Genomic DNA, 461373 nt, shown 5'->3' with positions numbered 1-461373 from the left:
AATAAAACATACTTACCTGCCAATTTTATATACTGTTTAGGGATTTTGGCATTGCATCTACTGCCTACTCCTGCTGCAACTATTAATGCTGCTATCTTGTATTCCTCAAGTCTGTTAGTGTACATGCTTACCATTTTCGGTGTTAATACAAGTTATCTAGCATTTTAAAAAAGTTGATCCAATTCTCAAAAAAGAATATTCTTTTACTAGGTGTAATATATGCTAGAGGAAAATAATACACGTTACTAAGTATAATAAAGAAAATGAGATACATCTTATATTTTTTCATGGAATAGGTGATAATTATAAGAATGCGGCCAGGTATATACAAGATAGATCTACATATCTCCATAGGTCTAATTTTCACACTCATGCACATAAATACCCAATTGCATTTCAAAACTATATAACTTACGCAATAGCTAGTTTCTTGTTTTTAGGAACATCAATACTATTACCAACTTTAATATTACTTACTAATCCAATGACATCTAGGACAGCAAGTTTAGCCATCTTAGCAGCTTTAACTTGCACCTTTTTATCTGTACCACCATTCATGATTCCGTTTATAAATAAGAATCAAAGCTTGTCTCAGCCTTCAATAAAAGAAATCAGTAAATTAATTGACAATGGTGTGAAGCCTGAAAACATTATACTTCTCGGCCATTCCTTTGGAGGAGCAATTGCATCAGAAGTGCTGAAATATTTTACAGACAGAGATATTAAACTCGGAGGTATTATTTTTACCAGCACTTTCAGCTCTTTTTACAATGCAATAAAGCATTTTCCAATTTCTCAGACAAAAATTCTAAGCATACTACCCTCTTGTTTGTTAAAAAAAATGCTTAAGGTCCTAAATTTAGACTTTGATATAGTAAGCAATATACAAAAGCTACAAAATAATGATATATCAATAGCGGTCATTAATCATGAAAGAGACACCTTAATACCATATCCTGCACAATTAGCAAAAGGACTAGAAGATAATCAATTGTTAAATAGAAATTTGACCAAAATCGTTAATTTGAAAAGCTTTGAATATGACCCGCACAACGGAGTTTTATCTGGTTGGGAATTGGATGAAAATTTAGCTGATCTAATACTTAATAAAACAATGAATAGATAGTATTTACAAAAAACTGTATATTTTTTGGTAAATTGACTATGTTAGACATATGCAAAAACGTCATATAACTATTTGTTGTGTACTACTTTTTATAATAGGGGCATTATTTTTGATGCGTCCTATGATTGCTCCGTGTCTAATATCCGTTTTTGTTGCACATTTGTTTAACCCTCTAGTAACCAAGTTTGAAAAATACAGAATACCGCGTTCATGTTCTGTAGTTTTTATAACACTTGCCTTATTGATAGCTTTTATATTAGTTATTACATTTGTTTTACCTATTATATATTTTCAAATTACTTTAATATTAAATTTCTTAGTGAATAAGATACCTTCACTAAAACTTAAAGTGATTCCTTCTGTGCTAGAATTTCTTAATATAAAAACTGAAGATAGTTTATTTGATCACTTGTCTAAAAATCTAGTAGAAAATTACAGTGATTATATATCTTATTTTATAAATGCTCTTAGCATGGGCAGTAATCTTATAATTCAAGTGCTAAGTTCAAGCTTTAGTTTGATTTACATGGTATCATTAATAGCTATTACGCTTATGGTGTTTTTTTATGTATTACGTGATTGGCCTTCAATTGTAGAAAAGGTTAGTAAACTAATTCCCATTCTTTACAGAGAAAAAGCTGCAGGTTATTTTTCCAAAGTAGATTTCATTATATCTAATTACCTAAAGGGACAGCTAAACGTATGTATAGTTATGATGATCTTTTACTCCGTGGGCCTTAGCATAATTGGGCTGAAGCATTCTGTAGCTATTGGAATTTTATCAGGAACATTAACATTTATACCCTATATAGGGCCATTATTATACACTATTATCGGATTTTTGAGCGCCATTACTCAATTTAGTGGATGGTTTGAAAGTGCTGCTGTCTTGCTATTATTTAGTGTTGGTCAATTAATAGACTCAAGCATATTAGTGCCTTTATTAATAGGAAAAAAAGTTCATATACATCCAACTATCATTATTTTAGGAGTTGTCATATGCACCTCATATTTTGGGTTTATAGGTATATTATTTTTTATTCCAATAATAGCAATGTTCAGTGTATTAGTAGAATATACAGTTAATAAATATTTTGAAAGTGAGCTTTATAAAAATGGCTAATTAGTTCACGATAAAAAGAAAAAGGACCTCTGATACATTTGAGAGATGGTGCAACCTGAAAGTCTTCGGTCATATTGTTTAAAAGGAGAGGAATTCATTCAGAAAGAAACTGAAAGGATTCTAAAACTTATTAAACCAGATGTTTTGCCATCTGAGTCTACGCATCAGTGCGAATCGGGCAACCGGTTGGTGCCAAGCGATGCGGACAATGAACCTCCTTCTTGAAAAAGAAGATGCTCAATCGTGAGAGGGGCATAAACTGCAAGCATCATGTGGTTGGAGGGCTAGGCTTAGTGGTATGGTGAACGTAAGTGAAGCTTTATAAGTACCGATACGATGAAAGAGCTAAAGATGCTGATAAGCTCTGACCAAAAGGTAATGTGGATAAGTTACATTTTTCATTTCTAGATGTACGCAAATAATAACTCCACCGGTATAGAGAAGCAACCTAACCCACTGTTGTATGATAGAAGGAACAGGGTAAGCCTGTATTTTCGCCTACATGGCAAGCAAACCGCAAGGAATGCTGATGGAAGTGCAGGTAAAGGAGAATGGAGAAAGCGAATGCCATTTTGTAACGAAATGGATAGAATTTGTAACATTAATTCGCGTGAAAACGAGCAGACTTCCATTTGGTCCCTCGTGACAAGAAACTTTGTTAACCACTTAAGGGAGGAAAGCAGATGATTACAGATAAAACTGTAAGTGCACCTACCGACAACTCCGAAGCATGGAAGCAATTGCCATGGAAGAAATGCCAGAAAGTTATTGTGAGGCTACAAAAACGTATTGTTAAGGCTGTCCAAGAAGGAAGATGGGGTAAGGTAAAAGCTTTACAACATCTTCTCACACGCTCTTTTAGCGGAAAAGCTTTGGCTGTTAAGAGAGTAACTGAAAACCAAGGAAAAAACACAGCGGGTGTAGATCGTCAACTATGGTCAACTTGCAATGCTAAATTTCAAGGAATAAAGCAGTTAAAGCAAAGAGGATATAAACCTTCTCCGCTAAAACGGATTTATATCAGTAAATCTAATGGCAAAAGAAGACCTCTTGGAATACCAACGATAAAAGATAGAGCCATGCAAGCATTATATCTGTTTGCCCTGGAGCCAGTATCTGAAACGATCAGCGACCATCACTCCTATGGCTTTAGACCTAAAAGATCCTGCGCAGACGCTACTGTGGCTTGCCACTTATTACTGGCAAGTCGTAATCAACTACAATGGATACTCGAAGGTGATATCAAAGGTTGTTTTGATAACATTAACCATGAATGGCTCATGAAGCATATTCCTATGGAGAAGAAAATTCTTCATAGATGGTTAAAAGCTGGTTTCCTAGAATCGAAAACTCTGTATCCCACAACTGCTGGCACTCCGCAAGGAAGTATAATTTCTCCAATACTAGCTAACTTTACCTTAGATGGTCTTGAACAGTTATTAGAAAGTCGCTTTGGTAAATTAGGTGGCAAAAGAAGAGGAAAAATCAGAAGTGGAGTGAATGTAATCAGGTACGCAGACGACTTTATTATTTCAGGTTTCACACATGAAGTACTGGAAAATGAAGTTAAGCCTTTAGTATCATCTTTCCTTCATGAGAGAGGTTTAATTCTTTCAGAAGAGAAGACAAAAATTACATCTATCACAACAGGGTTTGACTTTCTTGGTTGTAATGTACGTAGATATAATAAGAAGTTAATTATTAAACCTTCGAAAGAAAGTATTAAAAAACTTCTTAATCAAGCACGTACATTGATAAAAGCAAATATAGCGAACACTCAGGCTATAGTAATTAAGTCACTCAACTCTCTACTGAGAGGATGGGGAAATTACTATCACCATGTGTGTGCTAAAAAAGCGTTTAGAAAGATCGACAATGAAATTTGGCATAGTTTATGGAAATGGGCAAAGAAAAGACATCCTCGTAAAGGATTACGTTGGATAAAGAATCGTTACTTCAAAGTAATGGGTCAACGCCAATGGGTTTTTGCTGCACCCATATGCAAGAACAAACCAAAAGAGATACGGTATTTAAGACTGCTTAAGCTGATTGATATACCTATCAGACGACATGTTACAATCAGAGCGGATGCAAATCCCCTTGACTTAAAATGGAAAAAGTATTTTGATGAGAGAGTAAAATGAACAAGAATGTTGGCAAGCTCCTTTTCAAGAGAAGGTTCTCTACTATTAGTGTCACCACTAAAGTTGATGTATTCTGAGGATTTATGAAAGACAAGCCGGTTCGACAAAAGAAGAACTTAGATAAGGGGCTCAAGCGTAGTGTGGGGAAACCTGCATGCTGCGTTTCTAAGGGAGGGAGTAGTAGTAATACTGCTTCCTTACCTGACCTGTGCGGACGGAATGGGATTCGAACCCATGGTACGCTCATCACGTACGTCAGTTTTCAAGACTGGTGCCTTAAACCGCTCGGCCATCCGTCCATTTCTTTTCTATCACAATATTTGATTTTAAGCAATCTATAAAAGCTTTACTTGCCCACGCAAAAGTTGCTAAATATACTGTCCAATATTTCCTCAACATTAATAATTCCAATCACTGCACCAAGTTCAAATGTAGCAAGCCTCAAGTCTTCAGATATCAACTCAATTGGATTATAGATATTAAAACGCTGTAAATGTTCCAGTGCTTTCTGCATGTGATTCCTATGTCTTTGCCGAGTAATCACAGGAGTGTCTCTATCATGCCCAAATTTTTCCTTTGCCTTCTCTTTTATGAGAGAGATCAATTTGTTTGTACCTATTCCCTTTAGAATAGAAATGGGTAAAAGATCTATGCCATTAATTTTTATATTGTAATTATTGATAACATCGTCAGCTTTGCTCAATACATAAATAGTATCGCTATTTACAACGTTGCAATTGATATTATGACGCTGTTCAAAAGGAAATAGTTCTATTCTTAAATCAGCTTCAAAAGACCTTTTTTTCGCTCGACTAATACCTTCTGATTCTATTGGATCTGAACTCTCACGAATTCCAGCAGTATCAGAGAGAATGATTGGGTATCCACCAATGTCAATATGAGCTTCAAGTATATCTCTTGTTGTGCCTGCATATTCAGAAACAATAGCAATATCACGCTTGGCTAAGAAATTAAACAGAGTTGATTTACCGACATTTGGTTCACCAGTTATTACAATATGTAAACCCTCACGCAACCTTTCGCCCCGTCTATTATCATTTAAATGCTCTTGTATCAACTGCACGAGAGATTGCACTTCATTATTAATTTTTTCCAATTCACTTTTTTCTGCCCAAATATCCTCTGGAAAGTCTATATATGCTTCGATTTTGGATTGTATCGTTATTAATCTTTGCCTCCAATTGCTGTATAGTCTCTCCAATTCTCCTGATATCTGCTTAATCGCTTGTTTAGCTTGCATTTTCGTCTCAGCATCAATTAAGTCTGCAATCCCTTCTATTTGCGTTAAGTCAAATTTACCATTTAGAAAAGCCCTAAGTGAGAATTCTCCAGGCCTGGACATAACGAAAATTTTTGATAATTCCTCCAAGATGATTTTTATGACGGCCTTGCTTCCATGCACTTGTAACTCTATAACATCCTCGCCAGTGAAACTGTTTGGAGCAGGGAAATAGATGATTATTCCATTATCTATCAATTGACTGGAATTATCATATAGATCAACTAAAGTAGCAAATCTTGGTTTAATTTCTTTCTTAATATGAAAATGATTTAAAGCTTTAAGCGCGTAGTTGCCTGAAATTCTGATTACTGCAACTCCTGACTTACCAAATACGGTCGATAAAGCGAAAATAGTTTCATTTGTGTTTGTCATTATTGATATGAACTACTTAGCAATATTATACTTAAGAAACCAAAATACCTAAAAAGTCACCCAGGTGAAAATATTTATTTTGAAAACTGATAATATGATTTATAATGACTGACACAAGTTTTAAATATTTTATGCTCAAGAAATTAGCTTGGTACTGGTCTTTTGTAGAGTTAATTAAAGGGTTTGTTATTACATTAAAATATATGTTTAAACCAAAGGTTACTTTGAGGTATCCTATAGAGAAGGGCCCTTTAAGTCCAAGGTTTCGTGGTGAGCATGCGTTGCGTAGGTATCCAAATGGTGAAGAACGATGCATAGCTTGTAAGTTATGCGAAGTTATCTGCCCTGCTCAAGCAATAGTTATTGAAGCAGAGGAAAGAGAAGACAGTAGTCGCCGCACCACACGCTATGATATTGACATGACAAAATGCATATATTGCGGACTTTGCCAAGAAGCATGTCCAGTTGATGCAATTGTGGAGGGTCCTAACTTTGAATTTGCTACTGAAACAAGAGAGGAGCTAATGTACAATAAAGAAAAGCTATTGCGTAATGGTGAAGTTTGGGAAGAAGCAATTGCACTCAGGTTAGAAAAGAACAGGCCGTATTATTAACTAGGTATGTCAACAATTAAAATTTCTTACAGCAAGTATGTAATAGATCTCTTGTACAACTGTTATTTAACTGAAAGATCAGTAGCTCACCTTTTGGTGTCATTCCAGCGCGTGACGCTGGAATCTAGAAAAGAAAGAAACATGGATCCCAGTGTCAAGCACTGGGATGACAAAAGGTCTAATGAATGATAAAAGTTACCTTTTTAGCCGAACAAAAAGTAAAAGAATACAGTGGTAGAGTCACTGGCTTTGATATATTACAACCGGATGCTTTGAGAGAAGCAATTGCCTTTAAGGTAAATGGTGAGTTGTATGATCTCTCACGTGAAATTGAATCTGATACAGAGATAGAGGTAATACAACTGAGTGACGAAGCGGGTTTAGATATAGTAAGGCATGATGCTGCTCATATAATGGCACAGGCAGTAAAAGAGCTCTTTCCTAATACTCAGATTACTATCGGGCCAACAATTCAAGATGGTTTCTACTATGATTTTGCTACAGATCGTGCCTTTACCACGGACGATCTTACTGCAATAGAAAAAAAAATGAAGGAAATTATAAAAAGTAACCACAGATTCGTCCGAGAAGTTTGGACTCGTAAGCAGGCAATTGATTTCTTTAGTGATATAGGTGAAAGATACAAGGTTGATATTGTCTCATCAATACCAGAAAACGAAAACCTAACTGTTTATAAACAAGGCAACTTTGTAGACCTATGTCGTGGTCCGCACTCACCATCAACTGGCAGAGTTAAAGCGTTTAAACTTATGAAAGTAGCAGGTGCATACTGGCGTGGCGATTCTAAGGGCCCAATGTTGCAAAGAATATATGGCACCGCGTGGAGAAATAAGGATGAATTAAATACTTATCTTAAACGTTTGGAGGAAGCAGAAAAACGCGACCACCGCAAAATTGCTAAGGATATGGACTTATTTCACATTCAAGAGGAAGCTGTTGGGCAGATTTTTTGGCATGAACAGGGATATACTTTATATAATGTTCTTGAGTCTTACATCAGAAAAAAGTTAATGAACAATGGCTACTTTGAGGTAAAAACCCCTATTTTAGTAAGCAAAGAGCTGTGGGAAAAATCGGGACACTGGGATAAGTTTCGTGAAAATATGTTCATTATTGATGAATCTGAAAGTAAAAAACTAGCAATAAAACCCATGAATTGCCCTTGTCATGTGCAGATTTTTAATTCTCACACCAGAAGCTATCGTGATTTACCGATACGTATGGCAGAGTTTGGCACATGCCATAGAAATGAAAGCTCAGGCTCATTGCATGGACTGATGCGAGTGCGTGGTTTTACGCAAGACGATGCACATATTTTTTGTATGGAAAAACAAGTGAATTCTGAAACTGTAAAGTTTTGTGACCTTTTAAAAGAAGTATATTCAGAACTTGGGTTCAATGAAATTTCTGTGAAATTTTCAGACCGTCCAGATACTAGATCAGGTAATGATGAAGTGTGGGATAGAGCTGAAAGAGCACTGCTTGAAGCAGTTAAAGAAGCAGGGCTTAGTTATGAACTTAATCCTGGTGAAGGTGCATTTTATGGTCCAAAGTTAGAGTTTGTTTTGAAAGATGCAATAGGTAGAAATTGGCAATGTGGAACGTTGCAAGTTGATTTTATTTTACCGGAGCGGCTTGGAGCTTTTTATATAGGAGCAGACGGGCACAAGCATCACCCTGTCATGTTACATAGGGCAATTCTTGGAACTTTTGAGCGTTTTATTGGAATTTTAATAGAAAATTATGCAGGAAAATTTCCAGTTTGGCTTGCTCCAACACAGCTTGCTATTCTGACCATTACAAATGAGGCTGACGGTTATGCTACAGAAATCAGCAACGTTTTAAAAGAACAAGGTGTGAGAATCAAAACTGATTTGACCAATGAAAAAATTAGCTATAAGATACGTTTGCATAGTTCAAGTAAGGTACCTATATTATGGATCATGGGCAAAAATGAAGTTACAAATAAAACTGTGTCAGTGAGAAATTTAGGATCGGAAAAACAGGAGTCTTTTTCTTTGGAGAATGCTACTGAATTGCTGTTAAAAATTATTAATTTGAATTAATGGAGCTAAAATTTGCAAGTCAAAAAGAACAATAAAAACAGAATTAATGAACTCATCACAGCTAAGGAGGTACGCTTAGTTGATCATAGTGGTGAAATGGTCGGAATTGTTCCAATAGAACAAGCTTTGGAAGTTGCACAAAGTGTTAATTTAGACTTGGTAGAAATCGCACCTGATTCAACTCCTCCAGTATGTAAGATTCTGGACTATAGCAAACAAAAGTATGATATAAAAAAGAAGGCAAGTGAAGCAAAAAAGAAACAAAAAACATTAACTATAAAAGAAATTAAACTGGGTCCTAATATTGGTGATCACGACTACGAAACAAAATTGCGTCAAGCAAGGGATTTTCTTGTGCATGGACATAGAATTAAAGTCACAATGAGATTTAGAGGGAGAGAGCTTATAAACACTGAAGTTGGGCTGGAAAAATTAGAACGGCTAATTAGAGACGCTGAAGATATTGCAAAAGTAGAATTAGCACCTAAAAGGGAAGGAAATCAATATTCTTTAACTTTAGCTGCTAAGTAGTAAAATCATTTAAAAGTATAAGTTAAGTTACTATCCTCTCTTCAATTATATGACGAAAATGTCTGATTAATCCTTGAACTGGCCAAGCTGCAGCATCGCCAAGTGCACAAATTGTATGCCCTTCTATTTGAGTTGTAAGGTCAAGTAGCTTATCTACTTCACCAGGTTTAATATTTCCTGCTACCATTCTTCTCATAATTCTCCACATCCATCCAGTGCCTTCACGGCATGGTGTACATTGTCCGCAGGACTCATGCATATAGAAATGTGATAATCTTTCTATTGCAGCTATTATGTCAGTTGATTTATCCATCACTATTACAGCAGCAGTACCAAGCCCTGATTGTGCAGCCCTTAATGAATCAAAATCCATTTCAATAGTATCACATATAGATTTTGGAATTAATGGGACTGAAGACCCACCAGGTATTACAGCAAGTAAATTATCCCAACCTCCTCTCACTCCACCTGCGTATTTTTCAATTAATTCACGCAGTGAAATTCCGAGCTCTTCTTCAACATTACATGGATTATTTACATGCCCTGAAATGCAAAAGACCTTAGTGCCAGTATTATTTGGTTTACCCAGAGATGCAAACCACTCTCCTCCGCGATTTAGAATATCTGGAACCATGGCTATAGTTTCAACGTTGTTTATTGTGGTTGGGTAGCCAAAAAGTCCAACACCCGCAGGGAATGGAGGTTTCATGCGAGGAAAGCCTTTTTTTCCTTCAATTGATTCAAGTTGACCTGTTTCTTCTCCACATATATAAGCTCCTGCACCTCTGTGAATGAATACATCAAGATCATAACCTGATTTGCAGGCATTTTTTCCAATTAAATTTTCTTTATAGGCTTCCTCAAGTGCCTTTTTTAGAACTAAATATTCATTATAAAATTCACCCCTGATATAAATATATGCAACTGATGCGCTGATCGCTCTGCCAGCTAGAAGAATTCCCTCAAGTAACTTATGTGGCTCATATCGTAATATATCTCTATCTTTACACGTACCAGGTTCTGACTCATCTGCATTGACTACTAAATACGCTTTTGAAGTATTTTTAGGCATAAAGCTCCACTTAAGGCCAGTAGAAAATCCTGCACCCCCTCGACCTCTCAAGCCAGATTTCTTTACTTCCTCAATGATTTTTTCTGATCCTAAATCCAGTAATTCCTTTGTTTTTTGCCAACTACCACGTTTTTTTGCACCCTCAAGTAGTGGTGTTTCTTTACCATTTAAGTTTGTGAATATTTTGTCCTGTTCTTTTAGCATGCTTTTAAGATTCTAAGTGATCCCGACGCGATTCGAACGCGTGACCCACTGATTAAAAGTCAGTTGCTCTACCGGCTGAGCTACGGGATCATTTTATTTTTCAGATATACTAAACAGTAATATAGTTTTTATCTGTTTTAATCAAACTAAAATTTTCATGCGTGGTTAAATAAATTATATAATATACTGCGTTAGTGATAATTTAATTGAAAATTTTTGAAGGAAAATTTCTTGTTAATTAACAGATTTATTTGGCAAAGCTGAGATACAACTCTAAAAAGATGGAGAATTTTACATAACTGCAGAGTTTGCGCACTATTGAGTAATAGCATAACAGATAAATATTTCTTGCATTTCAGCGTGAGTGATTTATGCTTTAAGCAAGAATTGGGGGCATAGCTCAGCTGGTAGAGCATCTGTTTTGCACGCAGAAGGTCAGCGGTTCGATCCCGCTTGCCTCCACCAATCTATATTATCCCTAGGATACTATAAATCCTATCAAAACAGCTTATTTTAATCTATTTTCCCAAAAATCCCTACTTCTTCTTATAACTTTTCCTAACACAAGTGATGTTTGTTATTATAATTCTAATGCATGCCAACTTAGTAATAAATTAATCAATAAATGTTAGAATAGCTATAATTAAATTGGTTTGGTAATACCTATGAGTGGAAAAAACATGTTTTTAAAATGGTGCCTGGGAGTGAATTTGACAAGATTGAAACTTATAGTATAGAGTTAAAAAATATTACTAGAAGGACTGAAAAGATTTCTAGAGTTGAACTTCAACCATTAGATAGTGAAGATACTATAAAACCAATATTGAATGTAACAACGTGTACAATATCGCATACAATGTCACTTATATGCCTGATTGATAACGGAAAAGATCTTGTTCAAATAAGTGATAATTCATTGGACAATTGCTACTCTTTTGTATATTATGATGGTAAATTAATGCAAGCAAACTTCGTTCTTCATAATGATCCTGAGTACTCAGTCCCGATCCTTTTTTTGAGACCAGTAGAATATCAATATCTAACATGGGAAGAGTTGGATGATCACAGCCACAAATGTTATTTTCAGATGAGCAGGGAAATGCTATTGATTCACAGCATTCTGAAACACTAGAACGGGCAATATTATCTCAGAAACAAATGGAAATAAATTATATTATATCATCTCACAAGGAGATAATACTATCAGATGAGTTTGCTAGAACTTTCATCAAAGATCTTACAGAAAATCAATTAAAGACTTTTGCCAATTCTCTTAGTAACAAGCAACTGCAGGTTCTTGCACAGAATTTAACAGATGGGCAACTACAAAAAATCGTTCCTAAGTTGAGCTCAAACCAGTTGCAGGCTTTAGCAGAGAACTTAACAGACAACCAATTCCTAGCTTTAGTGGATCATCTAACCAATCATCAATTACAAGCCCTTACTCACACATTGGATTCAAAAAAGTTAGGAATAATAGTCCCCTTATTAAATAAGGATCAGGTTGCAAACTTAGTAAAAGACTTTAACCTAGATCAAGTAAAAGAAATTTTCCCTCACTTGAAAATGGATCAGTTTCAGGAAGTTATTAATACAATGAGCAATGATCAGTTTGTAGAATTAATAAAAGATGCAGATGAGAAAGCTTTCAACACTCTTCTACATGAAGCATTAAAAGATCGACTTTCAACTCTAGTAAAAATGTTAGAAGGAGATAAATTACATAATTTAATTAATAAGCTAGACCATGAGAAACTTGCAATAGTAGCTCGAGAGTTAACTGATGATTCTGATAAGATTCAGATGGTTGTTAAGTCTTTAGCTAACAACCCAGAAAAAAACTTAAAGCTTTTGCTCATAGTATGTCTCATGAGCAGTTTAAAGAACTTTTGGATAACGTAGATGTAAAAGATCTTAAAGATATTATTCACAAACTGCCTCATGAGAAAGTCATATCTGTGATTGGTGATCTTGGCAGTAAAGATCAGTCTAGTGCTATTATTGATGCATTGAAGGAGAAATTTAATGAGCAAAATGAAAAAATGAAAGACCTTATGAGTAAGGTTGAACGAATGCTTCCTGAGGAGAGTGAAGCAAATTGGAATGATGCACATCCATCAACTTACGTTCTTCAAGATGTTAATGCTGAGTTTGCAGTAACAGATCATTTATTGTGAACTTGGATATTGATAAATCAACAGTGTGCATGTGAAACTAAAAAATAATTTAAACTTTAATAATTTATGGAGGTAATTTATATGAGTGAGAACTCGCAAAACCTTTTACAAAGTGCTAATAATGAAGAACAACTTATAAGCGCTCTTGGTCTTATTAAACTTAAGACAGGTAGTGGTAAGGATATACAGGACTTTAAGAAAGCGGTTAGTGGTGATACTGTTAAAAAAGTATTTGATGAATTAGCTAATAATATTAATGAACAACTTATTAATAGGTTGAATAGTATGTTAAAAGAAGAGCAAGATAAAGTTGCAAGTTTGCAAGATATTATATGCAACAAAAGTAAAGGATTACAAAAAGATCTAGCAGATTTAACAGCTCAAGTAAATAATATGTTACCTGAGGAGGCACCACCCTATCATGACATGTTGTAAGGTGTAAAAAAGTAACAGCTTGCTAGCAGGTTGTACATACCATTTCAATATAACTGGGTTGATTTTAAAATTTTATGGAGCTAATATGAGTAACAACAGTAAACAAGAAAGCGAAAATAACTTTGAAGCAATAAACCAAATGAGCGATTTCAACTTTGAAGAAATAGACAATATAGAAGTTAAAGTTAAGCCCACAAACTTTGAGGACATTGAAGATAAAATTGCAACAATTCATTACGTCTATCAAGTTATGGATAAGTTAATCTACGATTTAAATGAGAAGTTTGTTTCTAATTTGAATGTCTCACTTATGAAAAACATAGTACAACTTCGAAAAGAGTCTCTTGATACAAACCAACGCTTGGCCAAAGGTTTATCTCATTTGAATGAGTTAATTCAACAGGATGGATTTATTGATAATAATAAAAACTATAGAACATGGGCAGAAGAACTTGATCACCTAAGGGGAGAAGTTGAAGGATTAAAAGCAGCAATAATTGACCATAATAACGTAGAATGGGAAGCACCAACTCACTCTGATATATTATAGTAGGGGGGGGATATAATAGTTTAGACTTGATCTGACAAGCAAACAAAGTAAGATAAAAATATAAACAAGTTTTAAAGGAGTGTCAGATATGAATACAACACAAGAAAAAATACTAAAACCAAAGTTGGGATTGCTAGAACTTGCAAAGCAATTAGGAAATGTATCACAGGCGTGTAAAGTAATGGGATATTCAAGGGATACATTTTACCGCTTCAAAGAACTGTATGAAACAGGAGGAGAAGAGGCTTTACACGAGATAAGCAAAAGCAAGCCATTGTATGCAAATAGAGTGTCGGAGGATATAGAAAAAGCAGTAGTTGAAATAGCAATAGAGTTTCCAGCATACGGACAAGAAAGAGCAGCAAACGAACTGAAAAAGAGAGGAATTCTCATCTCTGCAAGTGGAATAAGATCAGTGTGGCAAAGAAACGATCTTGAAAATTTTAAAAAGAGGTTAAAGGCATTAGAAGCAAAAGTAGCTCAGGATGGTATCATTTTAACAGAAGAACAGATAACAGCTCTAGAAAAGGCTAAGGAAGAATAAAGAGGCCCATGGAGAAATTGAAACAGAGCATCCAGGATACTTAGGTAGCCAAGACAGTTATTATGTTGGTAATATCAAAGGTATTGGACGAATTTACCAGCAAACCTTTGTTGATACCTATTCCAGAGTTGCTTTTGCTAAGCTTTACACAGAAAGGACTGCTATCACAGCTGCAGATCTTCTTAATGATAGGGTAGTACCGTTCTTTGATGAACAGAAAGTATCATTGCTACGTGTTTTGACGGATCGTGGTACAGAGTATTGTGGCAGACCTGAAAATCACGTTTACCAGCTATATTTAGGGGTAGAAAATATTGATCATTCTCGAACCAAAGCTCGTTCTCCACAGACTAATGGCATATGTGAAAGGTTCCATAGAACTATGCAAGATGAATGTTACAATATTATCTTTAGAAAGAAAATTTACACCTCTTTGGCAGAACTTCAGTTAGACGTAGACCATTGGGTGCATTCTTACAATAGATCTAGACCACATTCAGGTAAATATTGCTATGCCTATGCAAACCTTTTTTGATAGTATGCATATTGCTTATCAGAAAAATATTGATAGCATTAAACAGGATGCTGATATCGGTTTTGACTTTGTCAATTCTTCTGTCAGATAATTCATGCCTGTCAGATCAAGTCTAAACTATTACAAGTTAGGAGAGTAACAGCTTGCTAGCAGGCTGTTACTCTCTCTACATATCGTTTCAATACAGCTGCATTAGGGAATCTATTTTAAAACTTTCGGCATATAGTTCTCATCATGTTTTGCAAACACCGTATTTGCAAGAAAGGTACTATTATTAAATATTTTACCTTGCACAACAACACCACTTTTTTCTGAAAACATTGGTGGAAGTATTCCCTGATATTTCACCATAATGCTCTTATTAAAATCTGTCATTTGAAAAATCACTTCGCTTTCGCTCCGTATCACGCTATTTTCAACAACCATTCCACCAACACGGATTGGCTTTTGATTATTTGGCAAGACTATGGCTTCACTTACTGTATAGAAAAATGAGATATTTTCTTTGAGCGTTGTTAAAATAAAAAAGACTATGCAGCTTAAAAAGCAGAAAATTCCTAAAGTTATAATTAATCGCTTATGTTTCTTCTTCATTATTATCTTTCAGGCTTTTTAGAATTTTTTTACTTTTAGTATAGCAAGAAATGGTAAGGATCAGTTCTCCGGTAATCAACGTAAAACTAATAAGGTAAGCAAAAATTACATACGTATTCATAATGCACTGCCAATAAATAACTCACCTGCATCAAAATAAATTAAGCTTCCATCCTTTTGCTGCAATACCAATTTACCACTTTTATCTATATCAGCAAAAATTCCTTCATACAATTTGTCAGCTAACTTTACACTGATTTGCTCATTCATTTTGAATGCTTTTTTTAACCACATTTCTCTTATAGCATAAAACCCATCAAATAGCCATTGCTTTCTTAGCTTATTAAAGTTTATTATTAATTCTTTTAACAGATCCATGTAAGACACAGATTCACCGTAATTGCTAATGCACGTTGTGCCTGGAAGTGGCGCATGATTGACATTAATTCCAATTCCTATAATGAGCCAATTTGAATTGGATTTTTTTTCAAGCAATATTCCGCTTATTTTCTTGCCATCGATTAGAATGTCATTTGGCCATTTATGTTGAAGATTGAGATCGTTTATGAATTGATCTCTTGTCATCCCAGTGCTTTGACACTGGGATCCAGAAGAGAAAGTATGGATTCCAGTGTCACGCACTGGAATGACACCGCAGTGGGTTTGATTATTCAAGAAATTTAACGATAATAAAGTATTTCCAACAGCAAGAGCAGTCACAAAAGTCAATTCTGTCAATTTGCTGACATTCTTTTCTTGGTTAATTATCAAACTTGCATAGAGATTACCCTCTGGAGAAATCCAGCTTTTTCCAGTGCGTCCCCTGCCTTCTGCTTGTTTATCGGCAATAATAATAGTTTCATTAGATATCCCTTTCTCAATTAAACCCAATGCTTCTTTATTAGTACTTGGAACTTCTTTGTAATGATAAATACGAAAACCTTCAAGGATCACCTTGTCAGCCCTTTAGTTTAATGAGTGAGTCAAGATCTTCTACATACAAGAAAAGAACGAGATTGATCAGTGAAACCACTGAAGTGATAATGAATAGACCCCTAGAATAAGCAACCTTATTACCACTAGCTTTATCAAAATACATAACTTTCATGATATTTAAATAATAGTAGCATGATATCACACTCGCTATTACAAGGATCAAAGACAGGCTGATAAAGCCAGAATTTATTAAACTTTTGAATATAAAAAATTTAGCGATAAAACCTGCAAGTGGAGGTATTCCTGACATCGAGAGTAATAGTATAGAAAGATGGAATGCTAAAATTGGTTGCTTTTTTCCTATACCAGACAAGTTTGCGATATTGCAATCATCATCGTCAATTTGTACGAGATATGAGAATAGCCCTATGCTTGTGATGATATATATCACCAGATACATTAAGGCACTACCTATTCCTGCTTGTGTAAAAATAGAAAGTGAAGCAAATATAAAACCAATGTGACCAATTGAACTGTAAGCAAACAGCCTTTTTAAGTTTTGCTGATGCAAGGCCCCAAAAGCTGAGATAAGCACAGACAATGCTGAAACGTATAAGAAAATAGGCTGAACATAACTTTTTACATTTACTAACTCTTCATTCATCAATCGAATTAAAAATGTTACAAGTGTAGCTTTTGGGGCCGTAGAAAAAAACGCAGTTACTATGGTAGGTGCACCTTGATAGACATCTGGAGCCCACATATGAAAAGGAGCAATAGCAAGCTTGAAACACAAACCAATAAGGATAAAAACTAACCCAAAAACTATTCCATAAGTTATCTGATGGTTTTGCAAGAATGAACCGAGCTCAGAGAAATTGACTTGTCCTGTATATCCATAAAGCAGCGACATTCCATATAGCATAATGCAGGAAGATAGTGCACTAAGTGTAAAATATTTCACTCCTGCTTCACATGAATAAGCTGAATCTTTATTAAAGCTCGCAAGAACATACAAAGATATACTCATCAACTCAAAAGCTAAATAAAAAGAAATCAGACTATTTGCTGAAACCAAAGTTACCATGCCAAATAGCGCAAAAAGAATCAATATTGAAAATTCATATTTATAGTCATATTTTGATAAATTCAGCATCAAAAGTATTAAAATTCCTGTGCTGAGAATTAACCCTTGGGCTGACCTGATGTATAAATTGAGTTTTAACAACGAATTAAAGAGAAAAATTTCATTGTTTTCTGCCGAAAGAATTAAAATAATCAAAGTTACCACTGTGCAGCCAAGTGCTAATAAGTTGATAGTTCGGCGGTTAAATATAATTCCAAGCAGTAGCAACACTAACGAGGAGATAATAGAGAACGTTTCCGGCAATATCTGTATATAATTCATAGCGCATTATATTTGATTAACAAATTTGCCATACATGGCTTCAAATAATTCAGTGCAAGGGTTGGGTAGAATCCAAGCAAAATAACAAACACTGCAAGCAGAATTAAGATAGAAAATTCTATGCTATCCAAGCGATTATTTAATAATTTAGAATAGCTAACCCCCCATATTATTTGCTTACATAAATTCAGCATATAAACTGCGCTTAAAATAGTGCCAAGTGCGATAAATCCTGTAAAAAACCCTATGCTCTTAAACATTCCAACCATAGCCAAAAACTCACCTATGAATCCAGATGTTCCAGGTAGCCCTATTGAAGCCATTGAAAATAAAATGAACATAAAACCAAATTTTGGCATTGTGTTTACTATGCCAAAATACTTTGCAATCTCCAAAGTTCCAGTTCGAGTATATAGCATTCCAACACACAAAAATAAAGCAGCAGAAATAAGGCCATGACTAATCATTTGAAATATGCTACCCAGTACTCCTTCCTCACAAAATGAAAAGAGGCCAGCGGTAACGATCCCCATATGTGCTATTGAAGAATAAGCTATTAACTTCTTTATATCATCTTGAGCAAACGCAACTAGAGAAGCATATATCACCGCAATAATGCTCAGCACAACAACGAAATTTGAAAAATACAAACTTGCCTGAGGAAGCATTGGAATAGAAAACCTTAAAAATCCATATCCCCCCATTTTAATAAGCAAGCCAGCTAAAATCACAGACCCAGAAGTTGGTGATTGCACATGTGCATCAGGAAGCCAAGTGTGAAATGGAAACATCGGTACTTTTATTGCAAAAGAAATAAAAAATGCAATCCATAGCAATGACTGCACTTCAAGATCAAGGCTTGGCACTAATGTAGCTAATTTTTGTATACTAAACGTTCCAAAAACACTATAGACGTATACTAACCCAAGTAGAAATAATAATGAACCAGTTAATGTATAAAGAAATAACTTAAACGTCGCATATATCCTTTGCTTCCCTCCCCAAATGCCAATAATAAAGAACATTGGTATTAAGACAGCTTCAAAAAACACATAAAAGCTTATAGCATTCAGTGAAACGAAAAAACCGACTACAAAACTCTCAAGCAGTAGAAATAATGCCATATAGGCTTTTAGGGTCGTATAACTCATTTTGCAATTATAGAGCATACAAATAACAAACAAGAAAGTTGTAAGCAGAAGGAAAAGCAACGATATTCCATCCACCCCTATTCCAATATCTCTTACTGGATAGCTGACAAACTGAAAGTCCGTATTGTTATAATCAAATTCTATACAAGCTACAATGCTAAGCAAAAATGGAAGTACAGCAAAAAATAGGGCAAGGAATCTTAAGTGTATAGATTGATGATTAATCCTGATCGAGGATAAAATCAACGCTCCTATCAGTGGAAGCAAGAATATACTAAGTAACAACACCTTCTATTTAATTCCAATAATATATAAAGCACCGATTATTAAAGTAACAAACATAATAAATGCATAATCAAATATATAACCAGTTTGTAACTTTATAGAACTTTTTGAACATTCATTAACCAACCTTACAACACCATTTGGTCCAAATGAATCAATAGCCTTAACATCAAACTTCCATAGAAGCCTAGATATAAACCTTATCGGTGCAATTATAACAAACTCATACACCTCATCAAAGTACCATTTATTCTGCAAAAACTTAAGTAAAAATTTACTCTTAATTTGCCTAATTACTTGATATTGGTAAATTAGGTACGCAAGTGCTATTCCACTTAGGCTTGCTAAGGTTGGCAGTAGTTTTATAAAGAAATTATGAACTCTATGCTCATCAATCATCACTAAACTTGATTTCCAAAACGCATTACTAGTTATGTTCAAAATATTTGCTCCCCATATTCCAGAAAATACTGATCCAAAAGCGAGTATCAGTAATGGTATAAGCATAATCTTTGGTGCCTCATGTATATTAATTTTACTTTGTTTTTGGCTGTGGAACACAAGAAGCAATAACCTCCAAGAGTAAAACGCTGTGAAGAATGCAACAACTAAGCTTATTACAAAAGCAAAGCTATCCGTGCTATAAGCATGTTCAATTATCAAATCCTTTGAGTAAAAACCTGCAAATGGAAATATTCCAGAAAGCCCAAGAGATCCAATCCACATGAGAGTATAAGTGCAAGGGATTTTCTTCCAGCAATTTCCCATTTTCTGAATGTTTTGCTCATGATGCATTGCATGAATCACATTGCCAGCACCAAGAAATAGTAGAGCTTTAAAAAAAGCGTGTGTCATTAAATGAAAAATAGCAACATTGTAAGCAGAAAGCCCACATGCCATGAACATATAACCAAGTTGACTGCAGGTTGAATAAGCAATTATTTTTTTTATATCGTTCTGAGTAATCGCAACCGTAGCTGCAAAGAAAGCAGTAAGTGCCCCAACAATAACTATTAATTCTCGTGCCACATTTGATAGCTCAAATAATGGAGAACATTTTGCTACTAAAAATATACCTGCTGTTACCATCGTTGCTGCGTGAATGAGTGCAGAAACAGGGGTTGGCCCTTCCATTGCATCTGGCAACCAAACATGTAAACCAAGCTGTGCAGATTTACCCATACAGCCAATAAAAAGTAATATGCATATTATATGAGTTACTTTGAATTTACAGCAGAATGCTCTAATGTTCTGCGTGCCAAGAAGATCAGTTGTATCAAAAACTTCAGTAAAATTCAAAGAGTGAAATGTATAATAAATAAGAAAGATTCCAATCAATAGTGCAAAGTCTCCTACCCTATTCACAACAAATGCTTTAATTGCTGCATTATTTGCAGAATATTTTTGGAACCAAAATCCTATGAGTAAATAAGAACACAGGCCAACCCCTTCCCAGCCAAAAAAAAGCTGCACGAAATTATCGCTTACAACCAGCACAATCATGCAAAACGTAAATAGCGATAGGTAAGAAAAAAACCTCGACTTCCCTTTTTCATGCTCCATATAACCGATAGAATAGAGGTGGACTACTAGTGAAACGGTGGTAATGACAATAAGCATTAAGGATGAGAGAGCATCCACACTAATTGCCCAATTTACTTTTAATACACTTAATGAAAATAGAGGAAATAAACTCAAGTGATAATTTTCAGAGAAGGTGAGAAAAACATACCAAGATAAAACTGCAGATATTCCAATCCCTGCCGTTGTAACTAACTGACTTTTTCTAAAAAGTGCTGCAAATAGCGAACCAAAGAGTGGCAAAAATACTATTAATTTCAGTATATCCATCATACTTTCATTCTTTCATTAAGTTCGCTTGTTTAACATCTATATTCCCACGGTTTCTATAATATACAACCAATATTGCAAGCGCAACTCCTGACTCTGCTGCTGCAACAGTCAACACAAACATCACAAAAATTTGCCCAACTATATCATTCATAAAGGCAGAAAAAGCAACTAAATTGATGTTAATCGCCAGCAATAATATTTCTATTGATAACAGTATGTTGATTATGCTCTTACGGTTGATGAAAATACCACACACTCCAATAGTGAACAAAACAGCAGCAATTATCAAAAAGTGATTTAATCCTATTTCCATTCCACTCCTTTTCCAAATTTAGCCTTAATCAATTTTACAGATGAAGATTGTGTCAATTGCTTTAACACGTTCTGTTTTCTAACTCCTTTTTTCTTTTCCTGCAAAGTAAGAGCAATTGCACCAACAATTGCAAAAAGCAGCAGAATACCAGAAAGATGAAAAGCGTACATGTAGTCAGTGTAAAGCAAATTACCGATAGCTTTCACGTTATTGGTATTATAGTTTATAACATTGCTTATATTCGGTGCTGAGCTGCGAATTACAAAGCTGATGATTAGAAAAAACACAACACATAATATAGCACCAAGAGTGAAATGCTTTGCAAAACCCTGATGCAATCTTATGTAGTCGATATCGAGCATCATGACTACAAAGAGGAATAACACTGCAACTGCACCGATGTATACTATCAGCACCATCATAGCAATGAATTCAGCTCCAAGGAGAATAAAAAGCACTGCAGAGTTAACGAAGGTGAAAATTAAAAATAATACTGCATGCACAGGATTCCTTACGCTAATTACACAAACAGCAGATAAAATGCTAAGAATTGCGAAAAAACAAAAGAAAAAAGGCATCGATACTTTAACTGCAACAATAGTTACTAACTTAAAATAATTATTGCCGTAAAGTCAATATTATATTAAACGTTTAAAAACATTGTACTACAAGCTTCAGCTCCATTTTAAATTATTATATAGAGCATTTCCTCAGTCACACAAGCACTCTTGACAATTTTAATTTATTAATGTATAATATATGCATGTTAATAGTTAGTCATAGCTCAAAATGTATAACATATTTGGTTACTTCAAAACTTGTGACAAGCAAAGTGAAAAATTAAATAGAGAGAGTTATCAATATACCACAAGAGATTATGTGACAATTTACTTCAATAAAATACACTAGCCAGTTTAGGCAGATCATGGAGAGAATTTAAAGAAAAAGCATATGGGTTTATATATGATATCGGAGCTTGGTTGAAAGAAACATATGAAAATCTCACTGAACGACCTGAAATGCATAACTTCTATGTTCCAGAAAAACTTCCTGTTAAAGCTGAGGAAATAGAGATGAAGGAACTGAATCGTAAGCCTAAGCCATTCAAAACTCCACCTATCCACCCAACAAGCAGAAGCTCTAGTGCCAATACCTCAAATCAAGTTGTTGTTACTCGACATACACCTGAAGCTACTAAAACAAGATAGATAAAAAACCTACGTTTAAATATGTAGTACTTGAGTGAAGCATTCTTTAAACTGTTCTATTCAATAAAATCTTTACAATATTTGGATCATAGGTTTAACTTTACGGAGTTATAGTCTATAGGGCTTCAATGAACGATTATCTCTCACTGTTAAATCCAGAGCAACAATTAGCTGTAACTAACTTAAATGGGCCAATTTTGATACTGGCAGGGGCGGGAACGGGAAAAACAAGAACGATTACTTCAAGAATAGCGCACATAATTAGAAACGGTCACGCTTATTCTGATGAAATATTAGCAGTTACATTCACGAACAAAGCAGCAAATGAAATGATATCAAGAGTGCTTGAACTCACGGGCACAAACATACCATGGCTTGGCACTTTCCATGCAATTGCAGCAAAAATTCTACGTCATCATGCTGAAGTCGTGGGGCTAAATTCCAATTTTACAATTATTGGTGTGGATGACCAATTACAGGTAATAAAAAACATCATGAATGAAATCAGCCCTGATTACCTATCAGAAAAATGTAAGACCATTATGAATATTATTCAGCAATGGAAAGAGAAGTGTTTACTGCCATTCGAAGTGGAAGACGTTCAATCATTTAGGCCAGTGTACGTAACTGCACTCAAAGTCTATCACCAGTATCAGGAAAGGTTAAAATTCCTTAACTCTGTCGATTTTGGTGACTTATTGCTATATAACATACAACTCTTTAATCAAAAGACCGAGGTTCTATCCTACTACCAAAACAAGTTTAAATATATCATGGTAGATGAATATCAAGATACAAATGCAATACAATATCTTTGGCTAAAATACCTTGCAAAAGAGCACTCAAATATTTGTTGTGTAGGAGATGACGATCAATCGATATACAGTTGGCGTGGTGCAGAAGTTGAAAATATTTTGAAATTTTCCGATGATTTTAAAAATGCAAAAACCGTTAAACTGGAGTGTAACTACAGGTCAACATCCCACATACTTGCAACTGCATCATATGTTATCAATCACAATAAGACTCGCTTAGAAAAAAAGTTGTGGACAACAAACATTGAAGGGGAAAAGGTAAATCTAATAAAATTATGGGACGGGAAAGCTGAAGCAAGGTTCATAAGCGAACAGATATTAAAGCTCAATAAATACAGATTTAGTGACATTGCAGTGCTCGTAAGAGCGACTTTTCAAACTAGAGTGTTCGAAGAGTATTTTATAAAATATTCAATTCCCTATAGGATTATAAGTGGCGTAAAATTCTACGAACGTCAAGAAATAAGGGATATAATTGCATATTTGAGACTTGTTACAAATAATAATGATGATCTCGCTTTTGAAAGGATCGTAAATCGTCCCAAAAGAAGCATAGGAGCTACAACTCTAAAGAAAATATACACGACTGCTCAGGATAACAAAATTTCTTTTTTTCAGGCAGCAAAAATATTGGTTAATAGTGATCAAGTAACCGAAAGAATTAAACTCTCAATAAATGATTTTTTAAATAAAATTAAAGCTTGGGAAGAAATAGTAAGCGTAAAACCACTGCATGAATTTGTTAAAATCGTAGCAAATCAATCAGGATATATGGAAATGCTTGAGAATGAAGGAGTGACGGGTTTAGCGCGAATAGAAAATGTTAAAGAGCTCATTTCATCTTTGAAGAATTTTGACAGCACTATAACCTTCTTGGAGCATATTAGTTTGGTGATGGAAGTGGATAATATGAATAGCGATGACACTGTATATGTTATGACTCTTCATGCGGCTAAAGGGCTTGAATTTCCGTGTGTGTTTTTACCTGGTTGGGAAGAAGGATTATTTCCTCATCAAAGATCTTTTGAAGATAAAAGTGGTAAAGCTTTAGAAGAAGAAAGGAGACTCGCATATGTCGGCATAACCAGAGCCAAAGAAAGGTTAATCATTTCATGTGCAGATAGGAGGGAAATTAATAATCAGTGGCAACCAATGCACACTTCTCGATTTATTAAAGAACTGCCAAGAGAAAATGTTGAGGTGATAAAGAGTAGTGCCTACTGTTGAAGCTATAACTGCAGTTCTTACGACAAACACATCTAAATTACTTCAATTATATATTTCTCCTGAAAAAAATTCTCTGATGGTCTTAAATAAAATTTTCAGTGAATAATTATCAGACATGTTGTGTTTTGCTGATTTTATTAAGTGTACTTCAACGTCTGTTGATTTGATTTTTTTAGCTAAATTTAATGAAACTTGATAAGGAACATCTTGATCATTAATGCTATGCAGCAAGCGCACAGGACAGTTTACATCTATTGTTTTTTTATTTAAAAGAAGATTCTTTCTACCGTCTTCGATCAGATTTTTAGTTATTTTGTATGCACAATGCTCCGAAGTAAAATCTATTACACCTTTAGAGCTTAGCTCTTCTTTTTGCTTGTCTGACAATTGCTTGAATATTAAATCTTCAGTGAAGTCAGGAGCAGATGATATGCCGATTAATGCTGCAATTTTTTCTGGAAATTGAAGAGCAGTGAGCAGCATCAGCCATCCTCCCATACTTGAACCTATAATTATTTGTTTATTGCTAGTTAATTCACTTATCACTTTAGCACAATTTTTTTGCCAATCACTTATTGTATAATCAGCAAAATCACCACTTGAATTACCATGGCCAAAATAATCAAAGAGCACAAGTGCTATATCATTTTCTTGGCAAAATTTGTAAACGGCAGTTGCTTTAGTTCCATCCATATTGGATGCAAAACCACTAAGAAAAACTATAGAGGCCTTCTTTCCTTGTAGCTTTCGATATGCTATATGGCCATTACTTCCATCGAGTAATTTACAATAATTCATACTACTTTGGCAAGGCAACCGGACTATCGCTCATCGAACGCAAATAGCTGACTAGATCTGCAATCTCTTGTGGATTGGAAATGCCTGCAAATGCCATGCGTGTACCTTTTATGTAGGCTTTTGGATTTTTTAAAAAAGCAAATAACTCCTCATACTCCCATTTCCCACCTTTTTCAAGTAGTGCTTTTGAGTAATTGAATGAGCTGCCAAGATGGGCCTTTTTATTTCCAACCACGTTCCATAAGTTTGGCCCCACTTTATTCATTCCACCTTTCTCAAAACTATGACAAGCTATACATTTTTTTGCTGCTGACTTGCCTTTTTCAAAGCTAGCATTCTGCATGAGCTCTCCAATATCAAGTGCCACTTGTTCAATCTTTTGTTGAGGCTCATTGCTGGCTGCTACTATTGTTTGGTGTTCAATTTTATAATCCTCTGGGTTGTAGAGCATATCAACTACATTACTAACTATCATAATTATTAATCCAGAAAGTAAAATCGATGCTGCAATCTTATTAAGCTCCACAGTTAATTCTTATCAAGTAATGTTACTTAAATTATGCAAATATTTTCGCAAACAGTAAACAATTACCTTTATTTCACCAAAGATAGAAATTTCTATTACTTAGCTAAGTTAGGAGACTGCAATTCTATTTCTATCGGAGTAACTTGTGGTTCAATTACATAATGATCTGGAATAACATATTAAAATAGATTTCCTGCAAACTTGTCTGCAATGATTGAAACTGGAACCACTTCTATAATGTTCGTTTGCTTGACCTAAGATTCAGGAGCATTTAAACTGAATTTTATAAAGTACTAGAAATGATAGGAAATCTAAGAGGAATAGTTGATGAGGTGTGTAGCGATCACATAATCCTGAATGTAAATGATGTTGGCTACATAGTATATCTTTCAGCCAAAACTTTAAGTGCTTGTTCGATTGGAAGTAGAGTAAAATTACTTATCGACACTTATGCAAATAGCAGAGAAAACGTTACTCAGCTATATGGCTTTATAAGTAAAGAAGAACAGCAGTGTCTGCGTTTATTAGTTAAAGTGAGCGGTGTCAGCTATAAAACCGCAATGTCAATTTTGAGCAAATTAACTCCAGAGCAACTGTTTTTGGCAATTATAAATGAGGATAAACTAGCACTTAAGGTGAGTGGACTTGGCCTGAAACTCATAAATCGAATTATTACTGAGCTGAATGGCAAAGTAAGTAAATTAGAGACAAATAACAATCATTTTCACTCAATTAGTGAAGATGCTCTTTCAGCTTTGATCAATCTTGGATATGAAAGAACAAAAGCTTATGATACAATAAAAAAAATAGAAGATGAATCACCAAACTTGGATACTAAAGATATTATTCGTATGGCGCTTAAAACAATATGAAGTCAATATCATGTAGTAAGGAATACTCTGAAGATGTACGTAATTTAAATATCAGGCCTGAGCAACTTGATGATTTTGTCGGGCAAAAAGACTTAATACAAAATTTAAAAGTGTTTATAAATGCTGCACAGACGAGAGCTGAAGCTTTGGATCACGTATTGCTCTATGGTCCTCCAGGGCTTGGTAAAACAACTTTAGCACAAATTGTCTCTAAGGAGTTAAGGGTTAGCTTTCGTGCAACTTCTGGTCCATTGCTTAGTAAAGCTGGGGACTTAGCTGCAGTGCTCACTACTTTAAATGCAAAAGATGTTCTATTTATCGATGAGATCCATAGATTAAATCGTAGCATTGAGGAAGTTTTATATACTGCTATGGAAGATTTTTGCCTAGATATACTAGTAGGTGAGGGCCCATCTACCAGAACTTTAAGAATAGATTTACCACCATTTACACTAATTGGGGCAACAACACGGCTTGGACTGCTTTCTGCACCGCTGAGGGATCGTTTTGGTATTCCCCTGCATCTTGAGTTTTATTCTTTTGAGGAACTGGTTGATATTATAAAAAGAGGTGCAAGAGTTCTTTGTGCTGAAATCGAAAAGGATGCTGTGCAAGAAATTGCCTGCCGCGCCCGTGGTACTCCAAGAATTGCTTTGAGATTACTCAGAAGAATAAGAGATTTTGTTGAAGTAAAAGATGATAAAAAAATTACCTGTGAAATTGCCGGTTCTGCACTATCAAAATTGGGTATAGATAAAATGGGACTAAATAAATTAGATATGGATTATCTGAGATTTTTGTTTAACACCTCAGGACCTGTTGGAATTGACACCATATCTATTGCACTATCTGAAGATGTTGGCAATATTGAAGAAACAGTAGAACCTTATTTAATCAAGGTCAGTTTCGTAAAGCGCACACCAAGAGGACGTGTTTTAACTGATCAAGCAAAGGAATATCTCAGCATTAATTCAGTGGTATGCTAGTATTATACTATATTTTATAACATTGTATAGTATTACACTAAACATTATAATATTCTTTTATTATATGATTTGCAGGTGTTTTAGAGGCAAATAAGAAAGTATAGTGAATATGTTCTTGAAAAATTACGTAATATATGCTAGGCTGTATATAGTATGAATGTAAAAATATCAATAACTTATTGATATTTTTTAAGATTAATACTTATTAAATACTTCATATTGTAAGATTGAGTTATTGTATTTTATAGACTTAAGATAAAATGGTAAAAAGCTTTCTAAACAATTATAGAAACAGTAATTCAATTAATGGAGAAAAAGCAATGGGAAATTTTTTAATCAATAACAACGAAGAGGACGGTAGCTCAATCTTCATTAATCGAATCAGGGAGCAAGATCTCTCTGCAGAGCAGAAGCTCAATGAATTAAAAGGATTCATGGAGGAGCTTGCTAGGAAAGCTGAGCTCAAGAGAATAGAGCTTGAGCGTCAGGCTGCGAGTTGCATTGATGAAACATTATCTCAAGTAGAGCTACAGATACAAGATAGTGAGGATTACTTTACTGATAATAGTCAAGGGGTATTCGCAAATTTCTTTGAATCCCTCTTTAATCTTTTTGAAGTAAATGTAGATCCGAAAGTCTACAAAATGCTCAAGGAGAAGAAAGAGAAAAATCTGCTTCTTTCGATAATTAAGTTTTTGCGTGATAAGCTTAAGAAATTAGTTAAAAAGATCTTCAAAAAAGATTTAGACTTAAGTTGGGATAAAAGGCTAGACAAAGAGATAAAAGAATTGCAGGAGAAATTACTCAGTGGTGGGTTATCTCCGGAAGAGGAAATAGCAATACTCGAACGTTTGCAAGCGTTGCAAAATTTAAAATTGAAGCTTCAAACTTTTCTCGTGGGCTCAGTCATTGCAATGTTTGCAGAAATTTTTGCAGTTGATTTAGCAGCAGTAGTAGAGCAAGATGCAACCGAGAAAAAGGAAGATAAAAAAGCAGAAAAAATAGAATCAAAAGAAGTTTGTCAAGAAATAGAAACAAAAGTGAATGAAATCACACCAATTTCCCTATTTAATTTTTCATCTCAAGTTCCAATGCCAATCACTCTGAATAAGCAAGAACGTGCTATTTTACCAAAGCCTATAGAAAAATTAGTAGACACTCTACCTAAACCTGTTATAAGTCACAAAAATAGTGAAGTACAAAAACTGGAAAAAATGAATAAAGAAAAGAAAGAAGCAAAAGAAGAGAAAACTGAAAAACCAAAGCTAGCTGTCTGTCCACCTGCTCCACAGCAAAAGGAACACAGGAGAGTTAAAAGAAACAACATATCGAAGGATGCTAATGGGAAGAAACGTAAAGGAGAAGAGTCTTCTGCTAAGAGTAAGCAAAAAGCTGCTAATGCTGCTGTGGAATTGCCAGGAGGATTAACTGAGGACATAAAAGTTGAAAACCATACTTCTTCAGTCAAAGAGAGAGGTGTGTAAAGGTTCTCTCTCTTTTTGTCATTCCAGACTGGTTTTTTATCTGGATTCCAGCATCAAGTGCTGGAATGACACCGTCTTGAATGGAAGCCAGTGCCAACGATGCGCCATATTGCAATGTTCGTACAGTTGTGTACTCAGACACTGTTATCCAGACACAATTTCATCATATAAATCTTTCCATTCTTGATTTGTTTTTTCAATTAAGTTTATTTTCCATTTTCTCTGCCAGCTTTTTAGGAGTTTTTCTCTACTAATTGCTAAGTTTATCTCTTGAAATTCTTCAAAATAGACTAGTTTACAAACATTGTACTTTGACGTGAAACCAGAGATGGCTTTGCTTTTGTGTTCCCAAATTCGTTTAGTCAAATTTGATGTTATACCTGTATATAGGTTTCCATTGCGTTCACTTGCAAGTATATAAATATAATAACTTTTCTTATATAATAAATAAATTTACTAGATTCCAGACTGGAATGACATTAAAGGAGCTACTTGATGATACCAAAGAGGCTACTTGAATGACAAGAGAGGAGGTAATGGAATAACACCTTTCCTTATTGACTTAAGTCGCAACTGTACAAACATTTCAATATGGCACATCGTTGGCACTGCCTCCCATTCAAGATGGTGTCATTCCATTACCTCCTCTCTTGTCATTCAAGTAGCCTCTTTGGTATCATCAAGTAGCTCCTTTAATGTCATTCCAGTCTGGAATCCAGAAAACTTAATTTAAAAAGTTGTTATTCCAGCACTTCTTCTCTTGTCATCCCAGTCTGGAATCCAGGAGTATAAAAATGGTGAATAAAATTTATGTAAAAAAACTTCTTGTGCTAGTAGTTGATTCTTAATATACTCATTACATAATAATTTAATTCGGAGGCTAATATGCATGGTAATAATGATCCAAATAAAAAAGTACCTGATTCAGGGAGAGTAAAGATTGATCTGAGCAAAATAGATCCAAAGAAAATAGATGATTTTAGAGACATGATTAGACGTGAAGAGGAAAGAAAGAAAAATCAATCTAGTGTTCAGGGCACAAGTAGGAGTGGTAAGTAATTATGTTGATTAATTAGAGAGGTGGAGTTATGCCTAATAAAAGTAAAATAAATCGAGAATTAGTAAAAGCGTTTAATAGTGTTCTTCTTTCTGATAATACTGCTATTACTAATCTCACTATAGAAAAAGATTATGTTGTTCTCTCATTTGATAAAAATATGAATATTGATCAGGGCAGAGAGTACTTGAGCAATATGAGAGAGAGTATAGTAAGAAAATTTTGTGGAGATAATGAAAATGAGGGTGACAAAGCTGCTGCCGAAGAGGCTGCCAATGATCTTTTTTATACAGACTCTTTTCCTTTTAACTTTAATCAAGGGAAATGGACTACAGATAGTAGCAGATATAGGTTTTCAGTGCCAATTGAAAAAGAGGTAGTTTGTAATCTAAAATATTTGCTAGCTAATGAACTTATAAGATTCACAATAGAGAGTATTATAGACGCTCATCCTGATCAGGGTTATGTGGAAAACAATGTATACGATGTGAGCTTTGACAGAAAATCTTATTTATACTGTAAGGGCTTTGATGATCAAGAATTAAAAGACTCTTTTGTAAAATCATTCTCATCGAGAATGGAAAGTTATGAAAATAGTCCTAAAAGATCTAAGGGTTTTTTAGAAGAGAAGGGGAATTATGTATATTTAAAGAAAGGCGTTTTTGATGATCTTAAGTTCGTCAAAGACATAGTAAGGCATGAAATATGCTTGACATGTCGTTGTTTTGATACTCCAAAAGGCGAGATTGGAGTTACTGACATGCTGAAATTTGCAGTGGTTGATTTGCTTCGTAAAGCAAACATACCAGTTGATCGTATTGTACGTGACTCTTACTTGAGCAGTAACAAAGATTTAGTTTTAATTCCTATTGTAAGTAATAATAATGAGGAGGGATATTTAACAAGAGAAGAAGTGAATCACGTTAATAATATGTTTGGTATGGATATATTAAATAGCTTTGAAGGTCGGACTTCACAGAAATCGCTATTGGGCAGTAAAGGAGTGTATGGAATAGATTTTGCTAACCCAGACATTGCTTACTGCGTGATGGATAAGATCATAGAGAGCTCTGTAATCAATGAGGATTATAAACTGTCCATTGATCCTGCGCGTGTGCCAGCTATGAAACCACAAACTCTTGCCCCTTCTGAAGAAAAAGTAGGGACGGATGGACCAAGTGCAGATACAAGTGCAGATAGTGGTTTTGTTGATTCACCTAAGAATTCAGTTATAGATAAATCACATAATGGAAACTCAAGCAAATTCCTTGGGCCCGACTACTATGGTGAAGGTGAGGGTGATGTTTCGGTTAAAGATAGTGGCTTTGGCCCTTCTTCAGGACGATCTTCTTTTAATAAGCCCAAAACAAAATTTAACCAACCTTCTATATCACAGCCTAACCAATGTTCTGCAAAAAAGCAGACATCAACTAGTAAAAAATAAATTTGTTGTATTTTATAGCTAAAGAAAATTAGACTATTTGAGGACGAATTGTGAATGAAAGTTTATTTGCCAAAGTAGAGCTGCCTTGGCCTACAAATCTTGGTTTCTTTATCGTTTACCATTTCATACCACTGGGCAACCCAACCAGTGGTTCTTGCAAGTGCAAAAATGGGTGTAAACATACTTGAAGGGATACCAATAGCATTCATTATTATACCTGAATAAAAATCAACATTTGGATACAACTTACGTGTAATAAAATACTCATCCTTTAAAGCTATTTCTTCAAGTTTTTTTGCAATTTCAAGTAATTCATTGTTTTGCTCTAGTTTGCTTAAAATCTCATGACAAGCATCCTTTAATATAAGCGCGCGCGGATCATAGTTTTTATAAACACGATGTCCAAATCCCATTAGCTTAAATGGATCTTTATCATCTTTAGCTTTCTCAATGAATCTATCTACACTTCCACTTTGCTCTATCTCTTTGAGCATATTTATAACTGCCTCATTAGCTCCACCGTGTGCTGGACCCCAAAGTGTAGCAACTCCTGCAGACAGGCTTACAAATAGATTAGAACCAGCTGACCCTACCAATCTGACAGCTGCTGTAGAAGCATTCTGTTCATGATCAGCATGGAGAGTAAATATTTTATCCAGAGCTTTTACAAAAAGGGTATTATTAACAGCACTGCCAAATATCATATTTAAGAAATTCTCACTATAACTTAATTTATTATTAGCATTTATGAATTCCTGATTGTTGATATGTCTATAAATCATTGCAACAATTGCAGGAACTTTTGCTATTGCAGAAATTCCAAAATCTAAATCTTCACCATTGACATTTTTGCCATGCATTTCATGGTAAGACGCTGACAAATTTGCAAAACATGCAACTAAAATCGACATAGGGTGAGCAGTTTTTGGAAATGCTTTGATTACATTTGTAACTTGCTCTGATACTTTGGATGATTCTTGTATTTTGAGAAGAAATTTTTTGTGTTGCTCTGAACTGGGTAATTCACCATAGAGCAATAAATAAATCACAGCAGTAAAATTATTATTCTCTGCCAAATCAGCTATATTATGTCCCCTATATTTAAGAACTCCTTCATCTCCATCAATAAATGTAATTGAAGAAGAACATGAAGCTGTGGAAACAAATCCTGGATCGTAAGTGAATAATCCTGTCTTTTTATATAAATCCTTAATATTTAACACATCAGGACCTACTGTTCCACTTAATACGGGCAGATCAATTTTTGACCCATTACTTAGTTCCAATAATGCTTTTTTATCCATCACTTGAGCTACTTAATTTTATACAGAATATACAAACTGAAGAGTATATATTAATACAGCTAACTTTACATTAACCGTATTAAGCGGTCATCAATGCTTTTACTTTTGCATTTAAGCGACTTATTTTACGCGCAGCGGTATTCCTATGAATGACACCTTTATTTACACATTTGTGTAAATTGGATTCAGCATTCCGAAATGCCAAGACAACATTCTCTTTATCACCAGACTTGATTATATCAACTAATCTTCTAATAGCAGTACGAGTTTTGCTTTTTCGCATCTTATTTACTAAAGTACGCTTTGCTATTACCTTTATCATTTTTTTAGCACTCTTATGATTTGCCATATATTAATACCTGTACTTTTCTTTTAATTATAAAGTTTTTTTGTTAATTTGCAATATCAGTTTTTTCTGCAATTAATCTACTACTTCTTTCTTCAATGATTTTTTCTAAACTTTGCAAGAATTCATTTTTGTTTAACCCAGGATATATGGGAGGTAATATTTCTATTACCGCCTTTCCGGGATTCTTTCTCAGAGAAAGTATGCTTTTTGGCCAAAACAAACCAGTGTTTAAAGCAATCGGTAACACAGGAACAGATAATACGCTATATAAAGCAGCAATACCCGATTGATATTTTATATTTTGGTTTATAGTTGTTCTTGTACCTTCAGGAAATATTATTATGCCTCTATTTTCTTTTATACACACTTTTGCTAATTTCATGATATGACGCACAGAACTAATACCATCTGAGCGGTTAATAAAAATCATTTTTAATGCCATGAGATGCAAACCAATGAATGGAATCCATTTCAATTCACGTTTTAAAATAAAAACTGCTTTTCTAAAGAGTAGTATAAAAATAAATGTTTCAAATGGAGATTGGTGTTTAGATGCAATTATAAAAGGTTGCTTAGGAATGTTTTCCATTCCCCTCACTTCATATTTAATGCCACATAATAAACGCAACATGAATAATACAACTCTCACCGAGCAAACAAGGAAAATGGTTATTACACACTCAGGAAAGAAAATTACAGGGAGAGTAATTAAAGTATAGAATACTTCCCATAATATAAGGAGTAAATTAAACAATAAACTTGCAATCACAAACACACGTAAACTTATTTGAATTTAACTTTACTACAAAACTAAAAGCAATAAGTTTAATTATTGATCATCTGAGTAATAGGATGAGAATCAGCTAATTTGTCCTTTAACTTTTCGTTAGCAATATGAGTATATATTTGTGTTGTAGAAAGATTAGTATGGCCAAGAATTTTTTGTATCAGCACAATATTTGCTCCGCTATTCAGTAGATGGGTAGCAAGAGAATGCCTAATCACATGTGGAGAGATTTTATTTTCATCAATATCGCACTTTCTTGCTAATTCCTTTATTAATTGACCAACTCTTTGCCTTGTAATTGGTTTATTAGGTTTATCACCTGGGAATAGCCAATCAGATTTTTTGTTGTTAGGGAGCAGATTGTCACGAATTGATAAATAATCTTTAAGGCTTTGCAATGCTTGCTCATTAAAAAAGATTTGCCTTTCTCTGCCACTTTTTCCTTTTATTATTATATAGCCTTCTTTAACGTTACTGTTTACTAAATGTGATACTTCACATAACTTCATATTAATTAGTTCAGAAATACGCATCCCGGAAGAGTAAAGGATATCTAAAATTGCACATAGCCTTTTACTGCTTATCTTTTTATTCGATCCGCTTGCTGATTTTTTTACTGTTTCCATGAGCAAAAATATTTCTTGAACACTTAAATGCTTAGGCAAAGGACGGGAAACCTTTGGATTTCTTAATTCATTATCATTAGCCGGTGCTGGATTAAAGTCTATTATTCCATCATTAAATAGGCACTTATAGAAATTTTTGATAGCAGATATTTTTCTTGATATAGAGCTAGTTTTATATTTCTTTTGTGTACGTAAAAAGTTTACATAATCTTTAATATTAGCTTTACTTGCACCAACTAAGGTAGTGCCTCCTTCTAATAAAAATTTTTCAAGTTGGTGTAAATCTGAACGATAACTTTCCAAAGTATTTTGTGTAGAGGATTTTTCGGAAACCAAAGTATCTATGTAATACGTTATGTAAAGATTCTCTTTTTTATTTTGTAGTTGTTTATTTTTCATTATCAGCTCCTATATTTATTTCTTTGACTTCAATTTGATTGAAAGTATTTTTTGTGTTTTTTATAAGAAAATATGAGATAAACAAAGCATTTATCAATAAAGTAAGTACTACAAACCTTTGTTTTAACCTTTTTTTTAAATTTGATCTTATTTTTACCATATTTCAATTATAACATCAAATCTATAAAAAACATCCTGTAAAGTAAGTTTTACTATCGTATAAAATATTCCTTAGCTATGTCTGTTTATTCTTATTACATCATAGCATTTATTATAGTTTTAACATAAAGAAATAGTGATTTCAACTTCATTATTGTATGGGTATTAATAAATTTTTAATATATATAATAAATACTTTACAAAAAAAGGAATCAATTGGCACTTTTTTTTAATAAAGTGTTAATAAAAGGAATGGTTACATTTGATCCTATAGATTCATTATCTATTTTTTCTATAACTTTATTAATGCTGTGGAAAGAACGTTCTATTCTTGCTAGAATATAATCAATTACCTTTAGATCAATTTTTAACTGTTTATCTGAAAATTGTTTTATTAGCATGATTCTTAATAATTCCTCGCTTGCAGGTAAAATTTTTACGCTGATAGTTGATAATATTCGCGAGCTTAAATCTTTTAGTTTGAAGTTAAGCTTTTTCGGTAAAATCGAAGAAGTAATTAGCAGTCTCTTATCATTTTCTTTCATGTAATTATAACAATGTAATAACATTTCCTCATCTTTAATGTTTTGTACATCTTCTAAAATAAACGCATCGCTGTACCTCATTTCGCTTACAAAATTATTTACATCAATGAAAATAGCATCGTTTTTTGATTGCCAGATATGAGCAAGGTGAGTTTTCCCAGAGTTTTTAGGCCCAAACAGAATTAAGCATTTCCAAGATAAATCATTAATTATCGAGTTATATATGTGCTTGTTTTCGTCTAAGACGATATAATTTTGCCAACAATAATCAACTTGATTATTGTTAAATAAATTTAATTGCACGTAAAGCCTCTTACATTACTACTTTTTGATAATAATTTTTGCATAAAAATTTACTTGGTCAGGTAAGGAAGCAGTATTACTACTACTCCCTCCCTTAGAAACGCAGCATGCAGGTTTCCCCACACTACGCTTGAGCCCCTTATCTAAGTTCTTCTTTTGTCGAACCGGCTTGTCTTTCATAAATCCTCAGAATACATCAACTTTAGTGGTGACACTAATAGTAGAGAACCTTCTCTTGAAAAGGAGCTTGCCAACATTCTTGTTCATTTTACTCTCTCATCAAAATACTTTTTCCATTTTAAGTCAAGGGGATTTGCATCCGCTCTGATTGTAACATGTCGTCTGATAGGTATATCAATCAGCTTAAGCAGTCTTAAATACCGTATCTCTTTTGGTTTGTTCTTGCATATGGGTGCAGCAAAAACCCATTGGCGTTGACCCATTACTTTGAAGTAACGATTCTTTATCCAACGTAATCCTTTACGAGGATGTCTTTTCTTTGCCCATTTCCATAAACTATGCCAAATTTCATTGTCGATCTTTCTAAACGCTTTTTTAGCACACACATGGTGATAGTAATTTCCCCATCCTCTCAGTAGAGAGTTGAGTGACTTAATTACTATAGCCTGAGTGTTCGCTATATTTGCTTTTATCAATGTACGTGCTTGATTAAGAAGTTTTTTAATACTTTCTTTCGAAGGTTTAATAATTAACTTCTTATTATATCTACGTACATTACAACCAAGAAAGTCAAACCCTGTTGTGATAGATGTAATTTTTGTCTTCTCTTCTGAAAGAATTAAACCTCTCTCATGAAGGAAAGATGATACTAAAGGCTTAACTTCATTTTCCAGTACTTCATGTGTGAAACCTGAAATAATAAAGTCGTCTGCGTACCTGATTACATTCACTCCACTTCTGATTTTTCCTCTTCTTTTGCCACCTAATTTACCAAAGCGACTTTCTAATAACTGTTCAAGACCATCTAAGGTAAAGTTAGCTAGTATTGGAGAAATTATACTTCCTTGCGGAGTGCCAGCAGTTGTGGGATACAGAGTTTTCGATTCTAGGAAACCAGCTTTTAACCATCTATGAAGAATTTTCTTCTCCATAGGAATATGCTTCATGAGCCATTCATGGTTAATGTTATCAAAACAACCTTTGATATCACCTTCGAGTATCCATTGTAGTTGATTACGACTTGCCAGTAATAAGTGGCAAGCCACAGTAGCGTCTGCGCAGGATCTTTTAGGTCTAAAGCCATAGGAGTGATGGTCGCTGATCGTTTCAGATACTGGCTCCAGGGCAAACAGATATAATGCTTGCATGGCTCTATCTTTTATCGTTGGTATTCCAAGAGGTCTTCTTTTGCCATTAGATTTACTGATATAAATCCGTTTTAGCGGAGAAGGTTTATATCCTCTTTGCTTTAACTGCTTTATTCCTTGAAATTTAGCATTGCAAGTTGACCATAGTTGACGATCTACACCCGCTGTGTTTTTTCCTTGGTTTTCAGTTACTCTCTTAACAGCCAAAGCTTTTCCGCTAAAAGAGCGTGTGAGAAGATGTTGTAAAGCTTTTACCTTACCCCATCTTCCTTCTTGGACAGCCTTAACAATACGTTTTTGTAGCCTCACAATAACTTTCTGGCATTTCTTCCATGGCAATTGCTTCCATGCTTCGGAGTTGTCGGTAGGTGCACTTACAGTTTTATCTGTAATCATCTGCTTTCCTCCCTTAAGTGGTTAACAAAGTTTCTTGTCACGAGGGACCAAATGGAAGTCTGCTCGTTTTCACGCGAATTAATGTTACAAATTCTATCCATTTCGTTACAAAATGGCATTCGCTTTCTCCATTCTCCTTTACCTGCACTTCCATCAGCATTCCTTGCGGTTTGCTTGCCATGTAGGCGAAAATACAGGCTTACCCTGTTCCTTCTATCATACAACAGTGGGTTAGGTTGCTTCTCTATACCGGTGGAGTTATTATTTGCGTACATCTAGAAATGAAAAATGTAACTTATCCACATTACCTTTTGGTCAGAGCTTATCAGCATCTTTAGCTCTTTCATCGTATCGGTACTTATAAAGCTTCACTTACGTTCACCATACCACTAAGCCTAGCCCTCCAACCACATGATGCTTGCAGTTTATGCCCCTCTCACGATTGAGCATCTTCTTTTTCAAGAAGGAGGTTCATTGTCCGCATCGCTTGGCACCAACCGGTTGCCCGATTCGCACTGATGCGTAGACTCAGATGGCAAAACATCTGGTTTAATAAGTTTTAGAATCCTTTCAGTTTCTTTCTGAATGAATTCCTCTCCTTTTAAACAATATGACCGAAGACTTTCAGGTTGCACCATCTCGCTATGATAGCTGATTTTTAGAGCTTATTTGGACTATGTGGTTCATAACGCTGGAAATCTTATCTAATCTAGCCACATCTTTTAAAAATACATCCCTTTGTAAATTGACCTTGTTAGCAAAGAAAGCTAATATCTATAAATAGATCACCATCTGAATATGGAAACCGATATCGTAATAATAGGTGCAGGGCCTGTTGGAATATTCACTGCTTTTCAAGCGGGAATGCTTGATATGAGATGTCATGTAATAGATGTTTTGGATCAAGCAGGAGGACAATGCATAGCTCTTTACTCAGAAAAGCCAATATATGATATACCTGGTTATCCTGTAATTACTGCCCAAAAATTAATTGAGCGACTAATGGAGCAAGCTTCACCGTTTGAGCCTGTTTACCATTTAAGTCAAAAAGTGGAAAAGATTTCAAATAACGAAGGTGAAAACTTTACTATCATAACAAACATAGGTACAGAGGTAAAATGCAAAGCCGTTATCATTGCTGCAGGTAACGGAATGTTTGAACCTAACCGTCCACCCTTAAGTGGTATATTAGAATATGAAAATAAATCTGTATTTTATAATGTAAATAAAATTTCTGATTTTCAGGACAAAACTATAGTCATTGCAGGGGGGGGGGATTCTGCGGCTGATTGGACTGTAGAACTTTCTAAAGTTGCAAAGAAAATTTATGTGATACATAGGAGAAAGGAATTTCGCTGCACTCCTGAAACTAGAAATAAATTAGAATCACTTGAAAATAATGGAAAGATAGAACTGGTAGTGCCATATCAATTACACGAACTAGCAGGAGGTAATGGGCAATTGAGCGCAGTGATAGTAAAAAACATTGCCTCTAAGGAAGAAAAAGAAATATCCGCTGATTTTTTGCTGCCATTTTTTGGATTGTCAATGAATCTTGGGCCAATAAACAGTTGGGGTATAGAGTTAGAACATAGCCGCATAACTGTCGACCCAGCTACACTTAGAACCAGTAGAGATAGAATATATGCAATCGGAGATATAGCTACTTATCCAGGCAAACTAAAATTGATACTAAATGGCTTTGCTGAGAGCGCCATGGCTTGTTATCACATATACAAAGTAATTCACAATTCTCCAGTTAATTTTCAATATTCAACTTCAAAGGGAATTCATGGAAATTAAAGAGTCAGGAGATCCATGAACCTACATGGAGTTATCTCAAGCATAAGGGAATACAAACGAAAAAGATTACTTTACAAATTTCCCCAACTCCCTTATCATGACAACAAGAGTATTCATCCTTGTTTTTGGGCTCAACGACAAAATTCAGTAAAAAACTCAGATATTTATTGGCAAATTACATAAAATTATAGCGGCTGCATGTTTTTTAAATTTTTTCTACTTCAGCCAAAACACGCTTGTTAGCACATTATCAATTTACATTATTAAAACTCGTTACACGGGGATTCTTTTGCCTTTTTTTCATTTGGTAAATTTCTTAATACTTGTAACTAAAGCTTCAGGCCAGCACTTGATGCTGGAATCCAGAAATCTTTTGAGCACAAAAGTTATGCTAGGTTTTTGTTGGTAAGAAACCAGTGTCAGCTACTCGGATGACACCAAAGGGGCACTTGGATAGAGGCTACTTGAATAAAACCATCATAAGGTGAAACTAGATTCCAGTGTCAAGCACTGGAATGACAAGGAAAGGGCTACTTGGATGACAAGAAAAAGGACGCTGATATGACACCAAAGAGGCTGACACCACCATAAAGTAAATTCCACTAACACTATAGGAGACTAACATGAATTTTTTAAAATTTATCGAACTATGCTTTCAAACGGTAATGCCGGGGTGTGAGTATAACAATTATCAGTATATAAAAGTTATAGCAGATAGGCTTGAAGCAGCAGGTACTGGCACAGTGAAGCGAATAATATTCAATATGCCTCCGCGCTCAATGAAATCTATGTGCGTGAGTGTTGCGTGGCCCGCATGGATACTAGAAAATCAGCCAACCGCAAGAATAATAGTTGCAAGCTATTCTCAGCGGCTTAGCGAAAAGCATTCGCTTGACACCAGGTGCGTAATGCAGTCTAGTTGGTATAGAGCGCTATTTCCAGAGATAGAACTATGTCAAGACCAGAACACTAAATATAAATTTCAAACAGTGCAGAGAGGATGTAGGATTGCAACATCTGTTGGTGGAACACTGACTGGTGAAGGTGGAGATTTTATCGTCGTAGATGATCCACTGAGCTCCTCTCAAGCCTTGAGTGAAACGTTTAGAAAACGTGCTACAAATTGGTTTGATCAGACTTTAGTAACTAGGCTCAATGACAGGAAAAAAGGAGTTATCGTTGTTGTAATGCACAGACTACATCAGGAAGATTTAACTGGTCATCTTCTCTCCAAGCCGAAAAATATATGGCATCATGTTTGTTTGCCAATGATTTCTGAAAATAAGGAAATTATCTATTCAATCAAAAGATCAATTCTCCCTTCTCCTGTTCCTATTATTCAAGTAACTACAAATGAGTGCAAAAGCTCAACAGGCGCTACACCTTCAAGGATTTTATACTTAAAAAAGGAAGTTCAGCTGCTATATCCCCTAGATGTAGGAGAAATTGAAATGATAAAGGCTGAACTTGGGAGTTACGCTTTTGCTGCTCAATATCAACAAAATCCTCTGCCACTTTCAAGTGGTATAATTAAGCAAGAATGGTTGAAACGCTATAGAAATTTTCCTGACAATCTCTCACATATAACTCAGAGCTGGGACACTGCTGTTTCAACAAACGATTCTAGCGGCTTTAGTGTCTGCACCACTTGGACAAAGGTGAATAATAAGTTTTATTTACTCGATGTGTACCGTGCAAAGCTTGAGTATCCAAAACTTAAAGAACAAGTTCTATCACTAGCTGCAAGATGGAAGCCACACGCAATTTTAATCGAAGCAAAAACAAGCGGTCAGCAATTGATTCAAGAGCTCAAGGCAATACCTATTATCGGGACAGTGCCACACGGTGGCAAACTTGCTCGATTCCACCAGATTGTTCCGATAATAGAATCTGGCAAGGTTTTTCTGCCACACCAAGCAGATGGCTCAGCGATTTTGAGTATGAGATTTTAATGTTTCCAGAAATCCGCCACGACGATCAAGTAGATAGCGCTGTGCAATACCTTCAGTGGATGAGAGATAGTAGCTTCAGGGTTGCAGCTATACGAACATTGTGATCCAAGAGGTAATAATTTGCTACCCACAATTTCGATTATAAGCTCATTTAAAATAAATATTGATTTCTTATTTTAATTATTTAAAAATTAAAATAAATTATTTAAGATTAGGGTAAAAATTATGACAATAAATTATCAGCAGTGGCGGGAAATATTAAGTACGGTTAATAGTGATAATAAATTAGATAAAAGGAACGTAATTGAAAAAGTAAAAGAAGAGCTAAAGGCAAGCAATGAAGAGGTATTTAAACAGTGGGAAGAGAGTAATTTTTATGTAAATTATAAATTTGAAGTTGGAGATAATGAATTCACATTATTACATTTAACTGCTAAGTTAGGCTATACAAGCTTGACAAAGGCTTTAATAGTAACAAAAGGGATAGATGTTAATATAAAAGATAAAAATAAAAAGACACCTTTACATTTAGCTGCTGAAAATGGTTATAAAGAGGTAGTAGATGCTCTGTTGGAAAAAGATGAAATCAGGATTAATGAACAAGAAGATAAGGAGGGATGGACACATTTACATTTAGCTCTTATGAATGGCCATGCAGACGTGGTAGAATCTCTCGTAAGAAACGGTGCGAATATTAATATAAAAGATGACTATGGAGTGACACCTTTATCTTTGGCTATTCGAAGAGATTATGTATTTACTCCGCCAAAAAAACGTGAAGGCTCCTATGTTAATGTGAAAAATCATGCTAGAACTGCTTCTAGGAATTTAGCTAAAGAGGAAAAACAACTTACATCAGCAATTGCGAAAGGTTTTTTTGCCGGTAGTACAACTGCATTATCAGGTGTTTTAATAGCGAAAGCACTTTCTGCAACTGGAATAGTTACAGCTGAGTCAAAACCCTCTACACCAATAGCAGTGGTTGCAGTTATAGCAACAGGACTAGCAGTTGGTGGTGCTACATATATGATGTTAAAGCCCAGTACTAAAGTTGATGGAGTAGCAGTCTTAATGGATGGGCGTCAAGAAGCTGCTAGCACTACTAACCCCAGTTATGGATTAACCAACACAGTAAGGCTTAGAAATAGAAGGCTTTTTTGACTGCATGGAATATGAAATTAATGTAGAAAAATATGTACCAGAAAATTTATTGGCGATCTGTGCCGTGTATTTTCAAGCTCAAATTTATTTTTTAAACAACCAAAGACTGTCTCAATACTCGACCTTTTTCTCAATAAAGCCTTCTCTTTTAGTGAGATTAGTGCGTTTTTCATGCCTTTTTTCACTTTAGTGACAAGCTTTAAACCTCTATCGAAGAGTTCCTCAAAGAGCTCCTTCTTGATATAGCCTTTATCTCCGAACAAAAGTCCTGTCAGTCTTTTAGTTATAGTTGGCACAGGTTTTCTGTCATCAACGTTACCTTTGGTTAGAGTAAGTGATTGAATTTCTCCAATTTCGTTAATCACCAAGTGCAATTTAAAGCCAAAAAACCAACCATACGTGCTCTTACCAATTTCTGCTAAACCATCAAAAACTTTGTTCCTAGAGATCCTTTTCTTGTGGCAAATGGCAATCGTAGAAGTGTCAATGTAGGAAGTACCTGTCATTTTCGCTTGTTCGCAGAACCATTGAAGAAGTAATGCTAAATACCGTAAAACTCTCGGCTTTAAGGCAATAAATCTGTGATATGAAGGCATCTTTGAAAATTCTGATCTATAGAGTAACTTAAGGTAACAAAGATAAAAAGCCTTGAAGTTTTTACATGGCGATTGGTGGTATAACAGGATTATGGTTAGCATTTCTGAGTGCGCTATTTCTGGTACTCTGGTTGGTTTTTTGCCATTTGATAAGAACTTATTTGCAAAATTTTCATCTACTACACGACAAAAATCCTCGACGCAGCAGTAAAGTTCTGTAATATCTTTCTTCATGGGTAACCTCTTAAATTATTGCTAAAATACTTGAGTTTACCCTATTTCCCTCTTTATTAATTCTACTTTTATCTGTTTTCTAATCCATAACTGGGGTTAGTAGGGTTACCTAGCGCGTATTCGACCTAGCTGCATAAACACTGATCATAGAAAATGACATTACAGGGACACTGGAATAACGTAGGAGAGAGCGCTGACAACTTTCGTTTAGGCAAGATTATATCTTGAAAAAATTAAGCTTTAGTGCTATTAAATAGTTGTAAATTTTGTCTCTTTGGTAGCTTTATGAATGTTGAAAGTAAGAAAATACATGATACTAAAATAAAATTACCAATATTTCTCGATTATCAATCTACTACTAAAGTAGATCCTCGTGTTTTGGAGGTGATGATACCTTATTTTGGTGAGTTTAGTAATGCACACTCTCGTAGCCATTCATTTGGTTGGACAGCTGAGGAAGCAGTAGAAAAAGCAAGGAAGTACATTGCTGATTTAGTGAATGCAGACAGCAAAGAAATCGTCTTTACCTCGGGTGCAACCGAATCAAATAACATGGCTATCAAAGGTGTTGCTCATTTTTATAAGAATAAGGGAAATCATATAATAACTGTCTGCACAGAGCATAAGTGCGTTTTAGATTCTTGTCGACATCTGGAAAATGAAGGCTTTAAAGTTACATATTTGTCCGTTAAGCAAAACGGAATTATAGATTTATTGAAACTTGAGGAGGCAATCACTGATAAAACAATTCTGATTTCAGTGATGATGGCAAATAATGAAATCGGAGTAATGCAACCTGTCAAAGAAATTGGTGCAATGTGTAGAAAGCATAATATATTTTTTCATACAGACGCTGCCCAAAGCTTTGGAAAAGTTCCAATAGACGTAAATGAAATGAACATTGATCTTATGAGCCTTTCTAGCCATAAAATTTATGGACCTATGGGAATAGGTGCATTATATGTCCGTAGAAAAAATCCTCGTGTTAGGTTGACGCCACTAATTAGTGGTGGTGGACAGGAGAGAGGCATGCGCTCTGGAACAGTTCCTACTCCCCTTGCAGTTGGTTTTGGTGAAGCGGCACGTATCGCTAAAGAAGAAATGGAAATAGAAGCAAGCAAATTAGAAGAGTTGAGAGATATTTTGTACAACAAAATAAAAGAGGCATTTCCTGATGTTGTTTTAAATGGTGACTACGAAAATAGGATTCCAGGTAACCTTAACTTAAGTTTTCCTTATGTTGAGGGTGAGTCTCTTATCATGGCAATCAAGGATTTAGCAGTAAGCTCTGGTTCTGCATGCACATCCGCATCTCTTGAACCTTCTTATGTCATAAGATCACTAAACAATGGCCACGATCTTGAGCATTCATCAATTAGATTTGGCCTTGGCCGATTTACAACTAAAGATGAAGTTCTATACGCAGCAGATCTTGTTACTAAAAATGTTGGACGGCTAAGAGAGATGAGCCCACTTTTGGAAATGGTACAAGAGGGAATAGATTTAAGCACCGTAAAATGGGACTCTCATTGAAGAATAAGACGTTAACCATTAGCAGAGTGATGGTTGTCTAAGCTCTTTCTATGGGTGAAATCGTAAACTTAGCTTTAAGTCCTTTGTAGATGTCACGGAACTAAGTAGCAATCCTATACATATTAAGCTCGCAGCAGTTGTGCTTCCACCATAGGATAGAAATGGAAGTGGGTCACCTATTATAGGTAATAGGCCTGTTGTCATTCCAATGTTTATAAAGAAATGAGCACCAAAAAAGGCGAAAACCCCGATAGATATTAACTTAGAAAAGTAATTTTTTGACCTGTAAGCAATGGAGAATATTATAGCAAGCAATGTGGTATAGAGTAAAATCAAAGCCATGCTGCCTAAGAACCCCCATTCCTCACTAAGTACCGCAAAAGCAAAATCTGTGCGTTTCTCTGGCAAAAATCCAAGTTGAGTTTGACTCCCATTAACAAACCCCTTACCAAACAAACCTCCTGAACCAATAGCTATTTGAGATTGCTGCGCATTATGACCTATTCCAAGTGGATCTACTGATGAATCCAAAAATGATAATATCCTTTGCTTGTGATAAGGGCGCAAAAAAGGCCAAATAGCTGGTATTGCAAAAATGCCAAGCGTTCCAAAAATTATTAAATGAGGTCTTTCCATTATTGCTGTGAATATAATTGATGCTCCTATAAACAATATTATTACAGCTGTTCCTAAATTAGGTTGCTTCAATACAAGGAATACAGGTAAGAAAATAATTATAAGTGGCTTAAATAAACTTTGAAATTTCATCATTTTATACACACTTTGTTTATTAAAATAACGAGCAAGTGCAAGTATTAAGCCCACTTTTACAAATTCTGATGGTTGTAAACTAATTGACCCAATTCTTATCCATCTCGTTGCACCCATTATATGCGAGCCAAAAAAATTTACTGCTAACAGCGCAATTACTGCTGCTATGTAAAAAAAATAAGCGTGCTTCAAATAAAAATCTAGCTCTATAAATGATATAGCTATAGCAAGCAAAAGGAAGAAAGAGAATATGACCAATTGGTGAATTGCAAATGGAGCCCACTTTCCTCCAGCAGAAGAATATTGAACAACAATGCCAACGCAAAACAGAGCTATTACGTTCATGACTAATAATAAGTGAATCTTCTTCAGCTTATCCACAGCGAAAACTTTACAGACTTTTAGATACAATAAAACATAAGAAAATCAAAAAGCAAATTTATTAATTACCAAACGAATTGGACTACTATATATCCCAGTTATTATCGTTAAAATTGCCATAAATAATAGACAAAAGAGCATAAGTAATGGTACCTCATTAAGTGTCATTTCAGTGTTTGATGCTGCGCTATTTTCAAAATACATTTTCTCTACCACCCTCCACATATATATTAGTGCAAGAAAAGAGCCAGCAGCAAAAACTGCAAGGGAAATCCATGCATGAGATTCAAGAATTGCTTGCATCATATACCACTTACTTACAAAGCCATTTGTCAAGGGTACACCGATTAATGCTAAACTAAGTAGAGTAAATGCGAGTGTTGTATAGAGCATTGACTTTTTTAGTCCTGACAAATTTTCTATCTTTGTCATACCAAATTTATAAGAAATACACCCTGCAACCATGAATAAAGACGTTTTTATCATGCTATGATTTACTATGTGAAGAACTGCTGAAAACAAACCTGATTTTGAATTTAAACCCAGCATTAAAAGTATATAGCCAATCTGACTGATACTGGAGTGAGCAAACAGTCTTTTTATATCTTTTTCGATTATTGCAGATATTGATCCAAATACAATAGCGCAAAGTGCGAGGATAATTATCACATTATGCAGTGGTAAGAAAAAATTTTGCTGAAAAACATTGTAAAAGATTCTGATAAAAACATATATCATCACTTTGGTTACTGTACCTGAAAAGAATACGCTAATGAAGCTTGGTGCTTCACTATACGCATTAACTAGCCATTTACTGAGTGGAAACAGTGCCATTTTGATTGAGAGACCAACAAAAATGAATAATGTACCAAGTCTTATGATGTTATTATCGTATAATGGTACTATTCTTTCAGCCATGTCAGACATGTTGAGCGTTCCAGTCATAGAGTATAAAAGGCCGATGCCAAACAAGTAAAATGTTGCTCCTACAGTACCACTAATGAGGTATTCAAATGCTGCAACTAAAGCTTTCTTATCCCTTCCCATTGAAACTAAAACATAAGAAGAAAGAGATGAAATTTCCAAAAAAACATAAAGATTGAATATGTCGTTTGTTACTAGAATCCCGAGTAGTCCGCTTAAGCACAGTAGAAATAGAGAATAAAAACCAGTGATCTTGTTTTTGCTAATTTCTTTTTCGTTAATATAAAAGCTATAAAGCACGCTAATAAGCGCTATAAAATTCACCAAAGTTAGAATCAAGGAGTTCAATATGTCGATTCTCAACTCTATTCCGTATGGAGGAGCCCAATCTCCAAGATAATAAGTTATAATTTCACCATTGTATGTTTTCACTAGCAACATTAATGAAATAAAGAAAGTAGCTGCCGTTGTAAAAAAAGAGATAAACCAGGACACCCTATGTTTCCTGGTAAGAAAGCAGAACATTGATGCAATTATTGGTATAATAACTTGTAGAATTGGTAATTGCATTAAACTGTTGTTAATACATCGTTAAAGTATTAGTATATATAATACTTTTTGTTTTAATACCTTTATGTTATCTAAAATTTATAATTCAGTAACAAACTTATTAAGGAGAAAAGGTAAACTTATAGGTAGGGATGAAAACGGAAATTCTTACTATGAGTCAAGTAAAGGGAAAAGATGGGTAATATATGGTAATGTTTCTGAGCCTACAACAATTCCTCCAGCATGGCATATATGGCTGCATTATACTGATAATGCAGTACCAATTAATAATAATACAAGAAAAACTCCTAATTTAACGGGTACAAAAGATGCATACTACCCAAATCAAAAGGTGAAAAACTACTATGAAAGCTGGAATCCTAATAATTAAAGATGCGAAGGTCAAATATACTTGAAATAATTGCTGGATCATTTGTATTAATTTTCACTATTTTTCTTGTCTTCTTCGCTATTAATAAGCTATCTTACATAAAGAGAAACTATAAGGATTGCTATAAAATACATGGCCTTTTTACTGATGCTAACGGTGTAGGGGTTGGTGATAGTGTCAAGATCTCTGGTGTAGAAATCGGAAGCATAACTGGTGTATCGCTCGACAAAGCTACCTACATAGCACGAATCGATATGTGCATAAGCAGAGACATAAAGTTGCCAATTGATAGCTCAGCTCTAATCGCTAGCAGTGGGGTTGTTGGTAGTAAATTTGTTAATATATCACCTGGTGCAGATCCTAAATTAATTTCACACGGTGGTAAAATAGCACATACTCAAGCTGGAGCAAATATGGGTGGAATAGTGGATAAAATTATTGGCATGTTTACAAAGTGAGAATAAGAACACATAAGCCAACTTGGCCTATGTACAATTAAGGGATTTTTCTATCAATAGCTTGAAGTTGTTCAGCGTTTGAATTATCAAGATTTCTGCTAGGTTTTACATTCCTAATAATCTCAATAAATGCTTGTACTTTCAGTATAGGAGTGTTTTTTTTTACGTACTTAGGGAAGTGTTAAATAAACTGTATCAAACCGAGAAGCAACAATAAAATAGAAACAAAAAATGGAGGTTTGACAATGAGTCAAGCAAACAGAACTACCGGTTTGGTAGACTATAAAGAATTAGAAACAAATATCTTATCGTCTATACGAGAAGGAAGACTATTGACGGAAAGAGATGGTGCATTAACACCGTTTGTAAAAAGGCTACTGGAAGCGATTCTGGAAGGTGAAATAAAAAATCACTTGTCGGCTTAAAAGCGAAGAAAATAACCGAAGAAATTGAAGAAATTCAAATACTTTACGGACAAGTGTAGGTTCATTTGAGTTATTGACACCAAGAGATAGGGAAGGAAGCTTTGAGCCACAAGTAGTCAGAAAAAGGCAAACAACCGAACTTGAAGCAAAGGTTTTAAGTACATATGCCAGTGGCATGGTATATAGAGATATAGCGTCGCATGTAGAAGAGATATAAAATATCTGTAGCAGAGATGTCAAGTATTACTGATAAATTATTGCCTGTAATCAATGAGTGGCTTAGTCGTCCACTGCAATCAGTGTATCCAATAGTGTTTATGGTTTTTTAAGGTCAAAGAAGACGGGCATTGCGTAAGTAAATATATGTAGAATATATTAGCAGAATGAAAGGAAAGAAGTTTTAGGCTTTTATATAGCAGAAAGTGAGGGAGCTAACTTTTGGCTAGGGATGTTAAATGACTTAAAAGAGAAAGGAGTAGATACCGTCTTGCAAGTCAACAAAAAAATTACAAAAATTGTTCAAGCTGTATCATAAAATTAAAAAATACTTCCAATTCACATTTTGTGTAACGGTACACAGATTATAGTTAGTGAATATGTTGATAAGTAAATTTCCGCTTTTTTGTACGTATAAAATTAATTTACTTATCAACATATTCACTAACCAGTTACAAAATTTGTGTAAGATACTATTTTACATAATTGGAGCGTTTTTTGCTTTTAAAGCACTAAACTTTCAGCCAAACTCCTAGCTCTGTAGTTTTTGATATGATCTGGATCAAAAGCCTTCTTTGACCTTAAAACACCAAAAACAATATGGAGTAACTTACGCATTGCAGCTCCCACAATGGCCATGTTATGCTTGCCTTTCTCTTTTAACCTTTTGCAAAAAGTCATAATAGTAGGATTATGATTCTTAGCTACTATGGCAGGAAAGTACATTGCCTTACATAATGTTCGTGAACCGGATTTACTTAATCTGGGCTTGGCATGTACAGACGTACCTGACGTTATATTTCGTGGTATAGCTCCAGCATATGCTGCCAATTGCCTGGCATCCTTGAAAGCTTTTATGTTAGGAACTTCAGCCAAAATAGCTACTGCTGATTCTTCTCCTATTCCTGGAATGGTCAATAGAAGTTGAAAATTTTCCAACAATTCTTTGTGTTTATTTAATAGTTCACGTAAGGAGTTTTTTATTCTTTCTATTTTTTGTTTTATGTTCATTGCAAGGTCTTCCCAAGCATTTGCAACTTCTTTAGGCAGTCTCTCTTTTTTTTCTAAGTGGTTATTTACTAATGTCAATTCATCTTTTAACGCAGCCGAGCAACGATAAAGATGCTTTAATTTCTTTAACTCAGGAGAAGGTGGTGCCCAACGAATAGGTTCCTGTCTTTGGCAATAATCGGCAATTATCTCTGCATCAGTCTGATCATTCTTTTGTCGTATAAGCTTACTTTTTGCATAAAATCTTATACAAGCTGGATTAACAACACTCACAAAATGTCCAGTATTGTGTAGAAATTCAGCTAAGGCTTCACTATAACAACCAGTAGCTTCCATGCAGGCTTTTACTTGTTCTACATTATGCTTTTGTAGAAAGCTCAGTAAACCTTGAAACCCATGATCATTATTCTTGAAACTCCTTTTCCTGGTTTCACGTTTTCCTTTGTTGCTTATGAATGAAAGAGAAACATCAAAGCGATCTTTTGATATGTCTATACCCAAAAAGTTGTTGATCATATATAACTCCATACGTTACTATTAAAATGAAAAGTAAGGCTAACCTTGTGGATACAGAATTATAACCATTTAGGTCTTTCTACGATACCGTTCAGCCTATACTTTTGAGAAGGGAACTCTTGTCTACCACACAGATTTTATATCTAAGGAGATATTCAAAGTTCTTCCCTTCTCCACCTAATGCTTAAGCTTAAAACATCAGATGCTTTTGACAAGATACAAGAAGATATCCTGATTGTATGTGTAGATGGGCTAAAAAGCTTTCCTAAAACAATAAACAGTGCATTTCCTAAAGCAGAAATACAACTATGTATTGTACATCAGATAAGAAATTCACTAAAATATGCATCGAGCAAAGATGTGAAAATTTTCATGAATGATTTGAAAAAAATATACCGTGCTGCAAGTAGAGAAATTACCGAAAATTATTTGCTTAAGCTAGAGGAAAAATGGGGAGAAAAATATACTTTAGTTTTGGGAGAATAATTGAGAAAATCTGTCTAGTTATTTTAAATATTCCGGCCCTGTAAGAAAATTAATTTATACCACAAATCCTATTTAAGGGTTACATAGACAGATCAGAAAATTTACTAAAACTAAGGGCTCATTTACTAGCACAAATGCCTTATATGAACAGGTATATTGTGCTATAAAAAAGGTAGGAGAAAAATGGGCTATGCCTATACATGATTGGGCTTTGACTATGTCTCAACTTGATATCTTTTTTTCTTGTAGGTTAAAAATTGAGTTGAATTAAAAATGCGGTTTGACACAGTTTATTTAACCATACGCGTCAAGTTAAGAAGAAGTGAGGTAAAGTTGGTGTAAAGAAAAGAAAAAGAAGATATAAGTTCTCCTAAATTTAACAAACAAAATGGAGAACTTATACAATGAAAAGAATAGTTTGCATATCAAAAAAGCTCAAAGAATTTTTTAATGGAAAAGCAGATAAAATCTCAGCTACAACAGGATTCATAAAAAGAAAGAGGAAGCTAAAAGGCTCATCGTTTGTAAAAGCCATAGTCTTGGGTAATATAGGGGTTGATAATTGTAGTATAGAGACAATTTGTCAATTATTGAATGAAGACTCGATAAATATAACAAAACAAGGTCTGGACTTTAGATTTACCAAGGAAGCAGTAGAATTTATGAAAAGAATGTATAATGAGTCTTTAGTTTTATTTAAAAATAGCTTAAAGGTTGATTGCAGAATTTTGAAGCAATTTAGAAGTGTTAAGCTATTGGATAGTAGCTATATCAGCCTACCTAATGGTATGGAAAATATATATAAAGGTTATGGTACTAGCTACAGTGGTTATGAAAGCAATACTAAGTCTGAAATAAAGTTACAATTAGTTTTTGACTACCTAACCCAGACATTAGAGCAGCTTAATATAACTGAGGGAATAAGGTCAGATCAGGGGTATAGAAGACATTTAAGCAATATATCGAGCAATGATTTACTAATATCTGATTTGGGTTATTTTGTGCCAAGTTCTTTTAAACAAATCAATGAAGCCGGAGCTTATTTTATAAGTCGTTATAAATCTGATACCAACATATATGGTATAGAAACAAATCAAAAAATAGAGTTATTAGAATGTTTAGAGGATAAATTGTTTCTAGAAAATGAGGTGCTGTTAGGAAAAGAAACAAAAATTAAAGTGAGAATTATATGTCAAAAATTAACTGAAGAACAGTCTATAATTAGAAGAAGAAGGGCTAATAGGTTAGCAAAATCACATGGATATACATCTTCTCAAAAGAATCAAAAATTGCTGGATTGGTCGATATTCATAACTAACGTTCCAGAAAATAAAATTAGTGCTGAGCAGGTATTAATAATTTACCGAGTAAGATGGCAGATTGAATTATTATTTAAATTGTATAAGAATCACATCAGGCTTGACGAACTTAAAGGAAAACCATACAGAGTATTATGTGAACTATACGCTAAATTGTGCGCAATTCTTATATTTCATGGAATAGTTGGTTGTACAGAACTAAAAAAGGGTACAGAACTTAGTCTAACAAAGGCATTTATTGAGCTTAAAAGGCGAGTTAGAGAGCTATTCTTAACATTAAATTGTGTAGTCAGTAAGGTACAAATTTTCCTCAAAAAACTCGTCTCAACCTGGTCAAAATTCTCCTTAAAAGACAAATATAGAAAAACAAGAATATCAACTTTGAGTGCACTAAATTTGCTCATTTTCCCTTAACTTGACGCGTATGGTTTATAGAACACTCCCTTTTTGAAAGTTACAGATCGCTAAAAATATTTAAACAACTAATTTTTATAACTTTGTACCAATAAAACTATTCCCACCTTAATTATCAAACAGTAACGTATAGAACTACAAACTTTTGTATATTAAGAAATTGTTTAAATTGCATATCTGGCTACTATGTCCCCTACTTCCAAGATAAAGTACCTTTCACTAAAAAATATTGAATTTAATTTTTGTAATCACTTAAGTCTAGTATTATTTTGTTAATGTATCGTTCATTTGCATCCTTGATGATAAATTTTATACCATTTTTATATCTTATAACTTCATCTACAGAAGGTACCTTACCAGCAATTGAAAGAACCAAACCACTAAGTGTGGCATAATGCTCTTCAGAGTCACACAACTCTATTTTTAGATTTTCCTCTATATCCTTTATAAGGGCCCTTGCCGATATTTCAAACTTATTTTGAGATAATTCAGTAATGGTGTGTTCTGAATTTACCTCATTCTCGTTATCAATATTTGGTATCAATTCTTCTATAAGATCATTTATCGAAATTAAACCATCAGTTCCACCATATTCATCCAGTACAATAGCTAAATATGACTTGGAAGATTTCATTCTAACAAAAAGATTTGTTGCTTTCATTGAGGCTGGGACAAATATTACATTTTGTATAATATTTCTCAGATTAAAATCTTTATTCTTATTGAAAATGATATCTTTTACGTAAAAAAAGCCTATTACGTTGTCAAAGTTATTCTTATAAGTTGGTATCTTAGCATGGTAAGTGTTTTTCACCTTCTTTATTACCTCATCCTTACTCGATTCAATGTCTACTGCACATATCTCCTTACGTGGAGTCATTATATCCATGATACTACAATCACGGAATTTTAATAGACTATTAAGTATGTCAAGACCTGACAGATCACCCATCAATGCCTCAGTCGCACATTTTTTTAACACAGAAGTTTTGTTGAAGAGAAAGAGAAAAATTCTGTATGCTATTTTTTCTACTAAAGTTCTTTTCTTATTCAATTTATTCCCTTTAATGGTGAAAATATCTTTAGATAAGGTCTATCAAGAAAACTGTTATTAAATGTTTAATAAGCATGTGAATAATGTCAAATTAATTTGTGAATTATTTGTTGAAATAAAATACTAACAATTGATCAACAATTTTTTCAATGACATATACATAATTATATAACAATCCATGATAGTAAAGCTTTTTCCATAAAAGAAAATTACTAACATTCTAGACATCTTACTTATACACATAAATAATAAAGGAAAATCAATAGTATAGAGAAGTTATTAACATATTTATCCACAAGCTAAGTAATACTAATTTTTACTGAATTTTAAGTTAATAACAATTTATTGATAGAACTACTACTACTGTTATACTTTAGTTTAGATAAAAAGTAGATAAAATAGATTGAAAAGAAGTAAAGCAAAAATAGCAAGAATCATCAGTCAGAACGAGTCAAATGAAAAAGTCCCTATTTGGTTAATGCGTCAGGCTGGTAGGTCTCTTCCTGAGTATCGGAAGGCAGTGGAAAACATGAATAATTTTATGGAGATATGTTATAGCACAAATTTGGTAACAGAGTTAACGTTACAACCAATAACAAGGTTCGACATGGATGCAGCGATAATTTTTTCTGATATTTTGATAATAGCTGACATTTTAGGTTGTAATGTAAATTTTACTCGAGGTGTGGGTCCAATAATAAGACCTATAGAAAGTGCTAAAGAATTGAAGAGTCTACAAGGAATTGAATCTAAGACATTACCAATCCTAAATGCTATAAAAGAAGTAAGAAGCCAGTTACCAGAAGAAAAATCGCTTATAGGCTTTGCTGGAGGGCCGTGGACGGTAGGTTCATACATCATAGAGGGCGGTGGTAGTAAAACTTTTTCCAAGGTGCTAAATTTTTGTCCATTGGCACTAGAGGAAATAATAAAAAAAATAACGGAAGCGACAATTATTTATCTGATCAAACAGATAGAGTTTGGAGCAGATGTTATTCAGTTATTTGACAGCAATGCTGGTGTATTGAAGGGAAAACTATTTGAAAGATACATCATCAAGCCAACAAAGGAAATTGTTTCGGCAATAAAGAGTAGATTTCCCAATTTTCCAATAATAGGTTTTCCGCGCTCTGCTGAAAATCTTTATACAGATTACTGCGAACAAACAGGCGTATCTGCAGTAAATATAGATTATAATGTTCCAATAGAATGGGCGAAAGAAAATCTAAAAATTCCTCTGCAAGGGAACCTTAATCCTAGTCTTTTGGCCTACAATAAGTCAGAAGCAATTGAAGAAGCAAAGCGTATAATAGATTGTTTTAGAGGGTTACCTTTTATATTTAATCTTGGACATGGAGTGCTTCCTGATACTCCGGTTGAAAATATTGCTGAATTAGTGGACCTAGTAAGAAACTACTAAAACTCTTGTATGAAAAGCCTTTATGAGGGTGGAATGAAAACCTTACTTGACAAACCTCATTCTCTTCCTTACTATAACGATAAGAGTATTCATCCTTGTTTTTGGGCTCAACGACAAAATTCAGTAAAAAACTCAGATACTTATTGGCAAATTACATAAAATTATAGCGGCTGCATGTTTTTTAAATTTTTTCTACTTCAGCCAAAACACGCTTGTTAGCACATTATCAATTTACATTATTAAAACTCGCTATACAGGGGTTTATTTGCCTTTTTCAATTTATTAAGCTTTTTAATATCTATATTTAAGAATACAAAAATACCAACCTTTATGTAAAATAATAAAACTTCTAGCTTTTTTGTTGTGTAGAGTTTATCATTTTTATTTAACTTTAGTGAGATTATGTCAGACCTTGCAAAGAGGATGTCTCTGATAAAACCGTCGCCTACAATTGCTGTGACCGATAAGGCAAACAGATTAAAAAGCGAAGGAAAGAAAATTTGCGTTTTAGCTGCGGGAGAGCCGGATTTTGACACTCCAGATCATATAAAAAAGGCAGCTATTCAATCGATAAATGAAGGTAAAACTAAATATACTGTTGTTGATGGAACTCATGAGCTTAAAGAGGCGATAATCAATAAGTTAAAAAGGGATAACAATCTAGAATATACACTGAACCAAATTTGTGTCGGCGCAGGCGCTAAGCAGGTGTTATTCAACTTATTTATGGCAACAATTGACTCTGGAGATGAGGCTATAATACCAGCTCCTTATTGGGTTTCGTATGTTGATATGGTAAATCTTTTTGGCGGACTGCCAGTTATTGTAGAGTGCAAACAAAACTTTAAGCTTACACCGGAGTTACTGGAAAGCAATATAACTGAGAAAACTAAATGGTTAATTCTTAATTCACCGAACAATCCAGCAGGAATTGTCTATACATATGATGAATTGAAAAGCATAGCGAGAGTATTGCTTAAACATCCACATGTGAATGTTGTTACAGATGATATTTATGAGCACATAATATACGACGAAAAGTTTTTTACCATTGCTAAGATTGAGCCAAAACTTTATGATAGAGTTTTTGTGGTCAATGGAGTATCAAAAGCCTATGCAATGACTGGCTGGAGAATAGGTTATATTGCAGGTAGGAGTGATATAGTAAAAGCTATTTCTACACTGCAGTCTCAAAGTACTTCTAACCCAAATTCAATAGCACAAGCAGCAGCAGTTGAAGCGTTAAACGGTGATCATAGTTTTTTGAAAGAAAGAACAAAAATCTTTAGGGACCGTAGAGATTTTGTAGTAAAAAAGCTAAATTCTGCTTCAGGCTTGTCAGCATCTATTCCACAAGGTGCATTCTATTTGTTTGTCTCATGTGAAAGTTTATTGGGTAAGAGTACGAAAAGTGGTAAAGTAATAAATAGTGATCTTGATTTTGCCGAATATTTATTAGAAGATCATTTAGTTGCTGTTGTTCCAGGAATTGCATTTGGTCTGAAAAATTTTATCAGAATTTCTTATGCAACCTCTCAGGAACAATTAGAAATTGGATGTGATAGTATTACTAAAGCATGCGAAATGCTAAGTTAACTTTTTAATATTCCTATATATAATATTTCAGTAAGATAGGGTTGATTTATGGCTTGGGTGTATTTGCTATTAGCTGGTTTGGTTGAAATAATATGGACCACAGCACTGAAATATAGCAATGGCTTTACTCGTGTTATACCTGTAGTAATTATTTTAGTTAGCGGTTCTGTGAGTCTTTACTGGCTATCGTTAGCAATGAAGTCTATTCCTCTTGGAACATCTTATGCAGTTTGGACTGGTATAGGCTCTATAGGTGCAGCGATAATAGGAATAATGTTTTTTAATGACCCAGTAAATTTGGGGCGTTTATTTTCCCTTGCTTTGGTAGTGCTGGGTATCATAGGATTAAAAGTATTTTCCAATTAGGAAAAGTTAAGTACGTCTATTTTACCATCTCAGGACTTTCTACTAAAGTTGCTTTGGATTTTTCAGTTCTCGAAGAGGGCATTCCTATTGATTTAGAAAGTACCTTTCTAATGTTCAATATTTCATTTTTCTCATTTTGTTGGATTAAGTTAATGTTGTTTATTTTATTCACTAAATCTTTTCCTTCCTTTAAAATTTTTAAATCGCTTTCGTTGATATGATGTTCATTTTTAAATTCTGCAACGATTTCTTTCTTCTTTGGATGAGTATTCAGAAATTCTAATATCTGGTGTTTAGCAACAGCTTGAATAAATTTCTTATCGTGAAATATTGAATTGTTATGTAGTTCTTCTAGGCTTTTATCATATTGTTTTGCTTCGTTTACAGTAAGTTTTATTATTTCTTCTGCGCTACTTAAAAGTTCCCTGTATAACTTGTCGTATCTATTGCCTGTGTGTGCGGTAAATGTTTGTTCAATGTATTTTGTTATGTAGTTTTGTAGCGTATTGTATATTGTACCTATGTTCATTCACTCACCTTGCTTTTATATTATATTTTACACACAAAAAGGTTAATATTTAGTTAACTGCAGCGTTTCTGATACTGGATTTCATTGAAAATTATATTATTTAAAGTATAATCGGTATCACGAAATGAAAGCGTAAATAAAATGAACTTTGTAACAAAACTAAAACTTATAATAAAAAAAATAAAGCTTAAGATGAACAAGGGTAAAATTATAAAAATCCTTATCATCTGTGGTATAATTTTTTTCATATACCTTATCCATGAACCAGTTATAGATATGCTAAAAGGTCTCTTTTAAGAAAGATACTCGGATTAGAGTAGCTATCTACAAAAGTGTTGCTCCTTGCTGATAAAATACATATAATCCTGTTTTTTAGGTAATATTAGCATTGAAGAGAAACTTTTTCATATGGTTGCTAGCATCACTATTTTATGCATACCAGTATATATTACGTGTAATTCCAAATATAATCGCGCCTGAATTAATAACGAAATTTAACATAAGTATTACAGATATTGGTCAATTTGGTGGGCTATATTATATAGGCTATACGCTTGCTCACATACCTGTTGGTCTTGCCCTTGATAGATTTGGGCCAAAGTTTGTTTTGCCTGTGTGTATTGTCTTAACGTTTGCTGGGACATTACCACTAATATGCTTTGATGAGTGGTATTACTCAATACTTGGTAGAATGATTGTCGGAGTTGGGTCATCTGCTTCGGCAGTTGGGCTCTTTAAAATTGCAAGTATGTATTTCTCACAAGAAAAATCAGCAAGGATGGCTAGTTTATCTATAATAATAGGGTTACTGGGAGCTATTTATGGTGGATTACCTCTAGACTTTTTGCTCAATAAATTTGGTTGGAGTTATGTTATATATACTTTCTCAGCGTTTGGTTGTTTGCTTGCTCTGTTGTTGCTTTTAATAACGCCAAAAAGTAACATAGAGGAGAGTAGAAATGACAACATACTTCAAGATTTAAAGACTGTACTTTTCAATAAACATATCATTCTAATCAGCTTTTTTGGTGGCTTAATGGTTGGACCATTAGAAGGTTTTGCTGATGGTTGGGCAAAAGCGTTCTTATGTGAAGCATATCAAATGACCGGGGATCTGGCATCTTCGCTTTCTTCCCTTATGTTTATAGGTATGGGAGCTGGATCATTCTTTTTAGCTTATTTACTGGAAAAATACCCAGACAAACATTACGAGGCAATTATTGCCTGTTCTTTTGCAATGATTGCTAGCTTTATCTTGCTTTTTATACAAGCTGGAGGTTTATATATTGCACTACCTGCACTTCTTGTTATCGGCTTTGCATCTGGTTATCAGGTAATTACTATTTACAAAGCAATAAGTTATGTGAACAATAACTTGGTAGGCTTGGCCACAGCCATATCAAACATGATAGTTATGGTTTTTGGCTATTTTTTTCATACAGGAATTGCAAAAATAATAGATTTATGTTGGAATGAAATGGTAGTACAAGGAAATCCTGTGTATGGTACTGAATTACTAGTAAAAGCAATATCAATTATTCCTATATGTTTGCTTTTAGCTGTTTTTGGATTTATATGGTTAAAGAAAAGTTCTTATGACAAGTGTTTCAGAAAGAATTTGTGACTCTAAAAGTAGTCTGAAGTCTTTTGATGATGAAGTTTATCAATCTATAGAGAAAGAACTGCGGCGACAAAAATCACAGTTGCAACTGATTGCATCAGAAAATTTTGCGAGTAAAGCAGTGATGGAAGCACAAGGTTCTTTTCTGACTAATAAATATGCAGAAGGTTATTCTGGTAAGAGATATTATTGTGGTTGTGAGTATGTGGATGAAATTGAAAGTCTAGCTATGGAGAGGCTCTGTAAGCTGTTTGGTGTTAAATTTGCAAATGTTCAACCTCATTCTGGTTCTCAGGCAAATCAAGCAGTGTTTGCTTCGCTGCTTACTCCGGGCGATACTATACTTGGATTGTCACTAAATTGTGGTGGACATTTAACTCATGGTGCAGCACCAAACCTTTCTGGTAAATGGTTTAAGTCGATTCAGTATACAGTTAATAGAGATACTTATCTACTCGATATGGACGAGGTAGAAAAGCTAGCGCTGGAGAATAAACCGAAGCTAATCATTGCTGGTGCTTCTGCTTATCCAAGAGAAATAGATTTCGAGCGCTTTCGCAAAATTGCGAATAAAGTTGGTGCATATCTGCTTGCAGATATTGCTCACTATTCAGGACTTATTGCTGCAGGTTGTTACCCATCACCTGCTGAATATGCGCATGTTATGACTTCTACAACTCACAAAACTCTACGTGGTCCTCGTGGCGGAGTGGTAATGACAAATGATGAAGCATTACATAAAAAAATTAGGTCTGCGGTTTTTCCAGGGTTGCAAGGTGGGCCGCTTATGCATGTGATAGCTGCAAAAGCTGTTGCATTTAAGGAGGCATTAACGCCAGAGTTTAAAACTTATAGTAAAAAAGTTGTAGAAAATGCAAAAGTGTTAGCTCAAGCGCTGCAAAAACATGGAATAAACATTATAACTGGTGGCACTGACTCTCATATTGTGCTAGTTGATTTAAGATCACAGAAGTTGACGGGAAAAGACGTTGTAAATAGCCTTGAGAGAGCTGGCATTACCTGCAATAAAAACTCTGTGCCATTTGACACGGAAAAGCCAACCATTACTTCAGGGCTACGTTTTGGTACCGCTGCTGAGACAACGCGTGGACTTGAGAGAGAAGATTTTAAAGAGATAGCTGATCTAATAAATGAAATAATTCAGGGATTGATCAATGGAAATAGTCCTGATATTGAAAGAGCAGTAAAAAATAAAGTTGAAAAGATTTGTAGTAATTTTCCTATTTATTAATTTATTTGGCATTCAAATTTCCTTTCTTTACTTTGGATTAAACTATTGTATAGTGATTTTATAGCTCTTTAATTTTATGATAAATGTACTTAGCATAGAGAGTTGTGATTTTCACAATAAAAATGTTCTGCTCAGGGTTGACTTCAATGTTCCTATAAAAAATGAAAGAATTTGTGATGCCACTCGTATTTTAAGAGCGCTACCTACCATTCAATATTTGGCAAATGCGGGTGCAAAAGTTATTATTATCTCACATTTTGGGCGTCCAAAAGCCAAAGACAGTAACTTATCGCTAAAAAACGTAGCTGAAGCTTTATCGCAGCTGCTAAGCAAAGAAGTGAAATTTATTGATGATTGTATTGGTGAGAGAGTACAAAGAGTAATAAATGCGATGGATGGAGGAGATATAATATTACTAGAGAATCTGAGGTTTTATAAAGAAGAAGAGCAGAATGACTCAAATTTTGCTAAACAATTAGCATCTCTAGCAGATATATATGTAAATGATGCATTTTCTTGCTCTCATAGAGCTCACGCTTCTATTTCACGTATTACGGAATTTTTACCTTCTTATTCAGGATTTTGCTTGCAAGATGAGCTAAAATATCTTGAGCAAGCCATATCGTTTGATGCTAAACCTATTACTGCGATAGTTGGTGGAGCTAAAATATCCACTAAAATAAAAATGCTTATAAAACTAGCAGAAAAGGTTGATTACCTTATTCTGGGCGGCGCAATTGCTAATAATTTTTTGTTATTTAATAAAGTTAATATAGGCAAGTCTTTTTTTCAAAATGGCGTTGATGATCTTCTGCACGATATTGTTAAGACGGCAAATAAAAACAATTGCAAAATAGTTGCGCCAGAAGATGTTTTGGTTGCAGTAAATTCTGATTATAGCACTGGCGTTTTAAGAAAAACTGAATCCATTTTGGACGGTGATATAATTTTAGATATCGGACCTCAAACTTTAAGCACAATAAGCGGTATAATAGCAAGCAGTAAAACTCTGCTGTGGAACGGACCTATTGGTGTTTTTGAACATTCAGCTTTTGCAAATGGTACAGTAGAGGTGATGAGAGTAGTAAGTAATTTGACACACGAAGGAAAATTAACCAGTGTAATAGGAGGAGGAGATAGCCTATCTGCAGTAAATGCTGCAGGTCTTACTGATAAAGATTTTACATATATTTCAACTGGTGGGGGAGCATTTTTAAGTTGGCTCAGTGGTGATAAAATGCCGGGACTGCGATTAACATCTAATTAAAACTTTTTTAAGCTGTTGCTTGTACCTTAGCTTTTTTATACGTTGTGTTGTGGTTATGTCGAAAGTAGCTAAATTAATCTTATGCTTAATAATACCAGTAATAGGATTTGTTTTTTACATTAAGGAGCATTACTTCAACAATACAAATTCACAAATTAAATTTGAGCCATTCTTCAAAACAGATTCTTCAGATCCAGACTATATTCCACTACTTCCGGAGCTGACTAACTTTGACAGAGGAATATTAAGGGTTTGTGGAGATTGGGGAACACAGCCTGATGAAGAAGATTTCAGAATTTTGCTTGATTGTCCGCAGCATCAAGAAGTGGTGAAAAAGATATACGATAAGCTTGATCATCAGGTGATTACACCTAGTGCAGACTTGGGGTTGTTTAAAGATGAATTGACTAAGATTTGGTTTACAAATAGCGGAACTGAAAAAGAAACTATAGGGTTTGGGCATATTTTTTGTGGTGAACCAGATAGATTGGGGCTTGGTGGTATGCATTTTGTAGGTAGATATGTTGAGGCTCAAGAAAATAAGTGGGCGGGTGCGATTTGGGATAATGAATCTCTGTGCAATAAATTAGATATTAAGCCACCTGTTTACACATTTGGAATGAAATATCTAGGTAAGGATGGAGAAGTGAAAGTTAAGTGCCCAAGTGGGTACGCGTATAACCTTCATGCTGATGATATTTTAGTTTCTGCGACTAAGGCGTTTAAGGAGCTGGGAAAAGATGGAATGTGTCTGTATAAAATGGAAGATGACAATTATCAATCAGTGTTTGTGAGAAAGAAAGACGCTATACTCACATTCTATCCTGACTTAACACCAAAATGTAATGATAAGAGTATTAATTGTAGCTGTAGCAAGTATTGATTGGCTGAAAAAAAAGTAAACATTTTATGTGTATTATGCTAATTTAGTTATATTGAGGGCAATTTGTAGAGCTACATGAAACTTATAGTAAAAAAATGTTTGTCTGTTTTATTTCTGTTGCTGCTTGTAGCGCCTCTTGTATATGGACAACAATCTTGTTTAAGTGATATTGAGAACGATTTTCAAGATTTGAAAACATCATTAAAAAATCCAATATTTTTAGATCCTGCACCGAGTTTAAATTATGATGATAGAGAAGGCAAAAAAGTGTTGATGGTGGTGGTGCACCATACTGAATCACCAACATTAAAAAGTACAAAATACGCATTAAATTCTTCAGGGATATCAGTACAGCTTATTGTTGATAGAGATGGTAGCATTACTCTGATGGTTCCACTTGAAAAACGAGCATGGCATGCTGGTATAAGTTATGCGAAAGTTCAAGTAGATAATGTGGTTGAAGAGCTACGAAAACTGAATGATTATTCTATAGGTATAGAGATTGTAAACACAGGGCTTGAGCCTTTTCCAGAAGAGCAAATGAAATCTGTCAAAGATCTGATTTTGTACCTCATTAAGCGCTTTAAGATTAGAAAAGATATGATATTTAGTCACGCTGAGATAGGCACTATAGTGTACAACTCAGCAATTGAAGGTTACGCAATGCGTAAGCCTGATCCACATAAGTTATTTGATTGGGAGTTATTAGAGAAAAGTGGTATCGGATTGCATATAGGTGATAGAATCAGTCCTCAAGACGCAGAACAAAAAGTAAATGAGGTTTTGTATAAGGTAGGCGATAAGAGTGAAAATATTTTGAAATTAAAAAAAAGGTTAAACGGTTTTTTTTATAAAATACTGCCTTGGAATGATAGGGAAGGTAATATGATTTTTCCTGACAATAATGCTAATTACTCAAATGAGTTTGATGAAAATTTTGCGTGGGTTATCAATCAGTTTTCAATGCACTACTTGCCGAAAGAGATTAGAAAAGACTTGCCTCTAAAATTAGAACAAGAAGATATTTTGCCTGAATTTTTAGTTAAGTATAGTAATCTTATTTTTAGTGAATTCTTATCTTTAAGTGATAAAACTAAATTAAGCTTAAAGCCACCATTTTTGAATGAAGAGGATTATAAGCATTTATTATCTTCTCTTGCAGAATATGAAAATAATATTTCTTCTGATGCATTTGCTATGCTCATGTACAAGATTAAGCTATATTATGACTCTTATCTAAGATACAATATAAGATCTTCACTTTATATTCCATTTAGACTTAATTCATTTGAAAAGCTAGATGTTTTAAAGAATGAAATATTATCTTTTAAGTCTATAAGCCCTGAAAAGGCTATAGAAGTCTCGAATTTGATTAATGAGTTTAGGTCGCAAGTTTTATCTAATTTCCAAAATTTTGAGAAGCAGTGGTTTCAAGAATTTAAGGACACTTGGAAACAAAAATTTATACCGAATATGGAAAAGCAAATGTCTTGGACTGCGCTACATGAAACTGTGTTGGAATATTTAGAAAAGGCGAAGAAAGAAGTCTAATGAGTATTACAATGACCAGATGCATGGGCAGAGAAAAATAAAGGACTGGTTTCACATGCATCTGGAAGGATACAAAAATTTCTAAATGAGATTAATATAGTATTGGGATGACAGAGTTTAAAAAATAAGTTACTTTTTTTATTTTTGGTAAAAAGTAGTCTATGGGTATTAAAATTGCACCTTCTATACTTTCAGCAGACTTTGCAAAATTAGGAGAGGAAGTAAAAAGAATTAGCAACTTGAATGTAGATTATATACACATAGACGTTATGGATGGAAATTTTGTTCCAAATATTACAATAGGTCCGAATGTTATCTCTGCGATACGTAAATATAGCAATCTTCCTTTTGATGTACACTTAATGATTAAATCTCCTGGTAACCATATTGAAAGTTTTATAAATGCTGGTGCTGATATTATCACTATACATGCAGAAGCAGAGATACATCTTGAGAGGCTAGTAAGAAAGATAAAATCATATAAAAACAATACAAAAAAAATAATACAAGTTGGGGTTTCAATTGTTCCTTCAACTTCTCCAAGCGTGCTTGAGTATATAATAGATGAGCTAGATATTGTACTAATTATGACAGTCAATCCTGGATTTGGAGGACAGGAGTTTATTCATTCGCAGTTGAGTAAGATATCTACCGTGAGGAAAATGATACAGGACCGTAATCTTAAAACACAAGTTTCAGTAGATGGTGGAGTTAACTTTTCTAACGCAGCTGATATAATAAAAGCAGGTGCAAATATATTAGTTGCTGGATCAGCAATATTTAAAGCTGAAGACATAAAAAAGGCTATAAACGATCTTAAAAATCTTTCGTTATAACCCTATAGATAACACAAACCATTTTTGTTATCTTGTCAGTTTTAAAAATTCCTATTATCCCAGTGCTTCGACACTGAGATAATAGAAAGTAAGTTCAACCTCAATAGAAACCTGATGATGAGTCATTATTACCAAATTTTGGTCTGTTTCTATTACTAAAACCAGAACGAGGACGAGTAGGTCTATTACTATGATAATTATCTCCAGATTTTTTATTAAACGAGTTGTTATAATAATTATCCCTATTATTTAAACCATCTCTCCTTTCTTCATTGTAAAGCTTACCTTCAAAAAATTCACCTGTTTCTTGATCAACACGACGTCTTGATAATTTTGGACATCCACCTTTTTCAAAGTCAATTATCAAAGCTTTGAAGGTATCACCCTGTTTAAGTATATCCTCAATGGACTCTACATGTTGATTAGCTACCTCGCTTATATGCATTTTTCCTTTTCTTCCATTAAGAAGTTCTAACTCTACAATAGACTTCTCTATCTTTACAACTTTAGCATCAATTATAGAACCTTGTTCTAGCTCTGTTATTGAATCAATCATCATATTCTTTGCAGCTTCAGCTTCAGTACTACTAATGGCAAAAACAGAAACTTTACCGTCATCCCCTATTTCAATTTTTGCATTACTTCTTTCACATACACTGCGTATATTTTTTCCTTTAGCACCAATAGCTGCAGAAATTTTATCTTTATCTATATAAAACGATAACACTCTTGGTACATGATCTTTTATATCCTTACGATGTTCTGAAATTACTGCATTCATTTTTTCTAAGATATGTAATCTTCCGACTTTTGCTTGTTCTAAAGATTTTTCAACAATTTCAAAGCTTATACCAGGAATTTTCATATCCATCTGCAGTGCTGTAATCCCTTCGCTAGTTCCTGCTACTTTGAAGTCCATATCACCAAGATAGTCTTCATCGCCCAGTATATCAGAAAGTATTATATGCTCATTTTTGTCTTTGATGAGACCCATAGCAATTCCTGCAACGGGAGCCTTTATTGGCACACCTGTATCCATTAATGCAATGGAAGTTCCACAAACTGTTGCCATAGAAGAAGAACCATCAGATTCCATAATCTCAGATACTACCCTTATTGTATAAGGAAATTCAGATTTATCAGGTAAAACAGGATGAATTGCTTTCCAAGCAAGTTTACCATGACCAATTTCTCTCCTTCCTGGTGCGCGTATAGCAGAAGCCTCTCCAACAGCAAATGGAGGAAAATTATAATGCAACATAAAATGTTCACGTCTATCCCCTTCAATGTCATCCACAATTTGCTCATCTTGTGTAGTACCAAGAGCAGTAACAACTAGTGCCTGAGTGGTACCCCTTGTAAATAGTGCAGAACCGTGAGTCTTGGGTAGAATGTCAGCCTCAATTTCTATCTGGCGTATTTCATCATACTTACGGCTGTCTATTCTCACACTTTTCCTTCTAATCATTTCACGCACTAAAGATCTTTCAAAGCTTTTTACTGCATAAGTAATTAACTTTTCGTCTTTTCCAGCCTCTTTAAGAGTATTCAATATATTATTCCTAACTACTTCTAGAGCTTGAACTCGCTCTTGTTTTACTGTTTTTGAATATGCTTCTTCAAAGTCTTTTCGATATTTTTCAAGTTCTTGAGTTATATTTGATATATCAACAGGAGCAAAGCTTTCAGGTTTATTGCCTACTGTATCAGCAAATTCTTTTATAAGCTTAATAACAGGTTGAAGATGTTCATGGCCGAATTTTATTGCACTCAAAACATTTTCTTCAGAGAGCTCTTTGACTTCCGATTCGACCATTAAGATCGAATTTTCATCACCAGACAAAAACAGATCCAAGTTGCTTGCTTTCATCTCTTGAACGGAAGGATTGAGTATATAATTGTTATTTTCATCACAACCGACCATAACTCCAGCTATAGTAAAGTGGAAAGGAACACCAGAAATTGCAAGAGCTGCGACGGTACCTATCAATGCTGGTACTTCAGGAGAATTGACCGTATCGTAAGTTAATAGATTACATACTACACTAATTTCATCATGAAAACCTTCAGGAAATAACGGCCTTATACTTCTATCTATTACTCTTGAAATTAAAGTTTCTCTATCAGATGGTTTTCCTTCTCTTTTAAAAAAACCACCAGGAATCTTACCCATGGCATAACTTTTTGCAATAAACTGCACATTTAAAGGGAGAAAATCAACACTTTCTTCCTTCTTTTTTCGTACAACAGTGACTAAGATAGAAGTATCTCCATAATTTACAACTACTGAACCATCAGCTTGACGTGCTATTTTCCCAGTTTCTAAAGATAAGGTACGCCCCTCCCAATCTATAGATTTTTTTATAATTTCAAACATACAAAATTCCTCGATTATTTTCTAATGCCTAACTTCTCTATTAACTCTTGATAGGCTTCATTACCAAATTTACGTTTTATATAATTTAAGTGCTTGCGCCTTCTACCTATCAATACAAGTAAACCGCGCTTAGAATTATGGTCATGCTTATGCGTTTTAAAATGCTCAGTTAAATTACTGATTCTCTCGGTTAAAATTGCACACTGTACAAAAGATGAACCTGTATCATCTTCTTTAATTGCATATGTACTAATCAAACTTTTTTTCTTTTGGGATGTTATTGACATCTAAACCTCATTTCAAAATATTAAAAACACGAATAGGCTTCACATAACCATGAGTAAAACTGCAAATTGCAATAGGTACATTACCCACTATCGTACAAAAAGTATCATAATTCTTTAAATTACGCAAGTTATTTAATATAATTTCTTGACCTTTTCTGATTTTCTCCGCTTCCTCTAAGGAAATTTCAACTTTGAACATCGATTTTAAAGCCGATTCAATGGGGATGATGAAACTTTTTGTATTACCTACATCATCTTCTGCCATCCCACCTCCCTCTGTCATCCCAGTGTCAAGCACTGGGATCAAGCCTATTTCATCACGAACATTGTTTTTGACATATGCTCCTAGAATCTTTTGTCCATTACATGATTTGTAAGTATTTGTATATCTGGATCCCAGTGTCAAGCACTGGGGAGAGTAAGTTGTTGTGTTTTTTTTAGTAAGTTGCTCAATTGTCACTGATTCATCTTCCTTAAAATCACCTACCATCGTTCTTCTTAATTGTGTAATATGTCCAAAACAATTTAATTCAATTCCAAGATCTCTTGCAATTGATCTTACATATACGCCGCTACCGCAGATCATAGAAAAATCGGCACTATTATTTATGGTGTCCAAAAATATCATCTTCAGTTCATGTATTTCGACTTGCCGGGGCTTTATATTTACCTTTTGCCCACTTCTTGCTAATTTATATGCTCTTGCTCCCTTGATTTTCACTGCTGAAAATTGAGGAGGAGTTTGTGTTATCTCACCAATAAAATCCTTAATCACACAATTTATTTGGTTATATTCAGGTTTTATAGTGCTAGTTCTAATAATATCACCATCTAAATCGTCCGTAATTGTTTGCTTTCCCCATTTGATTGTGAAATTGTATGCCTTTAAGTTACAAGATAAATACGGTATAGTTTTTGTTGCTTCACCAAGAGCGATCGGTAATATACCTGAAGCCAAAGGATCAAGTGTTCCCAAATGTCCGGCTTTTTTTATTCCAAAAATCCTTTTAATTTGAGTTACAGCTTGTGCAGAACTCATTCCTGTTGGTTTATCAAGATTCAGCCAGCCATTTACCATGTATCAATCTTACATAATTAGTAACAATTTAGAAAGTAGATAAAATATTAAGTTATTAATAAAATGCTTGACTAGTGTGCATTGTTAATATACAATTAACTTTTTATAAACCTTAATTAAGGAGGAAGTTATTATGCCTACTATATGGAAATTGAAAAATATAGCACCCATAACAAAAATGAGTATTGAAAGTACAGTTGCAACTGCATCTTTAGCAGCAGCAATAACAACATTATTGATTGCTACTAAAGTAATTGCTGGACCTGCATTTAGCACTTATTGCTAGCCCTGCTGGAATTGCAGTTCTATTTATTACCGCTGTATATTTTGCCGCACTAGCTATTTCTTCATATCAGCAAATGCATAAGAATGAAGAAATAAGTGAAGCTAAAGCAGGCGCTGAAACAGCAGCTAAAATAGAAGTTGAAGAAAAAATTAAAGATTTAGCTACTAAAACTGAATTGAATGCCAGAACTAACAAGTCTGAAGTTGATACGAAATTGGCTGAAAAACTGGATTCAAGCAAATTTAATGAAACACTTAAGAGTTCGTTAGAAGATGCTACAGTTTTTGAAGCATTCAAAAGCAAAATATCTCAAAAAAGCTCATAAGCTAAATGGTACAGAGGTAGAGATGGTTCTGCCTCTTTTTTCATTTGAGAAGAGTTACGGTAATCTATCCCACACCTCAACTACATCCTCACTGAACTCTATTATCTCTACTTTTTTGAATTTATGGCAGTTATTGATGGATTCAATCTCTAAATTCCCTACAAAAGGAGTGGCATCATTACCTAAAATTTTACCACTGCGGCAGATTATCAACCTGTCGATTAAACTATGCTTCAGTAGCTCTGTGATTAACACTCCTCCACCTTCAACTAATAACCTTGTTATGCCAATTTCTGAAACAAGTTTTGATGCCATGTCTTTTAGGCAGACTTTATCGATAATGTCAGGCTCCGATGTCATTCCAGCGCGTGACCAGTTTTCATTATGCAATTGCTTGAAGTTTTCTGGATCCAAGTGTCTGGGCACTGGGATTACAGGAGAAGGCATTGGAATGACAGGAGAGTGTATTGGGGTAACATCTGGAATAACAGGAGGTTTGTGATTTGAATTGACTATCAAATAATTAATGTTTTTTATTTTTCTCTCTATTTCTCTGTTTGTAATCACCCAAGTTGTTATTTTGTCTGCAGTCTTTGCAATGTTATGCTCTTCCTGCAATTTCCCTTGGCTATCGATAATTAGCCTTATTGGCGACCTGTCTTCGAGTCCTGGTAATCTGCAAGTTAAGAGAGGATCGTCATTGATAAGGGTACTACTGCCAATCATAATTGCATCATATTTTGCTCTGAGCTCATGTACCCAATTTCTCGTATCTTCACTTGTTATCCATTTGCTATCACCTGTAAACGTTGCGATTTTTCCATCGAGAGTTGTTGCGATTTTGCAAGCTATAAATGGTCTATGGAGTTTCTTAGTGGTAAAAAAGCCAACATTTAGTTTCTCTGCTTCTTTCTGCATAATCCCTTGTTTTACTTCAATTCCTGCATCTGCTAAAGCTTTTATCCCTCTACCTGAAACCCTACTATCTGGATCAATTGTTGCAATCACCACCATTTTTATTCCAGATCTTATGATTTCCGTAGTGCAAGGTTCTGTAACTCCAAAGTGGCAGCATGGTTCAAGAGTGACGTACATAGTTGCACCATGAGTTAAATCTTTAGCATTTTGCAAAGCAACTACTTCTGCATGTGGACGTCCACCGATTCCTGTGTAGCCTTCACCGATCACCATACCGTTTTTTACAATGATACATCCAACAGCGGGATTTGGTGCAACACTTCCAAGACTTTTTTCTGCAAGTTTTAATGCGATCGACATGAAATAATCATCAGTCATTAGAAAGAAGTCATTTCGTATGAGGTATCAAAAATTCTTCTGTGCTCGTGTATGGCAAATCTATCTGTCATACCTGAGATATAATCACATATTATTACTGAACGCTGAGATTCACAAGCAAGTTTGTTCCACTCTATAGGTAATAACCCTGGGTTTTCATAAAAGCATTGAAAAAGCTCCTGTACTATACGTTTTGCTTTGTTCATTGTTCTGGTCAGTTTATAACTTCTGTATATTTTTTCCATGTTGAATTTTTTCATCTCTTTTGTGGCATTTGCAACTTCTGGTGAAAATGTGACTAGCATATTATTTAAGCTCCTTACATCTTCTACGCTTTTTATTTTGTAGTCTTTAATATTTCTTTCAGTCTGAAAAACGACATCATTTATCATAATTCCTATAGTTCTACTCAGTGATTCATGTATGAGTTTGCTTTGAGCCAATTCTGAATATTCGCTTTTTACTTTTTTGAACATTTTGCCAATTAAAGGAACATCGAGCAAATCTTCGGTTATTACTAAATTTGCCCTGAGTGCATCATCAAGATCATGCACACTGTAAGCGATGTCATCCGCAATTGAAGCAACTTGTGCTTCAATGCTTGAAAATTCCTCAAGTTTTAGATCATATTTTTCATTATATTTTAATAATAGCTGATTATTTGTAGAAGACTCTGCGTTTTGACCAAGCAAGGGACCGTTATGTTTTGCAACCCCTTCAATCACCTCCCAACTTAGATTCATACCATCAAAATCAGCATGTTTTTGTTCAAGATAAGTTAAAATCCTTATAGCTTGAACATTATGATCAAACTCATACTTCTCCTTATCAACTTGAACTAGAGCATTCTCACCTGTGTGACCAAATGGAGGATGACCAAGGTCATGTGCAAGCGCTATGCATTCGGTGATGTCCTCATCTAATCTGAGCCTGCGTGCGATGGATCTTGCAATTTGTGCAACTTCAAGGCTATGAGTTAGCCGAGTACGATAGTAATCATGCTCATAATTGATAAAAACTTGTGTTTTGTATCCTAGTTTCCTAAACGCATTAGAGTGAATAATGCGGTCCCTATCACGCTGAAAACAGCTGCGATTTTTGTCTTCTGGCTCTTTGAAATTTCTTCCTTTTGTTTTATTTGGAAAGCACGCGTAACTTAATAGAAAATTATTGTTTGACATGTAAAATTTCTACTATAATAGGTTATCAATAATGAACGGTGGTTGTTATGTCAACAGATTACAATATTAGCTTAACTGACAATGCATTAAGGAAAATCCACTCCCTTGTAGAACAGGAAGGAGATGAGAGTTCTATTTTGCGGGTTGCAGTTTCAGGTGGTGGATGCTCTGGCTTCAAGTATAATTTTCTTATGGATCAAATAAATAAGAAGATGTCTTTGGATGACGATTTTGACGATGATGAAGACGAAGATTTTGACGATGACGAAGATAGCGAGGATTATAGAAGCCACTCCAGTTTTAGTGAAAAAGGTAAAGATATAGTAATTAATGATGAGAATGGAAACCCTGTATTAATGGTTGATAATTGTTCAGCGAAATTTTTAAATAACTCAACTATAGATTATACTGAAGATCTAGGTGGTTCTGGTTTTCAAATCAAGAATGCTCTCGCTAAGTCTCGATGTGGGTGTGGTAACAGTTTCTCGGTCTAATTCTCCCTCCTGGATCTTTTTATAATATGGGTGGTGGTGTAACACTAGAGCTAGCTTCTGTAAGTAAGAGCTTCAAAAAAAGTCCTGCTATTGTAGAAGATATCAATCTGAGTCTTACAAGAGGGCAAGTAGTTGCATTGATCGGCAGCTCAGGATCAGGAAAAACAACTATATTGCAAATTGCAGGCCTATTGGATAAGCCAACTTTAGGTGTAGTGACAATAGATGGAGTAAATTGTACGCAAGCCAGCAATAAATATAAAACTCATGTAAGAAGAAATTTTCTTAGCTTTGTTTATCAATTTCACTATTTATTACAAGAGTTATCAGTGTTGGAAAACGTTATGCTTCCTCAGCTTATTGCAAGAAGAAGCAAAGCTGAAGCAAAAAAAAAATCGCAAGCAATATTAGAAAAATTTGGTCTGGAAAATAAAGCAAGTAGTATGGTATCTGAAATTTCTGGTGGAGAAAGGCAGAGGGTTGCAATTGCAAGAAGCATTGTAAACTCTCCAAAGCTTTTACTTGCAGATGAGCCAACGGGAAATTTAGACCCAACAAATTCTTTGAATGTATTTTTGCTGTTACATTCATATGTAAAGGAAAATAACAGCTCTATGCTTATAGTAACACACAACTATATCCTTGCAGAAAAAGCAGATCACATTTTTCAGTTAAAAAACCGATCATTAGTAAAGCTGTAAATGGAAGAAACAGTACAATACAAAGCTACCTATAACTTGTACTTATTTAACCAATGGTCATTAACAGAGTGTAATTCGCATGAAATGCTTTCATTATTTTTTATACACGGACTCTTTAACTTACGCTGTTTACTTAGAAAGCATCCTGACAGCATAAACATTGCTAAAACGAGAAATAATAATTGCCTAAACATAACAAGACTTTTTTTATTTATATTAATACGTTCATTTCTCTCATTTGTAAAGTTAGGCATATTCTTTTACCCTTATCTCTTTTTTAACTTTTTTGGAGGAAGTGACTGCACTGTTTAAGCGTAGTTTTATATAATTATCTATAATTTGAGCTACTTCCTCTTCTTTATCCCTTAAAAAGTGGTTAGTATCTTCTACTATATGGTATTCCATATGGTTATTTTTTACCGAATTTATTAACCTTTGTGCTAATTCTGTTACATCGCTTTCTTCTGAAATTGTATCATTATTACTTTGTATTATAAGTCCAGGAACTGGGCAAGGAGAGAGAAAAGAGAAATCGTACTTAGTTGCTGGAAGAGAAAGGGCAACAAAACTTACTATCTCTGGACGGCGCATTGTCAATTGCATAGCTACCCATGCTCCAAAAGAAAAACCAACTATCCAAATTGGAACATTGTTAGAGTTATGCTCCTGAAGCCAATCAATAGCTACTGCAGCATCAGTTAATTCTCCTATACCCTTATCAAAAGTTCCGGTAGATTTTCCGACACCACGAAAATTAATTGTCAATGCAGAAAAGTTATTATCGATAAAAGATTCATATATAGTATGTATAATCTTACTATCCATACTACCACCATATTGAGGGTGATGATGTAAAATTAGCACAACTGGTGCATTGGTATCTTTGCTTTGATGGTATCTACCTTCTATCTTTTTTGTTGAATTATTTAAAAAGACTTCTACCATGATAACTCCTAATAAAAACCTGTTTTGACAGGTGTTGATAATGTAAATTGTTTATTAATTATGTATTAATTTCCCTGTTTTTGCAATAAATTTTTATCGTGTTAAAGTTAACATACATAATTGGTTGATGGTAAGTGACAAATAAGCCTGTGAGTTTATTCTCTCTGGAAGACAGTAGTTGCGTGTATGCTGATTATAATGCAACTGCTCCAGTGAGTAAAAATGTAAAAAAAAGTATACTTGAGATTTTGTCGAAACAAACACTAAATCCATCATCGCTGCATAAAAGAGGACAAGAAGCGAGGAAGATTCTTAAAGAGGTAAGAGATAACGTACGTGATGCTCTTAGCATTCCAGATGATAAAGAAATAGTTTTTACGTCTGGTGCAACTGAAGCAAACAACCTCGTCATGAGAGGAATGAAAGGCTATCTGCATGTAATTTCAGCTATAGAGCATCCTTCAATTCTTAATTCTGCATGTAATCCACATATAATACCCGTTAATCAAGAGGGTATTATTGACTTTTTAGAGCTAGAGAAAATTCTAAGCGAACTTGAAGGGAATAAAGTAATAATTTCAGTGATGATGGCTAATAACGAAACTGGAGTTATCCAGCCTGTTAAGGAAATAGCTAAAATGGCACATAAATTCGGGGCAATCTGTCACACTGACGCTGCTCAAAGTGTTGGGAAAATCAAAGTAAATATGGAAGATTTAGGAGTGGATTTACTTACTTTATCTGCTCACAAATTTGGTGGTATAGCAGGTAGTGGAGTTTTAATATTTGACAAAAAGCTTGTAATAGAACCTACTATAATAGGTGGTGGGCAAGAAAAAGGATTGCGTGGTGGTACAGAAAACATTATTGCAATAGTAGGTCTTTCTGCTGCATTGCAAAACATTCCAGATCTTCTATCAAAGATGGATGAAGTAGAGAAGCTGCGTGATCAATTGGAGTATGGGTTATTAAGTCTTGTCAGTGATATCAAGATCTTTGGCAGAAATTCTAAAAGATTGCCAAATACAAGTTTCATTTATATGCCGAGAGTGAAGAATGATCTGCAGCTCATGTGCTTTGACTTAAATAATATTGCAGTCAGCAATGGTTCTGCATGTTCTTCTGGAAAAGTTGGGCCTTCTCATGTTTTGCTTGCAATGGGAGCAACAAAAGAGCAAGCAGAATGTTCAATTAGAATCAGTATAGGTCCGGAGGTTAAACCGCGAGACATAGAAAAAATAGTGGATTGTTGGTATAGTATCTATCAGAAGAATGCTTTAGTAAATGCAAAAACTACTTTCACCATTCCCCTTAAATCATGATAGAGGGAATGGTGAAAGTAATTTCTATTGCCAGAGGTTGTTATAATAGTTAAATGCTGCTGAAAACCGATTTGCTTATAGTTATGGAAGAAATTCTCTAATTGCATACCACACCATTCAATTGTAGTATGTCATTTTATACTTGATAAAAACGCTGTATTGTATTATAATATATCATCAAGAGATAATAAGGAGTTACATATGTCTTATATGAAAAACGAACAGGATATTCGCTCTCAGGGCGTTTATTATAGTGCTGGACTCAGGAGTTACCTAACTAAAGTATACAATTATATGGCTTTAGCTTTAGGTGTTACAGGGCTTGTTGCGTTTTTAACAGTGTTTTCTGGTCTTTTCCAGGTGATTTATTCCAATCCTGTTCTATCGCTTGTGGTAATGCTATCTCCAGTTGCATTGGTGTTTTATATGTCTTTTAGGCTTCAACACCTAAGTGCTCAGTCAACACTTACTGTATTTTTTCTATTCTCAGTTTTAATGGGAATTTCTTTATCTCATATTTTTATAATTTATACTGCAGAAAATATAGCGAGAGCATTTTTCATTACATCGATCATGTTTGGTTCTATGGCTTTATATGGTAATACTACAAAAAAAGATCTTACCAGCATGGGTTCTTTTTTGATTATGGGAATCTGGGGGTTAATCATTGCATCTATAGTTAATCTGTTTCTTGGAAGCAGTCCTCTCTATTTTGCAATATCGTTTGTATCAGTGATAGTGTTTACTTTAATGACTGCATACGATGCTCAGAGAATCAAAGATGTTTATTATAGATATAATGATGGCTCAGAAGTTGCAACTACTAAGCTGGCAATACTTGGTGCAACTAATCTTTACTTTGACTTCATCAATATATTCTTCAATTTACTCAGGTTACTTAATTTATTCAACAATAAGGATTAGATGATTTCCTTTTTAAGGGGAAATAATGAAAATTCTATAGTTTTTTTCCTAGTATCTTTAGTGGTATTGATGCTGTGTCTTGCATATGCTTCAGTGCCATTGTATAGTATCTTTTGCAAAGCTACTGGATATGGTGGCACAACGAGAAAAGCAACTAATACGACAATAAATGCAACTGACCAAAAAATCAGGGTTTACTTCAATGCTGATGTAATGTCCGGTCTACCTTGGGAATTTAAATCAGAAACTAACTACATTGATACGAATATAGGGCAAAAAAGTTTAGTGTTTTATTATGCAGAAAATTTATCTGACCAGCCTTCACTTGGAATGGCAGTGTATAATGTCACACCTTTTAAAGCAGGTAAGTATTTCAATAAAGTTGCATGCTTCTGCTTTGAAGAACAAATTTTGCAGCCAAAACAAAAAACAGCTATGCCAGTATCCTTTTACATAGACCCTGAAATAATTCGTGACAATAGTACAAAAGATTTAAGTGAAATAACACTATCATATACGTTTTTTAAGCTTAAATAACAAACCTTTGCCTATTGTTGATTTAAATAATAGTTATGTAACAGATCTATTTAATTGGGCAGAAGCACTTATTTGTTTTTTGCACACACTTGTATTGCGGTTTTTGGTATTGCGAATTCCCATTCTTCACTATTTGCTTTACAGGCATTCCAGTACTCAGTTAACTCTTTATTACTTTTTATAGAGTCTGGCATTTTACTGTGAGGTTTTTTTTCTAATGTATGCTCAATTAGAATTTTACAGCAATCCTTGGATTTCGTTGACTTATCTCTACCATATAATTTAGCAACATAGTCTAAAGCGGTATTTCCACCATAGTTTTCATTTGGGTTATCATTTACTTCTGCTTTTATGAGAGCATTTAATATATCCGGAGAATGGGTTAAAACACAGGTATGTAAATATCCTTTTTCGTTTTGCACATTAGCTCCTGCTTTTATTAAAACTTGCGCTAGATTTGTTAAAGTGTACGGTTTATAGTTAATGGCGATGGAAAAAAGACTATCTATTGGAAAGTGATCATAATCTTTCAAGTCAAATCTGTGATTAATATCAAATCCTTTTTTTTCCCAAGAAGTATATAAATATTTACAATAATCTCTTTTTTTATCTGATTTTTGTATTCTATATTCTAACCTTTCTTTTATTTTTTTTATTACATTGTTAACATCCAAATCATTATCTTCATCCACTTTGCACAACACATTGAATAAAACACCATAAAGCCAAATTTCTCTGTTCATGATAATTTGTGCCTCAAAACTATTAACAATACGCTTATGTAGTGTATAAACTCTAAATAACATTTTGCAAAATATTAATTGCTAGATAATATAATTAAAGTTTTTGTCTTACATTTATCATGGTTAGAGCTATACAAATTAAAAAAACTGGGAGGCCAGAAGTATTAGAATTTGTAGATAAGAGCATAGGTGAGCCAAAAGATGAGGAAGTCTTAATACGTCATACAACTATCGGCTTAAATCGTTATGATTTAGAACATAGAAAAGGTATACGCAAAATTAAAGATTTGCCATCAGTACTTGGAGTAGAGGCAGTAGGAGTTGTTGAAAAGCTTGGTAAAAAAATTAGTGATGGATTTAAGGTTGGAGATAGAGTTGGATATTGCACAGCTCTTCCAGGGGCATATTGTGAAAAGCGCATTGTACACCAGAAATATTTGATAAAAATTCCGAATGATATACCTGATGAAGTTGCTGCTGCAGTATTGTTTAAAGGTATGACAGCTCACTATTTAGTTAATCAATCTTATAAAATCAGGCCTGGTGCTTTTGTACTAGTTCATGGAGCTAATGGTGGTTTGGGGCAAATAATATGCCAATGGGCAAAGGATAAAAAAGGTATAGTGATAGGTTCTATAAGCTCTGACGAAAAAATGAAGATAGCTTTACAAAATGGCTGCACATACGCAATAAACTACAATGATAAAGATTTCGTTTCTAAAATCATGGAGATTACGAAAAATAGAGGAGTAGGTGCAGTGTATGACCCTATAGGTTACGCTACAAGCAAGCTCTCTTTTGAATCTTTGGGTAAGTTTGGCATATATGTTTCCTATGGGCAGATATCAGGTAATACTCCTATTAATTTCTCTTTACTTAGTTCGCGTTCGTTATTTGCAGCTGGAACTTCGATATATCATTACAAGCATAATAGACTTACGTTAGTGCTTACTGCAATGGAAATTTTTGAAATGATAAGAAAAAAACTTTTAATTGTACGAATTAATAAAAAATATAAATTTGATGAAATAATAGAGGCTCATCGTGACATGGAAAATAGAAAAGTAAGTGGGCTAAATATTATCAAAGTTTCTTAAATAACTTAGTAACCTAAAATAATTATTCATTAAGTCATATCAACAAGAATTTCACATGGTTAATTTTCTTTTTGGGAGAGTTAAAAGCATACAGCTGTAGCTAAACTGACTGAGATTTACCAACAAGTTTGGAAAACTTGTCATTCTGCTACTCGTTAGTGGCGTGGTAATGCAATGTTTTATCTATAGATATTATGTTCACAGTAGTTTCAAAAGAAGCTGAGTAAATAAGTTATATTTCAAATTAGATTTGATGTCACATCTAACATTTAAGTATTATAACTTCAATAGTATATGGAGCTGTTATTCTCCTTTTAAATAACTACTTTTCTCTATTTTACAATAATTTTAGGGTTAAGGTTATAGTACTTAGAAAGTTTACATTACCCTATGAATTGTTTCTGTTGCTATGACACATCCAGTAATCATAAATTCTCCTTTAATGGCATTTTGTTCTCATATTTTATATACCATTACACTCTGGGACCATACATATAGGCTAAAGTGTGCTGAAAGTCAATTAAAATTCCTTAATAAGTTGACTATATAAGTTAAAAATGCTAGTATTATATTATTAATTTTAAGTAAGAGTACATACTATGAGCTATACAAGAGAACAGTTAAAAGAGGCAAGGCAAGCAAAAAGTAGCCTAGAAAAGAAATTTGAATCAAAACTAGCACTAGCACTAGGAGTGGCAGCTGTTACTGGGGCTCTTGCAGGTTTAGCTCTAAGTTATGTTAACTTGCCACCTCTCATTGCAGGTGGAATCATTGGTTCTGCAATGTTATTAGTATGCTGTGTAATCAGTGCTTGTTCTTTCTCAAAAACTACAAATCTCAACGATATACCAGAAAGCATGTCCGAAGAAAATAAACAAATTTTGAGAGAATATAGCAACAGTGCTGAATATAAAATTAAAAATTATGCACATACTATCAGTAGTATTGGTGTTTTTTTTGGAGTTGGAGCAGGGTTAGTTGCTCTTGGTGTCACATCACCAGCAGCTATAGGTGCTTTAACTTTTGTAGTGAATATGATTCCTTGTATTTCTTTAAATTTCTTAATTGATAAAGCAATTGAGTGCTTTTTTCCAGAAGGAAATAGACAGCCAAGCAGCTCAGTTGATAGCGATGTGAAAATTGTTGATGGGGATACGTGCAGGAGAGTATTTTAAGAAACGATAGATAGAAGTTTTTGAAGAGGATTTAGCACATTTTTTCATGTTAAGCATAATTGAATTATCCGCTCAAGTCCTCATCCTGAATAGTTAGTTGATTTTCCCACCCAAGAATCATTTTATTAGCTTGCCTTAATGTTTCAACGGAAGGCAAGTCTTCTGTGCTCAGTGGTAGACGAACAGTTTTGTGTTCTATGAGCCCAATATCATGCAGGAGTGCTTTAGTAGGTATTGGATTACTGGCAGTAAATAGAGCTTTGCAAGCTTGTTGCCAACTGTCTGCTTGAGGGTTCTTGCCACTCATGCATTGCTTAACATATTTATGTACTACACTTGGCCAAACATTGGCAGCAACAGAAACCAGACCAGCCGCACCCTTAGCAGCCATATCGGGTATCATATTATCATCTCCACAAAACACCTTAATATTTGGTGCAACTTTTTTATACTCAATTAAAGTGTAAACAGTTCCACTTGAATTTTTGATAGCCCAAAATTTTTCGTGGCTGGATAAGTTGCGTACAGTTTCAGCGTGAAGACTCACTCCTGCTCTTGATGGAATATTGTAAAGCATGGCTGGCACATGTGCTTTTTCAAGCAGCTTTTCAAACCATAAAGTTTGCCCCATGATTCCAGGCTTTGCATAAATGGGAGTTGTCATTAGATAGCCATGAATAGGCATATCCTTGCAAAAATCAAGCCATTCAAGAGTCTGATATAGATTCACTCCTGGTACACCAATTATAATTTTCGTATTTAATTTTAGCTCACATACAAATTCAACTAAGGTGCGCTTTTCAGAATCAGTAAGTGATAAGCTTTCACCTGTGCTACCGAGCAACACTACACCATTTTTAGCTTGAGCCTGCATTGCAAGCAAGCACTGCAAACTTTGGTAATCTACGCTATCTCCATTAGAATTAAAAGGAGTAACACAAGCAGTCCATAAAAATGTAGGTTTCAATTGAAGTTATTAAAATGGTATTTCATCATCGATTAGTTCATCTTTTATATCGTTGTCAAAACTTCCGTGTTTATCTTTTTGTTCTGTTTCATTTTGTTTGTATTCACTTGGCTTGTAATCAGAGCTTGACATACTGTTTCGTGAATCTAAAAGGGTAAGGGCACTATTAAAGTTGTATAGCACCACCTCTGTTGTGTACTTTTCAGTACCATTTTGGTCAGTCCATTTTCTAGTTCTCAGAGAGCCTTCAACGTACACTTTACTACCTTTCCGTGCAAAGTCTTTAACAATTTTTACTAGTCCTTCACTAAAAATTACAATATTATGCCATTCTGTCTTTTCAGAGCGAGTACCAGAAAATTTGTCAGTCCAACTTTCAGACGTGGCTATTGAAAAACTTGCCATCTCTTTTCCATTTTGTGTAGTCCTAATTTCAGGATCTTTTCCTAAATTACCAACTAATATGACTTTATTTATAGTACCACTAGACATAATTATGCTTTAAAATAAACATCTTTATTATCTTATGTGAGAGTATTATTGTCAAATTTAATTAGAAACGCGCTTGGAGGGATTCGAACCCACGACCTTTGCCTCCGGAGGGCAACGCTCTATCCAATTGAGCTACAAACGCAGATGTATTAGATTATTTAATAGATAAACTGTCTAAATCAAACTTTTGTTCTGGATAAAGAGTAAACATAATACCTTCATGTCCAAAATTTACATTTTTAGAATTGCTTATCCTTTCTTTTGTTATCTTTTGGTTTACAGCCCATGAAAAAGTTACATAATTTTCAGTTACTGAGTGCACTTTTAAATCCTTAGTATTTATAAACAACTTTCCATTTACCCATATTTTCCATGTATCAGGGGAAAAGTATAAAATTGAATCTAAACTGACTACTTTACAATTGAAATTTTCTTCCTCTGTAACTCCTGAAGACTGTAAGTTAAACTTTTCCATCTCACTAACTATTCTATTAACCTGCTCTTCATCAAAGAAAATGCTTTTTATGCTACCATATTGCGATAAAGTACTCTCTGCTGCCTCTTTTATTATATCGTCTCGATCTATATAGCTTAGTTTATAATTGTTGATAAAAAAACACTCCTTCGCACGCAAATTTGCTATATCAATGAAATCATTTATTTCTTGATTTCCAACTTTTAAAATACTTTTTAAGTACTTCTTTTCTATAATCATTCCATTGTTGGAATGATGACAGACCATTTCATCATTGCCTTGTCTTTCTATATATACACATAAATTTTCACTATTTAACCCTAATATTTTATGCTCAATAAAATCTTCATCACTAATATGCTGTTGGCAAGAATATTTTTTACAAATCCCTATATTTTCTACAAGATCTTCACAATTGCAATATGCACTAACATTAAAAAATAGCAGCGTAAAAATAAAAAACAACTTTATATTCATCTACTTAATATGGTATACCAATCAAAAACTATACTAGCTCTCACTATCTCTATCATATTACCACTTAAAATCTGGTTTATAGCTGCAGAATCTATATTTCTCTGCTTATTCAAGGTAAGAGATCTGATCATAACATAACCAGGAAGATTTGGAATAGACTGTAGAAATAAAAAAATATGCTTATCGCTAATTGAGCTTAAACTTAGAACCACTTCACTTCTTATTACTTTTGTACGTTCACTTTTATTGTGGAGTTCAGCTTCTTCAGGTATAGAAATTGATATTTCAGGTTCTAACATGTAGTGTTTTTTATATAGCTTGTGAAGCTCAAAATTTAAATTTGTAACATATCTGCTACTATGTAAGTTTGAAGAAGAAATTCTTTTCCATAAATCTAGGTTTTTATTTAGAACGACTTCTTTCTTTTGAATTTCAATGATCTGTAAATTAATAGAGTGTATTTCCTCAGCTGCAGTTTGATTTTTATTATAAACCTTTTTGTTATAGAGAATAAAACACGTTGATAACCCTATTAATACAATAGATAACAATAAATAATATATGCACTGAATTGTAGCTTTTCTTTTTAGTTGAGAGATAGTCATCAATCTACATTGCCTCTCCTATTTCAACATCAATAGATAGATTTTTCTCTTTAGTAGTGGGTAAGCTAGAAATACTAATATCATGAGTACGGAAATTATCGTTTAAATTTTTCTGTAGTTTCTCGTATTGATAAGAAATGTCTTGACCAGATTGAAAATTAAACCTTAAAGTTGTGGTAATATAACTTTTTGCCTCATTATAATTCCACTCAAACGATTGAAGCTCTACACCTGGTACTTTTAACTTTTCTACATACTTAATTTGTGTAAGAGGAGAGTACTCTATTTTTGATAAAATATTATTTATATTAATAAAATCGTAAACTTCATCTATCTTTTTTACATTATAGCCTTGGCTAAGTTTTATTAGTTTGTTATTTAAAGCACTCCGCTTTGCAGATAAATTATCAGCAACATTAAAATTTGAATACAAATTTCGCAAACAAAAGGCGTTAATTACAACTAAAACCAAGAGTAGGTATAGAAAAATTTGAGGAGAATTTAAATAAAGATAATTAAATAGATAAAATTCTTTAGTTTCTTTTGTGTTAAAAATATTTATTGGCTTATTCTTAAAGCTATGGAACAAAATTGTAGTATCACAAAAGCTATCTTTTTTGCATATAGCTAATTCTGCTCCCAATAGTTTACCTAGCTCATATGGAGTCAATATGTTCACACTATTCTCTGAAAAATTTATAACTGATAAACTAGATTTAATAGCTTCTGATACTATGATGCAAAGGTCGATAGGGTCATTTTTTTCAAATCCAAACTTAGTTAAAGATTGAATTGTATTTTTCACTTCCTGATATATTTCACCAGCAATGATTCCTGGTAAATTATCATTAGTAAATGGTATTAAACGTGTAAATATCATTTTGTTCTCTTTAAGAACCACTTGTCTATAGCCACCTGTTTTAGTTGCAGCAACTATAATTTTCCAGTTACTAGGATCTTTGTGTAGAATCTTTTTTGCTATACTGACTAGTTCTATAGGAAACATTAATATTCCTTTAAAGTTAGAGCCTATTTCAACAAACACGTCCAACCAATATTCTATTAAATGATTTGCTTTTGATGAAACAAATAGATACCACCAGTTTTGATTAAATTTATTCGGCTTTTCGACCAAGAGAATAGAATTTATATCGTTATTATGAGCAAAATGCTCTACTTTTGTTTTTGCTGATAGATAAGCACTAATCCTATTTACTCTTGGGATAGACTGTAGCAAATAGTTCTGATCAGTGTGATTGAGAACCAGATATAAGGGTGCTTTTTTATCTGATGAGAGACATGAAATTAAGTCAGAAACAACTTTATTATTTTTGTCCTTAGCAAAATATCTTTTATTTAAAGTATCATTTTTAAAATATAGTAACATTGTGCCTTCTTTTCCTATAGAAAGCATAAACTTACTTTTGGGTTTTGACCCAAACATATTAACAAAGTGTATACTCATCTAGAATTAAAAAGGTAATTTATTGAAATTCATTAAACATTAGATGACAATATTACTTACATTATAAGTTTTTGATAAAATTAGTAGTAATATTAACCCTTTTGTATGATGAAGGTTTTTTATATTTGTGCTAGACACAACTTAACCTGACAAACGAGGATTAATTATATCTCAGCTTGATATTTTATTCTCCAACAGACTGAAAATTGAATTGAGCTAAAGACTTGATTTGACGCACTTTGTTGCACATTACCATTTAGTATACTTGAACTGAACATTTTCAGTGAATCCATCTGGCATGACTGAAACTTTTGTATTCATATTTATTTTTAAGTAATTTACTAGCTCATCAACTAATATATCAGGAGCAGAAGCACCTGCAGTAATTCCTATTTTTTCTGCGCCCTGCAACCAATTTTTGTTCATACATTTATAATTATCAATCAAATAGGCTCTTTTTCCTCTGGAAATACACAGGTCTAATAAACGGTTTGAATTTGAACTGTTTTTACTTCCTACAATCAACACTACGTCTGTAATTTTAGCCAATTTTTTAACAGCGTTCTGCCTATTTTGTGTTGCATAGCATATATCTTTTAAGTCGGGGCCTGTAATGCTTGGAAATCTGAGCTTCAGTGTGGCAATAATTTCTTTGGTATCGTCAATACTTAACGTGGTTTGTGTTACATAAGATAAATTATCTGGATCTTTGATTTGTAAATTGTATACGTCTTGCATAGTTTGCACTAGAGATATAGGATTACTTACTCTTCCTATAATTCCTTTAACTTCCGGATGATTTTCATGTCCAATTAGAATTAATTCTTTACCACTATCCTCATACCTTTTTGCCTCTTTATGTACTTTGCTAACTAATGGACATGTTGCATCAATCACTTGAACACCCTTTCTTTTTGCCTCATCCTCTATACTTTTCGACACTCCATGTGCGCTAAAGATCAATATTCCTCTATTGTCTTTAATGTCTTCTATGCTGCTTACAAAAACCACTCCTTGTTTCTTGAAGTCCTCTACTATATACTTATTATGAACGATTTCGTGTAGTACATAAACTTGGCGTTCATTTTTGTATTTCTCTAAAGTGATTGTTAATATGTCTACAGCTCTTTTAACCCCTGCACAGAAACCGCGTGGTTCAGCTAAGATAATCTCCATTTTTTTTCAAATCAAGTAAGTATGTAAACATTGCTAAAAAGTAAGCTCTGCTCACTATGTTTCATATCATGACTGCTTTACTATAATTTTAAATTTATCATTACCAAGATTCTTATTAATATACCAGGAACCGTCATCTTTAATTACAAATTCAGGACCCTTGAGGTCTCTTGTTATTGTCCTTCCATCTTGGTCATCCATGGCAATATGGATATCGAATGTAACGATGTCTAGATTTATTATAGCTTTTTTCCCACTGTATGAATTTAGACTAAACTTGCCCAACATGACATCATTAATACTCACTTCTCCTGCATAAGTATCACACTGACCATCTACACAACACTCACTTTCAATATAAAAAAGGTCTGACATATTTATATCTATAAAAAAAAGAACTAAACTTGCATACTAAATATAGCTTATCGTTAATAAGCAATTACAGATTACTTTGGCTACAACAATAATGCAACTGGAAGTATAACATAATTAATTGTATAAGAAACTACACTTTAGAGAAATGGTTGTTTGGTTTTTTTATTAATTTTTTTCACCATACTGTCAATCATGTGTTTTATTCCTTGATATACAGAGTGTGTACTTTCGTCACTACGCATATAAGCAGAGCAGGAAAATATATTATGCTTTTCGTCTTCTATTGATAGCTTTGTATCGCATGTTATATGTTCGCCGCCGAGCTTTTCTATCAACTGGTCTTTGTCGTCTCCTATAGTTACCTTAATCTTACTTTCTTCTTTACCTATCTTGCTACTTAAAATTAAAACAATAATGGCTGGAGATATACATATAGTTCCTATTGGCTTTTTTGCAACAAAGAACTCTGAGACTAATCTTTCAAACTCAGGCATTACTGTTTTATTTTCAGCTAAGTCAGATAAATTTTTCGCAACTCCATATCCACCAGGTACGACTAGCATGTCAAAATTTTCAGCTTTAGCTTCTCTTAAATCATTTATCTCACCTCTTGCAATTCTTGCTGATTCTACAAGTACATTCCTTTTTTCTTTTACTGCTTCTTTTGTTTTGTGATTCATAACTTGTGTGATATCAACATCAGGAGCAAAGCACGTGACTTCAACTTCCTGCTGATCAAACACAAGCAGAGTTAAGACTGCTTCTCTCACTTCTGTGCCGTCGAGGTGGCCGCATCCTGATAAAACCACAGCGGCTCTTAATTTTTTCTCACCCATAAAATACCTTGATTTCATATAATCTAGGTATTGTAATACAAATTCCATATTTGGAAAGGAGTAATTATTTTATGTCAATTATAATATAATTAGTATATATAATTAGGCATATTTATAATTGATGGGAATTGAATATGCTACAAAGTGGTACAGCAAATCCAACCAATTCAGATGAGTTAATTGAAAATGTAGTAAAATATATTAGTGGAAAAAAAGATTTGTTACAAGAATTGCAAGTTCTGTTAAGACTACGTAGCTTTGAAAGAAAAAGTGAAATTTTTGACGAATCAGATATCGATAGTATGTCTAAATTTCTGATAGAAAATAAAGATATTTTGGGGAGTGTAATAGGTCTTATATTGGAGAATTTTGAGAAAAACAAAGTTGAATCAAAAGAATTTTTGGAACAAGGAAATAAAGTAAAAGGCATGAAGAAAGAGCTTGAAACTTTAGGCAATCAACTGTTAGCTCAAGGATTGATAAGTGGAGCAGCATTTACAACATTGACAGGTGCACTAGCAGGTACATTGGCAATAGGAGGAGTGGCTGGTGCATTAATAATTGGAGGAGCAGCATAGTAGGATTTGTTGCTATAGTTGCTATTGGTTATGCTATATATCAGAATAGAAGTGAGATAAAAGAAAGCGTAGGTAAGGGTACCAGTAAAGCAGTCCAGGGTATAGTTGAATCGGGAAAAGCATTGAAAAGTTTTGTGAAAGATGTGATCGATAAATTACCTACGATTCAAGCAAGAGAGAATAATTTTGGAAAGTTAATAAGCAATTTGACAAAACAGGGTCTTAAAGCTAATGAAGAAGAAAGAACAATTCTTGATAATAAAGTAAAAATAATAGAAATGCTTCGAAACAAAGAGCAATTAATGGCAATAAAGAAATTAGTAAAAGATCGAACCATTCAAAATTTTTCAAGAGATGATATGAGTAGACTTCTGGAAAAGGGCCTCAGTACTCATGAGAGTGATGAGAAAGCACTTGAGGATTCTATAGACAAATTAAAAGATGCAATTACTGCAGATAGCAAAACAGTAGAAGATTTTATACAAGAGGTGAATAATAAAGCTAAAGAAATGAAGCCAAGTTCTAAAGTGAAGGAGTCAAATTCTGAACAAGTTGATGGAAACAACATTACAAAATAGAATTGATGCATTTGGGGAGCGTTTTGATGTAAAAATGTATCTGTCTATCTTATTTTGCCACCCTGCTAAGCGGACACAAAAAATTACTTCCGCATATTTTAAATCTGATTATAATAACAATTATAGATATTTTTAGAGCTCAAAAATCTATCTTTGTCTGCAGACCTTTTTTATTAAACTCATAAAAAAATGTAGCGTATCCTCTTCAGTGTATACTTAATTTCTGTCATATGTGCGCTGCATTTTTTTCTAATCTTTTTTACAGGGGGATTTTATGTCCAGAATTCCAGATATTTGACCTTTACTTTAGCTAATAAAAACCAACTGGTACCTGCGGTTTTTATAGCTACGTTTCTCAAACAAGTTTCAAATGAATAGATTTCTTGCATAACTGGAATTCAAAAGTTGATGTCATTCTAGCGCGTTACGCTAGAATCCAGTCCTTTTGTGCAAAAAACGTTGTAAAGTGTTTACCAACTTAGTTGGATCCCAGTGGGCTTTGTTGCATAGCAACTGAAAAAATCTGGTGGCTACTGACAAAATTCATTATAAAACAGCCATTTAACTGTTGAAGAAAAAATATGCCACAGAAAATGAAAATCAGTAACCAAAACGAATATAACAAATTCCTTGAAAAAAGGGGGAATATTTTTCGTTACATCGATGAAGCTATCGAAAATTGGTATGAAAATAGTCCAAAAATGCAGGGCGGTAACTATATTTATAGTGATAAAGTTGTGATTTTGGTGCATATAATCGTTAATCTTTTTAGAATTGGCTTAAGACAAACGGTAGGGTTTGTAAAAGGATATCTGCAACAAATAGGAAAAAATTTGGCAGTTATCAGCTATTCACAAGCATCAAAAAAAACTTAATATTAAGATAAATGATTGCAGGATTGATAAAAGCAACATGGAAAATATTGAAATTATCATAGATAGTACAAATTTACAGTAACACTCCTGGCCACAGTAAGGAAAACAGTGCAGATAGAAAGTACCGAAGCTACGAGCAAGTAAGAAAGTTACATGTTAAGTGTGAATAGTAAAAAAGCTATAGCTGCAAGATACAGTAATGGCGTCTACTCTGACCACTATGGAGCTTGCTTGAAGAAGTTAATTTTCAGCACAAAATAAAAGCATTATATGCAGATAGGGCATACGATAGGCAAAAACTTTATAAATTGTGTAAGAAATACGATATAAAGACAAAAGTTCTACCAAAAAAGGATGCAGCAGAACATTCAAAAATAGATTATATGTCTGACAGAAATGCTGCTATTAGGTTAATAAAATTATATGGACAAGATGGTGTAAAAGAGTGGAAAAAGGAAGCAATTTATGGAAAAAGATCTTACATAGAAGGATTTTTCTCAAGGTTGAAGCAAGTATTTGTTTAGGAATAAATCTGAAGTAAACCGTGAAAAAGAATTACTAATTAAGTGCTATTTGCTCAACAAATTCACTGGTATTGGTATGGCTAAATTTGAAATCATTACATAAATTTGTCGTAAACCATCACTGCTTAAGGTGCTATGCAACAAAGCCCACTGGAATCCAGTCCTTTCGCACAAAAAACGTTGTAAAGTGTTTACCAACTTAGTTGGATCCCAGTATCAGCTACTCTGATGACAAGAAGGGAAGTACAGGTTTCAATATTTGCATGCATCTGAACAGATAAGCAATTACTATCAGAAAGAGGGAGACTATGCTACTCCTTTCTATCCGCCTTCTTGAGCAATTCACTTTCAAATCTAACACATATCTCAGTGATTATAATATCCAATTTTTGATCATGTTTTTCTACAGGTAAATTTTTACAATATTGCTTCTCATAGGCTACACCTATAAATATTTTTCCAAGTGGCCGTAATTTTTTTATCATTTCATCATACCAACCACCGCCAAAACCTAACCTATTAAAATGATCATCAAAAGCAATAACAGGAGTAATGATTGTATCGGGGATTATATCTTCATCTGCTTTATTCCATTCTTCGAATTTTAATAACTTGTTTTTATTAGGGACTGCTACTTTATAATCTAAATCGAGTAAATGATGCATCAAAGGCACAACATTAATTTCCCCGTCTATTGGAATGTAAGCTGCTATTGTTTTACCTTTAACGCAACTTAAGTTTTTGTTAAAGAGATTAACAAGAGAATTTGCTGCATAACTAGAATAACTTTCATCAACATCTTTTCTTATGGTTCTATATTGCTTCCTTAGTTCCTCTTTGTGCTGTTTAGTGTCTTTGAACATGTTCTATCCATTTTGCAGTGAGCTTTTCTTGTAAACTATTTTGCTTCAAGCGCTCACTTAAAAAATCAAAGTCAACAAGCTCCATATCCTGGTCTTGATTACTGCAACTATAAACAAAACTTATTTCTCCTGTTTCCTTATTTATGTGTTGCTGAATACATTGAGCGCAGATTTCTTTCATCATGCACTGCATAGGAGAGTTAACTGATGATATTGCTATGTGTTTTGGTTTCAGATATGGCTTTAAAATTGTTTTTCTAGCTTCATTTATAGCTTTCATCATTTTAGCAGAACCAATAGTGATGATTTTATCTATAGTGTTTAAACTAATAGTAATTTTACCTAACTTTCCTTGCTGATATGAGATTATTGCATCAACTATATTACCATGAAAGGATTTATCCTGTTCTCTGCTTGTTTCTATCAATCCTTCTTCACATGCCCAAATTACTGCACTTGATGCACGTTCTATCAGTGCTCGTTTAAATACATCACTTAATTTTTTATAGCCAGCGAAATATAAAACCTTATGATTGTTTTCAAGACATGCCTTTCCTATCGAAAATAATACTGCATTTCCAACTCCGCCACCAATCAGCATTATATTCTTCATAAACTTTTTATAGAGTAAAAAACGAAAAATATTCTCTAGCTTCAATTAAATCGATAACTAACAGCTGCATTTTTACGCATATTATCCAATAACAGGTTGCTTTGTATAATAATCTTTTGTTGATACATTTCCTGTTTGATTGCTTCTATATTCACTGGATTACTCTTGATATCACATAACATCATTAGCTTTGCAGTGCTATTTTCTCTTAATTCTACTATTTCATTCGTACTTGTTTTACTAAATAAAATCTGTAAATCAGGATTTAAATCTCGCATTTTTATTTTAAATTCTTTTGCGCTTGGCAATTTGAAATCGTCTGCTAATTTGTCAAAATTTAGACAATTGACCTTTTGCTCCTTAAAATTAGAGAGTAAATTTTCTGAATCTTTAACCACAACTTGTTTTACTTTTAAAATACTTTCCAGCAGTGTATGATCGAGCTGTACCTTATCTATGACTTTTATAACAGAGTAACCTTCGCTTAAACTAATCGGACCTGCTGCGTCATTGATTTCTAATCTTTCCAAAACGTCCTTGAGAGTACCTTTTAGCTGACTTAAATTAACGGTTGCTTTGCGCATCTTTATTGAAGATTCTGGATTATTACTGGTACGTAATTTTTTTACTAAATCTTCAGCCATTTTTTGATCAGGAATTACAAATTCCTGAAACGTAATAAGGTAATCAGGCTTCTCTTTTTGTTTTCTTATGTCATCCACTTCTTTATCGCTTATATTGATAAGCGATACAATTCCTACTTCAATAATCTTGTTCCACAGCAGCTGACACTTTACTTGTTTTTTTAGGTTATTGAGATCCATATTATGCTTTTTTACGTATTCATCAACTTCATCAGCCTCAAGTTTTAAACTTTGAGTTAAGAATAACGTGAAAGCATTATTTAACTCCTCGTTACTCAATTCTATATTCATCTTCTGTGCTTCGCTGACAATGATAATTTCGTCTATTAACTGTTTTAGAATTTGAGATTTTACCTCTTTTTGATTAATCTTCTGAGTGCCAAGCAATGAATTTATGAGGTTGATACGTCTTTCGATATCTAAATTTGAAATTGGCTCACCATTTACATCTGCAACAATTTCAATCTCAGTTGCAAGTAACCTAAGCGGCAGCATTATTAATATCAAAATTAGTATTTTATGCATATAAAATTATTTAGCTAATAACTAATTCTATAATAAATACTGAATAAACGCTAGCTAACTTTTTTATAATTAAAAAAGAGGGTGAAATTACTGTAATGAATACCTAAACAATAATATACGGAAGGAGAGGGATTCGAACCCTCGATACGACTTTTCAATCGTATAACGGTTTAGCAAACCGCCGCCTTCAGCCGCTCGGCCACCCTTCCAAGTTTAGAACTTAATATTATATAATATCAAGACCTTTACTGCCTGTCTAATGCTTTTAATTGCAATATTTGTATCTGTTCAGATGCATGCAAATATTGAAACCTGTACTTCCCTTCTTGTCATCAGAGTAGCTGATACTGGGATCCAACTAAGTTGGTAAACACTTTACAACGTTTTTTGTGCGAAAGGACTGGATTCCAGTGGGCTTTGTTGCATAGCACCTTAAGCAGTGATGGTTTACGACAAATTTATGTAATGATTTCAAATTTAGCCATACCAATACCAGTGAATTTGTTGAGCAAATAGCACTTAATTAGTAATTCTTTTTCACGGTTTACTTCAGATTTATTCCTAAACAAATACTTGCTTCAACCTTGAGAAAAATCCTTCTATGTAAGATCTTTTTCCATAAATTGCTTCCTTTTTCCACTCTTTTACACCATCTTGTCCATATAATTTTATTAACCTAATAGCAGCATTTCTGTCAGACATATAATCTATTTTTGAATGTTCTGCTGCATCCTTTTTTGGTAGAACTTTTGTCTTTATATCGTATTTCTTACACAATTTATAAAGTTTTTGCCTATCGTATGCCCTATCTGCATATAATGCTTTTATTTTGTGCTGAAAATTAACTTCTTCAAGCAAGCTCCATAGTGGTCAGAGTAGACGCCATTACTGTATCTTGCAGCTATAGCTTTTTTACTATTCACACTTAACATGTAACTTTCTTACTTGCTCGTAGCTTCGGTACTTTCTATCTGCACTGTTTTCCTTACTGTGGCCAGGAGTGTTACTGTAAATTTGTACTATCTATGATAATTTCAATATTTTCCATGTTGCTTTTATCAATCCTGCAATCATTTATCTTAATATTAAGTTTTTTTTGATGCTTGTGAATAGCTGATAACTGCCAAATTTTTTCCTATTTGTTGCAGATATCCTTTTACAAACCCTACCGTTTGTCTTAAGCCAATTCTAAAAAGATTAACGATTATATGCACCAAAATCACAACTTTATCACTATAAATATAGTTACCGCCCTGCATTTTTGGACTATTTTCATACCAATTTTCGATAGCTTCATCGATGTAACGAAAAATATTCCCCCTTTTTTCAAGGAATTTGTTATATTCGTTTTGGTTACTGATTTTCATTTTCTGTGGCATATTTTTTCTTCAACAGTTAAATGGCTGTTTTATAATGAATTTTGTCAGTAGCCACCAGATTTTTTCAGTTGCTATGCAACAAAGCCCACTGGGATGAGAGGAGAGGAAAACACTGGAACATTTATTTTTGAAAGTAAGTTGCATAGTAGATGATGTCATTCCAGTACTTGATACTGGAATCCAGGAATTTTGATTCTAAATTAGGTATTGGTCTTAAATTAAAATAAACGTTTGTGATGAGATTATATGAACACTGGATCCCAGTGTCGGGGCACTAGGATGACAGGAAAAGGAAACGCTGGAATGAAAATAGAAGATCTAATTCCTTATATCAATTAATTCTCATCCACCTTTTATGTTACATAAACTCATCACTTTTATAGAACATCTCATTAAAATCATTCAAAATTCCAAAATCTTGATTTTTAATAAATAGATGCCCATCTGCAATATAGGACTCAGCAAGAGTAAATGGTTCATCATGATGCTTTGATGCTGGCCTAACAATTTCATTGTACAAAACCATTACTTGCTCATAATTGTATCCACTACCATCATGATATTTACCACGTATAGTGTCATAAAAATTTCTTACATCATCATACGTAACTTGCAGTTCTACCTTATATTTCCCTATTTCAACAGCCTCACCCACTTTGATTTTTAAAGGATGCTGTGATTCTTCTTTCACATTATCTATAACAATTGTTTCCTCTTGCTTCTCTTCGTCTCCTCTTATCGATCTTTTACTCCTTTCTTCACTCGCAGGTTGATCTGCTGGCATTTGGTCTATATCGTTAGATTCTTCTTCTTGCATAATAATTTTTTTGAGATAGCTAAGCATATCCTTTCCAGCTTTTTCCCAAGTTGCAGCTTCTTTTGAAAGCTCACGATAATAAGAATCATTATCGCCTTTGCTATCTATTACATCTCTTGCTAGTCCTTTCTCTTCTGCCCATAACTCAGCATGTTCAACAAGTGTCCTGCCATCTTTACCTACAACGTCAACGTCAGCTTTGTTTTTTATTAGATATTCTATTGTATCTAACTTTCCATGCCTCACTGCATGAACTAAAGGTGTCCAACCATCATTATCCTGAGCATTAATATTCGCACCTTTTTCAACTAACTGCTCTATAATCTTCTTATTCCCAAGATCAACAGCAAGATGCAAAGGTGTTAAGCCGTAGCTATCCTGAATATCAATATCCGCATTATGCTCTATGAGATATTTAACTACTTCCATATTTTTCATGTGCATGGCAAAATGTAGTGGAGATTTACCAGAGCTAATATCACGGGTATCAACATCTATACCACGATCTATTAAGTATTTAGCAATTTCCGTATGTTTTAGCTCAATTGCATAGTGCAGCAGTGTTTGAGCTGACGTGTTTTTGATACCAAGATCTGCGCCATGCTCAATTAAACTCTTAACTATTTCCGCATTCCCTAGCTTAATAGCAGCAAGTAACGGAAAAGTATAATAACTTTTACTATTAGGATCTGCGTTATGATCTAATAGATACTTCACTATTTCTGTATTACCTGAATAAATAGCACTGTATAATGGCGTTTTGGAATAAGCATCTTGAATATTAGGATTTGCACCACGATCTATTAAGTATTTAGCTATCTCTATATTTCCAGACTCAATAGCATAGTGTAAAGGTGTCTTATAATACACATATTTAGTATTAGTTTTCTGATAATAATTGTCATGAACATTAAGATTTGCTCCATGATCAATAAGATATTTTGCTACTTCCGTATTTCCTGACTGAATAGCATAATGTAGTGGCGTTTGTCCATTATAGTCTCTTGTATCAATATATGAATTGTGTTTTAGTAGCGTTGCTACTTTGCTTAAATCTCCCAATGAAGCAGCAAAATGTAAACTAGTCGCACCTGTTACCTTATTTATCTCGTTTACTTTTCCTATAGTATTTTCTACATTATTGTCATCAATATTCACCTTTAAGAAATGCTGTTTATTATACTTCATAACTTTTGTTGTAACAGCTTTTCCTTGTTCGTCTTCACTCGCTTTTTTAGCAGGTTGCATAGAATCTTCTCTACTGACACTTGATTTAGATTCTATCTTGGTTTTATCACCACTTACATTATGTACTGGGCTATAACCATATAGACCCTTGCCTGCACTTTGTTGGCTTGTTGAACTTTCAACACTGTTAGATTCAACAACATTATATTCCATATGTTGTTCACCACTCAGCTCAGCTTTGACCCACTGTTTAAATTCCTGAGTATAACCTTTTAGCTCAGTCAAAAAATCCTCAAATAATTTATTACCTTGAGACCTATTTGCACCAGATTTAGAAAGGCTCTTGAGCAAATTATCAATCATATCTGGGTGTTTATCTTCAAGAAATTTGATCACTTGTTCAGCATCCGAATGATAATGTTCCCCTTTATTACTCCAAATATTATTGCGCAATATTTCATCTGGTTTGAGACCTTTATTCTTTATTGCAATCAAGGCCTCTTTATCTCCGTGGTCATTGACATGCCGACCATCTTCTAAACTTGCCATATAGTTAGCAACCCCTTCATGCATAGCCTTAGATAAGACATCACCTGTACCATAATAGGAATTAATGATAGTTAAGGCGTGTCCCAATTCGTGTTTCAAAGTTTTACACGAGTCATCAAATTGGTCTTGTAGATAAAAATAAACATGAATTTCTGAGCCACGCCCTTGAACTGTTAAGCCAGAAGCGCCTTTATAGTTAACGTTCAACTCCTTAAGATAATTTTCGTAGTCACTCTTTGTATTAAATACGAAAACATTAACTTTATTTGGTATGTTGTGCCAAGGCTGAGAATTATTAATGCCAAATGCTGAATCAAAATCTTTTATAGTACTCTCGATGGCATTTTTTACACTACTCAATTTGCTCTGAGTTAATTCCTCATCATCATATTTTATATTTATTTGAAGCTTGTGTTCGCCGAAAGTCATAACTTCACTATCTGGCACAAGATCTGCCACAATTTTATCGCCACTTTTTACATCCATCCACTGCTTAAATTCTTTTTCAACTTCTGAGTTATTCAAAAGATGCTTGAATTTTGATATCGCTTCTACTCTATCGAAGGACATCTCAGTGAGCAATTGCTTTATGAATTGAGGATGTTTTTCTTGTAGGAATGTCACTAAGCAATCTGATATTCTATAGTCGTTAGACATACTTGCTATTTTATATGGTGTATCATGCCCAGATTCATGCATTTTATTGTATGCTTCTTTTGTATAATGCATATCGCGAGTGCTTTCTTTTTTAGCTGCATCGTAGCTCCACATGAAAAGCTTCATACCGGTACGTAAAACTTCAGGTACTGTATCCATATTACCGGTAGAGTACTCAAGAAATGCATCGCTCATTTTTTCCATTAAAATTTTAGATTTTGCACAAAGTAAGCCATTTACATCTCCAACAATAAAGGTCTTTGCTATCGTGCCGTCAGCTTCGTGTGCTCTTACTGTTCCACCACCCCATAATTCTCTATGGTCCTTACCACCTGAAAGTTCCTTGATGTGAGCTTTGTAATCATCGTAATTTTTCAGCACATAAAGCTGCAATTTTACTGGACCAGAATGAACGCTTTTTTGTGAATAGAAATTATCAGACCAGGCTCCATAAGCATCTTTTACAGTTTGTTTTATATACTCAGGGGTATAACTAGCTAATCCCCCATATTTTACTTCTATTGTAAGCTGATCGTTTATTACTATACTTTCTTTATTTGGAAATAATTTTTTAATCAAAGTTTGTGATTTATCATATCCAGAATTTGTTTTAAATTTCATATTCACCTCTTAAAGATTTTCACTATAAATAAGTCTTGAGAAAAATGCGTTAACTGTAGATTCAGCCTTTAACTTGCTTTTGCACAACTGCTGAGATAGTTGATCATCGCTGAAAAGCCGATTCTTAGTATTGAGATATTTAGCATAGCTTCTAGAATTAAATTCAGGGATTGAATAGAACCCGCTTTCAAGTTCAAGATAAGAGCTGCTATTCAGGACAAAAAATAAATCGCTCTGGTCAAGCAGTATGTCATAACCAGAGCTCGTGCAATGTAAGTATTCATTGCTTTCATACTCTGCTATGTAGTATTTACTTGCATCAAGATCACCATTAAGCTGTAGAATTGCTGTTGAACGTCCATTCTCAATACTATGGCCTTTTATTACTTTAAGTACTTTAATCTCATCATTTTCTATGAGTTCTCTTAACTTTTCATTCTTTTGATTTAATTCTTCCTCTGCTTTTCTTCTGTCTTCTTCTAATTTTGTTTCTTTTTCAACAAGCTCATTTTGTATTTGCAAAAACATATCTTGAATGGTTAAGCCATTTAGAAAGTAATCCAATACACTTGACACAAACGGCTGCAATTCACCATTATCTTCAAAGCTCTTTTCCTGCTTTTTGTCATATTGAGTGGGATTATAGATTGCATACAGAGGATAAAAACCATAATTCACCTCGTCGAATGATAACTCTATCGAAAATCCGCTCTGATCAAGTGGAAGTTTAGTAGCTAAATATCTACCATTATCATCTCTGACATATAGCTCATTTATACCATAGTGACCACTATATTTGTTATAATAAATGTAAAAATTTTCAGGATTAAGATTAAAGTAATCATCTAAATTGTTAAGTCTATCAAGCTTTTCACATAGAAAATTTTTGCTCTTATCTGTAAGTTTGATGCGTGTAGAAAAGTAACAGCGATCTATTCGGTCGCCTTTTTCTATTTCAAAGTCTAGGACTATTTTATCGCTAAACATACAGAATTTCCTCAAATTTTCAATATTTATGATTATAAATTGTGTACTATGAAAAAAGCATTAAGGCTTCTTTATGTATCTAAAAACAGCGCTAACTTATGACAAGAACAGTTGACGTATTACTGCCACTTCCAATTGATCAGCTATTTTCATATGCAGTTGAGGAAGATACTGAAGTTTCAATTGGAGATTACGTAGTGGTGCCGTTTGGCAGAAAGCGTTTGATTGGAACAGTTTGGAGAGAAAGTAGCAAAAGCGATCGAGAATTAAAATTTATTGAACAAAAGGTCGATTTGCCGAGCATCAGACCAAAACTGATCGAATTTGCAGAGTGGGTTGCACAGTATAATGTAATACCTATCGGTATGCTTGCCAAAGTGATAATGGGAGGAGTGTTAAAGGTAAATCAAATAGATAAACTAGTTTGCACTAAGCAAAAGCAGGAAATAAGTGAAATAGATTACCAATTAAACCCTGAGCAGCAAGCAGCTCGAGATAAAATAATAAGTAATTTGAATGAGTATTCAGTAACTTTACTTGACGGTGAAACCGGGTCTGGAAAAACGGAAGTTTATCTCTCTGTAATTGCACAGTTGATTAAGAATCATAGTATTTACGAACATTGTGATTTGGGTCTACGAGTAAGGTGTCATCCCAGTGCTCATACACTGGGATCCAGTTTTTCATATAATCTCATCACAAATATTTATTTTAATTTAAGACCAATACCCAACTTAGAATCAAAATTCCTGGATTCCAGTGTCAAGCACTGGAATGACACCTTTGCATTTAAGGCAAAACCCTCTGTAACATTTAGCATACTGCTTTTACCACGTACTGGAATGACACCATTTGCTATGCAATTTACTTTCAAAAATAAACGTTATGTCATTCCAGCGTTCAATACACAACTAGACGAATGTTACAATATAAGAGTAATTTTTACCAAAAAGCCAGTGCCCCGACACTGGGATCCAGAAAACTTAATTTCAAATCAGTACACTAAGCAGTTGTACGATAAAGACTGGATTCCAGTGTCAAGCACTGGAATGACATCATCTACTACTAAAACTACCTGCAAATGTTCAAACACCAAAAGGTTACACACTGGAATGACACCAGAAGAGGTTAATGCACAAGTGCTAATCCTCTTGCCTGAAATTGTCCTAACTTCACAATTGGTAAATCGCGTTCGCAGTCAGACATCTGGAAATATAGCTGAGTGGCATTCAGGACTTACTCCAAAAGCTCGCAGAAATAATTGGCTCAGTATTGCAAATGGAAGTGCACAGATCATTATCGGGGCACGGTCAGCGCTTTTTTTGCCTTATAAAAACCTAAAATTAATTATCGTCGATGAAGAGCATGACTCATCCTTTAAACAAGAACAGGGGATTATATATAATGCTCGAGATATGGCCATTATCTTAGCCAAGCTCGAAAATATTCCGATTATTTTATCATCCGCCACTCCGCTACTTGAAACAATTTATCATGTTAAAAAAGGGAATTACAATCATGTAAAATTGACTAAACGATTCGGTGGTGCAGAGTTGCCACAAATAAAAGTAGTAAATAATAAGCAATGGATTTCCAATGAACTTTTCGAAGGAATAAAACAAACCATAGAGAAAAAACAGCAAGTTATGCTCTTTCTAAATCGCAGAGGATACGCACAACTTGCAGTTTGTAAAAAGTGTGGATACAAAATTTCCTGCTCAAATTGCACTATATGGCTTACTTACCACAAGAAAAAGAACGTCCTTTTGTGTCACCATTGTTCTTATCAATCAAAACTTCCAGAAAAATGCTCCAATTGTCAAAGTGAGCAGTCATTGCTTCTTTATGGTGTGGGAATTGAAAGGTTAGTTGAAGAAATAGTGAAATTAATACCAAATGCAAAAACTGCAATTATCAGCAGCGATCAGAAGTCGCTTGGTAGCGTCATTGACTCAGTGCTCAAGGAAGAGGTGAATATTATAATCGGTACACAAGTGATTGCGAAAGGACATAATTTCCCTAAATTAACTTTAGTTGGAGTGATAAATGCAGATTTAGGACTTGAAAATTCTGATCTTAGGGCAGCAGAAAAGACGTATCAATTATTGCATCAAGTTGCGGGTAGATCTGGGAGGTTCAACGAAAAAGGAACGGTAATAGTGCAAACTAATAATCCTGAAAGTTTGATAATAAAAGCATTGCAGCAGCAAAAAAGGGATTTGTTTTATGAAGTTGAACTTGAGTCAAGACGCAAAGCTAAAATGCCCCCATTTAGTAGACTAATAGCGCTTATAGTTTGCAGTAAGGATCAATTTGCAACGCAGAAAGCAGCAAGTGAGATAACAAGCTTTTTGCATGATCAATGTTCAGCTACTATTCCTTCTGCGTTGTCATTCCAGTGCGTGACTAGAAAAGAAGAACTCGAAATTTTTGGCCCATCACCAGCAGCAATAAATTTTTTAAACAATAAATATCGTTATAGAGTGTTACTAAAGATACATAGTAAACATAGTCTATTCATAAAGAAAAAGCTGAAACATTGCTGTAACTTGAGTTCAAACATTGCAATAACAATAGATGTTGACCCTGTGAGTTTTTTTTAACAAAATTACGGAATTTATTTGACATTCACAGAATTAATTATATTAACTTTTTAATAAAAAATTTGACTTTTATTAGAATTTATTATTAGTATAATAAGAATAGGTAGATAATGTGACTTTACTTGAAATCATCTGTAGGAAAGGGATAAAGCATAACGAAAAAATTAGAGAATTGCAGGAATTCCTTAATAAAAATATCGAAATAACTATTGACAAGGAGTTATTTAAATCAGCTTCATTTATAAAGGATATTGTAGATATAAGAAAAGAGATGGTGTATCTTATTTTGCAACACTGCATTGTATACGATAGTACAAGGTCTAAGAAAGAAGAGATATTGTCATTTAAAAACGTGATGAAGATTTTAGATGAAGCGGTGAATAGATCTGTTAATCCTCAGTATTTCTACAAATTGATCAATTTTCGAGATAAAGATAAAAATAGAAATACATTATTACACCAAGCTGTTATAAGTAATAACACTGAAGCAATAGAAGCCCTTTTGACATATGGTGCAAATCCTTTGATAAGGAATCAAGAAGACAAGATGCCATTAGATTTAGCTCAAGGAAATACAAGAGAAGCACTCATTAAATGTATGCAAGACCAAGCTCAATCGAAAAAAGAAAGTGCTAGATGTAATAGTTTGATTGGCATTATACCTGGCGTTTTTCTTGGCATTGGACTTGGTGTTGGTGGTGCTTTAGTCCCTTCAATGACTATTATATTATGCACACTCGCAGTATCTGCTCTTGTTGCTGGAATAGCAATTGGAGTAGCTATATATTTCTTAAGTAAGGACTATAAACAGGCTAAATTGATAGAAGGAGTTGTTGCTATTGGTTCTCAATTACATTCCGTCAAACCTGAAAAGACTGCAGATAATAAAGCAGTACTAGGATAACTGTGAGTTTTTTAACATTAGATTTCTTGCATAACTGGAATTCGAAAGTTCCAGCGCATTTTTCTTATTGGATCCCAGTGTCAAGCACTGGGATGACATCTGATTATGCAAGAAATCTATTCATTTAAAACTTATTTGAGAAAACGTAGCTATAAAAACCGCAGGTACCAGTTGGTTTTTATTAGCTAAAGTAAAGGTCAAATATCTGGAATTCTGGACATAAAATCCCCCTGTAAAAAAGATTAGAAAAAATGCAGTGCACATATGACAGAAATTAAGTATACACTGAAGAATATACGCTACATTTTTAATGAGTTTAATTAAAAAGTCTGCAGACGGAGATAGATTTTTGAGCTCAATAAATATCTCTAATCGTAATTATAATGAGATTAAAAACATGCGGAAGTAATTTTTTGTATCCGTTCAGCAGAGTGGTAAAATAAGATAGACAAAAACATAAGAACAAATGGTGTCATTTGGCACTGGCATGACAGGGAAGGGCTTTAGGACGATGAAGTGGAACGAGTAGCAGATGGTGTCATGCCAGTGCTTGACACTGGCATCCAGCTTTTTCATAATCATCAGAAACGTTGATTACTTTTATACTCATAAATTTAACTGGATCCCAGTGTCTAGGCACTGGGATGACATCATTCTGGTAGCTGGGATGACAAAAAAGAAAGCACTGGTTTCAATATGTGCACATTAGCCATGCATCTGAACGGATACAATTTTTAGCTATAAAATCTTCTAAAAATTTAACACAAAAATTAGTGTCATAAATATTTTTATCAAAAACTATTTTAAAAAAATTTAAATAGAGTTGAAAAATTTTAAAGATGAGATACCCTACCTGAAATGCAACTTCTGTAAAAAAAGAAATATGAAAGGTGAAATAAACGCTGCAGCAAATTTTCAATCAGAAGACTTTGTATCTAAAAATACGGATTTTGATTGTTTAGCTAACCCTATAAGTGCTTCGAATGCAAAGCTAGAGAATAGTGTTAAAGCTAAAGATAAAAAGAATGAGGCGCCTTTTTCCAGTAGAAGAGGCAGCTCGCATGTTTTAGAACTTTTTTCTAATGAAAATGTTGAGATTCACATTCAAGATAAAACGCCTTGTTCTGCTCGGAGTGAATCAGGTATAGCTGGAATATTTAGAGGTATAGCTAGGTTGTTTACAGGTAGGAATAGTATGAACGTAACCCTTTATCAATCTAAAGTGCAACGTAGCTCTGCAATTGATTACAGTACTACAGAAAGTATAGGGTCACGGCTACTAAATATCTGTGAAGGAGAAGAAGATATCTCTTTTGATCAAGAGATTAATTTTTTATATAAAGAGGGTTGTTTGTATGATGCCTTATTGTTGAAAGATGAAAAAAATCAGGACACACCTTTACATGTGGCTATTAAAAAAAATCATGCTGATTTTGTAAAAAAGCTTTTGTGTATTCTTAAGGAGCCATACCGTGCAAATGAGTTTTACAAGCACAAATATTTTGAACATAAGGAAGAGGATGAAAAGCCGCTTTTCAAAGTTATTAATACTAAGAACAAAGACAAAAAAGACGTAATTACTCTGACTATTGAAGGTAATAACTCAGAATGCATTTCAGCTCTTTTTAACTACTTAACTGATAAAAATATTAACAGAAGAAAAAATGTTGAAAATGAGTACACACCTCTACACGAAGCTGTGCTTCTTAACAAAAATGAAGCAATTAAAGAGCTTCTCAAATCAAAGGATATAGATACTGAACTCATAGATAAGGAATCTTACAAAGCATATAATTATACTAATAACCAAGAGGCAATAGAATTGTTTATTAAGCACTATAGTAGTAAAATTAGTGAGTTGCGTATAAAATTAGAAGATAATAATAAAAAACTAGCGCGAATTAAGTGCATCCTAAGCAAAACAAAACTTACTTGTGTATGCTTAGCAGCCTTTGGCTCTTGTTTTAGAATGTATAGAAATTCCCATGACATAATAAATGAAGAAGTGAGCGAAGATATGTTATATTATTCTCTTGCATTGCTTGCCAACACTACAGGTCTAATATTATTTTTTAATTATTTGATCTATACAATACTTTCCAAGTATGAAGAAAAAAATTCTAGTTTGAATAAAGAATCAGACAATTATGTAGAAGAAAGAAACATGTTGAAAAATAAATTGCGTCACTTTCAAAAAAGAGGTACTGTAGAAACTACGCAAATGTATGAGATAATTTCAGTTACACCTGAGTCAGACTTAAGTTACAGTAGATTGTGATTACACTACTTTTTTCAAGACAATTTCTGAGAAAAGTGGAAAAATTTTTCTATAGCTAATCAAGATAAAGACTTACTACTTTCTTTACGAAAGGTTTGATGTTATCATTTTTGAACTATCTTGAATTTACTGAATGAACATTAATATAAGGAATTTAGTTCATGCTTTTTCTAAATTGCCAAATTTAGGGCCATCGTCATCAAGAAGGTTAGTTATACATTTGCTCCAAAATAAAGAGAAAGTCATGCTACCGCTTGCATCTTTGATTAGAGAGCTAGCGGATCTTATAATAGAGTGCAAAATTTGTGGAAACCTAGATATTAAATCGCCATGTTCTATTTGTATTAACCCAAAGCGTGACACCAAGTTAATGTGTGTAGTAGAAGAGTTGGGTGATCTATGGACATTTGAAAAAGGAAATATATATTCAGGTATGTATCATGTTTTGGGTGGAAGGCTATCAGCAATAAATGGTATAGGTCCAAAAGAACTGAATCTTGATAACATTCCCAAAAGAGTTACAGAATTTAAAATTGAAGAGGTCATCATTGCAATCAACCCAACATTAGAAGGCCAAGTTACTGCGCAATATATAATTGAATTGCTAAAGAATTCGAATGTAAAAATATCGCGCCTTGCTTGTGGTATACCGATAGGTGGAGAAATTGACTACCTAGATGAAGGGACGCTGAAGATAGCACTTACGTCAAGACAGGATATTAAATAATATTCCATTTCTTCTGAGCAACATACCTTAAAAATACTATAACATACTTCAGCCTAGAAACTTGCTTACTAATTGAAAATATTATACATTTAAATATGATGTTTTAAAATGAGGGGTTATGTTAACTTTTGCACTAGATGAAGTACGTTATACTTATAATTGGTTAATCAAAAAATCAAGATCAACCGCTCTTGATTTCATTGCGCTATTTAACAAAGAATACGCAGATAGTAAACGAATTGGATATATAATAGAAGATCATCTGGTTAAAAAAGATCTGATAAATATTGAGCCTGAACTTGAAATCAAATATGAACTAAAAAGAGATCTGATGAATATTGAACCTAAATTTAAAATCAAATATGACCCATATATCACAAAAATAGATTCTTCAAAAATGTTTAAAGTAATGGAACAAGAGCATAGATCTATTGCAAATCTGAAAAATGTGATTCGAGTAAGAATTGGTGATCAAATTAGGTCGGGGGTGTCGAGGTTTAGTTATTCTTATGATGGAAAGGATCCTTATTTTTATGCAAGCGTTCAGGCAAGTAAAATAAGGGAGATAACAAAAGATAATACGGACCTAGTTCTTCTTTTGTGGCTAATGTATATTCATGTGCCTATAGATGAACATGAAAAACTATTAGAGGATCTTGTAAAGAACCACTCCGGTAATAGAGTTGAGATGATAGAAAAGTTATATCTACTTCAACAAGAAGGTAAATTATCAATAACCAATCGTGAGAGCCTAGATAGGATAATTAAAATATCCCCACTGATAGAGAAGGAGTATATTTCAAATGGGAAATTTTCTGTTATGGGAATGATAAGTTCTGGCAATGTAGATGGTTTAACACAAAGGTTAACAAAAGATACAGAAGGAAGGGTAAAAGAATTAACCGGCATAGATATTCAATATAGTCCCGAAAGCAGCTTGAAGAACCTTTCCATTTCTGCAGTGATAGAAAATTATGGATTATTTAAGTAAACTGATTCTTAACTTATAAAATACTATAGTAAAATATAGTGTAAGAGTCTTATGTGCTTAAAAAAACTTACATCCCTAATAACCTTCAGAAAAAAAGAAACGGAACATCTACCCAAGGTAATAACTTGGGAAGGTGATTGCTTAGGCTATAAGCAAGTTGCAAGTAGATTTAGTAATATAATTAAGACAATTGATCAGTCTTTTTCGATCGTATCCTTAGAAGGATATAATGAGTGGGGTAAGACATTTTTTTTGAAAGAATGGGTAAAGGATCTAGAGCAGCAAAATGAAATTGCAGCTTATTACAGCGCATGGGATATTAGTGCGCTAGATCAACCATTGCCTTCTTTTTTGCATTTCCTGTTTGAGGATCTATTTGAATCATACGAAGTAAAAAGAAGTGTTATACAGCAGTTCAAAAACATAAAACAAGAACTATTTTCTCTCAATACATTAGGAAAGCTAATCAGTAAATCTCCACTCGCTATGCTTTCAGTATTTCTCGATGCTGCAAAAGAGGCTGATAAGAAAGACATAGGTTTTGTCTTGGGTGAATTAAATCTTCTCCAAAGGAGAAAAGAGAACATTAGAAATTTTAAAATACAACTAGCAGATGTGGTTAACAAAATCAGAAAAGGTAAAAACATTTATATAATGGTCGATAATCTTGATATATGCCGCCCCAAATTCATTGTCGATTTTTTAGAATCCATAAAGTACATGCTTGATGTTGAGGGACTGGTTTTCATTATCTCTGTTAGTCAAGATAAAAGTAACGTGCAAAGAGCAATCAGCACAATACTTGGACCAAATTTCAGCCTAAAATCTTTTACTGATCTCTCTTTGCATTTGCCAAAACAGCCAATAGAGAAATTTACAAGAAAGCTGTTTCAAAATATTGAATTGCCGAAAAAATCAAAGAGCTTAATTATAGATAGCTTTATATTTTATGCAGAAAGCTTCTCATTATCATTGCAGGCAATAGAATACTGCGTAAAGAAAATAAAGCTATGTTATGCGAAAATTGATCCGAATTTATTTACATTTTTAGTAATACTACAGTCAGTAAACACTGATTTGTATGAGGAATTATATTCATCACCTCAGAAGGCACTGGAGAAGATTGAGAGCGCTTTGATTCTAAACGGTCAGGAAGAATGGGAAAATCTTAAAACTTCTCTTGAGACTACTTTTAAAGAAAAAGAATCAAAGACTCACAAATCTTTGAAGCAAATAAGAGATATCTTATTCTAAGAATAAAGAGAATTGTAGAACAGAACCCTCTTCTTATCATTTCAGCTTGCATGACAAATTGGCTCACATAAATTTTAGCATATATGACCTTGAAAGATCGCTGTGCAATACTTAAATTATTAGAATAGCAGGCTAATAATGGAGCTCAAAATGCACAACATACAAGAAACTGAAAGTTTAAAATTTGACGCTGAAGTAGGCAAAGTACTAAATATAGTAATTCATTCACTTTATACCAATAAGGATATTTTCTTGCGTGAGTTAATATCAAATGCATCAGATGCATGTGATAAATTGCGCTATGAATCGCAATTAAATCCTAATTTACTAGATTCAAGCGATGAATTGAAGATTACTATTAGCTCCAGTAAAGATAAGAATGAGCTGTATATAACCGACAATGGAATTGGCATGAACAGGCAAGATTTAATAGATAATCTTGGCACGATTGCAAGTTCTGGTACGCAAAAATTCTTGGATGCAATTAAGAATAATAAAGATTCAAACCAAGCTGTAGAACTGATTGGAAAGTTTGGTGTTGGTTTTTATTCAAGCTTCATGGTTGCCTCAGAAGTTATAGTAGAGTCAAGGAAAGCCGGAGAAGAAGAATCTTGGGTATGGAAATCTAAAGGAGATGGAGAATATTCAATCAGCAAGTTAGATGGTCAAATCTCTCGTGGAACAAAAATTACGCTCATCATTCGTCCTGAAGAAAGCGAATTTTTAGACAAATTCCGTATTGAAAACATTGTTACTACTTATTCAGATCACATAAATTTTCCTGTTGAATTTGTAAATGAAGAAGGGAAAAGTGAAAAATTAAATAGCAAAGCTGCAATTTGGACTAAGCCAAAAAATGACGTTACTCAAGAAGAGCACAACGACTTCTTCCGCGGTGTTGCGCACGTAGGTGGTGAGCCTTGGATGATACTGCATAATAAAAATGAAGGTGCAATAGAATATACGAATTTGCTTTATGTTCCTTCTATCAAGCCTTATGATTTGTTTCATCCAGATAGACGCTGCTCTGTAAAGTTATATGTCAATAAAGTATTTATTACTGAAGATAATGTGCAAATTATACCACAATACCTGCGTTTCTTGAAAGGTGTGGTTGATTCACCAGATTTGCCTCTTAACATCAGCAGAGAAACACTGCAGAATAATCGCGTTGTTGAGCAGATTAGGAAATCCCTAACTAAACGCGCGGTATCAGAGCTCGGCAAAAAAGCAAAAGATAATTTAGAGGAATACACAAAATTCTGGGGCAATTTTGGTGCGGTGTTAAAAGAAGGTCTTTGCGAAGCTATGCCAACTGATGAAAGAGAAGCATTGCTTTCCATTTGCAGATTTCATAGCACCAGTGATGATAAGCTAGTTAGCATTGATGATTATATAAGCAGAATGAAGCCTGAACAGGAACATATCTACTATCTCACAGGAAATAGTCTCGATTCAGTAAAAAACAGTCCACAACTTGAAGGATTCGTCAGCAAAGGATTGGAAGTGCTTCTATTTGTTGATCCAGTTGATGATTTCTGGACTAGCGTGATTCATGAATATAAAGATCAAAAATTTAAATCTGTAACTCGTGCTGATGTTGATTTAGAAAAATTCTCTTCAGAAGAAGGTAAGAAAGATGAAGAAAATAAATCAGATGAAAACAAAAGCGAAGAAAACGCGGATTCTATACTCGAATACTTCACCAAGGTTCTTGGAAGCTTAGTAAAAAGTGTAAAGATCTCTAAGAAATTAACCGATAGTCCTGTGTGTCTAGCAGTTGATGAAGGAACTATGGATCTTCGTATGGAGCGTTTTTTACGTGAACAGAAGCAGCTAAATTACCGCACGCCAAAAGTACTTGAAATTAACATTAAGCATCCTTTGATAAGAAACATAATGGAATCTCACGCTGAAAATGGTGAAAATCCAACACTTGGAGATATGATTTACTTATTGTTCTATCAAGCTTGTATAGTGGAAGGTGAAGAGATGGAAGACGTAAGTCTGTTTGCTAAAAGACTCAATAATTTGCTTGGCAAAATTTCTGTTTAATGCTATAATTAACTTAGCTAATGGTCGGGGGGTAAATCATGGGTGGTTGGAATTTATTTGGTGGGCTCATGCCGCCAGCAGTAGATACTGCAGAAGAAAGGGAGCGTCGCCATTCTGGAGATTCAAGTAATGAGAGTCAAGAAGAAGCTGATGTGAGGGATTCTGATGTTGAACCTAGTGTACCAATTACGTTACAGTTTCAACTAACACAATCTCTGCTAAGTCAAGTAAAGGCAAGTGAGAGTAATAGGGATGCAAATTCTGGCAAGCAAGCTTACAAAGATCTACCCAGGATGGATTTTGTAATTAATGGTCAAGTTATAGACAAGAATTTCGTTAGCCAGCTTCGTGATAAATGTAATCAAAATGACCAACGCCAAATCGCAAAACATGTTTTTACAAAAATGTTTGAACATGCTAAAGCAGAAATTCCAAATGATAATCTATTAGAAGAATTAATTACTAGTTGCAATCAGGCTGGTTATGATGGCTCTTTGTTAATGCAGCTCTCTCCTATATTTTTGGGACACGATTTGCAATTGCCTGATGCTAATGATAGACATATAGAGATTGTCTGTAGTGATCAGGATTCTTTAAACGTTAAATATTTTCCAAATATGCCTGTTAAGCAACTGGGTAAAGAAATATGCAGGGTTGATGCTATTTTAGAGTTCACCCTTAAGTTTCGAGATAGTAAGGTAGAGTATGAAAACGGCAAAGTAACATTTGCCATTCCTGAACAATTAGAGAATTACAAAGCTGATGGCAAAAGTTTGTTAGATGAAATAAATAGGCATTTCGAAGATGAGGATAATAGAATTACAGAGACTCTTGAGAAAAATATGAATGAAGGACCTAAGTCATTTGCTGCTGAAGACTTGTCTATTACTGAGAGTTCATCTGATAGTAGTGAAGTAGCAAACAAAGTAGTTACTGATCCAGGCATTTTAGGTAATGTTGCGAATGTATTGGTAGGTGTTGCAGAAGTTACAGCAGTTGTAGCAACAGAGTTATTTTGGCCTCAAGATCAGATTAATATAGAACCAAGGCATAATGAAGAAGAATTTACCATTATCCCTGAAAATTTAACCTTTGATGGATTAATAGACGTTATAAATAAAGCAAAAAATTATGGTGATTACGCAGATTTAGATAAAACTATAAATAATATAGAGGAAAGCGATAGATTTATTACTGATTTGAATTGTGGTAATTTGAAGGATTTTTGCTCTCAACAGCTTAATTTGACTGATCATATGCACAATGTGCTGTTGAATAATAGCTATGATGAAACAAATGGTTATTATAATTATTCAGTAAAAGAGCTTTCACTACTAGCCATTGCAGCTGATGACACACTTGTGGAAAGGTATGCAGAAACGCATAAAAGTATATTATTTACGCAAGATGAAGGGCTCGATAGGCTACTTATTGGTGTTGGTGGACAGCGCTATACTAAGCTTTTATTAGAAGATTTGGAAAAAAATCGAAGTACTATTCTACCTTGGCATAGCATATGTGAAAAACTTCGAAGGGCGTTGTCTATTCGTAATCAAGAATGCGTGAAAGCGGTATTAGATAAATTTAAAGATACTGAAGCCAGGTCTAGAGTTTCTGATATGTCAGAAAAATTTTTGCACTATGCTATACAACAAGATTTTATAGATGTAGCAAAGACTATTATTAATCATAAAATTGCTGATATTAATAGTATAGACAATTCAGGGCATGCACCTTTGCATTGGGCTGTGGCACGTAATAATTTAGAATTAATCGGCTTGCTTATTAAAAATGGTGCTAATGTTGATGTTCAAGATGAGAGGCATGGCAGAACAGCTTTACATTGGGCTGCTTACCATGATAAATTCGAAATAGTAAAATTACTTGTAAACAAGGGAGCTGATTGCAACATTAAAGATAGAGATGGCAAAACAGCTTTAGATCTGGTAGGAACGAAAAGTTTATATTTGGTAAGGGAAGAAAACAGGGAAAAATCTTCTAGTGAATCAAAAATCACAAAATTTCTTGAAGGTTTAGATGATAAAACACCTTTGCATTTAAATATTAAAAAAGATCCAGAATCCAAAAATATTGATAATCAACAGCCGCAAAGAAACATTGTTGATAAAGTAGAGAATATTATGAATAATGAAGAGGCTTCAATAGAAGAAGCTATAGGTAATAATTGTGAGGAGGGTAAAATGCCTGGAAATGAAAAAATTATAGGGGAAAAATTGTCTGATGCTGTCGATAGAATCAATCGTGATACTATGATAGATTTATTAAAGAAATTAGATGATAGTGTATATAAATCCACTTTACAGAAGCTCTTGAGTCAAGCAAATGACAAGATGACAAGCTTGGGAGAGGGTAAGCAGAAAGAGGATCTTGCACAAATAATAGCATTGCTTAAAAACGAGCTCGAGCATATTGATGCATCATCAGTAGGCAATGATGTAGAAGCTAATGCAAGTGGTCAACAAATTCCTGTGGAAAAGGTTAAAGAACGTGAATCAGATTCACCATCACTGAGTTCTGAAGATGATAATTTTTCTAAACTTGAAGGTAATAAAAGTGATTGCTCTGCCGGAACTTCCTCAGACTCTAATAGTAATTCTCCATTTGAAAAAATTAGTGAAGAAGGTCATGAAACAAGAATATCTGTAATTGACACAGTGGAAGCTGAAGCAACAGCTAATGGTACTGTTTCTAGTAATTCTGTTCTTTGTACTTTAAGAGTAGAATTAACAAGTGAAGATGAACTTCTTTCGATTGAAATTGAAGATGTTAATAATAATATTAACGTTAATCAACCTACTAAGCATGTAGAACAAGTTGCTAACGGAAATGGACAGCCAAAAACAGAATTGCCAAGAATTAATGAGCAAAGCAGCAAAAGTGGCCTCAAAAAAAATCCACAAAATACAAAGAAGTATGTTGTAGCTGCTTCTGCGCTTGCAATAGCCGGTATTGTTTCAGGGGTGGCTGTTGCAGTTTACTTGGAAATGTTAGCGGTAGGAATAGCAGTTGCAGCTTGTTGTCTTATTGCAGCTACAGTTACATACTGCTGTAGACCTAAAAGCTTAATTGAGGATAATCAGGTCAAAAAGGTTATGCAGACAGAAGAATGTCAGTCTAAGTAATAAATATAGTAGTCTATCATTTAATAATTTATTATAATTATATTGATTGTTAATAGATAAAAACTTGGTGGACTACGAAGAGATGCTTGCTAAGTTGACAAAATTGCCATTTAATGCTACACTTAGCTTAGCTACTAATTAGGAGGAAAAACATGTTAGGTTCAGATTTTGTATCACAGGAATCAAACAAAATTTTAAAGAAATCAGATTCTAGGGATTCGGGAACTGAAGAAGGGTTTGAAATTTTAGAACGAGAGGAAAAAGAGCGCCGTCGTTCTGAGGATTCAGGTAATGAAAGTCAAGAGGAATCTGGCGTTAATAATTCTGATACTAAATCTAGTGCAGTAACTACGTTAGAATTTCAGCTAACACAATCTCTGCTGGGTCAAGTAAAGGCAAATGAGAATGATGAAGATGTAAAGTCTGGTAACACAGCTTATCAAGACCTATATAGAACGGATTTTTTTGTAATCAATGATCGCACTATAGATAATAGTTTCATTAAAGGGTTATATGATAAATATAATGAGGGAGATGATAAACGTCTGTTTGCAAAGTATGTTTTTACGGAAATTTTTAAATATGCTAAAGCAGAAGTTCCAAATGACTATATACTGGAAGAGTTAATTACTAGTTGCAATCAGGCTGGGTATGATGGCTCTTTGTTAATGCAGCTCTCTCCTATATTCTCTAAGCATAAACTAAGCTTGCCTCATGCCAACGATAGAAAGATAAGTATTGTATATAATAGCCAAGGTTCTCTCAATATTCAGTATTGTCCAAGTATGCCTGTCAGGGAACTTGATACAAATAGGGAAATATGCAGGGTTGATGCTATTTTAGAGTTCACACTTAAATTTCATAACGGTGAAGTAGAGTATGAAAATGGTAAAGTAACACTTATCATTCCTGAGGAATTAAAAGCTGGTAGGGAAAGTTTACTAGACGATATTAATGAACGTTTCACAGATTATGATAATGATGGATTTATTCGTTTACACGTTGCAGCACAAAAAGGTAATGTTGAGCTTGGCAGGCGTTTACTAGAATGTGGTGCAAATATTGAGATTAAATCAAAAACAAAAGTAGGTGGTGACACTGCACTTCATTTAGCTGCTAGAAATGGTCATAAAGATTTTGTGAAGCTTTTACTTGATAACGGTGCAAATGTTAATTCAGTGAGTAGTACAGGCAGCGGAGTAACTCCTTTATATGAAGCAGTGTATTATGGACATTTAGATGTTGCGGAATTGCTAATAGATCGTGGCGCAACAGTTGATGCTAAAGATCGGTATAACTTTACTCCTTTGATGTACGCTTCTGCAGAAGGTAATTCGGCAATGGTGGAATTACTTTTACAAAACAATGCAGGTCTTTATTTACAGAATAATAATGATGAAACTGTACTGCACTTAGCTGCTGATAATGGCCATCCTGATGTAGTTGCTATTTTAATAAGTGCAGCAGAAGATAAAGAAAGGTATGTTAATATGCAAAGCAATAATATTGGTACTGCGTTGCATGTTATAGCTTATAATCGAGAAATAAATGAAGGGCGTAAAAAATCTGCAAAATTGCTACTAGACAATGGTGCAAGCCCGTATTTAGAAAATGATCCAATTATTAATACACCATTAGATACTCTTTTGAAAGAAAGCTCTTTAGATATGGCAAAAAAACGAGGAAATAAGGGATTTTTGGAATTTATGTCATTTTTAGGCTATTCAGCAACCGTACCAAGAAATTTAAAGAATGATCCACAAAACACAAAAAAGTATGTCGTAGCTGCTTCTGCGCTTGCAATAACTGTTATTGCCTTAGGAGCAGCTGTTGCAGTTTACTTGGAAATGTTAGCAATAGGAATAGCAGTTGCAGTTTGTTGTCTTATTGCAGCTACAATTACGTACTGCTATAGGCCTAAAAGCTTAGTTGAGGATAATCAGGTCAAAAAGGTTATGCAGACAGAAGAATGTCAGTCTAAGTAATAAATATAGTAGTCTATCATTTAATAATTTATTATAATTATATTGGTTGTTAATAGATAAAAACTTGGTAGACTACGAAGAAATATTCTTAAATAAAATCAAAGATATAAAAGAAGAAGGGCGCTATCGTGAATTCACGCATTTTGCGTCATTACCTGGCAAACTTCCCTATATTATGGATTATGAAAGAAATAGAGAGGTTATTGTCTGGTGCAGTAATAATTATCTGGGAATGTCACAAAACGATAGTGTCATTGCTGCTATTCAAAATTCATCTGTTGGTGCTGGAGGAACAAGAAATATATCAGGTACAACAAAGGAAGTTGTTGAGCTCGAGAAGTCTTTGGCTGACTTGCATCAAAAAGAAGCTGCTTTAACTTTTGCTTGTGGCTATCTTGCCAACCAAACTACACTTAGTACTTTATCGTCTGTTATTCCGGGCGTGGTAATTTTTTCAGATGAGAAAAACCATTCTTCAATGATAGAAGGTATAAAATCAGGAAAAAGACCGAAGCACATATTTAGGCATAATGATGTTGATCACTTAGAGCAGTTGCTAAAGTCTATAGATATAAAAACGCCGAAAATAATAGCACTTGAATCTGTATACTCAATGGATGGTGATGTAGCACCGCTTGAAGCGATATGTGATCTAGCAGATCAGTATAATGCAATTACCTATTTGGATGAGGTACACGCAGTTGGCATGTATGGACCGCGCGGTGGCGGAATTGCAGAAAGAGAAGGTTTGATGGATAGAATAACTGTTATTCAGGGTACATTATCAAAGGCTTTTGGAGTGATGGGTGGATATATAGCGTCTTCAAAGAGCTTGGTGGATGTAATAAGAAGTTCAGCCCCAGGATTTATTTTTACTACTGCTATGTCACCCGTTTTAGCAGCAGCAGCAAAGGCAAGCGTTGAGCATTTAAAATCGAGCAATGTTGAAAGAGAGAAGCAAAAGCAGTCTGTTGAAAAGGTAAAAGACTCACTGAGAAACGCAGGAGTGAATTTTATGCAAACAGAAACTCATATAATTCCAATCATAATTGGCGATCCTGAGTTGTCCAAAAAAGCATCAAAATTGTTATTTGATGAGTATGGAATATATGTACAACATATAAATTACCCAACAGTTTCAAAGGGGACTGAGCGCTTCCGTATTACTCCTACGCCTTACCATACAAATGAAATGATAGAGCATTTAACAAAATCTCTTGTAAAAGTTTTTGAGAAATTATCTGTTTGTGTCTGTTGTTGAGTTTAAAGTTGCCAAGAATAAGGTATCTATTTAAAAGCATAGTTAATGTACAAAATCAGTGCTTTATTTCTTATCATGAAAGTAGCTAACACTGGGATCTATAGCTCACACAGGTAAAGTTTACTCTTTTGTCATCCTATGGCTTGACCATAGGATCCAGTCTAAACAATCTGGATTCTAGTGTCACGTGCTGGAATGACACCTATTTGTTCCTATAGTTGTCTTTTCTCGTCTATCTTATTTTGCCACCCTGCTGCAATGAGGGGTAGGTAAGACCATTTATTATTTTCACTACGTGACTTTTGCTCTTTTGAATGAACTTTAGTTTATATCTCCAGCAATGACAAGCGCGTTATCTTCCCTTAATCTCCCACCGCTTTCTTGCAGAAAAAGCCTACCGAGTGAAGTTTTATATTTATTAATTCCAGAGTAAATTATTCCATTGTATCTTCCGGCAGCAAGATATGCAAAACCTAGTACCGTTGAGCCAAGGGAGCGTAGATTATTATTGTCAAGTGGTAATTTATTTAACAAATTACCACTTATGTCTATTATTCCCCCTTCACGAGCTTTCATCCGCATTTTTACATGGCGAGATTTGAAATCTTCAAGAAAAGCTCCTTTCTTTTCCTCTGCCCAGAAAGTTTCTCTAAGGGCTGGAGCATCAATCACAGCTGCTACAACTCTGTTTTTATGAATGAGACAAACTGATACTGCAAAATAAACCATACAACTAAAAAGGTTTTCCTTGCCTTCTATAGGCATAATAAACCAAGTATAACTGCCTTCTTTTAGATCTTGGCCTACATTGTCTTCAAAAATAAAGTCATAGTTCTGGTTGTAGTTTTTCAAGCAATCGTACATAAGTTGCTTGGATTTCGAATAAGTTTTATTGATAAAGTCTGCTGACTTAACGCTTGAAATTTGCAATTCATTAAAATCACGTATAAGCTGCTTGGAGGCACTGCGTACAGAATCAAGCATCACATTGATTCGTGGTGATGAAATGGCCATTTACTCTTTTACTCTTTCGTAATAGCTGTTATCAAGAGTATGTAATACAATTTTATCCCCTTCTTTTATAAATTGAGGCACGTTAACACGTATTCCGTTTTCCAAAATTGCAGGCTTATAAGAAGCAGTAACAGTCTGACCTTTGATAACAGACTCTGTCTCTTTTACAGTTAGTGTAACGTGATCAGGCACATGTGCAGAAATTATTTTATCTTGATAAGTTACTACTTTAATTTTCATATTATCTTGCAAATAAGCCTTCTTTTCCCCTAATAAGTCTAAATTTATAACAATCTGCTCGTAACTACTTGGATGCATAAGATTTACGATATTCCCTTCAGTAAAGAGATAAACATATTCCTCTTCATCTAAAATTGCCCTTCTGATTGTTGCATCAGAGCGAAACCTCTCATAGTACTTTGCTCCTGTTTGGATATTTTTCATTTCAGCTTGTATATATGCACCACCTTTACCAGGTTGAGTATGCATAATACTTACAACCAAAAACAATCCACCGTTATGTTCTAGTACCTGACCTGGCCTGATATCATTAGCCCTTTCTGCCATAATTACACTTTTAATTTGGTCTGATTATTATAAATAACTTTATACAAATATCAAAATTTTTATTGGCCAATGAATTCTGGCATGTTGATTACTATATACCTTTCCTTCATGTTGATGTATGGAAATACTTCTTTAGTAAAAGATAACATAATGTTTTTTTTTGTGCTGATAACCAAAATTTCTAATATATCCCCCGAGCCGAAATTATTCACAGACTTCACATAGCCATATAATTCATTACTCTCTAGTCTTACTTCCATATTCACAAGATCATCTTGGTAAAATTCATCCTCATCATTTAACTGTGGTAGCTTATCTCTTTCTATATATAACTTTTTATTTCTTAAAAGCTCTGCTTCATTACGGGAATTCACACCGCTAATTGTTGCTATTACTAAATTATTACTGACAACAGACACCAAGCTTATTTTATAATTTTCACTTCCGATTATTAGTTCACCATATAGGAAAATATTTTCGGGCTTTTCAGTAAAGGTTTTTATTTTGACAGCTCCTTTGATTCCATGGGGAGAAGTAATTATTCCGAGGCATATATTCATATTAATATGATAGTTGAAATCAGCTTTTTGTCCATAGAATTGGCAATTTATTGAATTAACATACAATTAATATTGTAATAATTATAGCGGGTAATGTGTGAGTTCTATCAGTAATCAAGAAAGGCAAAGTATTATAAGTAGCTTAGAAAAAATCAACTGCAAGCTAAAAGGTGAATCTATAAAACTTGATGATACAAAGGAATCTATAATAGTAGCACGTCGTAAATCTGTTGTTAAAGGGATATTGGAACATCTCAAAAACCCTTCCATTGCTAACTGTAATGTTATGATCGATGCAGAAACTGGATTTGGTAAGACTTACGACATTGGAATACTGAGTCATGTACTAGCCCAAGCAGGATTTCATCATCTGGTTGCAGTACCAAGTAGTGACCTAGTGAATCAAGCTAAAAAAATGATGAGCAGTGCATTTACTGTAAACATTAGGACACCTAAAACTGCTGAGGAAATTAAAAATGCACTGAAGGCAACTAAACCTACAACAATTATAGTGACACATGACCTGTTATTACAGCAAGAAAATGATCGTAAATTTAAAGACCAAAATACCAAGTTGTGGATTAGTGTTGATGAAGCAGACAGTATTAACAAGCAGCAGGATTTTGAGAACATGTGCAAGCTTGATGAGAAATATCCTACGACTTACCTCACTGCAACACCAAAGAGAAGGATTTTAAATAGATGCGGAAAAGTTATCAGCCCGACAAGATTGAGTAGACGTTGTATTGCAAACGCCATCGAAACAGCAAGTGTTATTGCAAAAACCAATAGGATAACAAATTTCAATCAAGCACTTGTAGTGAACATTGCTACCTCCATCATATCTTTAGCTATATTGTTTCCTATTATAAATAGTAATGTTGCTGCCGTAATTGGTTTCACTTCAGATTATTGGCTGTATTCTGCTTTGATTGGGCAGCTATACTATACAATTTCTATGTTTATATTTGGTATGGTAGTGTTGCCAGTTTGGTGGGTGCTAACTAAAGCAACTGGAGTGGAATCAAGAGAACTGCTCTCTAGATTTCTTGCTAACGTGCGTAGCTTATTTACTAGAGAAAAATCCAGTCCAGCTCATGAGTATGTTGAAGAAAGCGAAGAAGTTTTTAATTACAGTAAACTTGTCGATAACAATGATTTATTAACTTCTATAAGATGGAATGTGCAAAGCCCAATTGGAGAAAGTGCTCTGCTTTTAGTTGATGATGTAAATAGTATAGTTAACCTTAACTTTGCGTTGCAGGGTAGAGATAATTTAGTATATGAAGGTAGTACACGTTATAAAGTGTATAATAAATTTCAGCCTGAAGGAATGTCATATCAAGACTACAGGCTCCAATTACGTCAATTAAACTTTATAAACTGCGTTAAAAAGCAACATCCTAGTTTGACAGAAGAGCAGATATCTGAATTAAAAGAAAAGGTGGATTTCAGTAGTACTGCTGAATATCTAAAATATAGAGTAATGCATTCAATGATCGATCTTACTCTCTTATATTTAATGAAGTGTGATAATATTACCTTAGATAAAAAAAGAAGAGAAGGTTTGAGTGAATTGATAGAAGATGTTAAAAAGAATGTTAGCACCACTAATGATAACAATATTATAAGCTACCTAGAGAGAAAAGGCTTTAGTGAGCAATTTGCTAGAGATGAGCTCTTACTGCAAATAAAGACAGTAATTGAAGCACTGAGTAAAAGTGATAATGAGCAATGCAGCTTAATAGTTGATAATTGGCGCTTAAGCAAAGAGCTCCATGACCTCATGGAAAAAGAGGAAGGTATACTACATAGTCTCATTGATTTCTGCAAACAAAATAAATGTATCTTTGCAGGAATTGGGAAAATGATCTTGGTATTGGAGAAAATAGACCCTTTTCAGCGATAATACGTAATCAAATAGGTAAATATCGAGCTCTTTATTGTGATTATGAAAAAAGAGATTTTGATTCATTGGCTAAATATGCGTTGACAACGGTTATAGATGGATCGAAAGGTCGTGGATTTGATAGTGAATATAATCATGTTGTATCAATATTTGCAGATTCGGTTAGTCAGTTCAATAATCCATCTGAAGCCCTACAGAATCTTGGAAGAAATAGAGAGCGTAATGAGAGCAGACAATCATGGTTTTTCGCTGCTGCAGGTGAAAAAGTTGAGCTATTTGTGAATAAGATCTTAGCAAATTTTAAAAACGAACCACAGAAATTTTGTCAGAAAGTTTTGTTTCCAGCTACTAATAAATACAATAAGTTGCTAAAAAATAGAATGGGAGAAGAACTTGGAAGAAAAATAGAAATCTATATTAGTAAAAATATTGATGCATTAGGAAATATTGATGATTCAGCTCTGAAGAAGTTTTCTAGTGATTTGATAAAAGAAATGTATGAAAAAGTTCATGATATAAATGATTTTGATGTCAAAAAGACAGAACAAGATTCACGTAGGATTTTAAAAAGTACAGAGGCATACCTTCGTTCATATGAGAACAGAATTAAAAACAACGGTAAATTATCTTGCACACGCTCAGCTTTATTTTCTGTGGGGAGTGCTATAACAAAGGTAATGTATTATCTTTGGGCAGGGTTTGACTATTTAGTCTTTTTGGCTAAAGCGTACAATATAGATAAATCTGGAGATACCAGTGCAAGAGCGTATGTACACATAATCAGAAACTGTCACTGTGAAAGTAGTGTGAAGGCGCAAAATTTATTGGTTCATGCATTAGAAATTGCCAAAGAACATGACAGCAGTTTCAAAAGAAATAGTTTGTACGAAGGCAATGAGGATAGATGTAAAGAAAAAATCATCTCATATTTTCAATCCAAGCAATATATACGTGCATTAGATAGAACAATTGCTCAAATTGAAAATAAACACTTGGTAACAATTTTGAAAGCTGTAGGCTACAAAGATGATGCTAATAAAATGGCACAAGAAATCAAAGATTTTTTATGTGATTTAAAGAATTTAAATTGTGTAGACTTGAGAGAAAAATATTATCAAGGCAACTTATATTAAGAAAGCAAATTATACAAAATCAATAATCAAGTTAGTACGATAATTGATGAAATTGTAAGGTGTCATAAGTGGCATCATGGAATAGAGGACTTAGAGCTAAAATTAAAAATCAACCATAATATTTTTGAAGTCAGAGTTAACAATGATTTTTCTAAGTTACGTGAGAAAAACTTTAACAAACGCTCTAAAGAAAGGACATATCTAGGTAGAGCTATGTTACTTATTGGGTTTATAATTTCAATGGAGCTTATAGGTAGAATATCATCAGGTCAGACCATTGCCTTTACTTTGCGGTTTTATAGTATTTGGACCACTGTCACTCTTGTGTGGTGCATTGTTATATGAAATAACGACCTATTTAGTGAGAGGAGCATTTTTTATTTTTGGAGTGCCAATTCTTTTAGGAGAACTGTCTAAATGTGTTTTGAGAAACGGCTCAATGAAAAGTTTGTTAGATATGACATTATCGCTTGGTAACTCGGCTTTTTTCAATATTCCGAAAGACATCGTGCAATCGTTTATATTTGAGGATATAACAAAATTTGACTCACTAAGTGATATAAATGAGCTTACACTGATAAGAGAACAGGAAAAGGCAAAGTGTACAAATGAAGTAGCTGATAAAGTTGTAGCTACTGCTTTATCTGCAATTTTGATACAGCCAACAACTAGTGAGCAGGAAGGTTTAATTTTTAACTAGAACTTTTCAGATAAATACTGAGTGAGGATTTCAATACCTTCATCAATCTCTTTTTCAGTGATAATGAGTGGAGGCAAGATTCTCAGAACATTATCTGATGTTACTCCAACAGTAAGTAAACCACGTTGACTTAGCTCTTCTGCAAATTTTTGGTTATTCATTTTTACTTTTATTCCTAGCATCAACCCTTTCCCTCTCACTTCTTCTATCATTGGAAACTTGCTTGCTAAGTCCTCTAGTTTGTTTTTTAAAGACTTACCTCTAACTTCAACATTTTCTAAGAAGCCAGGGCTGAGCAATTCATCCAATACAGCATTACCTACTGAAGTTGCAAGTGGATTACCACCAAAAGTAGAACCATGCATACCGACCGCCATGTACTTAGCAACCTTTTCAGTTGCAAGACAAGCCCCCAGAGGGAAACCTCCTCCTATTCCTTTTGCAAGAGCACATATGTCAGGCTTAATTCCTATGTGTTCATATGCAAATAACTTTCCTGTCCTGCCAGCACCGCACTGAACGCAATCAAAAAATAGCAGTATGTTGTTTTCGTTACATAGTTCTCTTAGCTCTTTCATGAAGACTTCACTCATTACTTTAATACCACCTTGTCCCTGTATTGGTTCTATTAATATAACACCTATGCCATTAGAAATTGCTTTCTTTACACTCTCAATATTGGGCTCTATGTTATCACACCAGTCAATATAAGGATTCAGTAATTCAGAAAATTTCTGTCTATCGTTTGTTGTACAAGTTAAAAATGTCCTTCCATGAAATGCACCATGAAATGTTAGAATTCTATAGCGATTTTTATTACCTTTTCCATTTTGATAGGCCCTAGCGATTTTAAGTCCACATTCCACTGCTTCTGATCCAGAATTTGCAAAAAATACAGTATTAGCAAAGCTGTTGTTTATTAAATTTTCTGCAAATTTGTTGGCAGTAGATATATTATAGGTATTTGATATATGCCATAGTTTTTCTCCTTGTAATTTTAGGACATCAGTTAATCGTGGGTTAGCATGACCTAAACTGCTAACAGCTATTCCAGAGTGAAAATCTATATAGCGCTTATTATCGATATCATACAAGTAAATACCTTTGCCATAAGAAAAATTTATGTTAGTAGGAGAATAAACTGGCAAGATAGGAGAAATTGTCATAAAAGTATGATATGCTAATTTTTTATTAATACCATAAAAGACGTTATTTCACAATGAGAAGAATATGTATAAATTAAGTAAATTAATGTTTACTACACTAAAAACAAATAGATATACAAAAATTATCTCGCTATTCTTATTAATTTTTGTGGTTTTATTGGGCACAATATATCGCAATTATTCATTAAAGAATAATTTTCTTTCTTTTTACCGTAATTCAAATGCAAACTTAAAAGATCTATTGGAAAATAGTATAATAAAAAAATATCATTATTTACTAATAGAAAAACATCATATTAAATATAACAGTTTTGATTACATAAACCAGTTGGTAAAATTGCGTGCTGAATTGTTACAATCAGTAAGCAAAGTAAGAAATTTTAGCTTAATACTGTATGATCAAAATGCCAGAGTAATTTTCAGTAATTTTAATACTCAAGGTCATGACTATGAGCAGTTGCTTACAAATGATGAAATTGATAAATTGCTAAGCAATCAAGAAATATTTTACGCTACAGGAAATACATTAACTTCTACTTTCCCTATATTTCATGAAGATGACATTAAGCCTTCATTTTTTTTGAAGATCATTCAAAGCTATAATGACTCTTATATTATGGTATATAGTCTATTTTCAATATTAATTGGCTTATTACTGGTTATCTTAATACTAATAATGCTTTATTTGCACTTTTCCAACACCCAAATGCTAGCCAAGCAGCATAAAACTAATATTGAATTACAAAGGGTTAAAGAGGCATTAGAGCAAGAAAATGCAAATAAGATAAAATTTTTTGCAAGTGTTACACATGAGTTGCGTACACCTCTTAATGCTATTATTGGATTTGCAAAGTTGATCAAAAATGAAACTTTAGGTTCGGTAGATCACTCTGAATACAAGGAATACGTAGACGATATATATAATGCTGGTACACATTTACTTGCTTTGATTAATGATGTGCTCGATTTTTCTAAAGCTGAATCAAGTAGTTTAACAGTAGAGAAAGTGAAGTTTAATCTGAATAAGATAATAGATTCGTGCTTAAAAATGTTATCACCTAAACTAAAAGAAACAGGTATTAGTTTAAAGAAAGAGATATCTGATAAACAATTATTAGTTATCGCCGATCCCAAAAGAATGAAGCAAGTTATAATAAATTTGTTATCAAATGCAATCAAGTTCACTCCTCAAGGTGGTTTAATAAGAATGATTATTAAAGAGAATATAGAAAAAAATTTATTAACTATTGAGTTTCATGATAATGGAATAGGGATAATGCAGCAGGACATATATAAAGTTATGTCCGTTTTTGGCCAAGCAGATTCGGGATATAGAAACGAAGGCACAGGTATCGGATTACCTCTAAGCAAGAAATTAGTAGAGTTAATGGGTGGGACTTTCAACATTCAAAGTGAAGCAAAACTTGGTACTACGATAACATTGAGCTTCTTTTATGAAGAGCAAACATGTGAAAAGTTGATTGATTTTTAGTAAAATATATTTGATATTGCACTTTTATATCTAGCACATTCCTAAGTCATACTGACGTGATACCTCTTGGCTAATAATAAGTAGCGGAATGTAAGTAAATTAAACTTTTTTAGCTATACTTCCTGAAAACACTTTATAATTCTTGAGCATAAAGAAAATTCCTTTAATAATGAAGCATGCTAATCAGGAACTTAATAAAACAAGCAACTCAAGTAGGAAATAGTGAAAACGTAATACAATATGTCAAATATCTCTATCAATTTGAGAAGTTTAGAAATACATTAAACCTCACTTTGTCACTAATAAAGCAAAATAGACTCTCGTTTGAAATATATCAAGAAGGATTAGTGGATATGGAAGAGGGAGTGTGTAAGACAATTCGTTCTTCTGGTTTAAATAAGTATGTTATTGTGCTAAGAAGGTCAAATCCTTACATCATAGTACATGAACTTTCACATATGGTTGAAAATGAACTGAACTTAAGCTTAGAGCAAGAATTTCTCTATAAAGTTTATCAGGATATTGAGCAGAACTTAAAGCAGTCAAATATTCTGGTACAAAAAATTATTGGTCAAATTATATTTGAAGAGATACAAGCTTATCAAACTCCAAAATCACGTGCGTCTGAGTTATTCGCACGCTATTTTGAGCTGTTTTCTTGGGCTCAGGAAGTTTATCCTAAAGATAAAGAATATCTAATTCGCACTCAAGATTTAAATAAAGTATTTCTTGCTACTAACCAATGGAAAAAGAGCTACCTGGATCTACAAATAATGGAGAGAATAGATAAAGAAGTAAAGGAATATAGCGATAAAACTGCCTTTAAAGATATAAACAAAGTACAAAGCAGTTGGACTAATAAATTTTCCTCTGGGAGTAAAAAAATTGGTTCTATATTTGGAGATGATAATTAGCTTAACAGAACAAAGTTCACTTCTTCAACATTTCAAGTTATAGTTCTCACAATTAAAGAGTTCAAATATATATGAAAACTATATTAGCTGTTGAAACAAGCTGTGATGAAACTGCAGCAGCAATTGTAAATAGTAATAAGCAAGTCCTTGCTCACGAAATTCTTTCTCAGGAGGAGCACAAAAAACGCGGTGGGGTAATACCTGAAATAGCTTCACGTGCTCATATGAAGCATTTAAGTGGTTTAATAAAAAGTGCTATGGAAAAATATAACCTTAATTTTTGTGATTTGGATGCAATTGCAGCAACATCAGGACCAGGACTCATAGGTGGATTAATAGTTGGTACAATGATAGCTAAAGCAATTGCACACGTAACACAAAAACCGTTTATTGCAGTTAATCACTTAGAAGCACATGCGTTAGTTGTTAGGCTACTATATGAGGTTAAATTTCCGTTTTTAGTCCTGCTGATATCAGGTGGTCACTGCCAATTTTTAATTGCACAGGATGTAGGTAAATACATCAAACTTGGAGAAACGCTTGATGACTCATTAGGAGAAGCATTTGACAAAGTCGCTAAGATGCTGGGTCTAAGCTATCCAGGAGGTCCATTAATTGAAGAGTTAGCTAAAAAAGGTGATGGTATGAGATTTAAGCTGCCAAGAGCAATGATAAAACGTTCTGGATGTGACTTTTCATTTTCTGGAATTAAAACAGCGGTAAAAAACTTAGCACGAGAATTTGTAATGAGTGAACAGGATGTGTGTGATATGTGTGCTTCGTTTCAAGAGTGTATTAGCGACATATTACTCGATAGAGTCAGAAATGCTATTGGTATCGCTGTATCTTTAAATATTAAAATCAATGATTTTGTAATTACTGGTGGAGTTGCAGCAAATAATTTCCTGAAAGAGAGATTAAAAAAGCACATAGACTTGAACGTGCTTTCTCCTCCAAGCAATTTATGTACAGACAATGCAGTGATGGTTGGATGGACAGGAATTGAAAGGTTACAGAGAAACTATGTAGACTCTCTTGACTTTGCACCAAGGCAAAAGTGGGAATTAGAAAAATATTACTAGCACAAAAAATTATCTACTATATAATGCGGCCGCTGGTGAATTTTTGTAGGCTTAAAAATTACAGTGGTATCTACTAAAGCCTTATTCACTACCGGCATTATTATTTATGAGGTGCAGTATGTTCAAAAATAAATTTGACACAGTTACTAGTGTTTTCAAAGCTAAATCTAGTACAAGCGCAAAGACACTCAGTTCAGGTTTATTTGTTGCGGGAAACGTTGGTATGGTCAGAGCAATTAGTAAGATAGACCTCTCTTCATTACAAGGCAATTCAGAAGATAAAGTCAATAAGCAAGACCTAATAATCATATATGATTATATTAATAAAGTAACTCAAGAAGAAAACTATAATATATGTACTAATAATCTTGATTGTATAAAAAGCAGGATTTTAGCAGAAAATATAAGTGATTCATTAGCTGAAAAATTTCGTCAAGATGGATGGAATATAACAAGTAATGATGGTTCTTCGCTATTAACAGTGGCTATTGAAAGAATTGGGAAAGAACAAAAGAAAAATAGGAATTATGATATTCATGTTGAAATAGCTGTATCTCTAATTCTTGGTATGGGCAGAGAATTGATTATAAAATTGGAGAATTTTGCAGATAGTAATGATAAAACACTTCTACATTATTTAGCTGAGTCGGGTAAAGAAGATATTTTATATTTTGTGATAGAAAATTCTAATTTTAACATTAAAGAAGCAGTAAGGAATAAAGATAGAGATGGTAAAACACCACTACACTATGCGGCTAAATCTGGCAATAAAGAATGCTTGAAAATTCTCATAGAAAATGAAGCAGATTTTAGTTGCACTGCCAATAATAAAACCGAGTTACACTATGCTGCCAGAAGCGGAAGTCCTAACCTCCTAGAATATTTAAAAGAAATATTGACAGCAAAAGGAATTTTTGATAGAGAGAAAATTAAAACAGATAAATATGGAAATAACGCATTACACTATGCTGTGCAATCTGGAAATGCTGAGTGCATAGAATTCTTCATTGATAATCAAGTACAATTTTTAAAAAATAAATATAATGAGAATCCTTTTCATAAGATTGTAGGTAACTCATAAACTCAAGAAAATGCCATAAATTTTCTTATAGAGCATCTAAAATTTTTAGGTAGACTAAAAAGTGAAATTAATCAAGAAAATGTAGATGGTAACACCCCATTGCATATAGCTGCAAAACATGGAAATAACCAGCTAATGAAATTGTTTATTAAATCAGGTGCAAAAATTGTTCAGAATAAACAAGGTAACACCCCCTTACATATTGCTATTATACATGGTAATTCATATTGTATAGAGCTATTTTATGAAAATATAGGAAATAGCATACTTCAATCCAAAGGTGATTATGGAAGAGATCTTGTACATTTAGCTGCAATGTACGGGAAGTATGATTGTCTAACATCTTTACTCAAGAAATTTCCTGATTACGATTTAAGCACAGAAACATGCAAAGGAAATATGGCCCTACACTTAGCTCTATCGAGTAATGCAGAAACAGAACTAAGAAAAAAATGTGTGAGTCTATTAGTAGACAGAAGCATGCAAGTAAATAAGAGTAATAATGAAGGAAACACCCCTTTACATTTTGCTGCCCAACTTGATTTATCGTTTTTAAGCATGATAGAAAAAAAGTTGGAAGAGAAGAAATTTGACGTTTATCAAGAGGTTTTGCGTGAGAATAGCAACGGTGACACCGTCTTTCATATGGCAGCACGTGTTGGTAATAAATCATGCCTTGAGCACCTTTTTAAAAAAGAGAGAGTGGGAGAAATATTAAGTAAGAAAAATAAGGATGGACAAACTTTACTACACTTATCTATTCTCAGTGGAAGAGTAGAATGCGTTAAGTATTTGGTAAAAAAAAGCCCAAAGGGTATTTTTTTAGAACAAAATACACAAAAAAGGTTGTTATTTGCAGCTATTTTGAGCAGCAATAAGGAATGTCTTGAATTTGTGTCAAAAGAACTTGTAGGTAAAAAGGTGGCTGCTAGCATCAAAGTGTTATATGATGAAAATAACAATACACCGTTACACATGGCTGCTCTTGCCGACGACATAGAATTCTCTCAGTATGTTATTGAAAGTATTGCCAAGTCAACTATTAGGAATACAGTACCACTTTTTAACACAAACAGTCAAGGGCTTATACCTCTACATTTAGCTGCCATGAGCCTTAATGCTGAGTTAATAGAATATTTTATGACAGATAATCATTACCCCTATAATAAGAAAATGTTAAATGTTGTATCTAAATCTGGAAGAACAGCATTACACTATCTTGTAATGAGTGATAATGATTTTGAAAAAACTATAAATGAGGATTTTAAGCAAGGTCAATTTTTGAAAAAGTTGGTTTTAGAAAAGCGTAAACAAAATGAGCACTTAAGGGAAAAAGCTATTAAAGCCTTATTCTACCTAACAATCAGCACCGGAGAGAAAACTGTAAATAAGAAGATAAATTTTGATATAAAGGATAATGCAAAAAAAACAGCTTTAGATTATGCTTTTAAACATGGTGACACAAATATCTTGAGGTTATTTTTAGATTTCTTTTATGAAATAAGGGAAAACAAAAAAAGGAAATATGATAAACTTAATATGGAAGATCAAGAAAGAAGCAAAAAGCTTCTAGACTACTATAATCTGGCCATGTCAATATCAAGTGTGATTATTTCTGTTTGCGTTAAGTATAATAATGCAGAATCTGAAAAGGAATAAATTCCTACCTGGATTTCCATTGCATTTTCTTCGATATCATTTTTACTTATCTTATACAACTTAGTGATTGGCCTTCAAAAAGAACCTGTTAAACGTAAGATAGAAAACTATACTGAAAAAATGAACAGAATTGAAGAGGCTACAGGAAAGTTAGCTAAGACAAAAGTAGGAGATCATGATTTGGAGGAATACAACTCAATATTGGAACTATTAATAAAGAATGCAGAAGATATTTCACGATTGGAAAATGAACTTTACAAGTTTACGCATGAGACTAGATTAGAGAGTAAAGACAAACTCAATATTTCTCCTCAGAAAATGAGTAGGGGTGGTAGTGCAGTACTATGTTCGAATAAGTCTTTAGAAGGTAGAAAAAGTTCACCTGTTTTGAATGATTTAACAACAAAACTTAGTCTGTATTCAAGACGCAACAGTAGAGTACAAAATACAATGGACAAGTTAGATAATCCATCATGTGTAATTACTATAAATGAGCATCCAGAAATTAAACCAAAAGCTCCGAAAAACAAATTCAAGAATGTTGCAACTAAGCTAAAAATAGGCAATATCTTTAGTAAGAAAAAAGAAGATCTTATTGCTTCATCAAGCTTATCAGAAGGTGCTAATCACGAGAATATTACAAAAATGAATGAAGAAAACTGTGGGTTGATAAAACGATTTGGTGATACCAATGGGTATTCAATATTTTCGACTCCTTTTAATCCAAGCGGTTCAACCTCAAGAGAAGAGTGTGGTAACAATCATAGTGCAGCGCGTCATGTGAGTTATGGTAGTGCAAATAATTCTGTGAGTGATAAGGAAGTTAGTAAATCTCCATCTCTAATACTTTCTAACTTTGAGGAGGGAATTACTGTTGACTGTTTTAAATTCGAAAGATATAGACCAAGGGTATATTCAAGTCCATCTTGTGTGAGAAAAAGAGCAATTACAGCTAGATCATTGGAATATATAATACTTCCTGATCATATAGAAAGAGGAAAAGAGATGCAGATTGTAGTCACTGACTCTGATAGCATCAACTTTCAGAGGAGTGATAGTAAGCATTCTAGTAAACTGTCATTTAGTAGTAGATAAGAAAAACGTAGAACAATTGGCAAGGCTATCGTATAAGGTTATAGTAGAGAAGAAATTAGATCGCCTTGCTAAATTTCCATGAAAAAGTTTATATTTGCATATCATTAATATTTTATTACATTAATGATATGGCAAGGCAATAACTGTTAATACTTTTGAAATAAAAACTATATATGGTAAATATAATTAAATAAAAAGGAAGATTGTGGAAATCACTCCGTCAATAAAAAAGGAATTAAAGCAAAGTATACTATATACTTGTCTAGAGAAGTGCAAGAGTGCGTTTTGGTTTATTTTCTGGTTTAGCTCAGGGATTAATGCGTTAATGTTATTTTTGCCACTTTATACCTCTCAGGTACTTGATCGAGTGATATCGAGCGAGAGTGTGTCAACACTAGTTATGCTGACGATTATTACTTTATCTGCGTTTGCATGTTCTGCAATGCTTGAAACTTGTCGATATTTAGCTATGGCTAAAATTGGTGATTGGATTGATAAAACTGCAACACCAGATCTAATAGTAAGGTCAATCAGGTTAACATCAGTACAAAGCTCAACTTCAAGTGGTGAAGCAATACGAGATCTTGGAGTAATAAAAAATTTCATTACAGGAAATGGTATATTTTCACTGTTCGATACTCCATGGTCGCTAATTTACCTTGTTGTGATCTTTATGATACATACCTCTACAGGGTTTATAGCTATTGCCGGGATCATTATATTAGTTTCAATGGCAGTATGGAATGAACTTGCCACTAAGCGTATATTGCGAGAAACCAATGAAGAAACTATACGTAATATTAATGCTATAGATGTTGCAACAAGAAATGCAGAGGTGGTTGAGGCTATGGGTATGTCAGAATTTATAGTTTCTGATTGGTGTAAACGGAATGATCAAAATCGTGCAATGCAAGTCACAGCACAGAATCGTTCTAATGTAATTACTGGTATTACTAAATTTTTACGTTCAACTCTCCAAATTTCAGTAATTGGAACAGGTGCATTACTTGCAATCACAGCTCACAAAACTGCCGGTAGCATTATTGCTGCCTCGATTTTGATGGGTAGAGTATTGGCTCCATTTGATGCAGCAGTTCATACTTGGAAATTTTTAAATCAAGCCAAGATGTCATATGGCAGGCTGCAAAGACTTATCCTAACATCTCCAAAAAGAGAGCAAACTATGGCTCTACCAGAGCCTGAAGGGAAGTTGGAATTTGATAGGGTATTTTTTACTCCTTATGGGAGCAATAAGCCAACAGTAAAAGGAATCTCATTTGTAATAGAACCAGGGGATGTTGTTGGTGTTATTGGTGCAAGTGCTTCTGGTAAGTCGACCATTGCAAAACTAACCGTTGGTGTTTGGAAACCCATATCAGGTGTAGTCAGACTAGATGGTGCTGATGTATATACTTGGAATCGAGAAAACTTTGGTAATTATGTTGGTTACTTACCTCAAGATATTGAGTTATTTAACACGAGCGTTAAAGCTAATATTGCCCGCATGAGACCAGATCCAAATCCTGAAGAAATAATCAAAGCAGCAAAAATTGCAGGAATACATGAATTAATACTGAGCTTACCAAATGGGTATGATACAACAATAGGAGGACCTGGAGGAGTAATACTCTCTGGTGGCCAAAAACAGCTTCTTGGACTTGCAAGGGCTTTTTATGGTAATACTAAGCTTTTAGTGCTTGATGAACCGAATGCTAACTTAGACAGTAATGGAGAGGCGCGCTTGATTAATGCAATCAATGTTGCAAGAGAGCAAAATACTACCACTGTTATCATCACTCATAAGCTACCGTTACTATCCGTAGTTGATAAAGTGATTATCATGTCAGATGGTGTTATTTATGATATGGGACCAAAAGATGAGATTTTGAGCAGATTAGTTGCTCCATCACCAGATGCCACAGAAGATAAACGTTCTTCAGCAAGTGGTTAAGAAAGAGAGAAGCTGTCACACTTCTCTTTCTCTTATAGAGTACTATATGCACAGTTTATAAAATCTTAAGCAATTGTTATTCGAAAAATCCAATAATGATTAGCCGCGGAACCTATTTGCTAATTCTCTCACATTGACCTTAGACATTTCTGATGTAGGCTCTTGTGTATATGAGACATCAGATTTAACGCCTTTTTTGTCATGACCTTTAGTAATAGAACATACTACAGTATCAGCCTTTACATGCTTAACACTTGGATCTGATTGAAACCCATGCTTTCTTTCCATTTGTGCTTCAAGCTTACTGCTATCATGTGTAACCCTACACCTTTCTAGATTACGGTCACGTTTGCCAGGAGCTACATATCCATCTATATCACTACATAAGAACGGGCGCACTTTGAACCTGTCTGAACTAACACCATTTTCAACACTTGCAGAATTATGAGCTTTTCTATTATTGCGCATTTTATCTACAGCTTCCTTTATTTTTTCTTTTGATGGTTTTGGCAGCAGTGCTGGCTTATATGCACATGCTGGTAGTTCTGGAAATGAGTCCTCCTGAAACAGCAAATGACTTTGGTTTCTCTTACTATCTGATTCTTCAATATTCTTTATTGGTGTCTTGAAAGAGTTTTCATTTTTCTTTCTTAGATCTAACTCATTTAATCCGCTTCCAACATTATTTTTTCTTGTTGTAGTGTGAATAACACCTGGAAGTTTCACTTCATACTTAAATTTTTTACCAATGGTATCTATTGACTCATTAGATGAGGAATCTATTTGAAACCTATCGTTTGAAAATTTTGATTTTGTAGCATCAAAAGATATACTACGTTTTTCTATCTTTTTATCAGTCATATTTTACCTCTAAACCTATTAACTAACAAAAGTATAAACTAAGAGGTATTAATTTTATTATAATAATAAAGGCTCAAGAAGCATCACCGTAGGGTTTTCTATATAGTACTTAAAGGCATTTAAAAATTTTGCTCCGAGTGCTCCATCAACTGCTCTGTGGTCAACAGAGAGAGTAACTGTCATTATCTCTGCTATCTCTATTTTTTCACCTATGACAACCGGCTGTTTTTTAGATTCACCAACAGCCATAATGCAAGATTGCGGTGGATTGATTATAGCGCTGAAAGTTTTTATACCAAACATGCCTAAGTTGGAGATAGTAAATCCTCCTCCTTGAAATTCTTCAGGCTTTAGTTTTCCAGATCTTGCCCTATTTACTAAATCTTTCACTTCTTTTGATATAGATAAAACACTTTTTTCATCAGCATTTTTTACTATAGGAGTAATCAGTCCATCCTCAAGCGCTACAGCAATTGAGATATCTATATTTGAGTATCTTACTATTTTAGTATCTATCCACGATGAGTTTATATCAGGAAATTTTTTCATGCTGAAAGCCACAGCTTTTATAATTAAGTCATTAATTGTTACTTTATTGTTCTCATTTGCTGAATTAACCTCATTTTTGAGCGATATTAGCTTATCAAAGTGGCAGTCTATAGTTAAATAAAAGTGTGGAATATTTTGCTTAGATTCAACTAGGCGCTGCGCTATCACTTGGCGCATATTACTTACTTCAACTGTTGTATTTTCCTCAAATCTCTCATAGCTTTTAGTTTGATCTAAAAATTCTAATACATCAGCTTTGATGATACGACCATATGGACCTGTACCTTTTAATCGCTTTATATCAACACCTTCATTTTGAGCTATTTTTTTAGCTAAGGGGCTTACTTTTATTCTATTTTCTGTTGCTCTATCCTCTTTTTTAGATCCCAGTGTCACGCACTGGGATGACATTGAAGAGCTAGATGAAATCGAAGGGTTGGATGATACTGAAAAATCGGCTTCAACCTCCTTCTCAACCTTGGTATTGATGGCAGAAGCTAAATCAAGTGCGCTTTTATCTTCCCCTTCCTCTAACATTAGAGCTATCAGTTGATTTACAGGCACACCACTTGTTCCTTCCGACACTAAAATTTTTGCTAAAACTCCTTCATCGACAGATTCAAACTCCATTATGGCTTTATCAGTCTCAATTTCAGCGATTACATCACCTATTTCAACTTTATCTTGTTCTTTTTTACACCACTTTACAATTTTTCCTCCAGTTTTACTCATTGTTGGGGAAAGAGCGGGCATCAATATTTCTATGGGCATTTATTCTGCATTAAAAGATCTATTTAATTTTTAATTTACTCTTTACCCTATGTCAATCTAATCGTAAATTATGATACTTATATCATCCTAGTACGTGATGCTGGAATCTTGGTTGACTACTGTTATCCTACTATTTCTATTGCTTAGTCCTAGAAAGAGTACAAATAGTAAGATCATCATGAAAATAGACGAATCTGTTATAATGGAAATAGAAAAATGTAGTGCTTACTATCCTCTCACAAACATATAGCTTAGGTACAGAAAAAATTTATATGAGGAGCTGGTTAAATTGATAAAAGATCAGAATTAATAGTAGTTTCCGAATCTTCTGTAGCAGGCTCTTCATGTGAAGCAGAGGACAGACTAACTTCTTTATCCTCTGTTCTCTGTATAGAACTACCACAAAAACTCCTTAACATCTCTTCAGCAGATGAATTTAAAATCTGTATAATAGACTTTTCACTTTGTTCTTTCAGCGATTGATCCATTCTAGAAATCAACTCGGAAAATTCACTACCTTCTTTTCTAGCTTCACTTTCTATCTTATTTTTTATGCTTTCTATATTACTTTGGTTAATTTCTTCTTTCGTTATGTTAAATGAATTAGCAATACCTTGATACTTAATCTCACAATCGCCACAGCCAACTATGCAAAGAGCAATAGAATCGGATATTTCACCTGCAGCCGAATTATGTATAGTGTAAGCTAAGCAATTGTCATGATATTTAATGCCAAGCTGTTGCTCTATCAACTAAGAAATTTCATTTTTTAAAGACATAAAGTACCTCCTTCTTACATTACTGTACCTTCTGATTAAAGTACAACAGCTGCTCCTAAATAGCAATCCATATATGGTTTACTTTAATAAAGTATTAAAGTAAGAAGCTTTTACATCCTAAAACATAACTTAGATAGGCCAATGTAAAAAAATTTTTAAATGAGAATTATTGTATATATATTACTTATTTGGTAAAATTATTTTGGCAAAATAGCATATAAAAGTTGAGGCTAATTATGAATATTAAAGAACGAAAGGATTTACAACAGGAGTTATTAGGAATTGTTTTCAATATACTCATAGAAAGTGAAGATAGCGCCATGGAAGCTATGGAAACAAGAGCAGTAGAGATAATTAAAAAACTAAAGGAACACATTAATGATGATATAGAGTATGGTGGTTAAAAAAAGCCAATTTTAGATTGGGTTATTGTTTGTGATTCTCAGAATAATGTCAGACTAAATAACAAGTCGCTATTAAAATTTGAGAAGGCAATTAAGGATATTGGAGGAAGAGCACCGCTAAATGAAATAAAAAGTACAATAAGATTATTAGTAGAACAAGCACAGCTAAATCATGTTAGAATTAGAGGTGAGAGAGAGAAGTACCACTAAACCTCTTTGAGGAAAACATAATAATGAGAGAGCGAAGAAGGGCAAGAGAACAACAAATGTGGCCAAATTTTATTAGAGAAAGAGAAGCGTCATTGAATCTCTTTGGAAACAGGGATGAAAATGTAATAATGAGAGGACAAATGAGGTCACGCTATATTAGGCGTATTAGACGTGAAAGAGAAGTACCACTTAGTTCAAAAATAGGACAATTAATTGGTGTAGTTTCATCCATAATTGTAGGTGCTTTCATTGGTATAATGGTTGGTATGGTCATTGCTGGTTTATGTATTGAGCTTTGTGTAATCACCACTGCAGAACCGATTCTTCTCATCATGGGTGCTACTGCTGTTATAGGAGCTTGTAGCAGGAACTGCTCCTGTATTAAAGCTAATAGAGATGTTTAAAGGTCAAGAACCTAATCTTTCTCCTAGTAGCGGTCTGGAAAGCTCTAATACTGAATATGCTTATTTAAATAGGCAAAGAGTTATTTAGAAAAAAATTGGAAGAATGTTCAAAAAAGTCCATTTATAAAATACATCGGCTTAACTATGATCTTACAACTTAAGCTAATTAATTAAAAATTTTTGTTTTAGCGGTTAAATAAAGCCAGATCTTATTAGAGAGAGGATCTTCTTATCTCTTCTTTACCTTCATTTTCATTTCTAACAATTTTTTTTCCACTTAATATGTCTCTTATTTCATCTCCTGTTAAAGTTTCAAACTCCAGTAGATTTTCAGCAATGAGCTCCAAGTCTTTCCTACGCTTGGTTAAAATGTCTTTTGCTTTTTCATAGCAAGAAAATACGACTTTCTTTACTTCCTCATCTATAAGTCTTAACGTATCTTCAGAAATTGTCTCAGAATCATGTGTGATTTGTTCGCGATTATGATAGATCGGACCTATTTTGTCGCTCATTCCCCATTTTGTCACCATAGAACGTGATAAATCTGATGCTAGTTTTATATCTGAAGATGCACCGCTTGTGACTTTATCATAGCCAAAAATTAGCTCTTCTGCCACACGTCCACCCATTGCAACAGTTATATCTGCTAGCATCTTTTCTCTTGTGAGGGACACTCTATCTGTTTCTGGTAGTCTCATAACTAAACCGAGTGCTCTACCACGTGGAATAATTGTTGCTTTGTGTATAGGATCAGAAGCAGGCATATTAACTGCAACTACTGCATGACCAGCTTCATGGTAAGCAGTAAGCTTTTTTTCTTCTTCTGTAATGACTAAGGACCTTCTTTCCATGCCCATCATCACTTTATCACGTGCATACTCAAAATCATCCATGGTAACAATTTTCTTATTTCTTCTTGCAGCAATAAGCGCAGACTCATTCACTAAATTTGCTAGATCAGCCCCTGAAAAACCTGGCGTTCCCTTCGCAACTGTTTTTACGTTTACATCTGGTGCTATCGATATTTTCTTTATATGCGTATTTAATATTTTCTCACGCCCATTTATATCAGGTAAAGAAATAGTAATCTGTCGATCGAAACGACCAGGTCTAAGTAGTGCTGGATCTAGGACGTCTGGACGGTTAGTTGCAGCAACTATTATCACACCTTCATTAGACTCGAAACCATCCATCTCAACCAGTAACTGGTTTAATGTTTGTTCCCTTTCGTCGTTACCGCCACCAAGACCGATGCCGCGATGCCTACCTACTGCATCTATTTCGTCTATGAAAATTATACAAGGAGCATTTTTCTTGCCTTGATCAAACATATCCCGGACACGGCTTGCACCAACACCGACAAACATTTCAACGAAATCAGATCCAGAAATACTAAAAAACGGTACATTAGCTTCACCTGCAATTGCACGAGCAAGTAGAGTTTTACCAGTTCCAGGGGAACCAATTAAAAGACATCCTTTTGGTATCTTCCCACCTAACACTTGAAATTTTTGCCTTTGTTTAAGAAAATCAACAATTTCAACCAACTCTTCTTTTGCTTCATCAATCCCAGCAACATCATCAAATGTCACTTTTTTTCCAGTAGTCATAAGCCTAGCTTTTGATTTGCCAAAGCTTATAGTTCTATTACCTCCTGCTTGCATTTGTTTAAAAAGGAAAAGTAATAAACCGATAAAGATAAGCGTCGGAACCCATTGAATAAGTAATCCACCAATTATACCTATTGCAGAGTCTCCAATTGAAAAGGAGAACTTCACTTTCCTATCATGCAAACTTTTTATTAAGTCACTATATATAACACCACTTGAGTTAAAGGCTGACCCATCCCTAAACTTCCCTTCGATGCTTTGGTTTCTTATTGTAATATTTTCTATATCATTATCTTCTAGTCTAGTTAAAAATTCTGAAAAAGGTATGGTTGTTTTACTCTTACTTATACTTCCGCTAAATTGAATATAAGCAACTGAAATAAGAACAATAATCACTAACCAGATCAATAAGCCTTCTAAAAATTTTTTCATTTACATTTCTAATTAAATACTAATCAAGCTTACCAAATTTTGCTTTATTGTGCTATTAATAATGCATTGAACTTTATCGTCATTGGTATTTTTTCCGTTATAATTTATATCAGGATAAGCAAGCACCTTTCCATCTTTTTGTACTGTAGGCAAAGAGTAGAAAACTTCAGGGCAGCAGTTGTAATCCTTCAGAAATTCAGGAACTTTTTGTGTTTTTTTTAGCGGAGCAATAGTTACTGAACACTTCTGATTGCTAAGTATTGTACAGCTAAATCTATTGTCCCATTCAATAGGGACATTTAATGTTAGGTGTACAGTAATTTCCTGTATCTTTGATGATTCTCTCATTATCAAGATGCTCCCTCCATATTTTCTTATTTTGCACCCAGAGAGTGTACAGTTAATATCACTATCTTTTTGCGATATTTTGTTAAATATTGCGATAAGGCTACGGTACCTTGGCTTATAGTGCTTGTTGACAATTGCCATTATAGAATAAAGAAGAAGCCTTAAAGCTATTTCCTCTGGCAGTTTATAAAGTTCATCTAGTTTAATTTCAATATAACCAAGATCATGAATATTAACGCAGTCATTAAGTGCAAGGCGTGTGTAGTGCATCAACGCTTTTGCAGCTCTTTTCATATGAAGGGCTGTGAGGCATATTCGCTCTGTTAAAATCTCTTGATTGTCACTTGCTTTAAGTAAGTTACGGTATAAAGTTCGTCTGTATTTTAAGTCATAATTGCTTCTATCTTCGATCCATTTTAACCGGTGAAGATTAGCGTACTTTTCTATTTCACTACGACTAAAATTTAATAACGGCCTAAATATATAAATACCATTTAAGAAAGATTTGTAATCCATTGATGATAATCCATCTACGCCACTACCTCGCTCCAATCTTAATAAGAACGTTTCTGCTTGATCATCTTTGTGATGAGCAACGAGCAAACATTTAACATTATTGTTTTTACACCACTCTTCTAGTAACTTATATCGTGCTTTTCGTGCCTGTAACTGAATATTACCTTTAATATTTTGCTTCTCCCAATTTAATATGAACGATTCCTTTGCTCCAAGTTCTTTTGCATAACTTATAACAAAATCAGCTTCTTTTTGGGACTCTGAACGTAACCCATGATTTACTGTTAATGCTATAGGAAGTGAAAGCTTGTTTTTTTTTGCCCAGTTAGTCATTAAGTGCAGTAAGACTATACTATCTACACCACCTGATACTGCGACTGCAATATGGTTATGGAAAGCAAAGCTATTAGCTATATTTTGAAATAATAACTCTAATTTCATTATGTTTCTTGATGGCCAGATAGTCTCTACGTCATACAGCGACTTATTTGTGGTATATATAGATCCCGCTAACAAGTAGCGGAATTGCTCTCTTTTGTCATCCCAGTGCTTGACACTGGGATCCAGGTTTTAATGCAAGAAACTACTTCTTTATTCCAGAAAATGAAAATTCCACTCTACGATTTTTAGCATGCTCTTTTTCATATTTAGAATTTCTAGAATCATCTTTTACATTAACCAAAGGCTCAGTTTCACCTTTAGAAGCAGTTTTTATTCTATTTTCTAGATAAGGTGTACAGCTGACCATAAATTTTTTAGCTGCATCTGCTCTTCTAGCTCCTAGTGCAAGATTATACTCGTGAGAACCACGATTGTCAGTATGACCAGTTAAAGTGACCTTTGCGTCAGGATTATTTTGTAACACTTCCATCACGTCAAGTAATGCATCTGCACTCACTTCACTGATACTAGATTCATCATAACCAAAGAAAACTCTTTTATCACCTATCTGCTTAACAACAGCATTCATTTTATTTGTCGTATTTACTCCTTTTGTAGGGCAAGAACTTACACCAGTAAGCAGTAAACAAAAACAACACATTATAATCAGTCTACTCCACATCACTAAACCTCCATAAATTTAAAATATAGTGCGTAATTTTAATTTTAGTACTAATAATCCCTCTATACTAGAATAGAGTCAAGGGAAATAAAATACTAAATGTTTTCTTTACAATCTTATAATTAATTTTCTGATAAGATGCTCAATTTTTAGCAATGAAGTACAATAAAAGAATAAAAATACAATTTTTTATTGTACTTTAAGCAAATATACTTTTAACTTTATTATTAATCTATTACGATATTAAGCGGATGTTTCAAAGCAATGAATAAAAATGAGATCTTATAAGTTTCTAGAGGAAGTATTACATAAGGTAAGGAATATCGAAAACATACTAAAACTACTAAGCAAAAGCCAACTGGATATAGAGGATAAGATCGAGCAAATGTGTCTTCTAGAGGAAATCAGACATGAAATTATCTCTCATGATGCAATAAAGGAATCATTAGCGAATGCTCTTAAGAATAAAAAGAGTGCGAATATTCAGCAGCTAAAGTTAATAGAGGGGATACACAAAAGCAGCAGTGCTATTCCTGTTGATTTAGTAAAATCTTTGTCCAAAGCTAAGATTGAATGCCAAAACTTATGGAGGCTAACTAATTCTGAAATTAGTAACTTAGAAAAGCTGAAAGAATGCTTTACTAACCTAATTAAGCTTACTCGTGAAGCAGCTTCTATAAAATCGCAGCAATTAAAGCGCTCAAACTATGAGTCATTGCTTGCTGACTATGACTCTAATATCACAGAAAAGAACATAAAGGAAATATTTCCTAAGCTAGGTAAATTTTTTAGTGAAAATGTAGAGAAAGTAACTCAAAAGCAGAAGAAGGATAAGGTTACTAATATACAAAAAGTTACGGTTCAGAGACAGATTGAACTTGGTTCCTTATTCTTACAGCAAATGAGTGTTACACCAAATGAGATTTCCATTTCTTATTACGATCCTATCGATTATGATGAATCTGACCTTTGTTATGGTTTATTTTTACTTTTACGGCATACTGGTTATGCAATTCATCAAAAATGTTTAGCGCAAAATTCTATAAAGAGCTCAATTACAAAACATATTATGTATGAAACTCAAGGGTTATTCATGGAAAGGATCATTGGAACATCCAGAGAATTTATTGAGTTCATTCAACCACACATAAAGGAGAAACTTTCTACAAAAGGCAAAATTAATAGTAGTGTTGAAAATTTGTATTTGATTTTCAATAAAGTAAATCTTTCATCTTTTTTGAAGAATGCGGATGAATTTAGTTTATTGGCTCACATTATGCTAAGAACTAAATTAGAACAAGATCTAATAAATGGTACGTTAGAAGTTAAAGATCTACACGATAAATGGTTGGAAGGTATGAAGCATTACAAGATTTCAGTAAAAGCTAAAAATGAGCTAGACACTTATTTTCAAGATGAGTATTGGATAAGTGGTGTTATAGGCTACTTTCCTATTAAAGTCATAGCGTTAATCGCTGCTGTGCAGTTTTTTTCTTTCATTAAGAAAAATCATTACGGATTTTTAGATTCTATAGTAAAAGGAGATTTCAGTTTACTTATCGATTGGTTCTCTAAAAATGTATATAGTGCAAATTATGGCTTTTTGGAACAGCTAAAAAAGGTAACAGGTAGGGATTTAGATATTGAGTGCTACACTAGTTACTTATCTGAAAAGTATAATTTGTCTCAATAAATGGTTTTCTTGAGTTGTGTATGAGTTTTGTTCAGAATTTAATCAGAAATTTTTTTACTTTCAAAGGTTTATTTGCTAGCGATATTGCTATAGATCTTGGTACTGCAAATACTTTAGTTTATCAGAAAAGTCAGGGGATAGTGCTTGATGAACCCTCAGTTGTAGCAAGAGTAAAAGAAAAAGGAAGTTACGTTCCTTATGCTTTTGGCAAAAAAGCTAAGATGATGCTCGGAAAAACACCTGGAGAAATAGAAGCGATAAGACCCTTGAAAGACGGAGTTATTGCTGATTTTAAAAGCGCGGAAGAAATGTTAAAATATTTCATACGCAGCGCAAACACAAGATTCACTGTTAATAAGCCTAGTATTATCATATGTGTTCCATCTGGATCTACACCAGTTGAAAGGCGTGCTATACAAGATGCAGCAGAAAGTGCTGGTGCAAATGAAGTATTCTTAATTGAAGAACCAATGGCTGCAGCAATTGGGGCTGGACTTCCAGTTACCGAACCTGAAGGTTCTATGATTGTTGACATAGGAGGTGGTACAACTGAAGTTGCAATTATTTCTTTAGGTGGAATTGTTTATTCACGTTCTGCCAGAGTAGGTGGTGATATTATGGATGAGGCAATAAAGTCATACATTCGTGAAAATCATAAGTTATTGATTGGCGAAACAACTGCTGAAAAAATTAAGAAAAACGTCGGTTCAGCCAGTCTGCCAGTTGAAAACAACAAAGAGGGAATGATAATTAAAGGCAGGGATTTAGTGAGTGGTATGCCAAAAGAAATGCTTTTATCAGAATATCAAGTTGCAGAGAGCCTAATAGAGCCTGTACATCAGATAATTTCTGCTATTAGAACTGCACTGGAGAGTACTCCACCCGAACTTTCTTCTGATATAGTTGATAGAGGAATAATTTTATCTGGTGGAGGTGGGTTATTGCGCAACTTGAGTAAAGTTATTAGTGAAACAACAAAATTACCAGTTCGTGTTGCAGATGATCCACTTTGTTGTGTTGCCCTGGGTAGCGGAAAAGTACTTGAAAACATGGACTATTTTGGCCATGTTTTATTCAAGCAAGATTAAATTGTTTTTGAAGGCAGTTTATCGAATTGTTTTGATGGAATTATGTAATATAAATGAGATCCCAGTGTCACGCACCAAGTAATTTAAAGGCAACTTCCAGCAGGAAGGGGTGTCATCCCAGCGCTTGACACTGGAACTTGACTACAAATAAGTATGCTGTTTCGATGAAATTGTGTAATAGAAACTGGATTCCAGTGCTTGACACAGGTTTGTGTTTATAAATTATATGCTAAAAGAATTTGAAATTGAACCTTTATTAAAAGATAAAGCTCCGCATCAAACTAAGGCTATTGTTGCAATGTCCGGGGGAGTTGATAGCTCCGTTGCTGCAGCACTGCTGTATAACCTTGGGTACGAAGTGATAGGTGTGACTCTTCAGCTCTATGGCAGTGATGGTAATGCGAGAAAGGGTGCATGCTGCGCTGGACAGGATATTTATGATGCCAAATACGTGGCTGAAAGTGTTGGCTTTCCCCACTATGTTTTAAACTACGAGGAAATATTCAAAAAGGAAGTAATAGAGGATTTTGCAAATACCTATATGTGTGGAGAAACTCCCATACCGTGCGTAAGGTGTAACCAAACAGTAAAATTTCGCGATCTATTGCAAGTTACAAAAAATCTTGGTGCGGATGTGCTCGTAACAGGACATTACGTAAGAAGATTAGAAGAAAATGGTGAGGTAAAATTGTGTAGAAGCATCGATAAAAGTAAAGATCAAAGTTATTTTTTGTTTGCAACTACTGAGGAGCAGTTAAAGCTTTTGCGATTTCCATTAGGTGGGTTCTATAAAAGTGATATAAGAAAATTAGCAAAGTATTTTGGCTTACAAATTTCTGAAAAGCCGGATAGTCAAGATATATGCTTTGTTTTCGAAAGCTATAGTAAAACAATAGCTAAATTAGCTCCACAATCTGTACAGAAAGGTAAAATAGTAGATATTCATGGAAAAGTGCTAGGTGAGCACAGCGGCATAGTAAATTTTACAGTGGGACAGAGAAGAGGCCTCTGCATCGCACACAATGAGCCTCTTTACGTGATAAAAATTAATACAGAAAATAATGAAGTTGTAGTAGGCCCGATCAATGCTCTAATGCAAAAAAAGATATTGGTCAAAGAGTTAAATTGGTTAGAACAACCAAAAGAAGGCATGGAAGTAACTGTGAAGCTTAGGTCATCACATGCAGGAAGCTTAGCGACAATATATTCAACTGACGAAAAGAACAAAGCCTGTGTAATTTTAAACGACGATTACTTTGGCATCAGTCCAGGTCAAGCCTGTGTAGCATATAAGGGCGAACAAGTTATAGGTGGAGGTTGGATATGCTCCTAACTTGGTGGTTTAATTTTTTAATGCAGAATGTAAACATACAATAAAATTTATTGCTGTTTTATCCTATATTCTTTATACTATAAAGATAATTATTATATTGTGGACTAGAGGGATGGTTAAAGAAGTTGAAGAGTTAATAAAAATTGTTGGTAAGGGCAATTTACTAGAGGCCGCATTTATTCGTTTGGGCAGTTTTCAACATGCTGACTTACATCATTGCATGGATTGCAGAAATCATATAGTTCTATCCGAATTCATTAATAAAAAAGAACAAGAGCCATTAGATAAATATTTTAACTTAAAATTTAGTTTACAAGGATTGTTTTTAATTTATGTTCAAGCTTATAGAGTTCTTGCAGAAAATGCTCAGTTCAATACTCAAGAAGTAATTGATAAAATATATGCTGCAGTTGAAAGTAAAAAAATACCTACTCTTTGTGACACTTCGAAGAAACTGCTAAGGGAAATTGTAGATCAAGTAGAATTGACAGAAGATCAAAAAAAACTAAAGCTTTTTAATATTCTAGCAAATCCGAAAGGTGAAGCTCTATTTAACAATAATGATGACTTTGAGAAACAAGTACTCAATAATGTTAAAAAGTTACTCAAAATAAGCTATGCAAATGAATTTGATAAAGAGTTTAGCTTATGTAAAGAGGTAATAAATCATTATTACTCGATTCACAGTATAAAAATAGATAAAGACATAGCATTACTATTTTCTAGTTATGGTATATTTTCTACATGTACTGGAAATGGAGATATTTTATCACTCAATCAATATATTAATGAGAAAGCTAGAGTAATCAACACACCACTATATTACAGTTACATCTTACAGTTAATAAACGTATTAAGAAAAATTGAGTTACCGTATAGAAATGGATTCACCAAGTATACACTTAATTATAGAGGTATAAGTGAATTGAACGGGACATTTACAGCTGCAAGAGAGCAAGACAGTCAAGATTCTCTATATCCTAAAAATATCAAACGTACTCTAGAGCAACTACTAAAAAACCAAAATAGTGATGCATTTGAACAATTAGTAACAAACCCTGAGAATACGTATTACTCAGTGCCACAAAGTGAATGCAGACTAAACTCTACTATCAGTAACAAAAAAAACAAAAATCATAAAAACACATTTTGTAAATTAGCTTTAGGTATGTTTATATTGTCTATTGGATTATATACTGCTGATTATTTCTTTATGGAGCAAAAGTTATTCAACTCAATAACAAATATTTTGCCACAAAATAATCTCATCAATTTCATAGTTGCTGCAGTACTTACTATCGTAATAGTATATGCTTTATTTTAACTACTAAAATCACCTCAAGAACCGCCACATTCAACGATCAATGATACAACTATTAACAGTTTTGCAAATGGTCCTATGCAATCATGAATCTCTACTTATGAATGATAAATGTAGCACTTTTAAAGTGTATGCTATATAATATCTTCTCTTGAATAACGAGGTAATCCATGGATTTAAGCAAAGTAACAACAAAACCAGATGAAATAAATGTAGTAATTGAAATAGGCGCAAATGCTGAACCCGTAAAGTATGAATTTAATAAAGAGCTCGGATTATTACAAGTTGACAGATTTTTGTCTACTTCAATGACTTATCCTTGCAATTATGGATTTGTACCAAATACATGTGCAGGTGATGGTGATCCTGTGGATGTTTTGGTGCTCACTCAATTTCCTTTAGCGTCTGGAGTTTTGATATCAGTGCGTCCAGTAGGTGCATTACTTACCAAAGACGAGAAAGGAGAGGATGAAAAAATATTAGCCGTACCTATCTCTAGTGTTGATAGCTATTATGACAATATAAACAACTATTCTGACCTACCTAAAAGCTTACTAGATAAAATAGCTCATTTCTTTTCTCATTATAAAGATTTAGAAAAGGGAAAAACGGTGACAGTTGGAGAATGGGCTGATGTAGAAGAAGCAAAAAAAATCATTGAAAAAAGTAGAAATTAGTTTGCGTTGATTTAGCCTTAAATTACAGTTATTCGGAAAAATGTTGTTGTTTTTAATGGGTAAATATTGGTATCCGTTCAGGATAGCGGCAAGGTAGTATAACCATAGAGTAAAAGTGAGTTTACAACAAATGGTGTCATCCCAGTGCTCCGACACTGGGATCCAGTTTTTCATATAATCTCATCACAAACGTTTATTTTAATTTAAGACCAATACCTAATTTAGAATCAAAATTCCTGGATTCCAGTGGGCTTTGTTGCATAGGTCAAATAAAAAGAACTGGCAGTTACTGACAAAATTCACTATAAGACAAGCATTTAACCTACTAAAGAAAAATATGCCACAAAAAATGAGAGTCAGTAACTGCCATGAATATAACAAATTTCTCCAAGAGAGGGGAAATATTTTTTATTACGTCAATGATGCCATAGAAAATTGGTACGAAAAAGGTCCAAAAATGGCTGGTGGCAACTATATTTATAGCGATAAGGTCGTGATTCTGGTTCACATAATAACTTATTTATTTAGAATAGGTCTGAGACAAACAGCGGGATTTATAGCAGGGTACCTTGAGCAAGTAAGGAAAAACTTGCAAGTTATTAGCTATTCCCAGGCCTCAAGAAGGCTTAAAAAACTTAACATCAAAATTAATGATCGAAGACATGATAAAAATAATACAGAAGATATTGAGATTGCCATAGATAGTACTGATCTACAATAATATTCCAGGTCATAGCAAGGCAAATGGTACAGATAGAAAGTATCGCTGCTATGAGCAAACAAGAAAACTGCATGTAATGCTAGAGATAGGTAGCAAAAAAGTTATAGCAGCAAAATACAGTGGCGGAGTTTATTCTGACCACTATGGAGCATGTGATCTTATTGCAAGGATTGATGTTAAATATAATATAAGCACACTATATGCAGACAGGGCATATAATCGAAAGAAGTTATACAAACTGTGCGATGAGCTTGACATAAAGACAAGGATTCCTCCGCAAAATAATGCAATAGAGCATCCAAAGTTGGATTATATGGATGAGAGAAATTCTACAATCAAGCTCATAAAGTCATATGATGAAGATGGTATGAAGAGGTGGAAAAAAGAGATAAATTATGGGAAGAGATCTTATATAGAAAGTTTTTTCTCGCGACTGAAGCAAACATTTGGGTTTAGTTTTAGAAACAAATCTGAGGTTAATCGTGAGAGAGAACTGCTACTCAAGTGTTATTTGCTTAACAAATTTACTGATATAGGCATGGCTAAATTTGAGATAGCTTCATGAATTTATTCCACGTTACCTATTATCCGAAGAGTGATGCAACAAAGCCATTCCAGTGTCAGCTACTTGCATGACACCACCTACTATGTAATTTACTTTTTTATATAATAAATATTATTAATTTATCAAGATGTTAGTTGACAAGTAGTGTAATTTATACCATTATTAAGATATATAGTTAATATCTTAATAAATAATATGCCAAAATATGTTAATCGCATTGCTCAACCTATTGTATTAAAAGTCTGTACTGATAAGGAACATCCTAGAGTTAAAGTGTTTTGTAAAACTGAAGATAGAGAAGATGGACAAGTTGAAATAAGACTCTCAAAACAGAAAATTGCGGAGTTTTTAAATCAATTTGCCAATAAAGGAAAGCACCAAATTTCTATCAGTAAAAATGTAGAACAAGGTATAATTAAAGATATAGAAGGTATACGTAGAGAAAATGGTAGATATGTATACAAAGCACCGGATTTATCAGCTGAAGAACAATATAATAAATTATTTGAAAGTGAGAAAGCTATTCAATTTAATTTGAATACTTTTATGTCAGATAGTATATCTAAAATTGTACAATTAAAAGATAGATTTGAAGAAATTTTAGATTTTGATTCCAAAAAAGGGCTATGTCACTCATTAAGTTACTTTATTACTTTTGTAAAATTAGAGAATAGGCAAGATTTTGTTGCATTTCTCGAGTCTGATAATATTATATCTGAACAAGATTTTATGAATTATATTGATGGAAAAAAAGAACAAACGAAAAAGTTATTAATGATGCAGTTTTTATCGCAATTCTTACCTATTCTTGATGTTCAGAGCATTGAAAAGCGAGAAGGAGATCAATTTTATTATGATGACATAATATATAAGGAATTAAATAATAATTTATCTTCAACAGAACTATGGATCTATACTGAGCAAGAACAAATCAAATGTGCGTTAAATGATGTGGAGATAGGATGCTACTTAGAATTTAGTTATTTTTGCTATGCTTGTAATGAAGAAGATGTCATTGAGGATGAGGGGCATTCTATGTTGGTGTATAAAGCAGAGAATGATAAATACATATTTTTTGACCCTAATAAAGGAGTGGTTGGCTTTTGTCCTGATACAGGAGCTGCCAATTTTACATTAGAGGAAATTTGTAGGGTAATGGAACTTGCTGTAAACCGTTATTCATATGATATGTATATTGAAAATTTTGCAGATTATTGCCAAGTTTATATTATGCTTAGAAATGCAACACTAATGTTAAAGAAAGCCGAAAAGCTTTACGAAACAATGGAAAGAATAAATTCAAAAATAATTGATATATCAGTTGATAAAGGTATGAATAAATTGTTGCTTACACCTGCAAGTCTGTGAACGATATAACTTGATCTTTTTGGCTATTTACCAAGTATAGACATCAGCTCATTCCATTCTCTTTTACCAATGCCACTTTCTTCTCTCGTAACATTTTCTCCTTTTATTAGCTTGCGAATTATTTCAAGACCAGTTTTTGAAATGCAGGCTGATTTTAGCGAGTATTCAACAAAAGCATTATAGGCCAGCGGAACCCATTTCTTCACTATGTCCAACATAACTTCTGCATAGACTCTAATTTCATATTGGGCGTGCTGATCAGCTCTAAGTCTTAAAAAGTGAAGAAGGTTGTGTAAATCTATTTTCCAATAAAACTGAGTATAGTAATTAAGTGTTAGATTAGTTCGGGCAATTTCCCTTGCAAGGCCCTGTTCAATAAATTTCTCATAATGAGAATATACTAAATTAGAATCATTTATTAGAGAATCTATTATTTCTTTTGAAGTACTTGAGTCAAAAGCTTCACCGCTGCCTTGTTTATTATTATCAGATTGTTTTGCAACCTGTTCTGGTATATAAAATTCATTATCAAGTATCGAATACCTTCCGGAATATTCATTCACATTTGCAGTTCTATGTCTTATCCACTGTCTTGCAATAAAAATTGGAAGTTTCACGTGAAACTTAATTTCACACATTTCAAATGGAGTTGTATGATGATTTCTCATCAAATATTTTATAAGCGCCTCATCTTGATTTATCTGTTTCGTTCCCTTTCCATAAGAAACGCGAGCAGCTTGAACTATGGCGCTATCAGAGCCCATATAATCAATTACTCGAACAAATCCATGATCTAACACCTTATGTTCTTCGTATAGAATTTCATCTATCTCTTTTACTGTAGTTCGCTTATTCATAACATGTCCTCAAGGAAATATCGGCTCCACACGAATTGAGTTTTTCGTCCATCGCTTCATAGCCTCTCCATAAATGATGTGAGTTATTTATTGTAGTTTCTCCTTTAGCTACCAAAGAAGCGAGAATTAAAGCTGCTGTTGACCTTAAGTCATTAGCATGCAGATTAGCTCCAGATAGGCTCTTTGTTCCACTTATAGTAGCTTTACTTTTTTCGATGCTGATATTAGCGCCTAATTTTCTTAGCTCATTTGCATGTGCAAATCTACTTTCAAAAATGTTCTCTTCAATGATTGATATTCCATCTGCAATGCACATTGCAGACATTAGTTGTGGTTGCATATCACTGGGAAAGTTGGGATATGGATTTGTTGCAACGTGAGCAGATTTAATAGAGCCATTTTTTCTAGAAATAATAATACCATCATCATGTAACTCAACTCTGGCTCCTATAGTCTTCAATTCATTTGCAATACATTCTATATCAGACAAACTTACTCCTTCCAACTTTAGCTCGCCGTCGGTAATGACAGCAGCCAAAGCATAAGTACCGGCCTCTATGCGATCTGGTATTATTTTATGCTCACACCCATTTAATGCTTCAACACCTTCTATTGTGATTTTTGTATTATTAACTTCAATATTGGCACCCATAATCTTCAGAAACTCTATTAAATCAAGAACTTCCGGCTCGATTGCAGCATTGTTTATTATTGTTACTCCCTCTGCAAGTGTTGCTGCCATTATTATATTTTCTGTTGCACCAACACTCACTTTTTCAAATGTTATTTCTTTGCCTTGCAATTTCCCCTTTGTTGTTGCAGTTATATTACAGCTATCAATTTCAATTTTAGCTCCCATTGCTTCAAGTGCCTTAATATGAATGTCAACAGGACGTTTTCCAATATTACATCCACCAGGAAATACTGTTGAAACTCTACCAAATCTGCTGAGCATTGGACCTAGCATTAAAAAAGATGCTCGCAGTCTGCTTGCAATTTCATGTGATATTAAATAGTTATTGATATTGCTACAGTCAATTTCCAAAGTGTGATTTGCTTTATAGTCTTTATTGCATATAAAATTTACTTCTGCACCAAGACTCTTAAGCAGCTCAGACATCAAATGCACGTCAATTAAATCAGGTACGTTATGCAAAGTTATTGAAGAATTACTAAACAAGCTTGACGCCATTATTGGCAAGACTGCATTCTTTGAACCATTAATCTTGATTTTTCCAATCAAGGGCTTATGGTTACTTCTTACTAATATTTTATGCATTTAATCAAGCGATAGAACTTATCAAGTAAGTATAATAGGTTAGCGGTAAAAGGCAAAATTTTGCTTTTTCTTCTTCTGTCATTCGAGTAGCTGAAACTGGGATCCATTTCTTCATCATCATCAAAATGTTATATTTCAACATTACTTTTATGCTGACCAATTTAACTGGATTCTAGTTTCAGGTACTCGAATAACATTTTCGTAGTCGATTCAAAATAGCATAATTAACTACACCTTTCCAAAGATGAGAGACGCGTTGGTACCACCAAAACCAAATGAATTAGAAAGCGCATATTGAATTTTATGCTCTTGAGCTTTAAGTGGTACAAAATTTAAATCACACCCTTCTGAAGGTTTGTGTAGGTTTAAAGTTGGTGGAACAATTCCATTGTTTAATGCAAGGATACTAAATATTGCTTCAACACTTCCTGCGGCACCAAGTAAATGTCCTATAGAAGATTTAGTCGAGGAAACAGGTATTTTATAGGCATAGTCACCGAATAACTGCTTCATTGCTATTACTTCAACTTTATCCCCAAGTGTTGTTGAAGTCCCATGTGCATTGATATACCCAATTTGACTTGGGCTTACTTGTGCACTCCTTAAAGCAAGTTCCATTGCCTTAAGTGCGCCTCTTCCTTCTGGATGTGGTGCTGTGATGTGGTGCGCATCTCCTGTTAACCCATATCCAGTGAGTTCTGCATATATTTTTGCTTCCCTTTTTTTTGCATGTTCATATTCTTCCAGAACTAATATACCTGCCCCTTCGCCCATGACAAATCCATCGCGTTCTTCGTCCCATGGCCTTGAGGCCTCTTCAGGATTATCATTGAATTTAGTTGATAGCGCCTTCATCGATGCAAAACCTGCAATTCCAACTCTGCATAACGCACTTTCTGCTCCGCCTGCAATCATAATGTCAGCTTCACCGAGTTTTATAGCTCTTGCTGAGTTTATAATCGCATGCGCACCTGTTGCACATGCAGTTACCGCTGAGTCATTTGGACCTATAAATTCGTATTTAATAGAAATATGACCAGATATCAAATTTATTAGACTTGCAGGAACAAAAAATGGGCTAACACGTCTAGGCCCCTTCTCCTGCATGGTAATTACATTTTCCTGAATTGATGGAAGACCACCTATACCAGAACCAATAGCTACACCTATTCGCTCTTTATTAATATTTTTATTTTCCAAAATTAGTGAATCTTCTACTGCCTGAACAGCTGCTGCAATTCCGTAGTGAATAAAACGATCTGTTCTTTTTAGGTCTTTTTCAAAAATATAATCTGGTGGATTAAAATAATGCTCAATGTTATCGGATTGCACAGGCACCTGCCCTGCAACCTGACAAGCAAGATCAGAAGAGTCGAACCTATCTGTATTGATTGCTTTGATGCCAGATTTACCTTCTTTCAGCTTTGACCATGTGTTATTAACATCTGCTGCTAGTGGAGTAATTAAGCCGACACCGGTAACTACTACTCTTCTGCTCATTCAACATCAATTGTTTGCTTTGTTTACTATATATTCAACTATCTGTTCCATAGTTTCCATTTTTTGCGCATCTTCATCAGGAATCTCTATACCAAACTCTTCTTCAGCTGCCATAATTATTTCAACTGCATCTAAACTATCTGTGCCATGGTCTGAAAGCTTTGAAGAACTACCAAATCCCTCTACATCCTTACTGATGTGCTCTAGTATAATCTTCTTTACTTTTTCTTCTATATCTTCCCTAGTGCTTTTTGCTAATTCGCTCATTTCTTACTAAAAATAACCTATTCTCTGATGTTATAAGAAATTTTGATGTTTGCAATAGCTTTTATGATTATATAAACTATTAAAAACTTCTTATCTCTTAGCACTCGATAGTTAATAAATTTAAAAATGCTAGACGAAACAACAAAAAATTTGCTTGTTGTAGAAGTGAATAAGCTCTTACCTGAAAATAGCGAGAATAGACTTATATCAGCTATGCGTTATGTGCTTCTTGCTCCTGCAAAACATATACGTTCTTTTTTAGTTATAGCATCTTCGTCGATATTCAACATAAAGGTTGAAAAAGCAATAACAGCAGCAGCAGCAATTGAATTTATTCATGCTTACTCTCTAATTCACGATGATCTGCCATGTATGGATAACAGTGACACCCGCAGAGGCCAGCCAAGCTGCCACAAAAAATTTGGTGAAGCAACAGCAGTACTGGCCGGAGATGCATTACTTACCCTGGCTTTTGAGGTATTATCTTTGTTAAATTGTGAGATCATAAAAGTGCTCTCTCAAGCAATAGGAATGAAGGGAATGGTGGGAGGGCAGATTTTAGATATAGGTGCAGATTTTGACAAAATAAAAGAAATTCATTTGATGAAAACTGCAAAACTATTTGCAGCTTCATGTGAAATAGGGGCTATAATAGGAGGCGCTACAGACAAGGAGCGGGAAGCATTATATAACTATGGAATAAATCTAGGGCTTATTTTTCAATCCAAGGATGATATCGAAGATTATGAGCAAGATAAAACAAACAATTTAATGTCCGTGCTTGGCAAAAATGAAATGGAAAATTATATAGATAGTCTCTTTAAACAGGCCTCAGATAATTTAAGTACGCTTTCAGGGAATACTAATGACTTATGTGATTTATTGAATCAAGTAAAAAAAGATGGTTAGAAAAATTATATTACAAATGTTTATCTCTGTAGTAATGATTCTCGCTTTAGCTTCTGCTTTTATAATTACGATTGTTTATATAAACAAAGATAAACCAGAGAAAAGGGAAAAGCTTTACGAAATAAATGCTACACATGGTGGTTTGACACAGATGATAGCAAGTTATTTGGTCAGGCCGATACTTGAATCAGCTCTTGATCGTTATATTGAAAAGCATGGGTTAGCAGAATATTTAGAAGAAATAACACAGCAAAAAGAAGAAGAGATGATAAACTTTTATGAAATTACTGAAGGCAGTGGCAGTAAAGTTTTCTGTGGCCAAGAAGTTCTGCTACAAATGTACAAAGTCTCCAACAACCTAGCAACGCTACTTCCGACTGATGTCAATTTGAAAATAGGTCAGGATTACTTAAAAGAAGTGAGTTTAGGGGTAATAGGTATGAAAGAAGGCGGAGAGCGTGTAGTTACTATTGCTGCTGATGACAACAAAATGAGTTTTAACTCTTATTACATCAAACTGATTGAAGTAAAAGATAAATATCCCGATTCAGTAAATAACCTGATGATTTTTAATGACTTAATTAACAAAACTGGAAAACGAGTAAAATGTGGCGATGAGATATCAGTTCAATATAGCATAAAGAGACATAATGGTGAGTATATAATCAAAGATCAAATAGTGAAGTTTAAGGTTGGTGACAAAAAAATACCACTTGCTATAGAACTTGGAGTTGTGGGAATGAGAGCTGGTAATAAAAGAACAGTTCTTTCTCCACCTGATCTTTTAACTGATGTGTTAACAAAAGGCATAGATTGTGATATTGCAATAATTGATTTAAGCTTGAATTCTACTATTGCAAAATAGCTTAAAGAATTACGAAGTAAGAAAAAATAAAACCTCTTGAATGCTCTATATTACTTAAAGTAAGCTTCCTCTAAAGTATAAATTTAGATAAATCAAGCTGCTTTGAAATTGACTCTAGTTTATCTCTTACATATTTGCTATCTATAACAAATTTTTCATTATTTTTTTCAGAAGCGATAAAACTTATTTCATCCAAAAGCTTCTCCATGACAGTATGAAGTCTTCTTGCACCTATATTTTCCACTTCTCTATTAACTGTAAATGCTATTTCAGCTATAGTCTCTATACCATCATCAGTAAACTCAAGTGTTACATTTTCCGTTTTCATTAACGCTATATACTGTTTTAACAAACTAGATTCTGGTTCCTTTAATATTTTTATTAGATCCTCTTGAGTAAGCGCCTTAAGTTCCACTCTAATTGGCAATCTACCCTGTAATTCTGGTAAAAGATCAGATGGCTTAGATAAATGAAAAGCACCAGATGCAATAAATAATATATAGTCTGTTTTTACGGGGCCATACTTAGTTGAAACAGTTGTTCCCTCAAGTAATGGTAACAGATCGCGCTGCACTCCTTCTCTATTGACTTCACCTTTTATTTCTGTACGTGCTGCAATTTTATCTATTTCATCTAAAAACACTATACCTTCATTGCTAACAAGATCAATCGCTTCTTTGACTATCTTGTCTTCATCCATTAACCTTTCGCTTTCTTCATTAATCAATATTTCACGTGCTTCTTTCACTTTAACTGTAATAGTTTTTGTTTTTTTGCTCCCATTAAACATCTTGCCCACGATTTCTGTTACGTTCATCACACCAATTTGCCCACCTGGCATGCCAGGTATATCAAAAGTGGGTAACATACCCTTGCTCTCCCTGACGTTAATAGAAACTTCTCCATCTTCAAATTCCTTATTTCTCAGTTTTTCTCTGAAAACTTTTTTGCTTTCCTCGGTTGCATCTTCACCAACCATGGAGTTGACTATTATCTTTTCAGCCAAACCTAAAGCTTTTTCAGTTAAGGCTTTACGTGCTTTTTCCTTAACTAAAACTATTGCTGCGTCAACTAAATCACGTATTATCGAGTCAACATCACGTCCAACATATCCTATTTCAGTAAATTTCGTTGCTTCAACTTTTATAAAAGGTGCACCAGCAAGCTTTGCTAAACGGCGAGCTATTTCAGTTTTACCAACTCCCGTATGGCCTATCATGAGTATATTCTTAGGTATAATCTCTTCACGTAGTGGAAGTGGGACTTTATTTCGACGCCAACGATTTCTGAGTGCAATAGCAACAGCGCGCTTTGCATCATTCTGCCCGATTATAAATCTGTCTAATTCTTTAACTATCTTCTGTGGTGGTAGATCATCTAATAAAGCTTGTGAGCTTTGAATGCTACTACTTCCTGTACCTTCATTTTCATAGAGGCTATTTTTCTCATTACAGTCATCATTATTATCAAATTGACCTACTACAGATTGACCTACTACAGATTGACTAGAAAAATTAGCACACAAAGTTCTTGACATATTACTCCTCTATTTTTTCGATAATTAGATTATGGTTTGTATAAACACATATATCGGCAGCTATCTTCATAGCCTTTTTTGCAATCTCCTCTATTGATATTCCTTCAACGTCAATCAAAGCTTTTGCTGCAGATAAAGCAAAATTTCCTCCAGAGCCAATGGCTGCAATGCCATCTTCAGGTTCAAGAACATCACCCGTTCCTGTAATGACCAATGAAATAGACTTGTCTGCCACGATCATCATAGCTTCTAATTTTCTTAGATATTTATCCATTCTCCAGTCTTTTGCAAGTTCAACACATGCCCTCATTAACTGTCCTGGGTGCTTATCAAGTTTAGATTCTAGCCTTTCGAAGAGAGTAAATGCATCAGCTGTTGCTCCAGCAAAACCGGCAATTACGGAATCACCAGAAAGACGCCTAACTTTTTTTGCTCCAGATTTTATAACGGTATGGCCTAGCGAGACTTGCCCATCACCTATTACTACTACATTTTTGTCTCTTCTAATTGACAGTATAGTAGTACCATACATTTTACTGCTGTCATGATGAATCATTTTTTTGTTATTTTAATTAGTTATATTATATTAAGATTATAACTTATAATATAGTACTTTTCTTATAACATTTAAAGTGTAGATGCAAAACATAATTCATCCAAATCTGGAAAAAGATATAAATAATTGGTTCAAAACAAAATTTAATGGTTTTACATTACCATTTTATAGCTCCATAGATCTTAGGAATTCAGGCTACAAAATTGCTCCAGTAGACGCCAATTTATTTCCTGCAGGGTTTAATAACCTAAGTGAAGTATCAAAAGCGATAGCAGCAAAATTGATAAAAAGCTACTTCGAAACAAAACAATATAAAAAGGCCCTTATAATACCGGAGAATTACACACGAAATAAAATGTATATAGAAAATGTATTTGCCATAGAAAAGGTACTGCAACTCGCAGGTTTTGAAACTAGAATTGGCCTCTTTCATAATGAAACGTACAATTTAATAGAACAGTATGAAACTGTTGTGAAAGAAAACTCTTTGCTGAAGACAACTTCAGGATTTGTGCCTGATGTTATTATACTGAACCGTGATATGACGAGCCACATTCCAGACACGCTAGAAAACGTAAAACAAGAGATAGTGCCAAGTCCATTATATGGCTGGCACAGTAGGCAGAAATTTCAATATTTTGAAATCTATCAAAAATTAGTGTCCGAATTTTGTGGCGAATTTAAAATGGACCCATGGCTTATTTCTGTGCTTACAGAAAGCTGTAATGGAGTTGACTTTAATGATGATTCATCACTAGGAGCAGTAGCGACTAAAGTTGACCAAATATTATCTCTAGTGCAAAAAAAATATGAGGAATATGAAATAAAAACACAACCTTACGTTTTTATCAAAGCAAGCAATGGCACATATGGAATGGGCATTATAACAGCAACAAGTGGAAAGGAAATATTAAATCTCAATAAAAAAAAGCGTCATAAAATGAAAAAGATAAAAGAAGGAATAGCAATCAATAGTGTTATTATACAAGAAGGTGTACCAACTATTGACATATTTAAAAGTAGTTCTGCAGAACCGCTAATATACTATATAGGAGATACTCCAACATGTTACTTATACCGATGTAATAGCAGGAAAGATGTATATTCTAGCTTGAATTCCACTGACTGTGAATTTTATGACATCAGCCAAGAAAATAAAACTTTGCCACTTTGGAATATTGTTAGCAAATTAGCAGTGCTAGCATTGGCAGTAGAAATTAAGTCTTTTCATCTCTAATAATTAATTTCTACAATGCTGCTATTATGCTGAATATGGTGAGCGTCATCAAGTCCAGTAGAAGGATCAGTACCATTATTAGGTTGATTGACAAACTTATCGATGTTTGATACTAGATATGCTATGCTTAGTAGCAAACTAACCGTAACAGTTAAGTTGAAATTATAGATTATGCCACCACCCAAGTCTATTGGTATGGTTGGAAGTTCCATTCTTTTTAATATGAAGCTTAACAAGCCCAATGACAAAGCGAATGTGCTAAAAATAACTTCTTTGCCATATTTAGCAGACTTTTCAGAATCCTTATTATCTAGATACTTCTTCCATGTATAATAACAGTTTATGCATTCTGAAAATAGAAATAGAACTGCTGATGTTAAGCTAATATAACTTATTACATCCTTGTTGTTTCTAGCTAAGAAATGAATGATTTTTGTCTGCATCAATATTCCTATTACACAGTTTGCCAAGAAGGCTAAGCTACCCACAACCTGTATTGGTTTTTCAGGTTCATTTCCCCCTTTACCATTCTGAAGTTTTTTAGATTTATATCCAGCTAAATTGAGACCAAAGTGAAGAGCAAATATTATTGATGTTGGTAGTTTTATGAACTTAGAAATATCTAATATAGTACAAATATTGGATCTGTTGTTATCAATAAACTCGCAACAGAATTGCAATGAAATTTTACACAATATGCCTGTTAAACCTACTGCAATACAATACATCTTTCTAATATCATGATTGTGAGCATCATGTATACTTTCTATAAATGTATTTGGCTTACCTTTTGGCATAAGTAGATAATAAAATAATAACTTTTTAATATTATACTATAAAAATCTAAAAAGAAAAGTGCTATAAATCAGTACTTTGAGAGTGATCTAAACATAAATCGGCCAAGCACTTGATAAATAAGAGATCAGTACTGAGAGTTGGTACGCGAAAGTAATATCCGTCTTTGATAATTGCTTTATACTCTATATCAAGTTCAACCAGTGTTTCAGAATGCTCAGAAACAAAAGATATAGGTGATAAAACTACAGGTATATTATCGTCTTTTGCGCGTGATAGCTCACTTTCAGTGCTAGGCTCCAACCATTTTACAGGGCCAACCTTACTCTGATAACATATTCCCCAGTCAAGATCTTCAATATTCAATTTTTTTACTATTAATTTTACTGTTTTTTCTATCTGTGAAGCGTAAGGGTCGCCTTTTTTAATGATACTAAGAGGTAAGCTATGGGACGAGAATAGGACTCTTGGCTTACCGATTTTGCTAGCTAATTTATAATATTTAGACGTCAGATTAACATGAGCTTCAATAAAGTCTTCATTGTCATAATAATGGTGAATTGTTTTTGTGTTACATTCCAGTTTGGCATTTTTTTGCCAATTCTCGATGGATGATAGAGTTGTGGTGGTTGAATATTGCGGATATAGTGGTAACAGAATGATTTCGTCAGGGTCGAATTGCTTTACGCTTTTAACAACTTCATCAGCAAATGGATGCCAATAACGCATGCAGATGAATATCTTATATACATGGTTTCCATTTTCATTTAATTTTAGTTCTAAAGCATCAGCTTGTGCTTTCGTATTCTCCAAGATTGGCGATTTACCTCCAATGTGCTCGTATATTTCTTGTGCAGTACTTTCTCGCCTTTTGGAGATAAACTTTGCTAAAAGGAAGCGAAAAGGATTTGGTAGATTTATTATTCTTTTATCGTAAAAAAGATTAAATAAGAAAGGACGGACCGCACTTAGTGAATCAGGTCCGCCTAGGTTAAATAAGATTACTGCCTTCTTCACTGACAGCACCTTTTTTCAGGTTTGCCTATAAAATCAGCTACACACTCATCAAGTTTAGTTACAGGCACTAAATTTCTTACACTGGCATACAATAGATGAGCAGATCTCTTCATGTTACTCTGTGTAGATGCAAAGCCTCTATCGAAAACCACATCAACACAAAAACTTGGCACTGCTTCAAGAAGTTCAACAGCAGCCAAAGATATCATTATGCAGCTTTGTAGGGCCTTCAAAGGAACCATAAGCGGAAAAAGTAAAACCTTAACAAAGAGAGAGCGAGGACTTTCATTCATTATTTGTCCTTGATTAGGAGAATTATACTCAATATGCTGTCTGTTTTTATTAAAAATAGGAAATTTTATAGTGTCTTCCTCAAATTGCTCATCTATTTCTTTTCTACTATGGTTAGTGATCTTTTCCATTAATTTCTCACGCAATTGACAAGTAGTTCTCACAAAAAAACACGTGGCAATCATCAATATAGCACATATAAGCGCACAATGCATGAGGTTCATCCCACCTATCATAGATGGTAATGTAAGACAAACAAATGGCACTATGATAGCCATTTCGAAAAATGGAATAGTATTCCTTTTTATTGCAAAAACAGCGCCTTCTTTTAATTTTGTATTATTGTGTAAGCTATACTCTAAATAACTCAAAAATGCCAAATTAAAAGTTAAAAATCCTTTTGTCCCACAAAAAATTGATGACTTGAATTGATTAACCCATTCTTTAGCAGTAAGTGTAGTTTCAATTGATTGTTTAACATTAGGATCGACTGGTTTGTTGTTTTTTTTATTACAACACCCCATAAAACACCTCCTTGATGGTTTATTCTTAACTATAAGTGAAAAATTGCTTTTATCAAATCAAAGTTTATAATAAAATAAATCTATAAATATACGATCTTAATATAAGGAAATAATATGGCAATTGAGAGAACACTTTCAATATTAAAACCTGATGCAGTAAAAAATAATATTACAGGCAGTATAAATTCTTACATTGAAAAATCTGGACTAAAAATTATAGCACAAAGAATGATGATGCTGACAAAAAAACAAGCAGAGCTGTTTTATGAAATTCATAAGGATAGGCCTTTTTTTGGAGATTTGGTGGAATTTATGACTTCTGGGTCTGTGATAGTTCAAGTTTTAATCGGTGAAAATGCAGTCAGTAAATACAGACAAATCATGGGTGCTACAGATCCAAAGCAGGCAGATAAAGGTACAATTAGGGGTGATTTTGCTGATGATATTAGTGAAAATAGAGTGCATGGTTCTGATAGTCTAGAGAACGCTCATAGAGAAATAGCTTTCTTTTTTGCTGAATGTGAATTGGTGTAGTTTTACTTTTTTACATATTAAATTTCTGAGTTTTATGTTGAACTGTATAATATTAGCTCAATTTTTAGTTTAAGCAATATTAAGGGAAAGCTTTTTCATGCACTATAGATAATATTTAAAATGGATCATGTTGTTAACGCTTATAATAGATCTGAAGCTTCTATAGTTAGAGGAGAAGGAGTATATCTCTTCGATAAGGATGGTAAAAAATATTTAGACTTTGCTGCAGGAATTTCTACAACCTCTCTAGGGCATTGTCATCCATACATTACAGATAAACTGAAGGAGCAACTGGATTCATTATGGCACTGCTCTAATATTTTTACTATTCCTCAGCAGGAAAGGCTTGCTCAGCGTTTAACAGAACTTACCTTTGCCGATAAAGTTTTTTTCTGCTCAAGTGGACTTGAAGCAACAGAAGCTGCAATTAAATTTATTCGCCGCTATTTCTACTTAAATGGACAAGAAAAGCGCAGTCACATCATTACAATTGAAGGAGGTTTTCATGGCCGCAGTATTGCTGCAATTTCAGCTGGGGGAAATGAAAAATCACGCGAAGGTTTTGCTCCACTCCTTTCTGGTTTTGATAAAGTTCCAAGAAATAACATTGAAGCATTAGAAAAGAAAATCAATAGCGAAACAGCTGCCATATTTTTAGAGCCCATACAAAGGAAGGCGGAGTACATCCATTGGAGGTAGAGTATCTTAAAAAAGTAAGAGAGATAACAAAAGCTCAAGGAATAATTTTATGCTTTGATGAAGTGCAATGCGGATATGGACGGATTGGCTCTCTATTTTACTATCAAAATATAGGAGTTGAACCTGATATGCTCACTTGTGCGAAGGCTATGGGTAATGGATTTTCTCTGGCTGCATGTTTAGTAAAAGATTATATAGCAGAAGCAATCACTCCAGGAACTCATGGGTCAACTTATGGAGGTAATCCACTTGCCATGACTGTTGGTAATGCAGTACTCGATGTAATGCTAAAGGAAGGCTTTTTTGACCATGTTAAGAAGGTCAGTAAATATCTAAAAGAAAAGTTGTTGCCTTTGACTGAAGAATTTCCGAAGATCGTTTCAGAAGTTCGTGGGGAGGGTTTATTGATAGGGATAGAGCTTAGAGTACCTTTGGCTGATAAAATTGTTAAACAATCTCTTGACAAAGGCTTAATGATGACTAAAATTTTAAATAATAGGGTAATAAGAATAACTCCTCCACTTGTTGTTGAGAATATTCATGTGAATGCAGTGTGTGATATATTTCATGATTTATTTTTTTATATTAAAGATATATAGACTTGCAAATGCTTCTTACAACATATAAAATCAACTCTGTTTCTATATCGCAATAACATCATACTTTAATGGATTGGTTATTGATTTCAGTATTGTCAGCAATTTTTTTCTTATTGATTTTATCGTTTTTGTTCTCAGGAGCAGAAATAGGGTTAACCTCAATTAGCCGATCCCGAGTGAATAAACTAAAGCTAGAAGGTAACAAAAAAGCCAAGATAATAGAGCTTTTGTTAGGTAAAAAAGAATTAACAATAGGAACAATATTACTGTGTAATACAATTATTAACATTACTTGCTCTGCTTTATTTACAGTAATATTTATAAATTCTTTTGGGAATGAGGGCATATTTCTTTCAACATTCATGATGACGTTTTGTATTTTGCTATTTTGTGAAGTTTTACCAAAAACTTACGCCATGCAAAATCCTGAAAAATTTACATTACTTTCTGCTTATTTTATGCTGTTTTTTGTCAAGGTTCTTTCTCCATTGACATTAGGCATTCAGTTTATTGTCAATATCATTCTGAAGTTATGTGGGCTTCATAAGAATAGGGAGGTAATATCTGCAGCAGATGCAATGCGTAATATGATTACTCTTCACCGCAGTGAGGGCACTATGTTACAACAGGATTTAGATATGCTAAATAGTATACTTGATTTGGCTGAGACAGAAATATCACAAATTATGACCCACAGGAGAAACTTATTTTCTCTTGATATAGATCGAAATAAAGAAGAGTTAATAAGAGAGATTTTAACCAGTAGCCATAGCAGAGTACCTTTATGGCAAAAAGAACCAGATAATATTGTTGGAGTGGTTCACGTGAAAAATCTAATAAATGCCTTGCGTGAAAAGGATAATAAAATAGAGATTGCCAAAGTTATGTCAAAGCCTTGGTTTATACCAGAAAGTACGCCACTCAGTGTACAACTTCACAACTTCCGTAAAAACAGGAAACACCTTGCATTTGTTATTGATGAGTATGGAGCACTACAGGGAATCGTAACTCTTGAGGATATACTGGAAGAAATAGTTGGAGAAATTTCAGATGAACATGATTTGATCACAGAGAATTTTATAAAAAAGATATCCGATAATATGTATCACATAGAAGGAAAATCTACTATTAGGGATATTAATAGACAGTTACATTGGGATCTTCCTGATGAAGAAGCTACAACTCTAGCAGGTATGATTGTAAACGAGATAGAGCGCATTCCTGAAGAAAATGAAGAGTTTTCCATGTACGGTTTTTACTTTAAGATTTTAAAAAAAGATAAAAATATTATTACTATGATTGAAGTACAAGTAAAAACTGATAATACTGTAGTAGCAATTAATTAGTTGGGTTCTATGGAAGATACAGTAAAAATAACGGCTGAAGATTTGAAGAGCTATATAGAGAGAATCGAAAAACTTGAACAAGAAAAGAGGGATGTGCAAGATCACATTTGTGATGTATATGCAAAAGCTGCAGATGAAGGTTGGGATATAAAAGTGATGAAACAGATTATTAGGCTAAGAAAGATGGATGATGATGACAGGGAGGAACAGGAAATATTACTTGATACCTACAAACGTGCATTGGGAATGAATTACGAAGGTGAATAGTAGGATTGTAATTGGAATAAGTGGAGCATCTGGTTCTATTTACGGTGTACGGATTCTAGAGGCACTAAAAAATACCAATCATGAAACTCATTTAGTGATCAGCAGTGCTGGAAAAATAACTATAGCTCATGAGATTAAAGAAAAACTTGAAGATATTATATCGCTTGCAGATTTTTACTATTCTGAAGAAAAAATAGGAGAAAAAATAGCAAGCGGCTCATTTAAAACCTCAGGTATGGTTATTGCTCCATGTTCTATGAAAACAATGTCTGAAATAGCATCGGGGGTGACTTCCAATCTATTAACAAGGGCTGCAGATGTAACTCTAAAAGAAAGAAGAAAATTAGTTCTTATGGTGCGAGAATCTCCACTACATCTTGGACATCTCCGAAATATGTTAAAACTAACGGAGATGGGAGCAATTATTGCTCCGCCGATGCCTGCTTTTTATATTAAACCAAAATCTTTGGATGATATTGTAAATCATGCTGTTGGTAAAGTATTGAATTTATTTGATATTGCATTACCTGACTTCAAGGAGTGGCAAGGAAATGTCAATTATTATTAACGGTAAAAAAATAGCAAATGATCTCTGTGAGGAGCTATCAAAAAAAATTGATATTTTAAAGAAAGAGTATAATGTTTTTCCTTGTCTTAAAGTAATTCTTGTGGGTAGCAATCCAGCAAGTCAGGTCTACGTTCGTAATAAACAAAGAAAAGCAGAATCAATAGGCATAAGTTCTGAAACTATTGTTTTGCCTGATAGTATCTCAGAAGATGAATTGATTGAAAAAGTTAATACATTAAATGAAGATTCATCTGTGCATGGAATTTTAGTTCAGTTACCTTTACCAAAGCACATCAGTGCAAGTAGAATAATTAATACAGTAAGTGTTGAAAAAGATGTAGATGGCTTTCATGATGAGAATGTTGGCAGGTTAGTTAAAGGTGAAAAAAATTGTCTGATACCTTGTACTCCCAAAGGTTCTTTGCATTTAATTAAGTCAGTTGAAAATAATCTGTCCGGTAAAAATGCGGTAATCATTGGCAGATCCAATATTGTGGGTAAGCCAATGTTTCACCTATTGTTGCAAGAAAATTGCACTGTTACCATCTTGCATTCACAAAGTAGGGATTTAGCTGATTATTGCTCTAAGGCGGATATAGTAGTTGCAGCAGTTGGAAAGCCAAATTTTGTTCAACCAGATTGGATAAAAAAAGGTGCAATAGTGATTGATGTTGGCATAAATAGCATTAACATAGGAAATCAAAGTAAGCTTGTGGGTGATGTTGACTTTGAGGGAGTAAAAGAAAAAGTCAAAGCTATTACTCCAGTGCCTGGTGGAGTTGGCCCGATGACAATAGCATTTCTTATGATAAACACTGTAGTTGCTGCTTGCTTACAGCGGGAAGTTGATCCTTCTAATTTTATTGCTTAAGATTTATCTTAATGTTAGCATAAACAGAATACCTTTGCAAATAGCACATATATAGCACCGAGCATACAACTGTATATAAGGATTCAAAGTGTTCATAGCTTAAAAATTATAACGTATACCTACTTCTATGATTGCATCTGGTTTTTTCATCGGTGGTTTAAAGCCACTTAATTGACCGCTTGCAGCAATAGCAACTGTGCTAACTATCTGTGGAATAATTTCACAATCAACACCTAACTTTACTTTATAGGAAATAGCACCCAGTATTTTATCTAGTGTTTCATTTTGACCTGCGGCTGCGGCTACAGTTGCAGCTGAATTTACTGCATTTGTATCCTCACCAAGACCAAAAGATGGCAATATTCGAATATATCCACCCAGTCCTATACTAGCATATAATTTAATAGGATCAATTTCAAGATCAGGATAGTAAAGGTAATTTGCCAATAAACTAGCTCCTACTTTTCTTTTTGCTTTATCAGTTATATCACTTATGTTAGCAAGAACCTCAAGTTCAAACTTAGAATTTTTGTTATGATGATAACCAAAGACAACGTTAGGGTTCAATTTAAAGCTTTCACCCCATCGAGTCCCAAAGTTTAAACCTACATAACCTACATAACCTACATAGTAATGATCTTCGTACTGGTCTTCATATCGATCTTCGTATTGATCTTCACAATGATCTTTGTGTTGATCTTCATACTGATCTTTGTACTGGTCTTCATACCGATCTTTGTACTGATCTTCTAACTCACTTGTACCATTACTAGCTGTACTTGCTAAAGCAACCAACACAGCGAACACTTTCATCGTTCTCATATAATTCATACACATTACTTCCTTAAAACAGACTGGAATAAGTGTTCAAACATGCTAGCAGCAAGTTTTGAGCATCGCTTGTGGTTACACCTAAACATTAAACATGTATTCAATGTTATCCAGCATTAAAAATTATAGCGTACTCCTACTTCCAGCATCATATCCGGTACTGTCATTGCTTTTACACCACTCAGTTGCCCACCTACGGTTAAAGCAGCTGTACCAACTATCTGTGGAGCAACTTCATAATCAACACCAACCTTCAGTTTGTAGGAAATAGCACCTAGTACTTTATCTAGTGTGTTATCTTGAGCTTCAGCTGCATTAGAGCTTCCTTCAGATTTACCAGAGCCAAAAGGTATTACTTGGAGATATCCACCTAAACCTCCACTGACATATAGTTTCACAGGATCAATGTCAACGTCAGGATAATAACGGTAATTTGCTAATAAACTAGCTCCCATTTTCTTGTCTTTGTCCTTTCCTTCTGCATCCTTACCTCCAAACATATCACTTACGTCAGTGAGAATCTCAAGTTCAAACTTAGAGCTTTTATCATAATTATAACCAAAAACTAAGCCAGGTTTTATTTTTAATCCAGTACCCCATCCACCACCAAAGTTTAAACCTGCGTAGTACTGCTCTTTTGCACTATTACTAGCTGCTTTATTACTAGCTGCACCTGCTAGAGATGAAGTGAGCAACACAGCTAAAACACACAATCCTTTTATTTTCATATAACTACCCATACAAAAAAATATATAATGCACAAGTATATATCCTTTATATTAAAAAAGATATAACCTCATATCAAAAAAAGTATACCTACGAAATTAGGGACATGCTACTCAAAATTTTTATATAACTATGTTTACTACCTTATTTGGTACAGCATATATAGTGCGAATTTTGCTTTGATCGATTTTGTTAGATACAGAATCTGTTGCTATTTTCTTCAATTTTTCTTGAGGTAAATCAGTTGCCACTTCAATGGTCGCACGTAACTTTCCATTGATCTGCACTGCTACAGTCACCATATTATCAATTAGTAGTGATTCATCAGCTTTTGGCCAAGGTTGCATATATAGCATGCCTTCGCCTCCTATTTTTTGCCATAAATTTTCAGCCAGATGTGGCATGAATGGCTCAATTACTCTGATTAGTATGCATATACCTTCATCAATAAGAGATTTTCCAGTTTTTACGTCTATTTCAGCTATTAAATTTGTCATTTCACGAAACTTTGCTACCATACAATTTAATCTGCAGTTTTCCAAGTCATCTGTAAGCCCTTGCAATAGTTTATGGATTTTTTTTCTGTACTCTAGGAGTTTACCTACAATGTTTTCATTATCATAGTGTATGTTTACGGGCCTAAGTTGCACTACCATACGCCACAATTTATTTATGTAGCGAAAACAACCTTCCACGCCATCATCAGACCATTCCATATCTTTTTCTGGGGGGATATCGGATAATACAAACAAACGAGCAGTATCAGCACCGTATTTTTCTATGATAAAGTTTGGGTCAACTGTATTTTTCTTTGACTTACTCATCTTTTCGACTTTTCCAACTTGGATCTTAGCACCCTTCGCAATCAACTCTTTTGCTTCTTCGGGAAAGAGCCATTTGCCATTCTCATCTTTATAAGTTATATGGCAGACCATTCCTTGAGTGATTAAAGTAGAGAAAGGCTCTTTAACATCAAAATAGCCACATTTAGTTAAAGCATGGCAGAAAAACCTTGAGTAAAGCAAATGTAGAATTGCATGTTCTATTCCACCTATGTAATAATCAACAGGCATAAAACGATTACAAGTATCTTTATTAATCGATTTATTTTCACTGCAAAATGAAGCAAAATACCAGGAAGACTCAAAAAAGGTGTCGAATGTATCAGTTTCACGCTCTGCTTGCTTTCCGCACTTTGGACAATCAACAAATTTCCAGGTTGGGTGCTTATCCAGGGGATTACCACCACTTGTAAATTCTACATCCGTTGGTAGAACAACAGGGAGGTCTTTTTCTGGAACTGGAACAATTCCACAATCTTTACAATGTATAATAGGTATAGGACATCCCCAATAACGTTGCCTTGAAATTCCCCAATCGTGTAGACGATAGTTTATTGTTTTCTTACCTATTCCTTTTTCTTCAAGTTTTTTTATGATTACTTTTTTTGCCTCATTAATCATTAGTCCGTTTAAGAATTCAGAATTGAACATCACTCCATCACCGAAGTACGGTTCTTTTAAGATCTCTGTGGTCTCTTCACAAACTACAGGAATAATCGGTAAACCATACTTCTGTGCAAATTCAAAATCACGCTGATCATGTGCAGGGCAACCAAAAATCGCACCTTCTCCATACTCCATCAACACAAAATTCGCTATATAAATTGGTAATTCCTTGTCGAGAAATGGGTGCCTGACGTTCAGTCCAGTGTAAATTCCAATTTTTTCATCATTCTCCCCCTTTGCCTTCATATTACCAATAAAGTCTCTTATTTCTTTGTCCTTAAGGTCTTGTACAATAGGGTGCTCTGCTCCTACTGCAAGAAAAGAAGCTCCAAATAAAGTATGAGGAGAAGTTGTAAAAATCTTCAATTTCTTATTCAGGCCAACTATTTCAAAATCTATAGTTGCCCCTTCAGATTTTCCTATCCAGCGCTCTTGCATAGTTTTGACTTTTTCTGGCCAATTTTTTAAACTTTGCAGACAATGAAGCAAATCTTCAGCAAAATCAGTAATCTTTAAAAACCATTGGAATAACTTACGTTTTTCAACAACTGCACCTGATCGCCATCCTTTTCCATCAACCACTTGCTCATTTGCAAGCACTGTTTGGTCCACTGGATCCCAATTAACCCACGACTCTTTTCGATAGGCAAGACCATGCTTTAAAAAATCCAGAAAAAATTTCTGTTCGTGTTTGTAATAATCAGGCTCACATGTGGAAAGCTCGTGATTCCAATTGTAGGAAAGACCTATAGATTTTAGCTGTGCACGCATATTGTCTATATTCTCTTTTGTCCACGCTGCAGGGTTAATATTATTGTCCCTTGCTGCATTTTCAGCTGGTAATCCAAACGCATCCCAGCCAATTGGGTGCAAAACCTCAAATCCATGAGCTCTCTTGTAACGTGCTATAACATCTCCTATTGCATAGTTACGCAGGTGCCCCATATGAATCTTACCAGATGGATATGGAAACATTTCCAACACGTAACATTTCTTCTTTTTACTATCTTTGCTTACAGAAAAATCCCACTTATTTTGGTAGAATTTTTCAACGTTTTTAAAATCATATTTCATAAATTCAATCACAGTTTATATGTACTAAAGGATCGACTGCTTGACCATTATGCCTTATTGTGAAACACATCTGCGGATCTTTATCTTGTGTGCTTGATTTACCTGCAGATCCAATTACTTGACCTTGTTTTACTTTATCACCAATTTCAACTTGTATGTTTTTTAAATAGGAGTACATAGTCATGTAATTATCTTTATGTTCCACTATAATTAAATTTCCGTACCACCTCAGGCCTTTGCCTACGTATATTACTTTGCCAGGTGCAGAAGCAATAACCTTTGTTCCACTTTGAGCAGTAATTTTTATGCCATCTTGACATATTTTATCAGAAGAGGTAACTGCACCTTTAACCGGTATTACAAATTTACACATGCTTTGTGCATTATTGTTATATACCTTATCTACAAAGGCTTTTCTACTTTCTTTTCGCAGCGAAGAATCAACATTTTCTTTAATCAAATGATACTCCCTTGTGTACTCTAGGTCTCTTTTTCCATAAAATTCTTCGCCTTTAAGTAGTACAGGTGCAGGTTTTTGCAGGCCACAGCTTATCAGTATTGCTGATAATATAAAGAACAATGCTATACGACACATACACTTATCTCTAGATATATCAACTTTCACAAAACTTTATAGTGTTTTTTGTCTATTTATTACTTTCTTCATTTATTTTATCAGTCAAATAGTCTCTTAAATCGGTAAGTTCTTGCAACAAATTTCTTGAATAATGATCAATTCTTACATCGTTACCAAATTCCTTTTGTACTCCTTTTATTGTATATCCTTTGTCATATAGCATATATTTTATTTTCTTTATTGCCTCTATACACTTATGATCATATAGTCTTCTTCCCTTCCGTTTTATGGGTTTAATTTGATGGAATTGACTTTCCCAGAATCTTAAAACATGCTGCTCCAAATGTAGTTCTTCAGCTACTTCTCCAATTGTGTAAAATAATTTTTCCTTATTCATCGGTTGTTTATTAATTTCTTCATCATTTTTGAAGGTCTAAAAGAAATTGATTTTCTCGCTTGAATTACTACCCTTTCCGATGTCTTTGGTATATTTCCTGGTCTTTCTTTCTTGTTTTTAACCAAAAATGTTCCAAATGAAGATATTTTTACTATTCCATCCTTTGCTAAGCTCGTTTTTATCTCATCCAATATATCATCTATTATTGCAATAGAGTCTTCTTTCGATAATCCAATTTCCTGATTTATACATTCAGCTATTGTTGCCTTAGTTACTGTTGTGTCTTTTGTTGTCATAATTTATTACAGTATGTTAATATAATATAACAATCGACTCAAGATTCAGCTACTTTATTTTTATAGTATGTTTCTTTTGTAGCATAATTAAAAATACTAGCAAATGTTAACATTGCAAATATTGTGAAAAGCGCCATTTGATGATCTGAAAAAAGTGCTAAAATTGACACTAAAATTCCACTCATAACAAACATAAATCCATTGATAATGGATGATGATGTGCTAATATACTTCTGCTCAACAACCTCACTACCAACAGTAAAATTAAGCATATGTCCTCCTGCAAAAAAACCAAACATTAACATACAAAAGTATATAATATGAACTGTTAAATTGCCGCACAGTAAAATAATAGCTGAAATACTTTGCAATGTGGCAAAAGCAGAGATTACGTGCCTTCTATTTTTAAATAGATTTGAGATTAGATCTGCAATTGGAACACCAACTGCAAGACCAAGCCACAATATTGCAGTTGCCACACCTAACTCCATTGTATTGAGTTCTAAGTTGCTTAGTAACCTTGGTGCCCACAGCATATTAAGCGCTAAAAATGTTCCAAAAGTAATAGCATCCACTATTGAGGTTATCCAGATATCTCTTAATTTTAGCACTGTTAGTACAGAACATATTACTGTTTTTATAGAGCTCTTTATTGTGTATTCCCCCAAATTTTTTTTTGAAAGTCCTTTCGGATAAAAAAACATAAGTACAAATATCGATACGCCAAATAATATTACGCATACAATAAGATTTTTCCAATCTGCACCTTCGGCAAGCAAGCTAGAGAAGCACATTTGAATCATCAAAGCAGAAAGACTTGAAATTGTCTGCACTAGTGAGAACATCAGTCCAAATTGAGTAAGGGGAAAATATGTGCTACTTACATGAGCAGCGCCAATAAAACCAAACGATGCTCCAATTGCGATCAAAAATTGAGATAAAATTAAATGGGCAAAATTGTCACTCTTGATAAGGACAAAAAAACCAAAGAGCATGATTGACAATGAGAAAAAATAAATTTTTTTGCTGGAAAAAACATTAAACATTGCCCCACTAAAAAATTGTGAGATAGCAAAAGTCCAAGTATATGCTGAATTAGCTAGTGCAACTTGCGCGATTGTGAGCTCAAGTTCTTTTTCAAGATTCACGCTTATAAAGGTGTAGATTATCTGCATATTGCTGAATACAACAATCAAGTTACTGATGAGCCAAATGAACCAAGCTTTATTTTCCATAAGATTTTTTATAAATAGTCCATTGATAATAAACCTCTTTTAGGCTCTGATTATTGTTAAAACAATTGCAATTATAGTATGATATAAAAGCTATGAAACAACAAATTTGTTGTGAGATTTAATTTGTTAGAGTTTGTACATAATCTCGAGAAAGAAATAAGTTCAACAATCATTACCTATAAGATAAAAGGTGAAAATTTGAAATTATCATGAACTGGCTCATTTTTCTGCCACTCGAATGATGTTCTTTCAATTGTTGGTAAATCAAAGTCAGTTTAACTATTAATTATTTATCTTTTTTCTAGTTATGCAACGGGCCTATTATTAAATCTTTCAATAATACCTTTTATTTTTGCCGCCTCTTCAAACTCTAAATTTTCAGCATGCTTCAACATTTGCTTTTTCAGACTATTTAGATCATCCTGACTAAAATTCTCAACTACCACTTTTTCCTGTAAAGTATTTGATATAGGCTTTATTATAGTTTTTGGTACAATATTATGCAGTGTATTATGCTCTGTCTGTTTCTTTCTTCTCCTTTCAGTTTCTTTCAGTGCACGATCCATAGAATTAGTAATTTTGTCTGCATATAAAATTACTCTGCCCTCAACATTTCGTGCAGCACGACCTATCGTTTGAATGAGCGAAGTCTCTGATCGTAAAAACCCTTCTTTGTCAGCATCTAAAATTGCAACTAATCCACACTCGGGAATATCAAGACCTTCCCGCAACAAGTTAACGCCAACAAGAACATCTATTTCTTTAGATCTTAATTTGCATATAATTTCAATTCTTTCCAGTGCACCAATATCTGAATGTAGGTAAGTTACTTTCATACTGAGCTCACTCATATGCTCAGCTAGTTTTTCAGCCATTTTTTTTGTCAATGTGGTAATTAGAATACAAAACCCTTTTTTTATCGTCACTTGTGCCTCATGAATCACATCATCAACCTGACTCCCTGTTGGTTTTATGATGCAGATGGGATCTGTCAGTCCTGTTGGGCGGATAACTTGCTCTATAAATGCGTGATTAGTCTTTTCTAATTCATATTTTCCTGGAGTAGCCGAAACGTAAATAGTCTGTGGCCGTATTGCCTCCCACTCTTCCAATTTTAATGGACGGTTATCAAAAGCAGAAGGTAGCCTAAAACCATAATCTATCAATTTCTTTTTACGTGCTTCATTACCGCTATACATTGCACCTATCTGGGGAACGGTTACATGGCTTTCATCAACAAATAAAATTACATCTTTAGGTAAATACTCAAACAATGTAGGCGGTGGATCTCCAGCTTTCATTCCGTAAAGATAACGCGAATAATTTTCAATACCTTTACACACTCCCGTTGCCATCATCATTTCAATATCAAAATTAGTACGCTGCTCAAGGCGTTTTGCTTCAACAATTTTGTTCTGTGAATAGTAATAATCCAGGCGTTCATGTAGTTCTTTTTTAATCAATTGAACTGCTTGCAAAAGAGTCTCACGTGATGTAGTGTAATAGCTATTTGGAAAAATGGTGACTGTATCTATGCGTCTGATAATATTGCCGTTCATGGCATCAATCTCAGAAATTTCCTCTATTTCATCACCAAACAATGATAAACGCCAAGCTTTATTTTCATAATAGGCAGGAAATATATCAATAATATCGCCGCGCACTCTGAAATATCCTCGCTCAAATCTGACATCAGAACGTTTATATTGGAGATTAACTAAATTATTCAGAAAGTCATTAACATGAATCTTATCTCCAGCACTTAAAGTCAAGGTCATGCTGAGATAGCTCTCAGGCGAACCAAGACCGTATATACAAGAAACACTCGCAACTACAATCGTGTCCCTACGCTCCAAAAGAGAGCATATAGCAGAATAGCGTAGCATATCAATTCTTTCATTTATTAAAGAGTCTTTTTCAATATAAGTGTCTGTTTGTGGCGAATAAGCCTCAGGCTGATAATAATCATAATAAGAAATGAAGTATCCAACAGCATTGTGGGGGAAAAATCCTCTCATCTCCTCGTAAAGCTGTGCCGCTAAAGTTTTATTATGCGCCATAATTAACGCAGGCCTGTTTGTTCTTGCAATAACATTTGCCATAGTAAAAGTTTTTCCAGAGCCAGTTACTCCAAGTAAAACCTGATCTCTTTTTTTGTTATTTAGTCCTTCAACTAAACTATCTATTGCTTGTGGTTGATCCCCAGCTGGCTGAAAATTTGTAACTATTTGAAATGCCATAATCCCTATACTTTCATAATATATTTATCATTACATAATACACATGATATTATGAGTAAGGTATAAAAACGAGCGTAAATGAAGTTCTATTTTCCTTTTTTATAGAGTTGGCTCCAAACTCTATTGTTAGTGAGAACAAAAAATACCGTCAAAGTTATAAAATATGTCACTATTTTTAGCCCAAGTTTATGTCGGCGCTCCAGTTCTGGCTCTGCTGCCCATTGTAAGAAATTTACCACATCATATGCCATATTTTCAACTGTGGCTTGCCTTGTACCATCATATTCTACCATTCCTTCAGAGAGTGGTGGTGCCATAGCTAACCTGCCTGTTGAAAAATATGGATTAAAATATAAACCGTTCTCATCATGTTCACCGTTTTGATAACCAATTAGTAGTGAATAGACATAATTTGCACCATCATGTCTTGCTTTGACAATTAATGATAAGTCCGGTGGAATTGCTCCATTGTTGCTTGCTGCAGCTGCTTCTTTTGTATCAAAAGGTGCAATAAAATAATCCGAAGACACTCCCGGTCTATCAAACATTTCACCCAAATCATTCGGACCATCTTTAACTTGGTAAGAGGCTGCAATTTGTTTTACATCCTCTTCAGAAAAACCAACATCTTGCAAATTACGAAACGCTATTCTATTCATTGAATGGCAAGCAGCACAGACTTCCTTGTATACTTTATAGCCACGCTGAATTGACTCTCTATCGAAAGATCCAGTAATTCCATCAAAACTCCAGTCGATTTTCTTATTTGGTAAAGGTTTAAACTCCTCTGCAGACAAAGAATTAGTGAGAAATAATATACAAAATACAGCAACTTTAACCAACAGCATCACTTCATCTCCGGAACGGAATCGCTTATTGTTTTTGGTAATTTTTTTGGTTTCTCATACTTACTAAGTAAAGGTAAAACTATCACAAAATATGAAAAATAATAAAGAGTTGAGAGCCTACTTAAAGTAATATAAGGCTCTTTAACTTCCTGCCCCCCAAGCCAAGCAAGAAATGCAAAATTTATTGCAAAAACCCAAAAAAATTTCTTAAATAATGGGCGATAAGCACCACTTTTAACCTTTGATTTATCAAGCCAAGGCAAAAGAAACCAAACTAAAATAGATCCAAACATGGTAAGTACACCAATAAGCTTATTTGGAATTGAGCGCAACATCGCATAAAAAGGTAGGAAATACCACTCTGGTACTATGTGTACTGGAGTTACCATAGGATCAGCTTCTATATAATTATCAGGATGACCAAGATAATTAGGGGCATAAAAAACAAATCCAAACAAAATTATAAAAAATAAACCAAAAGTTATGCAGTCCTTTGCTATATAATAAGGATAAAAAGGAATAGTGTCCTTACCTGACCTTACTTCTATTCCACTTGGGTTATTAGAGCCAAATCTATGCAGAGCAACAACATGCAACATAGCTAAAGCAATAATAATGAAGGGCAGAAGATAATGAAGGGCAAAAAAACGATTAAGTGTTGGGTTATCAACGGAAAAACCACCCCACAACCATATAACTATTTTATTGCCAATTAAAGGTATGGCTGAAAATAAGTTAGTTATAACTGTTGCACCCCAAAAGCTCATTTGTCCCCATGGAAGAACATACCCCATAAAGGCAGTTGCCATCATTGCAAAAAATATAAATATGCCAATAAACCACACCATTTCTCGCGGTCTCTTATAAGATCCGTAATATAATCCACGCATGATATGAACATAGACCACCATAAAGAAGAGTGACGCCCCAACAGCATGAGTATAACGTATCAGCCATCCATAACTTACGTCACGCATTATACGCTCCACACTATTAAATGCATGATCAACATGCGGAGTGTAGTGCATGGCAAGAAATATACCTGTTATTATCTGCAAAATTAGTGCTATACCAGCCAAAGAACCAAAATTCCAAGCATAATTTAAATTTTTTGGTACTTGATAAGAAGCGGTATGTTTTAGAAAAGAAAATATAGGCAGTCTATACTCTATCCAACCTAATATACCTTTTTCTTCTGTTATTTCTTTCTTGCTATCATCTTCCATAACTTAAAGTCTTTTCATCTTAACTCATTTTATTGTAACAACTTACCTACAACGCACAATAAAAAGTTTAATTTAAATAATAGATTTCACGAAAACAAGCACTAAGACTTGAGTGCTTGTTTTAACTGATTTAGAGGGATTTTTGATGACATACACCTTTAGATATTGTTGAATTGCTTAATAAACTTCGAGGACATTGATCAAGTTTTTCAAACTCACTAATTACCATCTTAATATCCCTTTCTATAGCACTAACCTTTCTTTCTCTAATTTGCTCCAATGTCAAAAGTGAATCATCCAATGGTCTTGAATATTTCCTCCCGATAAACTTTCTGATTACCACGTCAGCTAGCAGAGCTGTTCCATTAAAATCAACTTGCGAAAAATCAATTGGGCTTCCAGTCAAATGTGCAACAGATTGCTGTGCGGGAGGTAAAGCAGGGGCACTCTGAAATAAGCTACTGAGTGCAGCAGTTGTTGAAGTTCCCATCCAACTAAATACACTATTAATAAAAGAAGAAGGCCTTACTGCACTGCTTGGTGCAGGATCTGGATTTACATTGATACTCTCTGCCTCTGCAGCAATTTCTTTTATCGTTTTACCTGGATAAAATAACTTAACATAATCTGATGGTGTCTCGTTCCTTATATTCTTAACATTATCAATATCAGCACCATTATCGTATAATAGCTTAATTATTTTTGGACGTTTTGAACTAATAGCCAAATATATAGGTGTTTGTCCCTGTTCGTTTTGAACATTGACATTAGCACGATATTCAATAAGAAGCTCAACTATTCTTGAGTAGTTTTTTTCAATAGCAGCATGTAGGCATGAATTTTGTGAATAAGCAAGAAGATCAAATTTGCCGTTTGGGCTAGCACCATGTTTAAGTAAGACCTCCACTTTTTCCGGACTATTCTTGTCTATAACCCAACCTACAAGAGTGCATTTTTTATCAGCATATGAAAAATAACCACTAATGCTTGCTCCTTTATCGATTAGAAGCTCTATCATTTCTGTGGTGCCCTTTGTAACAGCATAGTATATAGGAGGCACACGAAAAAAGTCCTCAATATTAACATCTGCGCCATTCTCAATTAAAAACCTCATCATTTCTAAATCTTGTTTACTAACAGCAATCGATAAAGGTGAGTTACCATTTCTATCTTTAGAGTTAATAACATTAGTAGTATGTGTCTTTCCTTCTCTAATATACTTCTCAGCTTTTTGAAAATCATGTTCCTTTACTGCAGAACGTAGCCCGTCTCTCCATTTTTCAACTTCTGTTTTTGTAACCATAACCCCTCCTAAAGAGTAAAACTTTTGATTGTATATCACATAATTTATGCATATACTAGTAAAATTTATATGTAAAGCTAAAGAAATTCCACAACGCAAGAGATTATTTATTTCATTGTGTATACCGTGCTACATTTAGTTTTTGTACAAAACGCTATAAGTTTCCTTAATTTACTTAAATTTCGTAGCAGCTTATTCCCAACATATAAGAGCTTAAACTTAAAGAGGATTATACGAAAATAAGCACTCAAGCTTGAGTGCTTATTTTAACTGATTTAAAGGGACTTTTGATGTATACCTTTAGATATCGTTAAATTGCTTAATGAACTTTCAGGACATTGATAAAGTTTTTTACACTTACTAAGTGCTGTCTCGAGTTTTTTTTCTATAATAGAAAGTCTTGTCAGAGGTGGATTGTCCAGTAGCCTTGAATACTTTTTCCCTGTGAACTTTTTGACCACTACATCAACTAGTAGAGCTGTTGCATTAAAATCAACTTGTGAAGAACCAATTGGGCTACCAGCCAAGTGATCAACAGATTGCTGTGCAGGAAGTAAAGTAGGAGCACTGCTGAATAAGCCATTGAGTGTGGCAGTGGTTACCCAACTAAATATACTATTAATAAAAGAAAAAGGTTTTACTGCACTGCTTGGTGCAGGATCTGGAGTATCAACAGCTTCCAATCCTATCTTAGTATTTGCCCTGGTGGAGGCTGAGAAAGGGTTCGCTGTACTACTTGCTGCATCTGGAGTATCAACAGCTTCTAATTCTAACTTAGTATTTATTCTAGCAGAGAGTAATAGTTCTGTACAATTATTTTTATGAAATTTTGATAAATCTAAGTATATTTTGCTCATGTCACAGCCATCACTGCAAAAACTTTCATAACCTGGTATAACCTCAAATGCCGTTTTGCCATTTGCATTTCTAATATTAACATTAATAATGTTATTATTGAGCAGAAGATTCGCGATATCTAATCGACAATAAAAAAAGGCTAAGTGTAAAGCTGTAAAACCTTGTATTACTTGGGAAGTGGTACTACTAGTACAATGATATATCATTTCTTTTATTTCTGTTTTGCTACTCATGGTAGTAACGTACGAGTAAGGAACAAGACATCCATCACTAACAGCATTAATATTAGCATTATTTTTAAGCAAAAACCGCACTATCTCTAAGCTACCTTTATAAACAGCAAGATGTATAGGTGCCATAACATCTTTTTTACCATTAATAATCTCTTTTTCTTTATTTATATATCTTGCCTTTTTAACATATCTTTTAACTTTCTTAATATTAAGCTCATCTATAGCCGCAAATAAATTCTTTCTCAATCTCTCAAGTTTTTTCATCAAATACCTCCTAAAGAATAATGTTTCCGGCTTTATATCATGCAACTTAATATGTACAAGCAAAATTTACAGAGAAAACAATGGTTAAAATTAGGTCTTCATCAACCTATCACGTGCTGCGTTTAACTTTTGTGCAAAATATTCCGATCCTCCCTTGTCTGGATGGACCAGTTTCATTAAATTTTGGTATGCCTTATTGATTTCATTTTGGCTTGCCTCGGAATTCAGCCCCAGTATTTTTAATGCTTCATCTTTGGACATATTATCACCAGTGTAATTTTTGGTGTAACTTTTACTGCTGTTAAATTCGTTCAAAAACTTACTTAATATAGAGTTCATCATAAAACTTATGTTATTTCTCTTTGCCAAAAAGAGAAAAAATACAACAACGCTAGGTAAAACAAACGTGATTATTGTGAATATCAAAAAAAGGAAGAAGATGAATGACATGTATATTTTTTTATCATTTTATGATTAAATAGTAACAATTATAATTGTCATGGTAAATAACATGTTTATCCAGATTGAAGAAACACCAAACCCAAACACGCTGAAATTTCTTCCTGGTTTTGAAATTCTGAGCGAAGGAGAAACAGCTGATTTTTCAAATGCAGATGAAATAAAGAACTCCAAACTAGCAGTAAATCTTTTTCAAATAGAACATGTTGTAAGAGTATTTTTTGGTCATGATTTTATTTCGGTAACAAAATCAGATAGAATGAATTGGGATATAGTAAAGGTGGAAATTTTAACTACAATTATGGATCACTTTACTTCTGGTGGAAAAGCATTTGATAAAGAAGGAGTAAGTGATAATAAAATGCTAGAGGAAGAATTCTTTAATGAAAATGATATAGAAATTGTAAATAGAATAAAAGAATTGATGGAAAGTTATATTAAACCTGCAGTTGCTCAAGATGGTGGTGATATCAAGTTCCGTGGCTATAAATACGGAATAGTTTACGTTGAACTGCAAGGAGCTTGCTCTGGGTGCCCAAGTGCTGCAATTACCTTAAAACAAGGAGTGCAGAATATGCTAAGCTATCACATACCAGAAGTTTCAGGTATAGAGACTATGCTATGACTAATCAAACAGTTAGAGGAACGAAAGATCTTCTGTTTGATGAATGGTATAAATTTAAATACATAGAGCAAACAGCAAATAGAATCTCAAGTTTATACGGCTTTTTAACTGTTCAAACTCCGATATTTGAATACACAGAAGTCTTTACAAAGACTTTAGGTGATAGCTCAGATATTATCACTAAAGAGATGTATACTTTTATTGATAAAGGGGGAAAGAGCATAACTCTGCGTCCTGAGTTCACTGCAGCTATTGTTAGGTTACTCATTGAAAAAAAACTGCAAACACCAATAAAATTATTCTCAACAGGACCTACATTCCGCTATGAAAGACCACAAAAAGGACGACAAAGACAATTTCATCAGATAAATTTTGAGGTTTTTGGTATAGAAGATCTAAGAGTTGATATTGAATTGATATCACTTGCTCAGCACCTACTAACTGAATTTGGCATCAATAGGAATGTAAAACTAGAAATTAATTCTTTGGGCGATGGTGAAACAATAACTAAATATAGAGAAGCTTTGATATCGTATTTAAAAAAGTTTCAAAATGACCTATCAGAAGATAGTCAAAATAGATTGATTAAAAATCCACTCAGAATATTAGACTCTAAGGATAAGACAGATAAAGAAATAATCTCTGACGCACCAAAAATCAGTGATTATTATACAAAAGAATCTTCATATTTCTTTGACCAGGTGTTAAATGGACTGCAAGCTCTTGGCATACCTTACACTGTAGATAGCAAATTAGTTCGAGGTCTAGACTATTATTGTCACACAGTATTTGAATTTGTCACAGAAGATTTAGGTGCACAAGGGGCAGTTTTTGCCGGTGGAAGATACGATAATCTAGTATCTTCAGTAGGTGGAAAACACACTCCAGCGATAGGATTTGCAGGAGGTATTGAACGCATAATGGAGTTAATCAATTATTCTCCGAAAGAAGAGCGACCTATTTACCTAATTCCAATTGGTAGAGAGGCTGGAGAACATGCTCTAACACTTGCAAATGAATTACGCAGGAATGGTTTATACGTAGCTTATGAACATAGTGGAACTCTAAAAACCCGAATGAAAAAAGCAAATCAAGCAAATGCAAAAGTTGTATTAATCTTTGGTGATGAAGAGCTAAGCAGTAAAACTTTAAAAATTAAAAACATGGACACGGGTGAAGAAAAAATGATTGCTCGCGATAAAATCGTAGAAAATATCTAATCAGAAGCAATAGGAGTGTTAGCTATAGAAGAAAATTCCTCTGCATAAGAATTTTTCATAGCATTTAATATATCATAATCTGTAAAATCTAATTTTATTGGTGTAATAGTAATAAAACCTCCTTTTATTTTATTTATACTACCATTGCCTGAGTGCTCTCGAGACCAATTTAAGCTCAAAGAACCATTCAAGTTTTCAGTAAAAGTTAAATCACCATCAATTTTATATTCACCTTGTTCAGCAAATTCGACCCCTTTCACTTTTTCTGTAGCAGGAAAATTTATACTCATCACTATATCTTTAGGCCAACCAACTTTCATTAGCTTGGCAATAACCTTTGGTGCAAAAATCTTTGTATTGTTCCAGTCTATTTTACCATGATAAACTTGGCTCAGCACAATAGAAGGTATAGATCTTGCAGCACCTTCCATTGCAGCACCAATTGTGCCTGAATAACAAATATCATCTCCGACATTTGATCCAATATTTACTCCAGATAATATTAAGTCTGGTTTCTTATTCATAATTTTATTTAACGCGATAATAACACAATCTGCGGGAGTACCAGACACACTAAACTCCCTTTCACTATGTTGGTTTATTCTAATAGATTGTTTCACTGGGTAATCAAGAGATCTTGCAGATCCACTCCTGTCAGTATCTGGTGCCACTATCCATACTTCCGATGCAAAATTGTGTGCAATTTCTTTAAGTAGTCTTATTCCTTCACTGTCAAAACCATCATCATTTGTTATCAATATTATCATATTTAACACTCACCTATCAAAGTATACTAATGAGGTTTGAAGTTTCTTTTCATAACCATAACAAAGAACCTGCTACAAATCAATAAGGAAAAATTAGAAGGCGGCCAGATTGCCATTACCTAGGTTGCTGTGAGTTAATTGTAAATATCAATTTTAGCTTCACGCCTAACTCACAATCAAAATTTAGACAAGTCTTAGAGCTTTAAGCAGCAGAGAATCTTGTATGCCCTGCAAAAAATGCTTTCATCTTTTCAAGATAAGTAGATGGTTTTTCAGGGATTTCTATATTATCTATTACAGCACTTACTGCTTCCTTGATATCCTCATCTGTAATTAGTTCTTTCAATTTCTGCTTTATAGGACCCCTTCCAACTTCTTGGCCATATCTATTATAGTAATCGACATACAACTTATTAAAGACAAATTGCTTTGCCTCTTCCATCAACTTACCCATACTATCTTTTACTTCAGGATCCATACCATTCTCAAAGTAGAAATTGTTAAAATTATTCTTTAAAATCTTCATCTTTTTGCTTTCATAATGGTTGAGAAACTCTTCCGTAATGCTTGGCATTCTTTCGTATACTTGAGCATTTACCTCAACTGTAAAGTTATTTTTTGCTTCAAGGCAACTAAGCGAATAAATAATACGATTAAACATTCCAAGATGACATGCACCACTTCCTTCTTGTAAACGCATGAGTAACATGCATTTTAGTAAATCTACATCTAACTTTTGATTCTTGGCTGCAGCTAAAACTAAGTTTGCAGTTTGTGTTAGCGTTAATTCAGTTCTTGATTCTCTATAAGTTGCTCCATTGGAACCATTAAAGTTAAGATAAAGTTTTAATTGTTCTTTTTGATTCCCTGTCAACTCATCTGAATTATTTATGTAATCTTCAAACTCTTTATTGAGTACATTTGATTGATTCCCAAATTTCTGCTTTAAATCTTGAGCGCATTGAAGAATGCTATACTCAAAACTACTAGTATGGACGCTCTGACTGCCAGTACCTACATCACTTACATTAAACAAAAAGCTCATTTGCTTTACACTTAAACCCAGAGGCGAGAAGAGCTTTATTAATGGATACTTTATTAACTCAAGAAGTGCTACTGGGATCAATAATATAGTATTAATAAGCACTAAACATATTCTAAGACCCAACGCTCTACTATTTGATAATGTTCTGCTAAGCTCTGATATCTTCGATGAACAATACAAAAATGGTAATTGGATACAATATATTGAGTATATAGAAAAAAATAAAATCTTATCTTTCAACCCTATTGTCGGGTCATTATATACTTCAGAAAAAATGTTATCATCACTATTTTCATTTTTGAAAGATTGATAGCTACTTGTAATCTTTTCTGTAAAAATAGAACAGAGCTTATGCAGTCCGTAGCACAAAACACAAGTGGCAAGTAAAACTGCAAGTGTTCCAAAAGCAGCTAACACCTCACTTGAAGTTTTGGCAAGAAGGAATGCATAAAGCGCATCAATAAAGATCTCAAGTAAGTAGTCAAATAAAAAAATTGCTCCAATAGCAGCACCAACTAATAGAACATACCCACAAACAACCAAAAATGTTTTTAACCTCGGATTCATAAACCACTTCTTAATAACCTATTAATATACTCGTCATTATATGCTTAAATTAAAAAAATGCAAATTTTTATACAAAAAAGATCAATTGAAATTTTCGAGCTTCAGCTATATTGTTAATATATTCAGATAAAAATTAAACATTGTCGTGTCAAATAAAATAGGCTTTTTGGCTATTTTCGCCTTGGTGATCAGTAGCCAAATCGGCTCTGGAATTTTTATGCTCCCAATTAGCCTTGCACCATGCGGCGCTTATAGCCTCATAAGCTGGGTTATATCAGGATTTGGTGCTATATCTCTTGCTTTAGTTTTTGCTTCACTCTGCGCAAAATTTCCAGAAACGGGTGGTCCTCATATTTATGTGAAACATGCCTTTGGCTCTACAGCAGCTTTTTTTGTTGGCTGGACATATTGGGTAAGCTCGTGGGTAAGCTCAACAGCTGTGACAATTGCAAGTATCGGTTATTTAGCCCCACTTTTTCATAATGATATACAAGATATACGTTTGCTTTTAGAAATAACATTGATTTTAGCTATTATGCTAATAAACTTAAGGGGAGTAACTACTGCTGGGCATGTTGAGCTTCTGCTGACCATTGTTAAAATTATTGCACTTCTCGCAATACCTATCGCAGGGTTGTTTTTCTTTGATAAAAATAATTTTATTGTAAGCGAGGAAGTATCAAACTTTACAATATCACAAACTCTTGCTCGTTCTACACTCCTTACTCTATGGTGTTTTATTGGACTTGAATCAGCAACAGCACCTGCAGGATCCGTCAATAATCCAGCTAAGACAATACCAAGAGCTATAGTGCTTGGAACAGTCTGTGTTGCTGTGATATATTTCATCAATAGTCTTTCAATTATGGGATTGATAAGTGGTAATGAACTAGCTAGTTCAAAAGCACCATATGTTGATGCGATAAAAATTATGTTTTCTGGTAATTGGCATTTAATTATTTCTGTTGTTGCCTTTATCGTTTCTGTAAGTAATTTAAATGCTTGGTTTTTAGCTGATGGACAGGTCACCTTAGGCCTTGCAAAAGACAAGTTAATGCCGCAATTTTTTGGCAAAAAAAATAAGCATGATGCTCCATTATGGGGAATAATACTCAGTACTTTGGGGGTGTTAGTTTTACTTATCCTAACGTCAAACAAAAGTTTTGCTGAGCAAGTAACTTCAATAATTGATATCTCTGTGGTGTCATTTTTGTTTATCTACTTAGCATGTAGCCTTGCTTTTCTCAAAGTTAATATACAAGACAAAAGCTACTGCAAATTTTTAATTGGAGGTGTGGCTGTATCTTTTTGCTGTTGGATAATATACGAGACTTCTATAAAAACATTGTTAATATCAAGTCTATTCCCTTTAAGCGGAACACTTATTTATCTACTTTGGTATCATAAACGAAAAACTTAACTTAAATTTTTTATTTGCTAAAATTCTTAAGCTATACTACTGGCTTACATTAATAGAATTAAGAGGTATTGTGTCAAATAAAATAGGTTTTTGGGCTGTTTTTGCTTTAGTCATTAGTAGTCAGATCGGCTCTGGGGTTTTTATGCTTCCAATTAGCCTTGCTCCATATGGCGCTTATAGCCTTATAAGTTGGATGATATCAGGAGCTGGTGCTGTGTCTCTTGCGCTAGTTTTTGCTACGCTATGTGCAAAGTTTCCAGAAACAGGAGGTCCTCACGTTTATGTGAAACATACTTTTGGTCCTGCTGCAGCGTTCTTTGTTGGTTGGACATATTGGGTAATCTCATGGGTTAGTACAACAGCTTTAATAGTTGTGGGTGTTGGCTATCTTACACCATTTTTCCATGAAGATATCAAAAGTATACGTTTATTTTTAGAGCTGTTGTTATTTACAATCATTACATTAATAAATTTAAGGGGAATAGCTACTGCAGGGCACGTTGAGTTTCTGCTCACGGTTGTGAAGGTTGCTGTATTGCTTGCAATACCTGTAGCAGCGTTGTTTTTTTTCGATAGAAATAATTTTATCATAAGTGAAGAAATATTAAGTCTTACAACATCGCAAATTCTTGCCCGCTCTACACTCCTTACTTTATGGTGTTTTATTGGACTTGAATTGGCAACAGCACCTGCAGGGTCAGTTGATAATCCAGCTAAAACTATACCAAAAGCTGTGGTGCTTGGCACAGTTTGTGTTGCTGTTATATATTTTATCAACAATTTTGCAATTATGGGATTGATCAATGGCAACAATTTAGCAAGTTCAAGAGCACCATATGTTGATGCGATAAAAATTATGTTTTCTGGTAATTGGCATTTAATTGTTTCTATAGTTGCATTCATTTTTTGTGTTGGCAGTCTAAACGCTTGGGTTTTATCTAGTGGACAAGTTGCTTTTGGTCTTGCAGAAGATAGACTAATGCCAAAATTCTTTGCTAAAAGGAACAAGCATGGCTCTCCTTTTTGGGGAATAACAGTTAGTTCAATTGGAACTGCAATTTTACTAATTCTCACTTCAAACAACAATTTTGCCCAGCAGATTACGTCGATTATTGACTTTTCTGTAATTTCATTTTTGTTCGTTTATCTTGCGTGCTGTTTTGCCTTTCTAAAGGTTATTATACAGGAGAGGAGTTGTTATAAGCTTTTAATTGGTAGCATAGCAACAACCTTTTGTTGTTGGGTGATATTAGAAACCCCTGTAGGTACTCTGCTGATTTCGAGCCTGTTCACTGCAAGTGGCATACCCATTTATTTATTTTGGTACTGCAAAACTTCTGTGCAACAAATTCAATAGTGAGAGATACACTGTAAATGGTTAATATTTATGGGCCAAGATTTTTTTTCTCTTTATCTACTTGTTCAATATTACCATTCTCAAGTTTGCTACCTACTTCTTCTGTGCGTTTATTATCTATGTAGATCTCATTTTTTGCTTTATTAGAAAGACCTATTTGCGATTGCAGTTTTTTATACTCTTCTTTTTCAGGCGTGAAAATTTTCACTAAAAATCTTCCCATTATTGATATTGAACTTAAAAAATCTCTTAATCCAAAAGATTCTTGCTTCTTGTTTGAAAGATGCTGGTCTATCTTAGAAATTTTCACACCATACTTTTTATCATCAAAATTTATCGCTGTCTTGCTTTTTTTCGAAAGAACATTTTGAATCTCTAATCTATTGACTTTTTCAGGCTTTTGAAATTCAGATACTGTAGGTTTGACCTTAGTGTCATCATGTTTTTTACTCATTTCATTCTACCATGCAATATTACTAGTATCTTATAATTATAACTAAATTATGGTTAATTGCAAGGGAAAAATATTAAAGTAATTGTAAATTTTATCAGTAAAAATATAATATAGCTTTAAAGTCAGAGGTTTATCTAATGGGATATAAAATTGCTGTTATTGGAGCAACAGGAAGAGTAGGGCGTGAGGTATTAAGCGCGCTTGCCGAGTTTCAAGACGAAGGAAAAATTTCAATAGATTCTGTTATTGTATTTGCATCAAAAAAATCAGAGGGAAAAAAGGTAAGTTTCGGCGATGAAGAATTAACTGTCTTAGACCTTGAAAACTACGATTTTGTTGGAATTAATATAGCAATTTTCTGTGCTGGGTCTCATGTTTCCGAGAGATACGTACCGATTGCAACTGAAGCTGGATGTATTGTCGTAGATAATACCTCTCGTTTTAGGATGAAAGAAGGCGTGCCACTAGTTATTCCAGAGATCAATAAAGATAAAATTACGGAATATAAGAATCACAACATAATATCTAACCCAAATTGTACTACAATACAGATGTTGTTGGCATTGCATTTATTGCACCAAAAAGCAAAAATAAAGAGAATCGTTGCTTCAACTTATCAATCAACTTCTGGTGCAGGTAAAGCAGCAATGGATGAACTCTACAACCAGACAAAAAAAATATTCATGAACGAAGCTAAAAAATCTGAAATATTTCCTAAGCAAATAGCATTTAATTGCATTCCCCATATAGGAGGGTTCATGGAAGATGGCTCTACAGAAGAGGAATGGAAAATGCAAGAGGAAACAAAAAAAATTTTAGGAGAGAATATAAAAGTGACTACAACTTGTGTAAGAGTGCCTGTCTTTATTGGACACGCTATTGCGGTAAATGTAGAATTTGATCAGCATATAACTGAAAAGGAAGCTCGTGAAATGCTCAGTGAAGCCGAAGATAGTGGAATTTTAGTGTACGATAGGCGTGAAGACGGTGAATATACGACTCAGATTGATACTGTACAGGAGGATGCTGTATATGTATCGCGTATCAGACAAGACAGTACCATAAAATATGGACTCAATATGTGGATAGTAGCTGATAATCTACGCAAAGGTGCAGCACTAAATATAGTGCAGATCTTGGAGATCTTGATCAAAGAGCATTTATAGCTCAATAACTTAAATCTATATTGACATGTCCCATTTTACGCTTGTCCCTAACCTCTTTTTTCCCATATATGGTTAAACTAGCTTTTTCGTTGCTCAAATATTTGTGAGAATTATATATATCATTACCTATTATATTTTTTGTCATGCAAGGAAAGCGTAATACTACTTCCTGCATAGATAGCCCGCATATTATCCTAACTAGCTGCTCGAATTGACTAACGTTGCATGCATCCAAGCTCCAGTGGCAAGAATTGTGGGGTCTTGGGGCCAGTTCATTAACTAGTAATTCATGATTTTGAGTGATGAAAAATTCAATAGCTAGAATTCCTACTACATCAAGCGCAGTTACTATTTTCTCTGCAGTTTTTTGTACCTCTTGGGCTAATTTATTATCTATTTTAGCTGGTGCTATTGAAGTATTAAGTATTCCGTCAACGTGGTGATTCTCTGCTATGGGAAAAAAAGCTACTTTACCGTTTTTATCTCTTGCAACGACTATTGAAACCTCTTTCAGTAAATCAACACTTGCTTCAAGAATGTACTCTTTATTCCAATCGAAGGAAGCAAATTGCTTCAGTTCAGAATCATTTTCAATCACATATTGTCCTTTTCCATCATAACCCATTTCTGTTGTTTTTAGCCTCACTGGATAGCTAAAAGTTTCACTACTTTCTAGTAGCTGATTATAATTTTGTATACTTTTGTAATCAGCAGTTTTTATGCTTAAATCTCTAATAAAATCTTTCTCTCTCAGCCTATTTTGCGAAATGTGTAATGCCTTTTTGCCTGGATAAAAATCTGTATGCTGCGACACAATATCAATTGCACTACATGGAATATTTTCAGACTCAATAGTGACTAAATCCACACTCTGTGCAAAAGATTCAAGTGCTCTCTTATCACAGAAGTCTGCTATTGTTAAGTCATCAGCAACAGAACAAGCTGGATCGTTTTTAGCACTGGCAAAAATATGCGTTTTGTGCCCAAGTTTTATTGCAGCGATAGCAGTCATTTTACCCAATTGCCCACTTCCTATTATTCCTATCACTTTTTTATCCAGTGGATCTGTTTTGTTCATCATGTAAATTAATACTTCCTAGTTAGAGTACGATAATATGCTTGGAAAATCCATGAAAAAAGTGTATAATTGAAGTGTGTTAAATTTTTATCATGAACACTTTACGATGACCATGAAATACACACTTATTACTAATTCTGTTGAAGTTACAGTTTTGCCAATTTACATTGAAGAGCAATCCATTCCTTATGAAAATTGTTACGTATGGATGTATAATGTTAAGATAAAAAATAAAAGCTCATCAACCATTCAATTATTAAGTCGCTATTGGCGAATAATAGATCATAAGGGCAAAATAAATGAAATTGCCGGATTTGGTGTTATTGGAGAACAACCTGTAATAAAATCTGGAGAGGTATTCAAATATACAAGTGGAACATACTTAAATACACCATCAGGAATAATGCAGGGTAAATATGAATTTCTGAACGAAGAGAGCATAAAAACCTTTGATGTTATGGTACCACCCTTTTCCTTAGATAGTCCATACGTTAACACTAGACCTCATTGATCATCAAGATAGTGTATTTGTTTAAGTGCATCTGAAACCAGTGCTTCTTGTTTTGTCATTTGAGCTTCCATAATGTCATCCGAGTAGCTGATACTGAGATCCAACTAAGTTGATAAACACGAAAGCACTGACCATTTGCTTCTATAGTTGTCTTTTTTCGTCTATCTTATTTTGTTACTCTGCTGAACAGATGCAAAATAGTTTATTTTTGATTCTTATCATCAAGTGTGAATAAGATTATTGTAGAGGTTAAACCTATAATAACTATCATTAACGAAAATGGGGCAGCTTCTCTGTAACGCTCATCGCTGACAAGTTCATATACTCTAGTTGATATAGTTTCAAAATTAAATGGTCTGATAATTAGTGTTGCCGTGAGTTCTTTTACCGTATCCATAAACACGAGCAGAAATCCCGATAGTATGCTTTTCTTGATAAGGGGAATATGAATATTCAGGCACGTGGAAATAGGCCCATGACCCATAGTATATGCAGTCCATTCAATTTCATTTGGTGTTTTTTTGAGTCCCGACTCTATCGCCTTGAAAGATATAGCAAAAAAATGAAATAAATATGAGTAAACTAATGCGCCAATAGTTCCTACCAAGCTAATTTCTACAATATATTGAGTAATGAAAGAAGATATTCTGCTTAAAAATATTATTATGCTAATCGCAATAATTGCATTTGGAATTGCATATCCAAGAGAAATGAGACGTGCTATATTGCTTATTACCTTATTTTTACGTGCTGTATATCCAATAATTATTGCAATGCTGATCGAGATTAGCGCGGTAATAAATGATAAACTAATACTGTTTGTTATTATATTGTAAAATCTTGCTTCGTATATGAAAAAGCCTTTCTCTATGCTCCAATATATAAGTGGAATCATTGGTAAAATAAAGCCTATTAATATCGGCAATAAACACATAAGATAAGAAAAGATCAACGATATAGAACCGTTTATACTACGTTTATTGTGATAATCTGCATTAGTATTGATTGAAGAGTAAGATATTTCTCTTTTTTGTAGTTTTTTCTCGATAACTATTAGTGTTGCAACGAAAATCAGTTCTGCAACTGCCAAAACAGTAGTTGAATATTTGTCATGCAATAAAAACCAAGTACGGTATATTCCTGTCGTGAAAGTATCGATAGCAAGAAACTGTGGTGTGCCGAAATCTGTAATTACTTCCATTAGTACCAAGGATAACCCAGCTATAATTGATGGACGTATGGAGGGTATGATGACAGAAAACAGACTCTGTAATGAGGAGAACCCAAGTGTTGATGCAATAGTGACTGAGTTACTAACGCTCTTTAGACTTGAGCGGACCAACATATAAACGTATGGATATAGACTAAATCCCATTACTAATATTCCACCACCTAGGGATTTGATCTCGGGAAACCAATAGTCACCTTTGCCCAATTGAAAAGTATCTCTTAACAAGCTCTGAATCGGACCTGAAAACTCTAGCGTATTTACATAAACAAACGATACTATATATCCAGGAATTGATATCGGAAAGAATAAGGCAATCTCAAAAATTCTACTTCCGGGAAACGAAAAAAATGTAGTAAGCCAAGCTGGAATTACTCCAAATATAAAGGATATTAACCCTACTCCTACCATCAAAATTAACGTATTGAGTATATATTCAGTAAAAAGTCTACTAATTACCCATCCAGAGTTTGCTGATTCTGTAAATAGAATCGATATTAACGATAGTATAGGGCAGACAAATAATACACTTACTAAAAACAAGAATATATTTTTAAATACTCTCAGAAACATTAACTTGAATCTATATTTGATATTAAAATGTTATATGCAAAAACTAAAGATATCCAGTAATTAACAGCCGTCCTATTGAATATCTTCATAATTTTATATATTATGTTTTAAATCGATAAACTAATTAATTATGAGTTTTGTCATTGCAACTTTCTATCATTTTGTAAAACTCTCTAATTATTATGACATGAAAGATGAAATAAAAGTTGCATGCGACAATGTCGAATTAAAGGGTACTATACTCCTTGCAGAAGAGGGTATTAATGCAACCGTATCTGGTGAAAGAAACGCGATTGATAAAATATTAGATTTTCTATGTTCTGATTATAGACTAAGGGACCTTACATGGAAAGAGAGTGCAGCAGAATATCAACCATTTAGTAAGATGAAAGTGAGATTAAAAAGAGAAATTGTGAATCTTGGTGTAAGTAATCTCGATACTTCCGTTAGAGGTCAGTACATTGATCCAGATTATTGGGATGATTTTATCTCTCAACCTGATGTTTTAGTGATAGACACACGAAATGATTACGAAGTAAAACTAGGCAAGTTTAAAAATGCAATCAATCCACATACTCAGCGTTTTCGAGATTTTCCTCAGTGGGCAGAGTCATTTTCTGAGAGTAAAGACCTGAAAGTGGCTATGTACTGCACTGGTGGAATCAGATGTGAGAAATCTACAGCATATATGAAAAGCCTTGGATTTAACGATGTTTATCACCTTAAAGGCGGTATTCTTTCCTACCTTGAAAAAACTCACAACAAAAGTGGTAGTTGGGAGGGCGAGTGTTTTGTTTTTGATGATAGAATTGCTGTTGATCATTCACTCGCCCCAAGTGATAAAATAAAATGCATATTCTGCTCAAGTAAAGTTTCAACTGATGAGCTGAAATCAGTTCCACGTGGCCAGGTAGTTTGCTCTGATTGTAAATCTTTAAGTATTGAAAGAAATTCAGAATACAACACGAACCTTTAATAATTTATTTCTCTTTGCATATTTGTAACCTTAATTTTATCAAGGCATTTACCTACAACATAGCCCGCTCCAGCTCCAAGTAACGCACCAACTATAGCAAATGCAATCAACACTACACCAGAACCGCCAATAAGAGCTAAAGTTTCTTGCACTAAACAACATGCTGCAACTAGACCAGCAACTAAACCAATTCCTACACCTATGCACCTAAGTTTCATGTTATTACTAATATTGTAACCTCTTCTATGCTTTAGGCTATGACTAGTATTGTTACTTATCCAATCAAAGATTTCGACATTTGGGTTTTTGTCCAAAAAATCGAAAGCTCACCTATTGTTTTGTTACGCAAACTATCTAAAAATATAACTTTATCTTTTACATTTTGTTTACGTGTCATTTTATTTTTCCATACTATTAGAATATATTTTTACTACACTTAATGTCTTAATAATTGGTAAATTCCCATACAAGAATAAGTAGATAATCTTACCACTATAGGTGGGACTAAAGCGGTATAAGATTAAATTCCTGAAAAATGTTGGTAAGAAGAGCTTTTCCAAAAACAATAAAGTTAAGAGTTGAAGAGATAGTAAAAGAGCGACTTACAGTTAATCCAATTGATTTTGGTGAATCGTTTTGTTACAAACTCAAAGGATACAGAAGATTGAGAACTGGTGATTATCGTATCATGTAAATGCTGCAAAGTATGAAGTAACCATTGTTTCAATAAAACACAGAAAAGACATTTACGAGTCTGAGGCTTCCAGTATTAACTTACTGTAACCTTTCCGGTTGAGCCACTGCGATTCTTTGCAACGTTTATCTCTAATCCGTTATTAGCATCGATTTTATAGTCTGTAGAGTAGTAAAATTATAGGGGGTAGCCAAAAAAATGAGTTATTTTTGAGCTGAGCAAAGCCACCTAAGGTGAAGAATGGATCAGGAAGGAGGGCTGTATAATAATATATTTATAATTTCCTTACTTAACGAAACAGAGTTTATTGAAAAACATAGTTATTTAGTACTTTAAGAGCCTTCTCGTAAATAGTGTCTCTATGTCCTATTGTAACGATAGTTACTTCATGTTTTTTGGTGTCTGTATAATACATGATACGATAGTCGCCAACCCTTAGTCTTCTGAACCCTTTGAGTTTGTAACAAAACGATTCACCAAAATCAATTGGATTAACTGTAAGTCGCTCTTTTATTGCATCTATAGCTCTTGACCGTACTTTTTTTGGAAGATTTGGAAGATCTTCTTCAAGAACACTGTCTAGGAAGATAATAATGTATTCCAATCCACGTCCTCACTTTTAGTTTTTTTTTCATTTTCAATATCATATTGATCAGCAACTACAGATAGTAAAAAATCTTCCATTTCACGACCTATTGCTTCTTTAAATAGCCTGTCTGCTAATTCTTGAGTGGGCTGCTTAGTGAGCTCAACTAGCTTAGCAAAATGCTGTAAAGTTTCTTTACTGAAAGCTAAATTAGCGTTTGCCATAAGTTTTACCGAAATCTACTAATAATTATAAAACATTTTTCTGAAATTTTCAATAAAGAATTGTTAAGGTGAAGAGGAAGAAGGGGTGTATAATATATATTACTTGTTTTAGCTTTTGTAAAAAACTATATTACAAAGTTGTTGTTCTATGGAGTTATGAAGTTGTTTGAGGATACAGAAAAAGAGTATTTCGGATTAGGTAGGAAAAGAAGAATGCTCTTTAGAAAACTGGATAAAGCAAAAAACATAGTTCTTAAAGAGAGTAAAAACGTTTTTTTGCTAGAAGATTATAAAAAGAGTGGAATTCCTGTATTGTTAAATCACGAAACGTTTGGTCCTATAATTGGAATTTTCATTGTACTTGATGGAGATTGCAAAGAACAATATGAGCTGATTTTAATCGCCCACGATTGTATTTCTAAGTCAGGTATAGAATATTCTAGTGTAACTACGATATATGAAGGAAATTTAATTCTGTTTATGCATAGAAATATAGAGAGGTGGTTTTTAGAAATGGAGGAAAAATACTAAAATAAAAGTTTGACAGTTAATTCTCGAGCTAGTACATACCAGTTTGCTGATGCTCGTGAGAAATGACACAGACTAAGTATAGTATTGCAAGAGATTATTAGGAATAGGGAAGGTATGCTGGCTACTGGATGTATTTCTATGATAACAACTACTCTTCGTCATCAAAAATCAAGAAGGCTCTGCAACTTGATGAACATCAACTCTATTCTTTTATTGACGTAGATGACTCTGAAAAATTGCGGAGCTGAAGTGCTAATGCTATATGGTTATTACGTTCAAGAACAAAACGGAAAATCCTATGTTATACTAGAAATAATGTGCGGAAAAGGGGGGATTCGAACCCCCGACATATTTTCATATGTGCACGCTTTCCAAGCGTGTGCTTTAGACCGCTCAGCCACCTTTCCATACTTATTCATAATATTAAAAATTATGCTGCTAAACAACTGGTATATATGGTTCGCCACGGAAATTCACAGTATTGTTAAACTTGTTTTTGCACGTTAAAAACGCTTTATCACAACCTGCAAGTATCGAATATTTATCTCCGGTAGAAATTTGATATGGAGGAGAAGCAAATAATGTAACTACTTTATTTTTGTATTCTTTAACTACAACTTCAAATGTTGCTGAACTAAAGAATTTTACCACTCCGTGCTTATAATATCCATCGCTTTCGATTAAATTAGTGTCTTCAAATCTTCTTTCATCTATCACTTTAGTAATTGTGCTCATTCTACTAAACTTTTTAGCATCAGCTTTACATCTATCATCGCAAAATTGTGCCCTGCATACAGGAGAATATAGCTCTGTTATGCTTCTCTCAAGCTTTGTCGCAAGACCTCTAATTTCAGCGATAAACCTCCCACTATTTAATGTTACTTTACCAAAAGTTCCTGCATGCAAATTCATAATTCCCTGACTCAAATCTTTATAATTCACAAGAAATATTTCAATATTTGCAAAGTCATGCCTTCCTGATAAAACATCTTTTTCTTTAATATCAGCACTATTTAATATTCCTTCAATTTCTATATTATCAGTTCTCAAATCGCTATTTAATATTATACTGCTGGCTATAAAACCGCTTGAAGATTTATAGAGTATATTATTGAGATTTAAATCTTCATCATAGTCAGTGAATCCCATTACCTCCCCACTTACAAGTGTTAATTTCCAGCAAGTAGCGATGGTAAGTAATTCTCCAGTTAAATGGTTTTTTAGTTTGGTTTGCATACTGCTTAATTGATTGAATTTGAAAACGTTCGATAGGTAAGGGATTATGATAATTTATCCATTATCTGAGTAGCCATAGGGTGTCATGCCAGCTCCCATACATTGGCATCCAGTTAAATTTACGAGTATAAAAGTAATGTTAAAATACAACGTTTCTGATGATGATGGAAAAATGGATCCTAGTGTCAAGCACTGGGATGACACCATTTACTATGCAAATTGCCACAATTTTCGTACAGCTGTGACTGGGATGACATTACTTATTGTGTGAATAGAATAAATACCCGTAGAGTTTGTTACGCACTGGCTTATGTTTATTTGATCGACAAATAAACACTAACAGACAAGACACACACCACATTCAAGTTGTGGTGTGTATTACTAGAACAAATTAGAAAGAAAACTTCACACCAGTTAGTAGAAGAATTCCTTGGTTAGAAGGTACATCAGTACCTTTTTGGTCTTTCAGCGCACCTTTTTCATCAGTCATAAAATAATGTAAGGCTGCATAAGGAACAAACTTGCTCTTATTGCAAGAAGATAGATCATACTGAACACCAAGTGCAACATCATGAAGCATATCTTTATCATTCATTGTACTGCCAAAGTATGTCAAGCTTGTATAAACATTCTCATATTGATAACCAGCACCTGCAGTCCAATACATGGTGTCCTTGTCATTAAATTGCTTTAAGCCATTTTTTCTAGCAATATCAGTAGTCTCTTTATATTCTTTTGAAGCAGGGTCGAGTTCCTTGATACTCTTCGGTTGACCAGATTTGCCTAAATATGCAAAAGAAGCAGCGAATTTTATATTTTGACCTTCATCAATCTTATAATCAGCGCTTACACCCAAATTAACACCCATCAGGTCATTGTACTCTACAAATTCCTTATAAAGATGCTTATCTTTACTCGGTTGCTTTGAAACCCCATATTCACCAACTACGGAAGTTTTAACTTTTACATTATGTTTACTAAAGTCATATTCATATGATGCACCAGCACTTATTATATGCTGGTAATCTGGTCCAACATGTCTTAACGTTTCCTCATTCTTTACCCCTGTTACCTTATTATTTGAATCTTTGAGGAAATCTGGAGCTATTTCTTTTACAACGGATAAACCACTATCGTAGCGAGGTGAGTAGCTAAGACCAAATCTTGCACCCATATAATTCGGCGAGTAGTAAGCAGCTCTAAATGGCAATGTGGTCATAACCTCTTTGTTGTATTTTCCTGCCATACGGAAGGAGAGTTTTTCGCTCTCGCTCGAGAAGCTTTCAGTGTAAAGACGTGGTGTTACGTAAAATGGAAAGTTTGCAGCACTTCCTTCTAAGTTTACTTTTCTGAACCAGTCACTATCTGCAGCTCCATCAACAGTTGCAATTCTTGTTGCATCAAGTCTCATCAGAGACTCAGGACCAAACTGATAGCCAAGTTTCAGATCACCATATTGTGAATTTAAGAATACATGCGCACTTCTACCTCTTGCAGCATTTACGCCTTGTGAAGCTCCTTTACCTTCAGTAACTGGAACATGGAATTGTACATCGGCACCATAACGAAGACCAATATCCTCATTTTTATTTTCAGCTCTTAAGTGCAATATTGCATCTGAAATCATGCCCATGTTTTCACTGTAATCACCAATATTCCCTATCCCTTTAGGAAATATTGGATTTGCTCCTTTTATACTATCTGGAGTATTGTTAAAATAATCTGTAGATTTACCTGGCATAATATTATAATGGTTATAGCCACTTAGCCCATGGTTACCATAACCTTGAGAATCAACAACGCCACCGAAAGTTATTCTTAAACCATCCCCTTGATTGGTATTGATAATATCAACCCCACCAACTGAAACAACAGGACTTGCCTTACCTTTTTCCTCTGTATTGCTGTTAACAACTTTTACATCCTTTTTTATATCTTTAGCTTCAATTTTAGCATTCTTAGTTTTAGAACCCTTAATTTTTGACTTTTCTACATTAGAATTTTTAGTGCTTAGAGCTTTCGCCTTTGAATCCTCTATAAACTTTGCTTTTTTCTCTTTTGCTAGCCTAATTTCATCTTTTTTCTTTTGTTTTGCTACTAATTTTAACTCTTCTTTTTTCTTCTTTTGTTCAGCTGCTAATTTTAACTCCTCTTTTTTCTTCTGCTCAGCTGCTAATCTTAGTTCTTCTTTTTTCTTAAGCTCCTCGGCTTTTTTTCTTGGATCAGCATTACATATCCTGTCCATTTTTTCTTTTAGTTTCTTATTTGACGTCTTCATCACTTCCATCTTTCCAGAAGTTTTGATTGACTCGTTACTCTCTTGCTTTTTTACTTCCTTCATACTCTCGTCAGAAAAGTCAGCAGCAAAGCCACTGAAAGAACATAAAGTCAATAGAGAAGCTAGAGCAGTTCTAGTATAAATAGATTTTTTCATGAAGTGCCCCCAAAAAATTTTAAAATCATAACATAAATAGTATAAAGGTGTTGAAAATCCAACTTAAAGCAACCTTATAGCGAAAATAAAAGTAAAATGCAATACTTTAAAAGCAACTTTCTTAATACGCTCAACGTTTATATTAACCAAAATTTAGTACAGAGGTTTGCTTGTTAGTGTATTATAACTCTATACTTATTCTATGGAAGTAAAATTTACTCAAAGTAAAAGCATAAAAAGATTAAATTATTAATATAAATTGTTGACAATAATATTAATTTGTATTATAGTTGGTAGATTATTGTTTTATTTTTGACAGATTGGGGTACTTATGGATTTTAGTTTTTTACGCAATTGGTTTAGCACTACAGGTGCTGCTACAGGCTCAGAGCCAGGTAATACTGAACAGCCAGACTCTATTTCAGTAGATGATGGCAAATACGAGATGAAAGAATATGACGATGAATTTGAGATCATTGAAGATTATGAATTTATAAATCGTGCTGATCCAAATGAGCCATGTTCTTTACCTTCTGACTATAAAATAGATGAAAGTATTGTAAAAATTGCAGGACTTGATAGAGAGAAATTATTAGAAATGGGTAATTTCTGCAAGATAAGCTATGGCGATGATGATGGTAAATTAAGTAAAAAAAGATGTAACAACCTAGCTCAAAGAGTATACAAAACTGAATTTGAAATTGTAGAAGATTTTGAAATTGTTCCATCTACTGAAAAAATGTATAAAACTAGAGCTGAACTCATCAGCGAAGGTTATGAAATTATTCCATTTGGTAATAGCTTTGAAAAAGATGCTGGTCACGTTTTTATAAAAGGTAAAGAAATAACAATAGCCTACTATGGTACTCGTCTGAGCCAGAGTTTTAATGATGGAATTACTGATATAAATGTACTTTTTGCTACTTCGGAATTTTTACCTGAAGGTGGAAGAATTCATTGTGGTTTCTATAATTCATTTATGGATTCATGGCCTAATCTGTATGGCATTTTAAAATCTCATGCTGAAAAACAGGGATCAGAAATCAAGGATTTTAAAATTAATCTCACAGGTCACAGTATGGGAGGAGCTATTGCTAAGATAGCTGCTTTATGCCTCAATAAAACAGAAGGAGCTGAAGATGTTCATGTTGCAACTTTTGGTGATCCACGAGTTTTTGATCTTACTGCTAGTGAATTTTATAATGATGTTCTTCAAGAAAAAACCATTAGAGTAACTCAACATAGACAAGACCCAGTACCAGCGGTATCACCTGGTATTTGTGGTTATGCTCATGTAGGTGCACAATTGAGAATATCAGTACCTGAAGGATATTTTGTTCATCAAATAGATGGTTATCATGAAGCCATTAAAATAATGGATGAAGAGGATTTCCGATCGAACAATAACGTTTCTCTCTTTTATTACCCTTCGAGAATATTAAGTCGAATTAACTGTGCAGTTTTAGGTAATGCTCAATATTATGCTGCTAATTTAGGTAATTATATTCTTGGTGGACAAAATTTTTTCGAGAAAGTAAAAAAGGAATACCAAGATAAAAACTTAGAAAATTTTTCTAAGCTTGAACAAGCAGAAGTTAAGCAAAGGGCACATCAAAATGTCTTTTCTACTACAAGGAGTTTATAACTACTATACAAAGCAATCATTAGATTGCTCTGTAGCATCTACTCATTTAAATTCAATATAAAAATTTTCACCAGAAGTTATTTTCCATTCTTCTTTAAATTTCTTTAGGTGTTCTTTTTTTTCGCATTCCAAAAGCAGTTCTTCTATGCTCTTATTATAGCTTTCTGTAGTAATTCTTCCTTGATGATGCATGAACTTCAAGTAAATCAAATAGGTGTTAATCACATCTGTTTCGCAATAATCGCGAATCTCTTGTATTTTTCCACTATCGTATAAATCCATAACTTGTGAACCATCAACTCCAATCTTACCGGGAAGATTAAGTGCTGCGCAAACTTCGTTCATCTTCATTCTTGCAGAAGCTCCAAAATCAGAGAGAGATTCAAGCAAATCACAATGCCAATCACTACTGTACCTCTGATTGTAACTATTCCACTTATCGCCAGCTTTGTGAAAATATTCTGCTTGAGTGCCATGAACCATAGCACGGTACTTCAGTACCGGTATATCAAAAGTGCGCCCATTGAACGAAACTAGTCTTGGCTTTTTCTCTGATATGTAGTTAAAAAATCCCTTTACTAGCTCTTTTTCATTGGAGTTTACTGTGCCTCCAGATCTTATTTCTTGTAGTGTGAACATTTCATAACCGCTCTGGCGTGTTATATTACAAAGTAAAAAACTAATAACTACAACAAGGTGGAAGGGCTGACGCAGAAAAGAGTTTTGCCCGTTTGTTATTTCAAGATGATATTTTGTTAATGCGTTCCTCTTTTCTTCTACACTGCTATCATCACTAATATTTAGTAAATTCTTGCAGGAATTTACATCTGGTATAGTTTCAATATCAAATACCAACAAAGAATTAAGCATTACTTATATATTCCTCAGGGCGATCAGTCCAAGGTCGCACTTTTACGAACAAAAAGAGATGAACTTTACACTCAAATAACTTTTCCAATTCTGTACGCGCCTCGATATTAATTTTTTTTATGCTACTGCCGTCTTTTCCTAGCACTATTTTCTTATGATTATCTTTCAATACAAATATGATCTGTTTTATGACTAAACTCTTATCTTTTTTTTCCTCAAATTGTTCAGTTATAACAGCTGTAGAGTATGGCAATTCTTCACGTAGGTTCAAGAATAACTTCTCTCTTGTAATTTCTGCTGATAAAAAATCAGCTGAGGAATCGGTTACTTGATCTTCTTCATAGAACCAAGGGCTTATCGGTGCAATTTCAGATAAGTAATTCATCAAATTAGAAAGTCCATCATTCTTCAGTGCCGATATCGTAAAAATTTTTTCAAACTTATAAAGCAAATTTAGGTGCTCATGTGCCATCTTGAGCTCTGATTTCTTTACTAAATCAGTTTTATTGATAACCAAAATGCATCTGCCTTTTGTGCGCTCCAGTCGTGCAAATATCGTTTTTATTCTTTCTATATTTTTTAGGTAATTGTTTACATCAACAAGCAACAAAGTAATGTCACTATCCTTAACTGCTCCCCATGCAGATTTGACTAAAGCTTTTTCAAGATTTGTTTCTGCTGAAAACACTCCTGGAGAGTCAGTAAAAACAATTTGCGCATTGTTGCATATAGCAACACCCCTTACCTGCGTCCTTGTTGTCTGCACTTTAGGGGTGACAATTGCAATTTTCTTGCCTACGATGCTGTTAATTAGCGTTGACTTTCCAGCATTTGGCAAGCCAGCTATCGTTACAAATAAGCATTTTTGTTCTTTCACAAAGGAAATTATAAAGAAAACTAAATGCTAACGTCAATTGATTATTATATAGCTTGCTCTTCCTCTTTTGAAGAAAAACATTTTCCAACTTTTTCAACTATAGGTGATATAATATACTCATTCACTTTCTGAGCTATTGGTTGTATAATATGCTTTGTTGCAAATATAGCTGCGACTGGTGCTATTACTTCTATTACTGCACCTGCTAAAGCTGCAGATCCCATTCCAAGGGTTACATCAGGGAAAATAGCCATTGCAGCTGCAGCAAGACCAACTCCAATTGCAGCACTTGCAAGTGCGGAAATACCAAAATAGATAGGCGCATATTTTTCATTCTTTTCAATATTATCTTTTTTGCAAAATTTGTATAGTAGCTCCCCCGCACACAGAGCTGTAATCAATGCTGGAGCTATAGAACCAACAATCCCACCCATCACCAATGGTGATAAAGCTGTAAAACTGAGTCCCCAACCTGTAAGTGCTCCTATTGTTGTAGCTATACCTAAGCCAAATGGTATTCCTTTAGTATTATTATTCATATAATCTCCTTAAATATAAATTTCTAAAAAACTTTTCTAGTATAGCTAAATTTCTTAGATAGATCAATTGATTTTTTTATGATTAAATGTGATTAAAACTCGAAGAGCGGGAGAAGGGGTTCGAACCCTCGACCTCAACCTTGGCAAGGTTGCGCTCTACCAACTGAGCTACTCCCGCAGTTAAATTCTGCTTATTCTTATTATAGGTGCGTATCATAATTTGTAAACCCTACATGCATGAAAATCATGAGAGCCAATTTTCTATGATCTTTTCGTATACTTAAAGCTCATTTTTGATTATTATATGTGTCATAAAACATATTAAATTTATGAGAATATTTGTATATAAAGACGACCTGCCAGCCAGTGCAATACCAAGTGATATAAAATCTATAGCTGTTGATACAGAGGCAATGGGGCTACTGCATAGCAGAGATAGATTATGCCTTGTGCAGCTTTCTTTTTGTGATGGCAACGCTCATTTGATTCAATTCAAAAACGATTATACAGCTCCAAATTTGAGAAAAATATTAGAGGATAAAAATATAACCAAAATATTTCACTTTGCGCGATTTGATGTAAGCATAATACATTATTATTTAAAAACCTGGGCACTGCCTTGCTATTGCACGAAAATAGCCTCACGTTTAGTTCGCACTTATACAGATAGTCATAGCTTAAAAGAGTTGTGCTTAGAACTACTTGATATAAAACTAAACAAGCAACAACAATCTTCTGATTGGGGAAATGAAAATTTAACAGACAAGCAAAAAAGTTATGCTGCATCTGATGTTTTATATCTTCATAGAATAAAGGAAAAGCTAGATTTAATGCTAGAACGTGAAAATAGAAAAGAATTAGCCGAAAAGTGCTTTGCATTTCTTCCTACTCGTATTGAGCTAGATTCAATGGGTTGGGGGAGTGTAGATATCTTTAATCATCAGATGTAATCACTTCACTTGAATCCAGAAAAATTTAGTTGATCAGCTGTTAATTGATACGCTATATTTATAAAAATTTAGGTATTTTATGAGTGATGATATTAAAGCGGTAAATGATCAAAATTTCGAATCTGAAGTTGCTAACCACAAAGGATTTGTGCTGGTAGATTTTTGGGCAGAATGGTGTGGACCATGCAAAAGTCTGATGCCACGTATCGAGCAGTTAGCCAAGGATAGAAAAGACAAGATCAAAATCTGTAAGTTTGACATAGATGGAGAAACTGAAGTGCCAAGTAAGTATGGAGTTCAATCTATACCTACTTTAATCATATTTCAAGATGGTAAGGAAATTGCACGCAAAATTGGCGCAATAAATGATTTACACAGTTGGGTTGATAGTGAAATAAGCGAGTAGACAAATTTCCTTTTGCGTGTATTATAAGTGTTAATAAAAGGGATTGTAGCTCAGTCGGTTAGAGCAGTTCGCTCATAACGAATTGGTCGTAGGTTCGAGTCCTACCAATCCCACCGCTATTGATACAATTGCAAGGCCTACTCTCTTAGATAAGCTTTTTGCCTTATTAAAGTACTTGGTTGTTAGTGTTTGAAAATTCCATTATATAAAAATTACTTCCGCATATTTTCAATCTAATTATAATTGCGATTAGAGATATTTTAAGAGCTCAAAAATTTATCTTTGTCTGCAGACTTTCAATTAACTTTTCAATAAAAAACGTAGCGTATACACACGTCTGTCATATGTGCGCTGCATTTTTTTCTAATTTATACAGGAGGATTTTATGTCCAGAATTCCAGATATTTGACCTTTACCTTAGCTAATAAAAACCAACTGGCGCCTTTGGTTTTTATAAAGAAAATCTAGGAAATAACCAAAAACTGTTTCCAGGCATAAATTTGCCGTGTATACCTAAAAAGTAATGATATTAGCATAATGTTCATATTTGTATGCTAATATTAATATCATTTAAATTGAAGAGTATTATGGAACAACAAGCATCAAACAAAGAGAAAGGGATTGAATTTAGATATAATCAATGTAAGCAGAAATGCCATTCCTACAAAACAAAACGGACAGACCAAGAATGCCTAGATAAATGCTATGAGAAGTACGTTTCTAAACTTTATCCACAAATTAGTGAGAAATTATTAGCTAGTGAAAACAATCTCTATGATGAAAGCACAAAATTATCACTTATGGCAGATACTCTAGATGCAATGTTTTTTTAATCACAAAAGAAACACTTATTTCAATATTTGCAGAGATGTTAGCTTTTTAGATATACTTTGACTTATTGAATAATTCTTTAAATTGGTAAAATACTGTTTCTTTTCCTCTATTTCTTTTTCACTATTCTTTCCACATATCGCTTCTGTTTTTATCTCTGGTTGTTTCTCTTGATTGAGAGAGCCCTTCTTTTCAAAATAATTATCTGTGAATTCTAAAAAGAGTGAAATCAGCTCAGGAATAGTGTATTTGTGTTCACTTGATGAGCACAATTCTGTAATCGAAGAAAAGTGAATATCATCTGCCTTAATAGGTAGTAACGATAGAAACTTATTCCAGCATTTTTTCATTATTCCAACTTCAGGTTCAAGGTTTTTTATTTTAGCTAAGTTGGCATGCTCCATAAAAAACTCTTTATATTGCTCAAAACCTTCAAAAGTTTCTTTTTTTTGGTAGTTTTTTTTCCTATGACTTTTTTCTATGTCAGCAATTTTAGTACCTATATTTGCCTGCTTACTAATAAAGCCATCGTTCTCTAAGTTAAAACAAATTGTGTATGGAGTAATGTCGTTTACTATTGTGTGTGGCTTAAAGTGCCAACCAAAGCATTTGAGTATGAATTTTATTATAGGAGGAAATAGCCATTTAGGTTTTGATATGTGTAGTAATTTCACTACAAGTTTTTTGAATGAGCTAAAGGATTTATTGATAATGCATCTTAAATGAATATTGTCATCTTTTTTAAACTTTTTATAAACCTCCGCAGCTATTGGTCCTCCAGCACAGCTTCCATACAGTACTATATTGTCTGGGTGAATGCCTTGCTTTAGAAGATCTGAAATGACTCCAATTCCTGCATTTACTCGATTTCGACCGTTTAAAGAATGGCCTTTGCTTTTTCCAGAACCAGGAAAATTAATAAGGTGAACATCCATACCTGCTTCAGCTGCCCAATTCCATTCACTTTTGTCTTCATTTGGCTCTTTTTCAAAAGTATATGTAAGCCCTGGAAAGTAAACTATATGCTTTTTCTTTCTGCTATCTGCACTGCTCTTCGAGTTTGACATCACTATCTTTTGAATTCGCATTCCATTTTGAACTTCTACGAACTCTTCCCTAATTTTTATTGTATTTTCTTCTGTTACTTTCATTTTGCGTTTTTCATTATATTGATTTAATAATACATGAAATTTTAGAAAAAATCAATTTTACTAAAAAATTAACTTATAGCATATCTATCTTTATATTTATTGGAATTAAAGTAGTAGTGAGAAATGCCTCTTGACATTTGATAAACCTAAACGTAGCCTAAAACAATTTACTATTTATTTATGACATTTGTTCAATCACTTAATAATCAATTAGATAGTTTACACTTATTAAAGCACCCGTTTTACGAGTCATGGAATGAAGGTAGCTTAAGCCTGCAGGCTCTGCAAACCTACGCTAAGGAATATTATCACCATGTTGCTGCTTTTCCTCGTTATATCAGCGGTATACATTCCTTGTGTCCAAATTTGAAAATGCGGCAAGTTTTACTTGGTAATTTAATAGAGGAAGAACAAGGCGACGAGAATCACCCAGAATTATGGCAGCGTTTTGCTGAAGGACTGGGAGTAGCACGATCTCAACTTCTTGAGGATGCACAGGTTAAGGAGACACGAGAATTAGTTGACGGTTACTTTGATATTGTAAGATCAGGTTTTGTAGAAGGTCTTGGAGCTCTGTACGCTTATGAACGTCAAACTCCAGAGGTTTCTAAATCTAAAATTGAAGGTCTGAAAAAACACTATTCAATAAATGATGAGCGTTCTCTCAAATTTTTTACCGTTCATGTGGAAGCTGATGAGTGGCATTCTGAAGAATGTGCAAACCTTATTGCAGATTTAAACGAAGAAGAACAAGAGAAAGTTATGCAAGGCGCTGAAAAAGGAGCAAAACTCTTATGGGGTTTTCTTGATGGCATGATGAATGTTGATGTTTGTCATTAATTATAAGTAGATACTAAATTCAGTGGTAGCATGTAATCTTCTTATATCTGATTTACGGCTTTGGGTTCATTTGGGATGTAGTGCAGAAGAGAAGTCTTCTCCCCAATTGGTGAGTATTGACGTTGATTTCACTTTTAAATCTCCTCCTTCAGGGCTTACAACTGATCAACTTAAAGATACTATCTGCTATTTGGAAGTAGTGCAAAATATTCAATCTCTTGTTCAGGGCAAGCAATTTAATTTAATCGAGCATTTAACTCATGAGATATACAGAGCCATTAATAACCTTTTGCTGCGAAAGAAGCATATTATTTCTTCTGTCAGGGTGACTACTCACAAAATCGCACCACCAGTTCCTGGTGTGCATGGGGGCGTTTTTTTTACTTACTGTAATGAATTGCAAGAATGATCTATATTTCTATTGGATCAAATATAGGGAATCGCCTTTCCCATTTACAAAGAGCTACTGAGTTAATAAAGAAGCGCTATTTAAAAGACTTAAAGTCTTCGATCATTCTAGAAACTAAGGCTATTTTACCAAATGGTGCTCCACCTGATTGGAACAAGCCATTTCTCAACATGATTGTCTATGGAAGTTGTTCTTCTTCTCCTGAGGAGCTACTAAAAGGCTTAAAACAAATCGAATGTGATATTGGTCGTCCACAAGTCTACGAAAAATGGGCACCTCGTGTTATTGATTTAGATATTTTGTTATGGGATGATCTAACGCTTGATATACCTGACCTTAAAATTCCTCACCCAGAATTAGTAAATAGACCATTTTTGCTCCACTTGATGGCAATGGTTAACAAAACCTTTGCTTTCAATGTTCAAGACTGTTTTTCAAAGAGTTTTACGCTTTCACCAAAGCTTATGGGTATCGTCAATATTACCCCTGATTCATTTTCAGATGGTGGTCTTTATTATGATGCGAATCGAGCAACCAAGCAGGCATTGCAGCTGGTATCAGATGGTGCAAGCATAGTTGATCTTGGAGCTCAATCAACAAGGCCTGGAGCTTCAATAAAGACGCCAGAGGAAGAGTATGAACGTCTAAAACCAGTACTTGATAATCTTAGCGACTATATGAAAAATGGTGATATTGAAGTCAGCATTGATAGTTTTTTGCCAGACCTTATTTTAAACGTTTTGAAGCACTACAATATTGCCTGGGTAAATGATCAGAAGGGAGATCTGAGTAGTAATACCTTAAAAGAAGTTGCTAGCAGTGGGTGTAGTGTCGTTATTATGCATTCACTTTCGATACCACCACATAAGGACAATATTTATTCCACATGACACTGACCCAATTGATATCATAAATAATTGGGCAGAGAAGAGCATTAACAAACTACTAGGCCTGGGTTTTGATGAAAATTCAATAATTATTGACCCTGGTATTGGTTTTGGCAAATCTATGTATCAGAATATTCAGATTTTACGCAGTATAGAAACTTTACAAAATTTTGGCTGCAAGGTTTTAGTTGGCCATTCCAGAAAGTCATTTATTTCCTCTTTTTCCATAGAATCTCCCTCTAATAGAGATTTAGAAACAATTGCTACATCTGCTGTACTGCAAAATAAGGTTGATTTCCTTAGAGTGCATAATGTACGCGACCACATGAGATTTTTTGTAGCCCAAGCTGTCTTAAAAGGATGAAGATTATTGGAATTATGGCTGTTGACTCTAATGGGGTAATTGGAATAAATAATGATTTGCCCTGGCGTTATCCAAGTGAGTTTAAACATTTTTGTCAAGTGACCGACAAACAAATTATTGTGATGGGAAGAAAGACATTTGAAACCGTGCCTCAAAGCATACTAAAGAATCGTACACCTATTGTTTTCTCCCGTAACAAGTGTTTTAATAGAGGTCCAAAATGTACTGTTGTCTCTTCCATGCAAGAATTTCTGTCAATTCAAAGTAGTTCTCAAGTCTTTGTGATTGGTGGGGCACAAATAGCACACCTTTTTTTAGAGCATAACCTAATCTCAGAATTTATTATAACTGAAATTCACAAGCCCTATAAGGGTGATACATACCTCAATTTAGCATTTTTTAATGGATGGAATAAAACTATTCTCGTCAGAACAGAAGACTATACTATATTCAATTGTATCCGTTCGGCAGAGTAGTAAAATAAGAAAAAGAGAAAAGACGACTAGAGGAATAAATGATGTCATTCAAGTAGCTGACACTGATTCCTTTATGGTGATGTCATGCCATTGTCAGCTACTTGGATAACATTCCACTCCAGCACTTGATTCTGGAATGGCTTTGTTGCATCACTCTTCGGATAATAGGTAACGTGGAATAAATTCATGAAGCTATCTCAAATTTAGCCATGCCTATATCAGTAAATTTGTTAAGCAAATAACACTTGAGTAGCAGTTCTCTCTCACGATTAACCTCAGATTTGTTTCTAAAACTAAACCCAAATGTTTGCTTCAGTCGCGAGAAAAAACTTTCTATATAAGATCTCTTCCCATAATTTATCTCTTTTTTCCACCTCTTCATACCATCTTCATCATATGACTTTATGAGCTTGATTGTAGAATTTCTCTCATCCATATAATCCAACTTTGGATGCTCTATTGCATTATTTTGCGGAGGAATCCTTGTCTTTATGTCAAGCTCATCGCACAGTTTGTATAACTTCTTTCGATTATATGCCCTGTCTGCATATAGTGTGCTTATATTATATTTAACATCAATCCTTGCAATAAGATCACATGCTCCATAGTGGTCAGAATAAACTCCGCCACTGTATTTTGCTGCTATAACTTTTTTGCTACCTATCTCTAGCATTACATGCAGTTTTCTTGTTTGCTCATAGCAGCGATACTTTCTATCTGTACCATTTGCCTTGCTATGACCTGGAATATTATTGTAGATCAGTACTATCTATGGCAATCTCAATATCTTCTGTATTATTTTTATCATGTCTTCGATCATTAATTTTGATGTTAAGTTTTTTAAGCCTTCTTGAGGCCTGGGAATAGCTAATAACTTGCAAGTTTTTCCTTACTTGCTCAAGGTACCCTGCTATAAATCCCGCTGTTTGTCTCAGACCTATTCTAAATAAATAAGTTATTATGTGAACCAGAATCACGACCTTATCGCTATAAATATAGTTGCCACCAGCCATTTTTGGACCTTTTTCGTACCAATTTTCTATGGCATCATTGACGTAATAAAAAATATTTCCCCTCTCTTGGAGAAATTTGTTATATTCATGGCAGTTACTGACTCTCATTTTTTGTGGCATATTTTTCTTTAGTAGGTTAAATGCTTGTCTTATAGTGAATTTTGTCAGTAACTGCCAGTTCTTTTTATTTGACCTATGCAACAAAGCCCACTGGAATCCAGAAATTTTTTGAGCACGAAAGTTTATGCTAAGTTTTTGTTGGTAAAAAAGGCTGGATCCCAGTGTCACGCACTGGGATGACAAGAGGAGAACTACTGGGATGACAAGGGGAGAGCTACTAAATTACATCTTCAATTTCTGTGTGTCAAGTACTGAAGAGGTCTCTCCTATTTTCTCTTGATGAATAAATCTAAGTAGAGTATAGTAAAAATGCATTTATGTAGCGATTAATGAGCAATTTAGTTTTAGTCTATATAACTTTTTCAAACTTGAAAGAGGCTCAGGCTATTTCTGAAGAATTGTTAAACGAGAAGTTAATTGTGTGTGTAAATATATTTCCTGAAGTAAATTCTCTGTATTTATGGGAAGGTAAAATTAATAGTAATTGTGAAGTAGTGGCAATTATGAAAAGTAGGAATGATCAGGCTGATAAGATTGTAGAAAAAATCGAGGCAATGCATTCTTATGGTCAACCAGCCGTTTTGATAATACCCATAGGAAAAGCGAATAAATCTTTTACTAATTGGGTTAATAATGTTATTGATATAAACAATATTGGGGTGTAGCCAAGTGGTAAGGCAGCGGTTTTTGATACCGCCACGCGAAGGTTCGAATCCTTCCACCCCAGCTTTATTGAAGTGTGCGTGAAATGATATCACTTTTTTATAAATTAAGGTTATTTAATTACATATTGGGCAGTTTGAAAGATATAGTTGTCAAGCTATTTTTTTTCACTTTGTATCTTTATACATCGAACATTATGCTCATGTTTCTCACCAGTGGCTTTTGGTATGCTGTAGAATTTAGCTCTTTCAAAAATGCATTTTACCATTTATATCAATATTTAAAATGGTATTATGAAAATAGAGATGATTTGGGTTATGGAGTTTCTATTAGAATATTAGTAGCGTTTCTTACTCCGCATTTTCTCTACAAATTATTTTCTGGCACAGGCTGGAAGTCTTTTTTCAAGGAGAAGATAGTTCAGATACTCAGCACAAGAAGAAAAATGGGTAATAAACCAAATGGCAGTAGTTATGGTTATAGTAATAAGAACAGTTACGGTAACAATAATCTTCAAGAGGCAGAACGGAAAGTGAATATGATAAAGCAGCTATTAATCCAAGATATAGATGAAGCTATAGAAAAAAGATTAAATGATATTTTTCTTGGTGAGAGGGGTAAACCTCATTAAAAGGGCTTTATCTTTTTTAGAATTGGCTGTATTTTGTTTTTTACGTATAACCGATCGCAATCAGCCAGTATACATGTTTCAACAAAATCTTGACTGAAGTCTGATAGCCAGGAAATTGCTTTACGTTTCTCTACCAAGCTTTCTGTTTTTTTACAGTTACTTGCTGCATCAATCATTGCCTGTGATATCACTGATTGCCACAGTATGCAGTACCTTTGTATATCATCTAAAGTGCTATTTGCTTCGTGATGGTGAAAAAACTCTTTGAAATTGAAGTTATTTGACATTATGTACCTCTTTAAGTTGAAAATTAGAATTTGAAGTAGTGCGAAAGTTGTCTGCTGCAATGAGTAGCCTTTATGACAGTCAGACCGGGTTTTATGTGAGCTATAAATGTTTAAGAAATTATATCTATTCAGATCTATGTGAAACCAGTGCTTCTTTTCTTGTTATCCGAGCTGGGATCCAGGTTGACAAAAGCGCTTTACAACGTTTTGTGTACAAAAGCCAGTGTTGCATGACACTATTTGTTCTTATAGCTTTTTTGTCTATCTTATTTTGTCACTCTGCTGAACAGATAATTTTCGCCAATAAGCTTTCTACTGAATTTTTGTTATTGAGCTCACACAGATCAAAGACAAGTTTTGAGTCAAAAATACCCTTAATATTATAATAAGGGGCTGGTAAAATGTGTCTAGTAAGTTTTCTTCTCTATGCAACTGCACCTCAAGCTAATAATGGACCATCAGGCGTATTACCAATTACATTGATCTGGTTTAATATTTTATTAGTGGGGTAAAAATAATTTTTTATAAACTCCTTATATATAGCTGTTAATTTATGTATATCGTCTATTGATACGCATTCATTTACCTGATGTGCGGTTTTGTTGATCATACCAAATTCAATTACTGGACAAATATCCTTAATAAACGCAGCATCAGATGTGCCACCATTTGTACTCAGCACAGCATCAATGCCGGTAATTTTATTTATCGCATCAAGCATAATATCAGTATTTCTATCAGGAATAGAGAGAAAAACGTTTCTGCTGCTCTGCATAGACAGTTTATAATCGTTAGTCACATTGGTGCATATTGCATCAATCATCTTATATAAAACGTCTGGTGTTTGTGTATTGTTATATCGAACATTAAAACCTGCTGCTATTGAACTAGGTATTAGATTATTAGTATTATTTCCAACGTCGATAGTAGTAATTTCGCAATGTGAAGGCTGAAAGTATTTATTACCAGTATCAAAAGTGGTATCTTTTATCTTACTTAGTATCGATACCATTTTATATATTGGATTATCTGCTAGATCTGGGTAGGCAACGTGCCCTTGTTTACCATGGCAAATCAATTTAAATGTTGCAGAACCTCTTCTACCTATTTTTATGGTATCACCTAATTTCTCACTACTAGTTGGTTCGCCAACTACACAAAAATCTATCTTTTTTTGCTTGCTTTTCATCCATTCCAAAACGGCCTTTGTTCCATGTTCTTCCGTGCTTTCTTCAGCGCTGGTAATCAATGCACTGATTGAACCGCTGAATCGAAACTTACCTGCAACTGAATCTACGATAGCAGCAATAAATGCAGCTACTCCGCCTTTCATATCAGATGCTCCTCTTCCATATAGCATTCCATCTCTAACTTCTGGCTTAAATGGATCAGATATCCAATCTTTTAACTCACCTGGTGGTACAACATCAACATGTCCAGCAAAACACAAGTTTGGTACTCCATTTATATATTTCGCATAAAGATTTTTAACTTTATCACCAAACTCTAAAATCTCACATTCAAAACCACTTTTCTTGAGAATGGCTGCTATATGCTCTATTGCCCCATCGTCTTTTGGTGTTATACTTCTAAAAGAAATTAATTTCTTAGTTAGTTCTATAGGGTCAATCTTCATATCAATCTTGAAATACTAACATTACCGTATTGTAAACATTCTATGCGATATTTAAAACAAATATTACAGCACACAGAACAAGTTCTTATTAGGGAAGTAAAAGTACTTGCTGATAATATCTATGAAATATGTAGACAATACGGAAATGACATTTTTCTGATTGCAGATGAAAATACAGCAAAACTTTTAAACAAAAACATACTTAATAAAGTTTCTCATTTAATTATTCCAGCCACACCTGTCATTCCAGCGCGTGACTATGATGGATCGCAGTGTCACGCTACTTGGATGACACCAAATGGACTGAACAGTGCTGCTTCTCTCCAAGCTGTAAACCTAGTTAGAAATAAAGCAAAAGATAGTGACTTAATGGTTGCATTTGGCAGTGGCACTGTTAATGATATCTGTAAGTACGCAAGCTATTTAGAAGGCAAAGACTACATATCCTTTCCAACAGCTGCTTCCATGAATGGATATAGCTCTGCAAACGCTTCAATATTAGTTAGTTGATGGATATAAAAAATCGTTCGGAGCACATCTTCCAAAGGCAATATACATTGATACCGATATAATTGCCAACGCACCACCACGCCTCACATTAAGTGGATTTGCAGATTTCATCTGCCGTTCAACAGTACAAGCCGATTGGCTATTATCTCATCTATTACTTGGCACAGAATATAATGAATTACCCTTTAAACTTGTTCGCAATCTGGAGGAAATTTTGCTCAGAGAACACTTGGCACTTGCTAAAAAAGATAAAAGAGTAGTTTTATTACTTATGGAAGCCTTATTGATTTCAGGACTCGGAATGGTGATGTCAAAAGGCAGCTACTCTGCAAGTCAAGGAGAACATATGATAGCTCATGCAATTGAGATGGTAACACAGGATTATTCCTCCTCGTTACATGGGGAAAAAATTGCTGTGACAACGATTACCATGGCTAACTTGCAAGAGGAGATATTGTCAATACAAAACCCGATTACCAAACCGATCACTTTAGATGTAAAACATATAACTCAGTGCTTTGGTAATACCGAATTTATAAAAATTCTAAAGCAGAAGCAAATGATGCGGCAAAAAATTCAAGAGATTATTTGCAAAGAATGGAGTAATATTTCTAGTTTAATTAAGCAAAATTTACTATCTGCAAAACACCTGCAGAAAGTATTTGAAGATCTATCAATTCCGTACTTACCGGAGCATCTTAATTGGAACAAAGAGCAATACTGCAAGGTAGTCAATCTTACATTTGCAACAAGAGATAGATTCACCTTTCTTGATCTGGCTGGTTGTATAGAAAAAAGTTAGATTTTGTGTATTCGTTCGGTAGGGTAGCAAAATAAGATAGACAAAAATACAGTAACAAATGGTGTCATGCAAGTAGCTATCCAGCCTTTCTTAACAACAAAAACTTAGCATGACTTTTGTGCTCAAAAACTTCTGGATTCCAGCATCAAGTGCTGGAATGACATGGTGAAATATTATTCAAGTAGCCTCTGTCCCAGTGCCTATTCGGTGTCATTCAAGTCAACTCTTTTCTTGTCATCCCAGTGTCTAGACACTGGGATCCAGAAAACTTCACTTTAAATGAGTGCATTAGATTGTCTTTATATAGATGCCAGTGTCAGCTACTCGGATGAAATTCATTTAGTTGTCTTTTCTCATCTACCTTACCACTTTCTTGAACGGATACCATTAGCCATTCCCCTGAATAGATACAACAAATGTTGTATCTTTATCACTTCACATACATTATTCCATATACTATATGAACAACTGAAAAAAAACTTCAGTTAATTGACAATGAATCACGTTATTTTGTCAAGTGCGCTGCTATCGCCAAACCATAGCTTAGCTTGAGTGGCTGAGGAGGGATTTGAACCCCCGACCAAGAGATTATGATCCTCCTGCTCTACCACTGAGCTACTCAGCCTAATTAAAAACCTTGCTATATATGTAATCTATATGTTTCATATAATACTTCAAATCAAACAAAGACTCAAGTTTTTCAGAGTCAATAATTCCGTGCAAGGATTTATCTTGTTTCAATTCGAACAGAAAATCACTGTTATCTTGCTTTACTTTCATTGCATTATTCTGAACAATTTTATATGCCTCTTCCCTAGTTAAACCACTACTTACCAACTCAAGCAATACACGTTGTGAGAAAATTAAACCCTTTGAAGAGTTTAAGTTCTTTTCAATGTTTTCCTTATCGATCGCCAATTTATCTATCAAATCTGTTAATCGCACTAAAGCAAAATCCATTGTTATACAAGCATCAGGGGCAATGCACCTTTCCACAGACGAGTGCGATATATCTCGTTCGTGCCATAATGCAACATTTTCTAATGCAGGAAAAACATAGCTGCGTACTAAGCGTGAGAGCCCAGTCAAATTCTCACTTAAAATAGGATTACACTTATGCGGCATAGCAGAACTTCCCTTCTGCCCAGTGGAAAAATATTCAGAGATTTCGCCGACTTCAGTTTTTTGCAAATGACGAATCTCAATTGCAATATTTTCTATTGAGCTTGCAATTACTCCCAAAATTGAAAAGAACATGGCATGTCTATCACGAGGGATGACTTGAGACGATATGGTTTCAGGTATGAGTCCCATTTCTTTCGCTACATACTCTTCAACAAATGGATTAATATTTGCAAAATTACCTACTGCACCTGATATTTTACAAATTGAGATCTCTTTTTGCGCGCTAATTAATCTCTGATAATTGCGTTTAAATTCAGCATAAAATCTAGCAAATTTTAATCCAAGAGTTATTGGTTCTGCATGCATTCCATGACTGCGCCCAACACAAACAATATCTTTATAGTCCTCAGCTTTTTTTTTCAATACTATAAGTAAATTTTTTAGATTCTTGAGTAAAATATCACATGACTCTTTCAACTGCACTGCAAGGCATGTATCTAAAACATCAGAACTTGTCATTCCGTAATGGAGATAACGAACATCAACTCCCGCTTTTTCAGAAATATATGTCAAAAAAGCTATAACATCATGTTTTACAATGGATTCAATTTCGTTAATACGCTCAATATCAAATTCAATAGCACCAGAGAGCTTTTCAGCAACATCATTTGGAATAACTTTTAATTTTGCTTGAGCTTCACATGCTAATTTTTCTATTTTGAGCCATATGTTGAACTTATTTTTTTCTTCCCAAATAGAAGAGATTTCTTTGCTGCTATAGCGTGGGATCATTTTTGATTTATTCCAATAATGGTGTCATTCCAGTGCATGACACTGGAATCCAGATATAAAAGTATTTGCAAATTATTCAATGGACAACGGATTCTAGAAGCATAAAATAATGTCCATGATGAAATAAACTGGATCCCAGTGTCACGCACTGGAATGACATGAAAGGAGCACTGGAATGATACCAGCTTAGCAATGGAAGACATTTCTTTACGACTATAACAAGGGATCATCTTTGATCAGCTATCATCACCATCAGTAGTTTCTTTACTCGCATCTTGCTCTGCCTCTTGTTGCTCAGATTTCTGATTTTGCAACTTTGCTTGCCTTAATTCATGTGCATCTTTCTCAGATCTGACAACGTATATAGTAATTGGCACTATCACTTTACTATGTAATTCTATATTCACTTGATACTCGCCCAAATTTTTGATACTTATTCCACCAAAAGATAAACTATGATGACTTATATCATATCCTTCTTGTAATAAAGTTTTTGCAATTTCACGTGTGGTTACAGAGCCAAAAATCTTTCCATCCTCTGAAGCTTGCTTTATTAATATAATAAATTTATCATGCAGTGATGATGCAAGCACTTTTGCTACATTTAATTTTTTGGTATTTTCTTCTTCCAATAATAAACGCTGTTCCTCTAACTTTATTAAATTTTCCTTAGTGGCTTTCATCGCCTTTTTTTGTGGAAAAAGAAAATTACGTGCATAACCTGGCTTAACTTTGACAACTTCACCAATCTTACCTAAAGTTGTTATATTTTCCTTTAAAATTATTAACATAAATTACCTAACTTTTTTAGTACAGTAAGGAGCAAGAGCTAAAAAGCGTGCTCTTATAATTGCTAAGCGCAACTTTCTTTGTTTTCTTGCGCACACACCTGTTAACCTTCTAGGTAATATTCTACCATAGTCAGAGGTGAATTTGGACAATAAATCTATATTCTTATAGTCTATGTCCTCATCTTTAGATGCAGCAAGAGGACAGACCTTAGGACGCCTAAAGCCAGTTCTGTTATTTACAGACACGTAAGAATTATTAAAACTATTTCGTCTTTTCATCATTATGCACTTTTCTCCTCAATTTGTTTATCCATCATGTAAGATTTACCTTTAAAAAACTCATTAACCCGTACAGACAAGTGGCGAATAATATTCTCATTCAGTTTTACTCTACGCTCAAATTCATCCATAATGCTTGAAGTAAAACTTATACACATCATACAGTAATGACCACTTTTCATCTTATTTATTGGGTATGCAAAATCTAATAGACCCCAATATTCATATTTTATCAATCCTGAAGCTTCAATATTTTTCAAAAGCACTTCCAGCGTTTTATTCAATTGATTTGAGTCTACTATTTTAAAACTTTTTAAAACCTCTTGAAGGGGCTTTATTAGATGTTGTGAAATATTTTCCTTAAAAGCATTTACTACATTATAAATAAATGCACTTTTAGTGTTAGCTCCTGGAAGGTCCATAAAATTTTGTTTTATTCCCGTATCACTTAGTTCATTTTTCAATTCTTTATCGATTCTTGACTTTATTTCTTTTAAATTTGAAAAATCTTCTTCCAATTCAACCCATAAAATTTTTGTCAGAGTTTCCAAAAAATCAGAGTAAACAATCAGACTTTTTTTAATGCTTTCAGTACTTGCCTCTAGCTCTTGTTTTGTAACTGTGCTATGTTCTCTTTCTATGAGACCTTTAACCTCCTGAGAAATAACATCTGCTTTAATATTTTTCAACAAAATAGCCAATTCTTGGACCATTTCTTCTACTTCTTGCTGCAATAAGTTCGGTTGTGCTATAAAAGTAAATTCATAGAGATTCACTATATCTTCCTTTAATATCAATTAAACACTTTATTATATAAAACTTTTTTATATAAGCAAGTTATTTGTATTAATTTCTACGCCTTCAATCCAACTTAAGTGAGATATTTCATAAATAGCTTGGGGGGTGATTGAATATGTACCTGGCAACAAGATGCTGACTTTATGTTTTTCGAGAAGAAACTTTAGCATTATTTTGGTTTTGCCTCCATTTTTCAACACTGCATTCAACTCCTCAGCAACTTTTTGCGAGTCTGCACATACAGCAGTTAAAACTAATCCTTTCATTAGAGAAGTAACCTTTTCTGTAAATTCAGATATGTCCTTTCCTGATAGTCTCGTTGTGTTTTCTGAAATTTCAAGATCAATTATCACAAATGCTCCAGGTGAAAATAGATTCCTTTTTTCTTCTATTATTTCATTATTGTAGAATGCTATTTCAGAAACATTGTGGGGATCAGAAAGTGTTAGGATAACAAATCTTCCACGTTCTGAGGTTCTCATACGCACATTTAATATTACACCAGCAGTTTTTATCGTTTTACTCTCTCCGATAAACCCAATATTTAATTTTTTCAAGAGAGTTCTAAACTTTTCAAGTGGATGATTAGTTAAGTAAAATCCCAATGAAAATAACTCATGCTCTAATTTTTCCTCTTCATTAAAATCTTCCACGTTCTCAAGTTTTGGCTTCAGAATATCAAGATTACCAAATAAAGCAGCTTGATTTGACTGCCTATTTTTATTTGCAAAGTAAATCAATGTGTCTATTGACTCGTATAACTGCTTTCTATTTTTGTGCACACTATCGAATGTTCCAGATTTAATTAAACTTTCTAATGCCCTTTTATTTATTACATTCCCCAAATTTTGAATGAATTCCCATATGTCCTTATAAGAACTTGAGCGTGCATTTACTATTCCTTCTGCTATAGCAAAACCAACATTACGCAAAGCAGCAATTCCGTAGCGTATGTGCTCACCCTCTATTGAAAATTCAGCCTTAGATTTGCTGATATCAGGCGAAAGAACAGCAACTCCACTGAATTTTGCAGCATGATAAAACAAATTCAGTTTGTCTCTATCATCAATGTTGAGATTCATCAAGGCCGTAAAAAATTCTAGCGGGTAGTTAGCCTTAAGGTAAGCTGTTTGGTAAGATATAATCGCATATGCTGCAGCGTGGGATTTATTAAATCCATAACCAGCAAATTTTGCAACAAGATCAAAAATATAACTTGCCCTGTCGTAATCAACACCGTTTTTTGTTGCTCCTTGAACAAAAAGTTCACGTTGTTTATCCATCTCTTCCTTAATTTTCTTACCCATGGCACGTCTGAGTAAATCCGCCTCTGCTAAGCTATATCCAGAGAGAATACGCGCTATTTCCATTACCTGTTCTTGGTAGATTATTACTCCGAATGTTTCTTTTAACACCTCCTCAAGCAATGGATGAATGTAATCTGGCTTTTCAAGTCCATGCTTTCTTGCAACATAAGTTGGAATGTTATCCATAGGCCCTGGGCGATAAAGAGAAATTAAAGCGATGATATCTTCAATGCAGTCTGGCTTTAGTTTGATTAAAGCTTCTCTCATTCCCGAACTTTCAAGCTGAAACACTCCGATTGAATCACCTCTTGAGAGCATTTCATAGGTTCTTTGATCAATCAAAGAAACCGAGGAAATATCAAATTTTTTTTCATCACGATTAATTAAACGACATACATGATCTATTAGTGTTAGCGTACCAAGTCCAAGAAAATCAAATTTTATTAACCCAGCTTTCTCTACATATTTCATGCTGTATTGAGTGATTGGCAGAGCCGAATTTGGATCATAATAGACGGGAACAAAATTTTCTAATTTTTGATCGCATATTACAATTCCAGCAGCATGAGTTGAAACGTGACGATATATTCCTTCGAGCTTTAGTGATATATCAAGAAGCTTTGCAATTACCTCATCACTATCTCGTTCTTTCTGTAGGTTTTGATCAAGCTCTATCGCTTGCGATAAAGTTACAGGATTTACTGGATTAAATGGAACCATTTTAGATATTTTATCCACTTGAGAGTAAGGCATTTGCAATACTCTACCAACATCACGCAATACTGCCCTTGCTTGCAATTTTCCAAAAGTGATTATTTGAGCAACATAACCGTACTTTTTCTGAACATAATCAATAACCAGGTCCCTTTTCTCTTGGCAGAAATCGATATCAAAGTCAGGCATCGATACACGATCAGGATTCAAAAATCTTTCAAAGATCAGACCAAATTTTATTGGATCAAGATCTGTAATTTGTAAGCTCCAAGCAACAATCGACCCAGCACCAGAACCTCTTCCCGGTCCAACTGGAATGCCATTTGCTTTGCTCCAACGAATGAAATCAGAAACTATCAAAAAGTAGCCAGCGTAGTTCATCGAAGTTATTACGCTTAGTTCGTAATTCAGCCGATCGTAGTATTGTTTAAGGTCTATGTCCGTTTCACTTGCAATACGCAGCTTCAACCCTGAAACTGCCTGCTCCCTCAGTTCTTCATTCTCAGTTTTATTTTCTCGACAAGGAAATTTAGGCAAGATAGGCTGCCTGCTTCTTGGCATGTAAGAGCACCGCTTAGCTATCACTAAAGTGTTATAAATTGCTTCGGGGATATCGCTAAATAGCTCCTCCATTTCCGCCACAGATTTGAAATAATGTTCAGTGGTTAGCTTCTTTCTGTTATTCTCGAGAGCATAACTGCCCTCCGATATGCACGTTAATATATCATAAGCTTCATAATCAGATCTATTTGAAAAAAACACATCATTCGTTGCAACTAGTGGTATATTGCGCTGATAAGCAAAATCTATTAAAGCTTCTTCAAGCTCTAGCTCTTTATTCAGCCCATGACGCTGCAATTCAACATATAAATGACCATCAAATGCTGAGAGCAGTCTTTTTATCGTTTCTTTATCTTGCTTCAATAACAGTTGAGCCAATATGCCGTCATATCCACCAGTTAAGGCGATTAGGCCTGAACTTAAATTTAATAGCTCATCAAAATCAACGTAGGGAATATCGCTGCTATTTTTACGCTTTTTAAAAGACTCACTCACCAAAGTGACTAAATTAGTGTACCCTTGTTCATTTTTTGCAAGTAGCAGTATTGATAAATTTTGTTCTAAGTGTCGAACGATAATATTACATCCTATTATTAGCTGTATTCCCCTATTAGCTGCATATTCTGCAAATTCAAGTGAGCCAAATAAGTTACCTGAGTCAGTAACTGCAACTGCCGGCATTTTGTTCTGCAAACAAAGACCAATCAGCTCCTCAATTTTAACCGAACTCTCAAGCAGAGAATAAACGCTATGAACACGCAAGTGTATGAACATGAAAAACTTTAGATTAGCAATAAAAGGATAACATTAATTTGCTTGTAAGGATATGAAAAGGTCTAACACTGAAATAACACAAAGAGGCTATTTGAATCTAATTTACTATTCACAATCCCGGTTATTAGCTTATTTGAGTTGATTTTTCATCATAATTATGAAATAATTAAACATATTGTTTAATATTGAAGGTAGAATTATGACAGGAGAATATAAATCACTGAAAAAAGTACTGAGTACGATTGAGGTTAAGGAAGGCTTAGATAAATATAATATAATTAAGAAAATACAAGAAGAACTAAAGGAACAGAATCTATTTCTATATTTGTTGTGGGAGATAGGTAGTTTTGATGTAAATTATGTATTTTCTCTCTCCTTCTGTATTGAGTGTATGTTATTAAAGATAGCTGCTAAGAATGGTTACACAAATATAGTAAATGTTTTACTAGAAAAAGGAGCAGATGTTAATGAGAGATATCATTCGGGTAATACTGTTTTGCATTTAGCTGCTGAGAATGGTCACGTAGATATAGTAAAACTTTTACTAGAAAAAGGAGCAGATGTTAATCGGAAAAATTGGTGTGATATGACTCCTTTGTATTTAGCTGCTGAGAATGGTCACGAAAAGACAGTAGAGTTTTTACTAGCAAAAGGAGCAAATGTTAATGAGAAAGGTTACCACGATATGACTCCTTTGCATTTCGCTGCTTGTAATGGTCACGAAAAGACAGTAGAGGTTTTAATCAAAGCAGGAGCAGATGTTAACGCAGCAGATCAATATGGAGAGACCCCTTTAGATTATGCTGTAAGTCAAAACGTAGTAACAGTTCTATTAAATGAAGTAGGAGGTTCTTTTGTGAAAGCACGTAATAAGGCAATGATTGCTGGTGGAGTGAATACATTATTAGGCACTGCTATAGCAGTGGCACTTTTTACAACTGGAACAATTGCAGCTCAGTTGATACCTATCGTTATAGCAGTGGTTGCAGTTACAGCAGCAGCACTGGTAGTTGGTTGTGCTACATATGAATTGTTAAAGCCTAGTACTAAAGTTGATGGAGCAGAAAAACCAATTGTCAACTTAACAAATGAACAGCAGGGAGTTACTGTCATTTCTTCATAGTGGAACGCGTTGCGCACATCTGTACAGAGTTGAAGATGTCATGCAATTATCTGACACTGGAATCTATATAAAGGCAATCTAGTTCACTCATTTAAAGTGAAGTTTTCTGGATCCCAGTGTCTAGGCACTGGGATGACACTGAAGGGGTTACTCGAATGACAAGAATAAGGAGTACTGGGATGACAAGAAAGCACTGATTTCATATGCATCTGATAAAAAAGATGATGTCATGCAAGTAGCTGACACTGGCATCCAGTTTTTTTTGTGCAATTCCGTCAAAAAAAAGCGCTTTCGTGTTTACCAACTTAGTTGGATTCCAGTGTCAAGCACTGGAATGACACCAAAGAGGCTACTCGAATGACAAGAAAGAGGGCTACTCGGATGACAACGAAGGTGCTGGAATGAAAGGAGTGTTAGATAAAGCTACTTGTATAACTGTTGCACATCCATAAACTCCTTCTCGTCTTGAACGCTAATGGTAGCGTGAGTGTTGAAAGGTAAAGGGTCATTTATATCTCCATGGCCTACTCCTTTCATTGTAAATACTGGAAAGTTGACACTTTTTGCAAACCTTTCTTTTACAATTTCGACAAGATTATCATTATAACAGTTAACAAAGTCACCGAATATTACTGCATCTACTCCATCAAAAATATGAGCTTGTTTTAGGTGATCTAAACTGCGTTCAATTGAATATGGATAAACTCTTATGTCTTCTAAAAATAGAATTTTGTTTTTTGCGTTTATTTGCCAAGCAGTTCCTATGCTATTTTCAACCAAAGTCATATTACCACCGATGATTTTAGATTCTAATATGCCATTTTTTAGTCTAACTCCATTATTTATCATCTTTAAGTTGTCAAATCTGATAGAGTTGTGTTGGTTAAGAATTAATTCTTTTAATTTTTCAACAGAGCTTTCAGCAACAGAGTTATTTACTATCATTTCCAACATGGTACCGTGAAGAGTTTGCCAGTCATATTTAACTTGCAGATAAATATGTAAAGCAGTGATATCACTATAGCCTATAAGAATTTTTTTGTTTTGAGCAATTCTTTCTTTTTTATCATTGGGCAGCTTTTCTAGGTAAGGAATTAGCCGAGAAGCCCCTTCTCCTCCTCTGATACACCAAATTATTTTGCTATCATCAGTGAGCGCATTAACCAAATCATTCGCTCTAAACTCATCAGAGTTAGAATAAAATGGGTTGTCATTACTGTATATTTTCTCCGAAATATGGGGATTAAAACCCAAAGTTTTTACGTATTCTCTTATAGTAGGCAGATCTGATTCTTTTCCTTTCGAAGAAGGAGCAATAATATCAACTTGATTGATTGTGTGTGCAGGATTAGTGAGTAAAAGGCATAGAAAATAAAGAATAAAGGAATACATTAAAATATCTTATGAAACTCTTGCTTTAATATATCATCTAATTCGCAAAGAGAAACTTTTACTCCTAGTTTTTCCATTGATGTAACGCCGTAATCTTTTAGTCCACAAGGAATAATACCCTCATAGTGGGAAAGGTTTGGAGAGACATTAAGTGCTATGCCATGATAAGTTATCCATTTTCTCAAGCGAATGCCAAAAGCTGCTATTTTTTCTTCTACTCCGTTGTTGTTCACCCAAATGCCTATTCTATCTTCCTTAAATTCCCCAAATATATTAAAGTGTTTTAAAACATTTATGATCCAATTACTTAGGTCTCTGATATATAGTTTTATGTCACATTTGTTTCTTTTTTTAAGATTTAGCATTAAATATATAATGCGCTGCCCTGGTCCGTGATATGTATATTTACCACCCCTACCTGTTTTATATATAGGAAATAATTTTTCAATAATGTCATCATCTGTTGCACCGATTCCTGCAGTATAAAGTGGAGGGTGCTGGAGTAGCCATACTAACTCATCAGATAAATTATTGTGAATTTGTTGAATTTTTGCTTCCATGAATTTCACAGAATGGTTATAATCAGCAAATTGGTTAGATATTAGCCATTCTGTCATATTCAATTTCTTTTATTTAATTTTATAATACTTACTTGATTTTCAAGCAAGTTTAGGTTGTTAGTGAGCTTTTAAAGCGTTCCATATAAAGCTATATAAGGCTTTGTAACAAAAAAGGGAAGCTATCGCCTAATGATGAAAAATTTGACATATGTTGCTAGATATGCTAACATCATTAATAAATATTTAACATTTATATTTTTAGCTAGGGAGTAATTATGCCAAATATAAGTACAGAGTTTAAACAAAAAACTCAACTTCTTGAAAAACATTTCCATGATAGAACACTCCAGCCTATGAGCGAGTTCAAGAAAGTAGGAGAGAAAGAAGTAGTCTGCAGTTCAGGATTTCAAGCAGAGCACGAGTATAGCGACAATGAAGGTGATAAGGCAGCTTTCATGATTAAGTCTGTTCTAAATCACACGCTTACAAAAGAGGAAGAACAGTCTAAGTTAGCACAATTCAAAGAATCTTTTTGCAAAGGATCAAGAAAAGCTACAAAATTGCAAAATCCTTAATTTGCCAAATTTTGTGATAAATAATAATCTTGATTTATTATGGCAGTCAGTAGAAAGCGATATATGTTATGATGACCTTAATATTGCTGATTTTATCAGGGAATATGTTGCTGGTGATTTATATAAGCTGTTTTTATATGATAGAGCTCCAATTGTTGAATTGGTAACAAATAACGATTTGCCAAAGGAAAGATTTGCTAATGGTAATGATCAATTTAAAGAGCGCATTGAGCAAGAGAAAAATCAAGGGCAACTTCATTTGAGATCAAAGTTTTTGGACAAATTTACAACATTAATGGATCTTAAAGAAAAAGGCAAAAACCACCAAGATGCAAAAGGTTTTGAGAAAATACTGGCTGCTCAAATATTACTTGTAGAAGCTGATATTGTGAACCCAGAAAATTTTGGTGTAATAGAAAAGGAGTATGAAAATGCAAAGGGTAAAAAAGTAAAAGAAAAACTCTGGGCAAAAATTGATCATGGTAGATCATTTTATTTGATCTTTAGTGGCACCAAAAGTTATTTACAAAACTTTTATACCTTTCTGACCACATTGAGAAGCTATGGCATAAAAATAGATCTAGAAAAGCTATCAAAAGAGTTAGAGGATTTTATTGACTATTATGATCAGAATAAAGAAAAATTTGAAGCTTTAATAGATAGGAAGGCAAGCACTTTAAATCATGTATTGAATCCTAACATGCAATTTAACCTTAGGTATATTGATGGATCCATATTGAATGTTAGGAATTTTAAGTACATGAAAGGAGAATTTAAAGGCCAGAAGATGAAGAAGGTAGGTTTTTCTTTTTCTCTTTCAATTCTTGATAACGATTCTCCAAGTACTAGTTTTAGTGATTACTTTAAACAAAACTTAGAAACCCAGGTTAAAATGGCAAGAAATCTTACTGGTCCATTGAAAGATCTTGCTGGACCATGGAAAAATTTCGATAGAATTGAAAAGATTTATAGTTACGTAATCAAACCTTCATTCTGTCTATTTGTTCCAACGTTAATAGCAGCTATATTTACAAGTGGAACCTTAGGCACAGCTTTTACTGTAGCTGCAATGATTACAGGAATGTGTATGCTTGTTGGAATAGTGACAAACATTTGTCTTAATGTTTATGCAATGAGTAGCTGCAATAGCAAAATTAACGATCCAAAAGTTGAGGGGTTTCAAGGAGAGCTTCAGCTTTGATAATAGCTTTTCTGGTTTCTTTAACGATGGTATAGTTGAAGTAGTCCATGTTTGTCATCCGAGTAGCTGACACTGGGATCTAGCTTTTCATACAATCTAGTCAAAGGTGTTCGTTCTGGTATAAAACAGCTATGCTCACCAGTTAAGTGGGCTATCTACAATTAAATTCTTGGATCCCAGTGTCAAGCACTGGGATGACATCATTCTTGTAACACTAATTGATATAATTCAACTACAATTTCAATCTTTTAACAAATTCAATTTTTCAGGAGGCACATATGAATTTTAATATTTTTCAAAGAAAGAAAAGCAGTGAATACTCTGCTTTGCAACTAATGATGGAACCAAGTTGGAGTAGGCGCGATTATGCAAGTTTTGCTGAGGAAGGCTACATAAAAAATGTCATTGCCTTTCGAGCAATTAATATGATCGCAAGTGCTGCATCTTCGGTACCTTTTACTCTCTGCCAGCTTACTGACCAGGGAAAATCACAACTAAAAGCGCATCCATTACTGAAGTTACTTTATTCTCCTAATCCAATGACATCAAAATCGGAATTTATTGAAGGGATTGTGACTTATCGATTAGTTAATGGCAATTCTTATGTATTGATGATTGAGGCGCAGAACAAACCAACAGAGCTTTATCTTCTGCGCCCTGATAGAGTTGAAATTGTTCCGGGGAGAAGTAACGTTCCTTATGCCTATCGTTATACCGTAAATAACAACAGTTATGACTTTAAAGTTGATAAATTGACTGGGCGTTCAACAGTACTGCATCTTAAAACCTTTAACCCTTTGAATGATTGGTATGGACTATCACCAATTGAGGCAGCTGCATATAGTATAGATCAGCATAACCAAGCGGGAGCTTGGAATCAGGCAATGCTGCAAAATGGAGCAAGACCAAGTGGTGCAATAGTTGTAAAATCAGAAAAGGATGGAAGTGGTGGAAACTTAAGTCAAGAGCAGTACCAACGCTTAAAAGGACAGATAAATGATCATTACTCAGGTCCTGTCAATGCTGGAAGACCTATATTGCTTGAAGGGGGTCTAGAGTGGAAGGAAATGAGCTTATCACCGAGGGATATGGATTTTATTGAGTCAAAACATAGCTCAGCTCGTGATATTGCTCTAGCTTTTGGCGTTCCGCCGCAGTTGCTTGGCATACCAGGTGATAATACTTATAGCAATTTGATCGAAGCACATCTTTCCCTTTGGGAACAGACGATTTTACCAACACTAGAAAATATTATTTGTCACTTAAATTCTTGGCTAGTGCCCAAGTTTGGCAAAGATTTATGTTTGTCATATGATAAAGACGCGATAGAAATTCTAATGGAGAAAAGACAAAAGATGTGGAAATACGTGCAAAACGCAAGCTTCATGACGCTTAATGAAAAAAGAGAAGCTTTTGGCTTGCAACCGTTACCCGGTGGTGATAAATTGGGTTGATATTATTTTTTTGCATATTAAATTAACTACAATGAAATTGTGGGGTAAATTATGAATGAAAGGGAACAAAGAGAATTGGATGAACTATTAATGAATTCTTCTAAAGGAGAGAATATACAGCAGATTACGGAGTTGATAGAAGCTGGAGCAAATATTAATGCAGTAACAACTGTGCAAAAGGAGACTCCTTTACATATTGCAGTTAGGTATGGTCATAAGGAAGTAGAAGAATTGCTGCTTAATAAAGGGGCAAATGTTAATGCAATAGAAAGGCGAAAGTGGACTCCTTTACATACTGCAGTTAGGTATGGTCATAAGGAAGTAGCAGAATTGCTGCTTGATAGAGGAGCAAATGTTAATGCAGTAGATAATCTGGATATGACTCCTTTACATTTTGCACTTAAGTATGATCGGGAGGAATTAGTAAGGTTGCTGCTTGATAGAGGAGCAAATGTTAATGCAGTAGACAAGACAGGAAGGACCCCTTTATCTATTGTAGCTAGTGATGATTACAAAATAGGGTATTGCGATAAACCGATGGTTGTAAGAACTATAATTGCATATGCTGTGGTACATAGTGGTATCACAACGAAACCAGAGTGTATTGTCAAAAATATTGAATTGTCCAAATTTTGGGATGATTATCAGAATGAGATGATGAACGTCAGGCTTAGTAACAGCAATATATCGTTATATCAGTTTCTGCGAGAGACTGATGAGAATAAATTAGCAGGTTATTTGTCTGATAGAGAATATGATGAAATAAGGTGTTCTGACGCATTGGAATATATATCAGAATTTCCTGAACACGTTGATACAATAGTAAGCCAATTTGATAAGGCATCGGACAGAAGGGATTTATTAGATAAAAGTAAAGCAGCTATAGAGAATTCTAATTTGCGGGTGTTACATCAAGTTTTTGACGAAATAACTTATCACTTAACAGATAAAGAGTTAAAGAACATTATAGAGGCATTTCCAAGTCAGAATTTGGATAATCCAAGTGCTGAACAACTTCAAGCAGCTGCTCAAGCTCATAATTAGAGTAATGTACACAGGCCTATGCTCATTATAAAAGGAGAAACTTTTACCGTTACCCGGTGGTGATGCGTTGAATTGATATTTATATAGTGTAGATATTTATACTAAGCTGTAAGAAATTAGAGGTATTTTATGTATCAAGAACAAGAAAATTCAGTAGGTAATTCTCGATTTATTCTTCCTCATATAGAATTGTCATCGAGACGCAAAGCAAATATTAATGCAGCAGATCGTAATGGTGAAACTCCTTTACATTACGCTGCTAAAAGAAATCGCTTAGAGCAAGTGAAATTATTGCTTAAAAAAGGAGCAGTTATTGATATAAAAAATCGTTTCGGTTATACTCCTTTATACCATGCTGTTCGTGAAGGCCACACAAGTATGGTAAAATTATTGCTTGAAAAAGGAGCAGATATTAATATATCAAGTAATTCTTGTATTACTGTTTTACATTTATCTGTTCTCAAAGACTATAGGGAGATAACACGTTTATTGCTTGGAGAGACAGAGAGTCCAAGCACAAGCTGCAGCGACGCAAACATTGAGAAGGTACAAACAATCAATCAGTTTTATCATTGGTGAGAGTGGAACATCTTTTACTAAGGTCTAACTTAAAGACAGATGGTCCCTTAAATCCTACATCTAAATGAGTTAACTATTTTTCTTGCTAACTAAGGTGTTGTAAATTTGGTCTACATCAAAACTCATCTTAGGGCACCAAATAGGGCCATCTAAGTGTGCCTCGATATAAATAGGACTATTATGATTTGGTAGTATGAAAAAGAGTCTGAATATAGAAGTTAAGGAGAAATTAGATAAGATTAAATTAGAAGAGATAGAACCTGATGCTTGATCGGTACTAAACTGTGAACTAGTTGAACATACACCACTGTTAATACTTACTTTTCCATTAATATTTTCAAAAAGCGTACTGCCATTATATATATCAACGTAAGCAAGCTTGGAAATTTCAGGTTTATTCTTACTACTTAACAACTTAGTGATGAATGAATTAAAATCCACATTTGTAAACTCTATTTTCTGTGCTTGAAAGTTTACATTTCCTGATAAGTTACTAGCCCAATCATCAAAGCTTGTTCCTTGAGTTTTGATTTCACCACTTAAGCTTATCTTGCCATTTATGTTATTAACTCCTATAACTTCCTTGGTGTCCAAATTTGCAATAGAAAATTTTGTGTGAATTGAGCCTGCTTTTAGATAACCCTGAAAAAACATTTGTCCATGTTCTAGTATGTAACTTATCTGTTTGATAGTGATAGTGTTGTTTCTTATCACTGTATCCAAGTTAAAATCTTTTAAGACGTTTTGCCCAATTTTAAATTCTGTAGTTTTGATTTGCACGTTTGCATCAAAATCTCCTTTCTCATCTAAAAAATTAAGCTGCTTTGTTGACCATTGAATTTGATTTATTTCATTTCTTGAGTTTCTTTTTACCTCTAATAGTTTTGGTAATTTAAAGATATTTCCATTAAATTTATTACCTGTAAGGTTTACGTCTAATAAAGGCTTAGTGTATTTTTGATCCACTAATATTTTTACACTACCGGTAATGTCGAAATCTTCTCCGAATAACTTTATTTTATCTGCAAATAGCTTGTTCTCTTGTATTTTTAATGAAAAATCCAAATCTTCAATTTTTGTACCATTGAATATAGAATCTTTAACACTAGTTCTTATATTTACATCATATTTAAGATTTTTCAGCCATTGCACTTTGCTGAATAATGAATAATCATATTTATCTATATTAATGTTATGCATGCTAAATTTGCTATCGATCATATTGTGTTTTTTTGTGTGATTTACCTTAATTGATCCTTGCCAAGATTCTTTGTTATTTAGCAATCTGATATCTGAAAGAGATAATATTCTAGGTGCTAAATATAGTTTAGAACTTGCTGTAAATTGACTTTTCTCTCTTTCTTGCATCTTGATAGAAGGTAAAATATGTGAAATGAACGACTCACCCTTTATCAATATATCACCATTAAATTCAGACAAGTTGCCATTGTTTGAAACTCTTCCTGATAAGCGAGATATATTATTGGTTCCAGGAAATTGAAGAAGAGTATCAACGTTTATTTCGCCATTAGCAAATTTTAGCGTAGCATGAAATTTGTCCAATATCCTGTTTTGATATTGAATATTTGAAGCTTCCATATTAAAATCCAAGCTCAGGTTCTTTGGCACAACCTCTCTAAAAGATTCTAAAAGACCCTTCATATCTGTTGTTTTGTGTGAGCCGTTTTTTAGGTCGACTTTACTAAAACTAATATTGATATTAGTATGATCACTTTTTCTATCATTTTGTATTATACCAGTGCCTTGCATGCTTTTGGACTCAATTTTTAAATCAGTTGCCGTAAATTCGCTTTCATTGAGATTGATATTGGATGATATCTCAATATTTTCGCTGGGAATCACATAAGAAAGGAAGCTAAGATTAATGATTTTTGCCAAGTCGCTCATAGAATCAGAATTATTATTAATCGTCAATACTAAATTGCCCTTGAGCTCTTCTTGATTTCTATTACCTTTAAATAGCAAATTTGCAAAATTTGAATCAACACTAATGTGTACATTATTTTTTGTGACATTAACCTTTCCAGAAAAATCGTAATTGTTGTCACCAATCTGTACTTCACCAAAAAACTTCTTATTTTTTTTTATAGCAACTTCCTTGATGTTAATAGTATCGGCGTTAAAACTTATTTGGCTGTCCTTTATTAATATATCAACTATATTATCATTGGCTTTCGTATTTATAATATTAAGTAAATTTTCTTTGTTGCTTTTCATGCCCAAAAATGAGATTGACTTTGGTTGCAATGAAAATGAAAACAACGATAATAGCGATGGCCTTATTTCAATTTTTTTTGCACTAATTAAATCTGATAATTTTTGTTCCTTGTTTTTGTTATATTGTACATATACATTGTAAATAGTAAGTTTTGGAGTAATGAGCGAAACTTCAATTTTTCCTCCAACATGTACTTTAGCATCATGCGTCTTCTCTAACTCTTTTACGATATATTCTCTGTAGCCACTCCAATCCTTAAAAGTTGCAGCAACGTGCATGAGAATTAATAGCAACGAGATTGATAATATGGCGTATAAAGAAAGTTTCATAATAGACCTCTCATTCCAGCATCCCTTCTCTTCTTGTCATCCCAGTGCTTGACACTGGGATGAAAGGAGTGGATATTGGAATAGTAGCTGAAATGACATATAGCAATACAAAGGGTGTAATTTATACATATTTCAAATTATTCAAATTTCCTCTAAAAATTAGGTAAAGAGTGCTAGAATAAATAATAACACTCAAAGCTATTAAAGTTACTAAATAAACAATACGAGCTAGCCCTCTATCGCAAAACAACCCTGCTGATAAGTAATTAGAGAGATAAAGAACTATTGACATAACCAATGTTGCAGTGAGAATTTTTACAATATTTAGTAATAATGCTTGGCTAATCTTATACATCTTATTTATTGTTAAATAATTAATCAATAAAATAGAATTTATCCAAGTGGAAATGGAAGTAGCAATAGCAATTCCTATATGTTGGTATTTGTTCATTAATATGAGATTTAGTATTACATTAATTCCAAGGCACGTTAATGAGAACATAGTTGGTATTTTTAGCTTTCCCCTAGCAAAGAATGTGGGTAGCAATACTTTATTTATAATAAATGCGGGTAAAGAAAGAGAAAATGCTACTAATGTAGGAACAGTTTGCTGCACTGCATAATAATCAAATCGGCCGTAAGAAAAAAGCGTAAGTAAAATTATGTCAGGAATAATGATAAAAGCAGCAGTTATTGGCATAATTAATATTAACCCTATATTAAGGGCCTTGTTCTGTATTTTGACTATATTCTCAGTATCATTTATTCGTTTTGAAATCAGAGGAAGAAGTACTGTACCAATTGCAGTGCCAATTACTCCTTGCGGTAGTTGATTTAGTCTATCGGCATAATATATATAAGAAACTGCATTTGGTATAAAACTTGCCATGATTGTGTCAATCCATACACTTATTTGTATTACACAATTGTTGATAATTGCAGGTATCACACGTTTAAAAAATAATTTTACTTCGTTACTTAATTCTAAACTAAAAGAAAAGAAAGCCTTTAATTTGTATGCACTAAATATTATTAAAAGTAGCTGCAAAATCCCTCCAATCAGGACGGCTATAGAAAGGTTATGAGCCGGTGTTTCAATGTAAGGTAAAAACAAACTGATGATTAAACAGAGGTTCAAAATGATTGGTGAAATAGCTGTTGAAGCAAAATGCTGTTTTACTTGCAACATTCCACCAATAAGTGATGCGATTGACACGAAGATTATGTAGGGCATCATAATTTTCGACAAAGTTACAGTAAAGGTAAATTTATTTTGGTCAAATCCAGGAGTGAAGATTTTGATCATGTAGGGGAAGAAGGTTTGTGTGATAAGGCAAAAAATTACTAGAATAATAAACGTAATGGATATTACACTACTTGCGAAATTAAATGCCTTTTTATTATCATATGACTCTGCAGAGTATAATGGTATGAATGAGGTAGTAAATGCCCCCTCTGCAAAAAACGATCGAAATAAATTAGCAAAGCGAAACGAGGAAAAGAATATATCTGCAAGAGAGGTTGCACCAATAACCGTAGCAATCAATACATCTCTTATTAGCCCTGAGATTCTTGAAATAGCTGTAAAAAAACTAAATGTGAAAATACTTTTAAACATATCACGGTGTCAATACGATTGAGTATAATGATAAAAGCATGAATGAAAATATTTAAAACCCTCTGCAAAAGGAGGTAGCTTAAATAATCAATTGACTATTTGTGCTCGTATGTTAAAAATTTTATATCTTGGCGGGCGTAGCTCAGTTGGTAGAGCGTCAGTTTGTGGTACTGAATGTCGCCAGTTCAATCCTGGTCGCTCGCCCCACTCAAAATTTCCACTTTACATAAATATAAACATTAGATATTTTTGCACGGCCGTTGGCATTCCTTGTTGCTCTAGTATTTAGATGGCGGAGGGAAAGTTTGCAATTTAGAGTAAAAATGATGCCTATTAATTAGTGAGAGGGATTGTATGTATATTTGTTTGTTAGCTTATAGTATAGTGTCAGCACTAGGAGTATTAGCTTGTTGGTTAAGTTTTGACACTTCATCACCTTTAGCCATGGGTGCAATTGCTGGTTCTATGGCTCTAGTATTGATTGCGGTTTTGCACGTAGGATGTTTGCTATATAGGTTTTGCAAAAGAGATCCTATTGAGGAAGATCATGGAAAAATAGCAATTTTTTTGGGTATGGCTATACCTATAAGTACTATGATTGGGGCAGTGCTTAATGCAAGTGTGATTGCTGTTCTTCCTAATCCAGTAGTAACAGTGATTATCTTAGTAAGTGCAATAACAGGGCTAATAGCAACAATTATGGGGGTTTATGTAGCCACATCTTTAGTGCATTGTGCAGATGAAGCAGCAATTACATTTGCAGCAAGTGCAACTTCGATTACAGATTCTAAATATGTTGGAATATCTCAGGAAGAAGAAGTGGATGAGTGTATTACCTCTCCTACAGTTGAAAGATTTTCTTCTGTAAAAGAGACGATAATTTGAGCTAAGTTAGTGTGTAACACTGGAATCTGTAAAATTTGACATCAATCACTGATAGTTGGAATATTATAGAGTAGGAATTACTCAAGAAGATGCATAAGTACGACGTAGTGGTAGTAGGTGGCGGTCATGCCGGGTGTGAAGCAGCTACAGCTGCAGCACGCCTTGGTGCAAGCACGCTACTTATAACTCACAAAATTTCAACTATAGGAGAAATGTCTTGTAATCCAGCAATTGGAGGAGTTGCAAAGGGTGTTGTAGTTAGGGAAGTGGATGCCCTTGATGGAATAATGGGAAGAGCTATCGACCGAGCAAGCATACACTCGGTCGTTTTAAATGGCAGCAGAGGCGCAGCGGTATGGGGCCCACGTGCACAGGCAGACCGAAAATTATACAAAAAAGCAATACAGGAAATTATTCTAAATTATCACAACTTGAAAGTAAAAGAAGAGTCAGTTGACGATTTTCTTATCGAAAGTGATAGCAATGGAGAATCTTATATAAAAGCTGTAATAACAGACTCAGGTGAACGTATACTGACAAGTAGAGTTGTTGTGACTACAGGGACTTTTTTACGTGGTGTGATTCATATAGGAGAGCAAACAACTCCTTCTGGAAGAATGGGAGATAAACCTGCAATAGAGCTTGCAAACACGCTAAAGAAGTATGATTTTAAACTGGGCAGATTACGTACCGGAACTCCACCGAGGCTTGATCGTGGCACTATAAACTGGTCGGTATTACAAGAACAAGTGGGTGACAATCCACCTACACCATTTTCTTATCTTACAGAGAAAATTAACCAGCCTCAGGTTTCATGTTTTATTACTCATACTAATGAACATACACACAGAGTAATTCGAGAGAATCTTCACAGATCAGCTTCTTCATATTTAGATAACGTTATTGCACCAAGATACTGCCCATCAATTGAAACTAAAGTTAAAAAATTTGCAGAAAAAAATAATCACCAAATATTTCTAGAACCAGAAGGGATTGATGATAACACTATATATCCAAATGGAATTTCAAATTCATTGCCCATCGAAGTGCAGTATGAAATGATAAAGAGTATAAAAGGGCTTGAAAATGCAGAAATATTAAGACCTGGATATGCAGTTGAATACGATTATATCGATCCACGAGAGCTATTTCATACTCTCGAAACTAAGAAAGTTAAAGGACTATATTTTGCTGGTCAAATTAATGGTACCACTGGATATGAAGAAGCAGCTGGGCAGGGAATTATTGCCGGAATCAATGCAGCACTCTCTTTATCTCAAAAAAGTTTTGTTCTTCATCGTACAGACTCATATATCGGTGTAATGATAGACGACTTGGTCACTAAGGGAATTGCTGAGCCTTACAGATTATTCACCTCGCGTGCAGAATATAGACTGGCAATCAGGTCAGATAATGCAGATAGAAGATTGACACAAAAAGGTTATGACATCTCTCTTGTGTCGCATGAGAGATACTCTGTTTTGCAGGGTAAACTTAAATCCATTAAGCAACTTGAGGAGAAATTAGAGAGCCTAACAATTACTCCTGAGCAGCTCAGGTCCTATGGCATTAAAATATCTTATGATGGAATAAGAAAAACAGCATTAGATTTGCTCGGTTATCCAAATATTGACTGGAATAAATTACGAGAAATATGGCCAGAGTTAAACATGGATTCCAGTGTCAGCTACTTGCATAACACCAAAGCACCTCTTCCTGTCATCCCAGTGCTTGACACTGGGATCCAGTACTTGAATGATGATAGAATGGATGCAGTTGACACTGAAAAAAATGTAGATTCCAGCGTCATGTGGTGGAATAACACTATAACTGATAGCATAGCCAAGAATGAAATATATGAAGCAGTTGCAATTGAAGCAAAATACAAGCCTTATTTAGTAAGACAGGAAGCCGATATGAAGTTTCTACAAGAGGAAGTTAATACTCAAATTCCAACTAATTTCAACTACTCACAGATTAAAGGCTTGTCAACTGAAGTGATAGAGAAGTTGCAATCAATAAAACCAGCAACAATTGGCATTGCAAAGCAAATACAGGGCATCACTCCAGCAGCAATAGTTAGCATATTAGTGTACCTTAGGAATAAGAAAACGAAAATAGCTGCTAATTCTGCGTAAGGTATTCCATGTCAAAAATCGAAGAATTTCGCTCTTTTATGCACGAAATAAATGTTGATGCATTTATGTTGCATACTAAAGACGAGTATTTAAATGAATATTCAAAAGAGTTAGCAGAGTTATGTGGCTTCACGGGAACAAATGGGCTACTTATCGTTACAAAGAGTAATAAGTGCCCATTTTTTACAGATGGACGCTATATCACACAAGCTCGCAGTCAGCTCGATCAGGGCAGTTTTCGAGTATATAATATACAAGAAGAGGATCCACACAAATGGGTAAAAGCAAACTTAACATTGACTACCTCACTGGGTTACTATCCGCAATATTTTACTATGAAGGACATAAGAAAATATGAAGGCATTTGTAAACTAGTACCATACTTAATTAAAAAAGATAGTAGTCATAAAGCACAAACAATAGTCTCACATGTATCTGGTGAGAGTAGTAAGGATAAATGTGAAAGAGTAGCTAAAAACATAGAGGCTGAAGCAGTTCTTCTGACTGATCCAAATTCAATTTCGTGGTTATTAAATTTAAGAAATGAAAGTGCGGAATATACTCCTTGTATATTGGGTCGTGCTATATTGTATAAAAATGCCAATGTTGATTTATTTATTCAAGATAAAAAACATTCAACTATAGAAGCAAATTTTGATAACCATATAAATGTTTTTGATATTAGTGAGCTAGAAAATTCACTACATAAGTTAAATTTGGTGGTGATAGATCCAAGCACGACTCCAATGAGCATTATGAATGCAATAGATTCCTTGTATAACCATTATTTAAATGAAAAATCAGCTTCGGTGTCATTTCAGTGCTTGACCAGAAATAAAAAAGCATGGATCCCAGTGTCAAGCACTGAGATGACAATAAGTAATGAAAGAGGTCTAATAGAAAATAAGCAGATAATTGAGAAGGAGGATCCTTGTTTGATTCACAAAGCAGTAAAAAATCAAACTGAAATAACTGGAGCTATAAGTGCGCACATCAAAGATGGAGTAGCAGTTACAAATTTTCTATATTGGCTTGAAAACAATATTGACAGTGAAATTACTGAGCTTGAAGCTGAAGAAAAAGTTTTAGAATACAGAAAAGAGCAGAATTTGTTTAAGCAATCGAGTTTTCCAACAATTTCAGCATTTAACGAGAATGGAGCAATCATTCATTACCGTGCAAGCAATAAGACAAATAAAGTCATTCAAGAAGATGGGCTGTATTTAATTGACTCTGGTGGTCAGTACCTTGATGGCACAACCGATGTTACAAGAACTATAGCAATTGGTAGTCCAACCAATGAGCAACGAGCTCACTACACAATAGTATTAAAAGCTCACATTGCGATAGCAAGTGCGGTCTTTCCTTCTGGCACCACTGGTGGGGAATTGGACATATTAGCGCGTATACATTTATGGAAATTTGGAATGGATTACATGCACGGTACAGGACATGGAGTAGGAAGTTACCTTTCGGTACACGAAGGACCGCAAGCAATATCAAGAGGAAATAAAGTGGAACTCATTCCAGGCATGATACTTTCTAACGAGCCTGGTTATTATATTCCAGGAAAGTATGGAATAAGAATTGAGAATCTGATGTATATTGAAAGGCGAGAAAACGTCTTTTTAAGCTTTAAACAATTGACCTCTGTTCCTTATGATAAAAAGCTAATAGATATACAAATGCTTACTGAAGATGAAGTTAAATGGATAAATAGCTATCACCAATTTGTTTATAAAAATATAGAAAATGGCATAAAAGATAAGGAATGGTTAAAGAGAGTATGTGAACCTTTAAAATAGTTAATTTGTCATTTAATCAAGTATTAATATAGTTGTTCTTGTATTGTTTTTAATTAAAAACAATATATAATATTAGTTTCAAATAGGTGTAATTATGACAGATAAAGTGCAAGATGATGAATTTATGAAGCAGTACATGGATACTTGCAAAGAGCAAATAGAAAAATTGGCAAGCGACCCTAATTTGCTTCAACAGACCTTAAAGCCATTCATGCAAATGTCTCAGCAACTTATGGCTGGTGGTATGCTAGAAGGAAATATGCCTAGCATGATACCTGATATGGGTGGTATGGATATCAACAAGATGATTGCTCAGATGAAGGAGATGTATGATTACATAAAGAGTAATCACAAAGAGCTCATGGGAAAAGATCCTTCACAAATTCAAGAGCTTGATGATTCCAGCAGAAGATTGAGAGGCTTGGTCAAGAGATTGATAGAGAAAGTTGAAGCTAAGTAGTTTTTATTACAAGTAGTATTCAAAGAGCTATGGCAGTAGTGAGGTTGCTCTCATTCCAATTTTAAATAAAAGGCATAAGTATTAAAAGAAAAAGTCTACAAAATGCTTTCATTCCTTAATAGGGGTTAAGATGGTTTCGAAGTTTATTCAGGGGGCTAGTAAATGGTGTATAATTTTAACAATAAAGCAATACTTGATGCTTTGTTAGAATATTATGGTATAAATAGAGAAATTGAAGAAAGTGACAAATCTAATACTGTAAAAAATTTATTGAATTGTTTCACAAAAGAGAATCTTAATTATTTCACACATGTAGCTCCTTGGCTAAAAAATCTTGTACCAAAATTAGAAGGTGATACTCAAGAATTGAGACAACCTTCTACGTTACAAGCATTATCAATTGCACGAATAGTTAGAAGTCGTACTGAGCTACTTTCTAAATTATTTTCATCTGCCAAAAATGGTGATTTAGAGGCAGTGAAATACCTGGTAGAAAGAGCAGAAGTGGATGTTAATGCACAAGATATGTTTGAATTCACTTCTCTAATGTTTGCTGCTGAAAGTGGTCATTTGGATGTAGTAAAGTATCTAGTAAAAGAAGCAAAAGTAGATGTTAATGCAGGAAATGAATTTGGAAACACTCCTCTAATATTTGCTGCTGAAGATGGTCATTTGGATGTAGTAAAGTATCTAGTAAAAGAAGCGAAAGCAAATGTTAATGCAAAAAATGAATTTGGGGAAACTGCTCTAATGTTTGCTGCTAAAAATGGTCATTTGGATGTAGTAAAGTATCTAGTAAAAGAAGCGAAAGCAAATGTTAATGCAAGAAGTGACTGTGAAGATACTCCTCTAATATTTGCTGCTGAAAAGGGTCATTTAGGTATAGTAAAGTGCCTGGTAGAGGCAAAAGCAGATGTTAATGCAAGAAGTAATGGTAGACGCTTTGAAGAAACAACTGCTCTAATATCAGCTATATATAAGGTTCATTTGGATGTAGTAAAGTATCTAGTAAAAGAAGGAAATACAGATGTTAATACGCAAGATAGAAAAGGAAACACTCCTCTAATGCTAGCTGCTCAGAGAGGTGATTTAGGTATAGTAAAGTGCCTGGTAGAAGCAAAAGCAGATGCTAACACAAAAAACTACTATGGAGCAACTGCTCTAACACGTACTACTCAAGATGTAAGAAAGTACTTGAAAAATCATGTACGAAAAATTAATGAAATAGAACTTCGGAAGGAGCGTGTCTGCATTAGCGTTTGTGGTGCAGTAGGTTTTATTACAGGTTTTGCGGTAGCATATAATACACAAGCAGCTATTGCAACGTGTGCAACATCAGCTGTTACTGGTTTATTATTGGGTGCAGTAGTTGGTTATTTAGCTATAAAAGTAAAAAGAGAAAAACGTGAAGATCCAGATATAGCAGTAGTTACTGCACTTAAAAATATCCTTACTATTCAATGGAGTACCTGGCCGACAGTATGCTAAGGACGAGAAGCTCGGATTTAAATAACAATAAAAAAGTATTTGAAAAGATATAGCTCTTTTGAGATACTGCTTTGTTTTTAAATAGGATTTTTATCTTTAAAATAGTATTTTACCTTTTTGGGTGATGTGGAAATTCTTGAATTTTATAGAATTTTGTTTAATATTGATGCATGAGTCAGTTTTACAAAAAAACATAAACACAAAAGAGATGATTAAACTACAAAGCCAAGAAATTTGCCCAAATGAAAATAAGAAAAATTTGATTATTTTTTTTCATGGTTGGGGCTCAAGTGGCGATAATCTCATGCATCTTGCTAAAGTTATGAGCAAGTTTTTGCCTGATTCATATTTAGTAGTTCCCAATGCTCCATTTGAAAGAGAAATAGGTGATGGTTATCAGTGGTTTAGTTTAGAGGATCGTAGTGAGGAAGCACTATATAATGGGGTGAAAAATGCTGCATCAATTGTAAATCATTTTATTGGTACAAAATTAAAGGAGCTTAATTTAAAAGATACTCAGCTTTCTTTAGTTGGATTTTCTCAAGGGGCAATGCTTGCAATGCATGTAGCTCTTACCCGGCTTCAGTCTTGTGCATCGGTTGTTGCATATTCTGGTAGGTTTCTTTCACCTTCAAAAATTGCACCGGAGATCAAATCAAAACCCAGCATATGTGTTATTCATGGTGACGCTGATGATGTGGTACCTTTTTCTTCCCTTGATTTAGCGGTTAAAGCTCTGAAAGAAAATGGAGTAAACGCTCAAGGATACCCAATTCATGGATTAGGCCATATTATTAATGAAGAAGGAATAAGGTTAGGGGTTGAGTTTATCAAGAAGAATTTTGGAAATTAATTTCCATGCACTTGTTTTGCTTTGGTTACGGATATGTAGCTAAATTTCTATCGAAAAAATTGTTAAACTTAGGCTGGAAAGTTAACGGTACATCAAGAAATAAAGATATACAACTTTTTGATTATGAAAAGGTTGATCAAGATCTGCTTAAAAGCGTAACGCATGTTTTAGTTTCTATTCCTCCAGACGGCGATGATGTTATGGAGAGATACGGTCATTGTCTGGAGAATATTAAATGGCTTGGTTATCTGTCTGCAACTAATGTTTATGGTGACCACTGTGGTAATTGGGTGAATGAGGAATCTGAAACAAAGCCTATAGAAATTAGAGGAGAAAAGCGCCTTGAGTCTGAAAAGAAGTGGCTAAGTAGCAAATTGCCTGTACATATTTTTCGTTTGGCTGGGATATATGGTCCTGGTAGAAATGCGCTAATTGACCTGCAGCTTGGCAAAGCAAGAAATGTGAAAAAAATTTTTTCTCGTGTTCATGTTGAAGATATATCGAATATTTTATTTTCTTCCATGCAAAATATAAAGCCTTATGAGATATACAATTGTGCAGATGATTTACCTGCTACGCAATCTGAAGTGGTCACGTATGCAGCCGAGCTTCTCAATATTAGCCCTCCAGAGCCAGTTGAGATTTCTTCCGTACCAAATTACGCACGGGGTTTTTATTTAGGGTCAAAAAAAGTAAGCAATACTAAAATTAAAAAAGATCTTGGTGTCTCTCTAGTTTATCCTGATTACAAGGTGGGTTTAAAGAGTTTGTATATATTAGAATAGAGAAAATAGATTGCCAGATGCAAAAATTTTTCTTGAATGTTCCTTGTTTTGATGTAGTACCACTAGGCATACTATTATATAGAGGTAAATATGTTCAGCACTCAATCGCTTCCGGTTGAAAATATTCTATTACATCAAGCCGCTTATAACGGTAACATAAATGAAGTTAGGTTATTACTTAATGTAAAAACTGATATCAATATCAAGGATAAAAAAGGATTTACAGCCTTGCATTTTGCTGTTTATTCAGGACATTTAGACGTAGTAAAGTTACTAATCAGTAAAGAAGCTAATATTCATGCAAGAACTACTAAAGGCAGTACAGTTTTACACTTTGCTGTTGTAGCTAAAAGCAAAGCTATAGTAGAGGAGTTAATTAAAGCGGGAGCTGATCCCAATATAAAAGACTGTACTGATGGTAAGACACCTTTACATATTGCTGCTCAAAATGGACTTGTAGAAGTTGTAAAGGTGTTACTTAATACTCAAGAAATTAAGATTGATGCTAAAGACAATGAATTTGGTATAACAGCTCTGTACTTAGCCTCTCAGAACGGACATACTGAAATAGTTGAACTATTAATTAGCACAAAAAATGCTGATGTTAACATAGTAGATAAAAAAAATAATGTCACACCCTTGTATCTAGCTGCTCAGAATGGGCATGCAGCAGTAGTTAAGTTGCTTCTTGATAATGGTGCTAAAGTCAATGGCTGTGATACCAGTATGAATCCTTTGTGTGTAGCTATTAATAATGGCCATGACGAGGTAGCTCAATTATTACTTAGTGTAGGAGGGGTGAATGTCAATATTGGCAATCAGCTTGGCAATACACCTCTACATATAGCAGCTATGAAAGGTAATGAAAAAATGGCAAGATTACTGCTAGAAAAAGGTGCTGATCCTAATATTAAAAACCTTTCAGGAGATACTTCCTTACAAGCTGCTGAATACGTAAGAAACATTAGCTGGCATGATAATCCTCCAAATGTACAAGGAGGATTCTTCGTGTTAGTTGGCTCGAATGGAATATATTCATTTCAGCAATTTTATGAGCAAAAAAAAATTATGGAGCTTTTGGTACAACATATAAAGGACAGCAGACCTAGCTCATCAGTAGATGAAATTGACGTATCTGTTCAGCAGAGTAGCAAAATAAGATAGATGGGAAAACTAGTTTGTGACATTGGCGTCCAGTTAAATTTACATGGATTCCAGTGTCACGCACTGGAATGACATCTTCAATGTTCTGTACAGCTGTGCATTATGCACTGGGATGACATTATGAGAACTGAGATACAAAAAAAGAAACAACTGGTTTCACATGCATCTGAACAGATACTCTCAGTGATGTAAATTCAACTTTACCCCATTTGCAACCATCAGGGTTCTTTGACTATAGACCTAACAATTCTTTTCTAATTTCTTCTTTAATTGTATCAATAATCTTTTTATCAAGTTTATTTATTAAGGAATCATCAATACCTGTGATGTCATCTGGATTTTGTATCATTTTTTCAATAGCATCATCTATTTTTTTTACTCTTTCTTTATTAATTTCATCAAATATAGGTTTAATTTTCACATAACCAGGAGCGCCCTTGCTATAACTTTTGCTGTTTTCGTTGATACAACCACCAGCACCATATGTTTTATTCACGTAGTTTTTACTACATTTTGTTACATCTTTATACCCAATCTCACCATTTTCTATATATGCTATTTTATTATCTTTACTAGAGTTTAGCTTGTCCCCTTTCTTAATTTCTTCTTTTAATTTTAAACTTTGTTCATGAATTATTGTATCTTTGTAATTCTTTCCCCCATAGGTTCTGTATGTACCTCCACCTGCAACAGTAATTAAATCTTTACAAATTGTTTCTGAAAGGTCTCTGCACATTTTTACTAAAGTAGGTCCCCCATCCTTGTTAGATTTATCATTTTCTTGTCCACCACCTCCTCCTGTTACTTTTACTTTAATATATGGATAACTAGGGTTGACTCTCAGTTTAGCTTTAATGTAATCACCTGGCATTCCTGGTCTATTTTCTGTAGACTGAGCTTTATCAGCTATATGACCAGCTTCACCACCTCCCCATGCTTCTATTTCAACGTAATCATACATTGACAGATCATCTGTATAGCCATCTCCAAGCTCATAAAGTTTTTGATCCCTGTCTTCAATAATCTGCTTCTTATGTTTCAATTGTGCTATTATTATTTCACGCAATCTCTTTTTTAAACCATCTAAATCGAATCTGCATAATTTATCAGCAAAAAAGACTTCTGTTCTATTTGCTTTAATTGGATGATCTAACTTCTTTACAACTCCATTTTCATCCTGTGAAACTCTTAAGTAAAAAGGCTTGTTGTCCTTGTTCACATGCTGTGTTGAGCGACTACACACTCCATCAAAGCATAGGCAACCATCATCACCGTGATTACAGTTTTTTTCTTCATACTTTCCATCTGTTAACTCATATACTATTTTGCATTTGTCACAATTTTGTTTTGTATCTACCTCTTTATCCTCTTTTGCCATGCAATTATCTCTAGGCTTATTTTCTTCAGGAATAGAAATATATCCTTTCTTATTGAATATTATTTCATCTAGTGCATCTTGTGGCTTTGCTAAAACATCAACTAATTCAATAATTTCCCCTTTTTTGCAAGGAAAATAATAAGATTGATTTGATTCTTTCGAGTAAACAGTATTGTGTTTAGCATAGCTTGCTCTCATTGACTTCAGTGATATTAGCTCACTTCCTTTTTCAAGAACGAATTCCTCCGGTTCTGGCTGCCAACCAGAAAGGCATAGCATTTTGCTTTTAGGATTTTCTTTATATTTTACTTCTATTTTAGGATATCCTAAATTATCCAGTTTGCACTTATTTCCCTGAAACTCTTTACATTCTGCTTCGATATCGGGAACATACCCATATTTTTCTAGAACTTCAAATTGCGAATTATTTTTTAATATACCTTCTATTATGTTATCGATATCGCTTTTTATGTTACCGGTACCAGTTGTTTTTTCTACTATTGCCGGCTTTACTACTTTTAAGAATAGAGGGCCGACTTCTATAGAGCGACTGGTGTCAGCATTAACATTAAAAGTACAGACTCCATTATTGTGAGTTCCACGTGCCCTCTCAGTACAAACTCTCTCATCCATCTTCATTTTTACCTCTAGCGTATTTTCATTTACTACCTTTATTTCCTCAGGCTTTGGAGCAGTTGGTGATGGAAAACAACGGGCAGGAAATTGTAATTTTCTTTTTGATTCTTCTTTTTCAGTGCCATAATATTCAGCGCAGAGCTGATCTTTCTTTCTATAGGTTTTGAAATAATGGATAGTATCTTTATCTGGAATAGTATATGCCCAACTTGGAATATTCTTGTGATTTGAAACAGCAGATGGAACATATATCTCCCTTCTTTCTTTCAGCTTACCAATAATGACTCCAACTCTTGGATGGAAATAATCATTTTCTTCATTTGTTATAGGAACAATTTTAACTTGTGGTGGTGACATCGCAAGTTGTTCACAAAATGCAGGTGGGCCAGGTGCAAGTTGCACAGGGGCACACTTTACTTTTGTTTGATAGCATGTATCACAAGCTTTTTCCATCTCTCCAGGACGAAAAATATTTTCCCCAGAAAATACTCTAGAGCCCCATGAATAAATTCCTGACATACAAGCCCCCTTTTGACTACAAGCGCATATTTTAGGGGCATTAGCAAATTTTACTTTTTCTTCATCAGTAACACCATCTGCCCATTCCCATCCAAGACCTTGGGCAATTTCTCCTCCAGCTTTTGTTTTATCTCCTTCCCAATCGATAAAAGCTGCTGCAGAAACTCCAGCTCCTGTACTCTGCGTTCCATATATCTGGCGGCAGAATGTTCCACTGGATAATATATAACAGTTGTCGTTCCCTTCGTAATCGCAGACCTTAATCTTTGGATCGAAGTAACCTTCTGGTCCCTGATTATTTACTGCTGTAACTTTAATAAATTGCAATAATTTTTCGTCAAAATCTAAATCGCTCCACTTGCCTTTAAAAAAATTCGCAATACCTTTTCCTGCTTTACTTCCTGTAGCTTCAATTTCAGTATTACTTTTTACAAATGTTGGACAATCAGCATATCCTTGATAAGAAAGACAAAATATCAAGGAGAATATCAATAAAAAATTAAGCTTTACATTTTTCATAGAACGCCGGTAACCACTTACTCACTTTTTCGCCTTTTTCCTTTATTGCTTCATACATATACTTTATAGTCTCTTTATTAGCTGAAAGTACATGTATTTCTTTCATATTCTTCAAATCTAGATTTAAAGTTACTAAACCTTTGTATTGCTTTATCAAAAATAAACCTTCCTGTGTTGGTGTTTGCAAAATGACATTCAGTTCCTCTTTCGACAGAGAAAATGCTTTCATGTATAACCTGTTTGCATTTATGTTCGGCATCAGGATTCTCGTATCGACATGCTTATCTAAATATTGAGTAAACTTGCTAGCAAATGCTAGGTTTAAGTTTTCAGTACTTAGAATTACTACAACATTTAACTTTGTCATTCTTTGCATCCAGTCGTCAAACTCTCCCTCTGTAGGAAAAATATTACTTATCTCCCATGCTTCATCCAAAACAAGTATTGCAGGTGAGCCATCACATTTTGCTTCGAAAGAGTATAAGAAATAGTAAAGTATCACGGACATACATTCTTTTTGCTTAGTGAGATTTGCAGTATTGAGGGATATAGTTTTTGTTCCCCAGTCAATGTCTGACTCATCACCATCTTGGAATAAGTAAGCAAATTCACCATCACCACACCATTTACTTATTTTACCCCCAAGAAGTAAAAGCACTTCAGAAATTTGAGAAATAGATCGCGATTCTCTTGGTATAGCAAATATAGAATCTACAATTTTTTTTGTCTTTTCTTCTACGTCTACCAAACTTGCATCTGCAACCATCCTTTTGATCAATTCAACAAGCATATTGCGATTAGAAGCACTATTTTCAATGTTCAGTGGGTTGAATTTTAGACTTTTATCTTTATATTTTGGATCAATTATGTAATATTGACCGCTTACTGCTTTAGTAAATATTATTGATTTTCCAGTATTATCCAATATAACAATCCTAGGGTTAAATTTTCTTGATTCCGAAAGTAAGAAATTGATCAGTGAGGTTCTACCTGAATTTGGAGCTCCAAGTATTGTGGTATGACCATTATTTTTCTTTCCATGAAAGTTAAAAAAGTAAGGACTGCCTTTTTTTGAAAAAAAAACTGTTACTGCTTCTTTCCATCTTCCTCCTTTTAACGTACCTGATGTAAAATCATGCAACATAGCAAAGCTGCAAGCATATTTTTCTAATATATTTTTTGGTTGTGTAACAAAAGCAAAGTTTCCAGGAAGCTGTGCCCAAAAATGATTTTCCATGTGCAGATCAGTTCTAAACATCATCAACCCGATTAACGACATTACAGAGGATAAATCGCTGATATTTTTAGCTAACCTATTCTTATCATCTGCAAAGATTGTAACAATAATTTTCTGTTGACAAAAATCCATAGCAGAAATTTTTTCAAGCTCTATTATTTCATTTATTCCTGAGTTTTGAAGTAAGGTATTGTCCTCACTGATTTGCAGTATATTAATTTGTTTTTTAAATTCTTTTACTACTTTATTATTACTAGTAAATATTATTATTTCTGTGATGATAAGCTCAGAGTCAAGTTGCAAACACCTATCTATATTTTCTAAGGGGATTTCTCGATATTCCTTTATGCAAAAAATAGAACCAAACTTCTGTTGACCTTCAAACGATGTTTGAAATTTATTGAAACCAAAAGCTACTTTTAAATTTTTAACATGCTGCGATAGATCCCTTTCACATATTGGATAATCTTTGTGCGTTAATGTAATAATGTAATGGAGAAATTCCATCATTTGAGAATATATTTTGCCTTCACTAGACCTAAGGCCCAGTTTTTTAGCTCCAAAAGGTTCTAAATCTTTTTGAATCAGGTCAGTTATTTTTTGTAATTCTTGATGATTTTTTTGTAAAAATAACTTGTGCCTATTCTTTATCCCGCCAAAAAAAAATGCATTATTAATATGTTTGCCAAAATCACTAAGTAACACCACAATGTACAATTCATTTATATACTGTAGTTTACTATCAACTAGTTTATTAAACCACGTTGAGTGTAGCTGATCGGAAAAGTCTGCAGTTTTATTCCACTGTAAGCTCAGTTTATTGCGCTTACGGACAGTGTGAATCCAAACGGTAAAATATAAACTCTTGATATTTTTTGATATACTTTTTCTAATTTCAGTTCTAAGATCACCATAGTTATCAACTGAAGAATAGTCTTCTAATTTGATTATTTTTAATAATTCCCCCTGTTTTGTTAGTATAGTTTCTTCATCGTATTGGCAAGCATAAGGGATAAAATCTAAATTAATACTTTCTAGTAACGCTAAATTGTTCTTTTTTTCAGAATTAGAGCTAGTGGCTGGTACTTTTGGTTGCATATAATATCATGCGTATTCAATAAAAAGATAATAAAGAATCATCTATCTTACTTAATCCTTATCTTCTTTTTTGTTATTGGATTGTAACTGTATGTCCTTTGCAAAGTTGAATTTTTCTTTCAGGTAATCTGTTGCCTTTTCTGTGCTTCCAAACATCATGATCAGTACGCCAAATATTATCATGAAAAGAATTAGGCCTCTGAACACTACTGCAAGTATCACTGTAGCTATACATAAACCTATAATTGTTGAGGGACTCATATTTTCTACAGTATCTTTAACTGAAAATGAAGAAATAAGTTCTTTCAACGTTCCTGGTATATTTTTCAATTCATCACTTGCTTTGCTAGAACATGACATGAAGATAAAACTTAACAGGGCTACAATAGCAAAAACTCTACCCAATTGAATATGCATCAGCTAAATACCTTTAAGATACTCCTCAAATGTAACAATTTTTACATCAATAGGCAAGAACCGAATTCACTTGCTCACCATAAGTAACTCATATTTAACTTTTATCACCGTGTTAGCTCTTTATTATCAACAAGAGGACTCACACTAATGGATGTCAATTTACTTGACAGAATATTTGAACAAAATTCAGCAGCAGCTGCTGTAGCAAACACTGCAGCCACCACAAACAGTCCTGCTCCTACTAATCCTGATGTCATTGCTCCTGCAACAATGCACCCTATTGCTAAGAGAGCAGAACTTGTTACAAGTGCGACGTGAAGATTTTTGTTTTTACTACTATTTTTATAATTATTGGATTGCATTGTATCTTTTACCTTACTGCCTGTCACTGAGATCACACAATGAGGCCCTTCTTCAGTCTTCTTATAATGTTTAGAAGGGGATATTCTGCCGCTTGGGCCTTTGGGCCTTGTTTTGTTCGGATGTGCTAATTTTGTTTTTCCTTCATCTTCTAGTTGCAAACTATTATCTTCCTCAGCAGGGTTTAATTTTAAGTGTACACTTTCCTCAGATGAAATGCTTGTTACTGAAGTTAAGCTGTTCCTTCTGCTACTTGATGCCAAGCTAGATGAATTTATTCCACTATCTAAATCACTACTACTACTGAGTTTAGAAGTATTTGCACCGCTTGGCACTTCTACAGGACCTCTTGCTTGCAATTGTTCTGATGTAGGAGTTGTTAAAACACCATAACAACCTGAACTTCTCAAGGGATTATATATTCCAGGGGTTCCTTTTCCACTTACACCCTTAGCTAAAGAATCCTTTTCCAGAGGATTAATACCTGAATTTTTGGGAATTTCAACTTCACCAGAAAGACTTTGTTTGTTAAATAGTTCCATAGCATTACCTTGTCTATCTTTTTGATTTTGAATAACGCTACTAGAATGATTTTTGTCACTACTTTTATTAGTAATCCTTGAAATTATTCCTAATATTTTTCCTCTTCTTGTTGGTGATCCTTGTGATTGTTCTATTTCATTCTTAAATACTGGAAGTCCGACTTCTGATCCCATTACTTCTTTTTCCAATTCTGGAAGAAATTTCTCGGTGTAATAATTATAATATTTTTCTTGTTTTCTCAATGACTTTTCTAATTCAATTAATACGTTGGGAGCAGCTCCTTTGTTGAACAACTCTATGCATTTTGCGATAGTTCCATCTCCCTTTTTTGGACTTTCATTATTATGTGTTTTTTTTGTGACCTTTTTGTATATAGCATTGTACAATTGTTGATTAATATCTTCTTTACTCTTCTGATGTTTTGCAAAACGACTTAGCATAACATTTCTCCATACATAACAAAATGTATGAATACCTCTTTAGCGTTAATTTTACATTAAAACTGGGCAGTTATGCCTTATTGCAGATAATTATAGCAATTTGCTAACTATTTTCTTTGCTGATTACTGATTTTACATTTCAACATAATTGCTTGCCTGTTGAACTAGTATATCTATTACTTCTTTTACAGGCTTTTCTCTATCAACCATGACAACACTTTGACCAGCCATTAAAGATCCTGTTTCAACATCTCCATCAATTACTGCTCTTCTTAAAGCTCCAGCCCAGAACTTTTCTATTTCAAGTTGCCCCTCTTCTTTTGAGATTTCTCCATTTTGATATTTATCGATAATGTCTCTTTGATGCTTCATAAAATCATCACTTGCTTTGTTGGCTATAGCTCTTACTGGAATTACAGGGAAATCAGCACTAATCTGCACAGAAGATACAGCATTACGTGCAGCTGATTTGATGAATACTTCTTTAAAATTTTTGTGAGCGATTGACTCATTCGTGCAGACAAATAATGTACCTATTTGACAGCCACTTGCTCCCATTTCTAGGTAGTTCACTATCATTTCGCCTCTTCCTATTCCACCTGCAACAAACACCGGTGTTTTCTCATTTTTAAAATGAGGTAATATCTCTTGTGCGAGAACAGAAGTGCTAACAGGACCGATATGTCCTCCTGCTTCCATACCTTCTATTATTAACGCATCTACTCCCATGTTTACTAACCTTTTCGCAAGGCTTAATGCTGGTGCAAAGCACATAACTTTAATGCCTGCATTCTTGATTTTTGCTATATTAGGTTTTGTTGGTAATCCGCCAGCAAGAACTACATGGCTTACTTTTGTTTCAATGCATATATCTATTAACTCACTCAAATTTGGGTGCATAGTAATTAGATTGACACCAAATGGCTTATGAGTTAATTTCTGTGTCTCTATGATTTCTTTTTTCAGTAAGTCTGGAAACATTGCACCACATGCAATTACACCAAAACCACCGGCATTTGAGATTGCTGAAACTAAATTTCTCTCTGAAACCCAGCTCATAGCACCACCCATTACTGCAAACTCACTACCGAGAAAATTCGTTCCTTTCTTCCAAAGGTTGCTCAACATATAGCCTATATCATACGTTTAAAAATGTTTTGTTTATCTATAAATGTGTGTTTTAAAGCACCAAGTATATGCAAGGTTATAAAGACTATCATAAGATATGCAAGCATCGAATGTAGCTGATTAGCTGCACTAGCTAGCTCTTTGTTTTCATTGATTAACAAAGGGATATGAACAAAATATTTGATCTCTTTACTAGAAGCAGAAGACATGACATAACCAGATAATGGCATTAGCACCATCAAAAAATACAAACCAAAGTGTATCGTTTTGCTCGCATTAATTACGAACCGAGAAAAACTTGCCGGTAATTGAGGAACATAAGTAAAGACACGAAAAAATATACGTACTATAATTAATCCAAAAACGGTGATACCACAAGCCTTATGAATAGCGTATATGCTGAATTTAATTTCACTGCTAATCGGCAAACTTTTCATGTACAGTCCAGAATAAAGCATACCAATAATAAGAGCAGACATTAACCAATGAATGATCCTTAAGCCTAAACTATATTTATTGTTTTTCATTAATTTTGATTACTCTAAAGTAGAATTTATATAGTAGAAAAACTATTTCTCAATCAAAATTATCTATACATAATTTCGCTGCCTTGATCAACATAAGTGCAATAATTGTATGTGACACATAAACATTGTCTATCAGATCATGAAGAAGTGGTGAAGTTTTTGAGAGTTTTTCTATTGTAACGATGAGTTATAGCTTGTACAAGAAGCCTATTGACTTTAAGCACATTTTACCCTATACAATTTTAATATCTTAAACTTCCAAACATGCCAGATCTAAAGACAATGATGCTAAACTTTGGCCCTCAGCACCCAGCTGCACATGGGGTGCTACGTCTTGTTTTAGAAATGGATGGTGAAGTGATCGAGAGGGCAGATCCCCACATTGGACTTTTGCATCGCGGCACTGAGAAGTTAATAGAACATAAAACGTATCTTCAAGCTCTGCCTTATTTTGACCGCCTTGATTATGTGTCACCAATGTCACAAGAGCATGCATATTCGTTATGTGTAGAAAAATTATTGCAGTGCGAAGTTCCGATTAGGGCAAAATATTTGCGTGTTCTATTTTGTGAGCTGACAAGAATACTAAATCATTTACTAAATATCTCTTCCCAAGCACTTGATGTTGGGGCGATGACTCCTCTTTTATGGCTCTTTGAAGAGAGAGAAAAAATACTCGAGTTCTATGAAAGGGCCTCAGGTGCAAGATTTCACGCAGCTTATATAAGGCCAGGTGGACTTGCAGCAGATATCCCAGAAGGTTTGATTGAAGATATTGCAAAATTTATAGAGCAATTTCCAAGGTATATAGATGATGTTGATGAGCTTCTAACAGAAAATAGGATATGGAAGCAACGCACTGTAGGAATTAGTGAAATATCAATAAAACAGGCGCTTGATTGGGGCTTTACTGGACCAATGCTCCGTGCTGCTGGACTTGCTTGGGACTTGCGAAAAAGCCAGCCATATGAGATATATGATCAGTTAGATTTTGATATACCAATCGGTCAAAATGGTGACTGTTATGACCGTTATTTAGTAAGAATGGCGGAGATTAGGCAATCTATCAGCTTGGTGAAGCAATGCATAGAGAAGATACCTGAAGGGCCAATAAAAACTGAAGATAGAAAAATTTCTCCACCGCCAAGAGCGGAAATGAAAGAATCCATGGAAGCTATGATTCATCATTTTAAGCTTTATTCAGAAGGATATCACGTGCCAGAGGGTGAGGCTTACGTAGCTGTTGAAGCGCCAAAAGGTGAGTTTGGAGTATATATAGTTTCAGATGGTACCAATAGACCTTATAGATGTCGAATAAGAGCACCTGGCTTTGCGCATTTACAGGCCTTAGATTTCATGGCAAAAGGACACATGCTTGCTGACATTGCAGCAATTATCGGTTCACTCGACATAGTCTTTGGTGAGATTGATAGGTAATTATTGTAAAATAGTAACTTAACTAATGGTTAAGACATCTTCTATCATAAATTGTATAAATTCATTGCCATTCCAGTAATTCATAGAGATTTTACCCAAAATGGCTTTAACATTACCCTGCATAATAGCAGAGCCAAGCTCAGTATTTGCACAGCGAAACGCAATAGCTTTGACCATAACATTATCGTCAGCAATAAAACATTTTATATGGTCAACTCCTATAACTTCCGGCTTTCTTATCTTTGCTCCTTGAATGATGAATCTCGGTTCAGGATTGCCAACACCAAATGGCTCTAAGCGTTGCAATTGATTCCAAAGGGATAAGTTTATTGCTTTAGCTGTTACTATGCCATCGGCTTTTATGATTTTGTCATTTGTAGAGTTTGCAAATCTTTCAGTAAAAAAATCATGTAGATCACTTATTTTATCTTCTTCAATCGAAAATCCTGCTGCCATACTGTGACCACCACCTTCAATGATTAGGTTGGTAAATTTTGCAGAAAGAACCGCAGCACCAATATCTACTCCAGAAATTGACCTACAGCTTGCTTTTCCTATTCCATTGTTTAAAGATATCACTATCGTTGGTAAGTGAAACTGCTCTTTTAGTCTTGATGCAATGATACCAATTATTCCCTGGTGCCAATTACCACTTACCATTATAAAATTTACACCTAAGTGGGCAAAATTTTCCGCTTGTGTTGTAGCTTCCAAAATAGCCTCATTTTCTAGCATTTTTCTTGCATTATTCAAATCTATTAGTTTTAGCGCGATTGAATGCGCCTTTTCTTCATCATCAGTGGAAAGCAACCTTGCACCGAGCGATGCTTCTCCAATTCTTCCTCCGGCATTTATACATGGCCCAATACTAAACCCTAATCGTGAAACACTTGGTTTTTCAAGGATTCCCAAAGCGTCAAACAAAACACGTAAGCCAACATTTTTTCTTGCTGACATAACTTTTAATCCTTGTAAAACAAAAGCCCTATTTAGGCCTGTAATCTGCATAACATCGCAAACAGTTCCAAGAGCAACCAAATCCAGTAGATCAAATAAATCTGGTTCTTTTTTGTTGGTAAAAAATCCTTGCTCACGTAGGCTTCTGTTAAGAGCAACAATTAGCAGAAATGACACTCCAACTGCTGCTAAGTTATTATAAGGAGAGCTCTCATCAAGGCGGTTGGGATTAACAACTGCTACAGCACTTGGTAATTTTTCTATACCAAGGTGATGATCGATAACTATAATATCAAGTCCAAAAACCCTTGCCTCTTCTATTGGTTGATATGCAAGCGTACCGCAATCAACAGAAATACATAAATCAATACCATTCTTTTTAAGTTGTAATAAAGCATCTGTGTTCAATCCATAGCCCTCATCAACACGATCTGGAATATAGATTATAGAGTGTGTCCCAATCGCTCTTAGGTATCTATTAATCAATGCTGATGACGTTGCACCATCAACATCGTAATCACCAAATATTGCAATATTCTCATTATTGTTTATTGCTTTTATTATGTGAGAAACAGCTTTATCCATATCAAGGAGGTGAAAGGGATCTGGTAATAGCGATCTGATTAGTGGGTGTAAGAAGTCATGTGCATTTTCTATGTTAACACCACGAACAACTAATATTCTTGCTAATATTTCTGGCAACTCAAATCTCTGTATAAGAGTAAAAATCTCCCTTTGATCTGCTTCTTGTAACTTCCACAGTGCATTTGTTATGCTGCGTTTTTCAATATCAAGTAGCATGCTCTTTATAAATAAAACTACTTTACCAGAACTTTTAAGCTTGTTCTATAATTGTGTTAGACTTCTGTATAACCTAAAGAAGGATATAAGAGAGTGTCACTCGAAAGGAATCACATTTATTTTGACAAAGAGCATCTGTAAAATCTAATACTTCTTCTTGCATAACATGCTCTTTAATTAGTATTATATCTATATTGGCATATAAGTGTGAACATTATATTAATGTAATTACTTTTTAAGTATGCATCGCAAATTTATGCCTGGAAACAGTTTTTGGTTACTCAAACCTTTTCTACCTTTATTTCATATTCTTTAAAGTATTTTTTGCACTTTCTTTATAAAAACCATAGGTACCAATCGGTTTTTAGCTTAAGAATAAAGGTCAAGTATCTGGAATTCTGGACATAAAATCCCCCTGAAAGATTAGAAAAAAAATACAGCGCACATACTACAGTATACACTGAAGAAGATACGCTACACTTTTTATTGAGAAATTGACTGAAAAGCCTGCAGACGGAGATAGATTTTTGAGCTCTTAAAATACCTCTACTGTTAGGGTAAGGAAAGCGAGAAGGTTTGTCAAGCAATCTTTATTGGCTGTTGTACTAGAATTCAGTTTTTCGTATAATTTGCTAGAATTTGTGTGAAGAATTTTAAATATGAAAGGCCTATACATTAAAACTTACGGCTGTCAGATGAACGTTTATGACTCCATTTTAATGGAGAATATAGTTAAGCCTCTAGGATTCAACGTTGTTAGTGATGTAGAACAAGCTGATTTGGTGATATTGAATACTTGTCATATTAGAGAAAAGGCAGCAGAAAAGCTTTATTCAGAGCTTGGAAGAATTCATTCGTCAAGAAAAGAAAGGACCATAGTAGTGGCTGGATGTGTAGCGCAAGCAGAAGGGGAAGAGGTATTCAAAAGAGCTCCTTTTGTTGATATTGTTGTTGGTCCACAGAGTATCGCTGCTTTACCGGAATTGATAGTCAAAGCAAGTAGAAGTAAAGGTCATATAATAAATACTGACTTTCTTGAAGTTGCAAAGTTTGATAAATTGCCGGATGAATGTTATGGCAATAGCCAGGGGTCTTCTGCGTTTCTTGCCATACAAGAAGGTTGTGATAAATTTTGTACGTTTTGTGTGGTGCCTTACACTCGCGGGGCTGAGTATTCACGACCAGTAAATGAAATATTCCGTGAAATATTGAAGTTAGTTGCAAATGGGGCAAGGGAAATCAATTTGCTCGGTCAAAATGTTAATGCTTATCATGGAGAGTGCGAAGAAGAGGTCTGGGATTTAGGAAAATTAATTAGTCACATTGCTAAAATTGAAAACCTAGAAAGAATCCGCTACACAACTTCTCATCCAAGAGATATGCACGAATCTCTCTACTTGGTGCATGCGGAAGAGCCAAAACTCATGCCGTTTGTTCACCTACCTGTGCAGTCAGGTTCGAATAAAATATTGCATGCAATGAACAGGAAACACACTGCAGAGGAGTATTTGGAAATAATAGACAGATTTCGCAAATTGAAACCTGAAATCGAATTTTCTTCTGATTTTATTGTTGGTTTTCCTGGAGAAACTGAAAAAGATTTTGAGGAAACTATGAAGTTAGTAGAAAAAGTAAAGTACGCTCAGGCTTATAGTTTTAAATATAGCCCAAGGCCAGGAACGCCAGGGGCGGAAAGAAAAGATCAAGTACCAGAAGAGGTTAAAACAGAGCGTCTTCTTCGGTTACAGGAATTAATTAGCAAGCAACAACTTGAATTTAATCAGAGTATGATAGGAAAAACTATTCCTGTTCTATTCAGTGATAAAAAAGGTAAACACCAAAATCAAATTATTGGTAAAAGCCCATACATGCAATCAGTATGCGTTGATGATCCTGACGATAAATACAAAGATAAAATAGTAAATGTAAGGATATTGGAAGCTCGGCAAAATAGTTTGTTGGGATGCGCTGCCTAATTAGAGAAAAGTGCTCCCATGGTCTCATGTAGAAGTACTTTGTGTGTTTTATAAGTTTATAAGCTATCTAGATTTAATCCTTAAAGGACTACAGCTCTCTGTTACGCAATCATATGAGACTTGATATAATAGATTCGCGGGATTTTTTTTCTTTTCCCACTGATAGCGTATTCTCTCAATCTCTCCAGAATTGTTGTATTCATAAGAAAGCGATTTCCAAATAAAGCTACTTTTACTATTATTTTTGTTAGCATCATGAAATTTATGATAAGGCCAACTTCTATTGTCTTTATTCATCTTCAACCTCAATAAATAAGTCTAATGAATTAATATGTTGTATAATGATGTCAATACCTATCTATGTTTATAGAAACAGAGTTTTTGAATTTGTAATTTTCCAGAAAGCTCTATATTCTTTGATTTTATCCAGTTAAAATGAATATGAAGTATTATCCTGATACAAGCAGCAGTCCTGATTTTTCATTGCTAGAAAAGGAAATCATAAAATTTTGGCAGGAAAATAAAATTTTTGAGCAGTCAGTCAAGAAACGTTCCAAGGGTCATTGTTTTGTATTTTATGATGGGCCTCCGTTTGCAAATGGACTTCCGCATTACGGACACTTGCTTACTGGTTTTATAAAAGATGCATTTGCAAGATATCAAACTATGCTGCAAAAAAGGGTTGAACGTAGATTTGGTTGGGATTGCCATGGCTTACCAGCTGAGATGGGTGCAGAAAAGGAACTTGGAATATCTGGTAGAACTGAGATAGAGAAGTTTGGCATTGAAAAATTCAATAATCATTGCCGTACTTCTGTGATGAAATTTTCATCAGAATGGGAGAAATATGTAAATAGACAAGCAAGATGGGTAGATTTTCACAATGACTATAAGACTATGGATAAGTCATTCATGGAGTCGGTCATGTGGGCATTTAAGCAGCTTTATGATAAAGGTCTGGTGTATGAATCAATACGCGTTGTTCCCTATAGCTGGGCGTGCGAAACTCCACTCTCTAATTTTGAAACAAGACTAGATAATGCTTATAGAGAAAAAGCTAGCAAGGCTATAACTGTTGCGTTTGAACTTTTAGAAAACCCAAAGCAATTTAAACAAAAATGTAAGTTGCTTGCTTGGACTACAACCCCTTGGACGTTGCCAAGCAACCTCGCACTGGCAGTAGGGGAGGATATTGAGTATTGTATGGTGTTAGTAAATGGTGAAGTTTGCATCTTTGCTGAAAGTTATTTAGAGAAATTTGTCAGCCACTGTGAACAAAGCAATATTCAATATGAAAACTGTAATATAAAACTTAAAGCAAGTGATCTTGCAGGTCTTCCTTATAGACCACTGTTTGATTACTTTAAAGATACAAAGAATGCGTTCCGTGTTTTCATTGCCGATTATGTTACAGCAGAAGATGGTACTGGTGTTGTGCATACTGCTCCTGGATTTGGTGAAGAAGATTTTTACCTTTGCCAAAGCCATGATATTCGAGCTGTTTGTCCAGTTGATAACGCTGGAAAATTTACTACTGAAGTTTCAGATTTGGCAGGAGTTCATGTTTTTGATGCCAATGATACAGTAATCAAGAAATTAAAAAGGCAGGGGAGCTGGTTTAAAACTGAGCAATATATTCACAATTATCCACACTGCTGGAGAACTGACACTCCTTTAATCTACCGCACTATGCCTTCTTGGTATGTTGCTGTGACAAAATTTAAGGGAAGAATGACAGAGCTAAATAAGAGAGTTAATTGGATGCCAAATCATATAAGAGATGGTCAATTTGGAAAATGGCTTGAAGGAGCGCACGACTGGTCTATTTCACGCAATCGATTCTGGGGTACTCCAATTCCTGTGTGGAAATCAGACGATGCAAAATATCCAAGAGTGGATGTGTATGGCTCAATAGCAGAACTAGAGCGAGACTTTAATGTTAAGATAGATGACTTGCACAGACCGTTTATCGATACTTTGACGAGACCAAATCCTGATGATCCAACAGGAAAATCAGTTATGCGTCGTGTGCCTGATGTGTTTGATTGTTGGTTTGAGTCTGGCTCGATGCCGTTCGCGCAAGTTCACTATCCGTTTGAAAATAAAGAATGGTTCGAGAAAAATTTCCCTGCGGATTTTATCACTGAATATATAGCACAAACAAGAGGATGGTTCTATACGCTTTTTGTGCTTTCCACTGCTTTATTTGACAGTGAGCCATTTAAGAACTGCATATGCCACGGTGTGGTTCTTGATGTGAAAGGGCAGAAATTATCCAAACGTCTGAATAATTATGCGGACCCAATGGAAGTGTTTGACAAATATGGTTCTGATGCGCTGCGTTTTCTTATGCTGTCTGGTTCCATTGTCTGCGGTGGTAATTTACTACTCGACAAAGAAGGAAATTTAGTGCGTGATGTTCTGAAAAACGTAATAAAACCTATTTGGAACAGTTATCACTTTTTTACTATGTATGCAAATGCAGATGGAATTAAAGCTGAGATTTGTAGGGATTATCAGAATACTATTGATTGCTACATGATTTCAAAATGTTTTGAAGCTGTGGAAGGTATGCGAGCTTCTATGAACAACTATAACTCTCAGGAAGCTTGCAAAATCTTGACAGATTTTTTTGAAGTGCTAAATAATTGGTATATTCGTCGCAGTCGCGAGCGTTTTTGGAAAAGTGACTTAGATCAAGATAAAACCGACGCTTATAATGTTCTGTACACAGTTTTTTATTACATACTACGGGCTGCAGCTCCTTTGTTGCCACTTATAACAGAGACTATATGGCAGGGGCTGAAGTATAAAGAAACATCTGTTCATTTGGCTGATTTTCCACAATTAGATAGATATAATAGTGAACTCATTGCCAATATGGATTTGGTAAGGGAAATATGTAATGCTGCACTCTCTATTAGAAACATGTTTAACATACGTATAAGGCAGCCACTTGGTAGCATGACTATTTATCATAAGTCTTCCTGCAATTTTCTTGAAGATGAATATCAAGAGATGGTAAGAGATGAGGTGAATGTAAAAGAACTAGAAATAGTAAGTGAATTGAAAGAGGTTGCATCACTAGAGTTAAAATTAAATTTTCCTGTGCTTGGAAGAAAAGTTCCAGACAAAATCAAGAAACTAGTTCAATACGTTAAGGAAGGAAAGTGGAAGCAAGTTGAGAATGAGCAAATATTTCTGGGGGATGAAACAGAGAGCTATACTATGGAAAAAGGTGAATATGAACTATTATTAAAAGCAAACAGTGAATATTCTGCTGTGTTTGATAATAACAAAGGAGTTGTTATTCTAAATACTGAATTAAATAATGAACTAATTCTAGAAGGGCTGGCAAGAGATATTGTGAGGCTTATTCAAGAAACTAGAAAACAGGCTGATTTTTATATATCAGATAGAATCAGAGTAATAATCAAAGCAGAAGATGAGAAAGTTAAAGAGGCAATAAACAGGTGGGATGAGTATATAAAAGAGCAGACCCTTGCCTTATCTTTGGACACTAATAAAGAGATCGAGGCCGATTTCTATTCTAAGGAATACCAAGGTTTGACAGTTGGTATTAAGTTAATAAAGTTGCAAAGTTAGTAATGTTTATGCTATACTTAAATTACTTTAAGTAGGGTGGTGATATGAATCAAGTTGTTGCAGATGGTCATAGAGAAGTTATTGATTTAAATAACAACAGTGATGGTTCAGGTGAAGTAAAATCTACTTCCGATGTTACTTCGGAAGAAGAAGAGGAGTTTTTTGATGCTATGGAAGATGTTTCTAATGTAGAAGAAGGGAATGATTTAGGTCTTGCTAATTCAGAAGAGGAAGAAGAGTTTTTTGATGCTGTAAGTAAGCAGGATTGGTTAATTAAACAAATAGCTGCTTTTAATGTTCCACTCAGTATATTTCATTATAAAGATTATAATTCTGAGTTTTTTACTTCCTGGTATAATATGTCAAGTGAAATATTTAAGGAAATAAACAGAGCTTGTCCAGAGAAGAAAGTATTAAATTTAGCTCTGTCAGTTTTAATGCTTCCTTATATTGCTTTTACTGCGCTGGGATTGGTCATATACAATAGATTGAGAATAAACAGTAAGACACAAGAAGGTGTAGGAGAAGATAAGACACAAAAGAGTGAGGCAAGTGTACCAAAAAGACTGGCATATGGCGTTCTTGCTGCAATAGCAATTTTTGTTAATGTGGCTGTGCTAACAGCCTTAGTTATTCCTGCAACAGTTGCTTTGGCTACTTTTTATCTTTTAAATAGAGATTTACCTCACTCTTTAGTTACTGCTCTTAAAATAACTATGGGGCAGTATTCTAATAAGCACCAAAATATAGAGGTATCTTTTCATGAAATGGAGGTTTCTGAGTCAAGCATTGCATATGATATGAAAATAAAGTTTCCACCGCAATTTAAACAATTACTTAGAGATTTATGCGATAATGAAAATAATCAGTGGTTTAGTGTAACGCGGGATTCAGAGCGCAATATCGTACTGAAATTGTCAACTAACATCAATTTAAAAAATGGTCTTAAGCCCTTACATAGTGAAATCAAGAATGTGCTTGCAACTTCGATTCAAGAATGCGCAAGAACTATGGAAGAGCTGATGAAGCTAAAAAAGAAAGATATTACACATGATAAACTGAAGGAATTATTGAGTGAATTCAGGCTGAAAGTGGTGAGTAGCATAGATTCTAAGTTGACAACTCACTTAATAGAAAATGCTTATCAAGTTGCTTTTATACAAGCAATTAAGTTTCAGCAAAATAGACGGGGAGAAGATTTTTCACTGGAGGATGAGCTAAAAAATACTTTAGTGAAACAGAAATTAGAAAGTCAAGGTAAGGAATTACCAAATGAGAAAGAGATGATAATAAAAGATCTGAGAGAAGCAGGAGCAAAAGTACCAGATATCTTAGAAGATAGTGAATTTCCTGTATTTAAAGCAGAATGGGAACGGCTTAAAGAAGAAGGGAAAATAGCTAAGAGGACAATCATTGATGTTTATAAAGAGAAGTATCATGAAGAAACAGGAACAGCCCTAAATAGTGCTAAAAAAGAGATTGAGAATTTAAGAAAGGCAGGGCATGAAAGGTATCAAAGTGTACGTCAAGAATTAGAAAAAATGTATGATGATAAAGAGGGAAATAACTCAATAAATGATGATTTAAAAAGGAAATCAGAGGATCTTTTTAAGTTCGAGTATAATGATCAAGAAGTTGAGCAAAAGCTAATAAAATCAGTAATGAAAAAAGCAAAGAGTGAGTTAGATCGATTAGTCATGCTTAGCTTAATAGATCAGTTTCAAAGTTTAGAAAAGAAGATAAAACATCCTTCTAGCAAGAAAAGTTTAAAAGAAGCTTTAGATGAAGTGAATGATTTTATAGCAAAGATGTATTTAGAAATAACGAAACGTAAAACGCAAGATTTGTTTAAAAGTCAAGCAAAGGGTATAGAGAATTCATGTAAGCTGTTAGAGGAAAAGGAGCCGGATTTAGTACAGAGGATTAATGTGCACCGAGTGAAAATTGCAGAATGCTTAGATCAACCTATATCGTTAAGAGAAGTAATAGAAGAAAGTGAGGATTTAAATAAGTACTTAGAAGATGAGCGAAAGAGAAAAGGAGAAAAGCATCCAAGTACAAAATTAATAGAGAAGCACTTGCAAAATAACCAAGAAATTCTAAAAGCATTAAAACAGTTAGAATTAGAAAAAGAAGGATTGTTGATAAATAAAAAAACAAAAAATGATTATAGAGAAGAACTAGAATCTCGTGAAAAAATAAAATTTGCAATAATAGAAGATGCTTTACTGAAAGCATTCGAGCATGAAACTTTTGATGAAGAAGCAATTAAGAAGTTATTAGAAGAAGCGGAACTTGAGTACTACTTGGCAGAAAAGTGCATAAAAACTCCTATTATTAAAATAAAAAATAATATCAAACACTTTTGTCAAGATTTATTGTCTCCTCTAGTAGATAGATTAGCAAATCTTATAATAAATAATGTACCAAAAGATAATGAGAGTGGTTTGTGGAGGATTTGGAACTCTCTCAAAGTTGGTTTTAATTATAATGTGATTGGATGGTCAGCTACTGTAAACAAAGATAATAGCACAGAAGGGAAAGCATTGAGTGTGGCACATGATACTCATAAGGAAGTAGAGACATTTCTTCAACATTTTCAATCAAGTTATGAAGAAATTGGAGTTTTTTTAGGTAATTTATTTTCTGATGATGGAACGACATTTAAAAATGATGTCTGGCCTAAAGTAGAAGAGCATTTGCATGGAATGTGGGATAGGTTTTTCAAGGATATTGGATTCAAGATAGAAAATAAATTGGATGAAGTAAACGTGACACAGCAAAATCAGGAAACGGCGATTACGGCTTAATAATGAGCTCTCAAAGTTCCTTCAGTATTTTTACACACTAAGTTGACTATCATATTTGATTCTTTTTGGATTTCCTCTTCAGTTAAAGTGTGAGTTGGAGAGCAGAAAGTAACTGAAAATGCTATAGACATCTTATTCGATTCTATATTGTTTCCATGATATACATCAAATATCAAAACTTCTGTGATGAGCTCTGAGCTTTTTTTCACCATATTGATTATACTACCTGCTTCTATATCTTTATTTACAATAAACGCAAAATCGCGTTTTACACTTTGATATTTATAATTGACAAATTTTTTTCTACTTATAGGTAAATTTTCGATATTTTCTAATATCAACTCAAAGCCTACAATTTTTTGTTTGATGTTAAAAAAATCCAATATACTCGGATGCAATTCTCCAAAATAACCAACTATTTTACTTCTAAAAGATAAGGAGCCTGATTTTCCTGGGTGATAATATTCTTTTTCTGCTCTCTTTATTGCTAAATTATCACAATTGATATTAAAAAGTTCCAAAGCTGTTATGAGGTCAGCCTTTGCGTCAAAAACATCTATTTTCCTGTCAGTGTTATAATGGTTTCGTGGTAGATTATTTCCTGACCTGATTCCGCTTAAAACATACTTAGACTGAGCTTCATCATTATAAATTGGCCCAATTTCAAAAATTGCACAATCAGGTGTACCATGGGCAGTATTATCTGCAGTAACTTTTAACAAATTTGGTATGATGCTTGGTCTCATTATGTTAAAGTCATTATTAAATGGGTTGTCGATAATAAATAATTTATTCAAGTAACCAAACTTTTCAGCTATTGATTCACTCATAAAAGACCAAGTTATCACTTCATGAAACCCTCTGCTTGTCATTAAAATGCGTAAATCATCTTGTGTCTCTTCTTCTACTGTAACGTCTTCTGCTAGTTGCTCTTCCTTTATTTTATCATAGCCGTATATTCTTACTGCCTCTTCAACTAAGTCAGCAGGTATGGTTACGTCCGGTCTCCAGCTTGGTACTTGTATATTCCAATTACCTTCGGTTTTTTTATCGATACTAAACCCTAGCTTTGTTAAAATATCGAATACCTCATTAGGTGATGCAGATACACTTCCAAGTTTGTTTGCATTCTGATAATCAAAATTTATCTTGGTATCAGCCTTATTCAAATTGCCAGCAGACACTATGCTTGACACTTTTCCGCCACATAAATCTAAAATCATCTGGGCTGCAAGATTGAGTCCATCAAGGGTAAAACTAGGGTCAACTGAACGTGCAAACCTGTAACTTGAGTCTGTGGAGATGCCTAGTTGCCTTGAAGATTTAGTGATAGAGATAGGATCAAACCAAGTAGACTCTAAAAAAATATCAGTAGTCTCAAGAGTGCATTCACTGTACTTACTACCTATAATTCCAGCAATTGCATGAACATTTTTATCATCAGAAATAACACTTATGTCTTTATTTAATGAGTATTCTTTATCATTTAAACCAATAAATTTTTCTCCATCGTTTGCTTTACGTACTGTGAGCTCTCCTTCTATTTTTTTTGCATTATATGCATGCATTGGGCGATTAAAGGATATCATGATGTAATTAGTAATATCAACTATTGCAGAAATGGAGCGCATTCCTATAGATTCCAATTTATCTTTTAACCATTTTGGGCTCTCTCTATTTTTTACATTGGTGATGTATATTCCACTAATAAAGCTCTCCCCGTCGGTAACTTTGACGTTTACTGGTGAATTTATAGAGCAGGTAAGTTGTGGAATGATTAAAGTCTTTAACGTTCCAATTCCAGTTGCTGCTAGATCACGTGCTATTCCATAAACACCTAGGCAATCTCCACGATTTGGAGTGACATTTATATCAATTACAGGATCGCAATTAAAAAATTTATCCCCTACTTTATAATCGTCAGAAAGCTCAATTATTCCTTCACTTTCATTTTGAGTCAACGCAAGTTCGAAAGCAGAGCAGAGCATCCCTTCACTTAGCACTCCTCTTATTTTTTTAGGCTTAATTGTAAAGTTGCTTTCTGGCAATGTGCTACCAAGAGGTGCAAGTACAGTCTTCATGCCTTCTTTAACATTTTTTACTCCGCAGATTATCTGCAGAACTTTACTTCCATCATTTACTTTACATAATTTTAATTTATCAGCATTTGGATGAGGTGTGACTTCTAATACTTTTGCAATAACAAACTCGGCCAATTTGGTATTGTTGACCACATCTTCTACTTCCAATCCTATGTGAGTTAGCTTATCAGTAATTTCTTCTAAACTGGCATTGGTTTCTAAGTACTCTAATAACCAAGATAATGTGAATTTCATCTATCTAACAAGAAACAAAAATTTATTGTAATGTAAAATGTGATGCTTTTAAAGTTTGTTGTAGTGGAATACCTCTACATCACGAGCAGTGATGTAGAAGCTATTGTAATTTTATATATTTTTGTGAAAAAAGCTTATCTTCTCTATATCACCTTTTAAATCTACTTCCATAGAAAATTTGAGATTCATATTGTGATTATCTTCATAGAAATTACAAATGTAACCATCAATAGTTAAGTTTCCTATCATATTATGACTTTCATCTAGTATTTCGCTTCCTATTTGATAATGGCCAGTGTATTCGTTAAAGGAACCATCTGTCAATTTGATATATCCGTTACCAAACTCCTGTTCTAAATTTAAAGGCTGATTAATAAAATCTATTCCATCCATAATAATACCTCAACTAAAAGTTAAATTATAATTAAAATAAGATGTTAAGTCAAGGTATTAAGTAACTTAATAAGATTAGTGAATTTTTAAATGGAACGCTGGCTATAATTAGCATTCTAATCACATACTTTGTTGATATATTTATGCCATAATGGTATGGATCTTCTATCTTAATTCTTGACTTTACCCTATAAAATCTATATTTTACTTACTATTATAGTTTAATTATATAAATCAAGATGGCGTTAAATCCGCTAGAACAATTTAAAGTATATACAATAATAGAACTACCAAAATTATTTGGGTATGACATAAACTTTACCAACTCATCTCTTTTTATGATGATCTCGGTGATATTAATGGTACTGTTTTTGCTCCTTGGAATAAGAAAAGGTGCAGTAATACCAGGATATTTGCAAGCTGCAGTTGAATATGTATATGATTTTGTTATTTCAATAATAGAAAGTAACACTGGAAGCAAAGGTTTGGAGCACATTCCTTTGATATTTACAGTATTTATTTTCATTTTATCGTGTAATTTAGTTGGTGTTCTTCCTTATAGTTTCACGGTCACAAGTCATGTGATAGTTACCTTCGCTTTATCAATGGTGGTTTTTACTTATATAACGATTGTTGGTTTTAAAGAAAGAGGAGTAGAATTTTTACGCATATTGCTACCAAAAGGAACTCCTTCGTGGCTTGCACCTATAATCATCATTATTAAATTATTTGCTTATTTAGTAAGACCGATTAGTTTATCAATAAGGCTTGCAGCAAATATGATTGCAGGTCATACAATCATCAAAGTGATAGCAGGATTCGTCATAAATATGAACATATTTCTTACTCCTGCACCTTTTTTGTTTATAATTGCACTAATAGGATTTGAAGTTTTTGTTGCAGTTTTACAAGCTTATATATTTACTATATTAACGTGCGTATATTTGTCAGATACAGTAAAGTGAGTGCTTGACTTACCTGTAGAACATTTTATAATATTATTTAAGGAATAGTTAAAGGTAGTATATGGATTTAGTAGCTTTAAAATTTGTAGCGGTTGGTTTGATGGCGTTTGCTATGTTAGGTGCTGGTTTGGGTGTAGCTAATATTTTCTCTACTATGCTAAGTGGGATTGCGAGAAACCCTGAATCGGAAGGTCAAATGAAAACTTACGTTTATGTTGGTGCTGCTATGGTTGAGATTATGGGATTTCTTGCGTTTGTAATTGCGATGATATTAATATTGTAGTGTTTGACACATGCCGCAGCTTGATGTTTCCACTTTCTTTTCTCAAGTTTTTTGGTTTTTAATTTTTTTCTCTTCACTTTTTTTTGTAGTAAGTTGTTTGTTCTTACCAAGGTTAGATGAAATAATAAACACTAGGAGTAAGGGGATATTAGATTCTTTTAATAGTTCTGTTCACCTTTTAAGACTTACAGAAGAGCAAATTGCCAAGTATAATGCAGCTTTAAATCAAGCTAGAGTACGGGCAAAAAAAATCATAGATGATGCATTTGCTCAAGTAGAAGAAATGAAAGCGAATGTTAAGGATATATTGGAAGAGGAAGACAAGAAGATGATTAAACTTGTTGAAGAAAAGGTAGTACAATTTAAATCTAAGTATATTAGTGAATTAAAACAAATGGCTACTAGTATTGCTTTGATTTACTATACTAAGTTAACTAATTCTGAGATTGAAGAGGAATTTGTTGCTGATTTGGTATCCAAAGAATTTTAGGGTTTTTATGTCTACATTACTAGTTATAAGCCTTGCTTTTTTAGTAGGTTTTATCCTCTCGTATAAATTGCTAAGGAAGGTAATAAAAAACGCGCTTAACAATAAACGTAACAAAAGCAAGTTTTCAAGTGAAGAAACTGAAAAATTCAGAAAAGATATGTTGGAGTATTACAAAAAATCTTCTGAAAAATACAAAAAATTAGATGTAGAAGTTAACAAAATGATGAATGAAGCACTTGATAAGGCTAATAGTATTATTAAGCATAATAGACAGCAACTCGATCAAACGTTAGATGAAAATGCCCATTCTAATTTGAAGAAAGTTACTGACCAAGTTGAAAAAGCTCTTGGGGATTTACAAGCTAACACAGCGAGTATAGCTGCTGATGCTGTAAAAAAAATAATGCATGAACGTAAAGATGATAAGCGTAGTAGTGAGGTTATATCTTCGTTTTCACGTGACTTGAGCAAAAAGTTGCATTAAGTTTAATGCCTGTACTTCAAACTGATAATGTAGAAAAAATTAAATTTGATTCTAGTTTATGCAAAGAACAAGAGAAACTTTTCTACTATAGGTTTAATATAATTCCTTGGCAAAATTTAAATGATACTACTTTTTTTATGGTTGAAGACATAAGCCAAGATATCAATCTTTGGGTCGAATCTCATTACGGTATTGAATATGTATTGATAAAAGTAGATAGCAAACAGATTTTAAATCTTCTTAACTCACACTTTGGTATTTCAGAATTTGCAAGTAACTACTTATATTATAAGAATCCTAATTTTTCAGCTAAAAGCATTAGGCTCAGTTCAATCTTTTTTTCCTCTTTCTTTGTTATGATTTCAACTTTAACACTGACAAAAAAATATGCATATTTTGCTTTGATGTTGATATTTATAATCGGATGTTCTAGTTCTTTATTCAAATTTGTAACTAAAATTTTTGGCTTGCGTAAAATTTCTAACCAAAAAGCAGATTATGATAAGATGAATGAACCTATATATACTATTTTATTGCCTGCTTTTAAAGAGAATGCGGTTATAAAGCAATTGATTAAGAGCATTGAAAGTTTGGATTATCCAAAATCAAAATTAGATGTAAAGCTTGTGATAGATAGCGATGACCAAGAAATGTTGGCAGCTATAGAAAAGTGCACTTTACCACAGTATTTTGAAGTAATAAAAGTGCCTCATTCTCTGCCTAGAACAAAAGCTAAGTCATGCAATTATGCTATGAGCTTTGCTAGAGGAAAGTATGTGGTAATATATGATGCAGATGACAAGCCAGATCCGTTGCAGTTAAAAAAAGCACTAATTGAATTTAATAAGGGCGACGAAAAGTTGGCTTGTGTACAGGCGAAATTAAATTACTATAACTTTGGTTGCAATTTTCTTACAAAATTCTTTTCTCTCGAGTATATGAACTGGTTTCAATATTTTTTGCCTGGATTTCAAAAAATGAACATGCCAATACCTTTGGGTGGTAGCAGTAACCATTTTTCAGTGGAAATTTTAAAGAAAGTGCTTTTTTGGGATGCTTACAATGTCACTGAAGACGCTGACCTTGGTTTGAGACTTGCGCAAATGGGATATAAAACCAGGATTATTGATTCAGAAACATTGGAAGAATCACCAACTACTGTGTTTGCTTGGATCAAACAAAGAGCACGCTGGATTAAAGGTTATATGCAAACTTATATCGTTCATTTAAAAAATATAAAATTACTTTTTAAGCACACTGGGCTTAAGGGAGTTTTGCTATTAAACCTTTTTGTTGGTTCCTCAGCTTTTATATTTTTCACGACTCCTTTTTTGTTACTTTCATTGGTGCTGACTCAAATTTTGAATGAATTATTCTTATATTATTTTATAATAGTATACGGTATTAACTTGATTTTTTTGATAATAGCTATCAGACAACAAAAAATGCCTTTTTATTTTTATATAGTATCAATATTTTTTCCCGTCTATAGTCTACTACATAGCGTTGCAGCTTTTCTAGCTTTGTGGGAATTTGTTATTCACCCTCAGCAATGGAATAAAACTCAGCATGGATTATGGAAGCAAAACCTGTAGCTATTTGGCTTTTTCTCTGCTCTCTCATGGTGATTTGCATGGTGGGAATTGGTGGATTTACCAGACTTTCAAAAGCAGGATTGTCAATCACGGAATGGAAACCAATTACCGGAACATTGCCACCGCTGAGTGAACAAGACTGGCTAAAAGAAAAATCAAAATATGAAGCTACACCTGAATATAAAGCATTTAATTATGGTATGAGTATGGAAGAGTTTCGCACCATATACTTAATAGAATATGTGCACAGGTTAATTGCAAGGCTGACAGGTTTAGTTTTTATTTTACCATTTATATACTTTACACTAAAAAAAAGAATACCTAAAAATGCAGTAATAAGGTTATCTACAGCACTATTATTTGGAATTTTACAAGCTTTTGCCGGTTGGTATATAGTTAAAAGCGGTTTGGTATCTAATCCTCATGTTAGTCACTATAAGCTCGCACTTCACTTACTGCTTGCATTGGTTATCTTTGCATTATTGTCATATCAATTTTTTGATTACCAAATCAAACCAAAACAGATAATTAAAATTAATAGCAACATTACATGTTACATATGGATAATTTTAATCCTAGTTACAATACAAATAATCTTCGGTGCATTTGTTGCAGGGCTAAATGCTGGTTTAATTTATAATACCTTTCCACTAATGGATGGACAAATTGTTCCAGAAGATTTATTTTACTTACAGCCTGCTTGGCTAAATATCTTTGAAAATAGAGTAACAGTGCAATTCATACACCGGGCATTGGCATTGCTGATATTAGTTCTGACAGCAATACTCACAATAAAAAATGCCAGTATAAAGCCATTATATGTTATGCTATTCTCTGTCATCATTCAGGTAATTCTAGGAGTAGTCACTTTGTTGCTGCATATACCAATGGCCATTGCTATAGCCCATCAAATGTTTTCATTTATCTTATTTGGATCAGGTTTATACTGCTTGCGTTATTTAAGAAATCAGATCTAATACCAAATCACCAGCATGTATATTTTTTCCTTCTTTAACAGGGATATTTTTTATCACCATTTCTGATTCAGCACATATTATATTTTCCATTTTCATTGCCTCTACAACAAATAGAGGTTGTCCTACCTCTACCTGATCTCCAGCATTGACGTGTAATTTAACCAATAAACCTGATATTGGAGATTTTACAGCATCTACTGAAATCCCTTCTGTTTTGTTGTTTAGCATTAATTTGCTTAGTTCAGCTACATGAGGTTTCAATACACAACATTTAGCTTTCATACCTGCGTGTCTTATAAAGTATTTGCTGCCTTGCCTTTCTATTTTAAGTGCTATATTGGTATCATCATTAATTGTTATATATAACAACCTGTAACTTGGTTTCCACTTACCTACCACGGAGTATTTATTGTGGTTATATACTGTTGTTAATGTGTTATCTTGATATTTTGCATTTACGGAGTACTCATTATCGTCTATTTTCACTATGAATGCTTCATCTATTGACTTACTGTAATACTTTCCCTCATTTTCTAAGTGAACATACAGTGCAATAAAAATAAATATTTTAATATATTCCTCTGTAATAAAATCACCTTGAAACCCGCTAGGGTAATGATCTGGAATGAATCTCGTGTGGAGCTTTGCTGCAATAAAATTTGGATTATGGAAGATGGATTCTAGAAATTCTATGTTGTTTATTACTTCCCCTATATAGCACTCAGACAAAGCTTTTTGCATTCTGCTGATCGCCTCTATTCTATCTTTTCCATAGGTTATAATTTTTGCAATCATTGAGTCGTAGAACATGCTGATTTCTGAACCGCTAGCTACTCCATCATCTATTCTTACATGACCATTTTCATCTGGTTTGTCGTAATATTTGATTCTTCCGCTGGAAGGAAAAAATCTCTTTGATGGATCTTCAGCGCAAATTCTGCTTTCTATTGCAAAGCCAATAAGTTTAATATCATTCTGACCAAATCTTAATTTTTCTCCGCAAGAAATTCTGATCATCTCTTCCACTATATCTATTCCAGTGACAAATTCTGTTACTGGATGCTCAACTTGTAATCTCGTATTTACCTCAAGAAAATAGAAGTTTTGGTTCTTATCTACAACAAACTCGACAGTACCTGCTGAAAAATAATCAACTTGCTTTGCCAAAGAAACACATTGAGCATACATTTTTTGTCTTACTTCTTCACTAATAAATGGGCTTGGTGTTTCTTCTATTATTTTCTGGTTATTCCTCTGTACCGAGCACTCTCTCTCCCCAAGACACACTATATTGCCGTATTTATCTGCAATAATTTGTATTTCGATGTGTCTTGGTAGTTCTATATATTTTTCTATGAAAATACTACCATCTTTAAAACTTTTCTCTGCTTCATTTGTTGCTGATGTAAATGCTAGTTCAATTTCTTTTTTGGAATATACAATTCGCATTCCTTTGCCACCACCACCTGATGCAGCTTTGAGCATAACGGGAAAACCAATCTCTTCAGCAACGATGGCTGCGTGGGCAGCATCTTCGATCTTACCCATATATCCTGGCACTACATTTACTCCAGCTTTTCTTGCCTCTTCTTTTGCTGTTATTTTATGGGCTGTAACTTCTATTGTTTCTGCACTTGGACCAATGAAATCTATGTTATGTTTTTCCAGAGCACGGGGAAAATCTGGATTTTCTGCTAAAAACCCATAGCCAGGATGAACCGCCTCGGCACCTGTTTCAACTGCTACTTCGCATATTTTTTCGATATTTAAGTAACTAAGATAAGCAGGCGAAGGGCCAATGTGCCTTGACTCATCTGCTTGCTTTACATGCACAGAATTTGCATCTGCATCTGAGTACACAGACACACAAGATATGCCCATCTTGTGCGCAGTTTTGATTATCCTGCAGGTAATCTCCCCTCTGTTCGCTACTAAAATCTTACTATACTTCTTTCTTATCATCTTATCAGTATACTTTCTTAAGTTAAGAAAGTAAATTTCTATATTACTACCTGCAAATACTTCACACTGGGGCTAAACCACTATCTAAAAGTTGCATAACATCAGGATCTGTCACTATAGTACTTTCGTTATAGAGGCCATATACTTCATTACATGCCTTAAATAACATATATGAAGATCCTCCAGAAGCTATTGTTGCTATTGAAGCCAATGCAAGAGATTGAGAAGCCGAAAATAGAAGATACAAAGATACACACATAGTGATAGCACACACTATAGCTCCTACTATATATAAGCATATATGAAACTTCTTATTACATATAAAGCCACATTTTATATCTGCAATTTGCTTAACTTCCTTCCGCTCTGCAGGGTCCAAGAAATAAAGGGGTGATACTGCCTTCTTCCCGTCATCCTTAATATAGCTTTTATCGAGGAGTGCTTCCTTAATATATTTCTTATTATTCTTAAGTTCCTTTTCTAATCTTTTTACTTCTTCCCAATCTTTAGCTTTCTTGACTTTGTTCTCAGTATCTTCTTCTAAATACTTTATGATCTCCTGTAACGCAGATAATAGAAACCCTTTACTTGCTGCTATATGAAATGGGTTTCCATTTTCATCAATTCTATGCTTAGCTACACAAGCAACTCTTTTCTTGCAAGCTTCAATAAATTTATTTTCATCCTCTTTTGTGACAACTCCTCTTGCAATTTTAAATAAATTATCCATATATACACCTCACTGCATTCACTAATATTAAATTATACAATGCAGTTTGTTAAAAATAAATGTAAATTGATCTTTCAAATTTACTATAGTTCCACGTTGTTGCAAGTGCAAATTTTAGTTATCATCGGTTACGTTATCACAATAGACAAATATGCCAGGTATAGTCACTAGATTCGCTCCATCACCAACAGGATTTTTACATATTGGAGGAGCTCGCACAGCTTTATTTAATTGGCTCTATGCGCAGCGTCATGGTGGCCAGTTTTTACTAAGGATTGAGGATACCGACAGAAAACGTTCAACACAGGAAGCAATTGATGCAATAATAGATGGGTTAAAATGGCTTGGAATAAACTATGATGGGGAAATAATATATCAATCAAAAAAAATAGAGCAGCACATTGAGGTTGCAAATCTTTTAGTTGAAAAGGGTAGGGCGTATCATTGTTACTGCCCCGAGAATGAAGTTGCGGAGAAGAAAATAAGAGCAAGAGAAGAAGGAAAAATATATAAGCATAAGTGTACTCATTCGACATCAAATGCAGAGCCTGTTGTTCGCTTTAAAGTGCCAGACTCAGAAAATATTGTTGTTGGCGATAAAATATACGGCCAAGTTACAATAAGTAGCGATCAGCTTGATGACATAGTAATCTTGCGCTCTGACAATACTCCAACATATATTTTTGCTGTAGTGGTTGATGACCATGATGCCGGAATAACCGATATTATACGTGGCTCTGATCATCTCACTAATACCTTCAAACAATTACTAATATATCAGGCTCTTGATTTTGATGTTCCACGCTTTGCACATGTACCGCTAATTCATGGAGAAGACGGGAATAAGCTATCTAAAAGGCATGGGGCTACAAGTGTTTGCGATTATGAAAAGATGGGAATATTGCCACAGGCAATGCGTAATTACTTGCTAAGACTTGGCTGGAGTCATGGCAACGATGAGATTATTAGCGATGAGCAAGCAATAGAGTGGTTTAATTTAGAAAGCATCGGTCGTTCACCTGCACGGCTCGATTTCAAAAAACTGGAGCATTTGAATAACCACTATATTAGTAATATGAGCAATGAAGATATTCTGACTCTAATGCTTAGAGAAAATACTCTAACTGACAAAAAAAAGGGCTATTTACTGCAGGGACTGACAGAGCTGAAAAAAAGAGCAAACTATCTGACCGAATTATTGGATTTAGCAAAATTTTATATTCAAGTTGATTTTAGTGAAGAAGCTGAGAGAATTGTCAAGTCTAACCTCAATATAATTAAGTTACTTGCAGCATTTTTCTCGAGTATAGGAGATGAAGATTGGAATAAGAATTTTTTATCTTCTCAGATTAAGGAATTTTCAAAATTACATAATATAAAAATGAGCGATATATACCACTCATTACGCGCCCCAATAACTGGAATAATGGATGCGCCTGGAATCATCGATATCATGGTAATTCTTGGTAAAGATGAGTGTATAAAAAGATTGCGAGCAGTTTAAATAAAAAATTACTTGACAGACTCTGGTGGCTTTATTATAGTGAAGAATGAAGGTTTTTTAGGATCCAAAATCTACCTTCACCTGCAGGTTTTTTCACCAAATAATCAAATTTCAGCAAAAAATATATAAGTTTATTTTTGCTAGCTCTTTATTCATATAGGAGGGTTTATGTCTAGAATTCCTGATACTTGACTTTTATTTTTAAGTTAAAAAAACAATTGGCGCCTATGGTTTTCACATTAAATCATTTTAAATTGTTAAAGTTAATACGGGCTTTTTTTGCCTTTTTTTATTGGTATTTTTTTCATATTTTATTATATCATTATACTTTGGTACCATATAGACTTCAGTTTCATGATAAGGGGAGCAGGCAGAGTAGCTCCGTCTCAGCTATGGAATTAAAAAATGACTATGCATAAGATCTAATGGTGTGTCTAATCTATAGATAATTTTTTGTATTGCTAAGTTAATATTTTGCATATCTGTTCAGCAAAGTGGCAAAAAAGACAAGTAAATGAGTATCATGAAAGTAGCTTACACATAGCTGTAGGAATATTCATTTTTTAAGGTAAATTACACAGCAAATATTGTCATTCAAGTAGCTGACACTGTAATTCCAGCTTCTATAATGTCATGCCAGTGCTCGACACTGGCATCGAGCAAAATTTATCACAAACAAGACAACATTTTCAATTAAAAAATCAGTGTCTGGGTGCTAAGATGACACCTTCATAAGGGAGCCAGTATCAGCTACTTTCATGACACTCATTTAGTTGTCTTTCTCGTTTACCTTATTTTGCCACTTTGCTGAACAGATATTAAAATAGCAAGCCTCAAGGTCAGAAGCCTGCTATTACTTACTGGTTACTTTACATCAATTTTCTTGATGTGTTTCTCTGACTTAGGTATGGTTACATGCAATACCCCATCTAAAAAGTTGGCAGATACCTTATCTTGCTCTACATTTGTTGGAAGTTGAATAGATCTATAGAAAGAACCATAGTACCTTTCTTTATGGTAAAACTGCTTATCTTTTGATTCATTATCACATGTTTTTTCACCCTTCACTATTAAGCTATCGCCAGATATACTAATATCTATGCTTTCTTTAGGAATACCTGGTAATTCTAATGATAGGCAATAGCTTTCCTTTGTTTCATAAAAATCACAAACTGGTAGTAGACTACTGCCTCTTTTGGAAAGCTCTGGGTTCCATCCTGTAAAAAAGCTATCAAATATGTCATCAACGGCTCTTTGTAACCCTCTTACACTAAAATTATCACGATTATTGTTTTTATTTAAATGAACTATATTACTCATGTTGTACCTCCTTTTACTAATACATGAACTACATAATCATTCCACTTATTAATTTCAATCCTAAATCTAAAATTTTTTAGATGCGAAAAATTTTCCCCGTTTACTATAACTTGATTATGAGAAAAAATCTTATTTGGATTACCACGAGTAGTTCTATAAACTAGATTAACTGTAAAAAAGGGCAAGTGTATGCAAATTTATTACTTCTCTTTCCACTTCCACAATCAAACAATTTTGAATGTTTCTTATTTGACTTGTCAACAATGAGAATTGGTATAACTGCTAGCTCCGTCTTTCAGCTATGGCATTAAACAATGACATGCATAAGATCTAATAATATGTATAATTTATAAATAATTTTTGAGGTAAATTGTGAAATTGGGCGTTAATATTGATCATGTTGCAACCCTTCGCAACGCACGTGGAGCTTCTTATCCAGATCCATTAAAAGCAGCAAAAATAGCTATTGATGCTGGAGCAGATTTTATCACCGTACACTTACGAGAAGACAGAAGGCATATCAGAGATGAGGATGTATTCAATCTAAAACAAAACATTAGCACTGAGTTAAATCTTGAAATCGCAGCTACGGAAGAAATGCTCAACATAGCAAAAGAAGTAAAACCCTATTCGATTTGTATAGTACCAGAAAAAAGAGAAGAATTAACAACCGAAGGTGGCCTGGATATCGTGAATATGCACAGTAAACTTTCTGGTATAATAGAGGAAATGAACAGCTTTGACATAAAAGTCTCACTGTTTATTGATCCAAATATTAATCAACTAAAATATCTTGAGAAGCTAGAAAGAAAGCCTGACATAATAGAAATTCACACAGGGGATTACTGTGATAATCCATCAGAAGAAAAATTGAAACTTATTACTAACTCTGCAGAATACATTAATAAGCTAGGAATAGAATGCCAGGTAGGGCATGGCATAAATTATAAACATGCTAAAAGAATAAAAGAGATACCTCACATCTCAGCTCTTAATATAGGCCATTCTTTAATCAGCGAGGCTGTATTTCATGGCTTACACAGTGTAACTAAAAAGATGAAAATGACTATATCTAAATAGCTGATGCTTTCTCTTTGTTATTTAAAGTACTTGAAAGAGCTTGACTTGCTTTAAACTTTACCCTTTTCTTTTCAGGAACGGTCATAATCTCACCATTTTGAGGATTACGGTATTGTCTTTCCTTACTTATAGCAGTAGAGAATGTCCCTATTCCATGTAAACGTATTTCACCTTTACGATTTAGATCGTTCTTGATTGTTTCCATAAAAATATCATGAAGCTTACCCAAACTAGCTTTTGTTATATCTATACCTTGACTAGAGCACTCTTTACTCAGTTGGTTTACTATATCTTCTTTACTCATAAATTACCTTGATATTGAAAAATTACATAAACAGCATATTATGCTAATGCCAATAGTCAACTAAATTCGCCATAAAAAGAGAAAATGTCATAAACCCTTGTAAGAACTTGTATAATATTTACAAAAAAATACCATTATGAAACAATTATCTCTTAGAAAACTGACATTTTTTCCGAGCTTTATGTTGACCATATTTCTTACGCTCAACAACACGTGAATCTCTAGTTAGGAATCCACCTTTACGTAATATAGAGTGTAGATCTTGACTTATACTACTTAAAGCTCTGCTTATTCCATGAGCTAAGGCACCTGCTTGGCCAGATAGTCCTCCACCTTTTACAGTTGCAAACACATCATACCTATCTAACATAGAAGTTACTATGAATGGCGCTTTAATCATTTGACACACTGATTCTCTTTTAAAATAAGAAATTAAATCATCTTTTTTATTAACACTAAATTTTCCACTTCCTGGCTTCATCCATACTCTTGCTACAGATTCTTTCCTTCGACCTGTGGCATATGAACGACCAAGTGAGTCAATCATTGCCTTTTTTGGCTGATCATTATTGTTTATTTTCACTTTTTACTCCATTATTTCTTATTTTTACGATTTAAAGAGGCAAAATCTATTTTTTCAGGTTGCTGTCCTTGATGCTTATGTTCTGAACCAGAATAAACATACAAATTTTCAAACCTTCTACGTGCCATAGGACCATCATCAAGCATTCTTTTTACTGCCATTTTTATCACACGCTCAGGGAATTTGCCATTTAAAATATTATCTGGAGTAGTTTTCTTTAAACCACCAGAATAACCTGTATGCCTATAGTAGATTTTATCTTTAAGTTTCTTTCCGGTAAAATGTACCTTTTCTGCATTAACAATGATTACATTATCACCACAGTCCATATGAGGTGTATATTCAGGTTTATGTTTTCCACGCAATAACATTGCTACAAATGCTGCAAGCCTTCCTACTACTAATCCTTCTGCATCTATAACAAGCCATTTTTTATTAATTTGTTTCTCTTTTAAGAAAAAAGTTTTCATATATCAATACATAACAGTAGGTTATGATATACTAAGTTGCTTGATAGTGTCAACAACATTAGTTATTGATTATTAAAGTAATTTATGCTAATAACTTAAACAACATGCTAGAAAGCAAAATGTTTCGATTGATTATTATATTTGTAATTGCTTTTTGTACCATAGGTTGCTATGCAATTGATTTGGAGGAAGCTATAAGCAAAGCTATCAAAAACAGCTCAAAAATAAAGTCTCGATTTTACCAATATAAGAGTGCTGAAAAACAACTAAAATCTTCTGGATTGGCTGGGTTTTTACCTGACATCAATTTACAATATAATTTCGATAGTAATTTTAATATTATTAACGGTCTACAAAACTCTGGAAAACGTCTAACATTAAGTCAAAGAATAATAGATGGTGGTGGCACTTTTGCTACATTCAGCCGATCAAATCATCTTCTCAAAGCAGCAAAAATTAGATTTCAGCAATCTAAGCAAGAAGTTGCACTCAGGGCTGTGAAAGCATATGTTAACGTTTTACAAAAGGCAGAAATATTAAAATTGGGGGAACATAAAGAACGTGTTTCTTTAGAACACTTGTCAGCTATGAAAGAACGCTTTTCTCTTGGAGAAGTTACTAATGCTGAAGTTTTGTTCGCAAAAGCAAAATTTTCATCTTCTATATCCAAAAGAGTTGATGCTGAAGGTGAATTAAAGCTCGCTAATATTGCTTACTATCATTTAATTGGTGAAGATGCTGATAATCTTCACGAGACTAATGGTAAACTACCTTCTATACCAGAATTAAATGAATGTTTACAGTTAGCAAAAACCAACAACTTGTCCCTAAAAGCAGCTATTTATAAAAAAAGAGCTGCTGGAATGGAAGTGATTGCTGAAAGTTCCAAGTGGCTTCCTTCTTTGAATCTAAGCGCAAGTAAAAATTTTGGAAAGGACAATATAAAATTAGACACGTTACTAGAAAATGTGAATGTTGTCTTTACTCTTGATATTCCGATCTTTAAAAGAGGAGTTAATGTTTTTGGTGTTAGTAGAGCTAAAATGGATGCAAAACAATCCACTTACGATTATTACGAAGCAGTAAAAAATATAGAACAAGCAGTTATAAATGCTTGGAATAACGTGCTGACAGCAAAAGCTATTATTAAAGCAAGTCAAGAAGCAGAAAAAGCGGCAGCTTTAGCATTAGAAGGAGTTGAGCAAGAAGTAAACTTGCATTTAAAGAGTACAACTGATCTTTTGGATACTGAAGATGAATTATTTAAAGCACGTTCCGATCTAATTCAGGCAAAAAGCAATTATGTAATTAGTGTTTACAATTTGCTTTTTATGATAAATAGTATAAACCTTTAAATTTAATGGTATGAGCGATAATCAATCTGTAAAAGATATACTAGAAGATATAAAAAAAGCTATATCGGGTAAAAATCCAAGCGGCGATAGAGCAGAAATAATAGATGAAGATGATGACGTATTATGCCTTGAAGAGGAGTACCCAGAAGACATCGAAGAAAAAGAAAATAGTGAAGAAGAGAATAATTGCCAAAGTGAGAAAATGAATAACCAATTTAATAGTTACAACTCAGAAGAGAAAAATTTGTATAATAATATCCAAATGAGTAGTAACAAAGTGAGCTATCAAGAACAAAGTAACGAGCATTTAGTTTTAAAAGAAAATATGGAGGAAATTAAAACATTGCTTGAAAAGATGCAAAGCGAACTACGGCATAAACAACAAAAAAGAGCGGATCTTACTGTTGAAGAATTAGTTGTATCTCTTTTAAAACCTCAGCTTTCAGAGTGGCTGAATAAGTATCTACATGCATTGGTAAAAGAAGTAGTTGAAAAAGAGCTCAAAGATATAATCAATAATAAGTAGGTTATTAGTATAAAGACCAGAGTAAAAACAGCTAGAGGTAGAAAATTATCTTCAACAAGATGGCTACATCGCCATTTGAATGATCAGTATGTGCAAAAAACCAATAAGGACGGTTATAGATCGCGCTCGGCATATAAGTTAATAGAAATAGACGATAAATTTAAACTACTCCAACAAGGGCAAAAAATTATTGATCTTGGCGCTTTTCCTGGTGGATGGTCACAAGTTGCATCTAAGAAAGGAGCGAGTGTGATTGCTATTGACATAAAACCAATAAACGCAATTAGTGGAGTAGAGTGTATACAGTGTGATATTATCAGCGAACTTGAAATTTTAAGAGAAAAATTCAAGGATCACAAATTTGATGTAATTTTATCTGATATGGCACCAGAATCTTGCGGTTTAAAATCGTTAGATCATATCAGAATTATGCTTTTATGCGAAGCAGCGCTCAATTTTGCAAAGCATTTTTTGAATCATGATGGCAAATTTGTAGTAAAAATTTTTCAAGGAGAGTCTGATAAAGATTTCTGCAATGAGCTAAAAAAAATGTTCAAAACAGTAAGATACTTCAAACCAAAATCAAGTAGATCTGAATCTACAGAAATGTATTTAGTAAGTTTAGGCTTTATTGGTGGCAACTATTCTGTATAGCAGGTACTTACAGAAATGTTGACGAATCTTATCCTATTAAACTGAAGATTAATAACGCTCGCACAAAAGCCCCTTTTTCTTGTTTAAACATTTATGATAGTTAATTAAATTCTTGACTTTATTGCTTAGATATATAATAATTAAAGTATATTATTATTATTTTTATAGGAGAGTTTGATGTGTATTTAGAATTGTTGAAACAGATATTAAGTATAGTAAATCGTGAAAATGATTTGAATGGTAATAACATAGTTGAAAAAATAGGAAAGCAACTACAAGAAAGAGAACTATCTACTTATAAAGAATGGGAGAAGAAAAATTGTGATATAAATTATAAATTTAGTAATAATAATTATTATGGCAAAGAAGAATTAACATTATTACGTGTAGCATTTCTAGATAATCAAGAAAATGTAGTAAAAGCTCTATTAGCAGTAAAAGGTATAGATGTTAATTTGCAAGATGTATATGGAAAAGCTCCTTTACATTTGGCTATTGAAAAAGGTAACAAAAAAATAGTAGAAGCTCTATTAGATAAGGGGGCTGATGTTAATTTGCGAGATGTATATGGAAAAGCTCCTTTACATTTGGCTATTGAAAAAGGTAATGAGAATATAGTAAAAGCTCTATTAAATAAGGGGGCTAGTTTGAATTTGCGAGATAAAAGTGAAAGCACCCCTTTATCTCGTGCTGCTGAGAAAGGCAAAATGGAGATAGTAGAGGCTATATTAGCTAATGGGCCTAACGATATTAATTTGCCAGATACATGTGGATACACTCCTTTGTGTATTGCTGCTTATAAGAGTCATCACAAGATAGTAAGAGCTCTATTAAAAGCAGGTGCTGATCCTTTAGTAAAAGGTCGTTGTAACAAAGATCTAGCAGAAATGGTTACTGAAGACGCGATTATGAGAGGAATAGTCTTTGGTGTTGGTATATTTATTATTACATCTATTGTAGCTGCTATAGTAGTTACTTCTGCATATTTTATTGGTGTGTCATTATCAGTAGGTGCTATGGCTGGGATAGCTGTGGCTGCTGCTGTACTCACAGGACTTGTTGCTGGTGGTATTACGTATGAAGTGTATAAGCCTTGTGATGAGTTAAAGGAGGCTATTGCTGAAAAAAAACGTCAAGTCTTAGTCAGCCAGCTAAATGTAGTTAATGTACAATCAGAAGTTTCTTCAGAGTTAGGCGCAACAGTGTAGTTAAGTAGAAGGAAGAAGTCCCTTCTTCCTTTTCAAGTAGCTGACACTGGTTTCTTACCAAGAAAAACTTAGCATAACTTTTGTGCTCAAAAAAACTTCTGGATTCCAGCATCAAGTGCTGGAATGACATGGTGAAATATTATTAAAGTAGCCTCTGTCCCAGTGTCCATTTGGTGTCATTCAAGTCAGCTCTCTTCTTGTCATCCCAGTACTGGGATTCAGAAAACTGACCAGGTTGGTCACGCGCTGGCTCTCTAAAATTACTTTAGTTGTAAATATTAAGAAATTTACTAAATAAAAAAAGACAAAAGAATCCTCGTATAGCGAGTTTTAATAATGTAAATTGATAATGTGCTAACAAGCGCGATTTGGCTGAATGTAGAAAAATAAAAAAAGCCGCTATAATTTTATGTAATTTGCCAATAAATATCTGAGTTTTTTACTGAATTTTGTCGTTGAGACCGCGTGTATCGAAAACAAGGATAAATACTCTTGTTGATATGATAAGAAAAGTGGGAAAGTTTGTCAAGTAATAACACTAGAGAGCTCAAATGGAAGAAGGTAAACTCTAAAGTGTACGTTCAGTAGCACTTTCTATAAGAGAGATTGTATTATCTATCCCATAAAGCTTGATAAAAGATCCCATTCTAGGACCGGTTTTTTGTCCAAGTAATGTTTCATACAAAAACTGAAACCAATCGCGTAAGTTATTGTAATTGTGTTTTTTTCCGATGGAGAAAACCTGAGATTGAATCTCTTCAGCAGTGGCTGTAATAGGCAGGGAATGTAGGTTGTTCTTTAAATCTAGTAACGCTTCTTTCTCTTTTTCGTTTGAAGCTTTATACGCTTTTGTTGGCTTGATAAAGTCGTGATAATACCTAACTGCAAAATCCGAAAGCCTATCTAGCATTTTGTTGCTTTCTGGTGTAACGTTTGGTGCATAAGTTGATATAAAACCCCAAAGAATCTCTTTATTTTCAGCATTACAAGCTGCTGCCAGGTTTAAAAGTAACGAAAAATTTATGCCTGAAGTTTCTACGTTTGGAACTTTACCCTGGTGGATGTGCCATACAGGGCTATTTACATCCTTTTCTTCACTCTCATTGTAACGCTTAGCAAACTCTAAATATTCATCAGTTGATTTTGGTATCACATCAAAATATAAACGTTTAGCTTTTTTAGGACTCTGAAAGATGTATAACGCTAAACTCTCTGTGGGTGAATAAGTTAGCCACTCCTCAATTGAAATACCATTTCCTTTTGATTTTGATATCTTCTTTCCTTCTTTATCAAGAAATAACTCATAGCAAAACAAAAGCGGTGGCTTTTCTCCAAGTATTTTACATATTTGACTTGAAAGCACAGCAGATGGAGTCAAATCCTTTCCATGAGCTTCGTAATTAACTCCGAATGCAGCCCACCTCATCCCCCAATCAGGTTTCCATTGCAGTTTACATTTTCCTTTTGTCACTGGAACTTCTATTTTTTCCCCGTTTCGGTCTTCATACGTGATTGTTCCTTTATCTGTATTTGTTTCAATTACTGGAACTTGTAAAACTTGGGAAGTTTTTGGGCATATCGGCAAGAATGGACTGTAAGTCTGCTGCCTTTCTTCCCGAAATGATGGAAGCATTACGTCCATCACTTTATCATAATTTTTCAGCAGGAGTAAAAGTTTTTCATCGTAAACGCCAGATTTATAACACTCTGTTGCACTCCTAAATTCGTATTCAAATCCAAACAAATCAAGAAATTTACACAACAACGAATTCATGTGATGACCATAACTCTCATGAGTGCCAAATGGGTCAGGTATCATGGTTAATGGCTTGTTCAGATTCTCTCTTAGCATTTCCTGATTTGGTACATTATCTGGTATTTTTCGCAAACCATCCATATCGTCGGAAACTGCAATGATTTTGGTTTTTATACTAGGAGCTATTTTTTTTAGAGCGTTTGCAATAACTGTGGTACGAAAAACTTCCCCAAAAGTACCAATATGTGGTAAACCCGAGGGACCATAACCAGTCTCAAATATTATCTCTTTTTTATTAGGGAATTCTTGTAGTATTTTTTCTGCTTCTTGAAATGGCCAGCTTATAATCATTGAATTTAAATTAATTATCTTACCTAAAGTGCTATTCATTTCAATAGATTTTTAATTAATGATGTAGTATTAGTGTTAGAGCTCTTATTAGAAGGTTAAAGATATGTCTACTGGCAGCGTACAAACGAATCAATTATTTAAAGGTCTTACAAGACCTGCAATGCTCTTTGGTGTGAGTTATATGTTTGCAATATTAAACGTTCTAATTTGCATGCTAATTTTCATTAATACAAATGATCTTAGAGTAATTCTCCTGATGTTACCAGGTATACATGGACTTGGCTATATAGCTTCTGCAAAGGAACCGTTGTTTATTGAGTTATTTATGGTAAAGTTGGGAAAATGCTCCAAATGTTTAAATCGATTTTATCATGGAGCCAATTCTTATGACATTACTTGATGTTATGCAATGTTGAGATTTAGAGCTATTCAATCAAAGAATAAATCTATTCTAAGTAGAGAGGTTCACGCTGCCGAATTTATACCTTATTCTTGCTATTGGAATAGTACAACCTTGATAACAAAGCAGAATTGGTTAGTTAAATTTATAAAATTAAATGGCTTTGCGTTTGAAACGGCCGATGATGAAGACTTGGTGATACAAAATAATATCAGAAATCAGATGCTAAGAAGCATTTCATCTCCAGCATTTAGTTTGTACTTTCATACCATCAGACGTAAGAAAAATATTTTTTCTGATGAATTTGCAAATCAGAGTTTACCAAATTTTTTTGCTAACCATGTAAATCTAAAATGGAGAGAAAAACACGCAACTAGGCAATCTTTTATTAATGATTTATACATTACGATTATTCGTAGGGCAGATACAAAGGGAGTAGAATTTTTATCACATCTACTGAAAAAATTTGGGCATGTAACTTCAAAACATGCTTGGGAAAGTGATATGCGTGATACCTATGAAGATTTAGAGGAAACGACAAATCGTATAGTAACAAGCCTTAGGAATTATTCGCCTAAAGTCCTTGGAGTAAAAGAAACTCCAAACGGACTGTTTTGTGAAATAATGGAGTTTCTGTCTAGAATTGTAAATTGTGGCTTTGTTACAAATACGCTTTTTCCACTAAAAACTGAAATATCAAGATACTTACCAGTTCATAGGTTATTTTTTGGCCATAAGATGATACAGGTTGTGACTCATAATGAAAGTAAATATGCTGGAATAGTTAGTATCAAAGAATATGGAAATAATACTTCTGCAGGAATGCTTGATTCTTTTTTACAACTTCCTTATGAATTTATTATCACGCAGTCTTTTCAATTTACAAATAGGCAAATGGCAATTGCGAAAATGCAGATACAGCAAAATCGTATGATACAATCTGCAGATAAAGCTATTTCTCAAATAGCAGAAATTTCTCATGCGCTTGATGATGCAATGAGTGGTAAAATTGCTTTTGGTGAACACCATTTAACTATCTTATGTATAGAAAAAAGTCCTAAATCATTGGACAATGCTTTATCATTGGTTGAATCGGAGCTTTCTAATTGTGGTGTTTATCCTGTTCGTGAGAGGGTTAATCTAGAACCAGCATTTTGGGCGCAAATTCCTGGTAATTTTGATTATATAGTAAGAAAAGGTACAATAAGTAGTCTTAATTTGGCCGGTTTTGCATCTCAACATAATTATCCTACTGGTAAAAAATTCAATAACCACTGGGGAGATGCTGTTACAGTTTTTGATACAACATCTGGCACTCCATTTTTCTTCAACTTTCATATAAGGGATGTTGGACATACTATGATAATTGGGCCAACAGGTGCTGGCAAAACTGTTTTAATGAATTTTTTATGTGCTCAAGCAATGAAATTTTCTCCAAGAATATTCTTTTTTGATAAAGATCGCGGTGCAGAAATTTTTTTAAGAGCACTTGGTGGTATCTATACTATAATAGAACCAAGAACTAAGACAAATTTTAATCCTCTGCAACTTGACGATACTCCTGATAATAAAACATTTTTGATGGAATGGATAAAATCTTTAATTTTAGTGTACAACGATAAATTCACTTCAGAAGATATTGCTAGAATTAATGATGCAATTGAGGGAAATTTTAAATTAAAAAAAGAAGACAGATTTTTGAGAAATCTTGTACCATTTTTAGGACTTGCGGGCCCTGATACTCTAGCTGGAGCAATATCTATGTGGCATGATGATGGCTCTCATGCTGCAATATTTGACAATAAAGAAGATTTGCTAGATTTTTCAAAAGCAAGAGTGTTTGGCTTTGAAATGGCTAGCTTGCTAAAAGATCCTGTTGCTCTTGGGCCGGTCTTGATTTATTTGTTTCATAGGATTAGTATATCGCTTGATGGCACTCCATCTATTATTGTTCTTGATGAAGCATGGGCGTTAATAGATAATCCAGTTTTTGCACCTAAGATAAAAGACTGGTTGAAAGTGCTGAGAAAGTTAAATGCTTTTGTGATTTTTGCTACTCAGAGTGTTGAAGATGCAAGTAAAAGTGCTATTAGTGATACGCTTGTACAGCAGACAGCAACACAAATTTTTTTGCCAAATCTGAAAGCTACTAGTGTCTATCGAGATGTTTTTATGTTAACTGAACGTGAGTATACACTGATCAAACACACAGATCCAAGTACTAGATTCTTTTTAGTAAAGCAGGGAGTTAATGCTGTAGTAGCTAGAATAGATCTGAAAGATTTGGATGATGTGGTCAACGTGTTATCTGGACGTGCAGAAAGTGTCCTATTGTTACATGATATATTGAAAGAACTCGGAGATGATCCAAAGATGTGGTTGCCTGTGTTTTATCAAAAGGTGAAAAATGTTTAAAACTAAACTGTCATTACTGTTAGTTGCGATATTTTTATTAAATATAGATTTTTTACTCTCATATCCAGTATTTGCAGATGTAGTAAGTGGTACTGAAAAGACAGAATTTGTTAGCAGGTTTAATTCTAATGGTAGTTTTAGCCGTGCCTCTGATCCTGACTGTAAGGCGTTTGAAACAGCTGCAGCAGTTGCTGGGATAGCAATTGCTATTGGTGCAATATTTACTGGTATTGTTTTGATTGTCTCTTCTGCTGGTTTATTTACTGCTCTTGTTATCGTTGGAATGATAGCTGCAATTGTTGGAGTCTGGAAGGCAGTTGGGGGACTTATTGTTTGTCAGCATAGTTTTGTTAGGCATCCAGTTGCATACGATAATGATGGGAGATATAAAAATTTTAAACTAAAAGATACAGGTTATAGTGGTGATACAGATAAAAATTATCGAACAGAAGATGAATATTTTTCTGCATTACAGAAAAGATCAGGAAAAGATGGAAAACAAACAGAGAAAGATATTTTAAACTTTACTGATTGGGATGTTGTGAATGTTGATAGGGAACACTACTACTGGCCAAAAAATGGGGTGCAATATAGTGAATACATAGAAGTATGTCATCGCAATCCTTTAACATTTGGCAACCTTTTCAAGACGAATGACTTTAATTTCAGAGGGGAAGATGGATACATAGACTTTGATATCAGAGAGAAAGATACTGGATATGAAAGTGGGTCATGGTCTCCGAAGGTTGATGGCGATCTAGAATGTAAAGTGCTTAAATCTGGACAGAGCGAAGACATATATGGATCAACGTTCAGGGCACTGAGAAAAATGGGTAGGTTATGTGTGGAATTGGCTGAAGTTAGGGCAGCTGGAACTGCTTGGCCGCAAGGAATTGATATAGGATGCACGGAATTACCGCCTGATCGGATTGCTCCTATGTGTGAACAATCTGTGATATTATTCAAAAATAAAGATGGTACAGGTGGTGAAGAAAGGAGTTTTATCAACAGGGATGACGATTATAAAACTCTTATCAGGAAAAAAGAAAAAGAAGGAAAAATTTTTGTAGGTTATGACAATAAAAGCTGTTTTAGCTCGTATGTCTCTGAAGCTTGCTACAATCAAGCGGGAAGTAAGTCATTATCTCCTATTCCTATAACTTCTATGATAGTGCAATGCATTAAGGAATCGTTAGATAATTTAGTTGCAGGTATTGACTCAAATGGTGATAAGCTAAAATATGAAGATGGAGAAAAAAAAGGACAGGAGAAGGGTAGTTTTTTATCTGTAGCACAAGGAAGGTTGAAAAATACTGTAACTGCTGTTCTAGTTTTAGCTTTAATACTGTTCTCTATAAAAGTTATGTCTGGTGGAGTGCGTAGTCCGCAAGAAATGTACATGTTGATCATTAAATTCGCTTTAGTGATTTACTTTACGACAGGTAGCACTATGTCTCATTATTACGGGGAATTAACAAAGCTTTCAAATGGTTTGTCAGAGATAGTGCTTAAAGCGTCATCTGAAAGTAAAAATATATGTAATTATGAGTCAGGTACAGATTATGAATACGATCGCGCAGGAAAGAGGGTATCTTACAGTTATCTTGCACCTTGGGATAGGCTTGATTGCAGAATTTTATTTTATTTAGGTGCCCCTTTAGATGGAATTGGTGGCAAAATTGGTACTGGAGGTGTTGCAACGTTAGCGGTTTTGCTTGGCGCTGCTCCTGTCTTGTTAGTTGCAGGTTCGGTGATTGGTATTATTTTCGCTGGTGGACAGATCTTAGTAGCTCTTGTCTGTATATTTATGGCCATTTTGATGATGATGGTTATTTTGTGGATGTGCTATGTATTTATCTTATCTTTAGTTGCGCTTAGTGTAATTATCATCTTATCGCCTTTATTCATTCCTATGGTTTTGTTTCAACATACTAAGGGATATTTTGATGGTTGGCTAAAAGAGTTAATTACCTACAGTTTATACCCAGTTATCCTTTTTGCATTTCTATCTTTTATGTTCATAGCATGTGATAAAATCTATTTTAAAAATTTAAATTTTAAACTGGACGAGTCATATAAAAATGAACAACCAGACAAGTCATATGAAAAGAAACAAGCAGAAATCTCATATAGTAAGAAAAAACAGTGGTTTAAATTGAAAGATGGGGAATGTGATAAAAATGAAACTACTCTCGCATGTATGATGCAAAATTATAGCTTTAAAAAGAGCAGCATACTTGGTCTATTCGACTTTACATACATGGAGTTTGGCAGCTCTCTAATCGGAGAATTATTAAAATTGTGTTTAGTATTATTCCTCTTTTACCACTTTTTAAACGTTCTTCCCGGCATGGCTGCTGAGCTTGCTGGTAATCACAGAGCAGCACTTGGTTCAGGTAGCACTCCTGCACAAATGGTGAATAAAGCTTTATCTGCTGCCAAAGCTGCTGCTGGAGGTGCTGGTCAAGTTGCTGCTGCGGCTGTAAATAAGGCAAGAGGGGCTATTGGAGGAGGTGGAGATGATAATAAGGGATCGGGATCTTCCTCTAGTGAATCTATAAAACCAGGTGGAGAGTGAGCGCAGGTGAGTAACAGATGTTTGAACATTTGAGCAACCAAAACTTGGTTAAGCTATGCATAAGTTTTGTGATACTCTTTTTATTATCTGGGTGCGGGTGTATTAAGCCAGAAGATTCATCAGGCTTGCGTGAGAAATTGGATATAGTGTCAACAGAGCAGAAATGGGTTGATTCTGGAGTCTATATTTCGGATAAAATAAAAGTAACAGAGATTAATATAGTGCCTAATAAGGTTAATTTTTGTTCGCAATATAAAGATTTTGCAATTGAACCTGGAGTAAGAAACGTTACATTACCGTTTGCGCTTAAAGCTGGTGATGCGATAAGCTTTAGTGTTGTTGGAAGTAAAATGTGTAAAAACAATAATGGCATGGTCACCTACAAAAAAATTGACGAAAATTGCGGTGAAGGGGAAAAGGAGTATTTTTCACATGTTTTAAATCAAGAGAAGTGTCAAGGTGAAATATGTCCTAATAAATATGAAATAGGCAATGCACAATGGTTAAATGGAAAAGAGTACTGGTCTTCAGAATTAGATCAAAGTGAAAGAGAGGAAATTAGAAATGTCATCGACTCTATAAAACAGCAAGGGGAAAATGTAGACTGTAGCAAGCTTTCAGAGAGCAGTGCAAGTAAGATAGATACGCGCATTTTAAATTTACTCTGCGGACGTATCTGTAAATTTTCTTTCGGCAGCGGAGAAAAAGGTTGCTTATATATTGAATACAATAGTATAGAAGGTGAGATATTCAATACTTTAAATTCTAGAGGTGAATCTGTTATTGCTGAAATTATTGATAACGTATTAAAGGAAAAACGGGTAAAAACTGACATTACACTATTACGTGTTCACATGGATAATGAGGAATTTGAACACATTCCAGGAGGCGGTATATGTATTAACTGTGATCATAAGATAGATCGTAACCATCCAAAACCAGAGTTAACTTTTAGTTTAGGTGATGGTAAGGGCAAGGGTGGTTTCAACATAAGAGTAACAAGAATCCCTAATTTAGAAAAAAGCTTATATATAAGCGTTTCTGACAAATTTCCTGAGCGTGAGCCCGATGAAACTCAGGGAGATGTACTTTTAGACATTAGCAAAGTTTATAATACTCAATATATGGAAGGCTTAAAAGAAAAGCTAAAGGACAAGAGTGGCACTATATATTACGGAATAAGAGATCATGGCTGTGATTATAAGAAAAATGAGGGTCAGTTTAGCATTAACCTTACAACTAAAGAGCCACCTGTAAGAACTTTTAGTGCGATATATAATTTTTTTGATGAAAAAGTAAAAACTGCATTTTTCGGTTCTAGCTACAAAGACACTAATGCGATTCACTCTGATACTAGCCCTGTGAAGTCTCTTTATCAAAGTTTTGTAGCATCAAATAGAACAAATACCATCAGATCTACAATAGTGTCGTTATTAGTATTATATATAGTTTTATACACCCTTTATTATTTTTTTGGATTGTCTCATGCTTCTATATATGAATTTTTAATTATATGTGTAAAGATAGGAGTTATTACCCAATTGCTGAACGATAACAGTTGGAGTTTTTTTTATAACAATGCATTTTCTATTTTTGTTAATGCTCCAAAACAGTTAATAGAAATAGCAAATTTCAGAGGTACAACATCAAATGTTTTTGAATTTCTTGATTTACCGCTCAATAGGTTTTTATCAGCACACTCAGTGTTACTAATAGTATCTCTTATATTCTCCGGTCCTTTGGGTATTGTATCGTTTTGCTTGGTGATTTGGGGTTTGATAACAGTGAGCTTATCGATGTTTAACGCCTTATTTTCTTTTATCACATCTATAGCAATAGTTGCATTATTGCTTTCTTTGGCGCCTCTTTTTATTATTTGCCTTCTATTTGGATATACTAGACAGATGTTTCACAATTGGGTCAAAAATTTAGCAAGATTTGCAATTCATCCGGTAGTGCTTTTAATTTTTATATCATTAATAAGCCAGGTTATGGATTATATTGTGTATTCGGTCTTTAATTTTGAGGTCTGCCCTACATGTATACTTAATCTTAACTTAAAGATTTTTAATCCTTGTATTATTTATGGTTATGCTTCCAAACATGCACCTGACATCACAGCTATGATGGCTTTTGTGATTTTGGGACATGCTATGAAAGCTTTAGTTGAGGCATCTTCAACAATATCTGATTCGTTGTTTGGTGTTTATGTGGCAAGCGAACCAGGAAGGCAATATCAGCAAAGCTTAATGGGAACAGTAGGTTTAGATGAACAAAGTATCCAAAGAAGAGCAGGTCAGCAATCTGGTACACCAAGTCGAAGACCTCAAATACCACAATCAGCTCAAAGATCAGCACCTAAAATACCGACAAACACAGGAAATCAATGATGAGCAGAAAATCATTATTATTGATACTATGTCTTGTAATTACTGGCTGCACAATGGATTGTGTTGAACCTGGGCTGCAGAGTAGAAATACTAGTGTCAGTATAGATGTTCCAGTTCGTGAAGCTGGCGAAGGAGTTAAAATTCATTGGGTTGATTCTGGTCAAGTAATTAGCAAGGATGAAAAAATCAAATTTACTCTTGGTGGGTCAGTAAATTTTTGTCCTCTTAAAGAAGGGAAAAATCCAAAGAGAGTACTTGTGCCCGCTGTATTTTGTGCTAATGATTTAATACCAAATTACAGTAATAAGTTAATTGATAATGCTAGTCTTGATGAACGAGAAATATGTGGGAATATAGGCTTTGGAAATAATGAATTCTATAGCAATAGACGTTATGTAGATACCGGAATTAAAGCAAATCCTGGTGATAAGTTAAGCTTTAGCTTAGTTCCCAGAGAGATAACGATTAATTATGACAATCCGGAAGGGAAAGGTATCAGCTTTGATGACAATTGCTATAGAGCTGAAGAAAATGATAAAAAAGACAAAGCTACAATAAAAGACATGCTCAATGGAGGAACGTTCTTTTGTGGAGAAAGTGGTAAGAGGACTAAAGTAGAATTTCCTAAGATTAATAAAGAGAACATAGAAGAAAGAAGAGTGCTAGTTGGTAATGGCTACACTCCATATGATAATAAGGTACATTTTAATAAGGATTATATTCAAAATTCATGGATAAATGGTGCATTGTTAGATTTACGACGAACTAAAATAGGACTGGATAAATTATGTAATGGAAAAAAATGTGATTTTAATGAGATAAGCAAGTACAGCTCTTATGAGCTTAATTGTTACTATCAGAAGATATGTTATGCTAAACAAGGTATAGATTTTAATGGAAATTGTGTTTCTTCTGTAAGGTACAAAAATTATGATAAGAACAACAAATGTGATATGTATTCTCATCTTAAAGGAGTTGAAGATAAACTTAAAAAGATTGAAGAAAATAAAGATAACACTGATTTTATATCAAACATTGAAGAAGAAACTGAAGATATCTCCTGGGCCGAAGCTCTTGTTGCAAAAATTGGCGATCTTGATGATCAGAATACTGTTCAATGTTTTCCAAAAAGAAAAGAAACAAGTGATGGCCTAGTATGCTCAAAAATAAGTGATAATTTTAGGGATTTTTCCTTAAAGTTAAATCATGACTATGGGATAAATAAAAAGGTGAAACCTGGTAGTAGTGTAATGCTTGCTATAGCAAGCAATGGCAATTACTTTCTTCATAGAGGTGGATATCATGTTGAAGTAACTAGATCATGTAACTTCGATAGTGGCAAAAAATTGTATATGTACTTGGGTGATAGCCCGCCAGAAGATCCATCTGCTCGAAAGACTAATAATTTCAAAAAAGTAAAGAAATTAGATAAAATAACAGAGGATAATGTAGACTATTACATAATAGATGGAAGTCATTTAAAGGATAAAGAGTCTAAAAAGATATACTTTGGTATTAATGTAGAAAACGTAAAGAAAGATGATATTACGGACAAAGAAGGCAAATATTATGAAGATAACAAATACACAGTAAATTTATTTTTAAAAAGAAAAATAAACGATTTTATTTCATCAACTGTAAACAAGATTTTTGATTTCATAACAGACGGGGGTGAAGACGGAATTAAAATTCCATATGAAGGATATAGAAAGGGGCTTCTACAAGGAATAAGAGCTTTGCTTATTCTATACGTTACATTTACTGTTGTTGGCTATATGCTTGGAACAATACAATTAAGTAAATTCGATTTTATTATAAGAATATTCAAAATAGCATTTATAGTTTTTGCTTTTAGTGATAGAAGTTGGGAATTCTTTGGTACAACTTTGTCTGGGCTTTTTGTTGATGGTAGCATTTATTTAGTTGATAGTTTTTCTGGCTATATAGGAGAAGGAGGTAAAAAATTTGCATTCTTAGATTTAACAGCGGGAGTATTATTTACAGGAGAAACATGGCTGAAATTTTTGTCTTTAATGCTATCAGGATCTTTTGGCTTTATTGCATTTTTGGCAATACTTTATGCTACTTTTGTGTTTTTAAGATGCATTATTAGTGCTACGTTTAAGTATGTAATATCTACTGTTTTAGTGGCATTTTTATTGTCATTAGCACCTTTATTTATCGTATTTATTCTATTTCAACAAACTAAAACATTATTTGATAATTGGATAAAAACGCTGGCTCATGTTTCATTGCAACCAGTCATTTTATTTTCATCCTTGTCTCTTTTAAACCAGTTAATGTATTCAGTTCTATACAACCTCACAAATTTTTCTGCATGCTATCAATGCTTAATTAGTGTAAATTTTTTATCGTATGATCTGTGTCTTATGAAATCAATATTACCTCTTGGGTATAGTCCTGGTACTAGTGTTGATGTTGCGCTCAGTACTGGAGAAAGGGCTGGTGGGCACTTTGCAGCATTACCTATAGATCTAATCCAGGCATTTATATATCTCATCATTGCTAGTGCAATGGAAGCTTTTGTTTCTATATCAGAAACTATGGCGCAGGCGTTGTTCAGCTCTGGTTATGGAGTTGCTCAAAGTGTTAGTCATATTTCTAGGAGCGCATCACAAGCTATGCTGTCAACTGTTGGCCTTGATGATAGAACCCAAAATATGATACATAACATCAAGCAGGGAATGAGTAAAGATCGTAGCAAAATTGAAGCTAAATTGCCTGATACACCAAAGCAAGCAGATGGGAAAGCGAGTACTGGCAGAGAAATGAGCAAATCTGAAACACTAAGCCAGCCAGATAAGCAAAAGGATTCTGATAAAACAAAAGGACAAGTCAAGGAAGATTGATGAGATATATGGAGTAACTAATTAAAAAGATATTTGAAGTAAGGTTTTAGAAATTTATTCTGTATTGGAAAAAGTTTAGGTATGCAATCACGCTTAGGCAAATGTTGGTTTAGGTTATTAATTTTGGTAATCTGTGTGCTGGTTACAGGTTGTAGTAAGAATGATATGCCTTTTCCAAGATGTATATCTGCTGATTATTTTGGTCCTGAACCGGTTGCAGTTGGTGCTCATTTTTCAAGAGATCACGATGCCTTTGTTCCCGAAGATCAGGAAATTATTGACTATGATACTGGTGAAGTCAATTATGGTTTTCACTCTAATCAAGTGGTGAAGTGGAAAGATACTGGATTTGAAACCAATGGAGATAGTTTAGTAGTACGAGTAAATGGTGCATGGACATCTTGGAGTAATAGTAATAAGAAAGAATCTAAAGGTAGTTATAATTTGCAAAGCTTGGAACAGCTAAAATATGCGACTAAGTTTGAAGGTAAACAAGGCGATAATAGTTTGCCTGACTTTCGCTTAATTTGTAATGATTACAAATCTAGTACACAAAAAATTTCAAGTAATCCTAATGCAAGTTGTACTGTAAATTGCAAGTGTATTAGTGAAGATGATAACAGAGAAAAACGCGGTGTTCCATGTTGGTTTACTAACGGACATGGTGCTTATCTTTTATTTAAAAGGCCTAGCGATTCTAGTCCTAACGAAAATTTAAAATCCATGCGTAACCCTGAGTCTCCTACTGTACATCTAGGTTACAATTCCGTAGCGGAAAATGGAAGTGGGCTTTTTACTTTAGACAGAGATAACACCACATTACAGGACAGGAATTGTAACACGGTGAGGTTAGAAAAAGGATGGAAAATATATGTAAAGATATTAGATAGATATTATCTAGATAATGCAGGTGGCTACTCTTTTGAATTTTTGAGCGGAGTGCAGAAACCAAGTAACTTTGGATTTTTTGATTACGTTTATAACTATCTAAAATGTGTATTATTGATTAACGAAAATTGTAAAAAGCATTTTGATAGCAATGATCCTGCAGCTGCACAAGCGATGTTTCAAAATATAGCTGAAAAAAGTACGAGCTTTCACAATTTTGTTCTTTCCTTGCTTGTTCTATTTATAGTGATTTCATCGCTTCTTTATCTTTTTGGAATGATAAGAGAAACTAAGCATGATATGCTCATCAGAATGATGAAAATCACCCTAGTAATAGTGCTTATATCTCCTGGAAGTTTTAGATTTTTCTATGATCATTTTCTTGTTTTATTTGTTAAAGGTCTTGAACAATTGATAAGCATAATTACTAATTTTGCTCCCAACATGAACACCGGAGGTAATTCAAACGTTGCTCAAGGAAATGAAGCTAAATTGTTTAGCTTCATGGAGGATATGTTTAATAAGTTTTTTGCTTACTCTGTTTGGAAAAAGTTTGCAGCATTTTTACATTATCAAATGTGGGCAAGTCTCCTTATGATACCGGCAATTTTTATAGGGATTGTCTTATATTTCCTGCTGTGTATGTATGCTTACATAATATTCCTTTCTGGTTTTATGGGTATAGCTTTTCTTGTAGCTATAATGCCGCTATTCCTAATCTCTATTTTATTTTCACCACTGAAAAGTCTATTTGAGGGTTGGATAAAATTCTGTATTAGTTTCTGTTTGCAATCAATTATGATATTTACCCTGCTGTCATTACTTGCTGCGATGATAATGAATACCTTTTATAAACAGTTAGGCTTTACTGTGTGCTATAATAAATGGCTTGAAATAAAGTTATGTGCTCCAAAATGGGTATTTGGTGGTTTTTGTATAATTGATAAAGAATACTTTAGCTGGACTCCAGGGCAAATTTTTGTACCTTATGCTATTGGAGAGGCTTCTCCATTGAACGTAGATAAGAATATAGAAGGTATAGAAAAACTAAGCAGAATAGGTGGTACAGTAAAGTTTACTGGTGGAGCTGGATATATCCCTCTTCCACCAGATTACATTAATAAAGGTTTTCGTTATATAGATTATCCTTTCTTTAATCCAATTCCTGGAACTAAAGATAATCCAGCAGACCACTATATTGCGGAAAGTGATATGATAGTTAGTAATGGCTGTAGTGCAAAAGATCTAGTACGCTTAACAAATAGTTTATCTCATGCATCAGAGAGGGCAGACATTATATTACTGATCAACAATATAGAGAAAAGGATAGGTGATGTTAGTGAAATAATAAAACGCTACTGTCAAGATATAAATAAATGCAATAGTTATAGGGAAATAATTAATGAAATAAGATCTTTAGTGCGGAGTGCGATAAAAAAACAAGGTTGTAGAATACTGAAACTTCATGATTTATATAAGGATCCCAACAGTGAATACTGTCAGAAATGTAAAGATTGTGAGGATTGCAAAAATTATAAAGAAAATAGTGATTACCAAAGGGTGCAAGACATACAGAGAGGTTATTTAATCAACGCAGGAGAGATCTTTGTATTGTTCTTGCTTTCGTTTTTGATGTTTTCTTTGAAGGAGTTTGTACAGCAGATGGGCTCAAGCATTGCCGGTGGTGGGTTTGGTGTTTACAATATATCTAGTATGTATCAAGCATCACCTGTGACTGGTTTAATGCAGGGATTAAAACAACAGATGCAAGATAAAATTGGTGGAGGGCTAGAGTCTTTAGGTAATTGGGCTACTCATGTACCGGACAGATTAGCTGGAGGTACAGCTAATTTGCTAGATAGAATACCAGGAGTTGGGGGTGTGCTGAAATATGCTATTAATGTGCCACGTAAGCTTGTAGGTGCTACTATTGAAGCAACAAAATTTGCAACATCACCTAAAAATGATATTGATAAGCTTGAGGAAAAAATCTACAGGGCGTTTGGAATTGATAAAGAAGATATTGCACATAGAAGAATTGATAAATATTTAGAATATTATAAAGGATATGTAGGATCACATTTGGGATATACAATAGAAGATGCTATGAAGTTTACTTGGGAACATGGTCTCGACTCTATAGGAATTAACCCTGCTACAGGAGAAAAGGATGGTTACCAGCATAATCTACTCTATAGAGCAAAAACATATAGACGGGAATTTCTTGAGAAGCTTCATGACTACACTATTGGCCGCAAGAGAGAACCAGAAGAAGATGAATCATCAAAAGAAAATAAGCCTAATCAATCAAATCGAAAATTAGGTACGGAACCAGAAACCCTAAAAAACACTACAGAAGCTATACGTGCCGGAGAAGATAGAGAGCGTCAAGATAATGAAAGGAATGAGAACATAGAGAATGATGAAGAATCGTAATTTCAAAGGGCTAAATTATTATGGTCTTCAGCAAGACGAAGATGGTAATATCAAGTTAAACGATTACAATGATGTTTTAAATGCGCGCAGAGCGAGGGTAGATTTGTTACTAGATAGCACTAAGCAAGGTGATGTTAGTCTTTCAAAGCTAAATAAAGCTCTGAATGAGAGACTTATAGATGATAAAGGGCTATCGTCAGAATTTGACAAAGAAGACAAAGAAATTGCACAGAAGGAGCTTAAGATGTTCTCTATTTTAGACGATCTTGATAATCTTGCAAACATTGAAAGTGAAGATCTATTAGAGGTTAGTTTGTTACTATCAGATCTTAGTTTTATAGAGAGAAATATTGTGTTGAATGCCGATCAGAGTTCTGATCTAATAGGGTTCAAAAGTCTATTTATAGAAAAAAAAGCATCTGGTGAGGAATATAGTGATGAAGAGTGTCACAATTTCCTCGATAGTATAGAGAAAATCAATACTTTAATTAAGTTAGAGTTAGAAATTAGAATTGAAGGGATGGGTCATGATGAAAAAAACAACCATGATGATTTACAAGACGAGATTGGTCGTGCAATCAGTATAGAAAATAAATCAAAGAAAAGCGATTGATCTTGCGTTCCTCCACAAGCAACCTTCTTTCTATTAGACTGCTGAAGCTATGTTGACATTAAATGTGTATTATAAATAATTAGTTAACTTCGAACTTGTTTTATATGTTACGTGTTATTGCGGGTAAATATCGTGGAAGAAAAATAACTACAGGCAAGAATTTATCTGCACGGCCCACTATGAGTAGTGTCCGAGAAGCAATATTTAGTATACTTTCTTCAAGAAAACCTATTTATAACCTAAATGTACTTGATTTGTTCTGCGGAAGTGGCTCTTTTTCATTTGAAGCACTTTCTCGAGGTGCTAAACATGCATTCATGGTAGATTCAGATTATTACAATTTGCAACTGCCTAAAAAAACAGCAGAAGATCTTGGAATTACGAACGATATCACGTTAATTTGTTGCAATGCTAACGGATTACCAAGACCTATTTCAAAGTGCGATATAGTTTTTATGGACCCACCTTATAATATCAATCTGGTTAACTCAACTTTAGACGAGTTAGCTCACTCAGGCTGGTTAAATGATAATGCGTTAATAATTCTAGAAATGAGGAAAAATGAAGGTTTTGAGTGCAATAAAAACTTCAATATAGTTGTGGAGCGTACCTACGGTATTGCAAAAATAATTTTTCTTTCTTCACTCACTTGAATTTCTTTTGTAAACATCTATAGCTAAGCTAAGTAAGATTTTTCCGAGGACTGAAAGAAAAAATCAATTCGTTTTGGTGGGAATAGGGTGTGTAACAGCAAATCAATACGAGTTGATATACTAGAAGAAGCAGTATGGAAAGAAATGAAGATGGTACTCAAAGAACCAGAGGCAATGACAAAGGTTAGACTTTTAAAATATGAAAATAAGCAGGCAAAGGATGAGATTGAAAAAAGCGCAGATAAAATAGAACAAGGTATAGAAAGATTAGCTTATGTATATGCAAGGGGTCATATAACGAAGGAAAAGTATGACTTAGAAGTTGAGAGCATGGAAAAGGAGTTAAAGGAATCAGAGATCAAAGGGAAGAAGCTATCGATGAAAAGAGGCTACAGAGAGAATTAGATTTTATCACAAACAGTGTAGAAAGTTTTTCCTCTGAGAGAGCTTAATCAGGCAGATTGGGAAACTAAACTTGAGATAATAAGAAAATTAGTTCAACGCATTGAAATTGATGATGATAACGTGCATGTAGTGTTTCGGTTGAAAGAACTCGCTCTCGAAAGGCAAAAAAATGTTCAACATTCTATCGGGATGCCAGTGTCACGCACTGGCATGACATCCTCTTGCTTCTATAGGTGTCTTTATCTCTTCTACTTTATTTTGCCACACAGATACAATGGTTTCACATGTACTTGGTAGGCTATCTATTTTGAAAAAGAAGGACTACCAACACCTTCACTTTTTGCATCACTAAACTTACTTGCTACTTTATCAATAGTCCAAACTAGTGGTGTAATAACAAGCGCAGCAGCCCAAATGACAGTACTAACAGCATAACTCAAAACTGCGTTAACAAATGTAGCTAATGTATCACTGTGATTCCGTGCCTTATTTGATAACATAGATGAATAATCTATCAATGATCTTGTATTGCACTTAAGATCATAACTATCTGTTACTTTCGCTAACCCTTTTGCCGTCCAGTATGACAAATACGCCAATGCTAGATATAAAGGTTGCAGAATTACACTAGCTAACGCAAAAGTAATAATCCAAATCATAGGAGGATTTTTTTTGTAACTACCAAGAGCTACATTCTTCACTGGCCCAATAACACTATTAATATAATGAACGGATTTATAGAAATTATTTTGTGGAACTTCGTTACCTCGAACGCTTTTGGTAGGAACATCTCCGAATTTAACATATTTCTTAAAATTACTATATGAACTTGACATATTACCCCTATAAAATAAAAACATAATTATCTTACTAATATCGCTTGTTTTAGAATAAATGCAATCACTACCTAACTAAATTATCTGTTGCGCAAAAGCACATATTACTATACCATCGAAAATAAAGAGGTCAGCATGAGTTTTACTTTACCTGAGTTGCCGTATGATAAAACAGCTTTAGAGCCTTATATATCTGTAAAGACATTAGATTTTCATTATGATAAGCACCATAAGGGATATTTAAATAAACTCAACGAACTGGTTGAAAACACAGATTATCAACATATGGAAATTGAGGAATTAGTAACGAAAGTTCATGGAAATAATAATACAGTTCCTATTTTTAACAATGCAGCACAAGTTTGGAATCACACTTTTTATTGGAATTCAATGAAAAAGAATGGTGGTGGTAAGCCTCAAGATGATGTTCTTCTAGCAAAAAAAATTCAAGATGATATTGGTGGCTTTGACAAATTTTGTGAAGAATTTTCACATTATGGAGTAAGCCAATTTGGTAGTGGATGGGTGTGGTTAGTGCTTGAAAAAGGAAAACTCAAAATCACTAAAACTCCAAATGCGGATCTACCGCTAATTTATGGCCAGGTGCCACTACTTACTATGGATGTATGGGAGCATGCATACTATTTGGATTGCCAAAATCGCAGAATTGACTACATAAAAGTTTTTCTTGATCATTTGATCAATTGGGATTTTGTAGAAGAGAATTTAAAGAAGAATATATAAGATGAATATACCACAAGTAACAAAACTAGATAATGGTCTGCGCATAATAACTGAGCGAGTGCATGAAGTTGATTCCGTAGCTTTAAATATACGAGTTGGTGTTGGCAGTAGAGCTGAAAGTGCAAGTCAAAATGGAATATCTCATTTCCTAGAGCACATGGCTTTCAAAGGAACAAAGACAAGAACTGCATTTGAAATTGCGAAAGCTTTTGATGATATAGGTGGAGTTTTCAATGCCTGCACCGGTAGAGAAAGCACCAGTTATTACGCAAAGGTTCTTAGAAAAGATATAAAAACTGGCATTGATATATTAATAGATATATTAATGAATTCTACATTTCCAGAGGATGAATTGGAACGCGAAAAGGGTGTTGTAATACAAGAGATTTTTCAAACTAATGATTCACCGAGCGATATCATTTTTGATAAGTATTTTGAAGCAGCTTATAAAGATCAACCATTTGGTAGGTCAATCTTGGGTACGCAAGATACTGTCAAATCTTTTACTCGAGCTAATCTAGATAACTACATAAATGAGCATTACTTTAGCGAGAACATTATATTTGCTGTTGCAGGAAATGTTGAACATGAGGAAGTTGTTCAATTAATCAAAGACTTTCTCTCAAAGATTCATTCAAAAGAGCTGAAAAAAAGCGAGAATGCAAGTTATACCGGTGGTGAGTATTTAGAACATCGTAAATTAGATCAAGTACATTTATTAATTGGTCTACCTAGTGTTTCTCGTGATGATAATAGATATCACACATTCAAAGTTCTTGATGCCATACTGGGAAGTGGCATGTCATCACGCCTGTTTCAGGAAGTAAGAGAAAAGCAGGGGCTTGCTTATTCCATTTACTCATTCAACTCTAGCTATGCTGATACAGGAATGCTTTCGATTTTTGCTGGTACAGATAGCAATAATCTAGATAAGCTTTTGAAAGCCATAACGACAGAGTTGAAGAAATTGTCTACAGATGATTTAAAGGAAGAAGAAGTAAATAGAGTAAAAGAACGAGTAAAATCTCAAATTTTAATGTCACGCGAAAGTGTTAGCTCGCGTGCTGAAACGTTAGGACACTACTACGGTAACTATAATAAATACATCAGTAAAAACGAATTAATAGAAAAAATTAGTGCTGTTACTATTTACGATATAAAAAAAGCAGCAGAAGAATTGCTATCTCAGCATGAAAGAATTACTTTAGCTGCGATTGGAGAAATTAATTCATTGCCAAGTTACGATAAAGTGGTTTCTATGCTCAGTGTACTTTAGTTATGTTGCTTATGCTCACTAAAAAGTTCAATGAATGGTTGCAAAATCCTTTCTATAAAAAGTTTGCTTTCTGGTTCATCGCGTATACCACTAATCATTTTATTGAAAGTTTTTTCGCTGTTTTGTAAAAATAAATAGCTTTCTACTAAGAGTGTAAAGGCTGAAACGCAAAACGCTATTTGATGTTTTTCTTTATTTTTAACCATAAATGCCTCACAAAATTATATTTCTAGTATACCCGTATATATACGGTACTGTCAAGTTTTTAAAGAAGATTAAAAAATGCAACGCACATGTACAAAATATGAACTAGGTATATAATTCACAATGCAGCGGTATTTCACTAATCCAATTGTTTTTTTCCTGATCTAGCCTATCATTCAATATTGCTTGTCTTATTGATTCCATCAACTTATTCATGAAGAAAACATTGTGAATGGTAACGAGTGTGTAAGCCAGCAATTCCTTCGCTTTTAGTAAATGGTGTATATAGGCTCTTGAATGTTTTCTGCAAGTAAAGCACAAACAGTCATTTTCAATTGGGTTATCATCTAGTTCGAATCGTTGATTTCGCAAATTAATATGCTCTTTACACTTTGAAGAAATAGAATCTCTGTTTTTTACTTTAACAAGTGCGCCACCATGTCTTGCGAGGCGAGTTGGATGCACACAATCAAATGTGTCAACACCAAGCTCTACTCCACGAAAAATGTCCACAATTCCACCAATACCAAGCAAATGAGTAGGCCTCTCTTTTTTTAAACGTTCCATAGTAAAGGAAACTACGTCATACATCTGCTCTTTACTCTGACCAAGCGATCCACCTATTGCTTGACCAAAAAATGGCAAATTGTTGATAAAGTCACAACTTTCCCCACGTAAATCTTGATACACTCCGCCTTGGCTAATTCCATACAGCGCCTGTTTGCCATCATTATTTTTTTCAAACTCATTTAAAGAACGTTCAGCCCATCTATGGCTCATGAGCATTGATTTTCTTGTGTATTCTTTACTGACATGGAATGGAGTACATTCATCTAAAACTAGGATTAAATCTGCACCTAATTTTTGTTGAATTTGTATAGACTTTTCAGGAGTTAGACAATAAGTTTTACCATTTATGTAAGAACGAAAAATTGCCCCATCTTCGTTAATTTTGATCAGAGTTTTTTGCTTCTGTCTTATTCCCTTTATTTCTTCCGAAACTGACCCGTGCCCTAAACTAAATATCTGGTATCCACCAGAATCAGTGAGCATTGGTCCACTCCATCCCATCATCTTGTGCAAGCCACCAAGTTTTGCCACAGTATCCTCTCCAGGTTGAAGCATTAGGTGATAAGTGTTGGAAAGTATTATCTGAGTACCTGCTTCTCTGATTCTTTCGATATCTGCAGCTTTAATGGCAGCTTTGGTTGCACAAAATATAAATGCTGGTGTTTCTATGTTTCCATTTGGAGTTTTAATTGTACCAACTCTTGCAGAACCTGATTGCTTGGTTATCCTAAACGAAAACTTTTCCATCTATTTGCTTGAAAGCTCTGCTATGATATTTTCCACTTTTTCAGGAGTGAGGTTTTCATAAAAGTCATTATTGATCTGCACCACAGGGGCATTAACGCATGCACCAAGACATTCAACTTCCTTTAAAGTAAATAGATTATCTTTAGTAGTTTCACCGATATTGATTCCTAGTTTCTTTTTAAAGGTATTTAACACTTCTTCACTATTGCACAACCAGCAAGGAGTTGTTCTACAAATTTGTATGAGATATTTACCTACTGGTTTTAAATTATACATGGTGTAAAAATTTGCCACTTCATATACACGAATATGTGGAATATGAAGCATGTCAGCAACGCAGCGCATGGCAGATTCAGGAACCCATCCGCATTGTTCTTGAACCAGGTATAGTAAAGGCATGACGGCACTACCTTCTCTACCTTTAGGATACATCTCTATAGACTTTTTCGCTTTTCTGAGGTTGTCTGATGTAAAACTAAACTGTTCTTCTTTCTCTTTCATCTAATAAGGTTCGTGTAAATCTCAACAAATTATACTTGAAGAGTTAACAATTGCAATTGTTGGTTTTTTGAGCTCTACAATATTATATTTGTAGAGTGGGTGCATTCAATTTGTGAATTCTTTACTGCTACTCATTTTCCATATTTCGCTTTGCAGATTATAAAGGTATTAATTTCTTAACTTTAGTTAAAATTTTCGTTGACATTAACACATAGGAGTAATCATAATGATATTTTATTAAAATTTTAAATAAAATTATGTCTATATTAAGTAGATTATTTGGAGTTAATACAACTATACTAAAAGTTAAAGAAGCGATAGGTTTTAACCCAAAAAACGTAGGGTTGATTGAAGGAAATGGAGTTACTTATGGACTCAGCTATCAAGATAACGGCAATGGAAGCAGTAGAGTAAAGTTACTTATTAGCTCACTATATCAATCAAAAACATACGAGTGTGATACAGGTGTCAACGTAGCAAATGAATTTAAGGGCCAATTATCTTCCACACTAATAGAAAATTCAGCTGAAGTAGATAAAGTTGGAGTTATCTTTCCTACAGAAGAAATTAACCAAGAAGGAAAAAAATACATAAAAAGTTTAATATTTAACACTTATAAAATTCAACATTCAACTAATGCACCCTCAGTTGAGCATTCAGGAAAAGTAAAATTACAAAAAAACATTAATAACCATAATGATGCAAATAAAGGCAATAGCTACTTTCAACCAAAAGCAGTAAAAGTTAGTACTGGTAATGTCATTGTAATCGCTCATAACTTAAAGGATCAAGCTTTAGTTTCTTGGTATTTACAATCAGACACGAATGGAAAGTTCAGAGCTTTACCTGGAGCAAAACACACCATAGAAAGAAAATTATTCAAGTTTAATAATCCAGGGCAATTAGTATTGGATGAAAATACGATGCTTTATACGTAGATAAAGACTACTAAAAACCAAGAAGTAAGAACAAATATCTTTAAATTCGACTTGATTGACGTGGCTCAGAAGCTGAAAGATAGAAAAGAAGATGAATGTTTGCTTAAGAAAGAATGCCAATTAAATATAGCACCATCTACTATCTATAATCCAGGAAAAATAAACTTTTTACAGTATGTAAGACGAACTGAAGGTGATGATTTAGTTGCTTTTCTTGCGAAAAAACAATCTTCTAATACGCAAGAATTGCATTTAGCAAGGCTTGCTAAGAGAGTACCAAAATCAAATTTTACTGTTTGTGAATGTGAAGATCCTATAGAACAATTGTATGTTAAAGACAATGGCCAAGGAGGTTTTATCGTCACTGCGGTAAGTGGAGAGAGTATTATAACTTTTAATAGAGAGAGCTCTGGAAAATCTTCTGAAGCAACGATAATATCGACAAGCAGTATCAAAGCTCTCAGTGATTTTGTTAATATCATTAACGGCCAATTGATGCCTAGTATTATTTCCAGCAGTACTGTATCTCCTATAACTGTTACAGAGACGGTTGTGACTTCTAAGAAAACGACGACTGCTGCAATTACTAGCACAACAGAAACCGACACTGTAAAGACTACCAAGTTAACAACAGAAGCATCAACTATCATTGTACCAACTTCCACAATGAGTAAATCTTCAACAGAGTCAACAATTCAAACAAGTACAGTAACAGTGGGGCCAACAACAGTAGCAAAAACAACTACTACTCCACAAGCGACCACAGTTGCTACAACGTCAACTAGTGCACCGATAGTAACTTCAGAAACTGAGACAAGTACTGTAAAATCTACAGCAGCGACTGTTGAGTCAACTTTTACAGCAAGCAGTACTACGATGAGTAAGCCTTTAACAGAATTAACAACTAAAATAAGTACGGCATCAGAATCAACAACAGTAGCTGAAACTATTACAACCTCACAATCGACTATGATCACTATAATGCCAACTAATGTGCCAACAACAAACTCAGAGGCAACTATACAAACAGTGTCCACTATATCAAATACTGGAACAAAGGTAACAACTCCTTTGTTCACTACAACTTTACTTCCTCAAACTACTCCTTCACCACAGCCCACTCAGCTTGCTATAGAGTCTAATAGGGCAGGAATGATAGGTGGGTCTTTGGTTGGAGCGATAATAAGTATTGCTGGAATTATAGGATTCATAGCATACAAATATGTTAAGGGTCGTAATTCTGCCCCTGTGTTAGAACTAACTAATTTCAATGATAGAAGGCGATCATCTTCAAGTGGCAATAGCGATGAAGAAATTTTTATCGCTAATAACAGAATGAGACATATATCTATGCGCACTATGGATCAATCTGAAACAGTGCTAAACAGTATATCGGTGGAGAGTAGTAGTCGGTCAAGAAGTAGCTCATCGTCTTCAAGCGGTGGACCAGGATCTTGACTGACTGAGCTAGAGTCTAAAAGTGAAAAAAGCTTATCTTGGGATAGCGATGATGTACCGGAATATCACCTTTAGCTATTTGTCTGAATGTTTTTAGTATGTAGACTGTTAGGAAATTTTCTTTTGCTTTTGTGATTTTAATGTTAAAGTATAATTTCTAGGTGAAATAAGTAGCTGCTGTTGTGTGATAAACACAGCAGAGGAAAGTCCGAGCTCCAAGAAAAGGTAGTGACGGGTAACGCCCGCCGGAGGTAACTCCAGTTATAGGGCTACAGAAAATTACCGCCTAAATATTATTAGGCAAGGGTGAAAAGGTGTGGTAAGAGCACACCATAACAATGGCAACATTGGTAGTCAAGTAACCAACACTAGGAGCAAGATTAAATAGAAGTAGATTTTATGTTTTTCTCATATCTACTCGGGTAAATCGCATGAAGTAAATGGTAACATTTACTCCAGATAAATAGCTACATAAACAGAACTCGGCTTATATTTCACCTAGGCAATGCATGAATGTCAGCCATACTATGTAAATGTATCAAACATTTCACATACCCTGTACGCTCAATTTGACCACCTATATTCATTTTACTTCTTGGCTTATCTCTTTTCTTATTTCCTTTTGAACTTAACAAAGCTTGAATTTTAACCGAGCTTTTCCTTTAACTCGTCATTCTCTATCTTTAAAGCCTTACTTTCTTACCTATAACTTTTTAGCTCCGCTTCCAACTTTTCTATCTTTTGTTGTAAATCTTTGTAAAGTTCTAAAAGACTGACCACGTTACCTCACTTTTAGGATTAGTTTTTATCTTACTAAATCTACCTTTTTGCTTCTTCAATCAACAAGTAAATAAAGCATTTCATGCGCTGTCCTTCACTTGTTCTGCTTGATAGTCACTACTGCTTTCGCTTATATTAGCACTAGAGTATTCTTCATCGTCAACATACTCTTTTAGAACATATCCTCTACCCCAAACGGTTTCTATGTGGCTTATTCCATCATTTGCACTTTCAAGTTTTTTACGTAATTTACACATAAAAACATCAACTATTTTGTTGTCTGAAGGTTCGTCCAAGCCATTGTAAAGATGGTTTAAAAACATTTCTTTTGTCAACACTGCTCCTTTACGCAATGCCAGCAATTCTATCAAGGAATACTCTTTGTTAGTAAGGTGAACTGTTTTGCCTTTTACCTCAACAATCCTGTGATCAAAATTGATATTCATATTACCAATTTTTATCACTGATTCGGGATGACCTTTAGTACGTCGGACTATGGCCTTAATTCGAGCTAATAATTCGCTCTTGTGAAATGGCTTGGTTAAGTAATCGTCGGCACCATACCCAAGTCCTTTAGCTTTATGGTTGGCAGCGGAGATACACGAAAGTATTAAAACAGGAACTTTGATTTTTGCACTTCTTAATCTTAACAGTATATCATATCCATCAATATCACCAGGCAGGTGTATATCTAGAATAACTAGATCGTAATAGTCTCCACCCGAGGAAACCATATTATTGTTATAATCTTGTGCAGAAGTAACAACGTCGCAAAAATGTCCATCAGAAGTTAAGGCATTAACTACAGTCCTTGCACTTACTTGATCATCTTCAATTAATAATATACGCATATTTTACACCCCATAAATAATTTATAATTTTAGTAATATATATAACCAAGGAAAGTAACAAATCAAATTTTTATTAATGAATAATAGAAATTACACTTATTAATTAATAGTTAATGTGTCGTTCCAAAATTATACAAATAGATCTAAAATACAATAGATATACTATAATAATACTATTTTTAGTAAATATTGAATAGAAGCTATTTTTATTAAAAGAATACTTAGGTTAATAGATATTTAAACTATTTTATACTTTTATGTTATATTTTTAATTTACTTATTCTACAGTTTTAAATTATAAGTAATACTTTCAGGAATATTGAGTGGTAATATCAGTTTTAGGTGCTGGCGCATGGGGTACAGCAATTGCGATTTCATTAAGTAGTAAGAAAAATGTAATTTTGTGGACTCGCAATAAGGCCATGTTTGAATCAATTAAAGAGAAAAGAGAAAGTGACAAGCTACCTGATTGTCCAATTTCTGATAATGTATCAGTAAAATTAGCTATTGAAGATGCAGTGAATGCTTCAGTAATAATTTTAGCTGTTCCCACACAGTCTCTAAGGGAGATATGTCATCAATTGAATGATTGTAACCTAAAAAAAAATGTAGCAATAATTTTGGCTTGTAAGGGAATAGAAAAATCTACATTAAAATTACCTAGTGAAGTAGTCAATGAAGTTTTACCTAATAATCCTCTTGCTGTTTTTTCTGGTCCTAGCTTTGCTATAGAAGTTGCAAGAAAATTACCATATTCGATGGTTCTTGCATGTCAAAATGAAGTATTAGGTTTAAAATTAATATCAGAGCTACAGCAAGAAAATATTAAATTGTACCTTAGTAGCGATGTTATAGGAATACAGGTTTGTGCAGCGTTAAAGAATGTTTTTGCTATAGCATGTGGGGTTGTTCTAGGTAGGTTTGGGTTTAATGCTCATGCAGCATTAATTACGAAAAGTATGAGTGAAATTAAGGCTTTATACTCAGCAAAAGTTGGTGACGGCAATGTAGATATAAATACACTACTTGGACCAGCATGCTTAGGCGATTTGGTTGTGACATGCACATCATTAAATTCAAGAAATCTATCTTTTGGATCTAAAGTAGCTAATAGTAATGGTTCTAGTGCTCAGCAGATTTTATCAGAAGGTAAGTCAGTAATTGAAGGTTTTAACACTGCTAAGTCTGCATTTGATTTAGCAGAAAAGCTAAAGATAAAAATGCCCATATGTGAAGCGATCTATAGATTGCTATATGAAAATACTTCTATAGAAGATACTATTTCTGTTCTTGTAAATTAGTTTTATATTTCGGTATATTGTGAAATTTTTATATAAATTAATATCAACATGGTGGCTATCTGGCACGGTAAAACACATGCCAGGTACTATAGGCAGCTTGGCTGCTTACCCAATTGTTCCTATATTACTCAATGACAGAATTTTAGGTACAGCAATTATTTTTTTTTTATTCTTAGTTGGATTATGGTCTACAGGCAATTATATACAACATTACAAAGCTCCGCATGATCCAAAAGAGGTAGTAATTGATGAAGTAGTTGGTCAATTGCTGACAGTACTTCTAGTTTCAATATTATTAGAACAAGAAATGAATAGCTCTGTATTGTTGGTGTGCTTTTTCTCCTTTAGGTTTTTTGATATAATAAAAGTGTGGCCTATAAATTTGATTGATAAAAATACAAAAGGTCCTTTAGGTATTATGCTAGATGATGTTGTAGCTGCAATTTTAGCCTTTGTTTTTATAGGAGACTTTTATTGTTTATTGTTGATTTATGCAGAATAAAAAAATTTGTTATTCACGCTTAATTATTCAGAACCTAAAGGATTATATACTTTATGCAACGAATTTGTCCAAGTGGGAAATACATGACGAATTTGATAATGTTATATTTACAGTAAATGGTACCAGAGAATCGTTATTTAATTTTGTGTTTTGTGAAGATCAATGTACTGAGCTTTCCATATGCAGAACTCTAGATTATCTCAAAGCACGAAATATAGAAGCAACATGGATAATAAGTCCACGTATAAAAATAGGGGGTATTTTAGAAAAATGCGAAATAAAACACGTTAGCACACCAAAAAAAGTTTTACTCAATATAAAAGATTATTTTTTGCCTGATGATGCTGTTCCAAATTTGAAGTTCAATGTTGTAAATAGTAGTGAGCTCTTAGAGCAATTAGATTTACACACTTCTAAAATTTTTTATCACAGAATTAGTATTGTTAGCACATTTTTTCGCCAATTATCGAATTATGATGATAAGAGCTCAAGGTTAAGATTTTTTCTTGTAATGCTAAATAACGAAATTGTTGGAACATGCGGTCTTTATATTCAAGACAGCATAGCTGGTTTTTATAGCGATGGAGTTTTACCAATTTACAGAGGTCGTGGAATAGGAACTCAAATGGTTCTAGAAAGAATAAAGATAGCTAGGCAATTTGAATGCAAATACATAGTAGCACATTGCATGAAACCTTCTGTAAACCTTTATAAGAGATTAGGCTTTAGGGTATTGGGCAATCTTCACTTATATACCTCTTCAGTACAATCTCTTTGCTGAGAGGTTACAAATTTTTATATTTGTTTTAGAATACTATGTTTTTTTTGTATGAAATAGTTTTACTACTAATTCTAGTATTCTTCTTTTTCTCATATTCTAAATTAAAAATTAGTAATAAAATTAAGGACTTACAACATCAAAATGTTATCATAAATAATTTAATAGATACTGTGAATGATGGATTTTATATTTGGGACGCAAAAAAACGTATAGAAAAATTTTCTCCCAATTTACTAATTTTGCTTAATACTGTTTTTTATTCATTTAATGAGTTTGTAAATTTTTTTGAGCAATCAGAAAGCTTAATTAAAAGTTTTGCTGAGGCAAAGGAAATAAATAAATCTTTTACTCTAGATTTAAAGTCAAAAGACAGTGAGGTTTATTGCACATGTTATGGTAAAAGCATAATAGATTATTCTAATAATGTGATTGGTGTGTTGTTATGGATAAGGAATATCTCCGATTATAAGATAAAAGCTAATGAACTTGAGTTAGAAAATAGTAAGCTTATGCGAGAATTGGAGAACTATAAAAAAATTTTTGACTCTTTACCATTTCCAATACTGAAGTACAATAAGAATAAAAAAGTAAGGTTTTATAACTTATTTTATGATAAATATATAGGCAGCTCTAAAAAATTTACTGTTGCAAGTGGCTCCTATAACGTAAAACCAGGAGAGTGTGTAATAACTTACAAGAATGAACCTAAGGTTTTTAATTTTGTTGAAGTTCCAATGCAAAATTCTAATAGCATAGTAATGTATGGAAAAGATATTAGTGATGAAAAAAAATTACATACTGAGCTAAGCAATTGTTTAGCTGCACAAGAAAGTTTGCTTGAGAAGCTATCGATTGCTGTAGCGATATATAGTAAGAATCAAAAGCTAAAATTTTATAATAATGCTTTTATAAAAACTTTTCAGTTTGATCCAAAATTTTTGGAGTCTTATCCAACTTATCACGAGATTATGCTTCACCTATTTGAATCTAAAAAGCTTTTAGGAAAAAAGGATTTTCAAACTATTAATAATCAAAGACATGAATTGTTTAAAAGATTACTGGAATCATATGGTGAAACAATACATTTCATGAATGGAAGAACGTTTAGAGTATTAACAATACCCTATGCTTCAGAGGGTCTACTATTTTCTTACGAAGAGTGCCAGAAATAACACTCAAATTCCTTCTCTCTCTACCATGAGCTGTTTTACTTTTGCTATCGCTTTTGCTGGGTTAAGACCTTTCGGACAGGTTTTTGTACAATTCATTATTGTATGACAGCGATACAACTTAAATGGGTCGTTTAAAGAAGCAAGTCTTTCTTCTTTCTTATTATCACGACTGTCAGCAATCCATCTATAAGCTTGCAGTAATACCGCTGGCCCTAAAAATTTATCACCATTCCACCAATAGCTTGGGCAACCAGTCGAACAGCAAGCACATAGTATACAATCAGACAGACCATCCAATTTTTTTCTATCTTCAGGAGATTGAAAGTATTCTTTATTTTGTAAGGCAGATTTATCTGTTTGTAACCAAGGTTTAATCGATTTGTATTGCTCATAAAATTGGCTTAGATCTGGAACTAGATCCTTTACTATATACATATGAGGTAGTGGATATATTTTTACTTCACCTTTTATATCATGTATAGATTTAGTGCATGCAAGAGTGTTGGTACCATCAATATTCATTGCACAAGATCCGCATATTCCTTCTCTGCAAGAGCGTCTAAAAGTTAAGGTTGAATCTATTTCATCCTTTATTTTTATTAATACATCAAGTACCATAGGGCCACAATTATCCATATCGATAAAAAATGTGTCTATTCTTGGATTTTTATCATCATCAGCAGACCAACGATAAATTTGAAATCTTCTAATATTTTTTGCTCCAGTAGGAGTAGGATAAACCTTGCCCTTTTTATTAACTTTAGAATTTTTTGGTAAAGAAAACTGAACCATATTGCTTACCTTTTACAGCTAAAACCCCTTTTTTGTAAATAACATATTTTGGTATTATCTACCATACTTTTCCTTTTCAAATTCAAGCAAAGCTAAAATCTTGCTCTCTAAACTTTTCATTATAATTTCTTCATCTTCTTTTTGATGATCATAGCCAAGTAAATGCAGCAATCCATGAACTAACATGTGTGCAGTGTGAGTGAGGATAGATATACAGTACTCATGAGACTCTCTTTCTATTGTATCTACTGCAATTGCTATGTCTCCTAGATCACATTCACTAGATAACTGTTCGCATGGAAATGATAGTACATTAGTTGGCTTATCTATTTCTCTAAACTTGAGATTAAGTTGATGTAGCAAGTTATCATCAGCGAGAGCTATTGATATATTTGGTTTATAATGATCTATTTTTAATTCTTTTAGAGAAGCGTTAATAATATTTAATACAAAACTCTGTGGGTCCTTCGTAATACTATGCCACCTCTTATCAAGAATATTTACTTCTAACATGAATAAAGCACCAGAAAGGACATTATCCCATCACTTGACATTGGAACCCAAAAAAGAAGAATTATAGAACATCGTATCATACACACAACTATACGAATATTGTACACTAGAAATATGTCATCCCAGTGCTCCAACATTGGGATCCAGGAATTCTGATTAGACATTAGGTGAGTGAATATAAAAGCTATATTAAAACACAACATTTTTAATGTGGTTGCATTACAGCTGGATTCCAGTGTCAAGCACTGCTTTGTGTTTGATGAAAAATCGGCTACTTCGAAACAAACACTCATACAGCTGTATGTTGTGTGCTGAGGTAATATTGTTTGGCAACAGGTATTACACATCACTCATCCTTATTATTTCATTCCACTCAGTCTCTAAAACTGGAGAAACTGATAAACGTGATTGTTTTAATATAACCATATTTTTCAAAAGTGGGTTTTGTTTTATACTGTTTAACGTCACTTGGTTACTTAAAGGTTTCAAAAGTTTTACATTCACTAGTCCAAATTTGGAATTATAAACATGATAATACTCCTTTAATACTTCAACTATTCCAAGTATAACTCTCTCTTTACCTGTATGATAAAAAAATGCAAGATCACCTAATTTCATAGCTCTCATGTAATTTTGAGCTTGATAATTGCATACACCATTCCACTGCGTCACCTGCTCCTTTCTCATTTTTTGCCACGAGTATTCACTTGGCTCTGACTTGAGTAGCCAAAATTGCATTATTTTTTTCTTCTTAAATAAGCTGGTATATCATAAACATTGCTGCCCCACTTAACTCTTTCGTTTGTTTGCTCAGTTGAAGCATATTCTTTTGTTTCTAATATTGGAATTTGATTATAAGGCCATTTAAAATTTTTTTCCTCTGCTGGGATCTTGTTTTGATTAACAGATGAATTGTCGTTACAGCTATCAATGCCAGTTGCAAGAACAGAAACTCTAACTCTTCCCTCCATCGCCTGATCAAAAGTGGCACCAAATATTATATTTGCATTTTCATCCACTTCTTCACGCACTCTATTGGCTGCAGCATCAACTTCAAATAGAGTCATATCTCCACCACCAGTAATATTAATCAATATTCCTTGTGCACCTTTCATTGATACATTATCAAGTAATGGATTAGATATCGCAGCCTCTGCAGCACTAATTGCCCTATCTTCTCCTTCTGCCTCTCCAGTACCAATCATTGCTTTACCCATCTCACTCATGACTGTTTCTATATCAGCAAAATCAAGATTAATCAGTCCTGGCATGATCATCAAATCAGTTACTCCTCTTATGCCAATATGCAGAACATTATCGGCGAGTTGAAATGCGTCAGCAAATGTAGTTTTCTCGTTAGCAATTCTAAATAAATTTTGATTGGGAATGACAATAAGTGTATCTACGTATTTTTGCAACTCTTCAAGTCCAAGCTCTGCAATGCGCATACGCCGCACACCTTCAAAACCGAACGGCTTAGTTACGACTCCAACAGTCAGTATCTTTTTTTCTTTTGCTCCTTTATCTTTAACTACCGCTCTTGCTTCTCTGGCTGCTTTTGCAATTACCGGTGCAGCACCTGTTCCAGTACCACCACCCATCCCTGCTGTGATAAAGAGCATATGGCTATCTTTTATATGCTCCATAATTTCGTCAATTGATTCTTCTGCTGCACCTTTACCAACATCAGGCAAAGCACCAGCACCAAGGCCCTTAGTTAAGTTAATACCAAGCTGAATTTTTTTATCACATAATGACTTCTCTAACGCTTGAGCATCGGTATTTGCTACAACAAAATTTACTCCTTGTAAATTGGATTGAATCATGTTGTTCACAGCATTTCCACCAGCACCACCCACTCCCACAACGGTAATCCTTGGGTGCAATATGGGTAATTCTGGTAAACTAAGGTCAATTGACATTTAAATTACTCAAATATTAGTGAATTCACTTGATAACAAGTTACTGCTTTTTTAACAATATGCAAACATTTTTCATTTTGATATATGCAAATAGTGAACAAGATTTACTTATTCTTAACATTATTAACCAGTAGATATAATGATTAAGATGCAAAAAAAAACTGTAAAAAGGGACAGAAGCCTATCCCTTTTTATTGGAAGTTGCTACTAATTAAACAGTAGATGTTGATTGCTGGACCCCAAGTATTTTTTGAATTTCACCTACTTTTATCTCGCTGCTTGGTTCTTGATTCTCAACTAATTCACTTACTTTTTCAATTTGAGCTGCCTTATTACTGTTTTTATATGCATACACAGGTGCAGTTATTAAAGCTGCTACTGCAGCAAGAACTACCAAACTAGCAACAAGTGGATGAGCAACTGCAAATGCAGACATTGTAGTAATAGCAGGACTAACAAGTGTTGCAGCTTTTGTTCCAACTGTACCAACAAAAGTTGCATAAGCTGGACTTAAGAAATAAGCAGCCGTAAGCGAAGCTACTGTTGCAATTGCTACAAAAGTGGCAGCTGTTTTATACGGATGTTTTGTTACAAAACCATAACCCTGATTATAAACTTCTTTAACTTTATCTTTGATTGTTTTTACTGTCGGCATAACTGTACTCCTAAAATATTAAAATTTCACTAATGGTAGTATATGGCAAAAAAAAGTTTTCTGTCAAGCAGATTAATTTATTTATACATTCTTATTCTGTAATTCAGCGCTTCTGCAATGTGTGCTTTCTTTACCTCTTCACTTTTTACAAGATCTGCAATGGTTCTTGCGACTCTTAATACGCGTGTGTAGCCTCGATTGGAAATGTAATTTTCTTTCAGTACGTATTTTAGCAATTCTAACCCTTCCTGATCTGGTTCAGTGAATTTATTTAATGCTTCACCACTGACTTCTGCATTGCAACGAATATTAAATTTACTATAACGCTCAGTTTGAATTTTTCTCGCTGCTATCACCCTTCCTCTTATAACCTCGGTACTTTTTCCCTCCACAGAGATTTCAGGAGAAAGTATTCTAACGTTTGGCATTTCAATGCATATGTCTATTCTATCAAGCAAAGGTCCTGATATTTTATTTCTATAATCTGTGCCGCATTTTGGAGCTTTGTTGCACGATCTACTTGCATCACCTAAGTAACCGCACCTGCAGGGATTCATTGCAGCTATAAGTTGAAAATTAGCTGGATAAGTAATGTGAGCATTTGCACGTGCAATAGTAACTTTTCTATCTTCAAGTGGTTGGCATAGAGAATCAAGCACAAACCTTGGAAATTCAGGTAGCTCATCAAGAAATAACACACCATTGTGAGCCATGGTAATTTCCCCAGGCTTTGCATTTTTCCCTCCTCCTATCATCGCTGACATCGAGCATGAGTGATGAGGTTCACGAAAGGGACGAGTTACTTTAAATGTTTCGTTACCGGCTTTTGTTATGCTAGAGATGATATTAACATCAATCATCTCTTGTTCAGTCAAATCGGGTAATAGCCCTATAAATCGCTTAGCAAGCATTGACTTTCCAGTACCAGGAGGTCCAACAAGAAGCATATTGTGTCCACCTGCTGCTGCAATTTCAGCTGCTCTTTTTGCAACAACTTGACCTTTAATATCCTTTATATCTGGAACTGAATTTTTTTCTTTGGGTGCAGCGCTATAGTTAAAAGTTACCGGCTGAATTAACTGCTCACCCTTAAAATGTCTGATAATATCCGTTAATTTCTCTATAGCCAGAATAGAAACATTCTTTACCCATAAAGCTTCTACTCCATTTCCCCTTGGGCAAATTACTCCTTTATTTACCTGTTTTGCACTGATTGCTGTTGGAAGTACTCCTGAGATTGGTATGACTCTGCTGTCTAGTGCAAGCTCACCCATAATGATATAAGACTGAACTTTTTCAACTGGTATCACATTCATTACAACAAGTAATCCAACAGCAATAGCTAAGTCATAATGACTACCTTCTTTAAGCAAATCCGCAGGGGAAAGATTAACCGTAATCCTTTTTGGAGGTAACAGAAGATTGATTGAATTTAACGCTGCTCTGATACGCTCTCTGGATTCTGCAACAGTTTTATCCGGCAAGCCAACAATATTAAAAGCTGGAATACCATTTGCCATGTGAATTTGTGCATTAACATTTACTGTGCTGGTTCCCTGAAGTGCAACGGTATTTATATTTGCAATCATACTATATTATATAAAGTTATTAATATAATATATTGATAAAGTAACGAAGTAAACAGTAGCTGTTAAAAGTGGTTTAATTTAGCAAAAAAGTGTAGTACTCTATCACTTTGCTGATTATATATGTTTATAAGAATAATCGCTTTTCTTTTGCTATATTCAAGCGCAGTTTTCTGTAGTGATTGTAACTTTAACTTACCATATCGTGGGCTCAGTTGTGATTTGGATCTATCATATAGAAATTTAAGTAATATAAAGAAATTATTGAATAACAAAGATAAGTTCGTTGCACTTACGTTTGATGATGGACCGTCTTATAATAGAGCAGGAGATATTATTAATATTCTAGAGAGCAATGAAACAAAAGCGACATTTTTTGTGCTTGGTGAGCGTATAAATAAAAAAACATCTGAAATAGTAAACAAAATCCATAAAGCAGGTCATGAATTAGGTAATCATTCTTGGTCGCATAGGAAGTTGACATCACTTTCAAGTGAGGAGCAATTGCAAGAACTGGAAAAGACAAATGTGGCAATTAAAAATGCAACAGAACAGAATGTAAAATGGTTTCGTCCACCATATGGATGTCACAATGATAATTTGATCGAAAATACTAATCGATTAAATATGTGTTCCATACTATGGACAGTTGATTCTCTGGACTGGCAAGGCGATAAATCAGAGATTCTGGTTGAAAGAGTTTTAAGCAATGTACATAATGGAGCGATTATATTGTTCCATGATCACGATAACAAATCAAATACAGTTGAAGCTTTACCTCAGATTATTAAAATACTAAAAAAATGGGGTTATGAGCTTGTTACCTTAAGTGATTGGGAAAAGAGGATTTGTGATGTGGTGAAAGCTAGAAATATGCCAATAAAAGGAGAAGGAGTGCATTCTAAAGGAATTCTATGTGGACAAAAAACAAGGTCTTCAACCGCAGGGCATTCATATTAGGTGGTATTCAGCTTACTATTTCTGCTATTTTTAGTTATAGGTTGTATACTTTACAAGTACGAGATAGACAAAAATATGAAGTGCTATCCAATAATAATAGGACAAAAGTTGTTACTATTGTGCCTAAACGAGGCAGGATTTTGGATAGGAATAGCGTTGAACTCGCAGTAAACAAAATTTCGTATATTGTTTTATTTGATGGGCAAAAAACCTTTACTAGGGAAGTTGATTTGCAGATGTTATCAGAAATTAAACCTGATACAACAAAATCATCAGATACAAAAATAACTGCTCTTTATAAACGTTATTACCCGTTTGGTTCGATATGTTCTCATATAATCGGATATACAAAAAAACAGCAAGACATAAATGAAGCAGGGGTTAGTGGAATTGAATATACATATGATCATGTATTAAAAGGCAAGACCGGAAAATCTGAGCAGGAAATAAATTCTAAGAAGCGTATCATGAGAGAGTTATCTAGCATACCGCAGCAAGATGGACAAGATATACAGCTAACAATTGATGTTGATTTACAGAAGAAAATTGCAGAGATATTTAAAGACCACCAAGGTTCCACAGTGGTAATTGATGTAAATAACGGAGAAATTTTAGCATTATATAATTCACCTTCTTACGATAATAATCTTTTCACTAGCAGATTATCAAATGAAACTTGGAAAAATTTAAACAATCCTTCATTACCGCTTGTAAACCGTGCATTATCATATCAAATTCCACCTGGTTCAATATTTAAAATAATAGATGCGCTTGCGGGTTTAAAAGATGGAATAATAACACCAGAAGAAAAGTTCTCGTGTAGGGGATATATGAAAATAGGTGAACGAAAATTTCGTTGCCTAAAAAGCAAAGTCCATGGATATGTATCTTTAAACGAGGCAATGGCCTTCTCATGCAACACTTACTTTTATAATATAGGAAAAAAAATAAATGTAGATTCTCTACTAGAAATGGCTAGCAAATTTGGTATAGGAAGTGGACCATTAATTGGAATGTTTAAGGAAGAAGCTCCGGGATTGTTGCCTGATGTGGATTGGCGTGCACGCAAGCTATATTCAGAGTGGTATTTAGGTGATACCATTAACTTAGTTATAGGACAAGGGTATTTACTTACAACGCCATTACAGCTTGCGGTTCTTGCAGCGAGGGTTGCAACAGGAAAGGAGGTAATTCCCCACATTGAGATGAGTAAACCAGGGCAAGACTTTCTTGATATTGATGTGAATCATGAGCATCTTAGTGTGGTTCGAAAAGCTATGTTTGACGTGGTGAATTCTAACTATAGAAAAGGACTAGGCAGTATACAAATTGCTGGCAAAACCGGTACACCAGAGATAAACTCTAAAGGTGAAAGTCATAAATTGTTTATCGCTTATGGCCCCTACCATGATCCGCGCTATGCAATCTCAGTGTTTATAGAACATGGCAAAACTCCACGCCAAGATGTTGCAATTGCTAGTGAGATATTGCAATATATGCTTGAAAAATGAACTTATGAAATTGCCATATATGTTACTTGTAATTTATGTATTTAAATCAGAGCTTTGAGGTTAAAAAAAAAGAAACGAAAATTGCATAAACCTTTTCAATTTAGTGCTTTAATGTTTCTAACGCAGAGAAGGTACTATCTTTATTTTCTATGGAGGAAGGTAGACTATTTTGACTATCACCATCAATTGAAGTAATAGGGCGAGTTAAAGCAATTTTTATAACTTCATCAATATTCTTAACAAAAATTACGTTGATCCCTTCTTTAATATTTGCGGGAATCTCCTGCATATCTTTCTCATTTTCACTTGGTATAATCACAGTTTTGATTGATCCTCTTAGCGCAGCAAGCAATTTTTCTCTCAAGCCCCCGATAGCCAAAACTCTACCGCGCAATGTTACTTCGCCTGTCATAGCAACACTTTTGTTAACTGATATATTTGTCATGAGAGAAACAATAGACGTACATACTGCACTGCCAGCAGAGGGACCATCTTTTGGCACAGCACCTTCAGGTACATGCAAATGTATATCATTATTTTGAAATTTTTCGGGCTTTATACCGAAAAATAAACAATTTGATCGCACATAACTATACGCAGCTTTTATAGACTCTTGCATAACTTCTCCAAGCTTTCCTGTATATTTTATCTCCCCTTTACCAGGAATTAGGACTGACTCTATCATCAAAATATCACCACCTGTTTCAGTATAGGCAAGACCAGTTACTATCCCTACCAAACTCTCATTTTCTGCAATGCCAAAGGTATACTTACGTACCCCTAGATAATCTTGTAAATTACCAATCTCTACAGATATTTTCTTATTTTTATCAGTTAATATTGCTTTAACTGCTTTTCTCATGAGTTTTGCAAGTTCCCTTTCCATGCTTCGCACGCCGCTTTCACGTGTATATAAACGTATCAACTCGTATAATGCTTCATTGGTTATTTCCCACTCCTTCTGATGCAAACCATGCTCTTTTTTTAATTTTGGAATAAGGTGATGTGTAGCAATACTGATCTTCTCGTCTTCGGTATACCCAGATAATTGTATAATTTCCATCCTATCACGCAAAGGATGCGGTAAATTTAAGCTATTTGCTGTGGCTACAAACATTACACTTGAAAGATCAAACTCAACTTCCAAGTAATGATCTGTAAAATGTTTATTGTGCTCAGTATCCAAAACCTCAAGTAATGCAGATGCAGGATCACCACGCGAATCAGAACCCATCTTATCTATTTCATCAAGAAGGAAAAGCGGGTTGCATGAATTAGCTTTTTTCATGTGTTGAATGATTTTACCAGGCATTGAGCCAATATAAGTTTTCCTGTGTCCTCGTATTTCAGACTCATCACGTATACCACCAAGAGATATGCGAACAAAATCTCTTCCTGCTGCTTTTGCCATAGACTTAGCTAAAGAAGTTTTACCAATACCAGGTGGTCCAACTAAGCAAAGTATAGGACCCTTTATCTCTTTTACTCTCTTTAATACTGCTAAAAATTCTATTATTCTATCTTTTACTTTCTCTATGCCATAATGATTTTCATCTAAGATTTTTTTAGCCGCATTTAAGTTAATTTTTGCATCTTTGTACTTTCTCCATGGTAAATCAAGCAACCAATGCAAGTAACTAGATATAACTGTTGCTTCAGGAGAAATGGGATTCATTTTCTTATATCTCTTTAAGTCAGTTATGGCTTTCTCTTTTGCTTCTTCAGAAAGCTTTGTTTCATTTATCTTTTTTTCAAATTCATTGAGTATATTCCCTTCATCTCCATTTTCAAACTCACCTAATTCTTTCTGTATAGCTTTTAATTGCTCATTAAGGTAGTAAACTCTTTGAGTACTTTCAACCTGTGATTTAATTGTCTTATACAAGCGGTTTTGTGCACTCAAAATACTTATTTCTCTCTCAATAAGAGCAAAAACTTTTTTTAAACGCTCTTTTGGGTTATAAACTTCAAGTATGTTTTGCTTATCTGATACCTTTATATTTAAGTGCGAAGCTATCATATCTACAATTTGATTAACCTCTTTAACTTGATCAATGGGGTCAATAATAATCTCGGGCCGACTTTTCTTGCTTAGTTTACACCAATTGTCGAATGCATCTATAACAGAACGCCTTAAAGCTTCTAAATCAATATTGTCTTCATTTTCTCCATACTCATAATGACCATCCAACGCTACTCTGGCCTCTAACAAAGTGTGAGAGCTAATATATTCTATAACTCTTCCCCTTCTTACCCCATGAATCATGACTTTTACTGCATTGTCAGGCAGTTTTATTAATGGTTGTATAATATTTGCTAACACGCCTACTTCATAAAGATTCTCTGGCTTTGGATTATCAATAGAACCATCTTTTTGTGCTATGAGAAAAATCTCGTTTTGGTGACTACTGCTACTTATTGCATACTCTAGTGCATGAACAGATTTTTCTCTACCTACGAATAAAGGCAACATTATATTTGGAAAAATTACTACATCTCTTAGAGGTAATACTGGTAATACAGTAGAATTAAAGTTTACAGCATGTCCAATATTCATAATATATGCCTCAAATTAATCATTAACCGTTATAACACTACCCTTATTATTATGATTAATCGTCGCTTTGCCTAATTCTACCATTTTCTTAGTAACCGTTATAGTGCTACCTTCAAAACCTCCGTTGCCGGATATATACATAACATCAAGCAAAAGTGACTCTAAGATAGCACGTAACATCCTTGCACCTGTTTTATAGCTTATAGCTTTTTTAGCAATAGCTGATATTGCTTCATCTGAAAACTCAAGGTTTACTTTACTAAATGCAAGCAATGCTTTATATTGTTTTACTAGCGCATTTCTTGGCTCTGTCAACACATGTATTAAATCCTCGTGATCAAGCTCATCTAGAACGGCAGTTATTGGAACCCGTCCTACAAATTCGGGTATCAAACCGAATTTGATTAAGTCCTCAGGTTGAGCATCGCGTAAAGCATTTTTTTTCTTTTGTGCTTTAGACTGACTTATATCCGCTCCAAAGCCAACTGATGTTCCCTTTTTTCTTGCCTCAATAATTTTATTTAGGCCTTCAAAAGCTCCTCCACAAATAAATAGTATGTTACTAGTGTCTACTTGTATAAACTCTTGTTGCGGGTGTTTTCGCCCTCCTTGTGGAGGAACATAAGCAACCGTACCTTCCATGATTTTTAGTAGAGCTTGTTGGACCCCTTCACCTGAAACATCACGGGTTATTGAAGCGCTTTCAGACTTTCTTGTGATCTTGTCTATTTCATCGATAAACACTATACCATGCTGTGCCTTTGCAACATCATAATTTGCAGCTTGTAATAGACGTGACAACACGCTTTCTACATCATCACCTACATAACCTGCCTCAGTCAAAGTTGTCGCATCGGCCATAGCAAATGGCACATCTGAAACTTTAGCAAGTGTTTTTGCTAGCAAAGTCTTACCAGAACCAGTAGGGCCAATAAGCATTATATTTGACTTCTCAATTTCAATATCACTTATAGAATGAAGTTGCACCATGGATTGACAATGGTTATACATAGCCACAGATAAAACGTGTTGCGCATGTTCCTGACCTACAACATGCTTACTAAGAAAATTTTTTATATCTTCAGGTTTCTTTAGTAATAGCTTCATATCAGATATATGATCTGAATTAAAAGCTCTCTCTTTCTTTTGACTTATTGCTTTATGGGATAACTCTATGCATTCATTACAAATGAACACCTTTAAACCATCTGAAGAGTTAGTAATCAATTTATCTACTTCGTTTTGTGCCTTGTTACAAAAAGAACAGTAGTGTAAATCATTATTGTTATCCATTAAACTACCTTTTGTTTAACTTTAATATTTTCAATCTTCATATCTTTACGCTCAGCTATTACTCTGTCAATTAAGCCAGTTTTCATTGCTTCTTCAGGATCCATGAATTTATCTCTTTCCATCATTTCTTCAATTTTCTTTAGTGAATTTCCAGTATGTTTTTCATAAATTTGATTTAATTTTTTCTTAACTCGCAAAATTTCATTAGCATGTATTTCTATATCAGTTGCTTGCCCATGATAACCACCAGATGGCTGATGTATCATAATTCTTGAATGAGGTAGCGAGTAACGTTTACCCTCTGCACCAGCTGTAAGCAACAAAGAACCCATAGATGCAGCTTGACCTATACACAAAGTTGAAACGTCTGGATTTATATACTGCATTGTATCGTAGATCGACAAACCAGCAGTTACAACACCACCTGGTGAGTTAATATACATACAAATGTCTTTATCGGGATTTTCCGATTCTAAAAATAAAAGCTGTGCTACTATTACGCTGGCCATGTTGTCTTCAATAGGGCCAGTTACGAAAATTATTCTTTCTTTTACTAGCCTTGAATATATGTCATAAGCCCGCTCACCGCGACTAGTTTGTTCAACTACAATTGGTATAAGAGTCATACCTTTTCCTATCAAATATTATCAAATAATTCCTTTAATTCTTTCACAGAAACAATCTGTTCTTCTTTACTAGCTTTTTCTATCATATAATCTGTCACTTTATACTCAAGCGCTTGCCCTCTAACTAATTCCTGAAATTGTCCGTCTGATTTAAAATGTTTAAATACTCTGTCAAATGATACATCTTTACTGACATATTGATTTACAATAACATTCATAATATCACTTTGAGTTAATGATATTTCATGTTCTTTACTGAACTCCATAAATAGCATTGCAAGCTTTACGCGTCTTTCAGCTTCTTTACAAGAATCATCTTTAGCATTCAACTCTCTTTCCACTCTCTGCTGTTCCTGTTTTACTACTTCTATAGGCAAATCAAAACTATAACTAGCATCCAAACAATCAAATAGCTCTTTCTTAATTAAGAGATCTCCCATTTCTTTACACTGATTATCAATTACTTCTTTTACATGATTTATTAGCGAAGAATGATCTTCAAAACCAATTCTCCTAGCTATTTCATTATCACTTTGCAAATCTTTGGCAATCTGAATATCATTAACTCGAACAGAAAAAGCAGCCTCCTGCCCCGCAAGGGAAATTACCTGATAATCTTCAGGAAATCTCAACTTAAAGCTTTTTGTTTCCCCTTTTTTCATGCCAATTAATTGATCTTCAAAACCATTTATAAATGTTCCAGATCCTAAATTAACAGTAAAATTTTTGCCACTTCCACCTTGAAAGAGCTTATTTCTAATTCGCCCTTCAAAGTCAATTATCAGTTTATCCTCGTTTTTTGCTTGATAAGAAGCATCATTAACAGAGACAAGGTTAGGAAATTTTGTTTTTATAGAATCAATAAATTCTTTTATGTCTCCTTCTTTGATTTTTGCCTTAACTTTCTTCAAATTTATTTTATCAAGATCTATTACTGGCACTTTTGGCATCGATTCAAAAGATAATTTGTACAGAAAGTCGCCTTTTTCATCCTTTTTATCCAGGTTTGGTAATGACATAATATCAACCTTAGGATGGATGTGAGACTTAACTTCGATTTTTTTCATTAAATCACTTGAGCAATAGTCAATCGTATCTTTTATCACATATTCCAAAGCTTCGTTTTTATAATTTGTAACAACAAGATCGTAAGGCATCTTTCCAGATCTAAATCCAGGCAGTTTTGCATCCTTCGCTATTTCTTGTAATCTAGAGTTTATCTTTTGTTCTATATAATCACTACTAACTGTGATTTCATACTCATACTTTAGTTTATCTACACTAAGTTCCTTATAGGTATATATATTACTTAATGTATCTGCTTCGACTGCATTTTGAGTTATATTACTAGACATTACAACCTGTTATCAATATTTTATTTATGTTTTAATAAAGCCATTTTACCAGAATTTAAGTTAAATACAATCCTTAAGAACAGGTTCTTATACAAACAAAAGTGTACTTAGTAATTATAAATTTTCTCTTAAAACCTGAGTTACATGATTTTAAGTGCGGATAGAGGGACTTGAACCCCCACGAGCAAGCTCACCAGGACCTAAACCTGGCGCGTCTACCAATTTCGCCATATCCGCAAGAACCCTTCATTAACTTATAGATAACCGCTTCTGTCATCTTATGCAATTTAAAGATTAGATTTTAATACTACAGACTGAACTTATAATACTGGTTAACTCCACTATGAATCTAAGCCTGAATTACTTTAACTAACATTATTAAGATAAGTACTGTCTTAGAAATATTCAAGGCTTATTCAATTTATAGTATTTACACAATAAAAAAAGCTTATTAATATTCTTTAATTAAAGCTCTAAACTCTGGAGATTAATAATGAGATTAATAGCAAGCTTCTTACTCGCAATTTTTCTGATTACACAGAGTGGCTGTACGACTCTTGTGAGTGGTATAGTGGTAACAGCAACTGCAGCGGCTACAGCAATAACAATGCAAGATAAATCCTTGGGAAACATTATTGATGATACAACTATAGTAATAAGAATCAATAAGGGACTCTTAAAACACGGACTATTCTCATCTATAAAAGTTAAAGTGAGTGAAGGAAGAGTATTACTCATTGGAAATGTTGATAATCATGAAAAGCAACTCACGGCAGAGAAAATAGCTTGGCAGCAAAAAGAGATTAAAGAAGTGATAAATGAAATAAGAGTTACACCAATTAAAATGTCTTCTATGCTAGATGTTACTGTGGATGGTATGATAACAGCAGAGATAAGCACGAGGCTTCTGGGAAAAAGAAATATTAAATCAATTAATTATAGCGTTAATACAGTTGATAGAGTCGTTTATTTGATGGGTATAGCTCAAAATAAGGCGGAATTAAAAGCTGTAATAGCAATTGCAAGAAAAGTAAAAGGAGTAAAGCAAGTTGTAAGCTATGTGAGATATAGACATAGCAAATTGCGTCATTGATGAAAATTTACTTGAGTGTCAGTATCATGTAGCTAAGCCATAAAACTCCTTTAGAAATTTCGTCAGTTCACTCTTATGGTATGTATAACAATGTTACAAAAAATAATATCATAGAATTCAATAGAATAATTCCTAGAAAATCTCTACATACTAAAAAAAGTAAAATGCTATTTAAATAAGCTTAAGAATAAATAGCAAACATCTATATCTTGTGCGATATGGCGTTTTATTCCTGAGATTTTTTTACCAGAGTCATAGCCTTTTTCTTCATCAGTGTCTGCGTTCTTTACACTCTGAGCGTCAATTATGCAAAAGCTGGTTTTTTCTTTCCTTTTACTTTTTCACTCCATTTTTGAAATAATCATAACAATTGCGCCGTCTTGGAAACTCTTTTGGTAGCATCCTCCATTGATAACCACTTTTTAGGGTGTACAATACTCCGCAAAATATATCATACAAATCAAGTTTTCTTGGTTTTGTTTTTTCCACAAGACTCCAGATCTGGTGAAATAATCTCAAACTTCTCTCGACTTATGTCACTTGGGTATACACTCCTCATATATCCTAATTTATACACTCTATTTCTTACTTTATGCCTTTCTTGAGATTATGAACAGGTTCTTAGAAAGCTAGCGTTCTACTAGTCATGTTCTTTATCTTGCTTTACAACAATGCATCTTTTCATTCCAGCCAAGTCGTATACGTATTCCTGAAAAGCCAGTCCATATAAGGGTATTATTTTGTCAATATTGCTTTGATCTTCGCCTATTTCCAGTATCGCAAACCCATCTTTTTTAAGGCACTTTTTCAATATTGGAAAAATACTCAGGTAACAGCTCAATCCATCGATACCACCATCAAGAGCAATTCTTGGCTCTTTTTGTACTTCAGCTTGCAGATCTTTTAACTTACTTCTTTTGATATATGGAGGATTGCTTATTATGAGATCAAATAAATCTCTACATTCTGTCCACGAATTTGGAAATATTTTAGCTCTGTTGAGAAGATTATGTTTCTTTGTGTTCTGGCAGGTAATTTTGTATGCTTCCAGGCTTTTTTCAAAACCAACTCCAATAGCATATTCATACTCACTAAGTATGGAGATCAACAAACAGCCTGTGCCTGTGCCAAAATCTGCAATTTTTATTTTTTGCTTCTTATTTTGGTAATATTTTAACACTGTTGAAATTACTGTTTCACTATCTGGTCTTGGATCTAGAACATGTTGGTTAACTATAAAATTTTTACTCCAGAATTCACGATTACCTATTATTTGCGATATTGGATATCTTTCTGCTCTTTTTTTTGTTAATTTCCAGAATAGAAGTTCTTTGTTTCTTGGTACCTGATTGGTGTGATTCATGATTGTGAATGATCTTTCTACTCCAAGTACGTACTGCATGATGATTTCACAATCCAAATGTGGTGATTCAATTCTATGTGATGATAGTAGCTTTGACCCTTCTTTAATTAAAGCGCTGATTGTTTTCATTATTCTAAAAACGTGTTCCTTGTATACAAGAACAGCAAAATTGAGTATAGAATTTTGAACTTAGGGTAGCTGCATTAAATCTAAGTGTCAAGAGTAGGATTGTAAAAATCATCTGGCTTTACTGGTAATTCGGTTAGTATTTTTGCATTAATGTTAGAAGCTCTTGGCTCTATTATAAGGATTATTTTCTGCATATTCTTTGATAGCTATCACAGTATATTACTTGTTCCATATCTATATTAATTCGACCACAGCAAGTGATAATTTCTTAATATTAAAACCAATATGCGCTTTAGCATATAATTATCGGTAGCTTTCAAAGCAATTAGGCTGAGATTATTAGAGTAGTAATGTTTATTTTTATATTGACTATTGAGGTTTATTATTTTATAACTAAGACTTAGTTATTTTCAGAGTTTTAAATTTACAGTATATGCCTACGATAAATCAATTAATATGTAAAGGTAGATCAGGGTTAACTCGCAAGAAGAAGGTGCCAGCTTTGGGAAAATGCAATCCTCAAAGAAGGGGTGTTTGCACTAAGGTATATACTACAACTCCTAGAAAGCCTAATTCAGCACTACGTAAGGTAGCTAGAGTAAAGATTAGTGGATACGGTGAAGTGACGGCTTATATACCTGGCGAAGGTCATAATTTACAAGAGCATTCCGTTGTTTTAATACGTGGTGGGCGAGTTAAGGATTTGCCGGGTGTACGTTATCACATAATAAGAGGTGCTCTTGATCTGCGTGGTGTGCAAAATCGAAAGAAAGCTCGTTCAAAATATGGTGTAAAGAAATCTGGTTAAAATTTATGGCACGTCGTAATAAAGCAAAAAAAAGAACAAGCCCTGACTCTCGTTATGGTAGTGTCTTGCTTATGCGTTTTATTAATATAATTATGAAATGTGGTAAAAAATCTATTGCAGAAAAGATTGCTTATAGTGCTTTGTCCTTAGCTGAAAAGAAAATAGGCAAAGATGCCTTATCAATTTTTGAAACAGCAGTAGAAAATGTTACCCCTTCTATAGAAGTACGCTCTCGGCGTATTGGTGGTGCAACTTATCAAGTCCCTGTTGAAATTCGTCAAGATAGAGCAATTTCTTTGGCATTAAGGTGGATTGCTAGAGCAACTTCTGCTGCTCGAAAAAAGAGCGGTAGAACTACTATTTATTGTTTGCAGTCTGAAATATTAGATGCTTATAATAAATGTGGTGGTGCATTTAAGATGTGTGAAGAAAAGTATAAAATGGCTGAAGCTAATAAGGCATTTTCTCATCTTCGTTTTTAATATTAGCTGATTGATTGTGGTATGGAAGTTTTAATATCTAGGTATAGAAATATAGGAATAATGGCTCATATAGATGCTGGCAAGACCACCACAACAGAGCGTATTTTATTTTATACTGGTAAACAAAATAGGATTGGTGAAGTGCACGATGGTGCGGCTTCTATGGATTGGATGGAGCAAGAGAAGGAGCGTGGCATTACAATTACCTCTGCTGCAACAACATGTTTTTGGAATGATCATAGGATTAATATAATAGATACTCCTGGTCATGTTGATTTCACTATTGAGGTTGAGAGATCTTTGAGGGTTTTGGATGGTGCAGTTGCTGTATTTGATGGAGTTGCTGGAGTTGAGCCTCAGTCTGAGACAGTTTGGCGTCAAGCTGATAAATATACCGTTCCTCGTATCTGCTTTGTTAATAAAATGGATAGAATCGGGGCAAATTTTTATCGATGTGTCGATATGATAAAAACAAAGCTTGGCGCATCACCTTTAGTTATTCAGTTGCCAATAGGAAGTGAGAAAGATTTTAAAGGCATAATCGATCTTATTTCTATGAAAGCTATTATATGGCAAGAAGAAACATTAGGCGCTAAATTTTCTTATGAAGATATTCCTTCCGATTTGCTTGATAAGGCTCAAGAGTATCGAAATCTTTTATTAGATGCTGCAGCTGAAATGGATGATGAGGCGATAAATACTTACTTTGAATCTAACGATCTGCCAATTGATTTATTGAAAAAGTGTGTGAGAAATGGGACCATTAAAAGAAAATTTGTCCCTGTATTATGTGGGTCAGCTTTTAAAAACAAAGGCGTGCAATCACTTTTAGATGGTGTGGTTGATTTTTTACCCTCTCCTATTGATATTGATGTAATTATTGGAACTGATCCTAAAGATTCAGAAAAGAAAATTGAGATCAAACCTTCAGAAAAAGAGAAATTCGTTGCTCTTGCGTTTAAAGTGATGACGGATAAATTTGTAGGTAGCTTGACGTTTATTCGTATTTATTCTGGTAAGTTAAAATCTAAATCTGCTGTGTTAAATGCTGGAAAGAATGAGACTGAAGGAATTGGTAGAATGTTGCTTATGCATGCAAATAACAGAGAAGATATAAACGAAGCTAAAGTTGGCGATATAGTTGCCTTAGTTGGATTAAAGAAAACAATTACTGGTGATACTTTATGTTCATCTGATTTTCCTATACTATTAGAGCGTATGGAATTTCCTGATCCTGTTATTGAAACTGCTATAGAACCGAAAACTACCTCAGATCAGGAAAAATTAGGTGTTGCTTTGAATAGATTGGTTGCAGAAGATCCTTCTTTAAGGATGTCAGTAAATGCGGAGAGTGGGCAGACTATATTGAAAGGTATGGGTGAGCTGCATCTTGAGATTATTATTGATAGAATGAAGCGCGAGTTTAATGTTGAAGCTAACGTTGGTGCGCCTCAAGTTGCATATCGTGAAACTATCACTAAATCTGTTGAAATTGATTATACTCATAAAAAACAATCAGGTGGTGCTGGTCAGTTTGCTAAAGTTAAAATAAAATTCGAACCTCTTGAGCCTGGTTTTGGCTTTCAGTTTGAAAGTAAAATTGTAGGCGGTGCTATTCCAAAAGAGTATATACCTGGAGTGCAAAATGGCTTAGAGTTGATAAAAGAAGGTGGTATAATTTCTGGCTTTCCATTGATTGATTTTAAGGCTACTCTTCTTGATGGTGCTTTTCATGATGTTGATTCTAGTCCTTTGGCTTTTGAACTTGCTGCTAAAGGTGCTTTTAAGGAAATGGCAAATAAAGCTGGTCCAAAAATGCTAGAACCTATAATGAAAGTGGAAATCATTACTCCTGAAGAATATATGGGTGATGTTATGGGTGATATAAATAGTAGAAGAGGCAGTGTTGTTGATATGCTGGATTTAGGTAATAATAGCAAAATAATTACTGCTTCGGTTCCTCTTGCCAATATGTTTGGTTATATAAATGTTTTGCGTTCTATATCTCAGGGAAGAGCTCAGTATAGTATGCATTTTTCTTGTTATGAACAAGTGCCACAATATGTGGTTGATGAGTTAAAGTTAAAGTATAATTAAAGGTTAGTAATTATGACAGCGATAGTAGAAGCATTTGGAAAGCCGCATGTAAACGTGGGAACGATAGGACATGTGGATCATGGGAAGACAACGTTAACAGCGGCGATAACAAAGCATTATGGTAATTTTGTAGCATATGATCAAATAGATAAAGCGCCAGAAGAGAGAAAGAGAGGTATAACAATAGCAACAGCGCATGTTGAATATCAAACAGAAAAGAGACACTATGCACACGTTGATTGCCCTGGACATGCTGATTATGTAAAGAATATGATAGTAGGTGCAGCACAGATGGATGCAGCGATATTGGTAGTGTCAGGGGTTGATGGGCCGATGCCACAAACGAGAGAGCATATATTGCTGGCAAAACAGGTGGGTGTTGGATATATCGTGGTATATATAAATAAAGCTGATGTTGCTGATGCTGATATGATAGATTTGGTAGAAATGGAAGTGAGAGAGTTGCTGAGTAAGTATGGATTTCCAGGTGATGAAGTGCCTATGATAGTTGGGTCTGCGTTAAAAGCATTAGAGGATGATAGTAGTGAGTATGGAAAGAAATCAATAGATAAATTGATGGAGAAGTTAGATGAGTATGTGGCAGTACCTCCAAGGCCTATAGATTTGCCGTTTTTGTTGCCAATAGAAGATGTATTTTCAATATCGGGCCGAGGGACGGTAGTAACAGGAAGAATAGAGAAGGGGGAGATAAAGACAGGGGACGAGATAGAGATAATAGGTCTGAAAGGGACGCAAAAGACGATATGTACTGGTGTTGAGATGTTTAAGAAGTTGCTAGATAAGGGAAGTGCAGGACTCAATGTAGGAATACTACTAAGAGGAACAAAGAGAGAAGAAGTGGAGAGAGGGCAAGTACTGGCAAAACCAGGGACAATAACCCCGCATAAGAAATTTAATGCGGAGGTGTATATATTGAAGAAAGAAGAAGGAGGAAGGCATACACCATTTTTTGGAAATTATCAGCCACAGTTTTATTTAAGGACAACGGATGTAACTGGGAGCATAAAATTGCTAGATGGAAAGGAGATGGTAATGCCAGGGGACAATGTAAGTATAGAAGTGGAGTTGCAAGTACCAATAGCAATGGATAAAGGATTGCGTTTTGCGATAAGAGAAGGTGGTAGAACTGTTGGTTCTGGGGTTGTTTCGGAAATTTTAGAGTAAACTTTGAATTATAGGAGTGTAGCTCAATTGGTAGAGCGCTGGTCTCCAAAACCAGAGGTTGTAGGTTCAATTCCTATCGCTCCTGCATTAATATTATGGTAGAAATGTTAAAAAACCTATATGTTTTTTTTTGCGATATGAAGCAAGAAATAAGGAGAATTGCTTGGATAAAAAAACAGCAAGTATTGTCATCTTTGTTTATTGTAATAATTGTTATATTATGCTTTTCGATTTTCTTTTGCTTCGTAGATTTTATGTCTCTTTACATAATTAAGACTTTATTTGGAATTATTTATGGAATATAAGTATAAATGGTATATCATTAAAGTCGATTACGGGTATGAGAAGGATATATGCGAGTTGGCAATCAATAATGTTTACTTTAAGGAGGTGTTTATTCCTTATCAGACAGTATGTGATGTAAAATCTGATATAAAAGAGTTATGTGAAGTATATATATGTATGCATCTGTGTGATGAAAGCAAAAATATTTTGAATCAAATGACTGGGTTTTGTGGTGATGAGTCTGGTCATTTTGAGATGATTTCAGATGATGAAGTAATTTTAAAACGTAAGGAATTTAATAGGTATAAGTGGTACATTTTAAGAGTTGCCTCTAATTATGAAGAGAAAGTGCGCCAATATATATTAGAAAATTCTATGAGATTGAATATTAATAATTATTTTAATAGGGTTTTTATTCCTTGTGAAGAATTAAGTGAGATGGATTTAAAATCTAAAAAAAATGCTAAACGAAGGAAGTCCTTTCCTGGTTATGTCTTTTTATACATGAATTTATGCGATGAGGTATTAAATTTTATTAATAATATACCAAAATCTCTTAAGGTTTATGGATTTTTGAAAAATGGTAATGTTCCAAAGGTGATTGAGGATAATGAGATTCGCTCAATGTGTAATGCGCTTTACAATGCTCAAGAAACGAAAAAGTTGAGTTATGGTTATGAGAAAGGTGAAAAAGTAAAAATTAATGATGGTCTTTTTCAAAATTTTACTGGTAAGGTAGATATGGTAAATGACGAGAAAAAAATTATTAATGTTGAAGTATCAATCTTAGGTAAGCCAACAATAATAGAGCTTGATTTGGCTCAAGTAGAGAAAATAGAGGATTAATTATGAGTAATATAGTTGCTAAGATTAACTTACTTATGGAAGCTGGGAAAGCAGTTCCAGGACCGAAAATTGCTTCAGTACTTGGCCCGCGTGGTATACCTGTTCCTAAATTTTGTGAAGCTTTTAATAAAGCTACTAGCGCTGCTAACGCTAGTCATAAAGTAGGTGATTTAGTAACAGTGAGAATTTCCATAAAGGATGATCGCTCTCATGATTTTACTATCAGCGGTCCACCTGTGGCTTATTTGCTTAAGCAGGAAGCTAAATTAAGTAAAGGTTCTGGTAATTCTGGTAAAGAATTAGTGGCTAAATTATCTATGTCTGCTATCATTAAAGTGGCAAAGTGTAAGATGGTTGATATGAAAGTGGATAATGAAGATTCAGCAGTGAAGATGGTTATAGGCACTGCAAAATCTATGGGTATAGAAGTTGTGGAAGGTTAGGTAAATGAGTACATATAATGATAATTCTAAGCAGTGTTTGGAGAAGATTGTTGAGTCTGCTTCAGCAAAATTTAATGAATCAGTTGATATCGCAGTCAATTTAGGTGTAGATTCACGTAAATCTGAAGAGCAGGTGCGTGGTACAGTAGTTTTGCCTAAAGGTATCGGGAAGAATATTAAAGTAGCTGTTTTTGCTCAAGATAAACATTTATTAGAAGCTGAAAAAGCTGGTGCTGATATTACAGGAGGAGAAGATTTGGTTGAAGAGATAAAAAAAGGTAGAAAGTTGAATGTTGATTGGTGCATCACTACTCCTGATTTCATGGCAAAAATCACTTCTATTGCAAAAACATTGGGTGCTAAAGGGCTGATGCCTAACCCTAAATTTGGTACTGTGACTTCTAACATTGCGGAAGCTACTAAAACCATTAAGTCTGGTCAAATAAAATTCAGGACGGATAAAAATGGTGTTATTCATGGTAAATTAGGAAGTATTAAATTTGATATTGATGATTTGCTGGAAAATTTAAAAGCCTTTCTTAAAGTAATTAGAGACAATAAACCTGCTTCTGTGAAAGGAGTTTACTTTAAAAGCGTTTTTTTAAATTCAACTATGGGTAAAGCTCATAAAATAAACAAAGTAGAAGATATAATTTAAGGGAGCGAAATTGTGAAGCGTAAAGATAAGGATGAATTCATACAAAACATAATGAATGTGTTTGTAAATAATGATTTCTTAATATTGGTAAATTTCAAGTCTATGAATGTTAGCAATTCATTAATTCTTAGGAATAGTCTAAAATCTGTAATGGGTGGGATGTTAGTAGTTAAAAATACTCTAGCTTGCTTGGCTTTGGAAAGGACTGGTAAATTTTCTTATTTATCAGGTAAATTTTCTGGTTCTGTTGCTATTATATACTCTAGCGCTATAGTAGAAGCTGCAAAGTTAATAGTTGATTTTATTAATGCTAACAAAGAAAAAATGTCTGTGATTTGTGCGGCTCATATAAATGAATTATTAACAGTGGAAGATGTTAATAAATTGGCTAAGCTTCCCTCTCTGGATGAATTACGTGTTAAAATTATGCGTTTAATATCTTATGATATTCCTGCTCGGTTAGCATTGTCTATTAATTCATCTTCTATGAGGCTTATGAGAGTTTTGGATTACTATAGTTCTAAAAAATAAATTTGTTGTTAAATAAGGTGGTCAGTATGAATAATGTAACAAGTGATTTGGTTGATAAAATATTATCTTTAAATCTATTAGAAGCTTCTGAACTTGTAAAAGTTCTAGAAGAAAAAATAGGGTTGCCTAGTGGTTCTTTTCTTGGTGGAGCTGTTGGTGCTGGGGTGCCTATTAGTGATAATGCTAATGCTTCTGTTGCTCAAGAAAAAGCTGAATATAAAGTTGTAATCAAAGAGATTGATGCAAGCAAAAAAATAGGAGTGATTAAAGCTATTAGAGAAGTTAATTCTACATTGAATTTAAAAGAAGCGAAAGAATTAGTTGAGTCTTTACCCAAAGATTTGACTGCTAATGTTTCTAAAGACGAAGCAGAAAAAATAAAGCAAAAACTTATTGAAGCAGGAGCAACTAAAGTTGAGCTTGAATAAAATGTTAGTATATTAATTTTATGTTGATATAGCTCTTTTAATTAGTGAAGGTATTTTAATGGTTGATTCTTCTTATATGTGTGCTTCTAGTGCTTTTGTTCCTAGAGTTTCTTATTCCAGGTCGATTGATTTAAAAGATTCTTTGTTGGATTTGGTTAAAGTCCAAAAGGGGTCATATAATTCCTTTACTCCTAATGATGAGAGTAATGAAAGACTTGAAGCTATCTTTCATACAATTTTTCCAATATCTGATCCTTTGCATAGGGCTACTATCGAATTTTTGAATTGTAGGGTAGATGATCTTAAGTATAGTGAATCTGAATGTATAAAACGTGGTATAACTTTTTCTGCTCAGGTTATTGCTTCTATACGTCTTGTTATTATGCAGGATGGTGTTTCTCTTGAAAAATATCAAGAGATTAAAGAAGATGATGATCATTCTAAGCTTGCAACTGTTATAAAATCTGCTGAAGAGCAGGAGGTTCGCTTTTGTGAACTGCCTATGATGACTGATAAAGGTACTTTCATCATCAATGGCGTAGAGAAAGTTATCGTTTCACAAATGCATAGATCTCCTGGAGTGTTTTTTGATAGTGATAAGGGAAAAACTTACAATTCTGGCAAATTAATCTATTCTGCTAGAGTTATTCCTTATAGAGGTTCTTGGCTTGATATTGAGTTTGATGTTAAAGATCATTTGTATTTTCGTATTGATAGAAAGAGAAAGTTGCCAATATCAGTTTTATTAAAGGCTTTGGGCTTATCAAACAATGACATACTTAATAAATTTTATGAAAAAATAGAGTATATAAAACATAAAAGTGGCTGGAGAGTACCTTTTTCCCCTGATAAATTCAAGGGAGTGAGGCTTCCTTTTGATTTAAAGAATGTTGAAGGCAATGTGTTACTTAAAGCTAATGTTCGTATTACTTCAAAATTAGCTAAAAATCTATATGATAACGGATTGAAAGAGTATCTAATTCCTTATGATTCTATATGTGGTTTATTTCTTGCAGAAGATTTAATAGATAGTGCTAGTTCTACAAAAGTCTTATCTGCTGGTGAATCTATAAAATTAGAGGATATAAAAAAGCTTGAATTATTATCTATAGATAAAATATCAGTGTTGAACATAGATAATGTTTCTGTTGGACCTTACATATTAAACACACTTTTCTTAGATGAAAACATGTCTTATGAGAACGCTCTATATGAAATATATAAGGTTTTGCGTCCTGGTGAAGTTCCTGTTTTAAAGATAGTAGAGGAGTTTTTTCGTAATCTTTTCTTCAGTTCGGAATATTATGATTTGTCTAACATTGGTAGATTAAAACTTAACTCTTGCCTTGGGTTAAATTATGAGGAAAATTTAACTACTTTAACACATGAAGACATTATTGAAATTATAAGAAAAATAGTATTGTTACGTGATGGTCAAGGATCTGTAGATGATATTGATCATTTAGCAAATAGAAGAGTCCGTTCAGTTGGAGAGTTTATAGAAAATCAATTTAGAACTGGATTATTAAAATTGGGACGGGCAGTAGTTGATTCTATGTCTACTTCTAGTTTAGATAAAGTCTCTCCATCTGATTTTATAAATCCAAAAGTGTTAACCAATGTCTTAAGAGATTTTTTCAACTCTTCCCAATTATCTCAATTTATGGATCAGACTAATCCATTATCTGAAATAACACATAAAAGAAGGTTGTCAGCGTTAGGTCCTGGTGGTTTAACAAGAGAGAGGGCGGGATTTGAAGTGCGTGATGTTCATCCAACTCATTACGGAAGAATTTGCCCTATTGAAACTCCTGAGGGGCAGAATATAGGCTTAATTAACAGCTTAGCTATATACGCTCGTATTAATAAATATGGGTTCATTGAAAGTCCTTATAGGAAAGTAGTTAATAAGGTTGTTATTGATCAAATTGAGTATCTGTCTGCTATAGATGAAGGTTTATATTATATAGCCGATACCAGCGCAAAGCTTGATGAGAACAACTGCTTTGTTGATGATATGTTATACTGTAGGTATGCTGGTACCTTTGTAATGGTAAATAGTAGTCAAGTAAGTTACATTGATTTATCTCCTAAGCAGGTAATATCGGTTGCTGCTTCTTTAATTCCATTTTTAGAGAATGATGATGCTAATAGAGCGTTAATGGGTTCAAATATGCAGCGTCAAGCTGTACCTTTATTGAAGCCTACTGCTCCTTTGGTTGCTACTGGCATGGAATCTTTCGTAGCTTCTGGCTCTGGTGCTGTAGTTTTAGCAAAACGTGGTGGCATAGTTGACAGCTCAGATAGTAACTCTATAGTTATACGTGCTTTTGACAAAGGAGGAATTAACTACTTGGATGTAGATATTTATCATCTAAGAAAATTTCAGCGTTCTAACCATAATACTTGTATTAACCAGAAACCACTGGTGCATGTAGGTGATTGTGTTAAGGAAGGTGATGTGATAGCTGATGGTCCTGCTATTAATAACGGTGAATTGGCACTTGGCCAAAACTTGCTAGTCGCTTTTATGTCTTGGCAAGGTTATAATTTTGAAGACTCAATCATTATTTCTAGTGAAGTTGTTAAAAAAGATCTATTTACTTCTATTCATATAGAAGAATTTGAATGTGTTGTACATGACACTCCTTTAGGGTCGGAAAAAATAACTCGTGCCATACCCGGTGTTAATGAAGAAAATCTTTATCACTTGGATGATAGTGGTATAGTAAAGGTTGGTACAAGAGTTGGTCCAGGTTATATTTTGGTGGGGAAAGTTACACCTAAGCATTCTCTTTCATTGCCTCCTGAGACAAAATTGTTAATGACAATTTTTGGTGAAAAGTCATTTGATTGTGTGGATTCCTCTTTATATACATCTCCAGATATTGAAGGGATAGTAATTGATGTGCAGGTCTTTACACGCAGAGGGGAAGAAGAAAACGAAAGGGCATTTCTTATTAAACAAAAAGAGGCAAACGACTTTGAGAAAGAACGAGACCATATAATCAATGTTATTAATCAATATTTCTATGATGAATTAAGAAAAATTCTTATTAATTCTGGCTCTCAAGATCGAGAAAGTATTAATTTTATTGAACGTGAGGGATGGTGGGATATAGGATTGAAAAACCAATCTATTTCTAAGCAAGTTGAGAGCTTAAAAAAAGATTTTGATGAAAAAGTATCACATGCGATAGCAAACTTTAAGCGAAAAGTAGAAAAATTGCATGAAGGCTATGATCTGCCTCAAGGTGTGTCGATGTCAGTAAAAGTTTTTATTGCTGTAAAACATAGTTTGCAGCCAGGGGATAAAATGGCTGGTAGACATGGAAATAAAGGTGTGATTTCTCGAGTTGTTCCAGTAGAAGATATGCCTTATTTAGAAGATGGTACTCCTATTGATATTATTCTTAACCCTCTTGGCGTTCCTTCGCGAATGAATGTAGGTCAAATATTGGAAACGCATGTAGGTTGGGCTTGTAAAAAATTAGGAGAAAAAGTAGGCAATATTCTTGATGAGATCAATAAAATCAAACGTGCTTTTTGTGAGGCAATTAGATCTCTCAGTGATGATGATTTTGAAAAATTTGCAGCATTATATCTTGATAATAAAAAATTTGAGGATATTAATGATGATGAAATAACGGCTTCTATTTTAGATACGCCTAATAAGGATAAATTAAATAATGAATTGACTACATTAGTAGAGAATTATTTCAACTCTTGTAAAGATGCACACAGTAGTTTACGTCACTTCCTGATTGAGGTTTATAGTTGTGGCAGTAATTTATCTATTTGTAATAACATTCGCGATATTAATGATAATCACCTCATTGAATTTGCGTATAAGTTGCGTGATGGCATTCCTGTTACTGCACCTGTATTTGAAGGTCCAAAAGATGAACAAATAGTAAAGCTATTTGAACTTGCTGGATTGGATAACTCTGGGCAAGTTGTATTATATGATGGTTGCTCGGGTGAGAAGTTTGATCGCAAAGTTACAGTTGGTTACATGTACATGCTTAAGTTGCATCACTTAGTAGATGGTAAAATTCATGCGCGTTCAGTAGGACCTTATAGTTTGGTTACTCAACAACCTCTTGGAGGAAAGTCTCATTTTGGTGGTCAGCGTTTTGGTGAAATGGAATGTTGGGCATTGCAAGCCTATGGTGCTGCTTACACTTTGCAGGAAATGTTAACTGTGAAGTCTGATGATATTAATGGCAGGGTTAAGATTTATGAATCGGTAATAAAAGGTGACAGTAACTTTGAATGTGGAATTCCTGAATCCTTTAATGTCATGATAAAAGAGTTGCGTTCTTTGTGTTTTAATGTGGATTTGAAGCAAAATTACATAGTAATTGAAGATATATCTCACACTAATATCGCACAATCTTTTAATGAGGTTAGCATTTCCATTGCTAGCCCTGAAAGTATTAAACGTATGTCTTATGGAGAGATAACAGATGTTTCAACTGCAAACTACCGTACATTCAAAGTTGAGAAAGGTGGATTATTTTGTCCTAAAATTTTTGGTCCTGTCAATGATGATGAATGTTTATGTGGAAAGTACAAAAAAAGAAGACATAGGGGCCGTATATGCGAAAAATGTGGAGTAGAAGTTACATCTTCTAAAGTAAGAAGAGAAAGAATGGGTCATATAGAGCTTGCATCTCCTGTTGCTCATATATGGTTTTTGAAGTCACTTCCTTCAAGAATTGGAGCATTATTAGATATGTCTCTTAGAGATATCGAAAGTATTTTGTATAGTGATAATTATGTTGTAATAGATCCTCTTGTTTCCTCTTTTGAAAAAGGTGAAATTATTAGTGAGAAAGCTTATAATGAAGCTAAAGATAGCTATGGGGTCGATAGCTTTATAGCTATGCAAGGTGTTGAAGCTATAAGAGAATTGCTAATACGCCTTGATTTACATGAAATTAGGAAGAATTTAAGACAGGAGTTAGAGTCTGTTGCTTCTGAAATGAGAAGAAAGAAAATTATAAAGAGATTACGTATTGTTGAAAATTTTATCAAGTCTGGAAACAGACCTGAGTGGATGATACTTACAGCTATACCTATTTTACCACCTGACTTGCGTCCCTTGGTATCCCTTGAAAGTGGTCGACCTGCAGTTTCTGATTTAAATCATCATTATAGAACTATTATTAATAGAAATAATAGATTGAGAAAATTGTTAAGTTTAAATCCTCCTGAGATTATGATTCGTAATGAGAAAAGAATGTTACAAGAGGCAGTTGATTCTCTTTTTGATAATAGTCGTCGTAATGCTCTGGTAAATAAAGCTGGCGCTACTGGATATAAAAAGTCTATTAGCGATATGCTGAAAGGAAAGCAAGGTCGTTTCCGTCAGAATCTTTTAGGAAAAAGGGTAGATTACTCTGGACGTTCTGTAATAGTTGTTGGTCCAACTTTGAAACTAAATCAGTGTGGATTACCGAAAAGAATGGCTCTTGAGTTATTCAAACCTTTTGTTTACTCAAGGCTTAAAATATATGGAATGGCTCCAACTATTAAATTTGCTAGTAAGTTAATAAGAGCAGAAAAGCCAGAAGTCTGGGATATGCTTGAAGAAGTAATAAAAGAGCATCCTGTTTTGCTAAATAGAGCGCCTACGCTACATAGGCTTGGTATTCAGGCTTTTGAGCCAGTCCTTATTGAAGGTAAAGCAATACAGCTTCATCCACTTGTTTGTACAGCATTTAACGCTGACTTTGATGGTGATCAAATGGCGGTACATGTGCCAATTTCATTGGAAGCTCAACTTGAAGCTAGAGTGTTGATGATGTCAATTAATAACGTTTTAAGTCCTTCTAATGGAAGACCGATTATAGTTCCTAGTAAAGATATAGTGCTTGGTATATACTACCTAACTTTACAGCAACTTAAGGAGGATGATTTACCACTTTTCTGTGCCTTTTGTGAAGTTGAGCATTCCTTAAACAACGGTACTCTACATATTCATTCTCATATAAAGTACAAAATGGAATACATCAATAGCGATGGAAACATTCAGTATAAAACTATTTTTACAACTCCTGGACGTTTAATATTATGGCAGATTTTTCCTAAACATAAGAATCTAAGCTTCGATTTAATAAATCAGGTATTAACAGTTAAGGAAATAACTAGCATTGTTGATTTAGTATATCGTAGCTGCGGTCAAAGTGCTACAGTGGTATTTTCTGATAAATTGATGACACTTGGCTTTGAGTATGCTACATTTTCCGGTACTTCTTTTAGTCGTTGCGATATGGTCATACCTGAAACTAAAGCTACACACGTTGATTATACAAGGGGTGAAATTAAGAAATTTTCTGCACAGTATCAAGACGGACTAATCACTAAAAGTGAGAGGTATAATAAAGTTATAGATGAGTGGTCTAAGTGCACAGATATAATAGCGAATGATATGTTAAAAGCGATATCTCTGTATGATGAAAATAGTAAGTACAATTCAATATATATGATGGTTAGCTCCGGTGCAAGAGGTTCTACTTCCCAGATGAAGCAGTTAGCAGGAATGCGAGGGTTAATGACCAAACCTTCTGGTGAAATTATAGAAACACCTATAATTTCTAATTTTCGCGAAGGATTAAATGTATTTGAATACTTTAATTCTACTCACGGTGCGCGTAAAGGTTTAGCTGATACTGCACTTAAAACTGCAAACTCTGGATACTTAACTCGTCGCTTGGTTGATGTATCTCAAAATTGCATAGTTACAAAACATGACTGTAAAACGAAAAATGGCCTTATTGTAAGAGCTATAGTTGAAGGTAGTACTATAGTTGCATCTCTAGAGAGTGTTGTACTGGGTAGAACAGCTGCAAATGATATATATAACCCAGTAACCAAAGAGTTATTATTAAAAGCAGGAGAACTAATTGATGAAGATAAAGTAAAGCAAATCAACATTGCAGGTCTTGATGCTATAAAAATTAGATCGCCTTTAACTTGTGAAATAAGTCCTGGTGTGTGTTCTTTGTGTTATGGAAGAGACCTTGCAACTGGTAAAATTGTTTCAATAGGTGAAGCAGTTGGTGTTATCGCTGCTCAATCTGTTGGAGAGCCAGGTACTCAGTTAACGATGCGTACTTTCCATATAGGTGGGGTAATGACTAGAGGTGTTGAATCCTCAAATATTATAGCTTCTATTAATGCTAGAATAAAACTAAACAATAGTAATATAATTATAGATAAAAACGGAAATAAAATTGTGATAAGCCGTTCCTGTGAAGTCGTTTTAATTGATAGCCTTGGTAGTGAAAAATTGAAGCACAGTGTGCCTTATGGTGCTAAACTTTATGTAAATGAGGGTGAGTTAGTAAAAATTGGTGATAAAGTTGCGGAATGGGATCCGTATACACTACCTATTATTACGGAAAAGAGTGGTACAATATCTTACCAGGATTTAAAAGATGGAATTTCAATCACTGAAGTGATGGATGAATCTACAGGAATATCAAATAGAGTAGTAAAAGATTGGAAATTGCACTCTGGTGTAGCTAATTTACGTCCTCGTATTGCACTGCTTGATGATAATGAAAAAGTAATAACACTTTCAAGTGGTGTGGAAGCATGTTACTTTATACCAGTTGGTGCAGTGCTTAATGTACAGGATGGCCAAAAGGTTCATGCAGGTGATGTTATCACAAGAACGCCGAGAGAGTCAGTTAGAACTCGTGATATTACTGGTGGCTTGCCTAAGGTTATAGAATTATTTGAAGCACGTCGTCCTAAAGAGCATGCTATCGTTAGTGAAATAGATGGCTATGTAACGTTCTCTGAAAAAGACCGTAGAGGAAAACGCAGTATAGTAATTAAACCTTTAGATGAGCAAGCTTCTCCAGTTGAGTATTTAGTATCAAGAAGTAAGCATGTAATAGTCAATGAAGGTGATTTTGTGCGTAAAGGTGATTTATTGATGGATGGCGATCCTGATCTTCATGATATTCTACGTGTGCTTGGGTTAGAAGCGTTAGCACACTATATGATTTCTGAAATACAGCAAGTTTATAGATTGCAAGGTGTGCGCATAGATAACAAGCATTTAGAAGTGATCTTAAAGCAAATGCTACAAAAAGTAGAAATTACCGATCCTGGTGATACTATGTACTTAATTGGAGAAAATATCGACAGGCTGGAAATTGATAGAGAAAATGATGCTATGAATAACTCTGGAAAACGACCTGCTCATTATCTTCCTATTCTGCAGGGAATTACTAGAGCAAGCCTTGAAACTAATTCCTTTATTTCTGCTGCCTCTTTCCAAGAAACAACAAAAGTACTTACGGAAGCAGCATTTTGTGGAAAGAGTGATCCTTTGAGTGGGTTAAAAGAAAATGTTATAGTAGGAAGATTAATTCCTGCTGGTACGGGTTTGGTTATGAATAAGGTGAAAGCACTTTCGCTTTGTGAAAATATAGATAAATATGAAAAATATTTTGATATTGAGACTTATGACGAAAAATTGCTGAGTGATAATAGTTATCAATTACATTCTGATGAAGAAGAGAGTGTGGTGGTATCGCACTATGATCAGTCAAGTTGAATATAGCTAATGAGGTAGTATGTTTAATCTGTTTTTAACTAAAAAAATCAATTATATTTTCTTTCACCTCTGTGCTGTCTATTATGTTATTTACTCTTACACGAAATTCAGATGAGTTTTGAAGCCCGCTACTGTACCATCCTATATGTTTGCGGGCCATCTTTATTCCTGTATCGCTTCCATAGTACTCAAGAATATTGTCATAATGCTTGAGTATTATGCTTAATCTCTCTGAGGCTGTTGGCTCAGAAACTTTATTTCCACTCAAAAAGTTTATTGCTTGATTAATCAGCCAAGGTTTGCCGTAAGCACCACGACCTATCATTACTCCATCTGCTCCAGATTCTTTAAGTGCACTTTGAACATCATTCAAACTCTTAATATCTCCATTTACTATAACTGGAATTTTTACCTGCTCTTTAACATTTCTAACGAATTTCCAATCTGCTTGACCATTGTAAAGCTGTGCCCTTGTCCTTCCATGTACAGTAATCATCTTTGCTCCCAAATCTTCTGCAATTTTTGCCAAGCGCGGAGCATTACGATTTTCGTCATTCCATCCAGTACGCATTTTTACTGTAACTGGCACACTCACTGCCTTGACTACAGCTTCTATTATCTCAGCAGCCTTTTTTTCATCACGCATAAGTGCTGACCCTGCGTAACCGTTTACAACTTTTTTAACTGGACAACCAAAATTTATATCTATGATTTTTGCACCCATGCCCTCATTTAACTTTGCAGCTTCCGCCATAACATCAGGCTCACAACCAGCAAGTTGTACAGCGGTTAGTTCATCGACTTTTGCTTTTTGCATGCTCTGGCGAGTTTGCATGATCATAGCTCTGCTTGCAATCATTTCTGAGACTAGCAAACTTGCACCAAGTTTCTTTACAATACTCCTAAATGGATAGTCAGTCACTCCAGACATTGGCGCTAAAATAACTGGAGAATCAATAGTTAGATTTCCTACTTGGAGAGACACAGGCTTTCTAGTTGCTAAAAAATGCATTTTTGACACTGTTATAAGCTGTTATTATAACATCTTGCACAAATGAACTTGTGGCAGGTTGTGTTTCCTCTTTCTTACTATCTTCAAGACTAAGCTGCTGTAGAGCATCATGTAAAATTCCACCTTCAGCAATAGCTTCTTTCCACTCTTCGTCCTCCATAAGTGCTTTTGTAAACTCTCTTCTTTTCTTTTGCAATTGTTCTGAACTAGGTTTGTATTTTGATAACTCTCTGTCAATTTCATCAAATGATTTATCCTCGTTGAACATTTGCGTAATCCTATGAGCATTTTCTAAAGCAAACACTCCACAATTACAGCCATCTTTTTGCTGCTTAGTTGGTGAGCTTCTTATGTTGTCATCATTTCCTATCTCCAACGTTTCCTGCAATATACTCACTATATAATTGCCATCAATTTGCTTACTAACTAATTTGTTTTTGTGTTTTCTTGCGCAATTTAATGTTTCTTGAACATCATCTTTTTTTTCCTTAAGGATGACATTGTCTGGATTATTTTCTTTTTCCCTTATCAAATCTCCGATTTCATTGTCTAAAGGCTCCACACATTCCGCAGTAATCTCATTAGCAAGACTTATATTATCTTTTATTGTTCCATCAATCTTATTTGGTAATTGAGTGCCAAATGAGTCACAATAGTAAGCTCTAAATTGTTTATTTGTTGATTCATATGTACCGACTAATGTTACCCAATGATAATTTCCTATATTAACAACTGCAGTAAATGTTTTTTTTGAGTTTTCCCGCTTTACTTCATTTTTGTACTCTTTTAACCTTTCATTTAATGAGTTTACATCTCCAGGAATAGAGAAAAATACATTATTCGTGGAGGATTCTGAATATCCATATTTCACTCTTGCAATATGCGCAATATCATGCTGCCGCAACAAGTAATCATATTTTTTGAGATTTGTCTGATGCATAAGAGTTTGTAAATCTCCATGAAACTCTTTGCCACCCAAACCACTATCTCCTGAAGCATTAGAATTTCTACGACTATTGTTACTTGAGGCAGGTTCACTTCCTGGTGCAATACCACTATCTGTAGATGGAGAATAGGAATTTCTACGTACCCTCTTATCCGAATCATTTGTTTGTCTTGATATAGTATCTAGTCCACTATCCAGTGATTTACTTCTTGTGAGTTTTTGCTCTTTTGGACTCTTTTCTTCCTTTACAGTTCCTTTTTCATCAACATAACCTTTTACCAAGTAAAATAAAGGTTCAATAACCATCTTGTATGTCGCTGCAAACACTATTCCCATTAAGATCCAAGCTATAGGGTTGGAGATGAGCATAGCAAGTGGTAAGGTTAAGAGGAAAGATCCCATTATCAATCCCAAACAGCCAATGGTAAATGTAGTCGCCAAATATATACAAAAAGCGTAGACAGCAAATCTTCCACTAGCCTTAAGTTTAGTGAAGTGAGTACTCTCTTTAGATTTATTGTATCTTTCTATGATGGCTAACATATTATATTTCAAGTTTATCAATTCTAGCAAATTATGAAGGTAAAATCAATATTAGCATTTATATGTAAAAATATTGAGCATTCAAAGCTTTTGAAGTAGAGTAATGATGTTAGTAATAGCACAACATATGAATGATATAGAACATATACGCAAAAACCCTAAAGGATTTGAAAAAGCAATAAAAAGCAGAGGGGTGAAAGAATTTACTACAGAAGAAATATTAGAGATAGACCATAAAAAAAGATTACTGACTACTAAATTGCAAGCTTTAAATAAGCAACGAAACGAGGTCACGGAAGAAATAAAGAGGCTTAAAATGAACAAAAGCCCATGTGAAGAACAAGTAAAGTTATCAAAAAGCATCACAAGTGAGATAGAGACAATCAGCCTCAAGGAGCAAACAGAAAAAAATAAGTTAGTGGATATTTTATCTAACTTACCAAATATTTCTGCACAAAATGTACCAATAGGTGAAGATGAGAGCTCCAACGTAGAAATCAGAAAATATGGAGAAAAAAGGCAATTTAGTTTTATGCCAAAATTTCATTATGAACTCGGAGAAAGGTTAGGCTTGATGGCTTTTGAGCAAGCAGCAAAAATTTCTGGATCAAGGTTTACAATATTAAAAGGACAATTAGCTAAGCTTGGACGAGCATTAATAAATTTTATGCTGGAAACACATGTTAATGAATTTGCCTATACTGAGGTTTATCACCCAGCCTTGGTGAAAAACGAGGCGATGTATAACGTTGGTCAGCTACCAAAATTTTCTGATGACTCATATTTAACTACCGATAAATTAAGATTAATTCCCACAAGTGAAGTAGTTTTAACAAATTTAGTTGCTGACAAAATAATAGAAGAAAAAGAACTGCCTATTCGTTTTACTGCATATTCAGAATGTTTTCGTAAAGAAGCTGGCAGTGCAGGACGAGATACAAGAGGTATGATAAGGCAACACCAATTTGGTAAAGTGGAATTAGTAAGCATCACAACTGAAGACCAGTCAAATGATGAGCTTGAACGCATGACAAATGCTGCTGAGGAAATATTAAAAAAATTAGAACTACCGTATAGAATAATGCTGCTTTGTAGTGGTGATATGGGCTTTGCTGCACAAAAGACTTATGATATAGAGGTATGGTTACCTGAGCAAAATAAGTACAGAGAAATATCAAGCTGCTCAAATTGCGGTACGTTCCAGGCAAGAAGAATGAACACTAAATACTTCTTAGAAACTGACAGAAAAACAAAAAAATACGTTCACACTTTAAACGGCTCAGCTTTAGCCATAGGAAGAACAATTGTTGCCATAATGGAGAACTATCAAAATTCCGATGGGTCAGTTACAATACCAAACGTGTTGCAAAGATACATGAGTAATGATACTGTTATAAGCAAACAATAATTTTGACATATAGAAAAGCGAGGAAATAAAGATGAAGGTTTTGGTTATAGGTTCTGGTGGGCGTGAGCATGCTTTACTTTGGGCTTTAAAGAAGTCTCCTACCTTGACTAAGTTATATGTTACTCCTGGTCGCCCGGCCATGGAGAATTTTGGAGTTCTTGTGAATATAGATATTCAAGATTCAGTGGATGTTACACAATTTTGCAAGAAAGAAAATATAGAGCTAGTGATTATTGGTCCAGAGCAGCCGATAATTAATGGCCTTGCTGATGATTTAACTGCGGAGGGGATAAACGTTTTTGCTCCAAGTCAAGCAGCTGCAAAACTTGAGGCATCAAAGTCTTTTACGAAGGAACTATGTAAACAATATGGTATACCGACCGCCAAGTATGAACGTTTTATTGATGAAAGGTTAGCTAAAAATTTTGTCTGTAGTAATAAAATAAAATTTCCGCTTGTAATTAAAGCAAATGGAATTGCAGCAGGGAAAGGCGTCATAATATGCCACACAGAAAATGAAGCTTTTTCAGCAATAGATTCAATGCTAGTGGAGAAAAATCTTGGTGAGTCAGGTGAAGAAATAATCATAGAAGAGTTTTTAATTGGAGAGGAAGTAAGTTTTTTTGCTCTTATTGATGGGTTGAAGGTAGTAACCCTTGGGTGTGCAAAAGATTACAAGAGAGTTGGTGAAAATAACGAGGGACAAAATACTGGAGGCATGGGGTCATACTCATCACCTTCGATTATAAGTAAGGAGATGGAGCAAAAAATTATTCAAAAAATAATATATCCTACAATTCAAGCACTGACTAACATGGGAACATCCTATAAAGGCGTACTCTTTGCTGGTTTAATGATTTGCAAAGATAGTCCAAAGCTTCTTGAGTATAATGTTAGGTTTGGGGATCCGGAAATACAATCTATTTTACCTAGACTTGATCCAAATTGTGATTTGTTAAAGTTGATGTTGTCAGTTGCAGAAGGCAAGTTAAATACAAAAATGGTGGAGTTTAATCACAAAACTACAGTTTGTGTAGTTGTTGCAAGTAAAGGCTATCCTGGTGATTATCAAAAAGGAGAGGTAATTAAAGGATTGGATAAAATTGAAAACATTCCTGGTGTGCTAGTTTTTCATGCTGGTACTAAGTTGGATGAAAGTGGTAATTGGATTTCCGATGGCGGAAGAGTGCTAAATATAGTAGGAGAAGGAAACACTGTGGAAGAAGCTAAAAGTAAAGTGTACTCAGCGTTAAATTTTCTAGAATGGTCAGGTGGGTTCTTCAGGTATGATATTGGTAGTTAATTTAGCTCATGCAGAAACAAAAAAAGTCACTTTGTAAGCAGTAAACTAAAGAAAAACATGATATCTGTTCAGATTCATGTGAAACCAGTGCTTCTTTTCTTGTCATGAAAGTAGCTGACACTGGGATCCAGGTTGATGAAAGCACACTAGCATAGAAAGTGGTTACAACGTTTTCGATGAGATTATATGGAAAACTGGATTCCAGTGTCAAGCACTGGAATGACACCCTCTATTATGCAAATTACCTGCTAATTGCAATGTTCGTACAGATGTGGGTCACGCGCTAGAATAACACCCTTGGTGGTAACAACTAAAGAAAAATATCAACTAGGTTTATAGTATACCACTACTGTTTTTGCAATTTTGTCATAAAATGTTTGTTTGTGCTGGTCGAATATTGTAAACATTAAAACTGAGGTTAGTACAATAAAAAAACATCCAGAAACATAATCAGGCAGAGGATAAGATAGCAAATTACAAATAGTCCACATGCCGTCCTTAAAAAAATATCTTCTTATTGCTTGTTTTAGAGTAACATTTTTAAATGTGTTTGAATCTTTTATATATATTCCGTACAGTAATTTCCCTGGAGTGCCACCAAATCTTATTGTCATTAGCATATTAAAAATTATATATATTGGTAGTATCACCATAAAAACTGTCATGCGGATAACTATCTTGTAAGTATTGTCTGCATTGTTGTATGATGTAGATGAATGATGTAGAGAATATAGAAAAAATAATATAATAAAGGCTATTATTACCCATAAAACACAATCAATTACAGATGCGAAGTCTCGCCTAAACATCCCTGCATAACTTATTTTAGTATCCATACACTTTCCATATTTTGCAGTGCTATAACCAGTATAAAAGTTCATTATTAAATAACCGTAAATATGCTATTTTAGCAACATTGACCCACTTTATTATTTGAATTAACATTAAATCATTTACAGTTAAGGAAGTTATGTCAATATCAGTCACAGTTGCGTATGGTGATGGTATCGGACCAGAAATTATGGAAGCGGTGCTGTCGATATTGCGTGAAGCGAAAGCAAAGATCTCAATAGATATTATTGAAATAGGGGAGCGTGTTTATAGTAAGGAATGGTCTCATGGAATTTCTCCGAGTGGTTGGGAATCTATCGAAAGGACAAAGATATTACTCAAATCTCCAACAACAACCCCTCAAGGTAAAGGGCACAAAAGCTTAAACGTTGCACTCAGAAAGAACTTAGGGCTGTATGCAAACATTAGACCATGCATTTCGTATCACCCTGTTATAGAAAATAAATTCGATAAATTTGATGTTGTTGTAATACGTGAAAATGAAGAGGACGTTTATACGGGAATAGAGCATAGGCTCACTGGTGACTCGTACCAATGCACTAAAATTATTACTAGATCTGGTTCAGAAAAAATATGCAGGTACGCTTTTGAATATGCGAAAAAACATAACAGAAAAAAAGTAACTTGCCTGACTAAAGACAACATAATGAAAATGACTGACGGCGCTTTTCATGCAGCGTTTGATCGTATTGCAAAAGAATACCCAAATATAAAGATAGAACATTATATAGTTGATATTGGAATGGCAAAAGTTGCTACAGAGCCCGAGAATTTCGATGTTATAGTAACTGAAAATCTATATGGCGACATATTATCAGACATAGTGGCACAAACCTCAGGTTCTGTAGGGCTTGCAGGAAGTAGCAATATAGGTAATGAATATGCAATGTTTGAAGCAGTGCACGGTTCTGCTCCTGATATTGCAGGAAAAAACATGGCTAATCCTTCTGGTCTTTTAAATGCCGCAGTACATATGTTGGTCTATATTGGTCAAGTGAGTACTGCAAAACTAATCTATGATGCATGGCTGAAGACTTTGGAGGATGGAATACACACTGCCGATTTATATAAGAAGAAAAGGAGTAAGCAGAAAGTTGGTACCAAAGAATTTGCAAAAGCTGTTATAGATAATCTAGGGAAAAAACCCACAACGTTATCTGAGCTTATAATTAGCAGTGATTCGGATAGTAAAATAAATAAAGTACAAGACAATTACGAACAAGATTACAAAGTTAAAAAGCTAGTGGGTAGTGATATAACGCTTGCCTGGGATAAATCCAACAATTTTGATCAAATAGTTAGGTTATTTGAATCGAGTAATCTGAAAATGATAGCAATATACTCAAAAGGACTTGCAATTTGGCCAGGAGGATCAAAGTCTTCAAGTGACCAAATAACCTGCAGGTTCATTGCAAATAATGAAATTACAAATAGTGATGTGAATAACTTGCTAGTCAAATTTGAGGAACATAATTTTGATGTGGTGAGAATGGATAAGTTGTATTTGTATGATGGGAAAGGGGGTTTCTTCTCTTAGTGGTTGCTTGATATTTTTATGCTTTTGTGAAACATTAAATATATTATACTAATAGTATCGTGTATTTATGTGAGGTGTAGTAATGAGTCAACATTTTAAGTTAACTGGTCAGGAGTTTTATGATAATAATGATCTGTTTAACGTACTAGAGATAAAAGCTGAACAAATTGTAGGTAAGGATTATCAAGCTCTTAGCAAGTTTCTGGAAAAACAATATAATAAATTGATACTTGTAAACCATCCTGACAAAGGTGGAGACAAAAATAGATTTGATCAGATTTATAAAGCTTATCAAGATCTAAAAAAGTACATTGAACCTTTGGAATCAGGAAATCCTTGTGTTAAAGTCAGTGTTGTTGCTGAAAGTAATGGACGTTTAACGGCAAGAGAGTTTCACTATAGGAGAAAGTTGTTTAACGAGCTAAAAATCAGTGAGGAAGAAGCTGTAGGTAAAGATTTTGATGGGTTGATTGCTATACTAAAAAGAAATGATTGTTCGTTTGGAGAAGACCTAAAAAGCTATAATGAACTTCAAGCTCAAATAGAGAGGATTTTGCTAAATCCAAATTTAGATAATTCTCAGAAGAGTGTACAAAGTGCAAAGTTAATGCAAGAGTTATATCAATATATAGCAAAGCCAAGCATACAATTATTCAATTATATTACTCCTCTAAAAGAAAAGAGAAGCCTAATTGAAGAAGATAAAAAGACATTAGCATTGAAATTTATAGAGCGCAAAAATGCTCTAATGTTAGTACCAAAAATAAGTTTTCTGCCTTTAGCTATATTAACTACAATTACTATAGGTTGCTATTTTTCATGGTGGATCATAGCACTTAATATCATTATTAATAACGCCTCTCGTTTATTAGTAGGTCATTATATGAAAAAGTATGCCAATTCAGAAATTTCTATTGATGAATTCATAAGTAAGATGAGCTATATCGAGCTAAGCAGTAAATTTCTTATCAACTATCCTTTAGCTGCTTTTTCTGTTTATTTAGTTACAATAAATTTCATTGCTAATGGATTAACTGTTGGTGGAGCTGTACTTGGTTCACTATTGTTATTGGCAGTATTAATTGAAATGTTAGCTCCTGTTTTCTCAAAAGGCTGTGAAATATATGCTGAAAAGCACGCAAAAGATTTATTAGAGGAAGATCCAAGAGATAGAGTACAAAAGGAAACTAATCTGTTAGGACGGTATGATCCACGAAGGCTATTAATGCCGATAATTATGCCTCTTGTTAGAAAGTGTTTTGCAGAAGTGGCAAGCGAATTTGCTGAAAGGAATTTTGATGAGGTAAAAACTGATATGTCTGATGTTAATACTGAAGGACTATCTAATCCTCAAGCAATTGAATTTGCACAGCAAACAGTATAGTATAAGCTTTTAGCTCTATGCATGGACTCAAAAAAAGTAGAATTAATATTTGAAAAATTTCAACAGTCAAATCCTGCGCCAAAAATAGAGCTAAATTATACCAATCATTTTACGTTATTAGTTGCAATAGTTCTGTCAGCGCGGACGACCGATATAAGTGTTAATAAAATTACAAAGGAGCTATTTAGTATCGCTGATACGCCAGAAAAAATGTTGAATCTTGGGCAAAGTGAGCTGAGAAAATACATAAGCAGTATCAACTATGTTTTTTAAAAAATTTTTTATTGTGTAATTTTGCAACTTGATCCAATCATGTAGGTAATAAAAATCCATTCGTCATAGGAATAGAATTTTATGTCAAACAGCTATTGCCTGCTTAAGCCAATGAATATGTGAATAAGTACTTTAAGTTTGTGTGGACGTACTTATTCACAATATTCATTGTCAGTTGCTACTGTGTGAAGCAATTGCTGCTTTAAGTCTTGCATTAGCAATTACTATAATTTTACGCATAAGAGCTGTTATAGCCACCATCTTCTTCTTACCACTTTCAACAAGCTTAGAATAAAAGGCACCAAGTACAGATTTTGACTTTGTAACAGCTATGGCTGATATGAAGAGCTTTGAACGAACATTACTTCTACCGCCCATAATCCTTCGGTAACCAACAGCTTTACCACTTTCCTTAGGATGAGGTGCTACTCCGGCAAGACTTGCTACTTCTTTTCTACTTAAGTAGCCAAGCTCTGGCATTAAACACAAAAAATCTTGTGATAACTTTTTGCCTATTCCAGGAACTGTTTTAAGGATTTTTTGACGTTGTTGTAGCTCATGGCTTTCATCAATAATTTTTTGTATAGTGTCATTGAGTTCGTTTATTTGATTATTGAAAAATTCAATGGTCTTCTGGCAACTTTCCTTTATATGGTCATTTTCAGGAGCTTCCAGTCTACACTTTTCCTGAGTTCTCATTTGCGTAATGTCATCACGACGTTGACACAGTGCAGCTAGAGTTGATTGTTCTTTTGAAGTAGGTACAAATAGAGAGAGAGTTTTATGGCGTTCACATCCGTATTGAGCAAGAGCCATCGCATCTGATTTATCAGACTTTGCTAAAGTTCCGTGAGACAAGATAAAACTTTTTACTTTTCGAGTATTTGCTTGATGTACTGCAATATTCTTGCCAACAAGAAAATGTGATAAACCAAGCTCATATTTGCCTGTATTTTCTAAAGTTACCAAAGAATTAGGTAGAATATCTGAAAACTTTTTAAACAACAGTTGCCAACCATCAGCATTATTGTCGAACTTGATAATGTTATTTTGGTTGTAAACTGCAGCAACATTTTTAAATTTTCCGATGTCAATGCCAATAAAATTTTGATAAGATGTAACCATAATAAATCTCGATAGTTTTAGTTAATTTAAGATTGTAAACGGGCGTATATATATTTCCCAAACAACTATTCAAACGTATCGAGAGATAGGGCTAGTGTACCTTGATACAAACGGTTGTAATACCAATTGGTTTTCGGTCGCACACGCCCGTGATAACTCTATTCCTATAGTGAGTAGAGTTATCTTCCCTCTTACTTCATTTATATCATGTTTTTAACTTACAATTGGTTTATATAATTCCAAAGCAAAAAATATAATCGGGCTCAGCAAAATATTGATTGAGAGGTACAATAGCAAAGTGCCTACTAATTTCGATGATTTGGTATCTTTACCAGGGGTTGGGAGAAAGAGCGCTAATGTGTTCTTAAATTCAGGGCTTGGTATTCCAACATTGGCAATTGATACTCATGTTTTTAGAGTAAGCAATAGAGTTGGGCTTGTGAAAGAAAAAGATATATTTAAAACAGAGCAATCTCTTTTGAATGTGGTTCCAAAAAAATACCTGCTTTATGCTCATCATTGGCTAGTTTTACACGGTAGATACATTTGCAAGGCACAAAAACCTTTGTGTGAAACATGCATAATTCATGATTTATGTGAGTTTGAATGCAAGAGGTTAGTATCTCTTCTTTTTTAATTCAAGTAGCTCACAGAGGTGAAAAAGATTACTTTACACATTTTTCCATTTTCCTTATCATAAGACTGAAGGTATTTTATTATCTTCAATCTGTGCAGATTAAACGACAAAAGTATTATACAGTTGGCGTCTTATTTTTAATTTTTTGCACTACGTGCACCTTATGTCTTCACAATATTTCTAGGTTTTTACCTACATAAGCTGAAACGAGCTTATAAAACGTTTAAGACAGTATAGAACGCCAATTTTCAGGATTAGAGAGTAACAACTAGCTAACGTGAGAGATCTTTTGCCTGGTTGGAAAAATGTAGGCGACTTTGGAAAAATTGCGAGCGTAAACTTAATACTAGCCTACAAATTTGCTTTTACTTCTTTCCTCCTCAAAAGATTATGAACAGGTTCTAAGAGATAAGAAATATAAACCAAAAAGCCATTGGATGACAAAGTTAATGCTTTTTTAGTTTTAATGGTTTATATTTTATTTCTATAACAGTAAAGGAATATTAAAATGGGAGATGTTTTTTCGATGTCAATGGAATCTTCTAAAGACAATAAAGATAGAAATGAACAATTTCTCATGCGAGTAGCCGCTTGGTTGGTTGATAACACTAGCTTAACTTTTGATCAAATAGCACAATGTTGCAAGTTATCCCTTGAAAAAGTACAAGACATAGCTGATGAGGAAATAGAAGTTGAAAAGTATGACCCTATTATTTCTGAAATAATTACTGAAAAAGAAATCGATAATTGCAAAAAAAATCCAAATCGTGTACCAAATTTGATTATAAAAAATATGAAAAAAAGTGCAAAGACGATTAGCTTTCTTGCCTTTGCTTCCACAGCAAGGCGTAGAGATAAACCTAATGCGATTTATTATTTGGTAAAAAAATTTCCTATCTTGAACAATAATGTGATAGCTAAGCTAGTTGGTACAACAAATTACACAGTTGAGCAGGTAAGAAATAGATCTCATCATAACATACTCAATATCAAACCTCAAGATCCTGTACTACTTGGTTTATGTAGCCAGGAAAATTTAGAAGCGGAAGTAGAAAAAGCGAAAGTAGAAGAAGAGAAGAAACAAAGATTAAAAAATATAAATAATAGCTATTGATGATTCTCAAATTCTTGTACTTTGTTAATATTAAATTGACTTGACTTGTTAGTTTTTATCAGTATAATATGAGTAAAGTATCTAGTTTAATAATAATTAAGTCTAAATACGCACTAAAAACTAGCTCAGCCTAATTTATTGTTTTATACTCACATTTTAGGTTAGTAAGCATCAATTAAAATTTTTGGAGGATTATGACAACAATCAATGAAGATGTCTTAGCAAAAGGAGAGGTTGTAGGTCAACCTGAAAAAAGCGAACAAATTCATAATGCTGACGCAGTAAAACAAATTACCAGTGAAGGTGCTGAAAAAAACAAGAAAACGTTGGACCTGAGCGAATTGAAAGAGAAAACAGCAGAAGAATTGTTAGAGCTAGCTGAAGAAAGAAAAATTTCAACTAGTGGTAAAGGCAATGGCAGGATGCTAAAACAGGAAATGATATTCAGTTTAATGAAGAAAATGAGTGAAGAAGGAGGCATAACCACAGGAAGTGGAGTAGTGGAAATATTGCCTGATGGTTTTGGTTTCTTACGTTCATCAAGTGCAAATTATGCTCCAAGTACCGATGATGTTTATATTTCCAATGGCCAAATAAAGAAGTTTAATTTACGTACAGGAGATATGGCATGTGGAGAAATAAGGCCACCTGGTGATAAGGAAAGATATTTTACTTTAACTAAGGTTCACAGTATAAACTCTACTGAAATCAGTGAATTAAGAAAGTACGTACATTTTGATAATTTGCTTCCACTTTATCCTGAAAAAAGCCTCATCCTTGGAAACAACAGTAGCGGAGATAATAAAAAAGATATAAACATGCGTGCTATAGATATAGTTACACCTCTTGGAAAAGGACAAAGAGCATTGATAGTTGCTCCACCTCGTACAGGAAAAACGATATTGCTTCAGCAAATGGCTCACTCTATAGCTACAAATCATCCTGAAATAGAACTAATAGTATTACTTATAGATGAAAGACCCGAAGAGGTGACAGATATGATACGCTCTGTAAAGGGTGAAGTGGTAAGCTCTACATTTGATGAGCCTGCCTACCGTCATGTCCAACTTGCTGAAATAGTAATAGAAAAAGCTAAAAGAATGGTTGAACACAAGAAAGATGTAGTGATTTTGCTTGATTCTATAACTCGCCTTGCACGTGCTTATAATGCAGTTATTCCTTCGTCTGGAAAGGTTCTAACCGGTGGTGTAGATTCAAATGCGCTGCAAAGACCAAAACGCTTTTTTGGAGCAGCTCGTAATATTGAAAATGGTGGTTCTTTGACAATCATCGCTACAGCCCTTATAGAAACTGGTTCAAAAATGGATGATGTTATTTTTGAAGAGTTTAAAGGCACAGGTAATGCTGAAATTATACTAGATAGAAAACTTGCTGATAAACGTATATTCCCTGCTATTGATATTACCAAATCCGGAACAAGGAAGGAAGAGCTATTAGTTGATAAGGCCATACTAAATAAAATATGGGTATTGCGTAGGATACTTAACCCTATGGGATCTGTTGAAGCAATGGAGTTTTTACGTGACAAATTACTTTTAACAAAGAGCAATGCTGACTTTTTTAACTCCATGAATCACTAAAAGTAAGCCAATTCTAATAGAGCAAAAAAGCAAAGCTCTCTTATAGCTAAAATAATTTGGATTCATCAAAATATATTAAGCTGGCAATCTGCCTTAAGTTGCTATTCCAACTTATAGCACTGATTTTGATCAAAAATTTTATGTAGTCAGTTTATTTACAATCGATTTTCCAGTGTCAGCCACTTAGATGACATCTTTTTGACTCTTAATATTAATATGTTTATACAATTGTGTACCAGTGTTGAAATGACACACTCAAAAGGGGATTGTATTTACTCTGAATCAGATGATAAATTAGATGCTTGGTAAGCGTAATTTGGAGCTTCCTGTGTAATGATTATATCATGAGCATGACTTTCTCTTAACCCTGATGAAGTAATAGTGACAAATTTGCAGTTTTTTTTCATCTCTTCTATATTACGGTTGCCAGTGTAACCCATTGCAGCTTGCAACCCACCAATTAACTGACAGATCACTCCTGAAGCTGGACCTTTAAAAGGAACTCTTGCTTCTACTCCTTGTGGGACTAAATCGAGTTTTGAATCTTGAAAATAACGGCTAGCTGACCCTCGTTTCATTGCACTAATAGATCCCATTCCTCGATATTCCTTATATGCTCTACCCTTATACATGATAATCTCACCTGGGCTTTCCTCAGTACCAGCAAAGATTGAACCTATCATCACAGTATCAGCACCAGCTGCAATAGCTTTTGCAACATCTCCCGAATATTTTATTCCACCATCAGCAATTAGTCTGACGTTTTTTGTTTTACAAACCTCTGCAATATTCTTGATCGCAGAGAATTGTGGCATACCAACGCCTGTAACTATTCTGGTAGTACAAATTGATCCTGGCCCTATTCCAACTTTCACTGTATCAACACCAGCATCAATCAACGCTTCAGCAGCCTCTGTTGTTGTGATATTTCCGCCGATTAGTTGAGTATTCGGATACATCTTTTTTATTTCCTTAATAGTACTGATAACGTTCTGGGAATGACCGTGAGCGGTATCTACAATAACCACATCAACTTCTTCTTCGATCAAAGCTTCACATCTTTCTATACCGTCTTTTTTACCAGTACCAATTGCAGCGGCAACTCTGAGTCGACCTTTACTGTCTTTACATGAATTTGGATATCTATTGTATTTTTCGATGTCTTTAACTGTGATTAGACCTATGCAACAAGAATTTTCATCAACAACCAAAAGCTTCTCTATTCTATTTGCATGCAACAATTTCATTGCTGAGGCGCTGTTTACTGCCTGCTCTCGAACTGTTACTAACTTATCTTTTGTCATTACCTCGGAAACTTTTATATTCATGTTCTGGTCTTCAATAAACCTCACATCTCGATTAGTTAAAATTCCCACTAACTTGCGTTGATCAACTACAGGAATGCCGGAATAATTATACTCTCTCATTAATGAAACTGCTTCTGCAACTGTTTTATCTGGGGAAATTGTAATTGGGTTATACACGATCCAGCTTTCATATTTTTTCACCCTTCTTACTTCTAACACTTGTTCATCTATTGATAAATTCTTATGTATGCAACCTATTCCACCATGTTGGGCAATAGCTATTGCAAAGCCTGATTCAGTGACAGTGTCCATTGCAGAGGATATGAGAGGGATATTTAGTTCTATATTATTTGTTAGATAAGTTCTTGTGTCTGCATCACGAGGCAATACATCAGAATAGGCCGGTAAGAGAAGTACATCGTCAAACGAATAACAAGCTTCCATTTTTTTCATATGCTTTATTTAAAGCTTATACGCCAATTAATGAAATTGCAATAGAGCTTTTGCAAAATTAGCCTGGATCCAGCTATTTTTAGATCAAAATAGGATAGAAGAGGTATGTAGCTCCTAATATATTTATCGCAAAATTACATTATTTGCTAGCAAACAGAACTGCTCAATAGTTAAGCTTTCTGGACGTTCGTCTCCACTCAGTTTAGCATTCTCAAGAGTAGTTGAGACATCACTAGTTATACTTTGCAAGCTATTTCTCAGCATCTTTCTTCTTTGAGCGAACACAGCACGTGTTAGCTTTGTTAAGGTTTCTAAATTTACTGCAAATCTTGGAGTGGGTAAAGGTTTTACTGTAATTACTGAAGAATATACTTTTGGTCTTGGAAAAAATTCCTTAGGTTCAATATCAAATTCCTTTTTTATGTCGCATAGTAACTGGCTTAGCACTGATAGGGAACCATAATCTTTAGAATTAGGTTCTGCTGTAATACGCTCTGCTACCTCCTTTTGGAACATTAACGTCAAATTCGTAAAAAATTTTATATTATTTAACCACTTTAAAAATAACGCTACTGAGATATTGTAAGGCAAGTTAGCAATGACTTTGACTGGACATTCTACCAGCTCTTTTTCTACAACATTAAGTGCATCTGCTTCTATAATTCTATATTTTCCCTGATGCTCATTTAGCAATTGTTCGTGATGTTTCACTAAACTACTATCTTTTTCTATAGAAAGTAGAAACTTTGGATTATACGCCAATATTTCTCTTGTTAACGCACCATACCCAGGACCAATTTCAATAACATTAAAATCTTTCAGGCTACCAGCTAAAGCAACTATTCTTTTTGTTATCTCATTCGATAAAATAAAATTTTGTCCTAGACTCTTTTTTGGCTTCAGTGAAAATTTTTTCATATGATCTTAGTATGCAGTATTTTAAAAATTAGTTGACGAAAATTCATCAATAATTGTATATTGTCAGTGTATTTAATGCCGGCTTAGCTCAATTGGTAGAGCAACTGACTTGTAATCAGTAGGTTGTCAGTTCAAGTCCGACAGCCGGCACTCTTATCCATACAAGTAAAGTTGATGTCCTTTTTAATAGTAGCAAATTGGAAAATGAATGGAACACGTTCTTCATTTGTTAACTTTATAGGCAAACTTAACAACAAGAGCAACGAAATTACCTCTAAATTAGTAATTTGCCCTCCTTTTATATCATTTCCAAGCAGTATAGAGTTGAACAATAATATTAAAATAGGAGGACAGAATTGTCATCATAAAGAGTTCGGTTCTTACACAGGTGAAATTAGTGCAGGAATGTTGAAGGAACTAGGATGTAGTTACGTAATACTTGGACATTCTGAAAGGGCTCATGAAAAAGATAGTGAAATAAAACTTAAATCGAAAACAGCAATAGAATCAGGATTACACCCAATCATCTGTGTAGGTGAAAACTCAGAAGATTATAAAAATAAAAAAACAAAAGAAGTAATAGAATATCAATGCAAAAACCGTTTGCCAACACAAGGTGAATATACCATAGCATACGAACCGATATGGGCAATAGGAACAGGAAATGTGCCAAATAATGACGCAATTGCTGAGGTGGTAGAGATAATAAAATTGTGTACTGGTAAAAAACACATTATATATGGTGGCTCAGTCAGCTCAGAAAATATAGGAAACTTGCTCAGTATTCCAAATCTATTAGGAGTTTTAATTGGTAGTGCAAGCTTAGATTTTGATCACTTTTATCAAATTATACAACAAGTCGAGAAAAAACTTTCTCTTAATTAATTCTAAAGGATAAATACTCTTATTGTTATGGTAAGGGAGTTGGCAAAATGTGTCAAGGAGTTTTCTATTGGCTAAGGTTGTGACAATAAAGTTAAGCACTGCCAAAAACTATGGAAGAAGTCATTATAATTTGTATTATATCTTTATAAAATGGTTCGCATAAGTTATCTAGAAGTGCAACTAAACAAATACAAAAATCAAAGTGTTGCGGTTTTCGGCCTTGGTAAAACTGGTTTGTCCGTTATTAATGCTCTAACAAAAAGCAGTGCAAAAATATATGCATGGGATGATAATAAAGAGCAAATAGCAAATGCAAAAAAGATATATAAAGAGTGTAACTATACTCATCCCAATGAGTATAATTGGCATGAGATAAGCACACTAATTTTGAGCCCTGGAGTGCCAATACCAACGCATTGGGTAGTAAAACTTGCAAGAAGCTTTGACTGCAAAATAAAATCAGACATTGAGCTATTTCTCGAAACTAAAACTACAAGCCAGAAGGTTGTAGGCATCACCGGAACAAATGGCAAATCAACCACCACTTCACTAATAGGGCACATATTAAAATCCACAGGGAAAAAAGTAGCTATTGGCGGGAATTTAGGTGTGCCTATTTTGGATTTAGAAAGAGATGCAGAAATTTATGTAATTGAATTCTCCTCTTTTCAATTGGAGCTAATAAATAAAATTAATGTAGACATTTCTGTATTGCTCAACATCACACCAGACCACATAGATAGACATGGAAGTATGAATAACTACATAGCAACTAAATTAAAACTGATAAACAGTAGCAAGATTGCCGTGATAGGATGTGATAACAAAATTACCGCTGATGTATTCAATAAATTCACTGGGAACAAAATTCCAATTTCAGTAACATATTCCCTGGTGTCATTCCAGCGCATGACCAGAAAAGAAAAACCATTGCCAACTACTCAGATGATAGAGGGTAGTGCAAGAGATCTAATATCATTGGCAGATAACAATTTGCTTGATTATAGTGAACAGATTACTGGTATAGATCGAAATTATCTGGATCCCAGTGTCAGCTACTTGGATGACAAAAGGAGTGCTGAGATTCAGGAGATCTCGATAAAATTAGAGAATCACAACTTATCAATGAGTGATATGAAAGTAAACCTAGTATCCAATGTAGAAAATATAGTAGCTGCACACGCTGTGTGCAAGTTACTTGGAGTAGATAGCAGCACTATTGTCAATGAAATCAAATCCTTTCCAGGGCTAAGACACAGAAATGAATTTCTTGGCAAAATACATAATGTACTTTTTATCAACGATAGCAAAGCAACCAATGCAGAATCGACCGAAAAGGCAATTTTATCTTATAAAAACATATATTGGATTGTTGGCGGAAAAAGCAAAAAAGGCGGAATAGAATCATTAAGCAAGCATTTCACCAAGATTAGAAAAGCTTTTCTTATTGGAGAATCAACTGAAGTTTTTGCAAACATTATGGAGAACAAAATAGATTATATGAAGTGCTATAATCTAGAAAACGCATTTAAACTGGCTTTTGAAGAGGCCATAAATAGCAAAGAAGAAGTAGCGATATTACTTTCTCCTGCATGTTCTTCTTTTGATCAGTGGAAAAATTTTGAAGAGCGCGGTGAAGCATTTTGCAGAATGTTTGAAAATCTCAGGTACAATTATATGTGATGTTTAGTATAGTATTGTATGGAACAAAAGTTAATAGTAGATGAGCTGATTAAGGTTATTCCATTTGAAGGAATAAGTGATGCAACCTTATTGAAAGTGTGCACGAACCTTAACCTAGCCAATAGTTTTTGTAAATTTCAAAATGGAATATATAGTGCTTTGGAGTACATAGCAGAGGACTTAAATAGCTCAATAGAAACTGAACTTTGGAATTCCAATTTAGAAGATATGAAGGTAAGAGAGCGGATAAAGTTAGCTGTCCAAATACGCCTTTCAAACTATGCTAAGTTACAAAATTACAGAGAGTTTTTAAAAAATATTTTATCATTCTCTATATTACCCCAAAATACATATTTTTCTAGTAAACTCTTGTACAGAACTGTTAGCGCGATTTGGTATGGCATTCATGATCAATCAACAGATTTTAACTACTATACAAAAAGAGCAATATTAGCTGGAGTGTACTTAAGTACGATACTTTTTTTTATCAATGATTATTCAGAAGATTTTGCAGATACCCTGTCGTTTCTTGACAAACGTATCAACAATGTCATGACATTTCAAAAGTTTAAAACCCGTTTGAATAGAATGGTAAGAAACTTCTTATAGCCTCTTTACTTATACGAGTTACTCGTATTTATACCTAAAGCTGCCTTGATTTTTATGTTAAGATAATTGAACATCCACTAACAGTGAGCTTAACAAAGAACTTGATTGAAAGCAATACATTAGAAAGTAGTTTTGCTGGAAACTTGAAGTAGACAGAGTTGATACACATAAAGCTGATTCATGTACAAAAGTATCTGTTCAGATACACGACTAATGCTGTGTGATCCATAGAGGTTATTACAATAAGAATGTAAGATCAAATAGAAATTTGGATTTGCAGTAGTTTATAGACCTTATTACAATTGCAAAGGATAAATTAGTTAATCTAGGGTTAAACTACGTCTGAGTTGGATAAAACTATACAAAATGACTACTTTTAGCAGCAAACATTAGAGCAGTTTTTTCATAGTCAAAATGAGGTAGACTAAGAGTACTAACTACATAATTAACACCTGCGTTTGCTATTTCTACTAAGTATTTTACTACATCCAAGTGACCTGCTTGAGCAGCATCAAGTAAAAAGAGTGGAGCAACTATCTCCATGAGGCTTCTTTTGCCTTTTTTTGCTTGCTTAATATTTATAGCTAAAGCTTCAGGGTGTCATTTCAGTGCGTGACGCAGAGATGTACGGAGATTGAAGATCAGTGCTTGACACTGGAATCCAGAAATTTTTTGAGAACAAAAGTTATGCTAAGTTTTTGTTGGTAAGAAAGGCTGGTGTCTGGGCACTGGGATGAAAGTAGTGTGAAATGGGGCTACTTGGGGATGACAAAAAAGAATGTACTGGGATGACAAGAAATAGGGCAAATGTATAAAAATAAATATTTCTATATTCAGGAAATTGTGGACTTTAATATATCGGAATTTAGTAACTTCAATAAATTGTGATATATCTTTTACAGATTCATTCAAACTTAATTAAGTGGGAGTATTGTTAATGCGAAAAGGGTTTAATTAAAATGGTATGGCGTGTGAGGAAGACATACATCAATTGGTAGAAAGTGGATTTGATATTAACTCAAAAGATGTAAGCGGAGTCACTCTCTTGCATAAGTTTACAAAAGAAGGCGATTTAGTTGGAGTAAAATCATTATTAGAGCACGAAGCTGACTTTAATGTTGTGGACAACGAAAATAGAAATCCACTGCATTATGCTATTATGCATGGACACAAAAAAATTGCTAAACTTCTTGTTAATCAACTGACAATTAATTCTAGAGATAAAAATGGATTTACTCCACTTCACCTTGCTACACTACAAGATAACACAGAATTAATGGATTTTTTAATAACAAAAGGCGCAAAAATTAATGAAAAAGATGCTGAGAAAGGCTATACTCCTCTTCACATAGCTTCATTATACGGTTCTAAAAAGAGCGTCCAGATTTTAATTGATAGCGGAGCAAATCTTGAATGTGAAGATAACAACTTTCGTACTCCTTTATTTTTGACCATTTATCAATGTACTACACATTATGAAAGTAGAGTAGAGATTATAGAATATCTGATAAAGAAAGGTGCAAACATAGAAGCAAAAGATGCAGAAAATAATACTACGCTTTTTCTAGCAGCATATAACAACAAAATGCAACTGGTAAAGCTTATTGTAAAGCAAGCAAAAGCTAAGTTAAAAGAGTTTATTTGCACAAAAAATAAACATGGTTTTGATGCACTGGATTGCGCTATTAAGAATAATAATAGGCAAATGGTAACATTTCTTGTTTCAAAGGGAATAGAAGCAGATGACCAAGATTGTAGCGGTAACACCAGGTTACATAAAGCTAGCTATAATGGTGATACTAAAGCAGTTAAGTTCTTATTGGAGCTTAAGGTAAACGTTAATGCCGTCACTAGATGCAACAGAACTCCTCTGCTACTTGCAGCTAAAAAAGGCCATGTAGAAATTGTAAGAATGTTGTTAGCAGTAAAAGCCAATATGAATATTTGTGATCAACAAGGTTTTACACCTCTGCATCTTACTATTCAAAAGGATTATTTTGATATAGCTCAGCTATTAATAGAAAAAGGGGCAATTAATTGTAGTAATGATTATACTGCAATAGATATGTTTATTGACAAGGCTCATAGCAAAAAAAATATTGAAGAAAATTACAAAAAATTTTGTAGGTTTTTGATGCTTTACTTGAAAGAGCTACATAGTAAACACAAAGCCTTTTGTGTACTTTCAATCCTAGCTCTAAGCTTAACAATTATAGGTTTACCATTTATTTTCAAGCCTATTATTAAATATAGAGAAAGAAGTAAAATATATAAAAAAATTAGGGCTATGCTGATTTATATTTAAGTATAACAGGAGAACTAAGCTAATATATGACAATTATCTGCTCGATAAAAATGGAATTAAATGTATCCGTTTAGCAGAGTGGCAAAATAAAATAGACAAAACCATAAAAATAAATGGTGTCATGCAATTTGAGCTTCGGCATAGATCCCACATAAATTTTTTGGTACATATTTTTTCAACATTAATTTCGTATTCCATTCAAAGAATATTAATATTGGCATATAAGTATGAATATTATGCTAATATAATTACTTTTTAGGTATACATGGCAAATTTATGCCTGGAAACAGTTTTTAGTTATTTCCTAGACTTTCTTTATAAAAATCACAGGCGCCTGTTATTAGCTAAAGTAAAGGTCAAGTATCTGGAATTCTGGACATAAAATCCTCCTGTATAAAAAGATTAGAAAAAAATGCAGCGCACATATGACAGACGTGTGTATACGCTGAAAAAGATACGCTACGTTTTTTATTGAAAAGTTAACTGAAAGTCTGCAGACAAAGATAGATTTTGAGCTCTTAAAATATCTCTAATTGTCATTATAATCAGATTCAAAATATGCGGAAGTAATTTTTTTGACAATAGATTTCTTGCATAACCAAGTGTTATTCCAGCTGGGATCCAGCTAAGTTGGTAAACACTTTACAACGTTTTTTGCGCGAAAAGGCTGGATGCCAGTGTCAGCTACTTGCATGACATCGTCTTGGATGAAAATCAGTACGTGATGCACCAAAAATTGTGCATCAAAAGGGTGTCATTTGAGTAACTTTTTTGTTGTCATGCCAGTGTCAGCTACTTGCATGACACCTATTTGTTCCTATGATAGTCTTATCTGTCTATCTTATTTTGCTACTCTGCTGAACAGATACGTTTCTTTTACCTTTTTTATTCTGTAAATTTTTTAGTATTTGTATGTTTAACATAAGAACTACACAAGACTACAAATGGTGAATCAGCATTACCTTAAAGAGAGTACCCATATTTTCAGTTAACCTTAAAAATTCACTGAAGATCTTATTCTTCTGTTCATTACTTGCATTTTTCATTAAAGCTTGCGCTCTTTCCTTTATACCAAACAAATATAAAAATTCTCTTTGAGTTAAAATCTCACAATTTAAGTATTTTAATGAATCTTTTAACGCTTGAAAGTTTACAAGTGCAGTAATATCACTGTTACCAATATTTTCAAGAAAATTAGCATACTGATGCTGCCTTATCGATTGCAAAGTGCTCTTGTATGAAGGATATAAATAACCATAATCTATAATCAGGGCAGCTCCTCCGTTATTGACTATCTTATTCTCAAGTTTCTTTAATATTTCGATTCCGGCTAGGCATACTTCCACTACTGCACCATTGAAACCCCCTGTCATTCCAGTCTGGAGTCCAGTTTTTGGTCTGGTTAAGCACTGGAGTGACAATGAAAGACTGCCATCATCTTGTTTTATTACTCTATTTTCATACCACTGCCCATCACGATAAACAAACTGATCAATTGGAAGAGCATCAAAGAACTCATTTGAAAAAAAAATAGTTGGCTGATTTGGTAAGTTGTCGACATCTGTGTGCCAATTAATATCTAATCCCTTTAATTTTTCCTTTTGTATTTTCTGTAAAATAGGGCTTATCTCAACTAGATGAATGTCCATTGAGCTAAAAAAACAGCTATATTTTTTGGTGACTCTTATTACATCATGAATGAGTGTTCCTTTACCTGGCCCAAGTTCAGCTAGAGAAAATTTTGATGGCTTTCCTAATTTTTCCCATGTATCCATTATCCAAACTGCAGTTGTTTCACCAAACAGCTGACTAATTTCAGGTGCAGTAATGAAATCACCATCTTTGCCAAGTGGTAATTTATTCATGTAATAGCCGTACTCTTTATGATATAGAGCAGCATTCATAAAATTACTGATGGATATTGATCCTTGGCTTTTATCAATTAATTCGTGTATATAAGTAAGCATATTATTAATAAATGTTTAACTATAGCGTGCCATACTATAAAATAGTGGAGTATTTATATATATAATATAAGTTTAAAGGCGATAGTGCTTTGGTTATGAATAGTCAAGATACGGATTATGTTACCCTTATACCTCAAGATGATGGTGTTGAATATAAATTTGAAGAAATTGTCAATTTTGTAGAAAATAAGGTTGTAGGTGCTGATGGATTAACTTTAGCGGAGGTATTTCAAGCATTAGTTAAAATGCTGAATGGTGACCTAGAGTTAGTAAAAAAAGTGTTAGCATATGCTAATATTATGGTAAAGTATGGAATGAGGTTAGCAAAAGAGTCACAATTGAGCAGAGCTGATATTCGCAGAGCTTTAGAAGGGGAAGAAAGTGTTTTCAATAGGCAAGATTTTATCAAAAAACCACCTCTTGTACCTTCTATAAAATCGGTTAAAAAGAAAAGCAGAGGTCTTTAAATGGTTGAGTCTATAAAAAAATTTACTGTACAGTGTGATTTCAAAGGGCAAAGTTCACCTTTTGCAATATACATAGGAGATCCAAAGAGTGATACTCATCCAATTCACTATCAAGATTCCTGGCTTGCAAAGGAGCGTGGAGGAAACATACCTAATAGAGTCAAAGAAAGTCTGCAAAAATTATATAAGTTATCTAAAGAAAATGGAATCTCTTTCTCAGAATTATGTGCATATGCTATTACTGTAGTTAGTAATAATGATAAAAAAAATGACTGCAAGTAGTTAGGTTCTCAATATTTCATTTATAAAAGTTTTTGATCTCGTCTTCTCGTCCACTTTTTTTACTATAACTGCACAATAGGTTGAAATGTTATTTTTAGGTGGAGTAGATCCTGGTACAACTACAGAGTAAGGTGGTACTTCACCATAAAATACCTTGCTTGTTTCTCTGTCAATAATTTTTGTTGATGCTCCAATAAACACACCCATGCTAAGGACTGATCCTTCTCTTATTATAACACCTTCGGCTACCTCACTACGCGCTCCAATGAAGCAATTATCTTCTATAATGACTGGAGAAGCTTGAATGGGCTCAAGAACTCCGCCTATTCCCACTCCACCGGAAATATGGCAATTTTTCCCTATTTGTGCACAACTACCAACTGTTGACCAAGTGTCTATCATTGTGCCAGAATCAATGTATGCACCAACGTTGATAAAGCTTGGCATTAGAACAACATTTTTACCTATGTAAGCAGATTGGCGGACAAAACACCCAGGAACTGCTCTAATTTTTGAATGGTAAAATTTTTCTTCATTCCATTCACTAAACTTACTACCGATTTTGTCAAACCAGCAATTGGTGTTGTCTATTATTTTGCTTTCCTCAGTGAGGAAATGTAATAATATTGACTGCTTTATCCACTTATGTACTATCCATTCTCCACTTGATAGCTTTTCTGCTACTCTAATTTTACCACTGTCAAGTAACTCAATTACCTCTTTGATTATTAATCTTGCTTCGTGTTTTAGATTATAGTCGTTAAGTTTTTCTTTATCTTTCCAAATATTTTCTATCTCATCTTGTAATTTTTTAGTTGCAAATTTTTCATTTATTATATACATATTGATATCAAATTTATATTATTTTATACGTAAGCACTATGAAAATACAATGTCATAATTGTACTAAAACTTACTTAGTATCTCGTGGGCAAATAGGTGAATCTGGAAGAAAAGTGAAATGTACAAACTGCAATCACATGTGGCATGAGTATCTAAAAGAAATGTCAAGTGAATTGTGCCCTGCTGGTATACAAGAAAAAAAAGCTAACTGGAGGCAAAGTTTAACTCTAGCTTTTGCAACAGTTGCAGGGTTATGCGTTATAATTGTTGGTGGTATCTTTCCAGGAGAGGTAAGTAAGATATATAAAGCAGTTAGTGCATATAAAGATTCAATAAGCCATAAATTAGGATACAAAAAAGTGCAAACGGAAAATTCAAGTGCGAGAGAACTTGTTGTAAATGAGTTTTATCAAGATTACCTTTTTCTATCTAATTTTAGATCTAATTAAATAGGCATAAGTCATCAATGTTATGCAAATAACTACACTTATTCCTTTATGATAGTGTCATTCCAATTTCAGCTACTTTCATGACGCCCTATGATTGTTATTACATCGTTTACTATAGATTTGTTTCAGAAGCTTACATCCAGAAAACTTGTATAGATTTTTTCTACTTCTGTGATATTATAAGCCTGTGATGATAAAATAAGTGGATATGGATAAGTCAGCGTATGAAATCATAGAGCATGAGTATGATGTGGTGATAGTAGGTGCAGGTGGAGCAGGGCTTAGAGCAACACTTGGAATGGCTGCAACTAATTTTTCAGTTGCCTGCATTTCTAAAATTTTCCCTACACGAAGTCATACAGTTGCAGCGCAAGGAGGAATTAGTGCAGCTTTGAGTAATATTGCTGAAGATGACTGGCGCTGGCATGCATATGATACAATAAAAGGTTCAGACTGGCTTGGCGATCAAGATGCAATAGAGTATATGTGTAAAAATGCTGCCAAAGCTGTGATTGAACTTGAAAATTTTGGTGTACCCTTTTCTCGTACGGAAGATGGAAAAATATATCAGCGTGCCTTTGGTGGAATGACAACTCACTTTGGTAAAGGAAAATCGGCTCAGCGTACTTGTGCAGCAGCAGATAAAACTGGGCATGCAATTCTTCATACTCTATATCAGCAATGTCTTAAATTTAACGCTGAATTTTTTGTCGAATATTTTGTAATCGATTTGATTATGGACAAAGGTACATGCTGTGGGGTGATAGCTTGGTCGCTGTGTGATGGTACGTTGCATAGATTTCGTGCATATTCTGTGGTAATAGCAACAGGTGGTTATGGACGTGTTTATTTTTCTGCAACAAGTGCACACACCTGCACAGGTGATGGTAATGGCATGGTGGTAAGAGCTGGGTTGCCACTTGAAGATATGGAGTTTGTGCAATTTCATCCAACAGGAATATATGGCTCAGGGTGCTTGATGACGGAAGGATGCCGCGGTGAAGGTGGGTACCTCGTTAATTCTCAGGGTGAGAAGTTTATGGAACGTTATGCGCCAAAGGCAAAAGATTTGGCTTCTCGTGATGTAGTAAGTCGAGCAATGACAATTGAAATTAGAGAGGGAAGGGGAGTTGGGCCAAAGAAAGATCACATGTACTTGAATATAGCTCATCTTGATCCGGAAGTAATAAAGCTCAGATTGCCAGGTATTAGTGAAACAGCAAAGACCTTTGCAGGAGTTGATGTTACTAAAGATCCGATACCTGTTATTCCAACTGTTCACTATAACATGGGAGGTATTCCAACCAACTATCATGGGGAAGTGATCACGTTGCAAAAAGGTAAAGAAGAAGTGGTAGAAGGATTATTTGCAATAGGAGAAGCAGCATGTGTTTCTGTACATGGTGCAAATCGACTAGGTTCCAACTCGCTTCTTGATCTTGTGGTTTTTGGTAGAGCTGCCGCGCTTAGGGCAAAAGAAAAATTGAAACCTGATACACCACATAAAAAATTGCATTCAGACTGCACAGACTTGATAGTAGATAGATTTAATAAAATGCGATTTGCTTCTGGAGAGTTCAAAGTAGCAAAAATACGAAGTGAAATGCAGCACACTATGCAGAAATATGCATCGGTATTCCGTGTTGCTGAAGTTTTAGAGGAAGGTAAAAAAGCTATAAAAGAAGTAGCAAAAATGATGCCTAACATTGCAGTTGAAGATCGCAGTATGATATGGAATAGTGATTTGGTTGAAGCGCTGGAGCTTGCCAATATGATTCCACAAGCAGTTATTACCATGGAATGCGCAGCTAATCGCGAGGAAAGCAGGGGTGCTCATGCTCGTGAAGATTTCCCTGAACGTGATGATAAAAACTGGATGAAGCATACTATAGCATGGCTTAAAGAAAAGAAAAACCAAGTCAGTGTAGAGATTGACTATAAAAAAGTTGCTGAAAAAACTTTGAGCGATGAGATTGATTTCATCGCCCCGGAAAAGAGAATTTATTAGTCAATTCATCTAGTTTATTTATAAATCGTAGTATTGATATATCGCTCATTTTAGTAGCTGGGCTCTCTGTATGTTCTGACTGCTCTTGTGCTGCTGAGTTGTTAGCTAAATTTTGTTGTTCAGTAACATTTTCAGGTTGTGTTGCAGTTTGGAGATTATCTTTACTGGTTTGCTGATCATTGGTTAATTCTTTAACATGTTTCCTAATGCCGCTAAGTCCCAAAGTGAATATCAGACAGACCACTCCTGTTATAGCTATGATGGGTAACGCTGCTCCAATTGCAATTTGTCCTTGAAAGCAAGAAAGTGTTACCATTGTAATAATAGTAGTTGCTACTGTGATTGCTAACAATACACTAGCTCTCCTACCCGGATCAATGCATTTCCATACAGCAGATGCTCCTTTTTTTACACCAGAACCTAGCTTTTTAATGCCTGATTGACATTTTTTCGAAGCAGTTCCACAGTGGTATTTTTCCTCAAGCTTCTCTTTTAGTTCTTTAGCTTTCTCCTGTGCTTTCTGTGGAGTACTTGAACAATCTTTTAGATCTCGTAAAGTTAAATAGTACTTTTTAGTATGGAGTTCTGGATCTTCTAACCATAAAGAATCAGGGTTAGCACCGTTTTGTAATAATGCTGCACAAAACTTTGTTGTATTATCATAATTAGTGGCTAAATCAAAAATTGTTTCTTGCAATAGGTATTCGATACTTTTTTTTTCTGCTTTTTTCTTTAGTGCTAATTCTAGAGGTATATTGCCTTGCCTGTTAGTTGCTTTTATAGCTTCATCTAATTTATCTTCAGATATTTTTCTTTCTTTTACTAAGGCTGATATTAATTTCAAGCATGTAACTTTTTGCTTCCCTGTCAGCAAGGCAATATGGTGTAAAGCATTATTGCCATTTGCATCTTTAAGGTTAATATCTGCTCCTTTTTTCAATAATTCCTTAAAAGATTTTTTATCTTTATCTTTAATTGCTAAATGTAGTTGATAATTATCATTACTATCTGGAGTATTTATGGTATGTGGTATAATTTCTTTAATTTTTGTTCTTATTTCTGATTTTAACTCAGGTTTCTTTACTGACTTTGCTAATTTTTCTAAGAAATCACAATAGTATGTCTTTTGCTCTTCTTTTAAGTATTGTAATTCTTTTGTAGATAATCCTAAATTGTCAGAGTTGGCTCCATACTCTAGCAATTTTGTAAGAAACTTAAGTGTTTTATCGTTATCTTGGATTGTGTGAGAATCATGTTTCCCTTTTATTATCTTGTTAATTAGTGCTACCTGAAAAGGAGTCTTTCCTTCTTGATTTTCACTATCAACAAGTTGTGCTAGATCTTCCTTGGTGACCGTTTTTATTAGGGTACCTAGAAACTTGCATTTCTGTTCCTTTTCGAGCGATGCAATAAGATGTAAAATATTATTTCCTTTTTCATCTTTTATGCTGTTAACATTTGTGCAATCTTTTAGATATTTTCTAAATTTCCTGCTATTTCCATTTTTGATTGCTTTTAGTAATTGAACATCATTATCAGAATCTGATATTCCGTTTACTTCATTTTCAAAATTGCTACAGTAACCACTTTCTGACTCATTGTCCTTGCGATTTTTATTAGAGTGACTTTTAGTGACTTCAGAAATTGCTTGCCTTACTTGGTTTTTTGTTTCATCTGATATTTTTTTTAATTGTTCGATTACTTCACCTAGCACTGGAAGGAAACATTGGACATAATATCTGTGATATTTTCCCTGTTCTCTAAGAGATTCTTCTAATTTAGTTAATACTTCAGGACTAGCGCCTTCCTTAAATAACCTTTTACATTCCTTGAGTGTTCCATCTCGACTTCTTGGTTTTTCATGCTTATGTTTTTCTTTTTTTACCTTTCTCTCTATAATATTATACAATTGCTTGTCTTTTTTATCTTGCTCTTGTTTTTCATTTTTGTTTATATATTTATCTAGTTTGTTTGCATTAGTAACTAATACACTTAGATCTATACTCATATTAAAACCTCAATATTAAAAGCTATTTGGCGTTAACGAATTGGATTAAACTTTTAAATTGAGCTAGATGTTATCGAAATATAGGTGAAAAGGCAGAAAACTAGTTTCTATTAGAAAATCTATTGTCATATTCAAATCCCCACTTTAGCACTTGTCTACTATTTTAACTATTTTATCTTAAAAAATAATAAATGTGGCTAAACTGTGAAGCATGAGTGCTACTGAAAGAGGTAAACCAATGTTTTTATAGATCTTTCAAACTTGGTTTTTCTTCTAATTTTTTAAGCATTCCTTTACTTAGTATTGATTTTATCTCTTCTACGCTTTTATCAAGATCATCATTAATTATTACGTAATCATATTTATTACTTTTACTTATCTCTTTTTGCGCTTCGGCTAATCTCCGCTCTATTTCAATTTCATCATCACTATTACGCCTTTGTAGACGCAGTCTAAGCTCTTCCATTGAGGGAGGTAGTATAAAAACACTTACAACTTTTTCTCTTAAGATTTCAAATAAATGAAATGCTCCTTGCCAATCTATATTCAGTAAAACACTTATGCCACTACTCAGGTTTTGTTCTATAAAATCTTTTGGTATACCGTAAAAATTTTCAAAAACTTTAGCATATTCAAGCATTTGACCAGCCTTACATAGTTCATGAAACTTTTCTTCAGTAACGAAAAAATAGTCTTTTCCATTTACTTCACCGGGACGAGGTTTGCGTGTAGTCATAGAAACAGACATAACTAAATCGGTTGATTGCTCAAGTAATTTTTCTGATATAGTAGTTTTTCCAGCTCCAGAAGGAGAGGATAGAATCAGTAGTATGCCCTCATTTTTTACGGTCATTTTTCTTTATTTAACAAGTACATTATAGAGCTTTTTTAAGACTTTGTATTTTTTGAATCAAAGTTTAAAAGACTAGAGCCCTCTAAATTAGAATTTGATAAATTGGTATCAATAAGAGAGGAATTATCAAAGACAGTATAACGTAAATCGGCTTTTTCAAGATTTGCCTTATTCAAATTAACGTTTACAAACTTTGCTCTACTTAATATTGAATTAGAAAAATTAGCATTTTCTAAATTCATGTCTTTAAACTCAAAGTAAGAATAATTTACATCAAATTTTTCACCCTGCGATATTTTCTCTTGCAGATCTTTAATTGAAGTTATAGCACTCTCTAGACCTGTAATTTTGCTCTGTCCCTGATTGTCAATCAAAATTGAATTATCAAATTTGCAATCTGTTAAATGAATATCAGCAATTGAACTTTTATATATGCTTGAAGAGAGAAAAGACATATCACTTATTGTCGAATCACTCAAATTGCTAAGAAAAAAACTAGTCTTTCTAAAGGTATTATCATAAAACACGGAGGATTTGAAATCACTTTCAATAAAATTTGAATTAGTGACTTTTAAGTTAGACCAGCTCGAATTATCAGCTAATAATTTGAAGAATATTGAATTTTTTATCTCACTGAAGTCAATACTATGGTGGGAAAGAGTACTATTATAAATTTGAGAGTCTTGAATTTTTGTCTTATACATTGAAGTTGTGCAAAGATCTGAATCTTCTATTTTTGCAGAGGTAAACAATGAATGGTCAAAGAACGAACCATTCATGTCAGAATTCACAACTTTAGTATTATGAAACTTTCCGTGACAAATGTTAGCATCATAGGCGTTAACTTTATACAATTCACTAAAACTAAAATCAATATTAGATAAGTCAGCATCCTGAAGGTCTGATTCAAAAACATATGCATGTTTTATCTTGGAACCATTTAGTATAGATTTAATGAAGTTTGAATTATCCCCTTTCACATAGGAAATTTGTGAATTGCTTAAATTGGCTTTTTCAAAGTTACTATCAACTATAATAGAAGCATTAAAATAGGCGTTCGAAAGATTGCTACCTGTAAAATCCAATTTTTTTATTTTAGCACCGTATATATTAGCGTTTTTTAGTGAAGAGAATTGTATCTTGAGCTTGTGTGCATCCACTCCAAAGAAACTTGCATTGTCGAAATTATTCTTCTGCATAACAGTGTCGTTTATTTCACTATCACTAAAATTTATGTAGCTAGCATTTGAGTTTGATAAATCGGATAAATTCATTTTTACATTCAAAAATTTGGTATGCAAACCAATTATATTACGCATACTTACTTTGTTGAGATTAGAATTGACAAAATCAGCATAACTGATATTAGATTGATCAAATATGATATCTGTTAGATTTGTAGAAGCAAATTTTGAAAAACTTAAATTTGTGCCTTGTATTTTAACACCATGTAAATTAGCATTGGAAAAATTAGCACCACGTAAATCAACATCGATAAAAGACACATCTGATAAATCGGTGTTAGAAAAATCAGCACCAATTAAACTTACTCCCTCAAAAATAGATTTATTTAAATATAATTGACTAAAATTAGCCCCATTCAAATTAGAGCCAAAACCTTTCTTAAAATCTTGTGGTATTCCTGCTTTATTACAATGTACTAAAAATTTAGCGAAATCTTTTTTATTGTAAGATACGTATTTTACATCGTGCAGAGCGCTTAAAAAATCATTGATTGGATTTTTTTCATCATCTATTTCATTTCCATAGCATAAATGACCAACTAGAAAAGTTAATATCAAAAGTCTAATTATCTTTTGCATCGCAGGTACTTTCTTTTGTTTTTATAGCAAAGTTATACATCTCTGAGTCTTCTTCATTGTTTATTTCTTTATCCTCTAAAAGGTATGGCATCATTTCGGCAATTGCGTTTATTATGTTGATCTGCTTCCTTTCGATTGCTATTTCAATAGGGGACTTAAAATTATTATCAACTACTCTAGGATCAGCACCTTGTAATAAGAGAAAGCGAACTGTGTCTATTTCACCTTGTTTCACTGCATAAATTAGAGGAGTATCACCCAATTTATTTCTAAATCTTAGTATTTCTTGAATTGTTAATCCAATTTTTTCTAGCTTATTTATTACTCCTCTTAGACAAATTAAGTTGCCCTTCTTTATGCAGTAAAAAAATTGCTTACTGTAATCATCAGTAAATATAGTTTTAGGAAGGTGCTCATTTAGGCTATCATATTGTCTTTTATATATAGACTTGCTTTTATGGTTCCATTCTTTTTTTATTTCTTTGTTTAGCTTTGTCCATTTTTCGCTTTCTTCATTTTCTTTGTTCACAGGTGTTATATTGTCAGGCTGTTCTTCTTTCTTTTTCTCTGTTAATTGGCTTGTTGAAAGTTCGGTGTCTTTTTTGCTAATCTCCTCTTCAGGCTGTAGGTTTGTTTGATTATTGTGACTGATTTTCTTCTCTTCAGGTTCTTCTTTTTTTTCTTCTGATAAAGGACTTGTTAGAGCTTTGGTATCTTTTATATTATTCCCCTCTTCAGGCTGTAGGTTTGTTTGTATATTTTCATTACTTGAAGGTACTTCTTCATTGATTACATTTTGGGTTGTGCTTTCTTTTGGCTCGCTGGAAGGTATTTCGACTACATTTGTTGAGTCTGTGCTTTCTTTTAGTTCGCTCAGAAGCGGAGAAGTTTTTTCAGCATCAGTATTGCTTTTCGATACGTCTTCTTGATTTATATTTTCTTCAGACTGCTCTACAGCAAACAAGTTGGATGATAAAAATATAGCAACTAATAGTATCAAATATAAAGTGTTCTTCATAGATATTGCAGTCATAAGCTTAATTAGAATGATACTATAATCAAATGATTAATCTACAGTAAAAAATGCCTTAAGGTTTTATTTATAAAAAACATTTGTATTACCTTTTCTATACGAGTAGAATTTTGCAAAGACTGAATATCAAAGTTTTTCCCATTTATTTAGATTTTACCTTAAATTGTCATTGGAGTAGCTGACACTGTTTTTTTCTCGATTCCAGCGTCACGCGCTGGAATGACTACCTTCATAATGTTATTCCATTTCTCTTGTCATCCCAGTACTTGATACTGGGATCCAGAGGACTGACCAGATAATAAGAACTGGTCACGCGCTGGAATGATAAAGGAGGAAGTGCTGGTTTGAAATTAAATTTTCTGGACTTTAGTGTCACGCATTGACCCTATAGTTTTCTTTTCTCGTCTACCTGATTCTATCACTCTCCTGAACGGATATAAATTACTTGACACATTTGGTAGTTTGATTATTATTAGTGAAAATGAGGGTATTTTAGAGCTCGAAATTCACCTTATTCAAGTCTGCAGACTTTTCAACTAATCTCTCAATAAAAAAATATAGCACAGTCTACTTCAGTACATACTTAATTTCTGTCATGAGGTGTGTTATATTTTTCTAAATCGTTTTTTATAGGAGGATCATTATGTCTAAAATTCCTTAAAATTAATTAAAGTTAAACATTAATTAAATAGTGCAGTACTGCCTTACGAGTTGCTAATCCAAACTTTACTTGCTGTAAAATAACACAATCTGCTACATCATTGCTAATCTCAATACCTCTGTTTATTGGTCCTGGGTGCATAACAATTGCATCGGGTTTTGCATGCGATAGTTTTTGTTCATCAAGTCCATACAAATGAAAATATTCTTTTTCTGAAGAATTATTATTCATGCGCTCTTTCTGCAACCTCAAGAGCATAATTACATCAGCATCCTTTATACCTTCAGTTAATGAATAGTGAAGTGAATCTACTTCAGAAAAATGCTTACAAATCAAAGCTGGTGGTGCAACTAAGCTTATTTTTGCTCCAAACATTTTTAGCAATCTTATATTTGATCTTGCAACTCTACCGTGCAAAATATCTCCACATATCACAATTTTGAAGTTTTTTATTTGCTTTTTATGACTGATAATTACGAGATAATCTGCAAGAGCTTGAGTTGGGTGTTCACTGCTTCCATCGCCTGCGTTGATTAGCGAGCAGTTGACATGCTTTGCCAATGTATTAATAATACCACTACTTTTATGCCTGATTATCATATAGTCAGGATTCATTGCATTTAGTGTTTTTATCATATCTTTTAGATCTTCCCCTTTGTTAATAGAAGAAGATTTTATTGGTAAAGTTATAACATTTGCTCCAAGGCTTTTTGCTGCTATTTCAAAAGATGCGAGCGTACGTGTTGAATCTTCAAAGAATAGGTTTATGACTATTTTATTTTTCAGAACATGACTATTTTCAACTTTTTCTTCAAGGTATTGGTTGGCTAATTTAGTTATATTTTCTACATCACCGATTGTGAGGTCTGAGATATTTAATAAATTCCTTCTCTTGTCCATAGCTCCTTTTTTGAGCTTATTCTACTTTCTTAATTTCAATTACACAACTGTAAAGTAAAGTAGAAGGAAGCTATAAAATTTTATTTCCACTTACATTCATCTGCTATCATAACAGCCTCAAAGAGATGCTTCTCAAGCTCACTTATAGGCAGAGTACTTTGTAGGTAATTTCCCCAAGATTTTAACACATCAGAAGTTTCAATACCTTCAACAATAGGATATTCTTGATTTTTTTTAGCATATAGCTCTTGAGCCTGTTTGCTTACAAAAAACTCCAATAAAGCTATGGCATTTTCTCTGTGTTTTGCGTTTTTTGTTACTGCTGCACCACTAAGATTCACCATTACACCATCATTAGGAAAGAAAGCTCCTAACTTTTCTGTGGTATTCTTTTTATTTTCTGATGAAAGGATTCTTGCAAAGTAGTAGCTATTTACTATTGCAATATCTCCTTCACCAGCGGCTACAGCATAAATTTGATCTGTGTCACCACCGCTTGGTTTTCTTGCCATGTTGCTTACAATTCCACTCACCCATTCTTTTGTTTTTTCAAAACCATTTTTTGCAATCATAAAAGCGATCAATGATCGGTTATATTGACTTGTGGAAGAGCGTACTAATATTTTCCCTTTCCATTTTTCATTCGCTAAATCTTCATAGGTACTTAATTCCTTAGGATCTACTGATTCTTTATTGTAAACCAATATTCTAGCTCTTTTTGTGAGACCAAACCAATAATCTTCATTATCTCTAAATTTTGCAGGTATGGCATTTTTTAGAGTCTCTGAATCCACTTGAGATAAGAGCCCTCTTTTTTTGGCTAAAATCAAATTCACTGCATCTGCAGTTAAAAACAAATCAGCTTCACCACCATTTTCCATACGTGAAAGCAATTGGGAATAATCGTCAATGATATAACGTACCTTGATGCCAGTGGTTTTTGTAAAATCATCAAACAAACTATGTACTAATTCTTCTTTACGAGATGAATAAACGTTTACTACTTGTGAATCATCAATTCCGCTATTTTTATATAAAAAATTAACGACTATCAATAAAGCCGCTACTAAAGATATAAATATTAAACCTTTTTTCATAAACAAAACCCTTCCTTGTCATCATCTCAAGCTATCAAAATAGCAAGGTCTTAGCAAGTGTAAATCTTCAAAACGTTGCAGTTACAGTACTGGAATAGCGATAAAAAGAAGTACGAGCCAGATTTAATTAATAATATAAGTAATATCTGGATGGCCACATCGTTCAGCAACTACTTGTAACAATTTTGAACTAATCTTTTCTTGACTGCTTTTTACAGTTTTAATAGCTGTTTCATTAGGATTTTCACTATTAGCATCTTTTGTATCTAATAACAAGTAATCTTTAAAATCAGTTTTGCTCCAATGATGAATTGTGCAAGCTAAAGTGAAAAGCAGTAGAGTGCCTGAAATTGCAACGATTGGCCAGTAAATAGTAGGATTTGTGTATGAACTTACTATGTTGCTCAAACCACCTGTTGAATAAAGTGCTAAAGGGAAGGTTATGTTTCCAGTAATAAGAACTGTTCCTAAGATAGGAAGCCATATTCTATCATTGATTAATGAATTTACTTTACTCTTGTAATAGATTGGCTGGCCTGTAAGTTCTACGATCTTCGGATCACTTTTTGCTTCTTCTGGAAGAGAATGAAATGTAAAGTAAACGCGATTACCGTTGCTATATTTTAATACCAAAGACTTGATGCATTTCTTGTCTTTTGAAAGTGTATTTGATATCTCATCTAAAACTTCTTGAGTATCTCTTTTTGTGATCTTGTGCTCCTTAGTACGGACTGCTTGCATAAGTTCCCACATAATTCCCAAGGCTAAACAAGACGCTAATACTCCGCCAAATATAGTTACAGGATTTATGCTGCCGATGAATCCAATGAATTCTCTTTGCTTCACAGCTAAAACGATTGACGTAATACAACATGCCGTAACAAGACCTACGAAAGGCATTGTAACTTTCTTCTTTTGCATCGTATACTTTACTTTCTGTAAAAATCTGTTTGTCTTTTTATTATCTTCAAGCAAGGAGTTTTCAGAGTCATCTGTTTTATATGATGGTGGAGGAGTTGTATGTGCCTTCATTAATTTTTCTAAAGTTTCTGATGTTTTTTGACTATTCCAAGGTTCGCTATATACTGTTTTTTGAGAAGGTGATCTGCTTAGAGTTGGATGTTGACTATCTATTTGATTATCACGACTCTTTTTTGGAGATTTTGTATTTGGATCTATGGATGCATAAATAGGTTCTATATTTGCACCATTCGATTCTTCTTGCCTTTCTTCATAAGAACTTGATTCGCTAGCCGAACTTGTTTGTAACGCTGTGTTTCTAGGTGCTGGTGTTGGTGAAGTTGCTGCACTATTTTCACTCACCGTTGTATGAGAAACCAGTGTGACGTTATCTTTATTTCCTGATCCAGGCATATTCGCTCCAAAATTAATTACAATGTTATGTTGATTACGCTATAGTTATTAAGATATAGTGAATACTAATTTAAGAATAAATATTAGTATAAGAACTGCTGATCAAAGATCCTTTCATTCAAAGGGCAATCTTTGTCAAAAAGTAGAGTGACTGTATTTTCGTGATCTTTCTGTATTTTTACCTGCGATATGTCGTGAAATTCCTTGTAATCTGATACTACAAGTGCTGGACGATTTTTCACATCATTGATATCAATTTGCACTATTGTATCATTTGAGATTAGCGCTCCATTCCAACGCCTTGGGTAGTAGCTATTAATGGAAGTCAGTGCAAGTAAATTTGAATTAAGTGGTAAGATTGGCCCACCGGCAGAGAAGTTATATGCAGTGCTACCTGTTGGGGTAGACAATATAATTCCATCTCCTCTGAATTTTTCTACTTTTAGCTTATCATTAATGGTAATATTCATCTCCACTATTTGATTTGCATTTCTAAAGACATACACTTCATTTACTGCGATGTAATGGTGTTTTTTGCCACTTATGTCTGTGGCTTCCATTTTTAGTAAAGTTAGCTGAGTAGGAACTGCATGTTCTATATGATCAATTAGATCTTTAAAACATTTATTCATTAAAAACCCGACATTACCGGTATTTATTCCATACACATGTATATCTTTATTTCCTATGACGTGGTTGTGTAGGGTGCGTAGCATAAAACCATCGCCACCAACAACTATCAGCAGATCAACTTCATGCTTACCTGCTTCTGCTATATTGATAAAATTGAGTTTCTGTAGTAGTTTAGATACTTCCTGAGACTTGGGTAGCGAAGAAGCAATATAGCCTACATTTTTATATTTATACATGTAAATAAAGAGGGGAGGAACTAAAAAAGACTCCCGTATTTATCATTAAACTTAGCTATTTTACTATCCTTCTCCCCTGAACCGCTTGTCAAACTTCCAGTCCATGCAGGATGAGTAAGAGGATCTCTATCAAGCTTTATTTTTTGACCTTCTTTTCCATAAGTGGAATAAGTTTCAAACTCTTGACCATCTGTCATAACTATAGTAACTTTGTGATAATCGATTTCTGCCATTGTTCTTACAAATTTCTTACCAGCTAAAATTTTAGTGAATCTGGTTCATTTGGTCAATCATTATTGTGAAATATTGACAAAAAATAAATAAAGTAGTATTCTCAATGAAGAATGAAAAAATTTTTATGATTTTTGCTTTTCCTGGTCAGGGCTCCCAATTTGTAGGAATGGGAAAGAGCTTATATGATGAATTTTCAGTTGCAAGGAACGTATTTGATGAAGTAGATGACAGATTGGGTAGAAAGCTGTCTCATTTGATTTTCAATGGCCCTATTGAGAAATTAACCATCACGGAAAACGCTCAGCCAGCTATAATGGCAGTGTCAATTGCAACGCTACGTGTTATGAAGCACGTATTTGGTGAATCTCTTTACAGCGTTCAGTATGTTTGTGGGCATTCAGTTGGCGAGTATACAGCGCTGTGTGCTGCAGGGGCATTGACGCTTGAGTCTGCAGTCAAATTGCTAAAAGTTCGTAGCGAAGCAATGCATGAAGCTTCACTAAAATGCAAAGGTGGAATGTTTGCTCTACTTGGAGCAGAAATAAGTGAAGTAGAAGGTATATTAAAATCAGCTCAAATTGATTGTGAAATTGCAAACGATAATGGTGGTGGGCAGGTAGTGGTGAGTGGTACTGCAGAGGCTCTTGAGGTCTTACCTGATTTATTCAAAAACTCAAGTGTCAAGAAAATGATAAAATTACAAGTTAGTGGGCCTTTTCACTCATCTTTTATGAAACCTGCTGATGAAAAACTTCTGGAATTTTTAAAAAGCATCAACATAACTCGCCCTTCGATTCCTTTTGTATCAAACGTTACAGTTAAGGAAGAAAGTGATCCAGAGATCATAAGAGCTTTGCTCGCTAAGCAAGTTGTAAGTAGAGTAAGATGGAGAGAGATGGTTTTATATATGACAAGCCATGGCACTAATAAGTTTGTTGAAGTTGGCCCTAACAAAGTTTTATCTAATCTAGTTAAAAGAATTGACCAATCTATCAGTGTGAAAAATATAGATAGTATTGGTGATATTAATAGCTTCTTTGATGAATCATTAGTACTAACAGCGAAAAATTTAAAAGTTGGGTTAAGTTAAAGCATATCTATTTAATATCATTCAAGTAGCTAACACTAGTTCCTTTATGATGGTGTCATCCCAGTGCTTGGCACTGGGATCCAGATTGGGCATTAAGTTGGTAAACACTTTACAACGTTTTTTGTATAAAAGGACTGGATGCCAGTGTCAAGCACTGGGATGACACCGAATAGGCTACTTGAATAATACCGAAAGAGCTACTGGAACGACAAGGTGCTACTGAATGACACCTCTGGGCACTGCCATCATAAAGTTGCTACTTTTTAGATGAACAAAGATGGTCAGCGCGTGACTCTGGAATCCAGGAGTCAAGAAGAATGGGATCCCAGCACTGGGATGACACTGAAGGGGCTACTGAAATAACACCGGTACTACTTTGAGTGACACCCTTACGATGTTTCAAACTACAACAGCTGTGCATAGAGAGTAATGCGAAAAATTATACAATCAACGAACTACCTGTCATTTCATTTGGCTTTTTGAGCCCAAGTAGCTGTAAAATAGTGGGGGCAATATCAGATAATTTTCCATCTCTTAGTTTTAGATTGTTACAAGATATAATGAATGGAACTTTGTTTAGAGTGTGTGCTGTATGAGGTGTGTTATTTTCTTCATCGAACATACATTCTACATTGCCATGGTCTGCTGTAATAATGAGTGCGGTGTTACCAACTTCTTCAGCAGCACTTAGCACTTTTGCAAGGCAATCGTCTACAGCGAGTACTGCTTTCTCAGCTGTTTTTATATTACCTGTGTGTCCCACCATATCAGGATTAGCATAGTTTGCAACTATCAGCGCAAATTCTTGAGAATGAATTTTTTTTACAAGTTCTTCTGTGAGCTCAAAGGCTGACATTTTAGGCTGCAAATCATAAGTTTTAACTTTTGGTGAAGGAATTAGTATTCTTTCTTCACCAGAAAAAGGTTCTTCTCTTCCACAATTAAAAAAGAAAGTCACATGAGCATATTTCTCAGTTTCTGCAATGCGCAGTTGCCGTAATTTATTGTCTTCTATTATCTGTCCCAAAGTGTTGGCAAAAGATTCAGGAGGAAAGAGATAAGGGATTTTTAAGTCCGCTTTATATTGCATCATACTTAAAATTGAAGAGAATTTTGCCACTTCAGTATAGCCTGCTTTACCAAGACAAATACTTGCCAATTGTATCATTCGATCAGCACGAAAGTTAGCCAATAGCAATCCATCTTCTGGTTTTATACCTTGATAATCGCCTATTACTGCGGGCCTGATAAATTCATCGGTTATATTATTTTGATAATTTTCATCAATAAGCGATACTGCATCATCATAACGAGGCGCCTTTGCAAATGCGATGGCTTCATAAGCTTCAATTGTTCTTTCCCACCTACTATCACGGTCCATAGCATAATAACGTCCAGAGACAGTGGCAATTTTTATATCATTGTCTTTTATACTCTCTGTAAATTCTTGAATGCATCTTTTCCCTGAATTTGGAAATGTGTCTCTGCCATCTAAAAATGCGTGTATTACAACTTTAATTCCGCGCTGTGATATTTTGTTTGCTAAAGATGAAATGTGCTTTTGATGCGAATGAACACCGCCATCTGATATCAATCCCATTATATGGCATATGCCATTCTTACTTTTTAGATCATTAATAAAATTCTGTAGATTTGCATTATTTTCTATCGTTTCGATTTCTTGATTAATACGCTGAAGGCTTTGCATTACCACTCTACCACTGCCAATATTCATATGGCCAACTTCTGAATTGCCTATTTGACCATCTGGTAATCCAACATCAGTGCCACAGGCAGATAGACTGCATTTTGGATAATTAGAGCTAATATATTGCCAGCAAGGGAGATTTGCATTGCTAATAGCGTTGTATTTACTATTTTCTATTCCATTACCCCAGCCATCTAATATACATAAAACGACTGATTTAAAGTTCATATAAAAGTTATCATCGAGAACCTCCGATGATACCAAAAACAAACTCTTCTCACAACTTTTGTGTTAAAATAAGAGATATAAAAAGCTGCTTGGAGGCAATGGTATATGAAGTTTTTCATAAAATATTTTATTAAAGTGATTGACAGTTGCTGAAGTGTTTACTAAAACACTTGCATAGCTTTAATAGTGAGGTCAAATGAGTTATAGCCAATATATAAAGGATAATACTTTAGCAACATCAGGTGCTATAATTAATGTTGATAGATTAGTAAACTTTTTAAAAAGCAATACAAAGATTACAAGACTTATTTTACGATGTTCAAAAATTAATTATGAGGTTATAAAAGAATTAGCTCAGCTTTCTCATCTTACTTCACTTGATCTAAGTTGCAGTTATGTTGGTACAGAAGGTGCAAAGATTTTAGCAAGCGGGAATCTTATAAATCTTACTTCGCTTGATTTAGGAGGAAACGAAATTGGTGATGAAGGTGTAGAGGCTTTAGCAAGTGGAAATCTTACAAGTCTTACTGAGCTTAAATTATATGATAATAAAATTGGCGATAGGGGGGCAAAAGCTTTAGCGAGTGGAAATCTTACAAATCTTACGTTGCTTAGTTTAGGATGGAATGAAATCAGTGAAAAAGGTGCAGAGGCTTTAGCGAGTGGGAATCTTATAAATCTTATTACACTTAAAGTATATGATAACAGCATTAATTACAGAGGTTCACAGACTTTGGCGAGTGGAAATTTGGTGCATCTTACTTCAATTATTTTTAATTATTGTTATATTGATAGCACGTTCCCTAAAAATGTCCTGCCTTCACTGCAAAGTAGGTGTAATAGAAGAAAAATAGGGGAAGAATCAGGTAGTAAGCTAAGTGAGGTACAGGCATCTTTGCATTTTGAAAGTAAAGGTTTTAAAGCTATATAACTCCACAGTTTTGTCTGTTTAAGAGACAGAGAAAAGTTAGTGAATTCTGGGCTAAAAATGAAATGTACAGATTGTATAAAACAATGCTCCCCGGGCCGGATTCGAACCAGCAACCAATTGGTTAACAGCCAACTGCTCTACCACTGAGCTACCGAGGAATAAACTGTTTTTAATTTATCATATTGAACGTAGATTGTAAATGATTTTTATGTAGACTTTAAACCTAGATATCATTCCAGAGCATGGAGCTGTAATCCAGTTCTTATTACCTGATATGCTCATTTGACAGTTAAGTCTTCTCTACCCTTATTTGCATAATACCTTGACGATTCCGTTCACGGTTAAAAGATACCGAGGTAGTAGGGTGTATTAGTTTTTGCAAGCTGTTATTTTGCTATGGATTGCTGTAATGGCATCATCTATTTTATTGTTATCACAGCCTGTTTGGGCAAGTTCGGCATTTCCACCGCAATCCCTTCTGGTTACAGTAGATACTAGCTCTTTTGCATTGATCTTATTAGTTAAATCTTTACTTACTTTGACAATCAAAACTGTTTTATCTTTTTCTGTTACCATGAAAGCTATTACAGTTTTCGGTTTTTGTTGCTGTAGAGCAAATTCCCTTATTATACTTCCTGGAACGTTATTGAAAGTGTGGCTTACGAAATTTATTCCATTTATTTCGGTACTTTTTACAGTTTCTACACTGATAAGCTTTTTATAAAGATTTTTTATTTTGACTTCAAATTCTTTGCGCTCCTGGCTTAAAATACTGAGTCGACTTATTATTTCATTTACTGGTGCTTTTACGCATTCTGCAACTTTTTTTAAGCTAATTTCGTTATTGCGTACATAATTAATTGCTTCTTGACCGGTTAAAGCTTCAATTCTTCTTACTCGAGATGCAACGGAACATTCTGCTGCTATCTTAAACAAACCAATTTCTCCGGTACGCTCCACGTGTGTACCACCACATAATTCTTTTGAATCTCCAATTTTTACAACCCTAACATTATCACCATATTTTTCACCAAATAAGGCCATCGCTCCTTCGTCTATTGCCTCATCCATACCTTGAACTTTTGTGGACGTAGAAAGATTTTCTCTGATTAGAGAGTTTACTATATCTTCTACTGAAGACAGCTGATCCTGAGTGACTGGCTTATTGTGACTAAAGTCAAATCTTAGTCTATTTGGTGCGACTAGAGAACCTTTTTGAGTAACGTGATCACCTAAGATTTTTCTGAGTGCAAAGTGTAGAAGATGTGTAGCTGAATGATTTCTTCTTAAGTCTTGTCTTCTTTTTTTGTTAATACTAGCTGTAACTGTGTTACCTTTACAAATTGAGCCAACGCACCTGTGCAAATACAAGTCATTAATCTTGTTGGTATTTTCGACTGTTACCATACTTCCATCAGACTGTATAAGATTTCCAATATCTCCCACTTGTCCACCTGACTCTCCATAAAAAGGTGTTTTATCAAGTATAATAGTTATCTTTTCTCCTTCTTTTGCAGAATCAATTACTTCATTTTTAGAGGAAATTATTGCGAGTACTGTTGCATCTTTTACTTCATCACGTTCATAACCAACAAATTCCGTTTTGCCAAACTGATCGATTAAATTAAACCATACTTGTTCAACAGACTTTTCACCAGATCCAGTCCAATTAGCACGTGCTCTTTCTTTTTGCTCTTTCATTGCATTATCAAAACCTTTTTGGTCAAAATTTATTTTTCTTTCTTTCAAAATATCAAGTGTGATATCCAAAGGAAATCCATAAGTGTCATATAGTTTGAATGCTGATTTTCCAGATAGAGTGTCACCTGATTTTAAATCTGCAGTGAATTTGTCCAAGAGATTAATGCCTTTCATTAAAGTGTCTTTAAAGTTTTCTTCCTCTGATTTTAACGTTGTTTCTATTAAGCTTTTAGCTCTGATTAGCTCTGGATAAGCATCTCCCATATAAGCCAAACTTGTGCCATCTATGAGTGCAGGAAAAACAAGGTTCAATAGAGAATCATTATATCCAAGTAGGTGGATATAACGTACTGCTCTCCTGATCAATCTGCGTAGTACATAATTTCTTCCTTCATTTCCAGGAAGCACTCCTTCTGCGATGAGAAATGCAGCTGCACGAAGGTGATCTGCGATAATCTTATGAGCTACTTTATTTTCCGTATTTCCACAGTACTCTTGCGATTTACTTACCAGAGCAGAAAATAAGTCAATATCATAGTTATCATGAACGTTCTGCATAACAGCTGCTATTCTTTCAAGGCCCATTCCGGTATCGATGCATTTTTTTGGTAATTTTTGTAAATTACCTTCTTCATCTTTATTAAATTCCATGAACACCAGGTTCCAAATTTCAACAATTCTGTCGTCTTCATGCAAATCCTGATTTGCATGATCGTAAAAGATTTCAGAACATGGGCCACATGGACCAGTATTGCCCATGCTCCAAAAGTTATCATCTGTTGTAATTCTTATGATTTTATCATCTGAAAAGCCACTTATCTTACGCCAAATTTCATATGCTTCATCATCAGTGTGGTAAACAGTTATGGATAGTCTGTTTTTATCAAGAGACAATTCTTCAGTAATAAATTTCCACGCAAATTCTATCGCAGTTTCTTTAAAGTAATCACCAAAGCTAAAATTTCCGAGCATTTCAAAAAATGTGTGATGCCGAGATGTATAGCCAACATTTTCAAGATCATTGTGTTTACCACCTGCTCTGAGACACTTTTGACTTGAGACGGCACGTTTCATTTCAGTTTTTTGCGTGCCGGTAAAGATGTTTTTGAACTGTACCATACCAGCATTTGTAAACATGAGTGTTGGATCGTTCTCTGGAATCAAAGGAGAAGAAGGAACTTGCTCATGATTATTATTTACAAAAAATTTTATAAATCTTTCTCTAATTTCGTTTAGCTTCATCGTTTTTACTGAGGTTATCTATGCATAATAAGTTGTAACAGAAGTAAAATCAATTTATCAATCTAAATATTAATATATACATTACTTAGTATAATAAAAGTAACTTTTACATAAAAATTTTAATAAAAAGATATAGGTTTAAATATTTTATCCACTAACATAGAGAAGTATTTATTAATTCAAATAATACTTTTATTAATTAATTTAAGGAGTGTGAAATGCCAAAAAAATTCCAAAACACTAAGAATAGCATGCGAAAGAGAGAAACAAAAAATAAGCAGGAGATGGATGGTCCAACAATTAGAATTGTATCTGACTTGGAAAGTATAAAACAAAACAGAAGGGTAGAATTTTTAATTAAAGGAGAGAATTTAACAGTAAAAGACCTCTCTATATCTTCTAGAGCAGCTGAGATAGGCTTGGTTACAGGAATAGTAAATTCAATAGACATTCCTCAAGCAATTCGTGAATCGACAATAGATAGAATTATTTTAGGTCTTAAGAGTGGAGAAATAGAAAAAGGTAAAGAATATAATTATAGAGAATTTAAGAAAATATATCTACAAAACCTTGTAGATGAATTGGGTAAGGATAGTTCAAAAAAGCTAAAAGAAAGAACTGATGAAAATAGCCAATTGAGAGGATCTACTACTGAAGAAATTGATTATCAGATGAAGGAAGGTGTAACTATCGAATCAGCTTCTTTAACAAAACAAGAATTCGATTTTGCATCAAGCAAAGTAACTACTAAAGAGATTAATGACGTAATAAATGAAATAGAAGAATCAAACGCTAGTTATGGAATGACACCTGAAGGTATAAGTAGTGTTTCCCGTTTTGATAGTAATTCACAAGAAGTATTAGATCATTCTATATTTAATAGCACAGATGTGGAAGGGCCTAAATTACCCGAAATAAATGGAGGACAGTATATAGGAATAGCAGGGATTGCTGGTGGTATATTGGGTGGAGTGCTAGCAGTAGCTTTTGCAGGATTAGGATACTTTGTATGGCATAGAAAAAATAGGGAAGGTAGCTACGATGTTGAAAAAGCTATGAAAAACCTTCCTGAACAAACTCAACTTGAGCATTCCGGATCTACATCAGAAATAGAATCTTTGCTCAGCAATGCTACATCGGTAGCACATCTATCTTCTCAGATTAGTGTTGAGTAAAATTCCAGAGTTTGATGGCACAACAGTGCCATCAACTTAGCGCTTACAGCACTTATATGCTCTGGAACCAAAGGAGAAGAAATTTTCCTGTCTTACACAAAATTTATAATTCTTTCTCTAATTTTATATCATTTTTACTAAGGTATAATAAATTGCAATGAGAAATTCAGATATTAATATATGTATTATTTAGTATAATAAAAATATAAAAATCTTAGTGAAAAGATGTGGACTTAAATAATTTATCTTTTATACATAAGGAAATATTGGTCAGCTTGGGGGTCATATATGTCAAGAAGATTTAAAAATACTGTAGGAAAAAAAAGATCAATCAATAAGGAAAAAAGGAATAGATGGATTAGTATTGAATCAGAATTGCGAGATGTAGAACAAAACAGAACAATATATTTTCTATTGGGAGGAGGTGATTTAAAACTTAAGTATGTATGCTTGACGATACATCTTATCGTATTCTTGTTGCTGAAGGAGAAATAGTGCATGCAGAAAATCCAAAAGTGATGATTGATGATATTGTTTCTGATCTCAAGAGTGGAAAAATACGAAGTTATAAAAGATATAATGCCAAAGAGTTTTATGAAAAGTATCTCAAAGAGTTTTTGAGTAATGAGAATTTGCAAAAGCTGGAAGCTGTTGATATTGAAAGTACAACAACAGAACTACCAAACTTAAAACAAGTAATGGAAGAAATGAAAAAATCAAACGCTAGTAATGGAATTACAATTCAAAATATAGGAAATGTTAAAAATACGACAAATATTTTGGGTAATCCTATGATTCATGATAGGAACTTGAGAAGATTTAAATTATTGGAAACATCTCGATCAAATAAGGAAAATATGGGAGTGTTAACAGTAGATATGTTAGCAATGGGAGTAGTCTTGTTAGCAGCTATCGCAGCAGCTGTACCATTTAAATGTTGGTTTTATAATAGAAAAAATAAAAGCCATAGTAGTTCTAAGGAAGAAACTTCATCTAGTAATTTATTAAGTGCAATAACCTTAGAAAGTAGAGGTAATAGTATTATTTAGTCACAATATTGCAAAAATAGAATTTTTTTATTATTTTTTTACAGTTTCCTCATTTAATAATTTTTATGCTCTAATTATTATACTTAATTTATCATTACCTGTTGTGTAAACAGGATGAGAATTTTCAATAATCTACATCCTTTAGTAAGAAAAAATCAATACATTCACGATAAATTTACCTCATATCTGTGTTTTATATGTGGAATTTCGAATGGAAAATTATGCAGGCAAAGAAAGAAGAATAGTGAATATAGTTACTCAACATTGGAGTGATATAAAAGGATCAGATAGAGAATGGCCAGAAAGACATGAAATAGACACTGCAGAAATCATGGAGTCATGGCAGCATTGTTTTATCATTGAAGTTAAAGATCGAGGTTATATTTGTGAAAATGCAGGAGAAAAAGCTATTGAATTCTATGGTTTTGAAAAAAAGATGTACATCGATGATAAGTATGCAATTGATGCACCATTTTTGCGGTTATATAAAATAGATGCAGTTATTGATAAACTTGAGACTGTAATAGAGAGTAAATGCTCAATTAACGAAGAGGAAGAAAGTGAAAGTGTTAAAATAAGGCAAGTATTGCTACCAATTGGGAATGAAGAAGGTATAACACATATACTGGGTGTGATTACATTCAAGCTGCTTTAAAATACAATTTTAATTTGATTCTTTAATAAAATTATCTATACTCATACTTAATTACTAATAAAGAACTAAATAGTGGTGTTTGTAAATTTGTTTAGAATATGACGAAAATAAAATTAAAAACCAAATCTTCTGTCAAAAAGCGCTTTCACCTTACAGCTAAGGGTAAAGTCATCTCTACTCAGTCAGGTAAGAGACATGGCATGGTAAAGAGAAGTAAATCTAATATTCGTAATCAACGCGGTACAACGATTCTCAATAAATCTGACTCGCGTATAGTTAAACTTTATATGCCTTATGGTATTTAATAAAATGGAGGTAAGATAAAAATGGCTCGGATAAAGCGTGGAGTCGCTACTCATGCTCGTCATAAAAAGGTATTAAAATTAGCAAAGGGTTATAGAGGACGGGCAAAGAATTGTTATAGAATTGCATTACAAAGGGTTGAAAAAGCACTACAGTATGCTTATAGAGACAGAAGAAATCGCAAGCGTGATTTTCGTGGTTTGTGGATAATACGTATTAATGCAGCGGCAAGAGAACATGGACTTACTTATGGTAGGTTTATGTATGGTCTTAAACTTGTTGGAGTTGATTTGAATAGAAAAATTCTTGCTGAGATGGCTGTTAATCATAAGGATGATTTTGCTAAATTAATAGAAACTGTAAATATTAAGTTAGCAGAAAATTCCTAAAGCAAACACACCTGAAAACATGAGAATTATTTTCATGGGGTCACCGGGGTTTGCTGTTGGTGCGTTAAACTTACTATTGAAATTACAGAGTGAAATAGTAGCAGTATATACTAAAGCTCCAAAGCCTTCTGGACGTGGGCAGAGGTTAACAAAATCGCCAGTACACATCGTTGCTGAAAAAAGTGACATAGAGGTATGTACTCCTACCTCTTTAAAATCTTCGATAGAGCAAGAAAAGTTTGGAAATTTTAAGCCAGACGTTGCAGTTGTTGCTGCGTATGGATTGATACTTCCAAAAGAAATTTTAAATATTCCCAAATATGGTTGTATTAATATTCATCCATCATTGCTGCCTAGGTGGCGCGGTGCAGCTCCGATACAGCACACAATTTTAGCCGGAGATCAAGAAACCGGAGTTAGCATTATGCAGCTAGATGAAGGATTAGATTCTGGCCCTATTTTAAAACAGAAAAAATTTCTTATTGAAAAAAGCGATAATTATAAGACGTTGTATGATAAATTGTCTGAATTAGGTAGTGATTTACTGCTGAAAGTACTAAACGAAATTGAAAAGCAAGTTCCCTTAAAACAGAGCGATAACGATGCGTGCTATGCTGACAAAGTAAAAGACTATAAAATTTACGCAAGTGACGCCTGTGAAATTGCTTATAGAAAGGTTAAAGCATTTTATCCAAAAGCATTCATTAAGGTAGAGAATAAACGTATCAAGATACTTGATGCTGAATTTGAAGCCTTCACTTCAGGACAAGGTGAGATCATTAATGATAATATGCATATAAGTTTAAAAGGTGGTACTTTAATTCCTAAAGTTGTACAAATGGAAGGAAGAAATCCTTGCGATATTAAAGATTTTGTTCGTGGCTTAAAATCAAGTTTAACAAAAAAATTTATAGAATAGACTACTTTGAAGGGAGGGTGAGAAGAGCTAAAGCAACTTCTACAATTTGGTATTCCGCTGCTTGTTAGCGGAATCTACAACAAGATACCGCGTTTTGGTGTACGAACATTGCAATTTGCAGGTAATTTGAGTAGTAGATGGTGTCATTCCAGTGCTTGACAATGGAATCCAGTTTCTATTGTACAGCCACCTGGTGCGTTCATTTAAAGTGAAGTTTTCTGGATCCCAGTGTCTGGGCACTGGGATGACATCTTTTTTGGTCTCTTGTATCACAATGTTCGTACAGTTGTGGATAACGTGGCGGTATGACGTAGTAGCTATATATAGACAAATTTTCTTTTCTTAGATATAATCTTAAGAAACCTTCCATATGAAAATTAAAAGAGCTTTAATATCAGTATACGATAAGACAAATATAATTGAACTTGCATCGTTTTTGATGCAGCAACAAATAGAAATTCTCTCAACAGGGAATACTTATAAAGTGCTATCAGATGCGGGAATAAAAACGCAAGAAGTTTCAGATTACACACAATTTCCAGAAATACTAGATGGCAGAGTGAAAACTTTACATCCTAAAATTCATGGAGGAATACTCTGTGATCGAAAAAGGCACGAAAAGGAAATGCAGAATCTAGAAATTAAGCCGATAGATCTGCTTATAACTAACTTATATCCATTTTGGAAAACGGTTAATAGCAACTCAAGTGAGAAGCAAATCATAGAACAAATAGATATAGGTGGAGTAGCATTAATTAGAGCTACAGCAAAAAACTTTCATTTCACTTCAGTGATTTCTAGCATTCAAGATTACGAAACACTGAAAGCTGAGATGATCAAAAATAACAATCAGACAACATTAGAATATAGAAAACATCTAGCAACTAAAGCATTTGCTCTGACTGCACAGTATGATTCTAATATTTACAATTGGTTTTTATCACAGGGTAAAAGCAATGAGTTACCAGAGTTTTTTACTTTATATGGATGTAAAGCACAAGGACTCAGGTATGGTGAAAATCCTCATCAAAAAGCTGCATTTTATAGCAATCAATTTAGCAAGTATCCACTGGAGAAAATACATGGAAAAGAGTTGAGCTACAATAATATAGTCGACATAGAGTCTTCACTTAACATAATTTCTGAGTTTCAAGAACCTGCAGCAGTGATAATAAAGCACAATAATCCATGTGGCGCTGCTGTTAGTGATAGTGCTTTAAAAGCATATGAAAAAGCTCTATCATGTGATGAAATAAGCAGTTTTGGTGGAATAGTTGCTTTCAATCGGGAGATAGATTTAAAGCTAGCAGAGAAATTAAACGAGATATTTTTGGAAGTGGTGATAGCACCATCGGTAAACAATGAGGCACTAAAAATTTTACAAAAAAAGAAAAATTTAAGAGTGATTATTCATCAATCTCTTCAGCAAAATGCAAAATATCAAATCAAAAATGTTGTTGGCGGGTTCTTAGTGCAAGAAAATAATAACCATACAGTAAAAGTAGAAGAAATAAACCGAGTGACAGAATGCACTACAACAAAAAAAGAGAAGGAAGATCTTATTTTTGCTTGGAAAATATGTAAACATGTAAAATCCAATGCAATAGTGATAGCAAAAGACGGTTGTGCTATTGGCATCGGTGCAGGACAAACAAGCAGAATAGATAGTGTGAATATTGCAGTAAAAAAAGCAGGTGAAAAATGTAAAGGCGCAGCGCTTGCTTCAGATGCATTTTTTCCATTTCCAGATAGTATAGTAGAGAGTGCAAAGCATGGAATTACAGCTATAATTCAGCCAGGTGGCTCATTGAAAGATCAAGACGTGATAGCAGCTGCAAATGAGAATAAAATTGCCATGTTTTTCACTGATGTTCGTAACTTTCTCCATTAAGCTTTGTATCCTGTCAAAATTATACCCACACAGGGCTTTGTTGCATAGCAGCTTATAGGTTTGAAAATTGTAGTAAATTGATGTAGTTACTTTAAACTCAACTATACCTATCTGTAATTGTAAGCTGTACTCTTGAGCTCCTGATGCGATTATAGCAAATCCTAAAATGCCTTGCTGTTTTTCCTTATAGACATTCAGCTTACCTTGTATATTAGTCTATCTGGATGATATTTTACTTTTTCTGGAATATAATAATTCCCTAGAAATTACCCTACTCAATTCTATTGTACCTTGTTTAACATTGAAACATGAGTCTGGAATCTAGAAATTTTTTAAGAACAAAAGTTATTCTAAGTTTTTGTTGGTAAGAAAGACTGGATTCCAGTGGGCTTTGTTGCATAGCTCAGATAAAAAGAACTGGAAGTTACTGACGAAATTCACTATAAAACAGGCATTTTACCTACGAAAGAAAAATATGCCAACTAAAATGAAGGTCAGTAACTGCCATGGATATAACAGATTTCTACAAGAAAGAGGAAATATTTTTCATTTTATTAATGAGGCAATAGAAAGTTGGTACGAAAATAGCCCCAAAATGCGAGGTGGAAATTATATTTATAGTAATAAAGTTGTGATTTTAGTGCATATGTCGCTAGTCTCTTTAGAATTGGCTTAAGACAAACGGTAGGGTTTATAAAAGGATATTTGCAGCAAGTAGTTAGCAGTCATTAGCTATTCGCAGGCTTCAAGAAGGTTTCAATATTAAGATCAATGATTGCAGAGTTGATAAAAACAATATGGAAGATATTGAAATTGCCATAGACAGTACAAGTATCAGATAATACCCCTGGTCACAGTAAGGAAAATAGCGAAGTATCGCAGTTATAAACAGGTAAGAAAGCTACACGTAATATTGAGTATAAATAGTAAAAAAGCTATAGCTGCACAATATAGCAATGGTGCCTACTCCGACCATTATAGTGCTTGTGACTTGCTCAGCTTTCAGCATGCTATAAAAGCATTATATGCAGACAGAGCCTATCAAGCTTTATAAATTGTGCAAAAAATATGATATAAAGACAAAAATTTTACCGAAAAATCGTGCAGCGGAGCATACAAAATTGGATTATATGGCTGAAAGGAATGTTGCCATTAGATTATGTGGTAAAGACGGTGTGAAAGAGTGGAAGGAGGAAGAGGTTTATGGAAAAAGGTCATATATTGAAGGATTTTTTTCAAGATTAAAGCAAATATTTGGGTTTAGTTTTAGAAATAGATCTGAAGTAAATCGAGAAAAAGAGTTGCTAATAAAATGTTACTTACTCAATAAATTTACTGATATTGGCATGGCTAAATTTGAGGTAGTTTCATGAATTTTTTATGCTTTACCCACTATCCGATAAGCGATGCAACAAAGCTATCCCAGTGTCAGCTACTCGGTTGACACCATCATAGAGATCAGCTACTTGGATGATAAAAGTAAGAAATATCGAAGTGTTGTGCTAGACTTTATACCTCTTGCATTCAAACTCACATAAATCATGAATTATGCATGTTTCACACAAAGGTTTTTGTGCCTTGCAAATGTATCTACCGTGTAAAACTAGCCAATGATGAGCATAAAGCAGGTATTTTTTTGGAACCACATTCAAAAGAGATTGCTCTGTTTTAAATATATCTTTTTCTTTCACAAGCCCAACTCTATTGCTTACTCTAAAAACATGAGTATCAATTGCCAATGTTGGAATACCAAGCCCTGAATTTAAGAACACATTAGCGCTCTTTCTCCCAACCCCTGGTAAAGATACCAAATCATCGAAATTAGTAGGCACTTTGCTATTGTACCTCTCAATCAATATTTTGCTGAGCCCGATTATATTTTTTGCTTTGGAATTATATAAACCAATACTGCTTATGCATTTTCTCAGCTCACTTTGCCCAAGATTCAACATTTTTTCTGGCGTATCAGCGATACTAAATAGCTCCTTTGTAATTTTATTAACACTTATATCGGTCGTCCGCGCTGACAGAACTATTGCAACTAATAACGTAAAATGATTGGTATAATTTAGCTCTATTTTTGGCGCAGGATTTGACTGTTGAAATTTTTCAAATATTAATTCTACTTTTTTTGAGTCCATGCATAGAGCTAAAAGCTTATACTATACTGTTTGCTGTGCAAATTCAATTGCTTGAGGATTAGATAGTCCTTCAGTATTAACATCAGACATATCAGTTTTTACCTCATCAAAATTCCTTTCAGCAAATTCGCTTGCCACTTCTGCAAAACACTTTCTAACAAGAGGCATAATTATCGGCATTAATAGCCTTCGTGGATCATACCGTCCTAACAGATTAGTTTCCTTTTGTACTCTATCTCTTGGATCTTCCTCAAGTAAATCTTTCATGTGTTTTTCAGTGTATATTTCACAACCTTTTGAAAATGTAGGACTAAATATCTCAGTAGCTAGCAGTGCTAACAATGACAAAGTACCAAATATTGTCACATCAACATAAAGACTATTAGAAATAAACCCTTTATCATCAAAGAACCTGTTCATAATCTTTTGAGGAGGAAAGAAGTAAAAGCAAATTTGTAGGCTAGTATTAAGTTTACGCTCGCAATTTTTCCAAAGTCGCCTACATTTTTCCAACCAGGCAAAAGAAGATCTCTCAACAACCCATCTTTTTGGCAATACAGCAAAGGTGTGTAATTCGCTTCACCTCAACAGTTGCACCAATAGTTACTTTTATCTGTGTTGCAAAATTTTCTCCAGTGTAGCCTGCATCAACCAGTATGTTTTTAACTTCAGAGAGACTTTCTTTAGCATTTTTAACCATTGTCAAAGCACTGCTACGATCAGTTATTTCTGCCGTTGTTATATGAATTGCGTGTGTCAAACCTTGTGTATCAACTGCGATATGACGCTTTATTACTGAAATTTTCTTGCCAGCATCATAACCTTTTTCTTCAGCAGTATCGGTATTTTTTACACTTTGGGCATCAATGATGCAGAAGCTTGTTTTGGTATTCCGACCACTGTTCTCTCCAACCAATTTTTTTAAGACAATTTCTAGAGCACTTTCTCTATCTTCATTCGTTTTTTTACTCCATTTCTTAAAGTAATCGTAACAATTTCGCCATCTTGGAAACTCTTTTGGAAGCATTCGCCATTGACAGCCACTTTTTAGTACATAAAGCACACCACAAAATAACTCATATAAACCTAATCTTCTTGGCTTTGTTTTCTTTCGCACACTTTCTAAAATTAGTCTAATCTTTTCGAATTTTTCACAACTTATGTCACTTGGATATGTATTCCTCATACTTTACCTCATGTCAACTATACCTCATCTTACCATATTCAGAGATCACTTACAGGCTCTTAGGTTAATATAAGCTTCCATTCAATTTAATACACTACAATATTACATATATTAGCTAATTTGTTAATAGATTTACAAAGATTAAATTATTGCTATTCTAAATTTAAGTGTTAGTTAACTGAGTTTACAATGAGTATTAGAAATTTTTTTACCAAGGCAATCGTTCTCCTTTTAGTTTGCTTATTAATCTTTATGGGGATTGGCAATGTTTTATCAAATGATGATGAAAGGAAAGAATTAGCTAAAGTAGGAAAGGAAGTTATAACATCAGATGAATATACATTACTATATCAAAATTATGAAAAGCAAATTTCTGGATCTGATGTAAGTAAAGAACAAGTAAAAAAGCTGAAATATGATTTACTTAACGCACTTATAGAGCAAAAACTATTGTTTAACCTAATTAGCGAACTTGGATTAAAAGTTGGAGAAGAATCTATCGAAAGCCATATAAAAAATACCAAGTACTTTCAGGACGATAAAGGAGAATTTGACCATAATAAATTCCATCAAACTCTAAATAGCCTGCATATAACAGAAAAGGAATATATAGAAAAACTAGAGAAAATCCTGCCTGCAATGATGTTCATGACTTCGTTATTTAAAGATAATTATCCGGTAACTTTTGGTGAGGGTGTTGATGAGCAGATATACAAAAATCGCTACCAAACTAGAGTAGTTGATATTGTTAAAATAACTGAGGATGCAATTACAGACGTTCCTGAACCAGATGATCAAGCCTTACTTGATTTGTATGAAAGAAATAAGTCCAATTTTTATTACCCTGAGTATCGAACTGCGCAATACATTTCTCTGGATCAAAAATATTTTGAAGATCAAATCAGAATTTCAGATGAAGAGGTTGATAGTATAATAGAACATCAGGAACTTAAAAATCAAAGAGACATATTCAATGTGATATTTCCTACCAAAGAAAAAGCTGAAATAGCAAGAAGAGCACTTGAAGAAAGTAAAGCAAGCTTTGAACAAATAATAGAAGAGTTTAATAAAGTGAAACTCGATGAAACCAGAGTAAATAATATAACTAAGGATTTCTTACCTGAAAATATGAGAGAAAAGGTATTTGCTCTCAAAACAGGTGAAGTAAGTGAAGTTTTAACAAGCAATTTTGGATGGCACGTAATAAAGGTAGAAAGCATACATCAAATCTCTGATGAAGACTTGGTTGATTTAAAAAAAGACATAAGGTCAGTTTTAACCAATCAAAAGTCTTTTGAAAAAGTCAATGATTTCATAAATCAAGTGAATTATAAGATATACAATGGTGCAACGATTGAAGAAATCTCCAATAATTACAATTTACCTATACAAACCATTGGTCCAGTAGATGCTAGTGGAAAAGACCAAAGTGGTAATGAAGTAGGAAATTCCAGTGATTTCATTTCTTTCATTTTTTCACGCGAGAAAGATCAGAAGAATTATTTTAAGGGTGTTGGAGATACTGTTGTTAGTGTAAAAATCAGTGATATCGTTCCTCCTAAATTACAAAATTTTGAAGAAAGTAGGGAATCAGCCATAAAGCTTTGGCGTAGTGAATTTATAAAAGAAAGAATGTTTAAAATGGGACAAGAAGTAGCAGTTCAACTAAGAGAAAAGACAGATTTGGAAGAAATGCAAGGTATAAAATTGGTTAAAGGCCAGCAAATACAACGCAATGAACAAAACTACCCTTTTTCTTTCATAGAAGAGATTTTCAATATGAAAACAACTAATTCGGTAACAGATCCTATTCAATACAATAATGAAATTATAATAGGCGTTCTAAAACAAATGCATTCATCAAATGGTAAATTAAACATGCTTGACACCGGAAAACGTGTGATGATATCGCTAAAGGAACAGTTAATTAGCTATCTAAAATTAAAGTATAGAGTAGAAGTTAATCATGCTATGATTGATGATATATAAAAAAGTTTATTATCTTCCTTTTATGAGTGATTGGAGGGGGCTATATTGTATTTTTAGGTAAAAGAGGTACAATGAGTTTGACTTGAGCTGTTTATTGTATTTAAATTGTAATTAATATATGAATAAAGGTTGACATGGCAGTTAAAATAAGGTTAGCAAGGTTTGGGGCAAAGAAACGTCCTTTTTATAGGATAGTTGTAGCCGACTCACGAGCACCAAGAGATGGGCGCTTTATTGAGAGAATAGGACAATATGATCCAATGTTGCCAAAAGACAATAAAAATCGTGTTGTGGTAAAAGCTGATAGATTAAAACATTGGCTAAGTGTAGGAGCGCAAGCAACTGAAAGGGTAATGTGGTTCATTAAAAAAGGCATAGTAGATTTAGAAACAGAATCGAAAAAAATAGAAAAGAAAAAAGTTGAGAAAGTACAAGGGCAAGAAGCATAAGTCCTCTTAAATGCTAAACACTGATTTAACAAAAAGTAGTAAATTAGATGATATTTTATCTTCTGATTTATTGGCTATGAATGACTTTATCTTCAAAAATGTCAATGATGAAGGTACTAAGCTTGCTACCGATATTACATCTCATCTTATTAATTCAGGAGGAAAAAAGATAAGGCCTAAGCTCATTTTTATTATGTGTAAAATGCTGAATTACTCTGGAGAGAGTAGGGTCAACATTGCTGCATCGGTAGAATTTATACACAACGCTACTTTACTTCATGATGATGTGCTTGATGAAAGTAAGGCACGCCATGGAGTTGCAACAGCAAATAAAATTTGGGGAAATAAATCAAGCATTTTAGTTGGTGATCTATTATTGACCTTAGCATTTAGATGGCTTATAGAATGTGGGAATTTAAGTGTTCTCTCTATTTTATCTAAGGCATCTAATTTGCTTGTCAAGGGTGAGATAAAGCAGATGACAACGCGTTTTGACCCTAACACAATTAGGAAAAATTATTTTAATATCATTGGAGAAAAGACAGCATCTTTATTTTCTGCATGCTGCGAGGCTGCATCAGTAGTATCTGGAGCCACAAGTGACGAAACAGAGAGGCTAAGGAATTTCGGGTTTAATTTTGGTATGGCATTCCAAATAATTGATGATGTGCTAGATTATACTGCTAATCAAGGCACTTTAGGAAAGCAACTTGGAAAAGATTTCTTTGAAGGTAAAGTTACTTTACCTTCTATTATAGCATATGAAAAAGGCAGCCCATCAGAACAAAAATTCTGGGAGAAATCTTTTTCTTCAGCTAGACACAATTTTGACCAAGCATTACAATATATTAATCATCATAATGCCATTCATGTTTCTATAGAAGAAGCTAAACACTATATTAATATGGCGCAAAGTAATATTGATACTTTTTCTGATTCTCTTTATAAAACTGCTTTGATTGACTTTTTAAATGCAAGCATAGAAAGACAAGGATAGCTAACGCTTGATATTTTTAGATTGATTGTTATATATTTATTAAGTTTGTAAGGGTGAATGATATGTCAGATAGTAATAAAGAGAAAAAAAAGAAATTTGCAGATATGGTCAGTAAACGAAAAGGGGATGATCAAGAAGATCAGCAAACAGGTGATTTAAGTGAAGAGCTTAATATATTAAAAGAACGTGCAGTTCAGCTTGAAGATCATTTACGTCGCGCTGTTGCGGATAATGAAAACGTTAAACGTATAATGCAAAAGCAAATTAGCGATGCAAGTGATTATGCAGTCACAAAATTTGCACGTGATATGATCGACTCTTGTGACAATTTAAAAAAAGCAATGGAAAACTTGAAAGATGATGATCCTATTCATGAAGGAATAAAAGTGGCGCACCAAAAGATTGTGAGTGATCTAAAAAAACATGGAATAGAAGAAATAGATCCAATAGGTAACTCTTTTGACAGCAATTTACATCAAGCTGTTGTGGAAAGAGAAGATAATGAAAAAGAGCCTGGCACTATTGTAGAAGTACTACAAACTGGTTATACAATTAAAAATAGGTTGCTTCGTCCTGCAATGGTTATTCTTTCTAAAAAATCTGCTGATTGCGAAAGTAACTAATAAAACACTCAAGGTATGGAAGAAGTTATCTTCTCAGGTATTCAGCCAAGTGGAGTATTACATTTGGGCAATTATCTTGGTGCAATTAAGCAGTGGATAGGGTTGCAGGATAAATATAAATCTCTTTTTTGTGTTGTTGATCTGCATGCAATCACAGCAAATAAGCTTCCCGCAAATGAATTAAAAAATAATATTTTTAAAGCAGCAGCAACTTATATTGCATGTGGAATAGATCCGGAAAAGTCGATTATTTTCAATCAATCCGCAGTTAGTGGTCATGCAGAATTGGGCTGGCTGCTAGGGTGCTATACACCAATTGGTTGGCTTAATCGTATGACTCAATTTAAAGATAAGGCTGGAAGCGATAGACAAAAAGCTTCTCTTGGGTTATATAGCTACCCAGTACTTATGGCTGCGGATATATTGCTGTATCAAACTAAATATGTTCCTGTTGGCGATGATCAAAAACAGCATTTAGAACTTGCACGTGATATTGCATCAGCTTTTAACAATCATTATAAATGTAGTCATTTCATCATACCTGAAATCTTAACTTTGGATTGTACATCAAGGATAATGAGCTTAAGAGATGGAGCAAGCAAGATGAGCAAATCTGATTCTTCAGAATACTCATGCATTAACCTTGACGATACAAATGACTTGATTGTCAAGAAAATAGAAAAAGCAAAAACAGATTCAATTCCAGGCTTTGATTTTGCTACTTTAAAGTGCCGTCCAGAAGTAAACAATTTGGTAAACATTTATTCAGTGCTTAGTGATTTAAATGTGGAAAAAGTGTGTGAAGAAGTGAATAAACATGATATGAAACACTTTAAAAAAGAGTTAGCTGGCTTAATCATCAGTGTTATATCACCCATACGTGAGAAGTTGAACGGTCTTTTGAAGGATCAGCTCCATTTACATAAAATATTAAAAGAAGGTACAGAAAAAGCAGCAGAGATTGCAAATAACAATATAAAAAAGATCAAGGATATTATAGGGTTTGTTCAATAGGTTACAACTATTTCTTCCCATGGCTTTCAAATCGTGCAGCTATTTTCTTTACACTAACATGAGTGAGAAGAGGTTTTTTACTAACCGGAAGTTTAGAATCGGACTTTGCTGTTATGGGGTTCATTTTAGATCTTTTATTTCCTACCGGAAATGAGTGAGATTGGGAGGCAGTTTTTTGCGATGGTGCAGGATCTTTCTTCATACCGATATCTGCTTGTGTTGCAGGGGTGGCTTTGCTCTTAGCAACTTGGTTTTGCTCAAATTTTCCTACTATTGACTTTACTCTACCGTCCTTCTTGCTATTTACTTTTTCTTTTATAATAACCGCTTTTACTTCTGATGCTGCTTTATCAGCAGATTTTTTGAGGATTGGTTTACTTTCAGCTGATTTTTGCGAAGTCACTTCTACTATTATTGGTTTCGTGCTCACTTGTTGATCAACAATATCTAGCCTTTTAGGATTTGACAGTATTTCAGATTTATCTTCTTTAGTTTCTTGCCTAATTTCTTGATTGGTAGCGTTTAGCGCTAGTGGCTCTGGAGCCTGTCTCTTTTTATATCCTCTTCTTGTTCCTGCATTTTTCTTAGGTTTCGTTTTGTGAGTTGGCTCCTTTTTAGCTAACTTTGAGTCTTCCGAATCTTTTGTTGAAGATTTACTACTTTTCTCTTGATAATTTGATATTTCCTCATGTCCAGACTCTTCACTTAATGAACTTTCATAGCCTGAATCTTCAGGAGATACGTTCTCTATTTCTGGTTTAAAGTGTACCTTTTTTGAGGCAGTAGGAGGTGGCGGAGGTGCTGTTGTTGGCCGTTTTATTCTCTTCATAACTAATTTTCCTACCGGCTGTTTTCCTTCTTGCAGCTTAGGAGTATCTTCCTTCTGCTTTGATGTCGTTTTATTTTCCGTGCTTACTTCGTATGATTTATGTTCTTTATTGCCTTTTCCACTCTGTTTCGAATCTAAAATTTCTTTAAGTCCTTTCTTGAATAGATTAATTGTACTTAAAATATTTGTGTATTCGGCTGCTTTTTCTATAGTGAAACCTGATAATTCATCACCAACAAAATTTTTTATGTCATTATCATTAGTTGGAATATCTTTTCCCAAGACTCTATCTAATATCCCTTTTAATGTTCCAATAAAACCGAGTGGCTTTGTGATCAAAGGTTCTACATAATTATTCAAGTCGCTATATATAACAAATTTGGCTACATCTTTTGCGTTGTTTGTAAAATTCTTCAGAGCTTGAGATAAATCTTTCAGTGTTTCATCATATTGTTCATTAATTTTTTTTGTATCCTTCAGCTTTATGACTCTTATCAAAGAATTGAGATTTTTATCATAACTGTCACTTTTAAATAGATCACTCATACCAATTACTGTTTATCGTTTACTTAAATATAAATTCAAAGTCTTAAGATCGAGTAAATGTTATATGACTTATCCTCTGACTCATAAACGCTTGCGTTCCTTAATGTGCAAAAAAATTTCAATAATCTTCAATCAGCAATAGTATAGAAATCCAAAAAACAAGTAGCTAACACTGGAACCTAGGAATTATGATTTGGCACAAGTTGATGAGTATAGTTGTTTTATGTTGAAATACAGCATTTATGGAAAGATTAGATGTCAGTCTAGAATGACACCCTTTCTGGAAAACTCGGATTACAGTGTTTGTATAACTTAATAATTAGAAACTAAAGGAGTTCTTTTTTAAAAAACTTAAGTTATACTCATAAGTATTTGATACTTTTGTAGTGATTATGTCCAGTTTTAAAAATAACTCCTGTTTTTATGGCGATAATGTCGAATTTGTGGAAGAAATTTATAGCCGTTACTTGCAAGGCGATAAATCAATTGGAGAAGATTGGTACAGAATTTTTTCGAGCAATTTAGAAGTTAATAAAGCAGAACCCTGCAGAGCACAGAATGAAGCTAAGGTAGATGCTGATGATTTAGCAAATTTTTTCAGATTTTATGGTCACTTTTTTGCAGACTTAAATCCATTATCACCGAATGTAAATAAGGAAATAGATTATCAAAAATACTTGAATCTTTCTCCTACAAGTGACACTAGAATCTACAGAGATATTTACTGCAAGAATATCGGTTTTGAATTTATGCATATTTCCTCTTATGAGGAAAGAGTTTGGCTGCAGGAGAAAATTGAAAATCAGGTCTATACGCTAAGCCCTCAGGATAAAAAAGAAATACTAAGGCACTTGATTGAATCTGAGATGTTCGAGCAATTTCTCCATATGAAATTTCCTGGATATAAGCGTTTTTCTATCGAAGGTGGGGAGTCAGCCATTGTTGCAATTGAAAGAGTTATTAGTGATTCTGCAGCTTTTGGTATTGAAGAAATAGTTCTTGGTATGGCCCACCGAGGACGGCTCAATGTTCTAACCAAAGTGATGGGAAAAGATTATGCGGCAATGCTGTCTGAATTTCAAGGCAACCTTGCATATCCAAGTGGTCTTGAGGTGTCTGGTGATGTCAAATATCATCTTGGTTACTCTTCTGATCGAGCACTTGCTGGTGGTAAAAAAATACACTTAAGTTTATGTCCTAACCCATCTCACCTTGAGGCGGTAAATCCGGTTCTAGCTGGAAGAGTAAGGGCAAAACAAAATACGAGATCTGTGCTTGGAATATCAATTCATGGTGATGCAGCTTTTATCGGGCAGGGAGTGGTTGCTGAAACCCTGACTTTGAGCAACATTGAAGGTTATAAAGTTGGTGGTATCGTGCATATTGTCATCAATAACCAAGTTGGTTTTACTGCGAATCCTCGTTGTGCACGCTCTTCTTTTTATTGTACTGATGTAGCAAAATCAATAGAAGCTCCAATATTTCATGTTAATGGAGATAATCCAGAAGCCGTGAGTTTTGCCGCGAGTTTGGCAATGGAGTATGTGCAGAAATTTAAAAAGGATGTGGTGATTGACATAATATGCTACCGCAAATATGGCCATAATGAAGGTGATGAACCAAATTTTACTCAGCCACTTATGTATAAAGCAATATCAAGGCATAAAACTCCGGGAACAATTTACGAAGAGAAGCTGGCTGCAGAGAAAGTCCTAATTAGTGATGAAGTAAGTAAATTGCGCAGCGAATTTAGGGTAAGGTTGGATAAAAGTCTTGCTGAGTCAGTGACTTACACTCCAAAAAAAGCTGATTGGTTTGATGGAGTGTGGTCGAAATTGAGAAGAGCAAAGTTGAACGATTTGAGTGAATATTATACGGAATCTGGTGTTTCACCAGATGAGCTAAAAAAATTAGGTGTACACATAAATAGCAATATTCCAAGTAGTTTTAATCTCAATAATAAAGTGAGGAAAATACTTGATGGCAGAATAGAAAGTATAAATTCCGGTAGCAATATAGACTGGGCCACTGGTGAAAGTCTTGCATTTGCGTCATTGCTTAAAGAAGAAATAGGAGTGCGCTTGTCAGGACAAGATTCTGGTCGTGGTACCTTCTCGCACCGTCATTCAAGGCTTGTTGATCAAGTAACGGAAGAAGATTTTATTCCACTAAACAACATAAGTGAGAAGCAAGCTCGCTTTGAAGTTATAGATAGCGCACTATCTGAGTATGCTGTGATGGGTTTTGAATATGGATATAGCCTTGACTCTCCATATTCACTGGTGCTCTGGGAAGGGCAATTTGGTGATTTTGCAAATGGTGCGCAAATCATGATCGACCAGTTTATTGCATCAGCAGAAACAAAGTGGTTGCGATCAAGTGGTCTAGTTTTACTTTTGCCTCATGGTTATGAAGGGCAGGGGCCTGAGCATAGTTCTGCTCGTATAGAGAGGTTTTTGCAACTCTGTGCAGAGGATAATATGCAGGTGGTTAATTGCTCTACTCCTGCGAATTATTTTCATGTTTTACGCCGACAAATTAATCGAGATTTTCGTAAGCCTTTAGTGGTGTTTACACCTAAATCACTATTGCGTCATAAAAGCGCAGTTTCTAACCTTTCTGACTTTGAAGGAAAATTTCTTACGGTAATTCGAGAGTGTAGAACAGGTTTAGTTGCAAGTGATAAAATACGTAAAGTTGTAATATGTAGTGGTAAAGTTTATTACGACATAATTGAAATGCTTGAAGCACAAAAAATAAACGATATAGCAGTAGTGCGTTTAGAACAATTTTATCCATTCCCGGCTGATAAACTAAACAATGAACTCGAAAAATATAAGAACGCTGAAATTATATGGTGTCAAGAGGAACCAAAAAATATGGGAGGATGGTTTTTTGTTAATCCGTTAATAGAAGAGGTTCTATCTAATCTAGACACTCAAGCAAAAAGGCCTAAGTGTGTTGCAAGACCCGCTGCTGCATCTCCTGCATGCGGTTATGCTAATGTCCATGCTCAACAACAAGCAGAAATTTTGAAGCAAGTTGTGCAGGGTATCTAGCACAATCTTGCAGATATTGAAGCGAAAGCTAGCAAGCGAACATTGTTCTTAATATTTGGCACTGCAGCCGGGTGCGATAGAAAATATATCACAACAATCAAACTGCTTGTATACTCATACAAATATAAAAAGACTTTACTTTTTTAATAAAAGCTTAATATTTATTAACATTTTCATTTATTTTTCTTAATATAGTTAATATTAACTATATTAAGATATATATGAATACAGAAGTATTTGAGAGGTTAATAGGGCAAACTAGGCTACGCAGCAATAGTAAGGCTGAAATCATACAATTAAATAGAAGCGAGAAGGCTTTTATAGATGAGGATAAAAAGTCTATCGAATTGGCTAAGGCTATTTTTGCAGAAAATAATATGTTTCGTTTTCGCAAACCAGGTTCTGCTACAGATTACATTTTGCACAAACTAATAAATGATAAAAAGCTTCTAGAGGAAATGAAAGATAGAGGTACAAGTATAATACGTCTTTTTTCTTTGCTATCAATGTATCGTAATCTTCCCGATTGCTATGTTGTGAGAAAAGAAGGGTGTATTACTGAGTTTGGAATACTTACTGATGTTAACGAATGTTTAGAATCAGTACCTTTAGAAGACTTTATACTTATTGAGTCTGCTTCGTACCTAGAGTACATTTTGTTTGAGAATGGTGATATTAGAAATAGGTTAGCTGAAGATAAAACAAAATTAGATATTTTCGTAAATGGAATTTTAGCAATAAGTAGCTCGGATTTAGTATTATCTTGTATCAACACAATCGAGGCTTTTAATGAGGAAGCTAGAAATTTTGTCAATCACATACAGAAAACCAATAGGATGGACTACCTCTTTAAGGAAAATGGTACAACACTTGTAAAGTTAGTTCTAAAAGAATTATTAAAACTTTCTATTTTACAAGAAAGAGAAAACACTACATTAGAATTTCCTCAAATTTCGAGTGTGGAACATTGTAATGGGCGATAGACTTTAAAATGTGCAAGGCTCATTTAAATATGAGCCTCAGTATCGCTTAACTTTTATGGAGCATACTTTAACTTTATTTCACTTCCACCAAGGGAATATTGTTCCGCTATTGCTGCCATAGTTATCAATAGAAGCGTTTAGGTAATCTGTATCAAATCGTACTGGCACATCAAATTCGAAGCTTGCGGTGATTATTGTGCCTTTTGCTGGTGGTTTCATAAATGCTATTTCTCCAGTTGAATAATTCACTGAATATTTTTCTGTCTTTTCACCATCTAGGTAAATTTTTATTGTATCATGCACTGGCTTTTTAATAGTTCGTGTATGCTTGTCTTTTCCACTTATGTAAGTTTTCATCAGTTGAAAGATCGTTTTTTTATCGTCTCCTATGCCAATTTCTTGATTGATAACTGTAAAGTCTGACCAATCCTTAAAACGAAACCCTATTGCTTTACCTTTTCGTGCCTGAAAAAATGTTATGAGTTCTGTTAGCTGCTCGTTTGACCTGACTCCATAAGCTATGTTATACCTGGCACGTGCACGAGACCAATTAATATTGCGCTGCTCACAACCATTATGAGTTGTTACAACGTCAGTGGAAAATTCAGGTCCTCCAGTGGAACCATAAGATATATTTTCTGGAAATCTAATTTCTGTAAATGACATATGCCCTCCTGTAAAAATAAAATTGAGTTGATATAGATGAAGTAGGAAAGATCTTAAATTTTTGAAGCTGCTTTATCAATCAGGCTATAAATTTTAAATCCCGTTTCTTCTAAAAAAGTAAAGGTGTTGTTTTCTCCTACCTTACCTTTCAGTTCGTTAATGTCTTGATGACTCTGCGTTAACTGATATACACAAACACATGCAATGGCTAAAGCAACTCCAGCAAGACATGCTAAAGGAATTGGTTGGGTAAAAATAGCAACTGTAGCAAATGCTGTGAATGCTATAGCTGTTATTACAGCAGCTATGCTATAAATAGCTTCTCTTCTGTAACTATTGATTAATTTCTTTTCTATTGCCTCTTGTTGTGTTTCTTGCCCTTGTTGATGAGAAATAGTAATTACTGTATCTGTATGAATTGGCTCACTAGCGCTGGTATCAATTCTCTCTTTTTGTGTTTTTTGTTCTTTATGATCTTGCGCAATTGCTGCTTTGCTAGTTCTGATATTATATTGTTCTTCTTGCTCTGATTGATCAGAAGCAGGAACTTCTGTCACTTCACCAAAGATTTCTTCATTAGAAACTGGTTGACTTTCTGTTATATCTTCAGAAATTTCACTTAGGAGTGGCACAAAATGCCTCATGTAATTCACTACTCCTACAGTTTTTTTGCTACTATCTATCTCTAGTTGATTGAGATTTATATCTTGTATAAAAACTTCTGGATCATCATCATGTGCTGTAATTTTAGTTACTGTAATTTTTTGACTATCTTCCTCTATTGAATAAACACGGAGCTCCACTTTGTACTTGTCGCATATCATTCTGCCTTCAATGTTTGAACGACCCCATATAGGTGAAGAATCAGTTTCTGTAACCGTATTTTCAATGTCTTTTAAGTATTTACGAAAAGTCTTCTCTTCATCTATCATATTTATTTTAGTTTTTTGGTTTTGTATAGGACCATACGGACCTTCTAGTGCAACAAAGTAGTCACCAATAGCAGCGTCTTTTATTATTGCTTTATAGGTCCAACTATCTTGTTCACCATGTTGCTTAGCATAATCTGCACAATCTTTTCTTAATGATTTTGCGGTAAAATGATGACTGAGTCTTAACTAGTTCAATCCTTGAGCCACAGAGTCAAAAAAGCAATCTCCTGTCTTTATAGCAGCTCCTATTTTTAGCTTTTCAGGATGAGCGCTCTTTAGATTATGCAATAAATCACTTGATTTTTTATTTTCTTTGATTTGTTGAAAAAGAGCAATTGGCTCTCTTACATAGTTAGAATCTCTCATGTTATAACTCCAAAATAATGATTGTATTTTAATAGATTAATCAGCCTAGGAAGGCTAATTACTTAAGGTCATGCTATGTTGCAAGCAGACATCAACTATTCTTCTTGAACTAATATGTAGCATATACATATTGTTACTTAGTATATTTTAACTATACTTAAACTCTCTTGTGCTGTCAAGCAGGGAATTTATTAATCTTTTAACTCATCCACTTTTTTGCGTAGCACATTTAAATCAGTTGCTCCTACAAAAAGACTATCTCCAATTATCAAAAAAGGTGTACCGCCTACTCCTAAATTCCTTACTAAAAGTTTGCTGTTGTTTATTATTTGCTCAATTTTGTCTGCATTATTTTTCATAGAATTATTAAAGTCGTTCTCGTTAACCCCTATATTTTTCACTATACCTAATATAGTTTTATCTGAAAATTCTCCTCTGTGATCTAGTGCAGCATAGTGAAAATCTAAGTACTTTTCTTTATCGATAAAATAAGTTGCTAAAGCACCTTTTGCTGCCTTTAAAGAATTGTTACCAAGTGTTGGAGCATCTCTAAGATATACTTAATTTTGCCATCATTGATCAATTGTTTTACATCGTTCTTTATAGCTTTGCAATATCCACAAGAATAGTCAAAAAAACCTACAGCTATGACATTGCTATTTTCATTTCCTGAGTAAGGATAAGTGGAGTCGAATATTTCATTTTTATGTTGAGAAATTTTATTTTTGGTTGCATTAGAATAACTATTTTTAGCTGACTCTTCCTGGAGAGTTTTTATGATCTTATCAAAATTTTTACTTATGTAGTCATCTAATCTCTCACTTATATGATCATCGTTTAAGACTTGACTGCGATGTGAAAGCCAATTGTTTATTACTGGTAAACTTGCTACTGCAAATATAAAAATCAATAAAAGTGGTATCTTAGACATATACTTACCTAAGGGAAATAATAAGACATATTATAGTAAAAAAATGTTCAATGTTAAAACATTTACATTAAGAAGCGCAAACTTTACACAGTAGAAAACTTGGCGATGTGCAAAATTGAGCATTTAAGAGATTTTAGATATTCCTTACCGCTGCGTATAACAATTGTAACCGCGGCGGTAAAAAAGTTGATTATTTTATAACCGCCGCATATAATGATGACAAACACGGCGGTAAATTATACGGAACCAATAATTGGTAGAGAGAAAGAAATAGCCATTCTAGAAAATAAGCTTCTTTCCCAATCTGCTGAGTTTATTCCTGTTTACACTGTGAACAAAATTGCATGGATTTAATGGTTCAATAAGTGTAGGGACATAATGAAATTTTTAAAAACTCTCTTTAACTTAGCATTACTAGTATTTTTCATGTCTACTATAGCTGAAGCAAGGTGGAGCAAGTACGAAGATGCTTCTGTTGAGGTTAAGTTTTCTAATGTTAACATTAATGTTAATAGAGATGGTACCTACGAAACGGAAGTAGAACTTCAAGCAAAAATACTCAAAGAATCTGGACGTGATAGATTCTCTCTATACAGTCTTGTTTACAATGATGATGGTGCAGATTTTACTGTTTTAGAGGCTAAAGCAGCTTATAATGGAGAGGAATATATAGTTACTGAAGATATGATGGAGGATAAGCCACTGGCTAGTCCTGGCAAAGGCTTTGATCAGCTAAGGCAAGTAACCATACCATTTCCCAAAATAGAAATTGGCACAGAAGTATATTTAAGATATAAAAAAGTTAACAAAAAGGTTCCTGTTGATAATTTTTATGGCTTGAGCTTCTCTTATTATGGAGATTATTTACAAGCAGAAAATACTAAAATCAACTCTGAATTGCCTCTAGAGATTAAAGTGAATGATCCAAGAAAAGTATTAGAGATTGCTGAGGAAAAAAAGGATAGTGTACATTATATAAACATTACCTTAAAGAAAGCAATTTATGAAAACACAATAAATGAACCACATAATGGAATATTGAATATTAAACATAACACTTGGGTATCACTGTCGAGCCTATCTAAATGGGAGGATTTGGCTAAAAAATTAGCCCCTGGATATCATAGCATCATTAACCAGCCACTTCCTGCAACTTTTAAAGCTATAGCAGAATCTGCTACCAGTGAGAGTACTGATGAAGATAAGATCAATGCTGTTACTTCTTTATTGAATGAAAAAGTTCAGTACATGGGAGACTGGAGTACAGTATCAGGAAAATATTTCCCGAGAGATTTAGAGAAAATTGCTGATTCTCAAATTGGGGATTGCAAAGACTTTTCTGCTAGCACGGCTGCTATTTTACAAGAACTTGGTTACAAAGTTCAACCTATTTTAGTTATGAGAGGAACTACTAATACTTCTAATCCTGAAGCGTTACCCAATATGGGTAATTTTAATCATGTGATGCTTAGAGTAATGAATGAAGATGGAAAAATATACTGGATTGATCCAACTAATACCATCAGTATGGCGCAGGGTATTTTTCCAGACATTGCTGATAGGAACGCTCTAGTACTGGATTCTGAGGAAGCTAGTTACATAAAAATTCCTGCTGTACAAGGTGAAAATTCAAAAGGGATATCCCATAGTGAATTAACTATAGAAGATAACGTTGTAAATGAATATGGCCAGCTTACCGTGCAAGGGGAAGCAGCCTTAGGCTTAACAGGTGTTGGATTATATTATTCAGATGAGCAATTAAGAGATTCTGTTTTTCGTATGATTAGTGGAGTATATCTTGATGAAGAAGAAAAGAAGTTCTTAGAATTGCCTGACCTTACCTTGCGTAATGTAGAGGATCTTACAATAAAATATGAGTTCCAGCAAAAAAATAAGATTTTCAAGACAAATCTAGGGCCGGCTTTGAATTTAGGAGATAATTGGCTTAATGATGTTGTCAATACAGCTTCTGACCAAGTGTCAGACCTTTTTATTGGTGTTCCTAAAACTAAGGAAAGCCATATGATAATAAAAGATATCAAAATTAAAAACTGTGAAAATTTGAATTTTGAAATAGATTCTCCTTGGTTATATGTAAATAGGTTCTGTAAATATAAAAATGATGGAACCGAATTTAGCAATTTAATAACCATAAAGAAAAGCTTTATTACCAATGAAGAATTAAAGACTGCTGAATATAAAAACTTAAAAAGCGAATTGGAGAATAATTTTTCTAGAGCCTCTATAATAATAAGTGAATGAGTTGTGCTGGGAAAAGCACTTCTTAAAAGGCTTAAAATTTTTAAAATATGTACAATAACTTACGCGACTTCATCAGAGCATTAGAAGAAAAAAAAGATCTAATTAGAATTAAAAAAGAAGTTTCAACTATTCTTGAAATGACAGAAATTCATCGTAGGGTTTTGTCAAACAAGGGACCAGCTATCATCTTTGAAAATGTTGTCACAGAAAATGGCAAAAATTCAATTCCCGTTTTAGTGAATTTATTTGGTACTATTGAGAGAATTGCATTCGGACTTGGTATAAATTCTGATGAATTAAGGGATCTGGGTAAACTTCTAGCATTTTTGCGATCACCTGAGCCGCCAAAAACCTTCAAAGATGCTGTGAAAATGTTTCCTCTACTAAAAGTTGTATTGTCGATGCGGAGCAAAGTTGTGAGCAAAGCCCCATGTCAAGAGGTGGTGCTAACTGGGGATAAGGTGGATCTTAGTTTGCTACCTATTCAGACATGCTGGCCAAACGAGCCTGCACCGCTTATCACTTGGCCACTTGTGGTAACAAAAGGACCAACAGCAGACAAGCAAGATAATTTCAATCTTGGAATATATCGTATGCAGGTTGTGAATAAAAAAACGACTCTCATGCGCTGGCTTGCACATCGTGGTGGTGCAGGTCACCATAAACGGTGGAAGGAGAGGGGACAAAATATGAAGTTTCCTGCGGCTGCTGTGATTGGTAGCGATCCTGCAACGATTATTGCTGCGGTAACTCCGGTGCCGGAGACTTTATCAGAATACCAATTTGCCGGGCTGCTGCGAAAAAAAACACTTGAGCTTGTAAATTGTAAAACTATTCCTCTTCAGGTTCCAGCTCATGCAGAAATTGTTTTGGAAGGATATGTAAGTTTGGATAATTACCAAGATGAAGGGCCATATGGAGACCATACCGGTTACTATAATGCTGTTGAACAGTTTCCTGAGTTTAACATCACTGCAATTACAATGCGCAAAGATCCAATTTATCTCAGCACTTTTACTGGCAAACCACCTGATGAACCATCAATTCTTGGTGAAGCACTCAACGAAATCTTTGTGCCGATTCTCATCAATCAGTTTCCGGAAATAGTAGATTTTTATCTGCCCCCAGAAGGTTGTTCATATAGAATAGCGGTAGTGTCGATAAAAAAGGCTTATCCAGGGCATGCAAAAAGAATTGTTATGGGCACACTATCTTTTCTCAAACAGTTCTTATACACGAAATTTATTATAGTTGTTGATTATGATATAAATATACGTGATTGGAAGGAAGTAATGTGGGCAGTTTCAACAAGAATGGACCCTGTACGTGATACAATCATGATAGAGAATGCTCCAATTGATTATTTAGACTTCGCTTCTCCTGAAAGTGGTCTCGGAGGTAAAATAGGGTTTGATGCAACAAACAAACTTCCACCTGAAACCAAACGAGAATGGGGAAGAAAAATTGAAATGAGCGAGGAAATAATAAAGAAAGTTACAGAGAAGTGGAAGGAATATGGGTTGACAGATGATTAAACTATGATGTAGACTACCGCCGTGTATTTAGGTGTGGTTTGTGAGGCTTTTATATCTTTTATTTTTGTCGGCATGTTTTTCTCTGTATTACTATGTGGGTCCTACATTCTCGCCTTGCCCAAAAGCAACAGTTTGCTTCTCACCTGAACAAGACTGTGCTGTACCGATAATCAGCGAGATAGACCAATCTAAAGAATCTATCTTAGTTCAAGAATATACATTTACTCTTGGAACAGTTGCAAAATCTTTGATTAACGCCAAAGAGCGTGGTGTTGATGTTAAAGTTGTCTTAGATAAATCACAACTCCATTCAAAATATAGTGTCATAAGCGAATTGTTTTCAAATGGAATACCGATTTGGATCGATAATAAGCCAAAAATTGCTCATAATAAGGTAATAATTGTTGATAATCAAAAAGTCATCACAGGATCGTTTAACCTCAGTAAGACAGCTGAAAAGGGAAACGCTGAAAATTTATTAATTATTGAAAATTATCCTGAATTAGTCCAGCAGTATGTGAAGAACTGGGAAATACGAATGTCACAATCCTATCAATATGCTCCCTAGATACTTGATATCAAAAAAAGTCTTTTTATTGATAGATGTAATTTCTTGTGATATAATAAATTAAAAGGTTTTAAGGGGTAGGTAATGGATTACATAAATGATGCTGCTGATAGTTACGCTGCCATTCATGATTTTTTTCAAAATAATGGTGTTGGAGATTACAAAGTTCAATGCAATTATGGTGGTGTACCGTATGCTACTGACGAATATGTACATTCTGGAGACAAATTTTGGAGCAATAATTTTATAGACTCACATTTTGGAAAGGAAATAAAAATGTATCCTCAAAGTGAGCTTTTAGCTAAAGAGTATGCTGGGAATACACTACCGGTTTCAATATCACTAAACGAGGATCTAATAAAAATAAAAGAATGTCAGAAAAAAACTAAATTTGTAGAACTAGAAGGGGAATCAGGTGATATAGTATATGATAAGCAAAAACATATAAAGTGCTACACGACAAAGTTATCATATGACGATGTTTCTGTTCATAATAAAAACAAATTTTCAATACTGAATATTAGATATGACATGCCAAATGATTCGAGATACAGTTTAAACATAGCCTTCACAAAGGTTAATGATAATCAACCAGGGTTTTGGCAAAAATTTAAAAATATGTTTTAATAAAGTAGCTTCTCAATCAGGAATATTCTGGTGGAAAATGAATATCTACTTAGTAATGAATTTGGTCAGTAGCTACTAAGTTCTTCTTATAGCTATACAACGAAGGTTTGCTGGTCTTACATTTATTCTCTGCAAGACAAAAAATTCACATAATTGTACATAGTATGGAATAAATAAACTTCCACTATATTTTTCGATTAAACTCACCTTTTCTCTATTGAACAGATTTCGTATTAAATCTTAAGTTCAACGCACCTAAATATATAAGCATTCCCAGTAAAATCATAGGTATAGAAAGAAATTGTCCCATAGTTAAATTGAACCATAAATAGCCAATTTGATAGTCTGGCTCGCGGAAAAATTCAACCACAAAACGTGCTATTCCATACCACATAACTGCAATACCAGTTGTTGCACCGTAATACAGTTTCACTCTAGTCAAGAAAAACAGTGAATTTGCAACTACAAAAAGTAGCGCTCCTTCAAAAAATGCCTCATAAAGTTGGCTTGGATGGCGCAATAAATTATCACCATTTTCTGGAAATACCATACCCCACGGCATATTTGTAACCCTGCCAAATAACTCTCCATTTATAAAATTACCTATGCGGCCTAGAAGTAAACCTATCGGAACTCCACAAGAAATTAGATCCAGTGTGTAAAATATAGGAATGTTATGTCTTCTACAGGAGATTATTACTGCAAGCAAAACTCCTATAGCACCGCCATGAAATGACATACCTCCTTCCCAGGTCTTTAGTATTTCGATAGGATTGCTTATATAGAGAACTGGATCATATATCAATACGTACCCAAGCCTACCTCCAAGGATAATGCCTATAATAACGGCTGTTAATAACGAATCGTAAAAATTCTTAGTAAATATTTTTTGATTGTCTAGCTTATGTAAATACCAATATGCAAAAACTATACCCAAAACATATGCTAAAGAGTACCAATATATAGAAACAGGACCGATGCTAAAAATAACTGGACTTAAAGACATATTTTACTACAAATTATTCTTAGACAATCTACTTTTCTCACGTTCCCACTCTCTCTGCTTTATGGTTGCTCTCTTATCATAGAGTTTTTTTCCTTTCACAATGGCAATTTTAGTTTTTGCCAACCCTTTATCATTAAAATAGATAGAAAGTGGCACAACAGTTATTCCAGAGGTTTTAATTTGACCAATTAGCTTATTTATCTCTTTTTTATGCAAAAGCAATTTTCGTTCTCTTTTTGGCTTGTGATTCTTTTGGTTTGCAGCTTTATACTCTGCGATATGCATATTGTTTAGCCATATTTCACCTTTTTTTTCAGTAACGTAAGCATCAGAAATGTTTGCTTTTCTTTCCCTTAGTGATTTCACTTCACTACTTAAGAGGATCATACCTGCTTCAAATTCTTCTAAGATAAAGTATTCAAACCTTGCTTTTCTATTTTCTGCAATAACTTCCATATCTAAAGATATCTTTAAGCTTCAATATATTACAGAACTTTTGGTTTAATTCATAACAAAACAATTATCTCAGTAAATGCAAGTTTGGTTAAAAAAGCTCCAATCTTCCTGCAAGTGTAATTTGTTCCACTCTTCCTACTGCCATTTCAGCCCTAGGACTAGCATTACCTGACAAAGAACTTATCACATCTTTGCAGCCCCATTCAATAGCAAAGTGTAAAGGAGCATATCTATTATTGTTCTGTTTACTAACATATGCCCCACTTTCAATTAAAATATCTCTTATACTTTCATGATCGCTAGCAAAATGCAAAGGAGTGCGTCCACAACTATCCCACACATTAACACATGCTCCATGTTCAATCAGAGTTCTTACTATGTTTTCATTATCACTTTCAGCAGCAAAATGCAAGGGAGTGCTTCTATAATTATCCCACGCATCGACATATGCTCCGTGTTCAATTAGAGCTATTACTATGTTCTCATAGCCACTCTTAGTAGCAAAATGTAGAGGAGTGTGTCCATCATTGTTCTGCGCGTTAACATCTGCTCCACATGCAATTAGAGCTCTTACTACACTTTCATTCCCACCTTCGGTAGCAAGATGTAAAGGTGTACATACATCATTGTCCCACGCATTAACATTTGCTCCACTTTCAATTAAAATATCTAATATGCCTTTGTGGTTCCATTCAGCAGCAAAATGTAAAGGAGTGCATCCATCGCTGTCCCATGCATCAACATATGCTCCATATTCAATTAGAGCTATTACTATGTTCTCATAGCCACTCTTAGCAGCAAAATGCAACAATGTAGTTTCTACAGGATCTAGATCACTATGTGTAGTGAATATATGATTGATATTAAATCCACTATCTTTCCACCTCCGTAAATCAATTCTTTCTAATTTTATTTTTATTCGTTCAACTATGTTGTTCTTGCTTAAACCTGAAGTATCATTTATTTCTTCAAGCATTTTTAGAAAATCATCAAGCGTCATAATCTCCACTACTTATTAAAATAACTTGGTTATTATGTTCTTTGACACAAAAATCAAGAACTTTTTATTTTCCTAAAAAATCATTTAAGTTATACTCCAAATCATGAAAGTCAGGCAAAATATTAAGTTTTTTTCTCTATCATTTGTGATTTTGTCTTCTCTATGGATTACATTGTCTGGTTATTTTGAGCCTTTTTTTATTCTCTGTGGAGTATTTTCTTCTGTGTTCACATTGATTATCTTTAAAAGGTTAATTGATGCTGAAAGTGCCCTTAGTCAAATTCTAAATGATAGTGGTAGGCTGTCACTTTATCAGCTTATAAGTTATATACCTTGGCTAATTTACCAAATTATTTTTTCAAGTATTTATGTAACAAAAAAGGTGCTACGATTCAAATCTACAGTTGAGCCAATTGTTATTGTAAGAGAATGCATAGGACATAATGATAAGACCATTGCATTATTTGCTAACTCGGTTACGATTACTCCTGGAACTTTAACTATCAATGTTGAAAAGAAGCAGAAAACATATTTATCTACCATATGTTTGATAGATAAAGATCTTGAAAGTGGCATTTCTGAAATAGAAGGTAAAGTCTTAAAAATGCTACACCTAGTTAAGTAATTGCTTTAAATAAGTTAATAGCGTCTCTGTATTCTCTTCTTAAGCTCTCAAGCATTTCTTTTGGAAGGCTATCAATAACAGTAGAACATAAATAATTGTACAAATCTTCTAGCCTTGATATGTTATTTTTCTTCTTGCTGTTGAATTTGTACGGAAAAATGCCCTCCATAATTTCAATATCAACAACCTTATTTAAAAATGCATTTTCACTTGTTATGCTTATTCTTGTAAGTATAGTATTAATTTCAGGTTCATTACTCGTATAAATATCTGATAATTCTGCCATTTTAATGACGTATAAAGTTACTACTTTTGATAAACAATTATCAGAATATTCACAATTTTTTATTACCTCCCACTGAGTAACCTGAGACTTGCTTGTTTTTGCATTGCTTGGTAATTTATTCATTGAATTTTCTCCATTTAATTCAGTGTAGTAAATTATACTAATACTTTGTTAAATAAATAATAACGCAGCCATAAAAATATGCATTTATTTACCATAAATTGTATAATATTCCTAAAATTAAATGTTAAAGTTACTTCAAACTGAATGATTTCTTTAATTCCATATTATCCAGCAGTGTAAAATATTGCTACACAATAGTATTTATTCTAAAATAAACTTTCCTTTTGAGCTATTTTATTAATATCCATTCTTACGTCTGCACTAAAATGAAAAAGATAAAACTCGGAATACTAATTTCAGGTAGAGGATCAAACATGCAGGCTTTAATAGAAGCATGTCAAGATCAGAATTTCCCTGCTGAAACTGTGTGTGTTATCACAAATAATAGTGAAGCTGGAGGCCTTAAAATAGCAAAGCAAGCAGGAGTTTCAGCGTTTGTTGTTGAAGATAAGCCACTTGATACTGATAAAATTCATGAAATACTTGTTCAACATAAGGTTGATTTAATTTGCCTTGCAGGGTTTATGAGAATTATAAAGGCCAATTTCCTGAATAAATGGCATAACAAAGTTATAAATATTCATCCCTCTTTACTTCCGTCATTTAAGGGCCTAAATGCTCAGGAGCAAGCTCTGAAAGCGGGTGTAAAAATTACAGGATGTACTGTGCATTATGTTACTCCTGAAATTGATGCTGGAGCCATAATCGCTCAAGCTACTGTTCCAGTGTTACCAAATGATGATGTTCACAGTCTCTCAGAGCGCATTCTAGCTGAAGAGCATAAGTGTTATGTAAAAGCAGTAAGATCAATAGCAGAAGGTATTAACTATTGACCTTGAGCGTTTCTTCCAACTTCAACAAAAAATAAATTTTCAGGATTCAGTAAAGAACTTGCCAGCTTGTTTACTTTTTCCAATTGAACATCATTAATGATATTTGCATAATTATTTATATGGTTAATATCACGATCATCTATCTGCATACTATCCAGTAACGTTGCTATATTTGCATTATTGGATAGAAAAGAGAAGATAAGGTTATTTACTAAACTGGTTTTTGCATCCTTGAATAATTGTTCGTCAATTCCTTCCTCTTTTATTCTGCTAAATGTATCTTTTACTGCTGATATAGCTTTGCTAGCAGTGGAACTATCAGTACTCATAAATCCAGATATAATATTTCCATGCTTATTAGGAACATTACGTGCACTAACACCATAAGTAATACCTAGATTTTGTCTCAACTCTTTCATCAGTATTGAGTTTAGACTCATACTACCAAGCGCATTAATCAAAACACTAGCATTATAGTAATTAGGGTCTTCATATGCTATGCCTTTTTGAGCAAAAAGTATTACACTCTGTGGTATATCCATAAAAACGCTCTTACTTTCTGCAGGCCCAAATTCATTTTTTACAGATACCTTCCTAACTTTCGATCTTTTTGATGGTAACTTAGATAAATATTTATCGAGCAGCGTACTAACTTCTTCTTTTGTTGCACAACCAACAATACTAATAACAATATTATCCTTAGTAAAACTACGCTTTATGTATGTTAAAACATCGTCTCTAGTAACGCTCATTATAGTGTCTAGAGTTCCATATGGATCTCTTGAGTAAGGATGTTTTTTGAACAACAACGTATCCAACTCTTTTGCAGCAATAAAATAAGGATCTTTTTCAAAATTATTAAAGTTTACTTTGGCTTTTTCAAAAACTCTATTCAATCCTTCAGGATCAACTTTAGGACGCATTATAGCATCACTTAGTAGTGAAATTGCATCCTCTAGATTCTCAGATAAAGTGTTTAATGAAACCCTAAATGCTTCTAAACCAGCAGTAAAATTTAAACTAATTCCTTTATCCTCAAGCTTTTTTACAAAATCTTTGGCATCATTTTTTCCTGCTCCTTCTTGAATTACAAGAGAAGTAAACCAAGCAAGCCCCTGCTTTTCTGCACTTTCATACACGTAACCTGCATCTTTGAATGATATATTGAGTGAAACTTTTGGTAGATCACGGTTTTCAATAAACAAAAACTTAAGCCCTTTATTAGTAGTAACCTCCTCTATATTTAGGTAGCTGCTCGCCTGCAAATTAAAGACCAGACAGAAAAAAAGTAGAAATACAAGCTTACTTATTCTCATCATCATTACCTCCTTTTGGTAACAAACGGCCGACTAATTTATTAGTAGAAAAAATAGTACGAATTTTGTGATTTACATCTTTCAGATTGACATCATTAATTTTGCTATGTGAAATGTCTATTTCATCAAGTGGGATACCTAGTGCTAGACGTGGTATATAAAACATTGCTACACTAGTTAAATCAGATAGATTATCAAACTGTGCTGCTTTGTATTTAGACTTTGTGCTTTGCAACTCTTCACTTGTTATTTCTTCAGAGGTAAAGTGATTAATAGAATTTTCTAACTCTCTTGCAACAGCATCCAAATTCACCCCGCTTTTTGGAGTTACCCGAATCTCAATGTAACCATTACTAAAAGCTAAGCTATTATAATAAGCAAACACTTCTACTGCTACATTCTTATCTAGAACTAAATCTTTATATAGCTTACTAGACTTGCCATGCCCCAAAACATCAACTGCCAAATCAACAGGAAAAGTTTCACTTATTTGCTCAAATAAAGGAACACTATAGCGAAAGTATAAAACTGGCTCTTTTACTTCAGTGCTTTCTAAAATTACCGATATATCTGCATTATGTATTGAATCTTGGTTCGGATAATGCTTAACTAAAGGCTCAGCTTTAATTGCACCATATTTTTCCTTTGCTAATCCTGCTACTTCTTCAAATTCTACATCACCAACAACGAGCAGTATAGCATTATCTGGATGATAATAGTTATCATGAAACCTTGTTATGTCATCTTTATTGTAAGTTTTAATATCGCTCTCCCAACCAATAACAGACCTACCATAGCCATTACGATAAAATGCACTGTTCATTTCCTCCCATAGTAAAGCTTCAGGATTATTATCAAATCTCATCTTTCTTTCTTCTAATACGATATTTTTTTCTCTATCTATTTTGTCTTGAGTAACATCAAAATTGCCCATTCTATCTGCTTCAATTTCCATTGCTAGTGGTAAATCTTTTTTGAGAACTAATTCGTAGTAGCAGGTGTATTCTTTAGTGGTAAAAGCATTAAATTGGGCCCCAATGCTGCCCAAAGTGGATTCTATGTCTTTAAATTTTCCTGTAGTTTCAAACATTAAGTGTTCAAAGTAGTGAGCCAAGCCTGTTTTGCCAATTGGGTCATCCATTCCCCCAACTTTATATATTATTGCATGAAAAACAGCTGGAATTCGGTGATTAGGTACTACATAAACATCCAATCCGTTACTGAGCTTAGCATGCTTTATGATTTCAGCTTCCAAAGAAATCGGACAAATGAAAAAAAACACAGATAGTATAAAAAAACTAAAGAATTTGCGAAGCATTATTTCATTCCTCATTTTGCTTAGAGATAGACCTATCATATATATACCACTTATATAACAATGTACACATTCCACAAACTATAGATAGATCTGCTAAATTAAAGGCTGGCCAATACCAATCATTGATATGAAAATATATGAAGTCATATACAGCTCCCCAATAGATTCTATCAATTACATTTCCGATCGCTCCACCAATCATCAGAGAAAAACTAAGGTAAATTGACTTATCATTAGATTTATATATCAAGTATGCAAGTATACCAATTATTAATATTGAACATGCTGAAAAAAAGAAGCTGCCATGCGGCAGAGTACTACACATTCCAAAGCTAATTCCTGAATTCCAAACTTCAACTAATTTCATAAAACTAGTAATCTCGATTGACTCCCCCTCATCAATCAAAGAGTTTATATACAATTTACTTGTTTGATCGAATGATACTATAATCAATATAATAACTAAACATATCCTTTTCATAAATTTATCTTTAACTGGTAAGCCTTCATTATATCACGATCTATCTGTTTTGTTAACTCGTTAATACTATGGAATTTTTTTTCTGCCCTAATAAATTTTAAAAGTTGTATGTCAACCTTAAAATTGTATACATTTTCGTTGAAGTCAAATATATGCATTTCTACTATAGGTTTTTTTAAGTCCTTAAATGTAGGTCTCATACCAATGTTGACTACTCCATATAGCCAACTTGAACTATTTTCAGAAAATGCAACTTTGGCGTAATATGTACCAAGCTTAGGTTTTATCATGTAATCTTCTATCGGAATGTTTATGGTTGGAAACCCTATTTCTCTACCTCTACATGCACCTTTTGTTACAATACCAGAAACTTGATAAGACCTACCAAGTAATTTATTAGCAATTTCTATTTCGCCTTTTTGTAAACACTCCCTGATTGAGGAAGAAGAGCAAATTTTTCTATCGATTATCAATGGCTCTAATTTAGTTAAAGAATATTCATACATCTGAGAATATTTTTCTAGAGTTAATATGTTACCCAATCGTTTGTGACCAAAAGTACAACTTTCTCCAACAGTTATATGTTTAGCACCATACTTCTTTACCAAAATCTTACCAATAAAGTCATCGCAGCTAACCTCAGAAAAACCTCTACTAAAATTAATGATATACAAGTAATCTATACCATAGCTGCTGATAAGTTCCTTTTTTTGTTCTTGGTCTATCAACCTAAAATTGTTCCTACTAAATAAAACAGTTGATGGGTGAGGCTCAAAAGTTAAAACTGCAGAGGGTAATCCTCTTTCTTGTGCTACCTTCTTTAGATTGGAAATTGCAAACTTATGTCCTAAATGAACGCCATCGAAATTTCCGAAAGTTAGTGCCACATTATCTTTTATCCCTTGCTCACAGTTGTAAATAATTTTCATACAATTTGATATTTTATATATATTTTTTATATATAATAGTTGTATTTTATAAACTATGGAGATAAATCATGAAAAACACTAAAGGAAAAGTTGTAATATATGTGAAGAAGTACTGCCCATTCTGCAAGAAAGCAAAAGAGTTATTGGATGAAAAAGGTGTGAAATACGAAGAAATTGATGTACTTAGAAACTCGGATTTGTTTGACGGTATAAAATCAAAATATAACGTCAGGACAGTTCCACAAATTTTTATTACTGATGAAAATGGTGATTATGTACATCATATTGCTGGATGTGACAAATTGATGGATCTTGAAAAAGAAGGAAAGTTGGATAATATGTTAAATAACAATGAAGATAGCATTAATGCAACAGCTTACACAAGCGGCAGTGATGAACACGAGGGATGTAATATAATACATAATGAAGATTTATGTGGTTTTTTTGTCTTACTGTTGCTGGCATACCCACTTTAAACAATTTTTAATGAATTAAAAATACAATTCATCTAGTGAGTTTTTTTAGTGGGAAAAAATGATAAAAAATATTATAATTGTTAGCAAAAACTTAATTAGTATTGAATTAATTAACAAACAAGATTTAGAGAGTTTCATCAAGATTTTCACAGTGCTTGATAAGCATATAGCAGCTAAAACTCTTTTTACAGAAGAAGTGACAATAGAGTATAAACAACACAATTGCATAGAAGTTGTTGAATTGATAAAAGATACAGGTTTTACATATCATGATGTTGAGAATGTGTTAAATCACCTAAGTAATCATGGAATGAAAGTACCAAGTAGCGTTATAGCAAGCACCCTTTCTTCTTCATACAATCACGCACTTGAGTCTAAGGATGTAGCATTTGCCTGTTCTAAAGGGTTGCCACAATTTTACATCAGGGTAAATAAGAATACCTTTATAATGACTCCTATAAGTGAAGAGAATCTGGAATTGAATTCGCAAAATAGCAAAATGCTTATAGAGTCATTAAAGAGCGAAAAAAGCACTTATGATTGCATAGTGGAAGAAAATATCATCAAAGTTATAGTGCATTCTGAAATACATCAGGCTATAAACTCGATTATAAAATCACTGATAAAGTCTTGCCTTTTAGCAAGAGATGAAGAAGAAAAATTCAAAGAGAAATTGAGACAACTTGCTTTTAAAGATCAAGCTTTCGTTGAGTATTCTAGCATCAAAACCATTCATAGATATCCGAATAACCATCCTCTGAGAAAGCATGAAAGTGTTATTAAAGATATAGAAAATATTTTATGTGATTTCATAATAAATGAGAACAGCGGGTTTGCTATAGAGCGGTTAAATAGACTGGGCTCAGAAGTCTCTCCAAATACTCCAAGAATCATCACTAAAACTATAGATAAGCTTGTTAAGTTTCACTAAAATGTTGTTGGAATGGTTTTAGCCAATGTCTACATATATCTGATTTTTACTGATTGAGTGGAGCAATTGAGCTGCTCTCTGTCATCCCAGCGTTTAACACTGGGATGATTTCGTTGTATGGTATCTTGTATAGTGTTTTACAAATTCACATAGCTATTTCAAATTTACCTATATCAATGTCAGTAAATTTATTGAGAAAATATCACTTAGTTCTTTAAATTTATGTTTTTGGATATATATTAATCATTTATTTTCAAAGCCTCAATAAAAGCATTTTGTGGGATGTTTATGTTTCCCACAGAATGCAATCTTTTCTTACCTTTCTTCTGCTTTTCAAGCAGCTTCATCCTTCGTGTGACGTCTCCACCATAGAGCTTGGCTGTTACATCTTTTCTATACGGGTTAATCGTTTCTCTAGCAATAATTTTTCCGCCTACTGCCGCTTGAATCGCGATTTTATATTGCTGGCGTGGTATCAAGTCTTTCAAACGTGCACATATTTCGCGACCTCTTTTTTCTGCCCTGCTTTTATGAACAATGCAGGCTAACGCATCCACAGGTTCTCCATTAACTAAAAAACTTAATTTATCTATCTGACTTTCCTGATAATCGGATATTTCCCAATCTAAACTTGCATATCCCTTGGAAATTGATTTTAGTCTATCGTAAAAATCAAAAACAACCTCAGACAGCGGTAATTTATACTTCAGTAGTGCTGTTGTCGTATTACCAACATAAGATAAATCCTGCTGTTCTCCTCTCCTCTCTTCACACAGAGATAGAATCTCTCCTAAATATTGATCAGGTACCATTATAGTTGCAGTGATCCACGGTTCTTCCACTATTTCAATTTTTGTAGGGTCTGGCATATCGCTTGGGTTATGGATATTTAAAACTTTACCATTTTGTATTGCAACTTTATATATAACACTCGGTGCAGTTGCTGTTAGATCTAAATCAAATTCTCTTTCGAGTCTTTCTTGAATGACTTCAAGATGTAGCATTCCTAAGAAACCGCAACGAAATCCATAACCTAGGGCATTTGACGTTTCAGCATCAAATGTAAAACTAGCATCATTTAAATGTAATTTTTCTAGTGCTTCCCTTAAATATTTAAAATCATCTGTGTTATTGGGAAAAATACTGCAAAATACTACAGGATGTACTTCTTTAAAGCCAGGTAATGCCTTGCTGCACGGCCTTTTCTCTTCAGTAATAGTGTCTCCTACTTTGCAGTCTGCTACTTCTTTCATTGAAGCAGTTATAAAACCAACTTCACCTGCTGAAAGTTCACCAGTCATAACTTTTTTAGGAGTGAAAATACCGATATTATCGACCTGATATGTAGCATTATTAGACATCATAACGATTCTCATGCCTTTTTTTAGTACTCCATTTTTAACTCGCACTAAAATTACTACTCCCAGGTAAGGATCATACCAACTATCAACTAAAATTGCTTGCAGTGGAGCATTTGTATCACCTTGAGGAGCGGGAAGTTTTGTCACTATAGCTTCAAGTACATCCTTTATCCCAAGACCAGTTTTTGCCGATATCAAAATTGACTCACTTGCATCAATACCAATTACTTCTTCAATCTGAAGCTTTACCTTTTCTGGATCTGCAGCAGGAAGGTCAACTTTATTGAGCACAACTATTATCTCATGATTATTGTCAATTGCCTTGTACACATTTGCCAGAGTCTGAGCTTCAACTCCTTGGCTGCTGTCCACCACCAAAAGTGAGCCTTCACATGCAGCTAAGCTTCGGCTGACTTCATATGAAAAGTCAACATGACCTGGTGTGTCCATGAGGTTGAGGCAATATTTATTACCATTATTTGCAGTGTAATTGAGTCTTACCGTTTGTGCTTTGATTGTGATTCCGCGTTCACGCTCTATATCCATTGAGTCAAGTACCTGATTGGTCATTTCCCTTGTCTCAAGACCGTTACATTCTTCTATCAAACGATCAGCAAGAGTTGACTTCCCATGATCTATATGTGCTATTATTGCAAAATTTCTTATATTGTTCATAGATCTACTTATTTAAGTAGATCTATTTTACATTTTAAGTATTACAAGAGCAATTATTTATATCTCTTTTTGCTAAAAACATTAAGCTGAAGTCCTTGCCAATGGCCGGCAATGCTCATTAGCTGATGCTTGCTTCACTGTGCTACTTGGATCTTCTTGCTGTCTACACGTTTTTACTGCATCAGCAAGGCTTAGGTAACCAAGGACAGGAACTTTAATTTTTACATCTTTATTTTTTTCTAAATCTTTATCATCTGGTTTATTACTTACTATTTTAATACTGCCATCGCTAGCACTTAATGTGATGCTACATTCCCTTTCACCTACATACCAGTTAAACTTTATTCCATATTGAGCTGCAGTACCTAAATTATAATATCTAACCCCCTCATGTATGTAGCCACTGATAGGTTCTTTTTGATCTCCACTTGAAAGAAGAAAACCGGCAGTATTGTTTTCTTTACAAAATTCACTATTTAAAAATTCGCTTACCCTAATATCTGTGTTTTTATTGTCGTCTTTTAGCTTGATTGTTGCATAAAGAGAATTTTGATCCTTACGCTTTTCAATTGACACCGCATCAATGGTGCCATTTTTTATGTACTTGCCAAACTCCTCTTTAGCTTTCTCTTCTAACTCTTTTTGCCTTGCTACACTTTGTTGTTGTTGCGTTTTTTCTAGCGCTTCTTCCATTTTTTTCTTAAGTGATTCGATATCACAAATTAACACAGATTCATCAATGTTGGGGATCGCTGATTCTTGGCCCACTCCTGTCTTCAATCCTTTAATTATGTTTACTATCTTTAAGATAGACTCTAAGTTTTGATAATATACATCAATTTTTTTACTATTTAGGCTACCCTTATTTTTATCCCAGTCATCACTGATGTGAGAAAACATTGAATCAAGCCCTTTGTAAATTGTTCCCAATTCACTTGATTCCTCTAGGCTTATTCCATCACATTTAATACTACTAACACAATCATTGAATGACTTTATTTCTTCAGGATCTATAAAGAGACTGTGCAGTTCCTTACGCTCTACTCTATCTTGTATTTTTTGTTTTATTGCTTTTAATATCTTACTATTCATATATTTTACCTCATAAAGCTATTCAATATTATATACATAAAGATTAGGAAATGTTAAAACTTTCTACATTCTTGCATACTTCCTATTATTCTTTTAACATAGACGATACTTTTTTTGAATGAGAAGTCGCTTTATTAATCATATAATTCTCATGATTGTTATCTATTTTAGGCAGCTCATACAGATAATTCACCATTATTCCGGCTGACTGACTAATGCCTTTTTCAGAAGTATCAGCCATCCAGTTGATTTGTTTTATTGATGCACCATTGCTTAAATGAAAGTGTGCTACTGGATCATAAGCACCCCCACCACTGCTTTTAACCTTTAGCAAATAATGTGCACAAAGTTTCAGTAGGGACTGTTTTTCGCATTCAATGTTAGTTTTTATGCTTTCTAAAATTTCTGTACCTGATTGTTTTATATTAAGCTTACCTAATAAAGCTACGTCTTGATTTTTTAGCCATTTTGTAAATCCAGGAACTGGAGAAAGAGTTGCATACGCTTTTACGCTTTTAAATTCTTGCGATAGTTTTTCTACGACTCTCTTTATTAAAAAGTTACCGAGGCTAATTCCAGATAAACCAGTTTGAGTGTTTGATATTGAATAGAATATAGCAGTACTTGCACTGCTTGGGTCACTTGAAGGAACTGACTCGTCCAAAACGTGTTGAATACTATCTGCAATCTCATTCATCAGTGCAACCTCTACAAAAATTAAAGGTTCATTTGGTATTTTGTAATGAAAGAAAGCAAAACAGAGACGATCAGAATCTAGTCTGTTTTTTAAGTCATCCCAAGAGGAAATTTTATGTACAGCTTCATATTTTATAAGTTTTTCCAACAATGATGCAGGTGAATCCCAAGTGATTTGATGAAGATCAAGTAGATCAACATCAACCAAAGTACAAAGTATACTTTTTAATTCGTTTTCTAGTGGACTTAGACTTTTATATTGATTCTTCAGCTTGAGTACATCAGAACGCATATCAACAATAAACTTAAGGCCCTCCGGTAAGGAGATAAACTGCTTCAATATTTTAGAGCGTGGTGATTCAAGGACTTTCATTAAGTCTTGTTCAAACTTATAGCTCGACTCAGAATCTTGATTTTTCTTATATACTTTTATTTCTTCATCTATTTTCGTTTTATCCGGATTGAACTTTTCTGCCAGGGTTTGTAAAAATTTTATTTGACCTGCCTCTGATAAACTCAAGTACAAATTACCAAGAGATACGGTGTTCTTACGTGCTGAGACTTCACCCCCCTTTGGGTTTAAGCATTCGTTCATCTTCAAGACTAAACTATCGACATCGCGACTACTACTTAAATCAGGGCTAATATTGCCAACCCATGACCTTACAGCATCTGCTACTTCACCTAATATTTTAAAAAAGCCCTTTGGTGCTTTCTTATCTTCAACTTTTACTATATCAGTTTTTGCTAGTGACTCTTTTATCATATTTCCTTTTATCGTGTATCTATCTTAATTTAAAGAAAAATCTTAGTCTACAAAGAAGGCATATATTTTCATGGTACAACTATTTTACAATCTATTTAAAATTTTCGTAAAGAGAGTTAGATTTTTAATTTCATTATTTCTCTTACAAAAGTACTTTTATTATAAAAATGCTCTTTTTTCTCTCCCCCTTTTCCGGGTAAGGCTGATTTTTTAATTACCTAGTCGAAGTTACTTAATTTTTACACATCTATTGTAAAGTACAAAGGCTGACTTTGGAATGAAAATGCTAGCTGATGCTTGGACTTTATTGATACTTACGCTACTTGAAACTATACTTGGTATAGACAATTTAATCTTTATTTCTCTAGCAATAGATAAGGTGCCAAATCTGCTGAGAGAAAGAGCCCGCCTGATAGGTTTTGGCTTGGCGCTATTGATGCGTTTTGTAATATTATTTTTTATATCACATATATTATCAATGGAAAAGCCTATATTTTACTCTGTATCACTAGATATTTCAGTAAAAGATTTGCTTATGATTGCAGGAGGGTTATTTCTTATTGTTAAAAGTTCTATGGAGTTATGGAGCGAAATTTTTGTACATAAGGAGAACAAAACAAAGGCAAACGTTAAATCACAATTTTTTTTAGTTGTGCTACAAATTATATTAATAGATTTAGTTTTTTCTGTTGATTCAATATTAACTGCTATAGCATTAACTCATAATATGATAATCATTGCTATAGCATTTACATTTTCCATATTAGCAATGCTATTTTCATCAAGTTATACCGCTAAGTTAATAAAATCCAGCCCAAGCTTAAAAGTAATTGCCATTCTATTTATGTTACTCATTGGTATATATTTAATACTTGAAGGACTTCACATAGAGCTACCAAAAGCATATTTGTATTCTTCATTTATGTTTGCAATGCTTGTGGAAGCTATAAGCAAAATAAAGAAAATGCGGCCTTGAAATTATTTTGCACAAAGCAAAAGTCTAATTTTTATTCCGGTGTGTGACGAATATCTGTACGAACATTTCGATGTCATCCGAGTAGCTGACACTGGGATCCATTATTCTTTTTTTCTGGATTCCAGCGTCACGCGCTGGAATGACATTAAATAGTTTTCCTTAAAATTTGAGCTATGCAAGCAGCCTCTTTGGTGTGATTCGAGTAGCTGAAACTGGAATGAAATTATTGCTACTCCCACTCAATAGTTGCTGGTGGCTTGGAAGTTAAATCATACACAACTCGATTTACTCCAGAAACTTTGTTAACAATTATACTACTGATGTCTTGCAAAAACCTCCAAAATACTAACGAATGTTGATCTTTATTTTCAAATGGAAATGCATCAGCTGTCATGCCATCAGATGAAGTCACAGCCCTTAAAGCGCAAACATATCCGTATGTACGATTATCTCCCATAACTCCCACAGTTTTTACTGGTAACAGTACAGCAAAAGCCTGCCATATTTTATCATACAGATCATAATTTTTCATTGTGTTGATATATATTTCATCTACTTCTTGCAATATTCGTACCTTTTCTTCATCAACCTCACCTATGATCCTCACTGCAAGTCCAGGTCCAGGAAATGGATGTTGCAATATTATCTCATCTGAAAGCCCAATTTCTTTGCCAAGCAGCCTTACTTCATCTTTAAAGAGATAGCGTAAAGGTTCTACTAGTTTCAGATTCATTTTTTCTGGCAACCCACCAACATTGTGATGAGATTTAATTGTACTAGTGTTTCCTGAAGCGTGCCCTGATTCAACTACATCAGAGTAAATGGTGCCTTGCATTAAAAAATCCACATCACCTATTTTTTTTGCCTCTTCTTCAAATACTTCGATAAAAGTATTGCCGATAATTTTTCGCTTTTCTTCCGGATCAGTTATTCCCCTTAACCTACTTAAAAACAAGTTTGATTTATCAACGTAATTTATTGGAATTTCTTTTAACATAGCAGTGGTCTGGCTCTTACGCAATAACCCAGTATCGATAAAAATACAGTTTAATTGTTTTCCTATAGCTTTGTGTGTAAGAACTGCTGCAACACTTGAATCAACTCCCCCACTTACTGCAGCAATTACTTTTTTCTCCCCTACTAAGTTTTGAATTTTTTCCTTCTGTTTTTCAATGAATGACTTCATTGTCCAATCTCTCTCACAATTTGCAATATCTAAGAAATTAGAGAGAAGTTTACTACCATTTGTCGTAGGCTTAACTTCAGGATGGAACTGAGTACAGTAAATCTTCCGCTGTTCGTTAGCAATTATTGCGATTGTTTGATTTATTATACCTGAGGCAATAGCAGTAAATCCTTGCGGTATAGTTTCGACACTGTCTGCATGGTTCATTAGCACATCGATTTCGGAATTAACGTCCCAAGTATCCTTTATAATTGGGGATTCTTTTAGTATCTTGATTTTAGTTTTGCCAAATTCCTGATTGAATTCTTTTCTTACCTTTGCCCCGAAATAATGACAAATGAGTTGCTGTCCATAACATATTCCAAGTATAGGAGTGTTTATTGTTTCGTTAAGTTTTATAATTTTATGTGCTACTTCACTTACTTCAGAGCAATTGTCATTTACAGATTGCGGTCCTCCAGAAAAAATAAATCCATTGAATTTTGATACTGTTTTGAAATCGATATTGCTTGGAAATATTTCACAGTAAACGCCCATTTCCCTGATTTGTCTTGCAATAAGCTGTGTAAACTGTGAACCAAAATCAATAACGGCAATTGCTGACAATGTGCTCCTCCATATTATTTAAAGCAATATTTGATAATAAAGAAAACAATAAAGTAAGTAAACTAAGACCTGTTTAAAAACTTTAATAAATGACTAAAGTAACTTAAATTTACTGCAAAAGCTTTATGATTAAGCTGTCTTAATTATCATTCCGATACTCTCTTCTTATCATAATAGCAACCCCAACATCTTTCCTTAAGTTGATGCCATTGCCTGAACGGATACGTTTAATATATATAAATTCCTATCTTTTGTATCTAATAAACCAAGTGTTGGTACGATTGTTGCTTTCAGGAAGATGACGGTTTCTACTGTCTTAGCCAGTTTTTTTGACTTTTGATGCAATAAGTTTTGGTTATCTTTTCTATGCTCTATAAGCCCACCAATTACCATAACTTCGCCGCTCTTAATTTTTAACGTAGAGTGCATTTCTCTGGTTTCAATAATTGGAATGTCACTATTTAATTTCATTTTATTCTGTTGTGCGACATATTCTATATTTGGGTCTTTAGTGTAATCGTTAATTCTTGATAAGGTTGGGTGTATATCCATGAATATTTCATTAGTATCAATGTTAATGCTTGGGTGGATTATTAACACCACACCTATTGGAGTGCTATTCATCTTGGTAATTAATGCATGATTAGAATTTTTGGTATTTTTCTGTATATAGGAAGTAAAATAGATATGGTTTTTAGTAAATGAAATCATTGCTTGCTGATTATTTATAGCATGTACTCTAGGGCTTGAAATTACGGTTGAAGTGCCAAATTTGCCTAAATTTTTTACTAAATCTCCTAAATCACTAACACTAGAGTTAATTGCTAGGTCAATAATAGAGTTACCTTGATTTGTTATAGATTTGGTTTCATTATGCAAATCATTTAAGTTGATACCAGAAAGGTATTTATCGTCTAATAAAACTTCAACTATTTTGGCCTCGATCATTACTTGAGAAGACGCCAATTTCTTAACTTTATTAATATATTCTTCAACAGCTTTGTGAATATCTTTTCTAGCATTTAGAATAATGACACCAGCTTCTCTGTTGGATGAAAGAAACTCACCATCATCTACTCCGTTAACATCCATTATTGCATTTAAGCCTTTTTCTAATGAATTCCATAAATCACTACTATATTGAGATTTCATATAGTTTCTATCACCATCACTGTCGGTAATATTGTTACCAATGATAAAACTCCTTTGCGCAGAGTGTTGAATATTGATGAAGTCTACGTAATAATTTTGTGCATATGGCAAATCTTGTTCAATTCTAATTACACCATTATTCATTGAGTAACGCAATTTGGCGCTGTTGGCTATATTCTGAATTACTTCGTTTACGTTCTTATCTTTTAGTTTTAAAGTAATATTACCTGATATTTTGGGGTCTATGTCTAAGTTAATGTCAGAAAGTTTTCCTATCTCAATCAGTAAATCCTTTACTGGTACTTTTTCATCAACATTAATCGAAAGAAACTGGTTACTGGTTGTAAGATCGGGAAACTCTACCGGTAAAGGTATCATTTCTGGTATTGCTGGTTCGTTATTCTTCAAAGGAGTATTATATTGTTGCAACGAATAATCGTGCTTATAATTGTCTATATTAACAGAATGTTGCTTATTAGGTAGATGTGTACAAGAAATAATGAAAAGGAGTATTAAACATTTTAAAATAGCCATGAGGGCAGCATACAAATCTATACTAATAGTTTTCTATAAAAATGTTAAAAATGTATTTAATTGTATCCGTTCAGGGGAGTGGTTTAAGAAATGATAGATAGGAGATTATGAAAAGGGTTTAGCCGCATGGAAGTGGGATGAAAAGAAGCACTGGTTTCACATGCGTCTGAACAGACAGCATTTTAAATTTGTCCTGTGCAATGTTTGTACAGTTGCGATAAAAATTACTTGACAAATTTTGACAGCTTTGTTATTTTGATAGTGAAGATATTCTAGAGCTCGAAATCTATCTTCGTCTGCAGACTTTTCAACTTCATTAATTTATAATCTCTAGTTAAAGTATATTGTACTTATGTATAGATAACTTCTATCATAGCTATATACATTTTTCTGAGTTTTTTTGTATTACTTAGGAGGGTCATCATGTTTAAAATCATGGATTACGCATATCATTGACATAAATGCCTTAAAAGGACAGATGGTACCTACGTCCTCTTTATATAGATTATGTATTTGTTCAGATACGACTAAATTGTGTCTAGTGTAGAAAAAATTAGACAAATTCAGCGTTATATAGAACCAAATTCAACGGAAGTAGAATTATCCTCATTTCCATAATAGTAAGGATTTGCCTCTTGCGTATTATTAACAGCAGTTTTTAATAGTACTTCCTTATCACTATTCCATGCAACTTTCTCCATAATTGGAATATAATCCTTACACTTTTGATTATCTCCACAATCCTTGATTTTACCATCATCATTTAGATAACGCTTCAATGCATCATAGTATACTTTAGTGTTATTACCCTCTTTATCTACCATTTGTCCTAAGGTATTAACAAGTATCAATGGTGCAACTTGTTTTGCTTTTACAACACTTGTTTCACTGGACTCTCTAAAGAGATTAGGGCATGATCCTCTAGAAAAAAAGCTCTTGTTGAATTCTGGATTACTACGGTAAACGTTCGGGTAACAGAAACTCTTAATCTCTTCTTCTCGACACGCTAACTCTATTTGATCATCCACACATTTTTCACATTCTATATTACCAAGCCAGGATATTGAATTAAGATCCTCTGTAAAGGCAAATTTAAAATTTACTGCACCATAATTACCATTTGCTCCCTCTTCTATATATTTTGCAATCTTAGGATTACTGTACATCTCAGGATATAATTCCTTTAGTAAATCAGATGCACTAAAACCTTGACAACCTATCTTATTATCAACTTTATAAAAATGAGAATACGGCCCACAATTTTCATACTTGGAACAATCTGAGGTTACTTTTCGAGATGTAATTTCTCCATTTTCATTTTCTCCTTCATCGTTAACAGGTTCGCCCGTACCACTTCCTTTTTTACATTCTTCAGCTATTTTTTTATACCACTCAGTCTCTGCTTTTGCTCGCTTAACCTCCTCTTCACATTTCGTAAGCTTCTTTTCTACTAGTTCAAAATCCTCTTTTACTACGGAACTATTTGTAAATTCCTTCTCAGTCGTAGTTTCACCCTCAGTGATCTCATCTATATCCTCTTCACCATAAAAAAGTTTGTTGTTATATAAATAACTATTATTAATTTGGTTACTATAGGTGTTTTTTGACATCGGCACCTCCTCTACAGTCAAAATTGAAATTGTATTAAAATAAAAAAACTACAAATTTAATGTGAGTAAAAGAAACCACATTTCAAGAAACTTCATGGTAACTTAGGAGCTATTATAAGCTAAAGTAATTAAAAATTTAATAACTTGCATTATAAATATAGCATATCTATCAATAAAAATTTTCTTTCAATTTCTAACGTATCTTTGCTAATTTTGCATACAGTTCACCTTAGAGAGTCATGATTCTTCTACTTTCATGTGATTAATCACTATAATCTTGAAGTGTGGTTTGTACGTAATTAGTTCTGGAACTTGCTAATGGATGATTGCTCTACATTTTAATCTCTGTCGCTGTTCACAACATTACATTCTGGAACTGCATACCTAATATCGCATACTGATTTCTCTCTTTATCTTCTGCAAATTAATTAAATGAAGGGCATTAAGTATCCACACTACTAAAAAGAATGTTGCACAAAATATAAACATTGCAATGAGTGGCAGCAGTAAAGAACCTTCTATTGCTACTCCACCTTTTCTAAAAATACTTGCTGGCTGATGAAGAGTAGACCATAAATTCACAGAAAATTTTACTATGGGAATATTTATAGCACTAAAAATGGCAAATACTGCTGATGATTTCTCTGCTCTTGCTTGATTATCAAAAGCGCTCCACAATGAAAGATAACCAACATACAGAAAAAACAAAATCAGCATTGAAGTAAGCCTTGCATCCCATACCCACCAAGTACCCCATGTTCCTTTTCCCCAGATGCTACCTGTGATTAAACATATTGCCGAAAAGACTGTCCCTGCAGGAGCAGCAGCATGTGCCAAAACACTAGCAACGCTATTGTTCCACACCAATGAAATGAAACTGAGTGATGCAATGAGTCCGTATATTCCAAGAGCAAGCCATGCAGAAGGCACATGAAGATACATAATTCGTACGATTTCTCCTTGTTTATAATCTCCTGGGGAGAAGAATAATGCCAAGAACATTCCAATTAAAAAACATGCGAAACAAATAACCCCAAGCCAAGGTAGAGCTTTTTTAGTAAAAGAAGTGAAATTTGTAGGCTTTAATAAAAACATTCGTTTTGAGAATAATTGTGTTAAGAATTTATCAATTAGTTTGAGTTTTATCAACAAGATAGTTTTTCTATATTTACGTAGTATAATAAATTAGCACAATTTCAGTACCAGATTGCTTGCTATTATTTTTAGTATAACGTTGATGATCCTTAAAAAGCTTAACCTACACTTAGTGTCAGATTCAAGTGGTGAAACTGTTATATCAGTTGCAAAATCAGCTCTGAAACACTTTCGTTCTGTAGAAACGATCGAATATGTTTGGTCTTTCGTAAAAGGAGAAGAGCAGATTGACAAAATTTTAGAGGAAATTAATAGAAAAAGTGATGAGCATAATTTTGTTATATGCACTATTACTAATGATGAGCTAAGAAAATATCTAAAAAATAATTGTATAAAGCTAAAAATTCCCTACAGAGCGATATTATCACACATTATTAGGGAAATCTCATCCTATCTTGAAATTGAAAAAGACGAAAAACTTGACTTACATGCTGAGATAAATAACGAATATTTTCAGCGCATTGAGGCAATAAACTATACCATTAATCATGATGATGGACAAAATATTCAAGATATTGATAAAGCCGATATAATTTTGGTTGGAGTTTCACGCACATCAAAATCTCCCACCAGTATGTATTTAGCTTACCGAGGCTATAAAGTTGCAAATGTTCCTTTTGTTAGCGAGGTACCCTTTTACGTCGACTTAGCAAAATTAAAAAATAAACTGACTATAGGAGTAACAATAGACGTAAGAAGGCTAATAGAAATACGCAAAAATAGACTGACTTCAATTAATAATGAAGGTAATAATATATATGCTGACCCTAGAAAAGTAGAAAAGGAAATTAAAGAAGCAGAGGAGTTCTTTAAGCAAAATAACTGGCCAATTATTGATGTCACGCAAAGGTCAATCGAAGAAGTATCAGCAACAATTATACAGTATTTTAATAAAATGTGAAAAATTTATCAATTGACTAACTCTCTGTCAGTGATCATAATATAAGGTAATTCTATTCTTACTGTAGATATGAAAGTTAAAGGGTCACTAAAATCTCATCGTAACAGAGATAAAAATTGTAAAGTTGTGAAAAGGGGTGGTAAGGTTTATATTATAAATAAGGTAAAGCCAAGATGTAAAGCGCGTCAAGGTTCTTAGCTTTTTGTTTTCCTTTTTATGTCATATGTTTTTCATATGGAAGCATGGTTAGAAAGAAACAAAAATTGTTGTATTTAACCATAGCACTGCCCATTTCTTCTCTTACATTATATTTTGGTATTAACATGATTACAGGCAGACGTGGCTTGTTAACATTAATTAACTTAAAAAAAAGAAATTAATTACGTGCGTCAACAAGTCCATGAATTTTAGTTCCACCCTAAGCCCTCTTGAGCTTGAGAATTTTTTCTATATATAGGCTCAGCATGAATGACATCTGATCATCAATTATGCAAATCTGGATCTTGTTGTGCATACTTAAGTCATTTTGCCAAAATTCCCTTTTGCATCACCTTTTAAACCTCTTGTGTATACTTCTGTAATTGTGGTAAATTTTTGATCATTGGCAGCCACTTCTCCACACTGCTTCCATACATATTCTCAACTTCTTCTCGCTTTTACTGTGTATTCCTTTTGTGCTCTTTAAAACGGTACCTTCTATATATATATTTATTGTCATTAGGCTAAGTTACTGCTTTTTTTCCATTTTTATACTTCCTGCCCTTGATTAATTTGACCTGCTAACATTTTGTTTACAGGGCCTGCTATTAACTCTGCACAATTTATTCTTATGGTAAAAACTTCTTCTTCTCTCTTATTTTTCCTTAACTTGACGCATATGGTTTGTTAAATACTCCCATCTGTCAAGGAATTTCTACTCATGAAGGTTATGGCTTGGAAGATTACTGAAATTTTGAAAAATGTAGTCTACTTCTATATTCAAATATATCAAGCAGTAATTCAAAATTAGCTATTGTACCTTTTGCACTATTATATGCAAGGTTGAGCAATTCTCTGTCCTCATATAAATCAGCAAATTTAAACTCCATGCACCCTGATTGTTTTGTGCCTAGAATATCTCCGCTACCCCTCAGCATCATATCCTTTTCAGCAATATAAAATCCATCTTGTGACTCACACATAATCTTTAACTTTGAATACGAACTTTTACTGAGATTGTCATATAACAGTACACAAAAAGACGGTTTATTTCCTCGTCCTACTCTACCTCTTAACTGATGTAATTGCGATAACCCGAACTGCTCTGCATTCTCTATAATCATAATAGTTGCATCTGGTACATCTATACCAACTTCTATCACAGTGGTTGCAACAAGCAGAGAAAACTCATTCCTCTTGAAGGAAAACATCACTTGATCTTTCTGCTCTTGAGTTAGTTTTCCGTGTATTATTCCAACTCTATCAAAAAATGTCTTTTGTAGTTCCTGAAAGCGCATTTCTGCTGCGGCAATATTGAGTTCTTCGTTTTCTTCTATATATGGACAAATCCAATATGCTTTTTCGCCTCTATTTATAGCATCTTTCAGTCTTTGAATAATATCTGATACTTTTTTAACGTTCATAATAACGGTTTTTATTGGCAATCTAGATTTTGGTTTTTCTCTTAAAATAGAACATTCAACATCACCATACATAGCTTGCTGCAAGGTTCTTGGAATGGGAGTTGCAGTAACAAAAAGTATATCGGTATTTTCTCCTTTTCCTACCAACCGATTCCTCTGTATCACTCCAAATCGCTGTTGTTCGTCTATGACTGCGAGTCCTAAATTTTTAAATGTAACGTTGGCTTGAAATAATGCATGAGTACCAATTACTATATTTAGAATACCATTTGCAAGTTCGTTCATGATAGTCTTTCTTTCCTTGCGCGCAGTTTTACCAGTAAGCAGAGCAACTTTTATATCAGTACAAGATAGAGCTTCTTCGATCCAATTATAATGTTGCTCAGCCAAGATAGTAGTTGGTGCCATTAGAGCTGCTTGCATGTTATTTTCTACCACATTCAGCATCGCAAAGAGTGCAACTACAGTTTTGCCACTCCCAACGTCACCTTGCAGCAGACTTACCATGCGGTATCTGGATTTTTGTCTTTCTGAGATTTCATCTATCGCTCGAATTTGATCATTTGTTAATTGGAACGGTAATTCATTTAAGACCTGCTCTTTGTATTTACTCAATATTATAAATTCTTTTCCCTCTTTTTTTACATGATTTTCCCTTGCAAGCTTTAGTGCCAACTGGTACGCAAATAGCTCATCATAAGCAAGTCTTTCTCTGCAAACTTCTGCTTCTGCGAGTGAGCTCGGTCTGTGCAATCTTATGATGCTTTCTTTCCAATTCAGCCATTTCTTTTGCTTGATTAATGTTTCATCTATCCACTCTGGCAAATCAGGCAAATCTTTTAGATTAGAACTTATTATGTTTCTAATGCTCTTGTTAGTAATACCGCGACATAATTGGTAAACTGGCTCTATGCAGGCTATTTCTTTAAATAGATTGATATCAGACAACATGTAATCTGGGTGAGTAATTTGCCAATGTTCGGCAAACTTTTCAAGTTTACCACTGATTACTATATCTGTTCCAACTGGAAATAATTTATACAAATATTTAACTGAGTAATTAAAAAAAACTATAAATAAATACTGACTTTCACTTTCAACGATTATTTTATATGGCCTACCTCTAACAGTGGGGCGCTGGTGCTCATACACTTTTGCCACAAAAGTTGTAAATTCTCCCACTTGAGCATCAGGTAGTGATTTACTTCTATCCACATAGCTGAGCGGCCTATAAAACAGCAAGTTCATTACTCTTTCTCCACCGCAAAGTTTAGGCAATATTGCGGAATAAAACCTTGGTATATTCTCAATTTTACTATTTAGAAAAGTCAGCACACTTGACTGCTCATCAACATTCATACTGTATAAAACCGTTTATTCATAATAGAGCCTTACTAAAATCCTGTCACCCTATTATGACTGTCTATGTTAAGTATATTATTGACATATTAACTATTTTTATGTATTATTATACTATCAGCAATTCATATCAAAGTATTAACAATGAACAACTCTATACAGGAAAAAAAGGGAAATCCAGTAGTTACGCTAAAGGCTCAAGCGGAAAAGTTTGATTTTAGCAGGTTAAGGGCTGATAAAACCAATGAGTCAGCAAACACTGGTGAGCAGATGTATGAAGATTTTCGAAGAATGAGATTTGTTATTAACAGCAAAAATCTAGACGAAAGTTTAATTGGTGCATTGATAGACGGAGCTAAGCAATACAATTTTGATGAAGTTTGGGATAGGTATTATAAAAATCAAGGGATACCTGGCAATAAAAAAACCGACCAATATTAAAGAGGAGTTTGAAAAGTTTTATAATCTAGGTAAAGGGTACGCTCATCTATTACCAAAAGAAGGAGATGAAAATAAAAGTTATCGTGCGTTTGGAAAAGAAGTTTTCAAGGCAATGTTCAAATATGCTGAAGCTCAAGTTCCAAGCGATTCTATCTTAAAAGAACTAGTTACTAACTGTAACCAAGCTGCTTATGTAGGTGCATTATATAATGAGGATAGTCCTCTTTTTCATGTAACTAAAATACATGAATTAACTTTCAGCTCCAGTCATACAACATATATTAATTGCAGTAATTCAGAACGTGTAGAAGTCACAGTTAAAGAGCTAATCTCTGCCACCGTACTTGTAAAGCCAAATGAAGAATTATGTAAATTGAACAGCTCACTAGAATTCGCACTTGAATCTCAAGATGGGAAAGATGATGTGATATATAAAGATGGCAAATTGTCACTTACTGTGCCCCGAAAATTGAGAGACTACAAAATTGATGGCAGAAGTTTATTTGATACCATTAAAGAATATTTCTACAAATTCTGCGAGAAGTTAGGATTCAAGTTTGAAGTAGAAATAGAACACAATTTTGAAGAAGAAGATTCTTTATATGAAGGTGAGGAGTATAACTTTGAGGGAGCACGTCTTGTGTTTCAAGAACAACCTCAAAACTATATAGAAGATCCAGATGTGGATCCTCTTAATAAAAAACGTGAAACTTCACCTTGATAATAATTAAAATATCTCAAGTTCTGTTAGCTTATTTGCATAGTCAGTTGTACTAGACGCAACTTAATCTGACAGAAAAACTAATATCACTCTCTATAAACAAAATATACTTAGCCAAGATAGAATAAAGACAAAATTTGAAGAAAAGCTAGGAAAAGAGAGAATTGAAGAGATACTCCAAGCTAAGCCTGAAAAAGATATAATGTGTGCAATACTTTATTCTAAACCTGAAAAGTCGTATTTTTTTGAGCAAAACATTGCTCAGCTTGCTTTTATCCGTGAATTAAGAGATATGGCTCAATCATATGATGTTAACTTTATTGAAAATGGTGGTGAGTATCTCGCCCAGGGAGAAAAGATCGATAATCAAAGGGTTGGCCACAATGATGTTTCTTGGTGTAAAGATCTTTATATTTAAAAAGAAGAAAGTGAGATTGATGGTATTTTTGCACTAGTTATACATTTATCCACCAAAAAATAGTCATTTTGCTTGGATATTTGATATAATTTAGATCTATTAAAGCAAAAGCATGAATGAAGTGATAACGTTTGGTTGTCGTCTAAACTTTTACGAGAGCGAGTTAATCAAAGAAGCATTAAAAAAAGCAAAGAGAGAAAATGTTGTTGTAGTGCATAGCTGTGCAGTGACAAACGAAGCAGAACGCCAAGTGAAGCAAAAAATACGTAAGATCTATAAAAACGACCCAAGTAAAGAAATTATCGTAGTTGGCTGCGCTGTTCAATTAGATCCTAAATCATATAGTGATATTCCTGGTGTAAGTAAAGTGCTAGGTAATCAAGACAAGCTAAGAGCTGAAAATTATCTACTAAATAATGATGAAATCTTAGTCAGTGATAACCAAGTAGAACCTATTCTCATTAATGGATTTGAAGATAAATCAAGGGCATTTATTGAAATTCAAAATGGTTGTAATCATAGTTGTACATTTTGCTCAATTACTGAGGCAAGAGGAAATAATCGATCTGTGCCAGTAAACAATATTATAGGGCAAATTAAGATTTTTATAGAAAATGGGTATCAAGAAGTGGTGTTTACAGGTGTTGATATTACTGACTTTGGTACAGATTTGTTTGGTAAGCAATCACTCAGTTCAATGATTAGAAGAGTTTTAAAGGATATACCACAGTTAAAGAGACTAAGACTTTCCTCTATTGATGTTGCTGAAGTTGATGATGAACTAATGGATTTAATAGCTAATGAGTCAAGACTTATGCCTCACTTACACTTGAGTCTACAGTCTGGTAATAATTTAATACTAAAGAGAATGAAACGTCGTCACAACAGAGAACAAGTGATAGAATTTTGTCATAAAATGAAGAGCTTAAGACCTAATATAGCATTTGGCGCTGATATTATTGCTGGATTTCCAACAGAAACTGATGAAATGTTTCAGGATACAGTTGATTTACTGAAAAAAATAAATGTAGTTTATCTACATGCTTTTCCATATTCAGAGCGGAAAAACACACCTGCTGCACGGATGCCACAAATACCAGAGAATGTACGTAAAGAACGAGTAAAGCATCTAAGAGAAATAAATAAAGAAATGATGAGCAGTTTTTATCAATCTTTGCTCGGCACTGAGCAAAGCGTTTTGGTTGAGCAGAATAATATTGGTAGAACAGAAAATTTTGCATTAACAAAACTTACATCAAGAGTTCAAGCTAAAAGTATTGTGAAAGCTCATGTTAAAGGAATAGAAAATAATTGTTTAATTGGAAATATTATTTCTTAATTTTTGTACATTAAAGGAATATATGATATAGTAGTTATACTATAAGTGATAATTCATTTATGATAATTAGAGTATCTATTGCTTTATTTTTTATCTTCATTCCGTGTGTCTATTTTTTTATTACTTATATCAGTAACAATACACACATTGAGCAAGTACAACCGTTAAAATTAGAAACAGATAATAATGAAAGTGTAATACGTTCTGAAGAGGTTGCTGAAAAAGAAATACCAATAAAATATCAAGAACTTAAAAGTAGTTCACCTTCTGTTTTCCAAGTAGCTAATCAGAAAAATATGTGGCCAAGTATTGCAGATCAAGCTGAGCCTACAAAGGAAAAATCAAAAAAACTTGATTTCTATGTTAGTGCTAACGGTGGTAAGATATGCCATGATAATTCAGAAACATTTGTAAAGGGTATAAAGGCAATAGGAGAAAGGTTTATTAATTTAATCAATACAGCTAATCCTAATCTTTCTTTGCAAGAAAAAGTAGTATCATTGTTTATCAAAGCGGGATTAGTGGATGAAATTCAGAGTATAGAGAAATTTAACGGCAAAATTGATTTCCAGTGGCTTAGGAGCGTATCTTTAGGTTACTATGCTGGGGAAAATGGCCGAGTTGATTTTGAAGCTATGTATTCTACAGCCAATATTGAAGATAGTAATTCTCCTCCGGTATTTGAGAAATCAGCAAGGGTGTTTGCATTTTTATTAAACTTCTATTATAACTCCAGCATTCGAGATACACAATTTGCTCCGTATATTGGTCTTGGTATAGGGCCAACAGTTTTTAGATTAAAAAAGATTAATGGATCACTAGAAAATTCAATGCCACTGAATGTTCCTTGGTTTGCTTATCAAATAAAGCTTGGTGTTGACTACTCAATAATCCCAGAAGTTAAAACCTTTTTCGGCTATCGTTACTTTAGTATCCCAATACCTATTGCAGATGATATATCCACTCATAATATTGAAGTTGGTTTGATGTTTAATTTTTAGTAATAATATCTGTTCAAGGGCATCTGAAGCAAAAGTGGTCAGTGCTTCTTTTCTTGCCATTAGACTTCTTGGATAACTTAAGAAACAAGTAGTAGAAGCAATATTAGGGAAGGTATAAATTTTGAGCAGGTAAGTAAACTTGATGAAGAGAAGCTTCGAAGACTAAGAGGAGTAAAAAGAAAAACATTGGAAAAATAATAGAAATTTTAATAGAGGAAGAGGCCAAGAAAAAGGCAAGAGGAGGAAAACCAAATAAACAATGCATGTTTGTTAATAGCACTAGAATATTTGCGTAAATACCGTACATATTTCCATATAGCGCAAAGCTATGGAATAAGTGAAAGTATTGCTAACGGCTGAATAGAAGATGCATTGATAAAACATTCAGATTTCAGGAAGATAAAGAGCTATTAAAGTCAAATGTAGAATACGAGATTTTAGTGATATAGCTAACCGAAGTAAGATCTGCTCGAGCGCTGAAAGACAAAATCAATAGCCGAATTAATATTGGGCCAAAAGGTTTGTAGAGCCTTTCTTATGGAGTGCTTGATCAGAACTTCTCAATTGGATTTAAATCTGGCGAGTATGGAGACAAGAACAAAATTTTACACTCAATATTTTCTATCAAATTTTTCGTCCTTGCAGATTTATAAAAACTCGCATTGTCGAGAACAATAGTCTGTCCAGGTTTAAATACAGGGACAAGTACATTTTCTACATAAGCATCAAAAATCTCGCTGTTGCAGTAGCCATCAATTATCCATGGTGCTTTAACTTTTCCTTCATTCAGTGCTCCAATCATGCTTACCTTCTTTCTTTTGAACCCTAGGCAAATAACCTCTTGCCTCTTTGAGACCACCCATATTCATAAAATTCATTGTCCTCTATTCCAGACTCATCTATGTATATCAAGTTTTCTTTATTTATTTCTTCTACTTTTTTTATGAACTCTTTGCGTTTCTCTTTATCTCTTTCTCGATAAAGAAAAGTTTTTTTTATATGTATAGTTTACTTTGCTAAGGTAGTTATATACTGTGCTTCTACACATATTACCAAATTCTTCAATTATCTTTTCAATTCTAATATCCTGATTTCCATTCAGAAATTTGATAAATCTATCCATATCTTTAATCTTATGGCCATATCCTTTGTGATAGCCTGAAGATGGTTTCTGTTTCTTTTTTCCTTTTCCTCCACAAATATATTGGTTTTATGCTCACTAAATTGGTAAGCATGTTACAAAGTTTTTGACGACGAAAAGACTGGATAGCTACTTGCATGACAACCATTTAGTTGTCTTTTCTCGTCTATCTTATTTTGTCACTCTGCTGAACAGATACTAAAGTACTAGCTTTTGTGGGTTGATGCACAATTCTATCAGAAGTTTTGTGACTATAATTGCAGAAAACATCGAGCATAAAACTCCTATCGATAAAGTGACAGAAAACCCTCTAATTGCTCCGCTACCAATAATGAACATTATTCCTGCAGCAATCAGTGTAGTGAGATTTGAATCAAGAATTGTTTTTATTGCATTTTTAAACCCTTCTTCAATGGCACGAGCTGTTCTTTTTCCTGCTCTTATTTCTTCGCGGATGCGTTCAAATATTAAAACATTTGCATCCACCGACATGCCAACAGTTAGTGCAATTCCAGCAATTCCAGGGAGAGTAAGAGTTGCTTCAAGTAAGGTAAGAATGAGTAGTATAGAGATTACATTAAAAACGAGTGCAACAGACGCTAACAAGCCTAATTTGCCGTAAGTAATGATTATAGATAAACCAACGGCTATGATAGAAATTATTGCTGCAATTTCTCCTGCTTTTATTGACTCTTCTCCAAGGCTTGGACCAATGTTTTTTTCTTCAATTATTTTAAGTGGTGCAGGTAGTGCACCTGATTTTAAAAGTATTGCAAGTTCACTCGCCTGTTTTTCAGTGAAATTACCGCTAATTTCTCCCTCTCCATTTAGAATAGGTTCACGTATTGTTGGTACAGTTAAGACTGTGTTATCTAAAACAATTGCAAAAGGCTTTCCTACATTTTCTTTAGTAATTTTTGCAAATTTTTTGCTTGCTATGCTGTCGAATTTGAAATGTACTGTTGGTTTACCTAAATTGCCAAATCTAACTGATGCGTTAACTAATGAATCACCGCCTATTTCAGTTTTGCGGAATATCGGGTAGGAATTACCCAAAGAATCCTTGAGCATAATCGTAGTGTCATGATCGATATCTTGCATTTTAGCTACATTGGTGTTTGCCAAATGGAAGGCCAGCTTGGCTGTTTTGCCAAGCAGAGATTTTATCTGCTGAGTGTCTTCTACTCCAGGAACTTGGACTAATATCTTATTTTGTCCTTGTTTTTGCACACTTACTTCCTTAGTACCAAGCTTATCTAAGCGTCTTTGAACATTAACTATTGACTCTGAAACTACTTCATTGATTAATGAATTCTTATAATGCGGTTTATATGAAATGAAAATTGCAGTATTTTTTCTACTCAATTCTAAATTTGGGTTTATTTTATGTATTAACGTTGAAACTTTTTTGTAATCATCAATATTATTTAAAGTTACAACCACTTGTTTATCGTTTTTTGCGCTAAATTCAATCTTTTGTGTTAACAGACCTTCTTTTATTTCATCGGTTAGCATGCTTAGTTTCTCTTTGAAGTAAAAATCTAAGTCTACGTTCAGGAGTATAGATGATCCACCTTTCAGGTCGAGCCCTAGATTTATCCTCTTTTTTGAGGTGAGAAACTTATTATCAAAGAAGTTTGGCAGTATTATATATAAAGATAACAAAGAAATTAGCAATACTGAAAGAGATTTAACTGTGAGCTTGTTTAGCATAAATTTAAACTATACTTAGGTACAGTGTAAACTGGATGGTTGCTAATCACAAGCACCTAAATGAAAAGGTCCGTGAAAGATAAAAAACAAGCCTAGAACCAATATCTCTATAATTGATTTTGTTCTTCTAGAACATCATTTATTGAAGCAGTATAAACACATGTATTAGGTTCAGAGTTGGCTCTCAGATTCTCTGTTTGTTTTGTCTAATTTTGTCAATTGCAAGGTAAGTGCATAAACCAAGTGTTAAGAAAATAACTATGCTAAGTGGTATGTGATTAGCAAGAAATTTATTATAACTTAAATCTTTCCAACCGAGAGGACTAGATAGAGAGGGGTGAGAGGAAAATCTGGGAATTGCTACTACTGCACTTAATGCTGTTAGAATAATAGCGACAGTGGCACCTACAAGAGGTAAAATATTCTTTTTATTAAATCTGCCATTAGAATCTTTTAAAATATCAAACATACATACTCGTCGATTACTAAATGTTCGTGATACTATGCACTAATTATAAAGTATTCAATAACTAAACTGGAGATAATAAAAAATGGACATAGAATATAGACATATAATATGAAGGATATATGCTAGTTAAAATAGGTACGAGAGGAAGCGACCTTGCGATCATCCAAGCTTTGGAAGCAAAACAAAGATTATTAGAGTCTTTTCCTAATCTATCCGTTGAGATCATTAAAATCAAAACTTCTGGTGATAAATATGCTAATGTAACCCTTGCTGAAATAGGAGGTAAAGGACTGTTCCTCAGGGAGATTGAGGCTGAATTACTCAAAAATAATATAGATATGGCGGTTCATTCGCTAAAAGATGTACCTGCGTTTTTCTCGAAGGACTTAACAATTCCTTGTGTTTTAGAGAGGCTAAGTCCATGTGATGTATTTATTTCTCATAAATATAAGAGCCTAAAAACTTTGCCACAGCAGGCTACAATTGCAACTTCTTCAATAAGAAGAAAAGTTCAGCTGTTAAATCTCAGGCCAGACTTAAATGTAGTGTCACTGCGTGGAAATGTGACAACTAGACTGCAAAATCAGAATTTTGATGGAATGATTTTAGCTGAAGCAGGGCTGATAAGATTAAAAAAATATCACTTAATTACAGAGGTATTGCCACCAAAAGTCATGTTAAGCGCAGTAGGGCAGGGGGCAATTTGCATTCAATGCCGAAAGAATGATATAAAAGTTATCGATCTTTTAGAGAAAATTAATAATAATATGTCTTTTATAAGGGCAAAATCAGAGCGCAGTTTCATGAAGACAGTAAATGGTTCATGCTTTACACCGCTTGCAGCTTTAGCAGAATATGTGAGTGAAAACATGCTACATCTTTATTGTATGTTAGCGGGCGAGAGAGTTATATACTTTACTGAACGCACTTCGTTTGTAGAAGATGCAGAAAAAATGGGTATGGATGCAGGATTAGAGTTAAAATCAAAATGCTTATAAGCTTACCTAAAGTATGTGGAATCTACCGTTATAATGTTTCAATGTCTAAAATGACTTGGTTAAATGTTGGTGGCCAAGCTGATGTACTATTTAAACCACGTGACGTTGAAGATCTAATGTGCTTGATAAAAGATACTGAGTTACCAATTAGCATTATCGGTGCAACATCTAACATAATAGTGCAAGATAGTGGCATTCGAGGAATAACGGTGAAATTAGGCAAGGAATTTGCATATATAAAATGTAAAGATAATAACTCCATTGTTGCAGGTGGTGCTGCATTGCTTAGTAACCTTGCATACTTTGCCGGGGAACAGCAAATTAGTGGGCTTGAGTTTCTTGCTGGAATTCCAGGAACAGTTGGCGGTGGGATAGAGATGAATGCAGGTGCATATGGTAGTGATATTGCGAGTGTTGTAAAGTTTATAAGGGCAGTGAATCTAGAAGATGGAAATTTATATGAATTTTCCAGTGAAGAAATGGGATATTTTTATCGTGGACATAGTCTAAAAGGCAGGTGGATTTTTATTGAAGCTGAATTTAAAGGAGTAAGTTCAGAGTATGAGCTTATATTGCAAAGATTGAAAGAAGTTATTGATAAAAAAAATAAAAGTCAACCAGTAAGAGGAAAAACTGCTGGTTGTATGTTCAAAAATCCAATAGGCTGCAAGGCATGGAAACTGATTGATGAGTCTGGCTGCCGAGGATTAAGTAACGGTAGAGCTAAAATTTCTAAGAAACATTGTAATTTTCTGCTCAATTACAATAACGCAACTGCATTCGACTTAGAAAACCTTGGCAACAGAGTAAAAGATGCAGTAAAAGATAAATTTAACATTGAACTTGAGTGGGAGATAAGAGTGTTAGGTAGATAGCTGCTGCTGATTATCTTAACCTAATTCCAAAAATTATTGTATAATATCATTTTGAGGTTTTATTTTCAATGCGCAAACTTGCAATGTTCTTTTCTATACTATTTGCAGTTGTCGCTTACTATTTAGATAATGAAGTGATATTTGAAGTAGCAAATCTATTTAGTGATATATTCATCAGTTTGTTGAAATTAATCAGTTTACCTTTGGTTTTTCTATCTATCGTGTCCACAATTTCAGGGTTTAAAGACTCAATTGAAATTAAAGTATTACTTAAGAAGACGCTGTTTTATACGCTGCTTACAACCATTATAGCTGCATTTGTTGCGCTATCTTTCTATTTATTTATAGATCCAGTAAGAAAAAATTTCATAAGTAACACAATAGAAAGTGTGAGTGACAGCAACCACAATTACTTTTCATACTTAAAATCACTCATTCCATCAAATTTTGTGCAAGTTTTTCTTGAAAATAACGTTATTGGCAGCATATTGATTGCTTTTTTGATGGGTGGAGCTATTATTTCGCTCTCAAAAGAAAAACAAGATATATTACACCAAATATTTTCTGCACTATTTGATACACTTCTTAGAATTGCTCAAGGGTTATTAAAGTTTATTCCTCTTGCTGTATGGTCTTTTATCACATGTTTTTTATACGAGTTAAAAGGTGGCAGTGAATTCCATAGTCTTTTTTGGTATTTTGCTTGCATAATGTCTGCAAATTTCGTGCAAGCATTTGTGATTTTGCCACTACTCATGTGGCATAAAGGTATATCACCAATTCAAACGATGAAAGGTGTTATGCCAGCACTTACACTTGCATTTTTTTCTAAATCATCTAGTGCAACGCTGCCTACAACTATAGAATGTGTGCAAAATCAGCTAAAGGTACCAAAGAAATTGTCATCTTTTATTCTACCAATATGCACAACAGTCAATATGAATGCGTGTGCTGCATTTATTTTAATCACAGTGATGTTTGTTGCAGAGATGAATGGGCACACATTTTCCTTAAGTGAGATGTTCATATGGATTTTTTTAGCTACAGGAGCTGCAATTGGTAACGCTGGAGTGCCGATGGGGTGCTATTTTATGGCAACTAGTTATTTGGTATCAATGAATGTTCCTTTGTACATTATGGGATTGATTGTGCCTATTTATACAATCATTGATATGTTTGAAACTGCAATAAATGTGTGGTCTGATATCTGTATAACACAGATAATTAATAAAGAATTTAAAACTCAAGAATGATATTAGATAATACAATAATAAAAGAATTTGAAGAGGCTGGTGCGATTTTGCACGGACATTTTGTACTCTCATCAGGGCTGCACAGCAACACTTACATACAATGCGCTAAAATTTTTGAAAATCCAAGCAGAGCAATGAACGTTTGTGAGCTATTGGCGAATAAAATAAGAAAAGAGCTTATTGAACCCATAGATTTAATACTATCTCCTGCAATTGGTGGAATAATCGTGGGTTATGAGATTGGTAGACAGCTTGGAATCCGAACAATATTTTGCGAACGTGTTAATGGTAAATTTGAATTACGCCGTGGATTTGAGATTAAACAAGGTGAGAAGATATTACTAATTGAAGATGTGATTACCACAGGTAAATCTTCACTTGAAGCAGTAAAATGTGCAGAAGAGAAGGGAGGTAAAGTTGTTGCTGGAGCTTCTTTGATCAAGAGAAATAGTGAAACAAAACTACCTTTTCCTATCATATCTTTGATTGAACTAAATATCAAAAACTATAGCGAGGAAGAACTGCCAAGTGAATTAAAACAATTACCCATAATGAAACCTGGGAGTAGAGAATATTTAACAAAATAATTCTATATATGGCTAAAGTGATTCAGTAACTTTTACGTGTTATATGTTGATCTTTTTGCATCAAAGTTAGATATTACAGTTTATTTTCCTGTATTCGTTCAACAGAATGGCAAAATAAGATAGACAAATAAAGATATAAAGTAAAAACAATAATAGTTGTCATTCCGGTTTGTGACACTTGCTTTATGTAGTTTCATTGCAAACGTTGTTTTTATTATAATACCTCCTATGATTAGTTTGCTTGTGAGCACCAGTGTCTAGGCACTGGAATGAAAAGAAAAGGCTAATTGAATGACAGGAAAGGAAGTACTAAAAACAAATAGGTGTCATTCCAGCGCGTGACGCTGTAATCCAGAAAGGAACAATGGATCCCAGTGTCTGAGCACTGGGATGAAACCTTTTTGCTTCAATATTTTGCACAGTAGCCATGCAACTTAACAGATATTTTTCTCTTCATTTATCCTCAGGTTTTTATGGGTTAAAAAAAACATAAAAACCTTATATAAAACCCCTGTTGTGATTAAAAATACACTAAATCTTGGTTTTCACATATTTCATCTTGTGCAGCAAAAGACAATAATTTTGCGCTCTCAAGGAAACTTTTTGCACTAGCTTCTAAGATATTAGATTTTATTTCTGTAAGTTCACATTTAATCTGATCTATTTTCCCATTCAAATTTTTATGTGCATCTTCGATTAATTTATTCATTTCATCTTCTAAAAGTATTCTTATTTCTTTGCTTTGTGAAGTGACAATATCGGCTATTTTGTCTGTGATTTCAGGTTTTATAAGGCTTTCAATTTTTTCTTCAGTGTATTTTTTTACTGCTTCTTCTACCTGAGTTTTTATTTCTGGCTTTAGCAGATCTGCAACTTCCGGTCCTACTTTTTTCACTGCTTTTTTAGCATTTGCTTCTACTAACTTTACTGTCTTATCAATTGAAGTCGATATTTTTTTTTCTATTTGATTAGCTTTTTCGGTAGCTATTTTGTTAGCTTTCTCTTCAGCTAAAGTTAGCATTTTTCCTTCTATTTTTTTACTTCATCTTGAGCTGCTTTTCTAGCTTCTAGTTTTAAATCGTTACCCATTTTAGATATTACTTGATTCGCAGCTTCTTTTGCTGTTTTGCTTATACCAAGAATTTTATCAAACATTCCTGCACGATACACTTGAGAGCCGAAGTTTGATTCGTCAGCCAAATTTTTGTAATTGTATTCTTTCATAATGTACTCCTTAATTTAAAGACTATACTAACATTAATATACAAGTACAAAAATTATATTAATATTAGTATAGTTTTTCAGGGCAGTAGTATAAATTTATAGTACCTTTTGAAAAAATTCATGACTTGACGACAAAGAGCATTATATTGGTATCATGACTGACTTGGAAAAGATGAGAGAAAAACTGCAAAATCAAATTAATTATCATAATATCTTATATTATCAAAAAAGTAAGCCAGAGATAAGTGATGCTGAATATGATGAACTGAAGAAAAAGTTAGCTGCAATAGAGCCAGAAGCTTATGCAACACAAGATAGTGTTGGTGCTCCGCCTGATGAGAGATTTTCTAAGGTGGAACATCAAGAACCTATGCTTTCTCTCGAGAATGCTTATGATGAGCAAGGTGTAGAAAAATTTTTGTCTAAAATAAAGAGATTTTTAATTGCAGATGAAATAGAAATACTATGTGAGCCAAAAATTGATGGATTGTCATTTTCTGCAATTTATGAAGATGGGAAATTTGTTAAAGCTGCAACTCGAGGTGACGGTTTTGTAGGAGAGGATGTTACTCACAATGTTGCAACAATAAAAGACTTTCCTAAGTTTTTACAAGATGTGCAAGGAAGACTAGAAGTAAGGGGTGAAATATATATCAGTAACAGCGACTTTTTAAAGTTAAATGAAAATAATGAATTCGCTAATCCTCGAAATGCAGCTGCTGGTTCTTTAAAGCAATTGAATGCGAACATTACAGCAAAAAGGCCTCTTAGATATTTTGCTTATTCTTTAATTGGTGGAATAGAGAAAAGTCAAAGTGAGATACTAGAAAAGCTTGAGAAATTTGGTTTTTGCGTAAATGAGCATCGTTCCTTAACAAGTAGTTTGAATGGAATGCTAAAGTTCTATAACGAGATCTATGATTGTCGTTATAACTTGGATTATGATATCGATGGGATAGTCTATAAAGTGAATGATTTGGTGCTACAAAGTCGTCTGGGAAGTACACACAAAGCTCCACGCTCAGCACTTGCATATAAGTTTTCTGCGATTTATGCGAAGACAAAGTTAAATAAAATATTTATACAGGTGGGTAGAACGGGGGTTTTAACTCCAGTTGCAGATTTAGTACCAGTCAATATTGGTGGAGTATTAGTTAGCAGAGCAAGTCTACATAACCAAGATGAGATAAAACGTAAAGATATAAGAGAGGGAGATGTTGTAACAATTAAAAGGGCTGGGGATGTAATTCCTCAAATTGTCAAAGTAGATGAAGGTTCTCGTCATACAAATATGCCTGAATTTGTTTTTCCTGACATATGTCCTGAATGTGGCAGTAAAGTGCAGATTGAAGGAGTGGCAGTAAGATGTCCTGAAGAATTTAATTGCAAGGCTCAAATAGTAGAAAAACTAAAACATTTTGTGTCAAAAGATGCATTTGACATTGTTGGCCTTGGTGAAAAACAAATAAAGTTTTTTTATGATCTTAGCCTAATAAGACAAATTCCAGACATTTTTATTTTAGAGGAAAGATTAAAAGAGTTTTCCTTAAAAGAGCATCATGGTTGGGGCGAGAAGTCAATAGCTAATCTATTAAGTGCTATACAAAACAGAAGAGTAATCACTCTAGATAGGTTCATATTTTCTTTGGGTATCAGATTTATCGGCCAAGTTGCAGCAGAATTGCTCGCAAATTATTATGTATCTTATGATAACTGGTATAATTCGATGTCATCAAATGATGTTGAGTTGGTAGGTATAGATGGTATAGGAGAAAAAGTAGCTGAATCTTTAAAATCGTTTTTTTCTCAGGAACGTAACATTAAAATGTTAAATGACCTTACTGCATATCTGCAAATTCTTCCCGTGAGCTCCAACTCTAGCAATTCTTTTTTGAATAACAAAATTATAGTGTTTACTGGTAAGCTACGTGCTATGAGCAGAGGGGAGGCAAAAGTAAGAGCTAAAGTTTTAGGGGCAAAGATCAGTTCAAGCCTTTCTACTAAAACTGACTATTTAATTGCAGGAGAAGATCCAGGTTCAAAATATAAAAAAGCAATGGAATTGGGTGTGGAAATTTTAGATGAAGAACAGTGGAACAAATTGTGCTAAACACAACTTAATCTGACGGGAATGAATTAACTGATAGAAGAATTGAAAACTAATATCAGACTCTTATTTAATACAATTGAACACTCCCTGCTCTTTATAAACATTTATGCAACAAAGCCAGTTAAATAGCTAAGCACCCCTCTAATATATGATTTCTCTGTATTAAACAAGATTTAATCTGACACTTTAAAAAAGTAAGTTATAAAATAATAAAAGAAAGGAGTGTTAGAAATGAATACAATACAAACAAAAATATTAAAACCAAAACTAGGTTTATTAGAGCTAGCAAAACAGCTCGGGAATGTATCTCAAGCGTGCAAGGTAATGGGATATTCAAGAGATACGTTTTATAGATTCAAGGAGTTATACGAAAATGGAGGAGAAGAGGCGTTACATGAAATCAGCAAGAAAAAAACCGCTGTTTGCAAACAGAGTTTCCGAAGATATAGAAAGAGCAGTAGTAAATATTGCAACAGAATTTCCAGCATATGGACAGCAAAGAGCTGCAAATGAGCTGAGAAAAGAGGTATCCGAAGGTGGTTGTATAGCTAAGAAACGACATTGAAACGTTCAAAAAAAGACTTAAAGCCCTTGAAGCAAAGGTTGCACAAGATGGCATAATTTTAACTGAAGAGCAACTTGCAGCTTTAGAGAAAGTGAAAGAACAAAGATGGTGAAATTGAAACACTGGTTATTTGGGTTCTCAAGACACTTATTATGTAGGCAATATCAAAGGTATAGGAAGGATCTACCAGCAAACTTTCATTGATACCTATTCAAGGGTTGCTATGGCAAACAGACAAAACTGCAATCACTGCTGCAGATCTTCTTAATATACCATTCTTTGATGGACAAAATGTGCCATTATCACGCATTTTGACTGATAGGGACTGTGGCAAACCAGAGAATCATGCTTATCAGCTTTATTTGGGAATTGAAAACATTGATCATTCAAGAACTAAGGCCAATTCTCCACAAACTAATGGAATATGCGAGAGGTTTCATAAAACTATGCAAGATGAGTGTTACAATATTATCTTTAGAAAGAAAATCTACAGCTCTTTGAAAGATTTGCAGATTGATGTTGATCATTGGCTGCGTTCTTACAATGAGACAAGGCCTCATTCAGGCAAATATTGCTATGCCTATGCAAACTTTTCTTGATAGCAAACAAATTGCTTTTCAGAAAAATATTAGTAACATTAAACAAAAGACTGATATTAGTTTTCAATTCTTCTGTAAGTTAATTCTCACCTGTCAGATTAAGTTGTGTCTAGTACAATTTATATTAACTCCCTCTAGGAAAGCTAGATGGATTTTCCATTGTACAATCTGACTGTCTAATAGTCTTACCTAACTCTTTAAAAGCACTACTATTTCTTTCGAAATACCCATTTTCTATAGCTGTCAAAACACTTTTCCCACCTAACAGACAACTCTGCCCTAAACTTGATTTATTCTCTAACTTGTTAAATCTTACTTCATCGACAAGCCTCACTTCTATTTTATTACTATCTTTCTCACTAGGACATAGATGAATACTGATCTCTCCTACTTCAGTGGTAAAAGACATTTCAATGATATCTCCCGAGAACTCTGTATAATTTCTCCTTCCTCCTATATTTTCAACTCTAATTATACTGTTTCCAACTTGAAGTATACCAATGTTTAGATTTAAATCTTTAGCTTTTTGATTATTTAATATCCTTGCAACTTCAACAATACTATTTTGTGGATAATCTATGCAAAAATATCCATTATCTATTTCTAGTTCAAAGTCATATTCATCAATTTGCTCACTTTTATTCATAATACTTTCAAGTGCTAATTCCTTAAGCTGTGAAAGGTTTTCGGATCGTTTACTCAAAGTGTCTAAATCTGAACAAATTATGTTCACAAAATCTTCATGCTCTTCGTCGCTCGATCTATTTAAAGATGCACCTTCTGATATTACCTGAAATATTTTTCTCTTGTGTAAGAACTCATGAATTCGAGTAGTGTCAGCAGATAAATATAGCTTTTGAAATGTGTCAGCTATACGATCTGTCAAGGACATACCAGATTTATATGGAAAAGTGAACATTATTCCTTGTTCCAGTGCTGCGCTTATAACTTTATCAAGTTCTTTTTCGCACTCCTCATAATCTTCTTCGCTACCAGAGTAACCTAAAATGTCTAGATAATCATGAATCTTATTTATTTTTTGCCAAATACTTTCATACTTTTCTTCTTCTCTTGTATTCAGCTTTACCTTTGTTAGAGAAAAAGAGTCTTTTTGACGGATTAAAAGAAAAGTATCTTTTCCTTTTTCTTTACGGGTTATCTCGTCAGTATAGAATAGTTGACTGTAACGCCTACCAAAA

General features: G+C 34.0%; 394 protein-coding genes, 15 tRNA genes, 1 other RNA gene and 28 pseudogenes (1 of these 438 cut by a window edge). 234 read left to right on the top strand and 204 right to left on the bottom strand.

Features of this window, described 5'->3' with window-relative positions; all coding sequences use genetic code 11:
* Window positions 1-134 carry the beginning of a 2-C-methyl-D-erythritol 4-phosphate cytidylyltransferase gene (gene ispD, locus JKF54_RS03825; RefSeq protein ID WP_211907611.1) on the bottom strand. 1072 nt of this gene lie to the left of the window's left edge, so 134 of the gene's 1206 nt are visible here — the first part of the coding sequence; the start codon lies at window positions 132-134; its stop codon lies beyond the left edge, outside the window.
* A 101-nt stretch (window positions 135-235) separates the two neighbouring features.
* Between ispD and JKF54_RS06895 the strand changes: the two genes are divergently transcribed.
* The 3 genes from JKF54_RS06895 (at window position 236) to ltrA (JKF54_RS03805) (ending at window position 4393) form a co-directional block, all read left to right on the top strand.
* On the top strand, window positions 236-1126 hold the full coding sequence (locus JKF54_RS06895; protein ID WP_444875950.1) for an alpha/beta hydrolase family protein: 891 nt from the start codon (window positions 236-238) through the stop codon (window positions 1124-1126).
* A gap of 49 nt (window positions 1127-1175) precedes the next feature.
* Window positions 1176-2249 (top strand): AI-2E family transporter, encoded by a 1074-nt coding sequence (locus JKF54_RS03810; RefSeq protein ID WP_211907608.1) that lies wholly within the window; start codon window positions 1176-1178, stop codon window positions 2247-2249.
* Window positions 2250-2932: 683 nt separating this feature from the next.
* Window positions 2933-4393, top strand: coding sequence for a group II intron reverse transcriptase/maturase (ltrA, locus tag JKF54_RS03805; RefSeq protein WP_246433110.1), 1461 nt, complete (start codon window positions 2933-2935; stop codon window positions 4391-4393).
* Between the two features lie 211 nt (window positions 4394-4604).
* Here the strand turns inward: ltrA (JKF54_RS03805) and JKF54_RS03800 are convergent.
* A tRNA-Ser gene (locus JKF54_RS03800) sits at window positions 4605-4692 on the bottom strand.
* Between the two features lie 47 nt (window positions 4693-4739).
* On the bottom strand, window positions 4740-6068 hold the full coding sequence (mnmE, locus tag JKF54_RS03795; RefSeq protein WP_211907607.1) for a tRNA uridine-5-carboxymethylaminomethyl(34) synthesis GTPase MnmE: 1329 nt from the start codon (window positions 6066-6068) through the stop codon (window positions 4740-4742).
* A gap of 131 nt (window positions 6069-6199) precedes the next feature.
* On the opposite strand from mnmE, the gene nuoI reads away from it, so the two are divergent.
* The 3 genes from nuoI (at window position 6200) to infC (ending at window position 9300) form a co-directional block, all read left to right on the top strand.
* Window positions 6200-6682 (top strand): NADH-quinone oxidoreductase subunit NuoI, encoded by a 483-nt coding sequence (gene nuoI, locus JKF54_RS03790; RefSeq protein ID WP_211908746.1) that lies wholly within the window; start codon window positions 6200-6202, stop codon window positions 6680-6682.
* Window positions 6683-6867: 185 nt separating this feature from the next.
* Window positions 6868-8769 (top strand): threonine--tRNA ligase, encoded by a 1902-nt coding sequence (gene thrS / locus JKF54_RS03785; RefSeq protein ID WP_211907606.1) that lies wholly within the window; start codon window positions 6868-6870, stop codon window positions 8767-8769.
* Between the two features lie 12 nt (window positions 8770-8781).
* Window positions 8782-9300 (top strand): translation initiation factor IF-3, encoded by a 519-nt coding sequence (infC, locus tag JKF54_RS03780; protein ID WP_108784434.1) that lies wholly within the window; start codon window positions 8782-8784, stop codon window positions 9298-9300.
* 22 nt (window positions 9301-9322) lie between these two features.
* Here the strand turns inward: infC and nuoF are convergent, their stop codons facing one another.
* Both nuoF and JKF54_RS03770 read right to left on the bottom strand, forming a co-directional pair.
* On the bottom strand, window positions 9323-10576 hold the full coding sequence (gene nuoF, locus JKF54_RS03775; protein WP_211907605.1) for an NADH-quinone oxidoreductase subunit NuoF: 1254 nt from the start codon (window positions 10574-10576) through the stop codon (window positions 9323-9325).
* 17 nt (window positions 10577-10593) lie between these two features.
* Window positions 10594-10666: transfer RNA gene (locus JKF54_RS03770), tRNA-Lys, on the bottom strand.
* A gap of 299 nt (window positions 10667-10965) precedes the next feature.
* Between JKF54_RS03770 and JKF54_RS03765 the strand changes: the two genes are divergently transcribed.
* The 7 genes and pseudogenes from JKF54_RS03765 (at window position 10966) to JKF54_RS03745 (ending at window position 14908) form a co-directional block, all read left to right on the top strand.
* Window positions 10966-11041: transfer RNA gene (locus JKF54_RS03765), tRNA-Ala, on the top strand.
* A gap of 226 nt (window positions 11042-11267) precedes the next feature.
* Complete coding sequence (locus JKF54_RS06460; protein WP_246433115.1) at window positions 11268-11708, top strand: hypothetical protein; 441 nt, start codon at window positions 11268-11270, stop codon at window positions 11706-11708.
* Entirely contained in the window at window positions 11651-12478 is an 828-nt protein-coding gene (locus JKF54_RS06455; RefSeq protein ID WP_246433114.1) for a magnesium transporter MgtE N-terminal domain-containing protein, read from the top strand. The genes JKF54_RS06460 and JKF54_RS06455 overlap by 58 nt, the downstream gene beginning before the upstream one ends.
* On the top strand, window positions 12439-12753 hold the full coding sequence (locus JKF54_RS06450) for a hypothetical protein (protein WP_246433113.1): 315 nt from the start codon (window positions 12439-12441) through the stop codon (window positions 12751-12753). Before JKF54_RS06455 ends, JKF54_RS06450 begins: the two co-directional genes overlap by 40 nt.
* Before the next feature lie 81 nt (window positions 12754-12834).
* Window positions 12835-13188, top strand: coding sequence for a hypothetical protein (locus JKF54_RS03755; protein ID WP_211907604.1), 354 nt, complete (start codon window positions 12835-12837; stop codon window positions 13186-13188).
* A gap of 85 nt (window positions 13189-13273) precedes the next feature.
* Window positions 13274-13738, top strand: a complete 465-nt coding sequence (locus tag JKF54_RS03750) for a hypothetical protein (RefSeq protein WP_211907603.1) — start codon at window positions 13274-13276, stop codon at window positions 13736-13738.
* A gap of 88 nt (window positions 13739-13826) precedes the next feature.
* Window positions 13827-14908 (top strand): annotated as a pseudogene (locus JKF54_RS03745) (IS481 family transposase).
* Between the two features lie 110 nt (window positions 14909-15018).
* Here JKF54_RS03745 and ccmE read toward each other — a convergent pair.
* Genes ccmE through JKF54_RS03710 form a run of 8 tightly spaced genes read right to left on the bottom strand, consistent with a single transcriptional unit; the run spans window position 15019 to window position 21936 of the window.
* Entirely contained in the window at window positions 15019-15411 is a 393-nt protein-coding gene (gene ccmE / locus JKF54_RS03740; protein ID WP_211907602.1) for a cytochrome c maturation protein CcmE, read from the bottom strand.
* Window positions 15395-15532 carry a CcmD-like small membrane protein gene (locus JKF54_RS06890; RefSeq protein WP_444875946.1) on the bottom strand — a complete coding sequence of 46 codons (138 nt, stop codon included), beginning with the start codon at window positions 15530-15532 and terminating at the stop codon, window positions 15395-15397. Before JKF54_RS06890 ends, ccmE begins: the two co-directional genes overlap by 17 nt.
* Window positions 15529-16365, bottom strand: coding sequence for a biotin--[acetyl-CoA-carboxylase] ligase (locus JKF54_RS03735; protein ID WP_211907601.1), 837 nt, complete (start codon window positions 16363-16365; stop codon window positions 15529-15531). Before JKF54_RS03735 ends, JKF54_RS06890 begins: the two co-directional genes overlap by 4 nt.
* Window positions 16366-16369: 4 nt before the next feature.
* Complete coding sequence (locus JKF54_RS03730; protein WP_211907600.1) at window positions 16370-17755, bottom strand: NADH-quinone oxidoreductase subunit N; 1386 nt, start codon at window positions 17753-17755, stop codon at window positions 16370-16372.
* Window positions 17752-19194, bottom strand: coding sequence for a complex I subunit 4 family protein (locus tag JKF54_RS03725; RefSeq protein WP_211907599.1), 1443 nt, complete (start codon window positions 19192-19194; stop codon window positions 17752-17754). The genes JKF54_RS03730 and JKF54_RS03725 overlap by 4 nt, the downstream gene beginning before the upstream one ends.
* 3 nt (window positions 19195-19197) lie before the next feature.
* Complete coding sequence (nuoL, locus tag JKF54_RS03720) at window positions 19198-21045, bottom strand: NADH-quinone oxidoreductase subunit L (RefSeq protein ID WP_211907598.1); 1848 nt, start codon at window positions 21043-21045, stop codon at window positions 19198-19200.
* A 4-nt stretch (window positions 21046-21049) separates the two neighbouring features.
* Window positions 21050-21358: an NADH-quinone oxidoreductase subunit NuoK gene (gene nuoK / locus JKF54_RS03715; RefSeq protein WP_211907597.1), complete on the bottom strand. Its 309-nt coding sequence runs from the start codon at window positions 21356-21358 to the stop codon at window positions 21050-21052.
* Window positions 21349-21936 carry an NADH-quinone oxidoreductase subunit J gene (locus JKF54_RS03710; RefSeq protein WP_211907596.1) on the bottom strand — a complete coding sequence of 196 codons (588 nt, stop codon included), beginning with the start codon at window positions 21934-21936 and terminating at the stop codon, window positions 21349-21351. Before JKF54_RS03710 ends, nuoK begins: the two co-directional genes overlap by 10 nt.
* A 381-nt stretch (window positions 21937-22317) precedes the next feature.
* Here JKF54_RS03710 and JKF54_RS06445 point away from each other — a divergent pair, with 381 nt between their 5' ends.
* Together JKF54_RS06445 and JKF54_RS03700 are read left to right on the top strand one after the other, a co-directional pair.
* Entirely contained in the window at window positions 22318-22566 is a 249-nt protein-coding gene (locus JKF54_RS06445) for a WD_0964 family protein (protein ID WP_444875949.1), read from the top strand.
* 128 nt (window positions 22567-22694) lie between these two features.
* On the top strand, window positions 22695-24608 hold the full coding sequence (locus JKF54_RS03700) for an ATP-dependent helicase (RefSeq protein ID WP_211907595.1): 1914 nt from the start codon (window positions 22695-22697) through the stop codon (window positions 24606-24608).
* 42 nt (window positions 24609-24650) lie between these two features.
* Here JKF54_RS03700 and JKF54_RS03695 read toward each other — a convergent pair whose 3' ends face one another.
* Both JKF54_RS03695 and JKF54_RS03690 read right to left on the bottom strand, forming a co-directional pair.
* Window positions 24651-25406 (bottom strand): alpha/beta hydrolase, encoded by a 756-nt coding sequence (locus tag JKF54_RS03695; protein ID WP_211907594.1) that lies wholly within the window; start codon window positions 25404-25406, stop codon window positions 24651-24653.
* 1 nt (window position 25407) lies between these two features.
* Window positions 25408-25932: a c-type cytochrome gene (locus JKF54_RS03690; RefSeq protein ID WP_007302376.1), complete on the bottom strand. Its 525-nt coding sequence runs from the start codon at window positions 25930-25932 to the stop codon at window positions 25408-25410.
* A gap of 299 nt (window positions 25933-26231) precedes the next feature.
* On the opposite strand from JKF54_RS03690, the gene ruvA reads away from it, so the two are divergent.
* The 3 genes from ruvA (at window position 26232) to JKF54_RS03675 (ending at window position 29274) form a co-directional block, all read left to right on the top strand.
* Window positions 26232-26804 (top strand): Holliday junction branch migration protein RuvA, encoded by a 573-nt coding sequence (gene ruvA / locus JKF54_RS03685; RefSeq protein ID WP_211907593.1) that lies wholly within the window; start codon window positions 26232-26234, stop codon window positions 26802-26804.
* The gene (gene ruvB, locus JKF54_RS03680; RefSeq protein ID WP_006012928.1) at window positions 26801-27790 is read left to right on the top strand and encodes a Holliday junction branch migration DNA helicase RuvB; all 990 of its coding nucleotides are present in this window, start codon (window positions 26801-26803) and stop codon (window positions 27788-27790) included. Before ruvA ends, ruvB begins: the two co-directional genes overlap by 4 nt.
* 260 nt (window positions 27791-28050) lie before the next feature.
* The gene (locus JKF54_RS03675; RefSeq protein WP_211907592.1) at window positions 28051-29274 is read left to right on the top strand and encodes a hypothetical protein; all 1224 of its coding nucleotides are present in this window, start codon (window positions 28051-28053) and stop codon (window positions 29272-29274) included.
* 144 nt (window positions 29275-29418) lie between these two features.
* On the opposite strand, the gene JKF54_RS03670 is transcribed toward JKF54_RS03675, so the two are convergent.
* Window positions 29419-29727 (bottom strand): GIY-YIG nuclease family protein, encoded by a 309-nt coding sequence (locus JKF54_RS03670; protein WP_211908745.1) that lies wholly within the window; start codon window positions 29725-29727, stop codon window positions 29419-29421.
* Between the two features lie 432 nt (window positions 29728-30159).
* Between JKF54_RS03670 and JKF54_RS03665 the strand changes: the two genes are divergently transcribed.
* Together JKF54_RS03665 and JKF54_RS03660 are read left to right on the top strand one after the other, a co-directional pair.
* The gene (locus JKF54_RS03665; RefSeq protein ID WP_211907591.1) at window positions 30160-30333 is read left to right on the top strand and encodes a hypothetical protein; all 174 of its coding nucleotides are present in this window, start codon (window positions 30160-30162) and stop codon (window positions 30331-30333) included.
* A gap of 29 nt (window positions 30334-30362) precedes the next feature.
* Window positions 30363-31775, top strand: a complete 1413-nt coding sequence (locus JKF54_RS03660; protein ID WP_211907590.1) for a hypothetical protein — start codon at window positions 30363-30365, stop codon at window positions 31773-31775.
* A 62-nt stretch (window positions 31776-31837) separates the two neighbouring features.
* On the opposite strand, the gene JKF54_RS03655 is transcribed toward JKF54_RS03660, so the two are convergent.
* From JKF54_RS03655 to ltrA (JKF54_RS03620), 8 genes are all read right to left on the bottom strand, one after another.
* Entirely contained in the window at window positions 31838-33079 is a 1242-nt protein-coding gene (locus tag JKF54_RS03655) for a citrate synthase (protein WP_211907589.1), read from the bottom strand.
* Between the two features lie 79 nt (window positions 33080-33158).
* A complete protein-coding gene (gene rpsT, locus JKF54_RS03650) occupies window positions 33159-33428 on the bottom strand; it encodes a 30S ribosomal protein S20 (RefSeq protein ID WP_211907588.1) in 270 nt (89 codons plus the stop codon).
* Window positions 33429-33471: 43 nt separating this feature from the next.
* Window positions 33472-34197 (bottom strand): lysophospholipid acyltransferase family protein, encoded by a 726-nt coding sequence (locus tag JKF54_RS03645; RefSeq protein WP_029237643.1) that lies wholly within the window; start codon window positions 34195-34197, stop codon window positions 33472-33474.
* A gap of 56 nt (window positions 34198-34253) precedes the next feature.
* Window positions 34254-35240, bottom strand: coding sequence for a tyrosine-type recombinase/integrase (locus tag JKF54_RS03640; RefSeq protein WP_211907587.1), 987 nt, complete (start codon window positions 35238-35240; stop codon window positions 34254-34256).
* Window positions 35230-35400, bottom strand: coding sequence for a hypothetical protein (locus JKF54_RS03635; protein WP_211907586.1), 171 nt, complete (start codon window positions 35398-35400; stop codon window positions 35230-35232). Before JKF54_RS03635 ends, JKF54_RS03640 begins: the two co-directional genes overlap by 11 nt.
* 211 nt (window positions 35401-35611) lie before the next feature.
* Window positions 35612-36247, bottom strand: coding sequence for an HdaA/DnaA family protein (locus tag JKF54_RS03630; RefSeq protein WP_211907585.1), 636 nt, complete (start codon window positions 36245-36247; stop codon window positions 35612-35614).
* 18 nt (window positions 36248-36265) lie between these two features.
* Entirely contained in the window at window positions 36266-36427 is a 162-nt protein-coding gene (locus JKF54_RS03625; RefSeq protein ID WP_211907584.1) for a hypothetical protein, read from the bottom strand.
* Between the two features lie 83 nt (window positions 36428-36510).
* The gene (gene ltrA, locus JKF54_RS03620; protein ID WP_246433110.1) at window positions 36511-37971 is read right to left on the bottom strand and encodes a group II intron reverse transcriptase/maturase; all 1461 of its coding nucleotides are present in this window, start codon (window positions 37969-37971) and stop codon (window positions 36511-36513) included.
* Between the two features lie 798 nt (window positions 37972-38769).
* Between ltrA (JKF54_RS03620) and JKF54_RS03615 the strand changes: the two genes are divergently transcribed.
* The 3 genes and pseudogenes from JKF54_RS03615 (at window position 38770) to JKF54_RS03605 (ending at window position 42887) form a co-directional block, all read left to right on the top strand.
* The gene (locus tag JKF54_RS03615; protein WP_211907583.1) at window positions 38770-39774 is read left to right on the top strand and encodes an NAD(P)/FAD-dependent oxidoreductase; all 1005 of its coding nucleotides are present in this window, start codon (window positions 38770-38772) and stop codon (window positions 39772-39774) included.
* Between the two features lie 623 nt (window positions 39775-40397).
* Window positions 40398-41830: pseudogene (terL, locus tag JKF54_RS03610) on the top strand (phage terminase large subunit).
* A gap of 121 nt (window positions 41831-41951) precedes the next feature.
* Entirely contained in the window at window positions 41952-42887 is a 936-nt protein-coding gene (locus tag JKF54_RS03605) for an ankyrin repeat domain-containing protein (protein WP_211907582.1), read from the top strand.
* Here JKF54_RS03605 and JKF54_RS03600 read toward each other — a convergent pair.
* Window positions 42846-43717: pseudogene (locus JKF54_RS03600) on the bottom strand (IS982 family transposase). The gene JKF54_RS03605 and the pseudogene JKF54_RS03600 overlap by 42 nt on opposite strands.
* Before the next feature lie 285 nt (window positions 43718-44002).
* On the opposite strand from JKF54_RS03600, the gene JKF54_RS03595 reads away from it, so the two are divergent.
* Complete coding sequence (locus JKF54_RS03595; RefSeq protein ID WP_211907580.1) at window positions 44003-45250, top strand: IscS subfamily cysteine desulfurase; 1248 nt, start codon at window positions 44003-44005, stop codon at window positions 45248-45250.
* A gap of 48 nt (window positions 45251-45298) precedes the next feature.
* Here JKF54_RS03595 and rodA read toward each other — a convergent pair whose 3' ends face one another.
* Both rodA and JKF54_RS03585 read right to left on the bottom strand, forming a co-directional pair.
* Window positions 45299-46402, bottom strand: coding sequence for a rod shape-determining protein RodA (rodA, locus tag JKF54_RS03590; protein WP_211907579.1), 1104 nt, complete (start codon window positions 46400-46402; stop codon window positions 45299-45301).
* A gap of 45 nt (window positions 46403-46447) precedes the next feature.
* On the bottom strand, window positions 46448-47896 hold the full coding sequence (locus tag JKF54_RS03585; RefSeq protein WP_211907578.1) for a proton-conducting transporter transmembrane domain-containing protein: 1449 nt from the start codon (window positions 47894-47896) through the stop codon (window positions 46448-46450).
* A 64-nt stretch (window positions 47897-47960) separates the two neighbouring features.
* Between JKF54_RS03585 and JKF54_RS03580 the strand changes: the two genes are divergently transcribed.
* From JKF54_RS03580 to JKF54_RS03570, 3 genes and pseudogenes are all read left to right on the top strand, one after another.
* Entirely contained in the window at window positions 47961-48266 is a 306-nt protein-coding gene (locus JKF54_RS03580; RefSeq protein ID WP_211907577.1) for an NADH-ubiquinone oxidoreductase subunit NDUFA12 family protein, read from the top strand.
* A gap of 2 nt (window positions 48267-48268) precedes the next feature.
* The gene (gene mlaD / locus JKF54_RS03575; RefSeq protein ID WP_211907576.1) at window positions 48269-48724 is read left to right on the top strand and encodes an outer membrane lipid asymmetry maintenance protein MlaD; all 456 of its coding nucleotides are present in this window, start codon (window positions 48269-48271) and stop codon (window positions 48722-48724) included.
* A gap of 245 nt (window positions 48725-48969) precedes the next feature.
* Window positions 48970-49639 (top strand): annotated as a pseudogene (locus JKF54_RS03570) (transposase); the annotation flags it as partial.
* A 230-nt stretch (window positions 49640-49869) separates the two neighbouring features.
* On the opposite strand, the gene JKF54_RS03565 reads toward JKF54_RS03570, so the two are convergent.
* The gene (locus tag JKF54_RS03565) at window positions 49870-50892 is read right to left on the bottom strand and encodes an IS110 family RNA-guided transposase (protein ID WP_070357039.1); all 1023 of its coding nucleotides are present in this window, start codon (window positions 50890-50892) and stop codon (window positions 49870-49872) included.
* Between the two features lie 219 nt (window positions 50893-51111).
* Here JKF54_RS03565 and JKF54_RS03560 point away from each other — a divergent pair.
* Together JKF54_RS03560 and JKF54_RS03555 are read left to right on the top strand one after the other, a co-directional pair.
* Window positions 51112-51649, top strand: a pseudogene (locus JKF54_RS03560) (transposase); the annotation flags it as partial.
* 133 nt (window positions 51650-51782) lie between these two features.
* A complete protein-coding gene (locus tag JKF54_RS03555; RefSeq protein ID WP_211907575.1) occupies window positions 51783-53111 on the top strand; it encodes an IS4 family transposase in 1329 nt (442 codons plus the stop codon).
* A 235-nt stretch (window positions 53112-53346) separates the two neighbouring features.
* Here the strand turns inward: JKF54_RS03555 and JKF54_RS03550 are convergent, their stop codons facing one another.
* On the bottom strand, window positions 53347-54165 hold the full coding sequence (locus JKF54_RS03550; protein WP_211907574.1) for a transporter associated domain-containing protein: 819 nt from the start codon (window positions 54163-54165) through the stop codon (window positions 53347-53349).
* A gap of 403 nt (window positions 54166-54568) precedes the next feature.
* Between JKF54_RS03550 and hemE the strand changes: the two genes are divergently transcribed.
* The 3 genes from hemE to JKF54_RS03535 all read left to right on the top strand — a co-directional run bounded on the left by hemE (window position 54569) and on the right by JKF54_RS03535 (window position 57547).
* Window positions 54569-55585 (top strand): uroporphyrinogen decarboxylase, encoded by a 1017-nt coding sequence (hemE, locus tag JKF54_RS03545; RefSeq protein WP_211907573.1) that lies wholly within the window; start codon window positions 54569-54571, stop codon window positions 55583-55585.
* Window positions 55586-55987: 402 nt separating this feature from the next.
* On the top strand, window positions 55988-57181 hold the full coding sequence (locus JKF54_RS03540; RefSeq protein WP_211907572.1) for a pyridoxal phosphate-dependent aminotransferase: 1194 nt from the start codon (window positions 55988-55990) through the stop codon (window positions 57179-57181).
* Window positions 57182-57229: 48 nt separating this feature from the next.
* Entirely contained in the window at window positions 57230-57547 is a 318-nt protein-coding gene (locus tag JKF54_RS03535) for a DMT family transporter (RefSeq protein WP_211907571.1), read from the top strand.
* A gap of 16 nt (window positions 57548-57563) precedes the next feature.
* On the opposite strand, the gene JKF54_RS03530 is transcribed toward JKF54_RS03535, so the two are convergent.
* Window positions 57564-58076: a hypothetical protein gene (locus JKF54_RS03530; RefSeq protein ID WP_211907570.1), complete on the bottom strand. Its 513-nt coding sequence runs from the start codon at window positions 58074-58076 to the stop codon at window positions 57564-57566.
* 388 nt (window positions 58077-58464) lie between these two features.
* Between JKF54_RS03530 and JKF54_RS03525 the strand changes: the two genes are divergently transcribed.
* From JKF54_RS03525 to rpe, 6 genes are all read left to right on the top strand, one after another.
* On the top strand, window positions 58465-59700 hold the full coding sequence (locus JKF54_RS03525) for an MFS transporter (RefSeq protein WP_211907569.1): 1236 nt from the start codon (window positions 58465-58467) through the stop codon (window positions 59698-59700).
* A complete protein-coding gene (gene glyA / locus JKF54_RS03520) occupies window positions 59672-60949 on the top strand; it encodes a serine hydroxymethyltransferase (RefSeq protein WP_211907568.1) in 1278 nt (425 codons plus the stop codon). Before JKF54_RS03525 ends, glyA begins: the two co-directional genes overlap by 29 nt.
* Before the next feature lie 79 nt (window positions 60950-61028).
* On the top strand, window positions 61029-62216 hold the full coding sequence (locus JKF54_RS03515; RefSeq protein WP_211908744.1) for a phosphoglycerate kinase: 1188 nt from the start codon (window positions 61029-61031) through the stop codon (window positions 62214-62216).
* Between the two features lie 55 nt (window positions 62217-62271).
* On the top strand, window positions 62272-63099 hold the full coding sequence (locus tag JKF54_RS03510) for an EndoU domain-containing protein (RefSeq protein ID WP_211907567.1): 828 nt from the start codon (window positions 62272-62274) through the stop codon (window positions 63097-63099).
* A gap of 75 nt (window positions 63100-63174) precedes the next feature.
* Window positions 63175-64650 carry an N-acetylmuramoyl-L-alanine amidase gene (locus JKF54_RS03505; RefSeq protein WP_211907566.1) on the top strand — a complete coding sequence of 492 codons (1476 nt, stop codon included), beginning with the start codon at window positions 63175-63177 and terminating at the stop codon, window positions 64648-64650.
* Window positions 64651-64811: 161 nt separating this feature from the next.
* Complete coding sequence (rpe, locus tag JKF54_RS03500) at window positions 64812-65486, top strand: ribulose-phosphate 3-epimerase (RefSeq protein ID WP_211907565.1); 675 nt, start codon at window positions 64812-64814, stop codon at window positions 65484-65486.
* Between the two features lie 100 nt (window positions 65487-65586).
* On the opposite strand, the gene pnp is transcribed toward rpe, so the two are convergent.
* From pnp to truB, 3 genes are read right to left on the bottom strand one after another with little or no spacing between them, the layout of a single operon-like run.
* The gene (gene pnp, locus JKF54_RS03495; RefSeq protein ID WP_211907564.1) at window positions 65587-67863 is read right to left on the bottom strand and encodes a polyribonucleotide nucleotidyltransferase; all 2277 of its coding nucleotides are present in this window, start codon (window positions 67861-67863) and stop codon (window positions 65587-65589) included.
* A gap of 14 nt (window positions 67864-67877) precedes the next feature.
* Entirely contained in the window at window positions 67878-68150 is a 273-nt protein-coding gene (rpsO, locus tag JKF54_RS03490) for a 30S ribosomal protein S15 (RefSeq protein ID WP_010403478.1), read from the bottom strand.
* Window positions 68151-68157: 7 nt separating this feature from the next.
* Window positions 68158-69228, bottom strand: coding sequence for a tRNA pseudouridine(55) synthase TruB (truB, locus tag JKF54_RS03485; RefSeq protein WP_211907563.1), 1071 nt, complete (start codon window positions 69226-69228; stop codon window positions 68158-68160).
* Between the two features lie 133 nt (window positions 69229-69361).
* On the opposite strand from truB, the gene JKF54_RS06440 reads away from it, so the two are divergent.
* Together JKF54_RS06440 and JKF54_RS03480 are read left to right on the top strand one after the other, a co-directional pair.
* Window positions 69362-69514 carry a hypothetical protein gene (locus JKF54_RS06440; RefSeq protein ID WP_246433109.1) on the top strand — a complete coding sequence of 51 codons (153 nt, stop codon included), beginning with the start codon at window positions 69362-69364 and terminating at the stop codon, window positions 69512-69514.
* Window positions 69483-69839: a hypothetical protein gene (locus tag JKF54_RS03480; RefSeq protein WP_246433108.1), complete on the top strand. Its 357-nt coding sequence runs from the start codon at window positions 69483-69485 to the stop codon at window positions 69837-69839. The genes JKF54_RS06440 and JKF54_RS03480 overlap by 32 nt, the downstream gene beginning before the upstream one ends.
* A 54-nt stretch (window positions 69840-69893) precedes the next feature.
* Here the strand turns inward: JKF54_RS03480 and ribD are convergent, their stop codons facing one another.
* Window positions 69894-71135, bottom strand: coding sequence for a bifunctional diaminohydroxyphosphoribosylaminopyrimidine deaminase/5-amino-6-(5-phosphoribosylamino)uracil reductase RibD (gene ribD, locus JKF54_RS03475; RefSeq protein ID WP_211907562.1), 1242 nt, complete (start codon window positions 71133-71135; stop codon window positions 69894-69896).
* Window positions 71135-72316, bottom strand: coding sequence for a deoxyguanosinetriphosphate triphosphohydrolase (locus JKF54_RS03470; RefSeq protein ID WP_211907561.1), 1182 nt, complete (start codon window positions 72314-72316; stop codon window positions 71135-71137). The genes ribD and JKF54_RS03470 overlap by 1 nt, the downstream gene beginning before the upstream one ends.
* Before the next feature lie 47 nt (window positions 72317-72363).
* Between JKF54_RS03470 and JKF54_RS03465 the strand changes: the two genes are divergently transcribed.
* A complete protein-coding gene (locus JKF54_RS03465) occupies window positions 72364-72810 on the top strand; it encodes a HesB/IscA family protein (protein ID WP_211907560.1) in 447 nt (148 codons plus the stop codon).
* A gap of 26 nt (window positions 72811-72836) precedes the next feature.
* Window positions 72837-73511 carry an ABC transporter ATP-binding protein gene (locus JKF54_RS03460; protein WP_010407030.1) on the top strand — a complete coding sequence of 225 codons (675 nt, stop codon included), beginning with the start codon at window positions 72837-72839 and terminating at the stop codon, window positions 73509-73511.
* Window positions 73512-73540: 29 nt separating this feature from the next.
* Here JKF54_RS03460 and JKF54_RS03455 read toward each other — a convergent pair whose 3' ends face one another.
* Both JKF54_RS03455 and JKF54_RS03450 read right to left on the bottom strand, forming a co-directional pair.
* Window positions 73541-73765 (bottom strand): hypothetical protein, encoded by a 225-nt coding sequence (locus tag JKF54_RS03455; protein ID WP_006014264.1) that lies wholly within the window; start codon window positions 73763-73765, stop codon window positions 73541-73543.
* The gene (locus JKF54_RS03450; RefSeq protein WP_211907559.1) at window positions 73758-74456 is read right to left on the bottom strand and encodes an alpha/beta hydrolase; all 699 of its coding nucleotides are present in this window, start codon (window positions 74454-74456) and stop codon (window positions 73758-73760) included. Before JKF54_RS03450 ends, JKF54_RS03455 begins: the two co-directional genes overlap by 8 nt.
* Before the next feature lie 134 nt (window positions 74457-74590).
* Between JKF54_RS03450 and JKF54_RS03445 the strand changes: the two genes are divergently transcribed.
* From JKF54_RS03445 to JKF54_RS03435, 3 genes are all read left to right on the top strand, one after another.
* A complete protein-coding gene (locus JKF54_RS03445; protein ID WP_211907558.1) occupies window positions 74591-75778 on the top strand; it encodes a cysteine desulfurase family protein in 1188 nt (395 codons plus the stop codon).
* A 201-nt stretch (window positions 75779-75979) separates the two neighbouring features.
* Window positions 75980-76702 carry a Bax inhibitor-1/YccA family protein gene (locus tag JKF54_RS03440; RefSeq protein ID WP_211907557.1) on the top strand — a complete coding sequence of 241 codons (723 nt, stop codon included), beginning with the start codon at window positions 75980-75982 and terminating at the stop codon, window positions 76700-76702.
* On the top strand, window positions 76703-77239 hold the full coding sequence (locus tag JKF54_RS03435) for a cytochrome c oxidase assembly protein (RefSeq protein ID WP_211907556.1): 537 nt from the start codon (window positions 76703-76705) through the stop codon (window positions 77237-77239).
* A 68-nt stretch (window positions 77240-77307) separates the two neighbouring features.
* Here the strand turns inward: JKF54_RS03435 and JKF54_RS03430 are convergent, their stop codons facing one another.
* Window positions 77308-77982, bottom strand: a complete 675-nt coding sequence (locus tag JKF54_RS03430; RefSeq protein WP_246433107.1) for an ankyrin repeat domain-containing protein — start codon at window positions 77980-77982, stop codon at window positions 77308-77310.
* Between the two features lie 119 nt (window positions 77983-78101).
* Here JKF54_RS03430 and JKF54_RS03425 point away from each other — a divergent pair, with 119 nt between their 5' ends.
* Together JKF54_RS03425 and JKF54_RS03420 are read left to right on the top strand one after the other, a co-directional pair.
* The gene (locus JKF54_RS03425) at window positions 78102-79079 is read left to right on the top strand and encodes a quinone oxidoreductase family protein (protein ID WP_211907555.1); all 978 of its coding nucleotides are present in this window, start codon (window positions 78102-78104) and stop codon (window positions 79077-79079) included.
* 599 nt (window positions 79080-79678) lie between these two features.
* Entirely contained in the window at window positions 79679-80254 is a 576-nt protein-coding gene (locus JKF54_RS03420; protein ID WP_211907554.1) for a hypothetical protein, read from the top strand.
* A gap of 64 nt (window positions 80255-80318) precedes the next feature.
* Here the strand turns inward: JKF54_RS03420 and dapA are convergent, their stop codons facing one another.
* From dapA to elbB, 9 genes are all read right to left on the bottom strand, one after another.
* On the bottom strand, window positions 80319-81221 hold the full coding sequence (gene dapA, locus JKF54_RS03415) for a 4-hydroxy-tetrahydrodipicolinate synthase (protein ID WP_211907553.1): 903 nt from the start codon (window positions 81219-81221) through the stop codon (window positions 80319-80321).
* A gap of 9 nt (window positions 81222-81230) precedes the next feature.
* The gene (gene ssb, locus JKF54_RS03410) at window positions 81231-81713 is read right to left on the bottom strand and encodes a single-stranded DNA-binding protein (protein WP_211907552.1); all 483 of its coding nucleotides are present in this window, start codon (window positions 81711-81713) and stop codon (window positions 81231-81233) included.
* A 68-nt stretch (window positions 81714-81781) separates the two neighbouring features.
* Window positions 81782-81855 (bottom strand) — tRNA-Arg (locus JKF54_RS03405).
* A gap of 12 nt (window positions 81856-81867) precedes the next feature.
* The gene (locus tag JKF54_RS03400) at window positions 81868-82665 is read right to left on the bottom strand and encodes a hypothetical protein (RefSeq protein ID WP_211907551.1); all 798 of its coding nucleotides are present in this window, start codon (window positions 82663-82665) and stop codon (window positions 81868-81870) included.
* Window positions 82662-83270 carry a hypothetical protein gene (locus tag JKF54_RS03395; protein ID WP_211907550.1) on the bottom strand — a complete coding sequence of 203 codons (609 nt, stop codon included), beginning with the start codon at window positions 83268-83270 and terminating at the stop codon, window positions 82662-82664. The genes JKF54_RS03400 and JKF54_RS03395 overlap by 4 nt, the downstream gene beginning before the upstream one ends.
* A 4-nt stretch (window positions 83271-83274) precedes the next feature.
* The gene (locus JKF54_RS03390; RefSeq protein ID WP_246433106.1) at window positions 83275-84735 is read right to left on the bottom strand and encodes a hypothetical protein; all 1461 of its coding nucleotides are present in this window, start codon (window positions 84733-84735) and stop codon (window positions 83275-83277) included.
* Window positions 84736-84984: 249 nt separating this feature from the next.
* On the bottom strand, window positions 84985-85911 hold the full coding sequence (ispH, locus tag JKF54_RS03385) for a 4-hydroxy-3-methylbut-2-enyl diphosphate reductase (protein WP_211907549.1): 927 nt from the start codon (window positions 85909-85911) through the stop codon (window positions 84985-84987).
* Between the two features lie 66 nt (window positions 85912-85977).
* Window positions 85978-86286 (bottom strand): hypothetical protein, encoded by a 309-nt coding sequence (locus tag JKF54_RS03380; RefSeq protein ID WP_211907548.1) that lies wholly within the window; start codon window positions 86284-86286, stop codon window positions 85978-85980.
* Window positions 86287-86423: 137 nt separating this feature from the next.
* Complete coding sequence (elbB, locus tag JKF54_RS03375) at window positions 86424-87122, bottom strand: isoprenoid biosynthesis glyoxalase ElbB (protein WP_211908742.1); 699 nt, start codon at window positions 87120-87122, stop codon at window positions 86424-86426.
* A gap of 134 nt (window positions 87123-87256) precedes the next feature.
* Between elbB and JKF54_RS06435 the strand changes: the two genes are divergently transcribed.
* The 3 genes and pseudogenes from JKF54_RS06435 to JKF54_RS06885 all read left to right on the top strand — a co-directional run bounded on the left by JKF54_RS06435 (window position 87257) and on the right by JKF54_RS06885 (window position 89780).
* Complete coding sequence (locus JKF54_RS06435) at window positions 87257-87700, top strand: hypothetical protein (RefSeq protein ID WP_246433105.1); 444 nt, start codon at window positions 87257-87259, stop codon at window positions 87698-87700.
* Window positions 87701-87834: 134 nt separating this feature from the next.
* Entirely contained in the window at window positions 87835-88278 is a 444-nt protein-coding gene (locus JKF54_RS06430; protein ID WP_246433104.1) for a hypothetical protein, read from the top strand.
* 581 nt (window positions 88279-88859) lie between these two features.
* Window positions 88860-89780 (top strand): annotated as a pseudogene (locus JKF54_RS06885) (IS5 family transposase).
* A gap of 208 nt (window positions 89781-89988) precedes the next feature.
* Here the strand turns inward: JKF54_RS06885 and JKF54_RS03355 are convergent.
* From JKF54_RS03355 to JKF54_RS03320, 7 genes and pseudogenes are all read right to left on the bottom strand, one after another.
* Window positions 89989-90540, bottom strand: coding sequence for a 5-formyltetrahydrofolate cyclo-ligase (locus tag JKF54_RS03355; RefSeq protein WP_211907547.1), 552 nt, complete (start codon window positions 90538-90540; stop codon window positions 89989-89991).
* Window positions 90524-91153, bottom strand: a complete 630-nt coding sequence (locus JKF54_RS03350) for a ferredoxin reductase domain-containing protein (RefSeq protein ID WP_211907546.1) — start codon at window positions 91151-91153, stop codon at window positions 90524-90526. Before JKF54_RS03350 ends, JKF54_RS03355 begins: the two co-directional genes overlap by 17 nt.
* Before the next feature lie 41 nt (window positions 91154-91194).
* Entirely contained in the window at window positions 91195-92322 is a 1128-nt protein-coding gene (locus JKF54_RS03345; protein ID WP_211907545.1) for a SurA N-terminal domain-containing protein, read from the bottom strand.
* 118 nt (window positions 92323-92440) lie between these two features.
* A tRNA-Ser gene (locus tag JKF54_RS03340) sits at window positions 92441-92531 on the bottom strand.
* 249 nt (window positions 92532-92780) lie between these two features.
* Window positions 92781-93701, bottom strand: a pseudogene (locus JKF54_RS06880) (IS5 family transposase).
* Window positions 93702-94059: 358 nt separating this feature from the next.
* The gene (locus tag JKF54_RS03325) at window positions 94060-97533 is read right to left on the bottom strand and encodes an ankyrin repeat domain-containing protein (RefSeq protein ID WP_211907544.1); all 3474 of its coding nucleotides are present in this window, start codon (window positions 97531-97533) and stop codon (window positions 94060-94062) included.
* Window positions 97534-97542: 9 nt separating this feature from the next.
* Window positions 97543-98520 (bottom strand): hypothetical protein, encoded by a 978-nt coding sequence (locus tag JKF54_RS03320; protein WP_211907543.1) that lies wholly within the window; start codon window positions 98518-98520, stop codon window positions 97543-97545.
* Window positions 98521-98618: 98 nt separating this feature from the next.
* Between JKF54_RS03320 and priA the strand changes: the two genes are divergently transcribed.
* From priA to hemA, 10 genes are all read left to right on the top strand, one after another.
* Window positions 98619-101123, top strand: a complete 2505-nt coding sequence (priA, locus tag JKF54_RS03315; protein ID WP_211907542.1) for a replication restart helicase PriA — start codon at window positions 98619-98621, stop codon at window positions 101121-101123.
* A gap of 112 nt (window positions 101124-101235) precedes the next feature.
* Window positions 101236-102027, top strand: a complete 792-nt coding sequence (locus JKF54_RS03310; protein WP_246433101.1) for an ankyrin repeat domain-containing protein — start codon at window positions 101236-101238, stop codon at window positions 102025-102027.
* Window positions 102028-102910: 883 nt separating this feature from the next.
* A complete protein-coding gene (locus JKF54_RS03300) occupies window positions 102911-104305 on the top strand; it encodes an ankyrin repeat domain-containing protein (protein WP_211907540.1) in 1395 nt (464 codons plus the stop codon).
* A 139-nt stretch (window positions 104306-104444) separates the two neighbouring features.
* Window positions 104445-105032 carry a recombination mediator RecR gene (gene recR / locus JKF54_RS03295; protein ID WP_211908738.1) on the top strand — a complete coding sequence of 196 codons (588 nt, stop codon included), beginning with the start codon at window positions 104445-104447 and terminating at the stop codon, window positions 105030-105032.
* 118 nt (window positions 105033-105150) lie between these two features.
* On the top strand, window positions 105151-106023 hold the full coding sequence (locus JKF54_RS06425; RefSeq protein ID WP_246433100.1) for a hypothetical protein: 873 nt from the start codon (window positions 105151-105153) through the stop codon (window positions 106021-106023).
* A 51-nt stretch (window positions 106024-106074) separates the two neighbouring features.
* Entirely contained in the window at window positions 106075-107277 is a 1203-nt protein-coding gene (locus tag JKF54_RS03285; protein ID WP_211907539.1) for a KAP family P-loop NTPase fold protein, read from the top strand.
* A 150-nt stretch (window positions 107278-107427) separates the two neighbouring features.
* Window positions 107428-109332 (top strand): molecular chaperone HtpG, encoded by a 1905-nt coding sequence (htpG, locus tag JKF54_RS03280; RefSeq protein WP_211907538.1) that lies wholly within the window; start codon window positions 107428-107430, stop codon window positions 109330-109332.
* Between the two features lie 38 nt (window positions 109333-109370).
* The gene (locus JKF54_RS03275; protein WP_211907537.1) at window positions 109371-112475 is read left to right on the top strand and encodes an ankyrin repeat domain-containing protein; all 3105 of its coding nucleotides are present in this window, start codon (window positions 109371-109373) and stop codon (window positions 112473-112475) included.
* Between the two features lie 152 nt (window positions 112476-112627).
* Window positions 112628-114460 (top strand): ankyrin repeat domain-containing protein, encoded by a 1833-nt coding sequence (locus JKF54_RS03265; RefSeq protein WP_246433099.1) that lies wholly within the window; start codon window positions 112628-112630, stop codon window positions 114458-114460.
* 64 nt (window positions 114461-114524) lie between these two features.
* Window positions 114525-115721 carry a 5-aminolevulinate synthase gene (gene hemA / locus JKF54_RS03260; protein ID WP_211908736.1) on the top strand — a complete coding sequence of 399 codons (1197 nt, stop codon included), beginning with the start codon at window positions 114525-114527 and terminating at the stop codon, window positions 115719-115721.
* Window positions 115722-116042: 321 nt separating this feature from the next.
* Here hemA and JKF54_RS03255 read toward each other — a convergent pair whose 3' ends face one another.
* From JKF54_RS03255 to rimM, 3 genes are read right to left on the bottom strand one after another with little or no spacing between them, the layout of a single operon-like run.
* The gene (locus JKF54_RS03255) at window positions 116043-116735 is read right to left on the bottom strand and encodes an inositol monophosphatase family protein (protein WP_211907536.1); all 693 of its coding nucleotides are present in this window, start codon (window positions 116733-116735) and stop codon (window positions 116043-116045) included.
* Window positions 116736-117302: an elongation factor P gene (gene efp, locus JKF54_RS03250; RefSeq protein WP_211907535.1), complete on the bottom strand. Its 567-nt coding sequence runs from the start codon at window positions 117300-117302 to the stop codon at window positions 116736-116738.
* 59 nt (window positions 117303-117361) lie between these two features.
* The gene (rimM, locus tag JKF54_RS03245) at window positions 117362-117862 is read right to left on the bottom strand and encodes a ribosome maturation factor RimM (protein ID WP_006014540.1); all 501 of its coding nucleotides are present in this window, start codon (window positions 117860-117862) and stop codon (window positions 117362-117364) included.
* 97 nt (window positions 117863-117959) lie between these two features.
* On the opposite strand from rimM, the gene JKF54_RS06420 reads away from it, so the two are divergent.
* The 3 genes from JKF54_RS06420 (at window position 117960) to JKF54_RS06410 (ending at window position 121604) form a co-directional block, all read left to right on the top strand.
* Complete coding sequence (locus JKF54_RS06420; RefSeq protein WP_246433098.1) at window positions 117960-119771, top strand: DEAD/DEAH box helicase; 1812 nt, start codon at window positions 117960-117962, stop codon at window positions 119769-119771.
* A complete protein-coding gene (locus JKF54_RS06415) occupies window positions 119705-120904 on the top strand; it encodes a hypothetical protein (RefSeq protein WP_246433097.1) in 1200 nt (399 codons plus the stop codon). Before JKF54_RS06420 ends, JKF54_RS06415 begins: the two co-directional genes overlap by 67 nt.
* Before the next feature lie 439 nt (window positions 120905-121343).
* The gene (locus JKF54_RS06410) at window positions 121344-121604 is read left to right on the top strand and encodes a hypothetical protein (protein WP_246433096.1); all 261 of its coding nucleotides are present in this window, start codon (window positions 121344-121346) and stop codon (window positions 121602-121604) included.
* Here the strand turns inward: JKF54_RS06410 and JKF54_RS03235 are convergent.
* Window positions 121601-122770 (bottom strand): aspartate aminotransferase family protein, encoded by a 1170-nt coding sequence (locus JKF54_RS03235; RefSeq protein ID WP_211907534.1) that lies wholly within the window; start codon window positions 122768-122770, stop codon window positions 121601-121603. The two genes, JKF54_RS06410 and JKF54_RS03235, sit on opposite strands and share 4 nt — an antisense overlap.
* A 64-nt stretch (window positions 122771-122834) precedes the next feature.
* Here JKF54_RS03235 and JKF54_RS03230 point away from each other — a divergent pair, with 64 nt between their 5' ends.
* From JKF54_RS03230 to JKF54_RS03210, 7 genes are all read left to right on the top strand, one after another.
* Window positions 122835-124262 (top strand): sensor histidine kinase, encoded by a 1428-nt coding sequence (locus tag JKF54_RS03230; RefSeq protein WP_211907533.1) that lies wholly within the window; start codon window positions 122835-122837, stop codon window positions 124260-124262.
* 176 nt (window positions 124263-124438) lie between these two features.
* Window positions 124439-125176: a WD_0702 family putative metalloprotease gene (locus JKF54_RS03225; protein WP_211907532.1), complete on the top strand. Its 738-nt coding sequence runs from the start codon at window positions 124439-124441 to the stop codon at window positions 125174-125176.
* A 71-nt stretch (window positions 125177-125247) separates the two neighbouring features.
* Window positions 125248-126258: a tRNA (adenosine(37)-N6)-threonylcarbamoyltransferase complex transferase subunit TsaD gene (gene tsaD / locus JKF54_RS03220; RefSeq protein WP_211907531.1), complete on the top strand. Its 1011-nt coding sequence runs from the start codon at window positions 125248-125250 to the stop codon at window positions 126256-126258.
* A gap of 118 nt (window positions 126259-126376) precedes the next feature.
* A complete protein-coding gene (locus JKF54_RS06405; RefSeq protein ID WP_246433095.1) occupies window positions 126377-127339 on the top strand; it encodes an ankyrin repeat domain-containing protein in 963 nt (320 codons plus the stop codon).
* A 15-nt stretch (window positions 127340-127354) separates the two neighbouring features.
* On the top strand, window positions 127355-128998 hold the full coding sequence (locus JKF54_RS06395) for an ankyrin repeat domain-containing protein (RefSeq protein ID WP_369800773.1): 1644 nt from the start codon (window positions 127355-127357) through the stop codon (window positions 128996-128998).
* Window positions 128999-129061: 63 nt separating this feature from the next.
* Window positions 129062-130093, top strand: a complete 1032-nt coding sequence (locus JKF54_RS06390; protein WP_246433094.1) for a hypothetical protein — start codon at window positions 129062-129064, stop codon at window positions 130091-130093.
* A gap of 205 nt (window positions 130094-130298) precedes the next feature.
* Window positions 130299-132044: a type I secretion system permease/ATPase gene (locus JKF54_RS03210; RefSeq protein WP_211907530.1), complete on the top strand. Its 1746-nt coding sequence runs from the start codon at window positions 130299-130301 to the stop codon at window positions 132042-132044.
* Between the two features lie 99 nt (window positions 132045-132143).
* On the opposite strand, the gene JKF54_RS03205 is transcribed toward JKF54_RS03210, so the two are convergent.
* The 3 genes from JKF54_RS03205 to JKF54_RS03195 all read right to left on the bottom strand — a co-directional run bounded on the left by JKF54_RS03205 (window position 132144) and on the right by JKF54_RS03195 (window position 134977).
* Window positions 132144-132905, bottom strand: a complete 762-nt coding sequence (locus tag JKF54_RS03205) for a hypothetical protein (protein WP_211907529.1) — start codon at window positions 132903-132905, stop codon at window positions 132144-132146.
* Between the two features lie 57 nt (window positions 132906-132962).
* Window positions 132963-134225 (bottom strand): pyruvate dehydrogenase complex dihydrolipoamide acetyltransferase, encoded by a 1263-nt coding sequence (locus tag JKF54_RS03200; RefSeq protein WP_211907528.1) that lies wholly within the window; start codon window positions 134223-134225, stop codon window positions 132963-132965.
* Between the two features lie 284 nt (window positions 134226-134509).
* A complete protein-coding gene (locus JKF54_RS03195) occupies window positions 134510-134977 on the bottom strand; it encodes a WBM0748 family T4SS-associated protein (protein WP_246433093.1) in 468 nt (155 codons plus the stop codon).
* A 263-nt stretch (window positions 134978-135240) separates the two neighbouring features.
* On the opposite strand from JKF54_RS03195, the pseudogene JKF54_RS06770 reads away from it, so the two are divergent.
* Window positions 135241-136110, top strand: a pseudogene (locus JKF54_RS06770) (hypothetical protein).
* A gap of 124 nt (window positions 136111-136234) precedes the next feature.
* Here the strand turns inward: JKF54_RS06770 and ftsH are convergent.
* From ftsH to JKF54_RS03175, 3 genes are all read right to left on the bottom strand, one after another.
* Entirely contained in the window at window positions 136235-138064 is a 1830-nt protein-coding gene (gene ftsH / locus JKF54_RS03185; RefSeq protein WP_211907527.1) for an ATP-dependent zinc metalloprotease FtsH, read from the bottom strand.
* Window positions 138065-138076: 12 nt separating this feature from the next.
* Complete coding sequence (tilS, locus tag JKF54_RS03180) at window positions 138077-139369, bottom strand: tRNA lysidine(34) synthetase TilS (RefSeq protein WP_211907526.1); 1293 nt, start codon at window positions 139367-139369, stop codon at window positions 138077-138079.
* 142 nt (window positions 139370-139511) lie between these two features.
* Window positions 139512-139991: an OmpA family protein gene (locus JKF54_RS03175; RefSeq protein ID WP_211907525.1), complete on the bottom strand. Its 480-nt coding sequence runs from the start codon at window positions 139989-139991 to the stop codon at window positions 139512-139514.
* A 274-nt stretch (window positions 139992-140265) separates the two neighbouring features.
* On the opposite strand from JKF54_RS03175, the gene JKF54_RS03170 reads away from it, so the two are divergent.
* From JKF54_RS03170 to JKF54_RS03135, 7 genes and pseudogenes are all read left to right on the top strand, one after another.
* Window positions 140266-141684, top strand: a complete 1419-nt coding sequence (locus JKF54_RS03170; protein WP_211907524.1) for a gluzincin family metallopeptidase — start codon at window positions 140266-140268, stop codon at window positions 141682-141684.
* A 20-nt stretch (window positions 141685-141704) separates the two neighbouring features.
* A complete protein-coding gene (locus tag JKF54_RS03165; RefSeq protein WP_007302210.1) occupies window positions 141705-142772 on the top strand; it encodes a rod shape-determining protein in 1068 nt (355 codons plus the stop codon).
* A 226-nt stretch (window positions 142773-142998) separates the two neighbouring features.
* Entirely contained in the window at window positions 142999-144105 is a 1107-nt protein-coding gene (gene mnmA, locus JKF54_RS03160; RefSeq protein WP_211907523.1) for a tRNA 2-thiouridine(34) synthase MnmA, read from the top strand.
* 112 nt (window positions 144106-144217) lie between these two features.
* Window positions 144218-145429 carry a WD1261 family protein gene (locus tag JKF54_RS03155; protein WP_246433090.1) on the top strand — a complete coding sequence of 404 codons (1212 nt, stop codon included), beginning with the start codon at window positions 144218-144220 and terminating at the stop codon, window positions 145427-145429.
* Window positions 145430-145596: 167 nt separating this feature from the next.
* Window positions 145597-146103 carry an inorganic diphosphatase gene (gene ppa / locus JKF54_RS03150; RefSeq protein WP_211907522.1) on the top strand — a complete coding sequence of 169 codons (507 nt, stop codon included), beginning with the start codon at window positions 145597-145599 and terminating at the stop codon, window positions 146101-146103.
* A 337-nt stretch (window positions 146104-146440) separates the two neighbouring features.
* Window positions 146441-147389 (top strand): annotated as a pseudogene (locus JKF54_RS06875) (IS5 family transposase).
* Window positions 147390-147584: 195 nt separating this feature from the next.
* The gene (locus tag JKF54_RS03135; RefSeq protein ID WP_211907521.1) at window positions 147585-148757 is read left to right on the top strand and encodes a hypothetical protein; all 1173 of its coding nucleotides are present in this window, start codon (window positions 147585-147587) and stop codon (window positions 148755-148757) included.
* A 23-nt stretch (window positions 148758-148780) separates the two neighbouring features.
* Here the strand turns inward: JKF54_RS03135 and thyX are convergent, their stop codons facing one another.
* From thyX to acpP, 5 genes are all read right to left on the bottom strand, one after another.
* Complete coding sequence (gene thyX, locus JKF54_RS03130; RefSeq protein WP_211907520.1) at window positions 148781-149614, bottom strand: FAD-dependent thymidylate synthase; 834 nt, start codon at window positions 149612-149614, stop codon at window positions 148781-148783.
* Window positions 149607-150893 carry a UDP-N-acetylglucosamine 1-carboxyvinyltransferase gene (murA, locus tag JKF54_RS03125; protein ID WP_211907519.1) on the bottom strand — a complete coding sequence of 429 codons (1287 nt, stop codon included), beginning with the start codon at window positions 150891-150893 and terminating at the stop codon, window positions 149607-149609. The genes thyX and murA overlap by 8 nt, the downstream gene beginning before the upstream one ends.
* Before the next feature lie 4 nt (window positions 150894-150897).
* Window positions 150898-151035: a hypothetical protein gene (locus tag JKF54_RS03120; protein ID WP_158307661.1), complete on the bottom strand. Its 138-nt coding sequence runs from the start codon at window positions 151033-151035 to the stop codon at window positions 150898-150900.
* A gap of 86 nt (window positions 151036-151121) precedes the next feature.
* On the bottom strand, window positions 151122-152393 hold the full coding sequence (gene fabF / locus JKF54_RS03115; RefSeq protein WP_211907518.1) for a beta-ketoacyl-ACP synthase II: 1272 nt from the start codon (window positions 152391-152393) through the stop codon (window positions 151122-151124).
* A gap of 6 nt (window positions 152394-152399) precedes the next feature.
* Entirely contained in the window at window positions 152400-152660 is a 261-nt protein-coding gene (gene acpP / locus JKF54_RS03110; RefSeq protein WP_211907517.1) for an acyl carrier protein, read from the bottom strand.
* A gap of 126 nt (window positions 152661-152786) precedes the next feature.
* Between acpP and JKF54_RS03105 the strand changes: the two genes are divergently transcribed.
* Window positions 152787-153569 carry a polyprenyl synthetase family protein gene (locus tag JKF54_RS03105; protein WP_211907516.1) on the top strand — a complete coding sequence of 261 codons (783 nt, stop codon included), beginning with the start codon at window positions 152787-152789 and terminating at the stop codon, window positions 153567-153569.
* Window positions 153562-154434, top strand: a complete 873-nt coding sequence (locus JKF54_RS03100; protein ID WP_211907515.1) for an FKBP-type peptidyl-prolyl cis-trans isomerase — start codon at window positions 153562-153564, stop codon at window positions 154432-154434. Before JKF54_RS03105 ends, JKF54_RS03100 begins: the two co-directional genes overlap by 8 nt.
* A gap of 70 nt (window positions 154435-154504) precedes the next feature.
* Here the strand turns inward: JKF54_RS03100 and hslU are convergent, their stop codons facing one another.
* Together hslU and hslV are read right to left on the bottom strand one after the other, a co-directional pair.
* Window positions 154505-155971 carry an ATP-dependent protease ATPase subunit HslU gene (gene hslU / locus JKF54_RS03095; protein ID WP_211907514.1) on the bottom strand — a complete coding sequence of 489 codons (1467 nt, stop codon included), beginning with the start codon at window positions 155969-155971 and terminating at the stop codon, window positions 154505-154507.
* A gap of 1 nt (window position 155972) precedes the next feature.
* Complete coding sequence (gene hslV / locus JKF54_RS03090; RefSeq protein WP_010406442.1) at window positions 155973-156527, bottom strand: ATP-dependent protease subunit HslV; 555 nt, start codon at window positions 156525-156527, stop codon at window positions 155973-155975.
* Between the two features lie 82 nt (window positions 156528-156609).
* Between hslV and gshA the strand changes: the two genes are divergently transcribed.
* On the top strand, window positions 156610-157764 hold the full coding sequence (gene gshA / locus JKF54_RS03085) for a glutamate--cysteine ligase (protein ID WP_019236751.1): 1155 nt from the start codon (window positions 156610-156612) through the stop codon (window positions 157762-157764).
* Here gshA and JKF54_RS03080 read toward each other — a convergent pair.
* From JKF54_RS03080 to JKF54_RS03070, 3 genes are all read right to left on the bottom strand, one after another.
* Window positions 157761-158561, bottom strand: a complete 801-nt coding sequence (locus JKF54_RS03080) for a hypothetical protein (protein WP_211907513.1) — start codon at window positions 158559-158561, stop codon at window positions 157761-157763. The two genes, gshA and JKF54_RS03080, sit on opposite strands and share 4 nt — an antisense overlap.
* Before the next feature lie 61 nt (window positions 158562-158622).
* Window positions 158623-159576 (bottom strand): ferrochelatase, encoded by a 954-nt coding sequence (gene hemH / locus JKF54_RS03075; protein ID WP_211907512.1) that lies wholly within the window; start codon window positions 159574-159576, stop codon window positions 158623-158625.
* Window positions 159573-160391, bottom strand: coding sequence for a hypothetical protein (locus JKF54_RS03070; protein WP_246433087.1), 819 nt, complete (start codon window positions 160389-160391; stop codon window positions 159573-159575). Before JKF54_RS03070 ends, hemH begins: the two co-directional genes overlap by 4 nt.
* 114 nt (window positions 160392-160505) lie before the next feature.
* Here JKF54_RS03070 and ndk point away from each other — a divergent pair, with 114 nt between their 5' ends.
* From ndk to folD, 6 genes and pseudogenes are all read left to right on the top strand, one after another.
* Window positions 160506-160925: a nucleoside-diphosphate kinase gene (ndk, locus tag JKF54_RS03065; RefSeq protein ID WP_211907511.1), complete on the top strand. Its 420-nt coding sequence runs from the start codon at window positions 160506-160508 to the stop codon at window positions 160923-160925.
* A gap of 120 nt (window positions 160926-161045) precedes the next feature.
* Window positions 161046-162223 (top strand): annotated as a pseudogene (locus JKF54_RS06765) (acetylornithine transaminase).
* 68 nt (window positions 162224-162291) lie between these two features.
* Entirely contained in the window at window positions 162292-163569 is a 1278-nt protein-coding gene (locus JKF54_RS03055) for an HlyC/CorC family transporter (RefSeq protein WP_211907510.1), read from the top strand.
* Window positions 163570-163578: 9 nt separating this feature from the next.
* Window positions 163579-163836, top strand: a complete 258-nt coding sequence (locus JKF54_RS03050) for a DUF2312 domain-containing protein (RefSeq protein WP_211907509.1) — start codon at window positions 163579-163581, stop codon at window positions 163834-163836.
* Window positions 163829-164404 carry a UbiX family flavin prenyltransferase gene (locus tag JKF54_RS03045; RefSeq protein WP_010406412.1) on the top strand — a complete coding sequence of 192 codons (576 nt, stop codon included), beginning with the start codon at window positions 163829-163831 and terminating at the stop codon, window positions 164402-164404. The genes JKF54_RS03050 and JKF54_RS03045 overlap by 8 nt, the downstream gene beginning before the upstream one ends.
* Window positions 164388-165275, top strand: coding sequence for a bifunctional methylenetetrahydrofolate dehydrogenase/methenyltetrahydrofolate cyclohydrolase FolD (folD, locus tag JKF54_RS03040; RefSeq protein WP_211907508.1), 888 nt, complete (start codon window positions 164388-164390; stop codon window positions 165273-165275). Before JKF54_RS03045 ends, folD begins: the two co-directional genes overlap by 17 nt.
* Before the next feature lie 99 nt (window positions 165276-165374).
* Here the strand turns inward: folD and JKF54_RS03035 are convergent, their stop codons facing one another.
* The 13 genes from JKF54_RS03035 to JKF54_RS02975 all read right to left on the bottom strand — a co-directional run bounded on the left by JKF54_RS03035 (window position 165375) and on the right by JKF54_RS02975 (window position 179233).
* The gene (locus JKF54_RS03035) at window positions 165375-166112 is read right to left on the bottom strand and encodes a cell envelope biogenesis protein OmpA (RefSeq protein WP_211907507.1); all 738 of its coding nucleotides are present in this window, start codon (window positions 166110-166112) and stop codon (window positions 165375-165377) included.
* 110 nt (window positions 166113-166222) lie between these two features.
* Window positions 166223-166834: an outer membrane beta-barrel protein gene (locus JKF54_RS03030; protein ID WP_211907506.1), complete on the bottom strand. Its 612-nt coding sequence runs from the start codon at window positions 166832-166834 to the stop codon at window positions 166223-166225.
* 120 nt (window positions 166835-166954) lie between these two features.
* The gene (leuS, locus tag JKF54_RS03025) at window positions 166955-169414 is read right to left on the bottom strand and encodes a leucine--tRNA ligase (protein ID WP_211907505.1); all 2460 of its coding nucleotides are present in this window, start codon (window positions 169412-169414) and stop codon (window positions 166955-166957) included.
* 4 nt (window positions 169415-169418) lie between these two features.
* Window positions 169419-170009 carry a murein hydrolase activator EnvC family protein gene (locus JKF54_RS03020; protein WP_007302156.1) on the bottom strand — a complete coding sequence of 197 codons (591 nt, stop codon included), beginning with the start codon at window positions 170007-170009 and terminating at the stop codon, window positions 169419-169421.
* 52 nt (window positions 170010-170061) lie between these two features.
* Window positions 170062-170388: a MerR family transcriptional regulator gene (locus JKF54_RS03015; protein ID WP_010402982.1), complete on the bottom strand. Its 327-nt coding sequence runs from the start codon at window positions 170386-170388 to the stop codon at window positions 170062-170064.
* The gene (locus JKF54_RS03010; protein WP_211907504.1) at window positions 170385-170684 is read right to left on the bottom strand and encodes an integration host factor subunit alpha; all 300 of its coding nucleotides are present in this window, start codon (window positions 170682-170684) and stop codon (window positions 170385-170387) included. Before JKF54_RS03010 ends, JKF54_RS03015 begins: the two co-directional genes overlap by 4 nt.
* A 38-nt stretch (window positions 170685-170722) precedes the next feature.
* Window positions 170723-171919, bottom strand: coding sequence for an MFS transporter (locus JKF54_RS03005; protein WP_211907503.1), 1197 nt, complete (start codon window positions 171917-171919; stop codon window positions 170723-170725).
* Window positions 171920-172224: 305 nt separating this feature from the next.
* Window positions 172225-174159 carry an excinuclease ABC subunit UvrB gene (gene uvrB / locus JKF54_RS03000; RefSeq protein WP_211907502.1) on the bottom strand — a complete coding sequence of 645 codons (1935 nt, stop codon included), beginning with the start codon at window positions 174157-174159 and terminating at the stop codon, window positions 172225-172227.
* 86 nt (window positions 174160-174245) lie between these two features.
* A complete protein-coding gene (locus tag JKF54_RS02995; protein ID WP_211907501.1) occupies window positions 174246-175007 on the bottom strand; it encodes a cytochrome c1 in 762 nt (253 codons plus the stop codon).
* Window positions 175007-176233, bottom strand: coding sequence for a cytochrome b (locus JKF54_RS02990; protein ID WP_211907500.1), 1227 nt, complete (start codon window positions 176231-176233; stop codon window positions 175007-175009). The genes JKF54_RS02995 and JKF54_RS02990 overlap by 1 nt, the downstream gene beginning before the upstream one ends.
* Before the next feature lie 130 nt (window positions 176234-176363).
* A complete protein-coding gene (locus JKF54_RS02985; protein ID WP_211907499.1) occupies window positions 176364-177536 on the bottom strand; it encodes an ankyrin repeat domain-containing protein in 1173 nt (390 codons plus the stop codon).
* A 275-nt stretch (window positions 177537-177811) separates the two neighbouring features.
* The gene (locus JKF54_RS02980; protein WP_211907498.1) at window positions 177812-178891 is read right to left on the bottom strand and encodes an ankyrin repeat domain-containing protein; all 1080 of its coding nucleotides are present in this window, start codon (window positions 178889-178891) and stop codon (window positions 177812-177814) included.
* A gap of 90 nt (window positions 178892-178981) precedes the next feature.
* On the bottom strand, window positions 178982-179233 hold the full coding sequence (locus JKF54_RS02975; protein ID WP_245609393.1) for a J domain-containing protein: 252 nt from the start codon (window positions 179231-179233) through the stop codon (window positions 178982-178984).
* 169 nt (window positions 179234-179402) lie between these two features.
* Here JKF54_RS02975 and JKF54_RS02970 point away from each other — a divergent pair, with 169 nt between their 5' ends.
* Window positions 179403-179975, top strand: coding sequence for a NifU family protein (locus JKF54_RS02970; RefSeq protein WP_211907497.1), 573 nt, complete (start codon window positions 179403-179405; stop codon window positions 179973-179975).
* Complete coding sequence (gene hisS / locus JKF54_RS02965; protein WP_211907496.1) at window positions 179972-181195, top strand: histidine--tRNA ligase; 1224 nt, start codon at window positions 179972-179974, stop codon at window positions 181193-181195. Before JKF54_RS02970 ends, hisS begins: the two co-directional genes overlap by 4 nt.
* Here the strand turns inward: hisS and surE are convergent.
* Both surE and JKF54_RS02955 read right to left on the bottom strand, forming a co-directional pair.
* Entirely contained in the window at window positions 181192-181962 is a 771-nt protein-coding gene (surE, locus tag JKF54_RS02960; RefSeq protein WP_211907495.1) for a 5'/3'-nucleotidase SurE, read from the bottom strand. The two genes, hisS and surE, sit on opposite strands and share 4 nt — an antisense overlap.
* 202 nt (window positions 181963-182164) lie before the next feature.
* Window positions 182165-183574, bottom strand: a complete 1410-nt coding sequence (locus tag JKF54_RS02955; protein WP_211907494.1) for a hypothetical protein — start codon at window positions 183572-183574, stop codon at window positions 182165-182167.
* A gap of 145 nt (window positions 183575-183719) precedes the next feature.
* On the opposite strand from JKF54_RS02955, the gene JKF54_RS02950 reads away from it, so the two are divergent.
* Both JKF54_RS02950 and JKF54_RS02945 read left to right on the top strand, forming a co-directional pair.
* Window positions 183720-184994 carry an APC family permease gene (locus JKF54_RS02950; RefSeq protein ID WP_211907493.1) on the top strand — a complete coding sequence of 425 codons (1275 nt, stop codon included), beginning with the start codon at window positions 183720-183722 and terminating at the stop codon, window positions 184992-184994.
* Window positions 184995-185064: 70 nt separating this feature from the next.
* Complete coding sequence (locus tag JKF54_RS02945; RefSeq protein ID WP_211907492.1) at window positions 185065-186351, top strand: APC family permease; 1287 nt, start codon at window positions 185065-185067, stop codon at window positions 186349-186351.
* Between the two features lie 28 nt (window positions 186352-186379).
* On the opposite strand, the gene JKF54_RS02940 is transcribed toward JKF54_RS02945, so the two are convergent.
* A complete protein-coding gene (locus JKF54_RS02940; RefSeq protein ID WP_211907491.1) occupies window positions 186380-186805 on the bottom strand; it encodes a hypothetical protein in 426 nt (141 codons plus the stop codon).
* 137 nt (window positions 186806-186942) lie between these two features.
* Here JKF54_RS02940 and JKF54_RS02935 point away from each other — a divergent pair, with 137 nt between their 5' ends.
* Window positions 186943-187971, top strand: coding sequence for an aspartate-semialdehyde dehydrogenase (locus JKF54_RS02935; RefSeq protein ID WP_211907490.1), 1029 nt, complete (start codon window positions 186943-186945; stop codon window positions 187969-187971).
* 1 nt (window position 187972) lies between these two features.
* On the opposite strand, the gene JKF54_RS02930 is transcribed toward JKF54_RS02935, so the two are convergent.
* A complete protein-coding gene (locus tag JKF54_RS02930) occupies window positions 187973-189049 on the bottom strand; it encodes a 5-(carboxyamino)imidazole ribonucleotide synthase (protein WP_211908734.1) in 1077 nt (358 codons plus the stop codon).
* A 106-nt stretch (window positions 189050-189155) separates the two neighbouring features.
* Between JKF54_RS02930 and apaG the strand changes: the two genes are divergently transcribed.
* On the top strand, window positions 189156-189560 hold the full coding sequence (gene apaG, locus JKF54_RS02925; protein ID WP_211907489.1) for a Co2+/Mg2+ efflux protein ApaG: 405 nt from the start codon (window positions 189156-189158) through the stop codon (window positions 189558-189560).
* Window positions 189561-189762: 202 nt separating this feature from the next.
* On the opposite strand, the gene JKF54_RS02920 is transcribed toward apaG, so the two are convergent.
* Entirely contained in the window at window positions 189763-191361 is a 1599-nt protein-coding gene (locus tag JKF54_RS02920) for an ABC transporter permease (protein ID WP_211907488.1), read from the bottom strand.
* Window positions 191362-191491: 130 nt separating this feature from the next.
* On the opposite strand from JKF54_RS02920, the gene trhO reads away from it, so the two are divergent.
* Window positions 191492-192337, top strand: coding sequence for an oxygen-dependent tRNA uridine(34) hydroxylase TrhO (gene trhO / locus JKF54_RS02915; protein WP_211907487.1), 846 nt, complete (start codon window positions 191492-191494; stop codon window positions 192335-192337).
* Here trhO and JKF54_RS02910 read toward each other — a convergent pair.
* Window positions 192334-192734, bottom strand: a pseudogene (locus JKF54_RS02910) (hypothetical protein). The gene trhO and the pseudogene JKF54_RS02910 overlap by 4 nt on opposite strands.
* 138 nt (window positions 192735-192872) lie before the next feature.
* Here JKF54_RS02910 and JKF54_RS02905 point away from each other — a divergent pair.
* Window positions 192873-193031 carry a type II toxin-antitoxin system RelE family toxin gene (locus JKF54_RS02905; RefSeq protein WP_019236727.1) on the top strand — a complete coding sequence of 53 codons (159 nt, stop codon included), beginning with the start codon at window positions 192873-192875 and terminating at the stop codon, window positions 193029-193031.
* Between the two features lie 304 nt (window positions 193032-193335).
* Here JKF54_RS02905 and JKF54_RS02900 read toward each other — a convergent pair whose 3' ends face one another.
* Together JKF54_RS02900 and JKF54_RS02895 are read right to left on the bottom strand one after the other, a co-directional pair.
* The gene (locus JKF54_RS02900) at window positions 193336-193635 is read right to left on the bottom strand and encodes a type II toxin-antitoxin system RelE family toxin (protein ID WP_211907486.1); all 300 of its coding nucleotides are present in this window, start codon (window positions 193633-193635) and stop codon (window positions 193336-193338) included.
* The gene (locus JKF54_RS02895; RefSeq protein ID WP_211907485.1) at window positions 193611-193841 is read right to left on the bottom strand and encodes a hypothetical protein; all 231 of its coding nucleotides are present in this window, start codon (window positions 193839-193841) and stop codon (window positions 193611-193613) included. The genes JKF54_RS02900 and JKF54_RS02895 overlap by 25 nt, the downstream gene beginning before the upstream one ends.
* A gap of 156 nt (window positions 193842-193997) precedes the next feature.
* Here JKF54_RS02895 and JKF54_RS02890 point away from each other — a divergent pair, with 156 nt between their 5' ends.
* Window positions 193998-194372: a hypothetical protein gene (locus JKF54_RS02890; protein WP_211907484.1), complete on the top strand. Its 375-nt coding sequence runs from the start codon at window positions 193998-194000 to the stop codon at window positions 194370-194372.
* 320 nt (window positions 194373-194692) lie between these two features.
* Here the strand turns inward: JKF54_RS02890 and JKF54_RS02885 are convergent.
* Both JKF54_RS02885 and JKF54_RS02880 read right to left on the bottom strand, forming a co-directional pair.
* Window positions 194693-194779: transfer RNA gene (locus JKF54_RS02885), tRNA-Ser, on the bottom strand.
* A gap of 31 nt (window positions 194780-194810) precedes the next feature.
* A complete protein-coding gene (locus JKF54_RS02880) occupies window positions 194811-195608 on the bottom strand; it encodes a DUF2163 domain-containing protein (protein WP_211908670.1) in 798 nt (265 codons plus the stop codon).
* A gap of 85 nt (window positions 195609-195693) precedes the next feature.
* On the opposite strand from JKF54_RS02880, the gene JKF54_RS02875 reads away from it, so the two are divergent.
* On the top strand, window positions 195694-195879 hold the full coding sequence (locus tag JKF54_RS02875; protein ID WP_211908668.1) for a hypothetical protein: 186 nt from the start codon (window positions 195694-195696) through the stop codon (window positions 195877-195879).
* Between the two features lie 120 nt (window positions 195880-195999).
* On the opposite strand, the gene JKF54_RS02870 is transcribed toward JKF54_RS02875, so the two are convergent.
* A complete protein-coding gene (locus JKF54_RS02870) occupies window positions 196000-198042 on the bottom strand; it encodes a WD0745 family porin (protein WP_211908666.1) in 2043 nt (680 codons plus the stop codon).
* A gap of 331 nt (window positions 198043-198373) precedes the next feature.
* Between JKF54_RS02870 and JKF54_RS02865 the strand changes: the two genes are divergently transcribed.
* Window positions 198374-199687, top strand: coding sequence for a lipase family protein (locus JKF54_RS02865; RefSeq protein ID WP_211908664.1), 1314 nt, complete (start codon window positions 198374-198376; stop codon window positions 199685-199687).
* A 42-nt stretch (window positions 199688-199729) separates the two neighbouring features.
* On the opposite strand, the gene JKF54_RS02860 is transcribed toward JKF54_RS02865, so the two are convergent.
* From JKF54_RS02860 to JKF54_RS02845, 4 genes are all read right to left on the bottom strand, one after another.
* On the bottom strand, window positions 199730-200557 hold the full coding sequence (locus JKF54_RS02860) for a 3'-5' exonuclease (RefSeq protein ID WP_211908662.1): 828 nt from the start codon (window positions 200555-200557) through the stop codon (window positions 199730-199732).
* The gene (gene era / locus JKF54_RS02855) at window positions 200550-201434 is read right to left on the bottom strand and encodes a GTPase Era (RefSeq protein WP_211908660.1); all 885 of its coding nucleotides are present in this window, start codon (window positions 201432-201434) and stop codon (window positions 200550-200552) included. The genes JKF54_RS02860 and era overlap by 8 nt, the downstream gene beginning before the upstream one ends.
* A gap of 44 nt (window positions 201435-201478) precedes the next feature.
* Window positions 201479-201973, bottom strand: a complete 495-nt coding sequence (locus tag JKF54_RS02850; protein ID WP_211908658.1) for a hypothetical protein — start codon at window positions 201971-201973, stop codon at window positions 201479-201481.
* A gap of 105 nt (window positions 201974-202078) precedes the next feature.
* A tRNA-Gly gene (locus JKF54_RS02845) sits at window positions 202079-202151 on the bottom strand.
* Between the two features lie 151 nt (window positions 202152-202302).
* Between JKF54_RS02845 and JKF54_RS02840 the strand changes: the two genes are divergently transcribed.
* The 4 genes from JKF54_RS02840 to JKF54_RS02825 all read left to right on the top strand — a co-directional run bounded on the left by JKF54_RS02840 (window position 202303) and on the right by JKF54_RS02825 (window position 204162).
* Window positions 202303-202923 (top strand): ribonuclease D, encoded by a 621-nt coding sequence (locus JKF54_RS02840; protein WP_211908656.1) that lies wholly within the window; start codon window positions 202303-202305, stop codon window positions 202921-202923.
* Between the two features lie 79 nt (window positions 202924-203002).
* A complete protein-coding gene (gene trxA / locus JKF54_RS02835) occupies window positions 203003-203329 on the top strand; it encodes a thioredoxin (protein ID WP_064085368.1) in 327 nt (108 codons plus the stop codon).
* Window positions 203330-203368: 39 nt separating this feature from the next.
* Window positions 203369-203442: transfer RNA gene (locus JKF54_RS02830), tRNA-Ile, on the top strand.
* Between the two features lie 474 nt (window positions 203443-203916).
* A complete protein-coding gene (locus tag JKF54_RS02825; protein ID WP_246433250.1) occupies window positions 203917-204162 on the top strand; it encodes a hypothetical protein in 246 nt (81 codons plus the stop codon).
* A 15-nt stretch (window positions 204163-204177) separates the two neighbouring features.
* Here the strand turns inward: JKF54_RS02825 and JKF54_RS02820 are convergent, their stop codons facing one another.
* A complete protein-coding gene (locus tag JKF54_RS02820) occupies window positions 204178-205311 on the bottom strand; it encodes an alpha/beta hydrolase (RefSeq protein WP_211908652.1) in 1134 nt (377 codons plus the stop codon).
* A gap of 180 nt (window positions 205312-205491) precedes the next feature.
* Here JKF54_RS02820 and JKF54_RS02815 point away from each other — a divergent pair, with 180 nt between their 5' ends.
* From JKF54_RS02815 to JKF54_RS02800, 4 genes and pseudogenes are all read left to right on the top strand, one after another.
* Window positions 205492-206151: a CADD family putative folate metabolism protein gene (locus JKF54_RS02815; RefSeq protein WP_211908650.1), complete on the top strand. Its 660-nt coding sequence runs from the start codon at window positions 205492-205494 to the stop codon at window positions 206149-206151.
* 22 nt (window positions 206152-206173) lie between these two features.
* On the top strand, window positions 206174-206560 hold the full coding sequence (locus JKF54_RS02810; protein WP_052264775.1) for a dihydroneopterin aldolase: 387 nt from the start codon (window positions 206174-206176) through the stop codon (window positions 206558-206560).
* Window positions 206557-207811 (top strand): annotated as a pseudogene (folP, locus tag JKF54_RS02805) (dihydropteroate synthase). Before JKF54_RS02810 ends, folP begins: the two are co-directional and overlap by 4 nt.
* The gene (locus JKF54_RS02800; RefSeq protein WP_211908647.1) at window positions 207808-208287 is read left to right on the top strand and encodes a dihydrofolate reductase; all 480 of its coding nucleotides are present in this window, start codon (window positions 207808-207810) and stop codon (window positions 208285-208287) included. The pseudogene folP and the gene JKF54_RS02800 overlap by 4 nt, the downstream one beginning before the upstream one ends.
* A 184-nt stretch (window positions 208288-208471) precedes the next feature.
* On the opposite strand, the pseudogene JKF54_RS06870 reads toward JKF54_RS02800, so the two are convergent.
* A pseudogene (locus JKF54_RS06870) lies at window positions 208472-209420 on the bottom strand (IS5 family transposase).
* A 329-nt stretch (window positions 209421-209749) separates the two neighbouring features.
* Between JKF54_RS06870 and cutA the strand changes: the two are divergent.
* The 3 genes from cutA (at window position 209750) to JKF54_RS02775 (ending at window position 210714) form a co-directional block, all read left to right on the top strand.
* A complete protein-coding gene (gene cutA / locus JKF54_RS02785; protein ID WP_211908645.1) occupies window positions 209750-210085 on the top strand; it encodes a divalent-cation tolerance protein CutA in 336 nt (111 codons plus the stop codon).
* Window positions 210076-210147: transfer RNA gene (locus tag JKF54_RS02780), tRNA-Gln, on the top strand. Before cutA ends, JKF54_RS02780 begins: the two co-directional genes overlap by 10 nt.
* A gap of 138 nt (window positions 210148-210285) precedes the next feature.
* Entirely contained in the window at window positions 210286-210714 is a 429-nt protein-coding gene (locus tag JKF54_RS02775; protein WP_246433248.1) for a hypothetical protein, read from the top strand.
* Here the strand turns inward: JKF54_RS02775 and JKF54_RS02770 are convergent.
* Together JKF54_RS02770 and dapE are read right to left on the bottom strand one after the other, a co-directional pair.
* Window positions 210711-211001 (bottom strand): hypothetical protein, encoded by a 291-nt coding sequence (locus JKF54_RS02770; RefSeq protein ID WP_211908641.1) that lies wholly within the window; start codon window positions 210999-211001, stop codon window positions 210711-210713. The two genes, JKF54_RS02775 and JKF54_RS02770, sit on opposite strands and share 4 nt — an antisense overlap.
* A gap of 439 nt (window positions 211002-211440) precedes the next feature.
* On the bottom strand, window positions 211441-212637 hold the full coding sequence (dapE, locus tag JKF54_RS02765; protein ID WP_211908639.1) for a succinyl-diaminopimelate desuccinylase: 1197 nt from the start codon (window positions 212635-212637) through the stop codon (window positions 211441-211443).
* Between the two features lie 42 nt (window positions 212638-212679).
* Between dapE and JKF54_RS06760 the strand changes: the two are divergent.
* A pseudogene (locus JKF54_RS06760) lies at window positions 212680-213949 on the top strand (iron-containing alcohol dehydrogenase).
* A 553-nt stretch (window positions 213950-214502) separates the two neighbouring features.
* On the opposite strand, the gene JKF54_RS02750 reads toward JKF54_RS06760, so the two are convergent.
* The 6 genes from JKF54_RS02750 to dnaE all read right to left on the bottom strand — a co-directional run bounded on the left by JKF54_RS02750 (window position 214503) and on the right by dnaE (window position 221090).
* Window positions 214503-214574, bottom strand: a tRNA-Met gene (locus JKF54_RS02750).
* Window positions 214574-215866: an adenylosuccinate lyase gene (purB, locus tag JKF54_RS02745; protein ID WP_211908637.1), complete on the bottom strand. Its 1293-nt coding sequence runs from the start codon at window positions 215864-215866 to the stop codon at window positions 214574-214576. The genes JKF54_RS02750 and purB overlap by 1 nt, the downstream gene beginning before the upstream one ends.
* Before the next feature lie 236 nt (window positions 215867-216102).
* On the bottom strand, window positions 216103-216657 hold the full coding sequence (gene rplI, locus JKF54_RS02740) for a 50S ribosomal protein L9 (RefSeq protein ID WP_211908635.1): 555 nt from the start codon (window positions 216655-216657) through the stop codon (window positions 216103-216105).
* A gap of 3 nt (window positions 216658-216660) precedes the next feature.
* On the bottom strand, window positions 216661-216939 hold the full coding sequence (gene rpsR / locus JKF54_RS02735; RefSeq protein ID WP_015587948.1) for a 30S ribosomal protein S18: 279 nt from the start codon (window positions 216937-216939) through the stop codon (window positions 216661-216663).
* A complete protein-coding gene (gene rpsF, locus JKF54_RS02730; RefSeq protein WP_211908633.1) occupies window positions 216939-217712 on the bottom strand; it encodes a 30S ribosomal protein S6 in 774 nt (257 codons plus the stop codon). The genes rpsR and rpsF overlap by 1 nt, the downstream gene beginning before the upstream one ends.
* Before the next feature lie 48 nt (window positions 217713-217760).
* Window positions 217761-221090, bottom strand: coding sequence for a DNA polymerase III subunit alpha (gene dnaE / locus JKF54_RS02725; RefSeq protein ID WP_211908632.1), 3330 nt, complete (start codon window positions 221088-221090; stop codon window positions 217761-217763).
* 199 nt (window positions 221091-221289) lie between these two features.
* On the opposite strand from dnaE, the gene JKF54_RS02720 reads away from it, so the two are divergent.
* Entirely contained in the window at window positions 221290-222213 is a 924-nt protein-coding gene (locus JKF54_RS02720) for an ankyrin repeat domain-containing protein (RefSeq protein WP_211908631.1), read from the top strand.
* A 423-nt stretch (window positions 222214-222636) separates the two neighbouring features.
* Here JKF54_RS02720 and JKF54_RS02710 read toward each other — a convergent pair whose 3' ends face one another.
* Window positions 222637-223605, bottom strand: coding sequence for an LD-carboxypeptidase (locus JKF54_RS02710; RefSeq protein WP_211908629.1), 969 nt, complete (start codon window positions 223603-223605; stop codon window positions 222637-222639).
* Complete coding sequence (gene lipB / locus JKF54_RS02705) at window positions 223605-224222, bottom strand: lipoyl(octanoyl) transferase LipB (protein ID WP_211908628.1); 618 nt, start codon at window positions 224220-224222, stop codon at window positions 223605-223607. The genes JKF54_RS02710 and lipB overlap by 1 nt, the downstream gene beginning before the upstream one ends.
* A gap of 218 nt (window positions 224223-224440) precedes the next feature.
* Here lipB and JKF54_RS02700 point away from each other — a divergent pair, with 218 nt between their 5' ends.
* The 5 genes from JKF54_RS02700 (at window position 224441) to JKF54_RS02680 (ending at window position 229018) form a co-directional block, all read left to right on the top strand.
* Window positions 224441-224740 (top strand): hypothetical protein, encoded by a 300-nt coding sequence (locus tag JKF54_RS02700; RefSeq protein ID WP_211908627.1) that lies wholly within the window; start codon window positions 224441-224443, stop codon window positions 224738-224740.
* Window positions 224741-224753: 13 nt separating this feature from the next.
* Window positions 224754-225941 (top strand): hypothetical protein, encoded by a 1188-nt coding sequence (locus JKF54_RS06360; RefSeq protein ID WP_246433246.1) that lies wholly within the window; start codon window positions 224754-224756, stop codon window positions 225939-225941.
* A 278-nt stretch (window positions 225942-226219) separates the two neighbouring features.
* The gene (locus JKF54_RS02690) at window positions 226220-227395 is read left to right on the top strand and encodes a phage portal protein (protein ID WP_211908625.1); all 1176 of its coding nucleotides are present in this window, start codon (window positions 226220-226222) and stop codon (window positions 227393-227395) included.
* A 51-nt stretch (window positions 227396-227446) separates the two neighbouring features.
* Complete coding sequence (locus JKF54_RS02685) at window positions 227447-228439, top strand: ankyrin repeat domain-containing protein (protein ID WP_211908623.1); 993 nt, start codon at window positions 227447-227449, stop codon at window positions 228437-228439.
* A gap of 129 nt (window positions 228440-228568) precedes the next feature.
* Window positions 228569-229018, top strand: a complete 450-nt coding sequence (locus JKF54_RS02680) for an ankyrin repeat domain-containing protein (protein WP_211908622.1) — start codon at window positions 228569-228571, stop codon at window positions 229016-229018.
* Window positions 229019-229087: 69 nt separating this feature from the next.
* On the opposite strand, the gene JKF54_RS02675 is transcribed toward JKF54_RS02680, so the two are convergent.
* Together JKF54_RS02675 and murJ are read right to left on the bottom strand one after the other, a co-directional pair.
* Window positions 229088-231586, bottom strand: a complete 2499-nt coding sequence (locus JKF54_RS02675) for an AsmA family protein (protein WP_211908621.1) — start codon at window positions 231584-231586, stop codon at window positions 229088-229090.
* A 121-nt stretch (window positions 231587-231707) separates the two neighbouring features.
* Window positions 231708-233204, bottom strand: a complete 1497-nt coding sequence (gene murJ / locus JKF54_RS02670; protein ID WP_211908620.1) for a murein biosynthesis integral membrane protein MurJ — start codon at window positions 233202-233204, stop codon at window positions 231708-231710.
* Between the two features lie 131 nt (window positions 233205-233335).
* Here murJ and JKF54_RS02665 point away from each other — a divergent pair.
* The 9 genes from JKF54_RS02665 to JKF54_RS02625 all read left to right on the top strand — a co-directional run bounded on the left by JKF54_RS02665 (window position 233336) and on the right by JKF54_RS02625 (window position 242782).
* A tRNA-His gene (locus JKF54_RS02665) sits at window positions 233336-233411 on the top strand.
* Between the two features lie 147 nt (window positions 233412-233558).
* On the top strand, window positions 233559-234089 hold the full coding sequence (locus JKF54_RS02660; protein WP_211908619.1) for a hypothetical protein: 531 nt from the start codon (window positions 233559-233561) through the stop codon (window positions 234087-234089).
* An 89-nt stretch (window positions 234090-234178) separates the two neighbouring features.
* Window positions 234179-236227: a tRNA uridine-5-carboxymethylaminomethyl(34) synthesis enzyme MnmG gene (mnmG, locus tag JKF54_RS02655; RefSeq protein WP_211908618.1), complete on the top strand. Its 2049-nt coding sequence runs from the start codon at window positions 234179-234181 to the stop codon at window positions 236225-236227.
* Window positions 236228-236235: 8 nt separating this feature from the next.
* The gene (locus tag JKF54_RS02650) at window positions 236236-238032 is read left to right on the top strand and encodes an aminopeptidase P family protein (protein WP_211908617.1); all 1797 of its coding nucleotides are present in this window, start codon (window positions 236236-236238) and stop codon (window positions 238030-238032) included.
* 94 nt (window positions 238033-238126) lie between these two features.
* Entirely contained in the window at window positions 238127-238492 is a 366-nt protein-coding gene (locus tag JKF54_RS02645) for a P-loop NTPase family protein (RefSeq protein ID WP_211908615.1), read from the top strand.
* Between the two features lie 162 nt (window positions 238493-238654).
* Window positions 238655-239980, top strand: coding sequence for an ankyrin repeat domain-containing protein (locus tag JKF54_RS02640; RefSeq protein ID WP_211908614.1), 1326 nt, complete (start codon window positions 238655-238657; stop codon window positions 239978-239980).
* A gap of 208 nt (window positions 239981-240188) precedes the next feature.
* A complete protein-coding gene (locus JKF54_RS02635) occupies window positions 240189-240833 on the top strand; it encodes an alpha/beta hydrolase (protein WP_211908729.1) in 645 nt (214 codons plus the stop codon).
* Between the two features lie 5 nt (window positions 240834-240838).
* Window positions 240839-241618: an SDR family oxidoreductase gene (locus tag JKF54_RS02630; RefSeq protein WP_007302062.1), complete on the top strand. Its 780-nt coding sequence runs from the start codon at window positions 240839-240841 to the stop codon at window positions 241616-241618.
* A 90-nt stretch (window positions 241619-241708) separates the two neighbouring features.
* A complete protein-coding gene (locus tag JKF54_RS02625) occupies window positions 241709-242782 on the top strand; it encodes an ankyrin repeat domain-containing protein (protein WP_211908612.1) in 1074 nt (357 codons plus the stop codon).
* 232 nt (window positions 242783-243014) lie between these two features.
* On the opposite strand, the gene JKF54_RS02620 is transcribed toward JKF54_RS02625, so the two are convergent.
* The 6 genes from JKF54_RS02620 to JKF54_RS02595 all read right to left on the bottom strand — a co-directional run bounded on the left by JKF54_RS02620 (window position 243015) and on the right by JKF54_RS02595 (window position 251584).
* Complete coding sequence (locus JKF54_RS02620; RefSeq protein WP_211908611.1) at window positions 243015-245834, bottom strand: hypothetical protein; 2820 nt, start codon at window positions 245832-245834, stop codon at window positions 243015-243017.
* Window positions 245815-248169 (bottom strand): VirB4 family type IV secretion/conjugal transfer ATPase, encoded by a 2355-nt coding sequence (locus JKF54_RS02615; RefSeq protein WP_211908609.1) that lies wholly within the window; start codon window positions 248167-248169, stop codon window positions 245815-245817. The genes JKF54_RS02620 and JKF54_RS02615 overlap by 20 nt, the downstream gene beginning before the upstream one ends.
* A 51-nt stretch (window positions 248170-248220) precedes the next feature.
* Entirely contained in the window at window positions 248221-248586 is a 366-nt protein-coding gene (locus tag JKF54_RS02610; protein ID WP_211908607.1) for a hypothetical protein, read from the bottom strand.
* A gap of 104 nt (window positions 248587-248690) precedes the next feature.
* On the bottom strand, window positions 248691-249929 hold the full coding sequence (locus tag JKF54_RS02605; RefSeq protein WP_211908605.1) for a DUF350 domain-containing protein: 1239 nt from the start codon (window positions 249927-249929) through the stop codon (window positions 248691-248693).
* 132 nt (window positions 249930-250061) lie between these two features.
* Complete coding sequence (locus JKF54_RS02600) at window positions 250062-251057, bottom strand: NAD(P)H-dependent flavin oxidoreductase (protein WP_211908603.1); 996 nt, start codon at window positions 251055-251057, stop codon at window positions 250062-250064.
* A 5-nt stretch (window positions 251058-251062) separates the two neighbouring features.
* Complete coding sequence (locus tag JKF54_RS02595) at window positions 251063-251584, bottom strand: cytochrome b (RefSeq protein WP_211908601.1); 522 nt, start codon at window positions 251582-251584, stop codon at window positions 251063-251065.
* A gap of 264 nt (window positions 251585-251848) precedes the next feature.
* Here JKF54_RS02595 and JKF54_RS02590 point away from each other — a divergent pair, with 264 nt between their 5' ends.
* Window positions 251849-253021: an NADH-quinone oxidoreductase subunit D gene (locus tag JKF54_RS02590; protein WP_211908599.1), complete on the top strand. Its 1173-nt coding sequence runs from the start codon at window positions 251849-251851 to the stop codon at window positions 253019-253021.
* An 18-nt stretch (window positions 253022-253039) separates the two neighbouring features.
* Here JKF54_RS02590 and recJ read toward each other — a convergent pair whose 3' ends face one another.
* Window positions 253040-254779: a single-stranded-DNA-specific exonuclease RecJ gene (gene recJ, locus JKF54_RS02585; protein ID WP_211908597.1), complete on the bottom strand. Its 1740-nt coding sequence runs from the start codon at window positions 254777-254779 to the stop codon at window positions 253040-253042.
* Window positions 254780-255438: 659 nt separating this feature from the next.
* On the opposite strand from recJ, the gene miaB reads away from it, so the two are divergent.
* On the top strand, window positions 255439-256755 hold the full coding sequence (gene miaB, locus JKF54_RS02580) for a tRNA (N6-isopentenyl adenosine(37)-C2)-methylthiotransferase MiaB (protein ID WP_211908595.1): 1317 nt from the start codon (window positions 255439-255441) through the stop codon (window positions 256753-256755).
* Between the two features lie 63 nt (window positions 256756-256818).
* Here the strand turns inward: miaB and JKF54_RS02575 are convergent, their stop codons facing one another.
* A complete protein-coding gene (locus JKF54_RS02575) occupies window positions 256819-257052 on the bottom strand; it encodes a hypothetical protein (RefSeq protein WP_246433244.1) in 234 nt (77 codons plus the stop codon).
* A 138-nt stretch (window positions 257053-257190) separates the two neighbouring features.
* Between JKF54_RS02575 and ileS the strand changes: the two genes are divergently transcribed.
* Both ileS and JKF54_RS02565 read left to right on the top strand, forming a co-directional pair.
* Window positions 257191-260361, top strand: coding sequence for an isoleucine--tRNA ligase (gene ileS, locus JKF54_RS02570; RefSeq protein WP_211908593.1), 3171 nt, complete (start codon window positions 257191-257193; stop codon window positions 260359-260361).
* A gap of 44 nt (window positions 260362-260405) precedes the next feature.
* A complete protein-coding gene (locus tag JKF54_RS02565) occupies window positions 260406-263171 on the top strand; it encodes a coiled-coil domain-containing protein (RefSeq protein ID WP_211908591.1) in 2766 nt (921 codons plus the stop codon).
* Here JKF54_RS02565 and pheT read toward each other — a convergent pair.
* Entirely contained in the window at window positions 263168-265507 is a 2340-nt protein-coding gene (gene pheT / locus JKF54_RS02560; RefSeq protein ID WP_211908589.1) for a phenylalanine--tRNA ligase subunit beta, read from the bottom strand. The two genes, JKF54_RS02565 and pheT, sit on opposite strands and share 4 nt — an antisense overlap.
* 111 nt (window positions 265508-265618) lie before the next feature.
* Window positions 265619-265900, bottom strand: a complete 282-nt coding sequence (locus JKF54_RS02555) for a hypothetical protein (RefSeq protein WP_211908587.1) — start codon at window positions 265898-265900, stop codon at window positions 265619-265621.
* Between the two features lie 239 nt (window positions 265901-266139).
* On the opposite strand from JKF54_RS02555, the gene JKF54_RS02550 reads away from it, so the two are divergent.
* The 6 genes from JKF54_RS02550 (at window position 266140) to JKF54_RS02525 (ending at window position 270694) form a co-directional block, all read left to right on the top strand.
* On the top strand, window positions 266140-266865 hold the full coding sequence (locus JKF54_RS02550; protein ID WP_211908586.1) for a F0F1 ATP synthase subunit A: 726 nt from the start codon (window positions 266140-266142) through the stop codon (window positions 266863-266865).
* 61 nt (window positions 266866-266926) lie between these two features.
* A complete protein-coding gene (locus JKF54_RS02545) occupies window positions 266927-267148 on the top strand; it encodes a F0F1 ATP synthase subunit C (RefSeq protein WP_143689781.1) in 222 nt (73 codons plus the stop codon).
* A gap of 10 nt (window positions 267149-267158) precedes the next feature.
* A complete protein-coding gene (locus tag JKF54_RS02540; protein WP_211908585.1) occupies window positions 267159-267638 on the top strand; it encodes a F0F1 ATP synthase subunit B family protein in 480 nt (159 codons plus the stop codon).
* A gap of 7 nt (window positions 267639-267645) precedes the next feature.
* Entirely contained in the window at window positions 267646-268122 is a 477-nt protein-coding gene (locus JKF54_RS02535; protein ID WP_211908584.1) for a F0F1 ATP synthase subunit B family protein, read from the top strand.
* Window positions 268123-268127: 5 nt separating this feature from the next.
* On the top strand, window positions 268128-269717 hold the full coding sequence (locus tag JKF54_RS02530) for a glycosyltransferase family 2 protein (RefSeq protein ID WP_211908583.1): 1590 nt from the start codon (window positions 268128-268130) through the stop codon (window positions 269715-269717).
* Window positions 269699-270694 carry a COX15/CtaA family protein gene (locus JKF54_RS02525; RefSeq protein ID WP_211908582.1) on the top strand — a complete coding sequence of 332 codons (996 nt, stop codon included), beginning with the start codon at window positions 269699-269701 and terminating at the stop codon, window positions 270692-270694. The genes JKF54_RS02530 and JKF54_RS02525 overlap by 19 nt, the downstream gene beginning before the upstream one ends.
* On the opposite strand, the gene JKF54_RS02520 is transcribed toward JKF54_RS02525, so the two are convergent.
* Both JKF54_RS02520 and JKF54_RS02515 read right to left on the bottom strand, forming a co-directional pair.
* A complete protein-coding gene (locus tag JKF54_RS02520) occupies window positions 270677-272656 on the bottom strand; it encodes an ATP-binding protein (RefSeq protein ID WP_211908581.1) in 1980 nt (659 codons plus the stop codon). The genes JKF54_RS02525 and JKF54_RS02520 overlap by 18 nt on opposite strands.
* Before the next feature lie 61 nt (window positions 272657-272717).
* Window positions 272718-273386, bottom strand: coding sequence for an ankyrin repeat domain-containing protein (locus JKF54_RS02515; RefSeq protein ID WP_211908580.1), 669 nt, complete (start codon window positions 273384-273386; stop codon window positions 272718-272720).
* Window positions 273387-273537: 151 nt separating this feature from the next.
* Between JKF54_RS02515 and gltX the strand changes: the two genes are divergently transcribed.
* Entirely contained in the window at window positions 273538-274890 is a 1353-nt protein-coding gene (gene gltX / locus JKF54_RS02510; RefSeq protein WP_211908578.1) for a glutamate--tRNA ligase, read from the top strand.
* An 864-nt stretch (window positions 274891-275754) separates the two neighbouring features.
* Here the strand turns inward: gltX and JKF54_RS02505 are convergent.
* Both JKF54_RS02505 and JKF54_RS02500 read right to left on the bottom strand, forming a co-directional pair.
* The gene (locus JKF54_RS02505) at window positions 275755-276210 is read right to left on the bottom strand and encodes an Hsp20/alpha crystallin family protein (protein WP_211908576.1); all 456 of its coding nucleotides are present in this window, start codon (window positions 276208-276210) and stop codon (window positions 275755-275757) included.
* Window positions 276207-276395: a hypothetical protein gene (locus JKF54_RS02500; RefSeq protein WP_211908574.1), complete on the bottom strand. Its 189-nt coding sequence runs from the start codon at window positions 276393-276395 to the stop codon at window positions 276207-276209. Before JKF54_RS02500 ends, JKF54_RS02505 begins: the two co-directional genes overlap by 4 nt.
* Before the next feature lie 187 nt (window positions 276396-276582).
* Between JKF54_RS02500 and JKF54_RS02495 the strand changes: the two genes are divergently transcribed.
* A complete protein-coding gene (locus tag JKF54_RS02495; RefSeq protein WP_211908572.1) occupies window positions 276583-277290 on the top strand; it encodes a pyridoxine 5'-phosphate synthase in 708 nt (235 codons plus the stop codon).
* Here JKF54_RS02495 and JKF54_RS02490 read toward each other — a convergent pair.
* From JKF54_RS02490 to rplM, 3 genes are all read right to left on the bottom strand, one after another.
* Window positions 277283-277594 carry an HU family DNA-binding protein gene (locus JKF54_RS02490; RefSeq protein WP_211908570.1) on the bottom strand — a complete coding sequence of 104 codons (312 nt, stop codon included), beginning with the start codon at window positions 277592-277594 and terminating at the stop codon, window positions 277283-277285. The genes JKF54_RS02495 and JKF54_RS02490 overlap by 8 nt on opposite strands.
* A 145-nt stretch (window positions 277595-277739) precedes the next feature.
* The gene (rpsI, locus tag JKF54_RS02485) at window positions 277740-278141 is read right to left on the bottom strand and encodes a 30S ribosomal protein S9 (protein ID WP_172793449.1); all 402 of its coding nucleotides are present in this window, start codon (window positions 278139-278141) and stop codon (window positions 277740-277742) included.
* Between the two features lie 47 nt (window positions 278142-278188).
* Window positions 278189-278647 (bottom strand): 50S ribosomal protein L13, encoded by a 459-nt coding sequence (rplM, locus tag JKF54_RS02480; protein ID WP_211908568.1) that lies wholly within the window; start codon window positions 278645-278647, stop codon window positions 278189-278191.
* A gap of 119 nt (window positions 278648-278766) precedes the next feature.
* Between rplM and JKF54_RS02475 the strand changes: the two genes are divergently transcribed.
* The 4 genes from JKF54_RS02475 to JKF54_RS02460 all read left to right on the top strand — a co-directional run bounded on the left by JKF54_RS02475 (window position 278767) and on the right by JKF54_RS02460 (window position 282390).
* Window positions 278767-280002 (top strand): TolC family protein, encoded by a 1236-nt coding sequence (locus JKF54_RS02475; protein WP_250126890.1) that lies wholly within the window; start codon window positions 278767-278769, stop codon window positions 280000-280002.
* Between the two features lie 10 nt (window positions 280003-280012).
* Window positions 280013-280528, top strand: a complete 516-nt coding sequence (locus JKF54_RS02470; protein ID WP_211908566.1) for a PopZ family protein — start codon at window positions 280013-280015, stop codon at window positions 280526-280528.
* A gap of 75 nt (window positions 280529-280603) precedes the next feature.
* A complete protein-coding gene (locus JKF54_RS02465) occupies window positions 280604-281182 on the top strand; it encodes an RlmE family RNA methyltransferase (RefSeq protein WP_211908564.1) in 579 nt (192 codons plus the stop codon).
* Between the two features lie 179 nt (window positions 281183-281361).
* Window positions 281362-282390 carry an ankyrin repeat domain-containing protein gene (locus tag JKF54_RS02460; RefSeq protein WP_211908562.1) on the top strand — a complete coding sequence of 343 codons (1029 nt, stop codon included), beginning with the start codon at window positions 281362-281364 and terminating at the stop codon, window positions 282388-282390.
* A 568-nt stretch (window positions 282391-282958) separates the two neighbouring features.
* On the opposite strand, the gene JKF54_RS02455 is transcribed toward JKF54_RS02460, so the two are convergent.
* The gene (locus JKF54_RS02455; RefSeq protein WP_211908560.1) at window positions 282959-284536 is read right to left on the bottom strand and encodes a lysine--tRNA ligase; all 1578 of its coding nucleotides are present in this window, start codon (window positions 284534-284536) and stop codon (window positions 282959-282961) included.
* Window positions 284537-284600: 64 nt separating this feature from the next.
* On the opposite strand from JKF54_RS02455, the gene JKF54_RS02450 reads away from it, so the two are divergent.
* The 9 genes from JKF54_RS02450 to JKF54_RS02410 all read left to right on the top strand — a co-directional run bounded on the left by JKF54_RS02450 (window position 284601) and on the right by JKF54_RS02410 (window position 300145).
* The gene (locus JKF54_RS02450; protein WP_211908558.1) at window positions 284601-284897 is read left to right on the top strand and encodes a type IV secretion system protein VirB3; all 297 of its coding nucleotides are present in this window, start codon (window positions 284601-284603) and stop codon (window positions 284895-284897) included.
* A 9-nt stretch (window positions 284898-284906) separates the two neighbouring features.
* A complete protein-coding gene (locus JKF54_RS02445) occupies window positions 284907-287312 on the top strand; it encodes a VirB4 family type IV secretion/conjugal transfer ATPase (RefSeq protein ID WP_211908556.1) in 2406 nt (801 codons plus the stop codon).
* Window positions 287305-289890 (top strand): TrbL/VirB6 family protein, encoded by a 2586-nt coding sequence (locus JKF54_RS02440; protein WP_211908554.1) that lies wholly within the window; start codon window positions 287305-287307, stop codon window positions 289888-289890. Before JKF54_RS02445 ends, JKF54_RS02440 begins: the two co-directional genes overlap by 8 nt.
* A 17-nt stretch (window positions 289891-289907) precedes the next feature.
* Window positions 289908-292280 (top strand): TrbL/VirB6 family protein, encoded by a 2373-nt coding sequence (locus JKF54_RS02435; RefSeq protein ID WP_211908552.1) that lies wholly within the window; start codon window positions 289908-289910, stop codon window positions 292278-292280.
* The gene (locus JKF54_RS02430) at window positions 292277-295150 is read left to right on the top strand and encodes a TrbL/VirB6 family protein (protein WP_211908550.1); all 2874 of its coding nucleotides are present in this window, start codon (window positions 292277-292279) and stop codon (window positions 295148-295150) included. The genes JKF54_RS02435 and JKF54_RS02430 overlap by 4 nt, the downstream gene beginning before the upstream one ends.
* 81 nt (window positions 295151-295231) lie before the next feature.
* A complete protein-coding gene (locus tag JKF54_RS02425; RefSeq protein WP_211908548.1) occupies window positions 295232-298474 on the top strand; it encodes a TrbL/VirB6 family protein in 3243 nt (1080 codons plus the stop codon).
* On the top strand, window positions 298458-299087 hold the full coding sequence (locus tag JKF54_RS02420) for a WD_0853 family protein (RefSeq protein ID WP_211908546.1): 630 nt from the start codon (window positions 298458-298460) through the stop codon (window positions 299085-299087). Before JKF54_RS02425 ends, JKF54_RS02420 begins: the two co-directional genes overlap by 17 nt.
* A gap of 104 nt (window positions 299088-299191) precedes the next feature.
* Window positions 299192-299740, top strand: coding sequence for a 16S rRNA (guanine(966)-N(2))-methyltransferase RsmD (gene rsmD / locus JKF54_RS02415; RefSeq protein WP_068652427.1), 549 nt, complete (start codon window positions 299192-299194; stop codon window positions 299738-299740).
* Between the two features lie 87 nt (window positions 299741-299827).
* The gene (locus JKF54_RS02410; RefSeq protein ID WP_211908544.1) at window positions 299828-300145 is read left to right on the top strand and encodes a hypothetical protein; all 318 of its coding nucleotides are present in this window, start codon (window positions 299828-299830) and stop codon (window positions 300143-300145) included.
* A 302-nt stretch (window positions 300146-300447) separates the two neighbouring features.
* Here JKF54_RS02410 and JKF54_RS02405 read toward each other — a convergent pair whose 3' ends face one another.
* Window positions 300448-300981, bottom strand: a complete 534-nt coding sequence (locus JKF54_RS02405) for a hypothetical protein (RefSeq protein ID WP_211908543.1) — start codon at window positions 300979-300981, stop codon at window positions 300448-300450.
* A gap of 135 nt (window positions 300982-301116) precedes the next feature.
* Between JKF54_RS02405 and JKF54_RS02400 the strand changes: the two genes are divergently transcribed.
* The gene (locus JKF54_RS02400) at window positions 301117-301725 is read left to right on the top strand and encodes a superoxide dismutase (RefSeq protein WP_211908542.1); all 609 of its coding nucleotides are present in this window, start codon (window positions 301117-301119) and stop codon (window positions 301723-301725) included.
* A gap of 1 nt (window position 301726) precedes the next feature.
* A complete protein-coding gene (locus JKF54_RS02395; RefSeq protein WP_211908541.1) occupies window positions 301727-303001 on the top strand; it encodes a M16 family metallopeptidase in 1275 nt (424 codons plus the stop codon).
* Here JKF54_RS02395 and JKF54_RS02390 read toward each other — a convergent pair.
* The 3 genes from JKF54_RS02390 to nuoE form a co-directional block, all read right to left on the bottom strand.
* Window positions 302998-303207 (bottom strand): hypothetical protein, encoded by a 210-nt coding sequence (locus tag JKF54_RS02390; protein WP_211908540.1) that lies wholly within the window; start codon window positions 303205-303207, stop codon window positions 302998-303000. The genes JKF54_RS02395 and JKF54_RS02390 overlap by 4 nt on opposite strands.
* Before the next feature lie 103 nt (window positions 303208-303310).
* Entirely contained in the window at window positions 303311-304522 is a 1212-nt protein-coding gene (gene tgt, locus JKF54_RS02385) for a tRNA guanosine(34) transglycosylase Tgt (RefSeq protein WP_211908539.1), read from the bottom strand.
* Window positions 304523-305023, bottom strand: coding sequence for an NADH-quinone oxidoreductase subunit NuoE (gene nuoE, locus JKF54_RS02380; protein ID WP_211908538.1), 501 nt, complete (start codon window positions 305021-305023; stop codon window positions 304523-304525). It abuts the gene before it with no gap.
* A 257-nt stretch (window positions 305024-305280) separates the two neighbouring features.
* On the opposite strand from nuoE, the gene JKF54_RS06355 reads away from it, so the two are divergent.
* The 3 genes from JKF54_RS06355 (at window position 305281) to rnpB (ending at window position 307925) form a co-directional block, all read left to right on the top strand.
* A complete protein-coding gene (locus JKF54_RS06355; RefSeq protein WP_246433243.1) occupies window positions 305281-305961 on the top strand; it encodes a hypothetical protein in 681 nt (226 codons plus the stop codon).
* A gap of 60 nt (window positions 305962-306021) precedes the next feature.
* Window positions 306022-307419, top strand: coding sequence for a hypothetical protein (locus tag JKF54_RS02375; protein WP_246433242.1), 1398 nt, complete (start codon window positions 306022-306024; stop codon window positions 307417-307419).
* Window positions 307420-307576: 157 nt separating this feature from the next.
* Window positions 307577-307925: RNase P RNA component class A (gene rnpB, locus JKF54_RS02370), an RNA gene on the top strand.
* A 354-nt stretch (window positions 307926-308279) separates the two neighbouring features.
* Here rnpB and JKF54_RS02365 read toward each other — a convergent pair.
* A complete protein-coding gene (locus tag JKF54_RS02365) occupies window positions 308280-309050 on the bottom strand; it encodes a response regulator transcription factor (protein ID WP_211908537.1) in 771 nt (256 codons plus the stop codon).
* Between the two features lie 323 nt (window positions 309051-309373).
* On the opposite strand from JKF54_RS02365, the gene JKF54_RS02360 reads away from it, so the two are divergent.
* The 4 genes from JKF54_RS02360 to JKF54_RS02345 are packed head-to-tail and all read left to right on the top strand — an operon-like array spanning window position 309374 to window position 312806.
* The gene (locus JKF54_RS02360; protein ID WP_211908535.1) at window positions 309374-310351 is read left to right on the top strand and encodes an NAD(P)H-dependent glycerol-3-phosphate dehydrogenase; all 978 of its coding nucleotides are present in this window, start codon (window positions 309374-309376) and stop codon (window positions 310349-310351) included.
* Between the two features lie 19 nt (window positions 310352-310370).
* On the top strand, window positions 310371-310853 hold the full coding sequence (locus JKF54_RS02355; RefSeq protein WP_211908533.1) for a phosphatidylglycerophosphatase A family protein: 483 nt from the start codon (window positions 310371-310373) through the stop codon (window positions 310851-310853).
* Window positions 310843-311634: a GNAT family N-acetyltransferase gene (locus JKF54_RS02350; protein ID WP_211908531.1), complete on the top strand. Its 792-nt coding sequence runs from the start codon at window positions 310843-310845 to the stop codon at window positions 311632-311634. The genes JKF54_RS02355 and JKF54_RS02350 overlap by 11 nt, the downstream gene beginning before the upstream one ends.
* A 35-nt stretch (window positions 311635-311669) precedes the next feature.
* On the top strand, window positions 311670-312806 hold the full coding sequence (locus JKF54_RS02345) for a hypothetical protein (protein ID WP_052264787.1): 1137 nt from the start codon (window positions 311670-311672) through the stop codon (window positions 312804-312806).
* A gap of 3 nt (window positions 312807-312809) precedes the next feature.
* Here the strand turns inward: JKF54_RS02345 and JKF54_RS02340 are convergent, their stop codons facing one another.
* From JKF54_RS02340 to JKF54_RS02310, 6 genes are all read right to left on the bottom strand, one after another.
* Window positions 312810-313598: a succinate dehydrogenase iron-sulfur subunit gene (locus JKF54_RS02340; RefSeq protein ID WP_211908529.1), complete on the bottom strand. Its 789-nt coding sequence runs from the start codon at window positions 313596-313598 to the stop codon at window positions 312810-312812.
* Window positions 313599-313652: 54 nt separating this feature from the next.
* The gene (ybeY, locus tag JKF54_RS02335) at window positions 313653-314111 is read right to left on the bottom strand and encodes an rRNA maturation RNase YbeY (protein ID WP_015587883.1); all 459 of its coding nucleotides are present in this window, start codon (window positions 314109-314111) and stop codon (window positions 313653-313655) included.
* Between the two features lie 339 nt (window positions 314112-314450).
* On the bottom strand, window positions 314451-314849 hold the full coding sequence (locus tag JKF54_RS02325) for an EVE domain-containing protein (protein WP_211908525.1): 399 nt from the start codon (window positions 314847-314849) through the stop codon (window positions 314451-314453).
* On the bottom strand, window positions 314849-316033 hold the full coding sequence (ftsZ, locus tag JKF54_RS02320; RefSeq protein ID WP_211908523.1) for a cell division protein FtsZ: 1185 nt from the start codon (window positions 316031-316033) through the stop codon (window positions 314849-314851). Before ftsZ ends, JKF54_RS02325 begins: the two co-directional genes overlap by 1 nt.
* Window positions 316034-316244: 211 nt before the next feature.
* Entirely contained in the window at window positions 316245-316688 is a 444-nt protein-coding gene (locus JKF54_RS02315; protein ID WP_211908521.1) for a hypothetical protein, read from the bottom strand.
* 77 nt (window positions 316689-316765) lie between these two features.
* Window positions 316766-318277, bottom strand: coding sequence for a YifB family Mg chelatase-like AAA ATPase (locus JKF54_RS02310; protein WP_211908519.1), 1512 nt, complete (start codon window positions 318275-318277; stop codon window positions 316766-316768).
* Window positions 318278-318397: 120 nt separating this feature from the next.
* Between JKF54_RS02310 and JKF54_RS02305 the strand changes: the two genes are divergently transcribed.
* A complete protein-coding gene (locus tag JKF54_RS02305; protein WP_211908517.1) occupies window positions 318398-319234 on the top strand; it encodes a polysaccharide deacetylase family protein in 837 nt (278 codons plus the stop codon).
* Window positions 319189-320745, top strand: coding sequence for a penicillin-binding transpeptidase domain-containing protein (locus JKF54_RS02300; protein ID WP_211908515.1), 1557 nt, complete (start codon window positions 319189-319191; stop codon window positions 320743-320745). Before JKF54_RS02305 ends, JKF54_RS02300 begins: the two co-directional genes overlap by 46 nt.
* A 100-nt stretch (window positions 320746-320845) precedes the next feature.
* Here the strand turns inward: JKF54_RS02300 and lon are convergent, their stop codons facing one another.
* From lon to JKF54_RS02275, 5 genes are all read right to left on the bottom strand, one after another.
* A complete protein-coding gene (lon, locus tag JKF54_RS02295; RefSeq protein ID WP_211908513.1) occupies window positions 320846-323302 on the bottom strand; it encodes an endopeptidase La in 2457 nt (818 codons plus the stop codon).
* A gap of 15 nt (window positions 323303-323317) precedes the next feature.
* Entirely contained in the window at window positions 323318-324595 is a 1278-nt protein-coding gene (gene clpX / locus JKF54_RS02290; RefSeq protein ID WP_010406852.1) for an ATP-dependent Clp protease ATP-binding subunit ClpX, read from the bottom strand.
* Window positions 324595-325221 carry an ATP-dependent Clp endopeptidase proteolytic subunit ClpP gene (gene clpP, locus JKF54_RS02285; RefSeq protein WP_007301999.1) on the bottom strand — a complete coding sequence of 209 codons (627 nt, stop codon included), beginning with the start codon at window positions 325219-325221 and terminating at the stop codon, window positions 324595-324597. Before clpP ends, clpX begins: the two co-directional genes overlap by 1 nt.
* A gap of 11 nt (window positions 325222-325232) precedes the next feature.
* On the bottom strand, window positions 325233-326576 hold the full coding sequence (tig, locus tag JKF54_RS02280) for a trigger factor (RefSeq protein WP_211908511.1): 1344 nt from the start codon (window positions 326574-326576) through the stop codon (window positions 325233-325235).
* Window positions 326577-326731: 155 nt separating this feature from the next.
* Window positions 326732-326813: transfer RNA gene (locus tag JKF54_RS02275), tRNA-Leu, on the bottom strand.
* A gap of 256 nt (window positions 326814-327069) precedes the next feature.
* Here JKF54_RS02275 and JKF54_RS02270 point away from each other — a divergent pair.
* Complete coding sequence (locus JKF54_RS02270) at window positions 327070-327669, top strand: BON domain-containing protein (RefSeq protein ID WP_211908509.1); 600 nt, start codon at window positions 327070-327072, stop codon at window positions 327667-327669.
* Between the two features lie 206 nt (window positions 327670-327875).
* On the opposite strand, the pseudogene JKF54_RS06350 reads toward JKF54_RS02270, so the two are convergent.
* Window positions 327876-328228, bottom strand: a pseudogene (locus JKF54_RS06350) (transposase); the annotation flags it as partial.
* Window positions 328229-328309: 81 nt separating this feature from the next.
* Complete coding sequence (prmC, locus tag JKF54_RS02260) at window positions 328310-329161, bottom strand: peptide chain release factor N(5)-glutamine methyltransferase (protein WP_211908505.1); 852 nt, start codon at window positions 329159-329161, stop codon at window positions 328310-328312.
* 433 nt (window positions 329162-329594) lie between these two features.
* On the opposite strand from prmC, the gene rpsL reads away from it, so the two are divergent.
* The 12 genes from rpsL (at window position 329595) to JKF54_RS02200 (ending at window position 345502) form a co-directional block, all read left to right on the top strand.
* Entirely contained in the window at window positions 329595-329969 is a 375-nt protein-coding gene (gene rpsL, locus JKF54_RS02255) for a 30S ribosomal protein S12 (RefSeq protein WP_010406837.1), read from the top strand.
* A 5-nt stretch (window positions 329970-329974) separates the two neighbouring features.
* Window positions 329975-330451: a 30S ribosomal protein S7 gene (rpsG, locus tag JKF54_RS02250; RefSeq protein WP_211908503.1), complete on the top strand. Its 477-nt coding sequence runs from the start codon at window positions 329975-329977 to the stop codon at window positions 330449-330451.
* 21 nt (window positions 330452-330472) lie between these two features.
* On the top strand, window positions 330473-332548 hold the full coding sequence (fusA, locus tag JKF54_RS02245; protein WP_211908501.1) for an elongation factor G: 2076 nt from the start codon (window positions 330473-330475) through the stop codon (window positions 332546-332548).
* A gap of 12 nt (window positions 332549-332560) precedes the next feature.
* Window positions 332561-333733 carry an elongation factor Tu gene (gene tuf / locus JKF54_RS02240; protein ID WP_211907845.1) on the top strand — a complete coding sequence of 391 codons (1173 nt, stop codon included), beginning with the start codon at window positions 332561-332563 and terminating at the stop codon, window positions 333731-333733.
* A 12-nt stretch (window positions 333734-333745) separates the two neighbouring features.
* Window positions 333746-333818: transfer RNA gene (locus tag JKF54_RS02235), tRNA-Trp, on the top strand.
* Between the two features lie 10 nt (window positions 333819-333828).
* Entirely contained in the window at window positions 333829-334038 is a 210-nt protein-coding gene (gene secE, locus JKF54_RS02230; RefSeq protein WP_211908499.1) for a preprotein translocase subunit SecE, read from the top strand.
* Window positions 334028-334864, top strand: a complete 837-nt coding sequence (nusG, locus tag JKF54_RS02225) for a transcription termination/antitermination protein NusG (RefSeq protein WP_211908497.1) — start codon at window positions 334028-334030, stop codon at window positions 334862-334864. The genes secE and nusG overlap by 11 nt, the downstream gene beginning before the upstream one ends.
* A gap of 2 nt (window positions 334865-334866) precedes the next feature.
* Window positions 334867-335307: a 50S ribosomal protein L11 gene (locus JKF54_RS02220; protein WP_211908495.1), complete on the top strand. Its 441-nt coding sequence runs from the start codon at window positions 334867-334869 to the stop codon at window positions 335305-335307.
* A 4-nt stretch (window positions 335308-335311) separates the two neighbouring features.
* The gene (gene rplA, locus JKF54_RS02215; RefSeq protein ID WP_211908494.1) at window positions 335312-335965 is read left to right on the top strand and encodes a 50S ribosomal protein L1; all 654 of its coding nucleotides are present in this window, start codon (window positions 335312-335314) and stop codon (window positions 335963-335965) included.
* Window positions 335966-335977: 12 nt separating this feature from the next.
* A complete protein-coding gene (gene rplJ, locus JKF54_RS02210) occupies window positions 335978-336496 on the top strand; it encodes a 50S ribosomal protein L10 (RefSeq protein ID WP_007301987.1) in 519 nt (172 codons plus the stop codon).
* A gap of 26 nt (window positions 336497-336522) precedes the next feature.
* On the top strand, window positions 336523-336924 hold the full coding sequence (rplL, locus tag JKF54_RS02205; RefSeq protein ID WP_211908493.1) for a 50S ribosomal protein L7/L12: 402 nt from the start codon (window positions 336523-336525) through the stop codon (window positions 336922-336924).
* Window positions 336925-336982: 58 nt separating this feature from the next.
* Window positions 336983-345502, top strand: coding sequence for a DNA-directed RNA polymerase subunit beta/beta' (locus tag JKF54_RS02200; protein ID WP_211908492.1), 8520 nt, complete (start codon window positions 336983-336985; stop codon window positions 345500-345502).
* 34 nt (window positions 345503-345536) lie between these two features.
* On the opposite strand, the gene dusB is transcribed toward JKF54_RS02200, so the two are convergent.
* Window positions 345537-346514: a tRNA dihydrouridine synthase DusB gene (gene dusB, locus JKF54_RS02195; protein WP_369800764.1), complete on the bottom strand. Its 978-nt coding sequence runs from the start codon at window positions 346512-346514 to the stop codon at window positions 345537-345539.
* Window positions 346495-348003 carry a hypothetical protein gene (locus JKF54_RS02190; RefSeq protein WP_211908491.1) on the bottom strand — a complete coding sequence of 503 codons (1509 nt, stop codon included), beginning with the start codon at window positions 348001-348003 and terminating at the stop codon, window positions 346495-346497. Before JKF54_RS02190 ends, dusB begins: the two co-directional genes overlap by 20 nt.
* Before the next feature lie 127 nt (window positions 348004-348130).
* Between JKF54_RS02190 and serS the strand changes: the two genes are divergently transcribed.
* The 3 genes and pseudogenes from serS to JKF54_RS06865 all read left to right on the top strand — a co-directional run.
* Window positions 348131-349411: a serine--tRNA ligase gene (serS, locus tag JKF54_RS02185; RefSeq protein ID WP_211908723.1), complete on the top strand. Its 1281-nt coding sequence runs from the start codon at window positions 348131-348133 to the stop codon at window positions 349409-349411.
* 31 nt (window positions 349412-349442) lie between these two features.
* Window positions 349443-350714 (top strand): phosphoribosylamine--glycine ligase, encoded by a 1272-nt coding sequence (gene purD, locus JKF54_RS02180; RefSeq protein WP_211908490.1) that lies wholly within the window; start codon window positions 349443-349445, stop codon window positions 350712-350714.
* Window positions 350715-350897: 183 nt separating this feature from the next.
* A pseudogene (locus tag JKF54_RS06865) lies at window positions 350898-350963 on the top strand (WPE palindromic element domain-containing protein); the annotation flags it as partial.
* Window positions 350964-351037: 74 nt separating this feature from the next.
* Here JKF54_RS06865 and JKF54_RS02175 read toward each other — a convergent pair.
* Entirely contained in the window at window positions 351038-351595 is a 558-nt protein-coding gene (locus JKF54_RS02175) for an RDD family protein (protein ID WP_246433241.1), read from the bottom strand.
* 89 nt (window positions 351596-351684) lie between these two features.
* Between JKF54_RS02175 and icd the strand changes: the two genes are divergently transcribed.
* From icd to JKF54_RS02160, 3 genes and pseudogenes are all read left to right on the top strand, one after another.
* Window positions 351685-353103, top strand: a complete 1419-nt coding sequence (gene icd, locus JKF54_RS02170) for an isocitrate dehydrogenase (protein WP_211908489.1) — start codon at window positions 351685-351687, stop codon at window positions 353101-353103.
* 82 nt (window positions 353104-353185) lie between these two features.
* A complete protein-coding gene (locus tag JKF54_RS02165; protein WP_211908487.1) occupies window positions 353186-354487 on the top strand; it encodes a molecular chaperone DnaJ in 1302 nt (433 codons plus the stop codon).
* Between the two features lie 21 nt (window positions 354488-354508).
* A pseudogene (locus JKF54_RS02160) lies at window positions 354509-354745 on the top strand (endonuclease III domain-containing protein); the annotation flags it as partial.
* 186 nt (window positions 354746-354931) lie between these two features.
* Here JKF54_RS02160 and JKF54_RS02155 read toward each other — a convergent pair.
* Entirely contained in the window at window positions 354932-355885 is a 954-nt protein-coding gene (locus tag JKF54_RS02155; RefSeq protein WP_211908252.1) for an IS110 family RNA-guided transposase, read from the bottom strand.
* A gap of 220 nt (window positions 355886-356105) precedes the next feature.
* On the opposite strand from JKF54_RS02155, the pseudogene JKF54_RS02150 reads away from it, so the two are divergent.
* The 4 genes and pseudogenes from JKF54_RS02150 to rho all read left to right on the top strand — a co-directional run.
* Window positions 356106-356522: pseudogene (locus JKF54_RS02150) on the top strand (endonuclease III domain-containing protein); the annotation flags it as partial.
* A gap of 279 nt (window positions 356523-356801) precedes the next feature.
* Window positions 356802-356916 (top strand): annotated as a pseudogene (locus JKF54_RS06345) (IS5/IS1182 family transposase); the annotation flags it as partial.
* A 114-nt stretch (window positions 356917-357030) separates the two neighbouring features.
* On the top strand, window positions 357031-357636 hold the full coding sequence (locus JKF54_RS02145) for a cell cycle transcriptional regulator TrcR (RefSeq protein WP_211908485.1): 606 nt from the start codon (window positions 357031-357033) through the stop codon (window positions 357634-357636).
* A gap of 194 nt (window positions 357637-357830) precedes the next feature.
* Window positions 357831-359237: a transcription termination factor Rho gene (gene rho / locus JKF54_RS02140; RefSeq protein ID WP_211908483.1), complete on the top strand. Its 1407-nt coding sequence runs from the start codon at window positions 357831-357833 to the stop codon at window positions 359235-359237.
* A 272-nt stretch (window positions 359238-359509) separates the two neighbouring features.
* Here the strand turns inward: rho and guaB are convergent, their stop codons facing one another.
* Together guaB and rsmA are read right to left on the bottom strand one after the other, a co-directional pair.
* The gene (guaB, locus tag JKF54_RS02135) at window positions 359510-360997 is read right to left on the bottom strand and encodes an IMP dehydrogenase (protein WP_211908481.1); all 1488 of its coding nucleotides are present in this window, start codon (window positions 360995-360997) and stop codon (window positions 359510-359512) included.
* Window positions 360998-361120: 123 nt separating this feature from the next.
* On the bottom strand, window positions 361121-361915 hold the full coding sequence (gene rsmA, locus JKF54_RS02130) for a 16S rRNA (adenine(1518)-N(6)/adenine(1519)-N(6))-dimethyltransferase RsmA (protein ID WP_211908479.1): 795 nt from the start codon (window positions 361913-361915) through the stop codon (window positions 361121-361123).
* A 77-nt stretch (window positions 361916-361992) separates the two neighbouring features.
* Between rsmA and JKF54_RS02125 the strand changes: the two genes are divergently transcribed.
* From JKF54_RS02125 to JKF54_RS02110, 4 genes are all read left to right on the top strand, one after another.
* Window positions 361993-362065, top strand: a tRNA-Thr gene (locus JKF54_RS02125).
* A 24-nt stretch (window positions 362066-362089) separates the two neighbouring features.
* Entirely contained in the window at window positions 362090-362800 is a 711-nt protein-coding gene (locus JKF54_RS02120) for a triosephosphate isomerase (protein WP_211908477.1), read from the top strand.
* Window positions 362801-362950: 150 nt separating this feature from the next.
* Window positions 362951-364483: a UDP-N-acetylmuramoyl-L-alanine--D-glutamate ligase gene (murD, locus tag JKF54_RS02115; RefSeq protein ID WP_211908476.1), complete on the top strand. Its 1533-nt coding sequence runs from the start codon at window positions 362951-362953 to the stop codon at window positions 364481-364483.
* Window positions 364484-364501: 18 nt separating this feature from the next.
* Entirely contained in the window at window positions 364502-365092 is a 591-nt protein-coding gene (locus tag JKF54_RS02110; protein WP_211908475.1) for a COQ9 family protein, read from the top strand.
* Between the two features lie 357 nt (window positions 365093-365449).
* Here JKF54_RS02110 and JKF54_RS02105 read toward each other — a convergent pair whose 3' ends face one another.
* The gene (locus JKF54_RS02105; protein WP_006013526.1) at window positions 365450-365635 is read right to left on the bottom strand and encodes an ankyrin repeat domain-containing protein; all 186 of its coding nucleotides are present in this window, start codon (window positions 365633-365635) and stop codon (window positions 365450-365452) included.
* 421 nt (window positions 365636-366056) lie between these two features.
* On the opposite strand from JKF54_RS02105, the gene JKF54_RS02100 reads away from it, so the two are divergent.
* On the top strand, window positions 366057-367397 hold the full coding sequence (locus JKF54_RS02100) for an ankyrin repeat domain-containing protein (protein WP_211908474.1): 1341 nt from the start codon (window positions 366057-366059) through the stop codon (window positions 367395-367397).
* 938 nt (window positions 367398-368335) lie between these two features.
* Here the strand turns inward: JKF54_RS02100 and JKF54_RS02095 are convergent.
* A complete protein-coding gene (locus JKF54_RS02095) occupies window positions 368336-369364 on the bottom strand; it encodes a class I SAM-dependent methyltransferase (protein ID WP_211908473.1) in 1029 nt (342 codons plus the stop codon).
* A gap of 95 nt (window positions 369365-369459) precedes the next feature.
* Here JKF54_RS02095 and JKF54_RS02090 point away from each other — a divergent pair, with 95 nt between their 5' ends.
* On the top strand, window positions 369460-369831 hold the full coding sequence (locus JKF54_RS02090) for a hypothetical protein (protein ID WP_211908472.1): 372 nt from the start codon (window positions 369460-369462) through the stop codon (window positions 369829-369831).
* Window positions 369832-370113: a DUF2610 domain-containing protein gene (locus tag JKF54_RS02085; RefSeq protein WP_010406917.1), complete on the top strand. Its 282-nt coding sequence runs from the start codon at window positions 369832-369834 to the stop codon at window positions 370111-370113.
* Here JKF54_RS02085 and dapD read toward each other — a convergent pair whose 3' ends face one another.
* The gene (gene dapD, locus JKF54_RS02080) at window positions 370114-370956 is read right to left on the bottom strand and encodes a 2,3,4,5-tetrahydropyridine-2,6-dicarboxylate N-succinyltransferase (protein ID WP_211908471.1); all 843 of its coding nucleotides are present in this window, start codon (window positions 370954-370956) and stop codon (window positions 370114-370116) included.
* Between the two features lie 38 nt (window positions 370957-370994).
* On the opposite strand from dapD, the gene JKF54_RS02075 reads away from it, so the two are divergent.
* On the top strand, window positions 370995-371405 hold the full coding sequence (locus JKF54_RS02075; RefSeq protein ID WP_010406912.1) for a zinc-ribbon domain-containing protein: 411 nt from the start codon (window positions 370995-370997) through the stop codon (window positions 371403-371405).
* 208 nt (window positions 371406-371613) lie between these two features.
* Window positions 371614-373413: a succinate dehydrogenase flavoprotein subunit gene (gene sdhA / locus JKF54_RS02070; protein ID WP_211908469.1), complete on the top strand. Its 1800-nt coding sequence runs from the start codon at window positions 371614-371616 to the stop codon at window positions 373411-373413.
* Here the strand turns inward: sdhA and JKF54_RS02065 are convergent.
* From JKF54_RS02065 to rpmE, 9 genes are all read right to left on the bottom strand, one after another.
* Window positions 373385-375421: an ankyrin repeat domain-containing protein gene (locus tag JKF54_RS02065; RefSeq protein WP_211908467.1), complete on the bottom strand. Its 2037-nt coding sequence runs from the start codon at window positions 375419-375421 to the stop codon at window positions 373385-373387. The genes sdhA and JKF54_RS02065 overlap by 29 nt on opposite strands.
* 244 nt (window positions 375422-375665) lie before the next feature.
* Window positions 375666-376274, bottom strand: coding sequence for a guanylate kinase (gene gmk / locus JKF54_RS02060; protein WP_211908465.1), 609 nt, complete (start codon window positions 376272-376274; stop codon window positions 375666-375668).
* A gap of 35 nt (window positions 376275-376309) precedes the next feature.
* On the bottom strand, window positions 376310-378097 hold the full coding sequence (locus JKF54_RS02055; protein WP_211908463.1) for a pentapeptide repeat-containing protein: 1788 nt from the start codon (window positions 378095-378097) through the stop codon (window positions 376310-376312).
* The gene (locus tag JKF54_RS02050) at window positions 378081-379115 is read right to left on the bottom strand and encodes an ankyrin repeat domain-containing protein (protein ID WP_211908462.1); all 1035 of its coding nucleotides are present in this window, start codon (window positions 379113-379115) and stop codon (window positions 378081-378083) included. Before JKF54_RS02050 ends, JKF54_RS02055 begins: the two co-directional genes overlap by 17 nt.
* A gap of 688 nt (window positions 379116-379803) precedes the next feature.
* The gene (locus tag JKF54_RS02045) at window positions 379804-380691 is read right to left on the bottom strand and encodes an aspartate carbamoyltransferase catalytic subunit (RefSeq protein ID WP_211908461.1); all 888 of its coding nucleotides are present in this window, start codon (window positions 380689-380691) and stop codon (window positions 379804-379806) included.
* Between the two features lie 80 nt (window positions 380692-380771).
* Window positions 380772-381788 carry an extracellular solute-binding protein gene (locus JKF54_RS02040; RefSeq protein ID WP_211908460.1) on the bottom strand — a complete coding sequence of 339 codons (1017 nt, stop codon included), beginning with the start codon at window positions 381786-381788 and terminating at the stop codon, window positions 380772-380774.
* A gap of 123 nt (window positions 381789-381911) precedes the next feature.
* Window positions 381912-383162, bottom strand: a complete 1251-nt coding sequence (locus JKF54_RS02035; protein WP_211908459.1) for a hypothetical protein — start codon at window positions 383160-383162, stop codon at window positions 381912-381914.
* A gap of 83 nt (window positions 383163-383245) precedes the next feature.
* Complete coding sequence (locus tag JKF54_RS02030; protein WP_211908458.1) at window positions 383246-384031, bottom strand: NAD kinase; 786 nt, start codon at window positions 384029-384031, stop codon at window positions 383246-383248.
* A 20-nt stretch (window positions 384032-384051) separates the two neighbouring features.
* Window positions 384052-384264 carry a 50S ribosomal protein L31 gene (rpmE, locus tag JKF54_RS02025; protein ID WP_068651074.1) on the bottom strand — a complete coding sequence of 71 codons (213 nt, stop codon included), beginning with the start codon at window positions 384262-384264 and terminating at the stop codon, window positions 384052-384054.
* A gap of 125 nt (window positions 384265-384389) precedes the next feature.
* Between rpmE and fabD the strand changes: the two genes are divergently transcribed.
* Complete coding sequence (gene fabD, locus JKF54_RS02020) at window positions 384390-385355, top strand: ACP S-malonyltransferase (RefSeq protein ID WP_211908720.1); 966 nt, start codon at window positions 384390-384392, stop codon at window positions 385353-385355.
* A gap of 439 nt (window positions 385356-385794) precedes the next feature.
* Here the strand turns inward: fabD and gpmI are convergent, their stop codons facing one another.
* Entirely contained in the window at window positions 385795-387291 is a 1497-nt protein-coding gene (gpmI, locus tag JKF54_RS02015) for a 2,3-bisphosphoglycerate-independent phosphoglycerate mutase (RefSeq protein ID WP_211908457.1), read from the bottom strand.
* A gap of 196 nt (window positions 387292-387487) precedes the next feature.
* On the opposite strand from gpmI, the gene JKF54_RS02010 reads away from it, so the two are divergent.
* Complete coding sequence (locus JKF54_RS02010) at window positions 387488-388222, top strand: leucine-rich repeat domain-containing protein (protein ID WP_211908456.1); 735 nt, start codon at window positions 387488-387490, stop codon at window positions 388220-388222.
* 86 nt (window positions 388223-388308) lie between these two features.
* Here the strand turns inward: JKF54_RS02010 and JKF54_RS02005 are convergent.
* Both JKF54_RS02005 and alaS read right to left on the bottom strand, forming a co-directional pair.
* Window positions 388309-388380: transfer RNA gene (locus JKF54_RS02005), tRNA-Asn, on the bottom strand.
* Window positions 388381-388591: 211 nt separating this feature from the next.
* Window positions 388592-391165 carry an alanine--tRNA ligase gene (alaS, locus tag JKF54_RS02000; protein WP_211908454.1) on the bottom strand — a complete coding sequence of 858 codons (2574 nt, stop codon included), beginning with the start codon at window positions 391163-391165 and terminating at the stop codon, window positions 388592-388594.
* Window positions 391166-391383: 218 nt separating this feature from the next.
* Between alaS and JKF54_RS01995 the strand changes: the two genes are divergently transcribed.
* The 7 genes from JKF54_RS01995 (at window position 391384) to fmt (ending at window position 395655) form a co-directional block, all read left to right on the top strand.
* On the top strand, window positions 391384-392340 hold the full coding sequence (locus JKF54_RS01995; protein ID WP_211908452.1) for a hypothetical protein: 957 nt from the start codon (window positions 391384-391386) through the stop codon (window positions 392338-392340).
* 288 nt (window positions 392341-392628) lie between these two features.
* Window positions 392629-392835 (top strand): hypothetical protein, encoded by a 207-nt coding sequence (locus tag JKF54_RS06340; protein WP_246433240.1) that lies wholly within the window; start codon window positions 392629-392631, stop codon window positions 392833-392835.
* Window positions 392835-393389 (top strand): hypothetical protein, encoded by a 555-nt coding sequence (locus tag JKF54_RS01990; protein WP_246433239.1) that lies wholly within the window; start codon window positions 392835-392837, stop codon window positions 393387-393389. Before JKF54_RS06340 ends, JKF54_RS01990 begins: the two co-directional genes overlap by 1 nt.
* Before the next feature lie 211 nt (window positions 393390-393600).
* A complete protein-coding gene (locus tag JKF54_RS01985) occupies window positions 393601-394044 on the top strand; it encodes a PAS domain-containing protein (protein WP_019236701.1) in 444 nt (147 codons plus the stop codon).
* Between the two features lie 98 nt (window positions 394045-394142).
* Window positions 394143-394349, top strand: coding sequence for a 50S ribosomal protein L35 (gene rpmI / locus JKF54_RS01980; protein ID WP_006013548.1), 207 nt, complete (start codon window positions 394143-394145; stop codon window positions 394347-394349).
* A 21-nt stretch (window positions 394350-394370) separates the two neighbouring features.
* Window positions 394371-394736 carry a 50S ribosomal protein L20 gene (gene rplT / locus JKF54_RS01975; protein WP_211908450.1) on the top strand — a complete coding sequence of 122 codons (366 nt, stop codon included), beginning with the start codon at window positions 394371-394373 and terminating at the stop codon, window positions 394734-394736.
* Window positions 394737-394755: 19 nt separating this feature from the next.
* Window positions 394756-395655, top strand: coding sequence for a methionyl-tRNA formyltransferase (gene fmt / locus JKF54_RS01970; RefSeq protein WP_211908448.1), 900 nt, complete (start codon window positions 394756-394758; stop codon window positions 395653-395655).
* Between the two features lie 87 nt (window positions 395656-395742).
* On the opposite strand, the pseudogene JKF54_RS06735 reads toward fmt, so the two are convergent.
* Window positions 395743-395898 (bottom strand): annotated as a pseudogene (locus JKF54_RS06735) (WPE palindromic element domain-containing protein); the annotation flags it as partial.
* A gap of 127 nt (window positions 395899-396025) precedes the next feature.
* Here JKF54_RS06735 and purH point away from each other — a divergent pair.
* Together purH and JKF54_RS06860 are read left to right on the top strand one after the other, a co-directional pair.
* Window positions 396026-397546 (top strand): bifunctional phosphoribosylaminoimidazolecarboxamide formyltransferase/IMP cyclohydrolase, encoded by a 1521-nt coding sequence (gene purH / locus JKF54_RS01960; protein WP_211908446.1) that lies wholly within the window; start codon window positions 396026-396028, stop codon window positions 397544-397546.
* Between the two features lie 475 nt (window positions 397547-398021).
* Window positions 398022-398919, top strand: a pseudogene (locus JKF54_RS06860) (IS5 family transposase).
* A 129-nt stretch (window positions 398920-399048) separates the two neighbouring features.
* Here the strand turns inward: JKF54_RS06860 and nth are convergent.
* From nth to JKF54_RS01935, 3 genes and pseudogenes are all read right to left on the bottom strand, one after another.
* Window positions 399049-399687: an endonuclease III gene (gene nth / locus JKF54_RS01945; protein WP_211908444.1), complete on the bottom strand. Its 639-nt coding sequence runs from the start codon at window positions 399685-399687 to the stop codon at window positions 399049-399051.
* A 21-nt stretch (window positions 399688-399708) separates the two neighbouring features.
* Window positions 399709-400080, bottom strand: a pseudogene (locus JKF54_RS01940) (molecular chaperone DnaJ); the annotation flags it as partial.
* 23 nt (window positions 400081-400103) lie between these two features.
* A pseudogene (locus tag JKF54_RS01935) lies at window positions 400104-400873 on the bottom strand (IS5 family transposase).
* Window positions 400874-401062: 189 nt separating this feature from the next.
* Here JKF54_RS01935 and JKF54_RS01930 point away from each other — a divergent pair.
* The 5 genes from JKF54_RS01930 to trpS all read left to right on the top strand — a co-directional run bounded on the left by JKF54_RS01930 (window position 401063) and on the right by trpS (window position 405945).
* Window positions 401063-402862, top strand: coding sequence for a peptidylprolyl isomerase (locus JKF54_RS01930; protein WP_211908442.1), 1800 nt, complete (start codon window positions 401063-401065; stop codon window positions 402860-402862).
* Window positions 402863-402996: 134 nt separating this feature from the next.
* Window positions 402997-403311, top strand: a complete 315-nt coding sequence (rpsP, locus tag JKF54_RS01925; RefSeq protein WP_006015540.1) for a 30S ribosomal protein S16 — start codon at window positions 402997-402999, stop codon at window positions 403309-403311.
* A gap of 10 nt (window positions 403312-403321) precedes the next feature.
* Window positions 403322-404308: a polyprenyl synthetase family protein gene (locus tag JKF54_RS01920; RefSeq protein ID WP_211908440.1), complete on the top strand. Its 987-nt coding sequence runs from the start codon at window positions 403322-403324 to the stop codon at window positions 404306-404308.
* A gap of 62 nt (window positions 404309-404370) precedes the next feature.
* A complete protein-coding gene (locus JKF54_RS01915) occupies window positions 404371-404931 on the top strand; it encodes a nucleotide exchange factor GrpE (RefSeq protein ID WP_010402249.1) in 561 nt (186 codons plus the stop codon).
* Between the two features lie 15 nt (window positions 404932-404946).
* On the top strand, window positions 404947-405945 hold the full coding sequence (gene trpS, locus JKF54_RS01910; RefSeq protein WP_211908439.1) for a tryptophan--tRNA ligase: 999 nt from the start codon (window positions 404947-404949) through the stop codon (window positions 405943-405945).
* Window positions 405946-405952: 7 nt separating this feature from the next.
* On the opposite strand, the gene JKF54_RS01905 is transcribed toward trpS, so the two are convergent.
* On the bottom strand, window positions 405953-407320 hold the full coding sequence (locus JKF54_RS01905; RefSeq protein WP_211908438.1) for a hypothetical protein: 1368 nt from the start codon (window positions 407318-407320) through the stop codon (window positions 405953-405955).
* A gap of 392 nt (window positions 407321-407712) precedes the next feature.
* On the opposite strand from JKF54_RS01905, the gene JKF54_RS01900 reads away from it, so the two are divergent.
* The gene (locus JKF54_RS01900; RefSeq protein WP_211908437.1) at window positions 407713-410379 is read left to right on the top strand and encodes a 2-oxoglutarate dehydrogenase E1 component; all 2667 of its coding nucleotides are present in this window, start codon (window positions 407713-407715) and stop codon (window positions 410377-410379) included.
* A gap of 221 nt (window positions 410380-410600) precedes the next feature.
* The gene (locus JKF54_RS01895) at window positions 410601-411362 is read left to right on the top strand and encodes a hypothetical protein (protein WP_211908436.1); all 762 of its coding nucleotides are present in this window, start codon (window positions 410601-410603) and stop codon (window positions 411360-411362) included.
* Between the two features lie 73 nt (window positions 411363-411435).
* Here JKF54_RS01895 and JKF54_RS01890 read toward each other — a convergent pair.
* The 4 genes and pseudogenes from JKF54_RS01890 to JKF54_RS06730 form a co-directional block, all read right to left on the bottom strand.
* Window positions 411436-412028 (bottom strand): annotated as a pseudogene (locus tag JKF54_RS01890) (TIGR02217 family protein).
* 53 nt (window positions 412029-412081) lie between these two features.
* A complete protein-coding gene (locus JKF54_RS01885; protein WP_246433235.1) occupies window positions 412082-412960 on the bottom strand; it encodes an OTU domain-containing protein in 879 nt (292 codons plus the stop codon).
* Between the two features lie 186 nt (window positions 412961-413146).
* Window positions 413147-413326 carry a hypothetical protein gene (locus JKF54_RS06335; protein ID WP_246433234.1) on the bottom strand — a complete coding sequence of 60 codons (180 nt, stop codon included), beginning with the start codon at window positions 413324-413326 and terminating at the stop codon, window positions 413147-413149.
* Between the two features lie 191 nt (window positions 413327-413517).
* Window positions 413518-414257, bottom strand: a pseudogene (locus JKF54_RS06730) (DsbA family protein).
* A gap of 213 nt (window positions 414258-414470) precedes the next feature.
* Here JKF54_RS06730 and JKF54_RS01875 point away from each other — a divergent pair.
* The 5 genes from JKF54_RS01875 (at window position 414471) to JKF54_RS01855 (ending at window position 419249) form a co-directional block, all read left to right on the top strand.
* Complete coding sequence (locus tag JKF54_RS01875) at window positions 414471-414611, top strand: hypothetical protein (protein ID WP_211908434.1); 141 nt, start codon at window positions 414471-414473, stop codon at window positions 414609-414611.
* 24 nt (window positions 414612-414635) lie between these two features.
* Window positions 414636-416519: a DUF3857 domain-containing protein gene (locus JKF54_RS01870; protein WP_211908432.1), complete on the top strand. Its 1884-nt coding sequence runs from the start codon at window positions 414636-414638 to the stop codon at window positions 416517-416519.
* 47 nt (window positions 416520-416566) lie between these two features.
* A complete protein-coding gene (locus JKF54_RS01865; protein WP_211908430.1) occupies window positions 416567-418054 on the top strand; it encodes a UbiD family decarboxylase in 1488 nt (495 codons plus the stop codon).
* A gap of 40 nt (window positions 418055-418094) precedes the next feature.
* Window positions 418095-418622, top strand: a complete 528-nt coding sequence (locus JKF54_RS01860) for a phospholipase D family nuclease (protein ID WP_211908428.1) — start codon at window positions 418095-418097, stop codon at window positions 418620-418622.
* An 84-nt stretch (window positions 418623-418706) separates the two neighbouring features.
* Window positions 418707-419249 (top strand): hypothetical protein, encoded by a 543-nt coding sequence (locus JKF54_RS01855; RefSeq protein ID WP_211908426.1) that lies wholly within the window; start codon window positions 418707-418709, stop codon window positions 419247-419249.
* Between the two features lie 214 nt (window positions 419250-419463).
* Here JKF54_RS01855 and lgt read toward each other — a convergent pair whose 3' ends face one another.
* The 3 genes from lgt to JKF54_RS01840 all read right to left on the bottom strand — a co-directional run bounded on the left by lgt (window position 419464) and on the right by JKF54_RS01840 (window position 421711).
* Complete coding sequence (gene lgt, locus JKF54_RS01850) at window positions 419464-420255, bottom strand: prolipoprotein diacylglyceryl transferase (RefSeq protein ID WP_114517403.1); 792 nt, start codon at window positions 420253-420255, stop codon at window positions 419464-419466.
* A gap of 6 nt (window positions 420256-420261) precedes the next feature.
* A complete protein-coding gene (gene smpB / locus JKF54_RS01845; protein ID WP_007301946.1) occupies window positions 420262-420711 on the bottom strand; it encodes an SsrA-binding protein SmpB in 450 nt (149 codons plus the stop codon).
* A gap of 88 nt (window positions 420712-420799) precedes the next feature.
* Window positions 420800-421711 (bottom strand): ankyrin repeat domain-containing protein, encoded by a 912-nt coding sequence (locus tag JKF54_RS01840; protein WP_211908425.1) that lies wholly within the window; start codon window positions 421709-421711, stop codon window positions 420800-420802.
* Between the two features lie 103 nt (window positions 421712-421814).
* Between JKF54_RS01840 and JKF54_RS01835 the strand changes: the two genes are divergently transcribed.
* The gene (locus JKF54_RS01835) at window positions 421815-422336 is read left to right on the top strand and encodes a Na+/H+ antiporter subunit E (protein WP_006015458.1); all 522 of its coding nucleotides are present in this window, start codon (window positions 421815-421817) and stop codon (window positions 422334-422336) included.
* On the opposite strand, the gene JKF54_RS01830 is transcribed toward JKF54_RS01835, so the two are convergent.
* A complete protein-coding gene (locus JKF54_RS01830; RefSeq protein ID WP_211908424.1) occupies window positions 422329-422745 on the bottom strand; it encodes a hypothetical protein in 417 nt (138 codons plus the stop codon). The genes JKF54_RS01835 and JKF54_RS01830 overlap by 8 nt on opposite strands.
* A 266-nt stretch (window positions 422746-423011) precedes the next feature.
* Here JKF54_RS01830 and purN point away from each other — a divergent pair, with 266 nt between their 5' ends.
* The gene (gene purN, locus JKF54_RS01825) at window positions 423012-423578 is read left to right on the top strand and encodes a phosphoribosylglycinamide formyltransferase (RefSeq protein ID WP_010402201.1); all 567 of its coding nucleotides are present in this window, start codon (window positions 423012-423014) and stop codon (window positions 423576-423578) included.
* Here the strand turns inward: purN and JKF54_RS01820 are convergent.
* Genes JKF54_RS01820 through ribF form a run of 4 tightly spaced genes read right to left on the bottom strand, consistent with a single transcriptional unit; the run spans window position 423572 to window position 427622 of the window.
* Window positions 423572-424894 (bottom strand): M16 family metallopeptidase, encoded by a 1323-nt coding sequence (locus tag JKF54_RS01820; RefSeq protein WP_211908717.1) that lies wholly within the window; start codon window positions 424892-424894, stop codon window positions 423572-423574. The genes purN and JKF54_RS01820 overlap by 7 nt on opposite strands.
* A complete protein-coding gene (locus JKF54_RS01815) occupies window positions 424881-426212 on the bottom strand; it encodes a M16 family metallopeptidase (protein ID WP_211908716.1) in 1332 nt (443 codons plus the stop codon). The genes JKF54_RS01820 and JKF54_RS01815 overlap by 14 nt, the downstream gene beginning before the upstream one ends.
* A 4-nt stretch (window positions 426213-426216) precedes the next feature.
* Complete coding sequence (gene lspA, locus JKF54_RS01810) at window positions 426217-426693, bottom strand: signal peptidase II (protein WP_007301940.1); 477 nt, start codon at window positions 426691-426693, stop codon at window positions 426217-426219.
* A complete protein-coding gene (ribF, locus tag JKF54_RS01805) occupies window positions 426690-427622 on the bottom strand; it encodes a riboflavin biosynthesis protein RibF (RefSeq protein WP_063630547.1) in 933 nt (310 codons plus the stop codon). Before ribF ends, lspA begins: the two co-directional genes overlap by 4 nt.
* A 68-nt stretch (window positions 427623-427690) precedes the next feature.
* Here ribF and JKF54_RS01800 point away from each other — a divergent pair, with 68 nt between their 5' ends.
* Both JKF54_RS01800 and JKF54_RS01795 read left to right on the top strand, forming a co-directional pair.
* Window positions 427691-428098, top strand: a complete 408-nt coding sequence (locus JKF54_RS01800) for a glutaredoxin (protein ID WP_211908423.1) — start codon at window positions 427691-427693, stop codon at window positions 428096-428098.
* Between the two features lie 58 nt (window positions 428099-428156).
* The gene (locus JKF54_RS01795) at window positions 428157-429029 is read left to right on the top strand and encodes a hypothetical protein (RefSeq protein WP_007301937.1); all 873 of its coding nucleotides are present in this window, start codon (window positions 428157-428159) and stop codon (window positions 429027-429029) included.
* 239 nt (window positions 429030-429268) lie between these two features.
* On the opposite strand, the gene lepA is transcribed toward JKF54_RS01795, so the two are convergent.
* The 3 genes from lepA to JKF54_RS01780 form a co-directional block, all read right to left on the bottom strand.
* Entirely contained in the window at window positions 429269-431065 is a 1797-nt protein-coding gene (gene lepA, locus JKF54_RS01790; protein WP_211908422.1) for a translation elongation factor 4, read from the bottom strand.
* Window positions 431066-431146: 81 nt separating this feature from the next.
* Window positions 431147-432157 (bottom strand): hypothetical protein, encoded by a 1011-nt coding sequence (locus JKF54_RS01785; RefSeq protein WP_211908421.1) that lies wholly within the window; start codon window positions 432155-432157, stop codon window positions 431147-431149.
* A gap of 85 nt (window positions 432158-432242) precedes the next feature.
* On the bottom strand, window positions 432243-433619 hold the full coding sequence (locus JKF54_RS01780; protein ID WP_211908420.1) for a malonyl-CoA decarboxylase: 1377 nt from the start codon (window positions 433617-433619) through the stop codon (window positions 432243-432245).
* Between the two features lie 283 nt (window positions 433620-433902).
* Between JKF54_RS01780 and JKF54_RS01775 the strand changes: the two genes are divergently transcribed.
* A complete protein-coding gene (locus tag JKF54_RS01775) occupies window positions 433903-434595 on the top strand; it encodes a TerC family protein (protein ID WP_211908418.1) in 693 nt (230 codons plus the stop codon).
* Window positions 434596-434824: 229 nt separating this feature from the next.
* Here JKF54_RS01775 and guaA read toward each other — a convergent pair whose 3' ends face one another.
* From guaA to ccmC, 4 genes are all read right to left on the bottom strand, one after another.
* Window positions 434825-436387, bottom strand: a complete 1563-nt coding sequence (gene guaA, locus JKF54_RS01770) for a glutamine-hydrolyzing GMP synthase (protein ID WP_211908416.1) — start codon at window positions 436385-436387, stop codon at window positions 434825-434827.
* 195 nt (window positions 436388-436582) lie between these two features.
* Complete coding sequence (locus JKF54_RS01765) at window positions 436583-438073, bottom strand: type II secretion system protein GspD (RefSeq protein ID WP_246433232.1); 1491 nt, start codon at window positions 438071-438073, stop codon at window positions 436583-436585.
* 569 nt (window positions 438074-438642) lie between these two features.
* Entirely contained in the window at window positions 438643-439683 is a 1041-nt protein-coding gene (locus tag JKF54_RS01760) for a hypothetical protein (RefSeq protein WP_211908412.1), read from the bottom strand.
* A 384-nt stretch (window positions 439684-440067) separates the two neighbouring features.
* Window positions 440068-440778: a heme ABC transporter permease CcmC gene (ccmC, locus tag JKF54_RS01755; RefSeq protein ID WP_211908410.1), complete on the bottom strand. Its 711-nt coding sequence runs from the start codon at window positions 440776-440778 to the stop codon at window positions 440068-440070.
* A gap of 142 nt (window positions 440779-440920) precedes the next feature.
* Here ccmC and JKF54_RS01750 point away from each other — a divergent pair, with 142 nt between their 5' ends.
* Together JKF54_RS01750 and ykgO are read left to right on the top strand one after the other, a co-directional pair.
* Window positions 440921-441739, top strand: coding sequence for a pyruvate, water dikinase regulatory protein (locus tag JKF54_RS01750; RefSeq protein WP_211908409.1), 819 nt, complete (start codon window positions 440921-440923; stop codon window positions 441737-441739).
* Between the two features lie 69 nt (window positions 441740-441808).
* On the top strand, window positions 441809-441937 hold the full coding sequence (gene ykgO / locus JKF54_RS01745; protein ID WP_006015378.1) for a type B 50S ribosomal protein L36: 129 nt from the start codon (window positions 441809-441811) through the stop codon (window positions 441935-441937).
* Window positions 441938-442680: 743 nt separating this feature from the next.
* Here ykgO and recG read toward each other — a convergent pair.
* The gene (recG, locus tag JKF54_RS01740) at window positions 442681-444720 is read right to left on the bottom strand and encodes an ATP-dependent DNA helicase RecG (protein WP_211908408.1); all 2040 of its coding nucleotides are present in this window, start codon (window positions 444718-444720) and stop codon (window positions 442681-442683) included.
* Between the two features lie 144 nt (window positions 444721-444864).
* Between recG and JKF54_RS06315 the strand changes: the two are divergent.
* The 5 genes and pseudogenes from JKF54_RS06315 to JKF54_RS06310 form a co-directional block, all read left to right on the top strand.
* A pseudogene (locus JKF54_RS06315) lies at window positions 444865-445882 on the top strand (hypothetical protein).
* Between the two features lie 202 nt (window positions 445883-446084).
* Window positions 446085-446300, top strand: coding sequence for a hypothetical protein (locus JKF54_RS01730; protein ID WP_211908407.1), 216 nt, complete (start codon window positions 446085-446087; stop codon window positions 446298-446300).
* A gap of 112 nt (window positions 446301-446412) precedes the next feature.
* Window positions 446413-447639 (top strand): tRNA (N(6)-L-threonylcarbamoyladenosine(37)-C(2))-methylthiotransferase MtaB, encoded by a 1227-nt coding sequence (gene mtaB / locus JKF54_RS01725; RefSeq protein WP_211908406.1) that lies wholly within the window; start codon window positions 446413-446415, stop codon window positions 447637-447639.
* 59 nt (window positions 447640-447698) lie between these two features.
* Complete coding sequence (locus tag JKF54_RS01720) at window positions 447699-448640, top strand: outer membrane protein (RefSeq protein ID WP_211908405.1); 942 nt, start codon at window positions 447699-447701, stop codon at window positions 448638-448640.
* 114 nt (window positions 448641-448754) lie between these two features.
* Window positions 448755-448991, top strand: a pseudogene (locus JKF54_RS06310) (transposase family protein); the annotation flags it as partial.
* Between the two features lie 199 nt (window positions 448992-449190).
* Here the strand turns inward: JKF54_RS06310 and JKF54_RS01710 are convergent.
* The 3 genes from JKF54_RS01710 to JKF54_RS01700 form a co-directional block, all read right to left on the bottom strand.
* Window positions 449191-449442, bottom strand: a complete 252-nt coding sequence (locus JKF54_RS01710) for a transposase (RefSeq protein ID WP_211908401.1) — start codon at window positions 449440-449442, stop codon at window positions 449191-449193.
* A gap of 537 nt (window positions 449443-449979) precedes the next feature.
* Window positions 449980-451494, bottom strand: coding sequence for a protein translocase subunit SecD (gene secD / locus JKF54_RS01705; protein WP_211908399.1), 1515 nt, complete (start codon window positions 451492-451494; stop codon window positions 449980-449982).
* A 184-nt stretch (window positions 451495-451678) separates the two neighbouring features.
* On the bottom strand, window positions 451679-451963 hold the full coding sequence (locus tag JKF54_RS01700) for a hypothetical protein (RefSeq protein WP_246433229.1): 285 nt from the start codon (window positions 451961-451963) through the stop codon (window positions 451679-451681).
* A gap of 119 nt (window positions 451964-452082) precedes the next feature.
* Between JKF54_RS01700 and hemC the strand changes: the two genes are divergently transcribed.
* The 4 genes from hemC to pyrE all read left to right on the top strand — a co-directional run bounded on the left by hemC (window position 452083) and on the right by pyrE (window position 455676).
* Window positions 452083-452961: a hydroxymethylbilane synthase gene (gene hemC, locus JKF54_RS01695; protein ID WP_211908397.1), complete on the top strand. Its 879-nt coding sequence runs from the start codon at window positions 452083-452085 to the stop codon at window positions 452959-452961.
* Window positions 452952-453836 carry a UDP-N-acetylmuramate dehydrogenase gene (gene murB / locus JKF54_RS01690; protein WP_211908394.1) on the top strand — a complete coding sequence of 295 codons (885 nt, stop codon included), beginning with the start codon at window positions 452952-452954 and terminating at the stop codon, window positions 453834-453836. The genes hemC and murB overlap by 10 nt, the downstream gene beginning before the upstream one ends.
* Window positions 453837-453904: 68 nt before the next feature.
* Window positions 453905-455089, top strand: coding sequence for a dicarboxylate/amino acid:cation symporter (locus JKF54_RS01685; RefSeq protein ID WP_211908392.1), 1185 nt, complete (start codon window positions 453905-453907; stop codon window positions 455087-455089).
* The gene (gene pyrE, locus JKF54_RS01680) at window positions 455086-455676 is read left to right on the top strand and encodes an orotate phosphoribosyltransferase (protein WP_211908390.1); all 591 of its coding nucleotides are present in this window, start codon (window positions 455086-455088) and stop codon (window positions 455674-455676) included. Before JKF54_RS01685 ends, pyrE begins: the two co-directional genes overlap by 4 nt.
* Window positions 455677-456196: 520 nt before the next feature.
* On the opposite strand, the gene JKF54_RS06305 is transcribed toward pyrE, so the two are convergent.
* Both JKF54_RS06305 and JKF54_RS01670 read right to left on the bottom strand, forming a co-directional pair.
* Window positions 456197-456697, bottom strand: coding sequence for a hypothetical protein (locus JKF54_RS06305; RefSeq protein WP_246433228.1), 501 nt, complete (start codon window positions 456695-456697; stop codon window positions 456197-456199).
* A gap of 8 nt (window positions 456698-456705) precedes the next feature.
* A complete protein-coding gene (locus JKF54_RS01670) occupies window positions 456706-456900 on the bottom strand; it encodes a hypothetical protein (RefSeq protein ID WP_246433227.1) in 195 nt (64 codons plus the stop codon).
* 154 nt (window positions 456901-457054) lie between these two features.
* On the opposite strand from JKF54_RS01670, the gene ligA reads away from it, so the two are divergent.
* Both ligA and JKF54_RS01660 read left to right on the top strand, forming a co-directional pair.
* Entirely contained in the window at window positions 457055-459010 is a 1956-nt protein-coding gene (ligA, locus tag JKF54_RS01665) for an NAD-dependent DNA ligase LigA (protein ID WP_211908388.1), read from the top strand.
* Between the two features lie 231 nt (window positions 459011-459241).
* Window positions 459242-460214, top strand: a pseudogene (locus tag JKF54_RS01660) (helix-turn-helix domain-containing protein); the annotation flags it as partial.
* Window positions 460215-460298: 84 nt separating this feature from the next.
* Here JKF54_RS01660 and JKF54_RS06300 read toward each other — a convergent pair.
* Window positions 460299-461093: a hypothetical protein gene (locus tag JKF54_RS06300; protein WP_246433226.1), complete on the bottom strand. Its 795-nt coding sequence runs from the start codon at window positions 461091-461093 to the stop codon at window positions 460299-460301.
* Between the last annotated feature and the right edge of the window lie 280 nt (window positions 461094-461373).

Source organism: Wolbachia endosymbiont of Spodoptera picta, from assembly GCF_018141665.1.
In the GTDB taxonomy this organism is placed as follows: domain Bacteria; phylum Pseudomonadota; class Alphaproteobacteria; order Rickettsiales; family Anaplasmataceae; genus Wolbachia.
The sequence above is the reverse complement of the archived record's forward strand: the minus strand, read 5'-3'. Positions and strand labels throughout refer to the sequence as shown.

Excerpts from the sequence above, each read along its gene's own strand:
- JKF54_RS03810 (WP_211907608.1), top strand. The coding sequence starts at position 1,176 with ATGCAAAAACGTCATATAACTATTTGTTGTGTACTACTTTTTATAATA.
- ltrA (WP_246433110.1), top strand. The coding sequence starts at position 2,933 with ATGATTACAGATAAAACTGTAAGTGCACCTACCGACAACTCCGAAGCA.
- mnmE (WP_211907607.1), bottom strand. The coding sequence starts at position 6,068 with ATGACAAACACAAATGAAACTATTTTCGCTTTATCGACCGTATTTGGT.
- nuoI (WP_211908746.1), top strand. The coding sequence starts at position 6,200 with ATGCTCAAGAAATTAGCTTGGTACTGGTCTTTTGTAGAGTTAATTAAA.
- thrS (WP_211907606.1), top strand. The coding sequence starts at position 6,868 with ATGATAAAAGTTACCTTTTTAGCCGAACAAAAAGTAAAAGAATACAGT.
- nuoF (WP_211907605.1), bottom strand. The coding sequence starts at position 10,576 with ATGCTAAAAGAACAGGACAAAATATTCACAAACTTAAATGGTAAAGAA.
- JKF54_RS06460 (WP_246433115.1), top strand. The coding sequence starts at position 11,268 with ATGGTGCCTGGGAGTGAATTTGACAAGATTGAAACTTATAGTATAGAG.
- JKF54_RS06455 (WP_246433114.1), top strand. The coding sequence starts at position 11,651 with ATGTTATTTTCAGATGAGCAGGGAAATGCTATTGATTCACAGCATTCT.
- JKF54_RS06450 (WP_246433113.1), top strand. The coding sequence starts at position 12,439 with ATGTCTCATGAGCAGTTTAAAGAACTTTTGGATAACGTAGATGTAAAA.
- JKF54_RS03755 (WP_211907604.1), top strand. The coding sequence starts at position 12,835 with ATGAGTGAGAACTCGCAAAACCTTTTACAAAGTGCTAATAATGAAGAA.
- JKF54_RS03750 (WP_211907603.1), top strand. The coding sequence starts at position 13,274 with ATGAGTAACAACAGTAAACAAGAAAGCGAAAATAACTTTGAAGCAATA.
- ccmE (WP_211907602.1), bottom strand. The coding sequence starts at position 15,411 with ATGAAGAAGAAACATAAGCGATTAATTATAACTTTAGGAATTTTCTGC.
- JKF54_RS06890 (WP_444875946.1), bottom strand. The coding sequence starts at position 15,532 with ATGAATACGTATGTAATTTTTGCTTACCTTATTAGTTTTACGTTGATT.
- JKF54_RS03730 (WP_211907600.1), bottom strand. The coding sequence starts at position 17,755 with ATGAATTATATACAGATATTGCCGGAAACGTTCTCTATTATCTCCTCG.
- nuoL (WP_211907598.1), bottom strand. The coding sequence starts at position 21,045 with ATGATGGATATACTGAAATTAATAGTATTTTTGCCACTCTTTGGTTCG.
- nuoK (WP_211907597.1), bottom strand. The coding sequence starts at position 21,358 with ATGGAAATAGGATTAAATCACTTTTTGATAATTGCTGCTGTTTTGTTC.
- JKF54_RS03710 (WP_211907596.1), bottom strand. The coding sequence starts at position 21,936 with ATGCCTTTTTTCTTTTGTTTTTTCGCAATTCTTAGCATTTTATCTGCT.
- JKF54_RS03700 (WP_211907595.1), top strand. The coding sequence starts at position 22,695 with ATGAACGATTATCTCTCACTGTTAAATCCAGAGCAACAATTAGCTGTA.
- JKF54_RS03695 (WP_211907594.1), bottom strand. The coding sequence starts at position 25,406 with ATGAATTATTGTAAATTACTCGATGGAAGTAATGGCCATATAGCATAT.
- ruvA (WP_211907593.1), top strand. The coding sequence starts at position 26,232 with ATGATAGGAAATCTAAGAGGAATAGTTGATGAGGTGTGTAGCGATCAC.
- ruvB (WP_006012928.1), top strand. The coding sequence starts at position 26,801 with ATGAAGTCAATATCATGTAGTAAGGAATACTCTGAAGATGTACGTAAT.
- JKF54_RS03675 (WP_211907592.1), top strand. The coding sequence starts at position 28,051 with ATGGTAAAAAGCTTTCTAAACAATTATAGAAACAGTAATTCAATTAAT.
- JKF54_RS03665 (WP_211907591.1), top strand. The coding sequence starts at position 30,160 with ATGCATGGTAATAATGATCCAAATAAAAAAGTACCTGATTCAGGGAGA.
- JKF54_RS03660 (WP_211907590.1), top strand. The coding sequence starts at position 30,363 with ATGCCTAATAAAAGTAAAATAAATCGAGAATTAGTAAAAGCGTTTAAT.
- JKF54_RS03655 (WP_211907589.1), bottom strand. The coding sequence starts at position 33,079 with ATGGATAAAAAAGCATTATTGGAACTAAGTAATGGGTCAAAAATTGAT.
- rpsT (WP_211907588.1), bottom strand. The coding sequence starts at position 33,428 with ATGGCAAATCATAAGAGTGCTAAAAAAATGATAAAGGTAATAGCAAAG.
- JKF54_RS03640 (WP_211907587.1), bottom strand. The coding sequence starts at position 35,240 with ATGAAAAATAAACAACTACAAAATAAAAAAGAGAATCTTTACATAACG.
- JKF54_RS03635 (WP_211907586.1), bottom strand. The coding sequence starts at position 35,400 with ATGGTAAAAATAAGATCAAATTTAAAAAAAAGGTTAAAACAAAGGTTT.
- JKF54_RS03625 (WP_211907584.1), bottom strand. The coding sequence starts at position 36,427 with ATGAAAGACAAGCCGGTTCGACAAAAGAAGAACTTAGATAAGGGGCTC.
- ltrA (WP_246433110.1), bottom strand. The coding sequence starts at position 37,971 with ATGATTACAGATAAAACTGTAAGTGCACCTACCGACAACTCCGAAGCA.
- JKF54_RS03615 (WP_211907583.1), top strand. The coding sequence starts at position 38,770 with ATGGAAACCGATATCGTAATAATAGGTGCAGGGCCTGTTGGAATATTC.
- JKF54_RS03605 (WP_211907582.1), top strand. The coding sequence starts at position 41,952 with ATGACAATAAATTATCAGCAGTGGCGGGAAATATTAAGTACGGTTAAT.
- JKF54_RS03595 (WP_211907580.1), top strand. The coding sequence starts at position 44,003 with ATGAATGTTGAAAGTAAGAAAATACATGATACTAAAATAAAATTACCA.
- JKF54_RS03585 (WP_211907578.1), bottom strand. The coding sequence starts at position 47,896 with ATGCAATTACCAATTCTACAAGTTATTATACCAATAATTGCATCAATG.
- JKF54_RS03580 (WP_211907577.1), top strand. The coding sequence starts at position 47,961 with ATGTTATCTAAAATTTATAATTCAGTAACAAACTTATTAAGGAGAAAA.
- mlaD (WP_211907576.1), top strand. The coding sequence starts at position 48,269 with ATGCGAAGGTCAAATATACTTGAAATAATTGCTGGATCATTTGTATTA.
- JKF54_RS03565 (WP_070357039.1), bottom strand. The coding sequence starts at position 50,892 with ATGATCAACAACTTTTTGGGTATAGACATATCAAAAGATCGCTTTGAT.
- JKF54_RS03555 (WP_211907575.1), top strand. The coding sequence starts at position 51,783 with ATGAAAAGAATAGTTTGCATATCAAAAAAGCTCAAAGAATTTTTTAAT.
- JKF54_RS03540 (WP_211907572.1), top strand. The coding sequence starts at position 55,988 with ATGTCAGACCTTGCAAAGAGGATGTCTCTGATAAAACCGTCGCCTACA.
- JKF54_RS03535 (WP_211907571.1), top strand. The coding sequence starts at position 57,230 with ATGGCTTGGGTGTATTTGCTATTAGCTGGTTTGGTTGAAATAATATGG.
- JKF54_RS03530 (WP_211907570.1), bottom strand. The coding sequence starts at position 58,076 with ATGAACATAGGTACAATATACAATACGCTACAAAACTACATAACAAAA.
- glyA (WP_211907568.1), top strand. The coding sequence starts at position 59,672 with ATGACAAGTGTTTCAGAAAGAATTTGTGACTCTAAAAGTAGTCTGAAG.
- JKF54_RS03510 (WP_211907567.1), top strand. The coding sequence starts at position 62,272 with ATGTCGAAAGTAGCTAAATTAATCTTATGCTTAATAATACCAGTAATA.
- JKF54_RS03505 (WP_211907566.1), top strand. The coding sequence starts at position 63,175 with ATGAAACTTATAGTAAAAAAATGTTTGTCTGTTTTATTTCTGTTGCTG.
- rpe (WP_211907565.1), top strand. The coding sequence starts at position 64,812 with ATGGGTATTAAAATTGCACCTTCTATACTTTCAGCAGACTTTGCAAAA.
- pnp (WP_211907564.1), bottom strand. The coding sequence starts at position 67,863 with ATGTTTGAAATTATAAAAAAATCTATAGATTGGGAGGGGCGTACCTTA.
- rpsO (WP_010403478.1), bottom strand. The coding sequence starts at position 68,150 with ATGTCAATAACATCCCAAAAGAAAAAAAGTTTGATTAGTACATATGCA.
- truB (WP_211907563.1), bottom strand. The coding sequence starts at position 69,228 with ATGGTAAATGGCTGGCTGAATCTTGATAAACCAACAGGAATGAGTTCT.
- JKF54_RS06440 (WP_246433109.1), top strand. The coding sequence starts at position 69,362 with ATGCCTACTATATGGAAATTGAAAAATATAGCACCCATAACAAAAATG.
- ribD (WP_211907562.1), bottom strand. The coding sequence starts at position 71,135 with ATGACTGATGATTATTTCATGTCGATCGCATTAAAACTTGCAGAAAAA.
- JKF54_RS03470 (WP_211907561.1), bottom strand. The coding sequence starts at position 72,316 with ATGTCAAACAATAATTTTCTATTAAGTTACGCGTGCTTTCCAAATAAA.
- JKF54_RS03465 (WP_211907560.1), top strand. The coding sequence starts at position 72,364 with ATGTCAACAGATTACAATATTAGCTTAACTGACAATGCATTAAGGAAA.
- JKF54_RS03460 (WP_010407030.1), top strand. The coding sequence starts at position 72,837 with ATGGGTGGTGGTGTAACACTAGAGCTAGCTTCTGTAAGTAAGAGCTTC.
- JKF54_RS03455 (WP_006014264.1), bottom strand. The coding sequence starts at position 73,765 with ATGCCTAACTTTACAAATGAGAGAAATGAACGTATTAATATAAATAAA.
- JKF54_RS03450 (WP_211907559.1), bottom strand. The coding sequence starts at position 74,456 with ATGGTAGAAGTCTTTTTAAATAATTCAACAAAAAAGATAGAAGGTAGA.
- JKF54_RS03440 (WP_211907557.1), top strand. The coding sequence starts at position 75,980 with ATGTCTTATATGAAAAACGAACAGGATATTCGCTCTCAGGGCGTTTAT.
- JKF54_RS03435 (WP_211907556.1), top strand. The coding sequence starts at position 76,703 with ATGATTTCCTTTTTAAGGGGAAATAATGAAAATTCTATAGTTTTTTTC.
- JKF54_RS03430 (WP_246433107.1), bottom strand. The coding sequence starts at position 77,982 with ATGAACAGAGAAATTTGGCTTTATGGTGTTTTATTCAATGTGTTGTGC.
- JKF54_RS03425 (WP_211907555.1), top strand. The coding sequence starts at position 78,102 with ATGGTTAGAGCTATACAAATTAAAAAAACTGGGAGGCCAGAAGTATTA.
- JKF54_RS03420 (WP_211907554.1), top strand. The coding sequence starts at position 79,679 with ATGAGCTATACAAGAGAACAGTTAAAAGAGGCAAGGCAAGCAAAAAGT.
- ssb (WP_211907552.1), bottom strand. The coding sequence starts at position 81,713 with ATGTCTAGTGGTACTATAAATAAAGTCATATTAGTTGGTAATTTAGGA.
- JKF54_RS03400 (WP_211907551.1), bottom strand. The coding sequence starts at position 82,665 with ATGAATATAAAGTTGTTTTTTATTTTTACGCTGCTATTTTTTAATGTT.
- JKF54_RS03395 (WP_211907550.1), bottom strand. The coding sequence starts at position 83,270 with ATGACTATCTCTCAACTAAAAAGAAAAGCTACAATTCAGTGCATATAT.
- JKF54_RS03390 (WP_246433106.1), bottom strand. The coding sequence starts at position 84,735 with ATGAGTATACACTTTGTTAATATGTTTGGGTCAAAACCCAAAAGTAAG.
- ispH (WP_211907549.1), bottom strand. The coding sequence starts at position 85,911 with ATGGAGATTATCTTAGCTGAACCACGCGGTTTCTGTGCAGGGGTTAAA.
- JKF54_RS03380 (WP_211907548.1), bottom strand. The coding sequence starts at position 86,286 with ATGTCAGACCTTTTTTATATTGAAAGTGAGTGTTGTGTAGATGGTCAG.
- elbB (WP_211908742.1), bottom strand. The coding sequence starts at position 87,122 with ATGGGTGAGAAAAAATTAAGAGCCGCTGTGGTTTTATCAGGATGCGGC.
- JKF54_RS06435 (WP_246433105.1), top strand. The coding sequence starts at position 87,257 with ATGCTACAAAGTGGTACAGCAAATCCAACCAATTCAGATGAGTTAATT.
- JKF54_RS03355 (WP_211907547.1), bottom strand. The coding sequence starts at position 90,540 with ATGTTCAAAGACACTAAACAGCACAAAGAGGAACTAAGGAAGCAATAT.
- JKF54_RS03350 (WP_211907546.1), bottom strand. The coding sequence starts at position 91,153 with ATGAAGAATATAATGCTGATTGGTGGCGGAGTTGGAAATGCAGTATTA.
- JKF54_RS03345 (WP_211907545.1), bottom strand. The coding sequence starts at position 92,322 with ATGCATAAAATACTAATTTTGATATTAATAATGCTGCCGCTTAGGTTA.
- JKF54_RS03325 (WP_211907544.1), bottom strand. The coding sequence starts at position 97,533 with ATGAAATTTAAAACAAATTCTGGATATGATAAATCACAAACTTTGATT.
- JKF54_RS03320 (WP_211907543.1), bottom strand. The coding sequence starts at position 98,520 with ATGTTTAGCGATAAAATAGTCCTAGACTTTGAAATAGAAAAAGGCGAC.
- priA (WP_211907542.1), top strand. The coding sequence starts at position 98,619 with ATGACAAGAACAGTTGACGTATTACTGCCACTTCCAATTGATCAGCTA.
- JKF54_RS03300 (WP_211907540.1), top strand. The coding sequence starts at position 102,911 with ATGAAAGGTGAAATAAACGCTGCAGCAAATTTTCAATCAGAAGACTTT.
- JKF54_RS06425 (WP_246433100.1), top strand. The coding sequence starts at position 105,151 with ATGTTAACTTTTGCACTAGATGAAGTACGTTATACTTATAATTGGTTA.
- JKF54_RS03285 (WP_211907539.1), top strand. The coding sequence starts at position 106,075 with ATGTGCTTAAAAAAACTTACATCCCTAATAACCTTCAGAAAAAAAGAA.
- htpG (WP_211907538.1), top strand. The coding sequence starts at position 107,428 with ATGCACAACATACAAGAAACTGAAAGTTTAAAATTTGACGCTGAAGTA.
- JKF54_RS03275 (WP_211907537.1), top strand. The coding sequence starts at position 109,371 with ATGGGTGGTTGGAATTTATTTGGTGGGCTCATGCCGCCAGCAGTAGAT.
- JKF54_RS03265 (WP_246433099.1), top strand. The coding sequence starts at position 112,628 with ATGTTAGGTTCAGATTTTGTATCACAGGAATCAAACAAAATTTTAAAG.
- JKF54_RS03255 (WP_211907536.1), bottom strand. The coding sequence starts at position 116,735 with ATGGCCATTTCATCACCACGAATCAATGTGATGCTTGATTCTGTACGC.
- efp (WP_211907535.1), bottom strand. The coding sequence starts at position 117,302 with ATGGCAGAAAGGGCTAATGATATCAGGCCAGGTCAGGTACTAGAACAT.
- rimM (WP_006014540.1), bottom strand. The coding sequence starts at position 117,862 with ATGAATATATGCCTCGGAATAATTACTTCTCCCCATGGAATCAAAGGA.
- JKF54_RS06415 (WP_246433097.1), top strand. The coding sequence starts at position 119,705 with ATGTATCTTTGCAGGAATTGGGAAAATGATCTTGGTATTGGAGAAAAT.
- JKF54_RS06410 (WP_246433096.1), top strand. The coding sequence starts at position 121,344 with ATGAAAAGTTTGTTAGATATGACATTATCGCTTGGTAACTCGGCTTTT.
- JKF54_RS03235 (WP_211907534.1), bottom strand. The coding sequence starts at position 122,770 with ATGACAATTTCTCCTATCTTGCCAGTTTATTCTCCTACTAACATAAAT.
- JKF54_RS03230 (WP_211907533.1), top strand. The coding sequence starts at position 122,835 with ATGTATAAATTAAGTAAATTAATGTTTACTACACTAAAAACAAATAGA.
- JKF54_RS03225 (WP_211907532.1), top strand. The coding sequence starts at position 124,439 with ATGCTAATCAGGAACTTAATAAAACAAGCAACTCAAGTAGGAAATAGT.
- tsaD (WP_211907531.1), top strand. The coding sequence starts at position 125,248 with ATGAAAACTATATTAGCTGTTGAAACAAGCTGTGATGAAACTGCAGCA.
- JKF54_RS06405 (WP_246433095.1), top strand. The coding sequence starts at position 126,377 with ATGTTCAAAAATAAATTTGACACAGTTACTAGTGTTTTCAAAGCTAAA.
- JKF54_RS03205 (WP_211907529.1), bottom strand. The coding sequence starts at position 132,905 with ATGACTGATAAAAAGATAGAAAAACGTAGTATATCTTTTGATGCTACA.
- JKF54_RS03200 (WP_211907528.1), bottom strand. The coding sequence starts at position 134,225 with ATGCCCATAGAAATATTGATGCCCGCTCTTTCCCCAACAATGAGTAAA.
- ftsH (WP_211907527.1), bottom strand. The coding sequence starts at position 138,064 with ATGAAAAAATTTTTAGAAGGCTTATTGATCTGGTTAGTGATTATTGTT.
- tilS (WP_211907526.1), bottom strand. The coding sequence starts at position 139,369 with ATGAAATTAGAGTTATTATTTCAAAATATAGCTAATAGCTTTGCTTTC.
- JKF54_RS03175 (WP_211907525.1), bottom strand. The coding sequence starts at position 139,991 with ATGTGGAGTAGACTGATTATAATGTGTTGTTTTTGTTTACTGCTTACT.
- JKF54_RS03170 (WP_211907524.1), top strand. The coding sequence starts at position 140,266 with ATGAGATCTTATAAGTTTCTAGAGGAAGTATTACATAAGGTAAGGAAT.
- JKF54_RS03165 (WP_007302210.1), top strand. The coding sequence starts at position 141,705 with ATGAGTTTTGTTCAGAATTTAATCAGAAATTTTTTTACTTTCAAAGGT.
- mnmA (WP_211907523.1), top strand. The coding sequence starts at position 142,999 with ATGCTAAAAGAATTTGAAATTGAACCTTTATTAAAAGATAAAGCTCCG.
- JKF54_RS03155 (WP_246433090.1), top strand. The coding sequence starts at position 144,218 with ATGGTTAAAGAAGTTGAAGAGTTAATAAAAATTGTTGGTAAGGGCAAT.
- ppa (WP_211907522.1), top strand. The coding sequence starts at position 145,597 with ATGGATTTAAGCAAAGTAACAACAAAACCAGATGAAATAAATGTAGTA.
- JKF54_RS03135 (WP_211907521.1), top strand. The coding sequence starts at position 147,585 with ATGCCAAAATATGTTAATCGCATTGCTCAACCTATTGTATTAAAAGTC.
- thyX (WP_211907520.1), bottom strand. The coding sequence starts at position 149,614 with ATGAATAAGCGAACTACAGTAAAAGAGATAGATGAAATTCTATACGAA.
- murA (WP_211907519.1), bottom strand. The coding sequence starts at position 150,893 with ATGCATAAAATATTAGTAAGAAGTAACCATAAGCCCTTGATTGGAAAA.
- JKF54_RS03120 (WP_158307661.1), bottom strand. The coding sequence starts at position 151,035 with ATGTTGAAATATAACATTTTGATGATGATGAAGAAATGGATCCCAGTT.
- fabF (WP_211907518.1), bottom strand. The coding sequence starts at position 152,393 with ATGAGCAGAAGAGTAGTAGTTACCGGTGTCGGCTTAATTACTCCACTA.
- acpP (WP_211907517.1), bottom strand. The coding sequence starts at position 152,660 with ATGAGCGAATTAGCAAAAAGCACTAGGGAAGATATAGAAGAAAAAGTA.
- JKF54_RS03105 (WP_211907516.1), top strand. The coding sequence starts at position 152,787 with ATGCTAGACGAAACAACAAAAAATTTGCTTGTTGTAGAAGTGAATAAG.
- JKF54_RS03100 (WP_211907515.1), top strand. The coding sequence starts at position 153,562 with ATGGTTAGAAAAATTATATTACAAATGTTTATCTCTGTAGTAATGATT.
- hslU (WP_211907514.1), bottom strand. The coding sequence starts at position 155,971 with ATGTCAAGAACTTTGTGTGCTAATTTTTCTAGTCAATCTGTAGTAGGT.
- hslV (WP_010406442.1), bottom strand. The coding sequence starts at position 156,527 with ATGATTCATCATGACAGCAGTAAAATGTATGGTACTACTATACTGTCA.
- gshA (WP_019236751.1), top strand. The coding sequence starts at position 156,610 with ATGCAAAACATAATTCATCCAAATCTGGAAAAAGATATAAATAATTGG.
- JKF54_RS03080 (WP_211907513.1), bottom strand. The coding sequence starts at position 158,561 with ATGCCAAAAGGTAAGCCAAATACATTTATAGAAAGTATACATGATGCT.
- JKF54_RS03070 (WP_246433087.1), bottom strand. The coding sequence starts at position 160,391 with ATGGGGTGTTGTAATAAAAAAAACAACAAACCAGTCGATCCTAATGTT.
- ndk (WP_211907511.1), top strand. The coding sequence starts at position 160,506 with ATGGCAATTGAGAGAACACTTTCAATATTAAAACCTGATGCAGTAAAA.
- JKF54_RS03055 (WP_211907510.1), top strand. The coding sequence starts at position 162,292 with ATGGATTGGTTATTGATTTCAGTATTGTCAGCAATTTTTTTCTTATTG.
- JKF54_RS03050 (WP_211907509.1), top strand. The coding sequence starts at position 163,579 with ATGGAAGATACAGTAAAAATAACGGCTGAAGATTTGAAGAGCTATATA.
- folD (WP_211907508.1), top strand. The coding sequence starts at position 164,388 with ATGTCAATTATTATTAACGGTAAAAAAATAGCAAATGATCTCTGTGAG.
- JKF54_RS03035 (WP_211907507.1), bottom strand. The coding sequence starts at position 166,112 with ATGTGTATGAATTATATGAGAACGATGAAAGTGTTCGCTGTGTTGGTT.
- JKF54_RS03030 (WP_211907506.1), bottom strand. The coding sequence starts at position 166,834 with ATGAAAATAAAAGGATTGTGTGTTTTAGCTGTGTTGCTCACTTCATCT.
- leuS (WP_211907505.1), bottom strand. The coding sequence starts at position 169,414 with ATGAAATATGATTTTAAAAACGTTGAAAAATTCTACCAAAATAAGTGG.
- JKF54_RS03020 (WP_007302156.1), bottom strand. The coding sequence starts at position 170,009 with ATGTGTCGTATAGCATTGTTCTTTATATTATCAGCAATACTGATAAGC.
- JKF54_RS03015 (WP_010402982.1), bottom strand. The coding sequence starts at position 170,388 with ATGAATAAGGAAAAATTATTTTACACAATTGGAGAAGTAGCTGAAGAA.
- JKF54_RS03010 (WP_211907504.1), bottom strand. The coding sequence starts at position 170,684 with ATGACAACAAAAGACACAACAGTAACTAAGGCAACAATAGCTGAATGT.
- JKF54_RS03005 (WP_211907503.1), bottom strand. The coding sequence starts at position 171,919 with ATGGAAAATAAAGCTTGGTTCATTTGGCTCATCAGTAACTTGATTGTT.
- uvrB (WP_211907502.1), bottom strand. The coding sequence starts at position 174,159 with ATGGCATTTCAAATAGTTACAAATTTTCAGCCAGCTGGGGATCAACCA.
- JKF54_RS02995 (WP_211907501.1), bottom strand. The coding sequence starts at position 175,007 with ATGCTGTTGGTTAAAGTTGCTGTATTTTGTATATTATTTCTCACTAAT.
- JKF54_RS02990 (WP_211907500.1), bottom strand. The coding sequence starts at position 176,233 with ATGGAAGATGATAGCAAGAAAGAAATAACAGAAGAAAAAGGTATATTA.
- JKF54_RS02985 (WP_211907499.1), bottom strand. The coding sequence starts at position 177,536 with ATGGTTACAAAAACAGAAGTTGAAAAATGGAGAGACGGGCTACGTTCT.
- JKF54_RS02980 (WP_211907498.1), bottom strand. The coding sequence starts at position 178,891 with ATGAAAAAACTTGAGAGATTGAGAAAGAATTTATTTGCGGCTATAGAT.
- JKF54_RS02975 (WP_245609393.1), bottom strand. The coding sequence starts at position 179,233 with ATGATGAACTCTATATTAAGTAAGTTTTTGAACGAATTTAACAGCAGT.
- JKF54_RS02970 (WP_211907497.1), top strand. The coding sequence starts at position 179,403 with ATGTTTATCCAGATTGAAGAAACACCAAACCCAAACACGCTGAAATTT.
- hisS (WP_211907496.1), top strand. The coding sequence starts at position 179,972 with ATGACTAATCAAACAGTTAGAGGAACGAAAGATCTTCTGTTTGATGAA.
- surE (WP_211907495.1), bottom strand. The coding sequence starts at position 181,962 with ATGATAATATTGATAACAAATGATGATGGTTTTGACAGTGAAGGAATA.
- JKF54_RS02955 (WP_211907494.1), bottom strand. The coding sequence starts at position 183,574 with ATGAATCCGAGGTTAAAAACATTTTTGGTTGTTTGTGGGTATGTTCTA.
- JKF54_RS02940 (WP_211907491.1), bottom strand. The coding sequence starts at position 186,805 with ATGAGTAAAAAACATGATGACACTAAGGTCAAACCTACAGTATCTGAA.
- JKF54_RS02935 (WP_211907490.1), top strand. The coding sequence starts at position 186,943 with ATGGGATATAAAATTGCTGTTATTGGAGCAACAGGAAGAGTAGGGCGT.
- JKF54_RS02930 (WP_211908734.1), bottom strand. The coding sequence starts at position 189,049 with ATGAACAAAACAGATCCACTGGATAAAAAAGTGATAGGAATAATAGGA.
- apaG (WP_211907489.1), top strand. The coding sequence starts at position 189,156 with ATGACCATGAAATACACACTTATTACTAATTCTGTTGAAGTTACAGTT.
- JKF54_RS02920 (WP_211907488.1), bottom strand. The coding sequence starts at position 191,361 with ATGTTTCTGAGAGTATTTAAAAATATATTCTTGTTTTTAGTAAGTGTA.
- trhO (WP_211907487.1), top strand. The coding sequence starts at position 191,492 with ATGAGTTTTGTCATTGCAACTTTCTATCATTTTGTAAAACTCTCTAAT.
- JKF54_RS02905 (WP_019236727.1), top strand. The coding sequence starts at position 192,873 with ATGTTGGTAAGAAGAGCTTTTCCAAAAACAATAAAGTTAAGAGTTGAA.
- JKF54_RS02895 (WP_211907485.1), bottom strand. The coding sequence starts at position 193,841 with ATGGCAAACGCTAATTTAGCTTTCAGTAAAGAAACTTTACAGCATTTT.
- JKF54_RS02890 (WP_211907484.1), top strand. The coding sequence starts at position 193,998 with ATGAAGTTGTTTGAGGATACAGAAAAAGAGTATTTCGGATTAGGTAGG.
- JKF54_RS02880 (WP_211908670.1), bottom strand. The coding sequence starts at position 195,608 with ATGCAAACCAAACTAAAAAACCATTTAACTGGAGAATTACTTACCATC.
- JKF54_RS02875 (WP_211908668.1), top strand. The coding sequence starts at position 195,694 with ATGCCAGCTCCCATACATTGGCATCCAGTTAAATTTACGAGTATAAAA.
- JKF54_RS02870 (WP_211908666.1), bottom strand. The coding sequence starts at position 198,042 with ATGAAAAAATCTATTTATACTAGAACTGCTCTAGCTTCTCTATTGACT.
- JKF54_RS02865 (WP_211908664.1), top strand. The coding sequence starts at position 198,374 with ATGGATTTTAGTTTTTTACGCAATTGGTTTAGCACTACAGGTGCTGCT.
- JKF54_RS02860 (WP_211908662.1), bottom strand. The coding sequence starts at position 200,557 with ATGCTTAATTCTTTGTTGGTATTTGATATTGAAACTATACCAGATGTA.
- JKF54_RS02850 (WP_211908658.1), bottom strand. The coding sequence starts at position 201,973 with ATGAATAATAATACTAAAGGAATACCATTTGGCTTAGGTATAGCTACA.
- JKF54_RS02840 (WP_211908656.1), top strand. The coding sequence starts at position 202,303 with ATGAGAATATTTGTATATAAAGACGACCTGCCAGCCAGTGCAATACCA.
- trxA (WP_064085368.1), top strand. The coding sequence starts at position 203,003 with ATGAGTGATGATATTAAAGCGGTAAATGATCAAAATTTCGAATCTGAA.
- JKF54_RS02825 (WP_246433250.1), top strand. The coding sequence starts at position 203,917 with ATGGAACAACAAGCATCAAACAAAGAGAAAGGGATTGAATTTAGATAT.
- JKF54_RS02820 (WP_211908652.1), bottom strand. The coding sequence starts at position 205,311 with ATGAAAGTAACAGAAGAAAATACAATAAAAATTAGGGAAGAGTTCGTA.
- JKF54_RS02815 (WP_211908650.1), top strand. The coding sequence starts at position 205,492 with ATGACATTTGTTCAATCACTTAATAATCAATTAGATAGTTTACACTTA.
- JKF54_RS02800 (WP_211908647.1), top strand. The coding sequence starts at position 207,808 with ATGAAGATTATTGGAATTATGGCTGTTGACTCTAATGGGGTAATTGGA.
- cutA (WP_211908645.1), top strand. The coding sequence starts at position 209,750 with ATGAGCAATTTAGTTTTAGTCTATATAACTTTTTCAAACTTGAAAGAG.
- JKF54_RS02775 (WP_246433248.1), top strand. The coding sequence starts at position 210,286 with ATGTTTCTCACCAGTGGCTTTTGGTATGCTGTAGAATTTAGCTCTTTC.
- JKF54_RS02770 (WP_211908641.1), bottom strand. The coding sequence starts at position 211,001 with ATGTCAAATAACTTCAATTTCAAAGAGTTTTTTCACCATCACGAAGCA.
- dapE (WP_211908639.1), bottom strand. The coding sequence starts at position 212,637 with ATGAAGATTGACCCTATAGAACTAACTAAGAAATTAATTTCTTTTAGA.
- purB (WP_211908637.1), bottom strand. The coding sequence starts at position 215,866 with ATGATCCCACGCTATAGCAGCAAAGAAATCTCTTCTATTTGGGAAGAA.
- rplI (WP_211908635.1), bottom strand. The coding sequence starts at position 216,657 with ATGTTAATAATTTTAAAGGAAAATATAACAACTTTAGGTAAGATTGGT.
- rpsR (WP_015587948.1), bottom strand. The coding sequence starts at position 216,939 with ATGATGAAAAGACGAAATAGTTTTAATAATTCTTACGTGTCTGTAAAT.
- dnaE (WP_211908632.1), bottom strand. The coding sequence starts at position 221,090 with ATGTTCATACACTTGCGTGTTCATAGCGTTTATTCTCTGCTTGAGAGT.
- JKF54_RS02720 (WP_211908631.1), top strand. The coding sequence starts at position 221,290 with ATGACAGGAGAATATAAATCACTGAAAAAAGTACTGAGTACGATTGAG.
- JKF54_RS02710 (WP_211908629.1), bottom strand. The coding sequence starts at position 223,605 with ATGTATTCCTTTATTCTTTATTTTCTATGCCTTTTACTCACTAATCCT.
- lipB (WP_211908628.1), bottom strand. The coding sequence starts at position 224,222 with ATGACAGAATGGCTAATATCTAACCAATTTGCTGATTATAACCATTCT.
- JKF54_RS02700 (WP_211908627.1), top strand. The coding sequence starts at position 224,441 with ATGCCAAATATAAGTACAGAGTTTAAACAAAAAACTCAACTTCTTGAA.
- JKF54_RS02690 (WP_211908625.1), top strand. The coding sequence starts at position 226,220 with ATGAATTTTAATATTTTTCAAAGAAAGAAAAGCAGTGAATACTCTGCT.
- JKF54_RS02685 (WP_211908623.1), top strand. The coding sequence starts at position 227,447 with ATGAATGAAAGGGAACAAAGAGAATTGGATGAACTATTAATGAATTCT.
- JKF54_RS02680 (WP_211908622.1), top strand. The coding sequence starts at position 228,569 with ATGTATCAAGAACAAGAAAATTCAGTAGGTAATTCTCGATTTATTCTT.
- JKF54_RS02675 (WP_211908621.1), bottom strand. The coding sequence starts at position 231,586 with ATGAAACTTTCTTTATACGCCATATTATCAATCTCGTTGCTATTAATT.
- murJ (WP_211908620.1), bottom strand. The coding sequence starts at position 233,204 with ATGTTTAAAAGTATTTTCACATTTAGTTTTTTTACAGCTATTTCAAGA.
- JKF54_RS02660 (WP_211908619.1), top strand. The coding sequence starts at position 233,559 with ATGTATATTTGTTTGTTAGCTTATAGTATAGTGTCAGCACTAGGAGTA.
- mnmG (WP_211908618.1), top strand. The coding sequence starts at position 234,179 with ATGCATAAGTACGACGTAGTGGTAGTAGGTGGCGGTCATGCCGGGTGT.
- JKF54_RS02650 (WP_211908617.1), top strand. The coding sequence starts at position 236,236 with ATGTCAAAAATCGAAGAATTTCGCTCTTTTATGCACGAAATAAATGTT.
- JKF54_RS02645 (WP_211908615.1), top strand. The coding sequence starts at position 238,127 with ATGACAGATAAAGTGCAAGATGATGAATTTATGAAGCAGTACATGGAT.
- JKF54_RS02640 (WP_211908614.1), top strand. The coding sequence starts at position 238,655 with ATGGTGTATAATTTTAACAATAAAGCAATACTTGATGCTTTGTTAGAA.
- JKF54_RS02635 (WP_211908729.1), top strand. The coding sequence starts at position 240,189 with ATGATTAAACTACAAAGCCAAGAAATTTGCCCAAATGAAAATAAGAAA.
- JKF54_RS02630 (WP_007302062.1), top strand. The coding sequence starts at position 240,839 with ATGCACTTGTTTTGCTTTGGTTACGGATATGTAGCTAAATTTCTATCG.
- JKF54_RS02625 (WP_211908612.1), top strand. The coding sequence starts at position 241,709 with ATGTTCAGCACTCAATCGCTTCCGGTTGAAAATATTCTATTACATCAA.
- JKF54_RS02620 (WP_211908611.1), bottom strand. The coding sequence starts at position 245,834 with ATGAAAAATGTAAAGCTTAATTTTTTATTGATATTCTCCTTGATATTT.
- JKF54_RS02615 (WP_211908609.1), bottom strand. The coding sequence starts at position 248,169 with ATGCAACCAAAAGTACCAGCCACTAGCTCTAATTCTGAAAAAAAGAAC.
- JKF54_RS02610 (WP_211908607.1), bottom strand. The coding sequence starts at position 248,586 with ATGCATATTCAATTGGGTAGAGTTTTTGCTATTGTAGCCCTGTTAAGT.
- JKF54_RS02605 (WP_211908605.1), bottom strand. The coding sequence starts at position 249,929 with ATGCTAAGTCGTTTTGCAAAACATCAGAAGAGTAAAGAAGATATTAAT.
- JKF54_RS02600 (WP_211908603.1), bottom strand. The coding sequence starts at position 251,057 with ATGTTGAGCAACCTTTGGAAGAAAGGAACGAATTTTCTCGGTAGTGAG.
- JKF54_RS02595 (WP_211908601.1), bottom strand. The coding sequence starts at position 251,584 with ATGAAAAACAATAAATATAGTTTAGGCTTAAGGATCATTCATTGGTTA.
- JKF54_RS02590 (WP_211908599.1), top strand. The coding sequence starts at position 251,849 with ATGCCAGATCTAAAGACAATGATGCTAAACTTTGGCCCTCAGCACCCA.
- recJ (WP_211908597.1), bottom strand. The coding sequence starts at position 254,779 with ATGCTACTTGATATTGAAAAACGCAGCATAACAAATGCACTGTGGAAG.
- miaB (WP_211908595.1), top strand. The coding sequence starts at position 255,439 with ATGAAAGGCCTATACATTAAAACTTACGGCTGTCAGATGAACGTTTAT.
- JKF54_RS02575 (WP_246433244.1), bottom strand. The coding sequence starts at position 257,052 with ATGAATAAAGACAATAGAAGTTGGCCTTATCATAAATTTCATGATGCT.
- ileS (WP_211908593.1), top strand. The coding sequence starts at position 257,191 with ATGAATATGAAGTATTATCCTGATACAAGCAGCAGTCCTGATTTTTCA.
- JKF54_RS02565 (WP_211908591.1), top strand. The coding sequence starts at position 260,406 with ATGAATCAAGTTGTTGCAGATGGTCATAGAGAAGTTATTGATTTAAAT.
- pheT (WP_211908589.1), bottom strand. The coding sequence starts at position 265,507 with ATGAAATTCACATTATCTTGGTTATTAGAGTACTTAGAAACCAATGCC.
- JKF54_RS02555 (WP_211908587.1), bottom strand. The coding sequence starts at position 265,900 with ATGGATGGAATAGATTTTATTAATCAGCCTTTAAATTTAGAACAGGAG.
- JKF54_RS02550 (WP_211908586.1), top strand. The coding sequence starts at position 266,140 with ATGGCGTTAAATCCGCTAGAACAATTTAAAGTATATACAATAATAGAA.
- JKF54_RS02545 (WP_143689781.1), top strand. The coding sequence starts at position 266,927 with ATGGATTTAGTAGCTTTAAAATTTGTAGCGGTTGGTTTGATGGCGTTT.
- JKF54_RS02540 (WP_211908585.1), top strand. The coding sequence starts at position 267,159 with ATGCCGCAGCTTGATGTTTCCACTTTCTTTTCTCAAGTTTTTTGGTTT.
- JKF54_RS02535 (WP_211908584.1), top strand. The coding sequence starts at position 267,646 with ATGTCTACATTACTAGTTATAAGCCTTGCTTTTTTAGTAGGTTTTATC.
- JKF54_RS02530 (WP_211908583.1), top strand. The coding sequence starts at position 268,128 with ATGCCTGTACTTCAAACTGATAATGTAGAAAAAATTAAATTTGATTCT.
- JKF54_RS02525 (WP_211908582.1), top strand. The coding sequence starts at position 269,699 with ATGGAAGCAAAACCTGTAGCTATTTGGCTTTTTCTCTGCTCTCTCATG.
- JKF54_RS02520 (WP_211908581.1), bottom strand. The coding sequence starts at position 272,656 with ATGATAAGAAAGAAGTATAGTAAGATTTTAGTAGCGAACAGAGGGGAG.
- JKF54_RS02515 (WP_211908580.1), bottom strand. The coding sequence starts at position 273,386 with ATGGATAATTTATTTAAAATTGCAAGAGGAGTTGTCACAAAAGAGGAT.
- gltX (WP_211908578.1), top strand. The coding sequence starts at position 273,538 with ATGCCAGGTATAGTCACTAGATTCGCTCCATCACCAACAGGATTTTTA.
- JKF54_RS02505 (WP_211908576.1), bottom strand. The coding sequence starts at position 276,210 with ATGAGTAATATAGTTCATTTAAATAAAAACAATAATCGTGATAATTTT.
- JKF54_RS02490 (WP_211908570.1), bottom strand. The coding sequence starts at position 277,594 with ATGAGTAAAGAAGATATAGTAAACCAACTGAGTAAAGAGTGCTCTAGT.
- rpsI (WP_172793449.1), bottom strand. The coding sequence starts at position 278,141 with ATGATTGACTCACTTGGTCGTTCATATGCCACAGGTCGAAGGAAAGAA.
- rplM (WP_211908568.1), bottom strand. The coding sequence starts at position 278,647 with ATGAAAACTTTTTTCTTAAAAGAGAAACAAATTAATAAAAAATGGCTT.
- JKF54_RS02475 (WP_250126890.1), top strand. The coding sequence starts at position 278,767 with ATGTTTCGATTGATTATTATATTTGTAATTGCTTTTTGTACCATAGGT.
- JKF54_RS02470 (WP_211908566.1), top strand. The coding sequence starts at position 280,013 with ATGAGCGATAATCAATCTGTAAAAGATATACTAGAAGATATAAAAAAA.
- JKF54_RS02455 (WP_211908560.1), bottom strand. The coding sequence starts at position 284,536 with ATGAATAGCACTTTAGGTAAGATAATTAATTTAAATTCAATGATTATA.
- JKF54_RS02450 (WP_211908558.1), top strand. The coding sequence starts at position 284,601 with ATGTCTACTGGCAGCGTACAAACGAATCAATTATTTAAAGGTCTTACA.
- JKF54_RS02445 (WP_211908556.1), top strand. The coding sequence starts at position 284,907 with ATGTTGAGATTTAGAGCTATTCAATCAAAGAATAAATCTATTCTAAGT.
- JKF54_RS02440 (WP_211908554.1), top strand. The coding sequence starts at position 287,305 with ATGTTTAAAACTAAACTGTCATTACTGTTAGTTGCGATATTTTTATTA.
- JKF54_RS02435 (WP_211908552.1), top strand. The coding sequence starts at position 289,908 with ATGTTTGAACATTTGAGCAACCAAAACTTGGTTAAGCTATGCATAAGT.
- JKF54_RS02430 (WP_211908550.1), top strand. The coding sequence starts at position 292,277 with ATGATGAGCAGAAAATCATTATTATTGATACTATGTCTTGTAATTACT.
- JKF54_RS02425 (WP_211908548.1), top strand. The coding sequence starts at position 295,232 with ATGCAATCACGCTTAGGCAAATGTTGGTTTAGGTTATTAATTTTGGTA.
- JKF54_RS02420 (WP_211908546.1), top strand. The coding sequence starts at position 298,458 with ATGATGAAGAATCGTAATTTCAAAGGGCTAAATTATTATGGTCTTCAG.
- rsmD (WP_068652427.1), top strand. The coding sequence starts at position 299,192 with ATGTTACGTGTTATTGCGGGTAAATATCGTGGAAGAAAAATAACTACA.
- JKF54_RS02405 (WP_211908543.1), bottom strand. The coding sequence starts at position 300,981 with ATGTCAAGTTCATATAGTAATTTTAAGAAATATGTTAAATTCGGAGAT.
- JKF54_RS02400 (WP_211908542.1), top strand. The coding sequence starts at position 301,117 with ATGAGTTTTACTTTACCTGAGTTGCCGTATGATAAAACAGCTTTAGAG.
- JKF54_RS02395 (WP_211908541.1), top strand. The coding sequence starts at position 301,727 with ATGAATATACCACAAGTAACAAAACTAGATAATGGTCTGCGCATAATA.
- JKF54_RS02390 (WP_211908540.1), bottom strand. The coding sequence starts at position 303,207 with ATGGTTAAAAATAAAGAAAAACATCAAATAGCGTTTTGCGTTTCAGCC.
- tgt (WP_211908539.1), bottom strand. The coding sequence starts at position 304,522 with ATGGAAAAGTTTTCGTTTAGGATAACCAAGCAATCAGGTTCTGCAAGA.
- nuoE (WP_211908538.1), bottom strand. The coding sequence starts at position 305,023 with ATGAAAGAGAAAGAAGAACAGTTTAGTTTTACATCAGACAACCTCAGA.
- JKF54_RS06355 (WP_246433243.1), top strand. The coding sequence starts at position 305,281 with ATGTCTATATTAAGTAGATTATTTGGAGTTAATACAACTATACTAAAA.
- JKF54_RS02365 (WP_211908537.1), bottom strand. The coding sequence starts at position 309,050 with ATGCGTATATTATTAATTGAAGATGATCAAGTAAGTGCAAGGACTGTA.
- JKF54_RS02350 (WP_211908531.1), top strand. The coding sequence starts at position 310,843 with ATGCAGAATAAAAAAATTTGTTATTCACGCTTAATTATTCAGAACCTA.
- JKF54_RS02345 (WP_052264787.1), top strand. The coding sequence starts at position 311,670 with ATGTTTTTTTTGTATGAAATAGTTTTACTACTAATTCTAGTATTCTTC.
- JKF54_RS02340 (WP_211908529.1), bottom strand. The coding sequence starts at position 313,598 with ATGGTTCAGTTTTCTTTACCAAAAAATTCTAAAGTTAATAAAAAGGGC.
- ybeY (WP_015587883.1), bottom strand. The coding sequence starts at position 314,111 with ATGTTAGAAGTAAATATTCTTGATAAGAGGTGGCATAGTATTACGAAG.
- JKF54_RS02325 (WP_211908525.1), bottom strand. The coding sequence starts at position 314,849 with ATGCAATTTTGGCTACTCAAGTCAGAGCCAAGTGAATACTCGTGGCAA.
- ftsZ (WP_211908523.1), bottom strand. The coding sequence starts at position 316,033 with ATGTCAATTGACCTTAGTTTACCAGAATTACCCATATTGCACCCAAGG.
- JKF54_RS02315 (WP_211908521.1), bottom strand. The coding sequence starts at position 316,688 with ATGCCGACAGTAAAAACAATCAAAGATAAAGTTAAAGAAGTTTATAAT.
- JKF54_RS02310 (WP_211908519.1), bottom strand. The coding sequence starts at position 318,277 with ATGATTGCAAATATAAATACCGTTGCACTTCAGGGAACCAGCACAGTA.
- JKF54_RS02305 (WP_211908517.1), top strand. The coding sequence starts at position 318,398 with ATGTTTATAAGAATAATCGCTTTTCTTTTGCTATATTCAAGCGCAGTT.
- JKF54_RS02300 (WP_211908515.1), top strand. The coding sequence starts at position 319,189 with ATGTGGACAAAAAACAAGGTCTTCAACCGCAGGGCATTCATATTAGGT.
- lon (WP_211908513.1), bottom strand. The coding sequence starts at position 323,302 with ATGAATATTGGACATGCTGTAAACTTTAATTCTACTGTATTACCAGTA.
- clpX (WP_010406852.1), bottom strand. The coding sequence starts at position 324,595 with ATGGATAACAATAATGATTTACACTACTGTTCTTTTTGTAACAAGGCA.
- clpP (WP_007301999.1), bottom strand. The coding sequence starts at position 325,221 with ATGACTCTTATACCAATTGTAGTTGAACAAACTAGTCGCGGTGAGCGG.
- tig (WP_211908511.1), bottom strand. The coding sequence starts at position 326,576 with ATGTCTAGTAATATAACTCAAAATGCAGTCGAAGCAGATACATTAAGT.
- JKF54_RS02270 (WP_211908509.1), top strand. The coding sequence starts at position 327,070 with ATGAGATTAATAGCAAGCTTCTTACTCGCAATTTTTCTGATTACACAG.
- prmC (WP_211908505.1), bottom strand. The coding sequence starts at position 329,161 with ATGAAAACAATCAGCGCTTTAATTAAAGAAGGGTCAAAGCTACTATCA.
- rpsL (WP_010406837.1), top strand. The coding sequence starts at position 329,595 with ATGCCTACGATAAATCAATTAATATGTAAAGGTAGATCAGGGTTAACT.
- rpsG (WP_211908503.1), top strand. The coding sequence starts at position 329,975 with ATGGCACGTCGTAATAAAGCAAAAAAAAGAACAAGCCCTGACTCTCGT.
- fusA (WP_211908501.1), top strand. The coding sequence starts at position 330,473 with ATGGAAGTTTTAATATCTAGGTATAGAAATATAGGAATAATGGCTCAT.
- tuf (WP_211907845.1), top strand. The coding sequence starts at position 332,561 with ATGACAGCGATAGTAGAAGCATTTGGAAAGCCGCATGTAAACGTGGGA.
- secE (WP_211908499.1), top strand. The coding sequence starts at position 333,829 with ATGGTAGAAATGTTAAAAAACCTATATGTTTTTTTTTGCGATATGAAG.
- nusG (WP_211908497.1), top strand. The coding sequence starts at position 334,028 with ATGGAATATAAGTATAAATGGTATATCATTAAAGTCGATTACGGGTAT.
- JKF54_RS02220 (WP_211908495.1), top strand. The coding sequence starts at position 334,867 with ATGAGTAATATAGTTGCTAAGATTAACTTACTTATGGAAGCTGGGAAA.
- rplA (WP_211908494.1), top strand. The coding sequence starts at position 335,312 with ATGAGTACATATAATGATAATTCTAAGCAGTGTTTGGAGAAGATTGTT.
- rplL (WP_211908493.1), top strand. The coding sequence starts at position 336,523 with ATGAATAATGTAACAAGTGATTTGGTTGATAAAATATTATCTTTAAAT.
- JKF54_RS02200 (WP_211908492.1), top strand. The coding sequence starts at position 336,983 with ATGGTTGATTCTTCTTATATGTGTGCTTCTAGTGCTTTTGTTCCTAGA.
- dusB (WP_369800764.1), bottom strand. The coding sequence starts at position 346,514 with ATGCATTTTTTAGCAACTAGAAAGCCTGTGTCTCTCCAAGTAGGAAAT.
- JKF54_RS02190 (WP_211908491.1), bottom strand. The coding sequence starts at position 348,003 with ATGTTAGCCATCATAGAAAGATACAATAAATCTAAAGAGAGTACTCAC.
- serS (WP_211908723.1), top strand. The coding sequence starts at position 348,131 with ATGAATGATATAGAACATATACGCAAAAACCCTAAAGGATTTGAAAAA.
- purD (WP_211908490.1), top strand. The coding sequence starts at position 349,443 with ATGAAGGTTTTGGTTATAGGTTCTGGTGGGCGTGAGCATGCTTTACTT.
- JKF54_RS02175 (WP_246433241.1), bottom strand. The coding sequence starts at position 351,595 with ATGAACTTTTATACTGGTTATAGCACTGCAAAATATGGAAAGTGTATG.
- icd (WP_211908489.1), top strand. The coding sequence starts at position 351,685 with ATGTCAATATCAGTCACAGTTGCGTATGGTGATGGTATCGGACCAGAA.
- JKF54_RS02165 (WP_211908487.1), top strand. The coding sequence starts at position 353,186 with ATGAGTCAACATTTTAAGTTAACTGGTCAGGAGTTTTATGATAATAAT.
- JKF54_RS02155 (WP_211908252.1), bottom strand. The coding sequence starts at position 355,885 with ATGGTTACATCTTATCAAAATTTTATTGGCATTGACATCGGAAAATTT.
- JKF54_RS02145 (WP_211908485.1), top strand. The coding sequence starts at position 357,031 with ATGGGAGATGTTTTTTCGATGTCAATGGAATCTTCTAAAGACAATAAA.
- rho (WP_211908483.1), top strand. The coding sequence starts at position 357,831 with ATGACAACAATCAATGAAGATGTCTTAGCAAAAGGAGAGGTTGTAGGT.
- guaB (WP_211908481.1), bottom strand. The coding sequence starts at position 360,997 with ATGAAAAAAATGGAAGCTTGTTATTCGTTTGACGATGTACTTCTCTTA.
- rsmA (WP_211908479.1), bottom strand. The coding sequence starts at position 361,915 with ATGAAAAAATTTTCACTGAAGCCAAAAAAGAGTCTAGGACAAAATTTT.
- JKF54_RS02120 (WP_211908477.1), top strand. The coding sequence starts at position 362,090 with ATGTCCTTTTTAATAGTAGCAAATTGGAAAATGAATGGAACACGTTCT.
- murD (WP_211908476.1), top strand. The coding sequence starts at position 362,951 with ATGGTTCGCATAAGTTATCTAGAAGTGCAACTAAACAAATACAAAAAT.
- JKF54_RS02110 (WP_211908475.1), top strand. The coding sequence starts at position 364,502 with ATGGAACAAAAGTTAATAGTAGATGAGCTGATTAAGGTTATTCCATTT.
- JKF54_RS02105 (WP_006013526.1), bottom strand. The coding sequence starts at position 365,635 with ATGGAGATAGTTGCTCCACTCTTTTTACTTGATGCTGCTCAAGCAGGT.
- JKF54_RS02100 (WP_211908474.1), top strand. The coding sequence starts at position 366,057 with ATGGCGTGTGAGGAAGACATACATCAATTGGTAGAAAGTGGATTTGAT.
- JKF54_RS02095 (WP_211908473.1), bottom strand. The coding sequence starts at position 369,364 with ATGCTTACTTATATACACGAATTAATTGATAAAAGCCAAGGATCAATA.
- JKF54_RS02090 (WP_211908472.1), top strand. The coding sequence starts at position 369,460 with ATGAATAGTCAAGATACGGATTATGTTACCCTTATACCTCAAGATGAT.
- JKF54_RS02085 (WP_010406917.1), top strand. The coding sequence starts at position 369,832 with ATGGTTGAGTCTATAAAAAAATTTACTGTACAGTGTGATTTCAAAGGG.
- dapD (WP_211908471.1), bottom strand. The coding sequence starts at position 370,956 with ATGTATATAATAAATGAAAAATTTGCAACTAAAAAATTACAAGATGAG.
- JKF54_RS02075 (WP_010406912.1), top strand. The coding sequence starts at position 370,995 with ATGAAAATACAATGTCATAATTGTACTAAAACTTACTTAGTATCTCGT.
- sdhA (WP_211908469.1), top strand. The coding sequence starts at position 371,614 with ATGGATAAGTCAGCGTATGAAATCATAGAGCATGAGTATGATGTGGTG.
- JKF54_RS02065 (WP_211908467.1), bottom strand. The coding sequence starts at position 375,421 with ATGAGTATAGATCTAAGTGTATTAGTTACTAATGCAAACAAACTAGAT.
- gmk (WP_211908465.1), bottom strand. The coding sequence starts at position 376,274 with ATGACCGTAAAAAATGAGGGCATACTACTGATTCTATCCTCTCCTTCT.
- JKF54_RS02055 (WP_211908463.1), bottom strand. The coding sequence starts at position 378,097 with ATGCAAAAGATAATTAGACTTTTGATATTAACTTTTCTAGTTGGTCAT.
- JKF54_RS02050 (WP_211908462.1), bottom strand. The coding sequence starts at position 379,115 with ATGAAGAACACTTTATATTTGATACTATTAGTTGCTATATTTTTATCA.
- JKF54_RS02045 (WP_211908461.1), bottom strand. The coding sequence starts at position 380,691 with ATGGACAAGAGAAGGAATTTATTAAATATCTCAGACCTCACAATCGGT.
- JKF54_RS02040 (WP_211908460.1), bottom strand. The coding sequence starts at position 381,788 with ATGAAAAAAGGTTTAATATTTATATCTTTAGTAGCGGCTTTATTGATA.
- JKF54_RS02035 (WP_211908459.1), bottom strand. The coding sequence starts at position 383,162 with ATGCCTGGATCAGGAAATAAAGATAACGTCACACTGGTTTCTCATACA.
- JKF54_RS02030 (WP_211908458.1), bottom strand. The coding sequence starts at position 384,031 with ATGTATAAATATAAAAATGTAGGCTATATTGCTTCTTCGCTACCCAAG.
- rpmE (WP_068651074.1), bottom strand. The coding sequence starts at position 384,264 with ATGGCAGAAATCGATTATCACAAAGTTACTATAGTTATGACAGATGGT.
- fabD (WP_211908720.1), top strand. The coding sequence starts at position 384,390 with ATGATTTTTGCTTTTCCTGGTCAGGGCTCCCAATTTGTAGGAATGGGA.
- gpmI (WP_211908457.1), bottom strand. The coding sequence starts at position 387,291 with ATGAACTTTAAATCAGTCGTTTTATGTATATTAGATGGCTGGGGTAAT.
- JKF54_RS02010 (WP_211908456.1), top strand. The coding sequence starts at position 387,488 with ATGAGTTATAGCCAATATATAAAGGATAATACTTTAGCAACATCAGGT.
- alaS (WP_211908454.1), bottom strand. The coding sequence starts at position 391,165 with ATGAAGCTAAACGAAATTAGAGAAAGATTTATAAAATTTTTTGTAAAT.
- JKF54_RS01995 (WP_211908452.1), top strand. The coding sequence starts at position 391,384 with ATGCCAAAAAAATTCCAAAACACTAAGAATAGCATGCGAAAGAGAGAA.
- JKF54_RS06340 (WP_246433240.1), top strand. The coding sequence starts at position 392,629 with ATGTCAAGAAGATTTAAAAATACTGTAGGAAAAAAAAGATCAATCAAT.
- JKF54_RS01985 (WP_019236701.1), top strand. The coding sequence starts at position 393,601 with ATGGAAAATTATGCAGGCAAAGAAAGAAGAATAGTGAATATAGTTACT.
- rpmI (WP_006013548.1), top strand. The coding sequence starts at position 394,143 with ATGACGAAAATAAAATTAAAAACCAAATCTTCTGTCAAAAAGCGCTTT.
- rplT (WP_211908450.1), top strand. The coding sequence starts at position 394,371 with ATGGCTCGGATAAAGCGTGGAGTCGCTACTCATGCTCGTCATAAAAAG.
- fmt (WP_211908448.1), top strand. The coding sequence starts at position 394,756 with ATGAGAATTATTTTCATGGGGTCACCGGGGTTTGCTGTTGGTGCGTTA.
- purH (WP_211908446.1), top strand. The coding sequence starts at position 396,026 with ATGAAAATTAAAAGAGCTTTAATATCAGTATACGATAAGACAAATATA.
- nth (WP_211908444.1), bottom strand. The coding sequence starts at position 399,687 with ATGGACTCAAAAAAAGTAGAATTAATATTTGAAAAATTTCAACAGTCA.
- JKF54_RS01930 (WP_211908442.1), top strand. The coding sequence starts at position 401,063 with ATGAGTATTAGAAATTTTTTTACCAAGGCAATCGTTCTCCTTTTAGTT.
- rpsP (WP_006015540.1), top strand. The coding sequence starts at position 402,997 with ATGGCAGTTAAAATAAGGTTAGCAAGGTTTGGGGCAAAGAAACGTCCT.
- JKF54_RS01920 (WP_211908440.1), top strand. The coding sequence starts at position 403,322 with ATGCTAAACACTGATTTAACAAAAAGTAGTAAATTAGATGATATTTTA.
- JKF54_RS01915 (WP_010402249.1), top strand. The coding sequence starts at position 404,371 with ATGTCAGATAGTAATAAAGAGAAAAAAAAGAAATTTGCAGATATGGTC.
- trpS (WP_211908439.1), top strand. The coding sequence starts at position 404,947 with ATGGAAGAAGTTATCTTCTCAGGTATTCAGCCAAGTGGAGTATTACAT.
- JKF54_RS01905 (WP_211908438.1), bottom strand. The coding sequence starts at position 407,320 with ATGAGTGATCTATTTAAAAGTGACAGTTATGATAAAAATCTCAATTCT.
- JKF54_RS01900 (WP_211908437.1), top strand. The coding sequence starts at position 407,713 with ATGTCCAGTTTTAAAAATAACTCCTGTTTTTATGGCGATAATGTCGAA.
- JKF54_RS01895 (WP_211908436.1), top strand. The coding sequence starts at position 410,601 with ATGAATACAGAAGTATTTGAGAGGTTAATAGGGCAAACTAGGCTACGC.
- JKF54_RS01885 (WP_246433235.1), bottom strand. The coding sequence starts at position 412,960 with ATGATAGATGAAGAGAAGACTTTTCGTAAATACTTAAAAGACATTGAA.
- JKF54_RS06335 (WP_246433234.1), bottom strand. The coding sequence starts at position 413,326 with ATGAGAGATTCTAACTATGTAAGAGAGCCAATTGCTCTTTTTCAACAA.
- JKF54_RS01875 (WP_211908434.1), top strand. The coding sequence starts at position 414,471 with ATGATGACAAACACGGCGGTAAATTATACGGAACCAATAATTGGTAGA.
- JKF54_RS01870 (WP_211908432.1), top strand. The coding sequence starts at position 414,636 with ATGAAATTTTTAAAAACTCTCTTTAACTTAGCATTACTAGTATTTTTC.
- JKF54_RS01865 (WP_211908430.1), top strand. The coding sequence starts at position 416,567 with ATGTACAATAACTTACGCGACTTCATCAGAGCATTAGAAGAAAAAAAA.
- JKF54_RS01855 (WP_211908426.1), top strand. The coding sequence starts at position 418,707 with ATGGATTACATAAATGATGCTGCTGATAGTTACGCTGCCATTCATGAT.
- lgt (WP_114517403.1), bottom strand. The coding sequence starts at position 420,255 with ATGTCTTTAAGTCCAGTTATTTTTAGCATCGGTCCTGTTTCTATATAT.
- smpB (WP_007301946.1), bottom strand. The coding sequence starts at position 420,711 with ATGGAAGTTATTGCAGAAAATAGAAAAGCAAGGTTTGAATACTTTATC.
- JKF54_RS01840 (WP_211908425.1), bottom strand. The coding sequence starts at position 421,711 with ATGACGCTTGATGATTTTCTAAAAATGCTTGAAGAAATAAATGATACT.
- JKF54_RS01835 (WP_006015458.1), top strand. The coding sequence starts at position 421,815 with ATGAAAGTCAGGCAAAATATTAAGTTTTTTTCTCTATCATTTGTGATT.
- JKF54_RS01830 (WP_211908424.1), bottom strand. The coding sequence starts at position 422,745 with ATGAATAAATTACCAAGCAATGCAAAAACAAGCAAGTCTCAGGTTACT.
- purN (WP_010402201.1), top strand. The coding sequence starts at position 423,012 with ATGAAAAAGATAAAACTCGGAATACTAATTTCAGGTAGAGGATCAAAC.
- JKF54_RS01820 (WP_211908717.1), bottom strand. The coding sequence starts at position 424,894 with ATGAGAATAAGTAAGCTTGTATTTCTACTTTTTTTCTGTCTGGTCTTT.
- JKF54_RS01815 (WP_211908716.1), bottom strand. The coding sequence starts at position 426,212 with ATGCTTCGCAAATTCTTTAGTTTTTTTATACTATCTGTGTTTTTTTTC.
- lspA (WP_007301940.1), bottom strand. The coding sequence starts at position 426,693 with ATGAAAAGGATATGTTTAGTTATTATATTGATTATAGTATCATTCGAT.
- ribF (WP_063630547.1), bottom strand. The coding sequence starts at position 427,622 with ATGAAAATTATTTACAACTGTGAGCAAGGGATAAAAGATAATGTGGCA.
- JKF54_RS01800 (WP_211908423.1), top strand. The coding sequence starts at position 427,691 with ATGAAAAACACTAAAGGAAAAGTTGTAATATATGTGAAGAAGTACTGC.
- JKF54_RS01795 (WP_007301937.1), top strand. The coding sequence starts at position 428,157 with ATGATAAAAAATATTATAATTGTTAGCAAAAACTTAATTAGTATTGAA.
- lepA (WP_211908422.1), bottom strand. The coding sequence starts at position 431,065 with ATGAACAATATAAGAAATTTTGCAATAATAGCACATATAGATCATGGG.
- JKF54_RS01785 (WP_211908421.1), bottom strand. The coding sequence starts at position 432,157 with ATGAATAGTAAGATATTAAAAGCAATAAAACAAAAAATACAAGATAGA.
- JKF54_RS01780 (WP_211908420.1), bottom strand. The coding sequence starts at position 433,619 with ATGATAAAAGAGTCACTAGCAAAAACTGATATAGTAAAAGTTGAAGAT.
- JKF54_RS01775 (WP_211908418.1), top strand. The coding sequence starts at position 433,903 with ATGCTAGCTGATGCTTGGACTTTATTGATACTTACGCTACTTGAAACT.
- JKF54_RS01765 (WP_246433232.1), bottom strand. The coding sequence starts at position 438,073 with ATGGCTATTTTAAAATGTTTAATACTCCTTTTCATTATTTCTTGTACA.
- JKF54_RS01760 (WP_211908412.1), bottom strand. The coding sequence starts at position 439,683 with ATGTCAAAAAACACCTATAGTAACCAAATTAATAATAGTTATTTATAT.
- ccmC (WP_211908410.1), bottom strand. The coding sequence starts at position 440,778 with ATGTTTTTATTAAAGCCTACAAATTTCACTTCTTTTACTAAAAAAGCT.
- JKF54_RS01750 (WP_211908409.1), top strand. The coding sequence starts at position 440,921 with ATGATCCTTAAAAAGCTTAACCTACACTTAGTGTCAGATTCAAGTGGT.
- ykgO (WP_006015378.1), top strand. The coding sequence starts at position 441,809 with ATGAAAGTTAAAGGGTCACTAAAATCTCATCGTAACAGAGATAAAAAT.
- recG (WP_211908408.1), bottom strand. The coding sequence starts at position 444,720 with ATGAATGTTGATGAGCAGTCAAGTGTGCTGACTTTTCTAAATAGTAAA.
- JKF54_RS01730 (WP_211908407.1), top strand. The coding sequence starts at position 446,085 with ATGTGTGCAATACTTTATTCTAAACCTGAAAAGTCGTATTTTTTTGAG.
- mtaB (WP_211908406.1), top strand. The coding sequence starts at position 446,413 with ATGAATGAAGTGATAACGTTTGGTTGTCGTCTAAACTTTTACGAGAGC.
- JKF54_RS01720 (WP_211908405.1), top strand. The coding sequence starts at position 447,699 with ATGATAATTAGAGTATCTATTGCTTTATTTTTTATCTTCATTCCGTGT.
- JKF54_RS01710 (WP_211908401.1), bottom strand. The coding sequence starts at position 449,442 with ATGATTGGAGCACTGAATGAAGGAAAAGTTAAAGCACCATGGATAATT.
- secD (WP_211908399.1), bottom strand. The coding sequence starts at position 451,494 with ATGCTAAACAAGCTCACAGTTAAATCTCTTTCAGTATTGCTAATTTCT.
- JKF54_RS01700 (WP_246433229.1), bottom strand. The coding sequence starts at position 451,963 with ATGTTTGATATTTTAAAAGATTCTAATGGCAGATTTAATAAAAAGAAT.
- hemC (WP_211908397.1), top strand. The coding sequence starts at position 452,083 with ATGCTAGTTAAAATAGGTACGAGAGGAAGCGACCTTGCGATCATCCAA.
- murB (WP_211908394.1), top strand. The coding sequence starts at position 452,952 with ATGCTTATAAGCTTACCTAAAGTATGTGGAATCTACCGTTATAATGTT.
- JKF54_RS01685 (WP_211908392.1), top strand. The coding sequence starts at position 453,905 with ATGCGCAAACTTGCAATGTTCTTTTCTATACTATTTGCAGTTGTCGCT.
- pyrE (WP_211908390.1), top strand. The coding sequence starts at position 455,086 with ATGATATTAGATAATACAATAATAAAAGAATTTGAAGAGGCTGGTGCG.
- JKF54_RS06305 (WP_246433228.1), bottom strand. The coding sequence starts at position 456,697 with ATGCTAACTTTAGCTGAAGAGAAAGCTAACAAAATAGCTACCGAAAAA.
- JKF54_RS01670 (WP_246433227.1), bottom strand. The coding sequence starts at position 456,900 with ATGAAAGAATACAATTACAAAAATTTGGCTGACGAATCAAACTTCGGC.
- ligA (WP_211908388.1), top strand. The coding sequence starts at position 457,055 with ATGACTGACTTGGAAAAGATGAGAGAAAAACTGCAAAATCAAATTAAT.
- JKF54_RS06300 (WP_246433226.1), bottom strand. The coding sequence starts at position 461,093 with ATGTTCACTTTTCCATATAAATCTGGTATGTCCTTGACAGATCGTATA.